416 protein-coding genes, 7 tRNA genes and 2 pseudogenes (1 of these 425 only partly in view) are annotated in these 458,902 nt (G+C 38.0%); 207 read left to right on the forward strand and 218 right to left on the reverse strand.

Annotation, left to right across the window (positions count from 1 at the left end):
• From ABJQ32_18740 to ABJQ32_18750, 3 genes are all read left to right on the forward strand, one after another.
• On the forward strand, positions 1 to 154 hold the 3' portion of the coding sequence (locus ABJQ32_18740; GenBank protein MEP5291701.1) for a YCF48-related protein. It extends 1,409 nt beyond the left edge of the window; only the last 154 of its 1,563 coding nucleotides appear in the window; its start codon lies off the left edge, out of view; it ends in the stop codon at positions 152 to 154.
• 90 nt (positions 155 to 244) lie between these two features.
• Positions 245 to 1,543: an IPT/TIG domain-containing protein gene (locus ABJQ32_18745; protein MEP5291702.1), complete on the forward strand. Its 1,299-nt coding sequence runs from the start codon at positions 245 to 247 to the stop codon at positions 1,541 to 1,543.
• A 148-nt stretch (positions 1,544 to 1,691) separates the two neighbouring features.
• Positions 1,692 to 2,156 carry a hypothetical protein gene (locus ABJQ32_18750; protein MEP5291703.1) on the forward strand — a complete coding sequence of 155 codons (465 nt, stop codon included), beginning with the start codon at positions 1,692 to 1,694 and terminating at the stop codon, positions 2,154 to 2,156.
• Between the two features lie 64 nt (positions 2,157 to 2,220).
• On the opposite strand, the gene ABJQ32_18755 is transcribed toward ABJQ32_18750, so the two are convergent.
• The 12 genes from ABJQ32_18755 to ABJQ32_18810 all read right to left on the reverse strand — a co-directional run bounded on the left by ABJQ32_18755 (position 2,221) and on the right by ABJQ32_18810 (position 17,762).
• Positions 2,221 to 3,447 (reverse strand): hypothetical protein, encoded by a 1,227-nt coding sequence (locus ABJQ32_18755; protein MEP5291704.1) that lies wholly within the window; start codon positions 3,445 to 3,447, stop codon positions 2,221 to 2,223.
• 114 nt (positions 3,448 to 3,561) lie between these two features.
• Positions 3,562 to 4,527, reverse strand: coding sequence for an aminodeoxychorismate synthase component I (locus ABJQ32_18760; GenBank protein ID MEP5291705.1), 966 nt, complete (start codon positions 4,525 to 4,527; stop codon positions 3,562 to 3,564).
• Between the two features lie 62 nt (positions 4,528 to 4,589).
• On the reverse strand, positions 4,590 to 4,913 hold the full coding sequence (locus tag ABJQ32_18765; protein ID MEP5291706.1) for a DUF6787 family protein: 324 nt from the start codon (positions 4,911 to 4,913) through the stop codon (positions 4,590 to 4,592).
• The gene (locus ABJQ32_18770) at positions 4,900 to 5,583 is read right to left on the reverse strand and encodes an RNA pseudouridine synthase (protein ID MEP5291707.1); all 684 of its coding nucleotides are present in this window, start codon (positions 5,581 to 5,583) and stop codon (positions 4,900 to 4,902) included. The genes ABJQ32_18765 and ABJQ32_18770 overlap by 14 nt, the downstream gene beginning before the upstream one ends.
• Before the next feature lie 54 nt (positions 5,584 to 5,637).
• Positions 5,638 to 6,540, reverse strand: coding sequence for a type IX secretion system membrane protein PorP/SprF (locus ABJQ32_18775; GenBank protein ID MEP5291708.1), 903 nt, complete (start codon positions 6,538 to 6,540; stop codon positions 5,638 to 5,640).
• Positions 6,541 to 6,545: 5 nt separating this feature from the next.
• Entirely contained in the window at positions 6,546 to 7,685 is a 1,140-nt protein-coding gene (locus ABJQ32_18780) for a gliding motility-associated C-terminal domain-containing protein (GenBank protein ID MEP5291709.1), read from the reverse strand.
• A gap of 11 nt (positions 7,686 to 7,696) precedes the next feature.
• A complete protein-coding gene (locus tag ABJQ32_18785) occupies positions 7,697 to 9,529 on the reverse strand; it encodes a hypothetical protein (GenBank protein ID MEP5291710.1) in 1,833 nt (610 codons plus the stop codon).
• A gap of 107 nt (positions 9,530 to 9,636) precedes the next feature.
• A complete protein-coding gene (locus ABJQ32_18790) occupies positions 9,637 to 12,201 on the reverse strand; it encodes a hypothetical protein (protein MEP5291711.1) in 2,565 nt (854 codons plus the stop codon).
• Between the two features lie 97 nt (positions 12,202 to 12,298).
• The gene (locus tag ABJQ32_18795) at positions 12,299 to 12,991 is read right to left on the reverse strand and encodes a response regulator (protein ID MEP5291712.1); all 693 of its coding nucleotides are present in this window, start codon (positions 12,989 to 12,991) and stop codon (positions 12,299 to 12,301) included.
• On the reverse strand, positions 12,991 to 14,748 hold the full coding sequence (locus ABJQ32_18800; GenBank protein ID MEP5291713.1) for a histidine kinase dimerization/phosphoacceptor domain -containing protein: 1,758 nt from the start codon (positions 14,746 to 14,748) through the stop codon (positions 12,991 to 12,993). The genes ABJQ32_18795 and ABJQ32_18800 overlap by 1 nt, the downstream gene beginning before the upstream one ends.
• A gap of 37 nt (positions 14,749 to 14,785) precedes the next feature.
• Positions 14,786 to 16,144, reverse strand: a complete 1,359-nt coding sequence (locus tag ABJQ32_18805) for a hypothetical protein (GenBank protein ID MEP5291714.1) — start codon at positions 16,142 to 16,144, stop codon at positions 14,786 to 14,788.
• Between the two features lie 37 nt (positions 16,145 to 16,181).
• A complete protein-coding gene (locus tag ABJQ32_18810; GenBank protein MEP5291715.1) occupies positions 16,182 to 17,762 on the reverse strand; it encodes a peptide chain release factor 3 in 1,581 nt (526 codons plus the stop codon).
• Between the two features lie 115 nt (positions 17,763 to 17,877).
• On the opposite strand from ABJQ32_18810, the gene ABJQ32_18815 reads away from it, so the two are divergent.
• From ABJQ32_18815 to dnaK, 4 genes are all read left to right on the forward strand, one after another.
• The gene (locus tag ABJQ32_18815) at positions 17,878 to 19,482 is read left to right on the forward strand and encodes a class I SAM-dependent methyltransferase (protein MEP5291716.1); all 1,605 of its coding nucleotides are present in this window, start codon (positions 17,878 to 17,880) and stop codon (positions 19,480 to 19,482) included.
• Between the two features lie 4 nt (positions 19,483 to 19,486).
• Positions 19,487 to 19,684, forward strand: a complete 198-nt coding sequence (locus ABJQ32_18820) for a hypothetical protein (GenBank protein MEP5291717.1) — start codon at positions 19,487 to 19,489, stop codon at positions 19,682 to 19,684.
• A 39-nt stretch (positions 19,685 to 19,723) separates the two neighbouring features.
• Entirely contained in the window at positions 19,724 to 19,879 is a 156-nt protein-coding gene (locus ABJQ32_18825; GenBank protein ID MEP5291718.1) for a hypothetical protein, read from the forward strand.
• A 194-nt stretch (positions 19,880 to 20,073) separates the two neighbouring features.
• Complete coding sequence (dnaK, locus tag ABJQ32_18830; GenBank protein ID MEP5291719.1) at positions 20,074 to 22,011, forward strand: molecular chaperone DnaK; 1,938 nt, start codon at positions 20,074 to 20,076, stop codon at positions 22,009 to 22,011.
• A gap of 283 nt (positions 22,012 to 22,294) precedes the next feature.
• On the opposite strand, the gene ABJQ32_18835 is transcribed toward dnaK, so the two are convergent.
• From ABJQ32_18835 to ABJQ32_18845, 3 genes are all read right to left on the reverse strand, one after another.
• Entirely contained in the window at positions 22,295 to 23,740 is a 1,446-nt protein-coding gene (locus ABJQ32_18835; GenBank protein MEP5291720.1) for an SPFH domain-containing protein, read from the reverse strand.
• Positions 23,741 to 24,325, reverse strand: a complete 585-nt coding sequence (locus ABJQ32_18840; protein ID MEP5291721.1) for a hypothetical protein — start codon at positions 24,323 to 24,325, stop codon at positions 23,741 to 23,743.
• 68 nt (positions 24,326 to 24,393) lie between these two features.
• Positions 24,394 to 26,712, reverse strand: coding sequence for a response regulator (locus tag ABJQ32_18845; protein MEP5291722.1), 2,319 nt, complete (start codon positions 26,710 to 26,712; stop codon positions 24,394 to 24,396).
• Positions 26,713 to 26,868: 156 nt separating this feature from the next.
• On the opposite strand from ABJQ32_18845, the gene ABJQ32_18850 reads away from it, so the two are divergent.
• Positions 26,869 to 27,981, forward strand: coding sequence for a THUMP domain-containing protein (locus ABJQ32_18850; GenBank protein MEP5291723.1), 1,113 nt, complete (start codon positions 26,869 to 26,871; stop codon positions 27,979 to 27,981).
• A gap of 78 nt (positions 27,982 to 28,059) precedes the next feature.
• Here ABJQ32_18850 and ABJQ32_18855 read toward each other — a convergent pair whose 3' ends face one another.
• Positions 28,060 to 28,554: a phosphoglycerate mutase family protein gene (locus tag ABJQ32_18855; protein ID MEP5291724.1), complete on the reverse strand. Its 495-nt coding sequence runs from the start codon at positions 28,552 to 28,554 to the stop codon at positions 28,060 to 28,062.
• 215 nt (positions 28,555 to 28,769) lie between these two features.
• On the opposite strand from ABJQ32_18855, the gene ABJQ32_18860 reads away from it, so the two are divergent.
• Both ABJQ32_18860 and ABJQ32_18865 read left to right on the forward strand, forming a co-directional pair.
• Complete coding sequence (locus ABJQ32_18860) at positions 28,770 to 31,088, forward strand: TonB-dependent receptor (protein ID MEP5291725.1); 2,319 nt, start codon at positions 28,770 to 28,772, stop codon at positions 31,086 to 31,088.
• 4 nt (positions 31,089 to 31,092) lie between these two features.
• Complete coding sequence (locus tag ABJQ32_18865) at positions 31,093 to 31,896, forward strand: DUF4249 domain-containing protein (protein ID MEP5291726.1); 804 nt, start codon at positions 31,093 to 31,095, stop codon at positions 31,894 to 31,896.
• Between the two features lie 28 nt (positions 31,897 to 31,924).
• On the opposite strand, the gene ABJQ32_18870 is transcribed toward ABJQ32_18865, so the two are convergent.
• The 9 genes from ABJQ32_18870 to ABJQ32_18910 all read right to left on the reverse strand — a co-directional run bounded on the left by ABJQ32_18870 (position 31,925) and on the right by ABJQ32_18910 (position 49,911).
• Positions 31,925 to 34,369: a zinc-dependent metalloprotease gene (locus tag ABJQ32_18870; GenBank protein MEP5291727.1), complete on the reverse strand. Its 2,445-nt coding sequence runs from the start codon at positions 34,367 to 34,369 to the stop codon at positions 31,925 to 31,927.
• A 78-nt stretch (positions 34,370 to 34,447) separates the two neighbouring features.
• On the reverse strand, positions 34,448 to 36,709 hold the full coding sequence (pbpC, locus tag ABJQ32_18875; GenBank protein ID MEP5291728.1) for a penicillin-binding protein 1C: 2,262 nt from the start codon (positions 36,707 to 36,709) through the stop codon (positions 34,448 to 34,450).
• Between the two features lie 328 nt (positions 36,710 to 37,037).
• The gene (locus ABJQ32_18880) at positions 37,038 to 37,370 is read right to left on the reverse strand and encodes a GIY-YIG nuclease family protein (GenBank protein MEP5291729.1); all 333 of its coding nucleotides are present in this window, start codon (positions 37,368 to 37,370) and stop codon (positions 37,038 to 37,040) included.
• A gap of 154 nt (positions 37,371 to 37,524) precedes the next feature.
• Positions 37,525 to 39,642, reverse strand: coding sequence for a M3 family metallopeptidase (locus tag ABJQ32_18885; GenBank protein MEP5291730.1), 2,118 nt, complete (start codon positions 39,640 to 39,642; stop codon positions 37,525 to 37,527).
• 378 nt (positions 39,643 to 40,020) lie between these two features.
• Positions 40,021 to 45,474, reverse strand: coding sequence for an MG2 domain-containing protein (locus tag ABJQ32_18890; protein ID MEP5291731.1), 5,454 nt, complete (start codon positions 45,472 to 45,474; stop codon positions 40,021 to 40,023).
• 139 nt (positions 45,475 to 45,613) lie between these two features.
• The gene (locus ABJQ32_18895) at positions 45,614 to 46,582 is read right to left on the reverse strand and encodes a tetratricopeptide repeat protein (protein MEP5291732.1); all 969 of its coding nucleotides are present in this window, start codon (positions 46,580 to 46,582) and stop codon (positions 45,614 to 45,616) included.
• A 2-nt stretch (positions 46,583 to 46,584) separates the two neighbouring features.
• A complete protein-coding gene (locus tag ABJQ32_18900; protein ID MEP5291733.1) occupies positions 46,585 to 48,204 on the reverse strand; it encodes a CocE/NonD family hydrolase in 1,620 nt (539 codons plus the stop codon).
• Between the two features lie 139 nt (positions 48,205 to 48,343).
• Positions 48,344 to 49,207, reverse strand: a complete 864-nt coding sequence (locus tag ABJQ32_18905) for a LytTR family DNA-binding domain-containing protein (GenBank protein MEP5291734.1) — start codon at positions 49,205 to 49,207, stop codon at positions 48,344 to 48,346.
• Between the two features lie 101 nt (positions 49,208 to 49,308).
• A complete protein-coding gene (locus ABJQ32_18910) occupies positions 49,309 to 49,911 on the reverse strand; it encodes a trimeric intracellular cation channel family protein (protein ID MEP5291735.1) in 603 nt (200 codons plus the stop codon).
• Between the two features lie 442 nt (positions 49,912 to 50,353).
• On the opposite strand from ABJQ32_18910, the gene ABJQ32_18915 reads away from it, so the two are divergent.
• On the forward strand, positions 50,354 to 54,952 hold the full coding sequence (locus ABJQ32_18915) for a beta-propeller fold lactonase family protein (GenBank protein MEP5291736.1): 4,599 nt from the start codon (positions 50,354 to 50,356) through the stop codon (positions 54,950 to 54,952).
• Positions 54,953 to 55,553: 601 nt separating this feature from the next.
• On the opposite strand, the gene ABJQ32_18920 is transcribed toward ABJQ32_18915, so the two are convergent.
• Together ABJQ32_18920 and ABJQ32_18925 are read right to left on the reverse strand one after the other, a co-directional pair.
• Complete coding sequence (locus ABJQ32_18920; GenBank protein MEP5291737.1) at positions 55,554 to 57,440, reverse strand: hypothetical protein; 1,887 nt, start codon at positions 57,438 to 57,440, stop codon at positions 55,554 to 55,556.
• 323 nt (positions 57,441 to 57,763) lie between these two features.
• On the reverse strand, positions 57,764 to 58,873 hold the full coding sequence (locus ABJQ32_18925) for a hypothetical protein (protein MEP5291738.1): 1,110 nt from the start codon (positions 58,871 to 58,873) through the stop codon (positions 57,764 to 57,766).
• Between the two features lie 423 nt (positions 58,874 to 59,296).
• Between ABJQ32_18925 and ABJQ32_18930 the strand changes: the two genes are divergently transcribed.
• Positions 59,297 to 61,366, forward strand: a complete 2,070-nt coding sequence (locus tag ABJQ32_18930; GenBank protein MEP5291739.1) for a response regulator — start codon at positions 59,297 to 59,299, stop codon at positions 61,364 to 61,366.
• 212 nt (positions 61,367 to 61,578) lie between these two features.
• On the opposite strand, the gene ABJQ32_18935 is transcribed toward ABJQ32_18930, so the two are convergent.
• Complete coding sequence (locus tag ABJQ32_18935) at positions 61,579 to 62,652, reverse strand: Gfo/Idh/MocA family oxidoreductase (protein ID MEP5291740.1); 1,074 nt, start codon at positions 62,650 to 62,652, stop codon at positions 61,579 to 61,581.
• Between the two features lie 227 nt (positions 62,653 to 62,879).
• Here ABJQ32_18935 and ABJQ32_18940 point away from each other — a divergent pair, with 227 nt between their 5' ends.
• A complete protein-coding gene (locus ABJQ32_18940) occupies positions 62,880 to 64,241 on the forward strand; it encodes a DUF3179 domain-containing protein (GenBank protein MEP5291741.1) in 1,362 nt (453 codons plus the stop codon).
• 37 nt (positions 64,242 to 64,278) lie between these two features.
• Here the strand turns inward: ABJQ32_18940 and ABJQ32_18945 are convergent, their stop codons facing one another.
• From ABJQ32_18945 to ABJQ32_18955, 3 genes are all read right to left on the reverse strand, one after another.
• The gene (locus ABJQ32_18945; protein MEP5291742.1) at positions 64,279 to 64,839 is read right to left on the reverse strand and encodes a hypothetical protein; all 561 of its coding nucleotides are present in this window, start codon (positions 64,837 to 64,839) and stop codon (positions 64,279 to 64,281) included.
• A 30-nt stretch (positions 64,840 to 64,869) separates the two neighbouring features.
• Positions 64,870 to 65,214 carry a VOC family protein gene (locus ABJQ32_18950; GenBank protein MEP5291743.1) on the reverse strand — a complete coding sequence of 115 codons (345 nt, stop codon included), beginning with the start codon at positions 65,212 to 65,214 and terminating at the stop codon, positions 64,870 to 64,872.
• Positions 65,215 to 65,291: 77 nt separating this feature from the next.
• Positions 65,292 to 65,651, reverse strand: coding sequence for a VOC family protein (locus ABJQ32_18955; GenBank protein ID MEP5291744.1), 360 nt, complete (start codon positions 65,649 to 65,651; stop codon positions 65,292 to 65,294).
• Between the two features lie 161 nt (positions 65,652 to 65,812).
• Between ABJQ32_18955 and ABJQ32_18960 the strand changes: the two genes are divergently transcribed.
• Positions 65,813 to 66,244, forward strand: a complete 432-nt coding sequence (locus ABJQ32_18960) for a DoxX family membrane protein (GenBank protein MEP5291745.1) — start codon at positions 65,813 to 65,815, stop codon at positions 66,242 to 66,244.
• Between the two features lie 6 nt (positions 66,245 to 66,250).
• Here ABJQ32_18960 and ABJQ32_18965 read toward each other — a convergent pair whose 3' ends face one another.
• Complete coding sequence (locus ABJQ32_18965) at positions 66,251 to 67,024, reverse strand: CPBP family glutamic-type intramembrane protease (GenBank protein ID MEP5291746.1); 774 nt, start codon at positions 67,022 to 67,024, stop codon at positions 66,251 to 66,253.
• 4 nt (positions 67,025 to 67,028) lie between these two features.
• Entirely contained in the window at positions 67,029 to 68,006 is a 978-nt protein-coding gene (locus tag ABJQ32_18970) for a DUF5694 domain-containing protein (GenBank protein MEP5291747.1), read from the reverse strand.
• A 167-nt stretch (positions 68,007 to 68,173) separates the two neighbouring features.
• Here ABJQ32_18970 and ABJQ32_18975 point away from each other — a divergent pair, with 167 nt between their 5' ends.
• Complete coding sequence (locus ABJQ32_18975; GenBank protein ID MEP5291748.1) at positions 68,174 to 69,073, forward strand: LytTR family DNA-binding domain-containing protein; 900 nt, start codon at positions 68,174 to 68,176, stop codon at positions 69,071 to 69,073.
• Here the strand turns inward: ABJQ32_18975 and ABJQ32_18980 are convergent.
• The gene (locus tag ABJQ32_18980; protein ID MEP5291749.1) at positions 69,070 to 70,185 is read right to left on the reverse strand and encodes a hypothetical protein; all 1,116 of its coding nucleotides are present in this window, start codon (positions 70,183 to 70,185) and stop codon (positions 69,070 to 69,072) included. The genes ABJQ32_18975 and ABJQ32_18980 overlap by 4 nt on opposite strands.
• 183 nt (positions 70,186 to 70,368) lie before the next feature.
• On the opposite strand from ABJQ32_18980, the gene ABJQ32_18985 reads away from it, so the two are divergent.
• Positions 70,369 to 71,427: a helix-turn-helix domain-containing protein gene (locus ABJQ32_18985; protein MEP5291750.1), complete on the forward strand. Its 1,059-nt coding sequence runs from the start codon at positions 70,369 to 70,371 to the stop codon at positions 71,425 to 71,427.
• A gap of 31 nt (positions 71,428 to 71,458) precedes the next feature.
• Here ABJQ32_18985 and ABJQ32_18990 read toward each other — a convergent pair whose 3' ends face one another.
• The 12 genes from ABJQ32_18990 to queG all read right to left on the reverse strand — a co-directional run bounded on the left by ABJQ32_18990 (position 71,459) and on the right by queG (position 81,438).
• Positions 71,459 to 71,872 (reverse strand): DUF6855 family protein, encoded by a 414-nt coding sequence (locus ABJQ32_18990; GenBank protein MEP5291751.1) that lies wholly within the window; start codon positions 71,870 to 71,872, stop codon positions 71,459 to 71,461.
• 35 nt (positions 71,873 to 71,907) lie between these two features.
• Positions 71,908 to 73,215 carry a hypothetical protein gene (locus tag ABJQ32_18995; protein MEP5291752.1) on the reverse strand — a complete coding sequence of 436 codons (1,308 nt, stop codon included), beginning with the start codon at positions 73,213 to 73,215 and terminating at the stop codon, positions 71,908 to 71,910.
• 62 nt (positions 73,216 to 73,277) lie between these two features.
• Entirely contained in the window at positions 73,278 to 73,784 is a 507-nt protein-coding gene (locus tag ABJQ32_19000) for an SRPBCC domain-containing protein (protein ID MEP5291753.1), read from the reverse strand.
• A 262-nt stretch (positions 73,785 to 74,046) separates the two neighbouring features.
• Positions 74,047 to 75,036, reverse strand: coding sequence for a hypothetical protein (locus tag ABJQ32_19005; GenBank protein MEP5291754.1), 990 nt, complete (start codon positions 75,034 to 75,036; stop codon positions 74,047 to 74,049).
• A complete protein-coding gene (locus tag ABJQ32_19010; protein ID MEP5291755.1) occupies positions 75,033 to 75,596 on the reverse strand; it encodes a thioredoxin-like domain-containing protein in 564 nt (187 codons plus the stop codon). Before ABJQ32_19010 ends, ABJQ32_19005 begins: the two co-directional genes overlap by 4 nt.
• Positions 75,583 to 76,230: a hypothetical protein gene (locus ABJQ32_19015; protein MEP5291756.1), complete on the reverse strand. Its 648-nt coding sequence runs from the start codon at positions 76,228 to 76,230 to the stop codon at positions 75,583 to 75,585. The genes ABJQ32_19010 and ABJQ32_19015 overlap by 14 nt, the downstream gene beginning before the upstream one ends.
• A 96-nt stretch (positions 76,231 to 76,326) precedes the next feature.
• Positions 76,327 to 77,121 carry a LytTR family DNA-binding domain-containing protein gene (locus tag ABJQ32_19020; protein ID MEP5291757.1) on the reverse strand — a complete coding sequence of 265 codons (795 nt, stop codon included), beginning with the start codon at positions 77,119 to 77,121 and terminating at the stop codon, positions 76,327 to 76,329.
• A gap of 91 nt (positions 77,122 to 77,212) precedes the next feature.
• Entirely contained in the window at positions 77,213 to 77,911 is a 699-nt protein-coding gene (locus tag ABJQ32_19025; protein ID MEP5291758.1) for a hypothetical protein, read from the reverse strand.
• 150 nt (positions 77,912 to 78,061) lie between these two features.
• Positions 78,062 to 78,517: a hypothetical protein gene (locus ABJQ32_19030; protein ID MEP5291759.1), complete on the reverse strand. Its 456-nt coding sequence runs from the start codon at positions 78,515 to 78,517 to the stop codon at positions 78,062 to 78,064.
• 52 nt (positions 78,518 to 78,569) lie between these two features.
• Positions 78,570 to 78,908 (reverse strand): hypothetical protein, encoded by a 339-nt coding sequence (locus tag ABJQ32_19035; protein ID MEP5291760.1) that lies wholly within the window; start codon positions 78,906 to 78,908, stop codon positions 78,570 to 78,572.
• Between the two features lie 434 nt (positions 78,909 to 79,342).
• A complete protein-coding gene (locus tag ABJQ32_19040) occupies positions 79,343 to 80,407 on the reverse strand; it encodes a helix-turn-helix domain-containing protein (GenBank protein MEP5291761.1) in 1,065 nt (354 codons plus the stop codon).
• A gap of 95 nt (positions 80,408 to 80,502) precedes the next feature.
• On the reverse strand, positions 80,503 to 81,438 hold the full coding sequence (gene queG, locus ABJQ32_19045; GenBank protein MEP5291762.1) for a tRNA epoxyqueuosine(34) reductase QueG: 936 nt from the start codon (positions 81,436 to 81,438) through the stop codon (positions 80,503 to 80,505).
• A 64-nt stretch (positions 81,439 to 81,502) separates the two neighbouring features.
• Between queG and mscL the strand changes: the two genes are divergently transcribed.
• Positions 81,503 to 81,895, forward strand: a complete 393-nt coding sequence (gene mscL, locus ABJQ32_19050) for a large-conductance mechanosensitive channel protein MscL (protein ID MEP5291763.1) — start codon at positions 81,503 to 81,505, stop codon at positions 81,893 to 81,895.
• Positions 81,896 to 81,941: 46 nt separating this feature from the next.
• On the opposite strand, the gene ruvB is transcribed toward mscL, so the two are convergent.
• Positions 81,942 to 82,967, reverse strand: coding sequence for a Holliday junction branch migration DNA helicase RuvB (ruvB, locus tag ABJQ32_19055; GenBank protein MEP5291764.1), 1,026 nt, complete (start codon positions 82,965 to 82,967; stop codon positions 81,942 to 81,944).
• Positions 82,968 to 83,143: 176 nt separating this feature from the next.
• Between ruvB and ABJQ32_19060 the strand changes: the two genes are divergently transcribed.
• The 3 genes from ABJQ32_19060 (at position 83,144) to ABJQ32_19070 (ending at position 85,890) form a co-directional block, all read left to right on the forward strand.
• On the forward strand, positions 83,144 to 84,169 hold the full coding sequence (locus ABJQ32_19060; protein MEP5291765.1) for an FAD:protein FMN transferase: 1,026 nt from the start codon (positions 83,144 to 83,146) through the stop codon (positions 84,167 to 84,169).
• 58 nt (positions 84,170 to 84,227) lie between these two features.
• On the forward strand, positions 84,228 to 84,938 hold the full coding sequence (locus tag ABJQ32_19065; protein ID MEP5291766.1) for a hypothetical protein: 711 nt from the start codon (positions 84,228 to 84,230) through the stop codon (positions 84,936 to 84,938).
• Positions 84,939 to 85,026: 88 nt separating this feature from the next.
• A complete protein-coding gene (locus ABJQ32_19070; GenBank protein ID MEP5291767.1) occupies positions 85,027 to 85,890 on the forward strand; it encodes a transporter substrate-binding domain-containing protein in 864 nt (287 codons plus the stop codon).
• A gap of 3 nt (positions 85,891 to 85,893) precedes the next feature.
• Here the strand turns inward: ABJQ32_19070 and ABJQ32_19075 are convergent, their stop codons facing one another.
• Positions 85,894 to 88,047 (reverse strand): methyl-accepting chemotaxis protein, encoded by a 2,154-nt coding sequence (locus ABJQ32_19075; protein ID MEP5291768.1) that lies wholly within the window; start codon positions 88,045 to 88,047, stop codon positions 85,894 to 85,896.
• A gap of 157 nt (positions 88,048 to 88,204) precedes the next feature.
• Positions 88,205 to 88,939, reverse strand: a complete 735-nt coding sequence (locus ABJQ32_19080; protein MEP5291769.1) for a hypothetical protein — start codon at positions 88,937 to 88,939, stop codon at positions 88,205 to 88,207.
• Positions 88,940 to 88,998: 59 nt separating this feature from the next.
• Between ABJQ32_19080 and ABJQ32_19085 the strand changes: the two genes are divergently transcribed.
• A complete protein-coding gene (locus tag ABJQ32_19085; GenBank protein MEP5291770.1) occupies positions 88,999 to 89,964 on the forward strand; it encodes a zinc dependent phospholipase C family protein in 966 nt (321 codons plus the stop codon).
• 1 nt (position 89,965) lies between these two features.
• On the opposite strand, the gene ilvA is transcribed toward ABJQ32_19085, so the two are convergent.
• From ilvA to ABJQ32_19130, 9 genes are all read right to left on the reverse strand, one after another.
• Positions 89,966 to 91,225, reverse strand: coding sequence for a threonine ammonia-lyase IlvA (ilvA, locus tag ABJQ32_19090; protein ID MEP5291771.1), 1,260 nt, complete (start codon positions 91,223 to 91,225; stop codon positions 89,966 to 89,968).
• 25 nt (positions 91,226 to 91,250) lie between these two features.
• Positions 91,251 to 92,297: a ketol-acid reductoisomerase gene (gene ilvC, locus ABJQ32_19095; protein ID MEP5291772.1), complete on the reverse strand. Its 1,047-nt coding sequence runs from the start codon at positions 92,295 to 92,297 to the stop codon at positions 91,251 to 91,253.
• An 18-nt stretch (positions 92,298 to 92,315) separates the two neighbouring features.
• Positions 92,316 to 92,873 (reverse strand): acetolactate synthase small subunit, encoded by a 558-nt coding sequence (gene ilvN, locus ABJQ32_19100; protein MEP5291773.1) that lies wholly within the window; start codon positions 92,871 to 92,873, stop codon positions 92,316 to 92,318.
• On the reverse strand, positions 92,873 to 94,600 hold the full coding sequence (ilvB, locus tag ABJQ32_19105) for a biosynthetic-type acetolactate synthase large subunit (GenBank protein ID MEP5291774.1): 1,728 nt from the start codon (positions 94,598 to 94,600) through the stop codon (positions 92,873 to 92,875). The genes ilvN and ilvB overlap by 1 nt, the downstream gene beginning before the upstream one ends.
• Position 94,601: 1 nt before the next feature.
• Positions 94,602 to 96,278: a dihydroxy-acid dehydratase gene (ilvD, locus tag ABJQ32_19110; GenBank protein ID MEP5291775.1), complete on the reverse strand. Its 1,677-nt coding sequence runs from the start codon at positions 96,276 to 96,278 to the stop codon at positions 94,602 to 94,604.
• A 158-nt stretch (positions 96,279 to 96,436) separates the two neighbouring features.
• The gene (gene leuB, locus ABJQ32_19115) at positions 96,437 to 97,555 is read right to left on the reverse strand and encodes a 3-isopropylmalate dehydrogenase (GenBank protein MEP5291776.1); all 1,119 of its coding nucleotides are present in this window, start codon (positions 97,553 to 97,555) and stop codon (positions 96,437 to 96,439) included.
• 6 nt (positions 97,556 to 97,561) lie between these two features.
• Positions 97,562 to 98,149: a 3-isopropylmalate dehydratase small subunit gene (gene leuD / locus ABJQ32_19120; protein ID MEP5291777.1), complete on the reverse strand. Its 588-nt coding sequence runs from the start codon at positions 98,147 to 98,149 to the stop codon at positions 97,562 to 97,564.
• Positions 98,139 to 99,509, reverse strand: coding sequence for a 3-isopropylmalate dehydratase large subunit (leuC, locus tag ABJQ32_19125; GenBank protein ID MEP5291778.1), 1,371 nt, complete (start codon positions 99,507 to 99,509; stop codon positions 98,139 to 98,141). The genes leuD and leuC overlap by 11 nt, the downstream gene beginning before the upstream one ends.
• Positions 99,509 to 100,663, reverse strand: coding sequence for a 2-isopropylmalate synthase (locus tag ABJQ32_19130; protein MEP5291779.1), 1,155 nt, complete (start codon positions 100,661 to 100,663; stop codon positions 99,509 to 99,511). Before ABJQ32_19130 ends, leuC begins: the two co-directional genes overlap by 1 nt.
• A gap of 152 nt (positions 100,664 to 100,815) precedes the next feature.
• Between ABJQ32_19130 and ABJQ32_19135 the strand changes: the two genes are divergently transcribed.
• The gene (locus ABJQ32_19135) at positions 100,816 to 102,354 is read left to right on the forward strand and encodes a hypothetical protein (protein ID MEP5291780.1); all 1,539 of its coding nucleotides are present in this window, start codon (positions 100,816 to 100,818) and stop codon (positions 102,352 to 102,354) included.
• Positions 102,355 to 102,689: 335 nt separating this feature from the next.
• On the opposite strand, the gene tsf is transcribed toward ABJQ32_19135, so the two are convergent.
• The 7 genes from tsf to ABJQ32_19170 all read right to left on the reverse strand — a co-directional run bounded on the left by tsf (position 102,690) and on the right by ABJQ32_19170 (position 107,799).
• Positions 102,690 to 103,520, reverse strand: a complete 831-nt coding sequence (gene tsf / locus ABJQ32_19140; protein ID MEP5291781.1) for a translation elongation factor Ts — start codon at positions 103,518 to 103,520, stop codon at positions 102,690 to 102,692.
• Positions 103,521 to 103,609: 89 nt separating this feature from the next.
• Entirely contained in the window at positions 103,610 to 104,377 is a 768-nt protein-coding gene (gene rpsB / locus ABJQ32_19145; protein ID MEP5291782.1) for a 30S ribosomal protein S2, read from the reverse strand.
• A 5-nt stretch (positions 104,378 to 104,382) separates the two neighbouring features.
• Positions 104,383 to 104,769, reverse strand: coding sequence for a 30S ribosomal protein S9 (gene rpsI / locus ABJQ32_19150; GenBank protein MEP5291783.1), 387 nt, complete (start codon positions 104,767 to 104,769; stop codon positions 104,383 to 104,385).
• A gap of 6 nt (positions 104,770 to 104,775) precedes the next feature.
• Positions 104,776 to 105,219: a 50S ribosomal protein L13 gene (gene rplM, locus ABJQ32_19155; GenBank protein MEP5291784.1), complete on the reverse strand. Its 444-nt coding sequence runs from the start codon at positions 105,217 to 105,219 to the stop codon at positions 104,776 to 104,778.
• A 90-nt stretch (positions 105,220 to 105,309) separates the two neighbouring features.
• A complete protein-coding gene (locus tag ABJQ32_19160) occupies positions 105,310 to 106,032 on the reverse strand; it encodes a pseudouridine synthase (protein ID MEP5291785.1) in 723 nt (240 codons plus the stop codon).
• Complete coding sequence (locus ABJQ32_19165; GenBank protein ID MEP5291786.1) at positions 106,025 to 107,101, reverse strand: ATP-binding protein; 1,077 nt, start codon at positions 107,099 to 107,101, stop codon at positions 106,025 to 106,027. The genes ABJQ32_19160 and ABJQ32_19165 overlap by 8 nt, the downstream gene beginning before the upstream one ends.
• A gap of 11 nt (positions 107,102 to 107,112) precedes the next feature.
• On the reverse strand, positions 107,113 to 107,799 hold the full coding sequence (locus tag ABJQ32_19170) for a response regulator transcription factor (protein ID MEP5291787.1): 687 nt from the start codon (positions 107,797 to 107,799) through the stop codon (positions 107,113 to 107,115).
• Between the two features lie 320 nt (positions 107,800 to 108,119).
• On the opposite strand from ABJQ32_19170, the gene ABJQ32_19175 reads away from it, so the two are divergent.
• The gene (locus ABJQ32_19175) at positions 108,120 to 109,646 is read left to right on the forward strand and encodes a S8 family serine peptidase (GenBank protein MEP5291788.1); all 1,527 of its coding nucleotides are present in this window, start codon (positions 108,120 to 108,122) and stop codon (positions 109,644 to 109,646) included.
• 47 nt (positions 109,647 to 109,693) lie between these two features.
• On the opposite strand, the gene ABJQ32_19180 is transcribed toward ABJQ32_19175, so the two are convergent.
• Positions 109,694 to 110,713: an aminopeptidase gene (locus ABJQ32_19180; GenBank protein ID MEP5291789.1), complete on the reverse strand. Its 1,020-nt coding sequence runs from the start codon at positions 110,711 to 110,713 to the stop codon at positions 109,694 to 109,696.
• 72 nt (positions 110,714 to 110,785) lie between these two features.
• Between ABJQ32_19180 and ABJQ32_19185 the strand changes: the two genes are divergently transcribed.
• Entirely contained in the window at positions 110,786 to 111,202 is a 417-nt protein-coding gene (locus ABJQ32_19185; protein MEP5291790.1) for a hypothetical protein, read from the forward strand.
• On the opposite strand, the gene ABJQ32_19190 is transcribed toward ABJQ32_19185, so the two are convergent.
• Together ABJQ32_19190 and ABJQ32_19195 are read right to left on the reverse strand one after the other, a co-directional pair.
• Positions 111,199 to 111,819, reverse strand: coding sequence for a SiaB family protein kinase (locus tag ABJQ32_19190; protein MEP5291791.1), 621 nt, complete (start codon positions 111,817 to 111,819; stop codon positions 111,199 to 111,201). The genes ABJQ32_19185 and ABJQ32_19190 overlap by 4 nt on opposite strands.
• Positions 111,820 to 111,888: 69 nt before the next feature.
• A complete protein-coding gene (locus ABJQ32_19195; GenBank protein ID MEP5291792.1) occupies positions 111,889 to 113,739 on the reverse strand; it encodes a carboxypeptidase-like regulatory domain-containing protein in 1,851 nt (616 codons plus the stop codon).
• A 149-nt stretch (positions 113,740 to 113,888) separates the two neighbouring features.
• On the opposite strand from ABJQ32_19195, the gene recA reads away from it, so the two are divergent.
• Positions 113,889 to 114,884, forward strand: a complete 996-nt coding sequence (gene recA / locus ABJQ32_19200) for a recombinase RecA (protein MEP5291793.1) — start codon at positions 113,889 to 113,891, stop codon at positions 114,882 to 114,884.
• 62 nt (positions 114,885 to 114,946) lie between these two features.
• Here recA and ABJQ32_19205 read toward each other — a convergent pair whose 3' ends face one another.
• Positions 114,947 to 116,206 (reverse strand): ABC transporter permease, encoded by a 1,260-nt coding sequence (locus ABJQ32_19205; GenBank protein MEP5291794.1) that lies wholly within the window; start codon positions 116,204 to 116,206, stop codon positions 114,947 to 114,949.
• A 6-nt stretch (positions 116,207 to 116,212) separates the two neighbouring features.
• Positions 116,213 to 117,466: an ABC transporter permease gene (locus tag ABJQ32_19210; GenBank protein ID MEP5291795.1), complete on the reverse strand. Its 1,254-nt coding sequence runs from the start codon at positions 117,464 to 117,466 to the stop codon at positions 116,213 to 116,215.
• A gap of 192 nt (positions 117,467 to 117,658) precedes the next feature.
• On the opposite strand from ABJQ32_19210, the gene queA reads away from it, so the two are divergent.
• Together queA and ABJQ32_19220 are read left to right on the forward strand one after the other, a co-directional pair.
• Entirely contained in the window at positions 117,659 to 118,711 is a 1,053-nt protein-coding gene (gene queA, locus ABJQ32_19215; GenBank protein MEP5291796.1) for a tRNA preQ1(34) S-adenosylmethionine ribosyltransferase-isomerase QueA, read from the forward strand.
• Between the two features lie 4 nt (positions 118,712 to 118,715).
• A complete protein-coding gene (locus tag ABJQ32_19220) occupies positions 118,716 to 119,357 on the forward strand; it encodes a 2-C-methyl-D-erythritol 4-phosphate cytidylyltransferase (protein ID MEP5291797.1) in 642 nt (213 codons plus the stop codon).
• A gap of 33 nt (positions 119,358 to 119,390) precedes the next feature.
• Here the strand turns inward: ABJQ32_19220 and ABJQ32_19225 are convergent, their stop codons facing one another.
• The 4 genes from ABJQ32_19225 to ABJQ32_19240 form a co-directional block, all read right to left on the reverse strand.
• The gene (locus tag ABJQ32_19225; GenBank protein MEP5291798.1) at positions 119,391 to 120,566 is read right to left on the reverse strand and encodes a T9SS type A sorting domain-containing protein; all 1,176 of its coding nucleotides are present in this window, start codon (positions 120,564 to 120,566) and stop codon (positions 119,391 to 119,393) included.
• Positions 120,563 to 122,332 carry a tail fiber domain-containing protein gene (locus ABJQ32_19230; GenBank protein MEP5291799.1) on the reverse strand — a complete coding sequence of 590 codons (1,770 nt, stop codon included), beginning with the start codon at positions 122,330 to 122,332 and terminating at the stop codon, positions 120,563 to 120,565. The genes ABJQ32_19225 and ABJQ32_19230 overlap by 4 nt, the downstream gene beginning before the upstream one ends.
• A gap of 195 nt (positions 122,333 to 122,527) precedes the next feature.
• Complete coding sequence (locus ABJQ32_19235) at positions 122,528 to 122,749, reverse strand: DUF2795 domain-containing protein (protein ID MEP5291800.1); 222 nt, start codon at positions 122,747 to 122,749, stop codon at positions 122,528 to 122,530.
• 142 nt (positions 122,750 to 122,891) lie between these two features.
• Positions 122,892 to 124,091, reverse strand: a complete 1,200-nt coding sequence (locus ABJQ32_19240) for a DUF349 domain-containing protein (protein ID MEP5291801.1) — start codon at positions 124,089 to 124,091, stop codon at positions 122,892 to 122,894.
• A gap of 55 nt (positions 124,092 to 124,146) precedes the next feature.
• Between ABJQ32_19240 and ettA the strand changes: the two genes are divergently transcribed.
• Complete coding sequence (gene ettA / locus ABJQ32_19245) at positions 124,147 to 125,829, forward strand: energy-dependent translational throttle protein EttA (protein MEP5291802.1); 1,683 nt, start codon at positions 124,147 to 124,149, stop codon at positions 125,827 to 125,829.
• A gap of 18 nt (positions 125,830 to 125,847) precedes the next feature.
• On the forward strand, positions 125,848 to 127,125 hold the full coding sequence (locus ABJQ32_19250) for an amidohydrolase family protein (protein MEP5291803.1): 1,278 nt from the start codon (positions 125,848 to 125,850) through the stop codon (positions 127,123 to 127,125).
• Positions 127,126 to 127,311: 186 nt separating this feature from the next.
• On the opposite strand, the gene ABJQ32_19255 is transcribed toward ABJQ32_19250, so the two are convergent.
• The 3 genes from ABJQ32_19255 to ABJQ32_19265 are packed head-to-tail and all read right to left on the reverse strand — an operon-like array spanning position 127,312 to position 129,225.
• Positions 127,312 to 128,001, reverse strand: a complete 690-nt coding sequence (locus tag ABJQ32_19255; protein MEP5291804.1) for a head GIN domain-containing protein — start codon at positions 127,999 to 128,001, stop codon at positions 127,312 to 127,314.
• 49 nt (positions 128,002 to 128,050) lie between these two features.
• Complete coding sequence (locus ABJQ32_19260; GenBank protein ID MEP5291805.1) at positions 128,051 to 128,551, reverse strand: CAP domain-containing protein; 501 nt, start codon at positions 128,549 to 128,551, stop codon at positions 128,051 to 128,053.
• On the reverse strand, positions 128,548 to 129,225 hold the full coding sequence (locus ABJQ32_19265) for a hypothetical protein (protein MEP5291806.1): 678 nt from the start codon (positions 129,223 to 129,225) through the stop codon (positions 128,548 to 128,550). Before ABJQ32_19265 ends, ABJQ32_19260 begins: the two co-directional genes overlap by 4 nt.
• 218 nt (positions 129,226 to 129,443) lie before the next feature.
• Here ABJQ32_19265 and egtB point away from each other — a divergent pair, with 218 nt between their 5' ends.
• Positions 129,444 to 130,697 carry an ergothioneine biosynthesis protein EgtB gene (egtB, locus tag ABJQ32_19270; protein ID MEP5291807.1) on the forward strand — a complete coding sequence of 418 codons (1,254 nt, stop codon included), beginning with the start codon at positions 129,444 to 129,446 and terminating at the stop codon, positions 130,695 to 130,697.
• 5 nt (positions 130,698 to 130,702) lie between these two features.
• The gene (gene egtD, locus ABJQ32_19275; protein MEP5291808.1) at positions 130,703 to 131,656 is read left to right on the forward strand and encodes an L-histidine N(alpha)-methyltransferase; all 954 of its coding nucleotides are present in this window, start codon (positions 130,703 to 130,705) and stop codon (positions 131,654 to 131,656) included.
• Between the two features lie 116 nt (positions 131,657 to 131,772).
• On the opposite strand, the gene ABJQ32_19280 is transcribed toward egtD, so the two are convergent.
• From ABJQ32_19280 to ABJQ32_19290, 3 genes are all read right to left on the reverse strand, one after another.
• Positions 131,773 to 131,856: transfer RNA gene (locus tag ABJQ32_19280), tRNA-Leu, on the reverse strand.
• 103 nt (positions 131,857 to 131,959) lie between these two features.
• Positions 131,960 to 132,541: a TIGR00645 family protein gene (locus ABJQ32_19285; protein ID MEP5291809.1), complete on the reverse strand. Its 582-nt coding sequence runs from the start codon at positions 132,539 to 132,541 to the stop codon at positions 131,960 to 131,962.
• Between the two features lie 78 nt (positions 132,542 to 132,619).
• Complete coding sequence (locus ABJQ32_19290) at positions 132,620 to 133,018, reverse strand: RDD family protein (GenBank protein MEP5291810.1); 399 nt, start codon at positions 133,016 to 133,018, stop codon at positions 132,620 to 132,622.
• A 41-nt stretch (positions 133,019 to 133,059) separates the two neighbouring features.
• Here ABJQ32_19290 and ABJQ32_19295 point away from each other — a divergent pair, with 41 nt between their 5' ends.
• The gene (locus ABJQ32_19295) at positions 133,060 to 134,070 is read left to right on the forward strand and encodes an SRPBCC family protein (GenBank protein MEP5291811.1); all 1,011 of its coding nucleotides are present in this window, start codon (positions 133,060 to 133,062) and stop codon (positions 134,068 to 134,070) included.
• A gap of 167 nt (positions 134,071 to 134,237) precedes the next feature.
• Here ABJQ32_19295 and ABJQ32_19300 read toward each other — a convergent pair whose 3' ends face one another.
• Positions 134,238 to 135,071 carry a DUF3667 domain-containing protein gene (locus ABJQ32_19300; GenBank protein ID MEP5291812.1) on the reverse strand — a complete coding sequence of 278 codons (834 nt, stop codon included), beginning with the start codon at positions 135,069 to 135,071 and terminating at the stop codon, positions 134,238 to 134,240.
• A gap of 90 nt (positions 135,072 to 135,161) precedes the next feature.
• Between ABJQ32_19300 and ABJQ32_19305 the strand changes: the two genes are divergently transcribed.
• From ABJQ32_19305 to ABJQ32_19315, 3 genes are all read left to right on the forward strand, one after another.
• Positions 135,162 to 135,243: transfer RNA gene (locus ABJQ32_19305), tRNA-Leu, on the forward strand.
• Between the two features lie 43 nt (positions 135,244 to 135,286).
• Positions 135,287 to 136,444: an AI-2E family transporter gene (locus tag ABJQ32_19310; protein ID MEP5291813.1), complete on the forward strand. Its 1,158-nt coding sequence runs from the start codon at positions 135,287 to 135,289 to the stop codon at positions 136,442 to 136,444.
• A 175-nt stretch (positions 136,445 to 136,619) separates the two neighbouring features.
• Positions 136,620 to 136,991 carry a response regulator gene (locus ABJQ32_19315; protein MEP5291814.1) on the forward strand — a complete coding sequence of 124 codons (372 nt, stop codon included), beginning with the start codon at positions 136,620 to 136,622 and terminating at the stop codon, positions 136,989 to 136,991.
• A gap of 207 nt (positions 136,992 to 137,198) precedes the next feature.
• Here ABJQ32_19315 and ABJQ32_19320 read toward each other — a convergent pair.
• Positions 137,199 to 137,274, reverse strand: a tRNA-Lys gene (locus ABJQ32_19320).
• A gap of 95 nt (positions 137,275 to 137,369) precedes the next feature.
• Here ABJQ32_19320 and ABJQ32_19325 point away from each other — a divergent pair.
• On the forward strand, positions 137,370 to 138,086 hold the full coding sequence (locus ABJQ32_19325; protein MEP5291815.1) for an SH3 domain-containing protein: 717 nt from the start codon (positions 137,370 to 137,372) through the stop codon (positions 138,084 to 138,086).
• On the opposite strand, the gene ABJQ32_19330 is transcribed toward ABJQ32_19325, so the two are convergent.
• Positions 138,079 to 138,876: an SDR family oxidoreductase gene (locus ABJQ32_19330; protein MEP5291816.1), complete on the reverse strand. Its 798-nt coding sequence runs from the start codon at positions 138,874 to 138,876 to the stop codon at positions 138,079 to 138,081. The two genes, ABJQ32_19325 and ABJQ32_19330, sit on opposite strands and share 8 nt — an antisense overlap.
• 124 nt (positions 138,877 to 139,000) lie before the next feature.
• Here ABJQ32_19330 and ABJQ32_19335 point away from each other — a divergent pair, with 124 nt between their 5' ends.
• The gene (locus tag ABJQ32_19335) at positions 139,001 to 141,493 is read left to right on the forward strand and encodes a DUF5686 and carboxypeptidase regulatory-like domain-containing protein (GenBank protein ID MEP5291817.1); all 2,493 of its coding nucleotides are present in this window, start codon (positions 139,001 to 139,003) and stop codon (positions 141,491 to 141,493) included.
• Between the two features lie 15 nt (positions 141,494 to 141,508).
• On the opposite strand, the gene ABJQ32_19340 is transcribed toward ABJQ32_19335, so the two are convergent.
• Complete coding sequence (locus ABJQ32_19340; protein MEP5291818.1) at positions 141,509 to 144,073, reverse strand: gliding motility-associated C-terminal domain-containing protein; 2,565 nt, start codon at positions 144,071 to 144,073, stop codon at positions 141,509 to 141,511.
• 150 nt (positions 144,074 to 144,223) lie between these two features.
• Between ABJQ32_19340 and rlmD the strand changes: the two genes are divergently transcribed.
• Positions 144,224 to 145,618, forward strand: a complete 1,395-nt coding sequence (rlmD, locus tag ABJQ32_19345) for a 23S rRNA (uracil(1939)-C(5))-methyltransferase RlmD (protein MEP5291819.1) — start codon at positions 144,224 to 144,226, stop codon at positions 145,616 to 145,618.
• A gap of 53 nt (positions 145,619 to 145,671) precedes the next feature.
• On the opposite strand, the gene ABJQ32_19350 is transcribed toward rlmD, so the two are convergent.
• A complete protein-coding gene (locus ABJQ32_19350) occupies positions 145,672 to 146,148 on the reverse strand; it encodes a DUF302 domain-containing protein (GenBank protein ID MEP5291820.1) in 477 nt (158 codons plus the stop codon).
• 146 nt (positions 146,149 to 146,294) lie between these two features.
• Between ABJQ32_19350 and ABJQ32_19355 the strand changes: the two genes are divergently transcribed.
• The 3 genes from ABJQ32_19355 to ABJQ32_19365 are packed head-to-tail and all read left to right on the forward strand — an operon-like array spanning position 146,295 to position 149,576.
• Positions 146,295 to 148,589 (forward strand): ATP-binding protein, encoded by a 2,295-nt coding sequence (locus ABJQ32_19355; GenBank protein ID MEP5291821.1) that lies wholly within the window; start codon positions 146,295 to 146,297, stop codon positions 148,587 to 148,589.
• Positions 148,579 to 149,004 (forward strand): response regulator, encoded by a 426-nt coding sequence (locus ABJQ32_19360; protein ID MEP5291822.1) that lies wholly within the window; start codon positions 148,579 to 148,581, stop codon positions 149,002 to 149,004. The genes ABJQ32_19355 and ABJQ32_19360 overlap by 11 nt, the downstream gene beginning before the upstream one ends.
• Positions 149,001 to 149,576, forward strand: a complete 576-nt coding sequence (locus ABJQ32_19365) for a biliverdin-producing heme oxygenase (GenBank protein ID MEP5291823.1) — start codon at positions 149,001 to 149,003, stop codon at positions 149,574 to 149,576. Before ABJQ32_19360 ends, ABJQ32_19365 begins: the two co-directional genes overlap by 4 nt.
• A 20-nt stretch (positions 149,577 to 149,596) precedes the next feature.
• On the opposite strand, the gene ABJQ32_19370 is transcribed toward ABJQ32_19365, so the two are convergent.
• On the reverse strand, positions 149,597 to 150,181 hold the full coding sequence (locus tag ABJQ32_19370; protein MEP5291824.1) for a uracil-DNA glycosylase family protein: 585 nt from the start codon (positions 150,179 to 150,181) through the stop codon (positions 149,597 to 149,599).
• A gap of 308 nt (positions 150,182 to 150,489) precedes the next feature.
• Between ABJQ32_19370 and ABJQ32_19375 the strand changes: the two genes are divergently transcribed.
• Positions 150,490 to 150,852: a hypothetical protein gene (locus ABJQ32_19375; GenBank protein ID MEP5291825.1), complete on the forward strand. Its 363-nt coding sequence runs from the start codon at positions 150,490 to 150,492 to the stop codon at positions 150,850 to 150,852.
• Between the two features lie 164 nt (positions 150,853 to 151,016).
• Here the strand turns inward: ABJQ32_19375 and hisIE are convergent, their stop codons facing one another.
• The 12 genes from hisIE to ABJQ32_19435 form a co-directional block, all read right to left on the reverse strand.
• Positions 151,017 to 151,613: a bifunctional phosphoribosyl-AMP cyclohydrolase/phosphoribosyl-ATP diphosphatase HisIE gene (gene hisIE, locus ABJQ32_19380; protein ID MEP5291826.1), complete on the reverse strand. Its 597-nt coding sequence runs from the start codon at positions 151,611 to 151,613 to the stop codon at positions 151,017 to 151,019.
• 3 nt (positions 151,614 to 151,616) lie between these two features.
• Positions 151,617 to 152,372 carry an imidazole glycerol phosphate synthase subunit HisF gene (hisF, locus tag ABJQ32_19385; GenBank protein MEP5291827.1) on the reverse strand — a complete coding sequence of 252 codons (756 nt, stop codon included), beginning with the start codon at positions 152,370 to 152,372 and terminating at the stop codon, positions 151,617 to 151,619.
• Positions 152,365 to 153,159 carry a 1-(5-phosphoribosyl)-5-[(5-phosphoribosylamino)methylideneamino]imidazole-4-carboxamide isomerase gene (gene hisA / locus ABJQ32_19390; protein MEP5291828.1) on the reverse strand — a complete coding sequence of 265 codons (795 nt, stop codon included), beginning with the start codon at positions 153,157 to 153,159 and terminating at the stop codon, positions 152,365 to 152,367. Before hisA ends, hisF begins: the two co-directional genes overlap by 8 nt.
• Before the next feature lie 22 nt (positions 153,160 to 153,181).
• Positions 153,182 to 153,760: an imidazole glycerol phosphate synthase subunit HisH gene (gene hisH / locus ABJQ32_19395; GenBank protein MEP5291829.1), complete on the reverse strand. Its 579-nt coding sequence runs from the start codon at positions 153,758 to 153,760 to the stop codon at positions 153,182 to 153,184.
• 31 nt (positions 153,761 to 153,791) lie between these two features.
• On the reverse strand, positions 153,792 to 155,399 hold the full coding sequence (gene hisC / locus ABJQ32_19400) for a histidinol-phosphate transaminase (protein MEP5291830.1): 1,608 nt from the start codon (positions 155,397 to 155,399) through the stop codon (positions 153,792 to 153,794).
• A gap of 3 nt (positions 155,400 to 155,402) precedes the next feature.
• Complete coding sequence (gene hisD / locus ABJQ32_19405) at positions 155,403 to 157,154, reverse strand: histidinol dehydrogenase (protein ID MEP5291831.1); 1,752 nt, start codon at positions 157,152 to 157,154, stop codon at positions 155,403 to 155,405.
• A 68-nt stretch (positions 157,155 to 157,222) separates the two neighbouring features.
• Positions 157,223 to 158,080: an ATP phosphoribosyltransferase gene (gene hisG / locus ABJQ32_19410; GenBank protein ID MEP5291832.1), complete on the reverse strand. Its 858-nt coding sequence runs from the start codon at positions 158,078 to 158,080 to the stop codon at positions 157,223 to 157,225.
• 236 nt (positions 158,081 to 158,316) lie between these two features.
• A complete protein-coding gene (locus ABJQ32_19415) occupies positions 158,317 to 158,916 on the reverse strand; it encodes a superoxide dismutase (protein MEP5291833.1) in 600 nt (199 codons plus the stop codon).
• 197 nt (positions 158,917 to 159,113) lie between these two features.
• Positions 159,114 to 160,595, reverse strand: a complete 1,482-nt coding sequence (locus ABJQ32_19420) for a S41 family peptidase (GenBank protein MEP5291834.1) — start codon at positions 160,593 to 160,595, stop codon at positions 159,114 to 159,116.
• A gap of 57 nt (positions 160,596 to 160,652) precedes the next feature.
• Positions 160,653 to 161,447 (reverse strand): AraC family transcriptional regulator, encoded by a 795-nt coding sequence (locus tag ABJQ32_19425; GenBank protein MEP5291835.1) that lies wholly within the window; start codon positions 161,445 to 161,447, stop codon positions 160,653 to 160,655.
• A 117-nt stretch (positions 161,448 to 161,564) separates the two neighbouring features.
• A complete protein-coding gene (locus tag ABJQ32_19430; GenBank protein ID MEP5291836.1) occupies positions 161,565 to 162,017 on the reverse strand; it encodes a nucleoside deaminase in 453 nt (150 codons plus the stop codon).
• Positions 162,014 to 162,568: a hypothetical protein gene (locus ABJQ32_19435; protein MEP5291837.1), complete on the reverse strand. Its 555-nt coding sequence runs from the start codon at positions 162,566 to 162,568 to the stop codon at positions 162,014 to 162,016. The genes ABJQ32_19430 and ABJQ32_19435 overlap by 4 nt, the downstream gene beginning before the upstream one ends.
• Positions 162,569 to 162,649: 81 nt before the next feature.
• Between ABJQ32_19435 and aspS the strand changes: the two genes are divergently transcribed.
• Entirely contained in the window at positions 162,650 to 164,407 is a 1,758-nt protein-coding gene (gene aspS / locus ABJQ32_19440) for an aspartate--tRNA ligase (GenBank protein MEP5291838.1), read from the forward strand.
• A 50-nt stretch (positions 164,408 to 164,457) separates the two neighbouring features.
• A complete protein-coding gene (locus ABJQ32_19445; GenBank protein MEP5291839.1) occupies positions 164,458 to 165,387 on the forward strand; it encodes a glycerophosphodiester phosphodiesterase family protein in 930 nt (309 codons plus the stop codon).
• Here ABJQ32_19445 and ABJQ32_19450 read toward each other — a convergent pair.
• Together ABJQ32_19450 and ABJQ32_19455 are read right to left on the reverse strand one after the other, a co-directional pair.
• Positions 165,362 to 166,336, reverse strand: a complete 975-nt coding sequence (locus ABJQ32_19450; GenBank protein ID MEP5291840.1) for a tetratricopeptide repeat protein — start codon at positions 166,334 to 166,336, stop codon at positions 165,362 to 165,364. The genes ABJQ32_19445 and ABJQ32_19450 overlap by 26 nt on opposite strands.
• A complete protein-coding gene (locus tag ABJQ32_19455) occupies positions 166,337 to 167,983 on the reverse strand; it encodes an amidohydrolase family protein (GenBank protein MEP5291841.1) in 1,647 nt (548 codons plus the stop codon).
• A 55-nt stretch (positions 167,984 to 168,038) separates the two neighbouring features.
• Between ABJQ32_19455 and ABJQ32_19460 the strand changes: the two genes are divergently transcribed.
• Complete coding sequence (locus tag ABJQ32_19460) at positions 168,039 to 168,596, forward strand: thioredoxin family protein (GenBank protein MEP5291842.1); 558 nt, start codon at positions 168,039 to 168,041, stop codon at positions 168,594 to 168,596.
• On the opposite strand, the gene ABJQ32_19465 is transcribed toward ABJQ32_19460, so the two are convergent.
• Both ABJQ32_19465 and ABJQ32_19470 read right to left on the reverse strand, forming a co-directional pair.
• Entirely contained in the window at positions 168,593 to 169,561 is a 969-nt protein-coding gene (locus ABJQ32_19465) for a nitronate monooxygenase (GenBank protein ID MEP5291843.1), read from the reverse strand. The two genes, ABJQ32_19460 and ABJQ32_19465, sit on opposite strands and share 4 nt — an antisense overlap.
• A gap of 109 nt (positions 169,562 to 169,670) precedes the next feature.
• Positions 169,671 to 170,210: an AAA family ATPase gene (locus tag ABJQ32_19470; protein ID MEP5291844.1), complete on the reverse strand. Its 540-nt coding sequence runs from the start codon at positions 170,208 to 170,210 to the stop codon at positions 169,671 to 169,673.
• 165 nt (positions 170,211 to 170,375) lie between these two features.
• Here ABJQ32_19470 and panB point away from each other — a divergent pair, with 165 nt between their 5' ends.
• Both panB and ABJQ32_19480 read left to right on the forward strand, forming a co-directional pair.
• Positions 170,376 to 171,191, forward strand: coding sequence for a 3-methyl-2-oxobutanoate hydroxymethyltransferase (panB, locus tag ABJQ32_19475; GenBank protein MEP5291845.1), 816 nt, complete (start codon positions 170,376 to 170,378; stop codon positions 171,189 to 171,191).
• A 71-nt stretch (positions 171,192 to 171,262) separates the two neighbouring features.
• Entirely contained in the window at positions 171,263 to 173,479 is a 2,217-nt protein-coding gene (locus ABJQ32_19480) for an NADP-dependent isocitrate dehydrogenase (protein ID MEP5291846.1), read from the forward strand.
• Between the two features lie 25 nt (positions 173,480 to 173,504).
• Here ABJQ32_19480 and ABJQ32_19485 read toward each other — a convergent pair whose 3' ends face one another.
• The 5 genes from ABJQ32_19485 to ABJQ32_19505 form a co-directional block, all read right to left on the reverse strand.
• Entirely contained in the window at positions 173,505 to 173,921 is a 417-nt protein-coding gene (locus ABJQ32_19485; protein MEP5291847.1) for a hypothetical protein, read from the reverse strand.
• A gap of 75 nt (positions 173,922 to 173,996) precedes the next feature.
• Positions 173,997 to 174,695: a TrkA family potassium uptake protein gene (locus ABJQ32_19490; GenBank protein MEP5291848.1), complete on the reverse strand. Its 699-nt coding sequence runs from the start codon at positions 174,693 to 174,695 to the stop codon at positions 173,997 to 173,999.
• A gap of 3 nt (positions 174,696 to 174,698) precedes the next feature.
• On the reverse strand, positions 174,699 to 176,498 hold the full coding sequence (locus tag ABJQ32_19495; protein MEP5291849.1) for a potassium transporter TrkG: 1,800 nt from the start codon (positions 176,496 to 176,498) through the stop codon (positions 174,699 to 174,701).
• A gap of 94 nt (positions 176,499 to 176,592) precedes the next feature.
• Positions 176,593 to 177,618, reverse strand: coding sequence for a DJ-1/PfpI family protein (locus ABJQ32_19500; GenBank protein MEP5291850.1), 1,026 nt, complete (start codon positions 177,616 to 177,618; stop codon positions 176,593 to 176,595).
• Positions 177,619 to 177,701: 83 nt separating this feature from the next.
• Positions 177,702 to 178,670, reverse strand: a complete 969-nt coding sequence (locus ABJQ32_19505; protein ID MEP5291851.1) for a DJ-1/PfpI family protein — start codon at positions 178,668 to 178,670, stop codon at positions 177,702 to 177,704.
• Between the two features lie 138 nt (positions 178,671 to 178,808).
• On the opposite strand from ABJQ32_19505, the gene ABJQ32_19510 reads away from it, so the two are divergent.
• From ABJQ32_19510 to ABJQ32_19520, 3 genes are all read left to right on the forward strand, one after another.
• Positions 178,809 to 179,552: a carbonic anhydrase family protein gene (locus ABJQ32_19510; GenBank protein ID MEP5291852.1), complete on the forward strand. Its 744-nt coding sequence runs from the start codon at positions 178,809 to 178,811 to the stop codon at positions 179,550 to 179,552.
• Positions 179,553 to 179,655: 103 nt separating this feature from the next.
• Positions 179,656 to 180,072, forward strand: a complete 417-nt coding sequence (locus ABJQ32_19515) for a hypothetical protein (protein ID MEP5291853.1) — start codon at positions 179,656 to 179,658, stop codon at positions 180,070 to 180,072.
• Between the two features lie 296 nt (positions 180,073 to 180,368).
• Entirely contained in the window at positions 180,369 to 180,758 is a 390-nt protein-coding gene (locus ABJQ32_19520; GenBank protein MEP5291854.1) for a hypothetical protein, read from the forward strand.
• Positions 180,759 to 180,862: 104 nt separating this feature from the next.
• On the opposite strand, the gene ABJQ32_19525 is transcribed toward ABJQ32_19520, so the two are convergent.
• From ABJQ32_19525 to ABJQ32_19535, 3 genes are all read right to left on the reverse strand, one after another.
• Positions 180,863 to 181,813: an NAD(P)-dependent oxidoreductase gene (locus tag ABJQ32_19525; GenBank protein MEP5291855.1), complete on the reverse strand. Its 951-nt coding sequence runs from the start codon at positions 181,811 to 181,813 to the stop codon at positions 180,863 to 180,865.
• 44 nt (positions 181,814 to 181,857) lie between these two features.
• Complete coding sequence (locus tag ABJQ32_19530; protein ID MEP5291856.1) at positions 181,858 to 182,238, reverse strand: hypothetical protein; 381 nt, start codon at positions 182,236 to 182,238, stop codon at positions 181,858 to 181,860.
• 84 nt (positions 182,239 to 182,322) lie between these two features.
• On the reverse strand, positions 182,323 to 182,907 hold the full coding sequence (locus ABJQ32_19535; protein MEP5291857.1) for a Crp/Fnr family transcriptional regulator: 585 nt from the start codon (positions 182,905 to 182,907) through the stop codon (positions 182,323 to 182,325).
• 77 nt (positions 182,908 to 182,984) lie between these two features.
• Between ABJQ32_19535 and ABJQ32_19540 the strand changes: the two genes are divergently transcribed.
• Together ABJQ32_19540 and ABJQ32_19545 are read left to right on the forward strand one after the other, a co-directional pair.
• Entirely contained in the window at positions 182,985 to 184,097 is a 1,113-nt protein-coding gene (locus ABJQ32_19540; GenBank protein ID MEP5291858.1) for an AraC family transcriptional regulator, read from the forward strand.
• Positions 184,098 to 184,178: 81 nt separating this feature from the next.
• Entirely contained in the window at positions 184,179 to 185,369 is a 1,191-nt protein-coding gene (locus ABJQ32_19545; protein ID MEP5291859.1) for a leucine-rich repeat domain-containing protein, read from the forward strand.
• Positions 185,370 to 185,371: 2 nt separating this feature from the next.
• Here the strand turns inward: ABJQ32_19545 and ABJQ32_19550 are convergent, their stop codons facing one another.
• From ABJQ32_19550 to ABJQ32_19565, 4 genes are all read right to left on the reverse strand, one after another.
• Entirely contained in the window at positions 185,372 to 187,348 is a 1,977-nt protein-coding gene (locus tag ABJQ32_19550) for a TonB-dependent receptor (GenBank protein ID MEP5291860.1), read from the reverse strand.
• Positions 187,349 to 187,587: 239 nt separating this feature from the next.
• On the reverse strand, positions 187,588 to 189,162 hold the full coding sequence (locus ABJQ32_19555; protein MEP5291861.1) for a PQQ-dependent sugar dehydrogenase: 1,575 nt from the start codon (positions 189,160 to 189,162) through the stop codon (positions 187,588 to 187,590).
• A gap of 98 nt (positions 189,163 to 189,260) precedes the next feature.
• Entirely contained in the window at positions 189,261 to 190,271 is a 1,011-nt protein-coding gene (locus ABJQ32_19560; protein MEP5291862.1) for a helix-turn-helix domain-containing protein, read from the reverse strand.
• Between the two features lie 18 nt (positions 190,272 to 190,289).
• Entirely contained in the window at positions 190,290 to 191,327 is a 1,038-nt protein-coding gene (locus ABJQ32_19565; protein MEP5291863.1) for a bestrophin family ion channel, read from the reverse strand.
• Positions 191,328 to 191,510: 183 nt separating this feature from the next.
• Between ABJQ32_19565 and ABJQ32_19570 the strand changes: the two genes are divergently transcribed.
• Together ABJQ32_19570 and ABJQ32_19575 are read left to right on the forward strand one after the other, a co-directional pair.
• A complete protein-coding gene (locus tag ABJQ32_19570; protein MEP5291864.1) occupies positions 191,511 to 191,852 on the forward strand; it encodes a PadR family transcriptional regulator in 342 nt (113 codons plus the stop codon).
• Complete coding sequence (locus ABJQ32_19575; GenBank protein MEP5291865.1) at positions 191,845 to 194,496, forward strand: FtsX-like permease family protein; 2,652 nt, start codon at positions 191,845 to 191,847, stop codon at positions 194,494 to 194,496. The genes ABJQ32_19570 and ABJQ32_19575 overlap by 8 nt, the downstream gene beginning before the upstream one ends.
• Positions 194,497 to 194,547: 51 nt before the next feature.
• Here the strand turns inward: ABJQ32_19575 and ABJQ32_19580 are convergent, their stop codons facing one another.
• Together ABJQ32_19580 and ABJQ32_19585 are read right to left on the reverse strand one after the other, a co-directional pair.
• A complete protein-coding gene (locus tag ABJQ32_19580; protein MEP5291866.1) occupies positions 194,548 to 195,336 on the reverse strand; it encodes an SDR family oxidoreductase in 789 nt (262 codons plus the stop codon).
• A 52-nt stretch (positions 195,337 to 195,388) separates the two neighbouring features.
• Positions 195,389 to 195,916 carry a TetR/AcrR family transcriptional regulator gene (locus ABJQ32_19585; protein ID MEP5291867.1) on the reverse strand — a complete coding sequence of 176 codons (528 nt, stop codon included), beginning with the start codon at positions 195,914 to 195,916 and terminating at the stop codon, positions 195,389 to 195,391.
• A gap of 54 nt (positions 195,917 to 195,970) precedes the next feature.
• On the opposite strand from ABJQ32_19585, the gene ABJQ32_19590 reads away from it, so the two are divergent.
• On the forward strand, positions 195,971 to 197,104 hold the full coding sequence (locus ABJQ32_19590) for an MBL fold metallo-hydrolase (GenBank protein ID MEP5291868.1): 1,134 nt from the start codon (positions 195,971 to 195,973) through the stop codon (positions 197,102 to 197,104).
• A gap of 42 nt (positions 197,105 to 197,146) precedes the next feature.
• Positions 197,147 to 198,787, forward strand: coding sequence for a hypothetical protein (locus tag ABJQ32_19595; GenBank protein MEP5291869.1), 1,641 nt, complete (start codon positions 197,147 to 197,149; stop codon positions 198,785 to 198,787).
• Positions 198,788 to 198,802: 15 nt separating this feature from the next.
• On the opposite strand, the gene ABJQ32_19600 is transcribed toward ABJQ32_19595, so the two are convergent.
• Together ABJQ32_19600 and ABJQ32_19605 are read right to left on the reverse strand one after the other, a co-directional pair.
• On the reverse strand, positions 198,803 to 199,255 hold the full coding sequence (locus tag ABJQ32_19600) for a hypothetical protein (GenBank protein MEP5291870.1): 453 nt from the start codon (positions 199,253 to 199,255) through the stop codon (positions 198,803 to 198,805).
• Between the two features lie 158 nt (positions 199,256 to 199,413).
• Positions 199,414 to 201,687 (reverse strand): Tex family protein, encoded by a 2,274-nt coding sequence (locus ABJQ32_19605; GenBank protein ID MEP5291871.1) that lies wholly within the window; start codon positions 201,685 to 201,687, stop codon positions 199,414 to 199,416.
• Positions 201,688 to 201,920: 233 nt separating this feature from the next.
• On the opposite strand from ABJQ32_19605, the gene ABJQ32_19610 reads away from it, so the two are divergent.
• Positions 201,921 to 202,229 carry a PadR family transcriptional regulator gene (locus ABJQ32_19610; GenBank protein ID MEP5291872.1) on the forward strand — a complete coding sequence of 103 codons (309 nt, stop codon included), beginning with the start codon at positions 201,921 to 201,923 and terminating at the stop codon, positions 202,227 to 202,229.
• Positions 202,226 to 204,856: an FtsX-like permease family protein gene (locus ABJQ32_19615; GenBank protein MEP5291873.1), complete on the forward strand. Its 2,631-nt coding sequence runs from the start codon at positions 202,226 to 202,228 to the stop codon at positions 204,854 to 204,856. Before ABJQ32_19610 ends, ABJQ32_19615 begins: the two co-directional genes overlap by 4 nt.
• Before the next feature lie 10 nt (positions 204,857 to 204,866).
• Here ABJQ32_19615 and ABJQ32_19620 read toward each other — a convergent pair whose 3' ends face one another.
• Positions 204,867 to 205,094, reverse strand: a complete 228-nt coding sequence (locus tag ABJQ32_19620) for a hypothetical protein (protein MEP5291874.1) — start codon at positions 205,092 to 205,094, stop codon at positions 204,867 to 204,869.
• Position 205,095: 1 nt separating this feature from the next.
• On the reverse strand, positions 205,096 to 205,317 hold the full coding sequence (locus ABJQ32_19625) for a hypothetical protein (protein MEP5291875.1): 222 nt from the start codon (positions 205,315 to 205,317) through the stop codon (positions 205,096 to 205,098).
• A 119-nt stretch (positions 205,318 to 205,436) separates the two neighbouring features.
• On the opposite strand from ABJQ32_19625, the gene ABJQ32_19630 reads away from it, so the two are divergent.
• From ABJQ32_19630 to ABJQ32_19650, 5 genes are all read left to right on the forward strand, one after another.
• The gene (locus tag ABJQ32_19630; GenBank protein ID MEP5291876.1) at positions 205,437 to 205,871 is read left to right on the forward strand and encodes a hypothetical protein; all 435 of its coding nucleotides are present in this window, start codon (positions 205,437 to 205,439) and stop codon (positions 205,869 to 205,871) included.
• 28 nt (positions 205,872 to 205,899) lie between these two features.
• Positions 205,900 to 206,469 (forward strand): TetR/AcrR family transcriptional regulator, encoded by a 570-nt coding sequence (locus tag ABJQ32_19635; GenBank protein ID MEP5291877.1) that lies wholly within the window; start codon positions 205,900 to 205,902, stop codon positions 206,467 to 206,469.
• Positions 206,470 to 206,553: 84 nt separating this feature from the next.
• A complete protein-coding gene (locus ABJQ32_19640) occupies positions 206,554 to 207,303 on the forward strand; it encodes a glucose 1-dehydrogenase (protein MEP5291878.1) in 750 nt (249 codons plus the stop codon).
• A gap of 222 nt (positions 207,304 to 207,525) precedes the next feature.
• Positions 207,526 to 207,960 carry an SRPBCC domain-containing protein gene (locus ABJQ32_19645; protein ID MEP5291879.1) on the forward strand — a complete coding sequence of 145 codons (435 nt, stop codon included), beginning with the start codon at positions 207,526 to 207,528 and terminating at the stop codon, positions 207,958 to 207,960.
• On the forward strand, positions 207,932 to 208,264 hold the full coding sequence (locus tag ABJQ32_19650) for a metalloregulator ArsR/SmtB family transcription factor (protein ID MEP5291880.1): 333 nt from the start codon (positions 207,932 to 207,934) through the stop codon (positions 208,262 to 208,264). Before ABJQ32_19645 ends, ABJQ32_19650 begins: the two co-directional genes overlap by 29 nt.
• 84 nt (positions 208,265 to 208,348) lie before the next feature.
• Here the strand turns inward: ABJQ32_19650 and ABJQ32_19655 are convergent, their stop codons facing one another.
• Positions 208,349 to 208,912: a hypothetical protein gene (locus tag ABJQ32_19655; protein ID MEP5291881.1), complete on the reverse strand. Its 564-nt coding sequence runs from the start codon at positions 208,910 to 208,912 to the stop codon at positions 208,349 to 208,351.
• Between the two features lie 123 nt (positions 208,913 to 209,035).
• Here ABJQ32_19655 and ABJQ32_19660 point away from each other — a divergent pair, with 123 nt between their 5' ends.
• Together ABJQ32_19660 and ABJQ32_19665 are read left to right on the forward strand one after the other, a co-directional pair.
• Positions 209,036 to 209,560: a sigma-70 family RNA polymerase sigma factor gene (locus tag ABJQ32_19660; protein MEP5291882.1), complete on the forward strand. Its 525-nt coding sequence runs from the start codon at positions 209,036 to 209,038 to the stop codon at positions 209,558 to 209,560.
• Positions 209,553 to 210,287 carry a tetratricopeptide repeat protein gene (locus ABJQ32_19665; GenBank protein MEP5291883.1) on the forward strand — a complete coding sequence of 245 codons (735 nt, stop codon included), beginning with the start codon at positions 209,553 to 209,555 and terminating at the stop codon, positions 210,285 to 210,287. The genes ABJQ32_19660 and ABJQ32_19665 overlap by 8 nt, the downstream gene beginning before the upstream one ends.
• Here ABJQ32_19665 and ABJQ32_19670 read toward each other — a convergent pair.
• From ABJQ32_19670 to ABJQ32_19680, 3 genes are all read right to left on the reverse strand, one after another.
• A complete protein-coding gene (locus ABJQ32_19670) occupies positions 210,237 to 213,329 on the reverse strand; it encodes a CHAT domain-containing tetratricopeptide repeat protein (GenBank protein MEP5291884.1) in 3,093 nt (1,030 codons plus the stop codon). The two genes, ABJQ32_19665 and ABJQ32_19670, sit on opposite strands and share 51 nt — an antisense overlap.
• A 208-nt stretch (positions 213,330 to 213,537) precedes the next feature.
• Complete coding sequence (locus tag ABJQ32_19675; protein MEP5291885.1) at positions 213,538 to 213,942, reverse strand: hypothetical protein; 405 nt, start codon at positions 213,940 to 213,942, stop codon at positions 213,538 to 213,540.
• 1 nt (position 213,943) lies between these two features.
• On the reverse strand, positions 213,944 to 214,501 hold the full coding sequence (locus ABJQ32_19680) for an RNA polymerase sigma factor (GenBank protein MEP5291886.1): 558 nt from the start codon (positions 214,499 to 214,501) through the stop codon (positions 213,944 to 213,946).
• A gap of 124 nt (positions 214,502 to 214,625) precedes the next feature.
• Here ABJQ32_19680 and ABJQ32_19685 point away from each other — a divergent pair, with 124 nt between their 5' ends.
• The gene (locus ABJQ32_19685; GenBank protein ID MEP5291887.1) at positions 214,626 to 214,970 is read left to right on the forward strand and encodes a DUF6249 domain-containing protein; all 345 of its coding nucleotides are present in this window, start codon (positions 214,626 to 214,628) and stop codon (positions 214,968 to 214,970) included.
• A 414-nt stretch (positions 214,971 to 215,384) separates the two neighbouring features.
• Here ABJQ32_19685 and ABJQ32_19690 read toward each other — a convergent pair whose 3' ends face one another.
• Positions 215,385 to 215,681, reverse strand: a complete 297-nt coding sequence (locus ABJQ32_19690) for a GIY-YIG nuclease family protein (protein ID MEP5291888.1) — start codon at positions 215,679 to 215,681, stop codon at positions 215,385 to 215,387.
• 207 nt (positions 215,682 to 215,888) lie between these two features.
• On the opposite strand from ABJQ32_19690, the gene hrpB reads away from it, so the two are divergent.
• The 4 genes from hrpB (at position 215,889) to ABJQ32_19710 (ending at position 223,488) form a co-directional block, all read left to right on the forward strand.
• On the forward strand, positions 215,889 to 218,378 hold the full coding sequence (hrpB, locus tag ABJQ32_19695) for an ATP-dependent helicase HrpB (protein MEP5291889.1): 2,490 nt from the start codon (positions 215,889 to 215,891) through the stop codon (positions 218,376 to 218,378).
• A 425-nt stretch (positions 218,379 to 218,803) separates the two neighbouring features.
• Positions 218,804 to 220,474, forward strand: coding sequence for a serine hydrolase (locus ABJQ32_19700; GenBank protein ID MEP5291890.1), 1,671 nt, complete (start codon positions 218,804 to 218,806; stop codon positions 220,472 to 220,474).
• Positions 220,475 to 220,489: 15 nt separating this feature from the next.
• Complete coding sequence (locus ABJQ32_19705) at positions 220,490 to 220,816, forward strand: helix-turn-helix transcriptional regulator (protein MEP5291891.1); 327 nt, start codon at positions 220,490 to 220,492, stop codon at positions 220,814 to 220,816.
• Positions 220,816 to 223,488, forward strand: a complete 2,673-nt coding sequence (locus ABJQ32_19710) for an ABC transporter permease (GenBank protein ID MEP5291892.1) — start codon at positions 220,816 to 220,818, stop codon at positions 223,486 to 223,488. The genes ABJQ32_19705 and ABJQ32_19710 overlap by 1 nt, the downstream gene beginning before the upstream one ends.
• A 55-nt stretch (positions 223,489 to 223,543) precedes the next feature.
• Here ABJQ32_19710 and ABJQ32_19715 read toward each other — a convergent pair whose 3' ends face one another.
• The gene (locus ABJQ32_19715) at positions 223,544 to 226,108 is read right to left on the reverse strand and encodes an FtsX-like permease family protein (protein MEP5291893.1); all 2,565 of its coding nucleotides are present in this window, start codon (positions 226,106 to 226,108) and stop codon (positions 223,544 to 223,546) included.
• A gap of 7 nt (positions 226,109 to 226,115) precedes the next feature.
• The gene (locus ABJQ32_19720) at positions 226,116 to 226,442 is read right to left on the reverse strand and encodes a PadR family transcriptional regulator (GenBank protein MEP5291894.1); all 327 of its coding nucleotides are present in this window, start codon (positions 226,440 to 226,442) and stop codon (positions 226,116 to 226,118) included.
• Positions 226,443 to 226,858: 416 nt separating this feature from the next.
• Here ABJQ32_19720 and ABJQ32_19725 point away from each other — a divergent pair, with 416 nt between their 5' ends.
• The 3 genes from ABJQ32_19725 to ABJQ32_19735 all read left to right on the forward strand — a co-directional run bounded on the left by ABJQ32_19725 (position 226,859) and on the right by ABJQ32_19735 (position 229,231).
• On the forward strand, positions 226,859 to 227,095 hold the full coding sequence (locus tag ABJQ32_19725; GenBank protein ID MEP5291895.1) for a hypothetical protein: 237 nt from the start codon (positions 226,859 to 226,861) through the stop codon (positions 227,093 to 227,095).
• 130 nt (positions 227,096 to 227,225) lie between these two features.
• Complete coding sequence (locus ABJQ32_19730; protein MEP5291896.1) at positions 227,226 to 228,458, forward strand: putative DNA modification/repair radical SAM protein; 1,233 nt, start codon at positions 227,226 to 227,228, stop codon at positions 228,456 to 228,458.
• Complete coding sequence (locus ABJQ32_19735) at positions 228,458 to 229,231, forward strand: TIGR03915 family putative DNA repair protein (protein MEP5291897.1); 774 nt, start codon at positions 228,458 to 228,460, stop codon at positions 229,229 to 229,231. The genes ABJQ32_19730 and ABJQ32_19735 overlap by 1 nt, the downstream gene beginning before the upstream one ends.
• A 115-nt stretch (positions 229,232 to 229,346) precedes the next feature.
• Here the strand turns inward: ABJQ32_19735 and ABJQ32_19740 are convergent, their stop codons facing one another.
• The 17 genes from ABJQ32_19740 to ABJQ32_19820 form a co-directional block, all read right to left on the reverse strand.
• Positions 229,347 to 229,847, reverse strand: a complete 501-nt coding sequence (locus ABJQ32_19740; GenBank protein ID MEP5291898.1) for an aspartyl protease family protein — start codon at positions 229,845 to 229,847, stop codon at positions 229,347 to 229,349.
• A gap of 109 nt (positions 229,848 to 229,956) precedes the next feature.
• Positions 229,957 to 230,739: a LytTR family DNA-binding domain-containing protein gene (locus tag ABJQ32_19745; GenBank protein MEP5291899.1), complete on the reverse strand. Its 783-nt coding sequence runs from the start codon at positions 230,737 to 230,739 to the stop codon at positions 229,957 to 229,959.
• Positions 230,711 to 231,853, reverse strand: a complete 1,143-nt coding sequence (locus ABJQ32_19750; protein MEP5291900.1) for a histidine kinase — start codon at positions 231,851 to 231,853, stop codon at positions 230,711 to 230,713. Before ABJQ32_19750 ends, ABJQ32_19745 begins: the two co-directional genes overlap by 29 nt.
• A gap of 233 nt (positions 231,854 to 232,086) precedes the next feature.
• Positions 232,087 to 233,181, reverse strand: a complete 1,095-nt coding sequence (gene hisC, locus ABJQ32_19755) for a histidinol-phosphate transaminase (protein ID MEP5291901.1) — start codon at positions 233,179 to 233,181, stop codon at positions 232,087 to 232,089.
• Positions 233,182 to 233,250: 69 nt separating this feature from the next.
• Positions 233,251 to 233,667 carry a hydroxyphenylacetyl-CoA thioesterase PaaI gene (gene paaI / locus ABJQ32_19760; GenBank protein ID MEP5291902.1) on the reverse strand — a complete coding sequence of 139 codons (417 nt, stop codon included), beginning with the start codon at positions 233,665 to 233,667 and terminating at the stop codon, positions 233,251 to 233,253.
• 76 nt (positions 233,668 to 233,743) lie between these two features.
• The gene (locus ABJQ32_19765; protein MEP5291903.1) at positions 233,744 to 234,901 is read right to left on the reverse strand and encodes a 3-hydroxyacyl-CoA dehydrogenase NAD-binding domain-containing protein; all 1,158 of its coding nucleotides are present in this window, start codon (positions 234,899 to 234,901) and stop codon (positions 233,744 to 233,746) included.
• Positions 234,901 to 235,674, reverse strand: a complete 774-nt coding sequence (locus tag ABJQ32_19770) for an enoyl-CoA hydratase-related protein (protein ID MEP5291904.1) — start codon at positions 235,672 to 235,674, stop codon at positions 234,901 to 234,903. Before ABJQ32_19770 ends, ABJQ32_19765 begins: the two co-directional genes overlap by 1 nt.
• Before the next feature lie 29 nt (positions 235,675 to 235,703).
• The gene (locus ABJQ32_19775) at positions 235,704 to 236,069 is read right to left on the reverse strand and encodes a four helix bundle protein (GenBank protein MEP5291905.1); all 366 of its coding nucleotides are present in this window, start codon (positions 236,067 to 236,069) and stop codon (positions 235,704 to 235,706) included.
• Between the two features lie 42 nt (positions 236,070 to 236,111).
• Positions 236,112 to 236,573 carry a 1,2-phenylacetyl-CoA epoxidase subunit PaaD gene (gene paaD / locus ABJQ32_19780; GenBank protein MEP5291906.1) on the reverse strand — a complete coding sequence of 154 codons (462 nt, stop codon included), beginning with the start codon at positions 236,571 to 236,573 and terminating at the stop codon, positions 236,112 to 236,114.
• Positions 236,573 to 237,427 carry a GNAT family N-acetyltransferase gene (locus ABJQ32_19785; GenBank protein MEP5291907.1) on the reverse strand — a complete coding sequence of 285 codons (855 nt, stop codon included), beginning with the start codon at positions 237,425 to 237,427 and terminating at the stop codon, positions 236,573 to 236,575. The genes paaD and ABJQ32_19785 overlap by 1 nt, the downstream gene beginning before the upstream one ends.
• Positions 237,345 to 238,100, reverse strand: a complete 756-nt coding sequence (paaC, locus tag ABJQ32_19790; protein MEP5291908.1) for a 1,2-phenylacetyl-CoA epoxidase subunit PaaC — start codon at positions 238,098 to 238,100, stop codon at positions 237,345 to 237,347. Before paaC ends, ABJQ32_19785 begins: the two co-directional genes overlap by 83 nt.
• 73 nt (positions 238,101 to 238,173) lie before the next feature.
• Positions 238,174 to 238,455: a 1,2-phenylacetyl-CoA epoxidase subunit PaaB gene (gene paaB / locus ABJQ32_19795; protein ID MEP5291909.1), complete on the reverse strand. Its 282-nt coding sequence runs from the start codon at positions 238,453 to 238,455 to the stop codon at positions 238,174 to 238,176.
• Between the two features lie 44 nt (positions 238,456 to 238,499).
• Entirely contained in the window at positions 238,500 to 238,871 is a 372-nt protein-coding gene (locus tag ABJQ32_19800) for a four helix bundle protein (protein ID MEP5291910.1), read from the reverse strand.
• Positions 238,872 to 238,896: 25 nt separating this feature from the next.
• A complete protein-coding gene (gene paaA / locus ABJQ32_19805) occupies positions 238,897 to 239,841 on the reverse strand; it encodes a 1,2-phenylacetyl-CoA epoxidase subunit PaaA (GenBank protein ID MEP5291911.1) in 945 nt (314 codons plus the stop codon).
• A gap of 58 nt (positions 239,842 to 239,899) precedes the next feature.
• A complete protein-coding gene (gene paaE / locus ABJQ32_19810) occupies positions 239,900 to 240,964 on the reverse strand; it encodes a 1,2-phenylacetyl-CoA epoxidase subunit PaaE (protein MEP5291912.1) in 1,065 nt (354 codons plus the stop codon).
• A 275-nt stretch (positions 240,965 to 241,239) separates the two neighbouring features.
• Positions 241,240 to 241,674: a hypothetical protein gene (locus ABJQ32_19815; protein ID MEP5291913.1), complete on the reverse strand. Its 435-nt coding sequence runs from the start codon at positions 241,672 to 241,674 to the stop codon at positions 241,240 to 241,242.
• Positions 241,675 to 241,859: 185 nt separating this feature from the next.
• The gene (locus ABJQ32_19820) at positions 241,860 to 242,330 is read right to left on the reverse strand and encodes a hypothetical protein (GenBank protein MEP5291914.1); all 471 of its coding nucleotides are present in this window, start codon (positions 242,328 to 242,330) and stop codon (positions 241,860 to 241,862) included.
• A gap of 49 nt (positions 242,331 to 242,379) precedes the next feature.
• On the opposite strand from ABJQ32_19820, the gene ABJQ32_19825 reads away from it, so the two are divergent.
• From ABJQ32_19825 to ABJQ32_19855, 7 genes are all read left to right on the forward strand, one after another.
• Positions 242,380 to 243,009: an LON peptidase substrate-binding domain-containing protein gene (locus tag ABJQ32_19825; GenBank protein MEP5291915.1), complete on the forward strand. Its 630-nt coding sequence runs from the start codon at positions 242,380 to 242,382 to the stop codon at positions 243,007 to 243,009.
• Between the two features lie 56 nt (positions 243,010 to 243,065).
• Entirely contained in the window at positions 243,066 to 243,524 is a 459-nt protein-coding gene (locus tag ABJQ32_19830) for an NADH-quinone oxidoreductase subunit A (GenBank protein MEP5291916.1), read from the forward strand.
• Positions 243,521 to 244,057, forward strand: a complete 537-nt coding sequence (locus ABJQ32_19835) for an NADH-quinone oxidoreductase subunit B family protein (GenBank protein MEP5291917.1) — start codon at positions 243,521 to 243,523, stop codon at positions 244,055 to 244,057. Before ABJQ32_19830 ends, ABJQ32_19835 begins: the two co-directional genes overlap by 4 nt.
• On the forward strand, positions 244,047 to 244,529 hold the full coding sequence (locus ABJQ32_19840) for an NADH-quinone oxidoreductase subunit C (protein MEP5291918.1): 483 nt from the start codon (positions 244,047 to 244,049) through the stop codon (positions 244,527 to 244,529). The genes ABJQ32_19835 and ABJQ32_19840 overlap by 11 nt, the downstream gene beginning before the upstream one ends.
• Before the next feature lie 3 nt (positions 244,530 to 244,532).
• Positions 244,533 to 245,726 (forward strand): NADH-quinone oxidoreductase subunit D, encoded by a 1,194-nt coding sequence (locus tag ABJQ32_19845; GenBank protein MEP5291919.1) that lies wholly within the window; start codon positions 244,533 to 244,535, stop codon positions 245,724 to 245,726.
• Between the two features lie 5 nt (positions 245,727 to 245,731).
• Positions 245,732 to 247,219: an NAD(P)H-hydrate dehydratase gene (locus ABJQ32_19850; protein MEP5291920.1), complete on the forward strand. Its 1,488-nt coding sequence runs from the start codon at positions 245,732 to 245,734 to the stop codon at positions 247,217 to 247,219.
• Positions 247,220 to 247,399: 180 nt separating this feature from the next.
• Complete coding sequence (locus ABJQ32_19855) at positions 247,400 to 247,732, forward strand: T9SS type A sorting domain-containing protein (protein ID MEP5291921.1); 333 nt, start codon at positions 247,400 to 247,402, stop codon at positions 247,730 to 247,732.
• Between the two features lie 72 nt (positions 247,733 to 247,804).
• On the opposite strand, the gene ABJQ32_19860 is transcribed toward ABJQ32_19855, so the two are convergent.
• Positions 247,805 to 250,768 (reverse strand): DUF2723 domain-containing protein, encoded by a 2,964-nt coding sequence (locus ABJQ32_19860; protein MEP5291922.1) that lies wholly within the window; start codon positions 250,766 to 250,768, stop codon positions 247,805 to 247,807.
• Between the two features lie 156 nt (positions 250,769 to 250,924).
• Positions 250,925 to 251,572 (reverse strand): hypothetical protein, encoded by a 648-nt coding sequence (locus ABJQ32_19865; GenBank protein MEP5291923.1) that lies wholly within the window; start codon positions 251,570 to 251,572, stop codon positions 250,925 to 250,927.
• Between the two features lie 16 nt (positions 251,573 to 251,588).
• Here ABJQ32_19865 and ABJQ32_19870 point away from each other — a divergent pair, with 16 nt between their 5' ends.
• A complete protein-coding gene (locus ABJQ32_19870) occupies positions 251,589 to 252,776 on the forward strand; it encodes a hypothetical protein (protein MEP5291924.1) in 1,188 nt (395 codons plus the stop codon).
• Here the strand turns inward: ABJQ32_19870 and ABJQ32_19875 are convergent.
• The 3 genes from ABJQ32_19875 to asnB are packed head-to-tail and all read right to left on the reverse strand — an operon-like array spanning position 252,773 to position 256,776.
• Complete coding sequence (locus ABJQ32_19875) at positions 252,773 to 253,843, reverse strand: glycosyltransferase family 4 protein (protein ID MEP5291925.1); 1,071 nt, start codon at positions 253,841 to 253,843, stop codon at positions 252,773 to 252,775. The genes ABJQ32_19870 and ABJQ32_19875 overlap by 4 nt on opposite strands.
• Positions 253,843 to 254,838: an NAD-dependent epimerase/dehydratase family protein gene (locus tag ABJQ32_19880; protein ID MEP5291926.1), complete on the reverse strand. Its 996-nt coding sequence runs from the start codon at positions 254,836 to 254,838 to the stop codon at positions 253,843 to 253,845. The genes ABJQ32_19875 and ABJQ32_19880 overlap by 1 nt, the downstream gene beginning before the upstream one ends.
• Before the next feature lie 45 nt (positions 254,839 to 254,883).
• Positions 254,884 to 256,776 (reverse strand): asparagine synthase (glutamine-hydrolyzing), encoded by a 1,893-nt coding sequence (asnB, locus tag ABJQ32_19885; protein ID MEP5291927.1) that lies wholly within the window; start codon positions 256,774 to 256,776, stop codon positions 254,884 to 254,886.
• A 72-nt stretch (positions 256,777 to 256,848) separates the two neighbouring features.
• Between asnB and ABJQ32_19890 the strand changes: the two genes are divergently transcribed.
• From ABJQ32_19890 to ABJQ32_19950, 13 genes are all read left to right on the forward strand, one after another.
• Positions 256,849 to 257,076, forward strand: a complete 228-nt coding sequence (locus tag ABJQ32_19890; GenBank protein MEP5291928.1) for a polysaccharide biosynthesis protein — start codon at positions 256,849 to 256,851, stop codon at positions 257,074 to 257,076.
• The gene (locus ABJQ32_19895; GenBank protein ID MEP5291929.1) at positions 257,066 to 258,385 is read left to right on the forward strand and encodes a hypothetical protein; all 1,320 of its coding nucleotides are present in this window, start codon (positions 257,066 to 257,068) and stop codon (positions 258,383 to 258,385) included. Before ABJQ32_19890 ends, ABJQ32_19895 begins: the two co-directional genes overlap by 11 nt.
• 19 nt (positions 258,386 to 258,404) lie before the next feature.
• Entirely contained in the window at positions 258,405 to 259,118 is a 714-nt protein-coding gene (locus tag ABJQ32_19900; protein MEP5291930.1) for a class I SAM-dependent methyltransferase, read from the forward strand.
• 174 nt (positions 259,119 to 259,292) lie between these two features.
• Positions 259,293 to 260,021: a methyltransferase domain-containing protein gene (locus tag ABJQ32_19905; protein MEP5291931.1), complete on the forward strand. Its 729-nt coding sequence runs from the start codon at positions 259,293 to 259,295 to the stop codon at positions 260,019 to 260,021.
• A complete protein-coding gene (locus tag ABJQ32_19910) occupies positions 260,018 to 260,749 on the forward strand; it encodes a sulfotransferase (protein MEP5291932.1) in 732 nt (243 codons plus the stop codon). Before ABJQ32_19905 ends, ABJQ32_19910 begins: the two co-directional genes overlap by 4 nt.
• Positions 260,749 to 262,029: an oligosaccharide flippase family protein gene (locus ABJQ32_19915; protein MEP5291933.1), complete on the forward strand. Its 1,281-nt coding sequence runs from the start codon at positions 260,749 to 260,751 to the stop codon at positions 262,027 to 262,029. Before ABJQ32_19910 ends, ABJQ32_19915 begins: the two co-directional genes overlap by 1 nt.
• On the forward strand, positions 262,026 to 262,913 hold the full coding sequence (locus tag ABJQ32_19920; protein MEP5291934.1) for a glycosyltransferase family 2 protein: 888 nt from the start codon (positions 262,026 to 262,028) through the stop codon (positions 262,911 to 262,913). The genes ABJQ32_19915 and ABJQ32_19920 overlap by 4 nt, the downstream gene beginning before the upstream one ends.
• Positions 262,914 to 262,916: 3 nt before the next feature.
• On the forward strand, positions 262,917 to 264,041 hold the full coding sequence (locus ABJQ32_19925) for a polysaccharide pyruvyl transferase family protein (protein MEP5291935.1): 1,125 nt from the start codon (positions 262,917 to 262,919) through the stop codon (positions 264,039 to 264,041).
• A 192-nt stretch (positions 264,042 to 264,233) separates the two neighbouring features.
• Positions 264,234 to 265,439, forward strand: a complete 1,206-nt coding sequence (locus tag ABJQ32_19930; GenBank protein ID MEP5291936.1) for a glycosyltransferase — start codon at positions 264,234 to 264,236, stop codon at positions 265,437 to 265,439.
• Positions 265,440 to 265,748: 309 nt separating this feature from the next.
• Positions 265,749 to 266,549: a glycosyltransferase gene (locus ABJQ32_19935; GenBank protein MEP5291937.1), complete on the forward strand. Its 801-nt coding sequence runs from the start codon at positions 265,749 to 265,751 to the stop codon at positions 266,547 to 266,549.
• Positions 266,550 to 266,616: 67 nt separating this feature from the next.
• A complete protein-coding gene (locus ABJQ32_19940) occupies positions 266,617 to 270,132 on the forward strand; it encodes a PKD domain-containing protein (protein MEP5291938.1) in 3,516 nt (1,171 codons plus the stop codon).
• A 158-nt stretch (positions 270,133 to 270,290) separates the two neighbouring features.
• Positions 270,291 to 270,782 carry an Lrp/AsnC family transcriptional regulator gene (locus ABJQ32_19945; protein MEP5291939.1) on the forward strand — a complete coding sequence of 164 codons (492 nt, stop codon included), beginning with the start codon at positions 270,291 to 270,293 and terminating at the stop codon, positions 270,780 to 270,782.
• On the forward strand, positions 270,775 to 271,263 hold the full coding sequence (locus ABJQ32_19950) for a phosphoribosyltransferase family protein (protein MEP5291940.1): 489 nt from the start codon (positions 270,775 to 270,777) through the stop codon (positions 271,261 to 271,263). The genes ABJQ32_19945 and ABJQ32_19950 overlap by 8 nt, the downstream gene beginning before the upstream one ends.
• A 61-nt stretch (positions 271,264 to 271,324) precedes the next feature.
• Here ABJQ32_19950 and ABJQ32_19955 read toward each other — a convergent pair whose 3' ends face one another.
• A complete protein-coding gene (locus ABJQ32_19955) occupies positions 271,325 to 272,782 on the reverse strand; it encodes a hypothetical protein (protein MEP5291941.1) in 1,458 nt (485 codons plus the stop codon).
• Positions 272,783 to 273,017: 235 nt separating this feature from the next.
• On the opposite strand from ABJQ32_19955, the gene ABJQ32_19960 reads away from it, so the two are divergent.
• Both ABJQ32_19960 and ABJQ32_19965 read left to right on the forward strand, forming a co-directional pair.
• Entirely contained in the window at positions 273,018 to 273,713 is a 696-nt protein-coding gene (locus tag ABJQ32_19960; protein MEP5291942.1) for a response regulator transcription factor, read from the forward strand.
• A complete protein-coding gene (locus ABJQ32_19965; GenBank protein MEP5291943.1) occupies positions 273,710 to 275,212 on the forward strand; it encodes a HAMP domain-containing sensor histidine kinase in 1,503 nt (500 codons plus the stop codon). The genes ABJQ32_19960 and ABJQ32_19965 overlap by 4 nt, the downstream gene beginning before the upstream one ends.
• Here ABJQ32_19965 and ABJQ32_19970 read toward each other — a convergent pair.
• From ABJQ32_19970 to ABJQ32_20015, 10 genes are all read right to left on the reverse strand, one after another.
• Positions 275,209 to 276,252, reverse strand: coding sequence for a hypothetical protein (locus ABJQ32_19970; GenBank protein MEP5291944.1), 1,044 nt, complete (start codon positions 276,250 to 276,252; stop codon positions 275,209 to 275,211). The two genes, ABJQ32_19965 and ABJQ32_19970, sit on opposite strands and share 4 nt — an antisense overlap.
• An 11-nt stretch (positions 276,253 to 276,263) precedes the next feature.
• Positions 276,264 to 277,223, reverse strand: coding sequence for a bestrophin family ion channel (locus ABJQ32_19975; GenBank protein ID MEP5291945.1), 960 nt, complete (start codon positions 277,221 to 277,223; stop codon positions 276,264 to 276,266).
• A gap of 1 nt (position 277,224) precedes the next feature.
• Positions 277,225 to 278,298 (reverse strand): glycosyltransferase family protein, encoded by a 1,074-nt coding sequence (locus ABJQ32_19980; protein MEP5291946.1) that lies wholly within the window; start codon positions 278,296 to 278,298, stop codon positions 277,225 to 277,227.
• 14 nt (positions 278,299 to 278,312) lie between these two features.
• Positions 278,313 to 278,669: a four helix bundle protein gene (locus ABJQ32_19985; GenBank protein ID MEP5291947.1), complete on the reverse strand. Its 357-nt coding sequence runs from the start codon at positions 278,667 to 278,669 to the stop codon at positions 278,313 to 278,315.
• A gap of 35 nt (positions 278,670 to 278,704) precedes the next feature.
• Positions 278,705 to 280,009, reverse strand: a complete 1,305-nt coding sequence (locus ABJQ32_19990) for an ATP-binding protein (protein MEP5291948.1) — start codon at positions 280,007 to 280,009, stop codon at positions 278,705 to 278,707.
• Positions 280,010 to 280,058: 49 nt separating this feature from the next.
• On the reverse strand, positions 280,059 to 281,438 hold the full coding sequence (locus ABJQ32_19995) for a sigma-54 dependent transcriptional regulator (protein ID MEP5291949.1): 1,380 nt from the start codon (positions 281,436 to 281,438) through the stop codon (positions 280,059 to 280,061).
• A gap of 121 nt (positions 281,439 to 281,559) precedes the next feature.
• On the reverse strand, positions 281,560 to 283,020 hold the full coding sequence (locus ABJQ32_20000; GenBank protein MEP5291950.1) for a TolC family protein: 1,461 nt from the start codon (positions 283,018 to 283,020) through the stop codon (positions 281,560 to 281,562).
• Positions 283,017 to 284,351 carry an HlyD family efflux transporter periplasmic adaptor subunit gene (locus ABJQ32_20005; GenBank protein MEP5291951.1) on the reverse strand — a complete coding sequence of 445 codons (1,335 nt, stop codon included), beginning with the start codon at positions 284,349 to 284,351 and terminating at the stop codon, positions 283,017 to 283,019. Before ABJQ32_20005 ends, ABJQ32_20000 begins: the two co-directional genes overlap by 4 nt.
• Positions 284,351 to 286,513, reverse strand: a complete 2,163-nt coding sequence (locus ABJQ32_20010; GenBank protein MEP5291952.1) for an ABC transporter ATP-binding protein — start codon at positions 286,511 to 286,513, stop codon at positions 284,351 to 284,353. Before ABJQ32_20010 ends, ABJQ32_20005 begins: the two co-directional genes overlap by 1 nt.
• Positions 286,510 to 287,187, reverse strand: coding sequence for a TetR/AcrR family transcriptional regulator (locus tag ABJQ32_20015; GenBank protein MEP5291953.1), 678 nt, complete (start codon positions 287,185 to 287,187; stop codon positions 286,510 to 286,512). The genes ABJQ32_20010 and ABJQ32_20015 overlap by 4 nt, the downstream gene beginning before the upstream one ends.
• Before the next feature lie 383 nt (positions 287,188 to 287,570).
• Here ABJQ32_20015 and ABJQ32_20020 point away from each other — a divergent pair, with 383 nt between their 5' ends.
• The 3 genes from ABJQ32_20020 to ABJQ32_20030 all read left to right on the forward strand — a co-directional run bounded on the left by ABJQ32_20020 (position 287,571) and on the right by ABJQ32_20030 (position 290,990).
• Positions 287,571 to 288,818, forward strand: coding sequence for an efflux RND transporter periplasmic adaptor subunit (locus ABJQ32_20020; GenBank protein MEP5291954.1), 1,248 nt, complete (start codon positions 287,571 to 287,573; stop codon positions 288,816 to 288,818).
• A 57-nt stretch (positions 288,819 to 288,875) separates the two neighbouring features.
• Positions 288,876 to 289,586: an ABC transporter ATP-binding protein gene (locus tag ABJQ32_20025; GenBank protein MEP5291955.1), complete on the forward strand. Its 711-nt coding sequence runs from the start codon at positions 288,876 to 288,878 to the stop codon at positions 289,584 to 289,586.
• 99 nt (positions 289,587 to 289,685) lie between these two features.
• Positions 289,686 to 290,990 carry a TolC family protein gene (locus tag ABJQ32_20030; GenBank protein MEP5291956.1) on the forward strand — a complete coding sequence of 435 codons (1,305 nt, stop codon included), beginning with the start codon at positions 289,686 to 289,688 and terminating at the stop codon, positions 290,988 to 290,990.
• A 5-nt stretch (positions 290,991 to 290,995) separates the two neighbouring features.
• On the opposite strand, the gene ABJQ32_20035 is transcribed toward ABJQ32_20030, so the two are convergent.
• From ABJQ32_20035 to rsfS, 4 genes are read right to left on the reverse strand one after another with little or no spacing between them, the layout of a single operon-like run.
• Entirely contained in the window at positions 290,996 to 291,784 is a 789-nt protein-coding gene (locus tag ABJQ32_20035) for a hypothetical protein (protein ID MEP5291957.1), read from the reverse strand.
• Complete coding sequence (locus ABJQ32_20040; GenBank protein MEP5291958.1) at positions 291,753 to 292,535, reverse strand: UDP-2,3-diacylglucosamine diphosphatase; 783 nt, start codon at positions 292,533 to 292,535, stop codon at positions 291,753 to 291,755. The genes ABJQ32_20035 and ABJQ32_20040 overlap by 32 nt, the downstream gene beginning before the upstream one ends.
• A 9-nt stretch (positions 292,536 to 292,544) precedes the next feature.
• Positions 292,545 to 294,611 (reverse strand): ATP-dependent zinc metalloprotease FtsH, encoded by a 2,067-nt coding sequence (gene ftsH / locus ABJQ32_20045; GenBank protein ID MEP5291959.1) that lies wholly within the window; start codon positions 294,609 to 294,611, stop codon positions 292,545 to 292,547.
• Positions 294,612 to 294,664: 53 nt separating this feature from the next.
• On the reverse strand, positions 294,665 to 295,042 hold the full coding sequence (gene rsfS / locus ABJQ32_20050) for a ribosome silencing factor (protein ID MEP5291960.1): 378 nt from the start codon (positions 295,040 to 295,042) through the stop codon (positions 294,665 to 294,667).
• Between the two features lie 46 nt (positions 295,043 to 295,088).
• Here rsfS and ABJQ32_20055 point away from each other — a divergent pair, with 46 nt between their 5' ends.
• The 5 genes from ABJQ32_20055 (at position 295,089) to nadD (ending at position 299,630) form a co-directional block, all read left to right on the forward strand.
• On the forward strand, positions 295,089 to 295,847 hold the full coding sequence (locus ABJQ32_20055) for a biotin--[acetyl-CoA-carboxylase] ligase (protein MEP5291961.1): 759 nt from the start codon (positions 295,089 to 295,091) through the stop codon (positions 295,845 to 295,847).
• 96 nt (positions 295,848 to 295,943) lie between these two features.
• Positions 295,944 to 297,251 (forward strand): adenosylhomocysteinase, encoded by a 1,308-nt coding sequence (gene ahcY / locus ABJQ32_20060; GenBank protein ID MEP5291962.1) that lies wholly within the window; start codon positions 295,944 to 295,946, stop codon positions 297,249 to 297,251.
• A gap of 279 nt (positions 297,252 to 297,530) precedes the next feature.
• Positions 297,531 to 298,121, forward strand: coding sequence for a sigma-70 family RNA polymerase sigma factor (locus tag ABJQ32_20065; protein MEP5291963.1), 591 nt, complete (start codon positions 297,531 to 297,533; stop codon positions 298,119 to 298,121).
• A 370-nt stretch (positions 298,122 to 298,491) separates the two neighbouring features.
• Positions 298,492 to 299,058, forward strand: a complete 567-nt coding sequence (gene gmk / locus ABJQ32_20070) for a guanylate kinase (GenBank protein ID MEP5291964.1) — start codon at positions 298,492 to 298,494, stop codon at positions 299,056 to 299,058.
• Entirely contained in the window at positions 299,055 to 299,630 is a 576-nt protein-coding gene (nadD, locus tag ABJQ32_20075; GenBank protein MEP5291965.1) for a nicotinate (nicotinamide) nucleotide adenylyltransferase, read from the forward strand. The genes gmk and nadD overlap by 4 nt, the downstream gene beginning before the upstream one ends.
• Here the strand turns inward: nadD and ABJQ32_20080 are convergent.
• Complete coding sequence (locus tag ABJQ32_20080) at positions 299,621 to 301,615, reverse strand: hypothetical protein (GenBank protein ID MEP5291966.1); 1,995 nt, start codon at positions 301,613 to 301,615, stop codon at positions 299,621 to 299,623. The genes nadD and ABJQ32_20080 overlap by 10 nt on opposite strands.
• A gap of 171 nt (positions 301,616 to 301,786) precedes the next feature.
• On the opposite strand from ABJQ32_20080, the gene ABJQ32_20085 reads away from it, so the two are divergent.
• The 9 genes from ABJQ32_20085 (at position 301,787) to ABJQ32_20125 (ending at position 327,578) form a co-directional block, all read left to right on the forward strand.
• Complete coding sequence (locus ABJQ32_20085; protein ID MEP5291967.1) at positions 301,787 to 302,605, forward strand: hypothetical protein; 819 nt, start codon at positions 301,787 to 301,789, stop codon at positions 302,603 to 302,605.
• 17 nt (positions 302,606 to 302,622) lie between these two features.
• The gene (locus tag ABJQ32_20090; GenBank protein MEP5291968.1) at positions 302,623 to 308,358 is read left to right on the forward strand and encodes a T9SS type A sorting domain-containing protein; all 5,736 of its coding nucleotides are present in this window, start codon (positions 302,623 to 302,625) and stop codon (positions 308,356 to 308,358) included.
• A gap of 7 nt (positions 308,359 to 308,365) precedes the next feature.
• The gene (locus ABJQ32_20095; protein MEP5291969.1) at positions 308,366 to 309,448 is read left to right on the forward strand and encodes a zinc-dependent metalloprotease; all 1,083 of its coding nucleotides are present in this window, start codon (positions 308,366 to 308,368) and stop codon (positions 309,446 to 309,448) included.
• Entirely contained in the window at positions 309,445 to 313,746 is a 4,302-nt protein-coding gene (locus tag ABJQ32_20100; GenBank protein MEP5291970.1) for a PKD domain-containing protein, read from the forward strand. The genes ABJQ32_20095 and ABJQ32_20100 overlap by 4 nt, the downstream gene beginning before the upstream one ends.
• A complete protein-coding gene (locus tag ABJQ32_20105) occupies positions 313,746 to 315,317 on the forward strand; it encodes a PorP/SprF family type IX secretion system membrane protein (protein MEP5291971.1) in 1,572 nt (523 codons plus the stop codon). The genes ABJQ32_20100 and ABJQ32_20105 overlap by 1 nt, the downstream gene beginning before the upstream one ends.
• 50 nt (positions 315,318 to 315,367) lie before the next feature.
• A complete protein-coding gene (locus ABJQ32_20110) occupies positions 315,368 to 317,047 on the forward strand; it encodes a hypothetical protein (protein ID MEP5291972.1) in 1,680 nt (559 codons plus the stop codon).
• Between the two features lie 11 nt (positions 317,048 to 317,058).
• Complete coding sequence (locus tag ABJQ32_20115; protein MEP5291973.1) at positions 317,059 to 322,038, forward strand: hypothetical protein; 4,980 nt, start codon at positions 317,059 to 317,061, stop codon at positions 322,036 to 322,038.
• A gap of 240 nt (positions 322,039 to 322,278) precedes the next feature.
• Positions 322,279 to 326,856 carry a hypothetical protein gene (locus ABJQ32_20120; protein ID MEP5291974.1) on the forward strand — a complete coding sequence of 1,526 codons (4,578 nt, stop codon included), beginning with the start codon at positions 322,279 to 322,281 and terminating at the stop codon, positions 326,854 to 326,856.
• Positions 326,856 to 327,578: a hypothetical protein gene (locus ABJQ32_20125; protein ID MEP5291975.1), complete on the forward strand. Its 723-nt coding sequence runs from the start codon at positions 326,856 to 326,858 to the stop codon at positions 327,576 to 327,578. The genes ABJQ32_20120 and ABJQ32_20125 overlap by 1 nt, the downstream gene beginning before the upstream one ends.
• Before the next feature lie 132 nt (positions 327,579 to 327,710).
• Here ABJQ32_20125 and ABJQ32_20130 read toward each other — a convergent pair whose 3' ends face one another.
• Together ABJQ32_20130 and ABJQ32_20135 are read right to left on the reverse strand one after the other, a co-directional pair.
• A complete protein-coding gene (locus ABJQ32_20130) occupies positions 327,711 to 328,595 on the reverse strand; it encodes a tail fiber protein (protein ID MEP5291976.1) in 885 nt (294 codons plus the stop codon).
• A gap of 582 nt (positions 328,596 to 329,177) precedes the next feature.
• The gene (locus tag ABJQ32_20135; GenBank protein ID MEP5291977.1) at positions 329,178 to 329,816 is read right to left on the reverse strand and encodes a hypothetical protein; all 639 of its coding nucleotides are present in this window, start codon (positions 329,814 to 329,816) and stop codon (positions 329,178 to 329,180) included.
• Between the two features lie 422 nt (positions 329,817 to 330,238).
• On the opposite strand from ABJQ32_20135, the gene ABJQ32_20140 reads away from it, so the two are divergent.
• From ABJQ32_20140 to ABJQ32_20155, 4 genes are all read left to right on the forward strand, one after another.
• Complete coding sequence (locus ABJQ32_20140) at positions 330,239 to 331,033, forward strand: hypothetical protein (protein ID MEP5291978.1); 795 nt, start codon at positions 330,239 to 330,241, stop codon at positions 331,031 to 331,033.
• A gap of 69 nt (positions 331,034 to 331,102) precedes the next feature.
• On the forward strand, positions 331,103 to 332,014 hold the full coding sequence (locus ABJQ32_20145) for a hypothetical protein (protein ID MEP5291979.1): 912 nt from the start codon (positions 331,103 to 331,105) through the stop codon (positions 332,012 to 332,014).
• A gap of 105 nt (positions 332,015 to 332,119) precedes the next feature.
• Positions 332,120 to 333,097 (forward strand): hypothetical protein, encoded by a 978-nt coding sequence (locus tag ABJQ32_20150; protein ID MEP5291980.1) that lies wholly within the window; start codon positions 332,120 to 332,122, stop codon positions 333,095 to 333,097.
• Positions 333,098 to 333,439: 342 nt separating this feature from the next.
• The gene (locus ABJQ32_20155; GenBank protein ID MEP5291981.1) at positions 333,440 to 334,405 is read left to right on the forward strand and encodes a hypothetical protein; all 966 of its coding nucleotides are present in this window, start codon (positions 333,440 to 333,442) and stop codon (positions 334,403 to 334,405) included.
• Between the two features lie 16 nt (positions 334,406 to 334,421).
• On the opposite strand, the gene frr is transcribed toward ABJQ32_20155, so the two are convergent.
• From frr to ABJQ32_20170, 3 genes are all read right to left on the reverse strand, one after another.
• Positions 334,422 to 334,976, reverse strand: a complete 555-nt coding sequence (gene frr, locus ABJQ32_20160) for a ribosome recycling factor (GenBank protein ID MEP5291982.1) — start codon at positions 334,974 to 334,976, stop codon at positions 334,422 to 334,424.
• Positions 334,977 to 334,995: 19 nt separating this feature from the next.
• Positions 334,996 to 335,700: a UMP kinase gene (pyrH, locus tag ABJQ32_20165; GenBank protein ID MEP5291983.1), complete on the reverse strand. Its 705-nt coding sequence runs from the start codon at positions 335,698 to 335,700 to the stop codon at positions 334,996 to 334,998.
• A 100-nt stretch (positions 335,701 to 335,800) separates the two neighbouring features.
• Complete coding sequence (locus ABJQ32_20170) at positions 335,801 to 336,295, reverse strand: biotin/lipoyl-containing protein (GenBank protein ID MEP5291984.1); 495 nt, start codon at positions 336,293 to 336,295, stop codon at positions 335,801 to 335,803.
• A 235-nt stretch (positions 336,296 to 336,530) separates the two neighbouring features.
• Here ABJQ32_20170 and ABJQ32_20175 point away from each other — a divergent pair.
• The 53 genes and pseudogenes from ABJQ32_20175 (at position 336,531) to eno (ending at position 377,346) form a co-directional block, all read left to right on the forward strand.
• Positions 336,531 to 336,613, forward strand: a tRNA-Tyr gene (locus ABJQ32_20175).
• Positions 336,614 to 336,666: 53 nt separating this feature from the next.
• Positions 336,667 to 336,739, forward strand: a tRNA-Gly gene (locus ABJQ32_20180).
• Positions 336,740 to 336,852: 113 nt separating this feature from the next.
• A tRNA-Thr gene (locus ABJQ32_20185) sits at positions 336,853 to 336,924 on the forward strand.
• A gap of 71 nt (positions 336,925 to 336,995) precedes the next feature.
• On the forward strand, positions 336,996 to 338,183 hold the full coding sequence (gene tuf, locus ABJQ32_20190) for an elongation factor Tu (GenBank protein MEP5291985.1): 1,188 nt from the start codon (positions 336,996 to 336,998) through the stop codon (positions 338,181 to 338,183).
• 93 nt (positions 338,184 to 338,276) lie between these two features.
• A tRNA-Trp gene (locus ABJQ32_20195) sits at positions 338,277 to 338,349 on the forward strand.
• Between the two features lie 20 nt (positions 338,350 to 338,369).
• The gene (gene secE, locus ABJQ32_20200) at positions 338,370 to 338,561 is read left to right on the forward strand and encodes a preprotein translocase subunit SecE (protein MEP5291986.1); all 192 of its coding nucleotides are present in this window, start codon (positions 338,370 to 338,372) and stop codon (positions 338,559 to 338,561) included.
• 15 nt (positions 338,562 to 338,576) lie between these two features.
• On the forward strand, positions 338,577 to 339,140 hold the full coding sequence (nusG, locus tag ABJQ32_20205) for a transcription termination/antitermination protein NusG (GenBank protein ID MEP5291987.1): 564 nt from the start codon (positions 338,577 to 338,579) through the stop codon (positions 339,138 to 339,140).
• Positions 339,141 to 339,150: 10 nt separating this feature from the next.
• Positions 339,151 to 339,594 (forward strand): 50S ribosomal protein L11, encoded by a 444-nt coding sequence (rplK, locus tag ABJQ32_20210; GenBank protein MEP5291988.1) that lies wholly within the window; start codon positions 339,151 to 339,153, stop codon positions 339,592 to 339,594.
• A gap of 9 nt (positions 339,595 to 339,603) precedes the next feature.
• Positions 339,604 to 340,302: a 50S ribosomal protein L1 gene (rplA, locus tag ABJQ32_20215; GenBank protein MEP5291989.1), complete on the forward strand. Its 699-nt coding sequence runs from the start codon at positions 339,604 to 339,606 to the stop codon at positions 340,300 to 340,302.
• 5 nt (positions 340,303 to 340,307) lie between these two features.
• The gene (gene rplJ, locus ABJQ32_20220; protein MEP5291990.1) at positions 340,308 to 340,835 is read left to right on the forward strand and encodes a 50S ribosomal protein L10; all 528 of its coding nucleotides are present in this window, start codon (positions 340,308 to 340,310) and stop codon (positions 340,833 to 340,835) included.
• Between the two features lie 31 nt (positions 340,836 to 340,866).
• On the forward strand, positions 340,867 to 341,247 hold the full coding sequence (gene rplL, locus ABJQ32_20225; GenBank protein ID MEP5291991.1) for a 50S ribosomal protein L7/L12: 381 nt from the start codon (positions 340,867 to 340,869) through the stop codon (positions 341,245 to 341,247).
• A 116-nt stretch (positions 341,248 to 341,363) separates the two neighbouring features.
• Complete coding sequence (gene rpoB / locus ABJQ32_20230; GenBank protein MEP5291992.1) at positions 341,364 to 345,233, forward strand: DNA-directed RNA polymerase subunit beta; 3,870 nt, start codon at positions 341,364 to 341,366, stop codon at positions 345,231 to 345,233.
• A gap of 59 nt (positions 345,234 to 345,292) precedes the next feature.
• The gene (gene rpoC, locus ABJQ32_20235; GenBank protein ID MEP5291993.1) at positions 345,293 to 349,603 is read left to right on the forward strand and encodes a DNA-directed RNA polymerase subunit beta'; all 4,311 of its coding nucleotides are present in this window, start codon (positions 345,293 to 345,295) and stop codon (positions 349,601 to 349,603) included.
• Positions 349,604 to 349,607: 4 nt separating this feature from the next.
• Complete coding sequence (locus tag ABJQ32_20240) at positions 349,608 to 349,943, forward strand: DUF3467 domain-containing protein (protein MEP5291994.1); 336 nt, start codon at positions 349,608 to 349,610, stop codon at positions 349,941 to 349,943.
• 108 nt (positions 349,944 to 350,051) lie between these two features.
• Positions 350,052 to 350,279 carry a hypothetical protein gene (locus ABJQ32_20245; GenBank protein ID MEP5291995.1) on the forward strand — a complete coding sequence of 76 codons (228 nt, stop codon included), beginning with the start codon at positions 350,052 to 350,054 and terminating at the stop codon, positions 350,277 to 350,279.
• 257 nt (positions 350,280 to 350,536) lie between these two features.
• On the forward strand, positions 350,537 to 350,893 hold the full coding sequence (locus tag ABJQ32_20250; protein ID MEP5291996.1) for a T9SS type A sorting domain-containing protein: 357 nt from the start codon (positions 350,537 to 350,539) through the stop codon (positions 350,891 to 350,893).
• Positions 350,890 to 353,829 (forward strand): G8 domain-containing protein, encoded by a 2,940-nt coding sequence (locus ABJQ32_20255; GenBank protein MEP5291997.1) that lies wholly within the window; start codon positions 350,890 to 350,892, stop codon positions 353,827 to 353,829. Before ABJQ32_20250 ends, ABJQ32_20255 begins: the two co-directional genes overlap by 4 nt.
• Positions 353,830 to 354,117: 288 nt before the next feature.
• Positions 354,118 to 354,492, forward strand: a complete 375-nt coding sequence (gene rpsL / locus ABJQ32_20260) for a 30S ribosomal protein S12 (protein ID MEP5291998.1) — start codon at positions 354,118 to 354,120, stop codon at positions 354,490 to 354,492.
• 12 nt (positions 354,493 to 354,504) lie between these two features.
• A complete protein-coding gene (gene rpsG / locus ABJQ32_20265) occupies positions 354,505 to 354,972 on the forward strand; it encodes a 30S ribosomal protein S7 (GenBank protein MEP5291999.1) in 468 nt (155 codons plus the stop codon).
• A gap of 5 nt (positions 354,973 to 354,977) precedes the next feature.
• Entirely contained in the window at positions 354,978 to 357,086 is a 2,109-nt protein-coding gene (fusA, locus tag ABJQ32_20270) for an elongation factor G (GenBank protein ID MEP5292000.1), read from the forward strand.
• Positions 357,087 to 357,097: 11 nt separating this feature from the next.
• Positions 357,098 to 357,403 carry a 30S ribosomal protein S10 gene (gene rpsJ / locus ABJQ32_20275; protein MEP5292001.1) on the forward strand — a complete coding sequence of 102 codons (306 nt, stop codon included), beginning with the start codon at positions 357,098 to 357,100 and terminating at the stop codon, positions 357,401 to 357,403.
• Positions 357,404 to 357,576: 173 nt separating this feature from the next.
• Entirely contained in the window at positions 357,577 to 358,209 is a 633-nt protein-coding gene (gene rplC, locus ABJQ32_20280) for a 50S ribosomal protein L3 (protein ID MEP5292002.1), read from the forward strand.
• Between the two features lie 2 nt (positions 358,210 to 358,211).
• Entirely contained in the window at positions 358,212 to 358,838 is a 627-nt protein-coding gene (gene rplD, locus ABJQ32_20285; protein MEP5292003.1) for a 50S ribosomal protein L4, read from the forward strand.
• A 1-nt stretch (position 358,839) separates the two neighbouring features.
• Positions 358,840 to 359,127, forward strand: a complete 288-nt coding sequence (gene rplW, locus ABJQ32_20290; GenBank protein ID MEP5292004.1) for a 50S ribosomal protein L23 — start codon at positions 358,840 to 358,842, stop codon at positions 359,125 to 359,127.
• Positions 359,128 to 359,136: 9 nt separating this feature from the next.
• Entirely contained in the window at positions 359,137 to 359,958 is an 822-nt protein-coding gene (gene rplB / locus ABJQ32_20295) for a 50S ribosomal protein L2 (GenBank protein MEP5292005.1), read from the forward strand.
• Positions 359,958 to 360,236 (forward strand): 30S ribosomal protein S19, encoded by a 279-nt coding sequence (rpsS, locus tag ABJQ32_20300; GenBank protein ID MEP5292006.1) that lies wholly within the window; start codon positions 359,958 to 359,960, stop codon positions 360,234 to 360,236. The genes rplB and rpsS overlap by 1 nt, the downstream gene beginning before the upstream one ends.
• 8 nt (positions 360,237 to 360,244) lie before the next feature.
• On the forward strand, positions 360,245 to 360,715 hold the full coding sequence (gene rplV, locus ABJQ32_20305; GenBank protein MEP5292007.1) for a 50S ribosomal protein L22: 471 nt from the start codon (positions 360,245 to 360,247) through the stop codon (positions 360,713 to 360,715).
• On the forward strand, positions 360,715 to 361,446 hold the full coding sequence (rpsC, locus tag ABJQ32_20310; protein ID MEP5292008.1) for a 30S ribosomal protein S3: 732 nt from the start codon (positions 360,715 to 360,717) through the stop codon (positions 361,444 to 361,446). The genes rplV and rpsC overlap by 1 nt, the downstream gene beginning before the upstream one ends.
• A 16-nt stretch (positions 361,447 to 361,462) precedes the next feature.
• Positions 361,463 to 361,885 (forward strand): 50S ribosomal protein L16, encoded by a 423-nt coding sequence (rplP, locus tag ABJQ32_20315; protein ID MEP5292009.1) that lies wholly within the window; start codon positions 361,463 to 361,465, stop codon positions 361,883 to 361,885.
• Positions 361,885 to 362,097 (forward strand): 50S ribosomal protein L29, encoded by a 213-nt coding sequence (gene rpmC / locus ABJQ32_20320; protein ID MEP5292010.1) that lies wholly within the window; start codon positions 361,885 to 361,887, stop codon positions 362,095 to 362,097. The genes rplP and rpmC overlap by 1 nt, the downstream gene beginning before the upstream one ends.
• A gap of 6 nt (positions 362,098 to 362,103) precedes the next feature.
• Positions 362,104 to 362,361: a 30S ribosomal protein S17 gene (gene rpsQ, locus ABJQ32_20325; GenBank protein MEP5292011.1), complete on the forward strand. Its 258-nt coding sequence runs from the start codon at positions 362,104 to 362,106 to the stop codon at positions 362,359 to 362,361.
• Positions 362,361 to 362,729: a 50S ribosomal protein L14 gene (gene rplN / locus ABJQ32_20330; protein ID MEP5292012.1), complete on the forward strand. Its 369-nt coding sequence runs from the start codon at positions 362,361 to 362,363 to the stop codon at positions 362,727 to 362,729. Before rpsQ ends, rplN begins: the two co-directional genes overlap by 1 nt.
• 10 nt (positions 362,730 to 362,739) lie before the next feature.
• The gene (rplX, locus tag ABJQ32_20335) at positions 362,740 to 363,066 is read left to right on the forward strand and encodes a 50S ribosomal protein L24 (protein MEP5292013.1); all 327 of its coding nucleotides are present in this window, start codon (positions 362,740 to 362,742) and stop codon (positions 363,064 to 363,066) included.
• Positions 363,059 to 363,613, forward strand: coding sequence for a 50S ribosomal protein L5 (gene rplE, locus ABJQ32_20340; GenBank protein MEP5292014.1), 555 nt, complete (start codon positions 363,059 to 363,061; stop codon positions 363,611 to 363,613). Before rplX ends, rplE begins: the two co-directional genes overlap by 8 nt.
• A gap of 7 nt (positions 363,614 to 363,620) precedes the next feature.
• Complete coding sequence (gene rpsN / locus ABJQ32_20345; protein ID MEP5292015.1) at positions 363,621 to 363,890, forward strand: 30S ribosomal protein S14; 270 nt, start codon at positions 363,621 to 363,623, stop codon at positions 363,888 to 363,890.
• Between the two features lie 80 nt (positions 363,891 to 363,970).
• Positions 363,971 to 364,369, forward strand: a complete 399-nt coding sequence (gene rpsH / locus ABJQ32_20350) for a 30S ribosomal protein S8 (protein MEP5292016.1) — start codon at positions 363,971 to 363,973, stop codon at positions 364,367 to 364,369.
• Between the two features lie 10 nt (positions 364,370 to 364,379).
• A complete protein-coding gene (gene rplF / locus ABJQ32_20355; protein ID MEP5292017.1) occupies positions 364,380 to 364,931 on the forward strand; it encodes a 50S ribosomal protein L6 in 552 nt (183 codons plus the stop codon).
• A gap of 6 nt (positions 364,932 to 364,937) precedes the next feature.
• Positions 364,938 to 365,285, forward strand: coding sequence for a 50S ribosomal protein L18 (rplR, locus tag ABJQ32_20360; protein ID MEP5292018.1), 348 nt, complete (start codon positions 364,938 to 364,940; stop codon positions 365,283 to 365,285).
• Positions 365,286 to 365,295: 10 nt separating this feature from the next.
• Entirely contained in the window at positions 365,296 to 365,814 is a 519-nt protein-coding gene (gene rpsE, locus ABJQ32_20365; GenBank protein ID MEP5292019.1) for a 30S ribosomal protein S5, read from the forward strand.
• A 4-nt stretch (positions 365,815 to 365,818) separates the two neighbouring features.
• Positions 365,819 to 365,998, forward strand: coding sequence for a 50S ribosomal protein L30 (rpmD, locus tag ABJQ32_20370; GenBank protein MEP5292020.1), 180 nt, complete (start codon positions 365,819 to 365,821; stop codon positions 365,996 to 365,998).
• Positions 365,999 to 366,000: 2 nt separating this feature from the next.
• Positions 366,001 to 366,450 (forward strand): 50S ribosomal protein L15, encoded by a 450-nt coding sequence (rplO, locus tag ABJQ32_20375; GenBank protein ID MEP5292021.1) that lies wholly within the window; start codon positions 366,001 to 366,003, stop codon positions 366,448 to 366,450.
• A complete protein-coding gene (gene secY, locus ABJQ32_20380; protein MEP5292022.1) occupies positions 366,450 to 367,757 on the forward strand; it encodes a preprotein translocase subunit SecY in 1,308 nt (435 codons plus the stop codon). The genes rplO and secY overlap by 1 nt, the downstream gene beginning before the upstream one ends.
• Complete coding sequence (infA, locus tag ABJQ32_20385; protein ID MEP5292023.1) at positions 367,757 to 367,975, forward strand: translation initiation factor IF-1; 219 nt, start codon at positions 367,757 to 367,759, stop codon at positions 367,973 to 367,975. Before secY ends, infA begins: the two co-directional genes overlap by 1 nt.
• Positions 367,976 to 368,002: 27 nt before the next feature.
• Complete coding sequence (gene ykgO, locus ABJQ32_20390) at positions 368,003 to 368,119, forward strand: type B 50S ribosomal protein L36 (protein ID MEP5292024.1); 117 nt, start codon at positions 368,003 to 368,005, stop codon at positions 368,117 to 368,119.
• A 2-nt stretch (positions 368,120 to 368,121) separates the two neighbouring features.
• Positions 368,122 to 368,499 carry a 30S ribosomal protein S13 gene (gene rpsM, locus ABJQ32_20395; protein MEP5292025.1) on the forward strand — a complete coding sequence of 126 codons (378 nt, stop codon included), beginning with the start codon at positions 368,122 to 368,124 and terminating at the stop codon, positions 368,497 to 368,499.
• Positions 368,500 to 368,506: 7 nt separating this feature from the next.
• Complete coding sequence (gene rpsK, locus ABJQ32_20400) at positions 368,507 to 368,899, forward strand: 30S ribosomal protein S11 (GenBank protein MEP5292026.1); 393 nt, start codon at positions 368,507 to 368,509, stop codon at positions 368,897 to 368,899.
• A gap of 23 nt (positions 368,900 to 368,922) precedes the next feature.
• Positions 368,923 to 369,525, forward strand: a complete 603-nt coding sequence (gene rpsD / locus ABJQ32_20405) for a 30S ribosomal protein S4 (protein MEP5292027.1) — start codon at positions 368,923 to 368,925, stop codon at positions 369,523 to 369,525.
• A 20-nt stretch (positions 369,526 to 369,545) separates the two neighbouring features.
• On the forward strand, positions 369,546 to 370,538 hold the full coding sequence (locus tag ABJQ32_20410) for a DNA-directed RNA polymerase subunit alpha (GenBank protein ID MEP5292028.1): 993 nt from the start codon (positions 369,546 to 369,548) through the stop codon (positions 370,536 to 370,538).
• Positions 370,538 to 370,888: pseudogene (gene rplQ, locus ABJQ32_20415) on the forward strand (50S ribosomal protein L17). Before ABJQ32_20410 ends, rplQ begins: the two are co-directional and overlap by 1 nt.
• A 356-nt stretch (positions 370,889 to 371,244) precedes the next feature.
• The gene (locus tag ABJQ32_20420) at positions 371,245 to 371,643 is read left to right on the forward strand and encodes a hypothetical protein (GenBank protein ID MEP5292029.1); all 399 of its coding nucleotides are present in this window, start codon (positions 371,245 to 371,247) and stop codon (positions 371,641 to 371,643) included.
• A gap of 5 nt (positions 371,644 to 371,648) precedes the next feature.
• Complete coding sequence (locus ABJQ32_20425; protein ID MEP5292030.1) at positions 371,649 to 374,882, forward strand: T9SS type A sorting domain-containing protein; 3,234 nt, start codon at positions 371,649 to 371,651, stop codon at positions 374,880 to 374,882.
• A gap of 85 nt (positions 374,883 to 374,967) precedes the next feature.
• Complete coding sequence (carA, locus tag ABJQ32_20430; GenBank protein ID MEP5292031.1) at positions 374,968 to 376,071, forward strand: glutamine-hydrolyzing carbamoyl-phosphate synthase small subunit; 1,104 nt, start codon at positions 374,968 to 374,970, stop codon at positions 376,069 to 376,071.
• Positions 376,072 to 377,346, forward strand: a complete 1,275-nt coding sequence (gene eno / locus ABJQ32_20435; protein MEP5292032.1) for a phosphopyruvate hydratase — start codon at positions 376,072 to 376,074, stop codon at positions 377,344 to 377,346.
• Between the two features lie 54 nt (positions 377,347 to 377,400).
• On the opposite strand, the gene ABJQ32_20440 is transcribed toward eno, so the two are convergent.
• On the reverse strand, positions 377,401 to 378,294 hold the full coding sequence (locus ABJQ32_20440; protein MEP5292033.1) for an AraC family transcriptional regulator: 894 nt from the start codon (positions 378,292 to 378,294) through the stop codon (positions 377,401 to 377,403).
• A gap of 177 nt (positions 378,295 to 378,471) precedes the next feature.
• On the opposite strand from ABJQ32_20440, the gene ABJQ32_20445 reads away from it, so the two are divergent.
• The 6 genes from ABJQ32_20445 (at position 378,472) to ABJQ32_20470 (ending at position 385,180) form a co-directional block, all read left to right on the forward strand.
• On the forward strand, positions 378,472 to 379,056 hold the full coding sequence (locus ABJQ32_20445) for a hypothetical protein (protein MEP5292034.1): 585 nt from the start codon (positions 378,472 to 378,474) through the stop codon (positions 379,054 to 379,056).
• Between the two features lie 178 nt (positions 379,057 to 379,234).
• A complete protein-coding gene (locus ABJQ32_20450) occupies positions 379,235 to 379,924 on the forward strand; it encodes a DUF5668 domain-containing protein (GenBank protein ID MEP5292035.1) in 690 nt (229 codons plus the stop codon).
• 37 nt (positions 379,925 to 379,961) lie between these two features.
• Entirely contained in the window at positions 379,962 to 381,020 is a 1,059-nt protein-coding gene (locus tag ABJQ32_20455) for a histidine kinase (GenBank protein MEP5292036.1), read from the forward strand.
• Entirely contained in the window at positions 381,013 to 381,762 is a 750-nt protein-coding gene (locus ABJQ32_20460; GenBank protein ID MEP5292037.1) for a LytTR family transcriptional regulator DNA-binding domain-containing protein, read from the forward strand. The genes ABJQ32_20455 and ABJQ32_20460 overlap by 8 nt, the downstream gene beginning before the upstream one ends.
• A 50-nt stretch (positions 381,763 to 381,812) precedes the next feature.
• On the forward strand, positions 381,813 to 382,187 hold the full coding sequence (locus tag ABJQ32_20465; protein MEP5292038.1) for a BlaI/MecI/CopY family transcriptional regulator: 375 nt from the start codon (positions 381,813 to 381,815) through the stop codon (positions 382,185 to 382,187).
• On the forward strand, positions 382,184 to 385,180 hold the full coding sequence (locus ABJQ32_20470; GenBank protein ID MEP5292039.1) for a peptidoglycan DD-metalloendopeptidase family protein: 2,997 nt from the start codon (positions 382,184 to 382,186) through the stop codon (positions 385,178 to 385,180). The genes ABJQ32_20465 and ABJQ32_20470 overlap by 4 nt, the downstream gene beginning before the upstream one ends.
• 2 nt (positions 385,181 to 385,182) lie before the next feature.
• On the opposite strand, the gene ABJQ32_20475 is transcribed toward ABJQ32_20470, so the two are convergent.
• The 7 genes from ABJQ32_20475 to ABJQ32_20505 all read right to left on the reverse strand — a co-directional run bounded on the left by ABJQ32_20475 (position 385,183) and on the right by ABJQ32_20505 (position 391,943).
• Complete coding sequence (locus tag ABJQ32_20475; GenBank protein ID MEP5292040.1) at positions 385,183 to 385,854, reverse strand: LytTR family DNA-binding domain-containing protein; 672 nt, start codon at positions 385,852 to 385,854, stop codon at positions 385,183 to 385,185.
• The gene (locus ABJQ32_20480; protein ID MEP5292041.1) at positions 385,847 to 386,866 is read right to left on the reverse strand and encodes a histidine kinase; all 1,020 of its coding nucleotides are present in this window, start codon (positions 386,864 to 386,866) and stop codon (positions 385,847 to 385,849) included. The genes ABJQ32_20475 and ABJQ32_20480 overlap by 8 nt, the downstream gene beginning before the upstream one ends.
• Positions 386,863 to 387,717: a hypothetical protein gene (locus tag ABJQ32_20485; protein ID MEP5292042.1), complete on the reverse strand. Its 855-nt coding sequence runs from the start codon at positions 387,715 to 387,717 to the stop codon at positions 386,863 to 386,865. The genes ABJQ32_20480 and ABJQ32_20485 overlap by 4 nt, the downstream gene beginning before the upstream one ends.
• A gap of 38 nt (positions 387,718 to 387,755) precedes the next feature.
• Positions 387,756 to 388,421, reverse strand: a complete 666-nt coding sequence (locus tag ABJQ32_20490; protein ID MEP5292043.1) for a TlpA disulfide reductase family protein — start codon at positions 388,419 to 388,421, stop codon at positions 387,756 to 387,758.
• Positions 388,422 to 388,572: 151 nt separating this feature from the next.
• Entirely contained in the window at positions 388,573 to 389,673 is a 1,101-nt protein-coding gene (locus ABJQ32_20495; GenBank protein MEP5292044.1) for an MFS transporter, read from the reverse strand.
• Positions 389,674 to 389,787: 114 nt separating this feature from the next.
• On the reverse strand, positions 389,788 to 390,195 hold the full coding sequence (locus ABJQ32_20500) for a DUF3995 domain-containing protein (protein ID MEP5292045.1): 408 nt from the start codon (positions 390,193 to 390,195) through the stop codon (positions 389,788 to 389,790).
• Positions 390,192 to 391,943: an ATP-binding protein gene (locus tag ABJQ32_20505; protein ID MEP5292046.1), complete on the reverse strand. Its 1,752-nt coding sequence runs from the start codon at positions 391,941 to 391,943 to the stop codon at positions 390,192 to 390,194. The genes ABJQ32_20500 and ABJQ32_20505 overlap by 4 nt, the downstream gene beginning before the upstream one ends.
• Before the next feature lie 202 nt (positions 391,944 to 392,145).
• Between ABJQ32_20505 and ABJQ32_20510 the strand changes: the two genes are divergently transcribed.
• The 3 genes from ABJQ32_20510 to ABJQ32_20520 all read left to right on the forward strand — a co-directional run bounded on the left by ABJQ32_20510 (position 392,146) and on the right by ABJQ32_20520 (position 394,590).
• The gene (locus ABJQ32_20510) at positions 392,146 to 393,294 is read left to right on the forward strand and encodes a PAS domain-containing protein (protein MEP5292047.1); all 1,149 of its coding nucleotides are present in this window, start codon (positions 392,146 to 392,148) and stop codon (positions 393,292 to 393,294) included.
• A 55-nt stretch (positions 393,295 to 393,349) separates the two neighbouring features.
• Entirely contained in the window at positions 393,350 to 394,105 is a 756-nt protein-coding gene (locus ABJQ32_20515; protein MEP5292048.1) for a TerC family protein, read from the forward strand.
• Between the two features lie 86 nt (positions 394,106 to 394,191).
• Positions 394,192 to 394,590, forward strand: a complete 399-nt coding sequence (locus ABJQ32_20520) for a hypothetical protein (protein MEP5292049.1) — start codon at positions 394,192 to 394,194, stop codon at positions 394,588 to 394,590.
• 63 nt (positions 394,591 to 394,653) lie between these two features.
• Here ABJQ32_20520 and ABJQ32_20525 read toward each other — a convergent pair whose 3' ends face one another.
• From ABJQ32_20525 to ABJQ32_20540, 4 genes are all read right to left on the reverse strand, one after another.
• Positions 394,654 to 395,955: a carboxypeptidase-like regulatory domain-containing protein gene (locus tag ABJQ32_20525; protein ID MEP5292050.1), complete on the reverse strand. Its 1,302-nt coding sequence runs from the start codon at positions 395,953 to 395,955 to the stop codon at positions 394,654 to 394,656.
• Positions 395,956 to 396,041: 86 nt separating this feature from the next.
• The gene (locus tag ABJQ32_20530) at positions 396,042 to 396,401 is read right to left on the reverse strand and encodes a BlaI/MecI/CopY family transcriptional regulator (protein MEP5292051.1); all 360 of its coding nucleotides are present in this window, start codon (positions 396,399 to 396,401) and stop codon (positions 396,042 to 396,044) included.
• Between the two features lie 184 nt (positions 396,402 to 396,585).
• Positions 396,586 to 397,563: an acyl-ACP desaturase gene (locus tag ABJQ32_20535; protein MEP5292052.1), complete on the reverse strand. Its 978-nt coding sequence runs from the start codon at positions 397,561 to 397,563 to the stop codon at positions 396,586 to 396,588.
• Positions 397,564 to 397,655: 92 nt separating this feature from the next.
• Positions 397,656 to 398,678 (reverse strand): hypothetical protein, encoded by a 1,023-nt coding sequence (locus ABJQ32_20540; GenBank protein MEP5292053.1) that lies wholly within the window; start codon positions 398,676 to 398,678, stop codon positions 397,656 to 397,658.
• A 449-nt stretch (positions 398,679 to 399,127) separates the two neighbouring features.
• Here ABJQ32_20540 and ABJQ32_20545 point away from each other — a divergent pair, with 449 nt between their 5' ends.
• A complete protein-coding gene (locus tag ABJQ32_20545; GenBank protein MEP5292054.1) occupies positions 399,128 to 400,204 on the forward strand; it encodes a hypothetical protein in 1,077 nt (358 codons plus the stop codon).
• 65 nt (positions 400,205 to 400,269) lie between these two features.
• Here ABJQ32_20545 and ABJQ32_20550 read toward each other — a convergent pair whose 3' ends face one another.
• Together ABJQ32_20550 and ABJQ32_20555 are read right to left on the reverse strand one after the other, a co-directional pair.
• Complete coding sequence (locus ABJQ32_20550; GenBank protein MEP5292055.1) at positions 400,270 to 401,694, reverse strand: carboxypeptidase-like regulatory domain-containing protein; 1,425 nt, start codon at positions 401,692 to 401,694, stop codon at positions 400,270 to 400,272.
• 141 nt (positions 401,695 to 401,835) lie between these two features.
• Complete coding sequence (locus ABJQ32_20555; protein MEP5292056.1) at positions 401,836 to 402,507, reverse strand: DUF2461 domain-containing protein; 672 nt, start codon at positions 402,505 to 402,507, stop codon at positions 401,836 to 401,838.
• Between the two features lie 95 nt (positions 402,508 to 402,602).
• Here ABJQ32_20555 and ABJQ32_20560 point away from each other — a divergent pair, with 95 nt between their 5' ends.
• Both ABJQ32_20560 and ABJQ32_20565 read left to right on the forward strand, forming a co-directional pair.
• Positions 402,603 to 403,706 (forward strand): AraC family transcriptional regulator, encoded by a 1,104-nt coding sequence (locus tag ABJQ32_20560; protein ID MEP5292057.1) that lies wholly within the window; start codon positions 402,603 to 402,605, stop codon positions 403,704 to 403,706.
• An 80-nt stretch (positions 403,707 to 403,786) separates the two neighbouring features.
• Positions 403,787 to 404,428: a CPBP family intramembrane glutamic endopeptidase gene (locus ABJQ32_20565; GenBank protein ID MEP5292058.1), complete on the forward strand. Its 642-nt coding sequence runs from the start codon at positions 403,787 to 403,789 to the stop codon at positions 404,426 to 404,428.
• A 33-nt stretch (positions 404,429 to 404,461) separates the two neighbouring features.
• Here ABJQ32_20565 and ABJQ32_20570 read toward each other — a convergent pair whose 3' ends face one another.
• The 3 genes from ABJQ32_20570 to ABJQ32_20580 form a co-directional block, all read right to left on the reverse strand.
• Positions 404,462 to 404,869: a nuclear transport factor 2 family protein gene (locus ABJQ32_20570; GenBank protein ID MEP5292059.1), complete on the reverse strand. Its 408-nt coding sequence runs from the start codon at positions 404,867 to 404,869 to the stop codon at positions 404,462 to 404,464.
• 13 nt (positions 404,870 to 404,882) lie between these two features.
• A complete protein-coding gene (locus tag ABJQ32_20575) occupies positions 404,883 to 405,347 on the reverse strand; it encodes a hypothetical protein (GenBank protein ID MEP5292060.1) in 465 nt (154 codons plus the stop codon).
• A gap of 66 nt (positions 405,348 to 405,413) precedes the next feature.
• Positions 405,414 to 405,920, reverse strand: a complete 507-nt coding sequence (locus tag ABJQ32_20580) for a hypothetical protein (protein MEP5292061.1) — start codon at positions 405,918 to 405,920, stop codon at positions 405,414 to 405,416.
• A 188-nt stretch (positions 405,921 to 406,108) separates the two neighbouring features.
• On the opposite strand from ABJQ32_20580, the gene ABJQ32_20585 reads away from it, so the two are divergent.
• Positions 406,109 to 406,816, forward strand: coding sequence for a hypothetical protein (locus tag ABJQ32_20585; GenBank protein MEP5292062.1), 708 nt, complete (start codon positions 406,109 to 406,111; stop codon positions 406,814 to 406,816).
• A gap of 228 nt (positions 406,817 to 407,044) precedes the next feature.
• Here ABJQ32_20585 and ABJQ32_20590 read toward each other — a convergent pair whose 3' ends face one another.
• Genes ABJQ32_20590 through ABJQ32_20610 form a run of 5 tightly spaced genes read right to left on the reverse strand, consistent with a single transcriptional unit; the run spans position 407,045 to position 411,707 of the window.
• Positions 407,045 to 407,428: a DUF4287 domain-containing protein gene (locus ABJQ32_20590; GenBank protein MEP5292063.1), complete on the reverse strand. Its 384-nt coding sequence runs from the start codon at positions 407,426 to 407,428 to the stop codon at positions 407,045 to 407,047.
• A gap of 12 nt (positions 407,429 to 407,440) precedes the next feature.
• On the reverse strand, positions 407,441 to 407,851 hold the full coding sequence (locus ABJQ32_20595; protein ID MEP5292064.1) for a DUF1761 domain-containing protein: 411 nt from the start codon (positions 407,849 to 407,851) through the stop codon (positions 407,441 to 407,443).
• 55 nt (positions 407,852 to 407,906) lie between these two features.
• A complete protein-coding gene (locus tag ABJQ32_20600) occupies positions 407,907 to 408,740 on the reverse strand; it encodes an AraC family transcriptional regulator (GenBank protein MEP5292065.1) in 834 nt (277 codons plus the stop codon).
• 55 nt (positions 408,741 to 408,795) lie between these two features.
• Complete coding sequence (locus ABJQ32_20605; GenBank protein ID MEP5292066.1) at positions 408,796 to 411,495, reverse strand: choice-of-anchor tandem repeat GloVer-containing protein; 2,700 nt, start codon at positions 411,493 to 411,495, stop codon at positions 408,796 to 408,798.
• A gap of 59 nt (positions 411,496 to 411,554) precedes the next feature.
• Positions 411,555 to 411,707: a hypothetical protein gene (locus ABJQ32_20610; protein ID MEP5292067.1), complete on the reverse strand. Its 153-nt coding sequence runs from the start codon at positions 411,705 to 411,707 to the stop codon at positions 411,555 to 411,557.
• A 36-nt stretch (positions 411,708 to 411,743) separates the two neighbouring features.
• Here ABJQ32_20610 and ABJQ32_20615 point away from each other — a divergent pair, with 36 nt between their 5' ends.
• From ABJQ32_20615 to ABJQ32_20650, 8 genes are all read left to right on the forward strand, one after another.
• Complete coding sequence (locus ABJQ32_20615; protein ID MEP5292068.1) at positions 411,744 to 415,106, forward strand: methylmalonyl-CoA mutase family protein; 3,363 nt, start codon at positions 411,744 to 411,746, stop codon at positions 415,104 to 415,106.
• 61 nt (positions 415,107 to 415,167) lie between these two features.
• On the forward strand, positions 415,168 to 415,542 hold the full coding sequence (locus ABJQ32_20620; protein ID MEP5292069.1) for a DUF1801 domain-containing protein: 375 nt from the start codon (positions 415,168 to 415,170) through the stop codon (positions 415,540 to 415,542).
• A gap of 220 nt (positions 415,543 to 415,762) precedes the next feature.
• Positions 415,763 to 416,650: an ABC transporter ATP-binding protein gene (locus ABJQ32_20625; protein MEP5292070.1), complete on the forward strand. Its 888-nt coding sequence runs from the start codon at positions 415,763 to 415,765 to the stop codon at positions 416,648 to 416,650.
• Between the two features lie 11 nt (positions 416,651 to 416,661).
• Complete coding sequence (locus tag ABJQ32_20630; GenBank protein MEP5292071.1) at positions 416,662 to 420,336, forward strand: M1 family aminopeptidase; 3,675 nt, start codon at positions 416,662 to 416,664, stop codon at positions 420,334 to 420,336.
• An 88-nt stretch (positions 420,337 to 420,424) separates the two neighbouring features.
• Positions 420,425 to 421,720, forward strand: a complete 1,296-nt coding sequence (locus ABJQ32_20635) for a YHYH protein (GenBank protein MEP5292072.1) — start codon at positions 420,425 to 420,427, stop codon at positions 421,718 to 421,720.
• Positions 421,721 to 421,888: 168 nt separating this feature from the next.
• Positions 421,889 to 422,689, forward strand: coding sequence for a DUF481 domain-containing protein (locus tag ABJQ32_20640; GenBank protein MEP5292073.1), 801 nt, complete (start codon positions 421,889 to 421,891; stop codon positions 422,687 to 422,689).
• A 64-nt stretch (positions 422,690 to 422,753) separates the two neighbouring features.
• Complete coding sequence (locus ABJQ32_20645; protein MEP5292074.1) at positions 422,754 to 424,145, forward strand: T9SS type A sorting domain-containing protein; 1,392 nt, start codon at positions 422,754 to 422,756, stop codon at positions 424,143 to 424,145.
• A gap of 148 nt (positions 424,146 to 424,293) precedes the next feature.
• Positions 424,294 to 424,875 carry a hypothetical protein gene (locus tag ABJQ32_20650; GenBank protein MEP5292075.1) on the forward strand — a complete coding sequence of 194 codons (582 nt, stop codon included), beginning with the start codon at positions 424,294 to 424,296 and terminating at the stop codon, positions 424,873 to 424,875.
• 5 nt (positions 424,876 to 424,880) lie between these two features.
• Here ABJQ32_20650 and ABJQ32_20655 read toward each other — a convergent pair whose 3' ends face one another.
• A complete protein-coding gene (locus tag ABJQ32_20655; GenBank protein ID MEP5292076.1) occupies positions 424,881 to 425,375 on the reverse strand; it encodes a class I SAM-dependent methyltransferase in 495 nt (164 codons plus the stop codon).
• 355 nt (positions 425,376 to 425,730) lie between these two features.
• On the opposite strand from ABJQ32_20655, the gene ABJQ32_20660 reads away from it, so the two are divergent.
• Positions 425,731 to 426,141 (forward strand): hypothetical protein, encoded by a 411-nt coding sequence (locus ABJQ32_20660; protein ID MEP5292077.1) that lies wholly within the window; start codon positions 425,731 to 425,733, stop codon positions 426,139 to 426,141.
• 10 nt (positions 426,142 to 426,151) lie between these two features.
• Positions 426,152 to 426,736 (forward strand): acyl-CoA thioesterase, encoded by a 585-nt coding sequence (locus ABJQ32_20665; protein ID MEP5292078.1) that lies wholly within the window; start codon positions 426,152 to 426,154, stop codon positions 426,734 to 426,736.
• Here the strand turns inward: ABJQ32_20665 and ABJQ32_20670 are convergent.
• The 4 genes from ABJQ32_20670 to ABJQ32_20685 form a co-directional block, all read right to left on the reverse strand.
• A complete protein-coding gene (locus ABJQ32_20670) occupies positions 426,711 to 427,118 on the reverse strand; it encodes a hypothetical protein (GenBank protein MEP5292079.1) in 408 nt (135 codons plus the stop codon). The genes ABJQ32_20665 and ABJQ32_20670 overlap by 26 nt on opposite strands.
• Positions 427,118 to 428,302 (reverse strand): DnaJ domain-containing protein, encoded by a 1,185-nt coding sequence (locus tag ABJQ32_20675; GenBank protein ID MEP5292080.1) that lies wholly within the window; start codon positions 428,300 to 428,302, stop codon positions 427,118 to 427,120. The genes ABJQ32_20670 and ABJQ32_20675 overlap by 1 nt, the downstream gene beginning before the upstream one ends.
• A 93-nt stretch (positions 428,303 to 428,395) precedes the next feature.
• Positions 428,396 to 428,761 (reverse strand): CrcB family protein, encoded by a 366-nt coding sequence (locus ABJQ32_20680; protein MEP5292081.1) that lies wholly within the window; start codon positions 428,759 to 428,761, stop codon positions 428,396 to 428,398.
• The gene (locus ABJQ32_20685) at positions 428,758 to 429,336 is read right to left on the reverse strand and encodes an ACP phosphodiesterase (protein MEP5292082.1); all 579 of its coding nucleotides are present in this window, start codon (positions 429,334 to 429,336) and stop codon (positions 428,758 to 428,760) included. Before ABJQ32_20685 ends, ABJQ32_20680 begins: the two co-directional genes overlap by 4 nt.
• 161 nt (positions 429,337 to 429,497) lie before the next feature.
• Here ABJQ32_20685 and ABJQ32_20690 point away from each other — a divergent pair, with 161 nt between their 5' ends.
• From ABJQ32_20690 to ABJQ32_20705, 4 genes are all read left to right on the forward strand, one after another.
• Entirely contained in the window at positions 429,498 to 429,872 is a 375-nt protein-coding gene (locus tag ABJQ32_20690; protein MEP5292083.1) for a hypothetical protein, read from the forward strand.
• Positions 429,869 to 430,291 (forward strand): nuclear transport factor 2 family protein, encoded by a 423-nt coding sequence (locus ABJQ32_20695; GenBank protein MEP5292084.1) that lies wholly within the window; start codon positions 429,869 to 429,871, stop codon positions 430,289 to 430,291. The genes ABJQ32_20690 and ABJQ32_20695 overlap by 4 nt, the downstream gene beginning before the upstream one ends.
• Before the next feature lie 85 nt (positions 430,292 to 430,376).
• Positions 430,377 to 430,826: a CBS domain-containing protein gene (locus ABJQ32_20700; GenBank protein MEP5292085.1), complete on the forward strand. Its 450-nt coding sequence runs from the start codon at positions 430,377 to 430,379 to the stop codon at positions 430,824 to 430,826.
• Positions 430,827 to 430,875: 49 nt separating this feature from the next.
• Complete coding sequence (locus tag ABJQ32_20705) at positions 430,876 to 432,399, forward strand: serine hydrolase (GenBank protein MEP5292086.1); 1,524 nt, start codon at positions 430,876 to 430,878, stop codon at positions 432,397 to 432,399.
• A gap of 103 nt (positions 432,400 to 432,502) precedes the next feature.
• Here the strand turns inward: ABJQ32_20705 and ABJQ32_20710 are convergent, their stop codons facing one another.
• The 6 genes from ABJQ32_20710 to ABJQ32_20735 all read right to left on the reverse strand — a co-directional run bounded on the left by ABJQ32_20710 (position 432,503) and on the right by ABJQ32_20735 (position 436,745).
• On the reverse strand, positions 432,503 to 432,994 hold the full coding sequence (locus ABJQ32_20710; protein MEP5292087.1) for an RNase H family protein: 492 nt from the start codon (positions 432,992 to 432,994) through the stop codon (positions 432,503 to 432,505).
• A 68-nt stretch (positions 432,995 to 433,062) separates the two neighbouring features.
• Positions 433,063 to 433,275, reverse strand: a complete 213-nt coding sequence (locus ABJQ32_20715) for a hypothetical protein (protein MEP5292088.1) — start codon at positions 433,273 to 433,275, stop codon at positions 433,063 to 433,065.
• A 181-nt stretch (positions 433,276 to 433,456) separates the two neighbouring features.
• Positions 433,457 to 434,032: a YdeI/OmpD-associated family protein gene (locus ABJQ32_20720; GenBank protein ID MEP5292089.1), complete on the reverse strand. Its 576-nt coding sequence runs from the start codon at positions 434,030 to 434,032 to the stop codon at positions 433,457 to 433,459.
• 2 nt (positions 434,033 to 434,034) lie between these two features.
• Positions 434,035 to 434,451 (reverse strand): hypothetical protein, encoded by a 417-nt coding sequence (locus tag ABJQ32_20725; protein MEP5292090.1) that lies wholly within the window; start codon positions 434,449 to 434,451, stop codon positions 434,035 to 434,037.
• A gap of 69 nt (positions 434,452 to 434,520) precedes the next feature.
• On the reverse strand, positions 434,521 to 435,618 hold the full coding sequence (locus ABJQ32_20730) for a type 1 glutamine amidotransferase domain-containing protein (GenBank protein MEP5292091.1): 1,098 nt from the start codon (positions 435,616 to 435,618) through the stop codon (positions 434,521 to 434,523).
• Positions 435,619 to 435,701: 83 nt separating this feature from the next.
• Positions 435,702 to 436,745, reverse strand: coding sequence for a helix-turn-helix transcriptional regulator (locus tag ABJQ32_20735; GenBank protein MEP5292092.1), 1,044 nt, complete (start codon positions 436,743 to 436,745; stop codon positions 435,702 to 435,704).
• 128 nt (positions 436,746 to 436,873) lie between these two features.
• Between ABJQ32_20735 and ABJQ32_20740 the strand changes: the two genes are divergently transcribed.
• The 4 genes from ABJQ32_20740 (at position 436,874) to ABJQ32_20755 (ending at position 438,795) form a co-directional block, all read left to right on the forward strand.
• Positions 436,874 to 437,221: a PadR family transcriptional regulator gene (locus ABJQ32_20740; protein MEP5292093.1), complete on the forward strand. Its 348-nt coding sequence runs from the start codon at positions 436,874 to 436,876 to the stop codon at positions 437,219 to 437,221.
• The gene (locus tag ABJQ32_20745; GenBank protein MEP5292094.1) at positions 437,218 to 437,829 is read left to right on the forward strand and encodes a hypothetical protein; all 612 of its coding nucleotides are present in this window, start codon (positions 437,218 to 437,220) and stop codon (positions 437,827 to 437,829) included. Before ABJQ32_20740 ends, ABJQ32_20745 begins: the two co-directional genes overlap by 4 nt.
• 180 nt (positions 437,830 to 438,009) lie before the next feature.
• Positions 438,010 to 438,423 (forward strand): secondary thiamine-phosphate synthase enzyme YjbQ, encoded by a 414-nt coding sequence (locus ABJQ32_20750; GenBank protein MEP5292095.1) that lies wholly within the window; start codon positions 438,010 to 438,012, stop codon positions 438,421 to 438,423.
• Between the two features lie 54 nt (positions 438,424 to 438,477).
• Positions 438,478 to 438,795: a helix-turn-helix domain-containing protein gene (locus ABJQ32_20755; protein ID MEP5292096.1), complete on the forward strand. Its 318-nt coding sequence runs from the start codon at positions 438,478 to 438,480 to the stop codon at positions 438,793 to 438,795.
• A 156-nt stretch (positions 438,796 to 438,951) separates the two neighbouring features.
• Here ABJQ32_20755 and ABJQ32_20760 read toward each other — a convergent pair whose 3' ends face one another.
• The 9 genes from ABJQ32_20760 to ABJQ32_20800 form a co-directional block, all read right to left on the reverse strand.
• The gene (locus tag ABJQ32_20760; GenBank protein ID MEP5292097.1) at positions 438,952 to 439,965 is read right to left on the reverse strand and encodes a hypothetical protein; all 1,014 of its coding nucleotides are present in this window, start codon (positions 439,963 to 439,965) and stop codon (positions 438,952 to 438,954) included.
• Positions 439,966 to 440,051: 86 nt separating this feature from the next.
• Complete coding sequence (locus ABJQ32_20765) at positions 440,052 to 440,186, reverse strand: DUF2256 domain-containing protein (protein MEP5292098.1); 135 nt, start codon at positions 440,184 to 440,186, stop codon at positions 440,052 to 440,054.
• Position 440,187: 1 nt separating this feature from the next.
• Positions 440,188 to 441,348: an ATP-binding protein gene (locus ABJQ32_20770; protein MEP5292099.1), complete on the reverse strand. Its 1,161-nt coding sequence runs from the start codon at positions 441,346 to 441,348 to the stop codon at positions 440,188 to 440,190.
• Positions 441,349 to 441,455: 107 nt separating this feature from the next.
• Positions 441,456 to 442,088 carry a flavin reductase gene (locus ABJQ32_20775; GenBank protein ID MEP5292100.1) on the reverse strand — a complete coding sequence of 211 codons (633 nt, stop codon included), beginning with the start codon at positions 442,086 to 442,088 and terminating at the stop codon, positions 441,456 to 441,458.
• A gap of 267 nt (positions 442,089 to 442,355) precedes the next feature.
• Positions 442,356 to 443,444 carry an FAD-binding domain-containing protein gene (locus tag ABJQ32_20780; GenBank protein ID MEP5292101.1) on the reverse strand — a complete coding sequence of 363 codons (1,089 nt, stop codon included), beginning with the start codon at positions 443,442 to 443,444 and terminating at the stop codon, positions 442,356 to 442,358.
• Entirely contained in the window at positions 443,437 to 443,718 is a 282-nt protein-coding gene (locus ABJQ32_20785) for a TIGR03643 family protein (protein MEP5292102.1), read from the reverse strand. Before ABJQ32_20785 ends, ABJQ32_20780 begins: the two co-directional genes overlap by 8 nt.
• Before the next feature lie 116 nt (positions 443,719 to 443,834).
• Positions 443,835 to 444,317 carry a flavin reductase gene (locus ABJQ32_20790; protein MEP5292103.1) on the reverse strand — a complete coding sequence of 161 codons (483 nt, stop codon included), beginning with the start codon at positions 444,315 to 444,317 and terminating at the stop codon, positions 443,835 to 443,837.
• Positions 444,317 to 444,478: a Lacal_2735 family protein gene (locus tag ABJQ32_20795; protein ID MEP5292104.1), complete on the reverse strand. Its 162-nt coding sequence runs from the start codon at positions 444,476 to 444,478 to the stop codon at positions 444,317 to 444,319. The genes ABJQ32_20790 and ABJQ32_20795 overlap by 1 nt, the downstream gene beginning before the upstream one ends.
• Before the next feature lie 54 nt (positions 444,479 to 444,532).
• Positions 444,533 to 445,387 carry a hypothetical protein gene (locus tag ABJQ32_20800; protein ID MEP5292105.1) on the reverse strand — a complete coding sequence of 285 codons (855 nt, stop codon included), beginning with the start codon at positions 445,385 to 445,387 and terminating at the stop codon, positions 444,533 to 444,535.
• 89 nt (positions 445,388 to 445,476) lie between these two features.
• Here ABJQ32_20800 and ABJQ32_20805 point away from each other — a divergent pair, with 89 nt between their 5' ends.
• Entirely contained in the window at positions 445,477 to 447,087 is a 1,611-nt protein-coding gene (locus ABJQ32_20805) for an amidase (protein ID MEP5292106.1), read from the forward strand.
• Positions 447,084 to 447,740 (forward strand): hypothetical protein, encoded by a 657-nt coding sequence (locus tag ABJQ32_20810; protein ID MEP5292107.1) that lies wholly within the window; start codon positions 447,084 to 447,086, stop codon positions 447,738 to 447,740. The genes ABJQ32_20805 and ABJQ32_20810 overlap by 4 nt, the downstream gene beginning before the upstream one ends.
• On the opposite strand, the gene ABJQ32_20815 is transcribed toward ABJQ32_20810, so the two are convergent.
• Both ABJQ32_20815 and ABJQ32_20820 read right to left on the reverse strand, forming a co-directional pair.
• Positions 447,737 to 448,375, reverse strand: a complete 639-nt coding sequence (locus ABJQ32_20815) for a hypothetical protein (GenBank protein ID MEP5292108.1) — start codon at positions 448,373 to 448,375, stop codon at positions 447,737 to 447,739. The genes ABJQ32_20810 and ABJQ32_20815 overlap by 4 nt on opposite strands.
• Entirely contained in the window at positions 448,372 to 449,598 is a 1,227-nt protein-coding gene (locus tag ABJQ32_20820) for a 3-phosphoshikimate 1-carboxyvinyltransferase (protein MEP5292109.1), read from the reverse strand. Before ABJQ32_20820 ends, ABJQ32_20815 begins: the two co-directional genes overlap by 4 nt.
• A 68-nt stretch (positions 449,599 to 449,666) precedes the next feature.
• On the opposite strand from ABJQ32_20820, the gene ABJQ32_20825 reads away from it, so the two are divergent.
• Positions 449,667 to 449,822 carry a hypothetical protein gene (locus ABJQ32_20825; GenBank protein MEP5292110.1) on the forward strand — a complete coding sequence of 52 codons (156 nt, stop codon included), beginning with the start codon at positions 449,667 to 449,669 and terminating at the stop codon, positions 449,820 to 449,822.
• Here ABJQ32_20825 and aroB read toward each other — a convergent pair.
• On the reverse strand, positions 449,815 to 450,837 hold the full coding sequence (aroB, locus tag ABJQ32_20830) for a 3-dehydroquinate synthase (GenBank protein MEP5292111.1): 1,023 nt from the start codon (positions 450,835 to 450,837) through the stop codon (positions 449,815 to 449,817). The genes ABJQ32_20825 and aroB overlap by 8 nt on opposite strands.
• A gap of 61 nt (positions 450,838 to 450,898) precedes the next feature.
• On the opposite strand from aroB, the gene ABJQ32_20835 reads away from it, so the two are divergent.
• The 3 genes and pseudogenes from ABJQ32_20835 (at position 450,899) to ABJQ32_20845 (ending at position 455,101) form a co-directional block, all read left to right on the forward strand.
• Complete coding sequence (locus ABJQ32_20835) at positions 450,899 to 452,080, forward strand: proline dehydrogenase family protein (protein MEP5292112.1); 1,182 nt, start codon at positions 450,899 to 450,901, stop codon at positions 452,078 to 452,080.
• Between the two features lie 31 nt (positions 452,081 to 452,111).
• Positions 452,112 to 453,617 (forward strand): annotated as a pseudogene (gene lysS, locus ABJQ32_20840) (lysine--tRNA ligase).
• Positions 453,618 to 454,123: 506 nt separating this feature from the next.
• Complete coding sequence (locus ABJQ32_20845; protein MEP5292113.1) at positions 454,124 to 455,101, forward strand: hypothetical protein; 978 nt, start codon at positions 454,124 to 454,126, stop codon at positions 455,099 to 455,101.
• A gap of 159 nt (positions 455,102 to 455,260) precedes the next feature.
• Here the strand turns inward: ABJQ32_20845 and ABJQ32_20850 are convergent, their stop codons facing one another.
• From ABJQ32_20850 to ABJQ32_20860, 3 genes are all read right to left on the reverse strand, one after another.
• Positions 455,261 to 456,673 carry an alpha/beta hydrolase-fold protein gene (locus ABJQ32_20850; GenBank protein ID MEP5292114.1) on the reverse strand — a complete coding sequence of 471 codons (1,413 nt, stop codon included), beginning with the start codon at positions 456,671 to 456,673 and terminating at the stop codon, positions 455,261 to 455,263.
• A 214-nt stretch (positions 456,674 to 456,887) separates the two neighbouring features.
• Positions 456,888 to 457,637: a hypothetical protein gene (locus ABJQ32_20855; GenBank protein ID MEP5292115.1), complete on the reverse strand. Its 750-nt coding sequence runs from the start codon at positions 457,635 to 457,637 to the stop codon at positions 456,888 to 456,890.
• 487 nt (positions 457,638 to 458,124) lie between these two features.
• Entirely contained in the window at positions 458,125 to 458,736 is a 612-nt protein-coding gene (locus ABJQ32_20860; protein MEP5292116.1) for a FeoB-associated Cys-rich membrane protein, read from the reverse strand.
• Positions 458,737 to 458,902: the final 166 nt, after the last annotated feature.

Genomic DNA, 458,902 nt, shown 5'->3' on the forward strand with positions numbered 1-458,902 from the left:
ATTTGTTGCTGTAACTGTGGATGGTGGTACTACCTGGACACGTCAGGATCATATGCTTACGCTAGTAGCAGATGATATAGAGCTAAACGGAGTTGCATCGTTTGATGGAACCACAATCATTGCTGTAGGCGATGATGGAACAATCTTGAAATAAATACTATGGCCATTCAGAGATACGATTATATCTGAATGGCCTATTTATTTGAGTGCCACTATGGCCGATTAACTGAATTAAAAAAAGCAAATGAATCATTTGAAACAAATCACATTAATCATATCTGTTATCCTTCCCGTCCTCATTTTTGCTTCATGTTCCAAAGATGAACAAGAAGAGAATGTTGATGAAGTTTTACTTCCAATAATCACTTCTATTACTCCCTTACAAGGGCAAGAGGGAGATCCTGTAACCATAAAAGGAGCTAATTTTAGTGCAAATACGACACAGATTAAAGTAGATTTTAATGGTGTTGAATCAGACGAAATTTCTTTTTCTTCTATTGCTCAAATTTCGACCGTAGTGCCAAAAGGTGCGACAACTGGCGAAATTTCTGTGACAATAGTAGAGCAGACAGTTAAAGGTCCGATTTTCACGATCGAAGAGGAGGGAACTGGAGTGATTACTCCTCCTGTTGGGCAAGAAAAAACACCTTCGAATTTTAAGATTGCCTTTTTTGGAGACTCAAATATCGGTTCGGCGGCAAAAGCAGTACTGAATTTGGTTAAAAGTGAAGGAGCAGACGCTGTAGTTCACCCGGGAGATCTCAACTATGCAGAGATTCCTGTAGACTTTGAAAGTCATATAAATGAAATTTTGGGAGCTGATTATCCTTACTTTTTTTGTGTAGGGAATCATGATGATGAAGCTTGGAATGGTCCGAATAAGTATCAGTCTTTTTTAGAGGAAAGATTCAAAAGGTTGGGCATTTCGTGGAAAGGTCAGTTGGGAGTGACAAGTTCGTTTTATTATAAAGGAATTTTCTTTGTCATATCAGCACCGGATGAATTTGGAATTACTTCTGCATCTGCGGGAAATCATATTCGAAAAGAACTCGCACAAGACGAATCAGTCTGGAGAATTTCGTTTTGGCACAAGAACCAACGCCTGATGCAGGTAGGTGGAAAAAGCAATGAAGCAGGATGGAATGTGTACGAAGAATCTCGAAAAGGGGGGGCGATCATTGCGACAGCACATGAGCACTCGTATAGTAGAACTCATGAGATGAGTAATTTCCAAAATCAGGTTATTTCAAGTACAGAAAACACCGTCAATTTATGGAAAGATGATGCGTCAACGAGTAGTCTTGATGAAGGTAGATCTTTTGCCTTTGTATCAGGTTTAGGAGGGAAAAGTATCAGAGATGCTGAAAGCGGATTAGATCAGAACCCATGGTGGGCTGATGTTTATCACTCCAATAATGGTGGACAGCATGGAGCTCTTTTTGGTGAGTTTAATTATGAAGGCGATACTTCATTGGCACGGTTCTACTTTAAAGATATTGATGGAACTGTGAGAGATGAATTTTTTGTGCGATCGAATAATTGATGAATAGTATTATTGATTAATGACAGTAGATGATTGCTTAGCGACGCAATAAATAGTCCTTTTGGCGAGTTTTAAAGTCCGATAATCGAATTAAATCATTATCAGCTGATAATAGATCTAGCTTTAAATAAACTAAAGATGAGGATTTATGTCAGTTAACACAATCTTGCCGCCTATTCAAACCTTCGATTTTGTCTCTGAGGAGAATGGCAGTCTGCTGCTACTAAATAAAGAATTGCGAATAGTCAAAATAGAATGGCATGGACGTGTAGATGCTCATACTGCTTCTGAAATTTTGAATAAGGGAGCAGACCTCATTGAAAAGGGTATTTGTACCAGGTTACTGCTTAATCGTAAAGAACTTGATGAATTTACCAAAGAGGCAAGGCAATGGATAAAGGATGATTTACTGAAAAAGCGTGCTAAGTCTTTAGTTCACAAAGTAGAAAAGGTTGCCACAGTAAAATCTGTTACAAAAATGGGGAACCTGTTTGCTACTATACTTTCAACCGCAACTAGAATAGTCTTTCCTGGTTTGAAAATGAATAATTTTGATACAGAAGAAGAGGCAATTTCGTGGATGGTAGAACCTCAAAGAAATAGGGTAGCGTGAAATAGTTAAAGCAGAAGGCCTGCTAATTTAGCAGGCCTTTTGATTTCCAATATGGATAATTTTTTCATTGCTCATTTGCAAGACAAACTCCATCCACACATATTCCGTCACATATAAATACACCGCAAATTGTAGGGTCATCTTGACATGTACCATTGATGCATACTTTGCCACGTGGGCAAATGACTCCAAAGCAAGGATCAACAGGTATTGGAATACATTGACCGCCTCGACAAAACTTTCCTTCAGGACATTCTACCCATGCACATCTATTTCCTGCAGGTCCTTCACAATTTCCATCAGCACATGTTTCTTCGGCATTGCAGCTTAAATATCTGGTGCCGGTCGATGGACTGTCTCCCCATGCCCAGAGATTTTCAAAGCGTGATTGATAAAAAATTGCGCCATTTAAAGTGGTGGCTAATGTTGTTTTATTAATCCAACGATATGTATTGATTCCCACCGGTCTGTAAGACGTTCTAGAGACGTTTATTTTTGGCCCCAAATTGACATTATACCACACTGTCCACTTAAAAAAACCAGTAACTGATCTTTTGGTAGGTTTCCATACTCCAAAAATTTTCCGCTCTGCAAAAACCTGACTTTGAACTACTAATGTTTGCCTCCAAGGAACTGGGGTGTAATTGATTTTGGTGTCTAATTCTGTAGTGGTTCTATTGTTATAGCTTGTATCTGTTATTCTATTGTACTTATTGCAAGTGATGGCTTCTGTGCTCGGAGTAGTTGAGTTGTCATATTCATAAACGACACTCACTCCTTCTTTTACAGTTTTAGAAAATTGAATTATTTCATTTAGTTTTTCTGCTTGGGAAACTGGCACGCTTATTAAACCTTCATTAAACAGCTTGTATCGATCTTCTTCAATCACAAACAACCCATTTACATTGGCCAATAAATGACTAGTTGTTTCCTCAGTAGCGCGAACAATTGTTTTTTCTCCGTCTTCTTCGACTATCTTGACATATGCTGAATGTTTATTTACGAATTCTTCAAGATCTTGAGGACTAGTAAATTCAGTTTCAGCGAGCTTGTCCATTATCATCTCTGTTTTTCTTTGAAGAGACATAAAACTTCTAGCCTCTTCAAATAGAATTAGTTCATCCAAGCTTAGGTTCTCTACTTGGGCTAAGTAATCGGTAACAGCTTGACCTGAGTAGAAGCTCAATAATGTTTGATCTTGTTCAATGATCAAATCCAGATCATTTTCATGCATCTGGCAGCTTATGCCAAACAAAAAACTTGTGATAAGAATAAGAATGTAATTTCTCATATTAGGGTTTTTTAGGTATAACATTTTGACTTTATGTAAAATATCAAAATTCATACTTATATTTTTATCGAATGTCAATTTTTCATGAAGTTGTTTTAACTAGGTGTCATTAATCTAGCTTATAGGTAAGTACACCTTATCCACCATCTCCTGATATTCTTTTTCAGCCTCACTAAAAGAGGTAATACCCCCTCCGCTGCAATAGAAAAGTTGGTTTTCTTCTTTTTTGATGAATCGAATCATTACGCCAGTTTCAAGTGATTCTCCATCAAAATGACCACAAATTCCGGTGTAAAAATTACGATCATATCGCTCTACTTGTTGGATGATTCTAAGAGTCTCTGGTTTAGGGGCTCCAGAAATAGATCCTGCTGGGATAAGCTTAGATAAGATGGTACCTATGTTGCTTTTCCAGTCCCTACTTAAATGGCCTCTTACTTCCGAGCTTATTTGCAGTAGCTTCTTATCATTGGTCATCAATTCATCAACGTATCGAAACTTCGTCACCTCCACTTGGTTCGCCACTTGACTCAAGTCATTTCTAATCAAATCCACGATGGTCACATGTTCTGCTCTTTCTTTGATATCCCCTAAAATTATCTCTTCAGCATTATGGAGGCTCCCGTCAATGGTACCTTTCATTGGGTACGAGTAAATATGATCATCTTCTATTTTAACAAAAGTCTCTGGAGAAAAGACGACAAACTGGCCTGGTACAAGTAGTTTATATTTTGCTTGAGAGTATTCGAAGATTTGATCGAGTGATAGATTAGTTTCAATAGGAGTTTTGAAAGTGAGGTTCGTCAAAAATGAATTGCCTACATTAATTTCATGAATGACCTGATCAAAAGCGCGCTTGAAACTCTCAAAACTTAACGGGGCTTTTCTAAATTCTACATTCTGAATTCTGAATTCTGAATAAGGAGTTCCAACCTTTAGATGAAATGATCCCCGTAATTGTGCTGAAGAATTTTGCTCGATACACCAACTTTCTCCCAGAAAATTACAGTAAAACGAAAACGGTAGTTGAGCCGATCCGAGTTCATTTAGCTTTGATATGGCATCACTTTTTGTCAGCATCAGACTCATACTTTCATAAAATTGAACCACTCATGAGAGTTGCTCACCTTTAGATATAATTTCTAGTCTTTTTTATCTTGTTCCCATCTAGCGGGTTTAATGCCGAAGCGTCTCAACATTTTTTGCTCGTATCTCCAGAAGAAAGCAAACTGGCCAAAAATAAACCCATAACAAAGGAGGATAATATTATAGATTGGCAGGATCATAAGAATATAGATTACGGTCATCCACCATTGCTTTTCTCCACCTCCGGTAATTAAACTCAGGATAGGCTCCCGAATAAACAGGACAGTAAATCCAGTGCAAGCAAAAACGATTAACACGACCACTACCTGAAAAAGGCTTTTAAGCCCCCATTTTTCTTGCAACTTCTTAATCCAACTCATTGATGAATGCCTCGAAATCAGGCCATTTTGGTTTAGAGATAACTTTAATTGGTTCCTTTTTTACTGGATGGACAAACTCCAGTTTGTATGCATGCAAATCGATACTATTATCCTTATTAAGCTTAGAGAAACCATACTTTACATCGCCTCTTATGGAAGTGCCATTCTCACGCATTTGGATACGTATTTGATGAGGGCGACCAGTTTTTGGTATTACTTCCAAAAGGGATACTTTACTGTGAGATGCTAACATTCGATAACTTAAAATAGCCTCCTTAGCCCCGCTAACTGGCTTGTGTCGTACATGCGCTTTATTTTTCTTGGTGTCTTTTTCAAGCCAATGCCTTAAGGTTTGTTCGGAATTATTGGGAACCCCATCGACTACTGCCAAATAGGTTTTTTTGATTTCATGATCATGAAAGAGTTTATTCATTCGTTCCAATGCTTTGGAAGTGCGGGCAAAAACGACAAGTCCACCCACTGGTCTATCCAATCGATGGCAAGGTTGGCAAAATACATTACCAGGTTTATTATATTTTTTTCGGATGTATTCTGTAGCTATTTCCGTAAGTGTGGTATCACCTGTTTCATCTGGTTGTACCAACCATCCGGTGAGCTTTTCAACAATCAGCAGATGATTGTCCTCATATTTTACGACCAAATTTTGCATTGTGCCGCAAAATTAGTCATCTAAAGTGTGGCTGACTATCAATGTGGCTAAACTCTAAAAATACTTTTCTTGAAACATCGATCTTCGAGATACATTAAAATTGAATTTCACTGAAACTTCGTGAGTTCCATAGTTTCCGTAAACCAATGAATTACTGGGCATTTCGAAGGAGTACCCTATTTGTATATTATCAGAAGCATCTATGATCCCGAACACTCCAAAGTGTTTTAAGTCTCTTACACTTATCCCTGCCCACATGACCATGTCGAGATAAACACTGCCAGTCAGGTCGAAGGAAAAAGCATCTCCTTCAAAAGATCTGACTAATGCCATGACTTTAAAGGGCATCCGGTTAATCTCTTTTGCAAAACCAGTCGTGAAGTAATAGTGTCGTTTGTATCGCTCCGAAGTGGTTACACCATCTGAAACTGAGGAATTAAGTATCCGAGGTATGGAAGCACCTGCAAAAAAATTCTGATTCATGTACATGAACCCAACACCGAAATTAGGTTTTATGATGTTATCATGACCTTGCATAATTTCAGGGTCATCAAAGAAATCAAATTCAACTCCTGAAAAATCGTAACCATACTGAACAAGCCCACCCTGGATGCCCATAGCAAATCGAGCATCTCTCATATTGATATTGTAAGAACCTATGAATTGTATTTCATAGTTGCTACTTACACCAAACCGATCATTAAGTACAATACCCCCAATTCCAGCTTTTCCTCCATTTATGCCAGTCTGTGCGGTAATCGTACTTGTTTGAGGTGCTCCATCAATTCCAGCCCATTGAAATCGCGTAATAGCTCCAACAGATAGCCTATTATACATACCTGCGTAAGCAGGGTTTATCATTAACTGGTTAAACTGATACTGATTATACAGCGGATCTTGTTGGCAATAAGTGATTGCGGGAAGGAGTAGGATGAGTATGTATGCTAGCTTCTTCATGACAATTAATTTTTTACGTAAATGAATCCAGCCTCTCTTTTACTGCCTGTCAATTGAACAGTATAGTAATAGCTTCCTGTCGCCAGCATTCCACCTATTCCAACATTAGCACTACCACGGAAGACTTTTTCCTGATTATTATAGCCACTCATTTCAAACACTTTGTTTCCCTGTCTATCAAAGATTTCTACCTTGTTGTTTTCGTAGAATTCAATGTTTTCAATCCGCAGAAAATCATGCTTGCCATCTTGTAGTGAAGTGACCACATTGACGACTGTAATAGGTGGATCACTTAAGCTTCTATCAGATAATAGGTAATAGCCCCATATGATAGGTGTGTTGACTGATATGATTCCTGATTCTAGTGTTCCCGAAAGTTCAGAGTCTCCTACAATTTCAAGTGGGTCAGATATTATTTGGTTAAATGCGATAGCAGCTTCTTCCTGAGTTTCAATAAATACTTCACTTATTACTGGTAAGGAAATGCCATCAGAACTGAAAGAATCGTTTTCGAAGATTTGCCAATACCTATTTGAAGAAAAGGAGTCTATTTCTGAAGATGCGTCTGAATCCAACCCACCACTAAAAGCTTGAATACCTACAGGTTCAGTGCTTTGAATATTAGTTAGATCGACAGGTAAAAACTCAGATTCTGATCCAATAGGGAAGGTGAAATCTCCGGAACTGGTGGTGAACAGAGCTCCGTCAATGTAAGAGTTTGGGCTTGCGCCGGAGATTGATGCACCTTCCTCAATGGTAATTTTAGTATCAGTTGTCAATGACACAATTCCTGAAGTCAACGTTAGTGATTTTGTGATTGAAAGATCCGAAATGACAGCTACTCCTGAGGAATTAATCTCTAGGTTTCGATAACTAGATTCACCTGATTCAAATAATTGATTTTCACCAAGTAGAGAGAAGGTGCCGGAAACCGAACGATAGTCACCACTATTCATCCAGTTTCCGTATAGTCTCAATGCACCCTCGTTTTGTATCGTTCCGCTATTAGAAATATTTCCTTGCACAGTGAAAGGAATCCCTTCATCAATGGTAAGTAAACCATCACTATTTGTTAGGAGCGCTTGTGCATACATGGATACACAAGCTCCAAATGAAATAATAAAAAATAGATTCAATTTTTTCATGTCCTTTGTTATTAATCAGCTTGAGAAACTGTGTAGGTTATCTTTATTCCATGCAGTTGGAGCTCTGATCCATCACTATCTGAGCTGGTGAACCTTAAAAAATAGGCATAGGTAGAGTTATCAATAGTGCCGTTAAAAATCGTATTATCGGTAAGCTGTGTAACAACGGTACTCTGCGTTACTGCATCTGTCTGAACTACAGACATGTTTTGATTGAAAGTAGATAATCCTATTTGATTGCGTGTTAATTCAACACGAACGAATTCAGCTGCGTCATTGTCGACGACCCACGCGTCAACTTGTGTGATGACGGCATTATCTGGAAGTTTAACAGGTGCTGTTGCAAAGGCTTGTCCTCCCGAACCTCCAGAAAAGAAAACATACAGATTTACAGAAAGAGGAGTTAGTAAAACCTCTTCTGCAATAGCTACATTAAGCACTTGAAATTCGGTAGGATGGTAAGATGCTACTTTGGTCTTGGCAGAGGCATAGGTATAAGCATTTGTTGCAGGAATTTCTACGTCATTTGTAACCGTTAGCTGTCCGGTTACATCTAAGGTGCTATTCACATCCACAGCTCCATTTAGCTCCGTTGTTCCAACAACATCTAGTCGTGCTCCAGGTGAAGCTTCATTAATTCCAACATTGCCTGTTGCATAATTTATGGTTGTCCCACTAGTGTTCCACTGGCTTTGAGTTATAGAAGACCAGCTTGGATTTGTCCCGTCAGTTGTCAGAAAGTTTCCATTTTGACTGGTCTGAGTAGGAAGTTCGATTTCATTTGTAATACTATTATCCAGATTGTTTGGAACATCAATGGTCAGGTTTGGATAAGTTCCGCCGATGGTTACATTCCCATTACCTCCGTCTGCAAGCGATACAGTTTGGTCTGGGGCGCTGTTTGTCACTTCAAAATCATCTCCACTTTGACTTACAGAGATACCGGTTCCAGCGGAGACAGTTTGATCTTCGTTTGTAGGATTTGAATCAGCATCATTAACATTAAGTGTAAGTGACGACCCACTAGAAAGTGTGATATCCCCTGCTGTTCCGTCAGTGCTTATATTTTGAATTTCATTGGAAGTACTTCCATCTACTTCTGATAGTAAGTAGCCATTATTATTAGCGAAATTGTCTACATCTGTCTCTGTAAGGTTGGTATTTATTGAAGAAATATCAATTGCATTACCTCCTGTAATTGATAAGTTGTTTCCTGATAAACTCAGTGTTTGATTGTCAGTATTGGTTCCTGCAAATGGAGACAGATCTACAGCTGATGAACTATTGGTAAGTGAGAGTGTATTTCCTGAAATAGTTAGATCCTGAAATTCATTGGAAGCATCAGCATCAGCATCATTAGCGTTTTTGATGTAGCCCAACGCTGTGATATCAGTGTCCGATAATTGCGTATCATCATCACCATCTGATAAATCAGCGGGAACATTCGTGAGGTTGTCAAAGTCAAGATCACTCCAGAGCGTATTAGATCCGTCGGTGGTTAGGTACTTGTTATTCTGCCCAGCCTGATTCGGTAAGGGGTCTATGTTGCCGGAAGCCAGCCCCACCCACTGATCGGTTATCCAGAAGAAGAATTTGTTTTCATCTTCATCATAGACCATTAAACCATTGTCTGATGCGGAGAGGTTTGAAGTAAAGGAATCGGCATTTCTTTCAGAAGTGGTCATTCTAGGGACAAGTAGCCCTTGGTTATTATCGGGAGCAACCAGCTCTAGTATGGCATTTGAGTTTGGTTCCTCCGTGCCAATACCTACAGATTGAGCAAACGAAGAGATCGACAGAAGGAAAAATCCTACTGTTAAAAGGCGTGTGATTTGGTGTTTCATTTTTAAGAACGTTGAGACTATATTATTAATTTATCCAACTATTGATTGGATAAATAATATTTAAAGTGAACAACCAAAATTTTGAGTGAACGACATATTCCTGCCTTTTAATTGAACCTTTTGGCGCAGAGGAAAAAGTTTGATTGGTCAGGTGACGCTATCGTGTTGATAGCCTGTGCTTCGCTTCCCCCAAAATTGGTGTTGGATATTGATACCTCGATTTTATCTCCTGCATTAAGTAATAAGTCGGCAGAAAACCCAATGGAACTTTGAATGGAATTCGGAGCGAATGATTTAACATACAATGTACTACCATCAGTAATGGTAATTGTGACCAATCCTGTAGGAATATTTGAGAAAATCAATAGTCCGCCGAAGTTATATAATCCGTTCTCTGGTACACTGTAAACCCCAGAAGGTGCATCGTAGGATCCATCAATATCGTACACTTCTGAATCAAATAATAGGTTACTTGATCCCACAGGAATAGTTCCATTTTTGCTCAATGTTGCTTTAAAAGCAGAAGGTTCAAAGGTTCTGCCATCTAGTTCAGAGTCCGTTGCAAAAGTTCCTCCGATATTGACACTTCTGGTTCCGCCTCCATCAGTAACCCTAATGGAGGTGCCGGACAAACTCATTCCTGTGTTATATTCATTGGAAGCACTTTTATCACCATCAGCAGCAGCACTTGCAGCTAGTTCTGCGTCTGTGGCGAATGTTCCTCCAATGTTTACACTTCTGGTGCCACCTGCATCGGTCACTCTAATGGATGTCCCGGATATAGTCATGCTTGTATTTAATTCGTTGGTTGTACTTGCATCAGCATCGTTTACATCATCGCCATCACTTAAGCCAGCAGGTATGCCTGATAGGCTGCCGAAAACTCCATCAAAATCATCTGAAGCATCGGTATCATAACCGGTAATGTCTGTTGCAGTTAAAAAGCCATTATCGCTAACGAACCCGTCAACTTGAGCTTCTGATAATTGAGTATCATCATCTCCATCATCCAGACCAGTCGGAATACCTGAGAGGCTACCAAAAACTCCATCAAAATCATCAGAAGCATCGGTATCAAAACCGCTAATGTCTACTGCTGTTAGATATCCATTGTCGCTAACGAACCCGTCAACTTGAGCTTCTGACAATTGTGTATCATCGTCACCATCATCCAGACCAGTTGGAATACCTGAGAGGCTACCAAAAGCTCCATCAAAGTCATCGGAAGCATTGGTATCATAGCCACTAATGTCTGTAGCAGTTAAAAAGCCATTGTCACTAACGAACCCGTCAACTTGAGCCTCTGACAATTGCGTATCATCATCTCCATCACCTAGACCAGTTGGAATACCTGAGAGACTACCGAAAGCTCCATCAAAATCATCTGAAGCATCGGTATCAAAGCCACTAATGTCTGCAGCAGTTAAAAAGCCATTGTTGCTAACAAATCCATCTACTTCAGCTTCGGTCAGGTTAGTATCTACTCCAGAAATATCGAGGGTATTGCCACCAGTAATCGAAAGATTATCTCCTGATAAACTCAGGGTTTGATTATCAGTATTTGTACCTGAAAATGGTGAAAGATCGATATTTACTGAACTATTAGTCATGGAGAGGGTACTTCCTGATAATGTCAGATCTTGAAACTCATTGGATGAACTAGCATCTCCATCATTTACATTTAGGTTGAGAGTAGACCCACCTGAGAGTGAAATATTTCCTGCAGCTCCAGTGGTGCTAATGTTTTGAATTTCATTCGAATCATCTTTGTCGCCATCAGCGGCATCACTTACAGCTAGTTCCGCATCTGTGGCAAATGTTCCTCCAATGTTTATTCCTTGAGTACTGTTTGCATCAGTTATCTGAATGGTCGTGCCAGAGAGGCTCATCCCAGTGTTCACTTCATTTGTTGTGCTCCCATCAGCCTCAGATGTCAGATATCCATTGTTGTTAGCAAATGCATCTACTTCAGCTTCAGAAAGAGTTGTGTTAATACTTGAAACATCAATAGTATTTCCACCAGTAATTGAAAGATCGGTACCTGACAGGCCAAGCGTTTGGTTATCAGTATTTGTGCCTGAAAATGGTGAAAGATCCACACTGACAGAGCTGTTTGTGAGCGATAAAGAATTTCCAGTAATCGACAAATCTTGAAGTTCATTTGATGCGTCGGCATCAGAATCGTTTGCACTCTTTATATAACCTAAATTTGAGATATCTGTATCTGTAAGTTGTGTGTTATCATCACCATCAGAAAGATCAGCTGGTACATTCGATAAGGTATTGAAGTCAATGTTTTCCCAAAGTGCAGTTGTGCCGTTCGTGGTTAAATATTTCCCACTTTGACTTGCTTGGTCAGGTAGTCCACTGAGATTTCCAGTGGCTAGTTCTACCCACTGATCATTGATCCAGAAAAAGAATTTATTTTGATCCTCGTCATAAACCATTAAGCCGTTTTCGGATGCAGAAAGGTTTGAAGTAAAGGAATTGGCATTTCTTTCAGAAGTGGTCATTCTAGGAACCAGTAGTCCCTGATCATTATTAGGAGCAACCAGCTCTAGTATGGCATTTGAGTTTGGTTCCTCCGTGCCAATACCTACAGATTGAGCAAGCGAAGAGATCGACAGAAGGAAGAGTCCTGCTGTTAAAAAGCTTGTGATTTGGTGTTTCATTTCTAAGAACTTTTAGAGACTATATCACCAAATTATCCAACTATTGATTGGATAAATAATATTTAAAGTGAACAACCAAAATTTTGAGTGAACGACATTATAGAATAGAAATTCGCTCTTGAAACTCTGACTTGTATGACCTGCCTATGGGAATTTTTTCCTGATCCACGTATGCATATCCACCTTTAATCATGGTGATATGATCCACACGTATGGCATACGATTTATGTGTTCTTACAAAATCCGCCCCCGGGAGTTTAAGTAAAATTGATTTAAGCGTTTGGCTGACTAATATCTCTTCTGAAAAAGTATAAATCTTCGTATAGTTATCCTGTGCTTCCAGGTATTTTATGTCAGTTAGTTCCAGTTGAATAGTTCCCGCTTTTTCTCTTAGATAAATAGTAGATTCCTCTTTTGATTGATCGGTCTTATACAGAGCCATTTCTACATTTATCCGGATATCATGCTGGTTGAATGGCTTCAATAAATATGCAAGAGGATTCGTCACTTTTGCTCGTGAGACTGTGGTGACATTATAATAAGAAGTAATAAAAATAAATGGAGTGTGAAAAGTATGATTTATTTCATTAGCTAGGTCAATTCCATCTTTATCGCTCGATAAGTTGATGTCTAATAAGATTAGATCGAAAGTTTCGCTATTCAAAAATTCAAGTGCATCATCATAGCTCATGGCAATACTTATTTGCCTTATTCCTAAATCTTCCAAAATGAAACTCAGATCTTTTGCAATGAGTGGTTCATCTTCTACAATTAAAACTCTTCTATCCATCAGACAAGCTTATATTTTTTGATACTTAGCAAGGTAGAAGTGCCATTCTGATTCGTAGTTTCCAGTGAAGCTTTTAGCTTCATAGCAAGAGATTCTATCAATACCATTCCAAAAGATTCTCCAGTTGCAGAGCCACTCGATCCAACCCCATTATCACTTACTTTTAATTTAAGCTCGCTTTCTTCTTCCTTAAGACTTACCTGTATAACCCCTTCTTCATTATCAGGGAATGCATGCTTCAATGAATTGCATATTAGTTCGTTTAGTATAAGTCCAATTGGAATAATGGTGTCCACATCGATTAAAAGTTCATCTATCTCGTATTTGAAATCGATATCAGCCCCAGTAGTGTAAGATTGCTTTAAAATTTCTGCTAAGTCTTCAATATATTCTTTAGCATAAACTCCAGATAGGTTGTTCTCCTGATAGAGCTTTTGATGAATCAACGCCATGGATTCTACTCGAGTTTGTCCTTCGTTCACTGCGCCTAGGGCATTTTCATCTGTGATAAAACGTGATTGCATGCTAAGTAGGCTTGAAACGACTTGAAGGTTATTTTTTACGCGATGATGAATCTCCTTGAGAAGTGTTTCCTTTTCATCGAGCGATTTTGCGATTATCTTATTCGCCTTAGACTTAGATCTCACCAGCGCAAAAAGCAATATCGCTCCCAGAATAACCGATGCTGAGACAAGCAGCAAAACGTTTCGTTGGTTTTGCGATTTTTGCTGTTCTACTTGAAGTTTGGAAATCTCAATTTCTTTTTGCTCGCTTTGATATTTTTCTTCGAGCTCATTCAGTGCTTTGGCTCTATCGCTGCTTCTTATTGAGTCATTATCTGCTTGATACTTAAGTTGGAATTTATAAGCATTTTCAAAATCATTTATAGCTGCATAAATACTGGACCCTAAACGATATCTACTACTTCGTATCGTAATGTCATCATATCCATTCGCAAGGTTTTGTGCTTCTGCAAAATAATAAAGTGCTGAATCGTAATTTTTTAGAGAATAATAAGCCGTTATTAGTCCATTATAACTTGATAGGACACTATGAATATCATTGGATGCTTTGTGAGTAGGTAGTGACTTCTTTATATAGAGAATGCTGCTGTCATACACTTCTGCATATGCATAGGTAGTTGCCAGTTCTTCATAGACCGAAGAAATGATGTCACTCTTCGGAAGATTTAGAGCAATTTTTTCAGCTTTTCTCAGGTATTGAAATGATTGAGCATAATCATCGGAATAGTTGGATATTGCTGCAAGATTTATGAGTGAACTGGCAACACCCAATGAATCTCCTAGTTTCTCGTCAATGGTCATGCTTTTTAAAAAATACTCATCGGACTTAGTATAATCTCCATTATAGTAAAATAAGACACCAAGATTATTGTAAGCTTTAGAAAGCTCAGCTACATCATTGATGGATTCATAATACTTGGCAACTTCCACGTAGAGTTTAGCAGCATCTCTCACTTCTCCATTGATGTCATATACAATGGCCAGCATACTTTTGGACCTGGCAATATCATTGAGGTTATTCCTCTTATTGGCAAGCTTCAGGGCCTCTAAGCCATAGTATTTAGCTGAGTCGATATTTGAATATGCATATTCCCAGGCAAGATCTGTTAATAGGATTTGCTTAATACTATCCGGGTTTGAAGTAAGCTCGTTTTTCAAGCTATCAATCAATACTGGACTTTGGCAGAATATGAGTTTTGCCTGAAGGAAAAATACGGTAATTAAAATTCTCATTTATAAATGATGAATCAAATTAGTCAATCCTTTTGGACTAGTCTAATTCTAATGAAAAACCCTTGGCTAGTTCATTAAATGCAGGCTTGCCTTTTACTGTAAAGTAATGATTCAAGGTTTCACCACTATCCCTAGATTGCCATTGCCAAATCATGACGCCAGCGAACCAATCCTGAACCCACACCTTTTCAAAGAAAGCTTGATAGCAATAAGTCTGAGTTTTGGTAGAGATACGTTGAAATTGATTTTCAACAAAATTTTCCCAACCCCACGGATATTGTGCCGCATCTGGTGTGCTTTTATATCCCAACTCAGTGAAGATTATTTCCTTCCCAAATTTTTCGGAGACACTTTGTATTTCTTTTAGATGAACATTCCATCCATCATGTATTTGATTGTATTCTGGCAACTCTGTATCTGCTAAGGGAAAATATGCCTGAATGCCTATGTAGTCTAGCTCATCCCAAAATAGGATTTCTATATACTCTCTATCCCAATTAGCGCCATATACTAACTTTCCAGAATAAACCTTTCTTACCTTTCTGATGAGCGACCTCCAGTAATCTGGTCTTTTAGTTGTTGATAAATAATATTCATTTCCAATACAGAAAAGAGGAAGGCCAAAGCGCTCACTCAGCTTTGCGTATGTAAGAATGAACTGAGTGTAGTTGCTTTCCCATTCTTGCCAATCTTCTTCACTTTCCATCCAAATATCAGCGCGCCATTTCCCATCACTGGGATCACTTATCCAGATATGTGGTTTGATAATGACATCAATTCCCATTTTTTGACAGACATTTATTGTTCTGCGGTATGAAGAATCCCTTCGCTCTATTCTCTCCTCTGATAGCTTGCTCATGGGAACATTGTAGTCTTTCTGATCGGCATATGGGATAAGGATGAGATGTTCTATGTTTCCCTTAGTCAGTTCAATGATTTTTAAGCTATCAACTCTGCCAAAGAAATGCATACCTCTAATCTTTTGATCAGAGTCTGAGTAATGTCTGCTTACGCCTTCATTGTTATAGACAGTTTCATCCCACCTATAATCAAAGTACTCACTTGTCTGATACCAATTGGAGAGTTTGATGAATATGACAATAGCAATTCCTGGGAGCAGAAAAGAGTAAGTAAATCTTAACCCCAATTTTTTAAATTTTCCTTTTCTATATCCACGTATCCAATACTGAATCAACTTTCTGATAAAGTAAGGAATGGATAGAGTGATCCAGACAATCGGTTCTTTAATAAGTCGGAAAATGATCTGAGGAAGCTGGTTTAGGTAGTCAAAGAAGCTTGCTCCTCGGGAGATAAAAAGCATTCCAATGAGAATAACTACTAAAAGAAAACTAGCTGTTATTGAAATGAGTAACCACAAAATTTCCTTTTTCTTCATTTCTCAGAAGTGTATAACGAATTGAGCTTGCGGAAAGCTAGAATTCACTAATAAAGTGGAATTCAATATCTGGAAAATTGTCTTGTACCATTTGCAACCAAGCTTTTGATTCCGCCATGAATACTAACCTACCTTCTTTGTCTTTTGCAATATGTCGCTGCTTGTCTTTGATGAAAGCATCCAGTTTTGATTTATCGGTAGAGCTGATCCAACATGCCTTGTATATGCTCACAGATTCAAATTTCGCATTGGCACTATATTCATTGAGAAGTCGGTGCTGGAGTACTTCAAACTGTAATGCCCCAACAGTTCCTACTACTTTTCTGGATCCAAGTTCAAAAGTGAAAAGCTGCGCCAATCCTTCATCCATCAACTGGTTAAGCCCCTTATCTAACTGTTTAGATTTCATTGCATCCATGTTGATCACCTCACGGAACATTTCAGGGGAGAAAGATGGTATGCCTTTGTACAAACCTTTTTCACCTTCGCTTATAGTATCACCGATTTTGAGGTTGCCTGTATCGTACAGTCCTACAATATCTCCTGGAAATGCTTCTTCAACAGTTTCCTTTTGCTGCGCCATAAAAGCCGTAGCATTTGAGAATCGAATTTGCTTATCCTGTCGAACATGATAGTAATTGCTTCCCCGTTCAAATTTCCCTGAACAGACTCTGACAAACGCAATTCTATTTCGATGCTTAGGGTCCATATTGGCATGGATCTTAAAGATGAATCCTGAGAATTTTTTCTCTTCAGGAGAAATTTCTCTCTCTTCTGTTTCACGTGATTTAGGAGATGGTGCTATTTGTGTGAAGCAATCTAGCAATTCGCGCACTCCAAAGTTGTTGACAGCACTACCAAAAAATACAGGCGCCACCTGACCGCTTAGATAAGTTTGTTCGTCAAACTCATCATATACTCCATTTACTAATTCTATCTCTTCTCTCAGTTCATTCACAAGCGATTCAGGAAGATGCTTGTCCAGTTTGGGATCTTCCACACCTTTTATCTCAACAACATCATCTACCCGTTTTTGCTTGTTAGGTTCATAAAGGTTTACATTATTTTCATAGATATTGTAGACTCCACGAAGTGTTTTCCCCATGCCAATGGGCCAGCTCATTGGTCGAACTTTGATGTCTAGTTTTTCCTCAATCTCATCCAATAGTGTAAAAGCATCCTGTCCTTCACGATCGAGCTTGTTGATAAAACAAATAACAGGAGTCTTCCTCATACGGCATACCTCCATGAGTTTTTCTGTCTGTTCCTCTACACCTTTTACACAGTCTATCACCATGATTACACTGTCTACAGCTGTCAATGTACGATAGGTATCTTCAGCAAAATCTTTATGACCAGGAGTGTCAAGGATATTTATTTTAAGGTCTTTGTATTCAAAGCCCATCACGGAAGTTGCTACGGAGATGCCTCGTTGCTTTTCAATGTCCATCCAATCAGAACGAGTGCCAATGTCGATCTTGTTTGACTTTACCGCGCCAGCTGTTTGAATAGCGCCTCCAAAAAGAAGAAGTTTTTCTGTTAGAGTTGTCTTACCAGCATCAGGGTGAGCAATGATGCCGAATGTTCTACGCCTACCTATTTCCTGTTCTAAAGTCATAATTATGAATTGGAGTGCAAAATTAGCCAATCAAGCTAAGCATCTAATGATATGTATAAAGAATGGGAGGAATGATTCAGAAATAGCATAATTTTCGATTAGAAATAGATAATCAATGGATTCAATAAAAGAGCGTAATTCTGGGTACAGAAGTGAATTATTTCGTCATCTGGACGGAATTGCTATAGCACCAGTTGCCTATGAACTACATCAGAAAGGTGTTTTGGACTATCTTCTAAATGAGAAGGCCATCGATCTAAATTCTACTGCTGATTACTTTGCTGCTAATGATGGCTATTTGAATGTTGGATTGAGACTATTGGCTTCTCAAGGTTGGTTGGATTATGGCGTGGAGAATGGAAATAAGAAAATTACAGTCACTGAAAATAGTAAAAGCAAAGCTGCATTTTCAAATGCTCTCCATTACAAGGAGGTAGTTGAACTCATAAAGTTCTCGGGACAATTTCATCGAAGAAAATTTGAAAAAGAACCTTTTGAGATGTGGAATAGGATTGCTAAGAAGTTTATGAATGGCTATCTAATTAGCCCAAAAGACACATTAGAATCAGAAATTCAAAGGCAAATCCTTAAACATATTGAAGGAGTATTGGTGGGGCCGAGTGCCGTGCAATTGGGTATGGGAGGGATGTTTCATAAATATTTTATGGAGACGTCTTTTGGTCCGGGAGAATATCATGAAGATCCAGAAAGTTTTGAAAGTATCCTTGATTTTTTCACTTACTTAGGATGGTTTGAAAAGAGAAATGATACTTACAAGTTCACAGAGAAAGGACTTTTTTTTGCAAAGAGATCATCAGCCTATGGTGTAACTGTTTCTTACATGCCGACATTTAGAAATCTTGATGAGTTGATTTTTGGAAATCCTGAAATATTAAAGGTGAATGAAGGAGAAAGAGAGAAGGGCGTTGATAGAGAAATGAACGTATGGGGAAGCGGAGGTGCTCATGTGGCTTATTTTGAAAAAGTAGATAGCATTATCATTGATCTTTTTAATAGACCAATCACTCAACAACCTAAAGGCATTTTGGATATGGGCTGTGGAAACGGAGCTTTCCTGATTCACGTTTTTGACGTTGTTTTTCACAAGACGAAACGTGGTAAGATGTTAGAAGAGTATCCACTTTTTCTGGTGGGGGCTGACTACAATGAAGCAGCTCTAAAAGTGACAAGGGAGAACTTAATTAGTGCGGATGTGTGGGCAAAAGTGATATGGGGTGATATTGGTAATCCTCAACGGTTGGCAGAAGATTTGGAAGAGAATTATGAAATTAAGCTAGTAGACCTTTTGAATGTTCGCACTTTTCTGGATCATAACAGAATGTGGGAAAACACCGATGAAGTATTGGATGCTACGAGTATTTCTTCCGGCGCTTTTACCTCGGGAGGTAGGTTACTCAATAATAATGATGTAGAAGCCAACCTAAAATCTCATCTTAAAAAGTGGAAACCATACATTCAAAAGTTTGGATTGATAGCTATTGAGCTGCACGGGTTAGATCCGAAATTAACATCAGATAACCTTGGCAAGACGGCAAGCACTGCATATGAGGCAACCCATGGCTTCTCAGATCAATATATTTTAGAAATAGATAGTTTTGATAAGGTAGTAGCAGAATCGGGGCTAATAAATGACTCAAAACATCGGGCTAAATTTCCAAATTCTGAACTAGCTACAGTTAGTATAAACTATTTCAAATAACAGGATGAAAAAGTCTTTCCGGTACGTACTCTATTTGATGATTGGATTTCTTATATATCAGATCATAGATTCGGGAGAGACAGGATTCTCTCATTCTGAAGTAAAAAATACCCTAATCATTGGGATGGTGATCGTGTTTGTATTGCTTTTGATTGTACGTGTAATCAAACAACGATACGATAATGGTGATGAAGAGGAGTAGATGCTGAAATAAATTCAGCATGACCCAATTAAACTACGAATGCCTATTTACTTTAGAGAAGTCACCCTGAACCTGCCTTTACAGGCAGACAGGCTTGTTTCAGGGTCTTTTGTGATAATTCAGCGAATCTCCTTCCATGTAGACCTGATAGAGGCGGTATCCTGCCTAAGTTGGAAAATGGGTGGAGGCAGATAAAGCCGATAGCAGGAATATCCTCTGATGTGAAAAACTGTCAGTTCTCTCAAAAAAATGAATTCTATGTTCATTTTTTCCGATTGCTTGCAAAAAGCGGCAAGGATGTCTGTCAATGTGTCACAATTTTTCCTTTGGCACATCCATTGATTAATTGAATTTGAATCTAGAATAACGAACAATAGATAAATATAGAAATGGGAAAAATCATAGGTATCGACTTAGGAACTACCAACTCTTGCGTTTCCGTAATGGAGGGTAATGAGCCGGTAGTGATCCAGAATAGCGAAGGACGAAGAACGACTCCTTCCATCGTAGCATTTCTTGACGATGGAAAAGGGGAAAGAAAAGTAGGTGATTCTGCCAAACGTCAGGCAATTACGAATCCAAGAAATACTATCAGCTCTGTGAAAAGATTCATGGGCAAGAAATATTCTGAGGTAAGTGCAGAGCGAAAAAACATGTCGTACGAGGTGGAAGCTGGTAGCAATGATACTGTACGTGTGAAGATTGGAGATAGAACATATACTCCTCAAGAAATCTCTGCAATGATTCTTCAGAAAATGAAGTCTACTGCTGAGGACTTCTTGGGTCAAGAAGTAAAAGAAGCAGTGGTGACTGTTCCTGCATACTTCAACGATGCGGAAAGACAAGCAACGAAAGAGGCAGGACAAATCGCAGGCCTAGATGTGAAAAGAATCATCAATGAACCTACTGCAGCAGCTTTAGCTTATGGTCTTGATAAGAAAGATGCGGACATGAAGATTGCGGTGTATGACCTTGGTGGTGGTACATTCGATATCTCTATCTTGGAATTAGGTGAAGGTGTTTTTGAGGTGAAGTCTACGAACGGTGACGTACACCTTGGTGGTGATGATTTTGATGGTGTGATTATAGACTGGTTGGCAGACGAATTTAAAAATGATGAGAATATTGATCTTAGAAAAGATCCAATGGCGCTTCAGCGTTTGAAAGAAGCTGCAGAGAAGGCAAAAATTGAACTTTCAGGATCAACAGAAACTGAAATTAACTTGCCATACATCATGCCAGTTGACGGAGTGCCTAAGCACTTGGTGAGAAAATTGAGCCGTGCGAAATTCGAGCAACTTGCAGATGATTTAGTGAAGAGATCGATGAAGCCAGTAGAAGCAGCATTGAAGGATGCAGGTCTATCTACCTCAGAAATTGATGAAGTAATCTTAGTAGGTGGTTCTACTAGAATTCCTAAGATTCAGGAGGAAGTTGAAAAGTTTTTTGGTAAGAAACCTTCTAAAGGTGTAAATCCTGATGAAGTTGTTGCAATTGGAGCTGCGATTCAAGGAGGTGTATTAACCGGAGAGGTGAAAGATGTATTGCTTCTAGACGTAACTCCACTTTCATTGGGTATTGAAACCATGGGAGGTGTATTTACAAAACTGATTGAGTCTAATACGACTATTCCAACGAAGAAGTCCGAGACATTCTCTACAGCTGCTGATAACCAGCCTTCGGTGGAAATCCACGTATTGCAGGGTGAGCGTCCGGTGGCAAATGGGAACAAGTCGATTGGTAAATTTCACCTAGATGGCATTCCACCAGCACCGAGAGGCGTACCTCAGGTAGAAGTCACATTTGATATTGATGCGAATGGTATCTTAAGCGTGAGCGCTAAAGATAAAGGGACTGGCAAAGAGCAGAAGATCAGAATCGAGGCATCTTCAGGATTGACGGATGAGGAAATCGAGAAAATGAAGCAGGACGCAGAAGCAAATGCGGAAGCTGATAAGCAAGCCAAAGAAAAAGTTGAAAAAATCAATCAGGCGGATTCATTAATCTTCCAGACAGAGAAGCAGTTGAGTGAGTTTGGAGAAAAACTTTCTGAAGGTAACAAAACAGCTATTGACGGTGCGTTGACTAAATTGAAGGAAGCGCATGGTAAGCAAGACCTTGCTGAGATAGATACAGCAATGGAAGCATTGAACAATGCATGGACTGCAGCTTCTCAAGAGATGTATGCCGCTCAGGGCGGTGCTGAAGGTGCTCCTGGAGCTGATCCTACAGGTGGTGCAAGTGCAGGCGCTGATGCAGGTTCGAGCAATGGTGCAGACGATGTGTCTGATGTAGAATTCGAAGAGGTAGAAGAGGAGAAAAAATAGCTTTTGGCTTTTTAGCTACTAGCTCGGAATTTACCCTGGATATAGATTGAATAAACCCTTCTCGATCCCGATAACTATCGGGACGAGGAGGGTTTTTATTTTCCTTTTGTCTGTGAAAGATAAATCGTCATTCTGGTTTTTGATTTTGAGAAATCCCGGATTTTTTTCCCCTCTAATACCATGAAACTAACTAATCTATCTCCTTCGGTAGTTTCAGGAATGATGCTATTAATCAGTTTCTTTGAAGCAATAAAAAGCCCTCCAATCGAAGGGCTTAGTCTTGTTATTCTTCTGCTTTTGGCGGGGCTTGTTTAGGCTTAGCAGTAGTCTTTTTTGCTTTTACCTCCTTTGCCATTTGTTTGATCTCTTCAGTCGATTTTCCTTTTAAATATTCTGGTAGTTGCATACCAGCCATATCAAACATCTCCTGAAGTGGTGGAACCGACTTATAAAGTCCAGAAATGAAGTTGGCAGTAGAGTTACGCTCGCCATCACCATTCCCACTATCCCAAACAGTGACTTTGTCGATTTTGATGTTTTTGATGGCTTCCGTTTGAAGTCGGACAAGTTCATCCATCTTATCTGCAATGATAAGTAATACTGCATCTTTGGAATTCTTTCCAGCTGCTTCAACGATTTTCTTAAACCCTTCTGCTTGCTTGGTCAAAACCTCAAAAATACCTTTCGCTTCAGCCTGTTTTTTGAAAAGAATTGCATCAGCTTCTCCTTTCGCAATTCTTCGAATGTTTTCTGCTTGCGCCTCCGCATCAATTTCTACTTTTTCTTTATCAATGCGTGCAGGGACAACCACATCAGCAGTCTGACTGGCCTGATCTCTTTCTGCTCTGGCATTTTCAGCTTCTTGTTCCGCAGCGTAGGCCTCTTCCAAGGCTTTTGCGCTTTGTACTTTTTCTGCTGCTATCGCTTGTCTCTGAGCTTCTGCTTCCTTCTCACGTCTCGTTGCATCTGACTGAGCAATAGTCACCTTAGCTAAGTTTTCCCCTTCCACAGCAGTAGCATCAGCGGAGGCAACTTTCACACGTTGTTCTTGTACAGCATTCGCTTCTCCTATCGATCCATCTCGATCTTTTTCCGCAACGCTCTTACGTGCATCATTGATTGCTTTTGCAGCAGCTTCTTTACCCAATGCTTCGATGTAACCTGACTCATCCTTGATATCGGTTACGTTTACGTTGATCAATTTTAAGCCAATCTTTTTCAATTCAGCCTCTACATTATTCGCTACGTTCGCAAGAAATTTATCTCTATTGTTATTGATTTCTTCAATGTCCATGGTGGCAACTACCAAACGCAATTGACCAAAAATGATATCTTTTGCAAGGTCATGGATACTTGGCTGATCCAATCCCAGCAACCTCTCGGCTGCATTGGTCATGATGCCTTCTTCTGTGGATATACCTACCGTAAATCTCGAAGGAACATCGACTCGAATATTTTGCCTACTCAATGCATTTGTGAGCATTACCTCAATGGATATGGGTGTCAGATCAAGAAATTCATAATCCTGAATAATTGGCCATATAAAAGCAGCTCCACCATGGATACACTTTGCGGAAAGACCGGAATTATCCGCGCCTTTTCCAACTTTCCCATACACCACCAATATACGGTCTGATGGACATCTTTTGTAGCGTTGGAATAAGCCAATGAGAATAACAAATATGAAGACAACTACGACTCCAATGATGATGATAAAAGAACCTGACATTTATTTTGATTTAGTGATGAGTAAAACATTGTCGCCGACGATATCGGAGACTTCAATAACCATCCCAACGGAAAGATCTTCCTTGTCGTCGGTAATGGCTTCAAGCTCTCTTAAAGAACCCTGAACTTTTATAGACACTCTTCCAATATTCCCTCTTTCGGCAGATACGGGTAAATAAACTTCCCCCACTTTTCCAATGGCATTTTTGAAAGACATGGTTCCACTGTCAGTAAGTCTACTGAAATAATAAAATATGCTTCCCATGATGACCATCATTAATACTCCCGCAGAAATTGAAATGATAAGCGTAAGTCCAAGCGCAAAATTCGAGTCCAAACAAGCAATGCCCGTCCACGAAAAAATGGTGAAGAATGCGACGAAATTTTTTAGTGTGAAGAATTGAAATCCCGCACCATCATCCATTTCAACATCAAAATCAGCACCGCCATCTGAATCAAAATCTCCTCCAACGAACGTAAGGATCGTTTGTATGATGAATATAAGAGTAGACGGAATAGCGAAAGCCCAGTAAATCTGTTCGATTAAGGATAACGATTCCCACCATTCTGATAAACTAAAACCCATACCTTATTTTTTGCTATGAATTTACCACATTTTGAATTGTAGGAAAGGAATATGGCAAAATAGTACGATTAAGCAGGATTGTTTAGCTGTTCAAAAATTGCACTATATAAATCATCAGGATTAAAAGGTTTAGTCACTATGTCACTTAAACCGGAATCTTTCTTCTTCTTTGATTTATCGTAAAGAGCAGAAGCAGTAACGGCAATGATTGGTAGATTGTAACCTAGCCCTCTTAAGGTTTTGGTGGCCTGATATCCATCCATGATTGGCATTTGGAGGTCCATCAAGATGAGATCAAATTCATTTCCTTTTTCGTGCATAAGCTCAACAGCTTCCTGACCATTTCCTGCCAGATCTACCTTTATCCCCCATTTCTCTAGCAATCTTTTAGCGATAAGGACATTCATTGAATTATCTTCAACCAGAAGGACGGAGTGTCCAGTCAGGCTTTGTTTTGTGTCTTCCTTGATGGAGATTTCTTTTAGATGACCAATTTTTAAGACTAGAGAAAAGAAGAAAATGGAGCCATGACCTGGCTCGCTTTGAAGATAAATCTTCGAATCCATTTGCTCTACTAGCTGCTTTGTAATTGATAAACCAAGTCCCGTGCCTCCATACTTCCTGGTAACAGAGCTACTTGCTTGTTGAAAAGATTTAAAAATTCTGTCCTTCAAATCATTGCTGACTCCAATGCCTGTATCTTCAACTTTGAAGAGCACTTCAACTTTATCATCCTTCTCGGGACCTTTATTTACACAGAATTTAACATAGCCCTTCTCTGTGAATTTAATCGCATTTCCAATCAAGTTGGTTAGTATCTGTCTGACTCGTGTTTTATCTAAGACAACAACTTTTGGGAGATTTTCGTCATATTCAAAAATCATACTAATGCCCTTTTTGCTGGCTACAGTTTTGAAAACGTTTACTATGCTTTCACAGTAATCCTTCAAGACAATGTCACTTTCTTCTAACTCGAGTTTTCCTGCATCAATCTTACTATAGTCAAGTACATTGTCAATGAGGGTTAGAAGATGATTCGAGGCATTTTTTAGGTTTTTGAGTTCGGGAATTTGATCCTCTCTCGGGTTGGTATCCATGAGGTGATAGGTAGTGCCTATCACGGAATTTAAAGGAGTACGTATCTCGTGACTCATGACAGACAAAAAATCAGATTTAGTTTTAGCGGCACCCTCAGCTAGTTCTTTAGCTGAGCGCCATGAAGCCGTGAAATGCCGTGATAAAATAAGTGATTGAAAAAGAATAAATACGAGCTGTCCAAGCATGGATACCCAGAGGATTTCTTCAATAATATTTAAGTATGCTGCTGTTTTCATAAAGAAGACAAGAAGTATACCCACCGTACTATAAATGGAATATTTGGCACCTTCCTTACCGCGAATGAGTGCTTTCGTATAAACAAAGCTGATAAGCACCATGCCAAGCAAGAGAACAATGAGGAAGGGGTCATTTAGCTGGCTGAAAATACGTACTGGGAGTAAGGTCATTAATGCCCAAAGAAGTGATATAGACAAGAAGAAATTGACTAATTTCTTTGGGGTCTCCTCTGAGAAGAGATGCTTTAGATAAAGACAGAAGAAAAAGGCGGTAAGGTAAAAGGTGCTATACTCAATCGTCATGCCGAAACGATAAGGAATGTCAATGATATCATGAAGAACATAATTGCCCCAACCTACAATTCTGTATGAATAAACGAGACAGAACAATGCGAAATACAGCGCCATTTTTTCTTTTCGCCCATAGAAATAGAGACCCAAGAAGAAGAAGGCACCCATGACGAGACACCCCGCCATGAAGACGTCATAGACATCATTGATAAATTTTTTATATGTAAGACTATTTAGGGTTCCGAGTGTAATCGGACTCCCAATACCTCCTTTGCTATGAACAAAATTCGAAATGTGGATGACTACATTGAGTGTGTCTGATGGGATATGGGCAAGAGATACGAGTTGGTAATTTCTTCCTGGCTTTTCGGAATCACTATCAACACCAGGAACTCCCATACTGGCGAGTTTTTCATTATTCACAAAAAGCTTATAAGTGCTGAATAAATCTGGAATCCTTAAGGCTAAAGGCTCTTTTGAATTTCTAATTATAAAGAGTTGATAAGAACCGTATCCCATGGCTGGAAGGCCACTTTGCTCCCACCGATCAGGAATGTTGATTAATACTTTTTCTGTAGCAGGTTGTTTCGATGCTGGAGAAATAAACTGGGAGGGATAGAAAGCCCATTCACCTTTCAACGGAATGGTTGGTTTGGCGTCAAAAGAAAACTCAGTAAGATCTAATACTCCATTTTGAACTTCTTGTGCAGATATATCTACACTTTGGAGCAAAATGGAAAGACACAAAAACCTCCATAGCATAGTTAAAAGTAAACTATTTGTAAGGACCGTTCAATTGCTGTTATATAAATTCTTTTTTTGGTAAATAGGACGCTCAAAAGGCAGATATATGAAAATATTGCTTTGGTTCGATCAAAAAACCATGAGTAAAGACTGAAATCCTTACATCTTTGCAACATGAAAATAACCATCAAGACTCTTTTTGGATTTGAAGAGATACTGGCTAGTGAAGTTGAAGCGTTGGGAGGAGAGAAGGTAGAAAAAATCACCAGAGGAGTGAAGTGTGAGGGTAATCCTGCTTTTTTATATAGAGCTAATCTCTCGCTTCGTACAGCTATGAAAATCCTGGTGCCGATTTACACTTTCCATGCACGAGATGAGAAGCAGTTATACAATAAGATGCTGGAATTTGATTGGTCCAATTTTCTTGATGTGGATCAAACGTTTGCTATTGACCCAGTGGTTTTCTCTGAGGTGTTTACACATTCTAAGTTTGTTGGACTTAAGGCAAAAGATGCGATGGTGGATCAGTATCGGAATAAGTACAGGAGAAGACCTTCTGTAAGCACGGATAATCCAGATGTACTTTTCAATCTCCATTGTGCAAATGATTTTTTCACAGTCTCGATGGACAGCTCCGGGGCTGCATTGAATCAACGTGGTTATCGTGAAGATGGACATAGAGCGCCAATGAATGAAGTTTTAGCGGCCGGAATGATTGTTCTTTCTGGATGGGATAAAAAATCCCCGTTGGTGGATCCAATGTGTGGTAGCGGAACGATACTTACTGAAGCTGCCATGCTGGCCATGAATATGGGTCCGAATTTGAAGCGCAAAGAATTTGGCTTTCGTACTTGGCCAGAATACAGCCCTATTTTATTCAATAACATCAAGAATGAAGAATTGAATAAAATACGAAAGCCTAGCATGGACCTGACAGGTATTGATATTGATGATAGTGCTGTTACACTAGCGAGAAAAGCGCTAAGTAAAATTGGTTTACGAAGAGAGGTGAAGATCAAGACAATGGATTTTCGTGAGTTCAAACCGATCAATGATCAGGGGACGATCATTACCAATCCACCGTATGGAGAGCGTATTGGCGATGATATCCTTGAATTTTACAAAACGATGGGAGATGCTTTCAAGCAGAACTTTGTAGGATATGATGCCTGGCTTATTAGCTCCAACAAGCAAGCTTTAAAGCAAATTGGCCTTAAAGACTCGGAACGAATCAAGCTGTACAATGGAAAGCTGGAATGCGACTTTTGTAAGTATGAGTTGTATTAACCACAGAGGACACAAAGAAGCACTGAGGAATTTCTCTTTTTCTCTGTGCTATACTCCGCTTTCTCAGTGGTTAGAAATCTAAAATTTCAACCGAACTAATTTACCTTTTCCTACTTCTGCTGCTACTATGATGATAAGATTAGAATAGTCACTTTCATCAAATTGGGAAAACGTATCATTTCCTAAGAGTGCATTAGCTAACGCTGGAATTGTATTTGAGTGACCGGAAATCATAACTGTGCCACCTGTATGTTTTTCTGCAAGGGTAGCCAGCCATTCTCCCTTTGCATATGGGTCATATTCTTGCACTTCAAGATTTTTCATCTCAGCTATCGGTTGAAGTGTTTCTTGTGTGCGCTTGAAAGGAGTAGAGTACAGGGCATCAATGTCTTGATTAACCAACATTTCAGACAGATTAGCAGATCTGGTTTTTCCATCTTCATTGAGAGGTGGGTTTCGAGTTCCGTCATTGGCTTTCTCCGCGTGTCGAACCAGTATGAATGTGGTTTGATCTTGCGAAAAGCAAAACTGTGTTATAGAGAGCAGTAATGTGAGGGATAGTACTTTTTTCACGATCCAAAATGTTGATTATATAGGTAATTTAAATGATCGTCTCTTTTTCTGCTAAGAGATCGATTCTTTTTAGATACGTGGTACACTAGTATTCTTGGAAGGCAAAGGTCATCATAACGCCTTATTATATTTTTTCATTCAAAATTTCACAACGGTTTAGGGTTATTTGAGTCTTTCTTGTACTTAACACAGTCAAGTAATTCTTCAACTAACCAATGAGAAAACTCACCCAACTCACCCTCTCTTTCTTGATTGCGATATCTGGCGTATACAGTCAGGGGACAACCAAGTATACCATCAGCGGATATGTAAAGGAAGATGTCAGTAATGAACTGCTTCCAGGAGTAACCATATTTATTCCCTCATTGAATACAGGTGTCATTACGAATGGCTATGGGTTTTATTCCATGACTTTACCTGAGGGAACATACGAGCTTGTTTATACATCGGTAGGTTTTGATGGAATAAAGACTGATATAGTGTTGAATAAAGATGTAGTGCTAGATCAGTTTCTACGTCCCTCGGTACTCACGCTTGATGAGGTGGTAGTAAGTGCAGAACTACAGGAAAAAGTTAGCGAGAATTCTCAGATGAGTTCGGTACGTCTATCCACCAAAAGCGTGGAAAACATACCAGCACTGATGGGAGAAAAAGATGTGCTCAAGGTACTTCAGTTGATGCCAGGAGTGCAGTCCGGATCAGAAGGAAACAGCGGACTCTATGTGAGAGGAGGAGGGCCTGATCAAAATTTATTGATTTTGGATGATGCAATTGTTTACAATGCCAATCATTTGTTCGGCTTCTTTTCCATTTTTAACGGAGATGCATTAAAGTCTACAGAACTTTATAAAGGAGGGTTCCCAGCCAGATTTGGAGGTAGGCTTTCCTCAGTGATCAAAATGGACATGAAAGATGGAAATAAAGAGGAGATGCATGGCAAAGTTGGTATTGGCTTGATTTCTTCTTCTCTTATGCTGGAGGGTCCAATTAACAAAGGAAAAACGTCTTTCGTAGTGAGCGCTAGACGTACCTACTTTGATGCGATAGCTGGTATTTTTAATAGTTCACCTGACAAAGGCGGCTATTATTTCTATGATCTAAATGCTAAGGTTAACCATGAGTTTGACTCCAAAAACAAGCTGTATGTAAGTGGGTATTTTGGACAGGATCGATTCTTCGCCAGAAACAAAGAGGAAGGGTTTGATGCTAAACTAGGATGGGGTAATGCCTCGTCGACAATAAGATGGAATCATCAATTTTCAAAAAAGGTATTTACTAACACATCACTTATTTTTAGTCGATATCTTTTTGATATCAGAGAAGAAGAAGACGATTTTGAATTAAGATTTAACTCCAGTATCAGAGACTTTGGGTTTAAGTATGACGTAGACTTCTTTCCGTCCATCAATCATTCAATAAAATTCGGAGTGTCAAGCACCAATCATCGATTTATACCCAGTGCCTTAGTTGTAAGGGAAGCATCTGTCGGCCCAACAGATGAAGAAGAGAAGTTCAATACATTGGAGTCAGCCATTTATGTAGAGGACGATATGCGATTATTTGGAAAACTCAATGCAAATATTGGACTTAGATTTAGCCACTTTATTCATGAGAATAAAACATATTCAAGACCTGAACCTCGGATTTCCCTTGCGTACATGTTACCTAACGACTATGCAGTAAAGGCATCCTTCGCCAGTATGAATCAGTACGTTCACTTACTTTCTAATTCTGGGATAGGACTACCCACTGATTTATGGGTTTCGTCAACTGATCGGGTGAGGCCGCAGAGTTCAAGGCAGGTTGCATTGGGTTTTGCTAAAGATATCTCCAACGGCATTTCTGTTTCACTAGAAGGTTATCTTAAAAAATCAGACGATGTAATCGCATATAAGGAGGGTGCGAGCTTTCTTATATTGGATGATCCAGAATCTTCTGAGTCTGTCTCTTGGGAGGATAATATTACTACTGGTGCAGCAGATGCTATGGGGCTTGAATTATTTCTTGAAAAGAAGGTTGGAGATTTTACTGGATGGTTTGGGTACACGCTTTCAAAAACCGAACTGCAATTTGATGAGTTGAACTTTGGGAGAAAATTCCTTGCTCGATATGATCGAAGACATGATGTTTCGTTGGTGGGGATTTATCATATTTCAGATCGATTGACTATTTCAGGAACTTGGATTTATGGGACAGGAAATAACTTTTCACTACCGGTAAGAACACATCGTACTGCGTCGGATATTTTAGGAAACTTTACTGTTTTCAACGACCGATTTGAAGATATAGATGAGAGAAACAATTTTAGAGCAGAGGCTTATCATAGGTTGGATCTGAGTATTCGGATGACAAAAGAGAAGAAAAGAGGGAGACGTACATGGGAATTGAGTCTTTACAATGCCTACAGTAGGAAAAATCCTTTTTTCTACTACCAATTAACTGATTTTGACAATAATGGAACACAACGAGGCACATTGAATAGAGTCACATTGTTTCCAATTCTTCCTTCATTTAGATACACATTTGAATTTTAGTACGATGAAAATAAAAAATCTATTACTTGCTCTAGGCATTTTTTTCTTATTGGCGTGTGAGGAAGAAGTACCACCTCCGGATTTCGATGAAGAAGAAAAACTTGTAGTGAATTCGATTATATCTCCGTTCTCAGAAGAGATCATAGTAGAAGTATCAGTTTCAAGAAATGCCTTTGGAATTATAGATGGTGATTTTGAAAGTGATATCGTGAGGGATGCTATCGTCACAATAAGTGATGGTACGAGGGAAGTATTGATCCCTTTTGATGATGATCAACTTCACTACAGTATACCATCTTTTTTGTTTTCTTTAGATGAAGGTAAAACCTTTCTTTTAAGTGTAGAAGCAAATGGAGAATCTGTTTACGGTGAAACAATATTGCCTAAACGGATTACCGAACTGGAATCTGTTACTTTAAATCAGAATAATGTGCTGAATGTAACCTGGCAAGATTTTACAGAATCGGATAATTATTATCGAATATTAGCCACAGGATTCAATTCTGAATTTCAATTTTCAGAGAATTTCTTCTTTGAGAGTGATGAATTTATTTCAGATACAAATCGAAATGGAGAAGTACTTTCAGCACGAGGAGAGGGAAATGAGTTTGCTACAGGGGGATATGATAATGTAACGGTCAGAATTATTTCCAGTAGTTCTCTATACTCCGATTACTTCAGGATACTTAAAAATTTTGTGCAGGATGATCCTTTTGCTGATCCGGTACAACTTCCATCAAATATTGTCGGTGGTATTGGAATCTTTGAAGCAGTACAGGTTTCAGAATTTACGGTTGAAGCACCTTAACCAAGCACTTCAACCGTAGAGATTTCTATTACCTTGGATTTAAAATCGCATCAATACGCTTCTGGATATCCTGAAGATGGAAACGAGATGATGAATTATTCTGTCTTGCAAGTCCACTTCTCACGTCTCTTTCAAGTCTTGTCAGTGTAGCCATTGCTATAGACGGGATATCAGAGTTAGCATACCTTTCTTCTTCTAGATTCATCAATTCTCCTAAGCGATCAATGTGTTCTTTTTGGAGATTTCTGCGATAGGTATCTATGCTTCTGCCGTTATACAACTCACTCCAAATACCTTGACGCATATCAGTGAATAGTGATGATAGTGTATAAGCATTGCTTCCATTCAATGCTTCGTTTTCAACTAATCTCATCAGCATAGACTCCACCGTGAGCCTACTCAGTATTCGAACCTGAGAAGCTCTCATTCGATTTACTAATCCGTCTTGTTGAATTCTTCCTAGGATTTCGGCATCTACCAACCAATTAGGAGTAGCAAATAATTGCTCATTTAAGAATTTAACTGCCCGTTGTTGTTTGTCCTTTTCTACATGCGTATATACTGCACCATCTTGATCAGCAGTTTTATAATATTCATAAACACCGCCAACGTTTGACACTACATGCGCAGTGTATCGATTGAATTGGCCCACTACATTTCTATACAATTCAGCCAGGTCATCGTAGTTCTCCCCATCCTCAGTAGTCCAATCCATTAACTTGTCAAGGATACGTTTAAGATTTCGGATACCCAATTCACTTGCAAGCATTGAATCGTGACCTATATCTTCAGTTTGAGCAGTAGGATCCACAGGAATACGTCGCTGGCGTCCATATCTGTAAATAGGGTTATTGCCCTTCTCTTTGATCCACGCGTTGAGTGTTTCTTCTTCGTCTTCAGGGCTATTCACATTCGCAATTGGCTTATATCCAAACTGAGTAACCCAAAGATCGTACTCACCGACTCTTGGGAAGAAATTTGTGATTCCATCTTCTGGTTGAGCTACATAATTGAATCTTGCATAGTCCATGATGGATGGAGCTACGCCATGTGTATCAGTAAATGCTTTGTTTCTTAGTTGATCCACGGTGTATGCAGGTGAAGAGCCCATATTGTGTGGGTACCCTAGCGTATGTCCAACTTCATGCGCGGATACAAATCGAATCAATTCACCCATCAAGTCATCATCAAACTTTGTTCTTTGAGCTTCTGGGTTTACTGCAGCAGTCTGTATGAAATACCAATTTCTCAAAAGATTCATCACATTGTGATACCAAAGGATGTCGCTTTCCAATATCTCACCGGTTCTTGGATCGTGAACGTGTGGTCCTTGAGCATTTTGAATATCTGTTGCTATATATCTAATCACGGAATATCTCACATCTTCTGGACTCCACTCAGGATCTTCTTCTTTTGTTGGTGCGTATTTACCCATGATTGCATTTTTGAAGCCTGCTGCCTCAAAAGCTACTTGCCAATCATCTACTCCTTGTTTAATGTGTTTTCTCCACTTTTCAGGAGTAGCAGGGTCTATGTAATAAATAATTGGCTTGACTGGCTCTACCAATTCACCTCTATTGTATGCATCCCAATCACTAGGTTCCAATCTCCATCGTGTAATTAGTCTTCTTGTTGCAGCTTTTTGTTCGTCTGAACTATAGTCAATCTGGCGTAGCGAAAAGAATCCAACACGTTCGTCATGATATCTTGGAACCATCGGATCATTCGGTAGCAGAATCATGGATTGATTCATTTCTATGGAAAGTGTCTCCGTAAGTCCATTTGCAGGTAGTTCATCACCTTTGTATGTAAGGATATGTCTCACTTCCACATTTTCAGGAAATGATTTCACTGAAGTAATCAATGAACGTGACTTGTCAATTCCTTTGATTTTAAAACGCTTTCTTTCAGCATCTCGTAGGCCACCGATCATCGGGATATCACTCGAGAAGAAGTCTGAAACTTTGATTACATAAGCGGAGGAATCATCTTTCATTGTTTCCAATGAGAATGACTCGACGATTGGCTCGAAGTTGTTATTCTTTACAGAAGTATAGATAGGCTCATCCTCATTGGCGATATTGTTGTAAGAGACAGATCTCATTAGGATTTTGCCGCCCATTTTCTGAAATCTAATTACTTGCTGAGGTCGGGATTTCATACCTGCTCCTCCGAAATTCAGTCCTTTTACATGACCAGCAATTCTTGAAACAATGAGGATTTCTTTTTCAAGTAAATCAGCTGGAATTTCAAAGTAGAAATCATCTCCAACTTGATGAGAAGTGATCAAACCTTCATCGGAAATCGCTTCGTCTGTAATTATTTCAGCATATTTTTTTAATCCATTTTTCTTCTTTTTAGGTGCAGCTTGTTCAGTATCATCACCTTTCTTTTTCTTCTTTTTTTGAGCCTGTATATCCGTGGAGAATCCCACGAAAAGTACAGCTAACATTAGTGTAAGTATTTTTCTCATACCATTGGGGTTAAATTTTGTCGGCAACTTAACTACCAAAGCAGCAAATTGGATTTGCTTTTATGTAAGCGGTAATCTTTAGGAACTGCTAATGACTTCAAATGTCAGCCTTCTTTCATTTCCTTTTCCGTCGGTTAACCTAAGGAAATGTGTCCCTTTGGGAAGAAATACTTCTAGTTGATGGTCCTCATTCGTTTTCCCATAAAAGTCATCTCCGATGCTCCAAAAAAGTGTGGATTCTTTGTTTTGATGAGAGGCTTCCAGAACGATCCTGCTTTTCTCACCATCAAGCGTGATAGGTATAAAAACTTTGCTGTTTGCATTAGGGTAGATGATTTCAATTGGATTGCTAGATCCAGCCTTACAAGAAGGGAAGAACTGAGGAACTCCACTATAGTCTGGATGGATTTTAGAGTAGTAATATCCCATTGATGGAGGTAAGACAAAATGCGTTTGAGAGCTTGATTCTGCTAATGAATAGCAAGAACTGTTTATTTGATATTCCAGACTTTTATCCATTTGAAACTCTTGGTGATAAGTGCATAGACCACTGTTCTCTGCATTACTTGGTACCGCTTTTTGTTCTGATGGACATATTTGCTTGGCAAGCATGCCAGATGTTGAGCAAACCTTCATCTGAGGCATGTTAGGTTTTAGTTTTTCCAGCCAGTTTCTATCATCATCTGAAAGGCGCATGATCTCCAATAGGAGAGGAGCAGCTGCGTTGATGCCTGTGAGTCCAGCTCTTCCTTCTCCATCGGCATTTCCAATCCATACGGCCACCAATACTGTGCCATTCAATCCAATAGCCCATGCGTCTCTGAAGCCATAACTGGTACCCGTCTTCCATGAGATTAATTGAGAGGATGAGAATGATTGCCATTCTTCTTCTCCATTAGGACGCGAAAGCTCGGTCATAGCATCAAAAGTATGCCAAATGGCACCAGGATCTATGTCTATATTTTGAGCTGACGTTAATGAATTGGTATATGAAATGTTTTTTATTTCAGTGTCAATTAAGGATTGGTACATTTTCACATAGGCATTCGCTAAGTCCCACATTTTCACATCTGCTCCTCCTAGAATCATGGACAGGCCATAATGGCCAGGAGCTTGATCTAATGTTGAAATGCCCATCCGTCTGAGATCCAGATGAAATTGTTCATACGAATGATCTCTTAATAAATAGGTGAATGGAATATTGAGTGATTTTACAAGCGCCTGACTTGCAGGAATGGCACCTTCGTATCCTCCTGAAAAATTCTTCGGACTAAATCCTCCGAAAAAAGTAGGTACGTCAGGTAGCAATGTTTCTGGTAGAATCTCTCCTTTGGAAAGAGCCTGAGCATATAAGATTGGCTTTAGACTACTTCCCGGACTTCTTGGTTTTTGAATAATATCAACTTGATACCCTTCGGCTTTTTGATCTGAAGTATTTCCTACATAGGCGAGCGATTTGGCCGTATGTAAATCGATAACCATTGCTGAAAGGTTTTCTACTCCGTTTCCCATTTGCTGTACATGATGCCGTTCAAGAATTTGCGTTGTTCTGGATTGCCAGAAAGGATCAAGTGTTGATTGTACAATAGATTCCGGATTAGTTTCTTGAATGGTGGTAAGCAAATGAGGTGCTTTTTGAGGAATGGGATATGGCTTATCAGGTAATTCTTCAAGGACACTCAATTCATATGTGGTTTGATCCAGTACTTCATGATCGAATAAAATTTTGAGCAGTCGATTTCGTTTGTTCAAATATTGTAGATTTGACCTGCCTGGGAAGATTGCACCTGGATTGTTAGGTAGCACAGCTAGAGAAGCAGCCTCGCCCCAACTAAGCAGGTGTGGAGGTCTATTGAAGTATCTCCAACTGGCAGCTTCTATCCCTACTACATTTCCACCAAATGGAGCCATAGAAAGGTATTTGGTGACAAGCTCTTTTTTTGAGTATTTCAATTCAAGCTTAATCGCTATCCCTATTTCAATGAGTTTTTGCCAGACAGTTCTGTTTTCCCCTCTCATCATCCTTGCGATCTGCATGGTCAATGTGCTAGCTCCACTTACAACCTTTCCTGCCTTGATGTTTTGGATAGTTGCTCTACCTATAGCCAGCGGATTTACACCGGGATGTTTGTAAAAATGGCGGTCTTCAAAGTATCGAATGCATGTGGAGATTTTGTTGGGTACAGAATCGGGCTCTGGGAAACGCCATTGACCATCTGCTGCGATGGATGCCCCCAGGAGATCTCCATTTCGGTCGTTTAAAACGGTGGAGTAAGAATAAGTTTGTTCTGATAGGGGGTAGAGGAAGAAGGTGATAATAGCTATCGAAATTGATAGCAAAAGTTGCGTACGTTTTGACTTTAAAAACAATGTCATTGGAAGTAAATATCTCTCCTTTCAGTCGAGATGACAAGCTGGTTAAATTATTCTACCTTCATGTTATTTAGGCGAAGGAAAAACTTTCAATTTCCCATTTTAATTAAATATCTCTCCTGCGTCGAGATGACAAATACGAAGAACTTCCTCACACAGTTTTCACATGCATAGAGAGTGATGGATGTATGCCAATATTTTTCTTCATAGGAGTCTCTCTTTCATAGGAAAAAGTCAAGATAAAGTAAGGAATCTAATCTACTTTATTGTCATTTCGACGCAGGAGAAATCTAGACTAGTTTTTTGGTGGAAACTTTAAACTATCCCATGCGCCAATTTTATCATTTAAGAATTCCCAATTGGGATTCATGGATTCTATTAGTTTATTTTTCTTTTCTCTTCTCCATTTTTTTATTTCCTTCTCTCTTTCAAAGGCATGATTAACAAATGAATGACGCTCCCACCAAACTAGGTTATAGCAATAGTACTTTCCTGCCCATGTTCTTGGATTTCCTCGATTTTCATAGTGCTGAATTAGCCTAGAAGTGAGATCATTAGTCATTCCAACATCGACAACAGATCGAGCTGGGTTAGTAGTTATATACGCAAAGTAGTTGTGATTTTTCATTGGAGGTAAATATCTCTCCTTCGTCGAGAAGACAAATGCGAAGAAAATTTGCAGAATCTGTCAGTCCGGCAAAGCGAGGAAGTGATTCAGGAATCTCTAAGATAAAGATTCCTGAATTTCGTTTCACTTCGTCAGGAATGACGTTGCTGCTCTCCTAATTAAAGCCTCTCCTTTCAAGGATTGCCTCAAATTTTGGTTCTCTGCCTCGGAAATTCACATACATTTCCATGGCATCTCTTGTGCCGCCTTTTGATAGGATATGCTCACGATAAGCGTTAGCTGTTTCTTTATCAAAAAGACCATTCTCCTTGAAAGCGCCGAAAGCATCTGCATCCATTACCTCTGAGTTTAGGTAGCTATAGTATCCTGCAGAATAGCCCTCAGGACTTGAGAATGCGTGTTGGAAATAGCCTGTTCTGTATCGAGGAACAATGGCATCAATCATCCCGATTTTATCCATCGCAGCTTTTTCAAAATCATCTGCATTCATCGTGATAGGCTCGGTGACTGAATGATAAGCCATATCCAAATAGGAGGCAGCCATGTATTCTACTGTTCCAAATCCTTGATTGAACTGTCCAGCATTTTTGATTTTGTTTACTAACTCTGTAGGCATCACTTCTCCAGTTTCGTAGTGGAAAGCATAAAGAGCAAGCATTTCAGGTTCGAAAACCCAATTTTCCATTACTTGAGAAGGGAATTCCACGAAATCTCTAGGTGTAGCTGTTCCTGAAATAGAAGGGTATGTACATTCTGAAAGTAGTCCATGTAATGCATGCCCAAACTCATGAAACAAGGTGGATGCTTCGTCTTGCGAAAGAAGCGAGGGTGTATCTCCTGTTGGTTTAGTAAAATTTCCAACATTAGTAACAATAGGGATAACTTTATTCCCATTCATGTTACTTTGACTTCTGTAAGTGTTCATCCAGGCACCCCCTCTTTTGCTGGTCCGATAAAACCAATCTGATAAGTAGATGCCAATCAATTCACCTTTTTCATTTTTTACGGTATAGGTACGAACATCTTCATGGTATTTAGGAATATTGGTTTGCTCTTCAAAGGTCATTCCAAACAATTTGTTGGCAAGCGTGAAAGTGCCATTGATAACATTATCCACTTTCAAATAGGGGCGAATTTCATTTTCATCCAGATTGTATTTGCTCATTTTGATTTTCTCAGCATAATGCCACCAGTCCCAAGGCATGATGTTAATGTCGTTTCCTTCTTTTACAGCCATTGTTTTCATCATATCTCTTTCGTTCTTGGCAGCCTGAATTGCTGCTGGCCATACTTTATCCAACAGGTTGTAAACCTTATCTGGATTATCGAGCATTCTTTGTGTCAGTACATAATCAGCCCAGGTAGCATATCCTAAAAGCTTTGCTTTCTCAAGTCTCACGTTTGCTAATTGGACTGAGAGTGCTTTGTTGTCATTTTCATCATCATTATCACCTCTATTGATGTATCCTTTCTTCAGTTGTTCTCTGAGATCCCTTCGAGTTGAATACGTAATGAAAGGATAAAGGCTTGGACGATGCGTAGTGAAGACATATTTGGTACTATCATAGCCTCTCTCTTTGGCAGCATCAGCCCCAGCATTGATGACACTTTCAGGAAGACCATCCAGATCATCGGCTGTTAGTACCATCTCAAATTTGTTAGTCTCTGCCAGTACGTTTTCTCCAAATGAAACAGAGAGCGAGGAAAGCTGTGAATTAAGCTCTCTCATCTTTGTCTTCTGTTCATCATTCAAAGCCGCCCCTGCTCGAACAAAACGGGTATGATAATTCTCCAATAATTTGTTTTGTTCCACGGTTAGATTTAATTCTGAACGTTGGTCGTAAAGTGTCCTTACTTTCCCATAGAAGCTTGCATTAAGAAAAATATTGTCTCCATGCGCGGATAGTTTGGGGCTAATCTCTCTTGAGATCCCTTGAAGTGAGTCATTGGTATTCGCAGAAGTTAGATTGAAGAATACATTACTTACTTTATTCAGCAAATCTCCTGACTTCTCAAACGCCTCGATCGTGTTTTCAAAAGTTGGGGCTCCTTCATTATTCGCGATGGTTTCTACTTCCTTGATTTGCTCGGCCATGCCATCTTCAAAAGCCTGCATGTAGTGTTCATCTTTGATTTGATCAAATGGAGGTACACCATAGGGGGTATCCCATTCCTGATAGAATGGATTTTCTAGCTGCATTTCGTTATTTTCTGATTGTGTCTGACAGCTGAAAAGAACTCCAGCGATCATTAGATAAAGTAATTTTTTCATGTGTGTAAATTTATTTCAAGGGCCACATGGAATTCGTATGATAATGACGGTCATTTATTTAGACCAGCTACAATCATACTCATTTCATTGTGAGGTTTCTTGGGTTGAAAAGTAAAAGTAGTAAGGAGTGAGAATATAGAAATCCAGAATAAAGAAATCGTGTCTTTGAAAGAGTGGATAAATGCATGCAGGAAACGGAATTTTTATGTTCCATTCCAGAGAATAAAGATTCTATTATTGATGAGATGAATATTCCGTTATCGGAAACTCTCCATAGAGTAGAATTGTAAGTCCTCACTTTATGCCAAGATATTCAATGATCTTGTGAAGATCAGCTTTCGATAAATAGAAGGTGCCGGAATAAATCCGGCAAGTGAGCTACTCCACCATAATCCACTCACCCTTGCCTTTTGCATTGATGCTGGCATCATACATGGCTTCACAGTATGCGCCAGGCAAATAAAATTCTCCTCCGTAAGTAGCTGTAAGATTTACTTTGAATGTTTTTGCTTCTCCTCTTTTCAAAAAGAAATACGTGTAAATCCTGTCGTCTCGAATATCCTGATAATCAAAGCTGGAGTTGCTGAATGAGTCAGTGTCATTCAAGCGATCATTATTAATCTCCCAGCCAGACGGGAAAATCTGCGCAAGGGCTAAGTCTCTTACTGTAGAGCTTGACTCATTCGTGATTTTCACTTCAGCTGTGAATGTTTGTCCTTGTTTGATATCCGCTACATCAACGCTTTCTCCACGTTGGTTAAAGTAGTTGATGTTCATGCGCAACCCTGAGCTATTGGCAGGTTCATCCCCTGGATAAGGAGTGCCTGTTGTGGTCAGTGTAATGAAGAGCGTGCCATCACTATTATTGGCAATGGATAGCTTTTTACTCTTAGACTCAGCGTTAATTGAAGATCGAAGAATCGGTAATTCGCTTTTCCAGCTTTCTGAATCACCAGCATAAGTCACTTTCGCTTTCAGATCAGAGGCAGCCATTTGTCCGAGGTATTTGCTAATTGCCAGTAAGGTATAAGCAGTAGTTTGTGTGCTATACCAGCTTTTGCTGGCTAAACTATTTGCTAGTTCCCTCAGTAATTTGAAGCCCTCTTCTTTCTTATCCATGTATGTATAACTTTCTAAAAGAAGAGCTTTATCCCTTGTCTCAGATCCATAGGAATACCAATAATTATATCGTGAAGGTTGAGTACCAGCTTTGTTTAGAAGGTTCAAAGCAATTTGCTTCTTGCCTATCAAGCTATACGCTGCTCCAAGTTTCCATAGTGCCTGACTCTTGAGGTCTGAAGTATTTAGCATTCGATTCATGCTGCTTAAGGATGCATTTCCCCCAAGCGCAAGAGTAAACAAGCGATATGCTTGAATAAGATCATCACTATATCTGGAATCTCCTTTACTCCAGTTCTTTGCTCGTCGAGTCTGATATTTTTTAATGCTGCTGATGAGTTCTTTTGGAACAAAGTATCCTTTCGCTTCTGCTTCCAACAGGAAATGATACCCATAGTTGGTTCCCCAGTCGTTTACATCACTCTGTCCAGGCCAATAGGCCAAACCTCCTTCGATGGCTTGGAACTTTTTAAGTCGCTCAATGGCAGCCTTTACATTTTCTTCTACCTTCACTTTTTGCGTTGTAGTCAATTCGGTGATGTCATCGAGGAACAATTGAGGAAAGACAGAGGAAACTGTTTGCTCAATACATCCATGAGGATAACGGATGAGGTACTTCAATCGCTTTTCCAAATTCATCGATGGAACTGTAGCAATTTCCAGTGTTGCGGTATTAGTTCCTTGCATACCAAAAGTGGCCAATTCAGCATCGTATGTCTTTCCTTTTTCAAGTGTGAAAAGTTGTACTTGAGTTTGCTCGGTATTAGGAGCTCGGCTTTCCAAATAGATCTCGTGAGTAGCCACTTCATTACCTGACTTAGCCGTTATTTTTACTTTGCCGCTTCCCAACATTTTAGCTACTTCTAAGTCAAAGTACTGCACTACATTTTCTGAGGAAGACAAGTCTACCTTAGCAGATTTTTCACCATTTACGGATAATAGTCCATCCGTTTCTATGGTTACGGTCGCATTTTTGATACTCTCTTTATAGCGAAATACATTGACAGGCAATTTGATCTTCTCTCCTGGACCGGTGACTCTTGGAAGTGTACCCAATACCATCAATGGTTTAATGACAGGAGTAGCTTTATCAGCTTTTCCGTATGCTCCATCTATGCCAGCTACCACCATTGTTTTAACTGAGCCAATATATTGAGGCATAGTGAATGTGTGTGATTGGGCTTTACCTGTTGTGAAAAAGGGTCCCATAAATTGGACTACAGGTTTGAATCGCTCATCAGGTTTTTTGCTGTCCTTATCTCCGGCTTCTGCCTCACCATCTCCCCCTACAGTAAGCACTTTTTCTAATCGCCCTCCATAAGCACCGATCACTTGATCATAGAGATCCCAGGTTTTGACTCCTATGGCTTCTCTGCTATAGAAATGGTTCCAGGCATTGGGTGTTTTAAAGTTCGTAATGTCCAACAAGCCTTCATCGACAACTGCTATGGTGTAAGCCATCGGTTTGCCATTCTTCTCTGAAACCTTGATTGTAACTTCCTCACCTGGAGCTAGCTCATCACTCATGACAAGTTGTGGTTCGAGGATGGTTTCTTTATCAACGACCTTAATAGGAGCTATGCCGTAGAGTCTAATCGGAAGGTCATTCTTAGTTTGTGCATGGGGCTGCAAAAGTGTGATATGGGCGTAAATATTAGGCGCCATCTCAGGCGTGGCTTTCACTTTTATGGTGGTATTACCATCAGCAGTCTTGGTCCAGAAGTGGTCCACCACTTTGCTTCCATTTTCGATACTTACCAGCGCTTGCGCCCCAGAAGTGCCAGGTATGGTAAGTTCTATTTCTTCACCTACTTCAAATTCATTTTTATTGGTGGTTATGGACATGAAAGTTGCTCCAAGCTCACCTTGTTCGCTACCGCTCCAACTCATATAAAAATAGTCCCCAGAACTATGTCCAGATATTGGGTCCTCAATAACCATCATATATCGTCCCCAATCATCAATCTTAAATGTTCCGACTCCACGACCATTATTGATATCTATCCATTTTTCTGCAACTAAGTTTCTGTTGGAACTGCGGATATAGTTCACTGAATAGTCTTCTGATTCATCCCACCACCAGCGCCAGTTTACTTCGTAGATTTTCATTTTCACCCTTCCTGAAGAAGTGGGGTTTCCTTCACTGTCTACAGAAGCAATGTTTACTTTATGGTTAGCATCTCTTGCCAACCATCCCCAATTATCTCCTTCTGGCAATTGAAGTCCTACAAAGGAGACAAAAGGGTAGTAGGTGAGTGATTGTGTGTTGATACTGAAATCTCCTCCTGGCTCAAAGGCTTTGGTCTCAAAAGTTGCTCTTACTGCACCGCCAGCCTCTTTTTGAATTGGAAGCGTGTAGTTAAATGTCGTGTTTCCTACTGCATCTGTTCGCCCCGTGAATGCTACACTTTTTTCATTGATTACATTTTTTACTGGATCATCAAATTCAAAGTTGGCCAGACCGTCAAATGTCGTATTGATTGGACGGAAGCTGACTGAAGTTTCGACTTTAAGGTTGTTTCCTTTAATTCCAGTTAGCCAGTTTACAGACATTTCTGGCGAAAGTGTGCGTTTATTGAATGCTATTTTATCATTTTCGAAATCAAGATTTATTTTAAGTCTGTTGGGTTTGATGGTCTCTACTTTCACTTGCTTACTAAATGAAGCATTTCCTACTTTGATAGATGCATTCCAGTTTCCGGTCACATCTGTTGGGTCTGTTTTAGTAGTAAATGAATAAAGATTTTCTACACTAGAATTAGCTATCTGGCGATCTTTTAGATTTCCTTGAGGATCACGCAACTCAAAGATAACTGGTTGATCTGCAGGTACACGATCATCAATATCTTCTAGCATAAATGAAAGAAATATATCATTTCCAGGTCTCCAAACACCTCGTTCACCGTATATGAAGCCTTTGACTCCATTTCTAACTCTGTTTCCAGAAACATCAAAGTTGCTCATAGTAAGCGAAGAACCATCATCGAGCTTTAGGTAAGACTTTTGTCCATTGGCTTCTGCAATTACTAGAAACGGTCTTCTCACAGGATTGAAAGTGACCATTCCATTGGTGTTGGTTTTTGCTTCATCTAATACCTGAAGTTGAAAATCAAGCACCTTTACTGAAGCCTCTACAGGTGCTGCTGATATCATATTGGTGGTGTAAACATTCAATGAATTGTCACCTCCAATCTTTGTGATTAACCCTATATCTGATGCGATCAGGTTTCTAGTTACAAAGCGGTCACTGTTGTAGTAAGAAATGTGGCATGGATTATCTCGCTCATCCCATCGGTAGCCTCTTGGATAATAGTAATTGGAGTAATAGGTATCAAAACCATCTCCATCAAAAATGCTCCATGAATCATTCTTGCTTGATTGAGCTTCACCAGTTGGAATTTCTTGACATGGAAATACCGAATCTTCCGGGCGGAATCCTAACCTTACCTGATAGATGGCTCCCTTTTCTGTCTCAAAAAGTGTGGCTAAGTCAAGTGTAAACCTATTCCAATTGGATAGGTCGTTGGAATGCGCTGATAGGTCAATTGATTTAACCATGACGCTCCTTCCAGTTCTAATCATCTGATCGTCTCCATTTAGCGAGTTTGCTTGAAGAAATTGTGGAATATTCTGCTCAAATATCTGAATGACATTTACACGAATGCTTTTTAGGTTAATTGCTTCAAATGGAAGAACTAATCCATCTGTGGAAGGCAGAATACTACCTTTTCCAATGAGTCTTATCTGGGGATTTTCAGGATCAAATGCGAGGTAACGATTGAGTTTTTCTTTGAGCGGATGTCCAAATACATTCTTGATCCCGCTCTCTATTTGGATCGGTCTGCTTCCGGCTAACATCCGTGTTAGGTAGACCTGTACTTGATTGCCGTCGATTACAAATTTCGGATTGGATTCACCATCAATAGTGATTAATCCTTTCAAATCCTGATTTGACTGAAGCGGATCTGAAAAAAGCAGAGAAACATAGGGAGTACCCGTTTTTTGAACGTTAGCGGAAGTCAGAGAAAAGTCTTTCGTAGAAGGAACAATGAGTGTTTTTTCATCCTCTTTCTTCACGCCAATAGCATCACCTGAAACAGCTACTTTTAAATCATATCCAGCATCTGTTCGCTCGATGTTCTTGACGGTAAATTGGTGTGAAGTATTGGTTCGATGAACCCATTCGACTTCTTTACCTCCGGCGTTGAGCATTTTCTCTACCTCCTCATTATCCACAAAGTCAGCTGTATTCAATTCACCGTTTAGTTCCAATACTTTCGGGTTTTCAATGTCTGAGGTTCGAAGACCATCAAGGTTGATTTCATAGTCCATTGGTATGGTCTGTACGGCAAATACAAACTCTTTTAGTTCGTCAGATACTTCTATCATAGAAGCTAATTTCAATTTAATGGCATACTCCTGGCCTGATTTCAATGGATCTATTGGACTAAATATGAGTGACTGCCCAGAGCGAACGAGTTCTCCTTTCACAGATGGAGATAAAGAAACCCAACTTTCTGATACCTGCTGAGGGAAAACAACATCATTGGCAAACTGAATGGTGATGTTATCTTTTTTAGAGATGATTCCCGTTGTGAATCCTGAGATATAATCCAAAAAACGGGCATCTTTAGATACTTGCGTTTCTTTTGTTTTTTGGCAAGAGGTGAATAAAAATAGTGATCCAACAAGAGCTAGGATTAGCTTTTTCATAGAATTTATTGATGAAAGGTTGAATGGGGAATTTAGGAAATATAAGCGAATTTCCATTCGAATTTCACCGCTATGAGATTGAGGGAGGAAAGACTACATATTATCTTATTTGAGAAAGTTTATCCTATTCTTTTCACTTTTATTCATTCAATAGAGCTTTAGCTTGTTTGAAATCAGGATATAATTCTAGAGCTTTCGCGGCATCTTGTTTATAATCTTCGCCCATTTTCTTTTTTAGCAGCGCTAGTCTATAGTATGCCCAATGTTTTGCTGGAGTGCTTTTTTCAGGACTCTCGTCAATAAATTTCATCATACATTTTTTACCCTTGGCTACATTATTTTTTGTAATTGAAGCTAATCTGCCATAAAAGTAGTACCCCAATAGAACGTCTGGAAAGCTTTCGATCATGTTTGAGGCAATTTCAAAAGCCTCGTCGTATCGCTTTCGGTCAACGTAGAAATTACCAAGGTTATACATTGTATTGGTGTTGGAACTATCTTTTTTTAGAATTGCTATGTACTCTCTTTCTGCTTCATCATATGCTTGTCTATTTACATGAATAGTTGCCATCAAAGTTCTTCCCTTAATTTCATTATACTTCATAATTTCGGTTGCTTGTTCTTGCGCCTTAGTATTACTTCCGCCTGCGATTAACGGGGCATTTAAGTAATAATTTGCTAGTTTTTCTCGTGCCTCAATGTGAGATGGTTGTAGTTCAATTGATCTTAAAAGAGAAGCTTTGGCTTTACTTGCAATAGATCCTTTCTGAAAAAGGCTCTCAGTGATCTGAAGCTTATCTAATAATACGCTACCAAGCAAATAGTGACAATCTGCATTGCTGTTATCAAGTTCAATGCATTTTATGAAGGCTTCAATTGCTTGATCAAAGCTTTCTAAGTTGTAATGAGCTTTTCCTAATAATTCAAAATAACCTGGATTACTTTCATAGTTCGCTGCACTATCAGATAACAGTTGAAGTGCCTTGTCATTTTTCTCTTGCATGAGATACTCTCCTGCATCATCAAATAATGAGTTTTGCGCTATACCAAGGTTTGCAAAAAGGATTGAATAAATCACGCTAATGAATATGATTGCCTGTTTTTTCATGATTATTCTTTGATAATTGGTAAGGTGATTTTTGAAGGAAATTTTTTAGAGTAGATAATTGATTGTTGCACTGGCATAAGTTTTTCCGCTTTAAGGGGATCAATGCCGGAATTTGGGTTTCTGTTGAATTTTGGGTAATTACTACTACTTATCTGTAGCCTCACTTTTTCTCCTTGAAAAACTTTAAATGCAATATCAGGAAGCTCAAAATTTACTTTTTCTATCTTGCCTTTTAGGCTATCAGGTAACAATCGTATGATATCATCAGTAAGATTTTTTGAAACACCTTCCTTATCTACTAATGTAAGTTTAGCTGTGAAATCTGTGCCCCTACCTTCAGTAGAAATGTAAAGTTCCACGCTTATCGTTCCTGCTATTAATTCCGACTTGGAAAATGCTGGTGAAGTAAAAGAGACTACATCTTTTCTTTCTTCAATTTGCTTTTGATCTAAAATTCCAATATTTCCCTCAAGGGCATAAAAATTAGCCCCTCCCCATGTAGGAGTTGGATTATTTGGATCGAATAAATAATTATTAGCGGTTATTTCTTTTGAAGCTTTTTTACTTGTAAGCTGATTTTCTTTATTGAGGAAGAAAGTTCTTGGTTTATTTTTCGGTGGCCAGGTATTAGTGGTTTGCCATTCATCATGAAACATTACGTAATAATTTATTCGATCATCGATCATATAATCGAAAGATTTCCCGTTCAGCGTATACTGAAACCAATCCGTCGCAAGTTCAAGAAATTGATTGATCTCCATTCTTCCTATTTCAGGAATCTGGTATTCACCTACCATGTTATTCTGATCATAAATTTGATTGTGATACCAAGGGCCTAACATCATGTACTGATTGTCGTTGGAGGAAGACTGACTAATCTTTTTAAAAGCATCTATGTTGGCCTGTAATGTGAAATCATACCAACCATTCATATGAAAGATGGGAATGCTGACTGATCGATAATCAAAGGAAACATCAGGCGTACTATCTAAACCTCCTTGAGGTACGGCATCTTTTAATGGAAGATGTGCAAACATCTCATTCAGATCAGCCCCTTGTTCTGATAGCTTGGTAGTGTTACCAATGAGTAGTAGCCATGGTATTGCCAACATTTGATGGAATGCTCCACCGGGAGACATTATTTTAGCCCCATTGATCCATCCAGAAAGACTAAATACACTTTTAAGAGATGGGTTAGAGGAGTCTGCTTGAATTAGAGCTGAATAAGCCAAATATGAAGATCCCCACATGCCAATGTCTCCGTTGCACCAAGGCTGTTTATTTATCCAAGCTAATGTGGCTATTCCATCGCTTTTTTCATTATTGAAGGAAGTAAACTCTCCTTCCGAGTCACCCATACCTCTGACGTCTTGAACAACGACAGAGAATCCGTTCTTAGCAAAATGAGAAGCAAATATCTTTGATCCGCCTTTTCCATACGGAGTACGTATGAGGATCGTAGGGATTTTCTTTTGTCCCATTGGTAGATACAAATCATGATAAAGCTTTATGCCACTTTCTAAAGAGATAAACCCACTTTTTACTTCAAAAGATTGACTCTGTGCTAGGGTTGTTTGTAGTATCAATAGAAACCATAAAAACCGATTACTAATCATATTCATTCTTCACTTTTAACCCGAAAATGAAGAGTTTATCATAGTAAATGAAATCATTGTGGCGAGTGCAAAAGAAATGTGGTGTAAGGAAGATTATGGTGGTAAAATGCAGCTAGATAAAGTAATTCACCACAAGAGCATTACCTTAAATTGAGTCTAAAGAATTTTTAAGGGTTTGAATATAATTCCGTGAGACAGGAATTGTGGTTTCACTGTTTGTAATACGTAACAGCATTCCCTGCGAGTTTCCTTCTATTTTATAGATATGATTTAAGTTGACTATATATGATCGGTGCACACGTAAAAATGGGATAGGGAGTTGTGGCTCAATCTGCTTCATTGTATTTCTGATCAACTCATTTTTGAAGTCTTCACCCTCATCAGTTTGGTAGAAAATGTTCACATAATTATCCTCAGATTTCAAATAGATGATGGTCGAAGATTTACAACGAAAGATGTTTTTTTCATTGGTGGATTGGATGGTAGTATACCCATTCTGATCTACCTTTTTTATTTTGATATTTGATTCAATCAAATTTTCTCTAGTCTGCTTTAGTAGTGCTTTGTTGTAGTATATAAGAGCTGTTATCAATGTTGGGATAACGCCAATAAATATGGCGTTAGATAATATTGACAAGAATTCTTCACCGTTAAATAGTGCATGACTATTTAGGTAGTTTTGTAGTACATGATGAGCAAGAGCAATCAAAAAGATTTGAAAAAAATACCCTACTAGTAAGTGATGGAAGAAGTATTTTTTCAGACCGATTACTTTGATTGCAAAAGGAATAATAAAGGCACCACTAACAAAAAGAACGAGGAAATAGGTTAATACAAATGGAAGAAAGACAAGGTATTTGTTGTTGTCACCTATCTCGAAATTGAATGGCTCTAGAAAAACGAAAATAAAATAAACACTTGATAGGGCGATTAAAAGTGTGATCGCAACCTCTTTTTTTGAGTATTTGGGGATGAGTATTGGCTGAAGAAAAAATCGACTTTGAAACATAATTCAGATTTTACTGCACACTTGCAAATAAAATGTATTTGCTACTTAAGTATTGATTCATGTTCTAGGTAGGTAGTTGCAAACAAGTTAAAATGATGCAACTATGAAATGTCAGGCAATTTCCATTTGAATTTGACTGCCATAACACGAAAGATCATAATAAAAGAAACTGTAATAATTGTATTGATAATTTGCTCTACTGATAAGCGATCAAGAATGACGTATAAAATGCCTCCACAAAGACACGTCAATGCGTAAATCTCTTTCCTGAAAATCAAGGGTATTTCATTACAAACAATGTCTCGAAGAACTCCTCCAAATACGGCTGACACCATACCCATCATGATAGCAATGACTGGATGGACTCCAAGATTTAGTGCTTTTTGCAATCCTAAAACTGTAAAGACTGCAATTCCGACAGTATCAAACATGAAAAATGTACGCCGAAGTTTTAGAACTGCTTTTCCGAATAGCAATGAGATGATTATCCCAGACCCAATCATGGTTAAATAGATCAGGTCTTCCATCCAACCTACAGGCGTACTTCCCAGAAGTACGTCTCGGACAGTGCCTCCACCGATTGCGGTGATTAAACCCACTGCTGCTATACCAAAAAAGTCAAGCTTCTTGTCTCGGCCCGCAAGTGCACCAGAAATGGCAAAAACCATTGTGCCAAGTATATCGATGAAATAGAGAATAGTCACGGAGCGAAAATAATTACAATGATATTATAACGCTATTTATTCTCTATCCGCTTGATAAGGAATATTTTCTATGTCAAGGCTTATTGAGAACTGTCCTAAATCCATACGTTTTGTTATTTAAAATTCATGAGTTCAATTATCGTGAAATAGAAGGAAATCAAGTTCATTCTTACGGGTGATTTATGTAATTCCATTCTCTAATGAATTCTTATTACGTCTGCATGGACGATTGTTAGACTCTTTTAATCAGTTTTTAAACTATGGACTCAGTGAGCCTAGGATCGAAAACATTGAGGTAAGCTTCCAGAAATGGCAAATTGACCTGTTTGTGATAGAGATTGACCGATTTGTGCGTGTAGAATGGTATTGTTTTGCAGGTGAATTCATACCATCATACAAAAAACAATCGCCTTGTAAATTTTTATTAACTGAATTCTTCACAATGAAAAACCACATTTACCAATTTAGTATGTTACTAAAAAGAGGAGCCTTGTGCTTGGCTTTTGCCATGAGTTTGAGCGCTCAATTGCATGCACAAGACCTTACCGTCTTTACCCCAGTTTTTACAACAGACCCTGGCAACCCGCTTTCCATAGGAGGTAAATCAGAGCGGCCTGAGTCCATTACATTTTCCAACGATGGTTTGAAAATGCATATTTTAGCTGGTATTGAACGTGAGATTCATCAATATAATCTCACAGTTCCTTTTGATATTACCACTTCCTCATTTGAAGTTGCCCGTAGTGTGTCTCCGAACCCTACTGGCTTGGCCTTTTCTGCTGACGGTTTGCACATGTTTGTATCAAGAGTCAATACTACCCCTGGAGCTACAACAAGTTTTATTCAAGCATATGAACTTACCACTGCTTTTGACATAACAATTTCTTCCACCACTACCAGATTTACAATAGAGGAGGAAAGATCCCCTCAAGGACTCACTTTTTCCAATGACGGTACGCTCATGTTTGTCATAGGAGCAAGTGACGATGAAATAGACCAGTATAGTCTTTCTACTCCCTTTTCTTTATCCACGGCTTCTTTTGTTACGCCTGTGGACACGGCATTTTCTATTGCGCACTTAGATAGTAGTCCGTCAGACATTACCTTTTCTGATGACGGCCTACAATTGTTTTTTACAGGTAGTGGTGGAGATAAGGTTCACAAATACAACCTCACGGGTGCCTTTGATTTGAGTACCGCTTCCTACGCGGGAAATGTTTCTGTACAAAATGAAGATAGTGCACCAAGTGGTCTTGCCTTTTCAAATGATGGTAATAAAATGTTTATCAGTGGTGATGGTGGTGATCAAGTGGTGCAATATAATCTATCTGATCCTTTTGGGATCACCTCCGTAAGTTTCATCGGTGATTTTCCGATTACCCAAGATAGTTTTACCAATGGAATCGCGTTTTCCAACGATGGCATGCTGATGTTTCTTTCAGCGGCAGAAAATTTCACGGGTAAGGTGCTTCGATATCAATTAACCATCGCTTTTGACGTAACCACTGCCTCTTACTTAGGCTTGTTTTCGGTAAATTCTCAGCAAAATAATCCACGAGGTATTGCGTTTTCTGATGATGGAATGAGGATGTTTATCGTAGGAACAAGACTTGAGGATAAGGTCGATCAATATGACCTAACTACAGCCTATGATCTAACTACTGCGACTCATGGAGGTTTCTTTTTTATCAATACACAAGAAAATAATTCAACTGGCATTTCATTTTCAGCGGATGGGTTACGTATGTTTATTATTGGAACAGGTAGCGATGCAGTTCAGCAATATGATTTAAGCACTGCATTTGATGTGACTACTGCTTCTTTTTCTTCTTCCTTTTCAGTACTGCAACAAGGGGCTGATCCCGAAGGATTGAGTTTTTCTGATGATGGTCTTCGAATGTTTGTGTTGGACGATTCTGAAGATGAAGTATTTGTCTACGATCTCACAGTGGCGTTTGATGTAACAACAGCTTCATTGTTTAATTCGCTTATTTTAAATGAAAATAGGAGTAGAACAACGATGAGTTTATCTCCTGACGGATCACGGATGTACATTATTGATAATGGAAGTGATGTTGTTAATCAGTATGCGCTATCAGATGCTTTTAATCTGAGCTCCGTCTCTTTGGAAAAAACAGTAGGCAATCCCTTTAGCATAAGTAGCGAGGAGACTGGCAGTAGAGGCATTTCTTTTTCTCCTGACGGACTTAATATGTATGTAATTGGGGAAGGATCAGGCTCTTCTGAAGAAATTAATCAATATGAGCTAACTACTGCTTTTGACATTAAGACAGCATCTTTCAAGAAAAGAAATGGGATAGGCCCCTGGGAATCAACTCCTGGAGATCTCGCCCTTTCTCCTGATGGAACGCGAATGTTTTTGTTAGGTAGATCTGGCATACATGAATTTGAGCTTACCACTCCATTCGAGGTACAGACAGGCTCGGCCAATTTCGTTCAAGAATTTTTGGTGATTACTGAAGAGACGCACCCTGAAGGCTTGGCCTTTTCTGCTGATGGCTTGCACATGTACATTGTAGGAGCTCGAATGGACTCTGTATTTCAATATGCATTGACTGATGCATACGATATAGGTACCGCTACACTGAATCAAAGCTTTTACATAGGAGAAGAGGAACTTGGGTCAACAGGGATTACTTTCTCCCCTGATGGTTCGCAAATGTTAATTATTGGCCAGGCGTTTGGTGATAGTAACATTCATCAGTACACACTTAGTACTCCATGGGATATCAGCACAGCTACTGTAGCCATCAACTTTTCAGTAGCAGATCAGGAAGCTGACCCAGAAGGGATTACTTTTTCTCCCGATGGAACCAAAATGTTTATTATAGGTGCATCTAAGATCAGCGTATATGATATGGTTGACAATACGCCAGTACCAGTAATCACCGAAGGTCAATCATTTTCATACAAAGAAAATCAGGACGATCATTTTTTGATTGGCACCATTGAGGCTTCTGATAATGTAGGAATCGTCAGCTTTTCCATTACTGCTGGCAATGAAGATGGGTTCTTTGATCTGGATGATACGGGCGCATTGACTCTGTCAGATGCAGGAGAAGTAGGAGAGGCCAACGACTTTGAAACAGGAGCAAACAGCTTTACCCTGACCATTGAAGTTGCAGATGCGGCTGGCAATGCTGTATCGGCAGATGTATCAATAGATGTATTGGACAGAGTGGATGAGACACCACCGGTAGTTCCTATTTTTGAATCCTTTTATTATACAGAAAACCAGCCAGCGGGCTCTGTTATAGTTACGATACCGGTTTCAGATAATGTTGGGATCACTAGCTTGGTATTTGTAGAAGGTAACGAAGAAGGATTTTTTGAAATAGATGTAAATGGCGAGATCACCCTTACCGAAGCTGGAGCAGTTGGACCTGCAAATTCTTACAGTGAGATTGAATCAAATGAATATGGTTTGGATTTCATTGCGAGTGACGCAGATGGGAATTCTATATACGAAACATTATTTCTTATTGTCCAAGAAGACACAGAAGCACCGGTGATAGAAGCAGATCAGACTTTTATGTATTCTGAAAATCGGCGAACTGGTTTTGTGATTGGTACAATAGTGGCAACTGATAATGCGGAAATAGTAAGCTATACTATCACTGCTGGCAATGCTGACGGATTCTTCTCTGTAGACGATACGGGTGCAATCATCCTTACCAGTGCAGGAGCAGATGGTGAGAGCAGCGACTTTGAGACAGGCAGCAATAACTTTACCTTGACCATCACAGCGAGCGATGCAGAAGGCAATACTTCTGAAGAAGTAGATATAGATTTGGAATTGCAAGACTTGGACGATGAGGAAAACCCTGTCGTGGAAACAGGATTGAGTTTTACCTATGCAGAAAACCAAGCAGTCAACTACGTTATTGGATCCATATCGGCTACTGACAATGTGGGGATAGTATCCTTTAGTATTGCTTCAGGCGATGATGACGGGTTCTTTGTCATAGATGCAGTAGGAGAAATCACACTCTCATCAGCTGGAGAAGCTGGAGCAGCAAATGATTTTGAGACCGGTGCAAATAGTTTCACACTCGGTATTGTAGCGCATGATGCAGTAGATAACCGATCCACAGAAGGCGTTGTTACCATTGAAGTTAAGGATATTGAAGATACCGCTCCAATAATAGATGCAGATCAAAGCTTTACTTATGAAGAAAATCAGGCAGGCGGTTTTGCAATAGGTATAGTTTCGGCAAGCGATAACGTGGGGGTTGTAAGTTTCTCTATTACTGCTGGCAATGATGAAGGGTTCTTTTCTTTAGATAATAGCGGAAATCTCACACTTACTGAAGTTGGAGAAGCTGGAGCCGCTAATGACTTTGAAACGGGGGAAAATAACTATACGTTGACGATTACAGCTACAGATGCAGCGGGAAATACCTCCCCGGAAGTAGCAGTATCCATAGGAGTACAAGACAGAGCTGACGAGGAACCACCGGTAGTACAAACTGCTGCTGGCTTTAGCTATGAAGAAAATCAGGTAAGTGGTTTTGAAATAGGTACCGTCACGGCCACTGATAATATTGGAGTCATAAGTTTCTCCATAACTACCGGCAATGATGATGGTTTCTTTGCTATAGATACCGAAGGAACCCTCACTCTTACTGATGCAGGTTCGGCAGGCTCGGCGAATGATTTTGAGACTGGGGATAACACATATACCATAGGTGTTACTGCAAGTGATGATTCAGGTAATACCTCTGAAGTAGCCAATGTTAGTCTCACACTCCTGGATGAAGATGATCCTGTTTTGGGGGTAGATGAAGAGGTGAATTCAACAATCGTTTTTTACCCTAATCCTGCTACAAGTAGCCTACATGTCAAGAGCAAAGAACTCATCAAGACAGTACATTTATTTAATCTGAATGGCATATTGGTGATGGAAGGACATACCAATGAACTGGATATCTCCCAAGTAGCTAACGGAACCTATTTGGTAAAAGTAACTACTGATAAAGGTGAATATGCTGAGAATATCATTGTGAATCATAAAAACTAAGGACTGGACAGCAACATATCCAAATAGTTTAAAGATAACTAAGGCGGCATTTTCTAAGGTAGGAAATGCATGAGAGCTACCCGGGAGGGTGGCTCTCGCTTTTTACAGCTCAAACCAAAATTGACCTGTTTGTGCGGTTGATTGACCAGTTTGTGATATTCCGGACACACAATTAGAGCGACTTTCCTCTCGGATAGACATAGTTTCGCAAGGGGAAAAAGTAAGAGGATGTCTCAAATGAGATCCGCTTATCACGAAAGAAATATCACCACCTCTCTTAAACTCACAGTAAGTCCAATTGGTATTGCTTCACAGAAGACTATTTTTCGACTTTGATACACCCTCTTATTGGTTTGCTGATTTCACAGCAAAAAAGAGAGCTCCATTCAAGGACTTGTGGTTCTATTTTCTAAAAAAAAACTTGCATGATATGTCAAACTATTGCTTTGAAAGGTTCAAGGCTGTGATATCTAGCAAGCTTTCTGAAATTTTGCAGCTATACTAGATGGCAAAGAAAAACCTCCCTGAAACATCAATCTGATGATCTAAGGAGGTTTTGAGCGCAAACTATTTTGCCTTTTTGATGTCTAGCTATCCCATTTTAGTCAAGACTAAAATTGAATACTTCGTCTTTAGAAACACCGGGATCGTTAAAAAAGGTTCTACCACCTATACTCCATATTTTATCATCAAAGACCACTGAGGTGTGATTTTTAACTGGTCTAAGGCCTCCATCTCTAAACCAGTTAACCCCATCATCACTGAAATATGTGGAAGATGTAGTACCACTTGTGCTCGTAGCTCCTGCAATTATCCACATCTTATCAGCATAGACTACCGATGTTGTCCTAGTTAATTCATCTCCCATGTCACTGGTAGCTTCGGTCCAGGTTATGCCTTCTTCACTATACCATACATCGCTGAAAAAGTTAATGCTCCCATTTTCGCCATTCATGACCCACATTTTGTTATCAAATACAATGGATGTGTGTGATCTTCTTGCGCTAAAAGCAGCAGCTTCTGTAGCTTCTGTCCATGTTGTTCCATCTTCGCTATACCATACATCATTTGCTGAAGAACTAGCAATGTCACCTCCGATCACCCACATTTTATTATCAAATACGACAGAAGTATGACGATATCTAGCACCAAATGATTCCTCACCGGTGGCTTCTGTCCAAGTGAAACCATCCTCGCTGTACCATACATCGTTAAGAGGATTAGAAGCGCTTGTATTTGACTCAGAAAAGCCTAGTCCTCCAATGACCCACATCTTATTATCAAATACCAAAGAGGTATGTTGATGCCTTCCTGTAAAAGCTGCAACGGGGGTAGCTAAAATCCAGGTTATTCCATCTTCACTGTACCATACGTCATTTTGTGGGCTATCGGTATATCCACCAATCACCCATAATTTATTGTCATAAGCAAGAGAGGTGTGACCATTTCTTTCCATCTGTGGGATAGACATCACGGTTTCTGGATCGTAGGTCAAGCCTTGTGTACTAACCAGATGAATATTATTGCTATGTGTTGCTTCCTTACCATCTGTGGCATCTACCTTCCAGTAATAGGAAGTCCTAATGGGTAATTGCTCCGTCACTACAAAATTAGTATCGGTAAGATTTTCGGCATATAGTGGTAGATTATCCAAGTCTTCTATGCTACCTACCTCCCCTAGGTAGAAATTGTAAGTAACATTATCCCCATCACTATCTGTAGACTCTTCCCAGGTAAACTCGAGTTGTCTTACAGGCTGGCCTGATGCAATCAGTCTTGGTGATATCAGATTGAAAGTACTGGGTGCTTCGTTCGTCTCCACTGAGATGCTAACAATATATGTTTGAGTACTTTGATTTTCTGCAGTGACTGTATAGAAAGCAAGTTCTGAAAAATCCTGTGAACCTGTCGGGTTTACACTTGCTAGTGCAGAGAGTTCAATCGTAGGAACTAATGCTGTAACATTGGTTCCAAAAGGAACATTGGCAGTTATTAGGTTACCTGCTTCTGTCTCAGCTATGGTAGCTGTCACATCATCAATAAGGGCATCATTATCTGCTGCTGCAAAAATAAAACTGACAATTTCCTTTTCATTGCTTCTATCATCACTAACCTCTCCATCCATATTAACAATGACTACATAGGTAGCGGAGCTACCGTCCTCAGCTATTGCCACATAGGAAAGAGGGTTGGAAAAGTCTTGTGCACCCGTACGACTTACCGAAGCTAATTCAGAGACTTCTATAATTGGCTCTAATGCAGTAACGTCCGTTCCGAAAGGAACAGTCGCTGTAATCATCAAGTTGTTTTCGTCAATGGAGGCTGTTACATCTTCGCTTAGTGTTTCGTTACTTTCGGCGGTAAATATGAAACTAGTTATGGCCTTTTCGTCACTGAGTACTTCGGGCTCATCTTCGGAGCAAGCTACGATAATCATACATGTGAATATGGCTAAATACCATATGGTTTTTTGAACTTTTGTTAGCATTTTTTTACGTTTAATATGAGAATGCAAAACAATAAAATCAGGTTATCACAAATGGGTCAATCTGTATCATAAATGGGTCAAATTCAATGAATCTACATATCTAGCCCTATAAACAGCGCCAAAAGATCAATGATGTTTGAATCAATATGTATGTGAAATCGCATCCACTTCTTGGGTGAAATCATGTGGTTTGGGCAGGCTTTATTTTTGATTTTTTTATAAAAAAATCCCCGACACACTTATTGTCGGGGAGTATAATTGATATGCTTAAAACATGTCTGTTTGAGTAAAGTATATATACTATATATTATGCTCCCATAAGACTATTTCTCTAGTTTCAGCCAAATGTAATTATTCCACCCTTCAACCAATTTAGTTGGATCTGTATTTTTAGCCCTGTCTTGATAATCAGGCAAAACAATATTGCCACCGGCTACCGTAAACGAATATGTTCTCAGTGTTTCTTCAGTAGTCAACTTAACTTTTACTTGATAGTTTCCATCCTCTAGACCTTTAAAAGGTGCGTATAGAGCATTGTACTTATTATCACCATCTGACTTACCTACAAGACGTATTCCCGAAGTATAATCATTCCACTCTCCTCTTTTAGGGTTTGCTCTATGCCACGTCATTCTTTCAGGAGTTGATCTAAGAGTATTATCTGTATCATTCTCTTCATTTTTTACTGAAAAGCTTGTTCCGACTAACTTGCCATCTTTAAAAAGATCAAGATACCAAAAGATGTATTTTGTCAAATCTCTTTCGTTATCTGGGTTTGGCTTAAACTCCTCATGCGTCAGGTACATTCCGAATTCAATATTACCAGAACTGTTATGCTTTAGATAGGCATAATCATTCCAAGGACCTCTTACTAAGTACATTTCTTTGAGTTCAGCATAAGCATCGTCATTTGTAACTTTATACGCTTCAAATTCAAAATTGTAATACATTTTTGTCCCCGCATAAAATTCCATTCGATACGTACCTACTCCATGTTTAGCTACACTTACGGCTGCATCTTCATTGCCCGTGAAGTTTGGACCTACCATTTGTATTCTGTTATCACCTAAGCTTCCTTGCCCGAGACTCATCGTATGGGTAGAGATATATTCATCCCCTTTGAAGAATTTAATTTTCATGAATTTTTCTTCGTCATAGATGGCACTAAATTTTTCACCATTTGCTTGTAGATATGAAATGAACGTACCAGTGTAATAGCTGAAAGTTCCTATTCCATTTGTATGAACAGACGTGCCATCGAGTAATGAATAAAAAGTGACTGCTGGGTCTTGATCAAACACAGTCCAATCTAGCTCTAAGTCTTTCTTGGATTTGGTCGATTTTTTAAGCAGAGCTCTACCAAGTTGAGCATTTGTAAGGTTATAGGAAAAGAGTAAGACAAAAATTAGTGTAATTGTTTTCGTTTGTTTCATTGTAACAGTTTTTTTATTTTTTAGTCTGCAAAGCTTTAAAATAAAAACATCACAAACTGGTCAATCTGTATCACAAATGGGTCAATTTGCCGGATTAGGTGGATTTATGGGATTGTAGAGAGTTGGTTTTAAAGGAAGAAATTTAGAACTCTCCTAATGCAGGAACTTGTTGATACGCCCCATAGTTTCCATTAATTCTATTTGTGTTAATCATATTACAATTGCCGTGCGGAAGATCACAAACTGGTCAATCTTTATCATAACCGTGTCAAGCAACATTCAATTAGCCTCAAAAAAGATACTTTTATGAAGTATTTAATGTAAAAAAATACCATTTTTCGTTAAGTGTGATACTATTTTTTAATCAAAACAAGTGTTAATTTTGATTGTCATTTGATAAAGTTCACCAGCTATATATAAGACATGTTAAAAAAGGCACGTAGTTTACTTTACACTTACATCACTTTAGGTACAGATGAAAGTACAAGCTACAATGACTTGAAGAAGATAACGTTGCTCCATATTTTCTGCAATACCTGGCATTTATTCACGATTCTTTCCTTTATCGAGGATTTCTTTGGAGATCAGTTGCTTCTTGTCAGCTACCCAATCATGATGTTTTTGGTAGTCTGTGTTCAGGTACTTCTCTATCATAAAAAGGTTTTTTTCGCTAGCATTCTATTTATTGTAAGCCTCATTGGTGTCACCTTTTACTATTCTAATTATTTATATGTGGCAGAGATGATGGAGTACTACCTGTTATTACCACCTGCTATTTCGTTGATATACATAGATAATAAAAAGGGCACTATTTCCATATTCATCATATGCTTGCTTGCACTTTACATGCCTAACTTATATTTCAAGCACTATCCCTTTTCAGTTTTGAATAATCTGAACCCACCGTTTCTATTTTTTAGCATGTACATAGTAATGAGTTATTTTAAAAACCTCAATATCAGAAATGAAAAAATATTGAAAGCTAAAACCAAAGAGCTAGAAAAGCTAGATGAGTTTAAATCTCAATTTTTCACGAATATTTCGCATGAAATAAGAACACCACTGACAATTATTAATGGGCAAATTTCAGAATTGGAAGGGCTTGCTATTACAGCACCTGAAGTGGTGGATATCCAGAAAGGAATAAAGAAGCAGATTCGTAACATTACCAATATGGTTGACGATGTGCTGGATTTGGCTAAGATGGAGTCTTCCAACTTCAATTTACAGCTACAGCCAGTCAATATTTCGAAATTGCTACATAAGCAGTATTTGAGTTTTGAACCTTTATATAAGCAAAAAGGGATAGCCTTCATTATGATGAAAAATGCAGAAGACTATATAGCCAAAATAGATACTGTGTTTTTCGAAAAAGCTGTCAATAATATCATTGTCAATGCTTTGAAATATACAGATACTGGCGAAGTGAGCATCACTATTTCCCAGCAAAATCAATCTCTTTGTATTGCAATTTCTGATACAGGTATAGGGATTGCCTCCAAGGATATAGATTCCGTCTTTAATCGCTTTTATCAGGTAAATAATGATATAAATAAATCTGGGGGTAGTGGGATTGGCTTAGCTTTCAGCAAAGAAATTATAGAACTGCATCGGGGTAATTTTTTACTGGATAGTGAATTGGGCAAAGGAAGCACTTTTACTATCCTGATACCTTTAGAGAAAACCCAACCTGCTGCCTTGGAAATAGCCCTAGTGCCTGTTGAGGAGCAAAACGTACATATTCAACGACCTATTGATGGTGAGTCAGCACCCAAGTTTCTTATAGCGGAGGACAATTATGATATGAGAAAATATCTTGTGTCAATATTGCCCGATTATACTTGTTTGGAAGCCTCAAATGGATTGGAAGCGCTCGAAATTATTGAACAAGAGCGCATTGACTTTGTGATCACAGATTATATGATGCCAAAATTAAATGGGCATGAATTTATTGAAAAACTGAAAGTAGATAATAGTACAATTCCAGTCATAATGCTTACGGCTAAAACTGATTCAGACACCAAATTAGATGTTTTAAAACTTGGCATAGACGATTACATCACCAAACCATTTGAGAAACAAGAGCTTTTGGTACGTATTAATAATTGCCTGAGAAATACTAATGACAGAAATACATATAATAAAAAGAATGGCATTAAAGTGGAAGATGACAAGGATGACTTTATTATAAAACTCAAAGAGTATGTCTATAATAAATCACATGATATAAAGCTTAACCAAGACGTTCTTTCTGAAGAGTTTCATCTCTCTAAAAGCTCCTTTTATAGAAAGGTTAAAAGTCAAACAGGTTTAAGCCCCAACAATTTTATTAAAGAAATAAGACTTCAAAAAGCTCATAATATCTTGATGAAAACGCCCGATATTTTAGTTAAGCAGCTAGCTATGGAGGTTGGGTTTAGTCATCAAGCTTATTTTTCAAAAATGTATGCTGATCGTTTTGGAGTAAAGCCACGAAGCAGAGTTTTGAAATAGGTTTCTGTTAGGAGAGTGTTGCCAACATTGCTCCATTACGATAAGCGATGAAATGACGGATAGAAAGAAATTCAGTGTCATCTAATTTTGCTTTTTCAGTCAGAAATCTCCCCATATCATCCACACCAAATGTAATCACCCATGAGTCAGATAGATGCCAGGAAGTTTGAGGAATACTTTTGGGTTTTCTTCTTCTGAATCTTAGGACAATTTTACATTTTCACAGATCTTCCAGTCTCGGCTGCTTTGATAACTGCTTGTACGACACGTATATCCTGAAGGCCCTGTGAAGCATTTGCGAGAATTGGCTTGTCTTTCAGGATCGCTAAGGCATCATCGTCCATTTGCTTTGCTTGCTGATTTTCAATGTATTCATTCAGCTGAACTCCATCACTTCTACTTCCTTTCACACCATTATACGGTTGCATCGGCTTCATCTCGTACCACCCTTTTTCGCAATCTACTTTTAGGTGATTGATGTTTTGACCTACGCTGGTTTTTCCTGTTGCTTTGATTCCATCAGGAAACAGTAATTCAAATTCCGTGGTTTCATCTACTTCTTTGAAAAGTTCCGGTCGGTCAGCATATTGTTTTGCTGATATTACTTCAACAGGCTCTTGTTGAAGTGCATTTCTTATGCCGTTTATTGTATAAACCCCCATATCGTAGAGTGCACCTCCACCCATGGTTTTTTTAAATCGCCAGTCAGTACCGCCCCCTCCGTTGTAGCCAGCCGCAGAATTGATGTTATTTATTTTTCCGAATGGCAAACTAGAAGCATAAGAATTGAGCGTGATTGTATTTGGCTCATGAAGCATGCGATAACCTATCATTAGCTTCACTCCATTTTTGTTACATACATCAATCATTTTTTGACATTCATCTGCAGTCATAGCCATTGGTTTTTCACACCAAACATGTTTGCCCGCCTCTGCAGCTTTTATCACAAAATCCATATGTGTGCTTGTAGGGGTAACTACATAGATAACATCAATTTCATCGTTTTTCGAGATTTCGTGCATGTTCTCATAAGAATAAACATTTCGATCGGGTATAGAATACTTTTGCTGCCAAACCGGAATTTTCTCAGGACTTCCGGTAATTATTCCAGAGAGTTGGCAATAGTTAGTCATCTGCAAAGCGGGAGCAAGCTGATAAGTGCTGTAGGAGCCTAAGCCAAGAAGTGCCACTCCAATACTCTTCTTTTGATTTGGAACAATGACATTAGGAAAGGCTGAGCTTGCAAGTGCAGCTGCACTCATTCCGAGAAAGGTTCTTCTTTTCATAATAATTGAATATTAATTTTTGAATTCCTAGTATATAAAATTAGGAAATGAAGTTTGAATTTATCCTGACTTCTAGAACTTCTCCTAATCATGGAGTAAATGTTCAATGAGATAAGCGTTTTCATTAAAAGGCTAATAAAGATAGCTATGCGACAAAATGTACTCTTCTTAAACGAGTTTAGAATGAATAAAGGATGTTGGTGCGTTCTAATTGCTAAACTACTTCTATGATACGCGCTTGTGTTTTTCTGCTTTTACTTGTTTTTCAGACCTCTATTTTTTCACAAAAAGGTGACTCAGGTGAGGAAGAAATAATCAATCAATTCATGGTATTCTTTGAAGAAGATCAATCGGCTTATCTGGATGCGTTAGAGTACATAGAGAAAAATTGGCGGAATTCATTTTCTATCATGGCGATAGAGGTGCTTTATCTAAGCAAGCAACCTTTCGTTTATCAAAGACTGAGAGATATACTGAAGCAAAAGGAGGGCGTAGATTTTGGTTACGACTTTGATCAATGGTACAGATGGTTGTGGGATAAGGAAGAAAATACACTTAGCAGGTATTCAGATTTCAAAGCAAGAGTCCATCGGCTAATTGATTATCGATTCGAAAAGTACTTTGCCGGAAGGTATGATCATCGTATTCGTCTGGATGAAGTACGGTGGGGAGGAGTCAAGCAAGATGGAATCCCGCCATTAAGAAATCCTGAAATGGTTCTTGCTGAGGAAGCGAGCTATCTGGAAGACGATCATGTGATTTTTGGCATAGAAGTAAATGGAGATTATCGAGCATATCCCAAACGAATATTGGCATGGCATGAAATGTTTGTTGATGAAGTCGGAGGTATTCCTGTTTGCGGAGTGTATTGTACGTTATGCGGGACAGTGATTTTGTATAAAACACAGTTTCAAGGCACTAACTATGAGATGGGAACGAGCGGGTTTTTGTACCGATCCAACAAACTGATGTATGATAAAAAAACACAATCTCTTTGGAATACAGTGTGGGGAGAGCCTGTGATAGGGCCTTTAAAGGATAAAGGAATTCAATTGGAACATTTGAGTGTGGTGACGACTACTTGGGGCGAGTGGAAAAGAAGACATCCCTCCACAACTGTGCTCTCTCTTAATACGGGTCATAGGAGAGACTATGGTGAAGGTGTTGCTTATCAGGAATATTTCGCGACAGATGAATTAATGTTCAACGTGCCTTTTGATGATAATCGATTAAAAAATAAACAAGAGATTCTCGCACTTCGATTTCCTAAATATCCTAGAGAGCAACTGGCTATTTCTGTGAAGTTTTTGAAGAAGAACCCTGTATACCAAGATGGTATTGGGAAGTTAGGCTTTGTGGTATTCACAGACAGAACTGGTGCTAACCGAGTATATGAGACCAAAGGACTAAAGTTTGATTTTTTTGATCAGGATAATACTGTTTTGGATGAACACGGTAAGGAGTGGAGGCTTTTTGAGGATAGAATTGAAAGAACAGATACTTCTCAAAGGCTAGAAAGATTACCTTATCATCGAGCGTTTTGGTTCGGGTGGCATGCGGCATACCCTAATACGAAACTGATCAGGTAAGTATGACTTCATTCTTACTGTACTTGGATTTATTAACTCAATTAATTTCCTTGATTTGTTTATCCAGTTCTAATGCTATTTCCAGTAATTGTTCTTCAGAACTTACCATATCGTAAGCATAATTAAACAATACTGCCAGATAGCGATCTTCGAAATTTGGCGAACCAATTTGATTAGTGACGCTACTAAAATAAGTATGAGCTTGACTTTGTAGATCCTCTATTGAAGAATAGGTTGAGCTGAGATGTTGGACAAGTCCTATTGAAAAACCTGGAAGTGTGTTTGTGACTTGAGCTACATTGAAAGCTGTTGAACTAAGGTCTGGAGGGTTTAGGCCCTTCCAAAATTGGAATTGCTTATAGGGTTTCTTTAATCGCAATAGATGATCAGAGCTATCTCTTAATTGGATGAAATAATCCAGAGAAGCTTCTAATTTCATTATATTATTCTTGTTCTCTTGATAAAGACTCTCTAGAATTTTATCACTCAGTTCTTGTTGTTTTGCATTTTCATTCTGGTTATTGAAATATATTCCTAAATAAACTCCGATCATCACAGGAAGTATTCCCATCAAAATGTCATACGTGACTTTTTTCATATGCTAAAGCTAATTATCTGAAGCATCAAGTCAATAAGATGTGAATATTATTGTGTTTCCATCCGGGTCAATGATCGTCATTGACTTATCAACTTTTTGCATCACTTGACCACCTGTCTGAATCGCTTTAGATTCTATCACAAAAAGATCTTCTACAAAAAACTCAAACTGCTGTCTGTTCTTCTTTGCATCAACTTTAGCCAATTCATTCGGACAAATAAGAAGATCAATTTCACCTAGTTTGCCGGCGTAAAGTGTGAAATTATCCAACTTCAATTGACTTAAGTTGCTCTCAAATACCTCATTATAAAATGTGACCATTTTAGTGATATCAGTAGCTGCGATGGTCATTTTCCGGATTTTGAATGTTTCCATATTTTGTGTTTTAGAACAGCATACAAAAAGTAAAGCAATAGAAATTATTATCAGGAATTGTTTCATTGTTTTTCAATCTAATGTTGATCCATCATGATTTGATTGCCATCCGGATCAGTCAATATAATATGTTCTGGGCCTGATGTACTTTCATCGGCTTCTTTAATCAAGGATATGTTATTCTTTTTGAGCTCAGCTTGAATGTTTCTAACATCGGCTGGATTGAAAGTCATTATGTTTTCCTCAAACATCCCATAAAATAGTCCTACCACTGTATTTCCAGATTTCAGAATACGCCATGATGAGTTTTCTCCATCGGGAAATCCTTCATTCATGTGACCTCCATCAATGATTTCAAAACCTAACTTTTGATAAAAATCAAGGCTTACATCCATGCTCTTTACAGCAAGACTTATTGAGAATTGTCCTAAATCCATACGTTTTGTTGTTTAAAGTTTATGAGCTCAATTATCTCTTTTTGCGAGAGAAATTAACTCATACTAATGGGTGATTTTCAAAAATGCTTACAATTTTTATTTCAAAAGAACCTGTTACTTTCTGTGCTTTGGATCGTCAGTAAGCTAAAGACCTAATCATTATGCAATCAATCAAGGAACTTAGAGAAAGAAAATTGCTAATTTTTTTTTACTGGAGCGTTAGAATTGGCATGGGGCTGACTTTCATCATATCTGGAACCAGAAAGTTGCCGGGCGTAAAATTCACCATTCTTCCTCCGACTAATCCTATTGGCTATTACTTTGACGCAATGCACCAAACTGGATTCTACTGGAATTTCATTGGTTACTTTCAAATTGTCATAGGCATCCTTGTGTTCTTCAATCGGTTTGTTGTGGTATCAAGTCTATTGATGATGCCTGTAACAGTCAATATTTTTTTGATATCAATAGCATTGAAAATGCAAGGAACTCCCATAATCACATCAATGATGGTTCTTGGAAATTGTTTCCTTATTGCGTGGAACTATGAAAATTATCTTCCATTGATTAGGAAGCCCTTTCATTTGGATTGATTTTTCCTAAAACGCTTTTATAGCCACGTCCATTATGTAGTGAACTACTCCGAGCCAGATGATATCCCTACTTCTATATGCTGTATAGAGGATAATTGTAGTAAGACCACCAGTTAGGAAAAAGAACGTCATGATGTGAGTAGTTGGGTCCCCTTCTGCAATGGATCCGGGGACGTGAGCAAGCGCGAAGAGAAAAGATGGAATACCAATTGCCCATTTAATACCCACTGCCCATTTTAATCGAACAAAAAGGAAAGCTAATGCTACGTTTTCAAAAAAGATTGCGGGGAAATTGGAGAGTGTTTCTAACTCTACAGCATGAAGTAATATTTCAGAAAATCGATTCCATTCACCACGAACTCCAATAAAGATTATTGTACCTACTAGGGAAGCAATACATCCGAATCCCAGTTTCAATAGCAGCCCTTCTTTTGAAATGAAAATGGTTTTTGAGCTATGATTTCTGACAAACAACAACATAAAAAGTGGAGAGAAGATCAGCACATTGTTTAATGGCCAAATCAGAGACTTATTTATAAAAAAACTACCAGTTCTAGGTATAAGATATCCAGCTGAATAAAGTTGACCAACTCCCATAATCCCAATGCAAGCAACCAACCCTAACATGAGATCTAACCATGGACGATTAGGAGTTTCGATAGATTCAATTTCCCATGATCTATGATGCTTGTTTAGGAGAAACCATATGCCACAAATGCTTAAATATGCGAGAGAGAGTGGGATGATAAAGTACGAATTTGATTGCATTACTTCTTCCATGATATTAGTTGTTTTGATTGTTTATGATTTCTCCATAAGTAGTCACAGTATGACCTTCGGCCTCCAGAGATCTTTTGATATGAGTTACATGAGCGCTTCCTACAGTGAGTAAGACTTTAGCTGCTCCTTGTTCATTAGCTGTTCGAATGATTCTGTCAGCCATGATTTGATTTCGATTGAGCCAGTATGATTTTACTTGTCTAGCCTCTTCAGATCTGGGTAATTTTTTTGGTAGTTCATCGATTAGCTCAGAAAATGAATTCTGAAATTCTGGCCCATTGATGTATTCCATCAGTCTTCCGGACTCATTAGCTTTTCTGTATTGTTTTTGTGTTCTGAGATAAACTTTTAATGGCTTCCACTTAAGACTGAAGACTAGTTTCTTCAATACCTTCTTGTTGTTTTCGAGAAACTCACTTTCTCCAGCTCGGTAGTCAATACCGAAAAACTTTTCCACTCCTAGTTTTTGAGCAGCAGGAAAAACTATAAGGCCATATTCTGAGTTGCTTAGTTTTCGCTGAAACTTTGAGAAGTAGTAAAGCGAATCCCCTTTCTCTTGAAGCTGAAACCAATGGTAGTAAGCATTCCAGATGTCATAGGAAGCATAGTAGTTGGCCCCTTTGAGCAACTGCTTGTTGCTGCCGTAAGTCTTCCAAAATGAATCGTCTTTAGGTAATTCATTTGTAGGAATAGTAGGAAATGCATTGTGATAGATGAGTGAGTCCCTAAGTCCATCTGCTCGATTTAGGGTATTGGGCCAAATCTCCCTTAGACTGAGTGTGTCTTCTATGGGGATGGCTTCAATACAAATAATGTCTGGATTTAGGTCTGCGATAAAATCCTGAATAGATTCAAAATCTTGGAGAGACTTATATTCATCATCAAAGTAATGTGCAGTACCAATGATGGTGACGTCTAATTTTCTTTGAGCCAAACAAAGAATGCTAAAGGCAAGTAGATAAATTGTGATAATTGTTTTCATGATTGTGTTCGATTTGTTTCTTCAAAGCACATATATGAATGAGATGATTTTAGGAAATGATGTCTGTAGTCTTGGTTTGGATGTCTGAAATCTGGTTATTTAAGTTGTGGTGGAATACCTGACAATGTCTGAAATGCCTATCTTCATGTCTGAAATCTGAGACATAAATGTGGTTATCACTTAATTATGATTTACTGAAATCCTGGAAACCAATTGTGGTCACCACTTTCATCATGGAGTTGGTTTATCAGGCGATCATTTACCTTCATCCTGAAAATCTTGACTGGGTAGGAAGCGACCAATTTTCTTTATCTAATACGCTTAAATTCATTTTCGTTGATCAGTTTTTGATTGAGTGTGCAACTGTCACCATCATGTTTCAGTTGATCCGGATCTATGGAACAAAGCTTAGACTGTTGGATTTACAGCTAAGAATCCGAGAGATTTTCTTGTACGAATTAAAATTCTTACCTGTCTTACTAGTTTCATTCTTTGTGTTTGCGCCGGTGACACTTACATTCAGGTTCTTGTATCACCATTATCCAGACCTAAATTGGGATATCTATTTCAATGAGTATTTTTATAGCACTACTCTCTACTTCAACTACCTGACGCCAGTTTTACTGATTGGGTATGTTACGATCAATGTGAACCTCATCTATCTATACAATTCCCAGCTGGGGGAAACAAAACAAGATTTACATGAAGCAAAAAAGATGAAAGTAAAAAACCGTTTATGGGCATCAGATGAGTTTGGTGAACTATTTCTGGATACTGATAAGGTACATTGGGTCGAACGAGACAGCCGTAAAACGTACGCTTTTACAGATGATGAAAAGTATCGACTGAAAGAGAATATTACGGAATTAGAGGAAAAATTAGATCCGAATACTTTTATCCGGATCAACCGCAGCGCTATTGTTAATCTTGAATATGTACTCAATTACTCATTTTGGGAAAACGACAAATACATTGTCCGAATTAAAGATTCAGATAAGGAATTTGTGATGAGCAGAGAACGGTTACAAAAGGTGAAGGGAAGCTTCTTAAAAGAAGAAGTCACCTAATAGTTGGGTTTTGGATATTGATCGTTTGGTGAAAGAAGAAGTATATCATAGCTATTAAGCTCAAACTCGATATCCTTAGAAACTTTGATCTCTCCATTTTGCATCATCTCTTTAAAAGGTCGAAGATCTATTGCAGTCCATTGATCTTTTCTGCCTAGCTCTAGGAATAAGGATGTTGACTTCCATCTGGATTTTCCAACATTACTCTTACCATTCCGATATGCTATTAAGTGACGGATAGATAGGAATCCTACATTGCTAGTTTTTGCAGTCTCTGTGAGAAACTTTCCCATGTCATCAACACCGAAGATGGATCGTCCATGAGTCAAATGAATGCCTCCAAGCTTAAGGAATACTTTTGGGTTTCCTTCTTCTGAATCTTCATAGTAAGTCTTAAAATTCTTTTTCATATAGTTAGCACGTTGCTGATTGCTACCTTGTCCTGTAGCAGACTTACAATAGATGTCCCAGCTTTCCCGCATATCATCAATGATGACTTTTGCCTTGGTATTGCTTTCCATCATTTTCAGGTATGTATTAATGATTTCATTAGACTGATACCAGCAGAAAACACTTTGACCACTCACCTTATTTTTAAAAATATTTTTATGAATTAATGCTTTTGCTTTTTCATAAGCTTCCTGCTCAGGCGTTGGGTTTTGAGCTAGTTTATGAATGTTATCCAGATGCATTTCGTAGGAGTATAGATACTCCTGATCAAGCCCCCAGAGATTAAACCCTAGCCTTGAAGCCTCTTCTGCAAAATTTGAATCTTCAATCTTATCAAAGAATACGAAAAGCGGCTTACGGCTTTTTGCATAACGTCTACTGTATTGCTGTATATTTTCAGATGTCTCACTTGGATTTCGAGTTATATCCTGAATAACAGCGGCAGAATTGGGCCCAATTTCAACTGCGAAATTCTCAAAGCCTCTTTCTTTTAAAACCTGAAGGATTCCTTTCGTGAAAAATGATAATTGAGCAGAGTTATGTACCTCAGCTAATCCTACAAATTGATTATCGGCAATCCAATTAGTCCATTGTTCTTTTGCAGCTCCATTAATTTCATGCTGCTCAGACAATGAAAAACGAACAGCTGATGATTCCATCATTTCAGATGTCAAAGTTTTTTGACCGTAGGTTTGAAAGAGGGAAATGAATAATAGTATGCTAGCGATAAAAATTCTGGAATTCATCATTTTGGTTTTTATTGTATTTGAACTCGAATGTCGTATATGCGGATGAGATTTTTTGATTGAAATCGTTTATCTGAATTCAAATGAACAAATTTGCGGATGCCTGAATTCAATGCTTTTCAGCTGATTATTTTCCTAGGCCTGGTCAATGGCCTGATCTTGCTTCTCTCGCTAAGTTCACTGCCTAAGAAGTTCAGAAAACCCGCGAAGATTCTGGGGTGGTTCATCCTTGGGTATACTGCATACGTTTCTAATTGGACCATATTTGCTTCTATAGGATTTTATCATAATGTTACCCCATTATGGATTCCATCACTCTACTTCTTACCTGCGCTTACTTACTTATTTAGTAAATCCATCATTTCTCCTGAGGGGATTTCAAAAACTGATTTATTTTTTTTCATACCAGGGATATTAGATGCCGCCTTTCAAGTAGCTAAGTGGATTTGGTATTTAAATTTTCATGAAGGCTATTATTTTCCTTTGGACGACCGTACCGAATTTTTTATCTATGAAGGGATTGGGCTACTATTTGCAACTTTCTGTATTTGCAAAATCGTGCTAATAATTCGAAGAACCTCCTTTAAAAGAAATGATGCATTCAGGTTTTATCGCTATGCTTTATTTTTTTTACTGTTTGTTTTGTTTAGGTGGATGACCTTGTACGCGATGGATTATTTCAATCCGGCATTACTCACTTTTAATTTGCAATTCACTTTTTGGTTGATAGATCTTGTCTTTTTTCTATTTCTAGGATACCGTAGTTTAATAGCTCCTGGCAAGTATGTTTCACGAATACCTATCAAAAAAACAAGTAATATACCTGACGAAGCGAAGAGTTTAATTTCAGTTATTAAAGAAGAGAGGCTTTATCTAAATCCAGCATTTAGTAGAAAGCACTTAGGAGAAAAACTTGGATTGCCTGACACAAAGATATCTGGGATCATAAGCAACCAACTAGACACTACATTTTATGAGTTGGTTAATGAAATGAGATTAGGTGAAGCTAAATCTTTTTTAGATGAAGGCCTAAGTAGTTCACTTACACTTGAAGCAATCGCATCCCAAGCTGGTTTTAAATCTAAGACTACTTTCTATAAGTTTTTTAAGAATAAGCTGGGCATGAATCCAAGTGAATACCTTCGTTCGATTGAATAAAATTGAATTTGTCATACTCCAGAAGCAGGCTTTAAATCACCCGCATCTGGTTTCCTCGTTTTTCATGCGTCACTTCTGCTAAGCCCAATGCCTCCATCAGTGGTGGCATGTACATACCAAATCTTCCTCTCAAATTTTTCTTAAGCCCGTACCATCCACCAACAGGATTTTCAGAAGATCGTCCCCAATGCTCAACAGTTCCTTCTTTCGTGTCTTGTTTTTCGTCTTTGCTACCTAGCTCCATCCAGTCGCCGTGTGTTTTTAGCATCTTATGTAGGTCTTCAATAGCTCGCATATCATAATGAAGCTTCGTTGAGCCCACTGTACATACCAATATATCCTGCCCATCTTTCTCTTCTATATGCATGGTATATTCAGATGTTTGAGGAGGAGTTTTAAGTTGCAGTGGATTTTCTTTTGTCCCGATTTTTTCTTTGTAGTTCATAGTTATTATGATGTGTTGTTTAAAATTGGCTTAATCTAAATCAAGGTATTCTTTCTTTTCCTCCTCTTTCTTTTTACGAACTTGATTATGAAATAGATAATAACTCCGAGGATGGTAAGAATTATAGTTAGTATGATTATTCCATAAGTATGCGTGGCTAGGCTGCCATCCATAAATGTAGCAGGAGTAGCATGAGGTAGTAAGATGAGATAATCATACCCTGCAATCATATACCTAATACGGTAATTCATATTTTCGAGATCTGGATGACCTCTTAATGGACGTAGATCAAATAAGGCTGGCTTGTCTACATATTTCCTAAAAGGAGATGCTTCCCATACTTCAGTTGACTGAAGAGGAGTTTCGCCTCCCATTAAGGCATCTCTTGTTTCTCCTTGAACGGCATCAATAAATACGTTCATTGTATTCATTCCCTTCTCACGACCCCAATTAGTTATTTTTAGTCCTAAGGCTTCCTTTACAGAAGGAGATTTCCCCCTATGTAGGTGGTAGGCTCCAAATTTTAAGAACATGTTAGGGATAGAATCAATGGCTTCTGTATATGTCAGAAAGTTTTCCATCATCAACTCTTCTCTTCTCTGATTAGACCAGCGACTGTCACCTCCCATCTGCTCTTTGTAAATTTTGTGAGATAGTATGAGTTGTTCAGTTAGCTTTCGAGCTTCCTTACTTTCTGAGTTTTTGAATGCTTCCTGAAGTTTTTTCAAAGCGTCCCCACTTCCCATTCCAATAAAAAAGGGGTTTAGGTAGTAAGCCCTGTAGGCTTTTTTGATAGCTTTCTTTTCTTCAGGTGTGGTGGCAAGCTTTTCCAAATGCCGTAGGCAGATGGACCCTCCAGCGACAAATTCTTGGTCAAGGCCCCAAATCACAGGATTGTTCTGAGGTAGTTTTTGAATAGCTGTCTTTATAAGTGGAACTTCCTCTTTTAAAAAGAAAAAAGGAACACTATGAAGATTGACCCAGCTATCCATAAATTCTTCATATTTATCTAGCTGAATGAGTTCTTCTACTTCGGCAGCTGTATATGGGCCTATTTCTGTTGCAACAATCCTAGGTTGTTCAATAGCTAGTTCTTCATAGATGATGTTGGCCAACCAGGCAATCTCCCGAATGCCATGGTTTTCACCGAACATAAAGATTTCAGCCTTTTTAGCGGAATCCAGTAGCATGCCTGCTCCAGATCCCAGAATACCTTCTTCTTTCAGTTCAAAAGGATAATGATTCTTAGAAACAAGGGAATCGAGATTGGCTTGTCCAGTAACTTTTGATAAAGTGAATGAGACTAAAAATCCGATTAAATATTTGTTAAGTACAAATCTCATCATCCTCAGGTTATAATTGATTCATTAGATATAGCTCGCTACTTAAAAGGTTGCAGGTCTCCTTAATTTTGTTTAGCAATTTCTTGAGCTCTCGTTTTGAGGTCGGCAACATATTGTTCAAAAACTTCATCAAAGGGAGGTATGTATTTGGAGTACATTGGGAACATGATTCCACTAATTTTCTCGCTCATAGTAAATGTTACTGTTCCGTTTGGGTTTTTGATTAATGTATGAATTCGATTTCCTTTACCATCTCCCCAAACCATTCTTGATTCCGGTATGAGTTCTTTTACTTTGAGCTTGAAAGTTCTTCTTTCATCCAGAATTGATTTAAGTAGGATTTTTTCTCCCTGCTCAATTACCCCTTCTAGCGAAGTGATCGTGGAATTCCAATTGCTGAAGTTTTCAGCGTCAGTTAGCATTTCCCAAATGATTGAAACATCAGCATCTATTATAGTGGATACAGTAGTCTCACGACTAAAAGTTTTGCGAACCGTGGTGGCTTTGTCGTATTGGCTCGTTGCTTGGTAAGTACTCATAAGTATTAAAATGATTAGTATTTTTTTCATTGATTAGTTTATTTATAGGCGATCCTCAGCTATCAGATGATAGCAAGCCTGAGACTCGAATGTGAATCAATATTGTGAAAACTGAAGAGCTATTTCGTTTGTCTAAATTCAAGTGAACAAATTGGATACTCTACTACTTTCAATTTTGCGATACTATACGAGTTTATTTTATACCTTCTATTTCATGATCTTAATTTGTTTTAGGCGATGATGTCAGAAAAAATGATAAGAAACTTATTATTTATTTGAACAACTTATTTTTTTATTCGAACTGTGAGATTTCTATACCTGCTATTAATGATTGTTGGTAGGGGTACCACTTTCCCAGACTATATGATCGATAATAAGTGGCACCTCCTTTTTTTGTTGTGCTGAACCTGATCTTTGGAGTAGTCCTAGCAAGTGATTCAAGTTGGGTTTCAATTTTTTTATTCAATTTGAATTGATTTACCATCACTCCATTGCTATCCACTATCTCTACTTTTTTGTTGTTGTAGATATTAACTGATCCTTTGTGATGGGTTTTTATAGAGTCGGTTAGAACTCTTTTGTATTGATACAGATTTGAGATTTTTTGAGCGATTTCTTTACTCACTAGCCACTCAAAAGAAAGGAATACAGAGCCGGGGACTTCAAAAGATTTATCGAGGTTTAACTCAACAACTCCGTCCTTCTTTTCAAAATGAAAAGCTTTGGTTTGATAGAGAAGCTCTGCTGGTTTGTTGTTTTTTGTACCATAAATACTGGCTCTTATTCTAAAAGAGTCAAGGTTCTTGCAAGAGACATTTACCATCAGTCGCTCTATGACGGATCGGTTTTCTGGGAGTTGAATAATGGTTCCTACTTCGGCTCCATTGAAGGGGAGATCTATGGCAATACTACTCGCAGATTTTTTCTTGAAAAGGCCTAAAAGTTGCGTTTTTTGAGGGCTGATTACTACATCTCCCAATGCAGTTTCTTTTTCCTGTAAGATTATTTTCTTACCTACTTCTGGAATCCTGATTTTGATTGCCTCATACGCTATATGTCTTATAGTTAATGAATCATCTGGAGTGAATCTGAAAGCTATGAATGAGAAAGAACCATCTTCAAATGAGTAGGTGCCAATGTTTTTATCTTCTATGCCAATTGTTGCAAAAGCTATAGGGTTGCCGGCCTCATCCTGAATATATCCTTCAATGATTTTTTGGGCCTGAGCAATATTCAACAGAAGCATTGTGCTCACCAATGAAAGAGCCGAATGAATTTTCATCGGTTAATGATTTTTATTTCCTCATGGAATGCTTTTGAGCCGGGTTTAGAAAGATTTCTATTCACGATTTTTCCGCTTGGATCAATAAGTACATACTGTGGAGTTAGCGTTATCACAGATGATTTACCATCTTCATTTTCAATGAGTTTTAAACTCGGAAGAAACAAAGGATTGGACAGGGTAAATCCCCCAAAATAATTTGAATAGCCTATGTTGTACTTTTTGCTGTACTTCTTGAATTTGGAAAAGCTCTTGTCAACGTTGATTGCAACTATTTTTAGCTGCATAGAATCGTGTTCACTTATGGACTTCAAAACAGGAAATGCTTCAATACATGGTTTGCAGCCTGCTGTCCAGTAATCTAAAATGATCCATTGTCCCTTTATTGATTGAAAACTTAGTGTATCCTCTTCTTCGGTGATCAGCCATGATTTTTCCGATAATTGATAACCGTTATCTACTTCCAATATCTTTTGTCGTATTTTTTCATCAACTCCTTGAGCTTTTGAACAAGAGCTTGCTACAATTAAGCTTATGAATAAAATACTATAATGATTCATGTGATAGGGTTTTTTTGATGAAGACAGCATATAGCATGATTATGAGGAGAACGCCATAAAAAATAGCGAAAAATGGCCCTGGGTCTATTAACTGATCGTCTGCAGGTGGGATGGGGAACGTGAGCATATTTAGAAAAAGCCCACCTAACCCGATAAGTAAACCAGGTACGAAAAGCCACTTTGGAAAATAGCTTTGTCGGGTGATCGCCAAAGCGAAAAAGAACATTCCGAGTGAAACGAGAACATCCCAGCAAAAATCCATTCCAAGTTGGGTGAGGTTGCCGGACTTGAAACTACGTCGTATCATTTCTTGAACAGCCGGATCATCTGTTTTTTTCATGTCCATACTCATAGAGAAAACAGACTTTTGAACTGTTAGCATCATCAATACAGCAGCTCCTGCTAATGCACTAAATAGAAAACCAAGTTGATTGAAAAAGCTATGACCATATTTTTTAATAAATAAGTAAATAGCATAGCTACCAATGATGAATAGAGGACCGAAAGAGATTTCAAGAAATAGCGGCCATAGACCAAACCCATGAGTGGTTATCATGAGTGGGTATATTATTGAAGTAGCAATACCCGTAATCAAGCCAAACTTGATAGCGAAATCATTTTCTTTTTTGTCCATAAGAGTTTATGGCGAAGAACGATTCAAACGAGCATTGAGGATACTTTTTTTAAGCTAATGTGATATATGACAGAATAAAGGGATGTATGAATACACTTAGTTCCTTCGAGACCAGTGATTCTGAAAAGAGGTTAAGTATTTTCTTGAAATGGGGATAGAATAGTCAGACCCGCTGAGAATAAGTGACCCCCCTGAACTGTTCATTTTTACTTCAATTATTTGTTGAAGATTCACCAAATAAGAACGGTGTACTCGTACTACTGGAGGTTCTAGTTGATCTTCAAAAAATGTCAGACTACCTCTTAGTAATTTTTTCTGGAACTGGTTTCCATTCCAGATATATATGCCAGCGTAATTCTCTTCACTTGTCAGATATAGCAGGTTATTTACATTCAGTCTGAGATGCTCGGGGTTGGTGCCCTGGGACGTAAAATGAATTTCAAAATCTTCCTTTTTTGTTTTTTGAAGAAGTAGTATAAATGCGATCAAACTGAAAGGAATGATCGATATTATACCGACACGATAAATGACTATACCCAAATCAGTCCATGAGACCCCAGTCCAGCCTATCCATATTGTTCTGCATAAAAAAATATTGATAGTAACGAATAAGAGAATGATAAAATACCAAATCAGTGCTCCATAACGAGTTTGAGAAATACTCCATTTAGTACGATAATACATACCAAAGTAATATTCCAAGGAGAAAACGGATGCAGATGCCACAATAGCGTAACTGAGTATTCTGAGAAAGCCATTGAACGTATATCCATGCGTGATATCACCAAATGGTTGAAAAAAGAAGAGGATGAAAAAGGTGCTTAACAGGATAGATAAGCAGACTTTTATCAGCGTGCTATTATTGGGTATATATAAAATGGGAAATTTCATGAAATTTATTTAACGGTGGATGAACTCCGGATTCCTCTTCAATTCTTCAAACTTTGTACGCTTAACATGCAATGCTACTTAGCGACTGCAACTAAAATTTAATCCCAATAGCTAAACTGAGGAGACTTACATTTTGTGTGCCTTTTAAGAGTTCCACCTCATCATCTGTTACAGTTCTTCCTTCTATGTCATGATCTCCTAATCCAAGATAATTGAGAGAAACAATAGCCCTATTCCCAATCGAAGCAGCAATTCCTATTTTTATACCAAATCTATTTTCAATGTCATATTCTATTCTGGATGTAAAAGTCTCATCATCGAGCTCCGTAGTAAATTCTGAATCAGATATATTCAAGATGTTATAGGTGATTCCTCCAATCATAAAAATCGAGAGTTTTTCGTCTTGATGAAGCCGATATTTTAAACCTGCAGATAGTGGTGAATTGATATAGTGACTATGGTCAAATTTCACAATTGTTGCTCCGAAGGATCTCAAAATATTCTCAACTCCATCTTTTGTTTCCTTTTTAAGATCATTATATAAAAAATCAAACCCAAAGAAAATTTTATGTCCATTTTCTGATATTAATAATGTGTACTCGACACCTAATCCCACACCAATCCCTGCTCCCCCAGCCCCTTCGAAAGTAGTTGAGAAATCACCTACAGGAAATGTAGGTCCAGCGTGGATTTCAAAAGAATTTTGAGCTTGTGTAACAAATGAACCTAAAGAATAAAGGATGAAGAAAAAGGCTGTTTTTAAAATTGATTTTGAAGGTGCGTTTTTCATAGCTAAGCTGTTTTTTATTATTGATTAGATAATTTTTTTTTGAATATATTTTTAATATTTACAGTTGTATGTCATATAAGTAACTATGAGTCTAACCCCTTTTCAAACATCATGATGTCTGTCCTGCTTTTGTGATTTTGCTTCGGATAGTTAGAAGTAAACAGAGCATAGATTAAAATTGGAATGGAGGAACATGATTGATTTTGTATCACTTTTGAATACCGCACTATTTGGCAAAAGATCATATGTAATCTTTAGTAAAATCATAGACCGTAATGTCCATAAGATCGTTCGAATCCAATTTGTTTGAATCAACCTCAGCTTTTGCGCGCTTGATGACTTCCTTGATAATCCTATTTGGATGGGTATCTGAAATAAAATAGTACTGATCTCTATGACAAACAGCAGCAACATGTTATAGAAAAACAGTGTACCGCTCATCCAAAAAAGTAAAAAACTTCCTGACAGAAGTTCAATCACCATCAAAGTGACTGTGAGATAAGCAGTCCTGTAGTTTTTCTTTTCATAAGCTGGGAAATCTCCATCTGATATTTGTAGAAAAAGAGGATAATGAACCACTTGTACAAACCAACAAATACCGGCCATTAGCAACGTGGTTAATGTATGTAGTAGAAATATGACCTTTAGTTCCATTTGTTTATGATGGCAATTGTGTTATGACCGAACTAACACTGACTATCAGGTTATCTTGAACTTCCAAACATTCTGACACTCGCATTTTTGCATTGTTTTGAGTATCTATTCCTTCATAGATAATACAAGCAAAGTCTCCGATATACTTTGAGAAAAGTAAATCCATGTCTTTCCATGGTGACGGATTCATTGACATCATTCCGATGAATTCTGCTTTATGGTTACTCTTAAAAAAGCCTAGATCCACGGCTACTTGATCATGTAGGCAAGCAGCCGTTTCATCAAAATCAGCTGGTTCTTGCCAGGAGTTAAAGTATTTTAATACCAATTCTTGAGTGTTCATTTTTTCTTTTTTTAGCTTGGATTTAGGCTTTTTATCTAGTCAAGGCTTTCTTGCAAATAGGTTTCTATATTTTCCATTTCATTGATTTAAGCTATCAGATATGTGTCTTCTATAGTGTCTCCAGTAATTCTTAAATATCTTTTTAAATATGTTTTCAACATTGTAATTATTAGACATAATTAGATTTCATTTTTTTAGTAAAAAAGAATGAAGTAATCCAGAAAGTCATGAATAAAGAACGGTAATTATTGAGTTAGATTAATGAACCCGAGTGTCTCAAAAACGAAATGAGACATATTATTTAAGTCTATTAAATAGATGAGATCTTATCTTAAAGTGGTATCCAATCAAAAAAGATGTTCTAACGGATAGAAGTGAATTAGAATTCTTATGTGGGGGGAAGAAGATGATGCGGAATTTAGTAGAAGAAGATATTACGATTTTTTAGAGAAATACTGATAAGGAGTCATCCCTTCTTTCCGTTTAAACACTCTGTAAAAAGAAGCTCTCGAACCAAAACCGCATAGTTGCGCCATCCCTTCTATGCTGAATTTGTCGGGATTTCCAGGCAGGCTCATAATTTTTTTGAATTCTTCAACTCGAGTAGTATTGATAAATTCTTTGAATGTGGTTTTGTATATTGCTTGTACAAATTCAGAGAGCTTTTTTTCAGGAATACCAAATTGACTACTAGCTAATGATAGGTTAAATGAGGGATTCTTAAAATAGTCATCTGCAACAATTTTATAAAAAACTAAATCGATATTGGCTGGATATTTTTGGTTAGTATCTATCTTCTTTTCCAGAATTTTATTGAAGTCAAGTTGGGCTGCTGAATAGAAGAGAAAGAAAACATAGAAAATAGTAAGGCTGTAACTCATAATCTCGAGAATTAATGGAGAAAAGCCTTCTGCTAGTGTTGGATCAAGCTTATAGATCCATAGAGGTATCAAGTGAAGCAGATCAAAAGTAATTGTAAGTGGGAAAAACAAGACATACAACCAAATCAAGAATTGATGTTTTCTTTTTTGATAGTTAGCGATTAACATCTTTCTTGCCATCCAGAAGTACATTCCAAAATAAATTGTAGGTACTAAAAAAACAGTTTGCTGATATACTGAGTGATAATTCTGATAGTGAGTTGAGAAATACTTAATGGAAGAAAAAAAAGCAATGTACAAAATGGGAAAAATAAGATGTCTTTTGACTTGTTGGTTTGTATGTCCAAACTTCAACTGAATTAGCAAAAAGAATAGTGGGGCTGTCAATATACTTATTCTAGCACCAAAGATTACCTGAAACACTACATGACTATCAATGAGCTTCCATATAGAAAAAGGTGCAAAACCGAGTGCCAAAATGAGTGCAATTGCAGCCAAGTAATTATTGCTCCTTTCGCCTATAGTTAAATGGAGAATACTAATAAACAAGAATTGAATTGCAATCAAGAAGGTTATTCCGTCATAGATTGCAACCCAGTTCAATACGAAAAATATCATATATAAAGTTGCACCAAAATAGAAAATGCATCCGCTAGTTTTTCGAATTTTTTTTACTACGTGAGGAAAAGCGATCAAGTCAGCTTTACGTTAACTCAATTTATTTTTTTGAAAATAAAATTAATATTCCTCTTCAATCCTTCAAACTTTGTACGTTTAACGGCGGACTTCTTGAATACTTTTTGAAAGACGTCTTTGGTGAGTTCCTGCCATTCTTGCTTTGAAAAATCTTCCCAACCTTGAGGCTCGAAAGCTGGTTCATTGTGAGGTTTTGAAAACCGATTCCAAGGACAAACATCCTGACAGATGTCACACCCAAATGCCCAGCCTTCCATTTTATCTTTAAACGATGTAGGAACCTCATCTTTAAGTTCAATGGTTAAATAGGAGATACACCGACTGCCATCAACAACATAGGGTTCTGGAATAGCATCTGTCGGGCAGGCATCCTGGCAAGCGGTGCAAGTGCCACAATAATCTCGCATGGGCCCATCTGCCTCTAGTTCCAAATCGATGATCAGCTCTGCTAAAAAGAAAAAGCTACCCATTTCTCTATTTAGGAGTAATGAATTTTTCCCAATCCATCCAATGCCGCTTTTTGCAGCCCAGGCTCGCTCATGTACTGGCGCTGAATCCACAAACACTCGTCCGTCTACTTCACCTATTTCATCGTGAATTCTAGACATGAATTCTTTCAATTTGTCTTTTACCACAAAATGATAATCCTGGCCGTACGCATATTTTGCAATCTTTGGAGCGCTTTGTGAATGATTTTTTTCTGGGAAGTAATTATAGACAAGAGAGACTACTGACTTTGCTCCAGGCACTAACTTGGTCGGGTCTAGTCTTTTTTCAAAATGATTTTCGAGATAGTTCATTTTGCCATGGTAGTCTCGCTTTAACCATTCTTCTAGCTTAGGAGCTTCTTCTTCCAGAAACTCAGCCTTTGATATTCCGCAAAAACTAAACCCAAGCTCACTGGCTGTTAACTTGATCTTTTGTGCATTCAACGCATTCAAAGGGCTACCCATCTAATTAGTTTTATCATAAAAATCTTCCAAGACTACATTTAGACCAAATTAAACCTAATACATTATGCTAAAAGAATTTAAGACCTTTATTATGAAAGGCAACATCCTGGACTTGGCTGTTGCGGTAATAATCGGAGCGGCCTTTAAAACCGTAATATCCTCATTCGTAAATGACATCTTAATGCCTCCTATTGGAATGGCACTAGGTGGCGTTGATTTTACGGATTTGAAGTTTGCTTTGACGGAAGCTTCAGAAGGCGTGGAAGCTGTCACTATAAATTACGGAGTGTTTATTCAAACCGTCATTGATTTTGTAATTATTGCTTTCGTGATTTTTATGGTAATCAAGGGCTATAACAGTATGCAGAAGAAAAAAGAAGAAGCACCTGCTGAGCCGCCAGCACCTTCAAATGAGGAAGTACTCTTAGGAGAAATTAGAGATTTGCTTAAAAAGTAAAAGATTAGGTCGTCTCAAGAAATCAAGCGTTACTTGAGACGGCCTATTAAAAAAGAGATCCAGTTTTATTCGGAGGAATTTCACCAAGATGCTTATAAGCCAATTCTGTGGCTTCTCTTCCTCTGGAAGTTCGTTTGATATATCCTTCTTGAATCAGAAAAGGCTCATAGACCTCTTCTATAGTTTCAGATTCTTCGCTACACGCTGTGGCTATTGTACTAAGGCCTACTGGTCCGCCTTTGAATTTATTGATGATGGTAGAGAGTATCCTGTTGTCCATTTCATCCAGACCATGATCGTCCACATCCAGTGCTTTGAGAGCCATCTTCGAAATATCAAGCGTAATAGCACCATCACCTTTGATCTGAGCAAAATCTCTTGTTCGACGTAGTAAATTATTTGCAATACGTGGGGTTCCTCTGCTTCTTCTAGCAATTTCGTAAGCAGCCTCTTCATCAATAATAGAATTGAGGATATCAGCAGATCTACCAACAATTGAGGTAAGTAATTTAGAGTCATAATACTCTAGCCGGGAATTTATCCCGAATCGTGCTCGTAGAGGAGAAGTCAAAAGTCCGGATCGAGTGGTAGCCCCAATCAATGTAAAGGGATTCAATTCGATCTGAACTGATCTTGCATTAGGTCCTGAGTCGAGCATGATATCTATACGGTAGTCTTCCATAGCCGAGTATAGATATTCTTCTACGACAGGATTGAGACGATGTATCTCATCAATAAAAAGCACGTCATGAGCTTCTAGATTAGTAAGCAATCCGGCTAGTTCGCTTGCTTTATCAAGAACTGGCCCAGATGTCACTTTAATATTTGATTGAAGCTCATTTGCTATAATGAAAGAAAGCGTTGTTTTGCCCAAGCCAGGAGGACCGTGTAGAAGAACATGATCTAAGGGCTCTGTTCGCTGCTTTGCAGCTTCCACGAAAATCTTAAGATTATCAACTACTTTTTGTTGACCAGTGAAATCAGAAAATGATAGCGGCCTAAGCGCTTTCTCAAATTCCTTTTCGGAGGATTCCATGCCTTCACTGTCCGCTTGTAAGTAGTCTTCTCTCATCGCACTCAAATATAACTCACAAAGCGTTTGAAGCCTGATTGAATTATCATTGTGGTAAATCTAAATGGCCTATGAAATGAACATGACTGTAGTAAACACCAACACACAGGTGATTAGAGTTCATGTGAATTCCATTGTTCCGGCAAACCGGTGACATTTGAAAACAGACGACACACATGAATAAAAAGGCGCTACTCATTTTTGGAATCGGGCTGGCGGTCACTTTCCTCATTTTTTCTTATCTCCGAAAGGATGATCCAAGACTCTACCATATTACCGGGCAAACGATGGGGACAATTATCTATAATGTCAAATATGTAGGTCAGGAAATTGAGGATCTAGACGCTGATATTGCAAAGGAACTGGTCGCTTTCAATCAGTCGCTTTCAACCTATATTCCCACCTCTGAAATATCAATCTTAAACAAGGAAGGGCAATTCACTTTTCAGTCAGACTTTTTTTTACCAATCCTTCAAAAGAGTAGAGAGATTTATGAGTCTACCTACAGGACTTTCGATCCAAGTATCGGCCCACTAGTTCAAGCATGGGGGTTCGGTCCGGATAAAAATATTCCAAATATTGATTCTGCTGCAGTAGATTCATTAAAACAAATTATCGGGTATGATCAAGTTTCATTTGATGAAAAAGCTATTCAAATGCCTAAAAATTTTCAACTTGATTTTAGTGCTATAGCAAAAGGTTATGCTGTGGATGCAGTAGGGGGGTTGCTGGAAGCAAAAGGTCTTAAAAATTATTTGGTTGAAATTGGAGGAGAGGTAAGGTGTCGAGGAAACAATAGTGAAGAAAAATCCTGGTCTTTAGGGATAGAAGATCCCACAGTTAATCAGGATGAACAGCGATTGATGGCAATAGTACGACTGAGAGATAAATCTTTGGCTACATCTGGTAACTACCGGAATTATTATGAAAAAGATGGAAAAATACATGCGCACATAATTGACCCGAGAACGGGCTATACTGCAAATCATAATTTATTGAGCGCATCTGTGTTTGCAGAAGATTGTATGAGTGCAGACGCATATGCTACGGCATTTATGGTTTTAGGAATGGAGCAATCTCAACAAATTATAGAAGGTAGAAATATTGATGCGATTCTGCTTTACAGGTCGGAAGATGGCCAGGTGAAAAGCTATGTTTCTGAAGGAATAAGACCTTTTTTAGAAATGAATAAAGCTGAATGAATTCTTTCCACTTGCGCGTGGTTATATTTTCTGCAACTTTGATGCATAATCAAACACCATGACCCTAATCATACTCATATTAATTGCGAGCACTTTACTTGGAGGAGTAAGTTTAAACCTGATACCAGGGCTGAAGAAAAACCTAAGACTCCCACTCATCTTTGCAGGTTCCTATCTCTTTGCGATAACGATTATCCATATCATACCAGAATTGTTCTCCATAAGCCCAGATCCATCAATCATTGGATTATATGTGTTGATTGGCTTTTTTATGCAGCAGTTTTTAGAATATTTCTCATCAGGAGTAGAGCATGGTCACGTACACAAAGACAAAGCAGTCTCTATGAGTGGACGTTTTTCGATTATTGCTGCTTTAATGATCCATAGCTTACTTGAAGGAACTTTGCTTACACATGATTCTCCATTTCATGAGAAGCATGAATCGTATTCGCTTCTGTTAGGAATTGTTTTGCATAAAATGCCGGCAGCTTTTGCCTTGATGGCAACTATGCAGGGGCTTGGTAAGAAAGCGTATTATTTATTAATTCTCTTCAGTCTGGCTTCTCCTATTGGACTTTTGTTGAGTGATTTTGTTTTGCTCTCAGAGGATGCAATGTTGATCGTTTTTGCTGTGGTATGTGGGAGCTTTCTTCATATTTCAACGACCATTTTTGTGGAGGCAAGTCCTGAGCATCATTTTGGATTGAATAAGATTTTGATCAGTTTGACTGGTGCTTTGCTAGCAATTTTGGTAGAATATCTAGTGTAGAGGGTAATTGATGTTGAAGAATATGCTGACAAGACAGCACTTTTTCAAAAATCTTCTTTTCATTTGGGTAGCTAAATTCAACCAACCTATGAAAATTCATTTGATAGTAGTTTTATTGTGCCTTTTAAGTATTCAATCATATTCGCAAAGCTTTACTGGAGATACCTGGGCTACAGCTAGGGAAACGGGACAAGCCAGCATAGTGGTGACTTATGCTGAAGTTCCGAAGTATTCAGAAATGATTAATGGCCAGCCATCTGGGATTTGTTTTGAGATAATGGATCATTTTGAAGATTTTGTTGAATCTAGGTATGGAATTCAATTAAATGTTCAATATAAGTCTATCGAAGATCCAACCAATTGGGGAGCTTTCATGGAGTCAGTAAGATCAAGTTCTGGAGGCGTTTTTGGACTTGGAGATGTATCTATAACAGAAGACAGAAAATTACAATACAATTTTAGCCCACCATACCTTTCCAATGTTGCTATACTCGTAACCAATAAGGATGTGACAAACCTTTCTTCAATAGAAAAAATTCACTCTGAGTTTTCAGGGATGACAGCTATTGTTCAAAGGGGATCTTCTCATGATAAAAGGATACAAAAGCTTCAGAAATTATATGGAGGTTTTGATATTTCTTACGTCGACAATTCAGCAGATAAAATCACAAAGGTTCTATCATCTCCGCGCAACTTCACCTACATTGATTTCCCCAATTACCTTGAAAGTGTATTGGATGGTGTGAACATAAAGCGACATGGAGAAGGTGATGATGCTGGAGAGAAATTTGGAATCCTGATGCCTAAAAACAGTGATTGGAATGTTGTTATGCAGTCCTTCTTTAGATCTAATGGAGGTTACACTTTAAGTGATCAATACCGAGAATCCTTGCGAAACAATCTGGGAGAAAAGATCTTAAGACTTACAGATGCGCTTGCCGCAAAGGATTAGTCTCTATTCTTTAATCAAAGTCAATTTTTTTATTTCTTCTTTGAGCAGGGAAGCCACATCTTCCATTTGTTTTGCTTTCTCATAAAAACTTTTCATTCCTGAAGAAAGCTCCGCAACTCCTGAAGCTGTTTGTTCTGTGCCAGCCGCAGTTTCCTCTGCGATGACGACCACAGCTTCTGAAATTGAAACAACTTTTGACACATTCTCCTTCTGTGCAGTAGTCGCGGTGAGGATATCTTTAGAGTGGTCAAATGTATGTGTATTTGATTTTTCAATATCGCCAAATACTTTTGAAGCCTCATCGGAGGCTTTCTTCCCGGTGATCACTGTCTTGTTCATTACGTCTATTATACTTGAAGCCTCTCCTGTATCTTTTTGAACATCTCTGATAAGTTGCTCAATTTGAGAAGCTGATTTTTTTGAATCTTCGGCAAGCTTCCGTATTTCTTCAGCCACTACTGCAAATCCTCTCCCGGCATCACCAGCTTGCGCAGCTTCAATGGCAGCATTCAATGCCAAGAGGTTCGTCTGGCTTGCTATCTCTGATATGACATCAAGAACGCGAGTGATCTCTTTCGACCTACCAGTTAAAACATCAATAGAGGCATTTGTTTTTTCTCCATAAATGGCTATTTGATTAATGCTATTGGAAATATTTTCTATCATTTCTCGGCCTTTTTCCCCGCTTTCAAATCCAACTTTTGCGGCTACATTGATGGCAGTTGCTCTTTCTTCCATGTCGTTGGATGACTTCAGTATTCCCTCAATCAAAGAAGACACCTCATCTACTTGAGTGACTTGATTCTGGGCTCCAGAGCTGATTTCTCCTATAGCAGAAGCAATCTCTTTTGTATTTGTATTCATCTCCTCACTTACACTTAGCATCTCTCCTGATGATTGATCTACAATATCTGAGTTTTTAGATATTTTATTTAATAAGTTGTTAAGTTCAATAATCGCCTTATTTAGTGAGTCAGTCAGATTGAAAATTTCACCTTTTTCAAGGCGGTCATATTTTTTTGTTAAGTCACCTTTTGACATGGCCAGAGTGATGTCGTTTAGCAGGAGCATTGGACTTGAAATTGATGCCAATAGGTTATTAATTGCAACACTTAAGTCTCGCCATGCTCCTTGCTTGTCAGAGGTGTCAATTTTGGCACTCAGAACCCCTTCCTCACCAGCCATTCGTACCACTTCATTGGTATCATCGATCACTTTTTTAAGGTTATTTCTCATCGAAATCAACGAATTCCCTAAAACATCTTGGGAACTTCTCGCGCTGAATTCAGCTTCTAGATTCCCTTTTTCTATTTCACTTGAGAATGTTGATAAGCGTTCAAAGCTTTCTATCAAAGAATTTATCCCCCGACTCATTTTTCCAATTTCATCCTCACTTTTAATGGAGATGGAATCGGTGATAATCCCTTCACTCATCAATGAGACTTTTTCCTGAAGGGTTTTCAATGGATTCGTAATATTTTTAGATAACCAGTTTGCAATAAGTATCGCAATAACAGTTCCTATAATACTTAGAATAAGTATCATGAAATTAAGCGAGTTAAAGGAGCTTTCCATATCACTGGTGATGCTGGATAGCTCCTGCTTTTTTTGTGTTAAAATTTCATTTACTCTCTCTACCAGGATTCCAGATTTTGGGATAATATTTCTTTCTAGCAATTCTTCACTGATAAGCACATTGATGATATCTGCATATTCTTCCTCAGAGTGAAGAATCTCTACAATGGTTTTTTGACTCACTAAAATACTGTCATATGATGCTACCGTACTTGCGAGTATTTGATCAATCGAGCTTGCTTTGGATGTACTGTCGATTTGAGTGAGAAGCTTTTTCTTTAGAATAGGATAAGCATTATTGTGTATTTCTCTCAGCTTTTCTTTGTCCTTTTCATATTTTGAAACGTAAACCCAGTTGGTGGCGTATGATCTTGAATTCTCAACAATATTTCTGAATTCATTTATGGTATCGACAGATCGATTGATCTCATTGTTGACTTTGTCCAATACATCTATGCTCTTGGAGAGAGTGAAAAAAGTATAGATCCCATAAATAACATTGATCGTAATAATCAAAATGAAACTAACCCTTATTTTTTTTCCAATAGTTGAATTGCTGAGTGATAATTTTTTATCGAACATGTGTTACTAAAATCATATGCTGGTTGAAGCTTATAAAGCTATAAAAACGATTGATATTTTAATTCATTGATATTGACTTGCGGTTATCAAATTCGACATTGTGCGATTTATTATCCTTTGCTTGGGGCACTTTTAGCCATTCTGTAGAGTATATGTTTTAGTTTTCAATAATTTCAATCAACTCTATTTCGAGCGTTTGATTACCATAGTTGTGGATAATCATTTTCACAAATCCAAACTCAGGATGAAACCAGAAGTTATGTGAAGAACTACCAAATGACGCTTCAGTATAAGAGCTAATATGCCAAGCTTCTAGTTTCCTATACGGCAATTCAAGGTTTTCATACCCAATGACTTCATAATAGTTAGTCAATGTAGAATTAGCCCAATCGCCCCATCCTTCATAAATATTTAAGGACCCACTCCATGTCTTGCCGTGCTCGAGTGGAAGTCTAACTTCCGGGAAGGGAGCTACCTCAGTAAATGAATATTGATTTTGTCTAAATGGATGCATCCAAATGATATTCTCGTTTTCTATTATACCAGTGGTTGTCTTTTTGACCCATGTCCAATCTAAAAGCTTCTTGTTGATTGAAAGATTATTTATCCGATCGACATCTTCTTCATCGAATTCATACTGAATGGTGATTTCCTGTTGACTCTCCGGCTGATACTCCCATGGATTTCCATTTGCCATCATCCAAATTTTGCTTTCTGATACTTGGTTATGCTCTGCATCCCATAGTTTAGCATTGAAAATGTATTGCCTACAGGGCTTGAAAACCATATAGCTATTTCCGTTTTCAATGCATTCTACTGTTTCAAAAGTGGAAACTTGATTACAGCTAAACGTGCTTATTAGTATCATGACACCACAAAAAGAGTTTTTCATTCTTTGTTCTTTAAGGATATTGAAACCAATGTATTCATAAAATTTTCTAACTTCAGTGTATGAGAGCTTTCCTCGTATTTTTTACTGTGTTGATACCCATCTTTTCTTGGGGAGAAAAGAGCTGGGGATTTTTTGCGCATCAAAAAATAAATCGATTGGCGGTATTTACTCTTCCTCCAGAAATGATTGGCTTTTATAAGGAGAACATTCAATTCGTGACTGAGAAAGCTGTCAATCCTGACATGCGGCGTAACGTAATAAAAGAAGAAGCAGCTAGACACTATATTGATGTGGATGTATATGGAGATTCTGCTGTTTATAAAATGCCCAGGTATTGGAATGATGCTGTTGAAAAGTACACAGAAGATACACTGCAGGCATATGGCATTGTCCCTTATCATATCAACCGAATGTCATTTTGGCTGATAAAGGCCTTTCAGGATAAAAATGCTGAACAAATTTTAAGACTCTCATCTGACATGGGGCATTATATCGCAGATGCAAATGTGCCTCTTCATACTACGGAAAATTACAATGGACAATTGAGTGGTCAGTATGGCATTCATGGTTTTTGGGAATCAAGGTTGCCCGAATTGTTTGTAGAGAACTACGACCTACTTTCTGGAAAAGCAAAGTACATTGAAAATATTCAGCTACGTGCTTGGGATGCCGTAGTAAATGCACATGAAGCTCTGGATTCGGTTCTATTGTTTGAAAAACAATTGACAAAAAGGTATCCGGAATCGAAAAAATATGGATATGAAGAGCGCGGACAATCAACTATCCGTACCTATAGCTATGATTTCTCCGAAGATTATCACAGAAAGCTAAATGGTATGGTCGAACGACAAATGCGAGCCTCCATCAAGATGGTAGGAGATGTTTGGTTTAGCTGCTGGGTAAAGGCAGGACAACCAGATTTGTCTGATTTGATAGAGAAGGGGGTGGAGCTTCAGGATTCTACATTTGTCATAGATACAAGTGTGAAATTGAGAAATCATGAAGCTGGAATAGGAGAGAATTGATTTAAACAATCAAATTCAGAAGATCTGGTTGATCATTAAGATATTCTCCGAAGAAACGTTTCCGCTTCATTCTATCGATAAGTGACAAGAGGTCTCTTTTATCCTTTAGCTCAATTCCTACTACCGCAGCTCCTTTTTCACGCGAATTCTTTTTGGTATACTCAAAATGAGTAATGTCATCTTTAGGTCCCAGAATTTCAGCGACAAACTCTTTTAAAGCTCCTGCACGCTGGGGGAACCGCACTACGAAGTAATGCTTAAGTCCTTCGAATAGAAGTGCTCTTTCTTTGATTTCTTCCATTCGTGTAATGTCGTTGTTGCTACCGCTAACAAGACATACCACATTTGTTCCCTTAATCTTATTGGAAAGCTGACTCAGAGCAGAGATAGTAAGGGCTCCCGCCGGCTCCACGACTATGGCATCTCGATTGTATAACTCTAGCATAGTTTTGCAAATTTCCCCTTCAGGCACAGTTATCACTTCATCTATAATCTCTTTGCAAATCGCAAAAGTGAGATCGCCGACCTGCTGTACAGCTGCTCCATCTACAAACTTATCTATGTGATCCAGAGGAGTATTTTCACCATAGTCTAAGGCATGCTGCATAGATGGCGCTCCCAATGGCTCTACCCCAATAATCTTCGTTGATGGGGAGAGTGTTTTAATGACTGAGCCTACACCAGCTGCCAGTCCACCACCACCAATAGGAAGCAATAGATAGTCAATGGGTTGAGATACTTGTTCCAGCAATTCCAACCCTATTGTGGCTTGGCCTTCGATGACTTTTAGGTCGTCAAAAGGATGAATGAATGATGCATTTCTTGATTTAGAAAATAGCAGGGCAATTTCCTTCGCTTGATCAAATGTGTCTCCCTCTAATTGGATTTCCACATATTCTTTCCCAAACATTCGCACCTGCTCCACCTTTTGCATTGGAGTGGTCGATGGCATGAATATGACTCCTTTTGTCTGGAGTTTTTGACAGGAAAGTGCTACTCCCTGCGCATGATTGCCTGCGCTTGCGCAGACTACTCCATTGGCCAACTCTTGTGGGGATAGAGATTGCATTTTGTTAAAAGCACCTCTGATCTTATAAGATCTCACTGGCTGTAAATCCTCTCTTTTCATCAGAATGTTTGCCTGAAAGAAAGAGGAGTAGTTTAGGCTTGGCAATAGAGGAGTGTAAGCCGCAACTCCTTTTAAAGTAGATGCTGCGGCTTTTACACTATCTAAACTAATAACGTGTTCTTTTACTTCCATTCAATGAAGATTTACGGACGATCCCTTATGCATTTTCAGGTCTAAGTTTTCTTACTGCGGCACCAGCTTTCCACATTTCTGAATCGCTCAATTCTTTTAGCTCTTCCTCAAGCCTTACTCTGTAGTCATCTTTTTCGTTGGCCTTAATAGTTATTTTGGCTTCATTGCCTGACTCCACACTATCGTACAATTCTTCAAAAACTGGAACTACTGCATCTCTAAATTTTTTCCACCAGTCAAGTGCACCGCGTTGTGCGGTTGTGGAGCAATTAGCATACATCCAATCCATACCATTTTCCGCAATGAGCGGGTAAAGAGATTGAGTAGCTTCTTCCACCGTCTCGTTAAATGCTTCGGAAGGTGAATGCCCCTTCTTTCGAAGCAAATCATACTGAGCAGCAAACAATCCCTGAATTGCACCCATCAAGCTTCCTCGTTCTCCAGTTAGATCGCTATGAACTTCCTTCTCAAAATTGGTTTCGAATAGATAACCAGAACCGACTCCAATACCCAATGAAATGACTCGTTCTCTTGCATTTCCCGTAGCATCTTGATGTACAGCAAATGATGAGTTGAGACCTTTTCCAGCGACAAATAATCTTCTCAATGAAGTTCCAGATCCCTTTGGCGCAACCAGAATAACATCGACATCATCAGGAGGCACTATGCCGGTCTGATCGTGATGAGTGATGCCAAATCCATGAGAGAAATACAAGGCTTTTCCAGCGGATAGATGGTTTTTTACTGTATTCCATTGGGCGATTTGCCCTGCATCTGATAGGAGGTATTGAATGATGGTTCCTTTATCACAAGCTTGCTCTATTTCAAAAAGATCAATTCCCTCCTGAAAGCCATCTGCTTTAGCCTTTTCCCATGATTTTCCGCCTTTACGCTGACCTATGATTACATTGAACCCATTGTCTCTTAGGTTGAGCGCCTGACCAGGTCCTTGTACACCATAACCAATGATGGCGATGGTTTCGTTTTTCAGTACTTCTCTTGCTTTTTCTAATGGAAATTCTTCCCGGGTGACCACCTCTTCTAAGGTTCCACCAAAATTAATTTGTGCCATTTCTGTTTCTGTTATTGTTTAAAATTCTTTGATACTTAATGTGTTAGATTGTGAGGTTTCTAATTCCCTTATGAAAGCCTCCGTTCGTCTTTTTGATTTTGAAATTGCCACTCTGCCAGAGCGGGCAAATTCAAGAATGTCGAAAGGCTGTAGCGTTTCATACAACTCATGCGTTTCTTGCTTGGTGCCTGTTTTCTCAATGACAATCTGATTTTCTTCAATTGCAATGATTTTGGCTCCATGCTGCCTGATGAGTGTCTCCAGAAGCCTGTTTTTTTGAAAGACTTCAAGCGAGAGTTTGTATAAAGCAATTTCCTGATAGTAAATCTGATCTTCTTCGTATAGGAAAGACCCCAGAACATCAACTAGTTTCCTTATCTGTTTTACTACTTTCTCTAATGCCGGTTTAGTGGCAGTAGCCACTATGGTATACCTGCTGACTCCTTCCACTTCTGTAGTAGAGACATTCAGACTATTTATATTGATCTTTCTTCGACTCAAAATGATCGTGAGTTTATTCAGAAGTCCAGGTTTGTCCTCTGTCAAAACCGATATGGTGTATTCTTTCTGCTCCATCACTCTAATCTTATTTTAGAAACACAACTTCCTGAAGGCACCATAGGGAATACATTTTCTTCCTTCTCTACCACAATTTCGAGGAGACTGGACTCTTTGGTATTCAGCCATTGATCAAATGCATAGTTTAATTCTTCTCTTTTCTCAATTCGTTGCGCAGCAATGCGGTATCCTTCTGCTATTTTGATGAAATCAGGATTATCCATTTCTGTGAATGAATACCTTCTATCGAAGAATAACTGTTGCCACTGCCTCACCATACCCAGAAAACTATTATTCAAAATCAAAATTTTAACTCCTACTTGGTACTGCATGATTACCCCCAGCTCTTGTATGGTCATTTGAAAGCCGCCATCTCCAATGATGGCGATCACTTCCCGATTCGGTTTGCCGATCTTAGCACCGATCGCAGCTGGAAGACAGAATCCCATGGTTCCTAGACCACCTGAAGTGATATGACTTTTAGGTTGGTCGAACTGATAGTATCTAGCCGCCATCATTTGATGTTGCCCTACGTCTGTTATAACGACCGATTTTCCTTGTGTTTTTATGGATAATTTGTGGATGACTTCTGCCATGGTCATCAATTCACTGGTTGGTTGAATTGATTTCTGGATAGCTTTATCCATTTCAATTTTATCGCATTCGTGAAATTCTTTTACCCATTCCTCGTGATCATTTGATTTAACTAATGGTAGCAATGCTTTGAGTGCTTGCTTAGCATCTCCGTTTATTGCGACATCCGTTTGAATATTCTTGTCAATTTCGGCTGGATCCAATTCGATGTGGATCACTTTTGCTTGCTTTGCATAGGTATTGATGTCACCTGTTACACGGTCGTCGAATCGCATGCCAATAGCTATGAATACATCGCATTCATTGGTTTTCACATTTGGCCCATAATTACCATGCATGCCCGCATAACCTACATAGAGTGGATGGTTGGTTGAAAAAGCTGATAATCCCAATAGGGTAGAAGCTGCAGGAATTCCTGTTTTTTCCACGAATTCCTTAAGTTCTTTTTCAGCGCCAGACAGAGTTACACCTTGTCCGAAAATCAGATATGGTTTTTTTGCCTGATTGATTAACTCAGTGGCTGTTTTTAGCGGCTGCTCTTTTAGTTCTGGATAAGGCTGATAACTTCTGATTCTTTCGCAAGCCTCATAAGTAAAATCAAAAGACTGTTGTTGAGCATCTTTCGTGATGTCAATAAGGACAGGGCCGGGGCGCCCAGATTGTGCAATGTAAAAAGCTTTTGCGAGTGCCATTGGGATTTCTTCTGGCCGAGTTATCTGGAAGTTCCATTTAGTTACTGGCATAGAAATACCAATGATGTCAGTCTCTTGAAATGCATCACTGCCCAATAGATGGCTGGCGACTTGACCTGTTATACAAACAAGGGGAGTAGAATCAATTTGGGCATCAGTAATGCCTGTGATTAGATTGGTTGCACCTGGTCCGGAAGTAGCAAAGCAAACGCCTACTTTTCCAGAAGATCTGGCAAACCCTTGGGCTGCATGTATAGCTCCTTGCTCGTGTCGTGTCAGAATATGCTTTAATTGATCTTCATAATCATACAAAGCGTCATAAACAGGCATAATGGCCCCTCCTGGATAACCGAAAATGGTTTCAACTTCTTCTTCAATCAGGCATTTCAAAATAGCTTCAGAACCGGTTAATCGTTCGGTTTTTAATTTTTTTTCTAGACTTTCTACTAGTGCTTCCATATCAATTATCAGTTAAGCACCCCTGAGATGCAGATGAAACCATTTTGGCATATTTGTAAAGTGTGCCTCGTTGAATTTTTAGTGAAGGGGCGGACCAATTGGCTTTTCGCTGTTCTAACTCCTGATCGCTTATCTCCAGTTTTATGCTATTCTTCTCCGCATCTATTGTAATTGTATCTCCAGTTTTCACCAGAGCAATAGCTCCTCCTTCTTGAGCTTCAGGCGAGATATGACCTACTACAAACCCATGAGTGCCTCCTGAGAATCTTCCATCGGTGATTAATGCTACTTCTTTTCCAAGTCCTACTCCCATAATTGCAGCAGTTGGTTTGAGCATTTCGGGCATCCCTGGGCCACCTTTTGGGCCTTCGTAACGAATGACGATTACATCTCCTTTTTCTATCTCCCCATTCTGGATTCCGTCATTTGCAGCATACTCTCCATCATATACTTTGGCTTTACCAGTGAACTTCAAACCTTCTTTTCCGGTGATTTTAGCTACTGCTCCTTCTTCTGCAAGGTTTCCGTGAAGTATTTGAATATGACCTGATGGTTTAATAGGGTGATCTACAGGATAGATGACTTTCTGTTCAAAAGAAAGATCTGGAACGGTTGATACATTTTCTTTGAGTGTTTTTCCTGTAACCGTCATGCACTCACCGTCAATCATACCCAGCTTAATCAAGTATTTTAGAATAACAGGCATACCACCCATGAGATGAATGTCTTCCATCAAGTGTTTACCGCTGGGTTTTAGATCGGCCAGAAAAGGAGTTTTGTCACTGATATGCTGGAAATCAGATAATTTGAAGTCAACACTTGCCGCATCAGCGATAGCGAGAAAGTGCAGGACTGCATTAGTAGATCCTCCTAATACAGTTAAAAGTGTTACTGCATTTTCAATGGCGGTTTTCGTAACAATATCAGAAGGCTTAAGATCCTTTTCTAATAAGGTCATGAGGTATTCACCTGCTTTCTTACTTTCATGAACCTTTTCTTCACCTACCGCTGGATTAGACGAGTTGTAGGGCAAAGACATACCTAAGGCTTCTATGGCAGAAGCCATGGTGTTGGCCGTATACATTCCTCCACATGCACCTGCGCCAGGGCAGGCATTTTCTATTACCTGTTGATATTCATTTTCCTCTATCTGACCTGAGACTTTTTCACCCCACGCCTCAAAGGCAGAAACAACATCTAACTTTTTATCATTGAGGCATCCAGAAGCAATGGTGCCCCCGTATACCAGAATTGAAGGGCGATCTAATCGCAGCATAGCCATTAGTGCACCAGGCATATTTTTGTCACATCCTACCACGGTGATTAAACCATCATAACTCATGCCCCTTACTACAGTCTCCATAGAATCGGCAATTAGATCACGGGAAGGAAGTGAGTAACGCATGCCTGGTGTTCCCATAGAAATACCATCACTTACTCCAATCGTATTAAAGATTAGTCCATTTCCACCACACGAATTGACCCCCTTTTTGACATGAATGGCAAGGTCATTCAGATGCATATTGCATGGGTTTCCCTCAAACCCTGTGCTCCCGATACCAATCAAAGGTTTTTTGAGATCTTCTTTGCTCAAACCTATTGCATGAAGCATAGCTTGCGCCGCAGGTTGTGAGGGATTTTGTGTAACTATTTTGCTGTATTTGTTTAGTTCTTTCATGAAAGTAATGGCATTAAAAAACCCTTCTTTTTTTGAGAAGGGTTTTGATTTTTTTTGGATATATCAATACTCTTCTCAGCTTATATCTGAATGACAATGACATTAAAAATGATAATGCGGGTACTAGTATTCACCATAAAAGCTTTACTTGTTTTGATTTAGATTATACAATTAAGTGAGATTTTGGCTGAATCATCTTTGATCTTCATATCCCCTTCTTCTTCTATGAACCAAGCAACGACATCTCCGATTTTTGAGCATGAACTGGATTCTTTACCAGCACTTAGATCTTGAGTGATAATGTCATTGTCCAAGGCCCACTTGATACCATTTTTAATCATTTCAGCTTCTGAAAAGAGTCCGAAATGCTCGTACATCATTGCAACTGAAAGAATGGCAGCCATAGGGTTGGCAATATCTAATCCTTGGGCTTGTGGGTACGAGCCATGAATAGGCTCAAACAACGCTACTTTCTTCCCGACTGAAGCGGAAGGTAACATTCCCAATGATCCGGTAATTACACTAGCTAAGTCTGAAATGATGTCGCCAAACATATTCTCAGTAAGGATTACATCAAATTGACTTGGGTTAAGCACAATTTGCATAGCTGCATTGTCCACAAAGAGATAATCAACAGTAACTTCAGGATATTCCTGACTTATTTCTTGCACCACCCGTCTCCAAAGCCTGGATGTTTCAAGTACATTGGCTTTATCTACCAGCGTAAGTTTTTTTCTTCTGGCAGAAGCTGCTTCAAAAGCTTGATAGGCAATCCTGCTTATTTCTTTGTCTGAGTATTCACAAAGATCTGAGGCGTGAGTTTTATCCTCGGATAACTTTTTCTCCCCAAAATATATTCCTCCTGTTAGCTCCCGATAGATAACAAAATCTACTCCGTCGAGTAAGGTGTTTTTTAGAGGAGAAACGTTGAAAAGAAGGTCATATGTACTAATCGGTCGAATGTTTGAAAACAACTCTAATGACTTTCTCAGCTTGAGCAATCCTTGTTCCGGACGTACTGGAAGATTAGGGTCATTGTCATATTTTGGATCCCCAATGGCACCTAGATATACAGCATCACTTGTGAGACATGCGTCCAGAGTTTCATCTGTGAGTGGAGTGCCGTATTTATCGATGCTTATCGCTCCAAAATCAGCTTCTTTTAGCTCGAAGTGATGATCGAACAAGTGATTTATTGCTTTAATCACTTTTAATCCCTGATTCACTACTTCAGGACCTATGCCATCTCCGGGTAATATTGTTATTTTCTTTTTCATAATAATTTAAACAGGTTCCCCTCTTTGAGTTTCGTAAGCCAAGATTTCAGACTTTAGATTTATTAAAAATTCAGTCTCGTCTATTCCTTGCATTAAGCATTGCTTTTTAAATGGATGAATATCAAAGGGTTGATTTAAGTTTATTGCGTCACATGAAATCATTTGGTTTTCTAAATCAATGTTTACTTCAGTTTCAGCATTGTCCATTGTTTTCTGTAGGAGTATATCAACAAACTGTTTATCCAGCTCAATTGGAAGAATTCCATTATTGTAAGCGTTTCCTTTAAAGATGTCTGCAAACTGTGTTGATATAATTGCTTCAATTCCATAGTCTGCTACCGCCCATGCGGCGTGTTCACGACTGGAACCACAACCAAAATTATTTCCTGCAATCATAATTTTAGCTGAAGATCTTTCTGGTTGGTTGAGAATAAATTCTGGATTGACATTCCCATCTTGTAGATATCTCCAGCTATAGAAAAGATTTTTCCCGTACCCGATTTTATCCACTTGCTTTAAAAATTTCGCAGGGATGATCTGATCAGTATCAATATTGTCGATTGCCAGAGGGAGGGCTGTGGAGTTAATTTTCATCTAGAAATAGGGTTGGGTCTGTGATCTTTCCTGTTAATGCTGAGGCAGCTGCCGTAAGTGGACTGGCAAGTACTGTTCGTGCTCCATCTCCCTGCCTGCCCTCAAAATTTCTATTGGAAGTAGAAACACAGAGTGAACCTGAAGGAATTTTATCATCGTTCATAGCCAGGCAAGCTGAACAGCCTGGTTCACGAAATTCGAATCCGCTTTCTTTGAATATCTTATCTAAGTTTTCTTCAATGGCTTGTGCTCTTACCTTCATAGAGCCAGGTACCACCCAGGCATTAACTCCATCTGCTTTTTTTCTGCCCCTGATCAGGTTTGCAACCAGCCTTAAGTCTTCTATTCTTCCATTTGTGCAACTGCCGATAAATACATAGTCAACTACCTGATCTGATACATTTTCTTCAGCATTGAATTTCATGTATTGCAAGGATTTTGTTGATAGATGAGGAGCATCTCCAATTTTTTGATTTAACCTAACACCTGTATCTGGGGCAGTTCCGGTAGTCACCATTGGGTGGATATCTTCTGCACGAAAAGCAATTTTCTTATCGTAGAATGCATTGTAATCTGTGTTTAATGATTTCCACCAGGAGAGTTTTTCATGGTCTATTTCTGCTCTTTTGGTTACATAATCAACAGTGGTTTGATCAACTCCTATGAGCCCACCTCGTGCACCCATTTCAATGCTCATGTTGCAGACGGTCATGCGCTCTTCCATTGACATATCTTCGAACACACTTCCACAGTATTCCACAAAATGACCTGTTGCGCCTTCTGTGCCCAACTTTGAGATGATGTAAAGGATGACATCCTTCGGGGTAGTTCCAAAAGGTAATGATCCATTTACTTCGATTTTCATGTTTTTTGGCTTACTCAGTACAAGACTTTGAGTGGCTAAAACTTGTTCTACCTGTGAAGTGCCTATGCCAAAAGCAATGGTTCCAAACGCTCCATGAGTGGAAGTATGACTGTCTCCACAAACGATGGTCATGCCTGGTTGAGTAATTCCTAAGTCTGGCCCAATAATGTGAACGATTCCTTGGTTTTCATGACCTATCTCAAAGAGTTCTATTCCAAATTCGTCACAATTTTTTTTCAAAGAAGCTACCTGTGTTGCAGAAAGAGGATCTTTGATAGGCTGAGATTGATTAACTGTAGGCACATTATGATCTGCAGTTGCCAAACATCTATGAGGCATCAGTACACCTATGCCCCTATCTCTTAATCCATCAAATGCTTGTGGGCTTGTAACCTCATGTAGGAAATGCTGATCGATAAAGAGTACATCCAATCCTTCGGATACATTTTTAACTACATGACTATCCCATATCTTATCAAATAATGTCTTTCCCATTAGGCGTATACTTTAATGCTCTTGAAAATATCATGTAAGTGCGACTGTTCAATACATCTTACTGTATCGGCAACCTCCAGGAAATTTTTGTAAGCAATTTTTAATGCGTCTTTATCAAGGGTATATCCAAGTTTTTTTGCGTGGAAGTTTAGAGCGGCCTTGCCACTTCTTGCAGTTAAGATAATTTCAGATCCTGTTGCACCAACTTCCTCTGGATCAATGATTTCGTAAGTTTCTCTGTTTTTTATCACCCCATCCTGATGAATTCCGGATGAATGAGCAAAGGCATTCGCACCTACAATTGCCTTGTTCGGTTGTACAGGCATATTCATCATTTCTGATACAGTTTCACTAATAGGAATGATCTTTTTTGTGTCAATCTCATGAGCTACGGTGATGTGCTTATGTTGATTAATGATCATTACCACCTCTTCCAATGAGGTGTTGCCTGCTCTTTCTCCTATCCCATTGATTGTGCATTCTACTTGGCGAGCACCTGCTTGGATTCCAGCAACGGAATTAGCAGTGGCCAAGCCTAGGTCATTGTGACAATGAGTAGATAATATAGCCTTATCAATGTTAGGGACATGATTAATTAAGTAGCTTATTTTTTCTCCGAATTGTTCCGGAAGGCAGTATCCCGTAGTATCTGGAATGTTGATGATGGTTGCTCCTGCATCTATCGCCGCTTCAACTACCCTCGCTAGATATTCATTATCTGTTCTTCCAGCATCTTCTGCATAGAATTCAACTTCTGCCACTTTATTTCTAGCATACTTTACAGCGTGAACAGCGCGAGCTATTATTTCTTCTTTTGTTGCTTTGAGCTTGAATTTAATATGAGAATCTGAAGTACCGATACCTGTATGGATTCTCGCATTCGCTGCATTTTTCAAGGCCTCAGCTGCTACATCAATATCTTCATCAACGGCTCTAGACAAACCACAAATTGTTGTATCCTTAATTTGATTTGAAATCAAGGATACAGATTTAAAATCTTCCGGGCTTGAAACTGGAAATCCTGCTTCAATAATATCTACCCCTAGACTTTCTAAGGCAAAAGCAATTTCAAGTTTTTCTTCACTTTTCAATTGACATCCTGGCACCTGTTCGCCATCCCTAAGTGTAGTATCAAATACAAAAAGTTTGTCCATATTCGTCAATCACATTTTTATTTGTGTTTCGACAAAGGTGAGTGTCAGAGGTAAGAGGTCGAAATCAATATTTTTTTTTATTCATCTGTTCAATTTCATTATTTGCTTTGTAAGTATTTAATTATCAATCGGTTAAAAATTTCTAAAAACACTTGTCCAAGCAACTTTCATATCAAATTCATAACCTAATCAAAAGGTTAACCAAAGCTGAAAAGCGACACTTTAAGCTGTATGTAAATAGGAACAGTTCAGAGAAAGAACCAATAATAGTGAAATTGTTTGATGTGTTTGACAAGCAAAGTGAGTTGGATGAAGAGAAAATAAGTAAGATTTTTTCTCACTTAAAACCAAATACATTTTCCAACCACAGAGCGAATTTATATGAACAGCTTTTGTCAAGTATTCGACTTCTACATAATGATGACCCGAGTATCCGAATTAAAGAGTTGATAAGTTATGCGGATGTACTGCATAATAAAGGTCTTTATCAACAAGGCTTAATCCAGCTTTCCAGGGCTAAGCAGCTTGCTAGCAAGAATAAAATGGATATTCTAAAGCTTGAAATAATTGAGTTGGAGAAAAAAATCGAAACCAGGTATGTAACTGGCAGTACGCCAGATCGGGCACTTGAATTGACAAAGGAATCTCAGGAGTTAAGGCATCAATTTTATTTCAGCGGCTCATGGTCAGATTTGGCATTGCGTCTGTATGATTACTATTTAAAATTTGGTCCCGTAAAGGGGGAAGAACAACAAGATCAGGTTACTTCTTTTTTTAAGCAAAATGCTCCCCGGCAAGAGGATTCATTGGGGTCCGATACTATTTTTTATTACCAAAGTTATGTGTGGTACTATCACATAATTCAAAACTTTCCCCTATGCTACAAGTACGCTAAACTGTGGTGTAATCTGTTTGACCAAAATCAAGTTATGATTGCAGAAGAGCCTGAAATGTACATACGGGGATATCACAATGTGCTTTCTTCTTTATTCTTCAGCGATGATGTTAAGCGATTTCGCCAGGAATTAAGCTTATTGGAAAATTTTGTAGATGAAAGAAAGAGCTCTTTCAACGAAAATCAATTGATTCAAGCATTTACTTATTTAGAAACAGGAAAACTTAATCTTTTCTTTTTAGAGGGAAAATTTTCTGAAGGAGCTAGGTATTGTAGAGTTTTTGAAGAGAAATTGGCAGAGTATGAGTCGAGAATTGACATTCATAGAAAGATGATTTTTCAGTATAAAATGGCAAGTCTAAAATTTGGAAGCAGTGATTTTCATGGATCACTGAAACATTTAAATATTATTATTAACAATCCTGTCCCTATTTTAAAAGAGGATATTCAGTCTTATGCTCGTTTCTTAAGCCTAATTGTACACTATGAGCTTGGAAACGATGATCTTATTTACTTTCAGATCAAATCTACCTATCGATTCATGCTAAAGTTGAAGGACTTTCAGAAAGTACATGCTGCGATTTTTAAGTTTTTGCGTAAATCCATTTACATGGATAGAAAATCGCTGCTACCTTATTTTAAAGAATTGAGAGAAGAGCTGGTCCAGGTTATTCAGGACAAATTTGAAAGAAGGCCTATGCTGTATCTAGATTTTGTATCATGGCTCGAGAGTAAAATTTACGATAGGCCAGTTGAAGAGATCATTCGAAATAAAAAAATTACGAAAGGAGCATAAAAAAAGCCGAAGTATAAACTTCGGCCTCATCAGGTCTTGCTGGTTGGAAAGACCCTTAAATTGACATTAATATTATTGCTAGGTAAGCAAATGCAAGTGAAGCAATTCTTACCATTGTACCTTTTCTCGTGAATTTACGAGTCAAGATAGCAGGGTCTATAAAATTAGCTTGTTTGTCCATAGCTGTTTTTCTTGTAAAAATCAGAATCTATGACCGCATTACATATGTGAATTTCTCCTAGATAATAATAAGCATTATGCTTATTATTATATCATTAGAATTGAAAAAGGCCTCCCAATTACTCAGAAGGCCCTTTTAATGATTTTTAGATCAATTATCCGATTGAAACTCTTTTGAAATCAGAAACAGTCATTCCCTTAGATACAGAATCAAGGTACTGAGATACGGATTGAGAGCTATCCTTGACAAATGATTGGCTAAGTAGTGTGTTCTCTTTATAGAACTTGTTAAGCTTACCCATTGCAATTTTTTCTATGATATTTTCAGGCTTTCCTTCTTGTCGTGCCTGATCTTTTCCGATTTCGATTTCCTTTTCTACCACCGATGGATCAACACCATCCTTATCAACAGCAACAGGGTTCATTGCAGCTATTTGCATAGCAACATCTTTTCCAGCTTCCGCTACTTCAGTTCCATTGGTGTTAGATAATACTACCATCACTCCAAGTTTACCATTTGAATGGATGTAAGGAACTACAGCTTCACCAGTCAATACTTCGAAAGCTTTCACTTCTAGTTTTTCACCTATTTTTCCAGTAAGCTCAATAATCTTATCGCCTACGGTTAAATCACCAAGACTTAAACTGTTCAACGCCTCTATGTTAGAAGGTTTCTGAGCGAATGCAAGCTCAGCAATTTGATTTCCTAATTGAACGAACTCATCATTCTTAGCTACGAAATCAGTTTCACAAGTAAATGCGATTAATGCACCTTCAGTGCTATCACTGTTGGTTTTAGCAAATACGACTCCTTCAGAAGTCTCTCTATCAGCTCTGGATGCAGATACTTTCTGACCTTTCTTTCTCAAAAACTCAACTGCTTTATCGAAATCTCCTTCTGCTTCTGTAAGCGCCTTCTTGCAATCCATCATGCCGGCACCAGTCATTTGTCTTAATTTGTTTACGTCTTGTGCTGTAATAGCCATTGTATTGTTGTTTTATTTTCTACAAACAAAAATTGAACACCGAAATACATCAATGTTCAATCTTATGTTAAGATTTTATGGTCTTTTGATTATTCTGCTACTTCAGACTTTTCGTCAGCTGCCTTTTTTGCTGCTTGTTCCTCAGCCTGAGATTGCTCTTCCTTATCTTTCTTACGCTCAGAAAGTCCTTCCTCCAATGATTTACCAATAAAACTGGTAATAAGTTTTATCGATTTAAAAGCATCATCATTACCCGGTATTGGGTAATCAATCTTAGATGGGTCTGAGTTAGTATCAACGATTCCAAAAACGGGAATGTTTAATTTTTGAGCTTCTGCGATTGCGATGTGCTCACGCTTGATGTCAACCACAAAAAGTGCTGCAGGAAGTCTGTTCAGGTCAGCAATACCACCTAAAACCTTCTCCAATTTATCCTTTGCTCGGGTAATCATTAAACGCTCTCGCTTTGCAAGATTCAAGTAAGCTTCTTCTTTCATAAGCTTCTCCATTCCTTGCATTTTCTTCAATGACTTTCTGATCGTTGCAAAATTGGTAAGCATGCCTCCTTGCCATCTTTCAGTAACGTAAGGCATATTTAGTCGTTGCGCCTCTTGCTCTACAACCTCTTTGGCTTGCTTCTTGGTAGCAACGAACATTACTTTTCTTCCTGATCTGACAACAGCTTTCATAGCTTCCGTAGCATCTTCAAGGCAAACAAGTGTTTTGTGAAGATCGATAATATGAATGCCGTTTTTCTCCATGAAAATGTATGGAGCCATGGCTGGATTCCACTTTCTGGTTAGGTGTCCAAAGTGCACACCTGCATCCAGGAGATCTTTATGTTCTAATTTTTGCATCTCAATTATCGTTTACTGAATTGGAATCTTTTTCTTGCTTTTCTGCGACCTGGCTTCTTACGTTCCACCATTCTAGAATCCCTGGTAAGGAATCCTTCTGATTTTAGTGGGCTTCTGAACTCAGCATCTACTTCAGTAAGTGCACGAGCAATTGCCAGTCTAACCGCTTCTGCTTGTCCAGCAGGTCCACCGCCGTTCACATTAACGCTTATGTCGAAATTACCATCTTGCTCCACTTTTACGAGTGGTTGCTTTACGATGGTTTGAAGAATTTCGGAAGGGAAGTAAACGCCAAGTTCCTTATCGTTTACGGTTATTACACCTTTCCCACTCGTAACATAAATACGAGCTACTGAGGTCTTTCTCCTCCCTATGGTATTAATTCTATCCATTCAGGTTTATAGTTTTACTTCTTTTGGTTTTTGAGCTGCATGTGGATGCTCTGCACCCTCATATACGTATAAGTTTTTGAAAATTTGTCTTCCAAGTCTATTGATTGGAAGCATACCTCTCACTGCTTTTTCAATTAAGATCGTGGAAGACTTTGCTTTAATGCTGTTAGGCGTTTCAAAGCGCTGACCTCCAGGATAACCAGTGTGTCTTACATATTGCTTGTCGGACCACTTATTACCTGTCAATCTGATTTTATCAGCATTGATCACAATTACGTTATCGCCACAATCTACATGTGGTGTGTACGCTGGCTTGTGTTTGCCACGGATCATTTTAGCAACCTCACTTGCCATTCTTCCAAGTATCTGAGAATCAGCATCTATGATGACCCAATTCTTCTCTACGGTTGTACTGTTTAATGATACAGTTTTAAAGCTGTTAGTATTCAATTTTATATTGATTTTATAATGTCAAAATCTATCCCCTTGAAAAAGGGACACAAAAATAGAATTTTCAATCGAGAAATCAAATGGCGATCTCTAATTAAATTTTCTTAAGAGCTTGATTAACACAGAGAAATCTTTCGGATACTCAGCTTCTCCTTCGATTACCTTACCGTTTAATCCTTTAAAAGCCACTTGAGAGGAGTGTAGCGCTACACGGTTGATCATTGGATTTTCTTCTTCCCACTTCTTATGGTTATAATTTCTTTTTAATTCTGATAGAAATGCTTCCTTTCCACCATAAGCTGGATCGTTTACTATGGGAGCCTGATGATAAGCCAGGTGAGCTCGTATTTGATGCATACGGCCTGTAACAGGGAAGCATTTGATTAATGAGTGCTTCTTAAAATGCTCTAATGTACCCAATAGCGTGAATGCGGCTTTTCCACTATGGAAATCTACTCTTGATTTAGTGGAGGTTGTATGCAGAGGCTCATCTGCTTCAAAATCTTCAAACTTGTGTAATCCATGGATCACAGCGTGATAGATCTTTTTTACTTCCCGATTTTCTAATTGCATGGCAAAATTTCGGTAAGCTTCTGGATTTTTTGCAAACACAACTATCCCAGAGGTTTCTTTATCAAGTCGATGACAGATTTGATATTCTTCGAATTCTTTTTTTGCGAGACCTAATAAATTTTTGATTTCGGCACGGTCGTCCAGGCTGGCTATAAATGGAGGCTTATTAACAAGTGTATAATCCTCATCTTCAGAGATAATTAAATCTTTGAAAGAAATATTTTTTAGATTTTTATGCATAGTCTTCTTCCTCGTCCCATCCTGCATCAACTTTGTCTATGTAGTTAGCCTTGTTTAGATCGAAATAAAATTTTGAACCTTGCTTGTATTCGCTTTCTACAAAGATCTCTGAGTCGTGACTCTCAAGGATGTGCTTTACGATAGATAGACCAAGGCCTGTTCCCCCTTTTTCTCTTGATCGACTTTTGTCTACTCTATAAAAGCGCTCGAAAATACGGGAAATATCTGATTCAGGAATCCCACGACCAGTATCTTCCACCATGATGCGAATTTTATTGTCAGCTTCAGCAAAACTAATTTTCGCTTCTCCTCCGTCACGTGTATACTTTATTGCATTAGAAATCAGGTTAAGCATTACCTGATAAATTCGACGATAATCACCAGTAACTATAATTGGTTCTTTATATTTTTTTGACATTTTGATGTCAATGCCTTTTTTCTCTGCTTTCCCTTCGAGCTGGTCTAATATTTCATTGCACATTCCCCGCATATCAAAATTCTCAAAATGCATGGTGATTTCACCCGACTCAATTTGAGAGATAGTGAGTATGTCTTGAACGAGCAGATCTAATGCATCAAGACTCTTAGCTGCCTTTTTTAGAAACTTCTTGCGAACCTCTTTATCATCGATAGCTCCATCCAGAAGTGTATGCACAAATCCTTGAGCAGCAAAAATTGGAGTTTTTAATTCATGAGAGACATCTGCGATAAACTCTCTCCTAAAGTGTTCTTTCTCTTTTAGTAATTCAATTTCTTTTTCTTTGCTTTTTGCAAAACTCGAAATCTCACGATCTATTCTTTTGAGTGGATTGATGGATGAGAACCTTCCGCGTAGAGCTATTTCACTTGCTTTTATATTCTTGAGTGAGTCATAAATATTCTCTATTTGTCTAAAAAACAAGAATTCAAGAACCAGACGGACCAAGATATAGGATGATGAAAATGCTAAAAGAAAAGCAATGACAATAGCAGTTGTGGTGATGTCCGGCACCAAGTATAGAAAGGCCGTTGTTATTGATGCTACGCATAGCGCCAAAAGAAGTGCGATGGCACGTGAGTTAAACTGCATTCAGTCAGTAATTAATTGGAGTCGAACTTATAGCCAACTCCCTTAACAGTGGTAATATGATCATTTCCGATCTTTTCCCTCACCTTTCTAATATGCACATCCACAGTTCTTGCAAGTACATAAACATCTGTGCCCCAGATGTTTTGCAATAATTCGTCTCTGCTGAAAACTTTACCTGGATTTTGAGCTAAGAAATAGAGCAATTCAAATTCTTTCTTAGGGAGTGATATTTTTTCATCTCCATTTTTCACAGTATAGCTGGTTCTATCAACTACTAATTCACCAATGGTAATCGTATTTGATTCTTTTTTCTTCTTTGACTCTCTTCTGAATAACGCATTGATCCGACTGACCAACGCTCGAGGTTTAATGGGCTTTGTGATATAATCATCTGCTCCCATATCGAAAGCTGCTACTTCAGAATACTCTTCAGATCGTGCTGTTAGGAAAATAACAAATGTATTGGCCATTTCTGGCTGCTCCCTAATTTGCCTGCATGTTTCTACACCGTCTTGCTTTGGCATCATGATATCAAGTAGAATGAGATCAGGGACGAAACTTTTTGCTATTTCTACCCCCTTAATTCCATCGCCAGCTGTTTTTACATCATAACCTTCTTTGGTCAAGTTGTATTTAAGTAGCTCCAGTATGTCTGCTTCATCGTCTACTACAAGAACCTTTTGATTGTGTTTAGCCATTTTCCGAGGATGTTGATTGTGTAACTTTCTCTTAAATTGTTCTTTACAATTTGATAAACTTCGTAACTGTTTCTACTTGAAATATTCAGCTTTCGGCCATCTCTTTCAACGTTATTCAAAATTACGCAGAAATCAACTGTATGTTAAAAAGGTAACAATTTGGTAAAAGTAGAAGTAAGCTTACTCTTTGAGTTATTGAATTGGCTAAATGCCAAATTACATTATGTGGGAATCTATTTTTTTAATTAAATTGATAGGTGAAATACTCTGCATGCATACTATTTAGCATGTAGAGTGATGTTTAACATTAACCTAACCGTATGAACAACACAAGAATCAGTCTGGTGTTGCTGGCATTTCTATTGCTAGCATGTACAGACGAAACGAGCTTGGCCCCCGAGATTGAGCAGCAAGATCCAATTGCAAAGGCTAAAATTGACAAAACCATCATTGCATCGTTGCAAAACACTGATGAATTTAATTGGAGAGATGTTTCTGATGAGATGATCTGGAGCGCTCTTGTCCATAGTGACTCTGTTTTAAGTATTGGATACAGGCCAGCTAATGAATCTGATATTAATGGCAGAATATCAGAAATTGACATTGAACAAGAGGCATGGATCGAAGCTTCTGATGCGATAGTTAATGAATCAATCACAATCCTAAGAGAAGAAGGAGATGATTCATTCATCGAATCAGATTTGAATATCCATAAACATGACGTGCTGCCTTTCATAGATATGAAAGTGAGCAGCCTCGAAGTAGTGAAATACTTACGTTCTCTATCTACAGTGAGATATGCTGAGCCTCTAGGATATGAGGTTGATTTTATAGTTGTGGATGGAGGGAGAATTGAAAGTAACTCTGGATGCAGTAATGATCCAGATAACAGTATTCCATCTAGCGACTTCACGAACATTAGTCCTGGAGCTAAAGCTTCGTGGCACTTATATGCAAATAATGTAGTAAGTGCCTGGAATTCCAGCACAGGAAGTGGAATTGGAATAGGCTTGATAGATACTGGAATATCTCCAAATCAAGATAATTTGAATAGCAATTTTAATTCAGGTAATTCAAGTGGAAGATATGTGAATAAATATGGTTTCTATAGAAGCTCTTGGTGGTGGTGGTCTAAACCTGATGGCCCGAATGATCAATGTGGACATGGAACTGCAATGGCAGGAGTGATGGCTGCACCACGTAGTACTGATGGATCATCGGTGGGGGTAGCTTATAACTCCAATTTAGTTGCTGTAAGAGGAACTGGTGATGTGGTGATCAATGGAGGAAGAGAAAAAACAGGAGTAGCTGATGCGCTTGTTTTTCTAGGAAATAGGAGCGATGTGAAGATCATTAGCATGTCCATTGGTGATGTGTTTTCAAACTCCAAAGTAGCTGATGCCATTCGATATGCTTACGGAAAAGGTAAGTTGATTTTTGCTGCTGCGGGAACTTCAACATCATTTACTAACTGGTTTGGAGTGATTTTTCCTGCCACTATGAACGAAACAGTGGCAGTCACAGGGATAAAAGAAAGTGGATATACACGTTGTGATATTTGTCATTCTGGAAGCAAAGTTGACTTTACAGTAATCATGGAAAGAAATGGAACGGCGAATCACCCTCTTTCATTGGCTATGTCTGGTAATCAACCATCAACAGTCGGAGGATCTTCGGTAGCTACTGCAACAGCAGCAGGAATTGCCGCACTTGTTTGGGCTAAAAACCCAGGAATGACAAGAGAGCAAGTGTTAGATAAGATGAAAAGAACAGCAGATTTATATCCAAATAAAAGTTCTTCTTACGGATGGGGAACTTTGGATGCAGCAGCAGCTGTGAATTATTAGAATATAATTTTAATTCATTCAAAGCGTCATGATATCATGGCGCTTTTTTATTTGTGATAGTCTTTCATTCCCTTCACGAAAAGTTTAAGATTCCCTTTGTATTTTGATGATAGTATTTCCGCTAAAGAATCCTTTGAGGAATAATACCTTAAATAAGACATGAAGTAGGCATTATTTGGACGTGTAGAACTAAATGCTTTATAGTACCTAGGGTTATGAAAATGAAGAGTGTCAATGGAGCTTGTGATCTTATCAATCATAATATGTTTCAAGACATTTTTTGCTGAATCGGAATCCTGCTTATCAAAAGTCTTGTATAATGAATCTAACTTTTGAGTTCCCAAGAGCATTTGATTTCTGAAAGTTTGACTGTCTTCTTCACCTAAGATATATTCAAAAAATGGGTCAGAGTTTTTTCCATACTTCTCATTTAGGTACTGAATTGCTCCTCTCTCTCCAATAAACGAAGCTAGATTTTCATTAAAATCAATATTATCTTTTACAAACAGGGTCGTGTGAGTGAGTTCATGGATGATCAACTCAGCTAAAGATCCTTCAGCTCGCTCAATCATATTTGAGAGGATTGGATCCTTCGTCCAACCTAAGGTTGACCAACCACCTACCGGTCGAATTCTAGCTTCATATCCTTCTTCCCTGAGTCTGGCCATTTCCTTTTTTCCTTCTTCCAAATTAAAAAAACCTTTGTATGGAAATGATCCTAATAATGGAAATGACCATGATTTAGGTTCTAGTGCAAATTTTTCTGAGGCAGAGAGGTTCCAGAGAGCTACCTGACCATTTTGATCATAATAGGTGGTGTAATTCTTAGTTTTTGCGAGGGCTAGATTTTCGTGAGCAAATGCCTTTGCTTCTTGTATGATTTTGATTTTTTGCTTTATGCTATCAGGAGTAGAACTCTCTGCAAGTACATTTTGAATGTCTCTTGCGTTCCAAATGATCTTAAGCTGGCCAGAAGCTTGTTGATAGCCATATGCGACAAGATGCCAGTTGAAAACTAATGTCAATAACATCAAAGCGAGTATTATCCAGGTTGCCTTTTTAATCATGCTACAACTTTATTTATTGTTTATCGTAAGATACCTTGCAATACATAGTAATAAAAACTAACCTTCTTGATCATGGACTTGAAAAATCACGAGAACAACCTAAGAATTATTGGTAAGATATTTATTGTCATAGGACTCATTTTAGTTCCTATCTCAATTTCTACATTCTTTTTTGTGGATATGTTCGTTGAGAGTGATTTATGGATGGAAATAAGAGAATTGGATGTTGTTCTTTTTGAATTAAGACCACCATCAGGAATCGCCTATTTTTTACCTACCATCCAAACTATTGGAGCAATCATTTTCTTGGCTTCAGGTTACGGTCTTGCTACAGAACAATCATGGGGGAAGAAGCTTGCTATTGTTCCTGCAGTGCTGTTGTTGTTTAAGTTTCCTATTGGAACGGCACTGGGGGGATACATGATTTATGCTATTCACTATGTGCCAAAGGAAGAACAGGTAGTAAATGGAGACGAATTAGCCTCCTAAGGCTTTAATTCAGTATCCTTGGATACTCGCATGGTTAAAATAAAGAAGCAAGCATCTTCACTATCAGGCTCAAAGTAATACTCGTACTTAGTTCCCGTTTTTTTAGCTATATCAATGAACCCAAGACCTGCACCACCAGTATCTCCGAGCTCGGAATTCTCCATTGCATCTCGATACATTTGCTTGACTCCATCGGCATCTAGCGCATTGATTTTATCAAGTATGTCTCGAAGTGATATTGCACTTTTGATTTGGATGTTATTTCCTGTGGTTATAAAGTACTCCTTCTCGTCATGACCAATAAGAAAGATGCCTTCTTTTACAAGTCCATCTTCTAAAGAATTTGATTCTTCATCAGACTGACTATCCGCATGCTTACAAATATTTTGGAGCGATTCCATCATTACGTGATAGACTCGTTTTGTCACCTTACGATTCTCATGACGCACATGCAGATCCTCAGATATCATGTCCGTAATGCTATCAATGGTAGACTGGGTCACATTGCCTAGGTACACGACGTTCAGATTGGATTTAGTCATCATTTTTTTAAAATTGATGACGCTTTTTAAGTGTTTTAGCTGTTGGTAAATCTGCTCATATCCTGAGTTTTCCATTTCTTATCCTTTAATCATAGAAAACCAAAATTAGGACAAACTGAGAATCTCGGCGCTAAGGTCTTACAATTAGCTTCTGCCAAGATAAATTCCAAAACTTACCATCCAATTGACTGAAAGAAGATCTCCATCATAATTTAGATCTAGATTTTCTCCTCCTTCTATTAAAAATTCATTCTTTTTAGTGAGGAAGAACTGGTCGTCTTCATTGAATACAACCCCGGTGGAACGTTTGAGAAATACATTGGTCCCGAAAGAAAGAAAATATTTGACTACTTGATTCTTTTCTAGACCTAAGGATATCGTAGGAGACAAATGGAACCCTCTTTCATGTAAGTAAAGATTTGTTTTCCCACTGTCAAATTTCTTTCCATTGATCTTATAATTTGATTCATGTTCTACAGAGCCTATCGAATGATTGACCCATTGATGACCAATTATCAATTTAGGAGAAATCAATATGGGACGTCCGTTGGGGTTTAAGTTGAAATCTCTCGTTACTACAAAATCTAAACTACTGTATTGCCTGTCCCTAAACGTTGTGTTAGTCCTGATTCCGACCCAAAAATTTTCACGAATTTCCAAATCCAGACCCCAAACAAAATTTATCGAATAGTCAGATGTTGCATTTTCATTGGAAGAGAAATCGAGAGCGTCATTGGAAAACGAAACGCCAGCTTGACTTACATCTATTGGGATATAAGATATTTCGAAATGAGACCGTATTGCTTTGTTATTATCCGGTTTAGATATTTCTGTGGAATCAACTGTTGAAACTGATTCTGGTAAATCAGCTTTTCTAAAAAGTTTTTCAATACCCTCATTAGGTATAATAATGGTATATCCTTTCCAAAAACTTGAATCATATTCTCCTACATTGTCGAGGAATACATCACTGCGGTGTATTCTTTCTAAATAGGGTATTTTCTCTTCGTTCGGCTCTGTTCGCGTACTGACAAATTCACTTTTGAGATTGAGTATTTTCCCATATTTAAATGCTGTATTATATTTCGAATGTTTGTATCTCCATTTATTGTCTTCCGACCTCTCGTAACTCACTTTGTAGTTCATGAATCTTCTACTTGCATCTCTGTAACGAAGAGGGAATGACCCCTTATAATCAAAATATGCTTCCACAATGGCAAACGAAGAGTCGATTATCAATAGATACCCATTTACATCTTCTCCTTTTTTGAAACTAAGCTTATAGAGGTTTTCATTGTAAAGTCTAAGCGTATCACTGATTTCAAGTTCAAAATCTTTGTCATTGCTAAGTAGACTGCTCCTGAATCCTACTGCGTCAAACCTATTGATATGATGGCTTCCAGCGACAATAACTGTCGGTAGCTTATCCTTTTGTTCTTGGTCTATATACCTTCTGCCTTCGCTGACTTTTACATGTCCCTTTGAGTTTTTTGTTTCATAGGAGTCTTTGATGGTTTCTAATGTAGATTCTGCTACATAGATTGGATTATTGCTGCTGTCTTGCCAAAAAGCGGACTCTCTGGCAAACCCCTTATGCCGCTCCTCTCTTGCAGGATAATTGTTTGGTATAGCCTCTATCGCTTTATTTAGTAGCTCTCTCTCATAGTCTTTAGGAACTACGACGACCTCATTTAGTCTGACTATGTCTTCAGGCAGTGTTATGATATTGGATGAATAATTATTAAAAGAAATTTCCTTCGTCATGTACCCAATGCTGCTGATTACGAGCGTAGGGTCTATTAATAAATTAGGTGCAGTTATTCTAAATTCTCCATTTACGTTGCTTATTGTGCCATTCATGGTGTTCTTAAAATGAACATGAGCAAATGGTATTGGGTCTTTATGTTCGTCCACAACGAGGAATGTTTTCGATTCCTGACTGAAGAGGTGGATAGTAAACGATAAAAGGAAGTAAATTTTTAAGATAATCTTCATGACTTATACTAATGCATAGAACTAAGTTTTGGTTGCTTTAGTATGATCATGTTCTTTTTTTAAAAATACTAATATTTTTAGCTAAATATGTTTTTCTTCGATTCGAAAGAACTATTTTTGTTTGATTTTAAATATAGATCGAAAGAAATATGGCCGACGCACAAGACAAACTGAAAGCTCTCCAGATCACCATTGAGAAGTTAGAAAAAACCTATGGTAAAGGGACTGTTATGAAACTCAGCGATGAGAAAGTAATGGATGTACCTACTATTTCTACTGGATCCTTAAGTCTGGATATTGCTTTAGGAGTCGGAGGAATTCCAAGGGGAAGAATTATTGAAGTGTATGGGCCGGAATCTTCAGGTAAGACGACACTGGCTATGCATTGCATTGCTGAGGCTCAAAAAGCTGGAGGTATTGCAGCTATCGTAGATGCTGAACATGCATTTGATAAGCTCTATGCAGAAAAATTGGGCATTGATACGGAGAACTTGCTGATATCACAGCCGGATAATGGAGAGCAGGCACTTGAGATCGCAGAACATTTGATTCGTTCGGGAGCGATAGACATCATTGTGATTGACTCTGTTGCAGCGTTAGTTCCAAGAGGAGAGCTGGAAGGAGAGATGGGGGATAGTAAAATGGGGCTGCAGGCTCGTTTGATGTCTCAAGCATTGAGAAAACTAACAGGAACCATCAGTAAGACGGGTTGTTCCTGTATCTTCATCAACCAACTTCGGGAGAAGATAGGGGTGATGTTTGGAAATCCTGAAACCACGACTGGAGGTAATGCATTGAAATTCTATGCATCTATTCGATTGGATATCAGAAGGATTGGGCAAATCAAAGAATCTGCGGATAATGTGATGGGTAACAGGACAAGAGTGAAAGTTGTGAAAAATAAGGTAGCACCTCCATTCAAAGTTGTTGAGTTTGATATTATGTATGGACGAGGAATTAGTAAGAGTGGGGAGATTGTTGATATAGGAGTGGAGTTGGATGTAGTGCAAAAGGCTGGTTCATGGTTCTCTTATGATGGAAACAAATTAGGGCAAGGTAGAGATGCGGTGAAAGCTTTAATTGAGGATAATCCTGAGTTGATGGAAGAGTTAGAGAAGAAAATCAAAGAAAAGTTGAACGCATAAAAACTATACCTAGCCGAAGTATATTAAGGTGAGCATTTGTTCACCTTTTTTTGTCTAAATCACTATCCAGTTGTTCGGATAGCTATCACAGGGTCTAATCTTGCTGCCATTAATGCAGGCACTATTCCAGAGATTACGCCAATAATTCCAGCTACACCTAATCCTAGAATGACGTTACTCATGGTCAATACTAGATCGAGACTTCCTAGGCTCGCCAGTGATAGAAGCCAGACCAGAAATAGTCCTACAGCACCTCCAATTAGGCTTAAGAATATTGCTTCAAAAAGGAATTGGAAAAGGATGAAGAAATTTTTAGCTCCAAGGGATTTTTGAATTCCTATGATATTGGTTCGTTCTCTTACAGAGACAAACATGATGTTGGCTATTCCAAATCCACCAACGAGAATAGAAAATCCACCAATAGCCCATCCGGCTACCCCGATAACATCGAATGTGGAACCGATAATGTTCATGATTGCATCTTGCCGATTTACGGAGAAATCATTTTTATCTTTTGGACCTAGCCCACGTTTTGATCGCATGAGACCAGTTATCTCAGCTTCCAGTTCGACTAATCCAATATCATCGGTTTTTCCCTTAATACTAATATTAGGTTCTACCCCTGTTCTCCGCCCAGAGTAGAATATTTTTTGGAAGGATTGAAAAGGAATGAGAACAACTTCATCATTTCCTGTATCTCCAAAAATCCCTTCTCCTTCCTCTTCGAAAATCGCTATAACGATGTACTTGAGTCCTTTTATTTTTATCTCCTTACCTATTGATTCACCACTAGGAAAGAGTTTGTTCGCAATTTTGTAGCCAATCATAGCTACATTTTTACCAGTGTAAGATTCAGCCGCAGTAAAATACCTGCCTTTTTCAACATCACTCGCAACATCATATACTTCGTCATGTGTATGGCCTACACCTACAAGTGCAACATCGTTATAACTGCTACTTTTGTATTTTACTGTTTTACCTCCAGTACTAGCGAAAATGGTGATTCCTTCAGCATTGTTAAGATTTTTTTTGAGGAATTCATACTCTTCATATGTAGCATAGGGTCTTTTCAGATATTCCCACCATGGAATATTTGGGCCGAACTCATAAGGAAATCTCCCGATATCGAGATTGTTGGCGTCCAAAAAGCTGAGACTGTTTTTAATGCTTCTTTCTAGTGAGTCAACTAAAGTAAAAACAGCGATGATTGCAAATATTCCAATGGTAACACCAAGTAGAGAAAGTGTTGTGCGGAGGAGATTCATTCTTAGGGCGCTCCACGCAAACCTGAAACTTTCGATGACTAATTTGAATATTTTCATTCTTTGTTATCCAGATGTTCGAATAGCGATTACAGGATCTAGTCTAGCTGCCATTAACGCAGGTACAATGCCGGACAGTACTCCAATTATTGCAGAAATGGCTAATCCCAGGATGGTGTTGCTGGTGGTGAGTACTAAATCCAGACTTCCTAGACTTACAAAAGATAAAAGATATACTAACACGACACCAACACCGCCTCCTATCAAACTCAGAAATACTGCTTCAAATAAAAATTGGAATAAGATGAAGTAATTTTTAGCTCCGAGAGATTTTTGAATACCAATTATATTGGTTCGCTCTCTTACAGAAACAAACATAATATTGGCTATTCCGAATCCTCCGACAAGGATAGCAAACCCTCCAATGATTGCTCCGGCAACTCCAATAATGTCAAAGGTGGATCCGATGAAATTAGTAATAGCTTCTGGCCTGTTCAATGCGAAATTATCGTCTTCTTTTGGTTTTAAGGAACGCTTTTTACGCATTAAGCCTCTTAACTCAGCCTCTAATTCTACTAAACCAATATCCGATGTTAATCCTTTGACTGTAATTCGAGGTTCTATGCCTCTACGTCTTCCAGAATAATAGATTTTCTGAAATGATTTATAAGGCATGTAGATATTGTCATCATTGCTAGGGGCTCCCAGAAAGCTTTCGCCTTCTTCTTTGATAAGTCCAATAATGTAATATTTCAGTCCCTTGATTTTAATTTCTTTACCGATAGGTGTTGTTCCAGGGAAGAGTTCTTTTGCTGTTCTGTTTCCGATAATAACAACATTGGATCCTCCACTGGCTTCTTGCCGGGTGAAGTATCTACCGTCTTCGATTGGTATCTCATAAGCATCTTTATGATCGTAGACTATGCCTAAGAGTGATAAATCTGCTGAACTATTGTTGTCGCGTTTAGCAATAATTCCTCCACGAACTGTAAAAATGGATACTGCTTTTGCATTTTTCACATTGTCTTTAATGAATCTATATTCATCAAAAGTCACATAAGGTCTTCTCAAGTAAGTCCACCATGGATAAGGCCCGCCAAATCCGTAGGGCCATTTCTCAACATTGATATTATTGGTGCCTAGAAAGTTTAAACTGTCTTTAATGCTTTTTTCTAGAGAATCGACGGCAGTAAATACTGCAATAATTGAAAAAATCCCAACAGTTACACCAAGGAGAGATAATGTTGTTCTTAAGAGGTTAGTCCTAAGTGCGCTCCATGCAAAGCGAAAACTTTCTATTATTAATTTAAATACTTTCACTGTAAATAGTTCTAATCAAACAAATGTACTTAATTGGATAGCGGGAAATTGAATAAAATAGCGATCGGTCAATGATCATTTCAAACGGTCAATACTTTTAGTTTGACGAGTTTCAAAGCAGATACGTTACATAGATGAAACATATTTGCTAATTTTGCGCTCTTTTGATCATTAAAATAGATCCTTTTTCCTATGGGAATGAAATTATCCGAATTCAAATTCGATTTGCCATCAAGTCTTATTGCACTACACCCAACAGAGAATCGTGACGATTCGCGTCTCATGGTCATTCACAAGGATAGCGGAGAAATTGAGCATAAAACGTTCAAAGATGTAGTCGGCTATTTTGGTGAAGATGACGTGTTTGTATTGAATAACACAAGAGTTTTCCCAGCTAGACTTTATGGGAATAAGGAAAAAACAGGAGCAAAAATTGAGGTATTCCTCCTTCGTGAGCTTAACACAGAAATGAAACTGTGGGATGTTTTGGTTGACCCTGCAAGAAAAATAAGAGTAGGAAATAAACTTTATTTTGGTGATGGAGAGTTGGTGGCTGAGGTTATCGACAATACCACAAGTAGAGGAAGAACTATTAGATTCTTATTTGATGGAGATCATGAGCAATTCTATAAGATGATCGATGCTCTTGGAGAGACTCCTCTTCCTAAAGAAATACAAAGATCTGCGGAACCTGAGGATAGAGAGCGCTTTCAAACAATTTATGCCGAGAAGATTGGCGCTGTTGCTGCTCCTACAGCTGGAATGCATTTTACCCCTCAACTCATGAAAAGAATGGAGTTGATCGGAATTGATACAGCTGCTATAACACTTCACGTTGGTTTAGGAACTTTTAGACCAGTAGATGTTGAAGATCTTACGAAGCATAAGATGGACTCTGAAAACTACTGGGTAGAGAAGCCAACCGCTGATAGAGTTAACCGAGCATTGGCTGAAAAATCAAAAATATGTGCGGTTGGTACTACTGCAATGAAGACACTAGAGTCTTCTGTTTCTGCAAATGGTCTCCTAAAGGATAATTCTGGTTGGACTGATAAGTTCATTTTCCCTCCATATGAATTCAAGATTTGCGATGCACTTATCACAAACTTCCATTTACCTGAATCAACTTTGTTGATGATGGCTTCCGCGTTTGGTGGATATGAGTTAATTCAGGAGGCATATCAAACTGCAATCAAAGAAAAGTATCGCTTCTTCAGTTATGGAGATGCCATGCTAATCATCTAATCTATTGGAGGAGTATGCCATCATAGTGGCAGGAGGTATTGGTTCACGCATGAAGAGCGAGGTGCCAAAGCAGTTTTTGCTTATTGATGATGTGCCGATCATCGTGCATTCCATTAGTAGTTTTTTAAACTATGATGATAATATCAATATCATAGTAGTGCTTCCCGAAGCTCACATAGATCGCTGGAAGGAAATTAAATCCAATTATTTCTCAGATATTGAAATAAGAACAGTAAGTGGGGGATTGACGAGAAGTGCATCAGTGCTTTCAGGTTTGACCCTTATAAAAAAAGATGGTTTAGTAGCTATCCATGATGCAGTTAGACCTTATGTATCCAGCCGTACAATTTCTGAATCTTTCAAATCTGCCAAAGACAATGGTTCTGGAGTCTCAGCGGTTGAGCTTAAGGACTCTATAAGAGAACTTGAAAATGACTCGTCTGTCGCCAGAGATAGATCAAAATATGTTTTAGTTCAAACACCACAAACTTTTAGAATTGATGATCTCAAGAAAGCTTATGAGAAGGTGGGTGTTAGGTTATTTACTGATGACGCAAGCGTGTTTGAAGCTGCTGGATATAAGGTAACCCTTGTCAAAGGTTCTTACGATAATATCAAAATCACAACACCAGAGGATTTAAAGTAAAATCCACTCCCGTTCTGGGAGTGGATATGAAAATTATCGTTTAATGACTCTAAAGGTCATTGCAGTTTTGTTGTTCTGATGATCGAAGAATTTTAGTAAGTATTGACCACTGGAATATTCTGCTAGATCGAGTTCCATTATACTTTGGTTTTCTTTCTTCAAATCTCTTTTAAGTAGCATGTTGCCATTCATATCTATTAGCTCCATGCTTATTTTGTCTGATAAGATTTTATCGTAGCTAATATTAACCTTATTTACTGTTGGGTTTGGATAGATATTGAAATTGGTAAAAAATTCAGACGTTAATCCAAGAATCAATTCTATAGTAATCCCTTCCTCGGTAACTAGTGCTGCCAAAGTAAACTGGTTATCAGAAACACCAGCTTCGCCAACATTAAATTCTACGAATGAAGACTCGTCAATAGGAATTCCAGGATATTCAACAAAGAATCGATAGGTTCCTTGTGGTAGGAATCCATATTCAAACTCCCCATCATTGTTCGTCTCTCCGTAAGCAATGAGTGTGAACTCATCCTGCTCAGTTCTCCCTCCTCTTCTTCTTTGTTTTAATCCACATTTTCTACCTTTTGCTCTTCTTCTTGCAGCTATTCTTCCTTCCTCATCTTCAAAATCTTCTTCAACAGTTCCTTTGACTAGACCTTCTCCATCATTCTCGTCTAAAACTGGAGGAATGTTTGTCATGACAATCTGAGTTGTGGTATCACTGTCTAGTTTCAATACATCGGCTTCATCCCATGAAAACGTATCGCCGAAATAAGTCGCTACAAATTTTTCTGGATCAGAATCAACAACCACTAAGTAGTCACCATGAAAGACTGATGCGAAGGAAAAATCTCCTGAGTTAGAAGTTGGAATGTCAAGTGTATCATAATTTCCAGATTGTCTGATTTTAAGCAAATAGCCTACGAAATCATCTGATATTACTTGATTGGAACTATTTATTGCTCTAACACTCACAATACTAGTTTCAAGATTAGCAGCAGCTAATCCTGGTAATATGGTGTATCCATCTCCTTTTACTATTTCACTTATGTATCCCGTTGAAATCTCCGTTGAAAAATTGGAACCACTAGAGATGCCACCGGCAACATATGCAGAGTAACCTTGAGTAGATAGTTGAGCACTAGCTGATCCAAGCATTAAGCAGGAGATCAGAAACGAGTGAAATTTACTCTTTAACGCTCTCATTTGCTTGCTGCTTTACTGCCACCTAACATTTTCATCAGTTGATCCATTTCAGTTCGTAGAGTCTGTACTTCTGTTAGAGAGGTCTTCAGTTCCGTATTTTCAGCTTCCAGTTTCTCAACCTTTTTGTTGAGTTCTTTGATTGCCCCTATAAGCACAGGTGTCATCTGTGCATAGTTTACTGCTTTCATACCTTCATCGTTTGTATGTACGAATTCTGGGTAGACTTCTTCCACCTCTTGTGCGATCACACCAATTTGATTTCTTTGCGATTTAAACTCATCTTTCCATTGGTAAGAGACTCCCCTCAGTTTTAAGACGTTTTCAAGAGGCTTTTCTAAGCTTTGGATATTCTTCTTTAATCTCCTATCAGAAGTTTGAGTGACAACAGCTGCTGTAACAGTTCCTGTAGCATTAATATCCCCAAGATTACCATCTAGTGTGATTGTAGTAGCGCCTGGATCATCCCTGAGCTCCAAAGTTCCTGCGCTTGCCTCATAAAATAGTTTATTTTGATCTGCGGCATTCTGAATCGATATCCCTCCATTGTCGCCTGCTACAAAGAAATTTATTGCACTACCACCATCTGTACGATTGGCAGAAATACTGCCATTGCCACCATCTAGATATATTCTGTCAGCGTCTGCAGCATCGCGTACGATGACCAGTCCACCTTGACCTGTTCCATTATGAGAGTCTAGTACTATTGTCTCATTGTAAATGCCACCGTTTTGACTATTACCCATAAAGATGACAGCACCTGTGTTGCCGCCTCCAATGTCTTGAGTGTGTAACCCTATATTAGTTACTGTCCATGATCCTCCGTCATCATTTTGCCCATAAACATTGATGTGTCCTAGATTGTTGTTTTGATCTACTGGAGCAGTTAATCCTATGTTAGGTGTGCTGGTTCCCCATATATTCATTGAGCCAGAAAAGCCGGAAGGGTCACTACCTCCAGGATCTGTAGCGGAATAAATATTGTGCGTTTGGCTTCCGAGATAATTATAGATATCAATTCCACCTCTTCTGTACCCATCAGAAAGAGGAGCACCACCTTGATCAAGATTTGAAGCATACATGTCAACCATCAGAGCAATACTACTTCCTTCTTGATCTCCTCCGTACAATGAAATTCCAGCATTTTCGTCTCCAAACGTTGAACCCACTATTGCACTTTTTAGTGAGTTAGCATTGTCTCGTTGTACAAATTGAAATCTACCACCATCATTTCTAGATTCTATTCTTACACCTTGATTTCTGATGGAATCATAAAGGAATAAAGCACCTTCATAGCCAGGTGTAGTTGTTCCAAGAATCACTTTGGTTGAATCATTAGCACCATATAGAACTAAACTCCCTGCATCATTAGGCTCAAAATAACTTAACTCAGCACGTAAGTCTCCTGTGTTATTTGTGATTTCATACCTACCACCTGCTATGGAAGGACTTGGCATTGGAGCATATAAAATCACAGGACTTAATGTTTCGCCATTTACAGTAATGTTAAGACTGACTTCTCTGGATACCTGAAAGAGCGTGTCGGGTAAAGGTGTTATTTGTCCCAATACTACTGCGTAATAGCCATCTGTTACTACTACATCGTTAATGGTCTCGGTCCATGATGGACTTGAAATGCTGAATTGTATATCGGCAGTTCCATTAAAGGGCTTACCAGCATCTAATAAACGCCCTTGAAAAGGAATTTTTTGTGCGAAAAGCAAATTTGAAAATAAAAGGCAGAGCAATAGAAAGTAAAACTTCTTCATGTTGTTTGGTTTCGGTTTATTTTGTGAATACAATCCATAAACCTAACCAACAGGGTACAATAGTTCAATACCTCGGTCGGGGTATTTTTATCATTTGATGATGTTTTCTATTAATAGTGTTGCGTAAAAGACGAACAATAAAAAAGCTTCAATCGAAAGATTGAAGCTTTTAGGTGCCTTTAGTTTTTAAATTAACTAATATTCATCCTCGTTAAAGAAGAAGTCCTCCTTCGTGGGATAGTCAGGCCAGATTTCTTCGATATTTTCAAAGGGCTGTCCGTCATCTTCGAGTTCCTGTAGGTTTTCTACTACTTCCAATGGAGCTCCAGATCGGATAGAAAAATCAATTAATTCATCTTTTGTGGCGGGCCATGGGGCGTCTTCTAAGTAAGAAGCAAGTTCAAGTGTCCAATACATATTCTAGCCTCGGTTTATAAGTCCTGTTTTAATAATGCGCGCAAATATATATTATTATATTTTATGTGCACTAAATAGAAAAATTCATCTGTAGAAAGGTAATTTTCTTACATCAAAAGACAAGGAAAAGTTTCTCAAAAATTTAAAATTCTCCTGATTCTACCCAATTTAATAGTTTTGACTTCACTTCAATTTTCCGTTTTTGACTCTTAATTTTACTTTCAACCACTTTATTCATTCTTCCATCGGATGAAGAAAAGTTGGCTGAATTTTCTTCATAAATCTTTAAATCCTCTTGGTCTCTGGATATTAAATCTTTAATTATCCCTGTTTTAACGCTTTCCTTTTTTTCAGAGTCTAGTTTCGCATATTCAGGAAAGCGCTTATATGCAAGTTTGAGGACAAATTCACGCTCATTTAGCAATTGAATAAGCTCTAAACATTTATGCTTCTCTGGATTCCTATTCTTATCTCGAAACAGATCTTTCTTTAGTTTATCAATTTCGTCTTTATTGAATGGTTCCTTACCTGATTTAATACCCATTAATTTGGATAGCGTTTCAGAGTAGTCTTTTGGAGGAATGAACCTATCCCCTTTCAATTGTTGATTAAAATCATTATTCAAAGGTTTATAAAACTCTGAGGGTATACCACCTATCTCCTTCCACCGTTCTTTCAATTCTTTTACTTTATTGAAACGCTCTTTACCATGAATCTCGGAAAGTTTTTTTGCCCCCTCTACAAGCTCTTCATATTGTCTTTTTCTATGATCTGTCAGCTTTTGCTTATCCTCAAAGAATTGTTTTTTTCGATCAAAAAATCCTTTAATAATATCCCAAAATTGTTCTTCAAGAATTTCATTTTTATCTTCTTCCGCACTTCCAGTCTTTATCCACCTACTTTTTAGGTCGGTGATCTTCTCAGTCGCTTCTTTCCAATTAATAATTTCTACTGATTCCTTGGCTTCTTCAATGAGAGCTGTTTTTATTTCTGTATTCCTGATTCGATTTTTCTGGATGATATCTCTGACAAGAGATTCGTATCGCAAAATGTTATCTAGCAAAGCTTGGTAGTCTCCAAGTCCATCATGCTCAGGTAAATGTTCTCTTAAATGGACTAGCTTCATTAAAAATGAGCCTTTGTTTTCTGTGGCATCAATTTTCTCAGTCACTTCGTTGATCTTTTTTTCAAGGTCAGAAAAGCGCTCTTGAAAAAACTGAGTAGATTTTTCTGAGTCTTCATCTCTTACTTCTCCAATTTCTCTGTCTGGGTTTTCTCCCCAGCTGCTTCTAAAGACCTTGCCGTCTTTAATAAATCCAAATGATACTTGTATAATGTCCAAGGGTGAGTGTAATTCTTAAATGCGTCGTATATTCGATTTCTAATCAAACTTAAGCATGTCAGACGAAAAGATCATCTTCTCAATGTCGGGAGTCAACAAGATTCACCCGCCACAAAAACAAGTACTTAAGAATATTTATCTGTCATTTTTCTATGGTGCGAAAATAGGAGTACTAGGCCTAAATGGGGCTGGAAAGTCCTCATTACTTCGCATAATTGCCGGAAAAGATACAGATTATCAAGGTGAAGTAGTGTTTTCCCCTGGTTTTTCCGTCGGAATGCTTGAGCAAGAACCAGAATTGGATCCAGAAAAAACAGTCATTGAGGTGGTTCGTGAGGGAGTAAAAGAAATCAATGATTTATTAAAAGAATACGAGGAGGTTAATGCTAAATTTTCTGAGCCTGAGATTTTAGAAGATCCTGATAAGATGAACAAGCTCATCGAACTGCAAGGGAAGATACAAGAAAAACTTGATGCAACAGGGGCGTGGGAGATAGACCATAAGCTAGAAAGAGCCATGGATGCACTACGTACCCCTCCTGAAGATGCTGTGATTAAAAACCTATCTGGAGGGGAAAAGAGAAGGGTAGCTTTGTGCAGACTCTTATTAGAACAACCAGATGTATTGCTCTTAGATGAGCCGACTAACCATTTGGATGCAGAGTCAGTACTGTGGTTGGAGCAGTATTTACAACAGTATGAAGGAACTGTTATCGCAGTAACTCACGATAGGTACTTCCTCGATAATGTTGCTGGATGGATTCTTGAACTAGATAGGGGAGAGGGAATTCCATGGAAAGGAAATTATTCAAGCTGGTTAGAGCAGAAAGAAAAAAGACTTGCAAAAGAAGATAAGCAAGAGTCTAAAAGGCAAAAGACCCTTCAACGTGAATTGGAGTGGGTAAGAATGAGCCCTAAAGGGCGACAAGCGAAGGCCAAAGCCAGGCTAAGTGCGTACGATAAACTTTTAGGAGAAGAAGCGAAAGAAAAAGAAAGCCAATTAGAATTGTATATTCCACCGGGCCCGCGGTTGGGTGCTAAGGTTATTGAGGCAAGTGGGGTGGCAAAAGGATACGGTGATAAACTGCTATACGAGGATTTGTCCTTTAGTTTACCACAAGGAGGAATTGTAGGAGTAATTGGCCCCAATGGAGCAGGAAAGTCTACATTGTTCAAGATGATTACTGGAAATGAAACACCCGATAAAGGAAGCTTTGAAGTAGGGGAGACTGTGGTGATGAGCTATGTGGACCAAGAGCACGATCAACTTGATCCAAATAAATCGGTATTCGAAGTGATTTCTGAAGGAAATGAGATTATTGATTTGGGAGGTAGAGAAATGAATGCACGCGCATATGTCAGCAAATTCAATTTTTCAGGACAAGATCAGGGAAAGAAAGTAGGAACACTTTCTGGAGGGGAACGAAATCGAGTGCACTTAGCATTGACCCTCAAAAGAGGAGCCAATTTGATTTTACTGGATGAGCCTACGAATGATTTAGATGTGAATACGCTAAGAGCACTGGAGGAGGCACTAGAAAATTTCGGAGGATGTGCGGTGGTAATCACTCACGATAGGTGGTTTCTGGATCGTATTGCTACACATATTCTTGCTTTTGAAGGAGACTCTCAAGCTTATTGGTTTGAAGGTAATTTCACTGAGTATGAAGAAAATAGGAAGAAACGTTTAGGAGATGAAGCACCCAAGCGAATCAAATACAAGAAATTAACGGACTGATTAAAATATCCTTATCCAATGAAAAAACTAACCTTAGCCTTATGCACTTTGATGATTGTGATATCATCATCTGCTCAGAGAACCATTATTCATGCCGGTACACTGATAGATGGAGTATCCAAAAAAGCGTTTACCGAAAGGTCTATTATCGTAGATGGCAAGAAAATTTCATCCATTGAAAATGGCTATGTTTCACCAAATGATGGTGATGTAGTCATTGACTTGAAGAATCATACCGTGATGCCAGGATGGATTGATATGCATGTACATATGGAGGGAGAAACAAGTCCAGATCGATACATACGAGAGTTTACTGACAATCCAGCAGATAAGGCCTTTGCATCTGTCAACATAGCAGAACGGACGTTATTGGCAGGATTTACGACAGTTCGTGATTTGGGAGGTACAGGCGTCAATGTTTCATTAAGGGATGCGATCAATAAGGGTACTGTTGATGGCCCAAGAATTTTCACAGCGGAAAAGAGTCTGTCAATTACTGGAGGACATGCAGATCCTAGCAATGGGTATAGGGATGATTTGATGGGAAATCCAGGTCCAGACGTAGGGGTGGTTAATGGAGTGGATGATGCAAGAAAAGCAGTTCGTCAGCGCTACAAAAATGGAGCAGACCTTATTAAAATAACGGCTACTGGTGGAGTGCTTAGTGTAGCAAAAGATGGGCAAGGAGCTCATTTTCAAGAAGAAGAAATTATTGCCATAGTGGAAGCAGCCAATGATTTGGGATTTCATGTGGCAGCCCATGCGCATGGCGATGAAGGTATGCGAAGGGCGGTAGCAAATGGTGTGAAAACCATTGAGCATGGTACCTATATGAGTGATGCTACTATGGATTTGATGATTAAGAATAACTCTTATCTGGTTCCTACTATTACTGCCGGGATGGAAGTAGCGAATAACGCAAAGAAGCCAGGATATTATCCGAAAGTTGTAGCTGAGAAGGCTCGTGTGATTGGGCCGAAGATTCAAGGCACATTTGCTCGGGCTTATAAAAAAGGGGTGCCGATCGCTTTTGGTACTGATGCTGGGGTTTTTAAACATGGAGAGAATGCCAGAGAGTTTGGATACATGGTGGAGGTAGGAATGCCTGCCATGGAAACAATCATTTGTGCAACTAGCAACAACGCCGCTTTACTTGGAATCGGAGACGAATTGGGAATGTTGAAAAAAGGTTTTTTGGCTGACATTGTAGCTGTTCCTGGCAATCCTCTGAATGATATAGAAGTGATGAAAGACGTGAGATTTGTGATGAAAGAAGGAAAGATTTATAAGAAGTGATAATTGAGACTGAATAATGCACGGCTTTTGGCCGGTCAGATCTAATCCAGTATAAGGCTTGCAAAGAATAGAAAATGGAAGACTTCCGAAGTTTTTAAAACTTCGGAAGTCTTGACCTATCAAATTAAAAAAGCCTGGTCTCTCAGGCTTCATTATTCATTGAATAATTTTCAATTCTTAATTACACTACATCTTCCTTACTTTTCCGCTACCAGAAGAATTGCTAACAACACGATCAGGGTTGCCTGCATAGTAGACACTTCCACTTCCTGATATATTTGCACTAACCTCATCCGTAGCAGTAATGTAACAGCTGCCAGACCCACTAATGGATGCTTGAAATATCTTTACGGTAAGATCTTCAGCTTTTACCCTTCCCGATCCGCTGATCTTTGCTTCAGCCTCATTTGCTTCTCCATTTAATCGTATGCTTCCTGATCCAGAAATTCTGAGATCCATTTCATCACTATTAAGGTCAAGCTCCATATTTCCAGACCCACTTACAGATAATCGAACATCTTCTGTTTTAAGCATTCCATCACTCTCGATTGATCCACTTCCACTTACAGAGACTCCTTCTATTTCATCCATGGTAATATAGATGTCAACTTCCGATCTTCTCCAACCATCATTCCAATTCCACTTACCTTCTTTTTTAATGACTAATTTATCACCGCGTATTTCGAATTCAATCTTATCAAAAATGTCTTGGTCACATTCAATCTCGACGCTTTGGGTAGATCCTTGCTTTAAATAAACAGTTCCTGAAATGCCCAATGATAATTCACTGAAGCTGCCTACGTCAACAGTTCTTCCTTGCCCCAGAGATGGGAACACAATGATTATAGATAATAATAAGGTTATTAATGTTTTCATTTTATATAGAGTTTTAATAAAAGACCATTTTATCTCAGCAAGGTTGCAATTAGTATGGTTTTTTACCAACCCAATTGCCAGGGGGATCATAGTTGCAGACCCAAATGTCCATGCCATCACATTCAATTTTTGCACAGCCTACTTTTTTAGTTGTTTGCCATACCATCTGCGTGTAGTGACCACACATTTTTCCTGACTTACATTTATTTCTCTTGTAATTGTAGTCTGCTTTCTCACTAGCCCAAGCATCTACCACATAAGCAGCATCAAAAACGCCTGCCGTTCCTTTGAAAAGGTTCTCCCCGAATTTATTATCAGGTCTGTGTTCCCAGCCACATTTTTTTCTTTTTAACTTCTTGGCCCAATCTGCTGCCAGAGCTGCCATTTCGTCGGACCATTCTAGTTTCTCATTAACGCCTACATCAGCACGCCAATAGTTATGTCGATCTAGTATCATGTTGATTTCTTCATCCGTTAGAGCTGTTTGTTCATCAGGGATGTTGGAAGAAGTAAACCATAGCAGGCTTAATAAGAATAAAGGGATCTTCATATGTTTTTTACTGTTAATTCGTCCTTGCGGATTAAGTAAAGATATTTTGCAATGTAAAACGCACCAAAGCCGCTGAGTATGTGCCAAAGAAAATGTGAGCCCATTGGAATAAGCTGTGCAACGCTGTAATCAACACGTCGAAACATTAAACTTAGCGCAAGAAATAATGCAGAAATAAATATTGGTTTAAAATGCTTGTATTGATGTTTCATCAAGTAAAAAAAGACTGGAAAGAAAATTAGAAATCCAGTAATAGTATAACTGAGATTAACTGCAAGGTGTGGGGTGAAATAGTCAAAAACGGCATATCGAATAAAAGCAAATGGGAGTACCACAGTTGCAACTTGCCATCTTTTAGGAAGGACCTTATCCCAGAAGTAAATACTAACAGATAGCGTTACTACTGCAGTTGGGAATACATCCATCCACAATAAAAATTTTGAGGATCGAAAAGCATGAAAAAGTGTACTTCCCATGCCTCCTAAAAACAATAATGGCATTAGAAAATAGAGAAATGGAAATTCTTTAGCGTTCCATTTTAATCTAAAAGCCCAATATATTGAAGGGAGTACAATGGCGAGTGAGGAGAGGGCATTCCATGGTTCAGAAATATAGGCGGTAAGATCTGTTTCGGCGTAAATTGGCCCACCGTCGGTGGGCAAGAGTGTCTGCATGAAGTATGTTTTAAGTTCTTTTAACTATACGAATAACTAACTGGCAAGGATTTTGATTTCTCAATATTAACTATGAGCATGTATTTGTTCTAATCTTTTTTGGTTAGTTGAGAATTCTGTCTGCTAATTGTCGGATAAGGTTTCTTTTTTGAATAATCGTCCTTTTTTTATGGATTCTCTCGTCAAGATTTATATATTGAAAAAAATCCTATTTCGTTTTGCAATCTGTTATTTCTTCCGAATTCAAATTATTAGATAACTATCAGAGAGTGAGGGCGCAAACTCAATTTCTTTGCGACCCACTGGAAATAGAGGACTTTGTTGTCCAACCCGTAATAGATGTAAGTCCGTTAAAATGGCATCTTGGACATACGACTTGGTTTTTTGAAAACTTTATCCTCGCTCCCAATGTAGAAGGCTATAAAGTATTTCATCCTAAGTATGCTCTTCTATTCAATAGTTACTATATCTCCGCGGGAGATAGATGGTCTAGAGAAAACCGAGGGCAGCTCACTAGACCCACAGTTAAAGAAGTATTTGAATACAGAGATTATGTGAACCAGCATATGTCCAATTTTCTAATGGAAGGGGTTTCTGATGAAATAGCTGAAATAGTTATACTGGGAATTAATCATGAGCAGCAGCATCAAGAGTTATTTCTATATGATATTAAGCGCATATTAGGAGATAATCCACTCTATCCTGCTTATCGGGAAGATCAAATTGCGGTAAAAAGAGTCAAATCTAATACTGACTGGTTAAAGATTCCTGAGAGCATCTATGAAATTGGTTTTCAGGGTAAAGGTTTTCATTTTGATAATGAGGAAGGAGTTCATAAAGTTTTTCTGCATGCATACCAGATAGGATCTAGTTTAGTTACTAATGGTGAATACATAGAGTTTATAAATAGTGGTGCTTATACCAGTCATTCCTTGTGGCTTTCTGAAGCTTGGGATTGGGTAAATAAAAATAACATTTGTGCTCCACGATATTGGGAGATGATTGATGGTGAATGGTGGCATTATACACTTTATGGATTTGAGAAAATTAATAGCGGCGATCCGTTGTGTCATGTTTCGTATTATGAGGCAGATGCTTTTGCTAGATGGAAAGGTTGCCGATTGCCCACCGAGCAAGAATGGGAAGTAGCTTGTAACACATTCTCACCTAAAGTATCTAATAAAGGAAATTTTGTAGAAGAAAATAATTTCAGACCTATTCAAACGGAGGATCATAATTTTTTCGGAAATGTATGGGAGTGGACTTCAAGTCCGTACGTTTCCTATCCATATTATAATCCTCCTGCTGGGGCTTTAGGAGAATACAATGGGAAATTCATGGTGAACCAAATGGTACTCAGAGGTGGATCTTTTGGAACGGCTAGAAGCCACATTCGATCTACCTATCGGAATTTTTTTCACCCCCATTTACGTTGGATGTTTTCTGGTATTCGCCTCGCTAAGCATATTTAATATCAATGTCAAAAGAATCAATTACACTCACACCATTTGCTGAAGATGTTCTTACTGGCCTTCAAGCTTATAATAAAACTCTTCCTTCTAAGTATTTCTACGATACAAAAGGGGATGATTTATTCCAGCAGATTATGCATTTGGAAGAGTATTATTTAACCAGAAAGGAGCTTGAGATATTCCAAACGCATAAAGAAGCTATTTTAGAAGCTATAGGCGATGGGCAGCCATTTAGAATCATTGAACTAGGTGCTGGAGATGGTTTAAAAACCAAAGTTTTGTTGAAGCACTTTTTAGAACAAGGCGTAGACTTTACTTATACACCAGTCGATATCTCAGGGAATGTACTCGAGATTTTAGAGGAGAATCTTTCATCTGAAATGCCTGAACTAAAAATAGAATCTTATGAGGGGGACTATTTTGATGCGCTCTCTGAAATTTCTGAAAGTCCTGAAAAGGATATTGTATTCTTTCTAGGATCTAATGTGGGAAATTTTTCTCAAGAAGAGGCAGAAAGTTTTTTATCAAAACTGCAAAATTTCCTAAAGCCAGAGGATCTTCTTTTTATGGGTGTAGACCTTAAAAAAGACCCTGCCATTATCTTAAATGCATACAATGATTCAACAGGAGTTACTAGAGAGTTTAACTTAAATCTGCTTGATCGAATGAACTCAGAGTTAGAAGGAGACTTTGATCGAAAGCAATTTCTTCATTATCCATACTATAACCCACATACGGGAGAATGCAGAAGTTATCTTATTAGTAAAGTTGAACAAGTAGTTACCATTGGAGGTGAGGAAATTCATTTCAGGGCTTGGGAAGCTATATTCATGGAGATATCTAAAAAATATGATCAGCCACAGTTGCAATCATTAGCACAAATTTCGGGATTCAAGCCATTGGATTCATTCCTTGATTCGGAAAAATGGTTTGCGAATGTTCTTTGGGAAAAAGGATAAAAGTGCCGATGAGAAGATTCGATCTGGCCGATCACATCGCAGCGGTGAACCGCCTTCCTCGGATACCATTTACATAGGTAGATAGCTTTCTATTCATAAACAAATGAATGAAAAAGTGCGCATGAGAAGATTCGAACTTCCACGGGATTGCTCCCACCACCCCCTCAAGATGGCGTGTCTACCAATTCCACCACATGCGCAAGGTTGGCAAAAATAACTTTTTGAACGAAAAACTATCTGGTTAGAGATAAAAAAAAGCCAAAGGATTCTCTTTGGCTTTTTCGTATAGAAAAGTTAATATTTTTAATGCTCTTCTTCACCTTCTCCATGTGGTTCGGGAGCGTGCGCAGCATGGTAACTATGTGTGATCTTTTCAGTTTGTGATAACAGCAGAGCCGAGACAATGAAAACCATGTGAATTACGATCTCTATCACAATACCTTCAGGGCTTGTTTTCTGAACTTCATTTCTGTAATCAATAAAAGTCTTTAGTAAGTAGACCCCAGAAATAGATGCTAAAGAGGTTGCTAACTTAATTTTTAATTGACCTGCGTCAAGTCCTTCAAGCCATAGTGGCTTATCATCATGCATGTCTACATCTATGCGACTGGTAAATATTGAGTAGCCACCTATGGTTACCATAACCACAAGATTCATCACCATTGAAATATCCACAAGTCCCAAGATGCTTAGCATCATCTTTGTTTCATTCCATATGGTAGTATACTTTACCATGTACATAAGTTCCTGGAAGAACTTGAACAAATAGAAAAAAGAAGCAATGATTAGCCCAGTATAAAGCGGAGCTTGAACCCATCTACTCCAAAAAATAAAACCTTCGAAAAAGCTTTCAAATCGTTTTATTGGGGTATTATCGTTACTCATAGTTTGTTGACTAATGTGAATTAAACCTGAAATATAAATGATTATTTAGACGAAAACTTCTAAAAAAACGAAATAAAGCTAATCTTCCTTAAATAGTACTAAAGTCCCACCAATATAGTCATGTAAACCTTTTCTTCTTTTGTTGAAAAGAATCATAATAAAGCCTCCAAAAAACAAGATAAGGGACAAAATTTTGGTAAGATTTCTAATAACGCTTTTAAATAATATTATATGATTCTGGTTCTCATCACTCACCTTTAGCCGTGCCCATTTTTTTCCAGGAGTAGCTTGCCATTTACTTACTTCAAAGAGGGCGTGATAAAGGATATATACAGACCCCATGATGATTATATCAAACCCGGCGTAAGAGATGATAATAGATATTAAATAATATATTCCCAGAATCGGTAACAAATCTATGTTATGCGCTAGGAGTCTCTGCCAAAAAGTAGCGTATGAATATTTAGTTTCTTCCAATCCTACTAACTTTAGTCATCACAAAAATCTACAATCTAACTATGAAAGCTCTAAAAATTATTGGTATTGTCATACTTGCGGTTCTTCTTTTAGGAGTGCTAGCAACGGTATTTGGGCCTAAAGAAGTTCACATTCAGCGTGAAACAACTATAAATGCTTCTGTGGATGCAGTTTATGCAGAAATCAGTGGATTTAAGACATTTGATCAATTTTCTGCCTGGTCTGAAATTGATACAACAGCAGAGATCACTATTCAAGGCCCAATTGCTGGTGTTGGTGCCAGCTATAGTTGGAATAGCGATAATCCTGATCTTGGTGTAGGTGAAATGCAAATAATAGAAGTAGATGAAAGCAAAATGGTTAAGTATAAAATGAGTTTTGAAGGATTTCCAGGAGAACCCACAGCCTCATGGTTTCTTGTAGAAGAAGAGGGCAGAACGAAAGTCACTTATACATACGATCAGGAAGGTATCTCTGGAATATGGAAGCTATTTGCTTACGGTACTGAAGGCATGCTAGGGCCAATGTATGATCGGACGCTTGAAAAGTTAAACAATAGGGTGGAAGGTCGACCAATATTAAAATCCCGTATAGCTGTTCAAGAGGTTAGTCCAATAGTTTTTGCCGGAAAAGAAGTGACATCTGCTAATAATGTGGGGGAAATATCTGATGTGATGGAGGAAGCTTATGGTGCGATTATGATTTCTATTATGAAAAACGGATTGACAATGACTGAAGAGTATCCATTAGCCATATCTACTAGCTATGACGAAAGTAGTATCTCCATGATTTGTGGTATCCCTGTGGCTGATGGTTCTGTCATTGAAGGAGAAGATGTAAGCGTGATGAATTCTCCTGAAGGAGCTGCCTTGAGAGCGCTACACTTTGGTGACTATGCTTTACTTGAGGATACACATAATCAAATTGATCAATACGCTAATTACTATGGATATGAGATAACTGGGTATCCTTGGGAAATATATGTTTCAGATCCGAGTATAGAATCAGACACTTCCAAGTGGATAACTGAAGTGTACTATCCTGTGAAGTAAAATGAAAATAGATCTTTCAAAGCCTCTCTTGTAGAGGCTTTTTTGTGAAGATTCATATTCAATCCAAAAGATTGATTCATATTTAGAATAGTATTAATTCACAACGTGTGATCAAAAAATCTATCTACTGGAGGGGGGCTTTATGCTTATTAGCGTCCTTGATAAGATTAGGTACTTAGGAAAGTAATCCAGAAGATGATAAACCTATAAAATCCTTGAGATACTGCAATTCCTAAAAAAAGCAATGGGGAAATAAGTATGGAAAACCACCATTTGTTCTCAGTAAATATTTTATAGGAAATAATTAGATAAACAATTGGAATGATTAAAAGGAACGTGACAAACCATATTTTTTCATTATTCAATATTGGAAGAAAGCCAAGGTAGGTATCAATTAGGTCTCCGATGATAATAATGGAAAGGAAGAAGCTGAAAAAATGGATCGAGAAAATAAAACTGTCAAAGTAGAAGCGTCTTCTCCAAAAAGAGAATAAATAGACAAACAAGGCAATCAATGGGACATTCAAAATCATGATGATTTTTGAGATGTCGTCTGAATTTTTATTGTACCTACGTTTATATTCATCAAATTTAATTCCTCTAGCTTCAATTTTTTTGTCCACCCATTCTTTAGCCGTACTACTATATGGTTGATGTTTTATCTGATCAATTAATGGCAAAGAGTAGTCAGTTAATGGAGTAAGGAAAAAATAGATCAAGTTAACAAAAAGGAAGAGTGAGATTGGAGATAGATACTTGCGCCTTTTCCCACTTAAAAACTCGATGGTCATCACTCCTGGTTTGAACAGGAGGTTTTTTAAGGAAATATAAAATCTGTTATCAAGGAAGAAGAGGTTGCCGAAAAAATCTCCCATAAGTGTTAACATTGATCGATCTACATTATCAATAGCCTTTTGACCACAATTTTTGCAATAAGATCCATTGATGATATCATTACAGTTTAGGCAAGGCTCGTTGATTACACTTATTTCTTTAGGCATATTTCACTTATTAGAGTCAAATATAAAATAGCATGTTGCAATGTTATTATTGATTAGATACTTTTGCCCACCGTTTGCTAAAAACGCTTTGCCTGAGTGGCGGAACTGGTAGACGCGCACGACTCAAACTCGTGTTCCGCAAGGAGTGCCGGTTCGATTCCGGCCTCAGGTACAAAAACCCTTCCTGATATATAGGAAGGGTTTTTTATTTATTGATGTCCCTTACAGAACACAGAAGTATCTTTAGCTCTCCTAACGAAAGAATCATGCATATCTCTTTTAGTAAGTTATTCTATATCATAGCCTCCATCATTGGAGTAGCAGCAATTCTCTTTTTTGGTAAAGTGATTCTGGTGCCGATTTGCTTTGCGATGTTGTTTGCATTCATTCTCTATCCAGTGGTTAAGTGGCTTATGAAAAAAGGAGTCAAAAAAATTATTGGAATCTTTCTGACCATAGGAGGAGTATTCATTTTAACCATTGGGATACTTGTACTATTCTCCGCTCAGATTATTGATATTGTGAGTGAGTATTCAAATTTTCTAGAAAAACTAGAAAGTACCTTGGAAACTTCTATTTCGTTTCTCAACAACAAAGTTCAAGTGATTCCTGATTTAGAATCAGAGACAATTCTAGAGAAACTTTCAAATGTATTTTCAGATAGTAGCTTCTTAATCATATCCGATACGGTTAATGTAACGAGCTCTTTTCTTTCGTTTGTTGTACTCTCTGTTATCTATACTTTTTTGATCATTTTCTATAGTGAGCATCTAACTGAAGCTCTTGTCAGATTTAGCTCAAAAAAGAATAGAGGTTCATTTTTGAAAATGCTAAGAGAGGTTCAACAAGTGGGACAACAATACTTCATGGGAATGGTTTTTTTGATTCTTATTCTGGGTGTTTTAAATACTGTTGGTCTCTTAATCCTTGGCATTGACTATGCCTTCTTTTTTGGATTTTTAGCAGCGTTACTGGCTATAATACCTTACGTAGGAACCACTCTTGGAGGGCTTATCCCTACACTCTATGCATTTGCTACATATGATAGTTATTGGTACGCCATAGGCGTTATTGGCATATTTTGGTTTATTCAGTTTGTGGAGGGAAATTTTCTAAGTCCAAGAATAGTTGGAGGGAATATGCAAATAAATGCATTGTTCTCTATCTTTTCTTTAATAGCAGGAGGGGTACTTTGGGGGATCCCTGGAATGATCTTGTTTTTGCCTTTGGTGGCCATGTTGAAAGTAGTATGCAGTCACGTAAAAGAGCTAAAGCCTATAGCTGTATTGATAGGAGAAAGGATTACGAAAATAGAACCACCAGAAGAAAGAGGCGTTCTCGAAAAGGTGATTTATACTTTGAAAAGAAAGTAGATTATTTTTTAAAAAGAGGGGTTTAATGGTGGGTTCGCTTAAAGGAAATGATTCCTTAAGTAAGTGATTTGACATAAACTGGAATTGATATAAGAACTTCGACTGCTTTGCTGTATTTTACGGTCAGTGAAAAAGCCCTAATTTTGTTAGTTATATTAGAGAAGATAGTATCACATTGAGCAACAAAGAATATAGATACCTGATCATAGAGGATGATCCTGCTTTTGTAGAGATTTTAAAAGTAGTTGTTAGTAAAGTCCCTCAAATGAAATTAATTGGCACTTCGGACAATACGTTGGATGCGGCCAAGCGAATTGATTTAGACAAGCCTGATATTTTGTTGCTGGACATCAATATTTCTGGACTTGAGGGACCAGAAGTGTTAGAGTTAAGTGAGCATAAACCTAAAACCATTGTAATATCTAGTCATCCTGAGGAGGTAATGGAGAATTATGATGTGGAATATGTTTCATTCATTCAGAAACCTCTTAAAAATGCTGAACAATTGATTAATGCCATTCATAAGTGCATTGACATAATGGGCTAAGTGTGAGAATTATTTCAGTAGACCCAACCCACTCATCACACCTTAGCATAAATTTTTAACTACTCGAAAGGAATAAGAGTAAGTAGTTTAAGCTTCCGAGAGACTGACCCTAGACTTTCCTGAATTGGGTTAACCCTGACTTATTACCTATTTGTGTATGATTTGTTGCATACAAAAAATCCCAACTGAATTGTTGGGATTTGAAGATGGTGACTGGCCTGGGGTTCGAACCCAGGACCCACGCCTTAAAAGGGCGTTGCTCTACCAGCTGAGCTAGCCAGTCATTAAAAATTTCCTTTCGTATAAAAAGAAGAGCAATTCAAGACCACTGTCTTAAATTGCGGTTGCAAAAATAAAAATCTTAACCAATTTTACCACATGATTTACCGAATAAAGGTGAGATTATTTCTGGGAATTTTATTCTGCTGCCAACTAAGTGCTTTAATAGCCCAAAATGACGTGCTTATCAAAGCCGATTCATTATTTTCTTTGCAGAAATACACGGAAGCATTCACTGAATATCAGCAGATTTTTAATGAAAATCAGACATCTGCATCTATGTTATTAAAAATGGCTTTCATACAAGATGGACTTGGCAACTACACGGAAGCTCTATTTTATCTCGATCATTATTATCAAAAGTCAGCGAATAGAGAAGTAATAGGAAAGATTGAAGAGCTTGCAGAGGAAAATGAGTTGAGTGGGTATACCTATAACGATGTAGACTATTTTGTCGCATTACATACGAAGTATCGAAATTCGGTAGCACTTGCTCTTATATCTCTCATTGTTCTGTTTTCTGTATATATAGTTATAAAACGGAAGGAAAACCAAACACCAATTGCGGCAGTAGTCATTCAAGGAATAGTAATTCTAGCTCTTTTTGCAGTTATTAATTTCAAGCGTAGCAAAGAGGGAATTATTGTATCTGATCAAACACTTCTGCGTTCTGGACCTTCAGCAGGAGGTGAACCAATTGATTTTATTGAGAAGGGACATAAGGTAAAGGTGCTGAGTGTGGATCAGGCTTGGGCAAAAATTTCGTGGGACGGAAGAGAGGTTTATGTAAGGAATTCTAGAATCAGGCTTATTTAAGCGGATTGTCTGGCTCTTTTTTCATCATGTTATAAATCATGTTATCTAATCGGGAAGGAATTACCTTGTTAAGAAAAACTGCCATTTTGCCCTGAAAAGTTAAGATAAGGTCACGCTTTTTCTTCTTGGCAGCTTGATATGTTCTTTCTGCTACTTCATCGGAACTCATCATTTTTTTCTCATCTCTTGGAGATTCTCCCTGTGCTTTTCCATCAGCGGTGAGTGCTACGTTTCGAATATTGGAACTGGTGAAGCCAGGACAAACAACCAAAACATGTACGCCACGTGTCATTACCTCTGTTCTCAAAGCTTCAAAGAAGCCTTGCATGGCAAATTTGGAAGACGAATAAGCTGTTCTTGCTGGGGTAGATCTCCAGCCATTGATGGATGACACAGCTATTATAGTTCCTTTGGATTCAAGTAAATGTGGCAAAGCATATTTTGTTGCATAAATGGCCCCATAGAAGTTGATATCCATCAATTGTTTGAAGACTTCAAGTTCCACATCTTCAAAAAGTGCTCGCATGGAGATTCCGGCATTGCATACCAATACATCAACGCGTCCAAACTTTTTCATGGTCTCATCAACCATTTTTTCATTATCATCTTTATCCGAGGCATCAAGCTCTAGTGCGAGAAAGGGCCGCTCACCAAGCTCTGTTGCCACTTGTGCCATGCGATCTCCATTCCTTCCTGTAAATACTACCGCATATCCCTCGTTAGCGTATTTTAGTACTAATGACTTACCAATCCCAGAGGAACCTCCCGTTACTATTGCTACTTTTTGCATGCTCGATTTTAAGCTATGGTATAACTTTTGCCAAGATAACTCACAATAAAAACTTTCTCTTAAAAGATTCATGATGCAACCTAATTTGGCATCAAAGCATTATCACTAAAACCAACACACCTAAATGAAATTATATATTTCGGTACTCGCGATTTTTCTTTCTTTCTTAAGTTTCGGGCAAACAGGAATCAAGGGATTCACCAAAAGTGAATCTGGTGAACCACTTCCATTCTCCACTGTATATGTAAAGGGGACAACTAATGGGACGACATCTAATAGTGAGGGAGAGTTTTTCCTGAAAGTACCTGCAGGGACGCATACTATTGTAGCGCAATATGTAGGGTACGGCGTAATGGAAAAACAGATTACCCTAAATGAGGGGCAAGCCATAAGATTTGACTTTACCCTTAAAGAACAGGCCCTCCAGCTTCAGGAAGTAGTGGTCACAGCTGGGGATGAAAATCCTGCCTATAGAGTAATCAGGGAAGCGATTAAAAAGAGAAAGTTCTATAAAGATGAGGTAAAAGCGTTTAAGACAGATACGTATTTGAAGGGCCTTTTTAGGTTGAATGATAGGCCCGATAAAATTTTAGGACAAAAGATTACTGTCGATACAGGAATTTTGTACCTCTCAGAATCTGTGTCAGAGTTTTCCTTTGAGTTGCCAGATAAGGTTTCTGAGCGCATGATTAGCTCTAAAGTAAGTGGAAACGAGCAAGGGTTTAGCTTCAACCAAGCTTCTGATTTTAACATTAATGTTTATGAGAAATTCATTGACCTTGATATGGAGCGTGAGTTTGTATCACCAATTTCACCTCAAGCCTTCTTATTTTATGATTATGAGTGGCTGGGATTTTTTGAAGAGAATGGGAAATTCATCAATAAAATAAAAGTAATACCAAGGAGATCAACAGATCCAGTGTTTGAGGGAGTGGTTTACATTGTGGAAGATGAATGGCGGTTTCACACCATCGATCTATTAGTTACGAAAGCTAGAGGATTGGAATTTATTGACTCACTCAAAATCAATCAAGTATTCGCTCCATCACAACACGATATATGGATGCCTCTTTCGCAGAAATATTCTTTCGTCTTTGGGGCCTTTGGATTCAAAGGGAGTGGATATTACATAGGGGTCTATTCAAACTATCAAGTGGAACCCAACTATGACATTTACAAAAAAGAGAATCTTTATGAAGAAAAGTTTGCTGTGAAAGGAGAAGAGGATCTTTTTCAAGAAGAAGATTTTAGTGCGGAAGTTTTAGTCGTGGAAGAAGGTTCTAATGAGCGTGACTCTACTTATTGGAAGAATATCAGACCTGTACCGCTTACTGAAATTGAAGTAGAAGACTATCAAGTGAAGGACAGTATTCGGCTTGTAAAGGAAAGTGTTCCTTACAAAGATTCCGTTGACACTGAGACCAATAAACTTACGCTAGGAAATATATTTTTGAGCGGTTATACACATTCGAATAGCGTAGCTGAAAAGTATTGGTCGCTTCCGCCTGTGATAAGTATTTTTCAATTCAATACAGTAGAGGGATTTGTCCCGGAAATTCAACCAACTATTTGGAAGCAGGTAGATGGTAGAACCCAATATTGGATCAGGCCATCGCTTAGGTATGGCTTTTCGAATGAAAGATTTAATGCGAAAGTAGAAGGAAGCTATCGCAAATTAGACGATAAGTTTACACGATTTTATGCCGGAGGTGGACGTTATGTTGCTCAGTTTGATGAGACAGAGGCGATAACTCCTTTTATAAATAGCTATGTAACCTTGGTAAGTGGGGAAAACTATTTGAAGATTTTTGAAAAGACTTTTGGCTATGTACGCTTCCAGCAGGAAGTAAAGAATGGAATTTTGTTGAACACTAGGTTGGAATATGCTTCACGATCTACCTTGTCGAACACAACCGACTTTACATTTGCAACGGAAGAAAAGACGAATTTTACAAGTAACCAACCTCTCAATACAGAACTCGATGATACTAGATTTGAGAGAAATCAAGCATTAATATTTGAGGCCACATTTCGCTTTCGATTCAAGCAGACATACGCTACCAGGCCGGATAGAAAGTTTATCTACAGTTCTAAGTACCCAGAAGTATTCTTGACCTATAGGAAAGGTATAAATGCACTTGGCAGTGATGTGAAATTTGATTTTGTACAATTAAGAGTTGATGACGATATGAGCCTTGGTTTAGTTGGAACGAGTAGCTATGCTGTAGCAGCTGGGGCTTTTCTCAATAAGGATGACCTGACTTTTGTGGAGTATAAGCACTTTGCTGGAAACCAGACTTCATTGAGCCAAGTTGGAAAGGCGTTGAAATTTGAACTTTTACCATTTTATATATTCAGTACATCAAAACCGTATTTAGAAGCTCATTATGAGCATCATTTTAATGAATTCATTTTTAACAAGATCCCATTAGTCAAGAAACTTAACTTTCAGGCAGTAGCATCTGTTAACTATTTAACAACTGAGACGGTTGGTAATTATGTTGAAGTAGGAGCCGGTATTGAACATATTTTTAAGTTCATGCGTGTGGATTATTATTGGGCATTCCAAAACAGTAACTTCTTCGGGAGTGGATTTAGAATAGGTGTGGGATTTTAATTTAATAGCAAAACACTATCTCATTAAATGTACGTATCCCTTAAATTCAGAATTGGTATACTTGATGACGTAATAATATATCCCGCTGGGGAACTGATTACCATTCCAAACAAAATCCCTGGATGAAGATTCAAAGACGGGTGTACCAGCACGATTGGTGATCGTAATAAACTCAAAGTTATTATTACAATTATCAGGAGGAAGGTTTTGATTTGGATCGAAGTTTCCAGATAACTTGAATAGGTCATTTTTGTCATCCCCATTTGGTGTAAAGACATTTGGAGGAAGAAAATCTTTTTGTCTATCAGAATCGTCAAAAATTTCAAAAGTCAGCTTAAGTGTATCAATGTTTTGAATGGGGCAAGCATTATCAGATACTTGAATAACAATATCCTGTAAAGAAGAAGTTTCTCCAAATCGGAGTAGTGAACATTCAGGTTGCCATTTTAAAAGTGCTTTTATCCTCCCTTGTCCTGTAACTGGCTCTAACTCTAAAGTTCCTGATGACGGAGGTCTTATTCCTTCTGCGAACTGTATTGTAATTTGATCCTGCGTGTTAGGATCAAAAGCATCAATTTCAATTTCTACAAACTCATTCACTCGGAGAGATTGGACTCTTTCTATTGGATCAAATTCAGGAGAAGAGTTGGAGGGATAATTAACCTGCATGATATGCCTAAGTGTATCGAAATTTTTGACTTTGCACTTATCATCATCATCAGCTATAAATAGCAATTCAAATTGTTGACCATCAACAAATAGATTCGCATTACAAGCTAGGTCCCAGTTGAAAAAAGAGCTGATTGAGGAATTTCCACTTGTTGCATTAAAGATTGCTCCATAAAACTCAGCATCGAAGTTTCCAGCGACGAAAGAGAGCGTTAAATCATCTCCATCCGAATCGGTTGCAATTATTTCTGTATTTAAGGTCGATCCTAAATCTATTTGACTGGGTAAAGTAGATCCCAATGAAATAACAGGATTGGTGTTTGCGGGGAGCAAGACTTCTGCGTCAATAAAAAGTGTATCTCCCGGGAGATCACATAGGTCTGCATCATTGACTATAATCGATAAATTAAAGTTTTGAATTTCAGAAAAATCAAATACTTCGCAATCAGTATCCCAGGTGAGTGTTCCTTGTACATTGCCTGCAGTGCCAGTCACATTGATCAAATCAAATCCGTGAGCAGAAGGATCTGCTATTCCTTCGATGTATAAGGTTATATCCAGCTCATCATTATCTGTATCTATTCCGTTAATGACTTGAGAATAGGGAGGATCTCCTTCGTTTCTGATAATTGTATTGGATGAACTTGAAGCTAGCGGAACTTGATTTGGTGGAGATTCTACCTGTATGGTCAACCTCACTGTATCCAATTGTGGTAAAGGGCATGCATTATCTGCTGCGATCAAATCAAGAATGAATGGAGCATCTCGGATAGGCGGGCAATCTGGAATACAAACTTCAATTTGTAGGTCACTTCCGTCAACACCTACAGGGACTCGATTTATAGTGAAGATTTCATTCAGCTCCTCATTGAAATTTACCCCTTCGGCTCTTAAAGAAATGGTCTCTCCAAACGTGACATTTGAGACCAAAAAGTCAAAGCATTTTTCTGTATCGCTAGCCGTATAGGTAAGTATGTCTATTTCAGGATTGAATGTAGGATTTCCTGGTATATCAATATCTACGACTGGCGGATCTGGTGGCTCGCATCCATCAACTACCAACATTTGAAAGTCGCGTCTTACTTCACCGATTTTTTCTCCATTTCTATATTCCTCTACTTTCACAGCGAAAACGAAGAGTCCAGTTTGATCCGGATTGACAGTGAGGAGGCCTCTACTACTGATTTGCAGCGGAGGGGACCCGCCAACCATATTATTTTCGGAAAAGCCACTGGTAAATGTTATCCCAAAATGGGGTTTAGGTTGCGGTATCGGTACTGCAACTGCGGAAGAGCTGTTTAACGGGGTGGTCAATGAATAGACAAGTGAGTCACCGTCTGGATCTACCCCTGTAAACTCCACATAGTATAGCTGATTGACACATGCATAATCACTTAATGGTTTGAATAATACGGGGGAAGAGTTTTTAAATATTTCTCCATCTCTCATCAATGGTGGAATCTCCAGAACATAGTTCATTCCTGTCCCTGAAGGGTTTACCAGGTTGTCGACATCATCGTTTCTACAACATCTTTCCCATTGGATGTAGTATCCGTCATCGCTTGCATATGAGGGTGGGTTTAATATTACATCTGCTGAATAGAATACTCTGGAAGTTTGGAGCTCATCTATGGCGCATTCAATATTTGAATATTCTACATCTTCCTGAAGTGCGAGAAATAGATTGTGCGTCGACATCAATTGATTGTCTCCATTTCTGAAAATATACACTGTTACGAATGGGTCTGGTCCTGGATTTTGAGATTGAGCCTCATCAAAATATTGAATCAAATTGATCCTATAGGTACCATCGCTCAGATAGATAAATTCTATTTCTCCCCCTACAATATGAAAGGCTTTAGCAAGCCCAAAGCATGAAACAAGAAGATAGGTTAGGATTAATTTCTTCATTACTAAAAGAACAACAATGAAATGAGCATACACTTACCAATGGATGAATAAATTTATGCGAATTCCATGTGTGCCAGTAAAACTAGCAACATACACATGAAACTACTAAAAACCCTGTAAATCAAGCATTCGAAATAGTAATTTTACTTTATGAAGAAAGGTGATGTAATTGAATCTCTGGAAATAATAGATATATCCTCAGAAGGAAAAGGAGTAGGAAGAATTGAAGGGCAAGTGGTGTTTGTCAAAGAAACAGTTCCAGGAGATGTGGTAAGGGTCAAAGTAAATGGGAAAAAGAAGAAATTCTTAGAGGCATATACTGAGGAATTTCATTTGAAATCTAAAGAACGGACAGAGCCATTTTGCGAGCACTTTGGATTATGTGGAGGATGTAAGTGGCAGCATATGGATTATGAAGCTCAGCTAAAATATAAACAAGGGCATGTAGAAGGAAACCTCAAAAAAATTAGTGGATTAGCTCTTCCTGAAATACAGCCCATTTTGAGGTCTGAAAAGACTTCTTTTTATCGAAATAAACTTGAATTCACCTTTTCAAATTTTAGATGGTTGACAAAGGAAGAGATCGATTCTGGAGAAGAGCATGTTCGAACAGGTTTGGGATTCCATATCCCGAAGCAGTTCAGTAAAATCATCAATGTAAACAAATGTCACCTTCAGTCTGATCCATCTAATGAGATACGGTTGGCGGTAAAGGACTATTCAGATAAGCATGGTATTCCATTCTTTGATGTGAAAAAGCAAGAGGGGTTTTTACGAAATCTAGTTATCAGGACAGCCACTACAGGAGATGTGATGGTAATTCTTCAAGTGTTTTATCGAGACCGGGAATTGATAGACTCGTTGATGAATTTCTTGAAGAGGGATTTTCCACAAATTACGTCTTTGATGTATGTGGTGAATGAAAAAGGAAACGATACGTTTAGTGATTTAGAAGTTGAACTCTTTGCTGGAAATGGTCACATCATGGAGCAGATGGGAGATTTGAAGTTTAAGATTGGCCCAAAATCGTTTTATCAAACCAATTCTGAACAAGCTCACGAACTTTACAAGATAGCTGCTGATTTTGCCAACATTCAGAAGAGTGAATTGGTTTATGATCTTTATACAGGTACTGGTACCATTGCTAATTTCGTCGCGCGATCAGCGAAAAAAGTAGTTGGGATTGAATATGTGGAAGACGCCATAAAAGACGCCTTTGTCAATTCTGAATTGAATGGAATAGACAATACTGATTTCTATGCTGGCGATATGAAAGATTTACTTGCAAATGAATTCATCAATCAACATGGAAAACCGGATGTGATTATCACTGATCCACCTCGTGCAGGCATGCATCCAAGAGTTACACAACTACTTGCAGAGTTGAAAGTGGATAGGATCGTTTATGTGAGTTGCAATCCAGCAACACAAGCTCGTGATTTAGAAGTTTTAGGAGAAGTGTATGATGTGGTAAAAATTCAGCCAGTGGATATGTTTCCTCAGACACAGCATGTGGAGAATGTGGTGTTATTGAAGCTTAAATAGGTGATTATCTAGATGAGAATGATAAACTTAGGATTTATTTAAGTCAAATAGCCCTAGTCTACTTCAGTCATCTTGTCCAGTACTTGACTTACTTTTTCGAGCACTTTATGATCCTTAAGCTCATGACGAGATTTTAGATAGTAAGGGTCATTGTATGCTATTTTCACCTCTCCCGATTCACTTTCAAAAACAATGATCTTTTGAGGTAAATCAATGCTGACAGATTGATTATCCTTCATCAATACAGTTCCTATCTTGGGATTACCGAAGAGGATAATTCGAGTGGGTCTTAAATCCAAATCCACAGAAGCAGCATTCTTACTATGATCTAGCTCAAGAATAATTTTAAGATTGGGATTGGCTTCAATATTGGTTTTAGTTTTCTCGTAGGTGGTGTTAAAATCAAGTGTACTCGTCTTGACTATTAACCCTGATGCTAAATCATTGGAAGATTTATCTTGGGCGCTGCTTATAAATGCTGATATGAGCAGAGCAAAAAAAGCAAATTGGGATTTGAATTTATAAATCATAGTCCCCTAACCCATAATGTTTGCTCAAAAGTTCCTTTTGGTAAGACAGATTTCAGAACTCCAGTATGATTTAATTTTTTCTCTGAGGAAATACGATTGAGTAGACACGCCAATTAACATGACTAAATGGTAAATCATGTTAGAGTATGTTTTTTCCGATTTGTTTACAGTACATTTCCGTTGTGAATGATCCTGAATCTAATAAGAGAAAGCTTTATCCTGATTTTACACTTACGGAGGATAACTGCGATATAGAACCGATTCATCGTCCGGTAGCCATTCAAGGTCATGGACATATCCTTTGTTTTGATCATAATTCACCCAATCATGTGCTAGCCTGTAGTGAGGGACTCAATGAATTGTTTCAAGTAAGTGCGGATACTATATGGACTAAACAGGTGAATGAATGGATGCCGGAACACCTGATGCAATATCATGTTGAAATGAATGAATCCAAAATATGGGATTCGGTCGATCCTATACCTCTTGAACTAAATAATACCAGATATAATATTATCCGTCATATACACAACCAACGGAGGTTTATAGAGTTTGAACCAAGCTTCGATGATCATGCTGAGTTATCTACTTTTCGCGCAATTAGGATTGTTACACACCCACTTTATCGCATCAATGAATTAGAAGAGTTGTACAATGAATTAGCTCAACAATACAGAAAAGTATCAAATTATGATCGTGTGATGGTATATAAGTTTGACCATGATAATCATGGTCATGTGATAGGTGAAGCTAAGAACGATCAACTTGAATCTTTTTTGGGATTACATTATCCGGCTACAGATATCCCAAAGATGGCCAGAGATCTTTTTTTATTGAATAAAAGCCGAATTATTCCAGATGTTAATCAGGAAAACGCATGGTTACAGTTCAACCCGGGGATACAAAATACAATCCCCATGCTTGATCTATCCTATTCTCAACTTCGAGCTACATCGCCCATACATATTCAGTACTTAAAGAATATGGGGGTAAAAGCCAGCTTTACTTTGTCTATAATCATTGAGAACAAACTTTGGGGACTCATTGCTTGCCATAATTATGAAGCTTCCAAGTTTGTTTCATATGAAATGCGTAAGACTGGTGAACTGATTGCAAATGCACTTGCTCAGCGCATAAGCGAAGTGGAAAAGCATAATTTTGATGAGGGGCTAGCTATCAAAAGGAATTGTGATTCTGACTTTCTTTCAAAAATAGGGATAGACTCTGAGATTGGCCTACAGCTGATGGAAATCAGTGGAGAAATACAAAACTTGTGTGATGCGGATGGGTGTGCAGTTATCGTTCAAGACTTGGGAATCAAATCAAACGGACTTGTACCAGATGAAAAGCAGCTAGTAGAAATCAAGGATTGGTTAGTTAATCGTCAAGCTTATGAACCATTTTCCACGGATGATCTGGCTAACGAACTACCCCAACTTAAAATAGCCGAAAAGATAGGAGGAATGGTTTCAATCAGCTTTGATAATGATCACTCATCCTTTATTCTTTGGTTTAAGAAATCTCAGGCTTATAAATTTCATTGGGGGGGTGACCCAAATCAACCCTATGAGGTAGATTATCTGAATGATGGCGAAATAAGATTGAGTCCAAGAAAGTCTTTTGAAAAATGGGAACAGCGAGTAGGGCAAAGATCAGAGCCGTGGAGTCAAATCGAATTGGATATAGTCGAACGTGTTCATCTTGGATTGCAAAAAAAGCTTGTAGAAAGAAATCTGCATCAATCCCGAGCGATGAAAGACGATTTTGAGCAATTAACATATGTAGCTTCTCATGACTTACAAGAACCACTCAGAACCGTAAGCAACTATGTTCAACTACTCTCGGAAGAAATTTCCGAAGATGAAAAAGTGAAAGTAGGTGGGTACATCCAGAAGACCATCATGGCCGCTTCCCGTATGAGGCATCTGATAAATGATATTCTGGATTATTCAAGGCTAAATCAGGAAACGGAGAGTACATGGATATCCCTACAAGATCTTTTGGATGAATTAATCACTGATATGGAAGTAACGATTAAAGAATCTAGTGCTTCTATTGTATACCATGAACTTCCAGTTATCAAGGCAGACAAGATTGAGGTAAGGCAGCTATTTCAGAATCTGATCAGTAATGCTCTGAAATATAAAAAAAGTACAGATCTACCAAGGATAGTAATTGAAGCTCTTCATTCGGATGATTGCATGATTATTTCAGTCAAAGACAATGGAATAGGCATTGAGAAAAAATATTTTGATAGAATATTCCAATTGTTTCAAAGGTTGCATACCGATGAATATGAGGGGACAGGAATAGGACTTGCTCAATGTAAGAAGATCGTTGAGAAATTACATGGAAAGATCTGGGTTACCTCAGAATCAGGACAAGGAAGTACCTTCTCATTCAGTATACATGAATCAATTACCAAAGCAAATGAAAGATAAACTTAAATTGATCTTATTGGTAGACGACAATAAGGATGATAATTTTTTTCATAAAAAAGCGATAGAAAAAGCCGATGCAGCTGAAGAGGTTGCGGAGTGTGTCAATGGCTTGGATGCTTTGGATTTTTTATTAAATCGTGGGAACTATGAAGGTATCGGAAAGTCATACCCCAGACCCGATCTGATCTTTCTTGATATCAATATGCCGAAGATGAATGGGTGGGAATTTTTAGAAGAATATGAAAAACTCTCGGACGATACAAAAGGAGGACCTGTAGTAGTTATGTTAACTACATCGGTCAACCCCAGAGATAGAGAAAAGATGAAAAAATTCAGAATAACAAAAGATTTTTTATCGAAACCTCTAACAGAAAGTGATGTGAGAAAAATAGTGGAAGAATATATAGTAAAATGAGTGAGATTCCTCTGTACCTGACGAATTTACGTAACGCTACACGCAAGGCACATGAGCGCTTAGAGCTTTTAACTGAAAGTGATCTTTTTTTTGAGCAACCCAGCAAAGCCTATTATTCCAAACTATTGCAAACCCACTATTATCACCATTTAACCATTGCCAAACATACGACCGCAATTGCCAATGATGGTAATAAGATACTGGACTGGCCTGATTGTATTCGGTTGGACGCTCTAAGAAAAGATTTAAGCCAACTGGGAGTTGAAGTTTCTGATTCCATAGACATATCTACAACCAAACCAGCAGCTTACGTTGTTGGACTTTGTTATGTCTCTGAGGGATCATGTATGGGCAATCAGATGATGCTCCAAGCCTTAAAAAAACATGAGGAATTTAATTCATGGCAAGCGAGTTACTTTTTTGAATCGTGTAAAAAGGATTTCGGCATTCGATGGAAATCATTTCTGGAGGCAATGCACCCTTACGGTGAGCATGACTATGATAAATTAGAATCTGGAAGTCTACATGGCTTTGAGTTATTCGAAAAAATATGGTTGGATCAAAGCATTTAGGCATTTTGGAAGGACACATTTCATAATCTACTTATGCTAAAAATATTATTTACCTGTTCTTTTAATACCGGAAGCAATTCCTCTTCAAACCATTCATTTTTTTTCATCCATATATTATTCCTTGGAGAAGGATGTGGCAAAACAAAATAGTCAGGTAAGTATTCGGAATAGTTTTTCACCGTATCTGTCAACGTCCTCTTCCTCGTTTCTTTTAGATAATAGGCCTGTGCATATGTTCCAATCAGAATAATCAACTTTGACTTATTCATCTGCTTAAAGAGGGAATCATGCCACTGAGGAGCGCATTCAGGTCTGGGTGGAAGATCTCCTGTTTTTCCTTTTCCAGGATAGCAAAACCCCATAGGAATTAGTGCTATTTCTTGAGGGTCATAGAATGTTGATTTATCAACATCTAACCACTGTCTTAGTCGTTCTCCACTCTTATCATCCCATGGAATACCTGTTTTATGCACAACAGCTCCTGGGGCTTGTCCAATAATCATGACTTTACTTTGAGGATGTGCTGAGAGAACTGGGTTTGCCCCCAGCTCCAGATAATCGGCACATATCGTGCACTTCCTTATTTCGCTTAAAAGCTCCTGCATTTTTATCAAATAAAGAATTTCTTGAAAGATACTAGCTGGTTGCTAATGATCTGCTTGATTACTAAACTATCACATTATTTCATGTGTATAGCTCTACAAATTACGATAATGTTTTCTCAGATAATGTTCAAAAAAATTCATAAATAACGAATCAATATTCATTCAAATACTTTCATATTGCTTAAGTAATTCATATGCTTTTATCCGTTATTTGCCTTCAGAAAAACTGAGTGAATTCACTTTTAAAGAAGATGTCCGTTTTTTTGATTTAACTAGCTTATCGATCCTACTATTAAAGCAATAACCTCATGCAAAACGATCCGGAATTAGACCCAAAACAATTGGGGCGCGTCTCTGCAGATTTCGTTAAGGTATCAGAACCTTTAAAAGAAGCATCATATGCGATCAGAAAGCAAGGTTTTTCTGAGTACCCAATATTTCCTATGTGTCAGATCAATCAACCTATTGGGCAGGTCTTAGTGGAGGCATTCCAAGCGGAAAACGATTGGCATTATTATGCTTCTTTTATGGAAGAGTTTGCGCAGAGAGGTTTGATAGCAGATGAAAAGATATTTAAAGAGAATTTTAAAGATCCAGATGAGTTTTGTTGCTTATTCGTAATCGATCAGGAGTTTACCAACTTTGTATTTGTGCCATTTCCTATAGATTAAAAAAGGCCAGCATTTGCTGACCTCTTAAATAGCTGTTTGACAAGCTATGATGCTTTTTATAACATAATTGTTAACACAATTAATAATGCAATTCTATATTAGAATAATTAAATAATCGTATTTAATCGATCAATCAAAAATAGTCATCGAGGAAAGTGGCTAAACTATCGTTGATGCCTTTCCATTAGTTTAGCTTCCACATCTTCTAGCTTCAATCCCTGATCTGCGAGTAATACTAGAAAATGATAGAATAGATCAGACGATTCTTCAATCAATAGGCCCTTTTTTCCATCCATAGCTTCCAAAATCACTTCAGTTGCTTCTTCACCTACTTTCTGAGCGATCTTCTTTGTGCCTTTTTTAAAGAGTTCTGTAGTGTAAGACTTTTCAGAAAGATTTTCTTTTCTAGAATTAATGACTCCCTGCAGTTCATGTAGAAATCCAGCGGGTTCTTTGTCCCCAAAACAGGTATAAGTTCCTTTATGACACGTCCCGCCTTCGGGCATTACTTTAATGAGATAAGTGTCATTGTCACAGTCTTCTGCTATGCTTACTACATTCAGAAAATTACCGGAGGTTTCTCCTTTGGTCCACAACCTTTGCTTAGACCGACTAAAGAATGTCACTTTTCCTTCCTTATTGGTTTTTTCTAATGATTCTTCATTCATGTAGCCAAGCATCAACACCTGATTGGTTTGTGCATGCTGGATGATTGCGGGAATTAATTGAGAGTTGTTAGTCTCGAGTTTTGAGTTAGTCATATGCTATATTCTGATTTCTATATTCTGATTTCTAAGAAACTCTTTGAGTTTAGGAATAGGAATTTCTCCGAAGTGAAAGACACTAGCAGCAAGTGCTCCTGTCGCTTTGGTTTGTTCAAATACGTCTGCAAAATGTTCACTTGAGCCTGCTCCCCCAGAGGCAATGACAGGGATGTTTAAATCCTTTGACAGCTTATCGGTTAGCTCTAAAGCAAAGCCTTTCTTTGTGCCATCATTTTGCATGGAAGTAAGCAGTATCTCACCAGCACCTAAAGATTCAACTTTTTTTGCCCACTCATATACATCTAAGTCTGTAGCCTCTCTTCCTCCTTTGACAAACACTTTCCACTCGCCATTTACAAGCCCGGCATCAATGGCTACCACGATAAATTGACTGCCGAATTCATGAGCAATCTCTTGTACTAATTCTGGTCGTCTAACCGCAGCGGAATTAACACTTATTTTATCTGCTCCTGCTTTTACTAAAACTGCAGCATCTTCTACCGAAGATATACCACCACCCACTGTGAAAGGGATATTGATTTCATGGGCAATTTGCTCTACTAATTTCACAAATGTTTTTCGTCTATCCACGGTAGCTGTGATGTCTAAGAATACCAGCTCATCAGCTCCTTCTTTTACGTAGCGCTTGGCTAGTTCTATTGGATCACCGGCGTTCCTTATGTCCACAAAATTGACACCCTTGACGGTTTGCCCATCTTTGATATCAAGGCATGGTATGATTCTTTTCTTAAGCATTGATTTCTGATAGTTCTTTTAAAGTCACTCTATTCTCATAAATAGCCTTACCCACAATAGTGCCTTCTAATCCATTCTCTTTTAGTTTAACTAAATCATCTATAGAACTCACACCACCGCTGGCAATCAACTTCAGATCGGGAAGTTTCTGAAGAATGGAATCATAGAGCTCAAAGGAAGGACCTTCTAGCATCCCATCTTTTGAAATATCCGTAGAGATTACATATTCGATACCTTTCTCGACATAACCTTCGATAAATTCTTCAATTTGCTGGTCAGTCCCTTCTTGCCATCCTGAAATCGAAATCTTTCCATCTAAGGCATCCGCCCCTAGAATGATTTTGTCTGCACCATAGGCAGTAATCCAGCTACTAAAAAGTACAGGTTCTTTTACAGCAATACTTCCGCCAGTAATCTGTTGAGCACCACTTTCGAAAGCGATTTTTAAATCTTGATCCGATTTGATACCACCGCCAAAATCAATCTGTAAATTGGTTTTCGTAGCAAGCTTTTCAAGCACTTTCCAATTGACAATATGTTTCTCCTTAGCACCATCCAGATCTACAAGGTGTAAATACTGAAGGCCAGCGTCTTCAAATGACTTTGCTACCTCTAAAGGATCTTCGTTGTAAATTTTCTTCGTGTCGTAATCCCCTTTTGAAAGACGTACACACTTTCCTTCAATGATGTCTATGGCTGGTATTATTCGCATAATTCTAATATTATCGTCATTGCGAATCCGCCGGTAGACGGATGAAGCAATCTTGAAATTGAGATCGCTTCGCATGCTCGCGATGACGTTTTACAAGTCATAATTTTAAAAAATTCTTAATCAACTTCGCTCCTACATCCGCAGACTTCTCCGGATGAAATTGGACACCATAAAAATTATCTTTTTGCAGAGCTGAAGTGAATGGAACGAGGTAATCTGTTGTGCCAACAGTATCTTCTCCAATCTCTGCATAATAGCTATGAACAAAGTACACATTGTCAGTTTTTTGTATCCCTTCGAATAGGGATCCTTTTGCCTCAGCAAAATCATTCCACCCCATATGAGGTACAATACCCATTGGAGGAAATTTCTTTACGTGTTCCTTGAAAATACCCAAGCATTCAGTGTCTTTTTCCTCAGAGTGGGTACACATCAATTGCATCCCTAGGCAAATACCCAGAAAAGGCTGCTTCAATGATTTGATCACTTCATCAAGACCTCTTTCCTTCAAGTAGCTCATTGCTGTGCCTGCCTCTCCAACACCAGGAAAAATCACCTTTTCTGCACTCCTTAAGCTATTAGGGTCATCGGTTATGACGGACTCTACACCGATACGATCAAGTACATTCTTCACGGAGCGGATGTTTCCAGCGTTGTATTTAACTATAGCGACCAATTGTCAATTATTAATTGTTACTTATCAATTTTTAGAGTACTCCTTTAGTAGAGGGCATAATTCCACTATCGTCTTTTCTTACCGCCATTTTGATAGCCCGAGCGAAAGCTTTAAAAATGGACTCAATTTTATGATGATCATTTTCTCCTTCTGCTTTAATATTCAAATTGCATCTAGCCGTATCAGAAAATGATTTAAAAAAATGAGATACCATTTCGGTGGGCATTTCTCCAACATGCGTCGCTTTAAAGTCAGCATCCCACTCCAACCATGGACGACCTCCAAAATCAATAGCGACCTGCGATAAACAATCGTCCATTGGTAAGAGAAAACCATATCTCTCAATACCTTTTCGATCTTTTAATGCATCATTAAATGCAGAGCCTATTGCAAGGGCTGTGTCTTCTATGGTATGATGAGTGTCAATTTGAATATCACCTTCAACCTCTACATGCAAACCTATCGCTCCATGTCTAGCGATTTGATCTAGCATATGATCAAAGAAGGCTACTCCTGTAGAAATGGAAGTTGTGCTAGGGTCATCGAGGTTTACCTCAATTTTGATCTTGGTTTCAGAAGTTGCTCTAACACATCTTCCTATTCTGCCTTTCTCCTCGTAGTGATCTTCTTTAAGCGCAGCAATCAGGCGTTGATTTTCTTCTGGGGTTCCAATTGTGATTCTAAGTGTATTTGATACCTGACCTGAGCGATCTCTCACGACGATCCCTTTTGACATTAAATCAGTGTAGACTTTTTTGGGGTCATCAAATTCAACGAGGAGGAAATTGGCGTCTGATGGATAAATTTTCTTAACTATTGGAATATCACTCAATGCTTTCTCCATTTTTCGACGCTCATCAATCAATATTTCGACCTGCTTTTTGATTAACTCAGGCCGGTTAAGCATATCAATGGCTTTTTGCTGAGTTAAGGAATTGACATTGTATGGAGGTTTGATTTTGTTGAGGACGTTAATCACTTCTTTAGACCCAATGCCAATCCCTAATCTAGCTCCAGCGAGTCCCAGAGCTTTTGAAAATGTCTGTAGAATAAAAAGATTCGGGGTATTGTCACTTATTAAACTATTACCTGCAAAGTCAATATATGCCTCATCAACAACCACTAACCCATTAAATGATTGTGTGATTTTTTTAATGGCAGACGTATCTATGCTGTTTCCAGTTGGGTTATTCGGAGAGCAAATGAAGATGATCTTTAGGTTGTCATCTCTTAGTTTGGGTTCTAGCCTTTCAAAATCAATTTGGAAATTTTCATTTAACGAATCTTTGACCACTTCCACATCATTGACAGCAGCAGCCACACTATACATGCTAAAAGTAGGTGGGAACATCACTATTTTATCCTCGCCCGGCACGCAAAATGCTCTAATAAGCAAATCGATTAATTCATCACTACCATTACCGAAGATCAGGCGATCTGTTTCAACATTTCTGTATTGGCCGAAAGTTGATTTTAATTCCTTTAGTGAAGCATCAGGGTAACGATTAAGGCCAAATCCATATGGATTTTCATTGGCATCTAATGAGATTTCTGCAATTCCATCAAACTCATCACGAGCACTGGAGTAAGGCTTTAACGCTTTTACATTTTGGCGCGTTATTTTATTTATATCAAACATGATTCAAATTTTATTCTCCTCCTTTGGAGGGGGATTAAGGGGTAGATTTTTAATTTCTTCTGATAAATAACTTCTTACTCTGTCTACATTGCTAAGAATTGAATCATCAGTGATTCTAATGATTGTGAACCCTAAATCTTCAAGCTCTTTTTGTTTTATCTCATCTTTCACAGTCATCTCTTCATAGCTGTGAGTAATACCATCCACTTCTATAATTAGTTTTAATGGAATTGAAACAAAATCTACAATATAGTTTCCAATAGGTCTTTGTCTTTTGAAAGGATAGCCTAAACCGCTAGCACGAAGAACATATTTCCATAGTGTTGCTTCCGCAATTGTAGATTCGTTTCTGAGTTTTTTTGCTTTGTCTTTAAGGCTTTTATTGTAGTAATAATGTTTATCACTTTCCCTCCCCCTTGCCCCCTCAGTGAGGGGGAATTGTTCGTCCCTAACTCCCCCTTTGGAGTGGGTGGGGGGGAGGTTTTTTATCTTCTCTAACCTCAAACTAACTGCATTTTTATGTGCCTCTAGCTGCTCTGCTGCTGCCATTTTTTCGATAGCTGGGCCGAGATTCTGGATGCCTTGTTCATTAAGCTTTTGGAACGTGATTTTTTTTACAAAACTATCCAGCGATACTCCGCTGTAGTTACGAGCATAACCATTAGTTGGTAAAGTGTGATTTGTTCCACTTGCATAATCTCCAGCGCTTTCACAGCTCCAATTACCAAGGAAGATACTTCCAGCAATTGTGATTCGTTCTCCTATCTCTTCAGCATTTGCCGTAGCAATGATGAGGTGTTCTGGGGCGTATTCATTACTAAACAAAACTGCTTCATTCAGGTTTTTAACTAAAACTGATTGACTGTTTTCTAACGCTTTTTTTGCAATGTCTTTTCTTGGCAGGTCTTCAACTTGTTTGATTATTTCCTGTTCAACTCTGGAGATTAAAACCTCAGAATCACTAACCAGCACAACCTGACTATCAGGTCCATGTTCTGCTTGAGAAAGCAAATCTGCTGCAATAAATTCAGGATAAGCAGAATCATCAGCAATGATCAATACTTCACTAGGACCTGCTGGCATGTCTATAGCTACGCCATAATTTTGTGCTAGTTGTTTAGCTGCTGTTACATACTGATTTCCCGGGCCAAAAATTTTATCAACTTGAGGAATAGACTCGGTCCCAAAGGTCATTGCTGCTATAGCCTGAGCTCCTCCTGTTAGGAATACTTTCTCTATTCCTAAGAGCTTACAGGTCCATCCAATGACTTCATTAAGTTTTCCTTCTTTTGTCGGCGGTGTGCAAACAACGATGTTTTTACAATTAGCAATTTTTGCAGGAATAGCAAGCATGAGCAGGGTAGAGAATAGAGGAGCTGATCCACCTGGAATATATAAACCTACATTTTGAATGCCTACACTTTTGCGCCAGCAACTGACCCCAGGCATGGTTTCGATTATCTGGACTTCCTCATTCTGAGAGAGGTGGAACTTTTCAATATTGGATTTAGCAATTTGGATAGCACTAGCTAGTTCTTCATCTATTTTGAATGCCATTGAACTCAATTCGATCGAAACTGAGTCAAGTTTTACTCCATCAAATTTTTCTCCCATTTCAAGTAGCGCACTATCGCCTCGATCTTTGACATCAGCAAGGATTGTTTTAACCTTTCCTTCCAATTCTGAGAGATCGAATGTGGGACGTTTGCAAATGGAAGCCCAAATGCTGGGTTCTGGATATTTTATGTTTTTCATTTTATACAAGTCCATAATCAATAGCCGATGGTCAACAGAGGCATGTCTACTTAAAGGCTATCGACTAATTACACAATCATCTTTTCAATTGGGCAAACTAAAATGCCTTCTGCACCTTTTTCTTTGAGCTGGTCAATCACATCCCAAAAATCATCTTCTTTGATAACACTATGTACGCTGCTCCATCCTTCATCGGCAAGTGGCAAAACGGTAGGACTCCTCATGCCCGGTAGCAAATTGATAATATTATTAAGCTGATTGTTAGGAGCGTTTAGCAGAATGTACTTATTCTGTTTGGCTGATTTGACTGCTTCAATTCGAAATAAAAGCTTATCAAGTATTTGTTTCTTTTCGGAGGTCAACATGGTATTCGCTACCAATAGCGCCTCACTTTTCAGCGCAACCTCTACTTCTTTTAATCCGTTCGCTAGCAATGTACTTCCTGTACTCACGATATCGAAGACAGCCTCAGCTAGCCCAATTCCAGGAGCTATCTCAACACTACCGCTTATTACTTCCACGGTTGCATTGATGTTATTCTTTTCGAGAAAATTCTTTAAGATAATGGGGTAACTTGTCGCAATTCGTTTACCCGAAAACCACTCAAGTCCTGTATACTCTTCTTCTCTTCGAATAGCCAGAGATAAACGACACTTAGAAAATCCTGTCCGATTAATTATTGTTACCGGCTGCTGTTTCTCTAGGTATTCATTTTCTCCCACAATCCCGATATCTGCAACGCCTTCTGCTACATATTGAGGAATATCATCATCTCGCAGGTAGAAGACTTCCAAAGGGAAATTGGAAGCCGTGGACATCAGTTTGCCTCCATTATTTATTTTAATTCCACACTCCTTGAGTAAGCCCATGCTTTTCTCGTTGAGACGGCCGCTTTTCTGTACGGCTATTTTTAGTACCTGATTCATTACTTTTCTTTTTGGCAGTTACTTGGTTAGAACTAATTCATTATCTCAATGTTACTCTGTCGCATAGCGACAAAAAAAGGCCCGACGGTAATCCGACGGGCCTTTGGGTTATTTTAATATAACTACAGCATCATCTTCTCACCTCTCTTGAGTGAAGTTGTAATGATGTGCATGATGATGTAGTTGATTTATTCTCATTCTTGGGCGCAAATATATAGGGATTTTCGAATTGACAATTATCCAGCGAATTTTTCTCCTACAGCATCCCAATTTACCACATTAAAAAAAGCATTAATGTAATCTGGACGTCTATTTTGATAATTTAAGTAGTACGCGTGCTCCCACACGTCTAATCCTAAGATAGGTGTTCCTGAACATCCTGCCTCAGGCATCAAAGGATTGTCCTGATTGGCAGTCGAGCAAACTGACACTGATCCATCACTATTCTTGCATAACCATGCCCATCCACTACCAAATCGAGTAGCCGCGGCATTGCTGAACTCTTCTTTGAACTTGTCAAATGATCCGAAAGCTGAATTGATTGCATCTGCTAGAGCACCTGAAGGTTCACCACCACCGTTTGGACTCATAACCGACCAAAAAAGTGTGTGATTAAAGTGACCACCTCCGTTATTTCTTACTGCTGCATTATCGGAGTGATTCTTGCACAGATCTTCTATGGATTTTCCATCCATATCTGCCCCTTCAATGGCTGCATTAACTTTGGAAACATAGGCAGCATGGTGTTTACCATGATGTATTTCCATGGTTTTTGCATCAATGTGTGGTTCTAATGCATCATGTGCATACGGTAGGTTTGGTAATTCAAAAGCCATAGTTATCGTGATTTTTATAGGTTCAAAAAAATGATTCGGTAATTATAACAATAAGAATGCAGGTTTGGTTGCTCTTTTTAATTTGAATAATGTCTTTTTTAGGTTCATGGGATTAGCAGAACAATAGATATGACTATTAACTTAGCTCAGCCTGTGCCTATCAGGTAAATTCATATTACTCGAACATTTCGAAAATACTATTTGCCCTCTTCGATTAAATTTAGGGTGTATTCTAATTCTACATCTTGTTCAGCCATATATTCTTCAAAAGTGGTTGTGACTTTATGGTCTGGGATAACTCCACGCCCAAATGGAATATCAGCACTTTCAAAGTTGGTAGAAAATTTTAGTAGAGGTATTCTTATTTCCATTTGTGAATTTGGTAGAAGCAGATATGTATATAGGCCACTGGTTTGTCCATAAAACCCACCGCCTGTTTCTTCTCCAATAAATAAAGCATCTGATTGTGCTTTTGCAATTGATGCAAATTCAGAACCGCCAGAATAGGTTTTACCGGAAATTAGTATGTATAAATTTCCGAGGAATGGGTTTTCCTGAGGTGATTCGGTCGACAATACACCTTCTTTTCTCAAAAATCTTCCATCTTTTGCTAGGTAGTGTTCTTCCTTCAGCATGCTGTAGAGCTCCTCTTTGTCATCCTTATAATTTGTGTAATTAATGAAAGAATATTCCAGACCCTTAGTCTCAACATATTTGTATTTTTCATACGGTGTTTTTGTTAGGTAAGAAAACAGATAATCTTCAGCACCTTCTGAGCCACCTCGAACGTTTCGGATGTCGATTACCAAATTTCTTATTTCTCTCTTTTGGATGATTCCAAACAGACTATCTACAACTGTTTTAAAACTTCGGTGCTCTTCTTCAAATTCCTCGTAACCGAAATCATTAAACGTCATAATTGCTGTTTGAATATCTGATTTTATTTCAAAGTTGTACAGTCCCTCTATTTGCTCGATCTTCTTTTTTGGAGTTTTTCGAGCGATTGAAACTAGACCGTCTCTGTCAACTAGTTTAACGGTTATTTTTGTTTTGCTATTAGTCTTTGGATCAATAAGAGTAATGGAAGCATTGTCTTTTTTAGGGATGTGAATAAAATCTAAATAGTAACCTGCAAAACTAAATCTGTCAATAACTCTATACTTGCCAGAGGTAGTGAAACCATCTGATAAACGAGAAATATGATCGAACATCTTGCTCACAATGGAATCTATGACCACCCCATCTATGCTGCTTAAAAATTTACCCTTCGTTTTGTTGTCTCCAATGTCATTGAGTAAGTAGATTTTTTTATCAATTGTTTTGATACCAAATGGCAGATACTTTCCTTTCTGACTGATATAATTCCCGATATCACTCGAAGAGGAACTCACTCTTGAATGTCCTTCTTTGTCAGCAGCGGTAACAAAAGAGAGCACTCTGAAGAATTCGTATGAATCCATCCCATCATAAATTTTATCTCTGTTTTCTTTGAAAACCTTTTCATACTCAGAAAAGCTAGTATACCAATAAAGCCCAGTATGTGCCTCTTTCAAGGAAGAAACCATTAAATCATAATCTTCTAAGAGTTTATCTTTTGAGTGGGTTTTTAAGAGGCTATCATCTTGAGCAAGTAATAGGGAAGACATTAATGCTAAGAATATAATTAATGGATGCTTCATGATTTTCGATTTTTGACAAAATGAAGCTTTTAAAACTTGTTTCTATTGTAAAATATTTCAGTACTTAACCTGAAGAGCATTTTGGAAGTCCATAGGATTCACACCTGTGAATCTTTTGAAGTTTTTATAAAAATGAGAAGGATCATAAAACCCACAATCAATTGCGACATTGAATATTGGAGTGCCATTTTTTAGCATTCTCTTACTCTTTTCAATTTTTTTTAACAGTACAAAATTATTTGGTGTTAAACCTGTTTCCTGCTTGAAGAGTCTGATAAACTTGTACTTGTTTATTCCAAACTTTGACGCTGTTTTATCCAATGAAAAAGAGTTAAAGCTGGTTTCATTGATGAAGCTTTGAAACAGTTTATTTGTTTTAAAATCGATTGGTCTTTCGGTTGCATATTTTCTCACTAACAATTTCAAAGAAGTGGTTAGTCTTTTTTCAAATTCGACATGGCTTTTCTTATAATTTTTAGATAAGAAGTAAAGCTCATTGAAAATTTTTTGATCGTAAATAATCTTATCCTCAAAGAAGACGTCTTCACCATTATTAAAATCCTTTATAGCTTCTGGAGATACGTAATAGGTGAAAAATGAATTTCCAAGATCTCGATCACATGGTGTTGCATGAACTTCGCCCGGATTTGTGATTGATAGGGTGCTAATAGGTGCTTTTAAAAATTTGTCGGTAAGTTTTGTGTTAAAGGTAGAGGTTAGAATAAGAGCGATATTGAAAGTTTCGTGCGTATGAAACGGAAAGTCAAGTGTGTGAGACTTTGCATTTAATAATTCCAACCCGTCAAGAATTGGTATTTGATGATATTCACTTACATTAATAATGGAACTCACATTCAACTTTCTTTTACTATTAACATAGAATAGAATGACTTATTTGATTTACAGTATTTTTACTTTTATAGGCGATCTTCATGAATCTTTTAGCGTAGAATTTAAGTTTCGAGACTCCTATTTTTTCCTTATTCTTTTAAAGAAACCTTTAATTAAAACCTCACATTCAGGAGCACTCACACCAAGTTTTAATTCTGTTTTAGGATGAATAATGTCTTTGTTATATCTAGAGAAGCCTCTTTCTTTATCTAAAGCTCCTATCACTATTCTCCCGACCTGTGTCCAGAAAAGACCTCCTGCACACATGCTGCATGGCTCTAGTGTAACAAATAAGGTGCATTCATTCAGATACTTCGAGCTAAGATGATTTTGAGCGGCAGTAATAGCAAGCATCTCGGCATGTGCGGTAGCATCATTCAAACGCTCCACGCGGTTATGATCCTTGGCGATGATTTTGTTTTCACAAACCACAACCGCGCCAATTGGAATCTCACCTTCATCAAAAGCATTTTGTGCCTCCAGGAGTGCTTGCCTCATAAAGTGTTCGTCGCTATATACGCTTAAACTCATTGCTTCACTTTGATACTATTCATTATTTCGTTTGCAATTGGTTGCCAGTTGCTCATTAATCTTGCTTTGCAACTGAAATTGAAAAGAAGAACTTGATTGTTGTAAGAAGTATACTGTATGTATGTATAGTTTTTAGATGACCTTGTTCCTGAGAATGCATTGTCATCTGTAATAGAAGATACAAATTCAAAAACAATGTATTTCCTCCCATTTATTTCCTTGATTTCATCTTGAATGAATTCGATTTCGTCAAATAGATTCTTGACACTCGCTTTATAAAAACCATAAATCAATTCAGTATCGCTTTCCGTCCATTGCATGATATTGTAATTAATCCCAAGGGTAACATCTTGGTTTTCATTTGCAAACATTGCCAAAGGCACTTTGGAAGAGTAAACCTGTTTCATTCGATCCTGATCCGTCATACTGATGAAGGAATCGGGAATCTGGAGGCTGATTTTTTCATCAGGACCCACCTTTACAGTAGAGAAGGTCTGGGCAAAGCTCTGAAGAGCTAATAGAATAGAGAGTATAGAAATTGTTTGCTTCATAACTCAAAGCTAAAAAGGTGAAAGGTATTTTCCGGTGATCGGCCTACCTTTGCGCCTCATTTTGATTTAAAAAAGAAATATATGCTACGCACGCACACCTGTGGTGAACTGAGATCAGAACATATTGGACAAACTATTACACTCTGCGGATGGGTGCAAAAGCAACGGGATAAAGGTGGTGTAGTTTGGATAGATCTCAGAGATAGGTACGGAATTACTCAATTAATTTTTGAAGACGGTGTAACGGATCAGTCTATTATTGATCAAGCAAAAAAAGTAGGACGTGAGTTTGTAGTGAAGGCCACTGGAGAAGTGGTGGAGCGGTACTCCAAGAATGATAAAATGACCACTGGTGATGTGGAAATCAGGGTAAATAACCTAGAATTATTGAATGGATCGAAGGTGCCTCCATTCACGATTGAAGATGAGACCGATGGGGGAGAAGATCTCCGAATGAAGTATCGATATCTGGATATCAGAAGAAATCCAGTACGGAAAAAACTTCAATTGCGTCATACGATGATGCAAAAAGTAAGAGAGTATTTAAATAAGGAAGCTTTTGTAGAGGTGGAGACGCCTTATTTAATCAAGTCTACTCCAGAAGGGGCAAGAGATTTTGTTGTTCCATCTCGAATGAATGAGAATGAGTTTTATGCGCTTCCCCAGTCTCCTCAAACTTTTAAGCAGCTTCTAATGGTTGCTGGCATGGACCGCTACTTTCAGATTGTAAAATGCTTCAGAGACGAAGATTTAAGAGCGGATCGTCAGCCAGAGTTTACACAGATTGATTGTGAAATGGCATTTGTAGAGCAAGAGGATGTATTGCAGACTTTTGAGGGAATGACCAAGTTTCTTTACAAGGAAATAGAAGGAATAGTGTTAGATGATTTTCAGCGTATTAGCTATGATGATGCTATGGTGAAATATGGGTCTGATAAGCCGGATTTACGTTTTGGAATGGAGTTTTGTGAGTTGAATGATTTGGCAAAAGACAAGGGGTTTGTTGTGTTTGATAGCGCAGAATTGGTTGTTGGCATCAATGCTGAAGGTTGTGCTGAATACACCAGAAAGCAATTGGATGGTCTGACTGATTTTGTCAAGAAACCACAAATAGGAGCTAAGGGTCTGGTTTATGTGAAGTGCAATGAGGATGGAACATTTAAATCGTCTGTAGACAAGTTTTTCGATCAGGATGCGCTAAAAGCTTGGGCTGAAAAATTTGGGTCCAAATCAGGTGACTTGATTTTAATTATGGCTGGAGAGGCTAATCAAACACGAAAAGCATTGAACGAACTACGTCTTGAAATGGGAGAAAGACTTGGTTTAAGAGATAAGAATAAGGTAGCTGCTGCATGGGTCTTGGACTTCCCATTGCTGGAATGGGATGAGGAAACTGACAGATACCATGCCATGCATCATCCATTTACAGCACCTAAGCCTGAAGATGTGGAAAAACTAAACTTTGACCCTGGGGCGGTGAGAGCGAATGCATATGATATGGTAATCAATGGAGTCGAAGCAGGAGGAGGCTCTATCAGAATCCATGATCGAGACATGCAAGCCAGGATGTTTGAAGTGCTAGGCTTCAGTAAGGAGGAGGCAGAAGAGCAGTTTGGATTCTTAATGGGTGCTTTTGAATATGGAGCTCCACCACATGGGGGAGTTGCTTTTGGTTTTGATCGATTATGCGCGATTATGGCTGGAGAGCAGAGTATTAGAGATTTCATTGCCTTTCCGAAAAACAATTCAGGGAGAGATGTGATGATCGATTCACCTTCAACAATTTCAAAAGAGCAGCTGAGCGAATTGGGAATCAAGCTCGTTAAACCTTCAGAATAGTAGTATTTGGTTTCTTTTTTGTAACTTTTCCAGTTAAATAATCACACCTGATGACTAAGAAGTTTTTACTTTATTCTGCGCCTTTCTTTTTGCTTTTTGGTGCTCTATCGCTTTTTGAGCCTTGGTTCTACAGAAATTTTTTCGCCAGTACTTCGATTGATAGATTAGGTGGCAAGGAGTTTCAAATTATTGCACATAAGGGTGCTTCAGGACTCGCTCCAGAGAATACAATGGCTTCTTTCAAAAAAGCACTTGAATTAGGTGTTGATCAAATCGAACTGGATGTTCGCCATACAAAAGATGAACAAATTATTGTCTTTCATGATCAACGATTGGATCGTGTAACAAGGGACTCACTTGGAAACTCTGTCACTGGAGATGTGCATGACTATACTCTGGAAGAATTACAACAATTTGAAGTAGGATCGTGGTTTGATTCTCAGTATCAGGAAGAAAAAATACCGACGTTAAAAGAAGTATTGGATTTCATAGATGGTCAGACGACAGTTTTGATAGAGATCAAACATATGGACCATCCACATTACCACGATTTTGCTGAAAAACTAGTAGAGGTAGTGATGGGTGAAAAGAATGGGGAAGATTGGATTATACTGCAATCTTATGAACCTACCTATCTAGATGAAGTACATGAACTAGATCCTTTTATTGAAACCAAAGCACTAATTATTGGAGAAGACTCAGCTCCGTTGATTGCATTCTATATCGAAACACGTATTCATATGGGACGAGCGAAAGAAAGTAATCGGATGAAAGCCATTAATCCACAATGGGAAACATTATCCCCGAGACGTGTTTTTCAAATGCATGCAAAAGGATATGAGGTACATGCCTATCCTGTTAATACCCGTGAGGATATGCTGAAAATGTTGAATGCCGGGGTTGATGGGATCATCACAGATTTTCCAAATGTGGCCATTCAGCTTCGAAATGAAATTAGGAGGATGGGACAGGAAAAGTAGAAGTTAATTCTGCTTCTGCTGCTATGTATCCAAAGGCAAACCAGTTAGGGCTTTCTAATATTTTCAAAAAAATCTCATTTGCTTTCTCTGTATTTCCTTGCTGTTGATAGTAGTTGCCAATGCCGTACCCAAGTGCTTCATTGATTTCTCCTCCATCTGAAAATGCTTTTTTTGCCAACACTTCAGGATTTTTTTCGCCCTTAAAAAGGAGAAGTAAGTCTAGGTAAGCGTCATTCTCAATCACTTTCATCTTGCTTGAAATACCTTCCAATATTTGATCTGCCAATTCTGGATTACCAATTTTCTTATATGTCATATATAACCAATAAGAAGTAGCAGCTAGTAAGTCATTATTCGTACTAAACTCCATGCATCTGTTATAAGCAGATAAAGCCTTGTCAAATCTGCCACTTAGGTAATGAGCTAATCCATAGTGGTACCAAATGTTGAATTTATCATTTCCGACAGGTTTATTGAGCTTGTTGGGAATACCATCTGGTTCAGTTCTATTTTCTGCATTTAGGCTATAGAATGCAGCCATCTCAAAATCTTCAATGGCTTTTTCAAATTGCCTGGTTGTAATATATCGATGACCTCTATGCCGCCTAAGTCTGTAAGAAGAGGGGAATTTTTCTATTGCAGAGGAGTAGACATCAATCGCTTCAAAATATTTACCCAAGTATGCAAATCTTCGACCATACCATATAATCAATTCAAGACTATCTGGATTCACGTCCAGATAGCCTCGTGCCTCTTTTAGGTTTTTCTCGTAGCTTTCTTTTTCCTGAGCAGTCAATTGGATTTCTGGGAGTTCTTCACCCAATAGACTATAAACTTTTGTTTCATCTCGAGGAGTCATCACTTCTGCAGATTGAGTATCCACTCGACTTCCGCCTTGCTGACAACCCAATAAGATTATTGGGAGAATGAGTAATGCCTTCTGTTTCATTTATTCTTTCCAGTTTGGATATCCAGGTTGCTTTAGTTCTTCTCCGTTTTTCGATTCTTTCACCATTTCACGAACATCTTTTAGCAGTTCTTTAGCATCATAAACTATACCATCTTTAACGGTGTACTTCACTCCACCAACCCGAGTTACTTCATTGTCCTCTGTTAGCTTAATAGCTCCAGTTCCGTAAAGAACTTTAAGGTTGGCCAAAGGATTTTCTTCAACAATGACCAAGTCAGCCATTTTACCAACTTCAATTGTTCCTATTTCTTTCTCCATACCTAAGGCTTGCGCTCCCATTAATGTAGCGGATCGAATGACTTCCAAAGGATGAAAGCCTGCTTCCCTTAGTAGCTCCATTTCACGGATATAAGCGAAACCATATAATTGGAAGATGAACCCAGAGTCAGAGCCTGTCGTCACACGCCCACCTCTGTTCTTGTATTCATTTACGAAAGTCATCCACAGCTTATAGTTTTCTTTCCATGCCACTTCTTCTTCTGTACCCCAAAAGTGCCAATATGACCCATGTGACACCTTACTTGGTTGATAAAACTTCCATAGAGAAGGTAGTGTGTAATCGTTATGCCAATCAGCATTTCTAGAACGCATGAGATCTCTGCTGGCTTCATAGATATTGAATGTGGGATCCAGCGTGAAGTCCAATTCCAGCAATCTATTCATTACGGCATTCCACTTCTCTGAGTAAGGTTCTGCTGCCTGCTTCCAAAGTCTTCCAGCTTCACCAAACCGATCTTGTTCATTCTGATAATTATACCCTACTGGGTAATCTTGAACGATACGATCATCAAAAAGAGCCTCGGGCAATCCATACCAATGCTCCATAGTAGTTAATCCTGCTTCTGCGGAGTTGAGCACGTTCCACCATCCTACATTAAGCTGAGCATGATGACATGCTGACTTCAATCCAAGTCTTTTATTCTCTTGTAAGGCAGCTTCCATGACTTCAGGAGATGCTCCAAAAAACTTAATCCCATCGGCACCTCTGCGATAATTCGCTCTTACCCAAGAGATTGCTTCTGCCGCATTAGTTATTGGACCTTTCAGCACTTCAGTTCCAGTAGATCGTTCACCGGGAAGGTTTTTTACTATTTCCACTTTCTCAAGATTCTGTCCAAAGGAAGTGTATGCTAAAATTCGAGGTGCAGTTATTTCATTTTTTACGCTTCTGTTTTTGTGTCTCAGAACCCAATCCAGCCCATTTCCGGCTGAAGGATCTCGAATGGTAGTGATACCATGTGCCAGCCATAGTTTGAATACATATTCAGCAGGTGTGCCTTGACTTGTACCACCTATGTGACCATGCATATCTACAAATCCAGGAAGTACAAACATCCCCTCTGCATCAATCTCTATTCCATTTCCTTCCAGCTTTGGTCGTCTTTCAGAACTGATTTCTACTCCAGGGTAACCGACAACCTGAACCTTCGTTATTTTATTTTTTTCTATCACAATATCTACCGGACCAATAGGAGGAGCTCCATTTCCATTAATCATGGTAGCTCCTCTAATGATGGTCATATCATAAGGACCCTCGCCGTTCGTTCTAGATGGAGCAGAAGTTATTTGCGCATTTGCTAAATGCAGGATAGAAAGTGTTAAAAAAGAAAGAATGAATTTTTTCATATATAGTCTTGTATTATCTTAATAGCTCAGATTTAAAAATAATCAATTCATAAGTATGGCTGCAGCAGAATCGAATATGATGCCTTTAGGAACAGTGGCGCCTGATTTTGATCTTTTAGATGTTATTTCAGGAGAAAATAAAACACTGGAAGACGTAAAATCGGAGTACGGACTAGTTGTGATGTTTATATGCGCACATTGTCCTTTCGTGAAAAATATTGAAGAAGAAATTGCAGTAGTTGCCCGACAATATATGGATCTTAAAGTTGGGTTTGTTGCCATCTCTTCAAATGATGCGAATGCCTATCCAGAAGATGGTCCAGACGGACTCAAAGCTCAGGCAGAAGAATTTGAGTTCTCCTTTCCTTACCTGTATGATGAATCACAAGAAGTAGCTAAAGCCTATCAGGCCGCATGCACTCCTGATTTCTTCCTGTTTGATGAAGAGCTTAAATGTATTTACCGAGGAAGATTTGATGCAAGCACACCAGGAAACCCCGAGCCTGTAACGGGAGATGATTTGGTTGATGCACTTGAAGCCCATTTGGAGGATGATCCAATTATAGAGGATCAGAAACCAAGTATTGGGTGTAGCATTAAGTGGAAAAGCTAATATTTCTTTAGTAAATCCGACTGTTCTTGCAATGCACCTCTAAATTCTTTCTTTAATCGACTGACAAGTTCGTTTATACTTGGTGTATCGTAAATTTTGGTGACACCCTGTCCAGCAGACCAAATAGTTTTCCAGGCTTTCGCTTCATCATTCGCTGACAACTCTTCTCCAAAATCAACTTTTGCGGACTGCTTCCACATTTCTTCACTGATACCCATTGCTTCCAAGCTCGGTTTTAGGAAGTTGGCGTGTACTCCTGATACCGCCGCTGTGTATACAATATCCGAGGCTCCTGCCTCTATTATCATTTTACGATACTCTTCGGGTGCTTTACTTTCTTTCGTATTGATGAATCTGGTACCCATGTAAGCCAAATCAGCCTCCATTTGCATGGCTGAAGCAATATCGCGTCCGGTCGAAATGCAGCCAGATAGCAAGATGGTTTTATTGAAGAACTTACGGATTTCTCCAACAAACGACATAGGATTTAATGTGCCCGCATGACCGCCGGCACCAGCACATACGAGGATAAGTCCGTCAACTCCCGCATCTGCAGCCTTTTCAGCATGACGTTTCATAATAACATCATGGAATACCAGGCCACCATAGCTATGAACGGCATCTACTAGCTGAGTAACTGCTCCGAGTGATGTAATTATCAGCGGCACTTTATGCTTTACCACAATTTCCAAATCCGCCTCCAGACGCGGGTTTGTTTTATGAACTATAAGATTTACTCCAAAAGGCGCTGCTTTTTTCCCTGTTTCCTCTTCCCATTTTGCCAACTCTTCTTTAATCTCAACAACCCATTCCTCAAAACCTTCTGTCGAACGATTGTTAAGTGCAGGGAATGTACCAACTATCCCGCTTTTACAACATTCAATGACCATCTCAGGTCCAGAAATAAGAAACATGGGTGCCGCTACAATGGGAAGGGATAAGTCAGAGATGAATGATGCTTTCATGTTTATATTGATTTGATTATTCAGTTGAGAAAGTCGACAAATTACACTGCTCTAGTATTCATTGCAAACTTCTTTTGTATTGCATCTCGTGAAGCAAAAGCATAAAGTTCTAACCTTTCTTAATTGATTCTCTTACTAATTGAATACGTTTTTCGATTGATGTGTCTCCAGTAATCTTCAGCGTTTTACAGGTTAACTTTTTGATCCAGTCTTGATGCTGTTTGATACTTCTACCATCAAAACTGGGATCGTCATATTTTCTAGCCCATTCCAAGAATGCTTGTGAATTATCGGCAATTGTATGATCGTTAATAAGCTGATCCCCGTATCGTTCTTGTTCTCTTTTTGATAACCTCCTCATCCTTACTTCTGAAGGAATCAATAGGAAAATAGCAAGATCGAATGCACTAACCCAATAATCTCCCCATGTTACAAGCGAGCCACTTACAATAACGTTTACATTTTTTTGAAAATCTAGCTGTAATGTGTTACTCCTTTCTGACAAAGGTATCTTTTCCTGAAAAGGAGGATTTGTTTTTCTCCAGTAATATTCATCAGCATCCAGATGAACATAATTTAGCTTATCAGCCAATTCATTGGCGAGTGTAGTAGTGCCTGATCCAGAAGCACCAAAAATATGAATCTTCATAAGGTTTTCTTGCTATTCACACTCTCCTAATTGATTGTAATACTTTCTTAATTCTCCAAGTATCAATAAAGTTTGTCAATTTACTGTCATAATAAGTACGAGTTAGGAAATGCGTCATTTTATAGTCCATTGTTGATTATGTAAATTGCGCATCCATTTCATGCCATGAGTATACACGGAAAGATCAAATTAATCACTACGCACCAGCTTCAGGAAATGAAAGCGAAAGGTGAGAAAATTTCTATGCTAACAGCCTATGATTACTCTATGGCTAAGATCATTGATCAGGCTGGAGTTGATGTAATACTGGTAGGTGATAGTGCTTCCAATGTGATGGCAGGAAACGAAACAACCTTACCCATTACACTGGATCATATGATATGGCACGCTACTTCGGTTGTAAAGGCTGTAAACCGGGCATTGGTTGTTGTAGATGTTCCTTTTGGAAGCTATCAAGGCAACTCTTCTGAAGCACTTCGTTCATGTATTAGAATTATGAAGGAAGCAGGAGGACATGCTGTGAAAATGGAAGGTGGCATTGAAATAAAAGAGAGTGTAACACGTGTTTTGTCAGCCGGTATTCCGGTAATGGGACACTTAGGACTGACCCCTCAGTCCATCTATAAATTCGGAACGTATACTGTACGTGCAAAAGAAGAGGAAGAAGCTCAGAAGCTCATTGAAGATGCAAAAGCATTGGAAGAATTAGGCTGTTTTGCTATAGTGTTAGAGAAAATACCATCTCAATTAGCGAAGAAAGTTTCAGAATCAATCACTATTCCTACGATAGGAATAGGTGCAGGACCAGATACGGATGGTCAGGTTCTTGTCGTACATGATATGTTAGGTATTACCCAAGACTTCAAACCTCGCTTTCTTCGGCAGTATGCCGACCTTAATCAGGTGATGAAAGAGGCATTCGAAAATTATGTTTCCGACATTAAATCCCAAAAATTCCCCAACGAAAAAGAATCTTATTAACAGGGTACCGCTGATGAAATCATCACAATAGAATTAAAAAATCAAATAACCGAAAACGATACTGACATAAGATGGCAAAAATCATTTATACACATACGGATGAGGCGCCTGCCTTAGCAACTAAATCTTTCTTACCAATTGTAAAAGCTTTTACTGGGAAAGCTGGGATTGAAATAGAAACGAGGGATATTTCGCTTGCTGGAAGAATCATAGCTATGTTTCCAGAGTTTCTTGCTGAAGATCAACGAATTGAGGATGCACTTTCTGAGCTGGGAGAAATAGCTAAAACCCCTGAAGCTAACATCATCAAGTTGCCAAATATTAGTGCTTCCATACCTCAGTTAAAGGCAGCTATTAAAGAACTTCAACTGCGAGGTTACGCCCTGCCTGATTATCCAGACGAGCCTAAAGATGATGAGGGAAAAGATATAAAGTCGCGATACGATAGAATTAAAGGAAGTGCTGTTAATCCTGTTCTGCGTGAAGGAAACTCAGATAGAAGAGCTCCTAAAGCAGTCAAGAATTTCGCTAAGAAGTTCCCACATTCAATGGGTAAATGGAGTGCAGATTCTAATTCACATGTTTCTAGCATGAGTGGAGATGATTTTTACGGAAGCGAAAAGTCCACAACAGTTTCTGCTGCAACTGAAGTTAAGATCAAATTTGACGCTGTTGACGGAAGCTCGAAAACTTTGAAAGATAATTTTCCGATTCAAGCAGGTGAAGTAATTGATGCTTCAGTGATGAATATGGAAAAACTGAAGTCTTTCATTGCAAATGAGATTGCAGATGCTAAAGCTAAGAACGTGCTCTTCTCACTTCATATGAAGGCCACCATGATGAAAGTCTCTGATCCAATCATTTTTGGAGCAGCTGTGGAAGTATATTATAAAGATGTATTTGATCAGTACGGAGACCTTTTTGCTGAATTAGGAGTAGATACGACAAATGGTATTGGAGATGTGTATGACAAAATTCAGAGCCTTGAAGAAAACAAGAAAAGAGAAATAGAGAACGCTATCGAAAGAGTTTATGAGACTCGTCCTGCTTTGGCCATGGTTAATTCTGACAAAGGAATTACGAATCTACACGTACCAAGCGATGTTATTATTGATGCATCTATGCCTGCAATGATCAGAACTTCAGGGCAAATGTGGAACAAGGATAATCAAACGCAAGATACCAAGGCGGTAATCCCAGATAGATGCTATTCAGGTGTTTATCAGGCAGTGATTGATGACTGCAAAAAACATGGAGCATATGATCCTACAACTATGGGAAGTGTGCCAAATGTGGGTTTGATGGCTCAGAAGGCGGAAGAATATGGTTCGCATGACAAAACTTTCCAATTTGATAGAGAAGGAACAGTTAGTGTTGTGGATGCGAATGGGAATGTACTTTTAGCACAAGAAGTACACACTGGTGATATTTTCAGAATGTGTCAGGTAAAAGACGCACCTATTCAGGACTGGGTGAAACTTGCAGTAAATAGAGCAAAGGCTACTGGATCTCCTGCAGTATTCTGGCTAGATAAAAATCGAGCTCACGATGCTGAGTTGATACAGAAAGTTGAGTCATATCTTCAAGGTCACGATACTTCAGGTTTAGAGATACATATTATGTCTCCAGTGGAGGCAACACAATTTTCTATTGACAGAATACGAAAAAGCCAAGATACAATCTCTGTGACAGGGAATGTTTTGAGAGATTATTTGACTGATTTATTTCCTATCCTTGAAGTTGGGACAAGTGCAAAAATGCTTTCTATTGTTCCATTGATGAATGGAGGAGGCCTATTTGAAACTGGGGCTGGGGGATCTGCACCCAAGCATGTTCAACAATTTGTGGAAGAAGGCCACCTTCGATGGGATTCATTGGGAGAATTTTTAGCGCTTACAGTATCCTTAGAGCACCTAAGCGAAAAATATGATAATAAGCAGGCCAAAATACTGGCTGATACGCTGGATAATGCAACTTCAAAGCTTTTAGAGGAAAATAAATCCCCATCCAGAAAGGTAAACGAAATCGACAATAGAGGAAGTCATTTTTATCTGGCGATGTATTGGGCAGAGATGTTGGCTAGCCAGAATGATGATGCTGAATTGAAGGCAACTTTTGATTCAATAGCTAAAGAGTTGGCCTCAAATGAAGATAAGATCAACGAAGAGTTGATTGCAGCACAAGGAGCACCAATAAATATTGGAGGTTATTATCAGCCAAGTGAAAAGATGACCACTTCTTCTATGCGAGCAAGTACAAGTTTGAATCAGATTATTGATTCTATTTAGTTAGAATTTTAAAATAATTATAAGCTCATCGACTTAGGTTGATGAGCTTTTTACTTCTTTTTCTTCCTATCGAAAAACTTGATTCGTAACCTCTCAAATCTCCATGCATATCAAATATATAGGTAGTTTGAATTTTTCTTTTGCCTAGCTGTACAGTATTTGAAAGTGAGGTACCAAGTAATAGGTCATTCATCTCTGACACATTTCCTATGGAGCAGGCGGTTAAATTAATCTGTTGGGCAGTAATCCATAACTGGTCATTTTGTTGATTTAAAACGGATCGATTTGGAAGATTTAGTTGCAATGGATATAGATTTCGAGTTGAAAATCGGTCCATTTTTAAATTCAGTGATTGATTTTCAAATGTATTCTGAGGTGTGAATGTCGTCTGAGCATTTAGTATTCCTGCAAAAAGTAAAAAGATTATGGATAAGTACTTCATAGAGGTTAGTTTTTAATAAAAACGGTTAAATGCCTCTTGTTGTTCGCATACAGAAGCCAGTCTATAGCATAATGATCATTCTTCACCAATTTCATCTGTCATTTTTTCTAGATCTTTAATAAGACCGAATAGAACTAAAGTGTCTTTTTCTTGAAATTCTGTATTTCCAGAAATAGGACCAATGACTTTTGGCTGACTAATTTCTTTTCCGATAAGGTTTTTCCTACTTTCAGGACGGATAATTGTGACGAGAGATAAATTCCATTTAGAAACTAGGTCTACCTCACTTACCTTCTTTTCAAGAAACGATGTGGGAACTTTAAATTCAGCAATCTCATATTTTTCATCAAGGAAGTAAGATTTTATTTCTCCTGTGATAGTTAATTTATGCGCAAACTGTTCTGCGTACTCAGCTTCAGGGTTGACAGTTTCTTCAATGTCCATTGCCTCAAAAATTGTTCGATGAATATCAGAAGTAGCCCTTGCCACTATTCTACAAGTGGGGACACGTTTCTTAAATAATGCAGCTGTAGTGATGGCTGCATTAGCATCTTGACCTATTGCAATAACGACTGCTTCTGTATCATCTAATGGCAAATCATTGACAGCAAGCTCACTGGTGCTATCCATTTTTAAGGTATGAGTAAGCTTCTCTTTGTGGGAGTTAATTAAGGATTCATTATGATCAACTCCTATCACATCGTGACCATCTTCAGCAAGTTTTAATGCCAACGTGGATCCGAAATTTCCTAAACCTACTACAATAAATTTCATATGTTAATTGATAAATATTTCTTCTTCTGGATATTCTATTGGAGAATAGTGATATTGATATAACTGATGGACTAATCCAGTTAGGATAGTTAAAAAACCAACACGCCCGATAAACATCGTTAAGATAATTACTACTTTTCCTAAATCACTTAATTGATTGGTGATACCCATACTCAATCCTACAGTGCTAAAAGCGGAAATACTTTCAAAGGCAATTTCCATAATGCCCAGATGCCCATCAAAGGTTAACAAAAGGAAAATGGATATTCCTATGACAATAAGTGATAGAAAAATGATTGCACTTGCACGCTGTAATGCTCCAGTAGATATCCGTTTGTATCCCACGATAATAGCCTTATAGCCAAATATTTGCTTAATAATATTGAGTGTAGAGATAGCAAAAGTAGTGGTCTTGATCCCTCCGCCCGTCGAACCCGGAGAAGCACCTATCCACATTAAAAAAATGACAATCATTATAGTTGAAAGTCCTAGTGATCCGGTATCTACGGTGTTAAATCCAGCAGTTCTTGTGGTGACAGATCCAAAAAAAGCAGTTACTATTTTGCCAATTCCGGAGTGTTCTACTAGTGTGTTATCTTCTTCAAAAAAATAGAAAAATACAAACCCAGTGAGAATTAGAATGATAGTGGTGTTGATTACAATGCGAGCATTCAAGCCAAGATGAGGTCTTAGTTTCTGAGGTTCTTTTTTCCACGAGATCTTGAATATTCTATAGAGCCAATACGCAGTAGTCTTTTTAAGGTAGACATAGGAACTAATGGCAACACCATATCCCAAACCTCCGAATATGATAAGGAAGGCAATTATTGTATGTAAGGGGTAATTGAATCTGAAGCCTTCTTCATGTAAAGAATTCGTTAATGTGGAGAAACCTGCATTACAAAATGCGGATACAGTGTGAAACACACTGAAAAAGATACGATCACCGGTGGATTCAAATGAGTCACCTAGTGAATAGTAAATAGCTATAGCACCAATAGCCTCTACTAAGAATACGAAAAAAATAATCTGAAGAAGTGTTTTGAAAGTGCCATCAAGTGTTTGAGCATTGATCATATTTTTTAGGTTGAGTCGGGATTCAAATGACCCAAAACCTTTAAAAAAGACCGCAAATAATGCGGTGAAACTTAACATACCCAATCCTCCAAGCTGGATCAGGCCTAGGATTACAAATTGTCCTGTGATGGTGAAATCCTTTCCTGTATCAACTACTATCAATCCTGTCACGCATACTGCACTGGTAGCTGTAAAAATAGCATCAATGAAATCTATTCCTTTTTCAGAAGAGTTTGGTACCATCAATAGGAGCGTACCAATACAAATAAGAACCGCAAAACTCAAAGCGAATACTAATGCAGGATGCATAGTTTGTTTTTTCAATCGATAAAGTCTTCCTGAAAAATCAAAAAGTGTTAGAATGAAAATTCCTCCTGCTGTATAGAAGTTTAAACTCGTAGATTCATTTATAACAAAATTCCATGTATTAGAAAGGCTTATAAACGCGAGTATTCCAGTAAGAAAAAGAACAACAAAGTACCCTTTAGGCTTTTGAGATAGATAAGCTTTTTTTGGAAATTGGGCTAATACATTAATAAAGAAGATGATACCAAAAACGACATAAAATAAATCTGTCAGTAAATGAGTTAAATAATCTTCACGATAACCATAATCTAGAATCAATGCTACCATTGAGCTGATTACCATTATGAAAACTAGCTTATCGCTTACTAATTTCGAGTTCTTTAAACCTGATATCTTACTCAGAACCTGATATCTTCTCATTGATCAATTAAGGTTACCGACATTTAGCAATTGTTTGATTGCATGTAGAGTAGGTAACAATACTAATCATAGCAGGTTTAAAATGAATCAATTTTTAATCGATCTTTTGATAAATATCGCCATCGGGAGTTAAACGATAACCCACAACTCGCCCATCTGAGTTTCTTTCGAAGTAAACAGGCTCACTCCCAACATCCGAAAAAATATCTTCTGCTTCATGATAGATAGGGTAGGTCAATCCTTGAACTATTGCGAAGAGTTCATCTTTTTTAGCTTTAAGTACTATTTGAGTCCCGTTTTTGTACTCGTATTCACCTTCGAATGCTTTTAGCTCATTCTCTTTTATAGTAGGCTTGTAAGGGTCATCTTCTGAAAGGATCAATCCATCACCCGGCACCCAGTTATCGTACTCCATGTAGTATGCTGTTCTTTTAGCTGCATTTAATCCTTGGAGTTTTGCCACTAAATGCAATGCACCATCAATCCCAGCAGAGATTCCAGCGGTGGTAATGACACGTCCATTATCTACGTAGCGTACATCTTTCCTTACATCAATTTCAGGATAATTCTCTTCCAGTCCATCCAATGCGCTATGAAACGTTGTGGCTGTTTTTCCATTTAGAATATCTGCTTCTGCTAGTATGAAAGCACCTGTGCATACTGAAAAATGGTACTGAATATTTTTTTGTGAACTCACCCACTTAACTACTTTTTCATCACCTGAAGCAGCATTTGAGTTCCCTCCGAAAAAAGCAAGAATATCTGCTTCGGGTGCATCTTCTATGCTGTAATCTGGTACTATGGTGAGTATGCCCTGTGATTTTATCGGCTTCTTTTCTTTTGAAACAGTAAATACTTTATAGCCAGCATAGGAGAAGACCTCCATAGGACCAGCAAAATCCAATACTTCTACTCCATCCTGGAGGTAAAAAGCAATGGTCTTAGAAAGGTCTTTCCGGACTAAGACCATGTTGCAATGGGAGCAAACCCCTGGTTTATCAAAGTCGAGTTGGTCGCAGGAGTTATTGCAGGGAGGACAGATGTACTCAGTATCAACAGTTACTTGAGCGACAAGTAGGAAGAATGAAAATGTAGCAATAAATGAAAATATCTTTTTCATAGTCTATGTATTTGAGTTTATACAAAACTAGATTTAGAAAGAGATGCTTCAAAGGACATCAAGGCGCAGAATTGGGACAAATTTTAGATGCTTCTTAGCTCGTGAGGAAGAGCCGATCCATACTTTCGAAGCAATGTTCGAAGTTGATTTGTGCTTTGGAGACCACATGAAAGGCTAACAGTATCAACTTTGTTTCCTTCAGATAAAAGCTGAACAGCTCGCTCAACCCTTAGTTTATCGTGGTAATCACCAATGGTAATACCCGTAGTTTTTTTAAATAATCGAGTCAAGTTCCTGGAGCTCATATTCACCGTATCGGCTATTTTATCGATGGTGATTTTTTGATTCAAATGTTGAGCTAGCATATCTTGTGCTTCATGAACACGCTGATCTAAGTGATTTCGATACTGAAGGAAAACACTCAGTTGTGGATCTGCTTCTGTCCTTCTTAAGTAGACGACCACTTCTTTCGCAATATCTGTGGCGAATACTGGGCCGAACTTTTCTTCAAGAAGAAATAGAGCTAGGTCAATTCCTGAGGATACACCGGCGCTTGTGTAAATGTTACGGTCTTCTACAAAGAGGCGATCAGATAATAGGCCTACTTTAGGGAATTTCTGTTTAAAATCTTTAAGATACTTCCAGTGTGTAGTACATTTTTTATCATCTAAAAGACCTGCTTGAGCAAGTAAGTATGCTCCTGTACATACTGAGCAAACTTTTGCACCATTTTTATATTGATCTTTTAACCAAGCGAAAAAACCTGCATTTTTTTGTTCAAAGCTTTCATCATGTATTAGGTGTGATTCTAGTCCTGGGACGAAAATTATGTCGTTTTCTTCTAGTTTGAATTCGTTGAACCTGCTAAGCTGACTTAAATGTAAGCCCGCACTCGACAGCTCTTCACTTTTATCTAAAGTGATATAAAAAGATTCGATGGGCGCACCGTAGCTTTTCGCCTCATAGAAAATATGAGCTGGCCCACTTATATCAAGTAATTGAACTTGAGGTGGGACCACAAAAAAGGCTCTGCAGTTCAAATTAGACAGCATAAACCAAATGTATTAATATCATAATTAGCAATAGAAATTTATTGATTTAAATAATTCTTAAACATTTTAATTATACTATCGTTTATAATAGTATTACTTCTATTTATAATATTATTACTTTAATCAAATCAATTTATTATGAAATTTAAATCAATTTTAGTGGGAATCATGGTCATAGCAATCATGTCGGCTTGCACTAGTCAAAAAGAAGAATCGGCTGAAAAAATAGATTCACAAATAAGTATTGAACCTTTGGTAGAGGATGTACTATCTCAGGAAGAATTGGCAAAACTTACTCCTGAGGATGTAATCAATAGCTTAATGGAAGGTAATAAGCGCTTTGTCAACAACGACCTAACGGCGCGTGATCATACGAAGCAGGTAAGGCAGAGTACATTTGGACAATACCCGAAAGCGGTTATCCTATCATGTTTAGATAGTAGAATACCAGTTGAAGATGTTTTTGATAAGGGAATAGGAGACGTATTCGTAGGTAGGGTAGCTGGAAATTTTGTCAATACAGATTTACTTGGAAGCATGGAGTTTGGATGTAAAGTGGTTGGTTCAAAAATTATTATGGTCTTAGGACATGAAAGCTGTGGTGCAATAAAAGCAACTATTGATAAGGTAGAACTTGGGAACATTACGAGTATGCTGAAGAACATAAATCCAGCTGTGGACATGTCTCAATCCTATACCGGACAAAAAAGCTCTGTCAATCCTGAGTATGTATCATTAGTATCTGAAAATAATGTGAAAAATACCATTGAGGTGATACGCCAAAATAGTGAGATCCTAAAAGAGATGGAACGCAAAGGCGAAATAAAAATAGTAGGTGCTATTTATGATATGAATTCGGGTATTGTGAGGGTAGTGAATTAATACATATCGGATAAAACATTAACCATTCCATAAGTATCATTTGGAATGGTTGGTTTTTTGCAAACCCAATGAATTTGATAAAAGGTCGATAAAAAAACGCAGCTTGGATTATCAATTGATAAATTACATCCTTAACCTGATCCAAGACATGCATGATCGATTGAATTTTTTCAATCACGCTGGACATAAAATAATGTGGTGTGATTATAGTAAATCTGGTGAAGAACAGATGATTAAATTGCTTGAAGAAGCTGTAGTATATGGAAAGACAGCTGGCGATCATTTAAACATTCTAGCAGATTTTAAGAGCACACCAAAATGCCCAGAGTTTAATAAAAAACTCAAGGCCTACGGAAAATCTTATCACCAGTCAGGAATTGAAGTGAAAGCTGCTATTCTTGGAATCGACAGCCCTCTTAAAAGAGTTGTTGTCAATGCCACAATGGCAATCACTCGGATTAAAAATGTAAGACTATTTGATAGTAAGGAGGATGCATTAAAGTGGCTTGTCGAAAGCTAGTCCTTCAGGTTGTTGATAATAATTGCAATTCTTACTTCTAAGTCTTTATTTACCCTCTTTTAATGCAGTCCAACTACTAATACGTGTATATACCGATTGAAATGCAAAATCAATTATGCATTTTACTTAGCTACTTATAAGTGTTAAAGAATTTAATTCCGTTTTAAGCTTTTGACTAATATTTTATTTCGAAAATTATGAGCTGATGATCGATGTATTAGGCCGCTCAATCGATAATAATTTATACTTTAAAGTCTCTTGATTTCATTTGCTGATACACAAAACTGAAAATAGCAATGAAGTTTCCAATCATATACATAATCCTTTTAATGTTTATTCCCTTTTCGGCAATCTCTTCTACAGAAAAACTTACAGAGGAATATTCTCAAGCAATAACCAAACTTGAGGAAGCAGTTGATCAAAGAAATTTTAGTGAAGCTAAAAACGTGTTACTCGAATTAATGCCTATAATGAAGGCTGAGCTAAAATCTTCGAAGAAGGAATTAGCAGCTATGAAATCGGAACTCGAAGAGTCGGAGCTGGAAATGTTAAAAAATATAAACGATCGCAAAAAGGAGATATATGATCGTCTTCAGCGGTTGATCAATGTTTCTTCAGCTGCCCTAAGGGGTAGATCAGCAGACATGATTAAACTTGTTGAAGAATTCGGAAAACTTACCAGCTAAAATCCTTATTAGGATTGGTTGTGGTTATTGATGACAATGAGTTTTTATTCCAACTGCTACAAGAAAAAAGTTTGAGGTGAGAACTATTCTTCCCACCCCAAAATTCACTTTCCTAAGGATTTGTAAATAGCAGCCATATCCTCTCTGCCCATTCCTTTATTTATTGCCTCTTGATAGAGTTCTTTAGCAGCATCTGCAAAAGAAAGAGTGTATCCATTTTCATTTGCCGAAACTGAAGCTAAATGAAGATCTTTATGAAGCAATTCCAGCGGAAACTGAGGATCATATTTTTCTTCTTTGATTAACCCAGCTTTGAGTTGAGTAAAAGGTGCAGCTACTGGTAATCCAGGTAAGGTATTAAGCAAAAACTCTTTTTCGAGTCCCATAGATTCACCTAGTCTAAGGGCTTCAGCAAATGCCATCATACTTGTACCTAACATCATATTCACTACGAGCTTAAAAGAGGCCCCTTTTCCAATATCTCCAAGATGTAGTGTTTTCTTACCCATGATCTCAATAAGATGGCTGACTTTTTCTAAGTCCATTTTATTCCCACCAACAAAGAATACTAGTTCAGCAGCTTCTGCTTGAGGCAAAGATCCTGCTACAGGTGCTTCTAGATAATTGATGCCTGCCTCTTTTGCCTTTTGTTCTGCTTCTTTGGTAAATGATGGGTTTACAGTAGAGCAATCCACCCAAAGTGAATCTTGTTTCATGGTGCTTACTCCGTCATTGAACATGACTTTCGACACTACTTCTGGACGGGATAACATGGTGAATACTATATCTGCATCTCGTAGTGCCTGATCGAGAGTTTCAGCTTCCTTAGCTCCCTTTTCTATGAGTTTTTTACGAGGATCCGTTGATCGATTATAAACTGTAAGTTCGATTCCGGCATTTAGAAGATTGATTGCCATTCGGCTGCCCATAATGCCTAGTCCAACAAATGATATTTTCATGTTTGTTATCTGTTTTTTTGATGGTAACATGCGGTTCCCCGCCGGGAAATTCGCAATAAACTTAGCGATTCGTCGCTGTGATCGGTCATAGTTCAGGCCTGATAGCTATCGAATTTAAGGAGGCTAAGTTCATGCTCATTTCATGCGATTAGATTTTTTGTTTTGTCCCTAAAAGAAATAAACACACCAATGAATAAAATAGTTGGTGCTAACCAGATTCCATTTCCCGGCATATCGTGAGCAAAGTGGAAGACAACAATATTGAACATAACAGGGAGTAATAGAAGCATGCCAGCAAAGGCAACTTTTGGAATGAACAACATGATTCCTCCTGCTATTTCAGCGAGTGCTACTGCCTTAAATAGATAGCTGGAGAACATCGCTCCGAGAAACATTTGAGCAGTTTGATCTGAAGGTGGTTCAACTGGAATGAAGCCTAAGAATTTATTCAAACCGAAAATGATCATTAAAGTGCCTAATAGAATTTTGGCTCCATTAAGAATGATTGTTTTTGTATCCATGATTTTTTATTTGTTCGGATACAAAATTCAGACGTTGAAATAGGAAAGAAAATGAACTAGTACAAGAAAAGTTCTTGAACTAGATTAAGAATTTGAGGTTAATTTTTTTCGAATTTTACTAAGGAACTCAGGAGTCATTCCAAGGTAAGAAGCTAAAATGTATTGAGGTACTCTTTGAATTATCTGTGGATACATCTCAGTATATTCCAAGTATCGTTCCTCTGCAGTTTTGCCTAGATTAGATAAAGCTCGCCTTTGAGAAAAAGCAAAAGCTTTTTGAGCAACCAATCGAAAGAATCGTTCAAAACTTGGGTATTCAGTGCAAATCTTCTCTACGTTTTCATACCTGATTTGCTGAATAGTAGTGTCTTCCAATGCTTCTACATAGAGCGATGCTGATGTCTGATTTGTGTAACTGTAGAAGTCACTGATCCACCAATCATCAATAGCTATGGCTATTGTATGTTCATTACCATCTGGCGTGATAAAGTAGGATCTCATAGCTCCTTGAACAATATGGGATTGATGCTTGCAAACAAACCCAGGTTGAACAATAAACGATTTGCGTTTTACCACTCGTTCTTCTACAATGGATGAGAAAGCTTCTTTTTCACTAGTATTCAATGATACTACTCTATCAATGTGTTGAACAATTGCAAGTGTTGTCACTTTGGAAAATTAAATGAAATTTCACACTCTAAGATCGGATAAATCTCTCATCCAATTTGACTCGTTAAATTAGCAACATGCATTTCACGGCTATTGGAATTGTCTTAATTATTGGGATTCTTCAGGGGATCGTCAACGTTATTTTAGTTCAATCATCATCTGTTAGAAAGCAAAAACAAAATCAGATACTATCACTGATTCTATTATGCTTGAGTCTTACATTATTACCAACCCTTTTTGGACAATTGGGCTTGGTTAGTAGATATCCATTCCTATACTTTGTTCCATTAGATTTTTCATTGTTCTTATTTCCTATTCTTTTTTTCTACTTCCAAGCCATTTTTAATCAGAGGATCTCAAAAAGAATTTTTGCTTATCATTTTATAGTCCCTGGCTTATTTTGGGGGTATTTTTTTATTGTTTGGCTATCTACTATCGGAGAATCTGATAAGTCTTCAGTAGTAAATCAACTTCTTTACTTCCAGGTTCAAACTGTTGCTCAAACCGTTTGGATTGGAATGGTTCTGTTTTATTCTTACTGGAGTCTGAAAATTTTGAAACTTGGAAAAACTAAACGCCTTTCCAAATCTCAAACTGGATTTATTCCTTGGTTAAGATTTCTGGTTTCTTTGTTGATTGTGTCCAGCATATTGGAAATGGCTGCACTAGCGGTTGGAAAGTACTACGATTATTGGCAAGGTAGTCCTATTGACCTATGGTTGGGGATTTCTTTTATGATGCTAGTGAAAATGATTTATGCTACGATTATTTACATTATAGCATTGCTCGGATTTTCTAAATATCGAACCCTATCATACTCTATTCCTAATATTTCATCGATAGAAGTAGATTCATATCTTGAGAGAATATTGCGAGCTATGGAAACGGATAAAAAATACCTTAATCCGGATCTGAAACTCGATGATCTGGCATCTATGCTTGAAACTTCACAAGTATATGTGTCTTCGCTTCTAAATAAGGAACTCAACCTTTCCTTTAATGATTTTGTCAATCGATACCGAGTAGAAGAGGTCAAAGCAAAACTTGAAACTGAAGCGTTGGATAAGTATACATTACTGTCACTTGCAAAAGATTCCGGATTTAAATCAAAGACTACTTTTTACCGTGCTTTTCAAAAGTTTACGAATCAATCTCCCACGGACTATATTCAGAATCTAAGCAAGAGTTAAAATTTGGTTCCAAATTATTATTTGGCCCAAAGCTTTTCAAAAATTGAGGTAATTCGACATACCAAACATTGATTTTTGAGTATGAAAAAACTCATAATCATTTTCGCTGCTTTTGTATTTCAAGGATCTATTGCGCAGCAAAAACCTAAAATAGAATTTCCAGATTTTTACTTGGAACAAGCTCTAAGAAATATCCTCGATATTCCAACTAGAGATATCACAAAAAAAGATCTGGAAGATATTACACGCCTGGTAGTCTATGCAAAGAATGTTAGCAATTTAAAAGGACTTGAATATGCTGTTAACCTTACTTCTATCAACCTAGGCAATAATAAGATTTCAGACTTATCACCTTTAAGTGGTTTGGTAAAATTAGAATCACTAAGTATAAATGGAAATCAGATAAGTGATGTAAGTCCACTATCCAAGTTGGTAAATCTGAAGAATCTAGCGATGGACAGAAATCAGATAGCTGATATATCAGCTCTAAATAAGTTGACGAAGCTCAAGGGAGTAACATTTAATTTCAATCAAATTCAAAAAATAGATGTAATTGAAAACTGGAACCGTTTGACCCATTTCAATATGGGTTTCAATCAATTAGATGATTTGACACCTTTCAAGAAATTGGATTCATTATTTGGAATCTGGATACCGGAGAATAAGGTAGCTGATATCAGTGTATTATATCACTTAAAGGATTTAGAAGTTTTGATTTTAGAGAAAAATCCAGTTAAAAGTATCAAAGGAATAGAGTCTCTAAACAAACTTGTTCAGTTGAACCTTAGCGCCATAGAGGCTTCCAGCTTTACTTCTCTATCATCTCTTTCAAATGTAGGTGTGCTATGCATAGCAGATAACGAAATAGTAAATATTGATTTCCTGAAAGGCATGAAGTCTGTAGAATGGCTGGATTTGAGAAGCAATAGCATTGAGAAAATAACAGCTCTTGAAAAGCTTACTAAAATGGAAAAGCTGTTTTTAGATGGAAATAAAATAGAAAAGATCAATGCTATCAGTAAAATGGAAGACCTGTATTGGATTATGTTATCTGATAATCAGATAGAAAATTTTAATCCATTGTTGAATTTGCCACAACTCAATGAGATCATGCTTGCAAATGCCGGTGCTAAAAGAGTCAACTCTCAAATTATTGATAAACTGAAGGATAAAGGAGTTTCGGTAAACGAGAAAGCAATAGAAATCAATTCAGTTTATCAAACTGCACCAGACTGGCAAAGCAGGTATTACTCTGAGAAGGATGATGCTTAAATTCAGTTTACCAATTTAATGATCAATCCAGCATAAAAATTCCTTTCAGGAGCTGGCTCATAGTAGCGCCCGCCAAAGGCATTGATGCGTACATTGTCAAAATAGGTTTGATTGGTCAGGTTTCTAATTCCAAAGTAAGGTTCTATTCTGAGACCATTGATGCTTGTTTTGTAGCGTATAGAGAAAGAGACTTCTAAGTAATCCTCGATGGTGACTTCATTTTGATTATCAGCCTGAATGCGTCCAACATACCCAAGCGGTACGGTGATCTCTAAAGATTCTGCCGGTGTTGAAGTCAGAGAAAGCGTGATGTTATTTTTTGGTATGCCGGGTAGTGTGAATCCTTCCAGGTCTGTCCCGTTTGAGTCGAATGATTGATATGTGAAATCAGAAAGAGTATAAGTGGCATTAACCCTCCATAGGTTTGATGAATAGTTCATGGAGAATTCAATTCCTTTTCGGATCGTGCTTCCTGCATTTCTAAAGAAGGTTCTTTCAGGAAATTCTTCTAGTTCATAGGGGATCAGTTCGTTTTCGGTTTGCGTGATGAATGTAATGAACTCTCCTTTGATTTTATTTCTTCTCCATTTCAATCCTGATTCTATGGTTGAGGCTGTTGCTGCTTCGAGTGATTCAAAACCACCTGAATTATCAGGTCTATTGCTCAATTGATTTAATGTAGGTGTTTCGAAATTGTTGGAGTAATTAGCGAAGAGCTGGAGGGATGAGGATAGAACTCTTCCAACACCGAAATGATAGCTCCAATTATTGATATCGATCTCGCCAGAATCATCTCCATTGCTTTGAAAAAAATCATCAGCCTTGAGACGATTGAAGTCATGTCGTAACCCAGCAGAAAAATACCATTGATCTAGTTCTAAATAATCAAGCATGTATACGCCAAAGTTTAGAAAAGATTCTTTTTGATCTAATGCAAGATCACCTTTTTGCCCTTCCAGATTGTTAAATCTTGATCGTTCATCTTGCTGAGAAAGTAAGTCGTATCCAATTTTTAATGAATGATTTTTGAGCTTGAGATCTAAGTTGTTCCCTACTCCAAAATAATTTCGTTTTAATTCAATGATGCCGGAGTTTTCGAAAGGAAGTTTGCCATCAAATGTTCGACGATTGAAAAAGGCATAACTATTCAACTCTTTATTTGAAGACCACTTCCAATTTACACTTGCTCCCGTTTTCCATTGAGTAATGGACTCACCTGCATTGAATGTTAAATTTCGATCTCTGGCTTGACGAGTATCTGCCTCAGCTTCTTCCAGCGTCAGCCCACCCGCATCTTGAGCTTTTGGGCTATTGACAAACTCAGCCAACATAACGGCACTCACCTTGTCACTTACCTTATGTTTAACTGCAAAACGTCCGTTGATTTGCTTGAATTGACTGTTGTTTCGATAGCCATCACTTCCAAATATTCGCAAATGAGACATATAGACTGTGCTACCCTTTGTAATTCCACCTGTAATGGATTGCGAATAAAAACCATAAGATCCGAACAGAGAGTTAGACCGTAAGAAGTTTTGGTCAAAGTCAAAATCTGATTTTACGATAATAGCACCTCCGGAAGCATTACCGTAGAGACTACCCGCAGTTCCTCGAATGACCTCTATTCGTTTTATGAGGTCTAGATTTAGGTTGTCCAGTTGACCGGTACCATCAGGAGTGGTCTCTGGAATACCATCGACAATCAATTTTATGCCTCTAACTCCGAAAGCGGCTGTAGCTCCAAATCCGCGAATAGAGATTCGAGCATCTTGGGCAAAATTGTAAGCATTTTGAATATACACTCCGGGAACTTGCTGCAGGTACTCTTTTATCGAGAGGTTTTGATTAGATACATTAATTAATAAGCTATCAAGTACAGTGATTGACATGGGAAGCTCGGCTGAATTAGGTGGTAAGCGAGGTGCCGAGACAGTCACTTCTTTGAGCTGATAGTTTGGATAATAAACTGTATCCTGCACCTGAGATTTCGATAGAAATGAACAAGTGCAACATAAGCTGATTAAGACAGGTTTTATGTGGTTGTTGAATAATCTAATACGATGCATACGAAGAAAAAAGATAAGGTTATTTTGTTGCGATCACTTATAAAACCCTGAAAATTGCCGGATTCATTCCGGCATCTTCCAGTTATGGAAGTTCCCGGCACAAGACCGGGAATAACTTTGCTTATAATTCGAAGCAACCTGACAAATAAAGTCTAATTACGATTCCCGTTTACCAATTTTATCAACTTACCATTTTCTTCGTCAGTTAGCAGATAAATTTGGCCTCTTGGTGAAACCGCTACTTTTCTAAGCCTAACTCTGTCATTGATCAAAAGCTCTTCAGCACTGATTATTTGCTCATCTTTGATAACCATACGCCAAAGACTTCCTTTACTTAGTCCCGGTACTAGTAAATTTCCTTTCCAAAGTGGAAACTCTTCTCCATCGTAATAGGCTAGCCCAGTGGGGGCAATAGTTTTATCCCATGTATATACAGGATCAGTAAATTCAATATCATCTGGGACCGAAGGTTGGTAATTAGCGGACCTGTACTTTCCTGAAGTGACATATGGCCATCCGTAGTTAGCACCTTCTTCCAAAATATTCAGTTCATCCCCTTGTATTGTTCCATGTTCGCTAAACCATATGGTTTGCGTTTCCGGATCTATGGCTAAGCCTTGAGAAGCTCGAATTCCAGTTGCATATAGTCCTTTTATAGCTTCAGAGCCAAAATCAGGATTGTCTTTTGGAATACTTCCGTCCCGGTTGATTCGAATGACTTTACCTCTTTTGTCGGAAATGTCCTGCGCTAGCGGTGTTTCAGGGTTTAAGTATTCTTGAAAGTTTCGTTCTCCTATGGTGATATATAGTTTTTCATCAGGACCGAAAATCATTCCACCCCCATAATGAAACAATCCGTGAGAATATGGGGCTGCCTCGAAAAGTGTTTCAACTTTGGAAAGCTTATCTCCATTCAGAATGCCTCTGATAATCTTAGTTGTACTTTCTCGCTTCTTGTTTTCAGCTGCATAAGAAAGATATATGTATGAGTTCTCTTTAAAATTAGGATCAAGCAAGACTTGAAACCATCCGGCATTGAAGCTAAGTGTTTTGCCATGTACACTTCGTGGAAATACACCTTTTTGAAATTTCGTGGAGTCTATTAAAACTGCACGTGCTACATCTTCTGGCAACCCCTCTATAGCTTGCCTTTGGCCAGATGTGAGGTCGACCTTAACTAGTTCTCCGTCTTTCTCTGTGATAAGGACCTCTGTTTCAGAAATGAACTCCATGCTCCACGGCCGTTTTAGGCCTTCCAGAACAACTTCTTTTTGAGGTATAGGCACCATCTCTTCAGGTAGCTTTGGAATAGGCTCTGCTGAGGTGCATTTAGCCACAATCTTCCATCCGTCAGGAAATTTTTTGAGAAGAAGTAAATCGTTGTATCGATAGCCATTGGAGGGAAACAATACTTCCACCCGGGCATAGGCTACATTCAAAACTTGCTCGATGCTGATGATTTTACTAGGTCTATTATTTATTGTGCCCGGAGCTTTTCTGCCATACCAAGAAGCATACTCTTCCACGCTTACTTCCCAAGCCGGGTTGGATGGAGAATGGAGAAACATTTTCGTTCCAGGATTAAAAGCAGATAAAATGGTGTCCGGGTAATTATAAACTGTACCCGTGATAAATTTTTGCACAGTAGCTCTGATATTATCATGATCAGACTGGCCCAAAAGATTAAAGCCATATAATATTGAACAGATGATGAGTACTTTTTTCATATTCGTTGATTTTATGAATTCAAGAATACGAGAAAAAAACACTGTTGAACGTGAAATTGAATGTTAAGGAGTCTGATCTGGACGATCCGTACTTTTTTCTACTCAAACCGCTTTTTATAAGCTGCAGGAGTGGAGCCTACTATTTTTTTGAAGGACTCAAAGAAGACGGACTTTGATTTGAAGCCAGCTTCATAGCCAATGCCTTCAAGACTCAATTCGGATCTGGAGGTGATAAGAGCTTTAGCTTCATTGATGCGTAGCTCCTTTATATAGTTTAAGTACCCATGCTCATATACTTCATTCAATACTTGTGAAACTTCGTGCCGTGTAAGGTTAGTGCCATTTGCTATGTCTTCAAGCTTTAACTCTTGATTAGTATAGAGTTTCTCTTTTTTCATGAACTCATTGATTCGATTTAGCATCTGATCACCACCAAAGAGCTTTTTAGCAATAGGCTTTGGTGCGATAGATTTTCCTTTGGAGAATGCACGGAATGCCAATACATAGAACAGAATAGAAAAAATGAATGCCCCCCAGAGATAGGTAAATCCTATGTAAAGTGCTAGCTGATAAGTGAGTGTAATGAATACTACACCTACTAAGATCATCATTAAGTATTGTTGCTCTCCCTTCATTTTCCAAAAAGAGAACATTCTATGTCCAAGTAACTTATAGGCTTGAATAGCTCCAAGGATCGTAAACAGCCCCCAGATCAAATATATTCCTTGAACAATTTCGGGATTCCAGTGCTGAGGGTAAACCCGATAAGGATAAATCAAACCAATAATGGAAATACTTATCAGTAGTGAGAGCAATAATTGAGCATCTCTTTTCTTGAAACTCTTTTGTCGATGTTGGAGTGACTTAATGTATAGATAAAAGAAAGGCCCAATAAAAACGCAACCAGATAGACCTATCTGCAATACAATTCGATCAGTCTCTGGGAAAAAGTAATACAGTACTGATTTGCCGATACGTATGCAAAGTGTAAGGATGAGGCCTGCGAAGTAGACATCAGAAACCTTTCGATCTTTTTTAAAAAGAAGGTAGACTCCAACGAAAACTCCGTTCACAACACCTAGGCTTGCAAAAAGAAAGAGAAAGTTCATATTTATCCTTTGAGTCAATCACATCAAAATTCCATTCTTCTCCTCAATAGCCAGAGGTAAATCCGTTTCCCCGAGCATTTCACGTAAATCAATTTCAATGGTTCTACAAAGTGAAAGCATCGGGATGTCATTCCCCATTCCCTGAAACGGATTTTCCGTGTAATCTCCCACTAGCTCCATCATCATGAATACCCAACACACAAGGATGGTGAATGGAATGGAAAGCCCCAGTCCCCAGTCGCCCATTTTTATAAACTCGGATGCCATTCCGAAAGGGAGTAAGAAAATGAATATTTTTATGAATATGTTGCTGACGCTAGCATATTGACGCGGCAAGGGAAACTTTTTGATTCGCTCAGCTTTCCCTTGGTGCTCGTAAAAATCTTTCAAAAGAGCTTGTAGTTCCATATGTCGGAAATCCTCAATCAAGTCTTTTTTTCTTAATTTTTTAAGTTCTTCAGATTGTTGATCAATGATTTGAGTAGCAGTATTCTTATAGTTTATGAGTCGTTCATATTCTTCTTCCGGTAGGAATTGTTTCAATTCATTTTTTGTCACATCATCGTCAATTAGTCCAATCCCAAATTTATTTTGATACATTTCAGCACGCTTGCCAGTTTTCCCACTTTGGTTAGCATGTTCCCAAGTGGTAGTTATCAGCAATTGACTCCTTAGTGCATATAGCCATCCAATGTGACGGTAGATGAGCTTTTTCTTGGTCTCTGTTAATTCTTCTTCTGAGACTGGTTGCTCGACAAATTGGTCTGTAACAAAAGCCCTAACATAGATGCCCCATGATCGACTGCTATTTACAATAGCACCCCAGATTTTTCTAGCTTCCCACATTCTGTCATATGCACTGTTATTTTTGAAACCAACATAGAAGGCTACAGCAGTACCAATTAAAGAAATGGGTAACCATGGAATGGTGAGCCATTGAAGGTCAGCATATTTATAGAGAAGTGCAACACTAATTACCCAAATCGACAACCAAATGATATGTCTTCCTGTGAACTGCCAAACGTTCTTAAGTGTGAAGTTTTTGTAAATGAACATGTCTCAAATTTAGATGACTAAATCTATCTATTTATTCATAAATCAAATGGAAGAAAATGAATCAGAGCTTTTGAGTAGAATGTTGATTTGCAATAATTTTTTCTAAAAATGATTATTAGTTACTAAATACCAGAACATATATTTTCTTTTATCGTATATTAGTTCTGAAATCTAGGAACTAATATGATAGAAACGAAACTTGGTGAGTTTGAGGAGGTGATCTTACTCATCGTTGGAATATTGAAAAGTGAGGCCTACGCCTACCGAATCACAGAAGAATTCAAAGCACAATCAGGAAGGAAATCTTCGATTGGGTCGGTGCACTCCACTCTGGAAAGGTTGGTTGAAAAAAAATTTCTTTCTTCAGAAATGGGGCAACCTACGACAGAAAGAGGGGGAAGGCGTAAAAGAATTTATTCCATTACAGCTGAAGGCCAAAAGGCTTTGCAAACTTCTCGCGACTTCAGAATATCACTGTGGAATCAACTACCCAATCTTTCATTAGATCAATTAAGTTTTGAATAAGAGAATGCACAATCCACCCAAGCTTGCTGAAAAGCTTCTAAGGAGGCTGATAAGGTCCAGTTTCCGAGAAGAAGTCCTAGGTGATTTAAAAGAAGATTTCTTTAGAGTAATTGATGAAAAATCACTTTGGGCAGCTCGATGTACCTATTGGTATCAAGTATTCAATTACATAAGACCTTTTGCACTGAACAAACCAATGAAATTAAATCAACTAACAATGCTTAGACATTACATCAAAATATCTTGGAGGACAATTGTAAGAAATAAAGCATTTTCAGCAATAGAAATCGGTGGGTTTGCTGTTGGTATATCTGCATGCATTTTGATCTTTCTCTATGTCAACGATCAGACAGGATATGATAAGCATTATGAAAACAAGGATAGAGTTTATCGCTTAGTCAATCAATGGTCTGAGGAAGGTGAGGTTGGACGCTGGAGTAATGTTCACGGCCCTCTAAAAGAGGTGCTGGAGGATAATATTCCTGAAATGGAACTGGTGGCGCGAACGGTCTTTTGGAGTTGGGGAGATGCCGGAGCGAATAATATTCGAAAATCAGAAGCTCCATACAATCATTACGAGGAAGGGTTCTTTTATGCAGATCCAGAGTTGCTAGATATTCTGGAGATACCGATGGTTTATGGAAGAAGTAAAACGGCACTTTCAGAACCCAACAGTATGGTTATCTCAAGGACTAAAGCTGAACTATACTATCCTAACGAAGATCCTACAGGACGTTTGATGGTGCTAAATGACAATCTGGAGAGCACTTATGTAATTGGTGGTGTGATGGAAGATTTCCCATCAAATTCACACCTTCAAGGAGATTTTATTCTCACACTTGAAGACAGGAAGAGTGGCCCTGGAACAAGTGGGTGGTGCTGTACGAACTATAATATGTATGCAAGACTTCTTGCCAATACGAATAAGGAGGAAGTAGAAGACAAAACAGCAGTACTCAGGAATACCTATGTGTTAGATCAGCTCAAGGAACGAGGTGATTCAGGGATAGAAGAAATGGCTAAATATCAATCGTACTATCTGCAGTCTGTAGAAGATATTTACCTCAATCCTGAAGAGGTATGGGATGACTTGTCTCATGGCTCACAAGAATTAGTATGGATTTTTGGTTTTATAGCTGGCATCATTTTGCTTCTTGCATGTATAAACTTTGTAAATCTTGCTACTGCTAAATCTATTAAACGAGCCAAAGAAATTGGACTGAGAAAAGTTGTAGGATCCTTTCAGTCAAACTTAATTTATCAATACCTCGCTGAGTCGTGTGTTTATTGCCTGATGGCAATTATCGTAGGCTTAGGATTATCTTGGATAGCCTTACCCTTCTTCAATGAGCTCGCTGGCACTTCTATAGGTATGCCATGGCTGAGTAGTTGGTTTATTCCTCTCTTACTTCTAACAGCATTGGTGATTGGGCTATTATCCGGCATTTATCCAGCATTCTATCTCTCAAGATTCAAACCGGTGGAAGTTTTAAAAGGTCAGGCTGTAAAAGGAAGTAAAGCTTCTTTTTTTCGCAATGCGATGGTTGTTTTCCAATTTACTGCTACCGTAATCCTGATAGTTGGTGCGCTCGTCACTCGTCAACAATTTCAGCTAATTATGAACAAATCCCTTGGATACAATAAAGACCAGGTGATTAATATCATGGGACTAGAGTCAATGAATGAAAGTGAAATAGCTTCTTTTAAGCAAGAACTCCAAAGACTTTCGGTAGTTGAAAAAGCGACCTTATCAGATTATTTACCAGTTGAGGGAGGAGCTATTCAGAATCGTGGATACTGGATTGAAAGTCGTAGGCAACTAGATAATGGACTGGAAGCAGCGAGATGGGTTGTAGATGAGGATTACATCCATACAATGGAGATGGAAATAATTCAAGGCAGAGGCTTTCTTCAAGGTACAGTAGATGATGAATCCATCATCATAAATGAACGGATGGCCGAACTACTAGGATTGAAAGAGCCATTAGGGAAGGTTATCATAGATATGTTTGATGAAACATATACGGTTGTTGGAGTCGTTAAAAATTTCCATTTTCAATCAATTTTAGATTTCATTGAGCCTTTAGTCATGGTGAAAGGAAGGGGCATCTCGACTCTTTCAGTAAAAATAAACTCAGAAGATGCGATGGCAGCAATGGAAGAAATTACCACGATTTGGGAGAGCTTCAATGCGCACCAAGCACTTCGTTTTTCTTTTATGGATCAACGATTTGAAAGAATGTACGATGGCTTGAATCGAGCAAAAACCATTTTCATCATATTCGCCGCATTGTCAATTTTAGTTGCTTGCTTAGGACTCTTTGCACTATCAATTTATATGATTGATCAGAGAGGCAAAGAAATGAGCGTACGTAAAGTTCTAGGTGCTAGCATAGGGAGAGTTTTTGCAATGCTGACTTTTGACTTTCTGAAGCTTGTACTGATTTCAATTATGATCGCGATTCCAATTGCTTGGTATTTGATGGATCTTTTTCTTGAAGATATGGTACACAGAGTGGAACTGTCATGGATCATTTTTGCAATATCCGGTGCAATAGCTATCGCCATTGCTTTTGGTACGATCAGCTTTGAATCAATAAAAGCTGCGCTGGCCAACCCCATTAAAAAGTTGAGGTCAGAGTAGTTAATGTGAGTCACCTTAATGGATTCTTTGATGAACAAGCGCATAAGAAAACTAGTCTTTGACTTCTTGCATCTTTCTGATTTGACTTAGTAGCACTTTTTTTGGAGTAAGAGGTACCATTGACATCATGATTTTTTGAGAAGTACTTAGTCCTGAAATCAGGTCAAGCTTACCTTTAATCATGGCATTGTATCCATCCCTTGCCACTGTTTTTGCACTGGCAGTATTTTTAAAGAGCTCAGTTTTGTCCATACCAGAAATTTTTCCAAAATCAGTTTCTGTTGCGCCAGGCATGAGATTAGTTACAGTTATGTTAGTGTCATGGAGCTCTTCAGCTAATGCATTACTAAAGGAGCTTACATATGCTTTAGTGGCGTAGTATACAGCCTGCAACGGACCAGGTAATAAGCTTGCAGTAGAGGATACGTTCAGAATTTTTCCTTCATCTCTTTTCACAAAATCTTGAAGAAAATGATGAGTCAAAGCAGTCAAAGCTGATATGTTGAGGTTAATCATAGCTAAATCATCTTTTATATCTCGTTCATGAAATTTACTTACACCACCAAAGCCGGCATTGTTTATTAGATAATTCACTTCAATATCAAGTGCCTTGACTTGATCATAGATTTCTTGTGTAGCATTTTCAGTGCCTAGGTCCTTGGAGATGACCGTGACTTTTACATTGCTTTTACTTTCTAGCTCATCTTTCAGATGATTTAGTTTGTCTTCACTTCTGGCGACAATGACTAAATCACCACCTTGCTCCGCATGCAGTTTAGCAAATTCCTTTCCTATTCCGGAAGATGCTCCAGTGATAAGCGCGACTTTTTTATTCTCCATATTTTGTTAGATTTAAATAAGTGAGTAATCACTTATAATATTTTCGAATTTTTTAAAGTTTATATTTCTGTTTTAAAAATTCAGTAGTTCCTGTCAAATCAAAATCACCCTGAAGCATAAATCGAGTAGCTATCCCATCCATTAGTGTCAACAGTAGATTAGCTTCCTCTTCAGGATTATTAAATCTAAGTGCTTTAAAGGCTCTGACTAAGGCCTCTCGAATAGATTCCATTTTGTGCTCTCCATACATTTCAAGTTCCCACTTGATCTTGAACTGCAACTTCCAAAAATCAACTGCTTCTTTATTTTTACTCATATTTGGACCAATTGCGATGTATTTGCGGAGCAGTTCTTTCGGATCAGATTCCGTAATGACATCAGCGAAAAGTTCTTTGGCTCTTTCTTCTCCTAAATTGAGAATGGCATCTAGCAAACCTTCTTTGCTTCCAAAATGGCGAAAAATCAATCCTTCCGAAACACCTGCTTTTTTAGACACTTTGCTAGTGGAAGTGCTTTTATAACCCTCCTCTGCAAACAGGACTAATGCAGCATTCAATATTTTCTCTTGTTTTTCAGTCATAAAAGTGAGTAATCACTTACAAAAATAGAAATAAAATTTTACCTTGCAAGCAGAATGAAAATATTTAAACGAATCATGCTTGTAGTTATATCCGCCATTTTACTGATTGTGGTGTCAGTATTTATCTTTTTTAGAACAGCACCACAAATAGGAGGTAAGCCAAAGGGTGAACGCCTTGAACGAATGAAAAAGGCAGAAAACTATGAAAAGGAAATTTTTAAAAATACAGTAGAAACGAATATGGACATGCCACTCAAGGATTTGAGGAAGGTGCTAGCTCATTATTTGTTTGCCGATAAGTCTGGAAAATCTCCTAAAAAAGCAATAGATACAGAACCCTTTAGCGCTGATTCATTTTTGGCTATTGATACAAGCAAGATAGTCGTGACATGGTTTGGACATTCTTCCATTCTAATCCGTATAGATGGAATGACTATCCTTATAGATCCTGTGCTTGTAGGGAAGCGTGCCTCTATGTTTTCTTTTATGGGCCCAGAAAGATTCGATTATGAGCATCATATCGAGATTGATGAATTGCCTGAAATTGATGCGGTTATTATTTCTCATGATCATTATGATCATCTGGATTACCCGACCATTTTGAAATTAAAAGATAAAATCAAGCGCTTTTATATGCCATTAGGAATAGGTGCTCACTTCGAAAAGTGGGGAGTGCCTTCTGAGAATATTTTTGAATTAGCGTGGTGGGACGAAATTGAGCTAAACGGCTTGAAGATGGCACTTACACCTACGCGTCACTTCTCTGGTAGAGGTCTGGGAGATCGTTTTCAAACACTGTGGGGGTCTTGGGTGATCATCGGCAAAAACAAGAAACTCTATTTTAGCGGGGATAGTGGATACTTTCCTGGGTTTAAAGAAATAGGAAAGAAGTATGGTCCATTTGACCTTACCTTCATGGAATGCGGAGCATACAATGAGAGCTGGAGTGAAATTCATATGTTCCCTGAAGAAACAGCACAAGCGCATTTGGATGTAAAAGGAAAACTTTTAATGCCTATTCATTGGGGGAAATTTGATTTAAGTATCCACCCTTGGAAAGAGTCTGTAAATAGGTTGAGTGCCAAAGCTCAGGAAGAAAACATCGAATTATTTACCCCAGAGGTGGGGGAAATGATTGTGTTATCTGATAGTTTGGAGTTTGATGCATGGTGGAAGGAAGTAGAATAAACTACTTCTGCTAACTTTAGAAATCTCAACCTAATAAAACCTATGAAATTATTCTATTTAATGTTCGTCATTGCTCTTATATCTATAGCATGCGAGCCTATTGATAAGGATACGTCTACAGAGATCAGAAATGTCAAGAAAACAGATGCTTCTTACATCGACCTTACCAATTTGTTCGAAGAGTGGAGGTTATTTGAAAACCCTCCTTTACTCAACGGTGCTCCCGACTACACAAAGAAAGGATTTGATAGTAGACAACAATCATTTGAACAGTTGAGAAATAAACTCTTAGAAATGGATACATCTCGCTGGTCTGTTTCTGAAAAAGTTGATTGGGAAATCGTCCGGGCAGAGATGAATGGATATGATTTTAATTATCGAATACTAAAGCCATGGGAGCGAGATCCGGCATATTACAAATCTTTATGGATGTATCGCAGTGATGTCCCGGCGCATGAGGGACCTACACATCATGCGACCACTGAAGTTTGGATGTATGATTTCCCACTTGATGGCAAGCAAAGAGCTCAGTTCATCAATAATCTTAAGGTCATTCCATTATTAAATGAGCAAGCTAAATCTAACCTGACAGGAAATGCGCGAGACCTTTGGATTACAGGTATTCGAACGATAAAGCAGCAAAGTCAGAATCTTGAGATGATCAAATCATGGGAGGGTAATTCTGCGGATGAAGAGTTAATCTCTACGATCAATAATGCGATTGCCTCAACCAACGATTTCGTGGCGTGGTTAGAAGCTGAATCTTCCTCGAAAAATGGAGAATCGGGTATTGGAAAAGAAAACTACACCTGGTATTTACAAAATGTACACTTAGTGCCATTAACATGGGAGGATGAAGTAATGATCTTGAAGCGGGAATTGGCGAGAGCTTGGTCTGCTTTAAAACTTGAAGAACATCGAAATCGTAATTTGCCGCAAATTGAATCGGTCGAATCTGCAGAAGCTTATGAAGCATTGGCCGAAAGGTCAACGGAAAGCCTGATGAATTTTCTTGACAAAGATGAAGTGGTAACCGTTAAGGACTACTTCGAACCTGCTTTGAGAGAACATCTTGGTCAGTTTGTTCCTAAAGAAACACGAAACTTCTTTTGGATCACTGCACATCATGATCCAAGGCCACTTTATTCCCATTTCTATCATTGGTTTGAATTGGCTAGAATGGACACAGAACCGCATAAAAGCTTGATCCGAAGAGGTCCTTTACTTTACAATATTTTCGATTCAAGAAATGAAGGTACTGCGACAGCTGTAGAAGAGATGTTTATGGATGCGGGACTTTATGATGATGATCTTCGAGTGCGAGAGGTAGTTTATATCATGATTGCTCAACGAGCAGCAAGAGGTTTAGGCTCATTGTATGCGCATGCTAACGAAATGAGTATGGAGGAAGCGGGCCAAATTCATTCGGAAAATACGCCTAGAGGATGGATGAAGACGGAGAAGGACCTACTCATCTTTGAACAACATTTATATTTAAGACAGCCGGGGTATGGAACCAGTTATATCACAGGCAAATATTTGTTGGAAGATGCTATGATGGCCTATGCCTTAGAAAAAGAAAAGCAGAACAAATCTTTTGTTCTGCTTGAATTCTTTGATTCTCTAAACAGCATTGGAAACATTCCAATAACGCTGGCTAAGAAGGAATTAGTAAATAATTAAAAAGGAAGAGGGGGCTTAAGCTTCCTCTTTTTCTTTAGTCACTTTTTTTTCTGTAGTCTCTTTTGCTGGAGCCTCTTCAGTTTCAGCAGTCTCGTTAGCAACTTCAGTTTCTTCAACTTCTTTCTCCAGAGGTCTCATCGTTACGGTTAGCATAAATTGTTTGTCCATGACAAAATCATAATAGGCCTCTTCCATAAGCTCTTGAGCTTTATTAGATTTCTGAAGAATCTCTAAAAGATCTTGCGCTACTACAGACATCTTGATATTATTCTGTGCACGCCCTCTGTGTGCTTCCAGTGTAAACGAGTGTCCGCCTTTTTCTTTGGAATTTAGATCACGAAATTCATGTGAGATGAATTGATACTGCTGAGGGCCCTCAGCTGAATCTTTCATCAATTTCACCAAAACAGGTTTGTATTTATTCCAAAGGAGTACGTAGAGACTATGATTTACTGGATAAACGGGCATGGTTAAATTTTTAATTTGTTGAATTAGCCTGAAAAATTCAGGTGGAAATGAGAATTCATTCTAAATGAGTCGGATAACTATCCATACAATCAGTCCCCTGATTACATCTCCCTTCACTACTAATATGCAAAGGTAACGGATTTATCTCGGCACACCACTTATTGCCCGAATTTACCTTTTAGCATAGCCAGTTTTGCCTGTAAATCCCCATCTGGAGTGCGCTCTTCTTTTGGTTTACTTATTGAATCGGTTTTTTTTCTTGATTGATTAGATCGTTTCTGACTTCTTTTTACTTGAGGGGCATCTGATTTCATCGATAGAGAAATACGCTTTCTAGGAGCATCTACCTCAAGTACTCTGACGGTTACCTTTTGACCCAATTTCACTACTTGAGTGGGATCAGAAACGAAGGAATTAGATAGATGACTTATATGAACCAACCCGTCCTGATGAACGCCAATGTCAACGAAAGCCCCAAATTTGGTGATATTCGTTATAACCCCGGGCAGTGACATGCCTTCTTTTAAATCTGAAATCTCATTTACTCCTTCCTGAAACTGGATGACTTCAAATTGATCCCTGGGATCTCTTCCAGGCCGATCAAGTTCAGCTAAAATGTCCTTTAGTGTCGGCAAACCTACATTTTCCGTTACATATTGATTGAGGTTTATCTTTTTTCTCAACTCAGCGCCAGACATTAAATCGCGTACGGATGCCTGTGCGTCCTTTGCCATTTGTTCCACCGTCTGGTAGCGCTCTGGATGTACTGCACTTCGATCGAGTGGGTTATCAGCATCTTGGATGCGAAGAAATCCTGCAGCTTGTTCAAATGCCTTATCACCTAAGCGAGGAACTTTTTTAAGTGCTTCTCGCGATTGAAAAGGACCATTTTCATTTCGATAGTTTACAATGTTCTCAGCAATCTGAGGACCTAGCCCGGATACATAAGTCAATAATTGTTTACTGGCTGTGTTCAACTCTACTCCTACATTATTCACACAGCCCATCACCACATCGTCAAGTGACTTTTTCAGGGCATTTTGATCTACGTCATGCTGATATTGACCTACTCCAATTGATTTTGCATCGAGTTTCACCAGTTCAGCTAATGGATCCATCATTCTCCGACCTATCGAAACAGAGCCTCTAACCGTCACATCTTCATTTGGAAATTCATCTCGAGCTACCTCAGAAGCAGAATAGATAGATGCACCACTTTCATTTACCATAGCAATGATGATATCCTTAGCTAACCCAATGTTTTTAACAAATGATTCAGTCTCTCTACTGGCTGTCCCATTTCCGATTGCTATTGCTTCAATCTGATGCTTTTCAACAAGATGTCTTATGGTCTCACTCGCTTTTTGCAATTCTTTTTGTGGTTCATTTGGGTAAATCGCTGTGAATTCAAGCAGTTTTCCTTGCTTGTCGAGGCACACGACTTTGCAGCCGGTTCTAAACCCAGGATCAACAGCCATCACTGCCTTTTGCCCTAGCGGAGCAGACATTAGCAATTGCTTCAGGTTTTCTGCAAAAACAACAATAGCTTCTTCATCTGCTTTCTTCTTGCTTTCCATTCGCACTTCAGTCTCAATGCTCACACTCATCAACCTTTTGTAAGAGTCTTTGATGGCTGTGCTGACCTGATGACTAGCTTCGTTGTTGCCTAGCACAAATTGCCGTTCAATAATTTCTAAGGCTTCTTCCTCTTGAGGAGTGATGTTCATTGTAAGGAAACCTTCCTTTTCACCTCTACGAATGGCTAATAATCGATGAGATGGAATTTTATTGATCGCCTCGTCCCAATCGAAATAATCCTTGTACTTGGAAGCCTCCTGATCCTTTTCTTTGCTTTTCAATACTTTGGAGGAGATTGTTCCTTTTTTCATGAAAAGTTCACGGATCTTCTGTCTTATTTCAGCATTCTCGTTAATCGTTTCAGCGATAATATCTCTAGCTCCCTGCAATGCATCTTCTTCCGATTCTACACCTTTTTCAGTATCCAGATACTGTGAGGCTTCAGATACTGGATCGAAATTTCCTTGTTCCAGAATCTTGATGGCTAATGGTTCCAATCCTTTTTCCTTAGCAACACTTGCTCGTGTTTTTCTTTTAGGCTTGTATGGAAGATAGAGATCTTCGAGAGTAGACATAGTTTGAGCTTCGTTGATTTTCTTTTCAAGCTCTGGAGTTAATTTTTCTTGTTCTTTGATAGACTTAAGAATGGCTTCTCTTCTGGCATCTAAATCACGGAGTTGCTGCATGCGATCGCGAATGGCAGCTACTTGAAGATCATCGAGACTCCCTGTCACTTCCTTTCGATACCTGGAAATAAAAGGAACAGTTGCTCCACCATCAAGGAGTCCTACTGTGGCATCCACCTGATTTGATTTTACATTCAGTTCCTGCGCTATTCGTTCTTCGTGTCTCATTTGCCTTTATTCAATTTCCCGTTTCGAGTCATTCTGAACTCGTTTCAGAATCGTAGTAAGTGTATGTTGATCTAGATCCTGAAATAAATTCAGGATGACTCTTGATAAGCGATATAAATCACTTTCAACTACCAAAAATAGAGGAGACACTGAATTAAAAATATAGATGTGGAAAACTTCTGATTTTTTATTTAATTTTACTTATACAAAAGTTTATTAAATAAATGTATAAGATGGGATCTTTAGAAGAAATGGTTATTTTGATTGCCGCAGCTATGAAAGAAGAGGCGTATGCTGTTTCTATTGCAAGAGAATACACGTATCGAACATCACAAGAAATTTCGATACCTGCTATTCATACAGTATTAAAGAGACTGGAGACTAAGGGGTTTGTGAGATCTTCCGAGTCTGCTCCAACTTCAGAACGTGGAGGAAGAAAGAAGCGTCTTTATCAGATTACTTCATCGGGTTATGGTTTGGTTGCGGAGCTTCGAAATCAAAGGGAAGAACTTTGGTCGCTGATTCCTAAAATGTCCCTATGAAAAGGCCTGATGACTTACCAAAATCACCGCTTAGTTTTCTGAGATGGTTTTGCAAAAAAGAACTGATTGATGAGATCGAAGGAGATCTTATTGAAGCATATAGGGAAAGACTGAATACTCATCCGAAATTGGCTAAACTAAAGCTCTGGAAAGAAGTAATACAATCATTCAACCTGAGAAATATCGGAATTATGAGAAAGTACCAAAATCATTCACTGTTTGGGAAGTTTAGCATGTTGAAGCAATATGCTCGGGTGTTGTTTCGAACAGCTAAGAAGTACAAAGTTTATACATCTATTTCGGTAGCAAGTCTAACCTTGGGAATTACTTGTGCTGGCTTGATTCACCTTTACATTCAGAAAGAAACTAATTACAATCGAAATTATAGTCAAGTAGATAATATCTATCGGATCAATCACAAGAGTGAATATTCTGGAAGATCCTATGGTTTTGCTCCTTTGGCAATGACTCCTTATTTAGTTGATAACTCAGAATCGATTAAAGCGGGGACAAGGATTTTTAAATACCGTCGTGCTTTACCGGTCACTGTTGAGACCACACGTCGGTCCTTTAATGAAGCACAGTTTGGATGGGCAGACCCTAACTTCTTCGAGCTATTTGATCTTCCTATTGTCAAAGGAAACAATGAACACATACTTGATAGACCGAACACCGTTGTGTTAAGTGCCAATACTGCTACAAAATACTTTGGAGAACAAGATCCAATTGGTCAAATATTGGAATTTGGATCTGCTGAAATTACTAAACTGGAAGTTGTTGGGGTATTTGAGGATTTCCCAACAAACACAAGCTTTCGACTGGATCTAATTTCAAACTTGGAGACTTGTAGCCAAGCGATGTGGTCTTCTGACCTTCTAAATAGCTGGGATAATATGTTTGTGAGTGCTTATGTTCTAATTAAGGCCGGGTTTGAAAAGGAAGCTTCTGAGATGGTCCAACAAACAACTGCCACCTATTACAACACGGAATCACGTAATCCATGGACTTCTTCTATTCAACCGCTTACAGATATGCACCTTGGTGAGGCAATGGATATTGGAGAATGGAGCGCGCACAGTGATACGGAGACCTTGTTACTCATGGGAGCAATCGGGGTAATTATTCTTTGTCTGGGCAGCTTCAATTTCACGAACATGATAACTGCTCAGGCCGGTCAAAGGATCAAAGAAGTTGGAGTGAGGAAGGTTTTGGGTAGCCATAGAAGAAACATTGCTCAACAGACTTTTTTTGAAACAATGACTTTTGTATTTATCTCTGGCGTGTTTTCTGTCATTTTGATTTATCTGTTGCTTCCAAGATTAGGAAGGATCACGTCTCATGATTATCGAATAAATGAATTGTTAGCTCCTGAATTCTATATTCCTTTCTTGATCCTATTGATCATCGTAACGATAATTTCAGGAGCTTACCCGGCTCTCTACATTTCTCGAATTAAATCTATCCAGTTGATGAAACAAACAGCATCAGAAGGAGGAGGCAAGATGAGAAATGTATTGGTTACAGCGCAATTTGCTATTACTACAGCACTAATTATTTGTACATGCATTGTTCATTTACAGCTCCAGTATTTAAAGAATAAAAAACTAGGGTTTGACCATTCGGTTATCGTAAACATGCCCATACATAATGATGAAGCAGTAATTCCTAAGATCAATACGTTTCGCAATGAACTTGCCTCGTTTTCAGGGATTCGTAATGTGACAGCAGCATCTCACGAGATGCTGACAGATTATACTTACATCACTGAATTTGCTGTTGAAGGAATTGAAGATCCTCTACTATGGGAAAGATATACAGTTGAGCAGGATTACATTTCCACTTTTGATTTAGAAATTGTAGCTGGTAGAGAATTTGATAGAAATATTCAATCTGATTCATCTTCATTTATTCTGAATGAAAGTGCTGTTCAAGCATTAGGCTTCATGGCTGATGAAGCTATTGGTAAAACGATCACAGATGTGAGTTTGGATAAGTCAGGGAAGATAGTGGGAGTAGTTAGAGATTTTCATTTCAGGTCACTTCACCATGATATCCTTCCTTTTGTTATGTATGTAAACTGGGATCGCCTAGATTATATCTCAGTAAGACTTGCTTCTCAAAATTTTCAAGAAAGCATCAATCATCTAGAAAGTACCTGGAGCAGAGTGTTTGGAGAAAGTGTCCCTTTCTTCTTCAATTACCTTGATCAACAGGCTACTGCTATGTATGAGAAAGAGGATAATGAAATGCAGCTGTTTAGCATTTTTAGTATGATTTCAATTGTACTTGGTGGATTAGGTTTATTCGGGTTTGTATTATTTACAACAGAGCGAAAATCTAAAGAGATAGGTCTAAGGAAAGTTCTTGGAGCTAGCACATGGCAAGTAATTGCTTTGATAAATAAAAGTTTTGCAAAAATTCTATGTTTTGCATTTGTAATGGCTACTCCTATTACCTTTTTTCTGATGAGTAGATGGCTAAAAGATTTTGCTTATCGAATCAATCAACCTGTTTGGGTCTATTTAGTTACAGCAATCGCCATCCTGTTCATTGCAGGGATCACGGTGAGTAGAACTACTTGGAAAGCTGCGGCTGCAAATCCTGTTGATGCAATTAAAAGCGAATGAGGGAGGAGTACTAAAACCTTTTTTGCAATTCCATTTCATTCAAGAAGTTGATCAGACAGTAAATATTCTTGACCAGTTCTTTTTGGTTAGGAAGATTCACCTCCTCATTAGAAGAAAGGTGTAGAAAAAAGAGGTCCTCCAAGCTTCTACGAAGGACATTTGGTGGAGCAAATAGGAATAGATCCTTCAGTTCATTGATTGTTTTTTGATCTAGTTCAAATTGATCGAGTGGATTCATGCTAATTTTTTGAGAGTTGGTCAATTTTGGTGGTCATTTCATGAAGTAATTTTGAATACTCTTCAGCCATTTTTTTGATGTCAGGATTGTTTCGTTTGCCTTTGCAGACCTTTCGGATATAGTCAAGTGTATATTCCGTTCCGAATTTCTTCATTAGCAATTTTTGAATTTTCCTAAAGTCAGACTCGACAAGTTCATGTGTATTTACCTGTGTTTTCGACATATTTGTCTAAGACTTTAATACAAATATTGTAGTTATTATCTACAATAAAAACAATTAACTACAATTAATCTACAAAATTGAGCGTATTTAACTACAATCTTCGTTTTGTGTGTAAAAAAATGGGATTAAGCCAGCAGCGTCTGGCCGATCTCATGGATATCAAGCGCGGAAAAGTGGCTGGGTACTTTTATGAAACTCAGGCAAAGCCGGAGTTTTATGAAAAGTTAGGGGAGAAGTTCCAATTGAATATTGGCAAATTTCTGACTGTAGAGATGAGCGATGATAATTATGATTCATTCTTCACCGGAGCTAGCGTAGACAATCATACGGATGGAGTGGCAGAAAGTCCAGGAGAATATCAGAAAAAGTCAAAAGTTTTGGATCTATTGATTCAAGTCAAAAACTCAGAGGATTTGAGCGAAAGAGATCAGCTGTTGGATGAGATAATTAAATTATATGGTAAGGTCTTGGATGAGAATAGTAAGCTTAAAGATGCCAATAGTGAGTTAAAAGATAGGTTGTTGGAAATGGCTAAAAAACTCATTAGAAACTAAATTTGTATCTGAAACGTTTGTTTCAATTATGCCTAAGTCAGTTCTTTTTGATAAAGCCAATGTCATGAGCAAAGTGACAGACCTTTTCTGGAGGAAAGGATACAATGGCACGTCTATGCAAGACTTGGTCGATGTAACAGGCTTAAACCGGTCAAGTTTTTACAATTCATTTGGTGATAAGTTCTCCTTGTTTGAAGAGTCTTTGAAATACTATCAAGAGATTCAAATGAAAAATCTAAATGAGACTTTTTCTGAGGCAAAGTCTCCTAAAGAAGCGATCATATCATTATTTGAAGGTATTCAAGAGGAAGTCACATCAGGTAAGGAGAATAAAGGTTGCTTCCTATCTAATTGTACTTCTGAGCTTAGCATTGAAAACCAGACCATAAGAAACTTCCTCATTGACAATAAAGATCAGGTTGTTAATTCTTTCAAAACCTTGATTGAGCAAGCGCAAGAAGAAGGAGAGATTAATTTTTCTAAAAATGCAGATACGTTAGCTTTATATCTCTTTTCTAGCTTACACGGTCTTCGAATTACCTCTATGATTGATCCTGATATTCAGGGAGTTACTGAAGAAATTCTGAATTCTCTATAATTTTTCCAATTTATTTGGAACGATTGTTTCATATATTCGTTATTTGAACTGATCATTTCAAATAAAATATTTTTAAAAATTATCATGGGAAAATTAGATGGAAAAGTAGCCCTGATCACGGGCGCAAATAGCGGTATCGGATTGGCTACCGCAAAGCAATTCATAAATGAAGGTGCTAAGGTGGTTATCACTGGCAGACGTCAGGAAGCATTAGATGAAGCAGTAAAAGAAATCGGAGGAGGTGTAAAAGCTATTCTGGCAGATGCTGCTGATATTTCTAAGACGAAAGAAGTAGTAGAGCAGACCGTTGCAGCATTCGGAAAAATTGACATTTTGTTTGTGAATGCTGGAGTGGCTTATTTCTCTCCTCACATAGAAATTACAGAGGAATTTTTTGATTCTCAATTCAATACCAATGTGAAGGGTCCATTTTTTTTAATTAAAGAAGCAATTCCGCATTTAAATGATGGAGGGGTCATCATCGGTAATACTTCTATCGTAGGACAAAAAGGGTTTGATGGGACGAGTGTTTACTCTGCTACAAAAGCGGCATTCAGATCTTTGTCCAGAGTACTAGCAAGCGAGTTGAAAGAAAGAAAAATCAGAACGGTGAGTGTCGCTCCTGGTCCGATAGAAACACCGATTTATGGTAAGTTGGGTATGCCACAAGAGGCAGTTGAAGAAATGGGAGCAGGGTTTGCAAGTCAGGTACCACTGGGCAGATTTGGTTCCGCTGATGAATTAGCGAAAGCTGTATTATTTCTTGCTTCTGATGATGCTTCCTACATTAATGGAGTGGAGCTGGAAGTAGATGGTGGCTTGAGTCAGGTTTAAGGGTAACGTATTTTCAAAACCATTTACCAGAAGTAGATGGTTTTTTTGTGTGATTGTCATTTATGCAACTAAAAAGTTGCATATTTAAAATCATAATATATATTTGCAACTATATGGTTGCGTAATTAAATTTACTATTAGGATGAAATGATCATGAAACGAGTGGCAACCAAAGTATATAACGCTCATACTCATGTGAATTCTTTAAAACAAACTACACACATGAAAGACAGTATTCAAAAAGAAAAAGTATTTGGTCATTCTATTGATAAAGTATGGAAGGCGATTTCAGTTGGCGAAGAAATTTCCAAATGGTTCATCAGCGCTGACTTTAAGCCAGAGGTAGGCTATGAATATACCTTCACAGCATCGGAAGAACATGGATGTACGGTTGTGAAAGGGAAAATCTTAGAAGCATCGCCCTACATCCTGAAGTATAGCTGGAAAGTAGAAGGAGCCCCAGTAGAAACAACTGTTCAGTGGACACTTGAGAAACAGAGCAATGGTACTAAATTGACCCTTGAACATTACGGGATATCAAAATTTGAAGGTGAAACTGCAGTAGAAATGTTCAATCACTTTAGTGCTGGGTGGGATGCCTGCATGGAAGGACTAACAAAATATTTTAATGAAGAAATTGCACAACCCGCTCATTAATCAAATCTTTAAAGCTATAGCTGATCCCACGAGGCGTGAAATATTTCATGCACTCGTGGTGGCCAGTGTGGCTATGCCCATTACACAAATATCTGAGCAATTTGATATTAGTCGTCAAGGAGTGACTAAGCATATTAAGACGCTAGAGGAAGCTGGCTTGATTACGATTAATACAAAAGGTAGAGAACGTTTCTGCCTTGCGGATCCAAAACCCTTGAAGATGATATATGATTGGGTAGGATTCTATGATAAATTCTGGGATGATGCGCTTGGTCGTTTAGGAAATCACTTGGATAAGGTGTGATCATTAGATCAGGTTTGATAAAATAAACGAGTTAAATTAAAATCCCCTACAAATTGTAGAGGATTTAAAACTACCTGGAGAATCTTAATTACAGATTATCTGATCACCACATCCACCTACTGGATCGTCAGGACCAGGACCAGGACCAGGACCAGGACCGGGACCAGGACCAGAAGGTCCTTCACCTATGAATGCACAAAAGGTAGCATAGCCATATTTATATCCAAACTCACAAACCTCCAGGTTAAACCCTTCCTTTATACCAGTATGAAAGGCTCGAGTAGCACCAGAAGTGGAGCTAATGAGTTCATCAAGATTTGCATTATAATCTATGATGAATTGATTCATTGTATTCAACTGTGATGGAGTTGTATAATAACATAATCCATTTTCGTTTTCGACTTGAAAAAGTGATCCTTCTAAGCAATTACCCTCATAAAAAGTGTCATCGATTAGATTTTGGCCATCACTTTGACCTGTTGTGAATCCCCTATTATAATCTGCTTGAAAAATCCTTAAGATTGAGCCAGCAATATCTTGAGATGCTACTGAACTAGTTTCAAATGGCGTTAACTCCACCTCCTCATAAGAATCATTACATGAGTAGATGAATGCAGCTAATAATGTTAGAATTAATAGTTTTCTCATTGTTTTACATTTAATTAATAATTTGTTTTAGATTTTACTGCTAGCATTGTCTCTTTATTTCTTCATCAAAGAATTCGTTACCCTGTGTTGAAAAAAAGTTTTCGAAATGATATTCATGAGTTAATGAAGGATGATAAATTCCTGAAGAACCTTCATCATAAGCTGTTGCCTCTGCTCACATCACATGTGTATCGGAATGGAGGTAACATAGAGGAGGCAAAAGACCTATTACAAGATTCCTTAATAGTTCTTTTCCGATCTTCTAAGGCATCTGACTTTCAATTAACCTCGTCGATAGAAACGTACGTCTTTGGAATTGCAAAGCGCAAATGGCTAGCAGAATTGAGGAAAAAAAGAAACAGCGAAACAAAATTGAGTGGTATTGAAGATGAATTGGGTAACGATTTAGAGGAAATGATCATTAATAATGAGAAACAAGATTTGTATGTCCAGCACTTTAGAGAACTCACCGATAGTTGCAAGAAATTACTTCAACTATTCTTTAAAGGAATAAAAATGAAAGAAATCGCTGATCAGCTAGGATTCTCCAGTGAAGGTTATGCACGGAAAAGAAAGCATAACTGTCAGGAGAAATTAATTGAAAATATTAAGCAAGATCCTATTTTTAAAGAGTTGACCAATGAGTGATAAAAAGAAGCTGATTGATGAGTATTTTGATGCGTCCACTTCAGTATCAAGAAAAGATGAAATTGAAAAAGAGTTAAGCAATTTGACAGAATCAAATCCAGATCGTGTTCTGTTAGAACTTGGAAAAACCATTCAACTGGATGATGAAGTAGAAGATTTTCGAAGGAGAATGAGTATAATTGGTGAGCCTGAGAAAAAGTCTAAATCCTTTTTATTAAAGATTGCCGCTTCCCTATTACTGGTGGTATCTGTTATGGCAATTCTGATCAAGGTGTTACCTGAGAGTAGTTCTAATCAAGCAATTTTCCAAAGACATTATACACCTTATGATGGAGTGGTGATAGCAAGGAGTGACGCTCCGATAATCAACAAAGGAATCCTTGCTTATTTGGAAGGTGATTTTGAGGTTGCACTAGATGAACTTATTCAGGTTGAAGAACCTACAGGTCAATTCCGGCTAGTTATATCAAACTGTCATCTATCACTTGGTAATTGGGATCAAGCTCTAGCCATACTTAATCAGATTAATGATGCAGAAAGCCAAATGATACAGGATAATCGAGATTGGTATCTTGCAATTACTTACTTGCGTACAGATCAGATTGAGAAATCATATAATCTCCTGAAATCTCTGAAAGAAAGAAATACTGACTTTATGGAAAAGGTTGAGGATCTTTTACGTGAATCTCTGTTTAAGGAAATAGAGGAAAGTGAGAAGAACTATTAGGCTAAATAGAAGAATTATAAACGTTAGATTATTTTTCCTAACTAATGGGTAGTCATCACCAACAAGAACAAATGCACCCCAGAAAAAAGGATGTGACTTATTTGGACTTGCATTTTCTAAGAAGTGTAGCTTTGATAGCCTCAACGCCTCACTTTTGCCTTTACCATCCGCTAGTAATTCATAATAATGGCTCATTAGTTCGCTCGTGGATTCATCATCTACTTGCCAGTAACTCATGATTACATTTTGCACACCTGCATAGCTAAATCCTTTCGCTAAGCTTATTACTCCTTCGCCATTAACTAGTTTACCGGTTCCCGTTTTACATGCACTTAGTATTGCCAGATCTGCTTCAAGATCCATATTGAATAATTCAAACGTATGAAGGAGGTTATCTTCAGTACTATCGATACTATTAGTAAAAACAAACTTTGATTTCATAGGATCATCATCATCCACAAAAGCATGCATGGCCAGGTGAAGAACATCGAACGCTTTTGCCTTCTTTTTGAAGTTTTGCTCAGTTGCAGATTCTCCTTGATTTTCATCAGTGGAAAAGAAATTACTTATTGTAGCAATCTCATCGTCATTCCACTTTAATGGCACATAATCATCTCTAAATCGAGTCAATTGTTCCAACCGATAGGGATCGGTCAGATTGTCATATGAAGGAGCAAAAGCCAGGACCTTAGGTGCATTTGATCTTACATGATCGGTGTTTTGAAAATCAGCTATGTAGTTGATCCTTATAGAATATCTCTTAATTAAATATTCTGCTTCTTTAAAGTTCTTTGGTGGATCTTTTTTTGTTGACTTGACCAGTAGGTCAAAGGGTATCAAATGAGTTGCTCCGCTAGGAATAATAACAAGCTTATCAATGGACTCCTTTTCGAGTGTATTCTCAAAAGGCATTATCAATTTATCGTACAATAAAGATGAATTTATCAGCAGATCATCTGTTATCATTTCAGCATTTTCAAAACCGGAATTGAAATCTTTTATAAGACCTACCAGTGGTTGTGATTCCCCAATTACCTGGATTAGAGAATGCTTGTTCGTAAGTAAAAATCCGTAAGTAGTGTTGTCTCCAACAAAATATTCCAGGACAGCTGTTTTACTCTCAAGTTTAGATTGGATCTTATCAATACTTGGGATAGAAGTACGATATCTTGATTTGAAATGGTCTTGGTGATTGTTTTTGATAACCTCCAACAAGCTATCCTTCTTTTGGTTTAGCACAAAGAGTCTACTTTGATAAAAATCAATCTTCAATGAATCTGATTCATTTAGTAGCATCGAATGGTAGTGATTGATATTTAGTTTCAGGTCTTGTTCCAGATCAATTATTTCAGGGGCAAGGATTTCTTTTAACAAAGTTCTCTCACTTAAAACTTCACTGAGCGTGACCGATTTGTCTACCTCAGAGTAATAAAAACAGTTCTTAAGGTACTCTTCGTTTTTTGTATGTAAATACGCAAGGTGGTTTAATTCTATAGCACCTTCGTAAATTCGATGTGTATAAGAGCTTAAGTCTATTTTGTCTTGAATTCTAGTGAAATCGATCCGTTGATTAATTATTGTTTTATTCAACAATTCGTAAGCTGCCAAGGCTGCTTCCAAAATTATTTTTTCAGGATTTCTTTGATACATACTACTCAATACCTCTGCTTTAATATCTAACGCATCGAATAAATCCTCTTGATCAATTACTCCTTCAAGTGGTGGATTGTCATAGACGTTTTCATAATTCCAGTGTAAATGATTGAATTTCATGCTTTCCTGTAAAGCGATGAGGGCATCATCTAAATCACCACTATCTCGATAAACAAGCGCAAGATTTCTCCATGTTGCGAATAAATAACTTTTCGAATTTTGAGTGTAATTATCAATTGCACTTTTTAAATGGTCCACGGCCTGATCATAAGCCTTGAATCGACTGTATATTTTCGATCTATTGTCAAAAAGAATCCCATACAAATCGCTTGATTTTGAAGTGTTGTCAACTAATTGAAATGCCTTGTCATTGTAAGCCAATGCTTTGGCGGAATCTCCTGTTTCCGAATAGCATCTCGATAAATCTCGATAAATAAAAACCTGATTATATGGATTTGATTTTTTCAGATCTTCTTCGAATACGAGACACTTTTTTAAATAATAAAGACTGGAATCAAAATTTTCATTTTCTTTAAATCCGTATGAAATGGTATGATAAAAAGAGGCTATTGATAAATTCTCTTCTCCAAATAGATTGGTATAGATCTGAATCGATTTATTAAAAAGTTCATGTCCTTTTCTGAACTGATTTGTGTTGATAAAAGCCTTTCCGAGATTTCCCAAAACATCGGCATATAAAGAACCAGTATTTTTTAGTCTAACAAGAATATTTACTGCATTCTCTAGATACTCAATCGCACGATCATTCATTCCTCTATCTATATATATAGAGGCAAGGTTGTTTAGATCTTCTGCAACAAATAAATGATCATTTCCATAAAGTTCTTTATCTATTTCATAGGCCTTTTTATAGGTTTTGAGTAATTCTTCGAAATTACCGGTTTGAATGTAGATGTATCCCATATTTACATAAACTGCACTCAGCCCCGAGAGGCCCTCTTTTCCAAGTGGCTTAGAGATTCTTTCTGTCTCTTTAAAGTGATCAACTGCCTGTTGATTTTCCCCTTGGAACATGCAAATGATGCCTTTTTGTAAATAGGTCTCTCCAACGATTTTATGAGTCGGTCCGAAGTGTGCTAGTTCTTTCTCAAGGTTTTTAGATGCTAACTCTTGAGCTTCTTCTAATTTGTTTAATCTCCACAGATTTTGAATGATTCTATTTTCAGCGGTAAAGAATACCTCCATTGAGTCAATTTCAATAGATAGGGCCTTAACTCGGCTATAAACTTTTATACTCTCCTCATGAAGAGAATTATCTAATAATTGCTGACCATCCTTCATAAGAGAGTCAATCAAAGTAGTTTTTTTCGATTGAGCGAACACATAGCTGTTTAGAGCGCAGATAAGCAGGATTACGAAGAATCGCATAGTGAGTGGTGTTAGTAAGATTATGCAAAATAAGACCTCATTAATTAAATGAGTGAGAGTGAGTAAGAAGTAGAAATCTTATAAGATTAAAGATACAGTAATCAGTTTTGACGCCAACAAGCCAATCGAATAACGATATACTATAATTTATTCTATCTCTTGGTAGATGTCTTTATTGAGCATATCCTCTTCAGGGGAAAGAATTTTTTTACCTAAACATCCCACGCTTCCACCGATAGCTTACCATCAGATATATACCAATAATGTTTATTGCAGCTATAGAAATAAGCAGGGTAGAAGGAATCTCAGGAAGTTGCATTGCCCCCCAGTCAATAGTGAAGTTATTTCGTACTTTAAGAAGCCCACTGCTTAGAACGTTCATCAATTCTGGCGTTTTGATGGCCACACTTTCTGTTTGCATAAACAGATAGATGAGTGTTCCAAAAAACAGCCCACCTATAATTACCCAAGCTTGCTTACTGATTAGTGGTTGGTATTCAAATACTTCAGATGACTTATCGATACGCTGCATCACCTGTTCGGTAATATCTAAAACAGGCTTAGTCTCACTTTCCTTAAACAGGGTCTTTAAAAATTGATCTTCTCCGCTCATGCTATAGTGTATTTTCTTTAACTCCCATTTCTTTTAAAATCTCCAATAGCTTCTTTCTACTTCTATGTAGCAAAATTTTCACATTGGAAATTGTCAAATCTGTTACTTCTGAAATCTCCTTGATGGATGATTCACTATAATAAAATAAAGTTACTACAGATCTTTCATCCGGTTTGAGTTGATCCAATGCTTTCGCCAGAATGGCACTTCGATCATCCAAATCCAATTTTCTTGATGGGCCATCCTCTCCTGCTGCATGAGAAGTTTCAGCTTTCTCTATTGATACTTTATCATGCACCTTTAGCCGAAACCTTGTCAAGCATCCAAAATATGCAATACGGATAAGCCAGGTAGAAAAAGCTGCCTCACCCCGAAATTGACTCAATGAGCGATACGCCTTCACAAAAGTATCCTGTACGACCTCCTCAGCATCCTCTTTGTTTCCCATCAGGTAATGAACATAACTATACACTTTAGCTTCATACTTATCCACCAGGATCGCAAAGTTGCGCCACTCTCCAGCCAGGATTCGTTCGATAAGTTCAGCTTCGGTCTTCATGCTCATTTTCACCTTAGACTACATGAATAGAGGATCGGTTACGATAAATTTTAACTTTTTGTAACCTCCTTCCGAAAGGGGTAGTCAATGACCTTGAATTCGAATATTAATTTAAATAAAACATATGGAACCTCTTATAGTATTCTTAGCGCTCTTCGGTACAGTCTTCGGAATAGCGTATGTATTTCTGACCACCCGAAACAAGGAGCGCCTCGCACTCATTGAAAAAGGAGTAGACGCTTCATTGTTTGCTACCAAGGGAGTGAAATTCTCAATAGCCAAGTTCATCCTCAACATCGCCTTACTCTTTATGGGCATAGGAACAGGTGTATTCATTGGTAATTATCTGGCCATATCGCTACGTATGGATGAAGATGTTTTGATCCCATCCATGTTGTTCATTTTTGGAGGGCTAGGTTTGGTTGTAGGCTTTTTCATTACTAGAAGCTTAGAAAAAAGCGAAGAGTAAAAAGGATACCAACTCAGACTAAGAAGGTGTGGGCCAAAGGGCTTACGCCTTTTTCTTTCTTAGGAGAGAACTAGTCACTTTCTACATCTGCTGATATTCGGGCCTGCCGGCAAAGGCAGGCTATCTGCTATATCCCTCCCTTTCAGTCCGGGGATGTCGCGCCTATCCCGTCTGGGTTGCTAAAGAATTTGCCTTGAAAGTATTTCTTGACTCTGCAAGGAAGTGTCATACCATGCCTAACACGCATTTTCTGCTATTCTGAAGATACCGTATCAAGTATGGTATGACAAGTTGGAGTAGCGCCATATTATATCATTCTGTCATACCGTGCTTGATCCGCAATGGAATTGACGGCATCCTATTTCTTTCTTGGAAACTTCGATTACTAAGAGGCACTGATTTATTGAACTATCGTCAAGACCAATTCTTAGATAAATCTTCCCACTTTGGATTTTCTTTCTCAATAAGCTCAACTTTCCATTGTCGCTTCCATTTCTTGATCAGTTTTTCTCTTTTGATTGCTTCGTTTACGTCATTATGAGTCTCAAACCACATAAGTTGATCCACTTGATATTTTCTTGTAAAAGATTTGGGATCTAGTTTTTGTTTATGCTCAAATATTCTCCGTTCAATGTCATTGGTCATTCCGGTATAAAGTACTGTCTTAGAATAATTTGTGAGAATATAAACGTAGTATTCTTTGTATGGCATGCGGTCCTCCGAGTCAGCGTTTTTCTCTTTTCATATTCTCATCTGAAGATACCGCATCAAGTGCGGTATGACAAACCACTGAAATGTCATGCCGTGCTAGACACGGCATCTTCCTAAAATACTTGTCGATAGCATCAGACTTCCGATGTTTTCAAAACATCGGAAGTCTTTCATGATAGAAGACACTTGTGTCTAACTTCGCGGCTTATGTCCTTCGATCCAAAATCCATTGATCTTCCTATAGTAGATGTTATTGATGATGTAAAGCATCACCTGTCGTCATCTTCCACCTTGATTGTACATGCTCCTCCAGGAGCAGGAAAGAGCACGTTGCTGCCATTGGCTTTGATCGAGGAAGCATGGCTTGAAGGTCAAAAAATTATTATGCTGGAACCTCGTCGGTTGGCAGCCAAATCCATTGCCATGCGGATGGCCGAACTGATAGGAGAGGAGGCAGGAGAGACCATTGGCTATCGCATTCGGTTCGAAACAAGGGTGAGTGAGCAGACGAAGATTGAGGTGGTAACCGAAGGGATTCTTACGCGCATGCTACATGGAGATAATTCTTTGGAAGGAATAGGGCTGGTGATCTTCGATGAATTTCATGAACGAAGTATTCATGCCGATGTAGCACTCGCACTTTGTAGAGAATCGCAGCAGGTACTACGATCAGATCTTAAGATTATGGTAATGTCTGCAACTCTGGATATGCCTCAGCTTACAAGCGCACTTAAAGCAGAAGTAGTAGAGAGTAAGGGGCGGCAATATCCGGTAGAAGTATTTCATGCGGGTGATCAAGACATGATGATGATTGCCGAGATGACAGCCAATGTGATTGTAAAGGCCACAAAAGATCATGAAGGAGATGTGCTAGCATTTTTTCCAGGGCAAGGGGAGATTACCAAATGTGAAGGAATCCTTCGGTCTAAGCTGAAAGGGTTTGCGTTGCATCCACTATATGGCCAACTTCCATATGGCAAGCAGAAGGCAGCCATTCTCCCGAATCGAGATGGCAAGCGAAAAGTGGTGTTAGCTACAAACATTGCTGAAACTAGTTTAACGATTGAGGGAATCAAGATTGTAGTGGATACAGGTTTTGGTAGAACAATGAAATGGGATCCCAAAGCAGGGTTGTCTCGGTTAGAGACCATTCAGATATCAAAAGATTCTGCTGATCAGCGAGCGGGACGAGCGGGACGATTAAGTGCTGGTGTATGCTATCGGATGTGGTCCAAAGCGACTGATGAACGATTGCAACCTCATCGTATTCCAGAAATCATGGAGGCGGACCTTGCATCATTAGCATTAGATCTTGCACAATGGGGCATCACTGATCCCAATCAATTAACATGGCTGAGTCCACCACCAAGAGGAGCGTGGATGGCTGCTCTAGACACCTTGCACCAGCTAGATGCACTAGAGGATGGAAAAATCACGGAGCATGGCAAAAACATGCATGCTTTGCCGTGCCATCCAAGACTAGCACATATGCTGATTATGGCAGAGGAGGAAGATTTGGTTGCGCTAGCGGCTGATATAGCAGCAATGTTGGAAGAGCGAGACCCATTGGGAAGAGAAGCAGGTATTGATATCAATACGCGCATAGAAGTTTTACGTACGCACCGTAGAGAGAATAGAAAAGGAGGAAGATTTGATCGGATAGAAAAGGTGTCTGCTTCTTATCGAAAACTGTTTGATGAAGAACCAGATAACGACGAGTTTGATCCTTATGAAACAGGCCTCCTATTGACCCATGCATTTCCTGAGCGCATCGCCTTTGCTCGACCAGGCAACAATGCTCAGTTTAAGCTAGCGAATGGACGCATAGCTTCAGCAGGGCACAAGGATGATCTGGCACATGAATCATGGCTAGCGATTGCCAACTTGGATGCGAGAGATGGCATGGGCAAAATTTTTATGGCCTCTCCTCTCAATCCGAAAGATTTGGCTTCTCGTGTCAAAGAGATAGAAGTAGTCGAATGGGATACCGAAGATGGAGGCCTGGTTGCCACGAAAGACCTAAGAATTGGAAGTATTGTATTGAAATCTGTCCCGCTTGCGGATTCCGATCCATCGCACTTGCAGCAAGCAATAGTAGATGCAATCAAAAAAGAAGGGCGCACACTTTTGGATTGGAATGAAGATGTGGAACAGCTACAGAATCGAATTTTAAGTTTGCGAAAATGGAGGCCATCTGAGGCCTGGCCAGACCTGAGTACAGATACGTTATCAATGACCAATGGAGAATGGCTTTCACCATACCTGAATGATATCAAAAAGCCACAGGATTTGAAGAAAATCAACCTGTATGCAGTGCTCTTCAATTCGCTTGAGTATGATATGCAGCAACGTGTGAATAAGTTAGCCCCATCCAAGATAGAAGTACCGAGTGGTTCATCGATCAAGATCATGTATCGGGACAATGGTGAAGCACCGGTCTTAGCTGCTCGAGTACAGGAGCTATTTGGCATGGCAGAAACACCAACAGTTAATGCAGGGAAACAATCGTTATTGATTCACTTGCTTTCCCCAGGATTCAAGCCTGTGCAGGTTACCGCTGATCTTAAAAACTTCTGGAATGAGACGTATTTTGAAGTACGCAAAGAACTGAAAAGACGCTATCCGAAACACTCTTGGCCCGATGACCCATGGACAGCTGAGGCAGTGAGAGGTGTGAAGCGACAAGAGCGCAGCTAATAATTGAAAGACTTCATTGTCCACTCCTGTCATTTCGAGTAGGCGAGAAATCTATGCTTAAGATTTCTCCTATCGTCGAAAAGACATGGATGTAGATAGATACTAGAATGATGTTATTACTTTTTATAGCTCAGAAAACAGTCTAATCATGAGCTATAAACTAACAATTTATAGCTCATACCTTTCTTTTGATTAACTCAAGGCAAATCCCTCGGCAATCTATACGGGATGGGAGCCGAGCTGTTCCACGACAAGGCGTACAGCGTGAGCATAAGTAGTGTTGGAATGCAGTTTATCTCTCCAACTTTTATTCTTTTCATAAAAACGCAACTATTTATTCGACATTTACGATTAATATATTAATTTCGGTTTTGTCGAATAAATAAAAAGGACTAACACTTACAGAGCCGAGTAAATAAAATACTATGAGAAATTTCACAATTATTCTACTGCTAAATGTAGCCTCTGTATTAACATCATGCGGTCAAAATTCATCTCTTGAAGGATCAGGTTTTGTTCCAACGGAAGGGATTACAGTCCCTATACACAAGTCAAACCTTGGTAAAATCATTTTCACGTCTGAGGTGATCCCTTTAGATAAATACAAGGAGAGTGATTTTCTATCTTCTTTTGAAATCGAAGAAGATAGCGAATTCTACATTAGAGCATTTTTTGGTAATTCATTGACCAATTACCTGCATGAACTAGACACTACTCTATCAGCGGAGCAATTGACGAAAAAAGGTAATTATCAGCTTTCGTTCTATGTAGATGGCGATCTCATTTATACTGAGAACGTCAATACAGGAGCTGGTTCGCCTAAATACAAAAATAAAAACACAACCTTGCATGTCCCATTATTAAGTCAGATAAACACGGATTTTTGGAGTCGGTTTTTATGGATGCGTTTTTACTATAAAAATGGTGGTGAAGCTGCATTAGAAACAGGAACACATCTTCTCAAAATAGAAATACGTCCATACCTGAAAAATGACGAAATCATTGTTGGTGACATTATTGCTGAAGGTGAAATCAACTTAAAACTGGCTGAGCCGGAGAAGGTGTCAGAAGAGCAAATAGCTATTCAGCCAATTGAAAAAAATAATGATTGGGAACCATCAAGCGATAGTTATGACGAAGAGAAAATTAGAGAACTCAATCAAAAAATCGCTCAAAATAAATTCAAGGACATCACCAGTGTTGTGGTTGTCAAAGGTGGTAAACTTCTCATTGAGGAATATTTTAATGGTGCAAATCGGAATACGTTACATGATACACGTTCCGTTGGAAAATCTTTTGCGTCTACCATAACAGGTATCGCCATTGAAGAAGGCTATCTTAAAAGTACGGATCAAACACTCAACGAATTTTATGACCTCACCAAGTTTGATAACTATTCAACTCAAAAAGATCTTGTAACATTAAAAAGTCTCTTGACCATGAGTTCGGGATTTGATGGTTCTGACAGTAATTATGATTCGCCTGGAAATGAAGATAACATACAAAGTACCGATAATTGGATGGAGTCCACTTTAAATTTATCTATGGATAATACGAGGAAGGTAGGTGAGCAATGGGATTATTTTACAGCCGGTGTTATGGTTCTTGGTGATATTATAGAAAAATCTGTTCCAGGAGGTTTAGAAAAATTTGCAGATAAAAAATTGTTTGAACCTTTGGGAATCTCTAATTATAAATGGTTCTATACCCCGCAAAATGTACCCTATACTGGAGGAGGGTTAGAAATGAATTCCTTAGATTTTGCTAAGTATGGCCAACTCTACAAAAACGATGGTGTTTGGAATGGGAAACAAATTTTACCATCACAATGGGTAACCAAGACCATGACAAATTATTTTCCAGAAATACCAGATCAACCCGGTTATGGCTTCTTATTCTGGAATCAGATATTTTCTGTGAATGGCAAATCATACGAAGCTTTTCTATGTAATGGCAATGGAGGGAATAAAGTCATTGTTTTCAAAGATCAGCCACTGGTCATTATCATCACGGCTACAGCATACAATCAGGCCTATCAATCACAGGTTGAGAATATGTTACAGAACTACATTCTGCCGGCAGTATTAGAACAATAAAACAGTACACAACACATGAAAGGAACAAACCTTGGAGAGCTAGAAGAGATCGCATTGTTGGTCGTAGCAAATCTATTTGATAACGCCTATGGCATCCTGATCAAGCAAGAAATTGAAGAAAAATGCAATCGTACCATTACGATCAGTACGGTGCATAATGTACTTCAGCGACTCAGTGAAAAGGACTATTTGGAGTCAAGGTATAGCGACCCCACACCAGAACGTGGTGGTAAGCGAAAACTATTGTTTCGAGTGACTAAAGCGGGACAAGCTGCACTCAGGACGTCACGATCCATGCGGGAAAATTTATGGTCGGGAATACCTAAAGTTGCATTCGACTGATGAAAGTCACCCCACCTAAACAGTTAATCTGGCTTCTTTCCAAATGCTGCAATCCAGCACTCTGGGAATCCATTGAAGGCGACCTGATGGAACTCTTCCTTCTCGATCTCAAGAAAAAGGGGGAGAGAAAAGCGAAATTCAATTACTTCTTAAATGCACTGGCATTTCTTCGATATCACAGGCTTAGAAAAAGGCAAAACTCAAAAAAACTCAATCATATGGCCCTTATCCAAAACTATTTGAAAGTCTCTTTCCGAGACCTAAAACGAAACAAGACATTTACCGGCATCAACCTCTTTGGGCTCATTGCAGGCATGACCGTATCTCTTCTTATGTTTCAATATGTGCTTTTTGAAACGAGTTTTGATGACTTCAACGAAGATGCAGATCGCATGTATCGAGTAATCAATGATCGATATCATAATGGAGAGCTAATTCAGCGTGGAGCAATCACTTATCCAACCATTGGCCCCACTATGTTTAAGGACTTTCCTGAAATTGAAGCTTACACTCGAATGGTACCTAGCACTGGAAATTTCATCAACTATGAAGAGCAAGTCTATCGGACAGGTGACTACCTAATAGCAGATGAGCATTTCCATTCTTTCTTTTCTTATAAGTTAATCAAGGGCAATAAGAAAGAGTGCTTGGACGCTGCTTTCAAGATGGTAATCACAGAAAGATTTGCTAAAAAATTGATTAAGAAAGGAGAGAATATAACCGACTTGATTGGTAAGCCTATCAATTTCAATTATCCAACATCTTTCATGATCACAGGAATCATGGAAAATCCCCCCAAGAATTCCCATTTACAATTTGATTTCATTACTTCTTACAAGTCGTTTATTGCCATTGAAGGGCAGGGTGCCGATACCAGTTGGGAATGGTCTGATTTTTATCACTATATCAAACTCAAAAAGGGCGTCAACCCTGAATCTTTAAATAACAAACTTGCAGATTTTAGCCTGAGGTATTTCAAAGAAGGGGAAGTCACTGGTAATGACGAAAAGTTTTCATTACAACCTTTAAATGAAATTCACCTGGACGATACCATGGAATATGAAGTGGCAATCGTGACGAATGGGGAGACAGTGTGGCTCATGCTATATATCGCTATCTTCATTGTGCTCATCGCTTGGGTAAACTACATCAATCTCAATACAAGTAGAGCTATACAACGCGCAAAAGAAGTAGGAATCAGAAAGTCAGTAGGTGCTCAAAAAAGTCAAATCATTCGTCAGTCATTCATAGAGACTCTTCTATTAAACTTCATCGCTCTCACTTTATCTATAGGTTTTGTCTTTATTCTGCAACCTATCTTCAATAATATGACAGGCTTGGATTTGAGTATGTCTATCATCCTTTTTTCATCAGTGATGGGCATACCTTTTCCTATCTTATTGATAGGCATTCTTTTTATTTTACTTGCTTTAGTTGCCCTATATCCTGCCTTACTGGTGACAAGATTCAGTACCCAAGATGTATTAAAAGGGAGTTTTCAACTTAAAGGAGAAATAACCTGGCTAAGAAAAGGAATGGTTGTTTTTCAGTTTTCCCTAGCCGTCATTCTCATAACTGCAACCATTGCTATTGCCCGTCAAATAGAATATATGGTCAATCAAGATCTCGGAATAGATTTAGATAATACCATAGTCGTTTATGGTCCCGTGATGACTAATTGGGATAGCACATTTATCTATAAAATAGATCAATTTAAAAAAGACTTAAGTTCATTGTCAGGGGTAGAGATTGCCACCATCTCTAACAGAGTGCCCGGTTCGGGCATGGGAAGAATATTTAGGATTACATCAAGTGCAGATCCTGAAGCTCAAAACCTCACGTCCAACCACATGAGCATAGATCATGAGTTCGCAGAATTGTACAATGTCGAATTCATTACAGGTAGAGATTTTAACTACAGCGATCATGACTTTGACGGTGGTGCAATAAAAAATTTCATTATTAATGAATCTGCAGTTTCACTTTTGAAATTTGACTCTCCTGAAGATGCTGTAGGTAGGTCTGTTAATTTTTACAATAAAGACTGGACCATCATTGGAGTGATGAAAGACTTTCATCAAGAATCTTTACACCGAAAAATTGCGCCTATATTTTTGCTTCCATATTATTCTACAGGCAATAACTTCTCCATCAAATTTTCGTCGCAGGTTACTCCAGCATTAGTAGAGGCTATTGAAAAACGGTACAATCAATATTTTCCAGGTAATTACTTCGATTACCTCTTTTTAGAGGATGAGATTGACTCGTTATATGATGACGATGTTCGAGTAAGCAGGGTATCAAATGTTTTTGCCACCTTATCCATCATTATTGCTGTATTGGGATTGTATGGACTAGTGATGATTACACTGGTACGCAAAACCAAGGAAATTGGGATAAGAAAGGTGTTAGGTGCCAATCTTGGACAACTTTTGACACTGCTAAGCAAAGAATTTCTGTTGCTTGTAATCATTGCTGTATTAGTTGGAGCTCCAGTAAGCTATCTGACAATAATGGAATGGAAATCTGGATATGCTTATTCAATTAATATAGGCATTGGACTCATTCTTTTATCCTCCTTTATGTTGATTTTGATTTCTGCTATTACCATCGGTTTTCAAACGAGAAAGATCTCAGGAAATAACCCAGTTGAATCCTTACGATCTGAATGATCAGTTATCTAATTTAGCAGCCGATAAGGTGCTGGAGTAAAGCAGTCAGAATAGCCTACTCGTCCTTCAAGTGCACTACAGGATTCGATCGTGTAACATTGGCTGTTTGTGCAACGATGATAATGGCCAGGATAGCAATCACTGAAACAGCAGCGATCGCACCATGTTCCCAACCAAAACTGATGCGGTTGTGATAGTCTGCTAGCCACTGCTCTGCTAGGTATGCACTTAGCGAAATGCCTACGACTAGGCTCACAATGATTGGAATAGTGAATTTCTTGATCATCATCCATACAATTTGGTGATCAGCAGCTCCCATTACTCGGCGAACACTGAGTTCTTTCATCCTTCTCTGGATGGTTAGTCCCACGAGACCTAACAACCCAAAAGCTGATATGAATATGGCAATGATGCTCCCCAGTCCAGCAATCTTCGAGATTTTATCCTCTTGCTCAAACTTTTCTCGATACTCAGTGGCCATGTATTCATAATTGAGCGGAATTGGATCATACACAGCTTCCCACGCGGCAGCCATTTTTTCTTCTAAAACTGATCTGTCAGCTTCAGACTTAATCATGATTTGATAATTTGATCTTTCTTCAGGGGCATCAAAGAAAAGCATTGGACGAAGCTCAGATGCAGGACCAAAAGCGTAATAATCTTTGATCACACCTACGATTACGGAATTATCCTGAAAAGGAACAGACGACCCAATTGCATTTTTAGTTAATCCCACTTTGTATAGGAACGATTGATTCACCAAAACTCCATCTACTATGCCATGTTTTTTAGCATCATGAATGGATTCGCCTTCAATGATTTGAAGTCCCATTACACCTGTATAAGTACTGTCTATGTTTCCATACATCAAGCTGAATTGATGTTCTCCGTCATCAAAACCAGTCATACCATACCCACTTGATCCAGTGACCAATTGTATTTCAGGGATGGCTCGCAAATGATTCATAAATACTTCCTCTTCTCCGCTTCCAATTAATTCAGTTGGAATATCAATTCGGAGCACATTATCGACATTATATCCTTTGTCGAAGTTGACCAGGTAATTAAGTTGTCCTCTGAAGATCAACATGGAGGCAATCATTATGATCGAAATCGAAAACTGTACAATCAATAGTGTTTTAGTGACAAAAACTCCCTTCCCAATTTTTTGCTCTCCTTTGAGTGACTTGATGATCTTGAGCTTAGATAAGAGAAGTGAAGGATAAAATCCGCTTAGCAATGCAATTGAGGTGATGATCAAAAACAATCCTGGCAGGTTTTGTAAGTTGATTAGGTCAGCCAACCCAAACTGCTTTTCTACGAGAAGAGAGAATTGTGGTGCTAGCGCAGTATATAAGACAACCGCCAGTGCAGTAGATAAGATTGTAGTTAGAAAAGATTCGGTCATCAGTTGTTGAAAGACTCCTGAGTTCGCAGAGCCAATGATTTTACGAACAGCCACCTCTCTCGCTCTGTTCATGTAAAGTGAGATGCTGAAATTAGCATAGTTTATAATGGAGATGAGGAGGCACATGACCCCAGCAATTACAATGAACCAGATCAACTCACTATTTCCACCAGGTAAAAACCCTTTGGAAGCATAATATTTCTCTGAAAGATGCAGAGATGCTAAAGGGGCGAGACTCGCAATGTATGAGTGGTCTGTTTCCTCAGGATTCATCAACTTACCAATTTTGACCTTTAATTCTTCAACATCAGTAGAGGGATTAACTCGTAGCAAGACACTAAGATCGAAGTTGGTTGTTTTTGTCGCCTTGGTGGGAGATTCGTTCAGATAGTTGGCGTAGGGGAGGATGAGGTCTGCTCGTATGGACGTGTTTTTAGGTATTTCTTTGAACACGCCAGCTATCTGATAGGTGACGTAGTTGGCAGAATCTAAGAGTTGTATTTCTGAACCCACTGCCCGACCTTTAATGTCCAGTTTATAAGCTAATTTTTCAGAGATCACAACTTTGTCTGATGCTTCGAATGTACCAGGATCGCCCTCTACGAAATCCAAATCTAGAAACTCTAACAAGGTTTTTTCTGCAATAAGGTATTCTTGGTCAATGGTGCCTTCAGGAAGTTTCATGGTAGCATTGTCATCGGTAAATCTGGCTACCTTATCAACCTCTGGTAGTTCGTCCAAAACCTGCTGAACATAGACATGCGAGCAACCCGGGAAATTGATTAAGTTATCAAAGACATTTACTTGCGTAGACATCCGATAGATATTTTCAGACTCGGGGATATGTTTGTTGTAGCCCAATTGATCTGAAGCATACAGATAGGCAAACCAGCTAAATACAATTCCGATACTCAGTCCCAGAATATTGATAGAGGAATAGGTCTTTGTTTTCCACAGAAACCTCCAGCCCGTTTTGATGTGGCTCTTCATGAGTGTAAGTAATCGGTCCATTTTATCGTATGTTTTGAGGTTTGAAATGCGAAAGCTTAAGAGCGTTTCTTTAATGAATTGACGTTGGGCAAATCCTTTTCCTTTGGTATCCACACGCCAGTAGAAAGACTCGTGTAAGTCCCCCTGAATCTCTTCAAGTAGGTCTTCACGACAAATTTGTTGGAGCAGTCTATCTGCCCATTTAGGAGGATTTGGCTCCATAGATTAGTTAGATCGCTTGAAAATTAAATCCTGGGATAGCTTGCCAAAGGTTGTTGCGCTTCTCCTTTAGCTCATGTGCAATCCTAAATCCCTCTTGAGTGGCTTTGTACAAGCGCTTTCTTCGTCCACCTCGCTCAGAAGTAGGTTCTCCCATATTGGATTTTACTAACTTCTTTTTTTCTAGTCGCTTTAGGACAACATGGATGGCAGGTAAAGAAATGGTTTGTTCAAACTGCTCTTCATAGGCCTTAGCGATCTCCACGCCATACGTGTTTTCCTGTGCGAGCAGAATGAGTAGAATGATTTCTTCAAGGACACCAAGCTGTAGATTCATATCATTAACTTTTGTTTAAGATACGAATATGGTTAACTTTTGTTTAAGTAATGATAAGGTTTTTATAAAAAATCAAAATATTTAAAGTTGAGCTTCCGTCAATACTTCTTTTTTAAGTGAAAGGAGAGGGAAATCTTATTTAGGAGTGGGCTTAATAACTACTGGACGTTCCAGAAGATCCCGCAACAAGTGCGGGACTTGAAGTACACTTGCCGGACTTGTTCAGGTATCTTTCACAAATGAATAATTACACTTAATACTGAAGTGACATATTGCATGCAGCGAAGGATCTATATCCTTAAGTCATGCCGTGCTTGACACGGTATCTTCATCTTTGATTGCCGAAACAGAAGATTACGCATCAAGTGCGCAATGACAAGGACAATGAGATATTTAGATGTCCTCTAGCCCTCTTTATGAAAGGGGAAATCGACAGTTTTAAAAAGCTTGGAAACCATTATAATTTTTGTACTAAAATCCTCTTTTTCAAGGGAGGTGTGTTGGGAATAGCAGTTGGAGGAGGGGGTAGAAATGGTGTTCAAGGCAAATCCCTCTGCTACTTAGACGGGATAGTAGCGGCACCATGTAGAGCGAATAGCCCGACTATCATAAGAGGTGAAATACAGCTTGTTCTCTTCTTGTGTTCTTTATAAGGATGCTGAAACGAGTTCAACATGACTCCTGAGAAAAGTCCTTAACTAGAACGTCACCCTGAATTTATTTCAGGTCTTATAAATTCATCTAAATAATACTATTTTTAGTAATACTAATTAATTTAGTATTATGAAAATGAATGTAGAGAAGAAATTGGAAATATTGGCTGATGCAGCCAAGTATGATGTTTCATGTGCGTCTAGTGGAAGTAATCGGAAAAATGTAGGTAAAGGCTTGGGGAATGCGACAGGAATGGGAATTTGCCATAGTTACTCAGAAGATGGGCGATGTATTTCGTTGCTTAAGATATTGCTTACCAATTATTGTATTTATGATTGTGCCTATTGTGTAAGTCGGAAGAGTAATGATGTGCAGCGTGCTGCTTTTACAGTTGATGAGGTAGTGGATTTAACAATCAATTTTTACAGGAGAAATTACATCGAGGGGCTTTTTCTGAGTTCTGGGATTTTCAAGAATGCAGATTACACAAATGAGAGACTTATTCGCATTGCAAAAAAGCTAAGAACGGAGCATCGGTTCAATGGATATATTCATTTGAAAATCATTCCGGGAGCCAGCAGTGAAGTAATGGAGGAGGCTGGGCTTTATGCTGATCGGTTGAGCGTAAATCTTGAAATACCTTCGGAGAGAAGTTTAAAGAAAATTGCTCCGGAAAAGGATCATGTGAGTGTGTACAAGCCTATGAACTGGCTAACTAGCCGAATAGATGAGAACAGGGAAGATCGAAAAAAGTATCGGAAGGTAGGATCGTTTGCTCCTGGCGGGCAAAGCACGCAAATGATCATAGGTGCTTCTCCTGAACGTGATCTGGAAATCCTTCAGCTTTCATCTGACCTTTACACGGAACAAAAATTAAGACGGGTTTATTATTCCGGATACATTCCTATAAGCCAGGATACAAGATTGCCAGCATTGAAAACAGCTCCGCTTAAACGTGAAAATCGATTGTATCAGGCGGATTGGCTCTTTCGATTTTATGGGTTTGAAATGTCAGAAATTGTTTCCGAGAAGCACCCAGAGTTAGATTTAGAAGTTGATCCCAAGTTGGCTTATGCGCTGAGAAATCCGGATCTGTTTCCAGTAGATATCAACAAGGCACCTTATGATTTGATTTTGCGGATTCCAGGGGTAGGGGTAAAGACTGCTCAAATGATTGTGAAGTCCAGAAGGTATGGAAAGGTGCGTCTGGAAGATGTAAAGAAGATGGGCGCGGCAGTGAATAGAGCAAAGTATTTCATGCAGGTGCAAGGGAAAGCATTACCCATGATTGCAAGCGACCCTCATCGAGTGAGATCTGCCATTATTTATCAAAAAGGCAATGGACAAATGAATTTGTTCTGATGAGTGACCTGCTACTTTATGATGGAACTCGAGAAGGGTTTTTCACAACGATTTTTGAAATCTATGAACGAAGAATTGAACATGCAGCTATTCAAAAACTTAACAATTACTCTAAAGGATTGTTTGATGAGCCGAGAGTGATTATCACGGATGAAATGAAGTCAAATCGAGTGGTTGAGGGTTTTAAGCAAAAAACTCCCAAAGGAATCATTGAGATGTTGACTAAGGTGCTTCATTCCGAGTTGCAGGATGCGGAGGATATTGCCTTGAATATTGTTCGATCTGCTTTTTCCAGTCCAAAAGAATTAAGAATAGATTACCGTGATGAGTCAATTCTCAGAATGAAGCAAATTAATAAAATGATGCACCGAGAGATCCATCGAATGCATGCGTTTGTTCGCTTTCAAAAAACGATTGATGAAATATATGCGGCAACTATCTCTCCGGATTTTGACGTCATCCCCTTCATTGGGGATCATTTTGAAAAACGATATGCTGATCAGCAGTGGCTGATCTATGATACCAAGCGAGACTATGGACTTTATTATGATTTGAATGAGATGCAAACCATCACACTGACTAATGCTGGGTGGGTCTCTTCACATCAAATAAATGAAGCAGTATTGGCGAAGGGAGAGAAGATGTTTAAGGAAGCGTGGGCACGATATTTTCATGCTACTTGTATTCAGGAAAGAAAGAACATGAGGCTTCATCTTCAACATGTTCCACATCGCTATTGGAAATATCTACCCGAGAAGGCAATGAATTTTTGATCTTATTTTTTGAAATAAATACTGTTTCAAAAAGCACTCCGAAAGGAAACAAAACCTTTAAACTCTACTATTGAATATCAATTCTGCTCCTTGTCGAAGTGCTATGTCTTTGTTCTTATTGACTCAGGTAATTAAGAACTATCTTATTTTGACTATAATCGATGATAGCTCTATGATTGAGAAGAAAATCTGACCCTAAAATGCCGAGTACTTTCTGATTGTCCTTGGCAAGTATTCTATTCATCCCACTCAGGTCAGAGGCCGAGAATCGGTAGACCGCTATGGATTCTAGTCCTTTTAAATGGAAGGTCACCGGTGAAGTTTTCATCAGAGCTGATTTTCCTCCGAAGCTTGTTAAACCGTAAGCCAATTCTCTGTGATAAGTAAAATCGTATTTCTTAAATTGGTTAAAATCAAGAATAGAAGTGCTTGCTCCTGTGTCCACAATAAATTTTGCCCATTTGTCATTGACATATGCTTCCACTATCAAGATATTGTGATGAACTTCAAAGTTGATTGATAAGGGGTTTGAAGCTTTAGAATTGATTGGTTGAGGTTGAAAGGAACAACTAATCACGATAAAAGAGAGTGCTGATATATATGTTATCTTTTGCATAAACCTGATCCAAATAAACGGATCATAGTTGAGTGCAATTGAAGATTAGTGATGATAAGGAATCTGAGTGTTAAACTGTTTTTAATTTATCATTTTAAGTTCAAATCACTTATTTGCTCCCAATTTTGAAGGATAAATAGCTCTTAATCTTGCTAGAAAAGCTGCGACCTGACGTAATTTTTGATGAATTCATCATCTCAAAAGCGTACTCATTTTTACCCAGATATTTTATCTCTTTGATAAGATTGAGGTTTATGATATAGGATCGGTGAATTCTTAAGAACTCTGAGTTATTCAATTCACTTTCGAGTTCTTTCATTGTTTTTTTGTATAAGTAAAATTTATTTCCTGAATGGATTTTAGAATAGTTCCCATTAGACTCAATCATCAAAATATCTTGATGGTCGATGAAAATATCCCAACCCCTTTCAATAATTTTTATTTGACATTTTTCATCCTCGTAGGGCACATTATCTTCTTGGTTGATCAAAGCAGAAATTTGCTCAGTTATTCTGGAGGATCTACTAAGAGTGATAAATTCCTTAGCTCTCTCCACGACTTTAAAAAAACGAGAATTTTCGAACGGTTTTAAGACGTAATCAATGGCGTTGTACTCAAAAGCCTTTAGTGCATAGTTATCAAATGCAGTGATGAATATGACATAAGGCTTGTAATCAGGATCTAACCTTGTTAAGATGTCAAAGCCGGTTCCATCTGGCATCTTTACATCCAAAAATATTATTTCTGGCCTTTTGAATTTCATGACTTTTACGGCATCCTCTACTCCTGATGCCTCACCTATAATTTGTATTTCTTCATCAACCTGAAGCAGTTTTTTAATTCTTACCAATGCAAAAGGCTCATCATCGATTAATGCTACTGATATTTTCATTGGTTAACGCTTCTTTTTGAATTGTGAAATGAACTATGAAACCACCATTAGAAGAGGGCTTTGCTGAAAACGAGAACTGATCGCCGTAACATCTTTTGAGTCTTTCTTGAATGTTTTTCAATCCAATCCCAAAAGAAAAACTACTCTCATTTTTTAATCCCGCTCCATTATCCTCTACTTCTATAGTCAAGCAGTTTTTTTTGTCAGATGCCTTAAGATAGATTTTGCAATCGTCCAATTTTCTATAAAACCCATGCTTTATTGCATTTTCAATTGCCGGCTGCAAGATGAGTGATGGGACGAGTATATCTTCTACTTGAGGGTCAAGTGAAAAGTGAGTTATTAGTCTCCCGTCAAACCTTATTTGTTCCACTTCCAGATAGAGCTTAGCTAATTCGACCTCTTCTTTCAGTGGAATCATTTGAGTATCTGCTTCTTTCAATATCTTTCTCAAAAGAGCTCCTAATTTTGAGATCATGCGTTGTGCTAATTCTACATTTTCTTCCATCAAAGCTGAGACGGTGTTAAAAGAATTGAATAAGAAATGTGGATGAAGTTGATTCTTTAAAGCGCTCATTTGAGCTTTCAATAAATCAGCTTCAAGTAAGGAGTTTTTTAGTTTGGCTTTCTGAAAATTCTTTTGGTTGTGGAAGCTAAGTAGCACGAAATAAATGATCCAAAACTCAAAAAATGATTTTGAAAGTCCGAAAAATCCTGCTGTAATGCTAAAAACGAATTGATCACCTAATAATGCATCCTTATGTACCACTATGACATATAAGTTGTAAATCAATACCCCTATGACTTCATGAGCAAGCGTGAAAATTAATGATAGAGCCAGTAGATAACCAATTTGATTGAACTGTGATGGCGGGTTTTTGATTTTAGCTTTAAAAATCAGTGCATATAAGAGGGGAGCAAACCCAAGCCAAATAGTATGATTGATTAGAGGAAAAATTACATGATCGCTATCCCAGTAATTCGGCTTGCTTTTCACTTTCCCAATCCACGCAAATGATTGTATTGTGACGAGTGCGGTAACAGTAGCAGATACAATGAAAAAGCTTTTTAGGCTAAAAGGAAGTTGTGTGAAGTAAGCCTTGATTCTATTCATACTCCACAATATCACGCACAAAAACGATAAGAGGTTTTTTTTGAGGCTAAACAGGAAAAAAATGGATGAACGGGAAGTCGTCTATTTGTATAGAATGCCTCCAAATATCAGCAGTATAATGAAAGCTATGCCATCCGCGGATTTTAGACTATCCTAATCCGGAAAAGTGAAAAATCTGACAACAGCGCTGAAACAGACTATCGATATGAGTATAATATAGATTGTGCTTTTCTTTATGAAATGATACCTTCCAATGATTCAATAAAGTGTTGATTTTCCTCAGGTCGGCCTACTGATATTCGTATGCAGTGCTCTAGTGGAGGAAGTAGTGGTCTTACTAGCACTCCTTTTTCCATAAGAGCATTAAATACGTCCATGACTTCTTCTTTGTCTTTCCAGATTGTCATTACAAAATTGGCATATGAGGGAATGTATCTCACATTCAATCGATTCAATTCTTTATAGAAATAGTTGAGTCCCTTAGTATTATTAGTGATGGTTTCTTTGAGGAAGCTTGTATCATCCAATGCACCCATTCCTGCTGCTTGCGCTAAGGCAGTTGGCTCGAAGGTAAGTTTGGCTTTTGTCATAGCTTCGATGACTTTTTCATGGCCTACTCCAAATCCTAAACGAATTCCAGCGATTCCGTAAGCTTTGCTGAAAGTTCTCAATGTGAGCATATTTGGATAGTCCATTTTCAATGAATTGGGGAAATCTTTATTCATCGCTTCCGAGTATTCAAAATAGGCTTCATCCAAAATCACTAAAATATGATCAGGAACGTGTTGCATAAAATCTTCAATCTCCGCTCTTGTGATCATTGTTCCAGTTGGATTATTCACATTGGCGAGATAGATAACTTTTGTATTTCGATTGATTCTACTTTTAATAGAATCAAGATCAAAAGCATACCCATCAGTCATCGGCATAGCTACACAACGTACATTGTTGATGCGTGCCCAATTGTAGATGATTACAAACCCTCCTTCTGAAGTTAAGAATTCATCTTCTCCTGAGCAGAGAGCTCTGATGGCCAACATTAAAACAGACTCAGAACCATTTCCTAATACAATCTGATTTTCTGATTTGCCAAATTTCTTGGCGAGTCTTCCTCTTAAATCCATACTCAATGGATCTGGATAATAATTGATCTTTTCATAAGCGTCAATCACCGCTTGTTTGGATTTAGGTGAGTAACCTAGCGTATTTTCATTATTCCAAAGTATGGCCACCCTTTCCCAACCATATTCTTCTTGGAGCTGAGGAATGGTTTTACCAGGCTGGTAACTTTTGATTGTTGCAATATGATCAGGTATCTGTATGTTCATTTTATTGATGTGAAAATTGCAGATTTCGCAATTAGATGATTAAAATTCTAAGGTTGACTCATCTTCAAATTAACTAATCGGCCATTCCTCTTGTTTTCGAAAAACTACTCCTTTAAACAATGCTACCAATTCTTCCCCTCGATGCACCCTAACCAAATATTGTCCCAAGCTTCTGGAAGTGCTTTCTTTTTCAGCAGTTGCAATAAGCTCATCTCCTTCAAACACAGGTTTGATGTGGTTGATGGAAGTTTCTATGGAAACCGCTTTCTGACCATGACTGTTAGATGCGAAAGCAAATGCGCTATCTGCTAAGGAAAAAGAAATGCCTCCATGTGTAACTCCATGTCCATTGAGCATTTCATTGCGTACAATCATCTTGATTTTAGCAAATCCTTCTCTCACATCCAACACTTCTATACCTAGCCATTGACTAAAGGTGTCGTTAGCCATCATTTCAGCTACTATTTTTTCGGGGCTGGTTTTCATTTCTTGTAGATTCTTCGCTACACTCAGAATGACAATCTATAGTTGATTCTGCTATACTGACGAAGGAAGTATTTCGTTAATAAAACGTTTTTTCTCCTTTTTTCATTCTCCTCAATAAAGGACTACATCTATATCGATCTTCTCGGTACTCATCATAAAGTGCATCCAATCTATCTACGCACCATGAAATTCCAACTTCATCTGCCCATTTCAAAAGACCTTTTGGGTAATTCACACCTTTTGTCATCGCCACATCAATATCTTCTTTGCTTGCAATGTTTAGAAAAAGTGCATCTGCAGCTTCATTGATTAACATCACTAGTACACGATCTAGAATTTCGTTTCCTACCTCTTCATTCTTACTGGGTTCTGGCTTTGCAGATCCTTCTGCATAATTATAATACCCTCTTCCGGACTTTCGACCTAAAAAACCAGCTTCAGACATTCTCTTCTGTGTGAACGATGGCTTGTATCTAGAGTCATAAAAGAAAGATTGAAAGACTGTTTCAGTTACAGTATAGTTGATGTCATTCCCAATGAAATCCATTAATTCAAATGGCCCCATACGAAATCCTCCCAATTCTTTCATCGCCCAATCGATCGTAGGGAAATCGGCAATTCCTTCTTCATAAATTCGAAGTGATTCACCGTAGAAAGGACGTGCTACTCGATTGACGATAAATCCAGGAGTGTCTTTTGCTAATACTGTTAATTTCTTCCAGCTATCAACCCACTCCTTAGCTTGCTTGGTTGTTTCTGAGGCTGTTTGCACTGCAGGAATAATCTCTACCAAAGGCATAAGTGGTGCAGGGTTAAAAAAGTGGATCCCTACAAAGCGAGAGGGATTTTCTAATGAAGCTCCAATGGAGGCAAGAGAAAGCGAAGAAGTATTGGAAGCAATGATTGTATCCTCCCGAACAATTTTTTCTACAGCGCTAAATACTTTTTGCTTGATTTCCAGGTTTTCCACAATGGCTTCTATCACCAGATCTGAATTCTCGAAGAACTGTTGATCTTGGGTAAAATCAATTCGCCCAAGAATTTTGTCAGCAGTTATTTGATCAATTTTTTCTTTTTCAACCAATCTATTCATCACTTTCACCAGGCTAGCTGATGACTTCTCAAGAATTTCATTGTTTGTGTCATTAACAATAACATCCCAGCCAGCTGTGGCAGCTACCTGGGCTATACCCGTTCCCATGGTTCCGGCTCCTATTACGCTTAATTTTGGCATTACTTTCCTTTAAATTCTGGTTTTCTTTTCTCAATGAAGGCATTGACCCCTTCTTTATAATCATCCGTTTGAGTCGCTTTGAACTGCCATTTTTTTTCTAGCTCCAGCTGCTCATCGAGGTTATTGACAAATGATTGATTTAATAAGTGCTTGGTATAGGCCAATCCTTTTGTAGGCATATTTGCTAGTTTCTGAGCCACACCTTTAGCTTCTTCCATAAAGGAATCGTCACTAACTACTTTGTAGATCATACCTAATCGTTCCGCTTCAGTAGCGGATATTTTGTCTCCAAGCATCATTAATGCGGAAGCCTTTCCAAAACCAACAATCCTTGGAAGTGTGAATGTGCCTCCACTATCTGGGACTAATCCAATTTTACTAAAAGCTTGAATAAATGACGCTGATTCTGTAGCAACAACTACATCACATGCAAGGGCAATGTTAGCTCCAGCACCTGCGGCAACTCCGTTTACGGCAGCAATAACTGGCTTCTCGATACTTCTTAGTTGCTTGATGATTGGATTGTAGTGTTCATCTACAATCTGTTCAATTTCTAACCCATTGTCCGCGATCGCTTCCTGAAGGTCTTGTCCTGCACAAAATGCTTTTCCGTTTCCTGTTAGCATGATTGCTCTAATTTCCGGATCGTTCGCATAATCCTCTAGGACTTTTTGAATAGCTAAAGCAAGTTCTTTATTGAAGCTATTGAAAACATCTGGACGGTTGAAAGTCAAGATGCCAATGTTGTTTTTCTTAGTAGTTATTAGTGACATTAGTTATTAGTTGATGAGTGGAGTAGTATTTATCCTTCACTTTTTCGTTTCTTCAAATAAGTTATATATCCATTTATCATTTTCATTAGTTCCTCATGCAAAGGAATAAGCTTGCTAAAGTCATGTTCAGTGAGATACTTTTCGTCTAGAGCTACCGTCAAATGATCAAAAGTTTCAACAAGACTTCCTCTCGCAGTTCTACAAAATTGAATGTTTTCTTGATAATGATATCCGCCATGACCCTCTGCAATATTAGCTGTTACAGACCTGGATGACCGAACAATTTGGTCTTTAAGTTTATATCTTTCATGATCAGGAAATGATTTTGATAATGCCGATATATCATTTCGAAACATTCTAGATTTCTTCCAAATTTCAAGGTCCGTAAGTTTCATTTAGGTCTTGTACTATTTAACTAATCTACCAATCAACCAAAACTAGTGACACTTGAAGTAGTCGAATGGCTCCAGACAATCATTGCATTTGAACAATGATTTGCAGGCTGTAGACCCAAATTGACTTAATAATTCAGTGTTTTTTGAGCCACACTGAGGACATTCTATATCTTCAGGATTGGTGGGATTTGGTGGAGCTATGCCATATTCTTTAAGTTTTTGCTTTCCTTCTTCGCTCATCCATTCAGTAGTCCATGCAGGGGAGAGGACGGTGGTTATTTTGAAGTTTACAATTCCTTCTTTTTTTAACGTGTTATTGATATCTCTTTCAATCTCTAACATTGCGGGACATCCTGAGTAAGTAGGAGTGATAATCACCTCCAGATTGTCGCCATCTATGATGACATCTCTTACGATTCCTAAGTCCAATACAGAAATAACAGGAATCTCTGGATCAGTTACAGCTTGAAGTAATTCGAGAATATGACTCTTTTCAAGTACCATTATGCAAATTCGTAATAGGTTGTATAATCCTTGAACCCAAACTTCATGTAAATGTTTAGTCCATCTTTTGTCCCTTGAAGGATGGCGTTTTTAAAGCCTAAATCCTTTGCCATATTCAATGCAAAAGTTAATAAAGTGGTTCCAATACCCATTCCTCTATATTTTTCAAGTGTAGCAAAACCATAAAATCCGACAGTTTTACTATCTGATGGGAAAAGCTCAACACAAGAAACAGGTTGGCCATCATGATAGTAAATCAAGAGCTGAATGCCATTATCAGGATCCAAATAATAATTAACAGTTTTTTCATAATAGCTAAGAATATTTTGATCCGCTGGCGTCCAGTTTTTAGCTATGATATTTGCATAAGTTGCTAAAGTCTTCGAATCTTTTACTGATTTTATATTCTCATATTTTTCGTCCGAAATTGACTGATAATCTTTCAAGTCTAATGCCATCCCAACTTCACTTGCCTTTTCTTCAATGTTGAAACTCTTAAATAGACTCTCGACATTAGAACATAAGCTTTCTTGATTGACCCATATGCAATAGTCCAATTTATTTAACCTGAAATAGTTCAGTGCTTCAACTAATTCTTCCTTAGTTACATCTGAACGATGAATATAGATGATGTTGAATGTGTCACACGAAAGTCCACTATCTACAAATAAGAGATGTTTCAAATCGAATGCTTTCATTCCATCACAAAAAGCAGGAATTTTAGTAGCATGTTGTTGAAAATTATCTGAAATGATTTTCAACATGATAGTATTACCACTCCTGGCCAGGGTATGCTCTTTGGAGAAATTGAAGATCAGAAAGTATAAAGCCCAGGTGCTCTGTATGCCTTCCATCTTTTCCACCTTCATGAGCGTAAGTACTTTCAGGGGCCTCAAGAGTTGCTTCGATGAGCACTTCACGGATCTTAATATCTCTTTTTTCTTTTAAAATAGTCATATCAATACCATAGCCCTCATCCATAGCCTTGGTTTCTGTTTGATTTGGGTTGCTAAGTTCACCAGCATATGACCACAAATTACTTACAGCCTCTTTTATACGGTTTTGACTCTCCTCAGTTCCGTCTCCCAATCGAATAACCCAGTCTCCACTCCACTTTACATGATAAAGTGCCTCTTTATGAGACTTAGCGGCAATAGCAGCTAACTGTTCATCTTGACTCTCCATTAGAGCTTCATAAAAGTTGACGCTGTATGTATCAAAAAGAAATTGGCGAAAGATAGTATGAGCAAAATCTCCATTAGGTTGCTCAACTAACAACACATTCCTATAACCGCCAGCATCTCGTAAATAAGCCAGGTCATCTTCGGATTTTCCTTCTCCTTGAATTTCAGCGGCATATTGGTATAACATTCTTGCTTGACCGATGAGGTCCAAACTAATATTAGTCATAGCAATATCTTGCTCTAGAATAGGACCATGTCCGCACCATTCAGCTAAACGCTGACCAAGGATTAGGCAATTATCTGCGTGTTGTAAGGTGTAGTTGTATAGGTTTTCGTTTTTCATAGTTTAACCATTGTCAGTCATTCTGAACTTGTTTCAGAATCTATTAACCTGGAATACATTCAGGTGACATTTTCTACATATGTTTTACTTCGTCTGGCAGATCATAAAAAGTAGGATGACGATAGACTTTATCCTTTGCAGGTTCATAAAGCGGATCAGAATCATCTGGATCTGATGCAATAATGTATTCAGATTTTACTACCCAAATACTTACTCCTTCGTTCCTTCGTGTGTAAACATCTCTGGCGTTTTGAATAGCCATTTCTTCATCAGAAGCATGAAGGCTACCCACATGTTTGTGGTTTAGGCCTGCTTTACTTCGAATAAATATTTCCCAAAGGGGCCAATTTTTCATATCTCTTAGTGTTTTGGTTAATTAGTTAAATAGTGAATTAGTTTCTAACTGCTTTCTTTTCTCTTTTTCAAATAGCTAATGTAACCGTTCAACATTTTTATCAATTCTTCATATTGAGCATTGTGGGCATTGAAAATTGTTTCGTCAATATATTCTTCATCCAATGCTACAGTTAAATGATCAAAAGTCTCAATTAAACTTCCTCTCGCAGTTCTGCAGAATTGGATGTTCTCTTGAAAATGAAATCTTCCATGACCTTCAGCGATGTTTGCTGAAACTGATCTAGATGATCGTATTATTTGATCTATCAATTTATATTTTTCTTCATTAGGAAAGCTTTTACATAACTCGGAAATTTCGTTTCGAAAGACTCGAGCTTTCTTCCAAACCTCTAAATCAGATATGCTTTGATTCACTAATTAACTATTTAACAAATCAACTTCATGCAGCTTGCTGCTTAGTCTTGATTTTCTTTTCAGCGTGAGCAGTTGCAGCTTCTCTCACCCAAGCACCATCCTCCCAAGCTTTTGTTCTTGCGTCGATTCTTTGCTTGTTACAAGGGCCATTTCCTTTGATCACATTGAAAAATTCTTCCCAATTGATTGCTCCAAAATCATGTTGACCTTTTTCTTCATTCCACTTTAAGTCGGGATCAGGAAGTGTTAACCCTATTAGATCCGCTTGAGGCTTAGTCGCATCTACAAACTTTTGACGAAGTTCGTCATTGGTAAATCGTTTGATTCCCCAACGCATTGATTGCTCAGTATGTGTAGAAGCTTCATCAGCTGGGCCAAACATCATTAAAGAAGGCCACCACCATCTGTTTAAGGCATCTTGAGCCATTTGTTTTTGTTCTTCAGACCCCTTACTGAGTGTAAGCATGATTTCAAAGCCTTGACGTTGGTGAAAGGATTCTTCTTTACATACACGCACCATTGCTCTTGCATAGGGACCATAAGAAGCTCTGCAAAGTGGTACTTGATTCATAATTGCGGCACCATCTACCAACCAACCAATGGCGCCCATATCTGCCCATGTCAGAGTAGGGTAGTTAAAAATACTTGAGTATTTAGCTTTTCCAGAGTGAAGATCTTCAAATAAGTTGTCACGCTTTACGCCTAGCGTTTCACATGCGCTGTACAGATACAACCCATGACCTGCTTCGTCTTGCACTTTGGCAAGGGCTGCTGCTTTTCTTCGTAAAGAAGGTGCTCTTGTAAGCCAATTTGCTTCAGGCAACATTCCCACTATTTCAGAATGAGCATGTTGAGACATTTGTCTAATTAATGTCTTTCTATAGTTATCAGGCATCCAATCTTTTGGTTCGATACGGATGTCTTTATCTATTTTCTCGTTGAATCGATCTTCTAAACTCTTTATATCCATCTTCTAATCCTTTGTTTCAAAGTTAATTAACACGTTTGAATTGACCTTTGTTCGGTAGCTAAACATCAAAACTCAATTTTACTTTTTCAGTTTTTGGGTATGACTGACAACTAAGTACTAATCCTCTTTCAAGTTCATCTGGCTCAAGAGCATAGTTGACATCCATTTCAACTTCTCCCTCTTCCACTCGACAGACACATGTACTGCAAACGCCACCTTTGCATGCATAGGGTAGATCGGCACCATTGTCAAAAGCTACATCCAATATAGATTTGTCAGAATTGTAGGGAAAGGTCATACTATTCCCATCCAATATAACTGTGATTTCAGCTAATGCTTTTTCATGTTTTATTTCTTTTTCTTGAGATCCTAGCTTACCAACTGGAGAAGTAAATAACTCGAGGTGAATACGTTCATCTGGAACATCAAGCAAACGAAGTTCATCTTGCACTGCTAGCATCATTTCTTCGGGTCCACAAGTAAAATAATGATCTACAGATTCCGTATTGAAGAATAATCGAGCGTAGGATCGAATCTTTTCTTTGTCAATTCTTCCATTGAAGAGGTCGGATTCTTGTCGCTCTTTACTCAAAATATGGTACAGGCTAAACCGACCCATGTATTTGTTTTTTAGCCCTTCTAGCTCTTCTTGGAAAATGATTGTACTGGTTCTTCGGTTGCCATAGAAGAGGATAAACTCGCTTTCCGGCTCTGTCCTCAAAGTAGTTTCAATAATGGATAGAATGGGTGTGATCCCACTACCACTCGCGAAGGCTACATATGACCTGCTGCTTGCAGGATCCAACGGCACATGAAATTTACCATGGGGGGCCATCACCTCTATCTCATCATCGATGGCCAACTGATCATTTGCGTATGTTGAAAAAGCACCGCCTTCTAACTTTTTTATTGCTACAGTGATAGTCTCGTCAATTGGGCATGAGCAGATTGAATAAGATCTTCGAGTATCTTCTCCTTTAATGTCCTTTTTGAGCGTCAGGTGTTGCCCTTGAATAAAGCTAAATTCTTCTCTTAGCTCATCAGGAATATTAAAAGTGACTGCCACGGACTCTTCCGTCGGTCTTTTAAGGTCTGCTACTTTAAGGGTATGAAATTTTGCCATTTTAAATTTTTGGGTAAGACAAAGCTAAAATTTTGGGAGTACTATAGCTAAGCTTATTAATGTACTGATAGAAAAATATTTCATTTTTTTGATTTTCTACTTTCACAGAAGTTTGAATAGAGTTTCAAAAGAACTGGCGAAGCTCTATTTAGATGAAATCAAATCAGTAATTAAGGCCAAAAAATATTTCCCAAGACTTATTTGACTCATTAGAGTCAAATAGTACAAATGGCTAGTGTTAAGACTTAAAGTAAGTTTTCAAGCTCTCTCATAAATCAAAGCTTTTCAACCACCCATTCAAAAGCACTCTCCGGAGAATCAAAAGTCCCAATTTCCATTTGACTTCCATTGGAAAGACTTATCGTCTGTGTATTGTGAACCATTCGTTCTATTGAACCAGAGCTCAATGAACTTTTAGGAGCCACAACAGGATTGTATAGGAGTCCCATTTCTGCTACTTTGGGCCAAAAGTCTCTTACTATTATTTCCTGAACTTCTGCACTTAAAACTTTAATTTGACTTGAGTCTGCAATCATAGCTTTAGGTCTATGTTTTTCAGCTAACTCAAGTAGGTCATTAATGTATTGGCCAATGTGATTTTTTGCCATGAAACCTTTCATTGCATATACTAAAACAGGGTAGTTTTGAACTTGATATACTTCTACATCAAAGTTTCCATACTTAAGGTTTTTTAATGTCTTTTTTTCCATTTTACTACTATTTTTTGATGGTTATTTCAATCAATAATAGCCGGAATAACACTTGGACGTCTGTTTTTTCTTTAAGTAAAAGGAATGTCTCGATCAACACCTCGATTGTTCAGATTGCGGATAATCTAAAAATGAGAATTCATTATTTTAGGGAATCTTAATTTCTTTGAGCAGAAGAGTACAAATTAGCTTATCCCAAGCTTCTTGCTGATTTTTGTCACTTTTTCTTCAACTCTCTCTTCTAATGGATGACTCAATAAGAAATACTTATCTCCATTGTCTAACTTAAGATAAGCACGATACTCATGATTACTAACAATGTTTTGTTGGTTTGATAGTGAATACATCGTTTGTTTGGTCTTTACTTTGTTGATAAAAATTTTTTCAATTGAGTCATATTTGGTAGGCTTGCCAAATTTGCGACCCATAGCAAATACCCCATCATACAATGTCTTATTTTCTTCATTGATGATAATCACATTGGAGGCAAACCAAATGGCAGGAACAAATGACGAAACTATTATTGCGACAAGAATAGACCATGGTTCCGGGAGTTCATACATCAGTTTGATCGTGACAATTACCATCAGAATGATGCTTACAAATCGGATAGGTAAATTCACTGCTTTACCTTTGTTTATTCTAATGATCTTCATGAATGATCGAAAGTACCAAACTATTTTCGCACTTCCGAGTTTTTGACCTATGAGAGAAATTGCCCTTTTCCCTTTGAATATCGTAGCGTTTCCAGGTGAGGCAGTTAATCTACACATCTTCGAACCCCGCTATAAAGCGTTAATTAATGACTGTTTAGAACAGAATGACACTTTTGGTATTCCAGCATTTGTCTTAAATAAAATAGAATTAGGTACTGAAGTAGAGATTGTTGAGGTTACAAAGAAGTATTCGGACGGACGAATGGATATTAAAACCAAGGCTTTAAAGGTTTTTAAAGTTGAAGATTTTTGGAATCCATGGAGAGACTTTGAGTACGCGGGGGGTAAGATTAAATATCTGCCTATAAAGGATGAATCCACCGATCTGAACTTGCTTTATGAGTTTAAAGAGATGGTCGCACGACTATTCGGCTGGCTAGGCGAAGATGACGTCCCAGACATTTCAGCTATCACATCGGTATACGATATTGGACATAAGATTGGATTAAAGTCTGAAGAAGAATACTCTTTGTTAGACATGCCTACAGAAAATGAACGTTTAGCTTTTAGTCTTAATCATTTAGAAAACCTTATTCCTGCTCTTGAAAGAGCACATAATGCTCAAGAACGAATCAAGCAAAATGGTCATTTTAAGCACCTTGACCCTCTTAAATTTTAAGCTGATAAGGCTTTATTCCATATAAATATTTCACATATTCCGTGTAATTTCCCATCATGATCGAAATCACTGGTTTTGGCGTTGTTTTACTTTTTTTAATCGGAGGTATTGCTTTTTTGATGGTAACCCTTTTGATTGGAAAAGTTCTTAGACCAAAGCGGCCAACACCTGAAAAACAGACAACTTACGAATCTGGGGAAGAGCCTTCTGGGACTGCATGGGGACAGTTTAATGTGCGTTTCTACATCGTTGCTTTGATATTTCTTTTGTTCGAGGCAGAACTGGTTTTCTTGTTTCCTTGGGCTACAGTTTTTGGTGATGAGCAACTAATAGAGATTACAGATGGACTATGGGGTACATTCTCCATGGTGGAGACATTTATTTTTGTGGGAATTCTGCTGATAGGTTTGGCTTATGTTTGGGCAAAGGGGATGTTGGAGTGGGTAAGGCCAAAGCCAAAGGGTTCTGATTTCAAATCGAAAATACCAGCAGCGGCATACGAAAAATTCAAATGAAAGAAGAAGAATTAACAATCGGAGAGTTAAAGTCTGGAGAAGGAGGAATAATTGTATCAAAGCTAGATGATCTTTTAAACTGGGCACGATTAAGTAGTCTATGGCCTGTTGGATTTGGGTTGGCTTGTTGTGCTATCGAGTTTATGTCTACAGCTTCCTCCGCTTATGACCTTGATCGCTTTGGAATTATCCCTCGAAACTCCCCTAGACAGGCTGATGTCATGATTGTCTCAGGTACAGTTACTTTCAAAATGGCAGATCGTGTGAAGCGTTTGTATGAACAGATGGCCGAGCCCAAGTATGTTATTTCTATGGGCTCATGTGCCAATTGCGGAGGACCGTATTGGGAACATGGATACCATGTGGTCAAAGGCGTTGATAGAGTTATTCCTGTAGATGTATATGTGCCTGGTTGCCCCCCCAGACCTGAAGCACTAATTGGAGGTTTCTTAAAGCTTCAGGAGAAGATCAGAACAAAGTCCGTACTAAGACCTAAGGCTTTGGAAAAATTAATGAGCAAGGATGCAGTTTGAAGAAATTAAATCTTTAATAGAGAAAGAATTACCCGAAGCAATTCTTGGAGAGGATCTAGATTCTACTCCAACCACACTAATAATAAAGCCAGATTCCATTTACCAATTGTGCAGCTTTCTTCACTTAAATGAGAACACCTATTTCGATTCCCTTTCATGTCTCACTGGATTGGATAATGGGGAAGAAAAAAACTCAATGGAGGTCATCTATAATCTTTATAGTATTCCATTTGATATGCACTTAATGTTGAGAGTAGTCCTAGATAGGAATAACCCACTTATAAACTCTGTTTCAGAAATTTGGAAAACTGCAGATTGGCATGAAAGAGAAGCTTATGATCTGCTTGGTATCTACTTCAATAATCACCCTGACCTAAGAAGAATTTTACTTCCAAATGACTGGAAAGGGTATCCGTTAAGGAAGGATTATGTGGAGCCAGAGAAATACCATGATGTTAAAGTAAAATATTAAGTCATGGCAGAATCATTTTTAATAAAATCAGAACCCCTTAAGTATAAAGAATCAGACCTCAAGACAGAGGAGATGATCATCAATCTAGGCCCTCAGCATCCATCTACTCATGGTGTATTAAGGCTGGAGGTGGTCACGGATGGAGAGATCGTTGTGGATGTTGTCCCACACATGGGCTATCTACATCGCTGCTTTGAAAAACACGCTGAATCCCTAGCTTTCAATCAAACCATTCCATATACAGATCGGATGGATTATGTAGCCGCCATGAACAATGAATGGGCATTTGTAATGGGAGTTGAGCAAATGCTTGGGATTGACAAAGAAATTCCAAAACGGATAGAATATATCAGAGTACTCGTTGCAGAGCTCAATCGAATTGCTTCTCATTTTATAGCTATTGGCACCTTCGGGATGGATATCGGAGCTATCACTCCATTCCTATGGATGATGCGTGATCGTGAGCATATACTCAGAATGTTGGAGTGGGCAAGTGGAGCGAGAATGCTTTATAATTATATATGGGTAGGGGGACTTTTTTATGATTTACCTGTTGGTTTTGAAGAACGAGCGAAAGAATTCGTTGATTATCTGAAGCCTAAGCTTAAAGATTCTGAAACTCTGCTTGTTAATAATAAAATTTTTATTGAGAGGACAGCAAGTATTGGTGTACTTCCAGCCGATTTAGCGATCAACTATGGCATCAATGGACCTATGCTTCGAGGTTCAGGGTTAAAATTTGATTTACGCAAAATTGATGGGTATAGCGTGTACCCAGAAATAGATTTTGATATTCCTGTTGGTACTGGGAAAGTAGGAACAGTTGGAGATTGTTGGGATCGTAACTGGGTTCGTTACGAAGAATGCTGGCAGTCAATAAAAATCATTGAGCAATGCGTTGAAAAGCTTCTGGGTGAACATAAGCGAACGAAAGAATTTGATCCCCGAGCTTTAGTGCCCAAAAAAATTAGGCCGAAAGCACAAGATTTTTATGTTAGAGCTGAGAATCCAAAGGGAGAATTAGGCTTTTTCTTTCGAACGGATGGTCGAGCGGATCAGCCATTGAGATGTAAAGCCAGGTCACCTAGTTTTAGTAATCTCTCTGTTATAGCAGATATCAGTAAGGGATGTATGCTGGCAGATTTATTTGCAATTTTAGGTTCAATGGATTTAAATATGGGTGAGGTAGACAGGTAATCAAGATGAAAATTCTTAGTGCAGAACAGATTAGAAACGCGGACAATTTCACGATCGAAAACGAGCCTATCTCATCTGTTGATTTGATGGAGAGGGCTAGTAGTGCTTTTGTAAGTCAATTCCTCAGATTACATCCTGAGAAAAAACCAGTCTATATTTTCTGCGGTACAGGGAACAATGGAGGTGATGGACTAGCGATATCAAGACTCCTAAAGAACAACGGATGGACTATTTTCCCTTTCGTAATTGGAGAAATCACAGAAGGAAGTGATGATTTTACGACTAACCTCAAAAGATTAAAGAAATATAGAAGTATCACTGATCTCAGTGTTTTTCCGAAAATAGACAGTCATTCAATTATTATTGATGGTCTTTTTGGTACTGGGCTAACAAGACCTATTGAAGGATTGTATGCCAAACTAATTGAATATTTAAATGCTCAGAAAGCACAAAAAATATCTATTGATATTCCATCAGGCCTTTATGTAGATAAGCCAATATTACAAGAAGATGCGGTATTTGAGGCTGATTGTACAATCTCATTTCAGATGCCCAAATTGACTTTCTTCCTCCCAGACTACCGCCGATATACTGGAAAATGGAGTACTATCAATATTGGGTTACATGAGGATTTCATAGCTAAACAACCAACCAATCTTTTCTGTACAACCAAAAATGAAATGATAAACCTAGTTCCTCAACGTATGTGGTTTACACATAAGAATCAGGTGGGTAGACTTATGATTGTAGCTGGTAGTGTAGGAAAAATTGGAGCCGCTATTTTATGCGCAAGAGCCGCTTTTAGGGCCGGAGTTGGATTGGTCAATGTTCATACTCCTCATTGTGGTATTGATGCTTTGCAAATTGCAATTCCTGAGGCAATGGTTTCCGTTGATGAAGGTGAAACTCATATTGAGTCAATCCCGAAGGTTAACGATGTGGTGGCAATTGGTCCGGGTATAGCAACCGAGTTGAATACCGTAAGTTCATTTAGGGGGTTTATAAAAACTCATGATGAGCCACTGGTGATTGATGCTGATGGAATAAATATTCTTTCGGAGAATAAGGATTTGCTAGAGCATCTTCCTAAACAATCAATTTTGACACCTCATCCTGGAGAGTTTAAAAAGCTAGTAGGGGAATGGCAAAATGACTTTGATAAACTAACAAAGCTTAGAAATTTCTGCGTTGAGAATGAAGTGAATGTAGTTTTGAAAGGAGCTTATTCAGCTGTTTGTAATACTGAGGGGAATATATTTTTCAATCCAACTGGAAATCCTGGATTAGCAACAGCAGGAAGCGGTGACGTATTGACTGGAATTGTTGGAGCATTATTAGCTCAAGGTTTAACTCCTTTTGAGGCCTTGAGGTTAGGCGTTTATCTTCATGGAGCTTCGGGAGATGAGGCTGTGAGTGGATTGAAAACTTCTTGGATACAAGCTTCTGATATCATTTCATTTATAGGATTTGCTGTTAATTCACTCGTGAATTAATTTTTTAGACTAATCGATATAAAAAATCGATCAATTTTGAAAACGTCTAATCAATGAGTTTAAAGCAATTTTTTCTAGGAATAATGCAAGTGAAATGCTGTGGTTAACGTTAATTAACGATTATTATTTTCTGTCCATTAGGAACTATCTGACTTTTTTTACGTAATTTGTATTCAATATATGCGCAATAAACTAATCACATTAACGTTCGCCTTGATTCTTTGTGGGACTTTGTCTGCACAAGAAGGTTTGAATAATGATCAGGAAACGCAGATAAGTATCTATCCTAATCCAGCTGTTGAGTTTATAATAGTTCAAGTAGAAGGAGAGTCTTCAAAAACTGAATTCGAATTGAATTCCATGATTGGGAACAAACTACTAATCAAGCCTGAAGAAGTGGGTATAGGTAAATACAAAATACAAGTAAAAGATTTAGCAACTGGCTATTATTTTTTAATTGTTAAAAACGAAAAAAAGCGATTCAAAAAAGCTTTTCGTTTTTTGAAAAACTAAAAAAAAATATTTATTCAATAAAAAAGGCTTCTGTATAACAGAAGCCTTTTTTGATTTATATCTTCTAAATGGTTATTGCTGAGACTGCAGCTGCGTATAATAGCTATTGAATAACTCCTCATAAGCTGCTGCTTTTTCACGATCTCCATTCGCTCTATATGCTCTTGCAACTTCATTTAAAGAGAGCAGTTGCCTTTGCAATTCATTAGTTTCTTGACCTTCAGTCGAGAAGTAATAATCTAACCATTGGGATGCATTATCTGATGTGACTTCAGCAACATGATCAGCAAGTTCTGGTTCGCCAACCTGCAGCAACATTCCTACTTGTTGTACACTAAAGAAATCAAACGGTAATGATTCATTTGGCATTACTTCAAGACATCTTTTCAAGACCTCAGAAGCTCTCGCATAATCCCCTTCTGCAATTAAATCTTCCGCTAGTGTGTTGAACGTTGATCTGGAGTTCAGTACAAATCCCATATAATCTTGAGTATAGTAAATGCTCGGGTCATCAAGATTAGTCCAGGTAAATTTGTTCATGACGTTCTCATACATCACTTCCGTATTTACGGGGTAGCCACCCCTTGAAGTTTCCGACAATACTGGTACTACTCTGTAAGCCATCCCTTCTTGAACTACATAACCCCTTAGGTCAATGTTCATTTGGGCAATGGAAGTGTTGTTTAAGTAAATGGGTCTTTCCCAATCAGAGTTTACTAGAAGGTCTAAAAATGCTAGATCTTTTTTCTCCAAACCTCGCCCTTTGACTCTCAAGATCATTTTATCTACAATCTTATCATGCATGTCTTCCGGCACGATACGCTTAGCTTTTTCCGTATCTATATCAAGGAATAGCGCTTTTGACGGTACAGTATTATAAGTTGTGTAACTATTTGCTTGTATCTGTAAACCAGGATTTTCTTCAGATATAAACCTGAGTAACATCTGAGCATTAATTGCGTTTCCTTTTAATTCTTCTCGCTCGTAAACAGGCAAATAATCATTCATTCCACCTTGTTGGTACAAGCCAATATCTAAGCCATATGGAAATGATTCAGACTCATAAGCTCTTCTCGCGGATTGTTGAATGTACCAATCAGTATTGTAGTAGCTCAAAACAATTACTCTTACATCTGTTCGGAATCCCTCCACCTCTTGTGCATACCAAAGCGGGAAAGTATCATTATCTCCACCGGTAAAAATTATTCCATTTGGAGCTACCGAGGATAAATAGTTTTTGGCAGCATCAACAGAAAAGTACCTGTCAGACCTATCATGATCGTCCCAGTTTTCACTAGCCATCAATACTGGAATAGTTAGCCCGATGACTGAAGCAAGTACTGCAGCTACCTTTTTTTGTTTGGAGATGTTCTTTAAAACATCATATAGCGCAAGAACTCCAAACCCAACCCAGATGGTGAATATGTAAAAGGAACCTGCATATATATAATCCCTTTCCCTGGGTTCAATAGGAGGAGTATTTAGATACAGGACAATAGCTATACCTGTCATAAAGAAAAGCAGAGCTGTTGCTGAGAAAAGCTTGACATCTTTTTTGTATTGGATGAACATTCCAAATAAACCAAGCAGCAGAGGCATTCCAAAGTAAACGTTCCGTCCTTTATTGCTCGCCAATATATCAGGTATCTCATCGAATGCCCCCACAAGTCCAACCCATCCAGCTCCTTGAATATCACTTTCTCTACCCGTGAAATTCCACATAAAATACCTGAAGTATTGATGCCCAAGCTGATGGACAATCAGGTAATAGAAGTTATCTCCCCAGCCAGGCTTTTCACCTTCTTTCAAGCCAGTTACTTGTCTGTATTTTTTTATATGATTTGCATCGGAACTATACATTCGTGGCAATATGGTCGAATGCTTAGGATCAAATTTCTGATTGACTTTATAATCCTTGATTACATATTCGTCATCTCCTCTCATGTATACCGGAGCACCCTTTTCATTTTCGATAAGACTTGCTGTATAGTAGGGTCCTTTAAACAATGGACGGCTGCCATACTGCTCTCTTTTTAAGTATGAGACGAATGAGATTATTTCATCGGGATTATTTTCATCAATGGGAGGATTATAATTACTTCTAATTACCGCAATAGAGTAAGAAGAATAGCCTATCATGATGAATGCTAAGGCAAGTAGTGAAGTATTTAATACGTATTTGTTATGCTTTACCGACCAATAGATTCCATATGTCAATCCTCCAAGCACAAGTAGCCCAAAGAAAACTACGCCTGATCCAAACGGTAGGCCTAAGCTATTCACAAAGAAAATCTCAATCTTTCCTGCCATTGATGGAAGACCAGGAATTATTCCTTCTAAGATGATTAATAAAATAGCCGCAGAAATAGCTAGTGTGTATATAATTCCCTTCTTCGTTACATTTTCAAAATACTTGAAATAAACAATGAGTCCTAGTACTGGGATGGCAACAAGATTTAATAGGTGGACACCTATAGATAGACCCATCATGTAGGCAATTAGAATTAACCAGCGGGCACGGTCTTGCTCTTCCGTCATATTTTCCCATCTCAAAATAGCCCAGAAAACAAAGGATGTAAAGAAGGCTGACATCCCATACACTTCTGCTTCAACTGCAGAAAACCAAAATGAATCTGAGAAAGTACATGTTAATGCGCCCACAAGTCCAGTCCCCATTATGAGAATAGTGTCTGTAGTTGTTTCCTCGCCTTTTTTTATTTTCAAAACTCTTTTAGCAAGGTGCGTGATTGACCAAAAGATAAATAGTACGAAAAATGCACTACTCATCACACTGAGCATGTTTACCCAAAAAGCAACTTGAGTTACATCATCTCCTGCAAGCATTGAGAACATACGTCCAGTCAAGAGAAAGAAGGGAGCACCCGGTGGGTGTGGAACTTCAAGTTTGTAGGAACAGGCAATAAATTCACCAGCATCCCAAAAGCTTGCCGTAGGCTCTACGGTAAGACAATACGTAACTAATGCAATCAGAAAGGCGATCCAGCCGGTAGTTATATTGATTTTTTGGTATCCCATGGTCAAATTAATATGAAGGGCGAAAATAGCAATTAACCCGAAGATATCAGGCTTATATCATACCTGATTTCCAATAACCAATTGATCAGTAAGGTATTGAAAGTAGATATTCAGCTAAGATTTATCATCAACGACTGATTGAGAACCAATGATTTTTTAATAAACAGCTAAATAGAAACCTAACCATACAATGAAGAACAAGACATACGTGCTTAATACAATGTATGCTGATGTCTTTATTTTTTTTCCACCTAAGAAGTAAATGCCAAAGGCTAGGATTGGCCAATAGAAAATCTCAAAAATGTTTAAAGACTTGAGTGGGTAGTGCCATTTTGGAGCGATTTGTGTGTAGTCCACAAGGTTGATCGCTGAGAATGGATAAAATGCCATATAATCATGGTAATCAGGATCTGAGCCAAAAACTGTGAACCAGATGACTTTTACGATTTCAGGCAAAAAGAAGAAAATTTCTGCAAGCATGACCATTTTCCACAATTGATTGAAATGAAGTCTATAACCAAACATGAAGCATCCTATCCATAGTGTAAGTGTAGTCCACGTCCATTTCCAGGCAAGAAAAATGGGAACACTCAAATATTGTATGCCATACAAAATATCAAATACCCAGATTTCACCTCGCTCATTAAGAACTTCAAAAGCTGCAATGGAGTCAATAATGAAAATACGTTTTACAAAAAGCAATGCGATATACGTTAAACAGATAATGAAAAACATACCTGCACCGTTAAAGTCAAACCATTCTTCAAGAAATTGCTTTCTGTACTTAGATAAACTATTGGTCATTTAGATTTACAGTTGAATGAATTTGAACGTCAAAAATATCATTGCTCTTTCCTTAATCCTATTCTCGGCTCAAGTGATTGCTCAGCGGCAATCTGCAAAGTCGGATGGTGATAGCTCAAGGTATAGTTTACTGATTAATCCTTTCATACAGATAGAATCTACAGAAGCTATCAACTCGATGTACAATTTTGAGTTTGAAAAAGCTCATAGTCATTTTAATTATCTGCAAAAGCAATATCCCTGGCATCCACTTCCATATCTCTTGAAGGGCTTAAATTATTGGTGGAGAATCGTACCAAACTATAATGAGACGGAATGGGATGAGAAGTTTCTAGCCTACATGGATACTACAAAAATTTTGGCTGAAAATGTACTTGAAAATTACAATGAAATAGAAGGTGCATTTTTTTTGGCAGCTGCATATGCATTTGAAGGTAGATTGTATTCCGAAAGGAGAGAGTATCGTAAAGCAGCGTTGGCTGGTAGTAGATCTTTGAAATACCTTGGAGATTGCAGTGGGCATGAAGAATATAGCCCAGAGTTGCTCTTTGGTGATGCATTATTTAATTACTATGCAAAGTGGATTCGTGAAGAATATCCATTGCTTAGACCATTGATGGTTTTTTTTCCTAAAGGGGATAAGAAAAAAGGAATTGAACAACTGAAGGAAGTAGCTAGGAATGCATTCTACTCAAGAACTGAGGCGCAATATTACCTAATGCGTATCCTGGCTACAGAAGAAAAGGATATTGCAGGTGCATTGCAAGTAGGGGGGTACTTGAATCAACAATTTCCTGGTAACGCCTACTTTCATAGATATTATGCTCGGCTATTGTATCAAAGTGGTCAGTATAGCAAATCAGAAAAAGTATCGGTAGAAATCTTGCAAAAGATAGATAGTGCTAAGATTGGATATGAAGCTAACAGCGGACGATATGCTTGTTTTTTTCTCGGTCATATAAATGAAAAATGGAGGAGATATGAACAAGCAAAGAATTTTTACAAGAAAGGACTGGTTTATGCAGAAGAAGCTAAAGCAACTAAAATGGGTTATTATTTCTTTTCACTACTTCATTTAGGAATAATAGCCGAGAAAGAGAAGGATCCAGACTTAGCTAGGTCATATTATAAGAGAGTAAAGAAAGCTGCAAAAAGGAGTCATTCTTCATACAAGGAAGCAAAGAGAAGGCTGAAGAGGCTTTAGAAACTAAAAGCAGCAAGCCATTTTTCTTTATTTGCATCTACACTGTAGTCCTGCTCAACTGTCGTTCTTCCATTTTTTCCAATTCTTTTTCTTAAAGCAGCATCATCAATTAGCATAGATAATTTTTCTACCCATTCATCAGTACTGGATGCTAACAAGCCATTTTCTCCTTCTTGAATAATATCCGAATTGACTCCTACTGGAGACATAATAGTTGGGATTTCCAGAGCCATATATTGGAGCCCTTTCAATCCACACTTTCCTTTACTCCAGGCATCATCAGGTAGAGGCATGATGCCAATATCTATTTCACATAAGTCCTGAACCTCTGTCTTGCTCTTCCACGCAAGTCCTTGGATATTTAACTCTTCGTTTTGATAGTTTCTATCCCCAATTACCTTGAAATAAACTTTTTCGCCATACTTCTCTTTGATTGTGATTAGTGGTTCAAGTGCACTTTCAAAATGCTTGATTGTTGAGAAACTACCACTCCATCCTATGCATATACCTTTCTTTTGTTTTTCAACGTCAACTTTAGCATATTCATTTAAGTCTATGGTAGTAGGTATGATGACCACATTGTTGGTATGCTGTTTTGCATATTCTGCTAGATATTCATTTCCAGCGATTGTTAAATCACAATGAGAAATGATTTTACCTGTTTTGGTCGGATTCTTTAGTTGCTGAAAAATAGATTGATTAGGATTTTCATCTTGAAGCCATATTGAGTCATCAAAGTCGAATAGAAGTTTAGCTTTTGACTTTTCGAACATCCATTCAAAGAAAGTTCCGAAGAAAAATGCATCTCGATAAATGAATATGTAATCGAATTGGTTAGCTCGTAAAACATCCTTTATTCTTTTAAACATCGCTGAAAGTCCAATTCTTGCTTTGCCAAGAGTATTGCCAGATCCATAGAAAACTTTATCCTGTTTTGCACTGAGCATATTAGAAAAGGTGACCTGGAAACCATTTTGTTTTAAGTATTCCAAATACTGTTCATGCCGGAATCTCTGGCCTGGCGAGCGATCTTTTCTATGAAGGGTAAGAAATAGAATTTTTGACATTAATCTTCTAACCAAACTGGAGGAAGTTTCTCCGTTATTTCAATATTTTCAAATTTTGAGCTTTTTTTAGCTCCTGTCTCTTTGGCCCATCCTACCATTCCTTTTAGCCCATCCTCCAACGAGGTTTTACTATATTCTCCGAATATTTTCTTGATTTTGGAATGATCTGAATGTGCATGTACCACTTCATTTCGAGCATCCAGAAAGCGCAGGTCACTTTGTAACTCCATTGCATCAATAACAGCAGTGGCAAGCTCTTTTACTGTGTATTCTTTATCCGCTCCAATATTAAAAACTTCACCATAACACTCCTTATGATTGATGCAATTGGCAATGATAGGGGCAATATCTCCAACATAGGTAAAAGCTCTGGTCTGACTTCCGTCTCCAAATATTGTGAGAGGATTGCCTTGCATTAATTGATTCATGAATATACCAACCACATTGCGATAGCGATCTCCAAGGTTTTGGTACTCACCGTAAACGTTGTGTGGCCGGAAGATCACATAATCTAGCCCAAACATTTCATGGGAAACCTTCAGGTCCATTTCTACGGCTAGTTTAGCAATACCGTATGGATCTTCAGGCATAGGAGTCATATCCTCTCTCATAGGAGGAGGTAGTGCACCGTATGTAGCTATAGAAGATGTAAACACAAAGCACTTGACTTTATGTTTGATTGCTTCATTAATAAGGTTTACACTTCCTGTAAGGTTATTGGTATAGTTGAATCGCTTAATGAAGTGACTTAATCCCTCCGCAGCGTATGCAGCGAGATGATAGATATAGTCTATTTCGTAATCATTGAATAGCTTCTCTAAAAGCTCATGATCCGTAATCGATCCCTGTATGAAAAGTGCTTTTTGAGGAACGTTCTCTGCAAAACCACCGCTTAAGTCATCGAGGACTATGACGTCTTTTCCTGCTTCAAGCAAACTACGAGAAACGTGAGCACCAATAAACCCGGCACCACCAGTAACTAAAGAATAGGGCATATTTTTAAATTATATATCACAAATAAAAGAAGAAGTAGATGATAGCTAGCTTTTATTCGACATAAAGGAACTATTATTATGTGAATTGTCCATCCATTTCATGTACCACTTTTGGAAAATATACATAGCCCAGATAATGCCATGGACATCATTGGGATTTTTTGAGAGTAAAATAACTCTCAAATTCATCACAGAGTCAATATTGAATAGATTTTGAGATTGCAGATAGTCTTCATTGAAAACCGTTTTATCTAGATCGGATAATAACTCATTTCTCATCCACTGCAAGAGAGGGATTTCAAATCCTTTTTTTGGACGATTGTGTAATTCTTTAGGTAAAATATTTTGGAAAGCATCTTGAACCAACCGCTTACGGTTCGCCCCTTTGATCTTATACTCTGCAGGGATGCTTCTGGCGAAGTTCACTACATTTTTATCAAGAAAGGGAACCCTAACTTCGAGACCATTAGCCATTGACATTAAATCCACTTTTGTAAGCATATCTCCAGGAAGTAGCATCTGCTGATCTGCTAATAAATAATCATTTAGATCTGGCGTGAATGTCTTGAAAAATTGACTTTTAAAATCAGTTTCTTCTTCTACATTGATAGACTCATAAAGTAGAAAAGAAGGATCATTGGTAAGAGATGCCAAGAACCAATACCTTTCTATCGGTTCCATTTTTAACATTTCACCATACCTGCATATACGGCGGATAAGGTTACTTACTTTCCCTGATCGAGACTTTGGAAGTGCGTTGAAAGCGGGATAGATAGATTTAATAACATGCTGTGAAAATGATGGATGTAAAGCTTGATTTAGCGCCATGTGTTTATAATAACCTCCAAATAATTCATCTGCTCCATCACCTGATAAGGCAACAGTTACATGCTTTTTGGTGTGCTTACTTAAGATATAAGTCGGTATAGCAGATGAATCGGCAAATGGTTCATCTATGTATTCTATAATATCGTTTAGGTCATTTAGAAGATCATCATTCGTTAATTTGAAAGTATGATGATTAGTATTGAATTTTTTGGCTACTAATTCAGCGTAATATGTCTCATCAAAAAACGGTTGATCTTCATATCCAACTGAAAAAGTGCTTAACTGACTAGTATGTCTTGATGCTAAAGAAACAATAGCTGAGGAGTCAGTTCCTCCGCTGAGAAAAGCACCCAAAGGAACATCTGATATCATTCTCTTTTTCACAGATTCCTCTAAGATGTCAACCAATTCTTTTTGACCGTTTTCGTAATCTAAGGATTCAGCTTCTCCATCTTTTGAAATAAAAGGCCTTACTTCGATTTGATTAGTCTTTAACTTAAGATAATGTCCAGGAGCTAGTTTTTGAACTCCTTCTAGCATACTAAGTGTGCCAGGTAGATAGTTTAATTTCAAGTACCAATATAGTGCCTCTTTATTCAGTTTTCTTTGAGTTGGAAAGCACATAAGAGCCTTCATCTCAGAACCGAATAAAAATTGATTTTCATCTTGATAGAAGAGCAGTGGCTTAATTCCCATTCGATCTCTTGCGAGTAATAACCTATCTTCCTTTTTATCATAAAAAGCAAAAGCAAAGAATCCATTGAGTTTTGGAAGACATTTTTCACCTTCATTTATGAGGAGGTGAAGCAAGACTTCAGTGTCAGATGTGGTTTTGAAGGAGATATCTAACTCAGATTTTAAACCTTGGTAATTATAAATTTCTCCATTAAAAACAATAACATACCTTCCGGATGGGTCGGTCATTGGTTGGTTTGCACCAGATGAGGTATCAAGTATGGATAGTCTCGTGTGTCCTAAACCAACATCTTGCTGAATGAAAGTGCCCTGATTATTGGGGCCTCTTAATTTAAGAGAATCTGTAGCTTTTTTGAGTGATTTTGATAAATCACTTTGAGATGAAAAATTTTTATAGCCTATTATGCCACACATAGGTGCAATCTGTCGAATTTCAGAGTGCTATGTTAATATCAATTTGTTTATTTGCTAAAAGTACATCAATAAATGTCTGTTTTTAACGGAAAAAATATTGCGATTCTTGGTGGATCAGGAACTTTAGGGAAAGCTCTTGTGAGAGAACTGGCGAAAGAAGGAATGGATAGAGGAAAGGTTGTGATCTATTCGAGGGATGAAATCAAACAGTTAGAGATGATTGATGATTTTCCATTGAGTAAGTTTCCTTTTCTGGAATTTAAACTAGGTGATGTAAGAGAGATAGTTTATGGGACTTAAGGATATTATTATCACACCTATCTACATTATTCTTTTTACGGCTATCGCATATTTCATTCGTCCGTATGTAACCAATGCAGCTACACGTAAGTATTTTCTTCCTTCGTTATGGGTACGCTTTGCTGGGGCGATCTTTCTAGGGCTTATTTATCAATTCTATTACGATGGTGGTGATACGTTCAGTTATTGGACTCATGGAAGTCAATGGATTTGGAAGGCTTTTCTGGAAGATCCTATTACTGCTTTACATATGATTTTTGGACCAAATGAACTTTCACCTGAAAACTTTAAATACGCTAAACATATTTGGTTTTTCTATGACTCAGATTCTTACTTTGTAGTTAGAATTGCTGGGTTATTTGATATTTTCACTTTCGGTACTTATACTTCTTCAGCCATTTTTTTCGCTATATTTTCTTGGTCAGGAGCATGGTCACTTTATTGGAAGATTGATAATAGATATCAAGGTCAATCTCTAAAATTTGCAATAATTATCCTGTTTGTACCATCCGTTGTGTTTTGGGGATCAGGTCTTCTAAAAGATTCATTGTCTTTAGGTTCTTTTTGCTGGCTTGCATATTCGCTATTAAATATAGCTGATTCAAAAAAAATAAAGATAAAAACATTAATAGTTCTGATCATCTCAGTTTGGTTGATTATCAACATTAAGCCATACATTTTTTATTGTGCAATACCACCTGCTGCTTTGTGGATTTATTTAGTCCAAATTAAGAAAATAAGAACTTCATTTTTAAAGATTTTGGCTGGTCCTATCATACTATTCTTCTTTGTTTTATCCAGTTACCTCTCTATTGATTTTTTAACAAAGGAAAGTAGTTATTATTCATTAGATAATTTTGCCAAACGAGCGTGGATTACTGCGTATGATATCAGGTATTACACAGGTAAGAATGCAGGATCAGGTTACTCATTGGGCGAGCAAGATGGAACCATTGAAAACATGGTTAAACTACTTCCTGAAGCTATTTTCGTTTCTCTTTACAGGCCGTTTTTATGGGAAGTACGTAACCCGTTCATGATGTTAATGTCGATTGAAAGTTTTATTCTTCTGTTGTTGACATTTAGGTTTTTTGGAAAGGAAAGTCTTTGGAAAATCTTTAACGATCCTTTTTTAGTATTTTGTTTATCGTTTTCGATTTTGTTTGGATTCGCAGTAGGAGTAAGTACTTACAATTTTGGTACTCTTATGAGATATAAAATTCCTATGATGTCACTTTTTCTGATTTTCATTACGGTTTCAAGAAGAGAAGCTAGAGATTTAGAAAATAAAAATAGAGTTCACATCTAATATTTTAATATTGAATAAAATGAAAAATGCTGTCCCAAACGAATTTAATCCACCGTGGTGGTATAGCTTTTTCTTTTCTTCTTATTTGTCTCGAAGAGCACTGTATAAATCGCTAAAAGAAAATTCTCATCATGTTGAAGGTGTAACTTTAGATTTTGGCTGTGGTTCAAAACCTTATGAGTCTATTTTCAATGCTGAAAAATACATCGGAGTTGATATTCAATCAAGTGGACATGATCATGCATCATCAAAGGTCGATGATTTTTATGATGGAAATAGCTTGCCATACCCTGATGAGTCATTTAATTCGATATTTAGTAGCGAGGTTTTTGAACATGTCTCCAATATTGATGAAATGATTTTGGAACTTAATAGAGTATTGAAAGATGGAGGAAAAATGCTAATCACTATTCCTTTTGCTATTCATGAGCACGAAATACCCTATGACTTCAGAAGATTTACGACTTTTGGAATTGAAAATATTTTGAATAAAAATGGATTTGAAATTGAAAAAATCGAGCCATCAAACCATTACCTTGAAGCCATATTTCAATTACTTATTTGGTATTTTACATTGAGTTTTAAGTCTAAAAATAAAATCACCACTTTTTTTAAGACCGCTCTATTCATTATGCCGTTAAATTTTTTAGCAATAGTACTGCCCTCCTTGTTACCAAGAAATAACTCATTTTACTCTAATCTTACTATTTTGGCAAAAAAGAAAGATAAATAATAGTGATGATTAGATTACCTTAAGCCAATAGAGAAAGGTAGTTTGTTAAAAGCGACTAGCATTTTAGTGGCTCTAAATCTGTTTATTTCATTGAAAACTTCGTCAAAACTTTGAATAATGCTTGACGCTCTTCAAGACTCTATTGCAACCATGATTTAATTAAAAGAAGATCAAATGCATAGATTTATTTTTAAAATCGAACAAGTTTTGGGATTTAGATTCCCCATTCCTGAGAAGTGGAGATGGCAACTATCTATTTCTTCTGAAGTAGCTTTTTGGGATAATTATTATAGAACTAAAGGAGGTGATTGGAAGAATAAATACCAGTTAAAATTTGATCCAAACCTTGAAGTTCAACCAAATATTTCTAAATATTTTCCTAGTTCTGCGAATCTGAAAATTTTAGATGTTGGAGCCGGTCCGATGACATTTTTAGGAAAAATTTTTAGTGGCCAAAAGATCAATATCACAGCAACAGATCCTTTGGCTGATCAATACGATGAAGTTTTAGGTAAATATGAAATTGATCCCCTAGTTCGAACTATAAAATGCCATGGTGAGAAACTAGACGGCATGTTTGATGAATCAACTTTTGATGTAGTTCTCGCTAAGAATAGTATTGATCATTCTTATGACCCAGTTAAGGTAATTGTCAATATGATCAAATTAACTAAAGATAAAGTCATATTAATTCATGCTGAAAATGAGGCGGATAATGAAAGTTGGTATGGATTACACCAATGGAATTTCTTTGTAGAAAATGGTGATTTTATTATTTCTGGCAGACAAACTAAAGTAAATTTTTCCGCAAAATATAAAAATGTTGTACACATAGATAGTTTTATTGATGAAATTGATGGTTTACTATATGTCGTTATGACGAAAAAAAACAGCTTTAAATGACGAAAAAAATTGCTTTTATCTTAGGAACAGGGAGGTCTGGCACCCATTTATTAGGTAGAATATTTGGATCTCACCCTTCCTTTAAAGAATACATAGAACATCCTCCTTTCTTTGACTTAGTCACAGAAATCGCAACTAATCCGTCTTCTAAAAAGAAGCTTTTCCCTAAGTTAATTAAGCGATATAAGAAAGAATTTTCCATTTTAGAAGAGCAATTAATACTTGAGAAAAGCCATCCAAATTTATGGCTGGTTGAAGATTTGATGCCTGTGTTTCCGAATGCGAAGTTCTACGGTATTGTGAGAGATTTGCGTTCTACGGTTGCCAGTATGCTGAATCATGAGGGTGTTATGTTATGGTATGATAAGATAGAATTGAATGCTCCAAGTAAATTTCTTGGTATTACAGATCAAAACAAGCACGTATTCTCCGATTATCCAATCGAAATTAAATGCGCCTACCGATGGTATAGTCACAAAGAAGAACTTGACCGATTGTGCGAAAAATTCCCCAATAAGGTTATTGAAGTGAATTACGAAGAATTAATTAAAGATAGTGATACGCTACTTCAGAGCATAGCTGATTCGTTTAACATACCAAATTTATTTAGCCCCGAGGAATTCAATCCTGACAGCAATTCGAAATGGAAAGAGACTATTTCTGTAAAACAGTTGGAAAACCTTGAGAAATTTGAGAAAGTAATATCTCAAACGAACAAGGTTTTTTAGTGAGAGCGGTTCTTCCATCAGGACTCTCGAAAAACATACTTACTCTATCGTCAGGTAATGCCCTTATTTATGTTTTAAGCTTGTTCGTTACGCCAATAATGACGAGGATTTATCCAGCAGAAGCATATGGTGGTTTTGCTTATTTGAACTCTTTGGTGATGATTCTTTCTGCCATTTCAACTTTAAAAATGGAAGGAGCAATATTGATTGCGAAAGAAAATGAGGTTAAAACAATAGCTAAGATAATCCTTATATGCTCGCTTCTTGTGAGTTCTTTTAGCATTTTTTGGGGTTATTCGTTCGGTATTGGTGAAAATTATGAGGTATTATTGATTCCGATTTTAGTATTTCTCTTTTCTATACAAAAAATCACTAATGCTACAGCCATCAGATATAAGCACTTCTCTACCGTATCAAAATCAAGGATTATTGGAACTATTGGAGGAAAGATGACAGCTCTTTTAGCTCCATTGTTTTTTCATCCATTTGCTTTCTGGCTTCTTATCTCTGAAGGAGTTATTAAAACAGTTGAAATTGTTTTATGCAAAAAAAAACTAGGAGCTTTTCCGGCAAGTAATGTAGGTAGTAAGAAAACATTAATAAAATATAGAAAGTATCCACTATATTCATTGCCATCAAATCTAATGGCCCTTTTAGTTATTCAGGTTCCTATTTATAGCATTGGATACTTCTTCAATAATAAAGATTTAGGCCATTATTCATTGGCAAGTACGATCCTTTCGCTTCCTTCTATGATTGTCATACAAGCAGTAGCACCCATCTTTGTTTCATCAGTTTCAGAAGAGCTAAGAGAAAATGGAAAATGGGATGTAACAGCTTTAGTTAAAAATTTGTTGTATCTCGTCATTTTTATGATGATACCTTTGATAACACTCCAATTCTTCGGTAACGAAATCTTTTCTTTTGCCTTTGGAATAGGTTGGGCATATTCAGGAACATATGCATCAATTTTATCAATTAGTTTCTTTTTTATTTTTTTAACATCATCTGTTGTCCCTCTCCTACAAGTAAAAGAACGCCAGGAATCTATATTAGTAATTACTATACTGCAAGTTGTTTTTAGTGTAATACCGGTTTTCTTTTTATGGATTTTGGATTTAAGTTTAGATAACTATCTCTTATATCATTCTATCTCAATTTCTATAATTTCAACGGGCATACTTATTTACCTTGATAGATCTTTACCTCTACATTTATCAAGAAATATCTATTTGTTGATAGTCATATTTGTGATTTTTTATATAATCTCTTTTATATGAAGCCATTTTTCAGTGTAATAATAACTTCTTATAATCGAGAAGCGACAATAGAGAGATCAGTTGCTTCCGTTCTTAATCAATCTTTCAAAGATTTTGAGTTATTATTAATCGATGATGGCTCTACCGATTCAACATCGTCTCTAGTGAAAAGATTTTCGAGTAAAAAAATCAAATATTTTTATAAGGATAATGAGGAGAGAAATATTGCTCGAAATTTTGGAATTGATAAGTCTTCCGGGGAATTTATAATTTTCTTAGATTCAGATGACGAATTTTTACCAAATCATTTGAGTAATTATAAAAATACAATTGAGTCGTACAATGAAGGGATATTTGTCAGCCACCATCAATTAAATTCATATGGTCAGATTTCGGAGAAAAAAATTGATGAACTCAATCCAAAGAAGCTCATCTTTTCCAATCCGATAGTAGTGGGAGGTATTTGTATAGAGAGGACACTTTTCAACAAAGACCTAAGGTTTTTAAATAGTAAAGATTCAGTAGTTGGAGAAGATCAATACTTGTGGATGCGTTTGTTTTCGAGATATAGCTTTCGAATTTGCAACTTTTCAACGGTAGTTATTCATGAAGATCAAAGTAGAAGTTTGAGAAATATTGATGTAGAAAAATTAGTAAGGGGGCAGAGTGAGATCATTGATAGTTTATCCAGAGATGCTCATTTTTTAGATGCCTTTGGAAGGCATTTCAAGGCCTTTAAATCGAATTCAACTTACTTTATTGGATTAAACTATGTGGGAATAAATGGAGTAAAAGCGACAAGTTATTTGTTGAAGGGGTTCAAAATGTGTCCCAACTCAATTTTTAAAAAAGTATTTTGGGCAATTGTGAAAAACATTGTTTTAAAGCGAAAATATTATGCTTGATAAATGAAAATTCTACTAAAAGGCTATTACGGTTTTGGTAATCTTGGAGATGATCTTTTAATGAAAGTTGTATTTGACTGGCTTAAAAGAGTATTTCCATCTGGAACAATTGATATTTTCTCAAACAACAAAAATTCAAACAAAAATATTTCTGCTGAGTATATAGGGAGTTTTTTAAAAGAGAATGTAGAAATTGTTGATTGGTCGCATCGTTGTACTTATGATTTAATAATTGATGGTGGCGGTGGTGTTTTTTTTTCAGACCAGAATTCTGGTAAATTCTGGCTTATAATGAATAAAATTTTCAAATACTTAGGAGCTGAAAAATGTAAAAAAATTGATAATTTTTTAAGATTTGTTTTTAACAAACCTCTTAACATAAAGACGCAGTATCGTTTAGGTATCGGTCTTGGGGTTGAAGATTTTAATCCACAATCAAAATATTACTTTTCTTATCTTGTCACCCTTGCATCATTCTCAAAGATTTACCTAAGAGATAATGAGAGCCTCTCTAGAATTCGAAATCTTTTAAATGCAGAAAAAATTGGAGGATCTTATTCCGATCTAGTTTTTCGAAAAGATTTTGATCAATCCAGACCAGAGAATAAACTCATTGGAATTGTCTTGATGGATCATCATTTATTTAAGGATGATTTTTATTCATATTATTCGAAACTTAGTGAGAAATTAAATAAAAAAGGATTTAAGGTTAAATATTTCTCATTTGACAGAAATCATGATAAATCTTATATAGAAAAAGTTCCAAATGTAATTTGTTGGAATCCATCAAGTAGTCTAGACCTCTTCTTAAAAGAGTTTTCAAAGTGCCAATTGGTCGTAAGTTATCGTGCTCACGGATTGATTTTGAGTTCAAAATTAAATATTCCAAGTATTGCTATCTGTTTTAGACCAAAATTGAAGCAGATAGCAAAATTGCTTGAAGGTGCTTGTATTCCAATGGATTGGCCGTCTTCTATTAATGATGAAGTGTCTATGATAGATCAGATAACATCCGGAAAAGTTCAGTTAGATATGGAAAATGCCTGTATTAAGAATGAAAAACTAGTGGTTCAAATGTTAGGAAGAGTTGAAGGAGAATTAAATGCTACTTTTTCTACGGTTAGATGACTTGAAATTCATTTTTCGAAAAAATCCCTTAATGGTTGAGGGGCAAAAGAAAACTATTTTACATTTTTATTCTCAAAATGACTTATGAGTTGACACAGTTGAAGTTAAAACCCATCTCAGAGTTTTTTAGATATTTGGATCATAGTTTATGGCTCTTTTAGATATTTAAATCAGCGAAATTCATTGTATTTAATGAAAAATGGAAAGAAAAAAATTTTAAGCTTAATCCCTAATTTGGGTATGGGGGGAGCCCAAAGAGTCTTTTCTAATGTTAACCAAGTGCTATCTGAGGAATATGAAGTCGTATCTTGCGCTTTTTCGGGAGTAACAGGGCAAAATGAGTTTGATTCTTCAAAAACGTATTTTTTAGATGTTGATTCGGGAAGGACATTTCTTCATAAATCAATAAATTTTGTAAAGCGGGTTAGAAAACTTAGAAAGCTAAAAAAAAGGTTAGGAGTGACTATTTGTATTAGCCATATGGAAGGTGCAAATTTCATTAATGTTCTTTCAGGAACATGTAAAACGATATTATTGATTCACGGTTCTAAACTTCATGATGAGGAAGCCAATTCTCATTTTGCTTTTTTCACCAATTTTTTAATCAAGAGGCTCTATAATAAAGCAGATCAAATTGTAACTGTAAGTAGGGGAATACAAGAAGAGTTAATCAGCCATTATTCTATTAAAAAAAGTAAGTGCATAGTCCTGAATAATTTTTTCGATTTCACTGAAATTGAGAAACTTTCGGATGAAAAAATTCATGAAAAATATGAGCCAATATTTGATGGTGAGAAACAAGTGATAATTCATTCAGGAAGATTTCACGATCAAAAAAATCACACTGCATTAATAAATATTTTTTCTCGACTGAGAAAGCTCAATAGCAGCACTATATTAATATTACTTGGTGATGGCGGATTAAAAGACAAAATTATAACCTTAACTAAATCAATGGGATTAAGGGTATATGTAGAGAATGATCCTGTCATGTCTAGTTTTGATGCAGATGTCTTTTTTCTTGGAATAAAGAAAAATCCATTTAAATACATAAAAAGATCTAATGTTTTTGTGTTCCCGTCTAAATGGGAGGGATTCCCTATGGCATTATGTGAAGCAATTATTTGCAGGACATTGGTAATATCGTCAGACTGTCATACAGGGCCGAGAGAGATAATCCATTACGACAATGTGGATGACGGCAAGTCACCATTAGGGAAATTGATGTCGGTTCCTCTAGCGGGTGAAGAGTATACGGAATGGGCGAACACAATTAATGAAATTTCTAATATTTCCTTATCAGGATCGGATTACCTCGAAGCTTTTGAGCATTTAGAAGAAAAGATCTCAAAAGAATACGTAAGTAAGAAATGGATAAACTTAATTGCTTCTTTTTAATTGGATTAGAAATTGAAAAATATACTGATCATTGATAACTCACTTCACATAACTGGTGCTCTTAAATCTATCATAGAGGTAACCTCCGGCTTAGAGAGTAATAATCTGACATTTATTACCCCGTCAATTTCTAATAAGCAGATGCTTGAATCTTTGGGATTCAAGACGTATAGATTTCATCTATTTGAACTTCAGAAGAATTGGAAAATTATTTTATACATCCCTTTTCTGATATTGAATTTGATGTTATTACTGAGAGTGATTAAGAAGCACCAAATAAGTATTGTTCATTCAAATGATTTGTACAATATGTTGGGTGTTCTAGTTCAATTTTTTTCTCCTGTTAAATTAATTTATCACATAAGATTGCTTAGGACTAGTTATGTGGGCTCTCTTTATAATGTGTGGGCATATCTAATAGCAAGATATTCGGATAGAATTATTTTTGTTTCAAAGGCAGTTCGGATAGATTTTGGAAAAACTGACAAAGGAGTTGTCATCTATGATGCAATGAACTTTGAGAAGAATTTTTGTCCTGAAAGACCTAACGATAGAAAAAAAATAAAATTCATCTATCCTTCTAATTTTATTCTAGGTAAAGGGCAACAGTATGCACTGGAATCATTTAGTTTGGTTTGTAATGAATTTCCAAATATTGAGTTAACTTTTATTGGGGGTACAATGAATAAAAATTCCAATATCAAGTTCAAATCAAAACTAGTAGTAGAAGCTAAGAAGAGAAACATATTTCATAAAATCAACTTTCTTGATTTTACTAATAATATTTTGGAAGAAATATGTAAGCACGATGTTGTATTAATGTTTTCTGAGTCTGAGTCATACTCAATGGTATGCTTAGAGGCAGCCGCCCTAAAAAAGCCAATTATAGCAACTAAATGCGGTGGTCCATCAGAAATCATAGTCAATAACTACTCTGGATTTTTGGTTGATAATAAGAATATCGATGAAATGTGCAAGGCAATGAAAACTCTCATCAATGATTATTCTTTATGTAAGGAGATGGGCAATGAAGCATATAAGTATTGCCGGGAAAAATTTTCAATATCCGAAGGTAGGAAAAGGATTTTAGAAGTCTATGAGAGTGTTTAGTGATGTTAAGATATTAGGAGTTGCTTTCTTTTTTTGCTTTAAAAGAGTAATAGGTCTTTTTTTAATCATGTTTACTAGCAGCTTATACTCTCAAATTGCAAGTTTCTCAGCTGCAGAAATAGGGTGTATTAATGAGACTCTTGAATTAGAAAATACTTCTATTAGTGCCAGTGAGTTTGAATGGGACCTTTGCTTTGGTGAATTTGAAGCATCAGTAACTCCAATAATAACCAATGTTGCTACTTTTTCGGGAGTTAACTTTGCTAGGGGGATGGATTTAGTTTACGATACACTTAATTCTAACTATCACCTTTTCTTTTCTGACAGAACTTTAAATCATCTTTTCAGAATGGATATAGGGCCTTCTCTAAGAGATCCTTTAACCAATATTACTCAATTAACAATTAGTGGAGATGCGTTAGTTAACCCAGAGGACATAAAGATTCTTAAAGATCCGAATGGGAATTGGTTCGGTTTTGTTGGAAGTAGTTCTAATGGAGTAGGAGTTTCGAGACTAAGTTTTGGAAATTCTATTACCGATAATCCATCTAGTACTAATATTGGAACTCTTGGCTTGGGATCAGTGCAGATTAGAGGTTTAGATGTCATACGTATAGTAAATAATTTTGTATTTGTAGGACTTGAAGTAGTTGGCGAACGTATACTAACATACGACTTAGGTACGTCGCTTTCCAATTCCTTTGGTGCACCATTTGTTTCAAATTCATTGACTGGAGGCACTAATGCTACTGGAATTGATTTCGTTAGAAGCAATTCAGATTGGATAGCTTATGTAGCCTTTATTGATGGTGGTGGAGTATATCGATTAAACTTTGGGAGTGATTTATTTAGCGATCCGACAATTGAAAATCAATACAATTTTGATGAATTTAATAGACCACATAAAATTAAATTATTCAGAAACCACTCTGAATACAAAGCACTTGTCACAAATTTCAATTCGGGCACAGTTTTGTTAAATCTTGGGAATCTAAATTCAAGTGAGATTGTAACACTTAATGACTATTCTTTAAATCAATCTTTTGAAATTGATGGAGGATTCTATGAAGGAGATTATCATTTTTATCAAGTAGATAATGGAGTTGTTGAGAAAATTGATTTCATTTCTACATGTAGTGGTGTAGTTAATTACAGCACGGATGTTGATTTACAAATTCAACCTACCAATGATACTAATATAAATATAGAACTTATAGCAAAAAACGGAGTGTTTTATAATTTCGCAATAGACACAATAAGTATTTCATCAAGTACAGCTCCCCAAATTTCCTACACATCTGATAACATTTGTATTAATTCCTCACTAAATTTCACCTCCTCCAACCCAGGCTTGACATACTCCTGGGATTTTGATGGAGACGGTATTGAAGATAGCAATCAAGAAAATCCAGAAGTTAAATTTGACACACTTGGAGGTGCAGGGACATATACTGTACGTGTGGATGTAAATGATGGCACATGCAACAATTTCTTTGAGCAAGAAATTACGATTTATGACCCACCTCCAATGCCTGCATATTCATTTACATCACCTCGGACCTGTATCAATACAGACTTTACCTTTACAAACAATACGGTAGATGACTCTTATGTAGGCCCATTAGCGTATTTATGGGAATTCATTGATGAGCCATCTGGTGATGTTGTGGCTACTGCTACCACAAAAGATGCGGTTTATGCATTTCAAACCTCGGGAGAAAAAACGGTAAGATTAACTTCAAGCATTCCTGGATGTACTGAAGTAACTGAGCAGACACTGATGATTACATCAGGACCCACCGCGGATTTTACCGCTAACCCAGTATGTCAAAATGAGTCTATGCAGTTCACTAATGCAAGTTTAGATGCAGTTACGTACTTATGGGATTTTGGAGATGGATTTAGTTCAACAGCAGGAGATCCTAGTCATGTTTATACCACAGCGGGTAGTTTTTTTGTAACGCTTACGGCAACTGATAGCGAGGGCTGTGATGATACAGAGGTAATAGAGGTGGCTGTCTCTGATAGCCCGCAGGTAAATTTTGATTTCGATGTTCCTTGTACATCTGCAGATGGTATCCAGTTTACTGATGTTACCACTGTTGATGGTTCGGATCTAGTTTCCTGGACATGGTTCGTCGATGATATAGAAGTTTCATCTCTGCAAAGCCCAAGCATTCAATTTGAATCCACAGGGATCAGAAATGTAAGACTAAATGTTGTGAGCTCTAATGGATGTGAGTCCAGTTATAATGAAGATATTGAAGTACTCACCTCTCCGCAACCAGATTTTGACGTAAGTCTTGGCTGTCAAGGTGAGATTTCTTCTTTTGTAGACAATACAACTACCTCTGGGAATCCAATTGTCTCATGGTTGTGGACTGTCGATGGCGTCAATTATGGAACGCAAGATATCACTCATACTTTCAGTTCAGCAGGCTTTTTCGACATCACATTAGAAGTAACTGGACAAAATTTCTGCTCAGAAGTAATCACTAAAACTATAGAAGTAATCCAATTACCCTCTGTAAATTTTAATGTAAACGGCGATTGCGATAATGAGCTCATTCAAGTAGAGGACATGTCCACACAATCAACAGATCCTATTGTTTCAAGGAGATGGATGCTTGACGGAGAAAGCGTCGGTAATGGTACTCAGCTTTTCCTCAACGAGCTTGAAGATGCTACCTATGAATTAGAACTTGAACTTGAAACTGCCTCTGGGTGTGTGGTCAATTCTACTCAAATGCTGGAGATCAATGAAGCACCATCTTCATCATTCAACTCTTCAAGTACCTATGGAATACCAGATGATCAATTTATTTTTTCCAATAGTTCGCAAGGTGCAGCTTCTTACGAATGGCTGTTGAATGGAATACAGGTAAGTACCAACGATCAGTCATACACAACAATTTTATCGGAAGAAGGAACTCATACGATAAGCCTTGTAACCCAAAACAGTCTGGGGTGTACGGATACAGCGTCTCAGGAAATCCTCATTGCAATACCTCAAGTAGATTTATCTATTGGGAATTTCGAATTGATACAGGAAAACAACACAGGGAGAATATTTCTTGAAGTTCAGAATTTCAGCAACCTTCCTATTGAGGTCACAGAGGCTGAAATTGTACTGGAAAATCAATTTAGCGTAACGGAGCAGATTACAGAATTTATTGGGGTAGGACAATCAAGTTTAATTGGCTTAAATGTAGGTATTCCTCTTACAGTTTCAGAACCTTCCTATTTCTGTGTAAATCTTTCATCTCAGTATGTGAATTATCCGGATATTGATCCGATTAACAATGAGAAGTGCCTAACTATCCAACCTAATATTAGAGTTGAAGACCCTTTTCCAAACCCCGTTGAAGATCAATTTAGAATGAAAGTAATAGCGCCAGAAGCTGGAGTAGCTACACTGACATTAATGAATTCCGCTGGAAAAATCCAAACAAGTGAGATATACAATACAATTGAAGGTCTTAACAATTTCTTTGTAGAAATGGCCTCACTTAATTCTGGCATATACTATGTCTCAATAGATGTTTTAGGCGTGACATTTAGGCGAAAAGTGATCAAACTTTAAGTCAATGCCTTCGTTAGGGTCTAATGCCAATTAATTGTTAAAGGTTTGTAGTTTATTTAAATGGCTATCGAAATTTTTGATAATCGTATTAAATTTGCGGCAAATAAAATTCTGTTACGCTTACTACAATAACTCAGAATTAAACCTTTTTTAGATAAATGAAAATACAATCATCGCGTATTAAGCTGGATAAAATTGATCGTAAGATTCTTGATATTTTACAATCAAATGCAAAAATTACGAATGCACAACTCTCTAAAGACATTGGGCTATCTCCTGCACCCACTTTAGAGCGCGTGAAAAAGCTTGAGACTTCAGGTATAATTAAAAGCTATCATGCGATGCTTGATACTGATAAAATTGGACTAGGAGTACACACCTTTGTGCAAGTCTCATTGAAAGGTCATAATAAAAAAAATATCGATGCTTTTACAAATGAAATTAGCTCTATTCCTGAGGTGATTGAATGTCATCATATTACTGGATCAGGCGATTTCATTTTAAAGATTATTTCCAGTGACATTCAATCTTATCAAAAATTGATGCTTGAAAAAGTATCAGAAATTGATGTTGTAGATGGTTTGCAATCCATGATAATACTCTCTACTTTCAAGGACAGCAAAGTAATGCCTGTGCCTGAAAATGAGTGACAATCAAATTTTATCTCAGCCCAAAGTAGATCAAATTGTTCGCAGGATCGCCTATCAGATCTTTGAGAACAACATGAACGACGATATCGTATTGGTGGGGGTGGATTCTGGAGGAAGAAAACTAGCCGATGCAATCAATGAATCATTGGTTGAAGTTTCGGGTAAGAAGTCTGTTTGTCATACTATTTCCTTGGACAAGGAAAACCCTTTAAACAAGGATATTCTTATAGATGGAGATATGTTAGACTTAGAACATAAAACAATCATTTTGTGTGATGATGTACTCAACAGTGGGAAAACTTTAGCTCACAGCTTAACCAAATTGTTAGCACTACACGTAACCAAAGTGGAAACAGCGGTCCTGGTTTTAAGAACTCACGGAAAGTTTCCTATCTACGCTAACTATAAAGGATATGAACTTTCAACAACAATCAAAGAGCATGTAGAGGTTAGACCTGGAAACGGTGTTTTTTTAACATAAAAAACCCTGACAATCTCTTGCCAGGGTCCATTTATAACAACTACTATTAACTATCTTTATTTTATAGAGCCTCTTCTCTATTTACTTCAATAGAGTTTGATATCTCATATACAGCTCCTGTAAGATCATCTAGACTGCTCGTGGGAGTGCCATCCATATCTGGACCAGTTAAACCTTCTAAGCCTTCAGCATATGTGATGTAGTATATCAAACATGTTCCAGCACCAGCACCATCGAAATCCACAGCAGTAAAAGATCCAGGTAATCCTAAAATCATTCCAGTATTATCAGTTACGATCCAACTACTTTGATCACCAACGGCATATCCTCCCTCTACAGTAATTCCACCTTCAGCAATATTATCAGCATTTCCATCACCAACTGTGAATGTAAATGGGCCACCACTAAGTACTGGAGCATCTAATCTATTGACTGTTATACCATTCGATAATAGGTGTGTTCCTTCTAAATCATCTAAACTACTGGTAGGATTGCCATCCATGTCAGGGCCAGTCAAACCGGTTAAACCTTCTTCATATGAAATGTAGTAAACAAAGCAAGTTCCAGCACCTGCACCATTAAAATCAGGACCCGTGAATGATGGAGGTAATCCCAAAATAGCTCCCTGATCATCTGTTACTACCCATCCAGATTCCCCTAAATCGGTTCCTGAAGTAGCCACCGTAATTCCATCTTCAGGGATGTTATCAGCCTCATCATCTACGATAAAATTGAATGGACCTCCAGCAAGTACCGCAGCAATTTGTCTATTCACCTCTATATTATTTGACAACTCGAACACACCATCTAAATCATCTAAACTACTCGTAGGGCTACCATCCATATCAGGGCCAGTTAAGCCTGACAAACCTTCTGCATATGTGATGTAGTAGATATAGCATGTGCCACCTCCTGCACCATCGAAATCAGGAGCGGTGAATGATGGAGGTAATCCTAAAATGGCTCCCTGATCGTCTGTTACGACCCATCCACTTTGCCCCTCAATAGAAAATCCTCCTTCTACTGTGATACCGTCCTCAGGAATATTATCAGCCACACCGTCACCCGCTGTGAAAGTAAATGGACCACCAGTCAGAGTGGGTGCGTCAATGCGATTCACCGAAATAGAATTAGATAAGGCGAATGATCCTGTGAAATCATCAGCACTCATTCCTGCTTCAAGTCCGGTAAGATCTCCATCGTATCTTAAATACCAAATAAAGCACTCTCCAGCACCAGCACCATCAAAATCTACACCTTCAAGTGCTTCAAGTGTTCCGGGCATACCTAGGATATTATTATCTGCATCAGTAATTAACCATGTACTTTCTGATCCAACTGACAGTGAGTTGTCAATAGTAATACCGGTAACCATATCCGGAGTTCCATCAACCGTAAATACGAAAGGGCCTCCAGAAATTGTACCAGCTACAGGTTCAATTGTAGGAGAACCGTCATCATCACCACAGCTGGATAATACCAATCCAACTACAGTTATCATTAATAATAATTTTTTCATTAGAGTTCTAATTTGTTTTGTACAAAAAAACAGGTGAGATATTGCGAAAGAGTCACATAGGTTTAACATTTTGATTTTATGATAATTTTTTATGTAACTCATTGATATATAGTATTTTAATATTTGTTACTATTGTTGAGAGTAACTTGATTGGTGACGTGATCGCTACTTTCATGACATTTTAGCACCGAGTCGTGATACTTCTGTGATAATTTTTTAGTTGATTCGAAATTGAATGTCAAAAGTTTTAATAATAGAAGACGACAAGGAGATTATCAATCTGCTTGAAATCCATTTAAAGGATTTGTCATGTGATGTCATAAAGGCAACAGATGGAGGTGCTGGCTTGGAACTTGCAAAATCCGAAAATCCTGATCTGATCATTCTGGATATTTCCCTCCCGGTGATGGATGGAATTGAGGTTTGCCAAAAGATCAGAATGAATCAAACGACTCCCATCATTATGTTGACTGCAAAATCGGAAGAAATTGATCGAGTGCTAGGTTTGGAGGTAGGTGCGGATGATTACATAACAAAACCTTTTAGTATTCGAGAATTTATTGCACGAGTAAAAGCCATCTTTAGAAGAACAAAGCTGATACGGGAAAGTATTGATGGAGGTACGGCTAAGCTTTCATTCGAAAACTTATCCATAGATATTGAAAAGAGAAAGGTTGAATTGGGAAGCGATAGAATTGAACTTTCACCAAAGGAATTTGAATTGTTAACATTAATGGCTTCACATCCAGGAAAAAGCTATACCAGAGGGAATCTGCTGAAATTGATTTGGGGATATGATTTCGAAGGGTATGAGCATACAGTCAATTCCCACATTAATCGACTCAGAGCAAAAATAGAGTCGGATATGGCAAATCCTAAGTTCATTCTAACAACATGGGGTGTTGGTTACAAATTCAATGAAGAACTATGAGTAAATCCAGACTGCTTACAAACAGATTGATGACGAAACTAGCTTTAGTCTTTTTCATGCTAGTGATTCTAATGGGAGTTTCTTACATTTTCACTACTATTTACCTAACCAATAAGCATTTTGAGGAGCGCTCGCAAAAATTAAATGCTGAACTCGCAAATCATTTGATTGAAGAAAAATTTCAAGGTAATTCACCATTTCTTGATGATGGAAGTGTGAATAAGCCTCTTTTTGGAGACCTAATGCATGATATGATGGCTGTTAATAGAGGAATAGAAGTCTATTTGCTCGACCTGTCTGGTGAGATCCTTTACTCCGTAGTTTTAAGCCATGATAATCCAAATGACCCAGCTCAGTATGTGAATATTGATCCCATTGATGAATTTATTGATGCCAAAGGAGGAAAATATATTCTAGGAGACGATCCCAGACAACCTGAGAAGGAGAAGATTTTTTCAGCAGCTAAATTCGATCATGAAGGAAAAGAAGGCTATATATATATTGTGCTAGCAGGACAAGAATCAGATAATGTAACTTCTTCACTTTTCTCTGGCTATTTTATGAAACTGGGTCTCGGTGCTTCAGTTTTGACTATGGTGTTCGTTTTGTTTTTGGGACTGGTTAGTTTTTGGTTTTTGACCAAAAATCTGCGTTCTATTATTGATAGCGTTAGACGTTTTAGGGAGGGAGACTTAGATATACGAATTGAAAACCCCGATAAAACGGACCTATCTGTTCTTGCTTCAAATTTCAATGAGATGGCAGACACTATTGAAAAAAATATGCAAGAGATAAAATCGGTGGACACGTTAAGACGAGAATTGATAGCAAATGTGTCGCATGATTTGAGAACTCCGTTATCCATTATCAGCGGCTACATTGAGACATTACAAATAAAGAAAGCGCAGCTCAGCGAGGAGGAGAAAGATAAGTATCTAAATATCATTAAAGGAAGTTCGGAAAAACTGTCGCATCTGGTTTCGCAGCTATTTGAGTATTCGAAACTTGAGGCACAGCAGGTAGAACCTTCAAAAGAGCCCTTTGCAATGACTGATTTAGCAATGGATCTGGTTTCTAAATACCAAGTATTTGGCAAGGAAAAGGATATTAAGATTAATCTGGAAGCAGAGGATCAAGTACCGCTTGTTTTTGCAGACATAAGCTTGGTAGAGCGAGCTATTCAGAACTTACTTGACAATGCATTGAAGTTTACTCCTAAAAAAGGGCAGATATCTTTGATTGTCTCTTCGGATGATAATGAAGTTAAGATTGGAATTTCAGATAGTGGGCCGGGCATCAAAAAATCCGATCAGGCGATAATTTTCGATCGATATCGACAAACAAGAAGTCAGGCATCTAAGGAAGGCGTAGGTCTTGGTTTGGCCATCGTTAAGAAAATTATGGAATTACATAATACGACTATCCAGGTAGTCAGCAATCCCAATGAGGGAAGCACATTTGAATTTTACTTACCAAAGTATAAGATAGCAGGCCTTTAGTAGTCTTTATACAAGTTGGGTTTTCTAGTAAGCATTTCGAGACTCATCTCTACCAAATCTCCCATACACTCGCATTTTAGAAAGTCATTATCCTCGTAAAACCCTGCAAGTTCTTCTCTCAATCTTTGAATATTTTCATCTTTAGAAAGCTTGTCTTTTTTCATTGTTGAAAGAAGATCACTAATCCGTTTTCTCTCTACTTTCAATCTATTCGCAATATTTGATCGCTCTTCCCTTTGGTATTGCTTTACGGTTTCGGGAGTCATATGCTTAAGCCCAATCTGTATGATCGGATTATTTTGCGTGTAGTATTGTGGAAGGTAAATCGCTTTTCGGCCTTCATAGGATTGCTGATCAAAATCAATTGCTCTCAGTCGATATTCTACATCTTCAAAATCCGGGGTAATGTCCACGACGAAATTACTGCTGTGCATATCTCCAAGCAACCTAACAAAACATCGTTCATTGAACTTTACGAATTCTTTGGCGAGTCTTATTTCATTTAAATGTGGATTGTCAAGATATTTCTTGATAAACAATTCTGCTGGTACACCGACAATGTGTTCTTCTATAAGAGTCTCTTTATTCACCACATAGCTGATCTTGTTAGGTGATAAAAGATGCTCTAGTTCCAAACCATAAATTCTTGAAGCGTCTGCATTTTTGATATAGAAATAATCAAAATTGTCATTGATTTGATTTACAACTCTAATTCGAAATGGTTGAGTATTTCCGTAAGCGCAAAGATCAACCCTATCGATGATTAGGTGATCCATGACGGATAGATCACCATCTGCTTTCATAATTGCATAAACCTTTTTCAAAGAAGCATTGATGTACTCCATGTCGCCTTGTGGGAAAAAGACAGTTTCCCAAAGAGTATCATTCCCTGATTTATCATAAAGCGGAATTGAATTGTCGTATCTAAGCAAGTCGCTATAGTAAATAGGTAAGTCAATCTCCCGATCATACCTATTGATATATGCTCGTAGCGTTTTACTGATTGGGAATATTTCTTTTTTCTTGCTTATGATTGCCATGATTGAATGTGCTAATCAAGATATTGAACTCCAAATTTTCCAGTTTTTGGCTCAATAGGAGCGGGAACAGTTTTGCTTTTGATCATTTCTAGAAGATCAATTTCTATATTCCTAGTGATGGTAGTAATAGGGGTATCTGCAGCTCTTCCTTCAAAAGGATCTTCTGTTATTGCTCCAGATTTTTCCAGAATAGTAAAGACAAAAGAGATGGCCATAGCCATAGGGATGGTCCCCCAGCCCATTTGCGGAACCAGTGAAAAGGGGAGACAAATAACGAACAACCAAAGAAAGACACCTGTGAAATAATTGTAATAGTAAGGAAAGATGGTTCCCTTGATACGTTCTGCCATTCCTTGCAAGCTGTAAAATTCTTTGATCATATTGGCTAGCTCCATATGTCTAAAGTCTTCGATGATATTTTTTTCATACCCCTCCGTCAATAGTGTCCCTTGTTTATGCAGAATTTGAGCCGGTTTATTATGGATTTTTTTAAGCTCTTCAACCTCTTTTGCTGGGATGTGTTTTGCTAGATCATCCCAATGACTTTGCTTTCTGAGATGCATGATCAAAGCGTAGAGCCAACAAATATGTCGATTGATTATATCGACTCTCCATTTCATGATGTCTTCTTCTTTTTCTTCTCGCTTTGAAAAATGAGATGAAGAGAAAGTGCAGATCATAACTCCGAAAGTTCTGCTAGCATTTACTATTCCGCCCCAAATCTTTCGAGCCTCCCACCAGCGATCATAGGCACTGTTGTTCCTAAAACCTAAAAAAATAGCCAAAGCACCTCCTAAAATAGTCACTGGTACTACGGGCAACACAAATGGATTTATGTTAAAAATATCTGCAAATTGATATTGAATACTTCCTAGTATTGAGATGAGGGTGAAAAGAAGAATACTTTTCCTATTGTAAAACACAATCCCAAGTACTTGCTTGAAGGGATTGTCAGAATATTTTATAAGCATATCAAGTGAGCATTTGAAGAAAAGTTTCAGGAGTGCTTTTGCACCAATCTCTGAAGTCCTCTCCTACATTTTTATGTTCTGGAAGATACTCTAACAAAACCTCTAAGTCAAAAATTTCACTGGAGACACCAGCTCCTGCTATTTTTGCATCTAGGGCATTACATGCTTGCTCGTAATGGCCCTCTACCGGTACCATAAGAACTGGCTTTCCTAAATACATTGCCTCGCAGACGGATTCAAAACCTGCTGTTGTTAAGTAACCTTTACAGGTGCTCATAAAATGAATGAATTTTTCATCATCTAGTTGGTGGAATGTTAAAGTATCATCTATTTTAAGTTCTTTTTTCTCCTCTTTTTTATCCCAAAAGCAGTGGATAGATAGGTCAGGGTGTCTTTCATGAAAACGAATGACATCTTCAGAATAGCCATGATTTACCATATAAACCAAGAAGTGGTCTCCTTGAGATGTTTGTTGAGATTTTACTTTAGCCCTAAGTAGAGGAGGGACAACAAAGAGTTTCTTCTGGGGTTCATCTTTCATTTTTTGGAATGAAAGTGCAAGAATTTTGTCTGCACGATAACTTGCCAATCTATTGCCGTAAAGAAGAGATGATTTATCGTAAAACCTTCCTTTTGGAAATTCAAATTGAGAATGATTAAGCAAAAATTGATGAGCGAGCGCTATATGCTTCACCTGGGGGCGTTTTAGAATAAAATACAGGCCGCCCAGAAAATCATAAAAATTAATGATAGTATCGGGCTTTTCGTCTTTCACTATTTCATCAATCTTTCTAACACTGTTTAGGAAAGTTCTGAGCTTCCTGAGGTTTGTTGAAAGTGTTCCAAATACATCGACTGATCTATTATTCTTATCTGTTACAAAATTTGGACTTTGGAGTTGAGTAATGGGGCTCTTTACTTGATTTAGAAAAAAATCAGGAAGTTCTCTTCTTTTACTTTTTCCTACAATTACATGAGAAACTTGGTGTCCATTAGAAGCAAGAATATCATACAAGGATATTGCCTGTGTCATATGACCTCTACCTTCACCTTGGACTATAAATACGTATTTCATTTAGTATTAAGTAATCAGGTTTTAGGTTTAAGTGAGTTAATCAATCCTCTTATAATTTTAGAAACTTCATTACACATTTGAAGCATTTGTTGAAAATCTGATTCATTGAGATATTGTAGTTTTTTTGCTAGATAAAGCATTGATTTTAGCTCACTGGCTGAGCCCAATGAAAAGTATAAGAACCTTGAAAAGTCCGCATTGCTACTTCTATCAAAACCTTCAGCTATGTTATTGGAAATGGAGACTGAAGCTCTTCTAATTTGATCTTTGAAACCGTAATCTTTATTTACATCAAACGATTTATATACTTCAACTGAAAGCTCTTGAGCCTTTTGCCAAGCAATTAAATCTTCAAATTTTTGGACTCCCAATACTTATTACTTACTTCTTACAACTGATAACTAAACTATGAAGCAAACTTAAGTAGAAACTCTGTTCCTTCTCCAATTTGAGACTTTGCCGTTATGTTACCTCCATGCTTTCGCATGATCTGTTTAGACAAGCTAAGTCCTATACCAGATCCATTCTGCTTAGTGGTGAAGAAGGGAATAAAGATCTTTTTGAGAGCCTCTTCTTCAATACCGGTTCCATTGTCAGCCACAGAAATAAATGCTCCACCACCATCAGTCGGCATAGCTGTTATGGTTAAGGATTTATTCTCTTTTTCGGCAGCAGCTAACGCTTGAACAGCATTTTTCACAACATTGATAATCACCTGCTCTATTTGTTCCCGATCAATGTTGACCTCTAAATCTGGTTTAACAGAGCAATTGATGGTGATTTTGGATGCTTCTATATCCGGTTTTAGAAGAATCAATACATGTTTAATCATTTCTTCTACTTCAGTAGGTTCAAGAGTTGGAAGCTTGATCCTAGTCATGTTTCTAAAGTCAGAAACAAATTTGATTAAGCTTTCGCTTCGCCTATGTATAGTCTTTACTGATAGGTGAAAATCTTGAATGGTATCATCATTTATTTGATTGATATTCATTCCATTTTCGAGAAACTCTGCAAGTTCAGTCTCCACGGTGGCTGCTAGAGAAGAGATAGGTGTTACGGAGTTCATGATTTCGTGTGTAAGTACACGAATCAAGTTTTGCCATGCTTCCATTTCTTTTTCTTCTAATTCAGACTGAATGTTTTGAATGGAAATCAGTTTAAAGGCCTTACCCAAAAGAGATAGTTCTATTGCATAAACAGCCAATTGAACTTCATCGTCGTTTTTAGTAATCTTTATCAAATCTCTACCTCCAGTTTTAAGTTCCTGAAAAGAGGTTAGAAGGGATGGATGATCTTTTGCAACTTGCTTAATATTCTTGATCAATTTTAATCCGAGCAATTTTTTTGCTGCATTATTCATGATCTGAACTTCGCCATCTACATCAAATGTTACAATCCCAATCCCAATATGTTGAACAATGGTTCTTAGATATTGATGTTGTGCTTCCTTGTCAGCTCGGATTTCCCTAAATTTTCTAAGAATCTCATTGAATTCGTGATACAATAGGTCTCTGCTGGATCCAGACTTTTTCTCTGGATATGTGTTGGTGAAATCGTCGTAGTGAATGCTTTGAAGGAAGTGAACGATCTCACGATTAGACTTTTCCAGAAAATTGTACAAATACCATGATTGAAATGCAATCAGTGAGAATACGAGAAACTTAGTAAAAAAGTAAGAATCAGAATAGTACAGGTTCACAAAAAGGAACATGGAGAGCAAGAGTAGAATTAACCTGCCTACTAACTGAAATCGAAAGGATTTATAAACCATGTTTTTCTAATCTTCTATAAAGTGAAGCACGGGTCAATCCCAGCTCCTTGGCTGCTTTCGAGATGTTCCCTTCATACTTGTTCACAACTTTTTGAATAGCTATTTTTTCCATATCCTCCAGATTATAAGAGTCTGGTTCTAGTGAAAGGTTGCTTTCAGGTTTTTGTGCAAGGAAGAAAAAATCTTCAGGCATCAATTGCGAGTTGTCACTCATGATAATTGCACGCTCAATAGCGTGCTGTAATTCTCGTATATTTCCAGGCCATGGGTACTTCTGCAGTTTTCCTACTGTAGAAGGTGCAACACCATCAATAGTCTTTCTGTATTTGCCAGCATACATCTTCACAAAATGATTAGCTAGTTCCTCCATATCATCCATCCGTTCTCTTAGTGGAGGAAGCTGGATTTCCACAGTGTTGATACGATAGAGTAAGTCTTGTCTGAATGTGTTTTCATTCACCATTTCATACACAGGCATATTGGTTGCACTAATTAGGCGTATATCAACGGGCACTTCTTGATTACTTCCGATTCTAGTTACTTTTCTATTCTGTATAGCGGTCAAAAGCTTGGATTGTAGGGGTTGACTGAGATTTCCTATTTCATCAAGGAATAAAGTTCCTCCTGAAGCTACTTCAAACCTACCTGCACGATCTTCTTTGGCATCTGTAAATGAACCTTTCTTGTGACCAAATAACTCACTCTCGAAAAGAGATTCTGTAATGGCACCCATGTCTACACCGATGAATGGCATTTCCTTTCTTAAAGATTTCTGATGTATAGCACGAGCAATCAATTCTTTCCCAGTTCCGTTTTCACCAAGAATGAGGACGTTAGCATCCGTTGCAGCTACCTTGTCGATAAGTTTAAATACCTTCTTTATAGGATCACTTTCTCCAATAATATCCTTAAAAGCTTTGCTACTATCAGCTTGAAGTGTCTTGCTAGTCTGCTTGAGCTGTGTTACCTCTTTATAACTCTTATTTAACCTGGAGGCGCTTGATAGCGTGGCAAGCAATTTTTCATTTTGCCATGGCTTTAACACAAAATCAGTAGCCCCTGCTTTGAGTGCCTGTACGGCCATTTCAACATCTCCAAATGCTGTAATCAGAATTACAACAGCTTGAGGATCTTTCTCAAGTATTTGTTCTAGCCAGTAAAACCCTTCTTTCCCACTTGTTGTATCCTGACTATAATTCATGTCAAGAAGAATTAGATCGAAGCTGTCATTATTTAAAAGGAAAGGTATTTTCCTTGGGTCTTTCTCTATTACAACCTCTTTAATATGTTTTTTGAGCAGCATTTTGGCTGCTAATAACACATCTTCGTCATCATCGATTATTAGTATTTTATTGATTTCTTCTTCCACGAGATTTTGATTTTATAATAAATTGTAAAATGCCACAACTGTGCCAAGAGCGAAAAAATACCTCTAAGCGAATGAATCGTTAAATGTAGTGAAAATATTGTTCGAATTTGAACAGGTTGTCTTACTGATTTGTAACTATTTCGAACATGTTTGTAAGACCAAGCAAAGGAACTCCTGTGATGTGATAGTATTCTGCTTTACTCTTTTCCCATTTAGTGAAAGCTTCGAAATATTCTGTTTGAGCCTCTATGTATTTGTCTTGCTGAATATTCAGTTTAAAAAGATCGGTTTCACCATTTTGAAGATTGACTAATTCAGCATCTAATAGTCTTCTGTAGTTTTGTGAGACACCTTGATACTGAACGAGCAAATCTTGAAATGCTACACTTTGAGCATAAGCTCCCAGAACTTCATTTTTAAGCTCCACCTGGTTTTGCGCAACTTGATATTCATTGCTCTGAAGTTTTAATCGAGTCTGCTGAATTTTCCCCCTTTCTTTTCTGAGTAATATGGGAAAGGAAAAATCTATACCCATTTTGTAATTTTCACCAAATTCTACAGATCGAGTACTAAAGTCAGGATCAAGTGGAGCATCGATAAAGGAATACGATAAATCTATTTGTGGCTTGAAGCTTTCTTTAGCCCATTTCAAATCAGCATTCAATTGATTCCGTTTTCCAGCTAGTTTATTGATTTCTGGGTGATTGGTGAGTGCGAATTCGATTCCTTGCTTTACATCAGTATCCAGGGGTGCGAAGAAAAGAGAAGATGAATCAGGAAGAACGTTAGGTTGTAACTCTAATGGAAGAAGATTCTCTGACCATAAATGCTTAGCAAGATTCAATTTTGCTAATTCATATTCTAGAGTAGCCTTTCGATAATCCACGATTCTTTTTTGGTAATTAATTTTTGCTTGAAGAGTGTCAACTACTGCAGCTTCTCCAAACTCATAATCGATCAAAGTTCGTTCGAAGAGGTTTTCTGCAAGGACTATTGCCTGTGCAAGTAATGCTTGTTTTTTACTGTAGAGGTACCAATTCCAGTAATCTTTAATGACGGTAAATAAGATTTTATTGGTCTCTTTTATCTGTTCAGCATCAGCGATTTGAGAAAAAGCTTTGGCTTTTTGTATGGCATTTCTCCTTTCATCGAAAAATAGCCCTTTACCTATAGGTACAGATACTCCAATAGCGACCTGTTCATTATTAGTGGTGTTAGGGATAAGACTCTGACGATTTACAAATTCTCCTTCATTTCTAAGGAATTCGATTTTTGGATCTATCCCTATATATGTTGGGATTTTAAGAGAGGTACTTAATAGGTCATAGTATTCTATTTCCTTAAAATCTTTCAGACTATAATCTAGCTCAAGCTTGGGGTCAAGCTGTCCTCGTGCTTCTCTGATTCTAGCTATAGCATCTTGGCTCAAAAGGTTAGCTTGCTTGACGATTGGGTGATAGGACAATGTAATTTTTAAAACCGATTCAAGCGATAGGTAAGACGTGTCTGTTTTTACCGAATCTTGTTGTGAGAAGGTTTTTAAACATGATAGAATGATTATGGAAATTATAAACAATCTCATTTCTTATCCTTTTGCCCCTCTTTATCATTATCCTCATATATGGTGGGAGGGAAGCCATTTCCTTGTCTCCAGATTTCATACCAAATAGGAACATTGTTTAGCATTACCCACCCTTTTATACCAGACCCTAGCCTCAGTTGAGCTGGCCATGGCTCGTCTTCAGGATCTGGTTCTACGAGGATTCTGAACATGCCGTTTTTACTCTGTACTCGATCAATAATGGCAACCTGACCCCCAAATGTTCCTACAGAAACATTTGGCCAGCCTGAAAATTGTAAAGCAGGCCATCCATCAAACTGAACCCTGACTTTCTTTCCTTTTTTAATAAGTGGAATGTCCATTGCTTTCACGAACATGGCAACAGCTTTGTCATTCGATTCCGGCAAAATGGTAGCCACGGCATCACCTTCTTTGATGGTCTCCCCAAGACCTACTTTTATGGTTTTGACAATATGTCCACTTTGAGGAGCAATTATTTGGTACTGAGATTGCCTAATCCGCACATTTGAAAGCTCGTTCTCCATCTTAGAGATTCCTCCGATGGTCTCATTTAAACCAGAAATGGTTTCATTGAGGTTTGATTGAGATTTACTGATCTTATCAGCATAGTCTGCTTCAATAGACGTTAACTCAAGGTAGGCATTTGCAAGATCGGCCTTTCTTTGAAGCCATTCATTTTCAGCTTTAAGGACTTTCGCACCGCTCATCTGATATTTAGATTCTATATCCTGAAATTTGGTCAAGGTGATATTCCCAGCGTCATATCGATTTTTATTACGCTCGTATACACTAATTGCGTTTTCGTTACTGACTTGCTGTGCTATGAATTCTAAACTATCCGCTTCTAACTTCAATCCAGCCTGTTTAAGCTTATTTTTGGCTTGACTGTTTTTAGCTTTTAAAGCTTTCCTAAGGGCATCAATTTGATTTCTTAAAGCAATGATTTTGTTTTCTTTCGCTTCTTTGGAGTTCTTTTTGGCTTGAAGCTGTTCTTCAATTCGAGGAATTAGGTTCGGGTCAAAGAATTTGTCTTTTATTTCAGTGATTGTTAAAAGAGTATCTCCCTTGTTTACATAATCCCCTTCTATAATTGACCACTCGACAATCCTACCTGCAATCGCTGATTCCACCATTTGAGGTCTATTTCCTGGATTTAGTGCCGTCAAACTTCCATTTCCCCGAATGTTCTGTTGCCAAGGAAGAAATAGAAATACGATGAATATAAAGGTGATCACAAGCAACACCTTAGCGACTGTACGACCTACTCCCGGAGTTTTTAATGTTCTGAGGGAGTAGAGATGTGTATCGGAAAGTTTATCTAAATGATCCATTAATAAATTTCTTTTAAAATGTCTTCATGCTTAATGAGATCATCAAATGCTCCGATAGCTTTTGAGTCGCCATTATCCAAATACAAAACTTTATCACAAGCTGCCATAACTAGTGGATCATTTGATACAACGATGAGTGTCCAGTTTTTATCTTCTCTAGTCAACATTTCAATGAGTTTTAATCTTTCTCCCTTCGTAAAGTCGTTAAAAAAGTCATTGAGGATGAGCATTGCAGGTTTTTTTGCTAGACATCTTGCTAGAACTAGTTTATTTACGAATGATGAAGAGAATCCTTTTCCACCACTCAGTACTTGGGTGTTTAATCCTTCGTCCAAGGCGTTGATGTTATCGTTAAGGCCTACTTCTTTGATTGCGTTTATTGCATCAGAGATATCCGATGTAGGTTTACCAACAAGAATATTTTCTAATATGGTTCCTTCAAAAATATCTTCTTGAGACACATTTTTTCCAATCTTATCCCTTAGATAAGTAGCATCTAGATCTCGTAGCGAGAGGTCATTGTAGGTGAGAATACCCTCATATTTCTGATGGATTCCAGCAATAATATTGGTCAAGGTGGTTTTACCAGCTCCACTTCCTCCACTAATACATAATGAGCCTCCTTTCTCAATTTCAATTTCAAGATTCTTCAATGAAGGCTTCTTTGAGCCTGGGTATGTGTAGGATACATTAGCTAGTTTAACCGCAAGTCCTTCTGCCATCTGGGACTGAGGAATATCAATTCCGCCAGTCTTTTCAAGGGGAAGATCAGTAACATGAGAGATTTTGTCAACTGCGGTAAGCATATCATATACCACATCCATATACATGATGATTTTCTCAACAGATCCTAATACCAAAATGATAATTACTTCGGCAGCTACAAACTGACCCAATGTGATTTCACGCTGGACTACCAAGATAGTACCTAGTATGAGTAGACCTCCTGTGACAATAGCCTTAAAAAGAAGAATGAAAGCATACTGAGAGATAAGAACCTTGAAGTGTGCACTTCTATTCTTTAGATAATTGTTTACGAAGTAGTCTGTTTTTTTAAGTGGAAGGATTGTATTTCCAGCTAGTTTGAACGAGTAAAGAGTTCTAGCCATTTCTTCTAACCAGTACACCACCTTATACTTATACTTTGATTCTTGAATAGAGCTTTTCAAGCCTTTTGGCCCTGTTAAATAGAAAATCAAGAAGAGTAAGCCCAATAGCCCGATACCAAAAATGATAAAGAATGGGTGGTAAAATGATAGAAGTAGAAGCCCGAATAAAATTTGAATTATACCAGTTGAGAGATCTATTAGTAGCTTAGGTAGTCCTTTTTGAAGTGTAAGTACATCAAAAAACCTGTTCATAAGTTCAGGCATATGTAGATTTAACACAGACTCCATCCTTATTCTTGGAACTCTGAAAGCAAATTCGAAAGCTGCTTTTGTGAAAACTCTCCGTTGTAAATATTCCACAATGGTTATTTGCAATACTTGTAGAACACCCGTTCCCAAAACTCCTATTATGATGAGTGTGATCAACAAGTAAACGGAACTGAATACAACTCCTCCGGAAATCAATTCCACAGCAGCTTGAATTCCCAACGGTAGCGTCAAACTTATTAATCCAATTAATGCGGCATAAACATAAACGTAGAATATATCCTTCTTTTCAGCGCTCAAAAGGCTAATGAGTCTTTTAACAGGTGTCAGCACATTCATATCTCCTTCTCCAGCAAAACTTTGATAAGGGAAACAGCTAAGAGTAAATACTTCACCGTTTGAATTAGTGGAGAAATTGATTTTATTGAAATCTGGAGTTCTCAGTTCTTTTAACTGGCCTCCCGGAGTAATAAATTCAAGGACTATGTCTTTCTTCTTCTGCTTTATAAATGCAGGGTGGAAGCCATCTTGCTCTATAAAAACGATAGTTGGAGAAGCATTATCTGCAAGCAGTTCTAGAAGAATGTCAGGCTTCATGTATTTTTCAAAAAGAACTATGCCACTATCATTAGCAGCCTCGATTAAATCTCTTTGAAATTCAGAAAGCTCGTTATCTTCATAAAAACGAGAAATGATATCTACACGCTCAAGTTTTGAGATATCAAGGTCGATCTTAAGTTTTGTTGCACACTCTTGAAGGCACCTTATTATTTGCTGATTATTCATTGCTGAAGCGAATTGAAAATAATTGTTGATATGAAATCAAAGTTTCTGCTGTAGATATCCTCTTCTTTTTTAATATCTGATAATTTAGGTAGATGCTGAGCAAAAAAGATTTGTTGATGCGCTGCTTCAAGACATGTGCTTGTTAGAGAATGAGGAAATTCAAAATCAGGATTTATTTCCTGGATATATGAAGCTATCGTCATACATAGAGATTTGTATCCTTTGAATAAACCTTCCTTGTTATCATCGTCAACATTTTTCGTTAAATACGTTTTATCAGATTCATTGGTCACTATTCTCTGAAGTACACTCTCGCTTACACCTTCGAAGTAATCATCATCGTTCAATTTTTTTGTGATAAACCTTAGAGCTATCCTTAATTTTTCTTTCGGATCAGAAATGTTGTGGGTTTCGAAAGTGATTTTGTATTCAATGTAACTCCAATACCAAGCAATCATGTAGACCAAAAGGCGATGTTTATTTTCAAAATATCTATAAATAGAAGCCTCTGTCGAACTAATTTTCACAGAAAGTTTCTTAAATGTGAAGGATTCAAAACCTATCTCATCTATTAGGTGGATGCTTTCTTTAATAATTTTCTGACCCAAATCACTAGACTGTGGATCTCTCAAGTATAGTGAGGAGTTTAGCTGAATTTGAAGTTTTGCTATCATATCACAAATATGAGCTATAAATCTTAATAGTAAAGCTATCACAACGATTTAAATTATGAATGGTTTTGATTTTTTTTTCATGCGTTTTTTTGTTAACATTGAAGTCATTAGTCCTTTTTATTTTGAGTTTTTGACCTTTGGGTTCAGGTGTTAGTCCTCCTGAACCTTTTTTTATGCCTTTCGGGTAATACTCTTCCTCCTCTACATACCATTTCTACTTCATTCATGATCGAAAGCGAACACTTTTCTGTATCAAACTGTACAGAGCTTTCTTACAATTTCTAGGGAAAACACACTTAAGTACCTGTTTTTTAAGTCTTTATGATTAATGGCATTTTTCTTGGCATAGTGGTCGATCGAAAACCTTAACGACCAAAACTTCAATGGACAAAAAGATCAAAAAGAAAAAGTGGACTGCTAAGAAGATTGCGATTTATGCAGGAGTAGCACTTCTAATAATTTTTATTGGATATAATTTCTTTCTCTCTGGTGGGGGAACAAGACTTAACGTTGAAAGAAATAAAATAAATATTGCTCCCGTTCACGAAGGAGATTTTCAAGAATTCATTCCAGTGGATGGGAATGTTCTTCCAATATTGACGATTAGACTTGATGCCATTGAAGGAGGTGTGGTAGCACAGAAATTTTATGATGGAGGTATACTCTTGAAAAAAGGTGATACGATTCTGACACTCGCAAATAATGATCTTATTCAAAGTTTTGTTCGAGAGGAGACTCAGGCTTCTATTTTGGTCAACAATCTTGAAAATACCAAACTAAGTCTTCAGCGAAATCAATTCGACTTGAAAAGAAGTCTTTTAGAATTAGACTACCAAATAGATGCTGCCAATGATGCTTTTGAGAGGGGGAAAAAGCTTTATGAGGATAAGATTATCTCAGAGCAAGAATTCTTGAATCTCAAAAGAGAGTATAATCGCTTGAAAGACAACAGGGAAATACAAATCGAGTCCAACAGATTTGATTCGTTAAATGCAAGACTTCAGATTAGACAAACAGAACAGACACTTATTAGAACCAGAGATAATCTTGACATGATCAAGAGAAATTTAGAGAATCTATATATCAAGGCTCCAATTGACGGAAGATTGTCTACAGTTAATGTAGAAGTTGGTGAGTCAATAGGTACTGGTCAGAACATTGGACAGATAGATGATTTAAATGGATTTAAGGTTCGTGCAACTATTGACGAACATTATATATCTAGAATATATGCAGGCTTGCGCGGAACCTTCACTTTAGCAGGGGATGATTTTGGCTTGGGGATTACAAAAGTGTATCCAGAAGTTAATAATGGACTATTTGAAGTAGACATGGCTTTCGATTCTATTCCTGAGAGAATACGCAGAGGCCAAACACTTCAGATTAGATTACAACTAAGTGAAAACATCACTGCGGTGCAGATACCAAGAGGAAGCTTTTATCAAACTACGGGAGGAAACTGGATTTTCGTAGTGAATGAAGATGAAACTGAAGCTGTACGTCGTGATATTAGATTAGGTAGACAAAATCAGAGATATTACGAAGTTGTGGAAGGATTGCAACCTGGAGAGAAAGTTGTTGTCTCTTCATACAGAGGGTATGAAGACAAGGATATTCTCGTAGTTAAGTAACTTATTAAAAAAAAGAAAGTATTTTATTCGAACCCAAAAGACTAAACTCAATAAATCATGGAAAACGCTAAAGCACTTATTAAAACAAACGATTTAAAGAAATTTTACTACACAGATGAAATTGAAACTACAGCATTGGCTGGAGTGAATATGGAAATCAAAGAAGGAGAATTTGTTGCCATTATGGGCCCTTCTGGTTGTGGTAAATCAACATTACTCAATATAATAGGACTATTGGATAATCCCTCTGAAGGTGAATTTCATTTTACTGATCTTGAAATTTCTGATTACAAGGAACGTCAGCGAGCGGATCTTAGAAAAGCGAATATTGGATTTGTATTCCAGAGCTTTAATCTGATCGATGAACTTACAGTGTTTGAAAACATCGAATTACCATTGATTTACTTGAAGTATTCTGCTGCTGAGCGTAAGAAAAGGGTAGAAGAGGTGATGGAGCATATGAAAATTATGCACAGAAGAAATCACTTCCCTCAGCAGCTATCGGGAGGTCAGCAACAACGTGTAGCTATTTCAAGAGCAGTAGTTGCTAAACCTAAATTGATACTTGCGGATGAGCCAACAGGTAACTTAGATTCTGCAAACGGACAAGAAGTGATGAACCTACTTACAGAGCTTAATGAAGCTGGGACTACTGTAATCATGGTTACACACTCTCCACTTGACGCAGAGTACTCTCATAGAGTGATCCACTTGTTTGATGGTCAGATCGTATCTGAAAATATCAATGCGAAAGAAGCTTTAGTGTAAGTACTCTTCATACTTACAAATAATCAGTTATCCCTTCCCATCCTTCGTGGGTGGGTTGGGGCAGCTGTATCTGAAAACCTAGATAAAAGACCTTATATCATGCGAAAATTCATTTTCGGACTTATTTTATTAATTGGAATCTCTGTTGATGCACAAGATTCTGATAGAATCCTTACTCTCCAAGAGTGTATTGATATGGCGAGTAGCAGAAATCTGACAATTAAGCAAAATCAAAATAACTTGATTGGGGCAAAATCTAATAGAAGACAGGCATATTACAATTTTCTACCTAATCTTAGCGCCCGATATAATTATTTAATAATTGATGGTTCAGCGATAAACAATGCTGGACAAGTAGTAAACTCTACAAGTAGGCGATCAAGTCCTAATATCAATTCGAATTTGATTTTATTTAATGCTTTCGCAAATCATCATTTGTTGAATACTATGAAGCATCAATATGAATCTTCATTGTATCAACTAGAGGATAGTAAAATTGATATCAAGGCAACCGTTATTAGAAATTATCTCAATGTTTTAGTAGATACCGAGAATGTTCGCATCTCAGATCAAAGATTAGAATTTTTAGAGGAACAACTGGATAGAGAAAAGAAAAGGGTTTCGGTAGGAGTTGGAAACCTAGAGACAGTGTATAATTTTCAATCACAAGTGGCCAATGAACGATTGAATAATGTAACGCTAAAAAATCAATATCAGTCAGATTTGTTGAGTCTATTGCAATCAATACAAATTGAGAGTTATTCAGGTATTCAAATAGAACAATTAAACATTGATGATATTGAGATATTGGTTGAATATGATTCTTATGAAATAGTTATGCAAGAAATACTGAATTATTCGTTCAGATTAAAAAGTGCTAATGAAAGTCAAGTAGCAGCTCTATCTCAATTTAAACAAACAAAAAGTTCCCGATATCCAACTGTATCTATTTTTGGACAACATGAGCGCAATTTTGCCTCTACTTCGGAGGTAGAATACACTAGTCAGATTCAGAATAACACCACCAATTTTGTAAATGCATCAATCAATATACCCCTTTTTAGTAGGTATCAAAATCAGAATAATATCGATAATTCAAAAGTTGCAATGCTTAACGCGCAACTTCAAAATGATCAAGCGTTACTTGACGTTACGAATGCAGCACAACGTGATTATTTAGATTTGGTCTCGGCTCAAACTTCTTTTAAGACAGCTCAAGAAAATTATGAAGCCTTAAATCAAACTTTTGAGTTTATCAAGAAGCGTTTCGAAACTGGGAATACGGATTTCTATTCTTATCTAGAAAGTTTGAATAATAAGAATAGGGCTGAGGCACAACTAATAAATGCTAAATACACGATTGTTTTAAGAAAAAGAATCCTGGACTTATATCGAGGTAAATAATAGTTCTATTTTTGAAAAAAAATTACCTTCTTGGATTGAATTGTAATAAAATCATTCTTTATTTTCAACATCGCGGAAGATTGAATGTCGGGCATAGATAGCTTGGATATAATATTTCCTTTAAAAGGATTGATTATATAAATCCACTCTGAAGAGTAAACATAGATTTCTTCGTTAATGACTTGAAAATTTGTTAGCGCTTCAATATTGATCGTATGAATGATCGCTCCAAACTGGTCAAAAATTTTCAATCCATCCTCATCACCAATAAGAAGCAAGTTTTGATAAGTCTGCATTTGCTTAACGGTATCTCCGAGAGAAACTTGAACCTCCAATACGATTGATTTTCTTAATGTATTAACCTTTAATAGTCTTTGAGGATTGTTTCCAAGAATCCAAAAGTCTCCGTCAGGAGCAGGGCAAGCTATACTCACCAAACCCAGCCCAAAATCACCTATATGATAATTTTTTGGTACAGAAGAAAATCGATCTAGAATAGTTATCTGTTGATTGTCAAAATAAAATAAGAATGGCTTCAAATTATTTTGAACATCAACTAAGGTTATCTCTGACTTATTAGATAACGCAAAATTTTCTAACCTAATGCCATTTGGGTCAAACTTCATTAGCCTTCCATCCTGAAATCCAAGGTAAAAATTCCCTTGAATATCTGTTGAGAAAGCAACGGGCTGTGAGTTCAGCTTCATTGTCTTCAATAATTTCCAATCTTGCCCCCAAAGGCTAATGGGAAGGATAGTTAGGCTAAGGATTAAAACTTTTAAGACTAGCTTCATTACCATCGAATTCAAGATATGTACAATGATTGATCCATTCACCTAAGTTATAGTATACGGAGTTGTCACTAATTTTCAATTGTAATGGAAGATGTCTGTGTCCAAATATGTAAATGTCATGATGATCCAATTCTTCAGTTTTCTTACAGAACTGATACAGTCTTTCAGAATCAAGATTAAATGGTTGATCTTTTTGGTCGCTGAAGTCTCTACTTTTGCTACTCCAAAATTTTGCTACTCCAACACCCAAATTTGGATGAAGCCACTGAAACATCAATCGAAATATGGGGTTTGTAAATATTCTCTTGATGAATTTGAAGCGGCGATCTCCAGGTCCAAGTCCATCTCCATGACCTATAAACAATTTGATATCATTAACCTCAATAGAGGTTGGCTTGTGATAGACTGGTATGTTAAGTTCCTGAGGGAAGTAGTCAGACATCCATAAATCATGATTGCCTGCAAATATGATGATAGGAATATTTAGATCTTTAAGCTCAGCCAAGGCCCCCAAAAACCTTACATGCCCCTTAGGGACAGTTGATTTGTATTCAAACCAGAAATCGAACAGGTCACCCACCAAAAAAATAGCTGCAGCATCTTTAGATATCTGCTGCAGCCATTTTACTATTTTCTTTTCTCGTTCTAGGCTCTCTTGTTCGTTCGGAGCTCCAAGATGAAAATCACTCGCGAAGTAAATCTTCTTATTTGATGGTAACTCCTTAAATGAACTGATAAGCTCAGGATTCACCTTTATCAATTATTTATTTTCTTCAGCGGTAGAAGATTCTTCACTTTCCACTGCCTCTTTTACCTCGCTCTTTACCTTGTCTAAACCTTCTTCTTCTTTATTCTTCTTCTTTTCTTCTTCTTCCTCATCAGTAGTGCCATTGGTGAAGGCATCATAAGTAGTTTGAGCTTTGAATGGACGCTTACCAATTAAGCCTTCCAAATCTGATTGGAAAATGATTTCTCTTTTCAATAATTCTTTGGCAAGAATTTCAAGCTCATCCTTCTTGGACAATAAGAGCTCTTTAGTGCGGGCGTAAGCTTTGTCAATTAAAGCTTTCACTTCTTTGTCTATAAGCTCAGCGGTAGCATCAGAGTACGGTTTAGTGAAATTATAATCAGATTGTTTTGAATCGTGGAAAGACACGTTACCAATCTTGTCATTCATTCCGTACACTGTAACAATACTATACGCAAGCTTTGTAATTCGTTCCAGATCACTGAGAGCACCTGTAGATATTTTCCCGAATATGATATCTTCAGCAACTCTACCTCCAAGTGCCATACACATCTCATCCATCAATTGTTCTGTCTGATACAAGAACTGTTCCTTTGGAAGATATTGAGCATATCCCAATGCAGCTACACCACGAGGGACAATACTTACCTTAACCAATGGATCAGCGTGCTCTAGAAACCAGCCGGCAACCGCATGTCCAGCCTCATGGTAAGCAACAATCTTTTTCTCTTCAGGGGAAATAATTTTATTCTTTTTCTCCAGACCTCCGATTACTCGATCTATCGCATCATGAAAGTCTGTCATGTCTACTTTTGACTTATCTTTTCTGGCGGCAATCAATGCTGCTTCGTTACAGACATTTGCAATTTCAGCTCCGGCAAAACCTGGCGTCTGGGCAGCCAATTTCCTGGAATCTACGTCTTTAGACAATTGAATTGGCTTGATATGTACTTTGAATATTGCTTCTCTACCTACAATATCTGGCTTATCAATACTTATTTGTCTATCAAAACGTCCTGGTCTCAATAAGGCTGAGTCAAGAACATCAGGTCTGTTCGTAGCTGCTAGAATAATGACACCTGCATCTGTAGAAAAACCATCCATTTCTACTAACAATGAGTTCAAAGTATTCTCTCGCTCATCATTTGATCCAGGCATCTGTCCTCTTCCTCTAGATCGTCCTATCGCATCTATTTCATCAATAAAAACAATACAAGGAGCTTTTTCTTTGGCCTGCTTAAACAAATCTCTTACTCGAGCCGCACCAACCCCCACAAACATTTCAACAAAGTCTGATCCTGAAAGAGTAAAGAATGGAACTCCTGCTTCCCCGGCTACTGCCTTGGCTAGCAAAGTTTTCCCTGTACCAGGAGGGCCAACTAACAATGCCCCTTTTGGAATCTTACCTCCAAGTTTTGTGAATTTTCCAGGATTTCGAAGGAACTCAACGATCTCTTTGATTTCTTCTTTTGCTTCTTCCAAACCTGCTGCATCAGCAAAAGTTATCTTAACTTTATTTTCAGCATCAAAAAGAGATGCTCTTGATTTCCCAATATTGAAGATTTGCCCACCAGGGCCCCCTCCTCCAGTCATTCTTCTCATCAAGAACCAAAATCCGAATATGAGTAAGATTAGGAATCCCCAATTGAAGAAAATGCTAGTGTAATCCCCACGCTCTTCAATCTTGTAATCGAAACGTTGATCTTCAGGTAAATCAGACATTAACTCCTCATAGTCCCGTACGAATTTTTCAATACTTACGATCTCTACTTTATAATGAGGGCCTGTTCCTGAGCTTAAGATGCTTTTATTTTGTTCAAGCTCAATTTTATATTTCGTATTGCTTAGTGCTTCAGGCTTCAGAGTAATCTCTATAAAATCCTGATTTTTAATTAGCAATACTTTTTGCACATCGTTTGATCTCACCATCTTCTCAAAAGACCGAAAAGTAGTAGTTACCGTACTACTGTCATTTGAAAAAACAGTTAATCCAATTACAAGTGCAAGTAATCCTCCAATGAGCCATCCCTGGAATCCAGGTCTTGGTTTAGGCGTATCTTTTCTTTTCTTATCGGGCATTCTTATTGTTCTCCTGTGAATTTTTTGTTTTAGCTAAACGGCTTGAATGGTTATTAGTTATCTTCTACATGCGTAATTTTCGCATCTCCCCAAAGCTCTTCCAATCCGTAAAATGTTCTCTTTTCTTTATTAAAAACGTGGGCTACCACATCTACATAATCTAATAATATCCACTCTTTGTTTTGTCTTCCCTCTCGTTTCCAAGGATTCTGCCCAGAGTTTTTATGAATTTGTTCCTCTATTGAGTCTGAAATCGCGTCAATCTGAGTATCAGAATTACCACTGCAGATGACAAAGTAATCGGCAATTGCATGCTTTATCTCACGCAAGTCCATTATTACAACATCAAGGGCTTTCTTATCCAGCATCCCCTCAACAACCCACTCACTTAATATATCAGAGTTTACCTCTTTCTTTACCTGCTGATCCACTTAATATTTTACAAATTAATTTTGCCGCAAATTTACATTAATTCTATTGCATAAAATCTTTGCCAAACCCTTATTCTTAGGTAAAAAAGTAGTTTTCCTGCCACAATGTCATTCTACCAACAGCGAGTTAGTAGACATTGCTCGTAATTCACATGAACCAGAAGGCCTTGTCTTATACACCGATCATCAGCAAAAGGGTAAGGGACAGAGAGGTAACATTTGGATTGATGAACCTGAAAAGAATATCCTTATGTCGATTTTGTTGCGACCTAAATACATTTCTATTTCAGAGCAATTCTATTTAAACATCATAGCCGGCTTAGCAATTGTGGATACTCTTAAAGTGTTTTTAGGCGATCAAGTGAAGCTTAAATGGCCTAATGATGTGTATGTGAACGATAAAAAAATTTCAGGAATTCTAATAGAAAGTAACCTAAGAGGAAACAAATTAGAGTCAGCGGTAGTCGGTATTGGATTGAACGTCAATCAAAAAAACTTTGCACTATCTACAGCCAGCTCACTGCATATTCAAACTGGTAGAATTTTTGACAGAAAGGAAATAATGGAATCGCTTTTAGTTTTTGTTGAAAAGTGGTATTTAAAGTTTAAAAATGGTTCGAAAAAAAATATTCTAGAAAATTATTATCAAATTTTGATGTGGAGAGGAGAGAAGAGGCAATTCAAATCTGCTGATGGCGTATTTGAAGGAGAAATTACAGGTATTGACGAGAATGGAAATTTAAAAATCAAAACAGCAATAGAGGAAGCCGTTTTTAGAATAAAAGAGATTGAATTTATAGGCTAATAATCATAAAATATAGACTATTCAGAACACTTATAAATCCTGATGGTTATATCTTTGCAGCCCAAAATTAAAAAAGGAACTCAAGAAATAGATAATATGAGTGTAACGACAGAAAAATTTAAAGTTAAAGATATTGCCCTTGCTGATTGGGGGAGAAAAGAAATCGAACTAGCTGAAGCTGAGATGCCAGGTTTGATTGCTCTACGTGAGGAATACGGCAAGGCCAAGCCTCTTGCAGGAGCAAGAATTGCAGGGTGTCTTCACATGACAATTCAAACAGCAGTTTTGATAGAAACATTAGTAGAATTAGGGGCTGATGTTACTTGGTCATCATGTAATATTTTTTCGACACAAGACCATGCCGCAGCTGCGATTGCAAAAGCAGGTGTTCCCGTTTATGCTTGGAAAGGCATGAATGATGAAGAGTTTGATTGGTGTATAGAGCAGACGCTTTTTGCTTTCGAAGACGGTAAACCTCTCAATATGATTCTGGATGACGGAGGTGATTTAACGAATTTAGTTTTAGATAAATATCCTGAGCTTGTTAAGGATATTAGAGGGCTATCAGAAGAAACTACAACAGGTGTTCATAGGCTTTATGAAAGAATGAAAAATGGAACACTTCCAATGCCTGCCATTAATGTGAATGACTCTGTAACCAAGTCAAAATTTGATAACAAATACGGTTGTAAAGAATCTTTAGTTGATTCAATAAGGAGAGCTACAGATGTAATGTTGGCAGGAAAAGTAGCTGTTGTCGCAGGATATGGAGATGTTGGTAAAGGATCGGCTGCATCTTTAAGTGGAGCTGGAGTAAGAGTAATTGTGACTGAAATTGATCCAATCTGTGCCTTGCAAGCTGCAATGGATGGTTTTGAAGTGAAGAAAATGTCTGATTCAGTTTCTAGAGCTGACATTATTGTAACGGCTACTGGAAATAAAGACATCATTAAAGGTGAACACTTTGAGAAAATGAAAGATAAAGTCATAGTGTGTAACATAGGTCACTTTGACAATGAAATTGATATGGCATGGATGAAGAAGAATCATGGTGATTCTCATATAGAAATCAAGCCGCAAGTTGATTTGTACAATGTAAATGGTAATGACATTATTGTATTGGCTGAAGGAAGATTAGTGAACTTAGGTTGTGCAACAGGCCATCCATCTTTTGTAATGTCAAACTCGTTTACCAATCAGACATTGGCACAGTTAGAGCTTTGGAAAAATTATGAAAATTATGATAACGCAGTATACATGCTTCCTAAGCATTTGGATGAAAAAGTAGCGGCACTTCACCTTGCTAAAATTGGTGTAGAGCTGGATTCATTATCGAAAGACCAAGCAGATTATATTGGAGTAGAAGTACAAGGACCATTTAAGCCAGAGTATTACAGGTATTGATAGAAAGTTTATCTATTAAAAAGGATTTCTCTGAAAAGAGGAATCCTTTTTTTGTTTCAAAGAAAACTGACGCTATGGCAGAAAATCTTGTATGGCAGGCTTTTGGATAAGCTAACAGATAGATAACCTGATTGAAAAGAATGTTTCAAAATGTCAGTAGTCAAACATTCTTTAGAATTTCAGGTTCATATTTAAATATCTATCAACATATATGCCTTATTTAGAACAAATCTAAATCAAGAACGTATGCTGATGTACATACATATAAATCTGTGAAATATGACACACCAAATAGATAATCCAGTAAGAAGAACATATTCTGAGGCAAAAAAAGTGCATGTTTTTGATGGTGAATTTATGCCACACATAGATTCAATGTACAATTTTGCTTATCGATTAACTTTCGATGAAGATGATGCAAAAGATTTGGTTCAAGATACATATATGAAGGCTTACCGATTCATCAATTCGTTTCAGGAAGGAACTAATGCGAAAGCCTGGTTATATAGAATTCTTAAAAACAGCTTTATCAATGACTACCGCAAGAAAAGTAAGCAACCTTCTAAGGTAGATTATCAAGAGGTTGAGCAGTTTTATAATTCGGAAGACACACCAAGCAATGCAACAGTAGATCTTCGCATGGAGACTACCAAGGATATGATAGGTGATGAAATTAGCAATGCACTAAACTCATTAGCTATTGATTTTAGGACTGTAGTAATCTTATGCGATTTGGAAGGGTTTACATACGAGGAGATGGCTAAGATTCTAGACATTCCAATAGGAACAGTGAGGTCGAGACTTCATAGAGCCCGTAATCTGCTGAGAGAGAAGCTTGAATCTTATGCATTATCAATGGGATACAATTGATCTGAACTTTTTCGACTCATTAACCATTACATCCTAATACAAAACAACATTTTCGTAATGTCAGATTGTCCTGATTGTGGTTGCAGTGATTTTGATAAGTGCCTGAGGATTTTAAACCTCATTCTGGATAATGAGGCGACTCATCATCAAGAGGAATTTTTTAATTCACATATTGAGAAATGCATGGTATGTTTTGCTCATTACAACGTAGAGAAGCAAATACGCCAACTCCTTAAAACAAAACTAAACGACAGGTCTGTGCCAAGTGCTTTGGCAAATGAGATAAGAGGTAGAATTCTTAGATAATTTTTCGCTTTAGATAATTTGATTCAAAAATTGACTCTCAAAATATTGGGGTTAATTTTGCGAAATGAAAGGAAAGGCTATCATTTTCTCAGCACCTTCAGGTGCCGGTAAAACCACAATAGTGCATAGCTTATTGGATAGAATTCCAAGTCTGAGATTCTCAATTTCTGCAACTACCAGACAAAGACGCCCCACAGAAATCGATGGTAGAGATTACCACTTCCTGTCTATTCAAGACTTCAAGAATAAACTAAATTCAGAAGAATTGCTTGAATGGGAAGAGGTGTACTCAGATACATTTTATGGTACATTAAAGCAGGAAATAGAAAGAATATGGTCTGAAGGGAATCATGTGATCTTCGATGTAGATGTAAAGGGAGGGAAGAAGCTGAAAAAAATTCTAGCTGATAGGGCGATATCGATTTTTGTAAAAGTCAAGAACGAAAAAGTATTGAGAGATAGGCTTGAGATGAGGAATACTGAGAGTGAAGAGATTCTAAATATGAGAGTAAACAAAGCTGCAGAAGAGATGAGGGAAGAAAAACATTTTGACACAGTAGTGCTTAATGAAGATCTTGATGAGGCAATAGGAGAGGCAGAAGCAATCGTGAAATCTTTTATTTATCAATGATGGAGATAGGATTGTTTTTTGGATCATTCAATCCAATTCATATCGGACACATGATCATTGCTTCTCTGGTCAAAGAAACCACGAGTGTCGAAGAAGTGTGGTTTGTAGTTAGTCCGCAGAATCCATTTAAGAAAAACAAAAAGCTGTTGCACGAATTTGATAGACTAGATATGGTTAATGCTGCAATCGAGGATGACTACAAATTTCGGTCAAGTGATATTGAATTTAATATGCCTCGCCCTAGTTACACAATAGATACATTGACATTGCTTCAAGAAAAGCATCCGGATAAAAAATTCCACTTAATAATTGGAGAAGACAATCTTCAATCATTTCCTAAATGGAAAAACTATCAAAAGATTCTAGAACACTTTGGGTTGATTGTGTATCCGAGACCCCATACAGCACCAAGTGATCTCATTGATCAAAAATCAGTGAAAATGATTGAAGCTCCTGAAGTAGATATTTCCGCTACTCTCATTAGAAAGTTATTGAAGGAAGGCAAGTCTATTAAGTATCTTGTGCCAGATCAGGTAGAAGAAATGATTAAAGTGAAAGGTTTTTATCGATAATCTGATAAATCTATCAGATTGGATTTTGAAGATTTATCAGATGTTTCGTACATCCTTATTTGGGCCAATTCATTTGAAAGTAAATCAGAATTGAGTTTTATGTAACTTTCTTTGAAAATACCTGTGGCAGGTTTTAGAGTTTCAGCATCTGAGCCGATGAACAATACATATCCCAGAAGGTTTTCGGATTTTTCTAACCACTTTAAAGTGATTCTTTTTCCCTTTTTTACTGAAGTAACTTTAATGGTGAAAGTGTTGTTTACGCTTTCTTCTTCTATGCGGTAGCTAATGCCAAACGGAAGTGAAGGTTCAGATCTGTTTTCCGAACTGTCAATGGCAATTAATTGATAGTAAAGTTCGTCTGTATATAACGATGATTGATCTGTGAATTTTGTCAATTCTTTATTGATTAATCGAGAATTGACCTTTTTTGGAACAGCATTCGTTGAATCCAGTCGTATTAATTCATATCCCATGAGGTCTGCATCTGAGTTGGCAACCCACTCTATAACTATACCATTTTCTTTCTGATAATCCAGATGTTTGATAAAAGGCCTTTCAGGAGCAATGACATCAGGTAATTGTGCAAAGACAAATTCAGACGGATCACTTCGATTATAAACCGTATCAATAGCAACAACATAGTAGAAGAAAGTGCTTTTTACTTGTTTTGGAAATGGCTGCTCTAATGATGTGACTTTAAGAGGATCACTGTTTAATAAGACGTATTTTTTTTTATTGTCCTTTTCTACAGTCCGATAGACTAAATATCCTGCTAAATCTGGCTCTAAATTGGCATTCCACTCCAAAAAAATTTTTCCTGTATCTGCTTTGATTGTAAGCCCTTCTGGCGCCATTGGGGGAAATACATCCTGAACTTCAATGAAAATTTTTCGTGATTCTCCTTCATTTCCATAAATGTCAGTATTGGCAATGATGTAATAATATGGACCAGGGACTGATAAAGAATCAGTGTAAGAAAATTTGGAAGTAGTTGTGTGAATTATTTCAAAAGGACCATCACTTACTGGAGATCTGTACAGTCGTAACTCGCTAAAATCATTTGTTTTCTCAAATTCCCATTTGAGATGTACTTTCATGGAATCGGCTTTGCCTTCAAAGCTTGTGGGTGCCGGAGGAGGCGTAGTGTCTTCAAGCTTAATAATTATTTCTTTGCTTCGCTTCGTCTCGTTTCCAAAAAAGTCTTTTCCGCTGACTGTATAAACATAAGTTCCGCCCACCTTCAAGTCTCTGATGGTGTATTTTGGAGATGCATACCCCACATTTCCAAGACTGTCGGTAGTTTCAGACATCATCAGCGGATTTTCATTTACTTTGATTTCGCCTAGGGAGTCAGTGTATTGATAAATATTGACTGCATAAAATAGCTCAGGATCTACCTCCCAATCGAGGGTAAAAGTGGTATCCTGTTGCTCCACCGAGAAACCACTTACAGCTTTTTCAGATGTATATGAACCAGCCACAATAGCTTGGGATTGACCTAAGTACAACTCTCTGCCATTTGAGATCTTGTTAATTTTGTATTCATAACTGACTCCTTGACTGACATTTCTGTCCTCATAAAAATTCCCTATGAATTCAGCGAATAATTGACTTTCAAATGATTTAATAAGGATGTTAACAAATAGAAAGCCAGATTCTTCCAATTGCTCCGGTGTTGCGCCTTTTACTATCTCAGTGTAGAAACCTAAATCACGGTCTAGTTGATAATATCGAACAGTATCAAATTCCACGTCTTGTGCAACAGGTTCATTTGTGATCCTTTCCCAATTTATGGTTCCTGATCTTCTCCTATAAACATGGCTGCCTTCTGTATAAAAAGGAAATTCGTTAGAATACCATTTGATTTGAATTGAAGTTTGAGTGTCCCTGTTTTCAGGACTATTTCTAACTAAAACTCTACTTTCCTGACCAATAACTGAGGTAAGTGTAATAAAGCTAAGTATTAATATGTAAACTCTCATTTAAAGTAGTTGAATTTCCGCAAAAATATCTAGGTATTCACAATTGTTAGTTGTTTACAAATAGAATCATAAATAATTATTAAAAAGTAATGACATATAAAAGACACATAAAATACTTAATTGTAATAAATTAGAATAATTTTGCATTTTATCAAGTCTTAGTCGATAAGTATGAAAACCTACCAGCTTATTTTCATATACCTGCTTTCGTTAATAATCAGCATAACATTAAAAGCACAAGCAGATGGAGTTGCTATTGGAGCAAGCTCAGCAAATGAAAGTGCTATTTTGCATATTCAGCCTCCTTCAAATAATAAAGGGCTATTGATCCCCAGACTTTCTAGTGATCCATCAAATAATACGATAGAAAATATTGACAATCCAGCGGATGGTCTAGTAGTCTATGATACCTATTCCAAGGGTTTTGTTTACTGGGATGAGTCATTGCCGGATATACCTGCAAGTAGGCCTGATAAATGGGTTCAAGTTACTCCTCAAGGAATGATTACTATGTGGTCAGGAACTACCCCTCCTAAGGGGTGGGTAATTTGTGATGGAAATAATAACACTCCGGATCTAAGAGGTAGGTTTATCGTGTCCTATAGTGCTGGAGATTCAGACTACAATAATCCGGGCAACATAAGTGAAGGAGGAACTACGGAAGGTGCAAGAGGTGGAGACCCAACAGTTACACTAGGCATTACCAATATACCTTCCCATAATCATCCGGTAAATCTAACAACCAATACAACTGGTTCACATACACATTCTTATGTAGATGATGTGGTAACAACCCCAAATCGAGAAGGAGATCCAGGAAATAGAGGTGGTCAGGTTGATGGATATTCTAATCAGAATAAAACAACTGGTGCATCCGGGAATCACAGTCATACTTTAAACGGAAATACTGGAAATGCAGGCTCAGCCAGCCCAAGCTCTGTCGACATTAGACCTCCCTATTATGTACTGGCATTTATTATGAAACTTTAACTATTTATGAGTCGGAAGTGAGAATTACCTTAAGCCTTATATCGATCATTTTTTCTGTTAGCATTTTTGCCCAGACCAGTATTTATAGTGAAGGGACGAAAATCAGCATCCAGAAAGATGCACTGCTTTATATCAGCGGCAATCTTGTTATGAATGAGTCTCCAAATGTCAACGAGGCTACATTAGTAAATACAGGAACGATACGTATTGGGGGAGATATTGTAAATAATTCGGAGAAAGGAGTTTTTCTAGATATAGGAAGGCCAGGTCCAGTTGTTTTTGTGGGTGCTGGAAATCAACGTATCATAAGTAATTATGAGTCATATATACCGTCCATTTTCATGGAAAAGGGTGGAGATAGCTTGATCATTGAGCAATCTATATTGAGGGTTGACAGTGCCATTAGGTTTAATGCTGGAAATCTTGGCCACATTATGGTAGGGGGTAATAAGATTATCATGGAAACTAACGGCTTTATAGTTGGTGAAAGACAATCTAATCGCTTAGTCATAGGCGAAGGAGGAAGTGTTGAAATTGAGATGCCTACCTTAGAAAATATTGCTGATACCATTATTTATGTTACTGAAGGTGGTGTTTTCACAGGAGATATAAATGTAAGTGACTCCATTTTCTTTCAGACCCCTTCAGGTTTTGATTTAAGGAATCTATTTGGAATCGGGTGGGGCACCACTTATCCAGAAAGTGCACAGGGTGAAAATGGTGGAACTGGTGTTCAAGTATTAAGAGAGTCGACTTATACTCCTGCTAGTGGGCAAACTCAGGTAGCGAATGGAGTGACAGCAGACAGGCTTTACCGAATGAACTTTTTTCAGAAAGATGATTTATTAGATGAAGTGGTTCTACACTTCTTCTCGGAAGATTTGGCAGATGTCCCCACCCCCCGCGCACTATATGTCTCCAATGACAATGGTATCTCTTGGACTAAAATGGATGGAGGTGCATTCGAAACAAATGATTCGACCATTACATACACAGTTGCAAATATCCCTATTGAACCAATCCGGACAAGCCTCGTTCCTCTGATCACCAATCCAAATGCGTCTAACCTTTTTGTAATTGCTGAGGCTGAGTGTAACGAAATCAATAAACCCGTAACGACTGTTAATCGATTTTCATTAAACAATGATATTGGGATAGATGCTTCTAATGAGGTATTTGAGATAAACATTTGTTCAGGAAGCTTATTTGAGTTAGGATATAATTCAGATGATTTAACAGAATTTAGCTGGGAGTTTGAAGGAAACCCAATTGAACTAGCTAAGCTCAGGAATGATACGATTAGCATTGGAAGCATCTCGGATACAGATGAAGGCTTATATACATTAGTTGCCAGAAATGTAAAAGGATGTGAAACCTCCAGAATGATTCAAGTAAATGTGTGGAGCGAACCTGTATGGGATGCCAATGGCGCTGCAGCAGGAATTGGAGATGGAGTGCCTGATTTTTTTGGTTTAGATGTCGCTGAAGCATGTGTGGGAGAAGAGATTTCTTTTCAAATTTCAATTGTTGAAGATCCAATCGATCCATTGTTTCAAGGTAGAATCGAGAAGTATACCTGGTATTTTGTCAACAGAGAGAGCACTAATTTTCCTATTGATTTAACTGATGGTGATACCTTCGAAACACCAGTCTTTTCGTACGATTCGGTAGGTACTTACACGGTTATTTTAGATGTTGTTACTGAGTTCGGATGCACGGAAACTTTTACTGACGTAATAAATATCGGACCTAACCCTGAAGGAGAGTTTGAAATAACGGATACAGAAGATGGAGATGAAATCAACTTTCTGTGTTCTGGTGAAAGTTTTTACTTAGATCCTTCTGATGATCTTGAATTCCTAAATAGTGATGGAAGTTTCGTAACGTTTATTTGGGATCTAGGGGATGGACGAACATCTACCTTCGAGCAATTGACACCTTCAGATCTGATAAACGCAGACTTTGGAGAAATTGGAAACCTAAGTTACAATGTAACCGAAGACACTGATTTCACGGTTACACTTACCGTTCAAACAGCTAAAGGTTGCATCGCTTCCACATCACAAAATATCAGGGTATTTGCAGAACCCGATCCTTCTTTTGAGATGAGATATGATGGAAGTCTTATATCAGCAGCAGGAAGCTGCGTGGGTTATCCAATCACGTTGACAAGTCAGCAAGCCCAGGTAGGAGATTTGTATGAGTACAAGTGGGTATTTAATGGGATTGACGGAGGATTTTCAAATAGAAGTGATACCACTGTAACTTTTGAAAGTGATGTATTGATAGACGTATCATTAGTCGTGAGGAGGAGCACAACAGATTGCGAGTTACAATCATTACCTCAAACGCTTGATATCCGCCAATCACCTATTATTTCACTAGGTGAAATAGCTACGTTTTGCGGTTCTACAGGAATTCTAGATCCAGGAGATCTTCCTGGAAATATGTATGAATGGACAGACATAAACGGAGATTTTTTGGAGAATACGCCAACCTACGAAGTTGATGCAGTGAATGGTGATGTGCAGACCATCAACTTAAGAATCACCAATGCAACTGGATGTTTCTCCACACAAACGATTGAAGTAACATTGAATCAAGACATAGCATTTGACCTGGGATCGAATGTGATAGCATGTGGTGTAGCGGAGATTGGTACAAATATTTTTGCTTCTGCAAACTATGTTTGGACAAAGGATGGTGCCCCTACACCTATAAGCAATGATTCAATGATTCAAGTAACCGAATCTGGTGACTACATGCTTTCTGTTTCAGACCCTGACGGAGGTTGCACGAATACTGCAATGGATGTCATAACGGTCACTATAATCCAACGACCAATGGTTGACTTAGGTCCGGATCGACAACTTTGCCCTGATAATACCACTACATTGGATGCTGGAGTGCATGATAGCTATCAATGGTCTGATGGATCGACAGAATCTACGCTGTTGGTCTCAACACCAGATTTATATTGGGTGATAGTGACAGATGGAGGATGTTCGTCTGAACGCGAAGAAATTTTGATAGAGCCAGGGGAAGATGGATTTTGCGATCCGGGCTGTGTCGGTACGGTAGACCCCACCTTTACTGTTCAGGCAATGGGTATAGATATCACAGAAGCTTGCCAATTTCAAGAAGTGCAGTTTATTAGTGCAGCTGCTCAAGTGGACGAAAGTGCCTATGACTATGAATGGACTTTTGAGAATAATGGAACTTCCAATGAACCGTATCCCGTAAAGACTTTCGCTGATGTTGATATGATCGATGTAACATTGAGAGTTACCTCCAAAACAGATGGTTGCTTTGATGAGCACATAACCACCTTAACAATCACAGAAACTCCTGTCAGTCCGTACGGAGATCAAATTGTTTTTTGCACCTCCTCAACGACTTTAGATGCAGGTAACCAGGGTATTGCTGGCGTAACCTATAGATGGGTAAATGGAAGTGATGTTGCTATCACCAGGACTTTTAATATGGATGATTCCGATGGAGATGTCCAAGACATAGTTCTGGAAATTGAGAGTGGCTCAGGATGTGCTATTTCTCAATCCATCCAAGTTACATTGAATGGAAATATCGAAATCGAATTGGGGCCTAATGTAGAAGATTGTGTTTCAGCGGTGATAGGCACGAATGAGTTTCCTACGGCTGACTATGTATGGACAAGAGATGGTGATCCAACACCTTTTAGCACGGACCCAATCATTGAAGTAACTCAGTCTGGTGAATACATGGTCTCAGTAACTGATAATGGAGGTGATTGCACAAATACAGCTACAGACGTAATCAATGTGACCATTATTGACCTCCCATCAATCAATTTGGGAGAAGATAGGCAAATATGTTCTGGTGAGCTATTAACTCTAAACGCTGGTTCCTTTTCAAGCTATTTATGGTCGAATGGAACTACTGAATCAAATATCTATGTGAATACAACAGGTTCATATTGGGTTGAAGTTACTAATGCCGGTGGGTGTGTGAATAGGGACTCAATCTTTGTAGAGGTAAGAGACGATCAAATAATAAGCCCGACAGGAGTCATTACTTCGTGTGATCCTGGGTGTATAGGTGCAATCGATGCTTCATTTAGAACTGAGGGTATCTCCATATCAAATGAAGTCTGTTCGCTCACAGAATTGCAATTCATAAGTACTGCTGCCGAAATTGATCCTACCCTATACGAATTTTTCTGGACCTTTAGTGACGGCACAATTTCGATTGATCCAATGCCAATCAAAAGTTTCGATATGCTCGGAAGCATTGGAGTTTCGCTTACTGTTACTTCAAAAGTAGATGGTTGTACAGCAACAACAGTCAATAGTGTAACGGTCTTGGAGACGCCAGATATTCCAATTGGTGAGGTTGTTTCATCTTGTGGAAGTAGCATTACATTGGATGCTGAAAATCCAGGAGCCAATTATGAATGGTCAGACCCAATAACCAGCGATGTTTTATCTACTGAAAGAACTTTCAATGTTTCATCAACATCTGAGGTTCCAATAAATCTTCACCTTGAGATCTCCACAAGTGATGGATGTATCGATTTACAAGACATAGAAGTCAGATTAAATACAGAGCTAAAGGTTGATCTTGGACCGGATACTGTAGCCTGTGAATCAATCATTATCGGTTCTAATGAGTTCCCATCTGCTACATACTTATGGTCGACAGCTGAAACTACACCAACAATTGAAGTTAATAGGTCAGGACGTTATGTTGTAAGGGTTACTGAAACTAGCACAGGATGTGTGAGTGAGGACGAAATATTTGTACAGATTGAAGGCCTTCCAAATCCAGATCTAGGCGGAGATCTAAGCCTTTGTGTAGGTGAAGTTCAGACAATAAGCCCAGGAAATTTTGCAAGTTTCCTCTGGTCAGATGGCTCTACACAAAGTTCCTTATCTATAGGATCACCCGGAATGTACTGGGTGGAGGTGACCAATGAGCTTGGATGTACAAATCGAGATACCATCACGGTTATCGTTGATGAAAATAACCCGTTGGATCTACCTAATGAAACTCAACTTTGTAGTTCATCTGGTCTGCTATTAGACGCAGGAGTGGAGGCCGAAAGGTATCAATGGGGTTCTTCTACTGGATTTGAATCTACAGACAGAGAGGTTACCGTAAATGAGATTGGAATCTACTGGCTGGAAGTTGAAATTCAAGCAGGATGTATTCATCGTGATACAGTTACAGTAATTGAAAGTACTGACCAATTGAATCCATCATTCCTTGTGCCAAGTGTTGTGGGAGTGGGAGACTTGGTGAATATTGTTCAATTGACTGAGCCTTTGCCGGAGCAATCAATCTGGTTATTTGGTGATGGAGTTTTCAGTTTAGAACACAACCCAATTCATCAATATCGTGAAGTCGGGGACTACACAATCACACTACAGATTTCCAATGGGGGATGTACTGCTTCAGTATCTAAACAAATATCGGTTGTTGAATCTAAGTTCGAACAGGAAAGATTGTCCCAGGAGTTGATTGAGCTTCGTAAGCTTAAACTATATCCTAACCCAATAAAAGATAAAGTTAACCTTCAGGTGGAGGTTTCTACCGAAACGCTCATTTTAGTTAGAGTATTTACCCTAACAGGGTTAGAGGTTTTCAGAAATGTGTATGAGGAAAAAGAGCTGGATGTGTCCATTGATCTTTCTGACCAAAATGCAGGGCTATTCCTTGTAAATGTTGAAGTAGGAAAAACAAGCCATTTGACGAAAATCATTAAACCAGAATGATCTTTTTATGAGCGAGAGGACTTTAAAAAATCACATTCGAAATAATGTTTTGTTCGCTATCTGGCTGTTAGTGTTTGGAACTCAGTTTGCCTATGCAGCAGTAGAAAGAGAGGATCTTATTTTTATACCTGTCGTATTTCATATTGTTTATAGTGTAGACGAAGAAAACATATCAGATGAGCAGATTTTATCGCAAATAGTTTCGTTAAACGATGATTTTAGATCAAGAAACATAGACCTCCTAGGAGTGGGCGATGATTTCAAAGCGTCAATTGGGGATGGTGGGATAGAGTTTGTTTACGCCAATAAAATCATAGACTTCCCTGTAGATCCAATCATTAGGGTGGAATCTGATAAAAAGGTTTTTTTCAATTCAGACTTATTCGAATCATCAAAAGGAGGTTCGAACCCAATTGAGGAAAACCGAATTTTAAATGTCTGGGTCGCTAATTTAAGTGAGGGGCTATTGGGGTTTTATGATCAAAAAGGGATAGCAATAGATTTTAAAAATTTTGGAACAAATGGCACAGCAGAATCTCCTCATGATCTTGGGAGAACACTTACGCACGAAGTTGGGCATTTTTTTTCCTTAAAGCATTTGTGGGGCATAGGAGGTTGTGATTCTGATGATGGCGTTAATGATACACCTACCCAATTCGATGAGATTTTAGGCTGTGACCTTGAATCCATAAGCTGTGGGAGTAGAGATATGACTCAAAATTTCATGAATACGTCACTTGATCACTGCCTACTTTTTTTTACAAAGGGGCAAATTGAAAAAATGAGGAATTACATCGTTGAAAATCTTCCAGAAATGATTTTAGAAAAAAATGAAATCGTTTTGGAGGTCAACGAAGGATTACGGACAGTTAATTTTTACCCCAATCCTGCCAATGAAGGTCTTATCTATTTTGAAGGGATTCCTTCAAATGTTAATTTTTTAATCCTTTTTTCATTAGGTGGACGACTCATCGGTAAATACCCAATTGCTGGAAGATCTGTCCAACTAAATGATATTGAAAAGGGTGTCTACATTCTAAAACTAGAAGGTGATAATTATTATAAGACAAGTAAAATGATTGTTGAATGAGAATTGGCTTTTTAAGGCGGCTAATTACCGTATTGTTGATTTCATGCGTGGTGAATTTGTTAGCTAATGAAACATGTGAAGAAGTGCCTACTGCCTCCTTTGCGGTAGGTAGCCCTTTATGTCAATTCACTCCAGTTACGTTTACAAATACATCCTCAACAACAGTTGGACAAATTATTCTTTATCGTTGGCAGTTTGGTGATGGAGAGGAATCAAGTGAAGAAAATCCAACACATACGTATGACCTTCCAAATACTTATACAGTAAGACTTACTGTGCTTGATTCTGAAGGTGAATTCGATGAATTTGAAACAGATATTGTCATTCAGTCGGCACCTGTAGTCGACTTTGATATTGATCTAACAGATAATTGTTCAGGTACTACCCAAACATTTACTGGATCGGCTAGTGGTTCCATACTATCATCTGACTGGGATTATGGAGATGGTTTTGGCTCTTCAGGAATGAATGGGAGTAGAGATTTTACTGAAGCAGGTACTTATGAAGTTACATTCACTGTTGTATCGACCTCCAACTGCAGCAACTCTATAACCAAGGAGATTACCATTTATGAAGAGCCAGTAGCAGGTTTCACATTTGAAAGTGTTTGCGACCAAGAAGCCATTCAATTTAACAATACGAGTACCATTACCACTGGTAACTTGACCTATAGTTGGGATTTTGATGATGGGGATGGGAGCACCCTAGCAAATCCTTCCCATATCTATGATACTCCTGGTGATTACGATGTGGTTCTTACTGTCACAAGTACGGACGGAATGTGTGATACACAAACAATGCAGACAGTAACGATACACCCCAATCCTGTTTCTAGTTTTACTGCACCCGCTATATGTTTAGGAAGCGCTACAACTTTTACCAATAATTCCACTGGAGTTAACCTAAGTGCTGAATGGAACTTTGGTGATGGTAATACTTCTATAGATTTCAATACTACACATACTTATGCATCTTCAGGATCATATATAGTATCGCTTGAAGTCACATCAGATGATGGTTGTAAGGACAAGTCTGAGAGACGTGTTGATATCTATGACGATCCGGTACCAACCTTCTTTGTAGAAGACAATTGTTTACTTAACAGTGTTGCGTTCAGTAATTTGACGAACACGGAAGGTGACACATATACTTATGCATGGGATTTTGGAGACCCTTTAGTTATGACAGATGTCTCCACAGATGAGAACCCAAGTTATACCTATGGTTCTACAGGTACTTACACAGTGACACTTACAGCCACTACGAGTACCATGTGTAGTGCGACCTACCAACAAGATGTGGTTATTTCCCCACATCCATCTACAAATTTCACTTTTGTAGATGGGTGCAAAGGAGAGGAGAATACGTTTACAAGTACGTCAACGATTGCTGCTGGCAACACCATAGAGACATACACATGGGACTTTGGAGATGGAGGTAGTTCAATAGGAGCAACAACAACACATACCTATTTAGAACCGGGTGTTTTCGATGTTAAGCTCACCACGATTTCATATAGTGGATGTGAAGATGAGCTGATCCAACAAATAACGATTTATGATGACCCTGCGCCAGACTTTTCGTTTGATGGTGCTTGCGATGGAAACGAGATCACATTTACTAACGAGAGTACGGTACTTGGAGGAGGAAGCCTGAATTACACTTGGGACTTTGGGGATGGTCCCCCATCAACCACAAGCAATTTGGTCAGCCCGACTCATACCTATGCATCTCAGGGTATATATACAGTTACACTTACCGTGCGGCATAATGTGCCAGCAGGTTGCGAGGCGGTTATACAAAAGAATGTAGAGATTTTTCAAGATTTGACATCATCCTTTACTGTCGATCCTGAGTGTTTGGGTGATGCGGTTACGTTTGATAACACATCCATTGGAACAGGACTTTCGTTTCTTTGGAATTTTGGAGATGGTAATACCTCAACACAATTTGAGCCGAGTCATACGTATGCTTCCCCGGGCTCCTACATTACCACTTTGCTAGTCACCTCTAATGATGGCTGCACTCGAATTTCAGAGGAGAGAGTAGATATTTATGCAGACCCAATACCTGTATTTTTTGTAGAGGACAATTGCTTACTGAACAGTGTTGCGTTCAGTAATTTGACGAATACAGAGGGCGATACATATACCTATGCATGGGACTTTGGAGATCCCATGGTGATAACAGATGTCTCTACAGATGAGAACCCAAGTTATACCTATGGTTCAGTTGGAGCCTATACGGTAAGATTAACGGCTACTACAAGTAATGGATGTGTTGCATTTTATGAAGGAGATGTAGTGATCTGGGATCACCCAGAAGCTAATTTCGATATTCCAAATGTGGCCTTTGCTGTTTCAGACGGTTGCGAAGGAGTTGTGGTGGAGCTACCAAATACGACCACCATTGCAGCTGGTCAATCCATTGCTTCTTATGTGTGGGATTTTGGAGATGGTAGTGGATCTACTTCGGAAATAGGGAGTCATTCTTATGATGAACCTGGAGTATATGATGTTTCCTTAACAGCTGTATCAACAAATGGATGTGAAGATCAAATTATACAGCAAGTTACAATTACAGGCAAACCAGTTCCAGATTTTTTTTTCGGTGGAACGTGTGAGGGAAACGTCGTTGAGTTTCTGAATGAAAGTACCGTATCAGAAGGTAATCTGACCTATATCTGGGATTTTGGAGATGGTAGTGCTACTAACAATGAAATTGACCCCACACATGAATATGCCACACAAGGTACTTATACGGTTACATTGGAAGCTCGTAACAACTCTGGTGGATGCTTTACAATAGTGACTAAAGAGGTGGAGATTTTTCAGGAGCTTACTTCTGATTTTGGATTTACTTCAGTTTGTTTTGGGGAAGAAGTCGTTTTTGATAATACGTCCATTGGTACCGGTGTTGATTTTTTATGGAATTTTGGAGATGGTAATACGTCAACTTTTTTCGAGCCAAACCATTTGTACGAATCTCCAGGCTCTTACATAGTCAATTTACTAGTAACCTCATCTGATGGCTGTACAAGAACTTCTGAGAGAAGGGTAGATATATATGAAAACCCAACGCCTGTATTCTTCTTTGACAATAGCTGTGAACTCAATGAGGTGCAGTTTACAAACCTAACTGATGAGAGTATAGGATCTCTTTCCTATATGTGGGATTTTGGTGATGGGAATAACTCTACCGAAAGAGAGCCAGCACATGTATTCGAAGAGTTTGGTACCTATACAGTTTCACTCACGGTAACAACTGGGGATAATTGTCAGACCATGATCTCCAATACCATCGAGATTTATGAAATACCAGTTGCTGATTTTACTATTGCTGATGTTTGTTTTGGGTTCACTTCAGAATTCACTGACCAGTCAACTGGAGTAATAGAATCATACTTATGGGATTTTGGAGATTTGACTAATTCAACATCTGAAAATCCTGTAAAACAGTATTTAAGTCCTGGAACTTACAATGTAACGCTGACCATCGTTTCATCTAATGGCTGTACGAATTCAATGACGAAACAAGCTATTGTAAATGAATTGCCGGTAGCAGATTTTGATGCGACTGATGTATGTGTGGGGGAGCCCACTGTCTTTACAAACAAATCAATAGATAATAGCTCGACCAGTACCTTTCAATGGAATTTTGGAGATGGGGCGACTTCCATCGCTCAAAACCCGACTCATACGTACTCATTACCGGGCAACTATGCTGTAGATTTAACTATTACTTCATCTGAAGGCTGTGTTGACGCTACTAGTAAATTAGTCATAGTTTTCGATCTGCCAGAAGCAGATGCTGGTCAAGATACAACGATCAGCAGAGGCGCTTCCGTCCAACTACAAGCAACTGGTGGAGTATCATATCAGTGGAGTCCAATTACGAATTTGGATAATTCTACCGTGGCAAACCCTATTGCAAGGCCATTGGAAAATACAGTGTATACAGTTACCGTGACTGATGATAATGGTTGTCAAAGCACGGACCAGGTAATGGTGAGCTTGAGAGAAGATTTTCAGGTTGTAGCTACGAATGTATTTACACCAGATGGAAATGGTCAAAATGATCAATGGGTCATTCCTAATGTTGACGCTTTTGATCAAGTTCAAGTAAAAGTATACGATAGATATGGAGTATTGGTATTTGAAGATAATGATTATCAAAATAACTGGGAGGGAACCAGAGGAACGGATATACTTCCAGATGGGACATACTATTACCTAATTACATTCCCTGGTACAGACATAAACTACAGCGGAGCTCTAACTCTTTTAAGAAATAGATAATGAAACGCCTGATAATACATATAACTATTGCCTGTATTGCATTTTCATTTTTAGTTGGGAATGCACAGCAAACAGCTGGGTTTAGTCAATACTATATGAATCCCTTCTTACTTAATCCTGCAGCAGCAGGTACAGGTGATACCCAAGCTTTTCTTCAGTATAGAAATCAATGGATTAACATAGATGGGTCTCCTGAAACTTATGCTTTCACTTTGGATGGAAAGTTGAAAAGACATCCTGTTGGTTTAGGGATAACCTTTCTCAATGACGTCACTAATTTTATTAATCGTACAAATTTGGGGATCACCTCATCATATATCCTCAAACTTGCCAAAGATCACGAGTTATCGTTTGGAATGACATTCATGCTTATCCAGAATAGAGTTGATTTTGATAAAGTAATAGCGCAAGATTTTTCCGATCCAAACCTTTTTTCTAGTATAGATCAAAAACCTGTTTTCGAGTTGAATTCAGGCCTGCAATATAGATGGAAAGGTGGGTTGGGTTTAGGAATTGTTGCAGATCAATTACTACAAAGTGAATTGACTTATGAAGATCCAGCTACGTTCGGTTCATTGAGTTTTGCATTGATTAGACATTATACAGCAATCCTCAATTATGATATAAAAATCAATGAAAATTTTGGTGTTGAACCAATTTTGATTGGAAGAGTTGCTCAAGGTCTTCCAAGTCAATATGACGCAAGCTTGTACGGGAAATATAAAGATATTCTATGGCTGGGTGCTGCTTACAGAGACCAGATAGGATGGGCCTATTCACTAGGTTTTAACGTTTTTGACAACCTAAGAGTAGGATATACTTATGAATTGTCAACAACAGGTTTGGATCGAATCGGAGGCCCCACGCATGAACTCGCGGTTGGATGGAATTTTGGTAAATCGCTGTTTGGCGATGGCGTGAGTGGAGGTATTGCAGAGCAAAAGGACAGGGAAGGAATCAAAAAATTGAGACGGAAAAATGATGAAATTGATGCTAAATTAGATTCAATCAATAAGTTAAGTGACTCACAATATGTGATCCTTCAAGCGAAACTGGATTCAATCAATGAGATCAATAAATTTCAACAGGAGGAGATTAATGCCCTAAGTATTGATTTTCAAGGGGTGGGAGAGTCGTTAAATGGAAGACCCATTGAAAGCAATGATGGAATAACGGATGAACAGGAAGCGATTTTGGAGCGCTACAATATATCATCCGAAGGATACATTCCAAGTATCATTAAAAGTAGAAATATTTTATTTGGTGCTGGAAAGCATAAAATCGACCCCATTTACAGTAGGAAGCTGGATGAACTTGTCCAATGGTTGGTAATAAATGAGTCCGTTAAACTCAAATTAGTGGGACATGCTGATGCGTCAGGGAACCCATTGCCAGCTTTAAAATTATCTGAAAAACGTGTTCAGGAGGTGAAAAATTATCTGGTAAGAAGAAATGTGTCAGAAGAACGAATCGCTACAGAAGTAGAAGGTAGTACGGCTGCCTTGTCACAAGGAGACGCAGCTGTCAATAGAAAATTCAATCGGAGGGTAGAGATATTGTTGGATGAATAATTATATAAAAGTGATGAAACCTAATGTGAATTCAATTTGGTGATTTTTAAATGAAGAATATTCTTACATATTGTTCATTAATATTAGCAGTAAACTACTGTCTAGTAGCTCAAGACCTTGAAACAATTAAGGATCAAAAGTTTGTGACTTACAGCGGAGGGATCTCATTAAATAACACCTTCTATAGTGCTGTGGGAATGCAAAATCAGCGTGACCCATACTTCTGGCAGCTTAACGCCAATCTCAATTTTAATTTCTTGAATATTGTTCAAGTCCCTTTCTCTGCCACGTTTAGTCAACAACAAAAAAACTTCAATCAACCACAACCATTTAATAGGTTTGGATTGAGTCCAACATATAAAAGTTTGACTGCTCACCTGGGTCATCGCAGCATGAGTTTTTCGCAATTCACCTTAGCAGGTACGATGTTTTTTGGTGCGGGTCTGGAGTTCCAGCCAAAAGACTATCCTTGGAGAGTAAGTGCAATGTATGGGAGATTAGCTAAGCCAGTAGAGCGTTTTGCAAGAGATGGGCTGGTGTTTGCTGAACCTACATATCGTAGGGCAGCATACAGCGTAAAAGCAGGATATGAAGAGGGTGATATTGCTGCTCACCTGATCATTTTTAAGTCATCGGATGATGAAAATTCAATCTCTGTACCAGATAGCATAGGCGTTAAGCCAGAAGAAAACTTGGTCATCGGATTGGTTTCGACATTTAAATTTTTAAAGGTTTTCACTTTTGAAATAGATTATGCGCATAGCATGCTTACAAGGGATAAAACAGCCATAGAGACAGTGGAGAATGAATTCAGTTTTAGAAATAATCTAGGCACCCTTTTTACAGTTAATCAAAGTTCTTCTTTTAGTAATGCACTCTCTTCAAAATTGACTTTTAATGGAAATTTGTTCCAACTGAACCTTGCCTACAGGAGAATAGATCCTGGTTATTCTACACATGGATCATCCTTTTTAAATAATGATTTACAGGATATTTCAGGTGGAATAGCCTTGCCCTTATTTAAGGGTAGAGTATCACTTTCGTCTAACCTTGGATTCCAAAAAAATAATCTTGATAACCAACTAGCTGCTGAAGTTACCCGACTTATTTTTTCGTCATCAGCCAGTGTGGCAGTAAGTGAGCGCCTAAATACATCGGTATCATTTTCAAATTTCAGCACAGGGACGAGTCAAACATTAATTCAAGATAATCTGCTCTCAGATTCCTTGGAGTTTTTTCAGGTTACAAGAAATGGTACTTTGACGACTAACTACACAATCGGAGCAAACAAACAAAGTAGCGTTTTCGCCACATTTTCATTACAGGATGCTACCGATAGCGATAACAATGAAAGTGTGTTTGCCAATGCTAACGCAGGCTATTCTACCGTGATAAATACAGTGTGGAGATTGAATGTTAATGCAAACTATAACAATAACGTAACCATGGATTCTGAAACTACTTCCATTGGTCCCGGAGTAGGGCTTGGAAGAAGTTTACGAGATAATAGAATTCAGACAAACCTGGCTTTAAACCTGTTCAATAGTTATTTGAACAGTGACCTTCAAAATAGGATTGCTACCGTACGTTTAACAGCATCTAGTTCACTTGGAAAACGCCATAGTATTTCTCTGAGTACTTTCTACACGAATAGAAGTACAGTCCAAGAGGAGACTAGTACCAATATCAAAGAAGTTAGAGGGAATGTCAATTACGCTTTTAGGCTATAATTAAAAGATAGATGAGTAAAAAGACCAACTATATCAAATCAATCATAAAAAGCCTGACATGCTTCACTTTTTTGATATTCACTCATTTCTTGGACGCACAAGTTGATAGGTTCCCGGCTAATGTATCTCCTATACTTAACTCCCCCTATTCTCTTTTCTTGGAGGATTATACGGATCCTTCATTAAATCAGTTGGTTGGGAATATTGTATTTAATGATTTTAACGAGCCTTCTTGGACTTTTAAATTAAGGCTGACCATTGAAAGTACAGATGTTCGTATTTCAACCAAACCTGGATTTACGCCAATAGATCCAATTGTAGTTCAGCCGGGTATTTTGACACAGTTTGCTTCTACAGATTGGACCGAATATTTTGATTTTGGTAACATTAACATTTCGGGATCTGCGGCAAACTTGGTTCGCCAGACAGGTCGATTGCCCGAGGGGTTATATTCTTTTTGTATTGAAGTTTTAGATTATGAGACTGGTGATCCATTATCGAGAGAAACGTGTGCAACTGCATGGATACAATTAAATGATCCTCCTAGAATAGTTTCTCCCTTTTGCGGAACTGTTTTAGACCCAAAGCTTACCTCATTTCCGATACAATGGCAGCAGTTTAATACAACGAGCCCCAATGCAGAAATGGGTACCACTTATGATCTGACGATTTGGCAACTTACGGATCCAACAGCTAATCCATTTGTCGCAGTTCCTAATGGACAAGCGCTGCAGGTATTTCAAACCAGAGACCTTACTTCTCCTACATTTATTTATGGACCAGCAGAGCCACTATTAGATTTGGGTAAAACCTATGTATATCAGATTAGGGCCAAATCTCCAGATGGGAGAGATTCTTATAAGAATGGGGGCAATAGCGAGTTTTGCCATTTTAGCTATGGATGGCCTGAAGGAGGGACTATAGAACTCGAATGGCCAGAATATGATGGTGGTTTTAAAAGCGAACAGCAACCTTACATAAGCTGGGGAGCCCCTAGCAATAAGCGTCCTGATCAGTCTGTAGCATACTTGGTGAAAATAATGGAAATGAACGAAGGGCAAACCCCGGAAGATGCTATTTCCAGAAACCAGCCCTGGTTTGAATTTCAAAAACCCACTTCGTTTGGTAGCTTCGGTAGTTCCTTGAGTTTACCCAACCTTGACAAGTCCCAAAAATACGCTTGGAAAGTCTCTGCCCTAACAGGTGAACAAGTAGTCGCTGAAAGTGAAATAGGGCTCATGAACGGTCCCAGTCTGGTAGAGTTCTTTTATGCAGGAAACCATCGCGTGAGAGTCGATTTTATCAACGGGACTGACATAACAAATATTTCTGGTGGTGGTGAAGTGCGTTTATCACCGGATCCTGATACCTGGACTAGCCTGAAGTTTGAAAACATATCCTTAATTGATAATGGAGGATACTGGTTATTGGATGGCGGGACAATAGAAATTGATGACAGTAAAATTGTTACATTAAGTCCCGACTATGAGGATAATCAAAATGCTACGTTCAACACGCAAAAATATAAACTCACCAAAGAAGGATTGTTTGCATTTGGTACGTTCACATGGGATTTACCCTTTGCTACGCTTTCAACGGAGAAGCCTATCGTAAGATCGGTCGAACAATGGGCTAATTTCAACAATTTCAAGATCAATACAGTAGTTGGACTACCAGAGAACGATAATCGTTTTGATTTACTTGACCCCTATGATTTTACCATTGATCTATATAAGACATCACTGGTATATATAAATGACGATAGATTCAGATTTGAGCTGGACGGAGATGTATTTGTTCCGGATATTGTTAGAAGATTAGAAGATACCAGAGCTTCATTTCGTTTCGACAATGTTGCTGACCTATATTATTTTGAAGGTAAGTCTGAATCTTTTGTTAATGCTATTCAGCCTGTTCAAAACACGCTATACTGGTTAAAAACATCAAATTATGTTATTGATTTTTCTGAGAAAACTTCTCCTGGTATTCATCAGTCTAATCTAGAATGGAAGGGGATAGACCTTGTTGATTATTCATTCACCTATGAAAGGTCTGCTGACCATAAAGGGCAGCTAAATTTTGACACCCCTTTTCAGAATTCATATACACAAGATGGAGAGTCTAGATACGCTTACATCACTAATGAAGGGCTCTCTATGCATCTAAATACTTCTTATGGAGATATTGAAGATGCACTGAACTTTCAAACATTCCCTTCCAATCCAAGATCTCTTGACCTGCTGGTCGAAAACAACGTTGTAAATACCAAAAGTAATTTTAAAGGGGATTTTCTGATTCCGTTTATTAGCACCGATAGGCGTTTTGGATATGAAATCCCTATTACCAATCTTGGTTACGAAAAAGGATTCCTGGTTGATGTTGAAGGATATGACTTTTATTTCAATAAAGGTTCACTTGAGCAAGAAATATATGTAAAGATTAATCGGGCAGTCCTCTCTGGAAATGAGCGAATCACCATGAACATAGACATGGATTGGCCTGGGATGGGAGTGAAGCTTACAAAACTTCGCGACTTCAAAGTTTGGGGTGATTACTCAGTAGGCTTTACAGCAAAAAATGGTACTGTAGCTCTTGAGGAGCGAAAAAATGCACTCATGAGTGCACAAGAGTATCCGGTTACAATAGATGTAATAGGAGCGGGAAGCTTTGATGGAAGGTACTTCTTTGCCACGACTGCCGATATCGTTCTTGGAGAGGACGTGAGTGGACCAGATGCAGAACCAACAGTAAATGTATATAGCAGTGTTGAAAATGAGTTTGTACCAGAAAGTGCAAACGGTGGAATTTCAGATATGCCCGATGAGGGCCCCTCGTATGACGATGCTGTTGCTCAAGTAGAAGCTGAGATAGAGGAATATGAAGAAAGCCTATTGGCCAAGCTCAACGAAGGCTCCAAAGAGCTTCAGACGCAAGCGGAGAATCTCAAAGAGAGCTTAGCTTCCAATTCTACAGTTCTTCCGCCAGATGATATTGTAAAGTCTTTTGAAACAGGAGAAGAAATTTCTCAGGAGGAACGTGACAGACTTTACCCAATAGTCGAAGGATTTGTTACCGTTTTAGCTACGCACTACCTCGCTCCATTAGACAGTGCGATGGGCAACCTCAACAAGAAAATTGAAGATGCCATCACTGGAGAAAAAGACAAAGCAAAAGATTTCATAAATCGAACGATTGATAACCTAGTAGATCAGGTGACTCAAAACCTGGCCTCATCTCTACAAAATAAAAAAATAGATGTAACCCCCATCATCAACGAAATCGGGTTAGCTACCAAACAGGCCCTCAAAAGTGAAATCGTTGGATCCCTTGATAAGACGGTGAAAGTAAACCTGACGGATCCGATTAAAGCGTTGATTGTGGATAGGTTCATGCAGCGGGTCTATGATTACATTATTGACAATAGCACGGACGCTATTTACGATGTGCTGAAGGGGCAGGCTAACGGCGGTGACATTGCAAGTAACTATGCAAATGGGCTGAAAGATCTGGCTACTGAGACAACAGAGGATGTAGCCAATTTTATCAGCCCCGAAAGCCTGGCATCCACCATTGAGGGGCTAGCCTCTGACTTTATTCAAGGCATAGATATGTCAGGAGTAGCCGCTGAAATAAGCGGCAAGGCAAAAGATATAGTCCTAAAAGCGCTTGAAGATCTAGCTAAAGATGTGGTAAGTGATTTAGCTCAGGAATATCTGGAAGAAGCAGGCCTTCCTCCATTCTTGGGAGGAGAAAATCCTATCGATTTTGCAGGTATAGGAACAAAACTCGCAGACGGAGACTATGCAGGAGCCATCAAAGATGCACTTCCCGTAGATCCATTACCACTGAAGATGCGAACACCGGTTGTAGATCTGGAAGGCTACATAAGCTATACTCCAGGAGACCCTACATACGGAAATGTGTGGAGTGGAGATATTGCCATGAATGTGAAGGTACCTAAGCCTTTTGTGCTTAGCGCCACTTACATCAACGGGCGAATTGGTGACAATTCCTACTGGTTTGTAGAAATAAGAGGTGGTAAAAATGACCAACCATATAAACTAGGTGAGCCAATTGCAAAAGAGGCAAAGGCTTTAGCCAGACCGGTAAACATGGGAATCGCCAATCTAGTAGGCGTTTCAGGACGGGTGTATCACCACATGTCTGAGACAGAAAATGGAGGGATAGCCCCTGATCCCGATATGAGGTTTGGTGCTTACATGAATGTGATATTCTTTGATACCCAAGGAGGGAAAAAGCTAAGATTGGCGGTAGCAGGAGAGATCAATACCAAAGAAAACGGAGATTACACGCTGGCATTCGATGGAAACTTGCAGATGCAAAATTCAGCTCCTAAAGTGACTGAAATTGATGAAAGTGCAGTTATTCAAGGCTTCATTGAGATAAGATATAACTCTGCTGAAAAGCACTTCTTTGGATATGCAAAGGTTATCTTGAATAAACCAGGAACGCTTTGTGCAGAAGGAAGTATTCTGGTGGATGTCAAGCCAGGAGCATGGCGTGTAGCGCTAGGATCTAGAGATGATCGCTTGATGTTTGTGCCGGGATGCGTGGGGTGGTCACCTACTGGATGGCTGGATGTGAATCAAAACGAAGCAGAATTGGGGCTGGGAGTACAGTGGTCCATACAAGCCAAGACTCCAACACTCCCTATTGCGATCTGGAAAGTTCGATTTGGGGTAGATGCGGGCTTGGCCTTTGGTATACTAGCCGCTGTACAATACAATCCAAAGTTCGCGCTTGCTCGCTTGGGGATCTGGGCAGACCTCTGGATCAAACTGATCATGGAGCATAAAAAGATCTGGAAGAAAAAATGGAAGACCACTGTTCTGGTTGATATCAACTTGAAAGGAGACATGATACTCTATTTCATTCCGAAACCAACCATGCTGGAGGGAAGCCTCCGTGGGTACGTCAAGGTACTGTTCTTTAAAAAGGATATCAAAGCAAGCTTTAGTAAAGAAATCTAGTAGAATGAGTAGAAGTCATAGATATCATTATAAAAGAAAATTGTGCGATAACTCTTCGCTCAGGTGGGTAGGAGAGAAAGTTTGGCGGGCCAGCGTAGGCATGAGGGTCGATAGCTTTCAAACTTTCTTGAATTTTTTGCTTCGTTTTTGGTTCAAGCCAAAAATGAAGACTAAAAAAGCTTTGAAATATGTTCGATTTAGGGTAAAAACAATTTTGAGCAATGTGAGAAAACAGCTCTTATGGATAGAGAGAATCCTTTTATTATCAATCTTGAATTTAGTCGGATGATCTTATTTACAAGTATTAAGCATATCAATATCCAGAATTTTACTAAAGTGAGTATCAAACATGATTTCTTGAAATGGTTCACCTGCGTTGTGGTGTTCATTGGAATTGCCTTCCAATCCATGGAAGTAGTTGCTCAAGATTTTTCCAAAGCGAACGAAGAAGCACAAAAGGATACGAAGAAATTTTTTTCCCGCTTCACCGACTGGGTAGTGTTGTCACATATCCATCGCTCAGGAGAAAATGCAGCTCAAATAGATAACATCTTTAATAGTTTTTTGAAGGATTACGCTCAAAACCCGATCCTACAAGAAGTTCTAGCGAATTTTAGCGATAGTCAGATGAGCTTATATGCTCAGGAATTCTTTAGGCAAACAGGGATTCGAATTTATTTTGTGGGTCAGCTAGATGTTAGTGGTGAAGATCGATTTGAAGTGGTCTTAAACCACTTCAATAATTCCTTGAAAGCAAAAATTGAAGATCCAACTAAGCCATATATTATCGTAACCAATACACTCAAAGGAGATAATGAGAATGGCTATACCATAAAAACCACGGTAACCTATAGTGAAGAGATTAAAGGGTCTAAATATAAGCTTGACCGTACCAATGATACGAATCCCTTTTTAGCCTCCTTAGTAACCGCAGCGGAGAAACGAAACGATGCTGGGCGCCAGATTCGGGATGCGATGCTTGCAGGTATTGGAACGCTGAGTGAAAGAGTGACAGAAAATTACCTTCCCAACTTGCTGATAGAATCAAGAGACAAGCTTTATAAAGACACAGAAGAAATTCAGTCTGGGATATTAGAAAATGGCACAGTTACACTCAGTGCGCTAAACAAAGAGCTCGAACCACCAAATAAAGGTGTGGAGTGGCTGATAAGTCCTCAAGATGGGCAAGCAGATAGCGCAATTATTGAAGGAAATACATTGACCTTCCCCATTGACAAAGCAGGGGACTATGCCATCAAAGCGACTGCTGGGAGTGATGAGGTGAATGTGACACTTAGAATCAGTGATTCCATATTGGATCTCGACTTCAAAAACATTCTGGAGGACCTACTTCTCGAGATATTAATACCCTTGTTAGAGGAGGAGCTTACCAGGCAAGAAGAGTTAAAGCAAAAGGAAGCAGACTCGCTTGATCTAGCGGTCGCTAGTATAAGTGACCTGGAGAAATTAAACTATCCTATTTCTGAAGGAGATGGTACGTTAGAGCCTAAACAGGATGCTCCACGTGTATACTCCGCTTCAGAGGAACAATTTTTTAATGGTGGCCCTGATGGTCCTGGAAGGAAAAAAGCCCTTGAGAGTTTAAGAAAAAGCAAAAAGCTCAAAGTAGATCTGGCTAAGGTGGCCAATCTCATAGGGTTTGTAACAAATGTAGTTAGTGGTCAAGGGGAGGATAGAGATGTTGTTCTGAATGATATGTTGGATAATGTAGGAACCCTGCTTGGGGAGATGACTGTCGCATTGTTAAGTGGTGATGGCAAAGAGGAAGCGAAAGCTATCATTACCGACTACTTAGATAAAAACCTTTCTCGTTTGGCTGGTGAAGATGTCGCACTCTCCGATCTTCAGCCTTTAGCTATAGTTCCAAATAGCAATATTCCAGACTTACAAGGAAAGTCATATTACATCAACCCGAAAATACCGTATACAGAAGCTCAGTTTGCCGCGCTTGAGCAAGAAATCACGAATTATCAGGCGTCCAATCCAGGGAGTTTTGTTGTAGTGAATTATTCACAGGACATTGATAGAGCTACTTTTCTGTCACGTGTACCCAAAGGAGCGCCAGTTGGTCTGGATGAGGATCAGAAGTATAAGGTTATAAATATTGTTAATTATCCAGGATCCATTTTGGAGGATGAGTTTGGATATGAGGCAGGAATAGAGGAAACAGCAACATTAACTTTTGAAGAGTTAGATTATACGAGACCTCCGGACCCAGAAGTATTTATGGGAATTGATCCATCAGGTAGAAATATAAAATCTATAAATGCTGGTTCAAGCGACATTGCGATTCCAATGATAACTAAAAGTAATCCCTATGTGATTTGGGGAATCGCTTTATACAGAAAGAACAATGATAATCTAGAAAAAGTAGACAGCTATACTGCTGATTTCAATAATGGGGTTTTTACCTCCTACAAGAATAAGACCGGTCAGGGGTATCCTGGCACAGTTGAAACTTCATCATCAGCAGGAATTACTACAGTTGTTCGTAGTAATGGAGATAACTGTTTTTATCAAAACCTTCAAATTTCCTGGCAACCTCCTACAGAATCGAAAACTTATGAATATGTAAAAAATGAAGTGACAAAAGTTTCTGAAGGTCGAGTATGGAATTTGAAACCCTTATTTAATAGAGATATATCGTGTTTGAATGATTTTATTGCGAGTCTGAAAGAGAGAGATTTGAGCGATCTCTGTAAAGATCCCGCTAAACAGACTGAAGAAGCAAATAGACTTTCACAATTGATTCAAAACCCGACCACCGATAAAGATCTGGTCGAACTGATTCTTAATGTGTGCCAAAATTCCATTAGAAAATTATCACATGAGCATATAACTATTGCATTTGGTATTCTAGCTGGTTCGGAAGAGATAAAAGAATACAAAGAAATAGCCATACTTAGGCTAATGAGTGCTATTAAGGCGGATGACTATGTAGACTTTTTTGATTTTTTACAGGACAATGACAACAAGCTTATCAAAAACCTGCAAAGCAAAATGCATGACAAGTCGATTAATCCTTTTGATGGTAACAATTATACCTCATTTATAAGTGGCTTGTTGCATATGTATCAGCAAAATGTAAAAGTGTTCGAGTCTCAAATTGGTCAATTGGATTTTGCTGAAAACTATAAACTCTTTGAACAGGTTTTGAACTTGGAGCCTATACAAATTGAAAGCACAAGCACCATATCTGGTTCAGGCTTTGCTACTTCAATAACCGGTAAAACAGTTACTAGACATTTCGAAGGTCAGTATAGTTCATCAACCGGTACACTGTTAATTAATGAAGTAATTACAACGAAAAGTTTTGGTGCTTCAGGCGGGGGTGGAACTACCTCAACAAAAGAGAATAAGGTTGTTCTAGCTGAAAATGTTCCTCCATTGTCACCTGTATTCATTCGAGTTGAACCAAAACTTGATCTGGTTAAAATAGCTCTAGATGGGATACAATCGGAGGGGGAGGTTTATATAGTTCCTGCTATCTTCCTTAAATATATTGATCAAAAGAGATTTAATGATGTAGTAGAAAAAGGAGTAATGATTACACTTGACGTGGCAACAATTGTTTTGAGTGGAGGAGCAGCGATTGCAACAAAAGTTCACTGGGTCAGAAGAGTAATTGCTATAGCCGAAGTAATAGGAGCTGCTGGCAATATTGTAGTAACAGTATCGGATCTTCCAAGAGATGGCGATATAGGAAAGGCGGTAGATGCTTACAACACTTTAATGCTTTTGGTTGGAATCAAAAATATAGGTCAAGCAAGTGCTAAATACGCTCGAGGTTTAGGTTCAAAAACTGTTACATATGTTAAAAATCAAGGAGGATTAAGATCTTTATTAACAACTAAACTTGATCAAATAAAGGATCTTTCAATCTCACAATACACTGCCCTATCTGATGTTCAAAAGCAAACTTGGGATAACATTATAAAGTTCAGAGATCAGCTTAGAAGAATCTTAGGGATTAGTAACCAAGCTGATATTTTGTCTTCTTTAAAGAACCTTCTAAGAAGTCAAGGATTACCCAACTCAATACTGAATAGTCTAGATAATTGGAATGCTTCAACATTGAATAAATTGGATGAGGTATTCAAGAATTCTAGATACAATGGGATACTCAATGAATTCAAGCAAAATCAGACTCTTTTTGAAGAATTTCGCAAAATTGAAGAAACTTGGTATGCGAAATTCTCAAAAGCTGCGATCATGAAAAGAGGTTCTTCCAATGTGCCTACAAATTTCGGAAAATACGTTGGAGATATTGAAGTTACAACGCTTCAATTAAAACTCAACTTAAGAACAGTGTCATTAGACAGATCTAAAAGTCAATACATTGGTAAGTTAATGGATGAAGTTGCAATAGATGAATTAACAACAGCATGGAGTAGCGGTAACTTCGATAGGTTTACGGATGGTGTAGGTCCTGTTTTGAAGACGTATAAGGATAATGGATATAAGCTTGTTGTAAGCGAACCTAAAATTGCAGTGAACGGGATAAATTCCGAACCAGATATACTTTTATTTGGTAGCATAAGCGTTGCAGGACAGTCAATTAGTGATGTTAGGTTTATTGATGTTAAGTTCTTAGATGATGTGAGATATACCGCTGGACAACAAGAAATTGCAAACCAAGTCGCAAATTCAGGAAGAGCTACTGCAAGGACGGTCGATGCTACACAAAACATTTCTGATGTTGATGGAACTATAGTAGTACAAGCTGGAAATTCATTTATTATCAATGGAGCCGCTAAATTAGCATCCGATCAAAGCCTTAATTTGATAATGCAATAATGGATAAAACAAAAATTCAAAGAAGAGTTGATAATGTAGTAAGTGAAGTAGCTTTGAAATTAGGCTTCAAAGATGAACATAGAAGCATTAATTATAGCTGGGGTTTTGATCGTATAGTAACATCCCAAATAAATGTTTTTGAACTTACAAATAGTTTTAGGATAGTATTATCGTTAAGTAGAAGAGTAAATCAACTAGAGACAACATGGGAGGAATATTCCAAATTGTTAGGCTTACAAAACGAAGAGAATATCACTTTTAATTTAACTACGCTGTTCTGTTTCCCGGAATTAATTAATCAAAGCTACAATCATGAAGGGACTGGTTGGATTTCCTTTTCAATAAATGATAATGGATTTAAAGATTTTAAAGAAACCGTAGAATATATTCTATGTAACAAGATTCTCCCAAAGTCGGAAGAACTCCTGGATTTAAAAAAACTAGATCATTTAATAAATGATAAAATTGAATTAAATGATGACATGACTTCTTATGTCTTTAATAGTAATGGGTTAATCTATCGAAGAATGACTCTTGCGAAGATTACTGAAAACCCATTATTTGAAAATATTTGTGAGTATCATAGATCTTATTTTGACCAATATGAAACTTTGGCTAAAAATCCAGGTTATGAGTATTTAGCTAATGTTCCGATCGTTTTTGAAGAGGTCTACAACAAAATCGAGAATTTAAAGGATGTTGGTTCTCTTTTGGAGAACTAGTAAGAAATCCACTAAGTTCAAGTTAATATTCAAGTCTTTATTATTTTCTAACCAACAGTAAAATAGCTCGGAAAAACCCTCGTTTTTGGGTAGAAATTCATGCTAGCACTCGAATACCCCGTTTAACCCCCTCTACAACTTCATAATATAAGCCAGCACATAATACGCGGGTCTATTCTCATGAGATTCATTATTACCGGTTGTATTGATGGTATGTGTATGATTGCTATTCGTGGGAGTTACACTTACTGTATGGCTATGACTACCTGATACATTGATGGTCAGTTCGGTAGGTAGTCCATCTTCTGCTGCGCTACCGTTGTTATTCCGATCAGGCTCATTACTACCTGTATCCTCTTGAGGCGAGCCCCTGCTCCAGGAAACTGTGTGGCTATGTGCACCACCAGATGCGGTAGCAGTGTGGGTATGACTGCCACCATTATTCATGGAGTGACTATGAGTCGGTAACTCACCAACCTCCAACTGGACTTCATCTTCACCACCGGTTTTACCAGAGTTAGAACCACCGGAACTGATGTCACCTGGATTATCATAGTCTGCTATTGCTGTGTTATACCCCACAATAAACCTCCCAATTAAATTAGGTGTAAGCACACTGTGCATAGCTGTTTGAGTTGCTCCATTGTCTGTATTATCATTTGGATTATACCAATTACCATCGCATAATGCCCATCCTTGTGGAATGGCTGTTCCTGACCACATAACAATAGTACCAGAAGGAGAACCGACTTGGTGCCAGGTGTTTCCATCAAAATGGTATAAAGATCTTTGATCAATATCGTAGACTATCAGACCATTTGCATCTGAAGGAGGCGCAATATTAATTCGATCACTTGTGGATAATCGGGGAATGAGCATTCCTTTATTATCTCCATCCGGCTGAACATGTAAAACCGCAGAAGGATGTGGCTCGGAAATGCCAACTCCTACTCCATCTTGCGCTACAGAATAGTAGCTAAGCAGTATACAAATCGTTAATGAGAATAGCTGTTTCATAATGGAATGTTAAACTGTAAAAGTACCTGATAACTGTTTATTATCATTCTCAATAAATAGACTTTAAGGTAAAATTTTGATCGTTCGGGATCTCGTCATCTTTCTTAGCTTCAATAGGAGGATCATGTTGGAAGAAAACGATTGTTGCTACAAAAGACATCAGCCCTCAACTGGGCGTAGCTTGTAGAATACAAAAATGAAAGACTAAGCGTAGGTTGCACCTATGCTTTATTATATTGAGTTGCTTTCATAGCAACATACACCCAATGACAGACAGTTTCAAGTTAAGGATCAAGTAACTCCTTTATAGCGCAAGTCTTCCTGCGATCGGGTGAGAGAGATGGCGAGACTTGTGACTTTGAATAGAACAACTGAGCCTTTGGGAAACTAATGATTAGTCACATCATGTACCCTCGCTAGCGCTCGTTTACAACGAGTGAGAATAACACCTCAAAAGTTAGGTTACAACTCCGAAATATAAGCTAGCACATAATAGGTAGAACTATCCTAAAGGCATTAATTAGTTCTAATTATATTAACTGAGTATAATCACATACATGAGAACTTCATTAATAAGCTTTATTACTCATCCTCATAAATAATCGTAAGCCAACCTCGGTTATAAGGAACGTTATCATAAAATGTATCATCAAAAATCCCACCTTCATTTCTTATTAAAACAATATTTGGGTCAATTGAGGCATTGACTCCATCAAACCAACTCACTCTGCCCGCACCTGTTAAATCCTCCAGTTCACCTATATCTCCATCAAATCGAATTGCCGCGGTTACTGATTTTATTTTATATGCACCTATTATATCATGCGGGATAAAAATTCTTTCGGTAGCATCCATATCCCAATCGCCAATTTCAATAACCTTAATCTTGATCTTAGAAAAGGAGGCATCCGAGTTTCCTCCAATATCTATTTTGGTATCTAGCTGCTTATTAGTAACCAAGGTCAGCCACTCCCCAGCCACACTGTCTCGATAATGAAATTTTTTGGTAACAGAGTTATAAACAATTAACCCATCTGCAGCATCAACAATTCTCCCTAGGTTATTTGTGGTAGGGATTAAAAGACCTTTGCTTTGATCCGCGTCAGCTATTTCTAAAACAGCACTTGGATCAGGGCGTTGAGTACCAATACCAACACCACTTTGAGCATTTGAGAAATCAGAGAAGTAGAGAATGATTACAAATGAAAGAAATAATTTCACGCGCCGTAATGTCTAAATGATTAATGTATTCTTGATGACTCAGTATTGCATTAGATGAAGACAAAGCAAGTAATAAAAAGAGAAAATAGGAGTAAAACAAAGTAGACAATAGGTGAACAATTTTCAGCCCTTGTTGGTGTTGTCACGTGTTGTCACCAACAATCATTAGTTAGTGGGTTTCATTGCTGGCTTAATGATAAGCTAAACAACAATTTTTTTGGTTGAATTTATAATAGAACGTTATATAAAAAATTGAACTTCTTTTTTCAAGACAAAGTTAAGAATCTTCATATGTTAGAAAATTTGATTAGTCTACGGGTTTTGTCTAATTGTAGATACAGTCTAACTAAAAAGGAGCATCTCCTTATTAGTAGGCGAGATAAATAAATAACTTTGTCACTTGTAACCTAATGCCTGTAACCATGAGAAACCTAACATTATTTCTGTCTTTTATTGTTTGTGCAATATTGACTAAAGCACAGGATGGAGTGGGTATTGGTACTCAACGCCCTGATCCAAGTGCTGTGTTGCATATTCAGTCTCAGTCTACAGCTAAAGGATTACTGATCCCCAGATACACTTCTACCAATGTTACTAACATTGACGACCCTGCTCATGGTTTATTGGTATTTGACATTGAAAGGAGAGTGATGGCATACTATGACAGTTTATACTCAACAGGAGGAAGATGGGAATATATGCGAGGGGTGCCCACTGGAGCAATTCTGATGTGGTCGGGCAGTGAAGTTAATATACCCGATGGGTTTGCTTTATGTGACGGAAGCATAGTGAATGGACTCCAAACACCCAATCTGGTTTCCACTTTTATTAGAGGCTCAGAAGAAACATCAGATGACTATACGGGAGCATTAGACGTAATTCCAAATTTGACTGAAATCAATGATGATTTAATTTATGATACAAATATCTCCACATTTGGAACGAATCCATGTTCAGCTTATGAGTTTGTATACACACATAGAATTACTAATTCAAATTGCGCAAACCCTACTCAAAACGGTGTGATCCTATTCACATCACTAGGTAATGAATGTCAAGCTGAGCCATTCCCTAGCCCAGTAGATTGTACAACTACTATCGAATATTGTATATCTGCAGAACCTAATCCAAACTACTACCTTTTAACCCCAGAAGATTGCCTAAATGAAAATATTTTATTGTATTGGGATGTTGCATACATAATGAGAGTAGATTAAGCATCTCATATAGCTGTTTATAGATCAATATTGGATAATTTTATCTTATAAAAGTCCAATATCCAGCTTATGAAATACTCACTTTCCTCAATCGCATTTTTGATATGCCTTTTAAATCTCAGTGCCCAAGACGGCATCAGTATTGGTCGTCCTTCGCCAGATCCGAGTGCGATCTTACATGTTGATGCTCCTGAAGGAGATAAAGGAATGCTCATCCCGCGGTTGACAACCTTGCAAAGAGATAATATCATAACGACAACTACACCAGCGAATGGTCTTATCATCTATAATACGGATCAACAGGCTTTTAACTATTACGATGGTAGTAGTTGGGTTCGTTTAATTCCAACACCAGCAAAATTCAATATTGATATGGCCAGTAATAGAATTACTGACCTGGGAAACGGAATAAATCCCTTAGATGCGGTAAATAAAGGCCAATTGGACACATCCATTAGTAACGTTGACGCATCTAATTTGAATCGTAGTGGAAATGAAGCGATGACTGGAAACTTAAATGTTGGGAACAATCGAGTAGTTAATCTTTCAGATGGAGTAAATGATACGGATGCAGCTACCAAGGGTCAGTTAGATGCTGAAATAGAGAGTATTGAATTGCCAGAACTATTTACGACTACTGGAGGAAGTGGGAGTTTTATTGGAGGTGTTCGATGGACAATCATTGACACAGGTAATTCCGATAGCAAACGAGTTGATATCACAGCATGGTCAGATGTAGCTGGAGGCTTGATTAGAATTCAAATTCGTAGCGGTGCTACATCTCCGGCAAATTCAACATCAAATAACTTGCTTATACAACGAAACTTTCAACCAAGTGTAGGAGCTCCGACGGTTTCACAGGAATCAATGGAGTTTGGAGTATTTAATACAACAGATCGTTATTTCCATATTCGCGTGCAGCCAGAAAATGGCGCTACCGTAGGATATTATGGTTTGAAAGTACGTGTAAGGAAGTTGTAAATATCATTTTGTTAAGATTTAGATAAAATCAGATAAGCACAAAAACCTTATATGAAATAAGTAATTTTGAAGATCGTATTATTTCGTCTTTTCGTTTATAGGACTATGAAATACTTAATACTATCATTTTTTCTTTTTTTTTGTACTCAAAACGCTAGTTCACAAGATGGTGTTGGTATTGGGAGACCCGATCCTGACCCAAGTGCTGTTCTTCATATTAGCGCTCCAGCAAAAGGAGTGTTGTTTCCTAGAACTTCTCCATTGATTTTTAGCAATATCAATTCAACTTCAGCAAATGGTCTCTTTATTTACGATAATGTATTTAACAGATACGCATACCTCAAAGATGGTGTATGGATGTATTTGAATCCATGGGATACTCAGGAAATTAATCTCAATAACACTACAGGTAACCCAGAAGATATTTTATCAATTTCAACACCTTATGAAGTACGGGTAAACAATGACCTCAGCGCGGATCACTTTGATGGATTTGGAGTTGTTCCAATAGGCGGTATAATCATGTGGTCAGGACCTATCGCTGAAATACCCAGTAATTATCGTCGATGTATAGCAGGTCAGGGGACTTACACAATTAATGGAGTAGAATATAATGTTCCAAATTTGAATGGAAGATTCATTCGAGCAGCAGCATCACCTGATGTTGTTACAGGTGGCGGAGTGAATACAACTTCTACTACACAAATAAGCTATGTAGAAACACCTAGGTACACCATTCAAGAACCTACTTGCTCTGAATATCAGTTTATATACACGGTCTCATGGATAGCTGATTGTGAAGGAGATGGTGGGTCCCCTTCTCCTTTTGATTTCATCGAAGCATCAGTACGTGCTAATAGTTGTTTTGAGGCCTTTTCTGAGATACTCTCAACAGATTGGGCAGATAGAGGTTGTATAACTATCCCAGTTACCTATGATAACTGTAGTGCTTCACCTAATCCTAATTATTACCTAACAAGAGCAGCTTGTAGAAACAATGATGTTGAGGAACTGAATGTGGCCACAGGAACCGAAAATCGTCCAAGTTATTACGATCTGACTTACATAATAAGAGTTGAATAGTATTCTTAAGTGAGGGAAATTTATACGTGCATTCGTTGATTTTTGGAATCAACATTAAACTCTTGCTGACGCTCGTTTGTGACGAGTTTTATTATGTAACGGGTGAATATTAATCAAGTATGACCTTCAGGATTTAATCCTTTACATTCAGGTACGATAGCTTATAGGAACCTGATTTAACTAGTTCTGAACTAGCATAGAGTTGATTAAACTAGACTTTATCAAGTTAGAATAGACTTTTTCTGATGCCCGATTTCTAATATATTGCAATACTTGTGTAGAAGTTCAACCTAATTTTTGATAAGTGTATTATCAATAGGCTTCATTCTTAAAAAAACAAATATGACATCTTCAAAGCAACAACTCATCATTTCTCTGCTAATCTGTGTGAATGCATTGATCGTCAAGGGACAGGATGGAGTAAGTATAGGGCGACCTTCGCCAGATCCAAGCGCAGTTCTTCACATCAGTTCCCCAAACAAAGGGGTTTTATTTCCAGATGGTGAACCAGTGGATATCAACAATATTAGCAACCCAGCTAATGGCTTGTTCATTTACGACAGAGTATTTAATCGATATGTCTATCGAAAAGCCAATACATGGATGTATTTAAACCCATGGGATACGGAAGCGATAAACCCAGATAATGGGCCTGCAGCGAACGAAAATATTACAGCCATCTCAACACCTTATGAAGTACGAGTAAACAATGATCTAAGTGCAGATCACCTTGATGGTTTTGGAACTGTACCATTGGGTGGAATTATTATGTGGTCAGGATTAAATGGAGACATCCCATCAAACTTTAGACTTTGTGATGGGAGGGCTCCTGTAAACGGAATCAATATTCCAGATTTAGTTGGAAGATTTGTAAAAGGCGGTACGGGTGGAGCAGCGGAAGTGGAAGGTGGCAATCATCAGAGTAGCTCCACTTCAATAAGTTATGTAGAAACACCTGAGTTTAGACAAGGAGGTTCAGACTGTCAAAATTTTGAGTTTATTTATAGAGCTACTGTAACCGTTCCATGTGATTTCCCGGAAGGAACATCTGATGAAGTATTCGTTCTAACTAGAGCAGCAGCGAGCTGTTCTGATGTTTTTTTTGCACTTCTAGAAACGCTTCCAGGCGTGTGTGGTCTACCCCCTGATATTGATATTGAATCGAGTTGCACACAATCTCCTAATCCCAACTATTACTTGACGAATCCAGCATGTAGAAATAATGGTGTAAGGGAAGTAAGTGTTGTCACAAATACAGATAATCAACCTCTATACTACGAGTTAGCGTACATAATAAGAGTGGACTAAAAATGCCTGATAAACATTAAATTGTCATGATATCTTTCTCTTTTATATCAACGAGGGAATCAATCTTACCCGAGTAAGTACTTGTAAGGTTTTGAACATCATCTTCTGCATTTTTCACTAAATCCTCAGAAACTCCATCAAGCTTTCTAAGAGATTCATTTGTGTCCTTTCTAGCATTTCGGATGCTAACCTTCCCTTTTTCTGCCTCCGCCTTTACTTGCTTCATTAGCTGAAGTCTACGTTCTTCAGTTAGCGGAGGTATATTTATTCTTATTTGCTCACCATCATTTTGAGGATTGAAGCCGAGATTGCTATTAATTATTGCACGTTCAATCTCTTGTAACATAGCTTTTTCCCAAGGCTTAACACTTAAAGTTCGAGCGTCCGGAGTAGTTACACCAGCAACTTGGCTTAATGGAGTCATGGTGCTATAGTATTCCACTTCTATACCATCTAGCATTCCTGGCATAGCTTTTCCAGCCCGAATTTTGGCGAATTCATCTTTAGTGTGCTGCAAAGCACTTTCCATCATTTCTTTCGCGGTATCAAGGTATATATCTATTTCTTCCATAGGTGAAAATTAAAATAATCTAATGAATAAGTGTCCCTACTTCCTCTCCTGCAACAATTTTTTGAAGATTGCCTTCTTTATTCATATCAAAAACAATGATAGGAACATTATTTTCTTGGCACAGTGTGAATGCAGTCATATCCATAATATTCAAGTTCTTTTCATAGGCTTCCTGAAAAGAAATCTTTGAATAACGTTCAGCATCAGGATTCTTTTCAGGATCCGAAGTATAAACCCCGTCTACCCGTGTACCTTTTAAAACAACATCAGCTTCTATTTCAATTGCCCTAAGGCTAGCTGTAGAGTCTGTTGTGAAATACGGATTCCCAATTCCAGCACCAAAAATGACAACTCTACCTTTTTCAAGGTGCCGAATAGCTCTTCTTCTAATAAAGGGCTCACAAACTTGTTCCATCTTAAGTCCAGCCATCAAACGAGTATACATGCCATGTTTTTCAAACATACTTTGAAGAGCCATTGCATTAATTACGGTGGCGAGCATACCCATATAATCTCCTTGAACTCGATCTATTCCTGAAGCTTCAGCCTCTGCACCCCTAAAAATATTACCCCCACCAATAACTACTGCTACTTCAATTCCCTCATTCACGATTTTTTTAATTTCCTCAGCGTATTGGGTCAATCTTTTAGAATCAATACCATGTTGTTGATCCCCCATCAATGCTTCACCACTCAGTTTTAGCAATATTCTTTTATAAGCCATATGTTAATTTATATGAGACAATTTAATTCAGATGAAATCTTTATTTTCAACAATGCTGAAGACATGAAATCGTACAAATATAAGAGGATTGGTTGCAGAATTATTCGAATGAAATAAGTACTTGATTTTTTTCAACATTCTCTTTTTCTGATACAAGGATTTTACTGACTTTACCCTCGCCAGGAGATTTAATAACATTCTCCATTTTCATAGCTTCCAGCACAAGTAATTGATCACCCAGACTTACTTCATCACCTTCGGATATGATTATATTGAGGATTGACCCGGGCATTGGAGCCTTCACATCTTTAACGACAGATGAAGATGCGGCATTCATCCCCAGTTTATCCAAAATTTGATCTATGTGATCAGTAACTGAAACATCTAGGAGGAGGTCATTTACTTTCAGTTTCATTTCTTTCCCATTTCTTTCCGCCACTTCAACTCGAAAGATTTTATTGGATTTATAAACCTTATATGAAGAGTCATCCATTTTTACGACCTCACCATCGAAAGGGACCCCATCAATTAAGTGATTTTCCTTTTGATGTTCAATACTAATTTTCTCCAATTCCCCAACCTGAACTTTTATCATTGAAATATGCTTTGTGGTTCTTTTGTTCAAAATTATGTATTGAATCGGGCATTAAAAATTTAGAATCAATTTTTAATAATAATGGGATGTAACTGCTCAAAATCAGGCATTAAATATGAAATAGTTTTTTTATCTAAAAATGAAAGTTTGATTAGTTGAAAAAAGCATATACTTTTGCAATCCTTTTTCTGGAAAACTTCTTGAAAAAGATGTTCTTAATAAGTATTTAAAACTAGGGGAGATACTCAAGCGGCCAACGAGGACAGACTGTAAATCTGTTGGTGTATTCCTTCGAAGGTTCGAATCCTTCTCTCCCCACATTGCTTGTCTGAAACTTACCAAGGTTTCCGTTAGAAAGGACAAGCATATAAGCGGGTGTAGCTCAGTTGGTAGAGCGACAGCCTTCCAAGCTGTAGGTCGCCGGTTCGAGCCTGGTCACCCGCTCTAAATCCTTAGTGGAAACATTGAGGTAGTTTGAAGTCTTTAGATTCCATTTTTCTTTTTAAAAGAAAAATAGAATCCACCGATTTAGCTCAGACTTTGAGGCAATCGGAATAGCCGATGTAGCTCAGGGGTAGAGCGTTTCCTTGGTAAGGAAGAGGTCAGGGGTTCAAATCCCCTCATTGGCTCTGTTCAAGGATTAGATTTTTAGAAAATAGAGTAATTAATAATAAACTAAACAAAACGAGGATTATCAAGCATGGCTAAAGAAACCTTTGATCGTTCGAAACCACACGTAAATATTGGTACAATCGGACACGTTGACCATGGTAAAACAACTTTAACTGCTGCAATTTCGGCTGTACTAGCTGGAAAAGGATTAGCAGATGTTAAAGATTTCTCTGCAATTGACAATGCACCAGAAGAGAAAGAAAGAGGTATTACCATTAATACTTCACACATTGAGTATCAGACTGAAAAACGTCACTATGCTCACGTTGACTGCCCTGGTCACGCGGATTACGTAAAAAACATGGTAACAGGAGCGGCTCAGATGGATGGGGCTATCATTGTGGTAGCTGCTACAGACGGACCAATGCCTCAAACAAGAGAGCATATCCTTCTTTCTAGACAAGTAGGAGTACCTGCACTCGTTGTGTTCATGAATAAAGTTGATTTGGTTGATGATCCTGAGCTACTTGAATTAGTAGAAATGGAAATCAGAGAACTTCTTTCAACTTATGACTTCCCAGGAGATGATATCCCAGTAATCCAAGGCTCAGCACTTGGAGGTCTTAATGGAGATGCTAAATGGGTAGAAAAAATTGAAGAGCTGATGGATGCTGTGGATGAGCATATCCCACTTCCAGAAAGAGCTGTTGATAAAGATTTCTTAATGCCAGTTGAGGATGTATTCTCAATTACCGGTAGAGGTACCGTGGCAACAGGTAGAATCGAAAGAGGAGTAATTAACTCTGGCGATCCTGTTGATATCATTGGTATGGGTGCTGAAGATCTTAAGTCTACAATCACAGGAGTGGAAATGTTCCGTAAGATTCTAGATAGAGGTGAAGCAGGCGATAACGTTGGTCTTCTTTTGAGAGGAATTGAAAAAGATCAGATCAAAAGAGGTATGATTATCTGTAAGCCAGGATCAGTAACTCCTCACGCTCACTTCAAAGCAGAGGTTTACGTTCTTTCAAAAGAAGAAGGTGGACGTCACACTCCATTCTTTAACAAGTATAGACCTCAGTTCTACTTAAGAACAACGGATGTAACTGGTGAAATCATGCTTCCAGAAAATGTGGAGATGGTTATGCCTGGTGATAATATCACTATTGATGTTAAGCTTATCAACCCAGTAGCATTAGAAAAAGGATTGCGATTTGCAATCAGAGAAGGTGGAAGAACAGTTGGTTCTGGTCAGGTTACTGAAATTCTTGACTAAGAAATAATTATCCCGATATACTATGTGTATCGGGATTTGTTTATACAAATTGATTACTCTAAATTTGCAGTCCTTTTGGGACTGCTTGTTTTTACGGGCGTAGCTCAATTGGTAGAGTAGCGGTCTCCAAAACCGTTGGTTGGGGGTTCGAGTCCCTCCTCCCGTGCTATTTAAAGAAGGAATATTATGTCTAAAGTTATCACTTTTTTTAAGGACTCATACGATGAGTTGACACATAAGGTGTCATGGCCAAAGTATAGCTCCTTGCAAAATAGCGCTGTTTTGGTGCTCGTTGCGTCGTTGATTTTTGCCCTAATGATTGGGGCAATAGACTATGCCTTCGAAAATTTAATGGAATTTATTTATCAAGAACTTTAATACGTACGGGTAAGGATGGAGCACAAGTGGTACGTGGTTAGAGCCGTTAGCGGTAAAGAAAAAAAAGTCAAAGAGGCTATCGAAAATGAGATCGTTCGCCAGGAATTGACTGATTATATTCCTCAGGTACTTATTCCTTCGGAAAAAGTATATGAGATGCGTAATGGTAAGAAAAGAGTAAGGGAGAGAAATTTCTTTCCTGGATATGTGTTGATCCAAGCTGACTTCTCCAATGGCGAGGTTCAACACTTAGTTACAAATAAGGAGCTAATCCCTAATGTTATTGGATTCTTAGGATCCACGGGAAGTAGCACTACAAAAGATCCGATTCCTTTAAGACAAGTCGAGGTAAATAGAATCCTTGGCAAAGTGGACGAGGTTGAGGAATACGAAGAGAAGCTTGATACCCCATTTATTGTGGGTGAAAGTGTGAAAGTGATGGACGGTCCCTTTAGTGGCTTCACAGGTACGGTAGAGGAGGTATTTGAGGATCGTAAGAAGCTTAATGTTACGGTTAAGATTTTTGGCAGAAATACACCTGTCGAATTGAATTACATACAGGTAGAAAAAGAAGATTAATAAGTAAGAAATGGCTAAAGAAATATCAGGCTATTTGAAGTTGCAGATACGTGGAGGAGCAGCAAACCCTTCACCACCGGTAGGACCAGCGCTAGGAGCTAAAGGTCTGAATATCATGGATTTCTGTAAGCAATTTAATGCCAGAACCCAGGATAAGCCAGGACAGCTTCTTCCGGTTGTTGTTACAATTTATGCAGACAAGTCTTTTGACTTTGTAATAAAGACACCTCCGGCAGCTACCCTCTTAATGGAGGCGGCTAAGTTGAAAAAAGGATCTTCCGAGCCAAACCGTGTAAAGGTTGGATCAGTATCATGGGATCAGGTTAAAACAATAGCCGAAACTAAGATGCCAGATTTGAATTCATTCAGTATCGAGTCTGCTATGAAGGTAGTAGCTGGAACTGCTAGAAGCATGGGTATGAAAATTTCAGGTAAAGCCCCTTGGGCAAATTAATATTTGGTAATGGGAAAGCTTACAAAAAATCAAAAGAAAGCTCAAGAACTGTTAGAGGTTGGAAAAGAGTATTCTTTGGAAGAAGCTTCAAAGCTTGTGAAGGAAATTACTTTCACCAAGTTTGATTCTTCTGTAGATATCGATATCCGTTTGGGTGTTGATCCAAAGAAAGCCGACCAAATGGTTCGAGGAGTAGTATCTCTTCCTCATGGAGTAGGAAAAGATGTGAGAGTATTAGTGCTATGCACACCTGATAAAGAGCAAGAAGCAAAAGATGCAGGTGCTGATCATGTAGGATTGGAAGAGTACGTCAAGAAGATTGAAGGAGGTTGGACAGATGTTGACGTAATCATTACAATGCCTACAGTGATGGCGCAAGTAGGTAAACTTGGACGAGTACTAGGACCAAGAAGCTTAATGCCAAATCCAAAGTCTGGAACAGTGACAATGGCTATTGGACAAGCAGTAAAGGAAGTGAAAGCTGGAAAGATCGATTTTAAAGTAGATAAGTTCGGTATTATCCACACAAGTGTGGGAAAAGTGTCATTTGACTCTGATAAAATCAAAGACAATGCACTTGAAATGATCCTAACAATATCGAAATTGAAGCCTGCCTCTGCAAAGGGAACATACTTCAAGTCGATTACGCTTTCAAGTACGATGAGTAACGGGATAGCAATTGATAAAGGTAGCATAACAAGCTTATAATAGTTATGACGCGACAAGACAAAGCACAACTAATAAGTGACCTTACAGCAAAGCTTAAGGAAACAGATCATTTCTATATAACTGATACTTCTGGTCTCACAGTTGCTGAGATTAATAAGTTCAGAGAAATGTGCTTCAATAAAGGAGTAGAGTACAAGGTGGTGAAAAACACCCTTATAAAGAAGGCCCTTGATGATGTGGATGGTGATTATTCATCATTAGATGAAGTGTTGAAGGGTACATCTGGCATCATGTTTATTAATGAGAATGCCAATGCTCCAGCGAAAATTATCAAAGAATTCAAAAAAGCGGATTCTAACGATAGACCGAAATTCAAGGCTGCTTCCATAGACTCGGATTTATTTATTGGTGAAGATCAACTAGGAGCGCTTGCTAGCTTGAAATCTAAGCAAGAGCTTATTGGTGATGTCATCACACTATTGCAATCACCTGCTAAGAATGTACTTACTCTGTTACAGAGTGGAGAGCATAAGCTTGCTGGTATTGTTAAGACACTTTCAGAAAGAGAATAAGAATTTTTAAACAGAATTAACACTTAATAAAATGGCGGATTTAAAAGAATTTGCAGAGCAATTGGTTAACCTTTCAGTAAAAGAGGTAAACGAACTAGCTAATATCCTTAAAGATGAGTACGGCATTGAGCCAGCTGCAGCTGCAGGACCAGTAATGGTTGCTGGAGGCGGTGGAGCTGAAGGTGGAGCTGAAGAAGAAAAATCTTCTTTTGACGTTATCCTTAAGTCTCCAGGTGGTGCGAAACTTGCTATCGTTAAGTTAGTAAAAGAACTTACTGGACTAGGCTTGAAAGAAGCGAAAGAGCTTGTTGATGGAGCTCCTAAGGCAGTGAAAGAAGGAATAGCTAAGGACGAGGCTGAAGCATTAAAGAAGCAGCTTGAAGAAGCTGGTGCTGAAGTAGAATTAAAGTAATTAGCAAATAGTACCAAAGGCTTAGGCCCTGACAGTCTATCGTCAGGGTCTTTTCCTGTTTGTATAAAAAGCTAATTAGTCCTATTCAATTTTTATAAATTAAAACTCCGTAAGCTTTGGCTAACAACAATAACAAGAGAATAAATTTCTCATCAATCAAATCGGTTATTGATTATCCGGATTTTCTGGACGTACAATTAAAGTCATTTGTCGACTTTTTCCAGCTGGACACTCCTGCTGAGAGAAAAGAAGGTGAGGGTCTTTATAAAGTGTTCATGGAAAATTTTCCAATCACAGATTCTCGAGAGAATTTCGTATTGGAGTTTGTAGACTACACTGTTGACCCCCCTAAATACAGCATTCAAGAATGCATTGAAAGAGGATTGACATATTCAGTTCCATTAAAGGCGAAACTTCGTCTGTTATGTAATGATGAAGAAAATGAAGACTTTGAAACGATAGAGCAAGAGGTATTCTTGGGTAATATCCCATATATGACCGAGAAAGGTTCTTTTGTTATAAATGGTGCTGAACGTGTCATTGTATCACAACTTCACAGATCTCCTGGTGTATTCTTCGCACAAAGCAAGCACACCAATGGAACACTTTTATACAGTGCCAGAATTATTCCTTTTAAGGGCTCTTGGATAGAATTTGCTACAGACGTTAACAACGTAATGTATGCCTACATCGACAGAAAGAAGAAGTTTCCAATCACGACACTTCTTCGTTCAATCGGATACGGATCGGATAAAGAGATTCTTGATCTATTTGGATTGTCTGAAGAAATTGAAGCCACTGAGAAAGATCTTAAGAAAGTTATTGATAGAAGACTTGCGGCAAGAGTTCTTAGAACTTGGACGGAGGATTTCGTGGATGAAGATACTGGAGAGGTAGTATCGATTGATAGAAACGAAGTTGTTCTCGAAAGAGATAGCATTATTTCTGAAGATGATATTCAAACAATCATCGATTCAGGATCTAAGTCCATAATCGTTCATAGAAAGGATGTGAATATCGCCGAATACTCTATAGTTTATAATACACTTCAAAAAGACAATTCTAATTCTGAGAAAGAGGCTGTAGAGCAGATTTATCGTCAGTTGAGAAATACGGAGGCTCCTGATGAACAAACCGCCCGTGATATTATTACCAGTCTATTCTTCTCTGATAAAAGATATGATCTCGGAGAGGTTGGGCGGTATAGAATTAATAAGAAATTAGGTATTGATACCGATTGGGACAGAAGAGTACTTACTACTGAAGATATTATCCTCATTGTAAAATATTTAATTGGACTAATTAATAGCAAAGCGGTGGTTGATGATATTGACCACTTGAGTAATAGAAGGGTAAGAACAGTAGGGGAACAGCTTTACTCACAGTTCGGAGTTGGTCTTGCAAGAATGGCAAGAACAATTCGCGAGAGAATGAACGTTCGGGACAATGAAGATTTCAAGCCAGTTGATTTGATCAACGCACGTACGCTTTCTTCAGTGATCAACTCGTTCTTCGGAACGAACCAGCTATCTCAGTTCATGGATCAAACCAATCCGCTTGCTGAGGTCACTCACAAAAGAAGAATGTCTGCACTTGGGCCAGGTGGTCTTTCAAGAGAAAGAGCAGGTTTTGAAGTTCGAGATGTGCACTATACACACTACGGTCGTTTATGTACTATTGAAACACCTGAAGGACCAAACATTGGTCTAATTTCCTCTTTATGTGTTCACGCTAAAGTGAACCAGATGGGATTCATTGAAACTCCATATAGAGAGGTAGGAAAAGGTACAGTAGATATGTCAGGTACGGTTAAGTACTTAACTGCAGAAGAAGAAGATACTCATAACATCGCACAGGCTAATGCGCCATTGTCAGATAAGGGTAAATTCTTGAATGATAAAATTAAGGCACGATTTGAAGGTGACTTCCCACTTTGTAGCGAAGATGAAGTTAGCTATATGGATGTTGCTCCAAACCAGATTGTTTCTGTTGCAGCATCTATGATTCCATTCCTTGAGCATGATGATGCGAACAGAGCCTTAATGGGATCTAACATGCAACGTCAAGCGGTTCCTTTGATGAGACCACAGGCTCCAATTGTGGGAACAGGACTTGAGGAAAGAGTTGCTCTGGATTCAAGAGCACTAGTTAGAGCTGAAAAAGATGGAGTTATTGAATATGTAGATGCAACAAAGATTATAGTTAAGTATGATCTTGATAGTGACGAACAGATCATAACATTTAATGATTCTGTAGTTACATATGACTTGGTGAAATTCAGAAGAACAAATCAAGATACATGTATCAACCTTAAGCCGATAGTTCAAAAAGGAGAGAAGGTAGATCAGGGACAAGCACTTTGTGATGGATTTGCAACAGAAGAAGGTGAACTTGCACTGGGTATTAACATGCAGGTTGCGTTCATGCCTTGGCAAGGATACAACTTTGAGGATGCTATTGTAATCTCTGAACGAGTAGTGCGCGAAGATATCTTCACATCAATTCATATTGATGAGTTCGAACTTGAAGTAAGGGATACTAAGCGAGGTGAAGAAGAGCTAACAAGTGAAATTCCAAACGTTTCGGAAGAGGCAGTTAAGAACCTTGACGAAAATGGAATCATACGAACTGGCGCTGAGATAAAAGAAGGGGATATACTTATCGGTAAGATTACTCCTAAAGGGGAGTCAGATCCGACTCCTGAAGAAAAGCTGCTTCGTGCAATCTTCGGAGACAAAGCCGGTGATGTAAAGGATGCTTCATTAAAAGCTTCACCATCATTGAAAGGTGTTGTGATTGACACTAAGCTTTTCTCAAGACCTAAAAAGGATAAAGATGTAAGAGCTAGAGCTAAGAAAGAAGTTGAATTACTTAAGAATAGGTACAGTCAACAGCTTACAGAAGCGAGAAGTACGATGATTGATAAGATCGCTACACTTCTTGAGGGCAAAACATGTCAGGGAATCAAGCATAAGTTTGGTGAAGAAGTAGTAAGCAAGGGGGTGAAGTTCTCTAAAAAGAACATTGAAGCGAACTTGTTCCCTCCAAAGAATAAATACAGAGATGAGAGTAATTACAACGTTCCTGAAGAAGCAAACTTAATCTCTGATTTAATTATAGAAAATTGGGTTACTGATGGTAATATCAATGACTTAGTCTTCATGTTGATTAAAAACTACATGGGACATAGAAATGATATCGCAGGACATTTCAAAAGGGAGAGATTCACACTTGAAGTAGGAGATGAACTACCTGCTGGTATTGTTCAATTAGCTAAAGTTTATGTAGCTAAGAAACGTAAGCTTCAGGTTGGTGATAAGATGGCTGGACGTCACGGAAACAAAGGGGTTGTAGCGAAGATTGTCCGTGAGGAAGATATGCCATTTATGGAAGATGGAACTCCAGTGGATATTGTATTGAACCCTCTTGGTGTGCCATCGAGGATGAATATTGGTCAAATTTATGAGACAGTACTCGGATGGGCTGGATTGAAATTAGGTAGGAAATATGCGACTCCAATTTTTGATGGAGCTTCTGAAGAAGAAGTTCAGAATGAATTGAAAGAAGCAGGACTGCCAAACTTCGGTAGAACTTATCTATATGATGGGCTTTCAGGTGAACGATTCGATCAGCCAGTAACGGTTGGTGTGATATACATGCTGAAACTAGGTCACTTGGTTGATGATAAGATGCATGCAAGAAGTATCGGACCATACTCACTTATCACTCAGCAACCACTTGGAGGTAAGGCACAGTTTGGAGGTCAGCGTTTTGGAGAGATGGAGGTATGGGCATTGGAAGCATTCGGTGCAGCCAACGTTCTTCAAGAAATCCTAACCATAAAATCTGATGATGTAATTGGTAGAGCAAAAGCTTATGAAGCAATCGTGAAAGGCGAGAACATGAATAAGCCAAACATTCCAGAATCATTCAATGTATTGATACATGAATTGAGAGGTTTGGCTCTAGAAATTACTTTGGACTAATTAATTATTGAAAATCATTCTCCCGACTGAAACGTCGGGAGGCTTTATTGATATACAACATGGCGTTCAGAAAAAACAAAAAAATTCACAACGACTTCTCTAAAGTTACGATCAGTCTAGCTTCTCCAGAATCAATTCTGGAAAGCTCGCATGGTGAAGTAACTCAGCCAGAAACCATTAACTACAGGACCTATAAGCCTGAAATGGGTGGCCTTTTCTGTGAGCGAATTTTCGGTCCAGTAAAAGATTGGGAATGTCATTGTGGTAAATACAAAAGAATCCGATATAAAGGTATTATTTGCGACAGGTGTGGGGTTGAGGTAACCGAGAAAAAGGTTCGAAGAGAGCGAATGGGCCATATCGAATTGGTAGTACCAGTAGCGCATATTTGGTACTTCAAGTCTTTACCTAATAAGATTGGATACCTACTTGGTGTACCAACCAAGAAGCTTGATCAAATCATTTATTACGAACGATATATCGTAATTCAACCAGGAGCGAAGGAAGAAGACGGAATAGCGAGGCTAGATTTCCTTACTGAGGAAGAATATCTTGATATTCTTGACAAACTTCCGAGAGAGAATCAGCTATTAGATGATGATGATCCAAACAAATTCATAGCTAAGATGGGTGCAGATGCATTAGAAATGCTTTTGGCTCGAACGAAACTAGATGAACTTTCTTACGAGCTAAGACATCAAGCTGCTACGGATACATCTCAGCAGAGAAAAGCGGAGGCCCTTAAGCGATTAAGAGTAGTTGAAGCTTTTAGAGATGCTAAAACTCGTATTGATAATAGACCTGAATGGATGATCGTGAAGATGGTGCCTGTAATTCCACCAGAATTACGCCCATTGGTACCACTAGATGGAGGTCGATTCGCAACTTCTGATTTAAATGATCTCTATAGAAGAGTAATTATCAGAAACAATCGTCTGAAGAGACTTATTGATATTAAAGCGCCAGAAGTAATTCTTAGAAATGAGAAAAGAATGCTTCAGGAAGCTGTTGATTCACTTTTCGATAACTCCAGAAAAGTAAATGCTGTAAGATCTGATGGAAACAGAGCACTTAAATCTTTGAGTGATATGCTTAAAGGTAAACAAGGTCGATTCCGTCAAAACTTATTAGGTAAAAGGGTTGATTATTCTGGTCGATCAGTGATCGTAGTAGGACCTGAATTGAAAATGCATGAGTGCGGACTGCCTAAGAATATGGCAGCTGAGCTATTCAAGCCTTTTATTATAAGAAAGCTGATTGAGCGTGGAATCGTTAAAACAGTTAAATCTGCGAAGAAAATAGTTGATAGAAAAGATCCCGTAGTTTGGGATATTCTTGAAAACGTGTTGAAAGGCCATCCTGTTCTATTGAATAGAGCTCCTACGCTTCACAGACTTGGTATTCAAGCTTTCCAACCAAAACTAATTGAAGGAAAAGCAATTCAACTTCACCCTCTTGCATGTACAGCATTCAACGCCGATTTTGATGGTGATCAAATGGCGGTACACGTACCTCTAGGACACGAAGCAATATTAGAAGCGTCATTATTGATGCTTTCTTCTCACAACATCTTGAACCCTGCTAACGGTGCTCCAATTGCAGTACCCTCTCAGGACATGGTATTGGGACTTTACTATATCACAAAAGGTAGAAGAAGCACTGATAAGGAGAAAGTGGTTGGAGAAGGACGAATCTTCTACTCTCATGAAGAAGTAATCATTGCCTTAAATGAGAAACAAGTTTCTCAGCATGCTTACATCAAGGTGAGAACTCAAGTAAGAAATGACAAAGGAGAATTAGAAACAAAGATTATTGAAACAGTAGCTGGAAGAGTTCTATTCAATGAATCAGTACCAACTGAGGTAGGTTTTGTTGATGAACTTCTTACAAAGAAAAAGCTTCAGAAAATTATCTCTGGTGTTTTCAAGATCGTAGGAATGGCTAAAACAGCTCACTTCCTAGATGATATCAAAGCACTTGGATTCCAGATGGCCTACAAAGGAGGTCTTTCTATGGGACTGGATAACATAAACGTTCCTGCTGAGAAAGAGAAATTAGTAGCACAGGCAAAAGAGGAAGTAGATGCTGTATGGCAAAACTACCTTATGGGATTGATCACGGACAATGAGCGTTACAACCAGGTAATTGATATCTGGACAAGAACGAACACGATGTTGACCAATTCCTTGATGAAGCAGATGGAAGAAGATGATCAAGGTTTCAACTCAATCTACATGATGATGCACTCCGGTGCTAGGGGATCTAGAGAGCAGATTCGTCAGCTTGGAGGAATGAGAGGACTGATGGCTAAGCCACAGAAAAACCTTCAGGGATCGGTAGGTGAGATTATTGAAAATCCGATTCTGTCCAACTTTAAAGAAGGACTTGATGTAATAGAGTACTTCATTTCGACTCACGGTGCGAGAAAAGGTCTTGCAGATACAGCATTGAAAACCGCGGATGCGGGTTACCTAACAAGAAGACTTGTAGATGTTGCTCAGGATGTTGTGATCAACGAAGATGATTGTGGAACATTAAGAGGACTTTCTGTTTCAGCATTAAAAGACAATGAAGAAGTAGTTGAAGCACTTTCTGAAAGAATTCTAGGAAGAGTATCAGTACATGATATTTACGATCCAATCACAGAAGAATTAGTGATTGAGGCAGGAGCTGAGTTCACGGAAGAGATTTCTGATTATATAGATCAATCCAGTATTGAAGAAGTTGAAATCAGATCAGTATTGACTTGTGAAACTCGTCAAGGAGTATGTGCCAAGTGTTACGGAAGAAACCTTTCTTCAGGTAGAATGTCACATGTTGGTGAGTCAGTAGGAGTAATTGCTGCTCAATCAATTGGTGAGCCAGGAACACAGCTTACACTAAGAACCTTCCACGTAGGGGGTACCGCTTCAAACATTGCTGTAGATGCAAATATCAAAGCGAAGTTTGATGGTGTGATTGAATTTGATGAGCTCAGAACTGTGAAATCAACCGATGACGAGGGTAATAAGCTTGAGGTTGTAATGGGTCGATCTGGTGAACTGAAAATCTTAGATGCTAAGAAAGAAAAAGTATTGATTTCCAATCACGTACCTTATGGAGCAATCCTTAAGGTAAAAGACGGTGGTAAAGTGGCTAAAGGCGATGAGCTTTGTTACTGGGATCCTTACAATGCTGTTATCATGTCTGAATTTGATGGAACGGCTTCATTTGATTCAATCATTGAAGGTATTACGTTCAAAGAGGAATCAGATGAACAAACGGGTCACAGAGAAAAGGTAATTATTGACACAAAGGATAAGACCAAAAACCCGGCTATTGAAATCGTTGGTAAGGATGGTTCTACAGAAAAAGGATATAACATTCCAGTCGGAGCTCACTTGTCAGTAAACGAAGGAGATAAAATTAAAGCCGGACAGGTTTTAGCTAAAATCCCAAGGAAAACGGGTAAATCCAGAGATATTACCGGAGGTCTTCCAAGAGTAACTGAGCTTTTCGAAGCAAGAAACCCTTCTAATCCAGCAGTAGTAAGTGAGATAGATGGAGTAGTTGAATACGGTGGTATCAAGCGTGGTAACAGAGAAATATACATCGAGTCAAAAGACGGTGTGAAGAAGCGTTATATGGTGCCGCTTTCAAAGCATATTCTTGTTCAGGATAACGATTACGTTAGAGCAGGAGATGCACTTTCCGATGGTGCGATTACACCAGCGGACATCTTGAAGATTAAAGGTCCTACAGCCGTTCAGGAATACTTAGTGAATGAAATTCAGGAAGTGTACCGATTGCAGGGAGTGAAGATAAACGATAAGCATATTGAAGCGATTGTTCGTCAGATGATGCAAAAAGTGGTGATTGAGAATCCAGGAGATACTAGCTTCTTAACTAATCAGTTAGCTGATCGTTTCGTTTTCATGGAAGAAAATGACAACATCCTTGACAAGAAGGTTGTTGTGGAGCCAGGGGATTCTTCAAACTACAAAGCAGGACAGATTATTGATGCAAGAAGCCTGAGAGATGAAGTCTCTAGCTTAAAGCGTCGTGATCTAAAGGCGATGGTAACAAGAGATGCAGAGCCAGCCACAGGTAAGCCAACCCTTCAGGGAATTACGCAAGCATCACTTGGAACAGAAAGCTTTATTTCAGCTGCATCATTCCAGGAGACTACCAAAGTATTGAGTGAAGCTTCCATCAAAGGGAAAGCAGATACATTGATGGGTCTAAAGGAAAACGTAATTGTAGGTCACCTTATCCCAGCAGGTACTGGAGTAAGAAAGCATCAAGATTATATCGTGAACTCTCAGGAGGAATTCGATAAGTTGGTGTCTTCGAAAGAAGAGTTCGAATCTAAAGAGGTGGAAGAAGCCTAAGATTATGAGCGAAGATCAGAAAAAGAAAGACGATAAAAATCCAAATAATCAGATCAACATAGAGCTCTCGGAAGAAATTGCCGAGGGTGTCTATGCCAATCTGGCGATGATTGCTCATTCGAGTAGTGAATTTGTTATTGACTTTATTCGACTGATGCCAGGGGTACCGAAGGCGAAAGTGAAATCGCGCATTGTGGTAACGCCAGAACATGCGAAACGACTTTTAAACGCACTTCAGGATAATATTCAGAAGTATGAAGCCACTTTTGGTGAGGTAAAGCAAACTGAAGAATCACCAAAATTCCCATTGAATTTTGGTGGCACCATGGGTGAAGCTTAACATTTAGGGTGAAATAATTAGCGAAGGGTAGCTGAAAGGCTACCCTTTTTTGTTCCTATTGTTTACTCACTCAGCAAAACTTACGATCCACCCTTGAAAAGCTACCATTTGTTCATTTACCAATATTTTCAGCATATACGATTGTCTCAAGTGGTAGATGCCTTTTTTACAGAAGAAGGAGCTTATCCTGACATGCAAATCGTATGGTCTTCAAAAGATCATGCAACAAGTGTTGTACCATTGTTGGTGCAAGGGCCAGGAGCAAATTACTTTGCTGATGTACAACGAAACTGGCAAATAGGAACACATCTTAAAAGTATAATTAGGAAGAACTAAAAAGCATATCCAACCAACGCAACATTATCTCCCCTCAGAGTCGTTATAGAGAAGTGTTGAAAGTACTGACTCTGAGGAAACCCTGCTAACTCGCGTTTCAACGCGTGCAATAAGTCAGTAATTGTATCTTAGACCATGTCAAAAAAGACCCACTAGCTTTAATCTGAATCATTAACTATACCCTGTAGACAGTTTGTAGATCTCAAAATTTGTATGACACTTTCCTTAATTACATATTTGATTAGAATACTCAAATTATGGCAAAGTGTGTTATTATAGTTTTTTTTGCTTCCATAGGATTCTCTATCAAAGCACAAACAATACATCGGATCACCGTTGCAATTAATCAAGGCGCTGACTGTCCCATTACTGGCTTGAGCCAATCTGATGTCTTTGCAGTTTATCCCAATCCGGCAGCTACCTCTTTCACCATCCAATCTTCAATCAGAGAAGCTGAAATCAAACTAATAGATCTTAATGGAAGAAAAGTGAGGTCGGCGAAGATGACAGATGGAGAGTTGAAGGTAGATGTCTTGGATTTGCCGAAAGGGATTTACATTATCCGTTTTGAGTATCAGTCAGGATCAGATCGCATTAAAATCAGAATACAATGAGAAAAGATTTCAAATACCTCATAGCTTTGATTTTGATCCTCTCCATGGGGCTTGCATTTAGCCAACAGAATCTCTCTGTTGCACTAGAAGATAAAATAGTGTTAACTGGGGACACCTACCGTGGTACTATCCAGTGGCAGTCCTCCAACGATGGCATAGAATGGACAGATTACAATGGAGGGACAATCAACGGATTAGAAGTTGTGATTGGCCAAGAGCTTACATACTATCGGGCACGTGTAGAAGAGGAAGGATGTGACGACCCCCACTTTTCAGAGATAGTCGAAGTTCAATCCACCACAATCACCAAGCTTTGGTCAGACCCTGCCACCTGGGGAGATGCAGGTAAGCCACAAGAAGGAGAAGAAGTGACAATCGCTGCGGGTAATTACATCATTCTGGATGAAACACCACCTAACCTTGGAGGGCTATTGATCAATGGGGCTTTATCATTCGATCGAAAAGATCTGTCGCTGACCAGTGAGTGGATTGTTGTCAATGGAACACTTCGGGTAGGCACTACAGAGAACCCATTTGCTCAAAAAGCCACTATCACATTAAATGACCAAGATACAGAAGCAGAAGTCATGAACATGGGCACCAGAGGTATCATGGTCATGACTGGAAACTTAGAATTGCATGGAGCATCACCAGAGGTGATTTGGACAAAGATCAATGCTCACGGAGAAGCTGGCGCCACCACCCTTTCGTTGATTGAAGAAGTAGATTGGCAAGCCAATGACGAAGTAGTAATTGCGCCCACTGATTATTATGAAGCAGGCCTTGGAGTATCAGTCACCCAAAAGGTAGCATTAGGAGGAGTAGATGGAGCTGTTATTTCACTCGCCGAAGGACTAAATGCTCATCGCTGGGGTTTGCTACAGTACCCAACATCTGATGGTATGAGTCTTTCTTCCGTAGGACTAGTAGCCCCTCCATTACCAAATGCTGGTGATGACATCACCCCGTTAGTGTTAGATGAACGAGCTGAAGTAGGAAACTTGACACGAAACATTGTCATACAGTCCGCCGATGACGAACTGTGGGCCCAGGGTTTTGGAGCTCACACCATGATTATGCCTTCAGCCACCGCGCATGTAGAAGGAGTAGAATTTAAAAGAGCTGGGCAAAGTGGTAGACTCAGGAGGTACCCATTTCACTGGCACATGCTCAGCTATAACGGTACAGCTACTTTAGATGATGCTACCGGACAGTACTTTCGAAGCAATACCATTAATAGTTCAGCCAATCGTGGCATTGTTATTCATGGTACAAATGGAGTGTTAGTTCAAAACAACATAGTCTACGATGTAAGAGGCCATGGACTATTCACAGAAGATGCCGTCGAGCGAAGAAATGTTATTGATGGAAATTTAATCTTGCATGTAAGAAACCCTGAATGGGGGAGCCAATTAATGATGCATGAAATAGGAGATTTTGGATCCTCTGGATTCTGGATCGCTAACCCTGATAATATTGTTACTAACAATACAGCGGCAGATTGTCAAACATTTGGTTTTTGGCTGGCCTTTCCAATACGCCCTTTCGGATTAAGTAATGAAGTTCTGAATGAAGATGGAATACTCATGCGTCCCAATCGCCTGGAATTTGGAATCTTCGATAATAACACGGCGCATTCTAATAGGAATGATGGCTTACATATAGATGATCCACAAACAGATGAAGAGGGAAATACTTTCCCACTTCAATATTGGTCGACCACAGATGGACGAACAGATGTTCATACAAATTCCTTCGAAAACCTGAGGAGGTTTGCTCTTTCGAGAATAAAGACATGGAAAAACATGGACAATGGCTCTTGGGATCGTGGTGTATGGACAGATATGTATGAATTTGTCTCAGCAGATAATTGTGGACGTTTCTTTGCTGGATCTGGATCTGATGGAGTAATAGAAAGAAGCCTCATCGTAGGCACAAGCCTCAACTTCCTGATGAACGGAACAGGTAGGCCTGAAATTGCTGATTTCCAATTCAATCCCTCCTCGGCACCAACAGCCTTTGCGACTTATCACAGTGCGTTTAGTATGAGAAACAATGTGGTGGTCAATTTCCAAGTGACTGAACATGACCGTGCAGGGGTCTTTGCCACGGATGATTACTATTTCCGTCCGGTAGATAAAGGACAACTGAGAAATTATGACAACCTACTTGTGGAATCAGACCCAGGTGTAAAGTTGAGAGCCACGAGCCCATACTTCACACTAGCTAGTGCTTTGTGGGATCCCTATGGACATTGGGGGCCAGAAGAAAATTACCTTGTCTACGATGATCCGTTCCTTACTTATGGAAAGACGGTGACCATACCTGCACTTGGTGCTGAAGTGGTTGGAGGTGTCAGCGTTTCTGGACCTTTCTATGGTTTCTTAGGATTCGTTCTGCATGGAGTAGGACCAAATCCACCTCAAAATTTCAACTTTGAAGACTTCATGGCCATCCACGTGGATCGGTATGACCCTTCTGATCTTTCTTCGCCCATTGGCACATGGGATGTAACCACCTCCCAACCGGAATGGGCACTTAACCATATGAGAGATTTTGCCACAAGCCCAGACGGAGTATACGAATTAACCTTTCCAGATGAGATCATAGATCCAACAAACTTCAACATGGAAGTGGAGAGCATGAATGAAGAAACAGATTTGCAAGTGCTTGGAATCCAATTCGACGGCACCATCGATCCCGTAGTTTTTCTTCAGCAAATAAGTAATACAGCTAATTTTCATGTCTATACGATGATGAATTCACTCCAAGAGGTAATGGATTCGAATGGAGAAGCTTGGTGGCAAGACAAATCCAACAATCGTGTTTGGGTTAAAATACGTGGAGGTAGATGGGTTGCCACACCAAATGACGAAGGAGAATTCGAGGCAGAAGCAAACGAAACCATGAACTTAGTCATCAGAGCGGCTAATTAGCAGCGCAATGATTGTCGCCACATTTTCTTAACTTGTTTTTATACGCAATAATTTAAGAGCAGAGGTCCCTGGAAAACGCAGATAAAGAAATATCTAATAAAATGGATATGCGATTCATGCAATTAAATAGCTTTACACCCATCAAAAGAGGCATTATTCGAACTTTTCTGACAGAAAGATTAAAAACCTGAACCAATCATGATTAATTAATCTTCCAATCTTTTGATATAATCTCAATATATCTATCTTTGCGTTCCCAAAATTTGGGACGATTAGAAATTATAGCGTATGCCAACTATACAACAATTAGTAAGGAAGGGTAGAAAGAAGCTGACTTCAAAGTCAAAATCCCCGGCGTTGGACTCATGTCCACAACGAAGAGGTGTGTGTACAAGAGTGTATACAACCACGCCAAAGAAACCTAACTCAGCAATGAGGAAGGTGGCAAGGGTGCGATTGACAAACGGTAAAGAAGTCAATGCTTATATCCCGGGAGAAGGACACAACCTTCAAGAGCACTCTATTGTGCTGATCAGAGGTGGTAGAGTAAAAGATTTACCTGGTGTAAGATATCACATCATTAGAGGTGCGTTGGATACGGCTGGCGTAAACGGACGTCTACAAAGAAGATCTAAATACGGTGCTAAGCGACCGAAAAAATAATTTTCAGGAGAAATGAGAAAAGCAAAACCAAAAAAGAGATACATCCTTCCTGATCCTATTTATCAGGATACCCTTGTTACCAAATTCGTTAACAACTTAATGTTAAGTGGTAAGAAAAGTGTCTCTTACAAAATATTCTACAACGCAATCAATCAAGTAGAAGAAAAAACAAGTGAAAATGGTCTCGAAACTTGGAAGACAGCATTGAGTAACATCATGCCATCTGTTGAGGTTAAAGCAAGACGAGTAGGAGGTGCCAACTTCCAAGTGCCAATCGAGGTACGACCTGATAGAAAAATTGCTCTTGGAATCAAGTGGATGATTAAATACGCTCGACTAAGAGGAGAAAAGACTATGCAGGATCGTTTAGCTGCAGAAATTATCGCCGCGTCAAAAGGTGAAGGAGCTTCTGTGAAGAAGAAAGACGATATGCACAGAATGGCTGACGCAAACAAAGCATTCTCACACTTCAGATTCTAATCAAGATGTCAAGAGATTTAAAGTACACAAGAAATATTGGTATCGCAGCACACATCGATGCTGGAAAAACCACTACAACAGAGCGCATTCTTTACTATGCCGGTGTGAACCATAAGATAGGTGAAGTTCATGATGGTGGTGCTACAATGGATTGGATGGAGCAGGAGCAGGAAAGAGGTATTACTATTACTTCTGCTGCAACTACTGTATTCTGGAAATACAAAGAGAAGGATTATCATATCAATATTATTGATACACCTGGTCACGTTGATTTCACCGTTGAGGTAAATAGATCATTGCGTGTATTGGATGGGTTGGTATTCTTGTTTAGTGCCGTAGATGGTGTAGAGCCTCAATCGGAAACTAACTGGAGACTTGCTGATAACTACAAAGTAGCTAGAATTGGATTCGTTAATAAAATGGATCGTTCTGGTGCAGACTTTTTGAAAGTTTGCAAACAAGTGAAAGAAATGTTGGGTACTAAAGCAGTGCCTCTTCAATTACCTATCGGAGCAGAAGACACATTCAAAGGAGTAGTTGATCTTGTAGAAAACAAGGCAATTGTTTGGAATGAGGATGACATGGGAATGAGCTTCGAAGAAGTGGAAATTCCTGCTGACATGATGGATGAGGTGAAAGAATACAGAGATTACCTTGTTGAGTCAGTTGCTGAGTACGATGAGGTGTTGATGGAGAAATACTTTGAAGACCCTGATAGCATTACAAGGGATGAAATTGTTGCAGCACTTAGAGCAGCTACAGTTGATTTGGCTTTCGTTCCAATGCTTTGTGGTTCAGCCTTCAAAAACAAAGGAGTTCAAACACTATTGGATTACGTGATGGAGTTACTCCCATCTCCGATGGATAGAGATAGTATTGTAGGAACTAATCCTGATACAGATGAAGAAGTAGAAAGAAAACCATCTGCTGATGAGCCTTTCTCAGCACTTGCTTTCAAGATCGCAACGGATCCATTCGTAGGTAGACTTTGTTTCGTGAGATCATACTCAGGAGAGTTAGAGTCAGGTTCTTATGTATTCAATACAAGAACAAATAAGAAAGAGCGTATTTCTAGAATATTCCAGATGCACGCAAATAAGCAAAATCAAATTGATAAACTTAATACTGGTGATATTGGAGCTGTTGTAGGTTTTAAGGACATTAAAACAGGTGATACGCTTTGTGATGAAAAAAACAAAATTGTATTAGAGTCCATGGATTTCCCAGATCCAGTAATTGGGTATGCAATTGAGCCAAAAACTCAAGAGGATGCTGATAAGCTAGGAATTGGGCTTGGTAAGTTGATTGAAGAAGACCCTACTCTTCAAGTAGAGACAAATCATGAAACAGGACAAACTATTCTTAAGGGAATGGGTGAACTTCACTTGGATATCATCATCGATCGATTGAAAAGAGAGTTCAAAGTAGAGATCAATCAAGGCGCTCCTCAGGTAGCATACAAAGAAGCGATCACTACTACGATAGAGCACAAAGAAGTATATAAGAAGCAATCAGGAGGTAGAGGTAAATTTGCTGATATCGTTTTTGAAATCGGACCAAAAGATGAAGATTATGAAAAAGAGGGATTGCAGTTTGTTAATAGTATTGTTGGTGGTGTGATTCCAAAAGAATTCATTCCATCAGTTCAAAAAGGATTCGAGCAAGCAATGATGAACGGACCATTGGCTGGATATCCAATCGATACAATGAAGGTAAGATTGTATCATGGTTCTTTCCATGATGTCGATTCAGATTCACTGTCGTTCGAATTGGCAGCTAGAGTCGGTTTTAAAACTGCTGCTTCTCAATGTAAACCTGTTATTCTTGAGCCAATTATGGCGGTTGAGGTAGTTACTCCTGATGAGTATACTGGATCAATCACTGGTGATTTGAACAAGCGAAGAGGTATGATGAAAGGAATGGACACAAGAGGAAATTCAGGTGTAATTAAGGCGGATGTTCCTTTGTCTGAATTATTCGGATATGTGACTGATTTGAGAACTATTAGTTCGGGTAGAGCTACTGCTTCTTTAACATTTGCTCACTACGATGCTGTTCCTAAAAATATTGCAGAAAAAGTAATTGCTGAAGCAAAAGGAACTGCAGCTGTTTAAAGATTATTGACATGAATCAAAAAATTAGAATAAAACTGAAGTCTTACGACCACAATCTGGTAGATAAGTCTTCTGAAAAAATTGTTCGAGCAGTAAAAACTACTGGAGCGGTTGTGAGTGGTCCAATCCCACTTCCAACAGTAAAGGAGAAGTTTACTGTACTTAAGTCACCTCACGTGAATAAGAAAGCAAGAGAACAATTCCAGCTTTGTACGTACAAAAGACTGGTTGATATCTACAGCAACAGCGCGAAAACTGTTGACGCACTTATGAAGCTAGAGCTTCCAAGTGGAGTAGATGTAGAGATTAAAGTGTAGCCTGATTTTGCATCGGGGAAAGAGAACCAATTGGTCTTCATCGATTGGTTCTTTTTTTGTCTAAAAAATAAGCGATCAAATTTTTTGATCGGGGAATGGATTTGCTATCTTTGCAAACCTTTTCACAAAAAGTTTGCCTGAGAGGGTAATTATAAGATATAAACGAGTAGAAAATGCCTGGTTTAATAGGAAGGAAAGTAGGAATGACAAATGTCTTTGATGAGAATGGTAAAAGCATCGCTTGTACCCTTATCGAAGCAGGTCCTTGCGTCGTGACTCAAGTTAAGAACGAAGAGACAGACGGATACAAAGCTGTGCAGTTGGCTTACGGTGAGAGAAAAGAAAAAAATACACCTAAGGCACTTCAGGGACATTTTTCGAAAGCAAAGACTACTCCTAAATCTAAGATTGTGGAATTCAGGGATTTTAGATCTGAATTCGACGATAAAGTGAAGTTGGGTAACGAAATTAAAATTGAAGATGTATTCAATGAAATGGATTTCGTTGACGCTGTAGGTACATCTAAAGGAAAGGGATTTCAAGGAGTTGTGAAAAGACACGGTTTTGGTGGAGTTGGTCAGGCAACTCACGGTCAGCATAACAGACTAAGAGCTCCGGGTTCTATTGGTGCTGCATCATTTCCATCTAGAGTTTTTAAAGGCATGAAGATGGCTGGAAGAACAGGTGGAGATAGAGTAAAGGTTTTAAACCTAAGAGTTTTGAAAGTGTATCCTGAGAAAAACCTGGTTTTAATATCAGGATCAATTCCAGGAGCTAAGAATTCATACGTAATACTTGAGAAGTAATCATGAAGGTAGCTGTATTAAATATTAAAGGTGAAGAGACAGGAAGAGAAATCAACCTGGACAAAAGCATATTTGGCATAGAGCCAAACGAACATGCCGTTTACCTTGACGTGAAGAGTTACTTAGCAAACCAGCGACAAGGCACCGCTAAGACAAAAGATAAAGGAGAGATTACTGCATCGACTCGGAAAATCAAAAAGCAAAAGGGAACGGGTACTGCCAGAGCCGGTAGTGTGAAGTCTGGTGTGATGAGAGGTGGAGGTACTTTTTTCGGCCCTCAACCAAGAGACTATGGTTTTAAACTTAACAAGAAGGTTAAGAAATTAGCTCGTAAGTCTGTGCTCTCATCTAGAGCTAAAGAGAAAGCAATACAGGTTCTTGAGGACTTTACTTTTGAAGCTCCTAAGACAAAAGAATTTATCAGTCTTCTTAAGAGTCTTTCAGTAAGCGATAAGAAGGCTCTATTTCTGGTAAGCGACAAAAACCAAAATGTTTTCTTGTCTTCCAGAAATATTAAGAAAGCGAATGTTTCAACTGTTGACGAATTGAATACGTACGATTTGATCAACGCTGAGCGTCTGATCTTGTGTGAAGGAGCACTAGAGCAACTAAAAGAAAGATTTAACTAAGATGGGAGTTTTAATAAAGCCACTAGTTACGGAAAAAGTTTCTGCTCTTAATGAGCATGGTAAGTACGGTTTCGTGGTTAGCAAGAATGCAAACAAGGTTCAAATTAAGATCGAGGTAGAAAAGACCTACGGTGTTACAGTTGAATCTGTTAATACGATGGTTCAGCCTGGTGGATCGAAAAGAAGATACACCAAGTCAAGAGTTATTGAAGGTAGAACTCCAGCTTACAAAAAAGCAATAGTGCAGGTGGCAGAGGGAGATATAATTGATTTTTATAGCGGAATATAATATATAGAGATGGCTGTAAGAAAACTTAAACCAACTACCCCAGGACAGAGATTCAGAAAGGCTCCTGTCTTTGATGATATCACTAAGTCGTCTCCTGAGAGATCATTGGTGACTACATCTAAACGAAACGGAGGTAGAAATAATCAAGGTAGAATGACTGTGCGAAATGTTGGAGGTGGTCATAAGCGAAAGCTTAGATTGATCGACTTCAAAAGAGATAAGCACGGAATTCCTGCAACAGTGAAAGCAATTGAGTATGATCCAAACAGATCTGCAAGAATAGCATTGCTTTACTATACAGATGGAGAAAAAAGATACATTATCGCTCCTGCAGGACTTGAAGTTGGGACTGTATTGAATTCGGGAAAAGGTATAGCCCCAGAAGTGGGTAACGCACTTTTTCTAGCAGAGATCCCACTAGGTACGATTGTTCATAACATTGAATTGAAGCCGGGGAAAGGTGGTGTTATGGCAAGAAGTGCTGGAACGTATGTTCAGGTTGTTGCAAGGGAAGGAAAATATGCAACCGTAAAACTTCCTTCAGGAGAAATGAGAATGGTGCTTATTACATGTCTTGCGACAATAGGAACAGTATCAAACTCTGATCACATGAGTGTGAGACTCGGTAAGGCAGGTAGAAATAGATGGCTAGGGAGAAGACCAAGAGTAAGAGGTGTGGCTATGAACCCTGTCGATCACCCAATGGGTGGTGGTGAAGGTAGATCTTCTGGAGGTCACCCTCGATCAAGAAATGGTCAATATACTAAGGGACTGAAAACCCGTCGACCAAATAAATATTCTGACAAGCAGATAGTTAAACGAAGGAAATAATGTCAAGATCATTAAAGAAAGGACCTTATATAGACTTCCGACTTGAGAAAAAAGTCGATGCGATGAATGACTCAGGTAAGAAGTCAGTGATCAAAACATGGTCAAGAAGATCAATGATATCCCCGGATTTCGTGGGTCACACTTTCGCAGTGCACAACGGAAATAAATTTATCCCTGTTTTCGTAACTGAAAATATGGTAGGACATAAACTTGGCGAATTTGCACCAACTAGAAACTTTAGAGGTCATATTGCTAAAAAGGATAAAGGTAAAAGATAAGGGTACCTATGGAAGCTGAAAAGAAATTAAAGAAATCAGTCAAGATCAGACTTCAGAAAGAAGCTGATAAGAAATTCCGTGAGGAGAACAAGGGTAAACTTGGTGCTGTAAAATCTTCACTAAGAAATATTCCAACTTCACCAAGGAAGATGAGATTAGTAGCAGATATGATTCGCGGTGAAAGAGCAAATATTGCTCTTAATATCCTTCGATTCGATGCTCATCATGCTTCTGGTACTTTGGAAAAACTTCTTCTAACCGCAATAGCAGACTGGCAAATGGCGAACGAAGATATCAGTATTGAAGAGGCGAATTTGTTTGTTAAAGAGATTTATGTTGATAGCGCTCGGATGCTCAAGAGATTGAGACCAGCACCACAAGGAAGAGCTCACAGAATTAGAAAGAGATCAAATCATGTGACTATTGTAATTGATAATCACAGTCAGGATACTAACGAAACTAAAGAAAGCAACAAATAATGGGACAAAAAGTAAACCCAGTTGGATTTAGATTAGGAGTTATCAAAGGGTGGGACTCTGCCTGGTTCGATAGCAAGTCCTATGCAGATAAACTTGTTGAGGACAACAAAATTCGTAAATACATCACAGCACGTATGCCAAAAGGAGGTATTTCGAAAGTTGTAATAGAACGAACACTAAAAAGAATTACACTAACTGTTCACACAGCCCGTCCAGGAGTTGTAATTGGAAAAGGAGGATCTGAAGTAGATAAGATCAAAGAAGAGTTGAAAAACTTAACTGGTAAAGATCTTCAGATCAATATATTTGAAATTAAAAGACCTGAATTAGATGCTAAGCTGGTAGGAGAGTCTATTGCACAGCAACTTCAGGCTAGAATTTCTTTTCGTAGAGCAATGAAGCAATCAATAGCTTCCTCTATGAGAGTAGGAGCTCAAGGTATTAAAATCAAATGTTCTGGAAGATTGGGTGGTGCTGAGATGGCTAGAAGCGAACAGTACAAAGAAGGAAGAATTCCATTGCATACGTTGAGAGCTGATATCGATTATGCGATAACAGAGGCTCATACGATTTACGGAAAGATTGGTATTAAAGTATGGATCTTTAAGGGAGAAGTTTTCGGTAAGAGAGATCTTTCACCTAACGTAGGTCAGTCAGGTACTGGTGGAAATAACAATGCGCCAGGCGGAGCTCCTAACAGAAGGAGAAGAGAAAATAGAAGAAGAAAGTAAAGTTTTGTAAAGCATCATGTTACAGCCAAAACGAACGAAATTTAGAAAAATGCAAAAAGGCCGAGTGAAGGGTCTTGCTCAACGTGGGCATAGACTGGCATTCGGAACCTTTGGTATCAAGGCCATGGAGCCAGGATGGATCACTAGCCGTCAGATAGAAGCTGCAAGGATTGCTATGACAAGAGCAATGAAGAGGGAAGGACAAGTGTGGATTCGGATATTTCCAGACAAGCCGGTAACTAAAAAGCCTGCAGAAGTAAGGATGGGTAAGGGTAAGGGAGCTCCAGAATACTGGGTAGCTACTGTTAAACCAGGTACCGTTCTTTTTGAAGCTGCTGGAGTAGATATCGAATTGGCGAAGGAGGCTTTAAGATTGGCCGCACAAAAATTGCCAATCTCTACAAAATTCACATTAGCAAAAGATTATAAGCCAGAGTAATGAAAAATTCTGAATTAAGAGGATTGAGTCTGGAAGAGCTGAAAAACAAGCTTGCAGTAGAGAAAGAAAGCTATAGCAAATTGAAATTTGCACATAGTATTACTCCTATCGAGAATCCAATGAAAATTCGTGAGAATAGAAAGTTGGTTGCAAGGATTCAGACAGAAATTAAGGCCAAAGAATTAAATCAAGTTGCTGAAGCAAGCAAATAATTTTCAGTGATGGAAAGAAATTTAAGAAAAGAAAGAATCGGACAAGTGGTGAGCAATAAAATGCAGAAAAGCATCACAATCGCTGTAGAAAGGAAAGTAAAGCATCCGATTTACGGGAAATTTGTGAGAAAAACCACTAAGCTCACAGCTCACGATGAGAAGGATGATTGCAATATCGGTGATACCGTGAAAGTGATGGAAACTCGTCCAATGAGTAAAAACAAAAGATGGAGATTGGTTGAAATTATTGAAAGAGCGAAATAATGGTACAACAGGAGTCAAGATTATCGGTTGCGGACAATAGCGGTGCTAAGGAAGTGCTAGTTATCCGTGTGCTAGGGGGTACTAAGAAGCGATATGCTTCTGTTGGTGACAAAATCATTGTGACTGTAAAGCACTCACTTTCATCAAGTAGCTTAAAGAAAGGAACTGTTTCAAGAGCGGTTGTCGTGCGGACTAAAAAGGAAGTGCGAAGAAAAGACGGAAGTTATATTCGATTTGAAGATAACGCAGCAGTTCTTCTTACAGCTAACGATGAACCTAGAGGAACAAGGATTTTCGGTCCTGTAGCGAGAGAATTGAGAGAGAAGCAATTCATGAAGATTGTATCATTAGCACCTGAAGTACTTTAAGATGAGTAAAATTAAATTTCACGTTATCAAAGGTGACACAGTAAAGATCATAGCTGGTAACGATAAAGGTAAAACTGGTAAAGTACTTGAAGTTAATCGAGTAAAGTACAGAGCTGTAGTAGAAGGAGCAAACATGGTTACAAAGCATGTTAAGCCGTCTGCAACAAATCCAGAAGGGGGAATTCAGCAAACTGAAGCCTCAATACACCTTAGTAACCTAATGGTTGTAGATCCATCAAGTGGAGAACCAACTCGAATTGGGCGAAAGGTTAATACTGGAGATAAACTGCAAAGATTTTCAAAGAAGTCAGGAGAATACATCACGAACAATGGCTAATCCAAGATTAAAAGAAAAGTATAAGAAAGAGATTGTCCCTCAGCTGAAGGATAAGTTTCAGTATAGCTCTGTAATGCAGGTGCCTAAACTGTCGAAGATTGCTATTAATAAAGGAATTGGAGCTGCTGTTTCTGACAAGAAGCTAGTAGATACAGGTGTAGAAGAGTTGACAGAAATCACTGGACAAAAGGCGATACCTACAATTGCAAAGAAATCAGTCTCTAACTTTAAGTTGAGAGAAGGTATGCCGATTGGGGCAAAGGTTACCCTTAGAGGTGATAAGATGTATGAATTTCTTGATCGATTGGTAACTGTTGCATTACCGCGAGTAAGAGATTTCAAAGGAATTAAGGAGAAAGGATTTGATGGAAGAGGAAACTACACATTAGGTGTGCAGGAACAAATAATCTTTCCTGAAATCAGTATCGATAAAGTAAACAAAATTACTGGTATGGATATCACGTTTGTGACAACTGCACAAACTGATGAAGAGAGTCTTGAATTATTAAGATCGCTTGGAATGCCGTTTACTTCAAAGAAGAACTAAGAATATTATGGCTAGAGAAGCAGTAAAAGCGAGAGAAAGAAAAAGGGAAAAGCTTGTTGCAAGATATGCTGATAAGCGTGCTGCTTTAAAAGCAGCTGGCGACTATGAAGCATTAGACAAACTTCCAAGAAACTCGTCCAAAGTAAGGCTACATAATAGATGTAAACTTACAGGTAGGCCTAAGGGCTATATGCGAAGATTTGGAATTTCAAGGGTGACTTTCAGAGAGATGGCATCCGATGGAAAAATACCAGGAGTAACAAAAGCTAGCTGGTAGTTTAAATCTTCCTTTCGTTTAAGAATATTAATTATTATTTTTGCACCCCCTTTTTCAAGGGGGATAAGTGTGTTTAAGAAATGGTAACAGACCCGATAGCAGATTATTTAACAAGAATTCGTAACGCAATAGGTGCGAATCACCGTGTAGTAGAGGTGCCTGCTTCTAATTTAAAGAAGGAGATCACTAAAGTGTTGCACAGTAAGGGCTATATAAGAAATTATAAGTTCGAAGATGATAGTAAGCAAGGAATCATAAAGATTGCTTTGAAGTACAATCCTCAAACTAAACAGTCCGCGATTACCAAATTGGAAAGAATAAGTACTCCAGGTTTGAGAAAGTATGCAGGAGCGGAAACGTTACCAAGAGTACTTAATGGCCTTGGTATTGCAATTATGTCTACTTCAAAAGGAGTTATTTCTGATAAGGAGGCAAGAAGAGAGAATATAGGTGGTGAAGTTTTATGTTACGTTTATTAATTGATTTGAGATGTCAAGGATAGGAAAAGCACCAATTAATTTACCCGAAGGAGTTTCATTTGCTGTTGATAATAATACGGTGAGTATAAAAGGACCTAAAGGTGAACTTACTCAGCAGGTTGATCCGGATATTACCTGCAAGGTAGATGACGGAGTGGTGACGGTAGAACGCCCTACTGAGCAAAAAAGGCATAAATCACTTCATGGACTTTATCGCTCATTGTTAAATAACATGGTCGAGGGAGTGAGTAATGGGTACAAGAAAGAGATGGAGTTGGTTGGGGTAGGTTATAAAGCTGCCGTTCAAAACAACGTACTTGAGCTTAACCTTGGTTATTCTCATAGTATCTATTTCGCTGTTCCAGAAGAAATTAAAGTTACTGCAGAAACTGAAAAAGGTAAAAACCCTAAAGTTATTGTAGAAGGGATCGATAAACAGTTAGTTGGTCAAATCTCAGCTAAAATCAAATCATTCAGAAAAGTTGAGCCTTACAAAGGAAAAGGTATCCGATTTGTGGGTGAACAAATTAGAAGAAAAGCTGGTAAAACTGCTGCTAAATAATATATCATGGCAATTACTAAAACAGCAAGAAGAAAAAGACTTAGACTGGGTATCAGAAGGAAAATTTCTGGTACTGCGGATAGACCTAGGGTGTCTGTGTTCAAGAGTAACAAAGGCATTTATGCTCAGTTGATTGATGATGTTAGTGGGAAAACTCTTGCTTCTGCATCAACAAAAGAGCTGGGTAAAGGCAATCTAAATGTTGAGATCGCTAAAGAAGTTGGCAAAAAATTGGCTGAAAATGCCAAGGGAGCAGGTATTGAAACAGTGATTTTTGACAGAGGTGGATATCCTTACCATGGAAGAGTTAAGTCTTTGGCCGAAGGAGCTCGTGAAGGAGGTTTAAAATTCTAAGAAGAAAATTATGTCGCAAAGCAATATAAGATCTATTAAAGCAAGTGAAATCGACCTTCAGGAGAAAGTAGTTGCTATCAAGAGAGTGGCCAAGGTTGTGAAAGGTGGACGTAGATTCAGCTTCTCTGCAATCGTGGTAGTAGGAGATGGAAATGGTGTCGTAGGATATGGCCTAGGTAAAGCAAATGAAGTTACTGATGCTATTACCAAAGGTATTGATGACGCGAAAAAGAACTTGGTGAAAGTGCCTGTTTTCAAGGGTACTGTACCACATGAAGCTCTTGGTAAGTTTGGCGGAGGACTTGTTCTTTTAAAACCGGCTGCACCTGGTACTGGAGTAATAGCTGGTGGTGCAATGCGTGCTGTTTTGGAGAGTGCTGGAGTTCACGATGTGCTTGCTAAGTCAAAAGGTTCTTCAAATCCGCATAATGTGGTGAAGGCAACTTTTGATGCGCTTAATAAAATGAGAGATCCGTTTGCTGTTGCCCAGCAAAGAGGTGTGTCTTTAGATAAAGTTTTCAACGGCTAAGACAATGGGAAAAGTATTAATTACACAGAAGAAAAGTACAATTAAGCGTCCTGAGAATCAGAAACGTACAATTGTTGCTCTCGGCCTTGGTAAACTCAATAGGTCAGTTGAAAAAGAATTGACTCCTGCCATAAACGGGATGATCAAGACTGTTAATCACCTCGTAGAAGTTAAAGAGTTGTAATCATGAGACTTGAATCATTAAAGCCTGCAGAAGGCTCAACAAAGAATAGAAAGAGAATTGGTAGAGGACAGGGGTCTGGTCGAGGCGGTACATCCACTAAAGGGCACAATGGTGCTCAGTCCAGAGCAGGTTACTCTAGAAAAACTGGTTTTGAAGGAGGTCAGATGCCTTTGCAAAGAAGAATTCCAAAGTTTGGCTTCAAAAACAATAACAAAATTGTTTCTAAAGCAATTAACTTGGATGACCTTCAGAAACTAAGTGAAACGAAGAAGCTAAAAGAAATTACACCTGAAATTCTCAAGGAAAATGGACTTGCTCAGAAGAAGGACATTGTGAAAGTATTAGGCAGAGGAGAATTAAAGACAGCACTAAAGGTTTCAGCACATAAATTCTCGAAAACAGCTCAAGAAGCTATTGAGAAAGCTGGTGGATCTATTACCGTAGTTGAATAATGAAGAAATTCATAGATACCATACGAAATATTTTTTCCATTGAGGAGCTAAGAACCAGAATCCTTAATACGATTGGGTTTTTGGTGATTTTTAGACTTGGTTCTTTCGTGGTATTACCAGGAGTGGATCCATCTAAGTTGACTGGAGAGGCATCAGGTATCTTTGGATTGCTAGATACATTCCTAGGAGGAGCATTTAGTAACGTATCAGTTTTTGCCTTAGGCATTATGCCATACATCTCGGCATCAATTGTTCTTCAATTGATGACAGTAGCTGTACCTTATTTTCAAAAACTCCAGAAAGAAGGTGATAGCGGGAGAAAAAAGATTAATCAATTAACCAGAGTTTTGACTATCGCAATCTGCTTTGCTCAAGGTTTTAGTTATGTGTCTGCAGCCATTGAACCAGATGCAATTATCAATAATACGTTTTTCTTCAAGTTTACTTCAGTCATTATTATCACATCAGGAACAATATTCTGTATGTGGTTGGGAGAAAAAATCACAGATAAGGGTATTGGTAATGGTATATCAATGTTAATAATGATTGGTATTATCGCTAGATTCCCAGGTAGTCTTGTTGCAGAGGCTGTAACGAGAGGGATGAGTGAAATGCTATTGTTTATTCTTGAATTAGTAGCTCTGTTCTTTGTTGTATTAGTGACGGTCGCTTTAGTTCAAGCGGTTCGAAGAGTCCCCGTCCAGTATGCAAAACAAGTTGTTGGTAATAAAGTATATGGTGGTCAACGACAGTACATTCCACTTAAAGTAAACGCTTCAGGTGTAATGCCAATAATTTTCGCTCAATCTATCATGTTCTTGCCAGCAATGCTAGCAGGGTTATGGAGAGAAGAAAGTGATTTTGCAAACTATATAGGTACTACATTTTCGGATTTCACATCTTGGCAGTACAATCTGACATTTGCGATTATGATTATCATATTCACATTTTTCTACACGGCCATTACAATCAATCCTAATCAGATTGCTGATGATATGAAAAGAAACGGTGGATTTGTTCCGGGAGTTAAACCTGGTAAGCAAACCGCAGATTATTTGGATAATATTTTGTCTAGAATCACTTTACCAGGAGCAATTTTCCTAGCGATCATTGCAATTCTTCCAGCTTTCGCAATGATTGCTGGCGTAAATCAGGGCTTTGCTCAGTTTTATGGAGGAACATCACTATTGATCATGGTAGGTGTAATTCTTGATACACTTCAGCAGATTGAGAGCTACTTGCTCATGAGGCATTATGAGGGAATGATGAAATCAGGTAGAGTTAAAGGAAGAACTCAAGCAGCATAATGGCAAAGCAAGCATCCATAGAGCAAGACGGAACAATTGTGGAAGCATTGTCAAACGCAATGTTTAGAGTAGAGTTAGAGAATGGTCATGAAGTGATAGCGCATATCTCAGGAAAGATGAGAATGCATTACATCAAAATTTTGCCTGGAGATAAGGTGAAATTAGAAATGTCACCTTATGACTTAACTAAAGGAAGAATAGTTTATCGCTATAAATAACAGCAGAGGCTGATAAAATAGAAAAAAATGAAAGTAAGAGCATCCGTAAAAAAGCGAAGCGCTGATTGCAAAGTGATCAGGAGAAAAGGGAAGCTTTATGTGATCAATAAAAAGAATCCAAAGTTTAAACAAAGACAAGGATAATTATGGCAAGAGTTGCAGGAGTAGATATTCCCGATAACAAGCGAGGTGAGATATCCTTGACTTACATTTTTGGTATTGGTAAAACTTCAGCTCAGAAGATATTAACTGAGGCTGGTGTTGATCTAAGCAAAAAAGTACAAGACTGGACAGATGAAGAAGGTGGTAAAGTAAGGACTATCATCCGTGAGAATTTCAAAGTAGAAGGAGTTCTCAAAGGGGAAGTTCAGATGAGTATTAAGCGACTATTGGATATTGGATGCTATAGAGGTCTTCGCCACAGAAAAGGATTGCCAGTAAGAGGTCAGCATACTAAGAATAATGCGCGTACTCGAAAAGGTAAGAGAAAAACGGTTGCGAACAAGAAGAAAGCTACTAAGTAATAGATAGATGGCACAAAAGAGAAAAGATAAAGCTAAAAAGAGAGTTGTTGCTATTGACGCTTTGGGTCAAGCCCACATTAAAGCATCATTCAATAATATCATCATCTCGATGACAAACGGAACGGGTCAGGTTATAAGCTGGGCATCAGCTGGTAAAATGGGTTTTCGTGGATCTAAAAAGAATACGCCATATGCTGCACAGGTTGCGGCTCAAGAATGTGCTCAAAAAGCATATGATCTTGGTCTAAGAAAAGTAGAGGTGTTCGTGAAAGGTCCTGGTTCAGGAAGAGAATCAGCTATCCGGACTATCCAGAATGTGGGAATAGAAGTTACAATGATTAAAGATGTAACTCCACTACCTCACAATGGATGTCGACCACCGAAAAGAAGAAGAGTTTAAGATATTAAAAACAGTAATAGATAATGGCAAGATATACTGGGCCTAAGACTAAAATTTCAAGACGATTTGGAGAGCCAATCTTCGGAGCTAGCAAAGCTTTACAAAAGAAGGCGTATCCACCGGGACAACACGGTCGTGGACGTAGAAAGAAGCAGTCTGAATATGCAATCCAGCTAGCTGAAAAGCAAAAAGCTAAATACACTTATGGAGTGTTGGAGCGTCAGTTTGCTAATGTTTTTGACAAAGCGTCTAGAAAGAGTGGGATCACAGGGGAAATTTTATTGCAGCTTTTAGAAGCTAGATTGGATAACACTGTATTCCGTCTTGGTATCGCTCCTACAAGGAGAGCTGCCAGACAGCTAGTGTCTCATAAGCATATTACTGTGAATGGTAGCGTAGTAAACGTTCCTTCATATACATTAAAAAATAATGACATCATTGGTGTAAGAGAGAAGTCAAAATCTCTTGAAGCTATTACAGATAGCCTTGCATCGAATGCACGTAGCTACTCTTGGTTGGAATGGGATTCCTCTAATATGAACGGAAAGTTTTTAAACTCTCCGAGTCGAGAAGAGATTCCTGAAAATATTAAGGAACAGCTAATTGTTGAATTGTACTCTAAGTAAACACTCAAAAAATAAGATATATGTCTATCCTAGCATTTCAAATGCCGGAAAAAGTGGTAATGGAAAAAGCAGACGATTTCCATGGCCTCTTTACTTTCAAACCCCTTGAAAAAGGATACGGTGTTACTGTTGGTAATGCTTTAAGAAGAATTCTTCTTTCTTCTTTAGAGGGTTATGCAATAACTGGTGTAAAAATACCAGGCGTTTTGCACGAATTCTCCACTGTCGAAGGTGTTGTAGAAGATGTGAGTGAAATGATTCTTAACCTTAAAATGGTAAGATTCAAGAAAATTGAAGAAGGAGCTCCTGACGGAAGCATCACTGTAAGTGTTTCAAACATGAAGAAGCTAACAGCGGGAGATCTTGCTAAAGCAACCACATCTTTCGAAATTCTGAATCCTGATCACGTAATTTGTCACCTTGACGAATCAGCGAAGTTCGAAATCGAGCTTACTGTAGAAAAGGGTAGAGGTTACGTAGGAGCAGATGATAACAAGCCTGCTGACCAGAATTTCGGATTTATCGCTATTGATTCAATCTTTACTCCTATTAAGAATGTAAAATACAGCGTTGAAAATACGAGAGTTGAACAAAAGACTGATTATGAGCAATTAACGCTTGATATTGAGACGGACGGTTCAATTCACCCGGAGAATGCTTTGAAAGGTGCTGCAAATATTTTGATACAACATTTCATGTTATTCTCTGATCAAAACATGATTCTTGAGACTCAAGAAGCAGGCGAGCCAGAGCAAGTAGATGAAGAGTTACTTCACATGAGAAAAATGTTGAAGACTAATCTGAATGATCTTGATCTTTCAGTTAGAGCTTACAATTGTCTAAAAGCTGCTGATGTAAGAACACTTGGAGATTTAGTATCTCTTGAGATTTCTGACATGATGAAGTTTAGAAATTTTGGTAAGAAGTCTCTTGCTGAACTTGAGCAGTTAGTTTCTGATAAAGGTCTCACCTTTGGTATGGACCTTGGTAAATACAAACTGGAAGAAGAATAATGAGACACGGCAAGAAATTTAATCACCTTGGTAGAAAGACAGCACATAGAAGTGCTATGCTTTCAAATATGGCTTCTTCTCTTATCATTCATAAGAGGATTAATACAACTGTAGCTAAGGCGAAAGCGCTTAGAAAGTATATTGAGCCACTTCTGACCAAATCAAAAACAGATGATACTAACTCCAGAAGAGTTGTATTTTCTTATCTTCAAGATAAAGAATCTGTAACAGAACTTTTCAACACTGTTGCTGGAAAAATAGCTAGCCGACCTGGTGGTTATACTAGAATAATCAAGACTGGAGCTAGACTTGGCGATAATGCGGAGATGTGCATGATGGAGCTTGTTGATTTCAATGAGTTATTGTTAGGAGATGAGGCCGCAGGAAAAGCTAAGACAAGGAGATCTAGAAGAGGTGGAAGTAGCAAAGCAAAAGCAGAAACGCCTACTAAAGCAGACGTGGAAGAAGTGATAGTTGCAGAAGAAGTGGTGGATGCACCAAAAGTAGAAGAAGCGGTTGCTGAGGAAGTTGTTGAAGAAGCAACAATTGAAGAAGTAGATGCGAAAGCTGAAGACACTCCATCAGATTCGGAAGAAAAAAGTAACGAAGACGAAGAAGATAAGAAATAGTCTTAATAGTCGTCGAAAATAAAAGGGATTGAGCTAAGAGCTCAATCCCTTTTTTTATTTTACAAGAAATTTAAAGTATGAGAGTTTTAATGTTGTTATTACTTCTTACAACGTTTTTTTCCTGTAAGAATAATCAAGCTAAATCATCAATTTCTGATGTTCCCAACCAGTACCCTACTGTTCAGAATCAATATCCTTCCTACGATACATATATTCCTAATCCTGATGAAGTTGTATTACAATTAAGGTTTGTAGAGGCTGAGTTTTCTGGGAAAACTTGGAAAAACAATGTGAAAGTTATTCGCCAACTGAAAGCTGGATTTGGATTTAAAGATCGATTAAGATCGGAAAGTGAGATTGTATTATTAAGTGAAGAAAAAATCACCTTAGATGAGTTTTATTGTTCTGCTCAGTACCAGCTATCAGAAAATTTAAATGAACCTAAGACTTTCGTCTTAATGAAAATTTTAAAATAATAAGTATGAGAAAGAGTTTACTGGTCCTACTAGTTCTAATAGTTAGTGTTCAACTTTATGGACAAAATTTTAAAGTAAGGGATAATCCTCATTTAAGATTGGAGTTTGAGAACCAAAAATTGATTAATCCATCAACTGGATTGATACCTAATAATATTAGATATAGGGAGCTGAAGTTTGCTGAAAGATTAGCGAGTAATTCAAGGATAAGTTCTTTAGATGAAACAACTATTTGGAATAGAAGAGGACCATTCAATGTTGGTGGTCGAACACGTGCATTAGCAGTAGATGTCTTAAACGAAGATGTTATTTTAGCGGGTGGTATCTCAGGCGGAATGTGGAGGTCCGATGATGCTGGAAGTACTTGGGTTAAAGTTTTAAGTGCTTCTGAAATCCAAAGTGTTAGTTGTATAGCTCAGGATCCTCGCGCAGGTCAAACAAATACATGGTACTATGGTACGGGTGAAATTAGTGGTAATTCAGCAAGCGCATCAGGAGCATTCTATTTAGGTGACGGGATATACAAGTCTATAGATAACGGATTGACTTGGAATGTTTTGCCAAGTACAGTAGATGGAAATCCTGAATCTATTACATTTGATGGATTTGAGGTGGTCAATGAGATTGTTGTGAACCCAACGAATGGAGATGTATTTGCAGCTACTTTTTATGGAATATTTCGATTGCCAGAAGGCGATACTGAATTTGCAGAGGTACTGGATAATCCAAATAGAGGATGGTCGGATGTGGTAGTGACTACTGATGGCATTCTTTACGCATCCTTGGAGGGTGATGGAGTCTATAGGTCTACAGATGGAGGAGCAAATTGGGATAATATTACTGATTCAAACTTTGCTAGCGGTCTTGCAAATGGAGATCGAATTGAATTGGGGCTTGCCCCATCTGCTCAGGATACACTTTATGTTATTGCTATGGACGGGTCTAATCATACACTTTGGATGTATGACAATAATACGGGAGGAACGGCTACTTGGTCTGATAGGTCTGCTAATATACCTTCAGGCTCGCCTTTTGGGGGTGATGTTGGGGATTACACAAGTCAAGGCGGTTACGATATGCTTGTTACCGTAAAACCCGACGATCCTAATTTCGTGATTATTGGAGGCACAAATCTTTACAGATCAACAGATGGATTTGCAACGAGTATCAATACGACCGGTTGGATTGGAGGATACTCTACAGCTAATAACATTAGTAGCTATACGAATCAACATCCGGACCAACATTCTTTTCAGTTTTTATCCGGTAATAAGGCCATCAGTGGAAACGATGGAGGTGTTCAAATAACTAATGACATAACAGATACAACACCAAATGGTGTGGGTGAAACAGTGGACTGGAATCCTTTGAATAATGGATACTTTACATCGCAAATTTATGCAGTTTCTGTTGGGCCAGGAGATCAAATAATCGCAGGATTTCAAGATAATGGAAACTGGCTTACAAACTCTACTTCTGAAAGTACAAGCTGGGATGATAATTTAGTGAATGTTTTTGGTGGAGATGGAACTTACAATGCAATCAATAGCGATGGAACTGTGAGATACATTTCTACACAGTTTGCAAGAACGTTTAGGTTGGAATACTCTGATGCGGACGATTTGATTTTCGATAGTTTCACTCAGATAGATCCTTCTTCTGGTTACACTGGAGTATTTGTGACTCCATTTTATCTGGATCCAAATAACGATGACATATTTTATTTAGGAGGAGATTCCGATCTATTTGTAAATACTCAGGTTACTACAGGAACAAGAAGTGCTGGATGGAAGTCTATTTCTTTACCGAATAACCAAGGTGACGTGTCTGAAATAGGTACTACTACATCAGATATGGTCTATGTTGGTACCGATAGAGGAGAGGTCTACAAAATCGAAAACCCAGCAGAAACAAGCCCAGTGATTACAGACGTAACTTCTGATATTTTCCCCAGCGGAGCATACGTTTCAAGTGTAGGGGTCAATCAGTTCGATGCTGATGAGCTAATTGTTGTGTTCTCTAACTACGGAGTGCAAAGTATTTTTTACTCAAACGACGGTGGCGTTTCATGGGATAACATAAGTGGGAACCTAGAAGAAAATAGTGATGGCTCTGGGAGTGGTCCTTCTGTAAGAGCAACTCGTATAGCTGGAAATGGATATGAATACATTGTTGGAACAAGTACTGGCTTATATTCAACCAGAGTCCTTGACGGAATTAACACAGTATGGGTTCAAGAAGGAGCTTCCAATATTGGAAACGTAGTTATTAATCATATTGTAAATAGGACGGATGGTCTTACAGTAGTAGGAACTCATGGAAATGGGATCTATAGTTCCACTATTATTCCTGAACTCGATATGAGTGTTAAGAATATTGATGAGCCAGTCAGTCAAGTTTTTAGCGAAATATCAGATGTTAAAGCTACTGTTACTAATAATGGCGGTACAACAGTAAGTTCCTATGATCTTACTTTGATGGTAGGAGACAATGAAATTGTATCAGAAACCATAGATGTATCTTTATTCACAGGTGAAAATCATACTCATACATTTTCCGAACAAGTTGATTTCACTTCTATCGGAAGTTATGATATTAGTGTTTCTGTAACATTAGCGGGTGATTTGAATAGCGCGAATGACTCTCAGTTAGTATCGATCTTTAGTTTGGCAGCTCCTAGTAGTTTAACACTCTCGAATAACACAATACTAGAAAATGAGTCAGCAGGGACAGCAATAGGTACTTTTAGTACAGATGATGAAGATGATGATCAGCATGACTATTCCCTTGTAGAAGGAGATGGAGCAGATGATAATTCAAGTTTTTCTATCATATCTGAAGAATTACGATCGAGAGAAGAATTTGAGTTCACTACTCAGTCAGCATTTACTATTCGTGTTCAAACTGAAGATGATGATGGTAATACTTTCGTCAGGTCTTTTTCCATAGACGTTTCAGAGGTACTTGGAACAAACGAGTTGGATGAACTCGGAATTGTTGTTTACCCTAATCCATTTACTAGTGGTGTTTACTTGGAAATGATCAATGACCACATTGGTATAATTCAGGTGACAGTTAGTGACCTTCAAGGCAAATCAGTACTACTTTCAAAAAAGTATGAAAAATCTGAAAGACAAACAAAGTCTATGTTGGATCTGGAGGAACTCTCTGCAGGTCTTTATATTATTAAATTCCAAATTGGTGATGAAACTTACTCAGGAAGACTGCTAAAGGAATAATATAAATTTAATTAGCACTAAAAGCCACCTCTTATTAGAGGTGGCTTTTTATTTGCCCATTCCGTAATTATTTTTGCACCCCAGTATGAAATATCCCACCCGCATTAAAGCAACTCTTCTATTACAAGACGGCACAACATTCACTGGTTATTCTATAGGCAAGCAAGGCACCTCAGGAGGTGAAATTTGCTTTAATACAGGAATGACTGGTTATCAGGAGATTTACACAGACCCCTCATATTATGGCCAGATAATCGTAAATACTACTTCTCATATTGGTAACTATGGTGCCATAGATACAGAGGTAGAGAGCGATCATCCCACTATTAAAGGTTTAGTGGTTAATGATTTCTCTAATATTTACAGTAGAACTAGTGCAACGGAAAGTCTTCAGGAATTCTTAGAAAGAAATAATACAGTTGGAATAGGAGGCTTAGATACAAGAAAACTGGTTAGGCACATTCGTACAAAAGGTGCAATGAATGCAATTATCTCTTCAGAATTAACGGGTGATTCATTACAAGCTGAACTAGACAAGATACCAAGTATGGAAGCTCTCGAGCTTTCAACTAAAGTAACAACTAGTAAACCTTATGAATTAGGCAATGAAAACACCGGTTTTAAAGTTGCTATTCTTGATTTGGGTGTTAAAAAATCCATCCTAAAGAACCTGGTAAATAGAAACTGTCACTGCAAAATCTTTCCTGCAGAAACTTCTTTTGAAGAAATGCAAAAATGGAACCCTGATGGCTACTTTGTTTCGAACGGACCAGGAGACCCAGCTGTCATGGATTATGCGTCAAATACAGTAAAAGATGTTCTTGATAAGAATATTCCTTTGTTTGGGATTTGTATGGGTAGTCAGATATTAGCTAAGGCAGTAGGTATTTCAACGTACAAAATGCATCATGGACATAGAGGCTTGAATCACCCCGTCAAGAATCTCAATACCGGATTAAGTGAGGTTACTTCACAAAATCATGGATTTGCTGTTGATATGGATGCACTAAAAAATTCAAAAGAAGCTGAATTAACCCATTTAGACTTGAATCATGATACTGTTGAAGGGTTGAGACTCATTGGCAAACCTGCCTTTGCAGTCCAATATCACCCTGAATCCTCTCCAGGACCAAATGATTCGACTTATCTGTTCGATGATTTTATACAACTAATAAAAGATAATAAGTAAATGAGTGTAATTGAAAGTGTATTTGCCCGTCAAATCATGGATTCGAGAGGGAATCCTACCATTGAAGTAGAAGTAATCACAGAGTCAGGCTATATAGGTAGAGCTGCAGTGCCTTCAGGAGCATCAACTGGTGAACATGAAGCTATTGAACTTAGAGATGGAGACAAGTCTAGGTATATGGGTAAAGGGGTACAGAAGGCGGTTGATAATGTAAATGATATAATAGCACCTGAAATAGAAGGCTTATTGGTGGTGGAGCAAGCATATATTGATCAATTAATGATTGATTTGGATGGTACACCTAACAAATCGAAATTAGGAGCGAATGCAATTTTAGGGGTTTCTTTAGCTGTGGCTAAAGCAGGGGCGGATGCATGTCAACTGCCTCTTTATAGATACATCGGAGGAGTGAATGCGAAGGTGCTACCATTACCAATGATGAATATCATCAATGGAGGATCACATTCTGATGCACCTATAGCATTTCAAGAATTTATGATTAGACCTATTGGTGCACCCACATTTAGTGAGGCATTGAGAATGGGATCCGAAATTTTCCATCATCTAAAAGCGATCATCCATGATAAGGGTTTAAGTACGGCCGTTGGTGATGAGGGGGGCTTTGCTCCAAATTTTAAGGGAGGTACTGAAGAAGCACTTGAAAGCGTAATAGCTGCAATCAAACAAGCAGGCTACAAGCCAGGGGAGGAAGTGACCATCGCTTTGGATTGTGCTTCATCAGAGTTTTTTGTAGATGGCAAGTATGATTATTCAAAATTCGAGGGAGCTAACGGTGCTAAAAGAACAAGTGCAGAACAAGCCGATTATCTTGCGAAGCTTGCAAATGATTATCCGATTGATAGCATTGAAGATGGATGTGATGAAAATGATTGGGAAGGCTGGAAAACACTGACGGAGAAAATTGGTGATAAATGCCAACTAGTAGGAGATGATCTATTGGTAACAAATGTGAAATTCCTGAAAAGAGCGATCGAAGAAAAAGCAGCTAACTCAATTTTGATAAAGGTCAATCAGATTGGAACCTTAACAGAAACCTTAGATGCCATTGAAATGGCTCATAAAGCAGGTTGGACGGCTGTTGTTTCTCATCGATCTGGAGAGACAGAGGATGCTACAATTGCCGATATTGCTGTCGCAACTAATGCTGGTCAAATTAAAACTGGATCTATGAGTAGGTCAGATAGAATGGCTAAATACAATCAACTTCTTCGAATAGAAGAAGAGTTAGATTATGTAGCTGTGTATCCAAGCTAAGTAACATAACTGTATCTTATAATTAATAGGCCTCTAATTTATTAGAGACCTATTTTATAGAATTTTCTGAATATCTTTTCTGTAGGCGGACGGACTCTTTCCCGTAAAAGATTTGAATTGTATTACAAAATGAGAATAATTGCTAAAACCACTCTCGAAGCACACCTCTGTAATGCTAACTTGTTTTTCAGAAAGTAATTTTGAGGCATGAACTAATCTATATTCATTTAGAAATTGTGTGAATGTTTTGGCCGTGATTCGCTTAAAGTATCTGCAAAATGAAGGTTCAGTCATGCTTACTAAATCACCCATCTCTGCTAGAGAAATAGGCTCTTTAAAGTTTTCTTTGATGTAATTCAAGACCTTGTTCAAACGATCATTGTCATGGGGTTTGGTAATCATTGAAAAACCATCTGCATTCAGAATTTTATAATCTTTTGATAAAGAAAGACCTCTTAGAACCTCAATAAGACATAGGATTTGACTGAATTTGTCCTGATTAACTAATGCTTCAATTTTAGGACCAATCACTTCTTTATCCTGGTCTCCAAAGACTATTCCCATTTTAGATCTTTCGAATAGACTTAAAATGTCTTTCATTTCAGGGATATGAAAAAAATCCTCACCCAGGAAATTTGGAAGCATTTGAATGACCGTTTCACTTTCATTGCCACAAATACGATCAGTAAAGCCTTGATGCGGGAGGTTAGAGCCAATCAGTACTAACTCCCCTTCTTTAAAATAAGAAAGATGACTTCCTATATGTCTTTTCCCACTTCCTCCTTTTACATAAACCAATTCGAGTTCAGGGTGATAGTGCCAATAAGGCCTTGTGTTTCTGTGATTAACATGGAAGTGACGCACAAGTATTGACCCTTCATGAGGCATGACTACCTTCTCTAAAGGAGGACTGGATAGTTTTTTATTGACTTTAGGATCTAACTTCAATTGATTTTTATCTAATAAAAACTGATTTCATTGTAAAAATCTTCAATGAAATTGACATTTTCATGTATTTCATCTATCAAATGTTAATATTCCATAGATATATGTCAATTATGGAGTGATTTAGTCTGCATTCGCGATTTAGGTTTGCATTGTAACACACTCAAAAGGATTGAAGAAATGAAAAAAGTAATTAAAGTTATTGCAGTACTTATCCTATGGATGACTACTGTTACAGTTGAAGCAAGTGACACATCTGCCTTTCACATCTACACGATTGGCGATAAGAAGGTTAACGTAAAAGTCTCAAACATTCGGGGGAAAGCTATTTCTTACATCAAAGATGAAAGTGGTCAGATACTTTTCGAAAAGAAACTAAAAGAAGAAGGAGTACTCAACATTATTTTTGACCTTGCAAACTTGAGTAATGGGAAATACATTTTTGTTGTAGAAGATGAATTTAAGAGACATTCGGTTCCCTTTGAGCTTTTGACAGATGCAGTAGAAATTTATATGGAAGATTCGCAAAGAATAAATTTTCCTCAACTAATTAAGGATAGTGAGTTGGTGTTGGTTAAGTTTCTGACGAATGAATCAAACGATCTGCTTATAGCTATCAAAACTGAGAATGGTCAACTTCTTTTTCAAGAAAGGATCGAAGGCAAACTAGGACTAATCGGTAAGCGATTCCAATTTGAGCCAGGTGAATATCTAGTAACCTTGTCTTGCAATGATTATACAGAAACTAAATATTTATCATTTTAAGTAAAATTTAGGCTATCAATAGCAAAAAAACTCTGATCTTAATCAGAGTTTTTTTTGACTTAGAAAATCACAAGACTCGAACCACTACTTACCGGTAGCCTACCGCTGCTTACCGATTTGCTATAGCATACATTTCCGATTCAATACACCTTTGATTGTATAATTTAAACTCAAAGGCATGACACAACAGACACGAACAAACTCTAAAACCTGGCTTGGTATAGTACTAGTAGCATTAGGTAGTTATTTTTTACTCAGGAATTTTAACTTAATCCCATCCTTTTTACCATATTGGATTTTTAGTTGGGAGACCATTTTTGTTGTCATTGGGGGGGCTATGCTTGTGACAGGTCGCAGAGAAGGATTGATTTTTTTGGGTATCGGTGTTTTCTTTTTACTTCCAGATATTCTAGATGTTCCGCGTTTCCGTGTAAGAGACTGGTGGCCGGCAATCCTTATTATTATTGGTCTATCTATTTTTCTTAGAAAAAGACATTCTCAGGTTATGCAACCAGGAGATTTATCAAATGATTTTATTGAGGATACCTCTGTATTTGGAGGGTCAGAAAAAACGGTTACTTCTCGAAATTTGAAAGGGGGGAAGATCACTTCAATTTTTGGTGGGTCGGAGTTAAATCTTGTAGATGTTGAGTTGGGAAAAAAGGAGGTGTTAATTGATTATTTCTGCATGTTTGGTGGGAATGAAGTGACAGTACCTCATGATTGGACTGTGATAAATGAATCTGTCGTGGTTTTTGGAAGCTTTACTGATAGAAGATCGAATAGTCATGTAGTACAAGATCCTGACAAGGTTTTACGAATTAAGGGCCTCATATTATTTGGAGGATTTGAAGTGCGGAGAGGCTAAGACTATCTGATTAACTTTAAATCTATACTCACTATTCATGAAGCATCCAATTCTGAGCGGTTCTGGTTACAAGTTTTACATGATCGTATGGCTTGTGATCATGCTTGTTCATGGTTCGGTGCTTTACTTCTATTACGACTTCTCTATTTCGGTTGCCCTTGGAGATAGCTTGATCTACAACCTTATCTATGGAGCTATTGTGCCTGGATTTTGGTTTATTGTAGTTTTTGGAGGGTTAAATAAAGACAGTATATCACTCTTAGCTACTCACCTGGGAGCTGCGACGATTTCCATTGCCGTTTGGCTGACGGCTTCAGGAGTAATTTTAAAAATCATCTTTAATACCAACGGGAGCTACATTCAGTTTTTGCAAGATGCCACTATATGGCGGGTGATAATTGGTTCATTGTTCTATAGTATAAGTGTGCTTCTCTTTTACTTAATTCGGTATTATCAGGACATGCAAGAACGGATGAATAGGGAGTTAGAACTTCAAAACCTACTTAAGGATTCTGAGCTTCGGATGCTCAAATCTCAGATTAATCCGCACTTCATATTTAATAGCCTCAATTCCGTAAGTGCCCTGACCGTTACTAATCCGAAAGATGCTAGAGACATGGTAATTAAGCTAAGCGATTTTCTAAGATATTCGCTTGGAAAGGGAAATGAAGAGTTAACTCCTTTGAATAGAGAGGTTGAAAATGTAAGCCTTTATCTAAACATTGAAAAAATTAGATTTGGCGATAAACTGGTATTTGAAAAGGAGATTGATCCGAAAACTGAGAATATCCTTTTGCCAAATATGATTTTACAGCCACTTGTTGAAAATGCAATCAAACATGGTGTCTATGATAGTGTAGAGCCCGTTCTAATTAGGCTAAAGTGCTTTATGAATGGGCAGATACTTAGAATTAGCCTTGAAAATAGTTTTGATAAGACAGCAATTCCTGTGAGGGGAGAAGGTATCGGATTGGAGAATGTGAAGAAACGACTGGATCTAGTATATGGTAAAAAAGATTTGCTGGCTATAAATAAAAGCACAGAATTATTTGAAGTAGTTATTGAAGTTCCTCTGAAAGAATCTGATCATGAATAAAATACGAACACTGATTATCGACGATGAATATCTGGCAAGGCAAATTATTAGCGAATACCTGGGAGAGGATAGAGAGATTGAGGTTATCGGCGAATGTGACAATGGATTTGAAGGCTTTAAGCAAATAAATGAATTACGGCCTGATTTAGTATTTCTAGATGTTATGATGCCCAAGTTGACAGGCTTTGAAATGCTGGAGTTGGTTGAGAACCCTCCGATTATCATCTTTAGTACGGCCTATGATGAATATGCGATAAAGGCATTTGAGCAGAATGCGATTGATTATTTACTAAAACCTTATACTCAAGAACGATTCATTACAGCTCTAAATAAAGCAAAGACAAAACTTAAGAGCCAAACAAATTCTCGAGCTACACTTGAAAAAATAATAGGTGGTAGTAGTGAAAAAGAAGAACTTTCAAGAATTGCAGTTAGGTTAGGAACGAAAATTCATATTGTGGGTGTAAATGAAATTCAATATTTGGAAGCTCAAGATGATTATGTGAAGCTTCATACAACAGAGGGAAGCTTCTTAAAACAACAGACAATGAAGTACTACGAGAACAATCTCTCCAGCGAAGATTTTGTTCGAATTCATCGATCATACATTGTTCGCATCAAAGAAATATCTAGGGTGGAATTAATGGGTAAAGACACCCATGTATTGCTGCTTCAAGATGAAACTCAACTCAATGTCAGTAGGTCTGGATATTCAAGATTAAAAGAAGTACTTAATTTTTAATAACTATAAAAATAGTTGTATAATTATAATTATAGTTATATACTTGCTCCATGAAGGAATTGACCAAAGCAGAGGAACAACTGATGCATTACCTCTGGACACTTGAAAAAGCATACTTAAAAGACATTGTAGAGCAATATCCAGAGCCTGCTCCTGCATACACAACTATTTCAACAGTGGTAAATGTATTGGTGAAGAAGGGGTTTATTGGATTTAATACACATGGAAAATCTAGAGAATATTACCCTCTGGTTACAAAAAAGACATATTCTGAACAATCAATGAAAGGCTTGATGAGCAATTTTTTTGATAACTCTGCTAAACAATTTGCTTCTTTCTTCACGTCTCAAAAGAATCTTTCTGTAGAAGAACTACAGGAAATTAGAAAACTCATTGATGACCAAATAGCACAACGCAAGTCATGAACGAAGTGATCATTTATCTGATTAAGGTAATAGCTATTCATGGGCTACTCTACCTAGTCTATCGCCTTTTCCTTCATAGGAGCGCGCGGCATTCACCTAATCGTGGATATCTACTGCTTTCCTTCCTACTGGCCTTTATTATTCCTTTTCTTGAAATACCTCAAATTGAAGAAGCGCCCATTTTACCTGATGATAGCTCATTCATCATATGGCTTTCAGAGCCATCAAACTCTCTGGAGGAATTTGAATTGGTTCCTGTGGAAGAGCAGAGTTCTTTTTCATATTGGTCACTGCTACCGTGGTTATATGGAGTGCTGGCCTTAGGCTTTTTGATTAGATCAGTCGTATCCATATTTATACTTCAAAGATTAAAAAAACATTCAGAGCCCGTCAAAAAACGATGGTTTACGCTCTTTAGGACTACACATAATCGTCCGTTTAGTTTCTTTACAAATGTATTTATTCCTAAGTCGCTTTTTGGATCACCTGCATTTGATCAGATACTTGCGCATGAATGTGTACATGTACGGCAGTTTCATTCAGTGGATAGACTGCTATTGGATTTCGTTGGTTCGCTGTTTTGGTTCAATCCCTTCATTTATCTGTACCGAAATGCACTTATCGAAATTCACGAATATCAAGCAGACGAGGAGGTGGTCAATCGATTCAAAGATCCGATTGGCTATCAGGAAATATTATTTTCACAATTACAGTCTGTGGAATACTCTGGTTTGGTAAGTCATTTCAATTTTTCAATGATTAAAAAAAGGATTGTAATGATGAACAAACAACGTAAGATGTCTGGGTGGGTCTATGCACTGACTGCTCCGATAATTCTAGTAATTGCTTTTGCTTTTTCTAGTAAAGAAGCCATTGAACCAATTGAAAAAGTTGGGAATGAGATCGCGGACCTTTTAGGTCCCGAACCAAGTCTTGGCATACTTCCTTTCTGGGATGCTTCTGAATTCAAAGTGAAAACTCAATTCAATAGTAAAGAGAAGGATAATAAACCTTCCATTTCTCCTGTGAAAGATTCTGATTTGATCCGATTATCATCTGGCTTTGGTATGCGTACGCATCCTATTTACAAGGTGAAGAAGATGCATCAAGGTGTAGATTTCTCATGTAGAATGGGATCAGAAATTATGGCAAGTGCAGATGGTTTAGTGGTTGAAATTTCTGAAAAATCTGGTGGGTATGGAAAGATGATAACGATAGATCATCAAAATGGACACAAGTCAAGATACGCTCAACTTTCAGAATTCAAAGTGAAAAATGGAGATAGAGTGACCATAGGAGAGGTAATCGCTCTTTCAGGTAGCTCGGGAGCATCTACAGCTCCGCACTTACATTATGAGATTATAAAAGATGGAGAGCACGTTGATCCGATTGATTATATAACAGACTATAGTCTTAGAGCAAAAAGTAGCATAAACGAATCGGAAAATGAGACTCAAGATTATACGCCATCCATTTTACCCTTTAAGAGTACTGATAATGTGAGTATGACATCCGGTTTTGGTATGCGAATGCATCCTGTAGATAAAGTAAGGCAGCATCATAGAGGAATTGATTTTTCAAGTCCGATTGGTACCACTGTGATTGCTACAGCTGATGGTGTGATTCATAATGCTGAAGCTCATGATAAATATGGAAAATTTGTTTTAATAGATCATGGTGATGCGTATATGACCAGGTATGCTCACCTATCCAAGATGGATGTGAAACGTGGAGATGCAGTTAAGCGTGGAGATAAAATTGGGGAAAGTGGTAATTCAGGGGCGTCTAAAGAACCCCACCTTCATTATGAAGTGATGAAAGTAGGTACAGGATATGTGGACCCGATAGACTACATTAAAAATTTTACGGTTAAGCCTAAAACTATCTGGATTAAAGACTCTCCAAAAAAGCCTTCTGATGATTCACAAGAAAAAGAAGATGGAGAAGTTGAGGAAACTGTGGCCGTATCCGAGAGAGAAAAAGAAGGACTTGAGTTGGCTCGTGTAGAAAAACCTGATGCCAAAGTTAGAGTTGAATGGGAAATAGATGAGGAAGAGAGAGAGAAGACTGAGGTTCTTAGAAAGATTCAAGAGGAGAAATTGAAATTTGGTGATTCAAAGCAGGAGGGGAGGGTTAGCTATCTTGGTGACAAGCAGCCTCTGTTTGTAATTGATGATGAGGTAGTAGATAATGTAAGCGACTTGGATCCTAACGATATTCAGGAGGTTACAGTATTGAAAGACAAAAGTGCGACCAGGTTGTATGGAAAAAAAGGGAAAAATGGAGTGATCGTAATCAAGACCAAAGACAAATACAAGAAAAAAGAAAAATCGAAGAATAAGAACAAGTCAGATCAAAGTGCAAAGTTTAGTAGAGAGGAGATAATAAGAACACAAAGAGAACTTGCAGCTCTTGGATACTTCGAATTAGAGAAGAAACCCTTAATGAAACCCTATAAAGTACTCATTGATCCTGGTCATGGAGGAATGGATGATGGCACTAAATCTTCTTCTGGGATAACAGAGAAACATCTTGCTTTAGAGGTTAGTAAAGCAATAGGTAACTATTTTGATGATAATAAAGACATAATCATTCAGTTTACTAGAGAAAGCGATGCAGGTATTAGTTTAAAGGATCGATCCAAAGCTTCCGAGGAGGTTGACTTAATGATCTCCATTCATCTGGATGCAGACATTGATTCAAAGGCGGACTTTACAAGTGTTTTCGTTGCTCCAGGAACCGACTTCTATGAGGAATCATTGAAAGTATCTCAACGTATTGGCAAAGAGCTTACGAGCATCAATCGTGAAAGTAGGATCGGCTTATCTGACTTGTATGTTTTAAGAACGGCAAAATGTCCTGCAATACATGTAAATCTTGGTTTTTTATCTAATGAAGATGATGCAACATATATCAATTCAATGGAGGGTAAAAACAAGATTGCTACAAGTATTTCAAAAGCAATAGAGCTAATTGCCACCAGCAAGAGTTAAACCTATTTTTTAAAGATATCATTCACTTTATCCCGATAGGATTGCCCTATCGGGATTTTTGTATCACTGATTTTAGCTTGATTTCCCTCTAAGTATTCTAAATGAGGAATAGAGAGAATATATGATTTGTGTACTCTTAAAAATGATGAAGGAAGTAGCTCTTCCAATTTCTTAAGTGTCTCACTAATGATTAGAATTTTTTCATTAACTAAATGAGCCTTCACATAATCCCCAAGTGATTCAAAATACAATATTTGATTATAGTTGATTTTGTGTGATCGTTTGTCAGCTTTTAGCATGATGAAGTCATCTTTCTGGTTTGATTCCTCCATGGATATCTTATTCACAGCCTTAATAAATCGCTCAAAAGAGAATGGCTTCAGTAAATAGTCAACTGCTTCTAATTCGAAACCTTCTACCGCATGTTCAGCATATGCAGTAGTAAAAATCACTTTTGGTTTCTTAGATAGTGCCTTGTAAAAATTAAGGCCTGATAGTTTAGGCATGTTAATGTCAAGAAAGATTAAATCAATCTCTTCTCGATTTAATATGTCCATTGCTTCTATGGCGTCCTTGCAAATTGCAACGAGCTTCAAAGATGGTAAATCTTTCGTGTAAGATTCCAAAACATCTCTGGCTAGAGGCTCATCATCTATAATTATGCATCTAATCATCCAAATCAATGGTTAGTGTTACTTCAAAACTTTCGTCTTTGTTTTTGACTTCCATGGATGCTTTTTTATTATAAATTATATCAAGTCGCTTTCTAACATTTTCAAGCCCTATGCCACCATACCTTCCATCCTCAGGTTCGTCTACTTTTCCTTTGTTATTCTTAATCATAAATACCAGTGCCTTTTCGGTCACCTCCAGTTTTACATGGACAAAGTTGTTATTACTCTTGAGACCATGTTTAAAACTATTTTCTATCAGCGGGAAGAATAATAATGGAGCTAGTTTTTGATTATTAATTTCACCACTGATGTCTAGCTGAATATCGGCAGTTTCATCTACCCTAAGTTTCTGGAGATTCAAATAATTTCGCAACGATTCTACTTCTTTCAAAAGAGGAACTCTTTCTTCAGACACTTCATAGATCATATACCGTAGAAGATTTGAAAGTCCAAGTATGACCTGTGGAGTTTGATCGCTTTTTTTTAATGAGAGTGAGTAAACACTGTTTAAGCTATTGAAAAGGAAGTGGGGGTTGATCTGCATTTTCAATGAATTCAATTCAAGTGAGAGCTTTTCCTTTTCCAATTGCTGAAGCTGATACCATGATTTGGAGAGCTTAAGCAGTGTAGTTAATGCTAGATAAATGATAAATATGGTGATCAAGACAGAAAAATCTGTAAATGAAACCATGTAAAAATCAGTAGGCAATACTGGGATCAATACTTCAAAGATTATTTCATGTAGAAAATAAGCTAATGCAATATTGAGGAAACTTAGTAGACCATAAATCAGGTATCGCTCTTTTTGAAGAAACTTAGGTAGATGATACCGAATGTTGAAATAGACAAGTGTCAATAAAGGAATATGGAAAAACAAAGAGTATATAAAGTCAATAACCTTGACTTCATTAGAAATGGAAAAGTAACTCCCTATTCCATAAAGAGACAACATCCAGAAAACCAGATGTTGAATCCATGTTTTTGAGATCACTCTTCTGATGAATGAAATCATGGAGTTACACGTTTATATGTTTCTGAGGTATCAAATACAGATTCGTCATCAGAATAGGTATCGATAAACTTTTGTAGTTCTTTCGGCTGTGCAGTGATGAGCACAGTGCCTTCTACATTCTCATGTCTCAAACGTATAAGGTTACTTTCAAAAAGCTTATTCAATTTGTCTAAATCAAAATGAGTCATGGTGAAATCAGTCTCGGTAATGGCAACTTTATAGAAGGTGTGAACGGGAAAAAAATTATCAGATACGTTTTTTGAATCGAATTCTTTGATTGGATATAGATCCATAAAAAGGTCGCCTCCAATGTCAACTAGGTGAGCAATATATGCTTCTTTCTTTCCTTCTTCTTCGACAATAGTTAGTCTATAACTCTCCTCTTCATAGACACTTATCGATCCGGAATAATCAAGGTCTTTAGATTTTAATTTATTTGTGACTTTCTCTTCGATTTCTTCTGCTACTTCTATTTCATCGGAAGAGCTCTCATCCTCATCTTCTTCAGTATCAATTTTATTTAGTCGCTCTTGCATAATCATTCTTATGCTATCTTCATCATATACGTTTTTTCCATTTTCAGTGATGAAAATAGGCTCATCCGAGCTCATGGTGAACCCTTCTTGAATTTCGATGCTGTATTGATATTCCTCTTCTTCTTCCTCTTCATAATCACTATCGTCAGACATTTTTTCAAAAACCATATAGCTACCTTCACCAATATCCCATTTGCCTAATAGTTCCTCTTTGAATACTAGAGTATCTGTGGTATAAATAGGAAACAGTGAATAGACACAGGAGTTGAGCATAATAGCTAAGGCTCCTAATATTATTATGTATCGTTTGTTCATTTTTCTTGCTTCAGAATTAAAGATAATGTCAGAGGCAATTAAATACCTGCATTGGTCATTTTGTCTAACACCTTATCATAGTATTGAAAATTATCAGGAACCATAGTGGCTTTATCATCTACCTGTTCAATTTTGTAATGAGTTCCATCAATAATTTTTTCAATGGTTCCATCCTCTTTGATGAATAAATTTTTTGGGTAACCATCAATACCTAACTCTTCAAAAAATAGCTCTGCATTAGCAAATGATCGATATTCCAACGCATGTTTTTTTAGGACTTTATTGACTTTTTTGTCACTTTCAGGAGCGATGGCAAGAAAAATAACCTCATCACCATACTTATTCTTCAATTCATTTAGTTCTGGAAATTCTTCAATACATGGCTTGCAAGTAACACTCCAAAAATTGATATGTACCATTTTTCCTTTCAGATCATCATTCGAAAGGTTTTTTCCATTCATATCCGTTAGCTCAAATGCTGGCAGTTTTTTATTTGTCCATCTATTGATAAACTCCTGATCTCCTGAATCGTCACCCCGGCTGTCTTCTGGTCTTATTTGGACGGTCCAACCCTTTTCCTCCATGGATTGCTTGCGCTTTATAAGTGTTGAGTCGTTTACATCACCATAGAGTGTGACCTCCAGCTGAGCAAAAGAAGAAAGTGTGATAAGAAGTAGCGTGGAGTACAGTGCTAGGTTTTTCATTGTCTGATTGTTTTGATTAAACATGCCTCGAAAGTGCTTAGTAGAAATCCTTTTCAAAATTTTAATCTGTGAACACTCAATATTTCCGGGTAAACAATAAAAAAGGCCCATCCTGAAAAGATGAGCCTCTTGCTTTATGACCGTTTTGATGTTATCGATACATATATTCAAATAGTCCTGTAATGACTTCTGAGGCTCCTATATATATACCCACGCCATAAGTCACATGTCTTACAGATAAATTTCGTATTGCAAACGGCAAGCCACTGATATTAGCCATGGTGAATCCAGCTCCTATGATGAGTGCAGCAATCAAAGTCAAATATGGATCGTACGAAAAAATCATGGTCCCTACACCAACAGCTAGAACTATAAAGCTACTAACAATCACCTTTCGCAAATTGGATTTTGACACCTTCTTACTAATCAAGAAGCCTGATACAGCACAGATCCCAAGAATGGCAAAAGAAATGTATCCCTCATATTCTGTAAATCCGGGAAATCTAGTTGCAAAATGTTCAGGTAAAAATTCAACTAAAAACGCTTTCCCCAAACCCAGAAAAAGGCCTACAACGACAATTGCTAAATAGGACATGGGTGTCTGAGTTTTTACACGATCATTTGCAATAAGCTCTGATTTTCGCTGCATTACTTCGTCTCGAGAGACCTTATGAAAAATAAAACCAGTGACTGAGATTAGGATTCCGCCCACAATGAATGTCAGAGTATCTCCAAAGAATAGTACTAATGCCACTACAACAGGTTCTAATGCGTAGAGGAGTTCCGTGACAAGAAAAAGTACACCTACCACGATGGGCAGTTGCTTAGCCGGTGCAAATGCTTCAATCATTGAATTGGCAGGACTGATAAAAAGGTTCATACAGATAAGCCATATGACAATCATAAAAGGAACGATTGTGCTAACATCGATAACGTCAGAAGTACCTATGAGGGTGGCAACAACCATGAAAACCATAGCAGTAGCCCCAATACCAACGGTGAAAATGATTAGGTACTTTCCATTTTTTTGTAAAATTTTATCTGAGAGCCATCCTGCAATAGGAGGTATGGTTACTAATATGATAGCCTTGGCTACAATCATGAAATCTACTAAGTGTGTGATTCCTAGGTTTTTCATTAACACAGGCTGATATTCATGATAAGCGATCCAGCTAATGACCACTGCTGCATTAAGTGCCGCGAGACTATAGACTTCTCTCCATTTTAGAGTTTGTGATTTTTCAGATAACATATGTTATGGTTATAGATGTTTTAACAATTTACTGCAATGACTTACGATTCAAATATGCCATGCAGATTGGTAAAAATTTATAGTTTCGACCAAATCACCTAGAATATAGTTAATTCAAATCATTAGGCCGGTAAGTCCTATAATTAAACACAACGGGGAATAGTATTTTGTGTCTTTTTTTGCAAATGCTGTGGACTTAATACTCTTGAAGAAGCCAACATATTTTCTGTCTCCTATAGCGCGTAAAATAAATATCAACGGAATAACTAGACTCGCTATTGATACCGCCCATGTTGGTAACTCAAGTGTAACTAATCCAACTTTTATCAAATAAAAAGTTCCAAATAAGAGAAGCCCAATGCCTACGATTGCGCTATCCCTGCGAGAAGGTTTTAAAACAAGTTCTCCATCTTCATTTTGTGGTAGGGAATTCTCAAAACCCCAAGAGTTACCCAATGCCCAGCTGAAATGAAGTATCGATAAAAATAGAAATATGATGAAAAGTAGAATACCTAGTATCATGATTCAGTTTTTGGATTTAAATATTTCATCAAGACCTCCTTTATTATGTCAGACTTGATAGGCTTTAGTATATAGTCACTCATGCCCGATGCGTAACATTCCTCCATACTGCTTTTCATTGCATTTGCTGTTAAAGCGATAATGATCGGCTTCTTTTCTTTATCTTCAAAATGTTTACTTATCTGGAGTGAAGCTTCAAAACCAGATATATCAGGCATTTGGAGATCCATGAAGATGATATCATAAAACTTTTCCTTTGCTTCTTCTACTCCTTGAGTTCCATTTATTGCGACAGCAATTGTTTCAATTCCTAAACTCTTTAGTAATTTTTTTGCGACTAGACGGTTAATTTCTACATCCTCTACTATGAGTACTTTAAGTTCTTTTAATCCAGGAATGACGATTTGTTTAAAGTCACTTACATCACCCTTTTCTACAACACCTAATGGAAGCGTAAAATGAAATTTTGACCCTTGCTGCGGTATGGATTCAAAATAAACCTTGCCGCCCATCAGCTTCACAAGTTTTTCCACAATAGATAAACCTAATCCAGTGCCTTCATATCCTGTAGCTTCTGATCCTTTATAAAAAGTATCAAACAAATATGGCTGCTTATCTTCAGGAATACCTACCCCTGTGTCAGTGACCAGAAACTGAATAGAAGCGACATTTCCTACAAGTCCTGCTACTTTCACATCTAATACAATACTCCCCTTATAAGTGAATTTTAGTGCATTATTAAGGAGGTTTACCAATACTTGACGTATTCTAGCAAGATCGCCACTCAGGTGTTCTGGTAATGATTGATCGAAATTTATCTTAATCTCTAGATTGGGATTAGAGCTTATTTTCTTTTCAAAGACATTCCACAATGTTTTTAATTCATCTCTTACAGCAAAAGAACCCACTTGTAGCTTCATCTTTCCTGCCTCAATAGTGGTAATATCAAGTACATCTTTTACTAGTCCATGAAGGATGTCGCTACTGTACATCAAGCTTTCAATAAGCTCTTCTTGTTCAGTATTCGTCTTTGTTTTTGAAAGAAGCTCTGTGATTCCCACAATTCCATTTAAGGGAGTCCTCATTTCATGAGAAATAGTAGCTAAAAAGGTTGTCTTAGCTTGATCAGTGGACTCTGCACTGACTTTCTTCTTTTCAAGTTCTGAGTTTTTCTTTCGGAGTTCTTTTCGATCTTCTACGTATGTTCTTTTAAATAGAAATAGACAAACGCCCATGATTATCAATGAGACTAGTGTAGCAATAGCTAAATCCTGAATTAGTAGATCATAATCGAGGTAAGGTGCAGCCTGATCAGGATAATTTATTTCGTAAACTATAAGGCCAAGTACAATTCCGAATGTGATAATAATGAAGATCAAATAATCTTTTAGTGGAAGTACAAGCAGCCCTGATAAATAAACCATTGCTAAAAAAGTAGGTATTGCACCTTTAATGCCACCAGAAGGAAGCCATGAAATCGCAAGGAGAAATAGAACTAAATAGTAATAGGTAAGCGATAGTGCTCTGAAAGAAATTTCTCTTTTCTGTAAATAATAGATTCCGGAGTAAATGAATAATCCACTTAAATAAACAGTTTGAATAAAAAAACCATACCCTACAATGAATCCAAAAACGGACCAAAAAAGAAAAAAAGTAACTGTTAGGAAAAGTGTTATTTCAAAGAGGCGAAACTCTATTTTAACAGATCTTTCTGCTGTAGGTAAAATATTTGTTATACGAAAATTCAAAGCTGATCAATGGTTGACAGTGAAATTAAATGATTTTGAGTCGATAAACAGAAATCTATTTGGTGAAACATACTATTCTTCTCATTCTTTTTTGTAATCAGAAGAAATCATCGATGAAAATCGGGAATTGGACTAACTAATTAGTAATGGAACTAATAGAGAACTAATTTGATAGTTGCAATCACGAGAAATTCAACCTAAAATGAATGAGTCACTAAGCATTAAAGAACTGAGTAGCGTTGGTATTCTTGATACATTTCCAGAAGATGAATTTGATGAAATAGTTGAATTAGCTTCTTCTATTTCTGGTGCGCCAATTTGCTTAATCTCACTAATTGACTCTGATAAACTGAGGTTTAAAGCTGTAAAGGGACTTAATGCAAAACAGACCTCTCTTAAAGGCTCCTTTTGTTCTTACGCATTGAAAAATAAGGATCAGGTTACGATCGTCTCTGATTCACTCAAAGATGATCGCTTTAAAATGAATCCCTTAGTAACAAAAGAGCCCTATGTTAGATCTTATGCTGGAGCTCCTTTAATCACAAAAAATAATGATGCGATTGGGACCTTGTGTGTGCTGGATAACAAGCCGAAAGAATTCAGCAAAGAAGAGGTACGAATGCTTGAGGTACTTGCTAAGAGAGTTGTAAAGCTTTTGGAGCTGAGATCTGAAAATGAGAGGCAAAAAAAACTACTTGCCGAAGCTGAAGTGAAATTAACAACGGTGCTTGATAGACTTATAGAGGCACAGCATGCTGCTAGAATTGGAAGCTGGGAATGGGATTTATCAACGAATGATTTATACTGGTCTCCTACGATGTATGAAATATTTGGATTGGATGAAAGCACGGAGAACTTAATTGAAAGTTGGCAAGCTTGCGTACATCCAGATGACCTTGATCTTATAAGGGATACGCTTTCGAAAGGCTTGATTGGTATTCATAACTCAATTGAATATAGAATAGTGGACAATCAAGGACGAGTGGTTTGGGTGATGACAAATGGGCAGGCTAAGGTTGATGATAAAGGTGAAGTAGTTGCTATGATGGGTACAGTTCAGGATATCACAAATCTTAAGAAAGAAGAAAGACAAAGGGCTCTCTATGTTCAATTATTAGAAACCATGTTGTTTGATCTATCTCATAAGATTAGGCAACCATTGACCAACTGTATGGCTATGGTGGACTTGTTTGAACAAGAGACGATTTCAGGCCCTAAACTAAAAGAATTTGCAGGTTACTTGAAGGTTTCAACGAACAAGATCGATTCTTACGTCAGAGAAATGACGGATGCTATTTACAGCAGTAAGGAAAAATATTTTGGAACCGATTCTGATATGCCAAAAGAATAACTCTTTTTTCCTTAGCCTTCATTTTTGCATCTTAGCCGACCAAGAATTATTAACGATGGCTGAAAACATATTTACATTATTCATGCTTGTTCTTTTACAAGCTGTACTGGGCTTTGATAATCTACTTTATATCTCTTTGGAGTCTAAGAGAGCACCACTTGAGAAGCAGAAGATGGTGAGAATGGTAGGTATCGGAATAGCAATAGCCCTTAGAATTATACTGCTATATGTTCTAGTAAATGTGATTAAATATTTTCAGAAGCCATTTCTGACGTTAGACTCTGATTTTATTTCCGGAAGTATCAATGTTCATAGCTTAATAGTTCTTTTTGGAGGGGCATTCATTTTGTATACTGCATTAAGAGAAATTTTTCATTTGGTGTACCTGGAAGAACATGAAGGGGAGGACAAAAGAGGTCAAAGTACAGCAAAGACCATTGCAATGATTGTCTTGATGAATCTTATTTTTTCATTCGATTCTATTTTAAGTGCGATGGCATTGAGTGATGTCTTTTGGGTCATGGCAACCGCCATTATTATTAGTGGCGTACTGATGATTTGGTTATCAGACGGTGTTTCTAAGTTTCTAACTAAAAATAGACTTTATGAAATTTTGGGACTTTTTATCTTATTTCTAGTAGGTGTGATGCTCATTTCAGAAGGAGGGCATCTCGCTCAGTTGGAAATTTTTGGAAATCACATTACACCTATGAGTAAGACTACTTTTTACTTTATCATATTCATTTTGGTGGTAATAGATATTGTTCAAGGGAGGTATCAGAAAAAGCTTATTGCCATGAAAAAGAAATAGAACTTATTATTTATTTAAACATATTTGGTCAGAGGAGTGAACCTTGCTTGGATGTTATTTCGTATGGATGTTTAAATAAGAAGAAGATGAAAAAATATCTACTAGTTCTAATGATAATGAGCTCCTTGTCTATTCAGGCTCAGAATGGTAAAATTTCAACAATTGACTTTGTTCAAATACTTAATGATAATCGAGAGGAAGCAGTTTTTTATTATCAGAATAATTGGCTGGAGCTTAGGAAAATAGCTGTAGCTAAATCATACATAGATTCATTTGAAATCATTGAGGTGCAATCAACTCCTGAGGCATCCTTTCATTTAATACTAAAAACGACATACAAGAATCAAGCAGCATACGAAAAGTCTGAAGACAGATTCCAAAAGATTATTGAAGAAAATGGGCCGCTGAAACTATTGAATGATAAAAAACCAGGTGATTTCAGGAAAGTAATCTTTTACAAGGAAAAAGCAATACACCTCTTTTGAGTTCAAGCAAAATGAAAAACTCTGAGAGAATGCAGAGTTTTTCATAGATTTAGAAACGCTTGATTATTCTCCGGTCTTTGTTGAAGGACTAGAGGCATCAAGAGTAAAAGCTTCGTTAGTTTCTTTCCTATATACCACAAATCTTTTAGCTATTTGAGAGGTAGGTATTTCGAATTTTCCTTCGTCATCTGATATTGCCTTTTCAGATTTTTCTCCACCCAAGATGACTACATAGGCTCCCTTCATGGGGTTCCCAGATTTTTCCGTGATAATTCCTTTAAATGTTTTTCCATCATTATTGAGAATGGCGTATTGTATATCTCTTTCTTGGGATGAGTTAACCTTATTATCAAGCAACGCATTACCATTTTTTGCTAATTCGATATCTATAATCGACCTTTTTTTTACGCTCACAGACACAGGTTCAAAACCAATCATTGAATACGTTAGTTTATCGTTATCACTATCAAGACCTCCAATACGATATTCTCCTTTAAGGTTTGTTACAACACCTAGGTCTTTGCCTTCTACTATTACACTTACTCCTGGCAAGGCTTTACCTTCACCATTAACAACATGACCTGATATTTCTACTGGAGTTGTGTTTTGTAAACTCTCGGGGTTACATGCAAGGATTAACATAGCAAGCACAGGAATTACAAATAGTAGCTTGGCCTTTTTGATTCCTTTGGTTTTTTCTTTGTTCATCATAATTATTCTGTTTTTGGCTGAAATTTGATTGAATGGGCTGGTTAAGGATAATCCAGCGTTGCTGAATAGTGATTGGATCAATATTTTTTGATAGCTACTTACAGACGTTCTTGAAACGACTGCCTCATCGCAGATAAACTCATGAATGGTCTTAATGCTCTTATTGTATAAGAGTAATATCGGGTTAAACCAAAAAAATATGTAGATCAGTTGTACTATTATTAAGTCAATAGAGTGAAGTCCATTTACATGTTTTTTTTCATGCAAGAGCATGTATTTAAGTGATTCTTTTGAAGTGGATTTTGGAATGAAGATGAATTTGAAAAATGAAGAAATAGGAATTGATTCTTCCGTATAGACTCGAATATAATCTTCATGCTGCTCTTTTGGGGTTTTTCTAACTATCGATAAGATGACATTAAGTCTGATTGCAAATCTGATACACATAAACAAAACACCAGTTAAGTATATGCTGGCAAGCAGGGACCACTGAGAATCAGTCTGAGCGCTGGCAGTTGTAGGAATAGTCAGGGCTTGAACTGATCGGGTTAAGTCATTGATCTCTGGGGATCCAATAGCAGCGTTCCATTCGAGGGGAACAGTAGGCAGAATGAGAGATAAGAAAATTGAACTGATGAGATATATTCTCTGCAAATGAAACAGCTTTTCTCTTTTAAGAAGAATATGATAGCATCCATAAAGAGCGCACAGACAGATTGATGCTTGAATGAAATAAGTTATCATTTTTTGTTTTCTTTCAATTTTTTAGACAGCTCTTCGAAAGTTTCTAAATCAAGGTCCTTGTTATTTAAGAAGTGAGATAACATATGCTCGAGTGATCCATCGAAGTAATTAGTTAGAAAATCTTTCATGAGAGATGTAGTGTATTTTCCCTTTGAGATTTTTGGAGAGTATTGGAATATGTTTCCATATTTCTCTCTGGTCACAAATCCTTTTTGTTCGAGAATTTTCAAAAATGTTCCCACGGTATTATAAGCCGGTTTGGGATCAGGCAGATGAGATATTATATCCCTAATAAAAATTTTTTTTTGCTGCCATATCACCTGCATTACTTGCTCTTCAGCCTTGGTTAATTTCATAGTATTACTATTTGAATAGTAAATATCCTAAAAAATTAGGAGTATTCCTAATTTTTTAGGATTTGAAAACAGAAGAATTATTAAACCTTATATGTAATCCTATTAAAAGTCTTAGTTAGGGGGTATTAGGGTGAGACCATTAGCACAAAAAAAAAGGGAATATTTAGATATTCCCTTTTTTCGTTTATGATGCAATCCATTTAAACTGAAATTGCTTTTCAGGAATTTGAACTCGTTCCGATAATCGTTGCAATCTATTGGGTAGTGCCATCAAATAGTCTCGAGCTTCCTCTGCTTTTTCATTGATCCCTTGGATATTCTCGATGTTCCATTCTTTTATCAGCGAGTTAAGTATATCAATGTAATCTTGTGTGGTATAAACCATGGTTCGCTGTGCTGCATCGGAAAAATGCTTGAATAGCTCGCTTATCTTGCCTCCAGACTCTCTTAAGAAATGCGCTGGCATCACGATCTTTTTCCTCATCATATCTTCAAAAGCGATCATAGCTTCACTAGGATCTATTTCGAAGATTCTTTTGATAAAGTTTTTGTAAGCGTTTGCATGGCGCGCCTCATCTGAAGCGATAATGCCGCACATTTTTGCCAAAAGAGCATTTCCGGCTTTTTTGGCCAAACTGGCTACTCTTCTATGAGATATATTGGTCGCTAGTTCTTGAAAACTCGTATAAATAAAGCTGCGATATGGATCTTTAGATGTCTGGATGTCAAATCCATCATTTAATAAATGATGCGTAGAGATTTCCATTTCCCTCATATTCACTCTACCTGACAGGTAGAGATATTTACTTAACAAATCTCCATGACGATTTTCTTCAGCCGTCCACCCTCTTACCCATTGCGTCCATCCACTTCCATTATTTTGGTTTACGCCATCCATATCCATTAGCCAGGACTCATAGGTAGGTAGTGCTTCTTCTGTGATGGTATCTCCGATGAGTACAGCAAATAGATCATAGTCCATTTCAGCCGAATGACCTTGAATATCACGAATCTCTTCTATAAACTCAGGAGCGTTAGAGTCTGGAAGAATATCCGATGGTTGCCATATTTCTTCAACTGGCTTTAAGTATTTATTCAACAGCTCATCCATCGATTTCTCTAGGGTTTGCATCACCTCCTTACGTATGTTATTCAAGTTCATTCAGCTAAGTTATTCCAATAGTTTAGTGCCAAAGGCATTCTGTGAATTAATTCCTAAAACTCGCGCAACTAACTATTGTTTTGTAATCTTAGTTAAGACTCATTTTCATAATAAATCTTGTAATATTTCCTACCATCTCCATCCACTCCTCTTTCTATTAGCTCACGATCTCCGTGGATATACACATGGAAGTTCTTATCTAACTTCAGCACACTCTTAAATATTCTAGCTTGCTTTTTGACTGACTGAACTGCGATCTTGAAATTGTCATCAAGTTCCAAATCCATCTCATTTTGATATTGCCTATCAAAACTTCTAAATGAAGAAACTGCTTCCTCTTCTTGACCAAAGACAGATAATTCAAATTCTCCCTTATCAAAATTTTCAGCTTCTTTGAAATACTTGATTGATTTGTTAAGAAGATCAATCTGATCTGTTTTGGATACCTCGAACTCCTCCGGCATCTGATCGGTAATGTAAGATTTAGTCATCTCAAGGAAATGATTCGTATTATTAACATGATCCTTTTTGAAGTCAAGGTTTATGAAATCATTTTTCCAATACACTGCTTCATTGCTATTGTTATCATACGCAAGAATGGTAAAAGGATCTTTATCAAAAAGGATAAGGCATGCTTTGTCAAGCTTCTTTTCACCTATTCCCTCTTTGAATAATAAAGCGGGTTCTTTCGTCCAGTTTGGTGTTTCAATAAAAGGATCTTTCTTTTCTACTTTAAAAATTCCAAGCCCTTCTACAGCTTTATTATTTAAAAGAATATTATTAAAGCGCACAATGAATAACTCTCCCTCCTTAATATTTGGGTGACGAGAGCTGGTAAGCAAATGAGAAATAATTCCTTCGGCGCTTTCTCCTATATTTTCATTTGAATGTATCTCTTTGGAAAGATTATATAATACATTCAGATCCAATGTCACATTATGAGTAAATTGATACGTGTTAGTCGATGCGGCAAAAGGTTTCAGGAAAATGCTTTTTAGCATCTCCTCTTCGCTTGGAGAAAATTCATCTTGTTTTAGGTGGTGATTCTTGTCAGACCCTTCTTCTATTCTTTGGAAGAACAACTCATTCACATCAGCTCCCTTGTATTCAATCATGATACTGAAATTTTAGGATGTGAAGTTAGATTTTCTGAAGCAGAGGCAATTCAAAAAATGTGATAATCATTGATTGTTTAACCGAAGCTGTATATGTATAGGAGCTTAAGCCGATTATAGGTGTCATGTATTAAAATCTTTCAAGTCAAGGGTGAAAATGATTCATTGAAAGTATACGTAGGAAAATCGGTTGATTTTTCAATTTTGTAATGCCTCATAATATTGAGTCTATGTTATCCTGTTGTACGAGTAGGTTTTAATCATAGTAGAGTATTATTAAATAAAGCTTTTACTTCAGGATACCATAGGCAAATTCCCTGAGTTCATGATTTCTTCTCAGAAATATCCAAGAAAGATGTGTGTTTATCGAAAGCTTTTAATTACTGCTTTTTATTCTTAGTGGTAGGGTAATTTTTTTTTTACTTGTACATATCAAAAAAGAATACGACATGAAGAATTTATTACAATTATTTCTGACGCTAATTATTCTGATAACAGCAGTAGGCTGTAATGAGGATAAAGAAGTGATAAGTCAGGTAGATATTCCTGCTCAATTTTCTGTAGATATCCCAACTCCAATTAGTAGTAATACCGGCAATTTAAACGGAAGAACTGCTGGTGATGGTGACGGTGTAATAGAAGGAAATGAAATATATGAAAGCGTGAGGTACTTTATACATCTAGGTGAGAGCTCAGCTGAAATTTTAGAATTAACCTTGAAAGTAGGAGCTGCATTAGAATCTCAAAATGTGCGAAGCTATACGTTTTTGAGCGACGATGATGATCGGGAAAAACGGATCGAAATCACCGAAAATGTAACTCGAGGAGGAGAGACCTATGCGTATGAAATGATAATGGTAGATACAGAAAACAGTGAGCAAGCCCTGCAACTTCTCTGGAATACAAGTCCGGTTTCTGGTGTTGCGATTTTGCAACCTTATAACATTGATCGTTCTGATGATGAGGCCTCAGAAAATGCGTTCTTTCGAGTAGACTATACTGAGGATCATGCCGAGTACGATGCTGCAATGACAATTTCCATAGCTGGAGTAGAAACAGTTGAAAATGGAGATATAGATAATCTAAAAATGTTTGTAGGCAAGAAAGGAGATGTCGTAGATGTGATGGGTAATTCAAATCATCCGAATGTTGTAATCATTGATGAAGATTATACTGGAGGTAGAAATTATGCGTTTGTAGGAAGAGGAGACGAGTCTACAGATCTTGGAGTGATAAAATTGGCATTACCGCCATCAAGCACTACAACTGCCGATGTTTTAACTGACTTTTCGGTTTACGCTGTATTGGATACCGAGATAAAGAAAGTGGCTGATTTGGACCAAAATACGATAGATGATATTTTGGCAGAGGCTCTTTCCCCAGCTTATTTTAATAACGATGGGTTTATCACTTCAGGTCCTGATAATAAGCCGGTAAGCTTTAGTGATTCATTTGTAGATCTAAGTGGCATGAATCCATTTGTGCCAAATGATGTAAAGAACTTGACTATCGGATTTATCCAGTAGTCAGGGTTTAGGTTGATTGGAAATTCCCGGCTGAGAGGTCGGGATTTTTTATGTTAATACAGTGCTTAATTGATCTCTTCGGCTATCATTTTTTTGATTTTCTCAGAAACGCTTTTGCTCGATATTAATAAATTCTTTCCTTTAAATAAGCTGATGCCGTGTGATGGGTTTGCTTGAATCAGTTCGAGACTTTTAAGATAATAGTGACTGAATAGAGGAAAGCCGGATACATCATGTTTCCACTTACTTTTAGGTATTCCGCTTGCTATGCACACAACTTCTATCTCTTGAAATGTATAATTTTCTAAGACCTCATAAAGTTCATCAAGGTTTTCATATATCGGGTAAGTAGAGGCATTTGTATAAACAAAGAGGTAGAGTTTGTTGTCTTGAGTGTTATGAGTTAATACATCTAAAGTAGATGTGTATTTTTTATCTTTAGTATAATCATATGGTACATAGTTATTGGTTCTATGCCCTAAAATCAAATCTCTTTTTCTGTCGACATTAATAACTTTACCATCTCTGTCATACCGTGTGATGAGTTCTATGAACTCTACACGAGTGTCAACAATTGGATCATCACTTAGGCTATGATCATAGATTGTAGTTGTATGTTCTCTTCTATATAAGTGGTGATTATTCTGACCGTAAACGATTTGCTCCTTGCGCTCAAGTTTTCGTAGGGTCAGGTCATTCACTGAGATGTAAAACTTATAATCATTTTTTAAAAAACCGTTTCCCAGTGCCGAGTCCTTTTGCTGTAAAACACTGATTTCAAATAATTCTTCATTCTCAAACGTGACTATGTCTGTAAATTCATATGAATATTTACCCTTGCTTTTTTTGAGCTTAGGACTCGAATAAAGATCTGTCTTTAATACTTCTTCTGGCGCAAAAATGTAGGTCGATGTTATTAGAGCATCTACGTCAAGAGAATATTCCTCTAAGCCTTTATACTTTTCAGAAATGTTCACATTCCATTTAGTTGATTCTTTGCGAGTTACTTCAGCATCTTTATTGTGGTAGTATTTTGTCAATACGTTGTTGTGATGAGTAACCTGTTCAACATTGAGTTTTATTGGCTTACCTCTATCAATTTTAGATGCGGACCTAATTGCAGCTTGTACCAGCTTCTTTGCAGAAAGATTAGCCTGCTTTCCAGTTACAATGACTTCTTCAAGTTGACCTATGAGAGGCTCAAGTCTGATTGTTTTATCCCAGCTAAAAGCCCCTGTTATTTTAATAGACTTGAAACCAACGGAACTTATAATAAGTTGACTTCCAGCAATCTCATCTGATTCTACAATCAGTTCAAAATATCCTTTTTCATTAGAAACAGTGCCAATTGGTTTGTTTTCTATAGCAATGTGAGCAAAGGGTACAGGAGTATCATCCTGTGCAGAAATTACTTTTCCAGAGAAAGCAATGGATTGCCCAGTTATTGATCCGGCAATTAGAAGAAGAGCAGAGTTCAAAAAGATTTTCAAGGTTAGATTCTTTACCAAAAAACGAGAGCTCTATAAAATTATTATTGGATAAGAAATAGAATAGTTCAATATGCAGCAATCCCATTCTGTTCTTCTCTGTAAGAAATAATATTTGGTAAAGGGTGTAGCGTTTATTCTTGATTAAATCAAAGGAATTCCATTTAAATCTGTGGTGAGCATCTCAGTCATGCTATCTAGAAAAGGCCTCATTTCCTTGAAGGTTTCGGACATGATCTTTGCAAAATTCTTATCGTTGACCTGCTCATTGGTAAAATCCTTTCTTATCATAAATTGCCGATATCTGAGTAGGTCGATATCAGGGTGATCTTTTTCAAATCCCCTCGGAGAGGTTTTTAATTGTGACCCTAATAACTCACCAAATGATCTCTTAAAAGCTTTGGATGTAACCACTTCCCTTAATGGATCTGCATATTGAGCTATTTGATTCCTGATATGTAATAGGTCTTGTGAGTTAGGTCCAAAAAAACCTCCCATCACAAATGAGCCAGCAATACCTATATGATAATAATAACTGCCTCTTCTTTCGGCTCCTGATCTATATAGACCACCTCCCCAATGATTTTTGTATGGAGTCTTGTCTTTTTTAAATCGTACATCTCTGTAAATTCTATTCAAGCTTTTTTTACCAGTTGGGGTCTCAATAACATCATGCTTGTTCATCTCCTTAAGTAGCTGATCGGCAAAAGAAATCATTTCCTCATGAGATGCCTGATAGGATGATTTATTCGCTTGAAACCACTCACGGTTGTTGTTTTGACTAAGTTTTTTTAGGAAGTCGAATGTTGTCTGCATAATTGATGAATAATAGCCCTTAACGTTTGAAATAGAGTATATGTGACAAGATGCATAAAAATAGGAAATAGATCTTCTCTTATATTGCAATCCCAATGGAGAGCCTTCTGATTGTAGGAATAACATGCTCATTGCTTTTAAGCTTATTGATACTCGCTAAGAAAAATAAATCATTCGCGGATAGGATTTTTTTTACCTGGCAAGTTGCCCTCATTTTGCACTTCTCTTTCCTTTACGTTCGATACGCTAGCCTGTATTTAGATTATCCTCACCTGCTTGCTTTAGACACCTCTCTGGGGCTCTTGCATATTCCTCTACTCTTCATTTATGTTCATACACTTACGAATGAAAAGCATCTTGCATGGAAGCATCTTGTTCTTCACCTATTACCTTTTTTAGTTGTAAACATTTTGTTGGGAGTTAGCTTCTATTTTCTGTCTGCGGAAGCCAAAATCGCTATTTATACAGAGGCCTTACAGAGCAGGAAAGTATCAATCACTGATGCGCTAATTATTTGTCAAAGTATGATATACTTTCCAATAGCATTCCAATTACTTGGTAAGTACAATAGACAGATTCAGGAAAAATTTTCAACAATCGATGAAATAAACCTAAGATGGCTTCAAAAGGTTAGTGTAGCTTTTGCGATCGGTTTTGGGCTTAAAATAGTTTTTAACCTTCTGGTTTTTACAGGAGTTACCTTAGCAGTGGAATTTGAGGAGGCGACTGTTGTAGTATTCTGCTTTCTCTTGCTTTTTCTGGGGTACCATGGGATTAAAAGCACAACTATTTTTAATCAACCTGGTCCGGAGATCAAAAAAGATGTTATCCATAGATACGCAAAGTCTGGTTTGAATGATGTAGACTTGATAAGGCATATCAAGCAGGTAGAGGAGTATATGAAATCTCAAAAACCTTATTTGAATGATGATTTGACTCTTGCCCAGTTAGCTAAAGAAGTAAACTTATCACCAAACAATTTATCTCAAATAATCAATCAGGGATTAAAGAAGAGCTTCTATGATTTTGTAAATGAATACAGGGTGTTGGAAGTGAAAGAGAAACTAGGAAGCGAGGAATACAAGCATATCAAATTATTAGCCATCGCTTTTGAGTCCGGCTTTAAGTCAAAATCTACGTTCAACGCATTCTTTAAGAAGACTGTTGGTCAAACCCCTTCAGAGTTTAAGGACTCGTAATCTATTTAGCCATAATTAGTGCGATCCTACACGCATGGTCGAATAGCATATGCGTGGATGGTAATCTTGCTTTAAAAAATATGAAAGCAACGAATTATAAACCTTTTAAAGACAGGAAAGGAATGATCCTATCAATGATTCTGGTGGTAGCAATGGGAACTATTGGGCAGGTTGGGTTTCTAGTGACCATGATTTTAATGATAGTTTTCTATAGAATAAGAAAGGTAACTCTTGTTGAATTAGGCTTGAATAAACCCCAGTCTTGGATAAGGAGTATTGGACTTGGATTAGCCTTAGCCATGGCAATCATATTAGTAGTTAAGGGAATAGAATACGTGTTCTTTGAGTCAAGTCTGAAACCTGATGTTTCACGTTTTTACGTGATAAAAGAGAATCCACTTTATTTATTCTTGACATTAATTTTTGTGTGGATTACTGCCGGTTTTGGCGAGGAGGTAATATGGAGGGGATTCATGATGAAAAACATGGCAATTCTTTTGGGGAATAACCGTAATTCCTGGATAATAAGCCTTATCATTTCATCAGTTTTATTTGGATCTATTCATATGTATCAAGGTTTGATTGGAGTAGTTCAAACGGGATTGGCTGGGCTCTTTTTAGGAATGATTTACATGAAAAATGGCAAGTATAATTTATGGTTAAATATTCTTACACATGGATTTATCAATACGATCAGCTTAATCTATATCTATTTTAGTTAGAGTTAGATGACTCTTTTGACTTCCTATTTTTGACTATTTAAGTTCACCTCTGATGACGGTACACCTAAAAATTTGCTGTGACCTGACCTCATACATCACAATTAATTCAATAGCTTCTGGCTTCCCGAGTCTGCCTGTGATATTTTCATGATCTATGATTGTGTTTCCAAGTACCATCCGATTTTTCAATTCAGAATATAGGTTTGGTGATTTTTGGAAAAGATTCGAGTAAAGCTTTTCTACTTCGCTCTTTCCTGTAGCTAATACTTTACCGTCTGATTGATTGATTAAAGTTGCGTCTTCTGAAAACAAAGACATGAACCCCTGAAGATCTTTGTTATTGTAAAGGTCTAACTGCTGTTGTACTATTTCCTCTGGAGATTGTGCCATAGAGTAAATGCTAGTAAAAATTAAAATGAAAGTTGCTAAGATCTTTTTCATTGAGTGAAGTTATTCAAAATGCGCATCCGCTTGGTAGAGGGTCTATTTGATCCAAGTCCTTGCCTAAGTCTTCGGGGAATTCTTCTGCACTGAATCCTGTGCTTACAGAACCTTTCAAAGTGACTCCTCCATATCCATTGTTATTCATATGTGCACGGATCCAGACTATCTGATCTTTAACTACTGCAACCCCACGACCGCTTCGTGTAAAAGGCTGTTCATTGACATGACTATGCTGAAGAATTCTCCTGTAGATCAATTCTCCTGATTCTGAAACGACTTCCCACCAGTCTGCATATTGTTCACATCCTTTGTCTGGACTTGAAATGGAGACACTGAATGTATAGCTATTCTCAGATCCAGAAATAGTCACATTTGTCACGTCCGCAAATTCAGAACCTTGTTGTGTCTCTTTTTGTGAATCGTCATCACATGATGAGCTAAGTACAGAGAGGAGAAGGAAAATAAGATTTTTCATAGAAGAATAAAGATAAGAAGTGCCTTGAAAATGATATGACTTAGAGCAGACTAACATTGATAATAGTTAATTAACCACCCTCCTAACTATTTCATTCAAAGCAGTCTTCGAAATCTCTTTTTCTCCTGAAAGTATAAAATCAGCTTCCGGCCACTGCCCATAATGTAGGTATGAGTCCCAAACATGCGTAATAAACCAGTCGGGCTCATCTCCCCACCGGGTTTCTTTCTTTCGTCGAGTAAGAAAGGTTTCTTTCGATAATTGAATCCAGATAGTTGAATCATAAAATAACATCAATGACTTATTGGCGAATGCGAGGATTCCTTCCACTACAATTAGATCGTAACTATCCTGATGATTTTTGATGGTTGAGTAAAGTCGGTTAAAATCTACAGACCCTGGACACTCCCAATCTGTTCGATCTTTGATTTTGGGGATGTTTTCTTCAGGAAAAACGAAATCATCCATGTCCAATAGGAGCACTCGTTTATTGAATAGATGATCTTTAATTTGTTGCGCCAAAACAGACTTTCCAGATCTGCTGCATCCTCCAATTCCAATGACATTTATCATTTAATTCCAAATAAAGGCTTAATGTTTTGGAATACCAATGTGGGACGATCTTTATTTGTGTTTAGAATTGACAAGCTAGGACTGTTAGGGTCTAAGTTTATGACTTTAATTTCACTTATAATATGAGAATTAATTGGATCTTTTTTGTTATTGTCGTTACTGTAATAATAAGTTGTGTTAATAACTCGATGGAGGAATCACTTTTCAAAGAAGAAGACTTTGAAGTAAACGATTTCCGTTTATTCATCGATGAAAACCCCGACCAAGGACAAATCCTTGGAAACATAGATGCATCAACAAAAGAAGGTCAACTTACTTTCACTTTAGATTCTCAATCTCCTGGAGGTGCTATTGAAGTGGATGAAAATTCTGGCGCAATTACAATTGCTGATGCATCGCTATTTGTATTTGCAGACAATCCTGAAATTACTGCCTCTGTCACGGTGAAAAACGGAACTAACGAAAAAAATGTAGAAATCTCGATTTTCATCAATGATCCCGGAGTACCTAATTTTACTATTTGGACAGGCTCAAAACTTACATTTTTAAAACAAGACGGAGCTGATGCTGGTGAAGCTACCAATCAGGATAGAATCACAGATAATGTTTGGATTACTAGAGGGAATGGAGGGGGGCAAATCTTCAATATCAAAGAAGAGTCCGAGGCAAATAAAGCATCGAGCCCGAAAGGTACTGAATGGGCCAGAGGAACAACAGAGAATATAGCTAACCTGAATTTTGTTCCATTTAGAGATGCTATCGCTCCCAAAAATGTAGTGGGAGAGAATTTAGTGTTGCATCTAATAACTGACGATGTATATTTAGATGTTACATTTTTATCTTGGACCCAAGACAAACGAGGTGGCTTTTCGTATGAAAGATCCACTGAGAATTAAGTTAGAGGATCTTGTTTAAAAGCACCTAAATACAATTATTGTAAAGTGATTTACGGAGCTGCTAGTTAATTAATACTCAATTAGCTAGCAGCTTAATAAGCTTCCTTCAACCATCCCACCAACTCCAGGTCTACTTCTTCTGTAGAGGTCAGCTGCACTCTGTGTATACACATACTGCCAAATGGGCCGGAATTGCCTAATCTTTCTGTAGTTGCTTTGCTTTTGAGTTTAAGTCCAAGATCTATCCGTGTTTTGGTCACAGGCTTGATCAAAAGCAAACTGCTTCTTTCGAATCATGCTTACACTATCCTTCTTTGGAGTTTGAGTGATGTCATTTCCCAGTCTTGAAATCTCAGATATAAGCTTCTCATAAATAGGTCGAAGAATTTCTTTTCCCTGATACTGATTTTTTAATAAATCTTCAGGATTATGAGATCCAGCATCAGCTTTTCGAGCCTTCATGGCAATGAAATTTGCATAACCATAAGTGAAGCCATGTTCAGATTTGAGGAAATCAATGATCGCCTTATGTTTTTCTATTTTCGAATCCTCAACCACCTTGACCCAATGCGCCAGTGATTTTCCAGTTCTTTCTAATAAACCTTTTTCCATTTTCTATTTGTTTTACCAGCTTCCAAGTATGAATCCCATTAATGTTAATGAAAGCACACAATACCCTGCGTTGATCAAGTAGACTTTCATTGTCTGCATCTCAAATAAATACAGAATACCAAGAAAGGTAGCCACCCATCCTATTCCAGCTAAGAAACCAGCTACTGATCCAAACATTATGTCTGCATCTGGGCCTATGAACATTTCCAAAATCAGAGCGGCAATGAAGGCTAGGAAAAGAGATAGTCCAAAGGTTTTGGGGGCGCTTCGTTTTTTTAAATCTTCTTCAGTATAACCAAAAGCTTGCATCCATGTCTTACCGAAAAGTGGACCATACCAGATTCCGCCAATAAGGAAGGTAGAGGTTGCTGCAACTATGACAGATAACCAGTTGATGTTTTGCAGTGCTGTTGCTAAATCCATGTTTTTTAATTTTTGACAAGGTTAGCCACAGCCTTTTGGCCTCCATAGTAAAAAATTAACCTCTTCGATCCAGTGGTAAAAAATTTGGATCATCTTCCTGATTAAAATCCTGATCAATGAACTCTTCAGGATTGAACCCCGAAAAAAGCTTAAACTCCTTTATAAAGTAGGATTGATCAGTAAAGCCACATTGATAAGCTATTTGTGCCCACGAGATCATCTCTTTCTTATGAACTTTTTGTAGAATCTCGTTGAAGCGTAAGATCCGCTGAGATGATTTCGGTGTTAAGCCAATATACTTTTTGAATTGATCAATCAGATGCTTCTGTGTATTAGGATAATTCTCTACGATCAAAGGGTAATTGGCTGCCGGTGCTTTTTGTAGTTCCTCATAAAAACCAATGAGAGCAGGAGGAGGTGCCTTATCCTTTTGTAATCGATGATTTAACCAAGTCTCAGCTACAGAGAATTTGTCTGCTGAATTGGAAGGATGAAGTAGCTCTTCTCGCAAAGAAGTTAACTCATTTCCTAAAAAAGGTTCCGTGTGAACTACTTGATTACTGATTTCTTTCAAGGGAAAATGAAGAAAAGGATAGGCTCCATAAGGCTTGAATTGGATGACAAACATCTCTGAGTTCTCATGTGCGGAAATAGAGATATAGTTTTTATGCGCTCCAGATATCCAAACTTTTTGATACGCTGCTTTAGGTTTCAATGTATCATTATCTAGCGTATTTCGAGTATACCCATCCAACTCAAAAAGGATAAAGATATGCCCTGTCGGAACCACTCGCTCAATAGAATGGTCTGGTACGAAATTCTTGAAATGAAAAACTGATTCTATATAAGGAGATAAGGTTTCGGGGAGTTGATGCGTTTCGAAAATCATGGGTGAATGTCGGAAAGTGTTAGTTAAATCGCATGATCGATTTAGGTCAACTGCCTCATTCTTTAATGAGCTTACTTATTAATGAACGGCTCTTTGAATCTTCGATCAAGACTAAATAGATGCCTTTTTTTAAATAACTAACATCATAAATATTATTTGTGTTTTGATAGAAAGTCTTGACCAAGTGGCCTTTCAAGTCGAAAACTCTTATGGCAAACTTCAGTTTTTCTTTATCATGTTGAATAGAAAAATAGTCACTTGTTTTTGATGGATAAACGAAGCTGTTCTCCTCTGTTAGAATTCCTAAAACATCTGTGATTGAAATTGTTTGACTTACACTTTCTGCTGAATAGTAATCTTCATTCCCCAATTGGTTAGCGGTTATTATTACATCTCCAATACCATTGATTGAAACTTTGGATCCTTCTATCAAAGCAATATCAACATCACTTGAGGTAAAACTTATAGGTAATCCAGAAGAGGCTAATGCCTTTAAGTTGAAACTATCTGATAAAACGTTCAAGTTATTAGGCGGCTCCTGAAAATCAATATTCTGTTCGCTTTTTATAATTGTTAAGTTGCTGTAAGTAGCTGGACCTCCACCTATTTCATAACCAATCCGAAATAGTTTATTGAATTTCTTCAGGTTGGGATCATAGTTAAACAATTGAGGATCAATAATATTTGATGTCCCTGAGGCAGTAAAACCCCATAATTTTTGTTTGTAGTTCACCAGGCTGCCTAAGGGTCTGGCTGATCCGTCAGGGTCATTGAAATTAAAGCTATACTCCAAGCTATATTCCAAAGATAAAGGATCGAATGAGTATATAGTTCCATTATTGTATAGGCCACCTTCGCTTGTCATTCCATACAGTAACCCATTCAGTTCCACTAGCTTTCCTCTTGCATTTTCTCCAGTATTATTTTGGAAATGATATACAATTGTATAATCGGTTCCATTAATATTCATGTTGAATATTACTCCGTCCTCATTTTCACCTCCAGATCGAGTTGTTCCCCAGATTTTGTTATCAAAAATCATGAGCCCGTTACCAAATGGACTTGCTCCATTTTCCCCATTGAAGTCTATTAATTTTTGGTAATTGGACCCATCAATATTTATACTAAACAATACTCCACGATCATAATCGCCACCAGCGGAAGTCATCCCAAACAAAGTGCCATTAACTTCAATTAGTTCTCCATAAGGAGAGCTTCCATTCTCACCATCAAAATCATGGATTTTAGTGAAATTCATTCCATCATTATTAATAGTGAAAATGACCCCCATGTCATACAACCCTCCATTGGTCGTCATTCCTAAGACTTTATTATTCAAATGGAAAAGTCTATTGCCTTCATCCAGACCTCCATTATCTCCATCAAACGAATGTGCAATACTAAATTCAGACTCATCTCTATTTATATTAAAGAGGATTCCTTTTCCGTGGAGACCTCCGTATCTAGTCATCCCCCATAAGGTGCCTTCACAATCAATTAGCGATGAGCTAATACCAGAGGCCACTAAATCTTGATTGAATCCAAATTCTTTTTTATAATCTGTTCCAGCAATGTGAAAGCTAACAATGGTGCCAAAATTATTTTTTCCACCACGATTGATCGCGATATAAATACGGTCACCATAAATCAAAGGTATGCTTGAAGGGGTGTGGCCAGATAAGAGGTCGTTATCAAAGACCTTTTCGAAATCTGATCCGTCAATTTTTATTCTAAAAAGAGTTCCAAGATTTTCTAACCCACCTCTTAATGTTGTACCCCATAAGAATCCATCATTCTCTGCCAAGCTACCAATTGGCCTATCACCATTGTCCCCGTTGAAAGAATGAACCATAGTGTAATTAGATCCATCAAGCTCTACATTAAAAATGACTCCATTCCCAATTTCTCCTCCAATGCTGCAAGTTCCCCAAATTTTAGAATTACTATAAACTAATTTACCAAAAGGTTCTCCACCTGTAGTTAGATCAAATTCGTGCAGAATTGTAAAGCCTGTTCCATCAGGATTCAATCTAAAAATTTCCCCATAGCCATTTGCCCCTTCCCGATTTGTGGTGCCGTAAATTTTACCTTCTAACTCTAATAATGCTGCCCATGAAGTTCCAAAAAAAACTGAACCGGACTCAAATTCGTGAATTAGTTCATAACTCTGGGTACTTACTTCTATACTAAATATTGTCCCAAGTCCAAAAGCCGGGCCTCCTTTTGATGTTAGACCTAAAAGTTGGTTTTGATATTTTATTAAACCTGTGACTGGCTCGGCTCCATTTACACTTTCATCGAAATAGTGAACAACTTCAAAATTAGCCCCATCCAAATCAATAGTATAAATAGCCCCATCGTCTTTATCCCCTCCAAATCGAGTTACTCCCCATAAAGCTCCATGGCTATATAATAGTTGTCCTTGTGGCCAGCGTCCATTACTATCTTGAAAAGAGAAGAGCACCTCGTAATTGGAACCATCTGCATCAATAGTGAAAATAGCACCTCTTCCATATAGTCCTCCTGATTGTGTCGTTCCATAAAACTTTCCATTTACTTCCAGAATTTCATTGGGTAGTGTTCCTTCTAATGATCTAAGGTCTACTAACAATTCAGGATTTAGGTCTTCGCTTCCGAAACTATAAACACCACCTGAAGTGGCTCCTAGGAATGTGATTTGACCGCATATACTATCTGTTAACAAGAATAATAAAATTGCAAATAGCTCTAATTTTCTACTTAATCCAGGATTCATTTTAATGTACTTGTTAGTCTGTAGCGAAGTTTTGTTGATACAAATATATCTTAGGAGGACTAACTATCTGTAAAGTCTGATTTAAGGTAAGCAACCGATAAGTCTTCTGTGAAATAAATCGTTCCAAATAGAAAATTGTTGTGTTGCTTAATAAGCAAATACACCTTACTATAGATGACGTAGTTATCCAAATACATTCCAATCATCTTCATTTTCAGTATCTTTACTCATCCAAAAACTGAAGCGACATGACCCCAGAAGTTGAGATTTATAAGCCCAAGAACCATATTCGTATTGTTACTGCAGCATCCCTTTTTGATGGACATGATGCAGCCATCAATATCATGCGACGGATTATCCAGTCTACAGGCTGTGAAGTAATCCATTTAGGCCACAATCGAGCTGTGCAAGAAATAGTGGATTGTGCCATTCAGGAAGATGCGCAAGCCATTGCCATTACCAGTTATCAAGGTGGGCATGTAGAGTACTTTAAATACATGTATGATTTGTTGAAAGAACGAGGTGCAAGTCAGATCAAACTCTTTGGAGGTGGTGGAGGAACCATTCTTCCGGAAGAAATTGAGGAGCTGCATGCGTATGGGATCACCAGAATCTATTCACCCGATGATGGAAGAGCTATGGGGCTCCAAGGCATGATTAATGATCTGGTAGAAAAAAGTGATTTTGCAGTAGGAGAAAACCTGAATGGACAGGTAAAAAGAGTGGATGCAAAAGATCATAGTGCCATTGCACGATTAATTTCGGCGGCAGAAAACTATCCGGAAGATCATAAAGGGGAGATAGAATCGCTTCGAAAGAAAGCAAAAGACACACCTGTATTGGGAATTACAGGAACAGGAGGGGCCGGAAAGTCTTCCCTGGTTGATGAATTAGTTAGACGCTTCTTGGTTGACTTTAAGGATAAAACCATTGCAGTGATTTCAGTAGATCCTTCCAAGCGAAAAACAGGAGGAGCGCTACTCGGCGATCGTATACGTATGAATGCCATCTTCAATGATCGAGTCTACATGAGATCACTGGCTACACGTCAGTCCAATCTCGCCTTATCAAAATATGTGCAAGATGCCATAGATGTAGTGAAAGCTTCAGGTTTTGATCTAATTATTCTGGAGACTTCTGGTATTGGCCAATCCGATACGGAGATTACTGATCACTCAGATGCATCACTTTATGTCATGACTCCAGAATATGGAGCAGCTACCCAGTTAGAGAAGATTGACATGCTAGACTTTGCAGACATTATTGCGCTCAATAAATTCGATAAGCGTGGAGCACTCGATGCATTACGGGATGTGAAAAAGCAATATCAGCGTAATCATCTATTGTGGGATGCTAAACCAGAAGATTTGCCAGTATTTGGCACCATCGCTTCTCAATTCAATGATCCGGGGATGAACCAACTGTATTTGTCGTTGATGAATTTGATTGCTGAGAAAACAAAGACTGATTTGAAATCTTCTTTCGCCAGCTCTGATGAGATGAGCGAGAAGATCTTCATCATTCCTCCAAAAAGGACGCGCTATCTATCAGAGATTACAGAGACCATCCGAGGATATAATGATAAGGTAGAGCAGCAAAAAGAAATTGCGCAGAAGCTGTTTGGGTTGGATAAATCAGCAGAGGTGTTGAAGGATAAGTCAGATGCGCTAAAAGCCATAGATGATGCCAGAGAGGAGCTGAAACTCGATATGGATCCACACAATCTTAAAGTGTTGGAAGATTGGAATGCGAAAAAGGCCAACTATGAAGGAGAGTTTTTCACCTATGAAGTAAGAGGAAAAGAGATTAAAGTTGAGACGACTACTCAGTCACTTTCGCATACAAAGATCCCTAAGGTAATTCTTCCTCGATTTGAAGCATGGGGAGATATTCTCAGGTGGAGTCTACAGGAGAATGTACCTGGAGAGTTTCCGTATACCGCAGGGGTATTTCCATTCAAACGTCAAGGAGAAGATCCTACCAGAATGTTTGCAGGAGAAGGAGGACCAGAGCGAACCAACAGAAGGTTTCACTATGTGTCCATGGGACTTCCGGCAGCTAGGTTGTCTACTGCATTTGATTCAGTGACACTTTATGGAGAAGATCCAGATTACAGACCTGATATCTATGGGAAAATAGGTAACTCGGGAGTGAGTATTTGCTGCCTAGATGATGCAAAAAAACTATACTCAGGTTTTGACCTGTGTGATCCAACTACTTCGGTTTCCATGACCATCAATGGACCAGCAGCTACTATCTGTGCCTTCTTTATGAATGCAGCCATCGATCAGCAGTGCGAAAAGTATATCAAGGAAAATAAGCTGGAAAAAGAGATTGAAAAGAAGATATCGGACATTTATAAAAAGCGAGGAATAAAGCGCCCAGAATATGCTGGCGAACTACCAGAAGGAAATGATGGACTAGGTTTAATGCTACTCGGTGTAACAGGAGACCAAGTATTGCCAGCGGATATATATAATGAAATGAAAGTGAAGGCACTTTCTTCGGTAAGAGGAACTGTGCAAGCAGATATTTTGAAAGAAGATCAGGCGCAAAATACCTGTATTTTTTCTACAGAGTTTTCTCTTCGGTTGATGGGAGACGTGCAACAATATTTCATTGATGAGAATGTGCGGAATTTCTATTCTGTGTCAATTTCTGGCTATCATATTGCAGAGGCGGGCGCTAATCCAATCTCTCAGTTGGCCTTTACACTAGCGAATGGTTTTACATTTGTGGAGTACTATTTATCTAGAGGAATGGACATCAATTCATTTGCGCCAAACCTCTCTTTCTTCTTTTCCAATGGAGTGGATCCAGAGTACGCAGTGATTGGAAGGGTGGCGAGACGGATTTGGGCAAAGGCCATGAAGTTAAAATATGGAGCAAATGAGCGCGCACAGAAGCTGAAATATCATATTCAAACCTCTGGGAGGTCTTTGCATGCCCAGGAAATTGATTTTAACGATATCCGAACTACGCTCCAGGCACTCTATGCGATTTACGACAATTGTAACTCGCTTCATACGAATGCTTATGATGAGGCTATTACCACACCGACTGAAGAGTCAGTGCGACGCGCTATGGCTATTCAATTGATTATTAACAAAGAACTCGGACTCACCAAAAATGAAAACCCCATTCAAGGATCATTCATTATTGAAGAATTGACTGACTTAGTAGAAGAGGCAGTGATGGTTGAGTTTGATCGAATCACCGAAAGAGGAGGAGTGCTAGGTGCGATGGAAAGTATGTATCAACGTGGTAAGATTCAGGAAGAATCCATGTACTACGAGATGCAAAAACATACGGGTGAGTTGCCGATTATCGGAGTAAATACCTTCCTTTCATCTAAAGGATCTCCTACGGTGACACCCGCAGAAGTAATCAGGGCAGAAACAGAAGAAAAGGAATTGCAAATTTCTAATTTGAATGCGCTTCATGAAGGAAGTGCTGATAAGTCTGAAATACTTTTGAGATCTTTACAAGAGACAGCTCTTAAGAATGAAAATACATTCGAAGCACTGATGGAAGCGGCTAAATACTGTTCGCTTGGCCAAGTGACCCATGCGATGTTTGAGGTTGGAGGACAATACCGTAGAAATATGTAAATACATTGTCCGAAAATTCTGAACAAAGTGAAGGATCTAGATCAACACAGATTTATATTTAATGCAATACAACGCAACAACACCAATAGAATATCTAAACCTACTTGAAAAAGATTGGAGGAAAGATAAATTGAATGAGCTTCGAGCAATCTTACTTGCTCAGCCTGATGTCAAAGAAGGAATCAACTATAAGATGTTGAGTTACGAAGATGATAAAGGGGTTATTTTTCATCTAAATGCTCAGAAAAACTATGTTGCCTTATATGTTGGAGATGCTGCTAAAGTTGATCCAACTGGAGAGCTGCTGGAGGGAATAGACCATGGAAAGGGATGTCTTCGATTCAAAAAATCAATCATCTTCTCAGAAACTAACATTGAGAAATTCATAAAGAAGGCAATAGACATTTGGAAACAGGGTGGTGATATTGGTTGTTGAGAATTTGCTTTGATATGCCGATGACCGTTCGTCGGACTCTATAACCTTTAAGTTGGGATAATAACTTTACCCCACTCAACTGTAAGTTTTTGTATTTATGTGACACTAAACTTACAAATGTAAAAATCTTAATTCATGAAATAAGCTTATCGAGAAGTACGATAACTGTACAACTACGTTCTGCTAATTCCATTAGACTTTTTTTAAAACAAGTGACCACATGAAACTAACAATCTCTAACCTTTCTAAAACCTACAAGAATGGTGTAAAAGCCATTGATGATGTATCATTGGAAATCTCCTCCGGAATGTTTGGTCTCCTAGGACCAAATGGTGCAGGCAAGTCTTCCTTGATGCGAACAATTGCTACACTTCAGTCACCAGATGCAGGCGAAATCCACATGGACGACCTAAACATCCATCAAAATCAAATAGAATTTAGAAAGCGACTTGGGTATTTGCCACAAGAATTTGGAGTTTACGGTAAAATGTCAGCTGAAGCGCTGCTTCAATATTTTGCGACCCTCAAGGGAATAAGCACAAAGGCAGAACGAGATGCAATTGTTAAAAGCGCATTGGAAGTCACGAACCTTTACGAGGTACGTAAGAAAGATGTCGCCAAATATTCAGGTGGAATGAAGCAGCGATTTGGTATAGCTCAGCTACTCTTAAATGATCCAAAACTAATCATCGTGGATGAACCAACAGCAGGTCTCGATCCCACAGAAAGGCAAAGATTTTTGAACGTATTGAGAGAGATTGGTACAAATAATATTGTGATTTTCTCTACGCATATTGTGGATGATGTGAAAGAATTGTGCACAGATATGGCTATTCTGAATGGTGGAAGAATTCTATCCCATCAAACACCTAAAGAGGCTGTTAAAACACTTGAGGGTAAGATATGGAAGAAAGTGATTGAAAGAGATGACTTGGAATCTGAGGAATCTAAATACGACGTGATTTCATCTAATTTCAATGATGACAACACGGTAAATATTCGAGTATTAAGTGACGGTAATCCGGGAGAAGGATTCAACTCTGTGGAGGCAAACCTCGAAGATGTGTATTTCACTACACTAGGTCAGGAAAAATCTGTTGAAGCCTAAACCAATCCAATATGTTTTTTAAAATATTTTCTTTTGAAATAAAGTATTGGGTTAAGAATCCACTATTTTATATCTACTTGGGGTCATTATTTGCTATTTCTACACTAGCTATGGCATCCAATGCGGGAATTTTTGATTCCATTACTGTAACCAGAAGCTCCATTGCATACATTAATTCAGCCTTTTCGTTGAACAATTTCATCAATGGGTTTTCAATTTTGGCGTTTTTTCTAATACCGTCCATAGTTGGAGGTACGATCAATAAGGATTACAGCAGCAACACGAGTAATGTGCTCTATTCGTACCCGTTTTCTAAAGTAGATTATTTGCTTGCAAAATACCTCAGTGGTTTGGCGGTTACCATAATGGTACTCTTATCAGTTGCTTTAGGAGCAATGGTGGGTGGCTATCTACCTGGGACAAATCCCGAACTTCTGGGTGATTTTAATCTTTTAAACTACCTGCAGCCCTACTTAATTTATGTTATTCCAAACCTGATCTTTTTTAGTGCAATTATTTTTGGAGTAGTCACTTTCTCAAGAAATATTGCCTCCGGTTTTGTGGCAGTTATTGCATTATTCCTTTTGCAAGGAGTAGCTGAGACGATCATTGGGAATCTTGACAACAAAGAGTTAGGGGCTTTTATTGATCCCTTTGGATCTGCAGCAAGTTCATACTATACCGAATATTGGACAGTATCAGAGCAAAATGAAAACCTGCTTCCTTTTGAAGGTTATATTATTTACAATCGCTTGATATGGGGAGGCTTAGGGCTATTAATTTACTTTGGAGTATTCTCAGTATTTAAGTTTTCTCATAACCCACTTTCATTCAGCTTTAAAAAGCAGAAGGGCGAGAGAGTTGTCAAAAATAACTTCGGAAGTATGGTTCGAATCAACCTTCCCAAAGTATCATTCGATTACAGTTTCTTAAATAGAATGAAAGCTGCTTGGACGCTTTCCAATAATGATTTTCTGTTTGTTGTTAAGAGCTGGCCATTCATCATTATCGCATTGATTGGTTTGTTAATTCTCACGACCACATTAGCCGTCGGCCAGCAGATTTACGGTACGACTACTTATCCTGTGAGCTGGCAAATGTTAGATATAGCAGGAGCAGTGTTTACTACAATAGCCATTCTTCCGATTACCTATCTCTATTCGGGGATGTTAATTCATCGACACAGAATTGCTAAGATCAATCAGTTAGTAGATGCCACACCTATACCTAATTGGACAATGCTTTTGTCGAAGTTTGTTGCGTTGATCAAGATTCAGGCTTTGCTATTGTTTTTAATAATGATCAGTGGAATTCTTATTCAAACGTATGCAGGATTCTATGATTACGAGATAGGATTTTATCTCAAGGATTTATTCTTTTTAAGAATCTGGAACATCGTTGTATGGAGTTTACTGGCCATTTTCTTGCACACACTTATTCCTAACTATTTAATAGGATTTTTTATAACGCTTGGGGTTGGAATAGGTATTAGCTACCTGGATTCAGCAGGAATAGAACAATCGATATTTAAATACAATGAAGGACCAGGTACATTCTATTCTCCAATGAATGGATATGGTATTTCAATTGCACGTTTTTTCGTTTACAAAATCTATTGGCTGCTACTTGGTGGAGCTTTCTATGTGTTTGCGATCGCTTTCTGGAGAAGAGGTATGCCTACCACTTTCAAGTTAAAGCTAAAAGAAGGTCTCAGGTCATTCAAAAGACCTCTGAAAATTGCTTTTACACTGTTCATCCTTTCTTTTATAGGGCTGGGTAGCTACATCTGGTATGTGAATAATGTTGAAAATGAATATGTTTCGGCGAAGGGACGGGAAGAAAGAACTGTGGAGCAAGAAAAGCGATTCAGTAAATACGCTAGAATGGCACAACCACGCATTACCGATGTGAAAGTTGATATGGAGCTCTTTCCAAAAAGCAGAGATTTCAAAGTGGAAGGAACGTTTCTTTTGGTCAATAAAACAGAAGAGATGATAGATTCATTATTCTTGAATCACAATAACTATCCTAGTGAATTCTCTTTCTCTGTTGCAAATGAATTGGTCTTGGAAGATACCATTTACAATTATGATTTCTATCAACTAGAAGAGCCGATGAATCCTGGGGATTCCGTCTCTTTTACATTCAAGATGTGGAATAAGCCAAACACTTTATTAAGGAACTATTCCCCAGTGAGAGCTAATGGTACTTTTGTTAATAGTGGTATTTTTCCAACTTTTGGTTATTCTGAAGGGAGTGAGCTAGTAGACAATAAAGTCAGAGAAAAATATGGATTGCCTGAGAAAGAACGCATGAAATCTCCTTTCGATACGGTGGCTAGAGGAAATACGTATATCTCATCAAGTGCCGATTGGATCAACTTTGAAACGACTGTTAGCACTTCGGAAGACCAAATTGCAATAGCGCCAGGTTACCTGCAAAAAGAATGGGTAGAGGAAGGACGCAGATATTTTCGTTATAAAATGGACAGTAAAATGTTGAATTTTTATGCATATCAGTCTGCTGATTACGAGGTGGTTAGAGATAAGTGGAATGACATAAACATTGAAATCTACTATCACGAAGGACATGAGTATAACCTGGATCGAATGGTGAAAGGAGTTAAAAAATCACTCGAATATTACACAGAGAACTTTAGTCCATATCAGCATAAACAGGTTAGAATCATTGAATTTCCAAGAACTAGTGGGTCTTTTGCTCAATCATTTGCTAACACTATACCTTTCTCTGAGGCCATTGGTTTCATCGCGGAGGTAGATGACGAAGATCCCGAAGGTGTAGATTATCCATTTAGCGTTACAGCGCATGAAGTAGCACACCAGTGGTGGGCACATCAGGTGATCGGTGCGAATGTGCAGGGAGCTACAGTTATGTCCGAGAGTATGTCAGAGTACAGTAGCCTACGCGTATTGGAAAAAGAGTACGGATCTGAAAAGATGCGTGTGTTCCTGAAAGATGCGCTAGATAGCTACCTTCAGGGAAGAACATTTGAGCGTTTGAAAGAGAAGCCGTTAATCTTCAATGAGAATCAGCAGTACATTCACTATAACAAGGGCTCATTAGTTCTTTATGCGTTAAGTGATTACTTGGGCGAGTCAGTCTTCAACAAGGCAATGAGTCAATACATCGACAGTGTAGCTTTTCAAGAACCACCTTACACTACCTCTCTTGAATATTTAGGATTTGTGAAATCAGTGACCCCTGATTCGATGAGTTATTTAGTTGAAGATATGTTGGAAACAATTACACTGTATAACAACAAAGTGACTGATGCCACATATAAAGAACTGGAAAACGGAAAGTATGAAGTGAAATTGAAGACGCTTGTTTCAAAGTATCGTGCCGATGAGAAAGGAGAACGCATCTTTACGAACGCCGAAGGTGATAGTTTAACCTATCAAGTTGAAGGTAGAAGAAAGCCTACAATTTCGCTTCCATTGAATGATTGGATTGAGGTCGGAGTTTTTGTTGAGAAAGAAGTGGAGGGAGAAACTAAAGAAGTTCCCTTATACCTAAAAAAGCAAAAGTTTGATCAAATCAATAATGAGATTACACTCATCGTTGATGAAAAGCCGACATCTGTAGGAATAGATCCATATTACAAGCTGATAGATGTGATCTCCAACGACAATAGGTCATCTCCAAAGGAAGAATCTGAAGATTAGTTAAAAGGACTCATTTGAGTCCTTTTTCTTTTACTTACGCAAGTTTTTAAAAGAGATGTCATCAAAGAGTTATAACAAGACTTCTATTATGACAAAAATCCTATTCAATTTATTAAGTGTTCTTTTGATTAGCGCACTTCTGTTCTCATGCGGTGGCGATGAAAATGATACCGATGATGCTATTAATGCAAGCCCCGAAATAAGTAATGCTCTGAGTGATTTAATGCTTGACGAAGGTTTTGAATCAACCACAGTTAATCTTGCTGCAGTATTCTCCGATTCTGATGGAGATGATCTTAACTATAGTGCGACGAGCAGCCCTTCCAGTGTTGTCACAGTTTCTATTTCAGGAAGTATGTTGACCATTACTGAAGCAGGCACAGGCAATGCACTTGTAACGGTTACTGCCAATGATGGAAACGGCGGAAGTACAAGTGATGAATTTGCGGTGGCTGTTTCTGAATCTGACCCTGAACCAACTGTATGCGCAAATGATAATTCGACTAATCAGGATAATACGATGTGCGATAATACTCCTTCGGTAGCTAATCAATACGAGGAATCTATTGTAGGTCAAATCAGGCAGATAAGTACCAATCGTGTTCCTGATCATGATTATGGAAATCAAGTAGCTAACCTTGGCATCACAGGTTTGACATCAACTACGGTCATGTATGAGATAGATGCTACTCCTGAATTGGCAGCAAGTACTACAAGTATTGTAGATGAAGCCTTTATGCCAGCGTATGATTTCGGAATAGCATTGAATGGAGTTCCCATAGATCCCGCTCCTGGAACCCCATTTATTTTCGAGAATACAGAGACAGGAGAGTATAACTGGGATTGGGTATTTGAACCTACTAACAATAGAAATGAAGTAGGTCTGGATTGTAATAACGCTCACTTACAGCCAGATATGATGGCAGGAACAGGGTTGATTCATTATCATGGAGATATGCAAGTTTATGCAGATGATCTACTTGCAGGTTTAGGGACCGGAAGTACGGTACCTACTGATCCAGTTCAAGTAGGATGGGCGGTCGATGGATTTCCGATTTTTTATAAGTACGGTCCTGATGGAAATGATGGATTAGCTGCATTAACGCCAAGCTATCAAGTCAAAGAAGGGGAAAGACCTGGAGATGGAGTATCTGAACCTTGTGGTGAATACAATGGAAAATATACGAATGATTATGAGTTCGTTGATGGGTCCGGTGATTTGGATGAGTGTAATGGAATCAGTCGATCGGTTACAATCAATAATGCCGAAACTGGAGGCATGGAAACGTTTGACTACTTCTATGTTGTCACAGATGAGTTCCCCGTTATTTCCAGATGTTTGTCTGGCACACCAAGTGAAGATTTCAGAAAAGGCGGAATGTAGATTTGTTCTGGCTTCTTTAAAAAAAAGTCCTGCGAAAGCAGGACTTTTTTTGTTTGATCTGGATGATTAGAGATCGTAATGATTGGAATAGATTTCCTATTACATTTTTCAGGTTTAAAGTTGGTATCAATATCAAACCTTTTAATTTTTGCGTCTAACTAGAAATGAATGATAGAAGGAATTAGAAAAATAGTTTTTCTATTTTTAGTCGGAATATCAGTCTCATATTCGAGCGCTCAGATTCTTAAAGTGGATAAGGGATCGCTCGCCTCTGATTCATCAAACTATTTTACAGGAGTAATAGATGCAACCTTTGCTATTAATAATAGGAGTTCTACGGTAGAAGAACAGAACGTTTATATTGGTGTAAACAACAATATAGATGTCGTCTATATCGCAGAAAAATCAGCGACAGTTTTCATCAGTGGCCTTAATTATTTTAAGCTTGGAGACGGACCTCTGATTTACAACGGAACTGCTCATTTAAGACAAATCCTTAAAAGATCGGCAAAGCTCACTCCAGAGTTTTTTGGGCAGGTTCAGTTTGATGAATCCAGAAATATGGAGTTCAGATGGCTACTAGGAGGAGGATATCGCTGGAATATCCTTCGTAAGCGTAACCCACTTTATGCCGGCGTAGGAATTTTTAGAGAATACGAAAAGTGGAATGGCATTGAAGAGGCTATTGAAAAAGAACTATGGAAGCTTAATTCATATGTTAGTGCTGATGTTAGACTTACAGAAACTACCAATATCAATGCAATCGTCTACTTTCAGTCAGGCAGAGATGGGGATATAGGTGCCTTTAGAAATAGATTGAGCGGTCAGTTAGAGTTTAAAAATGCATTAACAGATCGTTTTAAAGTAAAAATGACAACTAACTTTTTGCTTGATGATAAACCGATCATACCTCTAAATAAATTCATCTACGAAGTATACTTTGGGATTGAATATTCTTTTAATCCTTAAATCCACAACTTTCGCCGATAGTTATAGGGAGAAAAAAATCATCTAAGGTATTAAATACGTAAATTTGTACACAACCATTTTACTTGAGATGAAAGCAGCTATACTCACTATTATACTTTCGATTACAGTTATTGTTGGATTAGCACAATGTCCTACGGCGGGATCCACGCTTTTTTCCAACACTACGATTTCTTCTGACTGTACTGTTTCAGGGAATCTTACCATTCAAGGTCCAACATTGACTATTGATCCTGGAGTGACTCTCACCGTTACCGGAACATTGACCATTCAAGGAGATGCTACTATTTCGGCCTCAAGTACTAGTAATATCAACATTAGCGGAGATCTCAGAGATAATTGGACAGGTGGGGGAACGAATTCGATAACCGGAGGAACTTATAACATAACAGGAGATCTGGTTGAGGCTTCTGGGGGTAATTTTACGATAGATAATGCTGTAGTAAATGCAGATTCAGCATACACTAGTGATGGTGCCAATTTGCAAATTCTAAATGGTTCCAATATTGTTATTACAAAAGGAATGAGAAATCAGGAATTACTTACCATTAATGCATCTATCCTTGATATAGGAGGTGATCTTGATGCGACCGGAGGAGATAATGTGACTGTTAGAAATAACGGAGAACTCATCGTTAGAGGTAACTATAAAATGAACAATGGAGGAGGAGTTCAGCTTAATCTTGAAACTGGGGGACTAGTTAGAATTTTTGGTGATGTTGAAAGTAACACAGGAGGAAATACGATAGATGTAGATGGTGATTCCGGGATTTCTGTCGGTGGAGATTTTACTGGAGGGAGTCCTCCAGATGTGTCAGTCGGAACAGATGATGAGGATGCAGATTGTCTTACCGGTGGTGGGTGCTGTGGAGATGCCAGTGCATGCTCAGGGGCAACAACACTTCCAGTTTCTCTCATAGATTTTAGGGGAGACTATTTGGAAGGAGAACTTTCCTTTGAATGGCATACTGCTTCTGAAACAAACAACGATTTTTTCATTTTGGAACAATCATATGATGGTGTTCTTTTTAATGAAGTTGCCCGAATAAAAGGAAATGGCACGACCAATGAAGTAACAAACTACTCGTTCACATCTAAACGAAGTACTAATGTCAAAGGGCTTTTTTATCGATTGTCGCAGACTGACTTTGATGGTACACATGAGAAACTTAAGATTATTTATGTAAGCTTCAGTACTTTGGATAGAGGTTTAAGCATTTATCCGAACCCTGTTCATGAAGGTCGAAAGATGACTATAGAAGGGTTGTATAGTGATAACAGCAAATGGGAGATATATTCACTGACGGGAGAGAAAGTATCAGAGGGATCATTTGACTCTAACAATCAAATGGATGTTCCCGGACTCGTCAATGGAAGTTACATCCTGAGCGTAAATGCACTAGATAAAGTAGTTCAGAAGAGATTCATTGTTCGGTAGATCATCTCACCAGAACCTCACGAATTTATTTGATAACAGTATTTTTCACCTTTATAAAAGCTAACCTCCTGCAAGGAGTAATGAGAATTTCGGTGAAAGGTCATTTTAGATCCTTTTGTACTAATTTGGTTTTGATTGATATTTACCAATGAAACTGAAGAAGATACTTACGGATATTGTCCCTGTACTAGTGGGTATTCTACTAGCCTTGTTTATCAGTCAATTTCAGCAATCCAGATCAGAACAAGCGTATATCAAAAATTCTGTAGAGTCAATCATTAAGGAAAATGAAGAAAATATTAGAGAGTTAGAGTATGCACTTCAGAGACAGGCAGTATTTATGGATACGCTTGGTAAATATCTGGATGATGATCAATTCACATTGTCTGAGGTGCTAAAAAAAGCAAAAGGCGTCTACTCTCCAGATTTAAAATCTACAACTTGGAAGTTTTTAGTTCAGGATTCAAAACATACACTGGTTTCTTATGAGTTCATCAATCAACTAGCTGAGATTGAGAAATATGAGGTACTCGTAAATCGGTACAATATCAAAATAGGCGACATTATTTTTCAACCGGCATTCTTTGATAATCCAAGAATGAAAAATGTGTTCTTCATTCTTTTCAGTGATTTTGGTTCAATTGAACAAAGTATGATTGAAGAGCTGAGATTGTTTAATAAGTATGCAAGAAAGACGTACTCAATTCCTATTGATTCTGCTTCAGAGTAAAAATATTATTTAATCACTTTATAGATAATCTCCTTTTCTGGCAAAGCATAGCGTGACTTCTCATCAGCACTTAGTTCGTCTATCAATTTCTCCTCTACCACATTAAAACCTGCGCTGGCAAGTCTTTTGCCATAATCTTCACCAAACATCCTGACATGATCATCTTGCCCAAAAGCCTTTTCACGCTCTTTAGGATCAACAATGCTTTTGTCTTCGTATGTAGTTTTAGGTAATGGATAGAAGAAGGGGACTTGTAGTATGGCCCACCCACCAGGACTTAAAACCCTTCTCATTTCGCTAAGAGCTTTCAGGTCATCATCTACATGCTCTAGTACATGATTGCAGAATATGATATCCACTGAGTTATCCTCAAAGGGTATTTCATGGATGTCCATTTTCACCTGCGCCAAAGGAGATTCAATATCAGCGGTGATGTAGTCTAGATTTTCCAAGGCCTCAAATCGATCCATAAAACAAAGTTCTGGAGCAATGTGAAGCATTTTAGCCTCTTTAGTAAAGAAATCAGTTTTCTGTTTAAGATACAGCCATATTAATCTATGACGCTCTAATGACAAGCATTTAGGACAAAGAGCATTGCTCCTTGATTTTCTGCCGTAAGGGAGGAATTTTCGAAACTTCGATTCACAAATAGGGCACTCAACTTTACTACCTTTATAAAAAATAGCTACTATTCTTAGAGCCACATGGCTAAAAAGTTGGAGGTATTTTCTTGGTACTTTTCTTAGGAAAAATGAGATAATAAACTTCACGCTTCGTCAATTTTGCTGCGCAAGTTATTTATTAGCAGTGCTACCAGCAATCATTGCTAAAAATTTCTCTATTTTGGATATTGGTATGAATAAATCGATTCTTTCAGTGCTGTTTATTTCTGTTTGTTGCTTTTGTTACGGACAGAAGGAGAAACCAGTACAAGATTATTTGCCCACAGAGAATCTGGAGATGAAAAAAGATGCCAATAAGCGATCCAATAAACCCAAACGTAAAAACTATCCGTTGATCTATGTTCCAAACGCTAATAAAATTTTATACGGAAACCTGTGTGCATTGGAACAAACCCACAAAATGGGCTTTGAATATATTGTGGAGCCACGCAAGACCTATGGGAGTAGGAGTAAGAAAGGTAAATTTTTGAATAACCTGTGGGTAAAGACTAAATTAGTAACGACACGATCGCCTTTCTGGAAGTTGATTCTTAAGAAGAAAATAAAGAAGTGTAGAAAAATGAGTGGCGATTTAGTGGGTTAAAAATATGCCTATGGAACCTCGATCTGTCCAATTTTCCAGAACCAAGTTTACTGAATTGATGATTCCTTCTTTTGCGAATTTTGGAGGGAAAGTCCATGGAGGACTAATTCTTTCTTTAATGGATAAAGTAGCTTATGCTGTTGCAAGCAAGCATGCGGGGACTTACTGTGTTACAGTCACGGTTGATGGGGTAGAGTTCTTAGAGCCCGTTGAGGTGGGCGAATTATTGACTATGGATGCTGCAATACATCACGTGGGGAATAGCTCACTTATAGTGGGAATTAAAGTGACATCAGAGAATGTAAAGACCAATGAAATCAAGCATACCAACAATAGCTATTTTACGATGGTAGCTAAAGGAGATGATGGCAAGCCGGTCACCGTTCCAGAGCTCATTCTGGAAGATATAACAGAAATGCGACGTTTTGTTGAAGCGATCAAAAGAAGAAATGTAAAGAAAGAAGCAAATGCCAAGATGCAAAAAGAGCAAGACGAGTTCATCATGGTAGATGATATGGAAATGCTAAATGATCAGCGTTGCAAAGTAGAATTTAAGGTAGATGATGATTTTAGCGATCTTTTTTCCGATACATAAATTTCAGTCCTGACCAATCTTCGTCTACGGCGCAAACTTTCACATCTACCAGTCCGCCAGCTAATCCAAACTCGCGTACAATATTCCCATTAAGGTCTGTTTCCATTTTTGAACCACCCTTAGGCCAAGACACCCATAAAGTGCCGTCTTTTTTTAACGCCTTTTTCCAACTCCCCCAATTATTTTTCAAGATGTCAATATGTGTGACAAAGACATGTTGAAAGTCATAAGGCACTGAATTTAAGTCTTCATCCCATTTAGTGTCCTTGGGTGTTTCCTCAAGTAGTTCAAAGTAATTCTGAGGGGATGAAAAAAGATAACAGACATCCCCTTCTTTTATTCCAAGTTTTTTCCAGAGAGGATTTTTCGAGTAGCCAGCCATTAGTTACAATATGTTTGGGTAGTGCCTGACCAATTTCGATCTTTTGCACCAGAATATTCAATACAAGCTTTCCTATTTTGTCCGGTAGCTATGTATGCTTCAGCGCTCGTTACATAGGAAGATGCACTATCAGGCCAAACATATTTATTCCAATCTGCAGCTTTTATAGCCATTTCAGGATCATCAACAGCTAGATAGGTAGCAGCTAGACTGGTGTATAAGTCGTAGTGTGATTTTGGAAGGTATTGTTCATTGATAACCATGGCATATCCTTCTCCATAATAAGTTTTGTAGCGTTTGATAGCAAGGCGATGGGCTATAAGCAAATGATCCAGAGCTTCATTGGGATCATTGAGTTCATCTCTGTGTATCTCTGCAATTTTTACCAATGAGGCTATAATCTCATATTCTCCCACTAAAAAATCTTTTAGAATATTAATAGCCTTTTCTGGATGCCCAGTGTGTTTGTAAGATTCGGCAAGTCTCTGCCTGACTTCATAAAAAGAAAGGTCTGGGGCAAGTTCTTGAACCATTTCGTAAAGTTCAATGGCCTGTTCGTATTCTTCATTTTGAAAATGATCATTTCCTATTTTCGTAATTTTTTCTACCATAGAACTTTTGAAAATTTTTATGTCACGTTCTTCAGTTCTAAAGAAATTCAATGAAGACATTATTTCAAAAGCAGATTGATAACGACCATTTTCAAAATATTCCTTGGCTTCCAAATAGGTTGACCTTCTTTCAGCCAGAAGTTTTTCTAACTGGCGGCCATCATAGCTTTGTTTTACCCACACACCAGTCATCACCATAAGCGCAATAAGAAAGGTGATGCCAAAAGCATAGGCAGTAGCGATCGCATTTTGACGATAATCCACTTTGCCACTGCTATACCTTGCTCTGTTTCGGTTTTTCCACTGATCTGCATTTGGAGCCCTATAAGAGTAAGGGCGTGCTTCATTTTCTGAAAACTGACGGTATTTTAACCTAAGATCGAACCGAGCTTTTTCATATTCATCTGATAAAACCTGATGAGCGACATTGATTTCCTTAAACTTCTCCTCCATTTCTGGCTTATCAGGATGTTTATCAGGATGATACTTGATTGCTAATTTTTTAAAGGCAGACTTGATTTCTGCTTGAGTAGCGTTTTCAGAGAGTCCAAGTACGTGATAATAGTTAGTCATCTGGCTAGGATCAACATAAGAGTAACGAAAAAGCCTGGTTAAAGATTATTCAAATTAAAGAAACCTAACTTTTTTTCAAAGCGAGGTTAATTCTTAAACCTTGTTTCCTAAGAAAAACCCAAGGAAGCAGAGGGCTAGACCACCAACCGTAGATGCAAGGAGGTACATGATGAAATCTGAGTGCATACCCGCTTTAAGGAGTTTCATTCCATCTAGGGCAAAAGAAGAAAAAGTAGTAAACCCTCCACAGAATCCAACCATCAGAAAAAGTGCGAGTTGGTTCTGTTGTTTGATGAATATCCCTGAAAGTAATCCGATAGCTAAGCAGCCTGTAAGGTTTACTAGCAAAGTCCCTGAATACAATTTGTCTGATAAAAACTTAATAGTGGCTAGGGACACTCCATATCGTGCAATGGTTCCTAAAAACCCTCCCAAACCCACAATTAAGATGTCTTTCATCCTTCGAAATTAGCGACATGTTTTTGAAGGTGAGGGAAGAAGAGAAGAAATTCGTTTTCGAATTCATTGTAATTTTCCTCCAGAGCAACTGATGCATGCTCCATTTTAGATTCAAATTTGGTTCTTCGAGACATCCCGGTAAGAGCTTTATCTATCCCCTCTATAAATTGATAGTTGAAAAGCCAGTTGCCTTCTTTCATATATCGAAGCATATTCACAACGCCTTTAGGAATTATGGGGTAATATCCTTTCATTAGCTCGTAAAACCTTAGTGTAAAATCCATTAATGGCTCGTTGGAAAATGAAGACCATTTCTTCGCAAGAAAATGATCATAGAATATGTCCACGATTACTGGCGCATAATGCCTGAATTTTTCCCTTAGCCTAATCTTGCTTTTTAAGACAATTGGGTGATTATCCGTGTACTCATCAATGGATCTATGGAGTTTAATCCCGAGTTGAATTTCTTGATCATAAGATTCTAACTGCGAGCCTTTCACAAAATCACCTATAAAGTTCCCGACCATCTCCTTCTCATTATCCTTGCTAAGTAGTAGATGAGCTAAAAAATTCATTTTTTTCGTGATTTAAAGCGGATAAAGTGCATAGTTTGAGATTAGCTCTCACAAGTTTACTTTTGTACAAGTATGTACTAAATTGTACTAAAGCAATATAACACGTAAATCTCACGACTATCACAAACAATTTTCCAAATATTGTCCGCTCTCATCTCAACATGCTCGTACAGTTGGCACGTGTGGATGGTGTTGTTGTTCAGGAAGAAATCGACTTGATCAAACAGATAGGAAAGGCGAATGGAATGTCTAGCGAAGAAATCAGTGAGTCATTTGAAGACCCCTCTGTGATAGAAGGGCTTGAAACACTTTCTGATGATCAACGCTATGACTACCTCTACAATGTGGTACAACTTATGAAGATTGATGGAAGGATTTACAAAGAGGAAATCAAATTTTGTGCAAAAATCGCTAGTAAACTTGGCTATGATGAAGACGTACTTCGCGAGATGATGCTTAAGATTTACAGTGATCCTCACATCACAACAGATAAGGAAACCTTGAAATCCAAGATCCAAACCTATCTTAGGAAATGAGAAAGCTATTCTTTCTTATAATAATTTTATTCTTTTTTAAAGCATCTTCTCAAAACCATGACGAATTAGCCATACGCGAAGTTTTGGCTCAGCAGCAAAAATGTTGGAACATGGGAGATTTGGATTGTTTCATGGAAGGCTATTGGAAATCCGATGATTTAGTTTTTATCGGGAGCTCAGGCATAACATATGGTTGGCAAAAGACACTTGACAATTATAAAAAGAGCTATCCCAATAAATCTGCCATGGGAGAATTGGCATTCGAACTACTCATTTTAGAGCCTTTAAGTGATGATTTTTGGTCCGTAATTGGTAAGTGGAATCTTAAGCGAGACAATGATAATCCCAAAGGCCATTTTTCGCTTATTTTTCGACGCTTAGGAGATGATTGGGTGATTGTTTCTGATCATTCAAGCTAAATTCACAGACGGTATATTTTGCTCTTCCTTCATTTTTAAGTATATTCTATGTTCGTTTTAAAAATAAACCAGCAAGAATATGGTAATGAGCTATCGTGGAGCAGAAGCTCCTAAAACTGTTTCACCACAGTCGGTCAAAGTGGAAGATTACATGGCAAGGAAGTTAATTACATTCAGTCCTGACCAGCCGATGCATGAGGTGGTTGATTCGCTCATGAAACATAAAATATCTGGAGGCCCAGTGATAAATGATCAAGGTGAACTTGTAGGCGTGATCTCTGAAGGTGACTGCTTGAAGGAGGTGGTAAAAGGAAAGTATGATAACATGCCCATCTTCACGGGTTTGGTAGAAGAACATATGGCTAAAGATGTTATTACAGTCAATCCTGACCTTAACATTTTTGAAGCGGCTAAAATGTTTTTAGAAAAACGATTGAGACGATTCCCTGTTGTTCAAGAAGGTAAACTCATAGGACAGATTAGTCAAAAGGATGTCATGAAGGCAGTCTTAAGTACAAAAAGTGCTACCTGGTAGTCATTCCTGCTTTCTTTAGTATTTTCGTTCTCTACTAAATATTTGAAGAATGAAAAAGCAATTCTCTTTCCTTATTATTCTATTTTTTGCGCTAGCATCTCAGGCTCAAATTGATGTTAAAGCCATCGATAAATACATTGAGAAGGCTAGAAAAGATTGGAATGTGCCTGGAATGGCGGTTGCAATTGTGAAGGATGGTGAGGTAGTGATGAGCAAAGGCTATGGGGTCAAAGAAATTGGAGAAAAGGATAAGGTGGACGAAAACACTCAATTTGCCATCGCATCCAACTCGAAAGCATTTGTCGCCTCCTGCATAGCTAAACTTGTAGAGGAAGAAAAGCTGTCCTGGAAAGATAAAGTACGCGATTACCTTCCATATTTCTCTTTGTATGGTGATGAATATGTTTCATCCGAAATCACAGTAGAGGATCTTCTTTGTCATAGAGTAGGCTTAGGCACATTCAGCGGAGATGTCATCTGGTATAAGTCAAATAAGACACCAGAAGAGATCATTAAAAGAGCTGCTTACGTGCCGGAAGCATATAGTTTCAGGGATGGCTATGGATATACTAATTTGATGTTTATCACTGCTGGTGAGGTTATCAAAACAGTTACTGGAAAACCATGGGAAGACTATGTTAAAGACAACTTCTTAAATCCTTTGGGGATGGAAAACACGGTGATTAGCGTTAAGGATTTGAATGACAATGTAGCAACACCTCATAAACCAACATTGGACAATGGGACGATCCCTGGTGTATGGGCAAGTTGGGACAACTCGAGTGCAGCAGGTGGTATCATTTCCTCTTCTACAGATATGGCCAAATGGATGATGATGAACCTAAACGGAGGCGCATGGGACGGCAGTGAATACATCAATAAAGAGCAGCAAAACCTACTTTGGACACCTCATAACAACAATAAACTTAGCGAGCGTTCGAAGGAAGCACTTCCTGGAAGACACTTTGTGGGATATGGGCTAGGCTGGGGACTGATGGACTATCATGGGAATATGGCTGTAAGTCATGGTGGAGGATATGATGGAATGTACTCTCGAGTGATGATGATTCCAGATATTAATCTGGGAATAGTGGTTTTGACCAATACGATGGAAGGAATTTCCACTCCATTGACCTATTACATTGTCAATCAATACTTGAAAAAAGATATGCGAGACTGGTCTGCTGAATACTTGAAACGAGCAAGATCAAGTAATGGGCATAAAGATGATGTGGATGAACGTATAGCTAGACGTGTATCAGGAACAAAAACTTCAATTGACCCGTCGCTTTTAGAAGGAATCTACAATGACCCGATGTTTGGTGACATTGCTGTGAAGAAAGATGGAGACTCCTTCAGGATATCATTTGCAGATGCGCCAGCTCTAGATGCTACTTTAGAGCATTGGCACTATGATACTTATCAAATCAAATGGGATGAGGAACATGCCTGGTTTGATTTTGGAACTGTCTCTTTTGAGTTAGATAACAATTTGGATGTTGAAGGGATTGAGTTTGATGTGCCAAATGGAGATATTTTCTTTGATGAATTACATCCTAAAAAGAAAGACTAAAGTCTAAAAATTCTTCCGAACCTATTTGGTGATCTTCCGAAACAAGTTCGGAATTAGTGGTATCCAGCAAAACATCTCCGACTTTTTGAAAAGCGAGATTGATTCATTGAATCATTTTTTTTACGTCTTGTAAGGCTTTTCTAGAGGCTCTATCAACGAGCGTAAATAACCTGTCCATATCATCTTTTTGCATGGATGATAAATGTCCTTTGACTTTTATCAATTCACAATCCAATTGATTCATTATTTCATAAAACTTCCGATACAGCTCGTGATTTTTGAGAAGTTTGCCTGTTTTGGAATGATAATTACTTTGTTCGAGACGTTTCTGTCTTTTAAGTAATCCAATGATATTTTGAGAATCTGTAAAAACGACTATTTTTCTACTAGATTCACGAATTTCAGTTAATGCCCAAATTAATGTTTGAAGTTCCAATTTCGTAGAGGATGTTTCTCTAAAAAGATTCACTTTTACCTGTGCACTCTTTGAATCTAGTCTAAGTTCATTTTCATTAACAGGCAAGTAAGCTCCGCATCCAATTTTTAGTTTAGGATCCGCACTTCCATCGACAAACAAGAATAGCTTATCAATCAAATTTGATTTTTGTTTACATCAGCGTCAAACAAGAGTAAGTGCATAGTAGGGGGTTCCTTTACGAGGCATTAACTATCTGTGGGGCTGGATGTTATTTCTCGAATCAAAAAGGTCCCAATTTGAAAATGCTTCACACTATAAATGTACGCGTCGCGCTCTGAACCAAATGAATCAGCTACTTTTTCATCATGGATGACAATAAATTGACCTCTGTATTTTTCAAACAGCATTTGCTCGTTTAAAAGGAAAAAATTGTTTTGTTTATTGAGAAGTTCGCCCATGATATTCAATTGGAATAATGATCCATAGGTTAGTATACGGTGAAAAATCTTAATTATCGGAGTTTAGGTCATTTATATTATTATCAGATTTATTTTTAAGGGCAACTCAGTCACACCTAACCTCAGACTTGTAGCGTATACAATGTTGAATTTGTTACCTGGAAAAATCCTTCCTGAAACTTTATTTGGTCCACTTTAAAGGAGGTACTTTATCTTCCTGTGAAGAGCATTTAATCAAGATATTCAACCGTTTTTCACGTGTTTCTTCTCTTTTAGCACTCATCACCCACCAGATAGATTGTTTGCGATAGGATGGTGCGAGCTTTTCGTAAAAGAAGTTCCAGGCTTTCTTGTTCGCTTTTAGCTGGCTTTCGTAAGCTTTGCTCAGCTTTACATTCTTCTGCTCGAATGAAGCATTGCCGGAGTTCTCAGGTTTACGCTTTTGGTATGCTGCAATACCAGCAGGCATGAGTAGTTTTTCTTTTTTAAGTTCCTTTATCTTCCTAATGTTCACGTGACTCCAATGACTATTGGGTTTGCGTGGAGTGAATCTAACTTGATAGGCTTCATCGTCAAGCTTTCTGCGTATACCATCAATCCATCCAAAACAGAGGGCTTGATCGACTGTATCAGGCCATGTAACACTCGGTTTACCTGTTGCTTTTTTGTAGTAGCCAACCCATAATTCAGTTTTCTTTTCATGGTTTTCCATTAACCATTTTCTGAAATCATTAGGCTCTGGAAAAAAGGTAGCCATGATTAAAATGGCAGAAGATCTGGTTCGATAAATTCTCTTTTGGCTTGCTTATCTGCAAAAACATTGAAGCCATAGTGTTGACTTAATAAGTCTTTGAAGTTAGTTGTCAGTCGAGGAAACTCTTTCATCAAACCTGAGAAACTATCTGTCTTAGACCTTCGCATAAAGTGATCCATTGCCTTTACTGAAGCAATGGTCACCGTTTTGTTAAACTTATCAAATACTCCCAAAGATTCTGCGTAACCTTTGATTTGATCACACATGTTTTTCTCAGCCTGTTCACGTCCATATTTATGGATATGAATGTAGGCAAGTCTCAAGTGCGCTTCATGTGAAAATAACCTGGGCTTCAATTCAAAAGCCTCGAATTGTTTCTCAAATTCTTCGTCAGAAAGTTGTGAATGGTCCTTGATCAACATATCGCAAATTTATCTTTTTATGAGATTTAAACTTTTAAACGGGTTTTGAAGATCAAGGATTAAAGGTAGTTATTCTTCAGACTTTGTTTTGATGTAGCTCACTAGTCGTATCAGACCTATAGACTTGCCAATCTTCCATTGCATTCCTGCGACTATGCCGTGCATAGCAATGAGCGTCCTGTCTACTTCCCCGCTTGTCGCTGAATAGAATTCATCGATCATCTTTTTTGTATGAGAATACCCTTCTTTTTCAAAAGAATTTAAAACCTGAATGGCGAGTTCCTCAGAAGTTATAATCCTGAACTTAGGAGTATAGCCAAGCTGCTGGATCATGGTTTCTGCAAGCTTCCAGGTAGACCATGGATTTTGACCAGTGACTAGATTGCCATCGTGGCTCACGTTTTCCAAATACATGATTCCATCATTAAATAGGGCGCCATTGTCTTCAAGTTTTGCTTGTAATAGAAAAGGGAAGATGACCTTCGCGTCCGGTATCAGAAACAGCTCTTCTTCATTGGTGAAGCTTGTTATTACTTTGTTTTCTAAGAGAGATTGCCCATTTTCTAACTTAACGTTTACCAATGCAGCGGGACCATGACAGACCGCACCAATAACTTTATCTGATTCGTAGTATTTCTGTACTATGCTCTGGATGTGTTCATTATCAGGAAAATCATACATGGCTCCTTTTCCTCCTACAAAATAGATCGCTTGATAATCTTCGGGATTGACGTCTGCTATTGGAATAGTATTGCGGGTCTTTCTCTGAGCTTCTGGATCATTCATAAATGCATAATCGTAAGCTCCCATGTCATCATTATCTATGATTACAGGAGGTTCACCTCCAAGAGGACTTGCAACATCCACCTCAAAGCCATTTGCCTGGAATACATAATATGCTCTGGATAATTCGGTTAGTTCATATCCGGTGGCTTTGTTGCTGCTTCCCATAATGTTTGTACTGGTTACCACAGCAAGAATTTTTCCTCTTTTGGGTACGATGTTCTCAGAGAGGTAAGGAAGGTCGTTGAGAGTTGTCTGTTTTATACTTTGATCGAACTTTGGAATAAGGTTCATAAACCAAACACCTAAAAGAACAACAGATATGATTAGGCCGGTTATGCTGATGACAGACCATTTGACAATTTTTCTAACGCTTTTTTTCATGTTCATTTTATTTTGATGAGGACAAAAAAATGAACCTATAGATACAAAAGCTTCTGAAATGATCTTTTACTCTGATGAAATGATCATTTCATCAATGCTTGACGATATTGTTGGGGTGTTTTGCCCATGGTCTTTTTGAATGCTGCATTAAAGCTAGAGATACTGTTAAACCCTACTTCAAATGCGATGGATGCGATCTTTCTATTCTGATAGGTAGCATTGTCCAGCAATTCCAAGGCTTCTTTGACACGTTGATTATTTACAAACGCATTGAAATTCATTTGACTCCTTTTATTGATAACGAGCGAGAGTATTTGGGTGCTAATGTTTATCTCTTGACTCAAAGATTTTAGGGAGAGGTCGGTGTTTCTGTATTGTTTGTTGTGTATCACAAGTTGTTCTACCTTTTGGTATAGGACGTCCATTTGCTCATCTGTAACAGGAGTGGTCTTGTATTTTGCAAAATCTATTTTCTGCAGATAGCCTTTCTGTATAGCAATGAAACTAATGAGGTATGCAACGAGAGAGTAGAGCAAAGGTCCCATCACATAAGGAACTTGCTCATCAAATAAGTTAAGAACATAGGCAAACCAGATGGTGAGCAATCCAAATAAGAGCAATCGTAACCACTTAATTACGTCCTCATTTGCCCCCTCTTTCTTCTTCTTGGAAATGGCCGAATTGCTAACAACCAAATAGATCAGGTAGTGTAGATAATAAGTAATGAAAAGAAAAAAGAATAGAATCTTTGGTAATGTCTCTAAATCATTTGCATCGATCCAAAATCCAAATAGAATTCCCAAGAATGAAGGAATGAAATGAATCAACTGCTTTCTGCGTATCTGGAAAGTACTATCTAGACAGGATGCCGTGTATAGATAGAACAAAGGGCCGATGGTCATCAATGTTCCCAAACCTATAAAAATAAATTTGATGTCTAGGTTAGGAGTGAATTCAAGAAAGATGGATTTTCCCACTCGGAATGATAAAATGAGGAGTAGTAGACTAAAGATTTGATTGGAAACTCGATTGCCAGCTTTATATCCCCAAAGAAAGATTGAGAGGAATAGTCCATGAATTACTCCAAGGCTACTAAGGATGATTAAAAAAAGATGACCTGCAGACATGCAGGAAAATTAACGAAAGACGCGTATTCAGTCAGTCTTTAAGTGGAAAATGAGTGTGATTTTGATAAATACCTCAATAATTGAGGTATTTATTTTCAATATATCATAATTTGATGTATTGTTGCATTATGTATTCTAAAGAACTCCTAAAAGGAACACTGGAAGTGATTGTACTACAGTTACTCTCCGAACACGATAAGATGTATGGATACGAGCTTTCGCAGAAGGTGAAAGAGCAAACAGATGGAAAGATTCACCTGAAGGATGGATCGCTTTATCCAGCCCTGCATAAAATGACGAAGGATGGCATTTTGACTTTCGAAGAGGTGAGTATTGGGAAGCGTGTGCGCAAGTACTACAAGCTCACTCCAAAAGGAGAGGAGCAAAAGGAGACCTTATTGGATGAAATGAGAGACTTTATTCGGACCATTGAGAAAGTGGTATTTAATAACATTAATCCCTCTCCGGCTCTATGATTAATGAAGAGTACATCGACAAAATCATTGAAGAAGTTCATGCGAGTTCAATCAAAGACAAATCACTGAAAGATGATCTGATCGACCATTTGAGTTGCCTGGTTGAGATTGAAATGAAGAACGGAAAATCATTCGAAACAGCTTATTCAAAGGCTTTCAACCAGACCGCTCCAAACGGACTGGATGAGATACAACAAGAGACTATTTTTTTGTTTAATTATTCTAAAATCATGTTTATGAAACGACTTACGTACACAACAGGATACCTATTTGCCTTAGCAAGTATTGTGGGTATCTTTTTTAAAATGATGAATTTACCTGGAGCTACCACACTGGCATTTATTGGAGGAAGTGGACTTGCGTTTATTTTCCTTCCACTATTGCTAATCAATAGGTATAAGACCAAAGCTCATCAAGTACTCACAGAGAAAATGAAATGGATACTGGGAGTGCTGTCAGGTATGTTATTCATGCTGGCTTCTTATATGAAAATCTTTCACTTACAGGGGGCAGCATTTATGTTAGGAATAAGCTTTCTCGTATTCGGTTTTGGATTTTTACCGTTCCTTTTTTTCAGGATGTACAAAAAATCTGTGAATGAACTCTGAGGTCAGGGACTAAACTCAAAGTGAAAGAGAATGCCTCAAAAGCCACATGAAACGTCATAGCGAACATGTGAAGCTATCTCAAATGATTTAAAGGCATTTTTCTTTCATGAGATCGCTTCGATTTCTCGCAATGACGGCTTTTGAGACACCTTCTTTTTTTTATCATCTTAGATTTACCGGATGATAAAGCAAACCGAACTAAAACTCAATCCTTACCCAAGAGGCTTTCATTTGATAACGAATAGCATTTTGAATGTGATCGACATCAGTAAAATTGAATCAGGGTTGTTACATGTCTTTATCAAACACACTTCTGCAAGCTTGACAATCAATGAAAACGCTGACCCCACTGTCAGAGCAGATTTTGAAAGTCACTTCAATAAGTTTATTCCTGAAAATGCTCTTTACTACAAGCATGACTATGAAGGGCCGGACGATATGCCAGCCCACTTGAAGGCCAGCACTTTGGGGAGTTCAGTAACTATACCCATTACGAACGCACGACTTAACCTGGGAACGTGGCAAGGGATCTATCTAGGCGAGCATAGGGATCATGGCGGGAGTAGGAGTTTGGTGGTGACGGTTTATAGCTAATGGGAGAAAGTGATTCTATTCTACCTGTTTCAATTATAATGTTTAATAAACATTATGGATAAGAAACGAACGATATTACTCCCTAAAACACGCCGAATTATCGAGACGGTAGGTGAGCAAATAAAGTTGGCAAGATTAAGACGCAAGCTTAGTGGGGAAATGGTTGCAGAACGTGCCGGAATTGGGAGAAATACGCTTATTTCTATTGAGCAAGGAAAACCATCAGTAGGCATAGGGCATTATCTCAATGTGCTAAAAGTGTTGGGTCTTGAAAGCGATTTTTTGCTCCTGGCAAAAGACGATGAGTTGGGAAGAAAATTGCAGGATATTGGTATTTCTATAAAGAAAAGAGCCCCCAAAAGAAAAAAATGATAGGCCATTCTGGAACAAGTAAAGCAAGCAGTCTCGCAGTGGAGAGAGGTTGCCACCAAATACGGAATTTCTAAAACGAACCAGGGAATTAAAGCTGTGGCATTTCAAGGAGTGGAAATAGACTGACCTGTAAACCTCATTCATTCATAGCATTTGTTAGGGTGTGTTTTCCTCTATTTCAATTTTAAACTCAATTACTTCTGTTTCCTTTTCAGCAGGTAGCCTTAGATCATAGAATTCTTCAGCATTGATAATTGATCTAAAATTATGCAGCAAAATTTGCAAACACCTTTTTGTTTTTGAAGCTATCTCTGCAATTCTTTCAATATTCGTGTCTCTTGGAGACATCACATACCTTAAAAGATTGTTTTCTTTTTGTAGGGTGTTCATATGAGGTCTTACATTATCGGAGAATGCAGGCATCATCAAATATCCAGTATTTCCATATTGATTTTTGCCGGCATTCTTGAAGTTCAAACTGTCTAGTGCAACAATACTTGGTTTTTCAAATTCCCCTCTTTTGTCAAGTGCAACTTGCTCTTGATTATAATCGTCATAGGGCCGTAGAGCAATGCTAAGTCCATGTTTATATTGATTATAGAAGAATTGATGTTGTTTGTAATACTCCGTAATTTCTGCAATTATTAACCCAAGTCTGTTAACCCCTTCATTAATAACTCTAAGTGTTTCTTTTTCTTGCTCAGTATGATCGTCTTCTTCTGGGTAATTAGGGAAGTGAAAGTGTTCGTAGATAATCTTATTTTCGTTCTTGAACTTGACTATCAAATTCTCAACTTTACCAGCCTTATACTGGATAATATTTTTAATAAAGTAGTCCTTCTTTGATGAGGCATTGATCAAGGCGAATAGGTCTTCTATGTATTGAATACTATGCTGAACAGCATCAAATAGCAGTCCATTTGTTATTTCTTGAGCTATTGTCTTATCACCAGCTGAATTGTCTGTCTCTCTAACTAGATCTACTATATCTTGGAAAAAATCATATTTATTCGATAATTTTTTCTGAATGCTTAATATTTGAATAAACCTCCATTCAGAATAGTATGCAGATATAAATCTGTTAATCTGGTCTTTATTGGCTTTTTCTCTTTCCTCTTTGGTCATTTTCTTGATACACCCTAACAATAATGAAACGCCCACTATGCGCATTTTTCACCTTTCAAATTACGTTAAGTGGAGTTTTATTTCCAAATATGGGTATAACGCGAATCCGTTAACCGCATAGACGGTTCACATTACTTTTTCCTTCTACATCGCTCACTACAATATTTCACCTCATCCCAAACCTTCTCCCACTTCTTGCGCCAGGTAAAAGGCTTACCACATACAGCACAGGTCTTCATAGGTAAGTTTGGTTTCTTATGAGTCATGCTATTTGGGAAGCGTGAGAATTTCTTTCTTGATAAATGTTTCTAGTCCCTGCACCCTCACGTGATCATTTAGCTGAAAATCTTCTTCTCTGGGTACGATGATAAAGTTTGAAGAAGTATTCAGGTCTTGAATAGCAATCGTAAACCCTTTGGTCATCTTCGGGGCAGCCGTGTATTTGATTTCTACGGAGAGTATGGGCAGGTCACCTTTGGTGATTACCAGGTCGCACTCTGTCCCCTGGTGGGTACGGTAGAAATGATATCCGTATTTTCTGGGTAATAGTTGAGTGATCTGCTCAATCACATAACCCTCCCACGAATGACCTAAATATGGAGAAAATTCATAATCCTCTTGTGAAGAGATTCCCAATAGGGAGTGAAGTACACCTGCATCTCTCACATAGATTTTAGGAGACTTGATCAATCGTTTTTTTAGATTGGTGTGATAGGGCTGTAAGCGATGTATGAGAAATGCTCCTTCGATGAAATCAAGATAATTTCTCACACTTGAAGCACTGATACCCAGTGAACCGGCCAGCTGCTCGATGTTTAGGATATTTCCGTGTACATGAGCTAGCATTTTCAAGAGTTTGAGTAGAGATACGGAAGACACATTTAAGCCCAATGCCGGTAGCTCTCTGTTAATGTATGAATCGATGTAGCTACCTAGCCATTCGAAAGCGAGCGACTCATCTTTCTGTAAATAGCACTCTGGATAGCCGCCCACCAGTCTATGTTTGGCAAAATGATCGATCTCTGTAATGTTGAATGGAGCCAATTCATGATAGACAATCCTGCCAGCGAGAGACTCATTGCTATTTCGTAGTAGGTGAGGTGAGGATGAACCCAATAGCATGAATCTGCCGGGAACCCTATGCTTATCGATGGAAGATCGTAAAATCGGAAATAGTGAAGGTTTAACTTGTATTTCATCTAGTATGATACACTCTTCCAAATGCTCATCAAAATAGAGCTCTGGCGAACTTAGTACCGACAAGTCTCTTTCAGACTCTAAATCCAGATAAATAGTGGTTTTGTCATTTTCTTTAGTCAATGACTTCACCAACGAAGTTTTACCACATTGTCTTGGCCCAATAATACCGACACTCACAAAATTTTGTAGTGATCTTAAAATCGATGCTTTTTTATTTCTGCTAATCATTTACCATGAAAATCCACATCAAAGATACTATTTTTCATGAAAAAAATATATTTACCATGAAAATCCACATTTAAATTGTGGATTTTCATGGATAATGACGACTCGATCTAATCGAAATTGGGTATTTCTTCCGCTCTGGCGTATGGAAAAGTAGCTTCAGATTTTAGAGAGTAATAATTATTCAATCCTGAGATACCTGCCGTATTGTAAAGTGAAAGATCAATGTATCCTTTTTCATGGACGGCACCATCTGGAATGATGAGTTGTTGTATTTCTCCTATCATCATGACAGTTCCATTGATCTTTATCGGAAGCTCATCTACTAGTTTCATCCCCATTTTCAGATGACATTCTTTCACGAATGGTGCATGAAAATGATCAACGTATTCCTCTGAGAGGCCACAGCGTTTAAACTCGGATTCTGAACGATCAATTTTAGCAGAGGTATAGTGTGCTTTATCTGCTATAGTCGTTGGGATATGATTGATGGTATAGTATCCATTCTCTTGAATATTTTCATAGGTATGTCTGGGCACATCATCTGTTGGTCGCATGATGAATCCTATCAAAGCAGGATTGCTACCTAAATGGAATACGCTACTAAAAATGGCGACATTGGGTAGTCCATTATTCGATTTGGTTCCTATCAGGTTGGCAGGTTTAATGCCTGAAACTGAATTGATAATGTTGAGTCGTTTGACCCTGTCCAGATCTTCAATATCTTGTTTTGTTAGATGCATGTGAGTAAGACTAAAATTGAAGAGGATTGTTTGGTAAATAGATGATGAAGCAAGTGCGGAAGAACAATCAAAACATGACACTCGAATCAAGCGTAGTGTATTTAAGCTAGAACGTCACACTGAACTTGTTTCAGGGTCAATCAAAAGTCATATTGAAGCTGTCATACCGGACTTGATCCGGTATCTTCCGATTTCCACTAACAAAATAGCAAATCGATCTTAATCGATAAGATCGTTTTGCTAGTGATGGCGTTAAATATTAAACATTCATTTTTTAGAAAACTCTTTTTTACACCTCTTCCAAAACGCAAAGAAGGATCGGTAATATCCGGTCACACCAAACATCCAATCACGAGGCTCTTCGAGTCCTTCGTAGTTGTTTAGCGGGTGCTCTTTGTAGATGATATCTTCTAAGTTGTATTCCTTTCTTAGCTCATTAAACTCACCAATGTATATCTGTAAGCCATCTATGTTTTCTCCTAGTTTTAGAACAAAATCGATGCTGTTCTGGCTGACAGGATATTTCTCAAAAATGCTTGGCTCCAGTAGCAGAATGCGATTCACATCCTCACCTCCATGCCATTGAGGATCTAGATTATAGTAGTTGTAGATCAGAGTCTTTTTAGCAGGATCAACATTTATACTTTTCTTTTCTGGAAGAGGAGTTTTTAGATCAGGAATTATCGTATGATGAAGAATGTTCGGGATCTCCATGTCATCAAACGCTTCATACTCCACATCGAGAAATGTGTCTTTTTGCTTCGTGTAGAAAAAATCGTTGATATTTTGCTGGTTAGCATAGTACTCTTTTCCAGCGTTTGCCCCAGATACCCACTGCCAACTCAAGGCATTGCTGGCCCAGTCTGCATCCAATAAATGATAGTACATCCAGCGCGCAGGAACCCTCCAATGGCTGCCGCCTACGTTACATGCTATACTGGCAATGTACATCCGCATATGATTGTGAAGGTAGCCGGTGTTGTAGTACTCCCGGATTGCATCATCAATGGCTTCAATGCCGGTATTAGCATCTACGATGGCTTTCGACATTTCATGATGATGGACATTAGGCTGCTCTCGCCTCAGGTCTTCATTGATTTCATCCCCCTTAGCAATCCACACTTGCTGCCAATAATCTCTCCATGCGAGTTCCTGAATGAACTTTCCTGCCTTTTGGGAATCGAACCCTCTTGCTAAAATTGATTGATAGACTTGATTAGTAGAAACAACCCCTCTGGAGATGTATGGAGAAAGCTTCGTGACTGCACCATCTATATAGTTTCGTGTTTCCCAATATTGAGGAGGGTCGATTTGCTCGATTTGCTCTAAAATGTCCTGATACGAAGTGCTAAACATTATCGCTTGGAGATTTTGTTGAGGCTGATCTGTTTTTGTCTCGAAGATTAAACCTTACCATATCATTAGGCTGCTTCTTTAGGTGCTTTTGACTTGGACCACTATTGACGCGCTTACGCCAGAGGTTGAAGCTGCTCCTCTTTAATGTGGATCGCATCAGTTTAATGACCTCTTTTTCAGGTAATCCAAACTGAAATTTAATAGCATCAAAAGGTGTACGGTCCTCCCAAGCCATCTCTATGATTCTGTTTTTATCTCGTTCAGTTAATTCCATTTATCCAGTCTTTAAATTGTATCATTTCGATCCTAGGGAGAGATCCTTACCATACTTTAGAGACTCCTTACTCCTCGTTCTGAATGAAGTCACCCTGAACTTGTTTCAGGGGTCTGTTAAAGTATCATGCCCTTTTCAATCAGATCCTGAAACATGAGTATTCCTTGTTCGGCATTTGTTTTTGATTTCTCCACCTCAAACCAAAAGAGTTCATGATCTCCACCAACATTTTTTCTTCCAACCTGTTTTAGTTGCAAATACCCACAAGCGCCTTTGAGTATTTTATTTCCATTCCAATTATCAAGTAGTTCCTTCTTCTCGAGATAGTCGTATTTGTTGAAATTCTTTCCAGACTTTTTCCCTAGTTGATTTACGAGTTTGATTTGGTCGGTATGAAGAATTTGTAAAACAGCCGTTGTAGATATCTCTAGGTTGGTGAATGTTTGAGTATGATAATCAATAGCTACCATGAAAAGTTTTGGTTTCATGCTTACGGCACTTACATACGTACAAATGTTCATATTGAGCTGTCCATCTTTTTCAGTAGCTAAACTGTAGACGGGCATGTTTACAATATTCCATGGACGCTTAACTCCCACTACACTAACGCATTGATCTGCTTCAATACGTCTTCTGCCTCAGCTACTTTTTCATCACTCGCTTTTCTATTACTTTTTGAAAGATTGTATGATTCTTCCATCAACTTCGCATATTTCTTTTGAAGCTTTTCTTTCGGTGATGTTTTACTAAATAGTCCCATGAGTACAATAACTCATGAGCATGTGTGTTGTTGGGTCAATCGTAAGAATTGTTTCTAATCACCTACTACAGCTACTTTTTTGCCATCTGGGGATACAGCAATCCGAGTGATATTTTTTATGCTGTGAGAAGATAAATCAGCGATTTCGACCCATTCACCATCCTTTTTCCAAGCAAATAGTTTGCTGCCTGACCCCATGATGATCTCTTCCTTTGGAGTCCAGGCATAGTCTTCAGACCCTTCAATTGCTTTGACAAGAAATGTTGATTCTCCTGAGATTGGATTCATACTTTTAATTTCCCATTCATCGGAGCTTTTATCTAAATAGCTAAAAGAGGAGGACCCTGGAATTTTATGAAGTGATCTGCCAATATTTTGGCCTATGATTTTATTTTCCATTGAAGCGGTATTGATGATTTGAAGAGTTGCGGGATCACCCAGGACAAATGCTACTATATCATTTGAGTTGATCCATGCATGGTATCCTATTTTTAACTCAGGCACCAATACCTCATCAAGTCCTCTGAAAGTGTAAGCATAAAGCAATTGTAAACCGGTAGTATCTAACCGGATGCTTGATATTCTTCCATCTGGCATGAGTGTAGGAGAATATTCGCTACCGCCAAAAGTATTGGTGATAATCAATGTATTTCCCGATTCTGGATAGTATCTGGCAATTTCTGTTTGCCCTTCAACATTTCTTGCATACAAAACAGACTCACTATCAGACCAAAACGATGGCTGATTGTCATAGCCTTTATTGCTTGAAATATTCACAGGTTTTTCAACGACTAATCCTTCACTTGATCTTCTCAGGTCCATTAAGTAAACCTCTGTATCTGGCTGAGATAGAGAAAGAAGCGGTGATAAAAGAATGAGTAATGAAAGAAGGAACGGTGAGTTCTTCATAATGTTAACTGATTTTAGCTGGTTTGATTCGATACAATGAAACGTTAAATTTAGTGTTTCGACCTATTAACCATTCTAAAATTTTGAATATGAAAAGAAGAAATTTCATTCAACTCGGCGCAATAACTGGAGCAATCTCTTTTTTAGGGATAAAAGCATGCGCATCACCAGCAAGTGAAACAGGTAACGAAAATAACTTGGAAGAGCCTTTCGAATTGGAAGAATGGTCCGTTTCCCAACTTCAAGAAGCAATGGAGTCAGGCAAATACACTTCAAAACAAATCTGTGAGCTTTACCTGGAAAGAATTGAGAAAAAAGATAAAGATGGATTAAACAGTGTAATAGAGGTTAATCCTGATGCCCTTGAGATTGCAGGTCAACTGGATAAGGAGCGTGCTGATGGCAAGGTTAGAGGTGCACTTCACGGCATCCCCATCATGATTAAGGATAACATAGATACGGGAGACAAAATGATGACGACCGCTGGATCTATGGCGCTTGCCGGATCTTCTGCTCCGGATGATGCGTTTATCATTAAAAAATTGAGAGAGTCTGGCGCAGTGCTTTTAGGAAAAACAAACTTGAGTGAGTGGGCAAATTTTAGATCTTTTCGCTCTTCAAGTGGCTGGAGTGGTAGAGGACGTCAAACTAGAAATCCATATGCTTTGGATAGAAACCCATGTGGTTCCAGTGCGGGATCTGGAGCAGCGGTATCTGGAAATATGTGTGCCATCACCATTGGAACGGAGACGAACGGCTCCATTGTGTGTCCGTCCTCTTCAAATGGAGTGGTTGGAATCAAACCGACAGTAGGTCTTTGGAGTAGGGACGGAATCATACCTATTTCTGAAACACAGGATACAGCAGGTCCTATGGGTAAATCAGTAGCTGATGCGGCTACTTTATTGGGCGCACTTACGGGAGTGGATTCCGCAGATGAAAGAACGAAGGAAAGCGATGAAAATTCGTATACAGATTACACCCAATTTTTGGATACCAATGGATTGAAAGGGAAAAGAATAGGTGTATTGGAAGGTACGATTGGCTATCATGAACGAGTAGATGAAGTGATGGAACAAGCTTTTGATGCGATGGAGGAGCAAGGTGCAGAGTTGATCAAGGATATTAAAGCAAGCGAAGATGGTGCTTACAGTAACTCTGGCTTTGAGCTTTTGCTTTACGAGTTTAAAGATGGATTGAACAAATACCTGTCATCCAGATCTGATGCAAAAGTAAAATCTCTTGCAGATATAATTCAGTTCAATAAAGACAATGCAGACGTGGAAATGCCTTACTTCCCTCAAGGAATCATGGAACGGGCAGAAATGAAAGGCCCACTGACAGATGATGAGTATAGGGAGCACTTAAAAGTGGTGACTGAAGTTTCCAGAAACGGAATAGATAAAGTAATGAAGGAGCATAATCTAGATGCGATTATTGGGGTGACGGGAGGGCCTGCATGGCCAATAGATGTAATCAATGGAGATCACTTTGGAACAGGAAGTTCTACACCTGCTGCCCGATCGGGATATCCAAACATTACTGTTCCTGCAGGATACATACATGGGCTGCCTGTAGGCATGTCAATATTTGGAGGAAAGTATCAGGAGCCTAAGCTCATAAGCATTGCATACGCTTTTGAGCAAGCAACAAAAGTACGGAGAGCACCTAAGTTGTTACCTACGCTAGACTTGCCATGATCAAATCGATATTTAAATTTTTAGGCATTGGCTTAGTCACACTCTTGATTATTGGAGTGTTAGTGTATTTGTTTTTAGATGAATCAGTACCTAATGGAACCAAGGGACAAGATGCCGAGGAACTCACTGACGAAATGCTGAAAGCCCTGAATAAACCAGCATTTGATAGTCTTAATTACATTGCATTCACCTATCCAGGAGGTCATAGTTACGAATGGAATAGGGGTGAAAATGAAGTCCGAGTTGTTTGGGAGAATAATGATGTTTTGCTTGACTTAAACCATAGAAAAGAAGAATTGAGTACGTTGGAGTATGAAGCTTACGAATACTTTGTTAATGATTCTTTTTGGTTGATAGCTCCGTTTAAGATTAGAGACTCAGGCGTGGTAAGATCATTTGTTGAGATGGAAGATGGCAGAGGCCTTCTTGTTACGTATACTACAGGCGGTGTTACTCCAGGCGATAGCTACCTATGGATTCTTGATGAAAACGGCTTCCCAAAAGCATGGAAGTTGTGGACATCCAATGTTCCTTTAGGAGGTCTGAAAGTAGGCTGGGGTGGCTGGGTAGAAAAAGAAGGAGTTTGGTTTTCTCTCTTTCATCCGAGCAAGATTATTGATATGGAGATTACTGATTTGGAGGTGAGCTACTAAGCCAGCGATTTTTCTAAGGCTTTTGATATTCCTGCATCCTTAGGGTGAGCACTTGTAGCGGCTAACTCTAGCGTCGTGTGTGCGCCACCATAGAAGTAAGCCTTGGCTTTTTTGTCAGCTCCTTGTTTAATGAGCCAGGTTGTAATTTCAGGTAAATTTTCGGGTACTTTCTGACGCCATATTTCTACACCATTACTGCCGGTATAATGGAGAATAGAAGCTTGATGACCAAAGGAGGATCTTTTTTTTAGTAAAAGAGGTAGGCTTTCGATCGTTTTTAATTTATTCAGATTTCCATCGAGCAAAAGATCAATAGCTTGTTCAAAATCCTCCTGGATCAATCCCTCAATCTTTTCCCAATCATCAAAGCCATATTCTAGAGCGATAGTCAATTGGGCATCCTTAAACGTAAATGCTTGTTTCATGATTTCCTCATGATCATTACCAATGAAAAGAGGATGGTGATTACTGATTTCAATCGCGACTGCCTTATCATTCTTGTTAAATGATTGAAATAAGTTATCAGCAAAAGCTTCAAGTAGATCTTTCACACGTTTAAAGGTTGAATACTCCGATAGAATAGGTTGATGAAGTTTCCTCACCTGCTTTACTTGATCACATTCGTAAACGTTCATAGTGTTTCTATCTTGACACCTAGCTTTCTGATTTCATCCCAAAAACCAGGATAAGATTTTTCAACGACGAAAGGGTCATCGATGGTTACATCCATAAGTAAACAGAGAGGCGCGAAGGCCATAGCCATTCGATGATCTTCGTATGTGTCTACGTCAATAGATGAAGGTAAATCATTGGAGGGAATAAGTTTCCAGCTACCATTTTCTTCAAGCAATTCAGCGCCAATTTTTTTCAGCTCATTTTTCATGGCGGCCACACGATCGGTCTCTTTGATCTTCAAACTCTCTAAGCCTGTCATCTCTAACTGAATACCTTTAACAGCAGCTACAACTAGAACTGTTTGGGCAAGATCTGGACAATTCCTGAAATCGAGCTTCAATTTATTTAAAGTCCCCTTTCGCTTTAAAAGTTTAACCCTACCAGACTCGAAGTGTGAAGCAATTCCCAGGTGATACATGATTTGAGCGATTTCTTTGTCCCCTTGTGAAGAATAATCGCGAATGCCCGGTAAACTTAGGTAGCCTTTTTCGGGAGCTATGGCCATAAAACCATACCAATAGCTAGCTCCTGACCAATCACCTTCTATGGTGTATTTGGTTGGTTCATATTGGAGAGGTTGAATCTCTATCTCCGAACCTTCCCATGCTACGGAAACACCAAAAGCCATCATTAGGTCGAGGGTCATTTGAATATAAGGACGACTGTATATTTCTGTCGTCAACTTAATGGTTAACCCCTTCGGTAAGCAAGGAGCAATCATTAGAAGTGCGCTGATGTACTGGCTGCTTATATTTCCAGGAATAGAAATTTTGTCGGTCAGTTGATTTTTTACCTTTTCAATTTTTAGAGGAGGGTATCCCTCATTTTCCAGGTAATCAATTCTAGCACCTATTTGTCTCAAAGACTCCACCAATGGTCCTATTGGCCTTTGCTTCATTCGATCGGTTCCAGTGATGGTTTCGCCAGTGCCATTAATAGCTAGATATGCCGTAAAGAATCGCATGGTGGTGCCTGCATCTTTCACGTCATAGATGTGCTGTTTTTCACTCAATAAGTTGAGCATCGTTTGTGTATCTCGTGCCTTTGAAAGATTTTGGATAGCGGTGGTTTCTCCGCCCGCCAATGCATTAATGATTAGCGCTCGGTTACTTTCACTTTTAGAAGATTCAAGTTTTATCTCTCCTCTGAGTCGTGAATTATATCTTTTTAATCGATATTTCAATTTTGGCAGGTTTTTTGGGGAACACGTTTACAACTTTTTTCGTTGCTAAGTTGTCAATAAATTATAATATGTCAAGAACACGCACCATAGGAACAATTTTCGCCTCAGTAGCATTAGGAGCTCTCACTTTCTTTTTAAGCGTACCAAAAAAGATCATTAAAAAGAAAGAACAACAAACTTCGCAAGGCGATTCAGCTAGCGATAAAGAAGATTTGTTTATTTAAGGATCTCCTTAAGAACTTGCTCTTCTGCAAGTACATCATATGTACATTGAGCTACTTTTTTTAAAAGTGAAAAACGCAATCCACTTTTATCATTCTTTTTGTCTTGAATCAAATGACTTTTTAATATTTGATAGCCTGGAAGGTCTTCAGGGAACGAATAAATTCCATTAATGTAATCTTCTATAAGAATAGATTGCTCTTCTGATAACAAGTCCATTTTTACAGCTAATTTATTCTCCAAGATCATCCCCAGAGCAACAGCTTCGCCGTGTGTTAAAGGAGTTGAGCTATTCAAGAAATGTGTTTCAATAGCATGACCAATGGTATGACCATAATTTAAGATCTTTCGAAGGCCATTTTCTTTTGGGTCTTCGTTCACCACATCATTTTTGACTTTGATTGATTTTGGGATAATATCACCCCACTCCATTTGCTCAAAAGAATGGGTTTGCAGGTAATTCCATTGGTCCTCACTTCTGATCAATGAATGCTTGATAATTTCTGCAAATCCAGATTTTAATTCTCTCTCAGAAAGTGTTTCCAAGAACTGCGTGCTAATGATGACAGCATTTGGTTCTTGAAATAATCCGATATGGTTTTTCAGTCCATTGAAGTCAATGCCCAACTTACCTCCAATGCTTGCATCTACTTGCGAAAGTAGGGTGGTTGGCACGTTAATAAATGAAATGCCGCGTTTAAAGGTAGCCGCACAAAACCCTCCCATATCTCCAATGACACCACCCCCAAGGTTGATTAAAAGGCTTTTGCGTGTAAATCCGAAATGGGTTAACTCTTTCCATATTGACTCACACGTAGCTAAATTTTTATTCAACTCTCCACTTTCAATTTCAATGATATAGTCTTTTTCAATATCAAGTAAGTGAAGACAATGCTTTCGGGTATTTTCATCCACCAGAAAAGCATATTTATCAGGATTAAGCCGACTGATTTGGTTCATCAAATCTGCTGAGATGCTGGTGGAAATAGTGAGGTAAGAAGAAAGATTATTAGACATTTTTTTAAACAGATAATGGTGTGAATCTGTTAGCTATCTTTGCACACCGATTTTCAAAAATATGCAATCAGAGCCAATCAATTTTGATGATACTGCAATCGCATTTGCGCACCGTACAAATGGGGAGTTAAAAAACTCTCATTTTGTATTCACTACGATGAGTAGACCATGGATAGTGAAAGTGGGAACAGCAATGACCAATTTGGCTTTAAAATTGAATCTGCCAGTTAAGGGCATTATCAAAAAAACACTGTTTAATCAGTTTTGTGGTGGGGAATCAATCAAAGATTGTAGTAAGACAATTAATTTATTGGGTGATCACAATGTCCAAACCATTCTTGACTATTCAGTGGAAGGTCTCAAAAACGAAGATGGCTATAATGATACAAAAGAGGAAGCCTTACGTGTGATTGATTTTGCTACTACAAACGACCACATACCTTTTTGTGTACTAAAGCTTTCTGGGCTAGGTTCTACTGACCTGATGACAAAGGCTCAATCCAAAGACAAACTATCAGAAGTAGAAAAAACGAAGCTTTACTATGCTGAGCAGAGGGTAGATGAAATTGTGCAAAAGGCCAGTAGCAAGGGGCTTATGGTGATGATTGATGCAGAGGAATCTTGGTTTCAAAGCTTTATTGATGGGGTAGCTTATCGCATGATGGAAAAATATAACAAGGTGCGCCCGGTGGTCTATAACACGTATCAGCTTTATAGGCATGATATGTTTGATAGGTTGCAACGCGCCCTTATTCAGGCGGAAAACGACGGCTATTATCTCGGAGCAAAGTTGGTTAGGGGAGCATATATGGAAAAGGAAAGAGATCGAGCGGAAGAAATGGAATATGCGTCTCCTATTCATATGGAGAAGAAAGATGTTGACGAAGACTATGATGAAGCCTTACGTTTTTGCATGAGACATATTGATAAAATGGGGGTTTGTGCAGGAACACACAATGAGGATTCGAGCAACTTATTGGTACAGCTAATGCAAGAGCAGAAAATCTCGAACAAAGACAATAGAATATTTTTCGCCCAGCTTTTGGGCATGAGTGACAATATTTCATTCAAACTGGCGGACCTGGGATATAATGTAGCAAAATATGTTCCTTACGGGCCTGTAGAGAAAGTGCTTCCGTATCTTTTCAGAAGGGCGGAAGAGAATACTTCGATAGCCGGCCAAAGTGGTAGAGAGTACACTTTGGTTACGAATGAACTTAAAAGAAGAAAACAATCAGCATAATCCAAATTTTAAGAAAGAATACGAAGCAACAATGCAGCTAAGCGAACAAGAAATCCAACGAAGAAAATCTCGTACAGAACTTATGGATATGGGTATCGACCCGTACCCAGCTGAATCATTTGATGTAAATGCGACTGCTGCCGATATCAAGAAGAATTTCGACAACAAGCCAAACGATTATTCAAGTATCTCCATAGCAGGCAGGTTGATGAGTAGAAGGATTATGGGGTCTGCTTCATTTGCTGAGATTCAGGATTCGAGTGGTAGAATACAGATTTATATTCGAAGAGATGATATCTGTGAAGGAGAGGATAAGTCACTTTATAATGAAGTCTTCAAAAAGAAGATGGACATTGGAGATATCGTAGGTATCAAAGGGTACGTGTTTAAGACGGAAGTAGGGGAGACCTCCATCCATGTGACTGAACTGAAAATGCTTACCAAATCATTGCGTCCACTTCCTATTGTAAAAGAAACGACTGATGATGAAGGTAATAAGACAACTTACGATGCATTTAAAGATCCTGAGCAGCGCTATCGTCAGCGCTATCTTGATTTGATTGTAAATCCAGAGATTCGTGAAACATTCGTTCAGCGCACAAGATTGGTGAATTCCATTCGAGAATTTTTAGCCGATAAAGGATATTTGGAAGTAGAAACACCAATTCTGCAGCCTTTGTATGGTGGAGCGGCAGCTCGTCCATTCAAGACACATCACAATACGCTTGATATGACACTCTATTTGCGAATTGCCAATGAGCTGTATTTGAAACGATTGATAGTCGGTGGATATGATGGAGTATTTGAATTTGCTAAAGACTTTAGAAATGAAGGCATGAGCCGATTCCACAATCCTGAATTTACGCAAGTGGAATTGTATGTGGCATACAAGGACTACAATTGGATGATGGATACGATGGAGGAGATGATTGAAAAAGTGGCGATGGACCTTCATGGAGGAACAAAAGTACAGGTGGGTGAGAATGTGATAGATTTCCAAAGACCATGGAAAAGGTTCACCATGTTTGAAGCAATTGAACACTTCACAAAGATTGACATCTCGGAAATGGATGAGGCGGAACTGCGTGAAACTGCTAAGAAACTAGAGGTGCCATTGGATGGAACCATGGCAAAAGGAAAAATCATTGATGAAATTTTTGGAGAGAAATGTGAGCCCTTTTTGATTCAGCCTACATTCATTACGGACTACCCGGTAGAAATGTCACCATTGACCAAAAAGCATCGCTCAAAAGAAGGTTTAGTTGAGAGATTCGAAGCGATATGCAATGGGAAAGAGATCATGAACTCCTATTCCGAGTTGAACGATCCGGTAGATCAGCGTGAGCGATTTGAAGAACAACTGGAACTTGGAAAGCGAGGAGATGATGAAGCGATGACGCTTGATGAAGACTTCTTACGTGCCTTGGAATTTGGAATGCCACCAACGGCTGGAGTTGGACTAGGAATTGATCGTTTGTCTATGATCATGACAAATTCTACATCTATTCAAGACGTTCTGTTTTTCCCTCAGATGCGACCGGAGGTAAAATCGAAAGTAGCTGAATTGGAGGGGGATGAAAAAGCCGTTTTTGAGTTATTGGAAAAAGGTGGAAGAGCAGGTCTTAATGCACTGAAAGAAAATTCTGGCTTATCCAATAAAAAGTGGGATAAAGCAATTAAAAAATTGACGCAAGGAGGCTTTGCTAAAGTTGAAAAGACTGATGAAGGGTTGTTTGTAGAGGTAGTTTAAGATCTTAGAAGTATGTGTATATCTTCGTTATTGCGCATTAATATAAGCTCTGTTACTTAAATATAGCTCAACATAATTTACATATGAGCTATAAATCAGGATTAATTGAGCTATAAAATTAGAGCTGACCAATACTCTTCTAGTAAAGCTTAATAATCCGAAGGCTGAGCTTTTATCAACAGAACTAGATCATTTAGGATTGATTAACATCCTTTCACGGTATTTAACAATCCTTAGTTGATGAGTTTCGTTGGAATAACCATAACCATAACCATAACCGAATCCAACTATCCATGCGATCATTCACTTTTACGCTTCTTGTTGTTTTTTCTTGTGCGCGGGCATTGGGACAATTCGCATATGAAGATCGAATAAGAATACGAGAAGCAAATCATATATCTCAGCAGTTTGGTGATTTGATTTGGGACGGCTTCAATGAACCGCCATTCTCAATACTCTTTATCATGGACGATTACGAGTATCTAATCGAACATTATTATCAACCAGATGATTTTGATCGAATAGATGATTATGATACGTTGCTTTATTCTGCTATACATAGAAGACCGACTCAGATGAATAAGAGCTTTTTGGCTACATTTCCTTTTGCAGGACTAAACACCATAGTTATCGGTACTCCTGAAAACACCGGACTAAACTCCACGGGGTGGATTATCACACTTCTCCATGAACGCTTTCATCAATATCAATATTCGTCTCCCAAGTACTTCGCAGAGGCAAGTGAATTAGGACTTTCCAATGGAGATGATACAGGCATGTGGCAACTCAATTATCCCTTTCCGTATCAGGATTCCAAAGTAGTGAGAGCATATGAGATTTACACAAAAGCACTATATGATGCAGTAAAATCCATTGGAATGGATAACTGGGAGAATGCTAAAACTGAATTCTTCAAGGCAAGAAATGCATTTAAATCCTCATTGTCACCTGACGATTACAAATACATCTCTTTTCAGTGGTATCAAGAGGGTATAGCTCGCTATACAGAATATGCTTTTCTTGAAAGACTGGAAGACTATGAACCTACAACTGAGATAAATCAATTACCCGATTTCATTCCTTTCAATGAGTATAAGAAAACCTTCCTTGAAAAGCATATGAATAATGTTCTTAACTTAAAACTGGAAGAGGTGGGTAGAGTAACTGTCTATGATGTAGGGTTTGCTGAAGCTTTGATTATCAGAGAGTTGAATTCGGATTGGGATAAGAATTATTTGAAGTTGAAGTTTGATCTAGAGAAATTGTATTGACGCCCAGATATGGCGCTGTGGCTTCCGAGCTTATTAATTGCAATGAAATTAGCGAATCTGCCGGGGTATCCAAATCTGCCCGAAAGAATTCGTTCAGGCGGGGAATTAGATTAGTACTGCGATATGAAAATTAAAACTTTGTTACCAGCTTTTTATTTTTTATTCACGCTTTTGAGCGAAGAGCCAGTCTAGTAGTCCGGGAGTGTTCTCCACATTGCGTGAAATGTGGTGTGCTTGATCAGGGTACTCGGTATATTTTGGGTTTCCACCTTCGTTCTCTATTGCTTGTATCATACTTCGAGAACCTTCCACCAGGACATTTCGATCCTTTTTACCATGGAATGCCCAAATTGGAATATCCGTTAGTCTATTGGCAAATTCTGGATTACCTGCTCCACAAATGGGAACTGCAGCGGCAAACATTTCTGGCTTTGAACTTATCAGATGCCATGTGCCAAATCCTCCCATGGAAATACCAGTAATGTATCTTCTGTTCTTATCTATCGGAAATTCTGCTTCGAGTTCGAAAATACTTTGCAGAACTAATTGATCAACTGATTTGATATTCGTAATCCCTCCCCAATCTTCATATGGAGGACATTGAGGTACAAAAACAAACGCTGGGTATTTGACTTGATTATGAGGTTTAGATAACAATTGTGCGAACAACGATCTTGATACTTGTTTGACATTGTCATTGCCTTTTCCTGAAGAACCATGCAATGCAATTACTAATGGATAGCTTTTATTTGAATCATAATTTCGAGGTATTAAGAGTCTATAGGGTAGACTTTCCCCTTGATCGTTCTTATATGCTCTTGACTCAAAAGGGTTAGCTAGTTTTTTCTCATATTCATTGTAATTGCTAGTTTTTGATAGGTTTTTAACTTCAGAGTTTAATTTAAATCCATAGAAAAGAGAAGACAGAAATACCGCAAATGCAACGAAATTAATTGCGTTGCTTAGCAGCGCTTTACGATACGTTTCTTGTTGTTTTGATTCTTGCAATTCTTTTCGAAAGTTCAGTAATAGCAAAACGAGTATTATAATTTCTATGATAGAAATCCATTGAGTCGCTCTGGTTCCAGATCCATCATGCAAAGCAGTCAGCGAATTGGCTATCCAGACAGTAGCGATGAAGTTTATCAGGCCGTATAGACAAATAGAAATACCGGCAACTTTCAACCAGTATCTTTTCTTTGTTTCGGATAGTGTCAGACTAGCACCAAATAATGTATATGTAATTGGTAAAAAATGGGAGGCAATGACGTAACTGTTCGTTATTTCATGGGTGGAGGAAAGTTGAATTAAAAGGATAAAATGGCCAATTATTGCAGTTGTTAAAACGGCTAAACTCCAAAATGCGATCCTGTATTCACGTTGATGGAAATACTTGAGAAGTATTAATAACCAGCCAATTGAAATCAACCATTGTATAAGATACCAAGTACCAAATGACGATAGCTCTCCTAGTCTTTGACCCAAGAGAAAACTTACTAAGATTGTTGTTAGGGCTACAAAGACATAAAGACCACCAAACAAAAAAGCTGAGAAGAAAAATTTTCGTGTCATGATTGATTTTCGCTTTCAAGATATTGCAGGTAATTTAGCTCAACGTCCAGCTATGATGAGTGGGAATTAGAAAGCACTAACCTCTCGTCTCGCACATAGCCACGACTTTATTTAAATTTATTAATTGTGGCGAGCTTTCCAAGTGCCACTAAAGTATTCCTACCGATAAACCCCCATTCATTTATAGGTTTTGTTGTAGAGAGTTTGGACCTTATCACACAATTTTTTTGATAAGATAAAAAACAGTTGCGAGTATAAAACTTGCTATAAGCAGATACACTTGACCAAGAATAAGCGTTCCGATAAAAACGAAAGATGTCCAAGTGACATTTGGAATTTGGTCAGGTATCGATAGTAATGTAAGTTCAGAGAGATAGAAGAAAAACAAAAAGGTATTGAAACTCCATATTATTAAGAAAACATCACTGAAATGTAGGTGGTATTCATAGTGTCGTTTATAATATTTAAAGCAAAAGAAAAGACCAACTAATGAGATTGGGTATCTTAGAAAGTTGCCGATTATTCCATAATCTACATCTAGTAATAATTTTGGAAGAATAAGTATTTGAAGCAGTATTAAAGTGAATAAACTGTAAATTAAACCATGAGTTAGTTTGCTTTCAGAATATAGATATTTGGGTGGAGTCGGCTTTGAATTTCCATTTCTATTGATTTTCAACTTTGAATTTTCAGACTTAGTAAGTTTGTAATTTTCAACAATGTAGTCCTTCAATTCATGAACGGAGCTTTCATCTATTTTTAGAACGGATGGGTTATTTACTTCCTTAATGAGGAACATTTTTTCATGTGTACTACTACCCTCTGTTGTTATGCTGATGTTTTTAGTGGATTTTCTGCTTTTCACTGCTTTTTCCAGCTCATTGGTTGTTGATGAACTTTTTATGGCATTGCTGAATACAAGCCATTTTCTATAATCTGATTCTATATTCTCTTTTCTTTCCATTTATCCTATTCTCTACAATGTGATCGAGTATAATGCGAGTGGAGCGCAAGCAACACAATGAGCATTTGGATCGGCCTCATTGGCATTATACTGATGTTGTGTTGCAGTTTCCTGCAACACATGCTAAATATAGCAGGTAAAGATGGACTTTATCAATGAGGGGGATCTACTCGATCACATTGGGTTGAATGAATTCATCAAGAGTGCGCGTTTACGCGTGCGTAGATGGATGAGCCGCAGGCCATTCAACCCAACGCCTAACTATCGGTTTGTGTGCCCACAGTTGGCAGAAAGCACTAATCTAGCGGAAGTGCACCAGAAGCACAACGGTTTCCAAATGGCGCTGCGTTCTGAAAGTAAAAATCCAGAACCACAGAATTCTCCAAGAGCGATTCGGTTTCAGAAGGTGCACGGAGCGGGCATGTCTCGATGAAGTTAGCAAAAAGGCAGTTTGGCACATAACCGATAGTGACTGTTAGTGGTCGTTTTACCTTCTCATTGCGATGTTCTCATGAACCCATTTAGCTTCTTCTTTTGGAGTTACTTTGTCTACAGTACTGCTGACTCTACTAAAAGTTGCTGCTGGGAAATCATAGGGGTTACTGTCATCAAAAAATGGTCCCACTACACCAAGCATCCAGCCATCTTTTGCTGCCCAATGAGGTTCATTCACTCGATATTTAAAGACTTCATAATGTACCAAGTTGTTCTTTCCATCGAAATCAAGAGTTACACGTTCCATATGTTCCATCTCATCAGGGCAAGCATCGAGTTCAGTTGGAAATTCAAGCCAGTTGGCAAGGTTACTAGCCGCTCCACTAACTAAATTGTTGAATTCTTCTGGAAATAGATTCAGCATGTTATGTTCTGCTAAGAGTTGGTAGGTTGATTCCCTAGTAATCAGTTTCTCTGCAAATGGTTGAACATCTTCAGAATTTGGGTTCTCATTGGATTCAAGCTTCTCTACTAAAGGCTTTATTCGTTCGAAGCGTTGTTCATTAAGCTCTCTATTTTGCTTGTTAACCTTTATATTACGGTAGATCACAAAGGCAACAACTATTACCACTAGAGCTCCAATAATTATAAAAACGATGTTCATATGTTTCAGGTGCAGTTATGGCCACTAATGTGATTGAGTATAATGCGAGTGGGGCCGAGAGGCAACACGATGAGCATTTGGCTCGGTCCCATTCGCATTATAGTTATGTTGGTTTGCAGTTGCCTGCAAGAGAGGATAAATATAGCAGGTAAAGATGGGATTTGAA

This window comes from Marinobacter alexandrii, from assembly GCA_039984955.1.
Taxonomy (GTDB): Bacteria; Bacteroidota; Bacteroidia; order Cytophagales; family Cyclobacteriaceae; genus Ekhidna.

Excerpts from the sequence above, each read along its gene's own strand:
- ABJQ32_19875 (MEP5291925.1), bottom strand. The coding sequence starts at position 253,843 with ATGTCAAAAATTCTATTTCTTACCCTTCATAGAAAAGATCGCTCGCCA.
- panB (MEP5291845.1), top strand. The coding sequence starts at position 170,376 with ATGAGTATACACGGAAAGATCAAATTAATCACTACGCACCAGCTTCAG.
- ABJQ32_20125 (MEP5291975.1), top strand. The coding sequence starts at position 326,856 with ATGGATAAAACAAAAATTCAAAGAAGAGTTGATAATGTAGTAAGTGAA.
- ABJQ32_20810 (MEP5292107.1), top strand. The coding sequence starts at position 447,084 with ATGATCAAATCGATATTTAAATTTTTAGGCATTGGCTTAGTCACACTC.
- ABJQ32_20750 (MEP5292095.1), top strand. The coding sequence starts at position 438,010 with ATGATAAAGCAAACCGAACTAAAACTCAATCCTTACCCAAGAGGCTTT.
- ABJQ32_18925 (MEP5291738.1), bottom strand. The coding sequence starts at position 58,873 with ATGAAACAAACGAAAACAATTACACTAATTTTTGTCTTACTCTTTTCC.
- ABJQ32_19360 (MEP5291822.1), top strand. The coding sequence starts at position 148,579 with ATGAAAGATAAACTTAAATTGATCTTATTGGTAGACGACAATAAGGAT.
- ABJQ32_19970 (MEP5291944.1), bottom strand. The coding sequence starts at position 276,252 with ATGGCAATCATAAGCAAGAAAAAAGAAATATTCCCAATCAGTAAAACG.
- ABJQ32_19180 (MEP5291789.1), bottom strand. The coding sequence starts at position 110,713 with ATGATTAAAAAGGCAACCTGGATAATACTCGCTTTGATGTTATTGACA.
- frr (MEP5291982.1), bottom strand. The coding sequence starts at position 334,976 with ATGGAAGAAATAGATATATACCTTGATACCGCGAAAGAAATGATGGAA.
- ABJQ32_19580 (MEP5291866.1), bottom strand. The coding sequence starts at position 195,336 with ATGGAGAATAAAAAAGTCGCGCTTATCACTGGAGCATCTTCCGGAATA.
- ABJQ32_19430 (MEP5291836.1), bottom strand. The coding sequence starts at position 162,017 with ATGAGTTTAAGCGTATATAGCGACGAACACTTTATGAGGCAAGCACTC.
- pyrH (MEP5291983.1), bottom strand. The coding sequence starts at position 335,700 with ATGGCTTATAAAAGAATATTGCTAAAACTGAGTGGTGAAGCATTGATG.
- ABJQ32_19035 (MEP5291760.1), bottom strand. The coding sequence starts at position 78,908 with ATGAACACTCAAGAATTGGTATTAAAATACTTTAACTCCTGGCAAGAA.
- ABJQ32_20010 (MEP5291952.1), bottom strand. The coding sequence starts at position 286,513 with ATGAATAATCAGCAAATAATAAGGTGCCTTCAAGAGTGTGCAACAAAA.
- ABJQ32_20020 (MEP5291954.1), top strand. The coding sequence starts at position 287,571 with ATGGACAAAAAGATCAAAAAGAAAAAGTGGACTGCTAAGAAGATTGCG.
- ABJQ32_20675 (MEP5292080.1), bottom strand. The coding sequence starts at position 428,302 with ATGACTAACTATTATCACGTACTTGGACTCTCTGAAAACGCTACTCAA.
- ABJQ32_19850 (MEP5291920.1), top strand. The coding sequence starts at position 245,732 with ATGAAAATTCTTAGTGCAGAACAGATTAGAAACGCGGACAATTTCACG.
- ABJQ32_18800 (MEP5291713.1), bottom strand. The coding sequence starts at position 14,748 with ATGAGAATTTTAATTACCGTATTTTTCCTTCAGGCAAAACTCATATTC.
- ABJQ32_19820 (MEP5291914.1), bottom strand. The coding sequence starts at position 242,330 with ATGAAGATCATTAGAATAAACAAAGGTAAAGCAGTGAATTTACCTATC.
- ABJQ32_20600 (MEP5292065.1), bottom strand. The coding sequence starts at position 408,740 with ATGATTTTCGAAACGCATCAACTCCCCGAAACCTTATCTCCTTATATA.
- eno (MEP5292032.1), top strand. The coding sequence starts at position 376,072 with ATGAGTGTAATTGAAAGTGTATTTGCCCGTCAAATCATGGATTCGAGA.
- ABJQ32_19870 (MEP5291924.1), top strand. The coding sequence starts at position 251,589 with ATGAATTTGAACGTCAAAAATATCATTGCTCTTTCCTTAATCCTATTC.
- ABJQ32_20605 (MEP5292066.1), bottom strand. The coding sequence starts at position 411,495 with ATGAATCCTGGATTAAGTAGAAAATTAGAGCTATTTGCAATTTTATTA.
- ABJQ32_18765 (MEP5291706.1), bottom strand. The coding sequence starts at position 4,913 with ATGAGTTGGATTAAGAAGTTGCAAGAAAAATGGGGGCTTAAAAGCCTT.
- ABJQ32_20720 (MEP5292089.1), bottom strand. The coding sequence starts at position 434,032 with ATGGCTACCTTTTTTCCAGAGCCTAATGATTTCAGAAAATGGTTAATG.
- leuC (MEP5291778.1), bottom strand. The coding sequence starts at position 99,509 with ATGGGAAAGACATTATTTGATAAGATATGGGATAGTCATGTAGTTAAA.
- ABJQ32_18780 (MEP5291709.1), bottom strand. The coding sequence starts at position 7,685 with ATGAAAAAATTGAATCTATTTTTTATTATTTCATTTGGAGCTTGTGTA.
- ABJQ32_18905 (MEP5291734.1), bottom strand. The coding sequence starts at position 49,207 with ATGTTTCAAAGTCGATTTTTTCTTCAGCCAATACTCATCCCCAAATAC.
- ABJQ32_18880 (MEP5291729.1), bottom strand. The coding sequence starts at position 37,370 with ATGAAAAATCACAACTACTTTGCGTATATAACTACTAACCCAGCTCGA.
- ABJQ32_19160 (MEP5291785.1), bottom strand. The coding sequence starts at position 106,032 with ATGCATAAAAATCTAAAAAATATTTCTTTCAAAGATTTAATTATCTCT.
- ABJQ32_20740 (MEP5292093.1), top strand. The coding sequence starts at position 436,874 with ATGTATTCTAAAGAACTCCTAAAAGGAACACTGGAAGTGATTGTACTA.
- ABJQ32_19445 (MEP5291839.1), top strand. The coding sequence starts at position 164,458 with ATGACTAAGAAGTTTTTACTTTATTCTGCGCCTTTCTTTTTGCTTTTT.
- ABJQ32_19630 (MEP5291876.1), top strand. The coding sequence starts at position 205,437 with ATGGGATTAAGCCAGCAGCGTCTGGCCGATCTCATGGATATCAAGCGC.
- ABJQ32_19845 (MEP5291919.1), top strand. The coding sequence starts at position 244,533 with ATGGCAGAATCATTTTTAATAAAATCAGAACCCCTTAAGTATAAAGAA.
- rpsK (MEP5292026.1), top strand. The coding sequence starts at position 368,507 with ATGGCACAAAAGAGAAAAGATAAAGCTAAAAAGAGAGTTGTTGCTATT.
- ABJQ32_19470 (MEP5291844.1), bottom strand. The coding sequence starts at position 170,210 with ATGAAGATTCATATTTTTGGTGCTTCTGGATCAGGCACTACTACACTC.
- ABJQ32_19980 (MEP5291946.1), bottom strand. The coding sequence starts at position 278,298 with ATGAAATACGTATTTATAGTCCAAGGTGAAGGTAGAGGTCATATGACA.
- ABJQ32_20860 (MEP5292116.1), bottom strand. The coding sequence starts at position 458,736 with ATGAACATCGTTTTTATAATTATTGGAGCTCTAGTGGTAATAGTTGTT.
- ABJQ32_20095 (MEP5291969.1), top strand. The coding sequence starts at position 308,366 with ATGAGCGAGAGGACTTTAAAAAATCACATTCGAAATAATGTTTTGTTC.
- ABJQ32_19725 (MEP5291895.1), top strand. The coding sequence starts at position 226,859 with ATGAAAGGGGAAATCGACAGTTTTAAAAAGCTTGGAAACCATTATAAT.
- ABJQ32_19660 (MEP5291882.1), top strand. The coding sequence starts at position 209,036 with ATGAAGGATGATAAATTCCTGAAGAACCTTCATCATAAGCTGTTGCCT.
- ABJQ32_20500 (MEP5292045.1), bottom strand. The coding sequence starts at position 390,195 with ATGATACTAGGTATTCTACTTTTCATCATATTTCTATTTTTATCGATA.
- ABJQ32_20035 (MEP5291957.1), bottom strand. The coding sequence starts at position 291,784 with ATGAAGCTAGTCTTAAAAGTTTTAATCCTTAGCCTAACTATCCTTCCC.
- paaE (MEP5291912.1), bottom strand. The coding sequence starts at position 240,964 with ATGGCAAAATTTCATACCCTTAAAGTAGCAGACCTTAAAAGACCGACG.
- ABJQ32_19745 (MEP5291899.1), bottom strand. The coding sequence starts at position 230,739 with ATGAAAATATCAGTAGCATTAATCGATGATGAGCCTTTTGCATTGGTA.
- aspS (MEP5291838.1), top strand. The coding sequence starts at position 162,650 with ATGCTACGCACGCACACCTGTGGTGAACTGAGATCAGAACATATTGGA.
- ABJQ32_20145 (MEP5291979.1), top strand. The coding sequence starts at position 331,103 with ATGAAATACTCACTTTCCTCAATCGCATTTTTGATATGCCTTTTAAAT.
- ABJQ32_20765 (MEP5292098.1), bottom strand. The coding sequence starts at position 440,186 with ATGACTCATAAGAAACCAAACTTACCTATGAAGACCTGTGCTGTATGT.
- ABJQ32_18960 (MEP5291745.1), top strand. The coding sequence starts at position 65,813 with ATGCAATCAATCAAGGAACTTAGAGAAAGAAAATTGCTAATTTTTTTT.
- rpmD (MEP5292020.1), top strand. The coding sequence starts at position 365,819 with ATGGGAAAAGTATTAATTACACAGAAGAAAAGTACAATTAAGCGTCCT.
- ABJQ32_19585 (MEP5291867.1), bottom strand. The coding sequence starts at position 195,916 with ATGACTGAAAAACAAGAGAAAATATTGAATGCTGCATTAGTCCTGTTT.
- ABJQ32_19905 (MEP5291931.1), top strand. The coding sequence starts at position 259,293 with ATGCATAGATTTATTTTTAAAATCGAACAAGTTTTGGGATTTAGATTC.
- ABJQ32_20140 (MEP5291978.1), top strand. The coding sequence starts at position 330,239 with ATGAGAAACCTAACATTATTTCTGTCTTTTATTGTTTGTGCAATATTG.
- ABJQ32_18785 (MEP5291710.1), bottom strand. The coding sequence starts at position 9,529 with ATGAAACACCAAATCACACGCCTTTTAACAGTAGGATTTTTCCTTCTG.
- ABJQ32_19930 (MEP5291936.1), top strand. The coding sequence starts at position 264,234 with ATGAAAAATGGAAAGAAAAAAATTTTAAGCTTAATCCCTAATTTGGGT.
- ABJQ32_19825 (MEP5291915.1), top strand. The coding sequence starts at position 242,380 with ATGAGAGAAATTGCCCTTTTCCCTTTGAATATCGTAGCGTTTCCAGGT.
- ABJQ32_19340 (MEP5291818.1), bottom strand. The coding sequence starts at position 144,073 with ATGAAGAAATTAATCCTAACCTATCTTCTTGTTTCATGCTTTGGGCTT.
- ilvD (MEP5291775.1), bottom strand. The coding sequence starts at position 96,278 with ATGAAAGAACTAAACAAATACAGCAAAATAGTTACACAAAATCCCTCA.
- ABJQ32_19925 (MEP5291935.1), top strand. The coding sequence starts at position 262,917 with ATGAAAATTCTACTAAAAGGCTATTACGGTTTTGGTAATCTTGGAGAT.
- ettA (MEP5291802.1), top strand. The coding sequence starts at position 124,147 with ATGTCAGACGAAAAGATCATCTTCTCAATGTCGGGAGTCAACAAGATT.
- rplE (MEP5292014.1), top strand. The coding sequence starts at position 363,059 with ATGGCTAATCCAAGATTAAAAGAAAAGTATAAGAAAGAGATTGTCCCT.
- ABJQ32_19965 (MEP5291943.1), top strand. The coding sequence starts at position 273,710 with ATGAGTAAATCCAGACTGCTTACAAACAGATTGATGACGAAACTAGCT.
- ABJQ32_18940 (MEP5291741.1), top strand. The coding sequence starts at position 62,880 with ATGATACGCGCTTGTGTTTTTCTGCTTTTACTTGTTTTTCAGACCTCT.
- ABJQ32_20080 (MEP5291966.1), bottom strand. The coding sequence starts at position 301,615 with ATGAGAGTTTACATATTAATACTTAGCTTTATTACACTTACCTCAGTT.
- ABJQ32_20485 (MEP5292042.1), bottom strand. The coding sequence starts at position 387,717 with ATGAACAAACGATACATAATAATATTAGGAGCCTTAGCTATTATGCTC.
- ABJQ32_20595 (MEP5292064.1), bottom strand. The coding sequence starts at position 407,851 with ATGGATTTAGCAACAGCACTGCAAAACATCAACTGGTTATCTGTCATA.
- ABJQ32_19040 (MEP5291761.1), bottom strand. The coding sequence starts at position 80,407 with ATGATATTTTTCGTATTGAACTGGGTTGCAATCTATGACGGAATAACC.
- ABJQ32_18900 (MEP5291733.1), bottom strand. The coding sequence starts at position 48,204 with ATGAATATGATTAGTAATCGGTTTTTATGGTTTCTATTGATACTACAA.
- ABJQ32_19565 (MEP5291863.1), bottom strand. The coding sequence starts at position 191,327 with ATGTTCATTTACAAAAACTTCACACTTAAGAACGTTTGGCAGTTCACA.
- ABJQ32_20670 (MEP5292079.1), bottom strand. The coding sequence starts at position 427,118 with ATGGCTGGCTACTCGAAAAATCCTCTCTGGAAAAAACTTGGAATAAAA.
- ABJQ32_20715 (MEP5292088.1), bottom strand. The coding sequence starts at position 433,275 with ATGGGCGAACTTCTCAATAAACAAAACAATTTTTTCCTTTTAAACGAG.
- ABJQ32_19990 (MEP5291948.1), bottom strand. The coding sequence starts at position 280,009 with ATGTTCCTTTTTGTGAACCTGTACTATTCTGATTCTTACTTTTTTACT.
- ABJQ32_18825 (MEP5291718.1), top strand. The coding sequence starts at position 19,724 with ATGCCTATTTACTTTAGAGAAGTCACCCTGAACCTGCCTTTACAGGCA.
- ABJQ32_20580 (MEP5292061.1), bottom strand. The coding sequence starts at position 405,920 with ATGATAAATGTCATTGGAATTGGAGGATGCAGCAGATCTGGAAAGTCT.
- ABJQ32_20755 (MEP5292096.1), top strand. The coding sequence starts at position 438,478 with ATGGATAAGAAACGAACGATATTACTCCCTAAAACACGCCGAATTATC.
- ABJQ32_19250 (MEP5291803.1), top strand. The coding sequence starts at position 125,848 with ATGAAAAAACTAACCTTAGCCTTATGCACTTTGATGATTGTGATATCA.
- nusG (MEP5291987.1), top strand. The coding sequence starts at position 338,577 with ATGGAGCACAAGTGGTACGTGGTTAGAGCCGTTAGCGGTAAAGAAAAA.
- ABJQ32_20695 (MEP5292084.1), top strand. The coding sequence starts at position 429,869 with ATGAGAAAGCTATTCTTTCTTATAATAATTTTATTCTTTTTTAAAGCA.
- ABJQ32_19255 (MEP5291804.1), bottom strand. The coding sequence starts at position 128,001 with ATGAAAACATTAATAACCTTATTATTATCTATAATCATTGTGTTCCCA.
- ABJQ32_20455 (MEP5292036.1), top strand. The coding sequence starts at position 379,962 with ATGAAGCATCCAATTCTGAGCGGTTCTGGTTACAAGTTTTACATGATC.
- ABJQ32_20665 (MEP5292078.1), top strand. The coding sequence starts at position 426,152 with ATGGAACCTCGATCTGTCCAATTTTCCAGAACCAAGTTTACTGAATTG.
- rplV (MEP5292007.1), top strand. The coding sequence starts at position 360,245 with ATGGAAGCTGAAAAGAAATTAAAGAAATCAGTCAAGATCAGACTTCAG.
- ABJQ32_19750 (MEP5291900.1), bottom strand. The coding sequence starts at position 231,853 with ATGAATAGAATCAAGGCTTACTTCACACAACTTCCTTTTAGCCTAAAA.
- ABJQ32_19175 (MEP5291788.1), top strand. The coding sequence starts at position 108,120 with ATGAACAACACAAGAATCAGTCTGGTGTTGCTGGCATTTCTATTGCTA.
- ABJQ32_19865 (MEP5291923.1), bottom strand. The coding sequence starts at position 251,572 with ATGACCAATAGTTTATCTAAGTACAGAAAGCAATTTCTTGAAGAATGG.
- ABJQ32_19590 (MEP5291868.1), top strand. The coding sequence starts at position 195,971 with ATGAAAATATTTAAACGAATCATGCTTGTAGTTATATCCGCCATTTTA.
- ABJQ32_20650 (MEP5292075.1), top strand. The coding sequence starts at position 424,294 with ATGAAACTGAAGAAGATACTTACGGATATTGTCCCTGTACTAGTGGGT.
- ABJQ32_18860 (MEP5291725.1), top strand. The coding sequence starts at position 28,770 with ATGAGAAAACTCACCCAACTCACCCTCTCTTTCTTGATTGCGATATCT.
- tsf (MEP5291781.1), bottom strand. The coding sequence starts at position 103,520 with ATGGCTATTACAGCACAAGACGTAAACAAATTAAGACAAATGACTGGT.
- ABJQ32_19700 (MEP5291890.1), top strand. The coding sequence starts at position 218,804 with ATGAGAAATTTCACAATTATTCTACTGCTAAATGTAGCCTCTGTATTA.
- ABJQ32_19230 (MEP5291799.1), bottom strand. The coding sequence starts at position 122,332 with ATGAAGAAGTTTTACTTTCTATTGCTCTGCCTTTTATTTTCAAATTTG.
- ABJQ32_18985 (MEP5291750.1), top strand. The coding sequence starts at position 70,369 with ATGCCTGAATTCAATGCTTTTCAGCTGATTATTTTCCTAGGCCTGGTC.
- ABJQ32_19860 (MEP5291922.1), bottom strand. The coding sequence starts at position 250,768 with ATGGGATACCAAAAAATCAATATAACTACCGGCTGGATCGCCTTTCTG.
- ABJQ32_20685 (MEP5292082.1), bottom strand. The coding sequence starts at position 429,336 with ATGAATTTTTTAGCTCATCTACTACTTAGCAAGGATAATGAGAAGGAG.
- ABJQ32_19070 (MEP5291767.1), top strand. The coding sequence starts at position 85,027 with ATGAAAATTCATTTGATAGTAGTTTTATTGTGCCTTTTAAGTATTCAA.
- ABJQ32_18815 (MEP5291716.1), top strand. The coding sequence starts at position 17,878 with ATGGATTCAATAAAAGAGCGTAATTCTGGGTACAGAAGTGAATTATTT.
- ABJQ32_19555 (MEP5291861.1), bottom strand. The coding sequence starts at position 189,162 with ATGAAAAAAGTACTCATCATCTGTTCAATATTATATGGCTTTAATCTT.
- dnaK (MEP5291719.1), top strand. The coding sequence starts at position 20,074 with ATGGGAAAAATCATAGGTATCGACTTAGGAACTACCAACTCTTGCGTT.
- ABJQ32_18790 (MEP5291711.1), bottom strand. The coding sequence starts at position 12,201 with ATGAAACACCAAATCACAAGCTTTTTAACAGCAGGACTCTTCCTTCTG.
- ABJQ32_19195 (MEP5291792.1), bottom strand. The coding sequence starts at position 113,739 with ATGAAGATTATCTTAAAAATTTACTTCCTTTTATCGTTTACTATCCAC.
- ABJQ32_19675 (MEP5291885.1), bottom strand. The coding sequence starts at position 213,942 with ATGAGCGGAGAAGATCAATTTTTAAAGACCCTGTTTAAGGAAAGTGAG.
- ABJQ32_20110 (MEP5291972.1), top strand. The coding sequence starts at position 315,368 with ATGAAGAATATTCTTACATATTGTTCATTAATATTAGCAGTAAACTAC.
- ABJQ32_18930 (MEP5291739.1), top strand. The coding sequence starts at position 59,297 with ATGTTAAAAAAGGCACGTAGTTTACTTTACACTTACATCACTTTAGGT.
- ABJQ32_19840 (MEP5291918.1), top strand. The coding sequence starts at position 244,047 with ATGCAGTTTGAAGAAATTAAATCTTTAATAGAGAAAGAATTACCCGAA.
- ABJQ32_19680 (MEP5291886.1), bottom strand. The coding sequence starts at position 214,501 with ATGAAGACCGAAGCTGAACTTATCGAACGAATCCTGGCTGGAGAGTGG.
- ABJQ32_19640 (MEP5291878.1), top strand. The coding sequence starts at position 206,554 with ATGGGAAAATTAGATGGAAAAGTAGCCCTGATCACGGGCGCAAATAGC.
- ABJQ32_20155 (MEP5291981.1), top strand. The coding sequence starts at position 333,440 with ATGACATCTTCAAAGCAACAACTCATCATTTCTCTGCTAATCTGTGTG.
- hisG (MEP5291832.1), bottom strand. The coding sequence starts at position 158,080 with ATGAATCAGGTACTAAAAATAGCCGTACAGAAAAGCGGCCGTCTCAAC.
- ABJQ32_20475 (MEP5292040.1), bottom strand. The coding sequence starts at position 385,854 with ATGATTAGATGCATAATTATAGATGATGAGCCTCTAGCCAGAGATGTT.
- ABJQ32_19455 (MEP5291841.1), bottom strand. The coding sequence starts at position 167,983 with ATGAAAAAATTCATTCTTTCTTTTTTAACACTTTCTATCCTGCATTTA.
- rpoC (MEP5291993.1), top strand. The coding sequence starts at position 345,293 with ATGGCGTTCAGAAAAAACAAAAAAATTCACAACGACTTCTCTAAAGTT.
- ABJQ32_20170 (MEP5291984.1), bottom strand. The coding sequence starts at position 336,295 with ATGATAAAAGTTCAGGTTGGGGAATTGGAGAAAATTAGTATTGAACAT.
- queG (MEP5291762.1), bottom strand. The coding sequence starts at position 81,438 with ATGGGTAGCCCTTTGAATGCGTTGAATGCACAAAAGATCAAGTTAACA.
- ABJQ32_19610 (MEP5291872.1), top strand. The coding sequence starts at position 201,921 with ATGGGATCTTTAGAAGAAATGGTTATTTTGATTGCCGCAGCTATGAAA.
- ABJQ32_19075 (MEP5291768.1), bottom strand. The coding sequence starts at position 88,047 with ATGTTCGATAAAAAATTATCACTCAGCAATTCAACTATTGGAAAAAAA.
- ABJQ32_19480 (MEP5291846.1), top strand. The coding sequence starts at position 171,263 with ATGGCAAAAATCATTTATACACATACGGATGAGGCGCCTGCCTTAGCA.
- ABJQ32_20130 (MEP5291976.1), bottom strand. The coding sequence starts at position 328,595 with ATGAAACAGCTATTCTCATTAACGATTTGTATACTGCTTAGCTACTAT.
- ABJQ32_20510 (MEP5292047.1), top strand. The coding sequence starts at position 392,146 with ATGAATGAGTCACTAAGCATTAAAGAACTGAGTAGCGTTGGTATTCTT.
- hisC (MEP5291901.1), bottom strand. The coding sequence starts at position 233,181 with ATGAACATACAGATACCTGATCATATTGCAACAATCAAAAGTTACCAG.
- ABJQ32_20470 (MEP5292039.1), top strand. The coding sequence starts at position 382,184 with ATGAACGAAGTGATCATTTATCTGATTAAGGTAATAGCTATTCATGGG.
- ABJQ32_19835 (MEP5291917.1), top strand. The coding sequence starts at position 243,521 with ATGAAAGAAGAAGAATTAACAATCGGAGAGTTAAAGTCTGGAGAAGGA.
- leuB (MEP5291776.1), bottom strand. The coding sequence starts at position 97,555 with ATGAAAAAGAAAATAACAATATTACCCGGAGATGGCATAGGTCCTGAA.
- ABJQ32_18950 (MEP5291743.1), bottom strand. The coding sequence starts at position 65,214 with ATGGAAACATTCAAAATCCGGAAAATGACCATCGCAGCTACTGATATC.
- ABJQ32_20100 (MEP5291970.1), top strand. The coding sequence starts at position 309,445 with ATGAGAATTGGCTTTTTAAGGCGGCTAATTACCGTATTGTTGATTTCA.
- ABJQ32_19645 (MEP5291879.1), top strand. The coding sequence starts at position 207,526 with ATGAAAGACAGTATTCAAAAAGAAAAAGTATTTGGTCATTCTATTGAT.
- ABJQ32_19495 (MEP5291849.1), bottom strand. The coding sequence starts at position 176,498 with ATGAGAAGATATCAGGTTCTGAGTAAGATATCAGGTTTAAAGAACTCG.
- asnB (MEP5291927.1), bottom strand. The coding sequence starts at position 256,776 with ATGTGTGGCATAATAGGCTATAAAAATTTTTCATCTCAAAGTGATTTA.
- ABJQ32_20575 (MEP5292060.1), bottom strand. The coding sequence starts at position 405,347 with ATGAAAAATCTTATTTTCCTTCTCCTCTCTGTACTTAGCTCATCATGT.
- ABJQ32_19830 (MEP5291916.1), top strand. The coding sequence starts at position 243,066 with ATGATCGAAATCACTGGTTTTGGCGTTGTTTTACTTTTTTTAATCGGA.
- infA (MEP5292023.1), top strand. The coding sequence starts at position 367,757 with ATGGCAAAGCAAGCATCCATAGAGCAAGACGGAACAATTGTGGAAGCA.
- ABJQ32_20635 (MEP5292072.1), top strand. The coding sequence starts at position 420,425 with ATGACAAAAATCCTATTCAATTTATTAAGTGTTCTTTTGATTAGCGCA.
- ABJQ32_20660 (MEP5292077.1), top strand. The coding sequence starts at position 425,731 with ATGAATAAATCGATTCTTTCAGTGCTGTTTATTTCTGTTTGTTGCTTT.
- ABJQ32_18755 (MEP5291704.1), bottom strand. The coding sequence starts at position 3,447 with ATGAGAAATTACATTCTTATTCTTATCACAAGTTTTTTGTTTGGCATA.
- rpsM (MEP5292025.1), top strand. The coding sequence starts at position 368,122 with ATGGCAAGAGTTGCAGGAGTAGATATTCCCGATAACAAGCGAGGTGAG.
- ABJQ32_19020 (MEP5291757.1), bottom strand. The coding sequence starts at position 77,121 with ATGAAATTTCCCATTTTATATATACCCAATAATAGCACGCTGATAAAA.
- ABJQ32_18975 (MEP5291748.1), top strand. The coding sequence starts at position 68,174 with ATGTGGTTATCACTTAATTATGATTTACTGAAATCCTGGAAACCAATT.
- rpsD (MEP5292027.1), top strand. The coding sequence starts at position 368,923 with ATGGCAAGATATACTGGGCCTAAGACTAAAATTTCAAGACGATTTGGA.
- ABJQ32_19900 (MEP5291930.1), top strand. The coding sequence starts at position 258,405 with ATGAAAAATGCTGTCCCAAACGAATTTAATCCACCGTGGTGGTATAGC.
- ABJQ32_20495 (MEP5292044.1), bottom strand. The coding sequence starts at position 389,673 with ATGTTATCTGAAAAATCACAAACTCTAAAATGGAGAGAAGTCTATAGT.
- ABJQ32_19060 (MEP5291765.1), top strand. The coding sequence starts at position 83,144 with ATGAATAAAAAGGCGCTACTCATTTTTGGAATCGGGCTGGCGGTCACT.
- ABJQ32_19010 (MEP5291755.1), bottom strand. The coding sequence starts at position 75,596 with ATGAATCATTATAGTATTTTATTCATAAGCTTAATTGTAGCAAGCTCT.
- ABJQ32_20150 (MEP5291980.1), top strand. The coding sequence starts at position 332,120 with ATGAAATACTTAATACTATCATTTTTTCTTTTTTTTTGTACTCAAAAC.
- fusA (MEP5292000.1), top strand. The coding sequence starts at position 354,978 with ATGTCAAGAGATTTAAAGTACACAAGAAATATTGGTATCGCAGCACAC.
- ABJQ32_19465 (MEP5291843.1), bottom strand. The coding sequence starts at position 169,561 with ATGAAAGCATCATTCATCTCTGACTTATCCCTTCCCATTGTAGCGGCA.
- ABJQ32_19785 (MEP5291907.1), bottom strand. The coding sequence starts at position 237,427 with ATGGAAGGCATACAGAGCACCTGGGCTTTATACTTTCTGATCTTCAAT.
- ABJQ32_19295 (MEP5291811.1), top strand. The coding sequence starts at position 133,060 with ATGAAAGCTCTAAAAATTATTGGTATTGTCATACTTGCGGTTCTTCTT.
- ABJQ32_20800 (MEP5292105.1), bottom strand. The coding sequence starts at position 445,387 with ATGAAGAACTCACCGTTCCTTCTTTCATTACTCATTCTTTTATCACCG.
- rplN (MEP5292012.1), top strand. The coding sequence starts at position 362,361 with ATGGTACAACAGGAGTCAAGATTATCGGTTGCGGACAATAGCGGTGCT.
- ABJQ32_20250 (MEP5291996.1), top strand. The coding sequence starts at position 350,537 with ATGGCAAAGTGTGTTATTATAGTTTTTTTTGCTTCCATAGGATTCTCT.
- ABJQ32_19895 (MEP5291929.1), top strand. The coding sequence starts at position 257,066 with ATGGGACTTAAGGATATTATTATCACACCTATCTACATTATTCTTTTT.
- ABJQ32_18885 (MEP5291730.1), bottom strand. The coding sequence starts at position 39,642 with ATGAAAAAATTACTTTATCTAATGATCGCTGGAGTTCTTTTCAGCTGT.
- ABJQ32_19185 (MEP5291790.1), top strand. The coding sequence starts at position 110,786 with ATGGACTTGAAAAATCACGAGAACAACCTAAGAATTATTGGTAAGATA.
- ABJQ32_19665 (MEP5291883.1), top strand. The coding sequence starts at position 209,553 with ATGAGTGATAAAAAGAAGCTGATTGATGAGTATTTTGATGCGTCCACT.
- ABJQ32_18965 (MEP5291746.1), bottom strand. The coding sequence starts at position 67,024 with ATGGAAGAAGTAATGCAATCAAATTCGTACTTTATCATCCCACTCTCT.
- ABJQ32_20625 (MEP5292070.1), top strand. The coding sequence starts at position 415,763 with ATGAAACTAACAATCTCTAACCTTTCTAAAACCTACAAGAATGGTGTA.
- ABJQ32_20085 (MEP5291967.1), top strand. The coding sequence starts at position 301,787 with ATGAAAACCTACCAGCTTATTTTCATATACCTGCTTTCGTTAATAATC.
- ABJQ32_19920 (MEP5291934.1), top strand. The coding sequence starts at position 262,026 with ATGAAGCCATTTTTCAGTGTAATAATAACTTCTTATAATCGAGAAGCG.
- ABJQ32_18820 (MEP5291717.1), top strand. The coding sequence starts at position 19,487 with ATGAAAAAGTCTTTCCGGTACGTACTCTATTTGATGATTGGATTTCTT.
- ABJQ32_20835 (MEP5292112.1), top strand. The coding sequence starts at position 450,899 with ATGCAATCAGAGCCAATCAATTTTGATGATACTGCAATCGCATTTGCG.
- secY (MEP5292022.1), top strand. The coding sequence starts at position 366,450 with ATGAAGAAATTCATAGATACCATACGAAATATTTTTTCCATTGAGGAG.
- rpsC (MEP5292008.1), top strand. The coding sequence starts at position 360,715 with ATGGGACAAAAAGTAAACCCAGTTGGATTTAGATTAGGAGTTATCAAA.
- ABJQ32_20845 (MEP5292113.1), top strand. The coding sequence starts at position 454,124 with ATGCGATCATTCACTTTTACGCTTCTTGTTGTTTTTTCTTGTGCGCGG.
- ABJQ32_20515 (MEP5292048.1), top strand. The coding sequence starts at position 393,350 with ATGGCTGAAAACATATTTACATTATTCATGCTTGTTCTTTTACAAGCT.
- paaA (MEP5291911.1), bottom strand. The coding sequence starts at position 239,841 with ATGGATATAAAGAGTTTAGAAGATCGATTCAACGAGAAAATAGATAAA.
- ABJQ32_19285 (MEP5291809.1), bottom strand. The coding sequence starts at position 132,541 with ATGAGTAACGATAATACCCCAATAAAACGATTTGAAAGCTTTTTCGAA.
- ftsH (MEP5291959.1), bottom strand. The coding sequence starts at position 294,611 with ATGCCCGATAAGAAAAGAAAAGATACGCCTAAACCAAGACCTGGATTC.
- ABJQ32_19940 (MEP5291938.1), top strand. The coding sequence starts at position 266,617 with ATGTTTACTAGCAGCTTATACTCTCAAATTGCAAGTTTCTCAGCTGCA.
- ABJQ32_20015 (MEP5291953.1), bottom strand. The coding sequence starts at position 287,187 with ATGATAGCAAAACTTCAAATTCAGCTAAACTCCTCACTATACTTGAGA.
- rpsB (MEP5291782.1), bottom strand. The coding sequence starts at position 104,377 with ATGCAAAAATTAGAACATAAAGATCTCCTGGATGCAGGTGTGCACTTT.
- ABJQ32_18840 (MEP5291721.1), bottom strand. The coding sequence starts at position 24,325 with ATGGGTTTTAGTTTATCAGAATGGTGGGAATCGTTATCCTTAATCGAA.
- gmk (MEP5291964.1), top strand. The coding sequence starts at position 298,492 with ATGAAAGGAAAGGCTATCATTTTCTCAGCACCTTCAGGTGCCGGTAAA.
- ABJQ32_20620 (MEP5292069.1), top strand. The coding sequence starts at position 415,168 with ATGCAATACAACGCAACAACACCAATAGAATATCTAAACCTACTTGAA.
- rplO (MEP5292021.1), top strand. The coding sequence starts at position 366,001 with ATGAGACTTGAATCATTAAAGCCTGCAGAAGGCTCAACAAAGAATAGA.
- rpmC (MEP5292010.1), top strand. The coding sequence starts at position 361,885 with ATGAAAAATTCTGAATTAAGAGGATTGAGTCTGGAAGAGCTGAAAAAC.
- rpsS (MEP5292006.1), top strand. The coding sequence starts at position 359,958 with ATGTCAAGATCATTAAAGAAAGGACCTTATATAGACTTCCGACTTGAG.
- ABJQ32_18895 (MEP5291732.1), bottom strand. The coding sequence starts at position 46,582 with ATGAAAAAACAGGCAATCATATTCATTAGCGTGATTTATTCAATCCTT.
- ABJQ32_18980 (MEP5291749.1), bottom strand. The coding sequence starts at position 70,185 with ATGATGGAATCATCAGCTGTTCGTTTTTCATTGTCTGAGCAGCATGAA.
- hisF (MEP5291827.1), bottom strand. The coding sequence starts at position 152,372 with ATGCTTAAGAAAAGAATCATACCATGCCTTGATATCAAAGATGGGCAA.
- ABJQ32_19740 (MEP5291898.1), bottom strand. The coding sequence starts at position 229,847 with ATGCAAAAGATAACATATATATCAGCACTCTCTTTTATCGTGATTAGT.
- ABJQ32_18970 (MEP5291747.1), bottom strand. The coding sequence starts at position 68,006 with ATGAAAACAATTATCACAATTTATCTACTTGCCTTTAGCATTCTTTGT.
- ABJQ32_20825 (MEP5292110.1), top strand. The coding sequence starts at position 449,667 with ATGTCAAGAACACGCACCATAGGAACAATTTTCGCCTCAGTAGCATTA.
- ABJQ32_18915 (MEP5291736.1), top strand. The coding sequence starts at position 50,354 with ATGAAAAACCACATTTACCAATTTAGTATGTTACTAAAAAGAGGAGCC.
- ABJQ32_19085 (MEP5291770.1), top strand. The coding sequence starts at position 88,999 with ATGAGAGCTTTCCTCGTATTTTTTACTGTGTTGATACCCATCTTTTCT.
- ABJQ32_18775 (MEP5291708.1), bottom strand. The coding sequence starts at position 6,540 with ATGAAGAAGCTAGCATACATACTCATCCTACTCCTTCCCGCAATCACT.
- hisA (MEP5291828.1), bottom strand. The coding sequence starts at position 153,159 with ATGCGAAGCGATCTCAATTTCAAGATTGCTTCATCCGTCTACCGGCGG.
- ABJQ32_20655 (MEP5292076.1), bottom strand. The coding sequence starts at position 425,375 with ATGCTTCACATTGCTCCAGAACTTTGTTTTATGGATCGATTTGAGGCC.
- rplK (MEP5291988.1), top strand. The coding sequence starts at position 339,151 with ATGGCTAAAGAAATATCAGGCTATTTGAAGTTGCAGATACGTGGAGGA.
- hisIE (MEP5291826.1), bottom strand. The coding sequence starts at position 151,613 with ATGACTAACTCAAAACTCGAGACTAACAACTCTCAATTAATTCCCGCA.
- ABJQ32_20690 (MEP5292083.1), top strand. The coding sequence starts at position 429,498 with ATGCTCGTACAGTTGGCACGTGTGGATGGTGTTGTTGTTCAGGAAGAA.
- rplR (MEP5292018.1), top strand. The coding sequence starts at position 364,938 with ATGGCAATTACTAAAACAGCAAGAAGAAAAAGACTTAGACTGGGTATC.
- ABJQ32_19260 (MEP5291805.1), bottom strand. The coding sequence starts at position 128,551 with ATGAAGATCCCTTTATTCTTATTAAGCCTGCTATGGTTTACTTCTTCC.
- ABJQ32_19595 (MEP5291869.1), top strand. The coding sequence starts at position 197,147 with ATGAAATTATTCTATTTAATGTTCGTCATTGCTCTTATATCTATAGCA.
- ABJQ32_20700 (MEP5292085.1), top strand. The coding sequence starts at position 430,377 with ATGAGCTATCGTGGAGCAGAAGCTCCTAAAACTGTTTCACCACAGTCG.
- ABJQ32_20480 (MEP5292041.1), bottom strand. The coding sequence starts at position 386,866 with ATGATTTCATTCATCAGAAGAGTGATCTCAAAAACATGGATTCAACAT.
- paaC (MEP5291908.1), bottom strand. The coding sequence starts at position 238,100 with ATGAAAAACGAAAACCTATACAACTACACCTTACAACACGCAGATAAT.
- ABJQ32_20425 (MEP5292030.1), top strand. The coding sequence starts at position 371,649 with ATGAGAAAGAGTTTACTGGTCCTACTAGTTCTAATAGTTAGTGTTCAA.
- ABJQ32_19735 (MEP5291897.1), top strand. The coding sequence starts at position 228,458 with ATGAGTGACCTGCTACTTTATGATGGAACTCGAGAAGGGTTTTTCACA.
- ABJQ32_20565 (MEP5292058.1), top strand. The coding sequence starts at position 403,787 with ATGAAAGCAACGAATTATAAACCTTTTAAAGACAGGAAAGGAATGATC.
- ABJQ32_18945 (MEP5291742.1), bottom strand. The coding sequence starts at position 64,839 with ATGAAAAAAGTCACGTATGACATTTTGATGGGAATACTTCCTGTGATG.
- ABJQ32_20570 (MEP5292059.1), bottom strand. The coding sequence starts at position 404,869 with ATGAAAAAGATCTTAGCAACTTTCATTTTAATTTTTACTAGCATTTAC.
- ABJQ32_20520 (MEP5292049.1), top strand. The coding sequence starts at position 394,192 with ATGAAAAAATATCTACTAGTTCTAATGATAATGAGCTCCTTGTCTATT.
- ABJQ32_19815 (MEP5291913.1), bottom strand. The coding sequence starts at position 241,674 with ATGGAAAAAAAGACATTAAAAAACCTTAAGTATGGAAACTTTGATGTA.
- ABJQ32_18955 (MEP5291744.1), bottom strand. The coding sequence starts at position 65,651 with ATGGATTTAGGACAATTCTCAATAAGTCTTGCTGTAAAGAGCATGGAT.
- recA (MEP5291793.1), top strand. The coding sequence starts at position 113,889 with ATGGCCGACGCACAAGACAAACTGAAAGCTCTCCAGATCACCATTGAG.
- ABJQ32_19170 (MEP5291787.1), bottom strand. The coding sequence starts at position 107,799 with ATGGCTAAACACAATCAAAAGGTTCTTGTAGTAGACGATGAAGCAGAC.
- ABJQ32_18995 (MEP5291752.1), bottom strand. The coding sequence starts at position 73,215 with ATGAGATTTGTACTTAACAAATATTTAATCGGATTTTTAGTCTCATTC.
- ABJQ32_20610 (MEP5292067.1), bottom strand. The coding sequence starts at position 411,707 with ATGAAGATGATTGGAATGTATTTGGATAACTACGTCATCTATAGTAAG.
- ABJQ32_19705 (MEP5291891.1), top strand. The coding sequence starts at position 220,490 with ATGAAAGGAACAAACCTTGGAGAGCTAGAAGAGATCGCATTGTTGGTC.
- ABJQ32_19080 (MEP5291769.1), bottom strand. The coding sequence starts at position 88,939 with ATGAAAAACTCTTTTTGTGGTGTCATGATACTAATAAGCACGTTTAGC.
- tuf (MEP5291985.1), top strand. The coding sequence starts at position 336,996 with ATGGCTAAAGAAACCTTTGATCGTTCGAAACCACACGTAAATATTGGT.
- ABJQ32_18760 (MEP5291705.1), bottom strand. The coding sequence starts at position 4,527 with ATGCTGACAAAAAGTGATGCCATATCAAAGCTAAATGAACTCGGATCG.
- ABJQ32_18770 (MEP5291707.1), bottom strand. The coding sequence starts at position 5,583 with ATGCAAAATTTGGTCGTAAAATATGAGGACAATCATCTGCTGATTGTT.
- ABJQ32_19510 (MEP5291852.1), top strand. The coding sequence starts at position 178,809 with ATGAAATTTAAATCAATTTTAGTGGGAATCATGGTCATAGCAATCATG.
- ABJQ32_19205 (MEP5291794.1), bottom strand. The coding sequence starts at position 116,206 with ATGAAAATATTCAAATTAGTCATCGAAAGTTTCAGGTTTGCGTGGAGC.
- ABJQ32_19605 (MEP5291871.1), bottom strand. The coding sequence starts at position 201,687 with ATGAGACACGAAGAACGAATAGCGCAGGAACTGAATGTAAAATCAAAT.
- ABJQ32_20420 (MEP5292029.1), top strand. The coding sequence starts at position 371,245 with ATGAGAGTTTTAATGTTGTTATTACTTCTTACAACGTTTTTTTCCTGT.
- ABJQ32_19710 (MEP5291892.1), top strand. The coding sequence starts at position 220,816 with ATGAAAGTCACCCCACCTAAACAGTTAATCTGGCTTCTTTCCAAATGC.
- ABJQ32_19490 (MEP5291848.1), bottom strand. The coding sequence starts at position 174,695 with ATGAAATTTATTGTAGTAGGTTTAGGAAATTTCGGATCCACGTTGGCA.
- ABJQ32_20770 (MEP5292099.1), bottom strand. The coding sequence starts at position 441,348 with ATGATTAGCAGAAATAAAAAAGCATCGATTTTAAGATCACTACAAAAT.
- ABJQ32_18920 (MEP5291737.1), bottom strand. The coding sequence starts at position 57,440 with ATGCTAACAAAAGTTCAAAAAACCATATGGTATTTAGCCATATTCACA.
- ABJQ32_19540 (MEP5291858.1), top strand. The coding sequence starts at position 182,985 with ATGCATTTCACGGCTATTGGAATTGTCTTAATTATTGGGATTCTTCAG.
- paaD (MEP5291906.1), bottom strand. The coding sequence starts at position 236,573 with ATGGTACTTGAAAAGAGTCATATTCTCGAATTACTTCAAGCTGTAACT.
- ABJQ32_19025 (MEP5291758.1), bottom strand. The coding sequence starts at position 77,911 with ATGAAAAACGCACCTTCAAAATCAATTTTAAAAACAGCCTTTTTCTTC.
- ABJQ32_19000 (MEP5291753.1), bottom strand. The coding sequence starts at position 73,784 with ATGAAAAAAATACTAATCATTTTAATACTTATGAGTACTTACCAAGCA.
- ABJQ32_19065 (MEP5291766.1), top strand. The coding sequence starts at position 84,228 with ATGACCCTAATCATACTCATATTAATTGCGAGCACTTTACTTGGAGGA.
- ABJQ32_20255 (MEP5291997.1), top strand. The coding sequence starts at position 350,890 with ATGAGAAAAGATTTCAAATACCTCATAGCTTTGATTTTGATCCTCTCC.
- ABJQ32_19030 (MEP5291759.1), bottom strand. The coding sequence starts at position 78,517 with ATGGCCGGTATTTGTTGGTTTGTACAAGTGGTTCATTATCCTCTTTTT.
- ABJQ32_20065 (MEP5291963.1), top strand. The coding sequence starts at position 297,531 with ATGACACACCAAATAGATAATCCAGTAAGAAGAACATATTCTGAGGCA.
- ABJQ32_18865 (MEP5291726.1), top strand. The coding sequence starts at position 31,093 with ATGAAAATAAAAAATCTATTACTTGCTCTAGGCATTTTTTTCTTATTG.
- ABJQ32_20560 (MEP5292057.1), top strand. The coding sequence starts at position 402,603 with ATGGAGAGCCTTCTGATTGTAGGAATAACATGCTCATTGCTTTTAAGC.
- ilvN (MEP5291773.1), bottom strand. The coding sequence starts at position 92,873 with ATGGAGCAGAAAGAATACACCATATCGGTTTTGACAGAGGACAAACCT.
- ABJQ32_19635 (MEP5291877.1), top strand. The coding sequence starts at position 205,900 with ATGCCTAAGTCAGTTCTTTTTGATAAAGCCAATGTCATGAGCAAAGTG.
- ABJQ32_19620 (MEP5291874.1), bottom strand. The coding sequence starts at position 205,094 with ATGAATCCACTCGATCAATTTGAACTAGATCAAAAAACAATCAATGAA.
- ABJQ32_19975 (MEP5291945.1), bottom strand. The coding sequence starts at position 277,223 with ATGCTTATAAAATATTCTGACAATCCCTTCAAGCAAGTACTTGGGATT.
- ABJQ32_18745 (MEP5291702.1), top strand. The coding sequence starts at position 245 with ATGAATCATTTGAAACAAATCACATTAATCATATCTGTTATCCTTCCC.
- ABJQ32_19560 (MEP5291862.1), bottom strand. The coding sequence starts at position 190,271 with ATGAACTTTCTCTTTCTTTTTGCAAGCCTAGGTGTTGTGAACGGAGTT.
- ABJQ32_20540 (MEP5292053.1), bottom strand. The coding sequence starts at position 398,678 with ATGATTGAATACAAGGGAGCTGATGTGAATGAGTTGTTCTTCCAAAGA.
- ABJQ32_20120 (MEP5291974.1), top strand. The coding sequence starts at position 322,279 with ATGGATAGAGAGAATCCTTTTATTATCAATCTTGAATTTAGTCGGATG.
- ABJQ32_19655 (MEP5291881.1), bottom strand. The coding sequence starts at position 208,912 with ATGAGAAAACTATTAATTCTAACATTATTAGCTGCATTCATCTACTCA.
- ABJQ32_19770 (MEP5291904.1), bottom strand. The coding sequence starts at position 235,674 with ATGTCACTAATAACTACTAAGAAAAACAACATTGGCATCTTGACTTTC.
- ruvB (MEP5291764.1), bottom strand. The coding sequence starts at position 82,967 with ATGAGAGAAGACTACTTACAAGCGGACAGTGAAGGCATGGAATCCTCC.
- rpsH (MEP5292016.1), top strand. The coding sequence starts at position 363,971 with ATGGTAACAGACCCGATAGCAGATTATTTAACAAGAATTCGTAACGCA.
- egtD (MEP5291808.1), top strand. The coding sequence starts at position 130,703 with ATGTCAAAAGAATCAATTACACTCACACCATTTGCTGAAGATGTTCTT.
- ABJQ32_19165 (MEP5291786.1), bottom strand. The coding sequence starts at position 107,101 with ATGCAGTTTAACTCACGTGCCATCGCACTTCTTTTGGCGCTATGCGTA.
- leuD (MEP5291777.1), bottom strand. The coding sequence starts at position 98,149 with ATGAAAATTAACTCCACAGCCCTCCCTCTGGCAATCGACAATATTGAT.
- ABJQ32_20615 (MEP5292068.1), top strand. The coding sequence starts at position 411,744 with ATGACCCCAGAAGTTGAGATTTATAAGCCCAAGAACCATATTCGTATT.
- ABJQ32_19960 (MEP5291942.1), top strand. The coding sequence starts at position 273,018 with ATGTCAAAAGTTTTAATAATAGAAGACGACAAGGAGATTATCAATCTG.
- rpsG (MEP5291999.1), top strand. The coding sequence starts at position 354,505 with ATGAGAAAAGCAAAACCAAAAAAGAGATACATCCTTCCTGATCCTATT.
- ABJQ32_19625 (MEP5291875.1), bottom strand. The coding sequence starts at position 205,317 with ATGTCGAAAACACAGGTAAATACACATGAACTTGTCGAGTCTGACTTT.
- ABJQ32_20705 (MEP5292086.1), top strand. The coding sequence starts at position 430,876 with ATGAAAAAGCAATTCTCTTTCCTTATTATTCTATTTTTTGCGCTAGCA.
- ABJQ32_20585 (MEP5292062.1), top strand. The coding sequence starts at position 406,109 with ATGGAGGAATCACTTTTCAAAGAAGAAGACTTTGAAGTAAACGATTTC.
- mscL (MEP5291763.1), top strand. The coding sequence starts at position 81,503 with ATGCTAAAAGAATTTAAGACCTTTATTATGAAAGGCAACATCCTGGAC.
- ABJQ32_19375 (MEP5291825.1), top strand. The coding sequence starts at position 150,490 with ATGCAAAACGATCCGGAATTAGACCCAAAACAATTGGGGCGCGTCTCT.
- ABJQ32_20590 (MEP5292063.1), bottom strand. The coding sequence starts at position 407,428 with ATGGAAAAAGGTTTATTAGAAAGAACTGGAAAATCACTGGCGCATTGG.
- ilvA (MEP5291771.1), bottom strand. The coding sequence starts at position 91,225 with ATGGAAGTAAAAGAACACGTTATTAGTTTAGATAGTGTAAAAGCCGCA.
- ABJQ32_20545 (MEP5292054.1), top strand. The coding sequence starts at position 399,128 with ATGAAGAATTTATTACAATTATTTCTGACGCTAATTATTCTGATAACA.
- ilvB (MEP5291774.1), bottom strand. The coding sequence starts at position 94,600 with ATGGAAGCACTAGTAGAAAGTCTAGAAAAAAAATTAAAAACCGAACGA.
- ABJQ32_19015 (MEP5291756.1), bottom strand. The coding sequence starts at position 76,230 with ATGGACAAAAAAGAAAATGATTTCGCTATCAAGTTTGGCTTGATTACG.
- ABJQ32_19545 (MEP5291859.1), top strand. The coding sequence starts at position 184,179 with ATGAAAAAACTCATAATCATTTTCGCTGCTTTTGTATTTCAAGGATCT.
- ABJQ32_19775 (MEP5291905.1), bottom strand. The coding sequence starts at position 236,069 with ATGAAACTTACGGACCTTGAAATTTGGAAGAAATCTAGAATGTTTCGA.
- ABJQ32_20630 (MEP5292071.1), top strand. The coding sequence starts at position 416,662 with ATGTTTTTTAAAATATTTTCTTTTGAAATAAAGTATTGGGTTAAGAAT.
- ABJQ32_18850 (MEP5291723.1), top strand. The coding sequence starts at position 26,869 with ATGAAAATAACCATCAAGACTCTTTTTGGATTTGAAGAGATACTGGCT.
- queA (MEP5291796.1), top strand. The coding sequence starts at position 117,659 with ATGGGAATGAAATTATCCGAATTCAAATTCGATTTGCCATCAAGTCTT.
- ABJQ32_19910 (MEP5291932.1), top strand. The coding sequence starts at position 260,018 with ATGACGAAAAAAATTGCTTTTATCTTAGGAACAGGGAGGTCTGGCACC.
- rplA (MEP5291989.1), top strand. The coding sequence starts at position 339,604 with ATGGGAAAGCTTACAAAAAATCAAAAGAAAGCTCAAGAACTGTTAGAG.
- rpsL (MEP5291998.1), top strand. The coding sequence starts at position 354,118 with ATGCCAACTATACAACAATTAGTAAGGAAGGGTAGAAAGAAGCTGACT.
- rplF (MEP5292017.1), top strand. The coding sequence starts at position 364,380 with ATGTCAAGGATAGGAAAAGCACCAATTAATTTACCCGAAGGAGTTTCA.
- rplP (MEP5292009.1), top strand. The coding sequence starts at position 361,463 with ATGTTACAGCCAAAACGAACGAAATTTAGAAAAATGCAAAAAGGCCGA.
- ABJQ32_19005 (MEP5291754.1), bottom strand. The coding sequence starts at position 75,036 with ATGAAAATTCATTCGGCTCTTTCATTGGTGAGCACAATGCTTCTGTTG.
- rplL (MEP5291991.1), top strand. The coding sequence starts at position 340,867 with ATGGCGGATTTAAAAGAATTTGCAGAGCAATTGGTTAACCTTTCAGTA.
- aroB (MEP5292111.1), bottom strand. The coding sequence starts at position 450,837 with ATGTCTAATAATCTTTCTTCTTACCTCACTATTTCCACCAGCATCTCA.
- ABJQ32_20530 (MEP5292051.1), bottom strand. The coding sequence starts at position 396,401 with ATGAAATTAACCAAGGCTGAAGAGCAAGTAATGCAGGTGATATGGCAG.
- ABJQ32_19450 (MEP5291840.1), bottom strand. The coding sequence starts at position 166,336 with ATGAAACAGAAGGCATTACTCATTCTCCCAATAATCTTATTGGGTTGT.
- carA (MEP5292031.1), top strand. The coding sequence starts at position 374,968 with ATGAAATATCCCACCCGCATTAAAGCAACTCTTCTATTACAAGACGGC.
- ABJQ32_19530 (MEP5291856.1), bottom strand. The coding sequence starts at position 182,238 with ATGGATACAAAAACAATCATTCTTAATGGAGCCAAAATTCTATTAGGC.
- hrpB (MEP5291889.1), top strand. The coding sequence starts at position 215,889 with ATGTCCTTCGATCCAAAATCCATTGATCTTCCTATAGTAGATGTTATT.
- ABJQ32_19685 (MEP5291887.1), top strand. The coding sequence starts at position 214,626 with ATGGAACCTCTTATAGTATTCTTAGCGCTCTTCGGTACAGTCTTCGGA.
- ABJQ32_19225 (MEP5291798.1), bottom strand. The coding sequence starts at position 120,566 with ATGAGAGCGTTAAAGAGTAAATTTCACTCGTTTCTGATCTCCTGCTTA.
- ABJQ32_19765 (MEP5291903.1), bottom strand. The coding sequence starts at position 234,901 with ATGCCAAAATTAAGCGTAATAGGAGCCGGAACCATGGGAACGGGTATA.
- ABJQ32_20780 (MEP5292101.1), bottom strand. The coding sequence starts at position 443,444 with ATGTTTAGCACTTCGTATCAGGACATTTTAGAGCAAATCGAGCAAATC.
- rplD (MEP5292003.1), top strand. The coding sequence starts at position 358,212 with ATGAAGGTAGCTGTATTAAATATTAAAGGTGAAGAGACAGGAAGAGAA.
- ABJQ32_19335 (MEP5291817.1), top strand. The coding sequence starts at position 139,001 with ATGAAATTATATATTTCGGTACTCGCGATTTTTCTTTCTTTCTTAAGT.
- ABJQ32_19730 (MEP5291896.1), top strand. The coding sequence starts at position 227,226 with ATGAAAATGAATGTAGAGAAGAAATTGGAAATATTGGCTGATGCAGCC.
- ABJQ32_18870 (MEP5291727.1), bottom strand. The coding sequence starts at position 34,369 with ATGAGAAAAATACTTACACTAATGTTAGCTGTACTTTTCGTGGGATTC.
- ahcY (MEP5291962.1), top strand. The coding sequence starts at position 295,944 with ATGAGTGTAACGACAGAAAAATTTAAAGTTAAAGATATTGCCCTTGCT.
- rpsJ (MEP5292001.1), top strand. The coding sequence starts at position 357,098 with ATGAATCAAAAAATTAGAATAAAACTGAAGTCTTACGACCACAATCTG.
- ABJQ32_19485 (MEP5291847.1), bottom strand. The coding sequence starts at position 173,921 with ATGAAGTACTTATCCATAATCTTTTTACTTTTTGCAGGAATACTAAAT.
- ABJQ32_20555 (MEP5292056.1), bottom strand. The coding sequence starts at position 402,507 with ATGCAGACAACATTCGACTTCCTAAAAAAACTTAGTCAAAACAACAAC.
- ABJQ32_20105 (MEP5291971.1), top strand. The coding sequence starts at position 313,746 with ATGAAACGCCTGATAATACATATAACTATTGCCTGTATTGCATTTTCA.
- ABJQ32_19950 (MEP5291940.1), top strand. The coding sequence starts at position 270,775 with ATGAGTGACAATCAAATTTTATCTCAGCCCAAAGTAGATCAAATTGTT.
- ABJQ32_19350 (MEP5291820.1), bottom strand. The coding sequence starts at position 146,148 with ATGATTTATAAATTCAAATCCCAATTTGCTTTTTTTGCTCTGCTCATA.
- ABJQ32_20465 (MEP5292038.1), top strand. The coding sequence starts at position 381,813 with ATGAAGGAATTGACCAAAGCAGAGGAACAACTGATGCATTACCTCTGG.
- hisC (MEP5291830.1), bottom strand. The coding sequence starts at position 155,399 with ATGTTTGATATAAATAAAATAACGCGCCAAAATGTAAAAGCGTTAAAG.
- ABJQ32_19265 (MEP5291806.1), bottom strand. The coding sequence starts at position 129,225 with ATGCAGACACTCTTGCCCACCGACGGTGGGCCAATTTACGCCGAAACA.
- rplJ (MEP5291990.1), top strand. The coding sequence starts at position 340,308 with ATGACGCGACAAGACAAAGCACAACTAATAAGTGACCTTACAGCAAAG.
- ABJQ32_20680 (MEP5292081.1), bottom strand. The coding sequence starts at position 428,761 with ATGAAAGACATCTTAATTGTGGGTTTGGGAGGGTTTTTAGGAACCATT.
- ABJQ32_19355 (MEP5291821.1), top strand. The coding sequence starts at position 146,295 with ATGTTTTTTCCGATTTGTTTACAGTACATTTCCGTTGTGAATGATCCT.
- rplC (MEP5292002.1), top strand. The coding sequence starts at position 357,577 with ATGCCTGGTTTAATAGGAAGGAAAGTAGGAATGACAAATGTCTTTGAT.
- ABJQ32_20460 (MEP5292037.1), top strand. The coding sequence starts at position 381,013 with ATGAATAAAATACGAACACTGATTATCGACGATGAATATCTGGCAAGG.
- ABJQ32_20450 (MEP5292035.1), top strand. The coding sequence starts at position 379,235 with ATGACACAACAGACACGAACAAACTCTAAAACCTGGCTTGGTATAGTA.
- ABJQ32_19690 (MEP5291888.1), bottom strand. The coding sequence starts at position 215,681 with ATGCCATACAAAGAATACTACGTTTATATTCTCACAAATTATTCTAAG.
- ABJQ32_20410 (MEP5292028.1), top strand. The coding sequence starts at position 369,546 with ATGTCTATCCTAGCATTTCAAATGCCGGAAAAAGTGGTAATGGAAAAA.
- paaI (MEP5291902.1), bottom strand. The coding sequence starts at position 233,667 with ATGAAAACCAGCCCCGAAAAAATAGTAGCTGAAATGATGGCTAACGAC.
- ABJQ32_19500 (MEP5291850.1), bottom strand. The coding sequence starts at position 177,618 with ATGAAAAAGATATTTTCATTTATTGCTACATTTTCATTCTTCCTACTT.
- ABJQ32_20805 (MEP5292106.1), top strand. The coding sequence starts at position 445,477 with ATGAAAAGAAGAAATTTCATTCAACTCGGCGCAATAACTGGAGCAATC.
- hisD (MEP5291831.1), bottom strand. The coding sequence starts at position 157,154 with ATGAAAAACATAAAATATCCAGAACCCAGCATTTGGGCTTCCATTTGC.
- ABJQ32_19190 (MEP5291791.1), bottom strand. The coding sequence starts at position 111,819 with ATGGAAAACTCAGGATATGAGCAGATTTACCAACAGCTAAAACACTTA.
- ABJQ32_20775 (MEP5292100.1), bottom strand. The coding sequence starts at position 442,088 with ATGCATCTAACAAAACAAGATATTGAAGATCTGGACAGGGTCAAACGA.
- ABJQ32_19935 (MEP5291937.1), top strand. The coding sequence starts at position 265,749 with ATGTTGGGTGTTCTAGTTCAATTTTTTTCTCCTGTTAAATTAATTTAT.
- nadD (MEP5291965.1), top strand. The coding sequence starts at position 299,055 with ATGATGGAGATAGGATTGTTTTTTGGATCATTCAATCCAATTCATATC.
- ABJQ32_18845 (MEP5291722.1), bottom strand. The coding sequence starts at position 26,712 with ATGCTATGGAGGTTTTTGTGTCTTTCCATTTTGCTCCAAAGTGTAGAT.
- rpsE (MEP5292019.1), top strand. The coding sequence starts at position 365,296 with ATGTCGCAAAGCAATATAAGATCTATTAAAGCAAGTGAAATCGACCTT.
- ABJQ32_19370 (MEP5291824.1), bottom strand. The coding sequence starts at position 150,181 with ATGCAGGAGCTTTTAAGCGAAATAAGGAAGTGCACGATATGTGCCGAT.
- rpsI (MEP5291783.1), bottom strand. The coding sequence starts at position 104,769 with ATGGATAGAATTAATACCATAGGGAGGAGAAAGACCTCAGTAGCTCGT.
- ABJQ32_19435 (MEP5291837.1), bottom strand. The coding sequence starts at position 162,568 with ATGAAGCAAACAATTTCTATACTCTCTATTCTATTAGCTCTTCAGAGC.
- ABJQ32_20640 (MEP5292073.1), top strand. The coding sequence starts at position 421,889 with ATGATAGAAGGAATTAGAAAAATAGTTTTTCTATTTTTAGTCGGAATA.
- ABJQ32_19505 (MEP5291851.1), bottom strand. The coding sequence starts at position 178,670 with ATGCTGTCTAATTTGAACTGCAGAGCCTTTTTTGTGGTCCCACCTCAA.
- ykgO (MEP5292024.1), top strand. The coding sequence starts at position 368,003 with ATGAAAGTAAGAGCATCCGTAAAAAAGCGAAGCGCTGATTGCAAAGTG.
- ABJQ32_20760 (MEP5292097.1), bottom strand. The coding sequence starts at position 439,965 with ATGCGCATAGTGGGCGTTTCATTATTGTTAGGGTGTATCAAGAAAATG.
- ABJQ32_20445 (MEP5292034.1), top strand. The coding sequence starts at position 378,472 with ATGAAAAAAGTAATTAAAGTTATTGCAGTACTTATCCTATGGATGACT.
- ABJQ32_18750 (MEP5291703.1), top strand. The coding sequence starts at position 1,692 with ATGTCAGTTAACACAATCTTGCCGCCTATTCAAACCTTCGATTTTGTC.
- ABJQ32_19650 (MEP5291880.1), top strand. The coding sequence starts at position 207,932 with ATGAAGAAATTGCACAACCCGCTCATTAATCAAATCTTTAAAGCTATA.
- ABJQ32_20785 (MEP5292102.1), bottom strand. The coding sequence starts at position 443,718 with ATGGAATTAACTGAACGAGATAAAAACAGAATCATAGAGATGGCTTGG.
- ABJQ32_19460 (MEP5291842.1), top strand. The coding sequence starts at position 168,039 with ATGGCTGCAGCAGAATCGAATATGATGCCTTTAGGAACAGTGGCGCCT.
- ABJQ32_20030 (MEP5291956.1), top strand. The coding sequence starts at position 289,686 with ATGCGAAAATTCATTTTCGGACTTATTTTATTAATTGGAATCTCTGTT.
- ABJQ32_20005 (MEP5291951.1), bottom strand. The coding sequence starts at position 284,351 with ATGGATCATTTAGATAAACTTTCCGATACACATCTCTACTCCCTCAGA.
- ABJQ32_18935 (MEP5291740.1), bottom strand. The coding sequence starts at position 62,652 with ATGAAAAGAAGAACCTTTCTCGGAATGAGTGCAGCTGCACTTGCAAGC.
- ABJQ32_20490 (MEP5292043.1), bottom strand. The coding sequence starts at position 388,421 with ATGAAAAACCTAGCACTGTACTCCACGCTACTTCTTATCACACTTTCT.
- ABJQ32_20745 (MEP5292094.1), top strand. The coding sequence starts at position 437,218 with ATGATTAATGAAGAGTACATCGACAAAATCATTGAAGAAGTTCATGCG.
- ABJQ32_18795 (MEP5291712.1), bottom strand. The coding sequence starts at position 12,991 with ATGGATAGAAGAGTTTTAATTGTAGAAGATGAACCACTCATTGCAAAA.
- ABJQ32_19420 (MEP5291834.1), bottom strand. The coding sequence starts at position 160,595 with ATGAAGCATCCATTAATTATATTCTTAGCATTAATGTCTTCCCTATTA.
- ABJQ32_19880 (MEP5291926.1), bottom strand. The coding sequence starts at position 254,838 with ATGCCCTATTCTTTAGTTACTGGTGGTGCCGGGTTTATTGGTGCTCAC.
- ABJQ32_19715 (MEP5291893.1), bottom strand. The coding sequence starts at position 226,108 with ATGGAGCCAAATCCTCCTAAATGGGCAGATAGACTGCTCCAACAAATT.
- rlmD (MEP5291819.1), top strand. The coding sequence starts at position 144,224 with ATGAAGAAAGGTGATGTAATTGAATCTCTGGAAATAATAGATATATCC.
- ABJQ32_20795 (MEP5292104.1), bottom strand. The coding sequence starts at position 444,478 with ATGGGACTATTTAGTAAAACATCACCGAAAGAAAAGCTTCAAAAGAAA.
- ABJQ32_19365 (MEP5291823.1), top strand. The coding sequence starts at position 149,001 with ATGAGTGAGATTCCTCTGTACCTGACGAATTTACGTAACGCTACACGC.
- ABJQ32_19955 (MEP5291941.1), bottom strand. The coding sequence starts at position 272,782 with ATGAAAAAATTATTATTAATGATAACTGTAGTTGGATTGGTATTATCC.
- ABJQ32_18990 (MEP5291751.1), bottom strand. The coding sequence starts at position 71,872 with ATGAACTACAAAGAAAAAATCGGGACAAAAGAAAATCCACTGCAACTT.
- rpsN (MEP5292015.1), top strand. The coding sequence starts at position 363,621 with ATGGCTAGAGAAGCAGTAAAAGCGAGAGAAAGAAAAAGGGAAAAGCTT.
- ABJQ32_19890 (MEP5291928.1), top strand. The coding sequence starts at position 256,849 with ATGTCTGTTTTTAACGGAAAAAATATTGCGATTCTTGGTGGATCAGGA.
- ABJQ32_18835 (MEP5291720.1), bottom strand. The coding sequence starts at position 23,740 with ATGTCAGGTTCTTTTATCATCATCATTGGAGTCGTAGTTGTCTTCATA.
- ABJQ32_19945 (MEP5291939.1), top strand. The coding sequence starts at position 270,291 with ATGAAAATACAATCATCGCGTATTAAGCTGGATAAAATTGATCGTAAG.
- rplW (MEP5292004.1), top strand. The coding sequence starts at position 358,840 with ATGGGAGTTTTAATAAAGCCACTAGTTACGGAAAAAGTTTCTGCTCTT.
- ABJQ32_19130 (MEP5291779.1), bottom strand. The coding sequence starts at position 100,663 with ATGGACAAACTTTTTGTATTTGATACTACACTTAGGGATGGCGAACAG.
- ABJQ32_19330 (MEP5291816.1), bottom strand. The coding sequence starts at position 138,876 with ATGCAAAAAGTAGCAATAGTAACGGGAGGTTCCTCTGGGATTGGTAAG.
- ABJQ32_20725 (MEP5292090.1), bottom strand. The coding sequence starts at position 434,451 with ATGTTGATCAAGGACCATTCACAACTTTCTGACGAAGAATTTGAGAAA.
- ABJQ32_20025 (MEP5291955.1), top strand. The coding sequence starts at position 288,876 with ATGGAAAACGCTAAAGCACTTATTAAAACAAACGATTTAAAGAAATTT.
- ABJQ32_19235 (MEP5291800.1), bottom strand. The coding sequence starts at position 122,749 with ATGTATTGGACACTTGAACTTGCTTCTTACTTAGAAGACGCCCCATGG.
- ABJQ32_19720 (MEP5291894.1), bottom strand. The coding sequence starts at position 226,442 with ATGAATCTACAGCTTGGTGTCCTTGAAGAAATCATTCTACTCATTCTG.
- ABJQ32_19615 (MEP5291873.1), top strand. The coding sequence starts at position 202,226 with ATGAAAAGGCCTGATGACTTACCAAAATCACCGCTTAGTTTTCTGAGA.
- secE (MEP5291986.1), top strand. The coding sequence starts at position 338,370 with ATGTCTAAAGTTATCACTTTTTTTAAGGACTCATACGATGAGTTGACA.
- ABJQ32_19570 (MEP5291864.1), top strand. The coding sequence starts at position 191,511 with ATGATAGAAACGAAACTTGGTGAGTTTGAGGAGGTGATCTTACTCATC.
- ilvC (MEP5291772.1), bottom strand. The coding sequence starts at position 92,297 with ATGGCACAAATTAATTTTGGTGGAACCTTAGAAGAGGTGGTCACCCGG.
- ABJQ32_19310 (MEP5291813.1), top strand. The coding sequence starts at position 135,287 with ATGTCCCTTACAGAACACAGAAGTATCTTTAGCTCTCCTAACGAAAGA.
- ABJQ32_20855 (MEP5292115.1), bottom strand. The coding sequence starts at position 457,637 with ATGGAAAGAAAAGAGAATATAGAATCAGATTATAGAAAATGGCTTGTA.
- ABJQ32_20735 (MEP5292092.1), bottom strand. The coding sequence starts at position 436,745 with ATGTCTGCAGGTCATCTTTTTTTAATCATCCTTAGTAGCCTTGGAGTA.
- ABJQ32_19520 (MEP5291854.1), top strand. The coding sequence starts at position 180,369 with ATGAAGTTTCCAATCATATACATAATCCTTTTAATGTTTATTCCCTTT.
- paaB (MEP5291909.1), bottom strand. The coding sequence starts at position 238,455 with ATGAAAAATTGGCCCCTTTGGGAAATATTTATTCGAAGTAAAGCAGGC.
- ABJQ32_19300 (MEP5291812.1), bottom strand. The coding sequence starts at position 135,071 with ATGCCTAAAGAAATAAGTGTAATCAACGAGCCTTGCCTAAACTGTAAT.
- ABJQ32_20115 (MEP5291973.1), top strand. The coding sequence starts at position 317,059 with ATGAGTAAAAAGACCAACTATATCAAATCAATCATAAAAAGCCTGACA.
- ABJQ32_20850 (MEP5292114.1), bottom strand. The coding sequence starts at position 456,673 with ATGACACGAAAATTTTTCTTCTCAGCTTTTTTGTTTGGTGGTCTTTAT.
- ABJQ32_19325 (MEP5291815.1), top strand. The coding sequence starts at position 137,370 with ATGATTTACCGAATAAAGGTGAGATTATTTCTGGGAATTTTATTCTGC.
- ABJQ32_20730 (MEP5292091.1), bottom strand. The coding sequence starts at position 435,618 with ATGAAAAAAAGCGTTAGAAAAATTGTCAAATGGTCTGTCATCAGCATA.
- ABJQ32_19670 (MEP5291884.1), bottom strand. The coding sequence starts at position 213,329 with ATGCGATTCTTCGTAATCCTGCTTATCTGCGCTCTAAACAGCTATGTG.
- ABJQ32_18810 (MEP5291715.1), bottom strand. The coding sequence starts at position 17,762 with ATGACTTTAGAACAGGAAATAGGTAGGCGTAGAACATTCGGCATCATT.
- ABJQ32_20240 (MEP5291994.1), top strand. The coding sequence starts at position 349,608 with ATGAGCGAAGATCAGAAAAAGAAAGACGATAAAAATCCAAATAATCAG.
- ABJQ32_19415 (MEP5291833.1), bottom strand. The coding sequence starts at position 158,916 with ATGGCTTTTGAATTACCAAACCTACCGTATGCACATGATGCATTAGAA.
- ABJQ32_20535 (MEP5292052.1), bottom strand. The coding sequence starts at position 397,563 with ATGAACTTGAATAACATACGTAAGGAGGTGATGCAAACCCTAGAGAAA.
- ABJQ32_20000 (MEP5291950.1), bottom strand. The coding sequence starts at position 283,020 with ATGAGATTGTTTATAATTTCCATAATCATTCTATCATGTTTAAAAACC.
- ABJQ32_19600 (MEP5291870.1), bottom strand. The coding sequence starts at position 199,255 with ATGCCCGTTTATCCAGTAAATCATAGTCTCTACGTACTCCTTTGGAAT.
- ABJQ32_18890 (MEP5291731.1), bottom strand. The coding sequence starts at position 45,474 with ATGAAAAAGCTAATCCTAGCTCTTGTTGGATCACTATTTTTATTCACC.
- rplB (MEP5292005.1), top strand. The coding sequence starts at position 359,137 with ATGGCTGTAAGAAAACTTAAACCAACTACCCCAGGACAGAGATTCAGA.
- ABJQ32_18805 (MEP5291714.1), bottom strand. The coding sequence starts at position 16,144 with ATGAAGAAAAAGGAAATTTTGTGGTTACTCATTTCAATAACAGCTAGT.
- ABJQ32_19855 (MEP5291921.1), top strand. The coding sequence starts at position 247,400 with ATGCGCAATAAACTAATCACATTAACGTTCGCCTTGATTCTTTGTGGG.
- ABJQ32_20815 (MEP5292108.1), bottom strand. The coding sequence starts at position 448,375 with ATGAACGTTTACGAATGTGATCAAGTAAAGCAGGTGAGGAAACTTCAT.